The following is a 455084-nucleotide window of genomic DNA, read 5'->3' as shown; positions in this document are numbered from 1 at the left end:
CAATGCGGTGACCAGCCGGATGGGCCGCGACCTGCTCGACCTGTTCACGGACCTCGCCGGCCTCGACCATGGCTGGCGCTGCGTGATCCTGACCGGCGCGGGCCGCTTCTTCTGCGCGGGCGGCGATCTCAAGGAGCGAGCCGGCATGAGCGACGAACGCTGGCGTCGGCAGCATCTTCTGTTCGAACGGATGATCGCCGCGTTGCTCGATTGCCAGGTGCCGGTGATCGCCGCCGTCAACGGCGCGGCCTATGCGGGCGGCCTGGAGATCGCGCTGGCTTGCGACTTCATCCATGCCGCCGAGGAGGCCCGCTTCGCGCTGACCGAGGCGAAGCTGGGGTTCATGCCGGGCAGCGGCGGAACGCAGACCCTACCCCGCGCGATCGGCGAGCGGCGCGCCAAGGAACTGCTGCTCGCCGCCATGCCCTTCTCGGCGCGCGAGGCGCTGGACTGGGGACTCGTGAACCGGGTCGTCCCGGCCGAGGCGCTGATGCCGCAGGCAGTGGAGACCGCCCGCGCGATCGCGGGCAACGCGCCGCTCGCGACGCGCAAGATCAAGCATGTCGTCCATCATGGCCTGTCGCTCGATCTCAGGAGCGCGCTGATGCTCGAACTCGAAGCCTATGGCCAGCTGATCGTCTCGGAGGATCGACAGGAGGGCGTGCGGGCATTCAACGAGAAGCGGCCCCCGGCGTTCAAGGGCCGCTGAAGGCTCAGCCGTCCGAAAGCGAGACCTCGTCCCCGGCGGCGACGCTCCCCGACGCGACCACCTGCGCATAGGCACCCAGGCAAGGCAGCCGGCCCAGATCGAAGATCTGCACCCGATTGTGCCGCACCGCGACCCGCAGCGCCTCGAGATCGGTGCCGAGCCCACCATGGTCGAGCGTCGGCACCGCGCAGCGCGGCGTCGGCACCACGACCTTGAGCCGCACGCCGCCGGATAGCGCGAGGAGGCGGCCGATCCATTGGTTCTCGACGAAGGGCGGCGTTCCCGCCGGAGTCCTGACGACCAGATTCGGCCGATAGCGGATCGCGTCGAGCGTCCGTCCGGCGAGCTGCGCGACATGCTCCAGCGTCGCCGTGGTCACGAAATGGATCGGGGCGAAATCGAAGAAGGTGCCCGGTGGCGAGCCCGCGCCCAGCCGGGTCAGGGTCGCGGGCACCCGGGGTGGCGCGCCCGACTCCAGCAACGCATCTGGATCGGCGCGATCGACCGTCGCGTCCTGCGGCGGCGTATCGACGATCCGGACCTCGCGCCCGAGCAGCGCGCTCAACGCGGCGTCGGCCTCGGCCGAGCCCGCCTGCACGGCCCGACCGCCGGGCAGGACGATCTCGATCCCGTCCGCGTCGGGCCGAGCGCGACAGGCGAGCAACCCGGCCCACAGAGCCGGATGCTTTGCGCTGGCAATCTTGCCCGATGCGGTATCGAGCAGCGCCATCCGGCGGTCCCCGGCGATCCCTTTCGTGTCGATCGACGCCCGATCGAGGCGCTCGCCCAGCAGCGACTTCACGGGATAGCGGTGAAGATGCTCGATCCGCCCCGCAGGACCTTCCATGGTTTCGTCCATCATCACTCCTTCGCTGACAGGGTGATGAATGGGTGGCGGCAAGACGTCAAGAAATTTGAGAAAACGATTTCTCAAACAGGCCGGATACGCTATCATCGCGGCGGATCATTGGTCGGAGCCGAGATGGACAAGCGTGAATATGGCATCACTCCCCGCAACCGCGTGCGCCGGCGGCGCGAACGGGCGCACTATGACGTCGAGACGGTGCATGCGATCCTCGACGCCTCGCTGCTGTGCCATGTCTCCTATGTGATCGACGGACAGCCCTATGCGACGCCCACCTCCTTCTGGCGCGAAGGCGAGATGCTGTTCTGGCACGCCTCCTCGGCGAGCCGGATGCTGCGCGCCCAGGCGGAGGGGATCGAGGTCTGCCTGACGGTCGCCCATGTCGACAGCCTCGTGCTCGCGCGGTCGGCGTTCGGCCATTCGATCAATTATCGGTCGGCGATGATCTTCGGGCGGGCCGAGCTCATCCGCGACCCAGCCGAGAAACGAGCCGTGCTCGATCGCTTCGTCGACCGCTTCTTCCCGGGGCGAAGCGCACTGATCCGCGCGCCGTCGGGCCAGGAGCTGAAGGCCACCGGCGTGCTGCGCATGCGGATCGACAGCGCGGTCGCCAAGATCCGCGCGCTGCCGGTGAAGGACGACGAGCCCGACCATGCGCTGCCGGTGTGGGCGGGGTTGATCCCGGTCCGTCAGATCGTCGAGCGAGCCGAGCCGTGCGAGCGGCTCGATCCTGCCATCGCGGAGGGGACGGATATTGCGGAATATCACCCCGGTCGCGCGCTCGACGACATCGTCGCGGCGACCCATCGCGCCTGGTACGGCAAGGATTAGGGCGGCGATCAGCGCGCGAGGCGTTCCTGCTTCCGGTGGCGGGCCAGCAGACGCTCGCGCCGGACGCGCGACACGCGGTCGATCGCGCGGACGCCGTTCAGATGATCGATCTCATGGTGAAGGCAGACCGCTTCGAAGCCTTCCGCCTCGATCATCCGCACGGCGCCGCCAAGCTCCCGATACCGGACCCGCAGCCAGCGAGGACGAAGGACGCCGAAATAGAGACCCGGCATCGACAGACACCCTTCTTCCGTCTCGACCCGCTCTTCCGCCTCGGCCACCAACTCGGGGTTGATCAGCGCCCGCGGCGGCTCGCCGTCCGCCACGTCGGTCACCAGCAGCCGCTTGAGGACGCCGACCTGGACCGCGGCCAGCCCGGCGCCCTGCGCGGCGACCATGGTCTCCACCATGTCGCCGACCAGCCCCGGCAAGGCCGGGTCAGCCGGATCGACCGCTTCGGACGGCAGCCGCAGGCGCGGATCGGTGATCGGCAGGATCGGAAGGATCGCCATGGTTCAGCCCAGCGGCGGCAGTACGATCGGCCTGCCTTCATAGGCCATCGACAATCGGGTGAGCACCGCGCGGGTAGCGTCCTCGAAGGCGCGGCGCAGTCCGCCGCGTTCGAGCGCGGCGACGCCGCGCACCGTCGACTCCCCCGGCGATCCCACCTCGCGCCGCGCCGCCAGCGTATTGCCGCCATTGTCACGGATCAGCGCGGCGGTGCCTTCGAGCGTGGCCAGGGTCATGTCGGTCGCCATCGCTTCCGAAAAGCCATGGATGATGGCGGCGTCGATCATCGCCTCGGCTACCACGGCGACATAGGCGGGCGTGACGCCGATCGTCGCCGTGGCCAGGTCCATCTGCGCCTCGGGCAGCACGAACACCCGGCCCACCCTTTCGAACAGCGGCACCGCCGCTTCGCCACCCTCGGCGATGCAGCAGACCCCACGCCCGATCCGCACCGGCGTGTTGGGCATGACGCGCACCACCTGCGACCGGGGATAGGCCCTTTGGAGATCGGCGACCTTGGTCGGCCCGAGCACCGAGACGACCATCTTGCCGGCGGCGTCGATGCCGCTCGCGACCTGGTCGAGCTGGTGCGGCTTGTGGCCGAGCAGGATGACGTCGGCGCGGCGGGCGAGCTCGGCATTGTCGTGCAGTGCCTCGCCGCCCAGTTCGGCGACGAGCGCCGCAGCCCGGCCTGAACCGTTGTCGGTGGCGAGTACGGCGTCTCCCCACCCTCTGGCAAGTGCCCCCGCCATATGGCCGGCGCCAATGATACCCAACATGATCGACCTCGCATGAACCGTTCAAGAAAACGTTTTCCAATAAGGGGAAATCCGTTTCCCGCGCAAGGCCCAATTCGTCAGGCGAGGACCGCCAGCATGCCGCCGTCGACCGCCAGCCCGTGCCCGTTGACCATCGCCGCCGCGGCGCCGACCAGGAAACCGATGCCGCCCGCTATGTCGTCGGGCTCGAGCAGCCGGCCCATCGGCACGCGCGAGGCATAATGCTCGCGCCAGGCGTCGCCGAGCGCGGCCGACATCGGCGTCAGGGTCGGGCCGGGCAGCACATAGTTGGCCGTGATCCCATATGGGCCGAGCTCGGCCGCCAGCGCCTTGGTGAGCCCGGCGATCGCATGCTTGGAGGCGACATAGACCGACGCCCCCGCCTTCGACGCCATGATCGAATTGACCGATCCGACATTGACGATGCGGCCCTGTCCCGATTGCTTGAGCAGCGGGGTCGCCGCCGCGCACAGCCGGAAGGGGACGATCACGTTGACCTCGAAGGTCCGGCGCAGATCGTCGAGCGAGAAGCGCTCGATCGAGGCGCCCTCGCCGATCAGGGCAGCGTTGTTGACGAGGATGTCGAGCGCGCCGAAGCGGGCCCGGACATGATCGATGATGCGATCGGGCGCATCCTCGTCCATCAGGTCGACCTGCAGGAACGACAGCTCGCCCGCCCCGCCCGTCCCCATTTCCTCGGGCGCGGGCTTGCGGTCGACGGCGAGGACGCGGGCGCCGCGCTCGGCGAGCTGCGCCGCCGTCGCCGCGCCGATCCCGCCTGCCGCGCCGGTGACGACCGCGACGAGACCGGCGAGGTCCGCGCTCATGCCCATTCGAAATAGCGCCGCAATTCCCAGGCGCTGATCTGGGTCTTCTCCCAGGCCATATAGTCGGCCAGTTCCTGCGCGCGGGTCTGGCAGAATTGCTCGACGAACATCTCCCCCAGCCAGCGCTTCGCCATATCCGAAGCGGCAAGCGCGTCGATCGAGGGCTGGAGCCCCGGCGGCAGCAGCGGATAGGCGGTGCTGCCCTGCGCATCGCCCTGGCAGGGCTGGCCGGGATCGATCTTCCGATCGAGCCCTTCCATGCAGCCGGACAGCAGGGCGGCCACGACGAGATAGGGGTTCGCGTCCGCGCCGGCGGTGCGGTGCTCGAAATGGGCGTGCGACGGGGTCGGCGCGTTGATCACGCGGATCGCGACGCTGTGATTGTCGATGCCCCAGCTCGCATTCTCGGGATTCCACGACGCGGCGTCCATCCGCCGGTAGGAATTGACCAGCGGCCGGAAGATGCCGTGCAGATCGGGCATGGTCTGGACGAGACCGCCGAGCGCGTGGCGGGCGACATCGCTGAGATCGGCCTTCTCCTCCGACCAGAAGGCGGGCTTTCCGTCCTTCCACAGGCTGATGTGGAAATGCGCGCCGCTGCCGGAATCGCCGCGATCGGCGCGCCATTTCGGCATGAAGGTCGCGATCAGCCCGCGCTCGGTGCAGAGCTGGCGCAGGTAGAGCTTGGCGCGCGCGGCATTGTCGGCCGCCTTGACCGGATCGGTCGGCGCCAGCGCGAACTCGTACATCCCGTAGCCGAGCTCGGTGTGGAACGCCTCGACCGGAATGTCGATCGACTGCATGCGGCGGATGAATTCCTCGCCCAGTTCCTGCCAGGCCGGCGATCGGCTGAGCGTATAGGCGTCCCAGGCGCGCCCGAACGGACGCAGCGCATGGAAATCGCCCTTCTGGATCAGCGCGTCGTCGTCATGGAAGATGTAGAATTCGAGCTCATAGGACATCTTCGCCTCGAACCCGCGTTGGGCAAGCTCGCCGGTCAGCCGCTTCACCATCTGCCGCGGGTCGATCGGACAGACCGAACCGTCGTGCATATAGGCGTCGTGAAGCACCGACCCCATGCCGGGCTTCCACCCCCAGGCGGTAATGCTGTCGGGATCGGGGACGAAGGCGAGCTTGGGGAAGCCGTTGTCGGGGTTGCTCCACGGCGTGATCGCGACGTTGTCGTTGCCGATCAGCGAATAGGTCAGCGACGAAATGCCGGTGCCCGATGGCGACAGCGATTTCTTCGCCGGCGAAATCTTGCCGCGCAGCAGCCCGTCCAGGCCGGTCAGTTCGACCTGCAGGAATTCGAGCCCCCGCTCCTCGACGAAACGCCGAGCCGCCCCCAGCCCTTCGTCCCGCGCCTTCAGCCAATCCGAATCGAGCATGTCTTGCCTTTCAAGAAACGATTTCCAGAACATCCTTCGCGGCGCGCGTGAGGTTCCCCCTCATCCATAATGATCATTGTAGCGCGCCACCGCCGCCTCGAAACATGGGAGTGGCGCCTGCACCACGCCCGCGCCGATCTGCATCCCGCCCTTTCCGGCGATGCCGATGTCGAGGAAGGGCGTGATGCCGCTTTCCACGACGCGGAAGATATCGATCGCGGTGGGCGTGCCGCGATATTTGAGCACCGGGATGCGATAGTCCGGATGCTCGCCGATGGTGATCGCATACATCTGTTCGGTGCGCGCGATCATGTCGAGCGGCTCGCCCCCCTGATAGGAGAAGAGCGGAAAGGCCGCCGCCTGCGCCAGGCCGCCGAGCCCGACGGTCTCGGTGACGATGCTTTCGCCGCCGAGCCAGGCGATCTCGTCCTTGCCATGGCCTTCGAACAGCTTGGCCTCGGGATCGGGCAAGGGGCCTTCGATCCAGCCGTCGAGGCCGGCGACCTGGACGCCGAAGCTGCGGCAGTTCAGGCCCATCGTCGACAGCACGCTGGCATGCGGGATGCCCGCGATCGCGGCGGCGCTGGCCTTGGCGGCGCCCATCGAGAGGCGAAGGAAGAAATAATTGTCCTCGACGAGCAGCGCCGTCACTCGCTTCACTTCGTTCCGCAGCGCGGGCGGCAGATCCAGCAGCGCGGGGAACAGCGCCACCGCGAACAGCAGCGAGGCCGCCGTGTTGCGGCTGTGCAGCTCGTCCCCCATGTGGAGCGCGCGCTTGATGATCGGCGCGAGCTCGATCCCGCCGCTGGCCCGCACCGCCTCGCCCAGCACGGGCGCGACGGCGGCGTTGATATAGTCGAGCCGCTCCTTCACCTCGTCGTCGTAGGAGCCATAGTTGAGGCGCTTGCGCGCCTGGCCCTCATACATGTTGGAGAAGGCCCGGTTGCCGAAGGCCTCGTTCTCGATGACGAACACCGGCATCGAGGCGGTGTAGATGCCCGCGACCGAGCCGATGCAGTCATGGTCCTGGCAGGCGCCGATCCGGATCGCGCCGCTCGCCAGCTTCGCCTCGGCCTCGGCCGCGTCGGCGGCCAGCCCCTCGAACAGCGCGCCGCCGATCAGCGCCCGGCGCTGTCCCCCTTCATAGTCGGACCACCGCAGCAGCGGCCCCGAGGTCAGGACGAGGTCGCGCGTCATGCGCGGCACGACCTCGATCGCCGGCCGGATGTCGCGCAGCACGGGCCGGGCGCCGGCGAGCCGGCGATAGGCTTCCTGATTGGCGTCGTCGCGCAGGCTCCGTCGGGTCATCGATCCCATCCTCCGATCAGTTGAGCGCCAGTCCGCCGTCGACCACCAGCGTCGCCCCCACGACATAGGAGGCCTGGTCGGACAGCAGGAATTCGACGCAGGCGGCGATCTCGTCGGCCGTGCCCATGCGCCCGGCGGCGACCCTGCGCAGCGGCGATCCCTCGCCATAGGCGATGGTCCGCATCGCGTCGGTCATCGCCACGTCGATGAAGCCGGGCGCCAGGCTGTTGACGCGAATGCCCTTCGGCGCCAGCGCCCGCGCCGAAGCCCGGGTATAGGTCTCCAGCGCGCTCTTGCTCGCGCCGTAGAGCACCGCGTTGGCGAGTTCGGGCAGGCGGCTGCTGATGCTGCTGATGTTCACGATCGCCCCGCCCCGCGTCATCAGCGGCGCGATCGCCGCGGTCATGTGCGCCGCGCCGAGCAGGTTGACGTCGAGCATGCGGCGGACGCCCGGCCCGGGAACCTCCTCGGCGGTGCATTCCGCGATGATCCCGGCGCAGTTCACCAGCGCGACGATCGTCCCCAGCGCGCCGGCCTCCTCCACGAAGGCGTCGATGCTGGCGGCGTCGGTGAGGTCGAGCCTGCGCCGGATGACCGCGTCATCGCCCGTCGCGCCGGGCGCCGTGGCGATGTCCGCCGAGACGACCCGCAAGCCGAGGGCGGCGAGGCGGGAGACGATGGCGGCGCCGATGCCGCCCTCCCCGCCCGTGACGATCGCGATCGTGGCCGGCGACGGATTTCCCATGATTCCCCCTTATTGGACTAATGGTATTTTATGTGTACCATAAGGTTGCCGACGTCAATCCGTCGCAGGAATTTTTTGGGAGAAAGACCGCATGCCGCTCGATCCGCAGCTCGCCGCCCTGCTGGCGGCGCCGGCCGATGATGCAGCTCCGCCGACCTCGTTCGCCGAACGGCGCGCGCTCTTCGCTTCGGAGCTTGCGGCGATCGATCGGCCAGGCCCCGCGATCGCCCAGGAACATGCGATCACGCTCTCCACGCGGAACCGTCCGCTGGACGCCCGCCTTTTCCGTCCCGCGATGCCGGCGTCCTCGAACCGTCCCGTCATGCTCTTCTTCCACGGCGGCGGCTGGATCCAGGGCAGCAGCGCGACCCACGCCTCCTTATGCCGGCATCTCGCGCATCATGGTGGGTTCGACCTGTTGTCGGTCGACTATCGGCTCGCCCCCGAGCACCCCTTCCCCGCCGCCTTCGAGGATGCGCTCGACGCGCTCCGCTGGCTGTACGAGGACGGCGCCGGCGCGGAATTGCATTCCCCCGACATCGTCGTCGCGGGAGACAGCGCCGGCGGCAATCTCGCGGCGGCCGTCTGCCTGGCCGCGCCCCGCGAGGGCCTCCCCGCGCCGCAGGCCGCGCTATTGCTCTATCCCGCGCTCGACCTGGCGAACCGGACAGGCTCGCGCGAGACGTTCGGCCGGGGCTATTGGCTCGATACGCTGGACGAACTGATCGCCCATTATGTGCCGGCGCCCGCGCAACGCCTGGCCGCCGAGGCATCGCCCGCGCTGGCGCCGACGCTGGCCGGCTTTCCGCCGACGATGCTGGTGACCGCCGGCCATGATCCCCTCCGTGACGAAGGCATCGCCTTCGCGGTGCGATTGATGGCGGACGGAGTCCGCTGCACGCTCGCGAACGAGGCGTCGATGATCCACGGCTTCCTGTCCCTCCACGGCGCGATACCCGCGGCCGAACGCCGGCTGATCGCGATCGCGCAGCAGTTCGGCCGGTTCGTTCGGGCGGATTGAGGCGCGACTCGCGGCCATTCTCATCGACGGCCGCGCTGCTCATGGCAGGCGGCGCCTGCTCGGAATTTTAAGTTCCACTAGCAAATTCAAAAACTTGAAAAACTTAAAAAGGCCAATTGTCAAACATGAGCATTTAAAGGTATTAATAATAGTCCAATATACCAAAGGGGGATTTGATGGATCATATGGTCGCGATGAACAGCCGACGCGCACAGGGACGACGGCGGCTCCTGCTCCTGGCATCGGTCGCCACGCAGATGATCTGGATCGCGCCTGCCGCCGCGCAGGGCGCCGGATCGGACGGCGACATCATCGTCACCGCGCGCAAGCGCGAGGAACGGATGATCGACGTCCCCGTGTCCGTCGCGGCGATCACCGGTCCCCTGCTGGAGAAGAACCGCGTCGCCAATGTCGACAATCTGATCGGCAACGTCCCCAGCCTCTACTTCAGCTCGAACGCGCTCTCTCCCGGCAAGGACTTCATCAACCTCGTGATCCGCGGCATCGGCGCGCAGAGCGCCGGATCGCCGGCGGTCGCGACCATCGTCGACGGCGTCTATGTCCCGGCGCTGTCCTTCGACATCCAGTTCATGGACGTCGAACGGGTCGAGGTGCTGCGCGGTCCGCAAGGCACGCTGTTCGGCCGCAACACCGAGGGCGGAGCGCTCAACATCGTGCTGCGCCGGCCCGACGAACGGACCCGGGGCCGGATCGCGCTGACCTATGACGAATTCGACACGGCGCGCGCGCAGGCGGGAATGTCCGGCCAGCTCGCCGAAGGGTTGTTCGGATCGGCTTCGCTCGATTTCGAGCAGAGCGACGGCTATCTCAAGAACCGCGTCATTCCCGCCGCGCTCGGCCTGTCCGGATCGATCAAGGCCAACGACTATCGCAAGCTGAGCGGCCGCGCGGCGCTGCGCTTCAAGCCCGACGACAGGCTCGACATCAACCTGGCGGTCGACGCTTCGTCGCAGACTGGCCTCGACGGCCTGCCGGGCGTGCCGCGCGGGGGCGAGCATTATGTGGTGCGCAGCGATTTCCAGACCGACGCCCGCTACAGGAACCGGGGCGGCGCGCTGACGATCGACTATGACCTGGGCGATGTCGGGCTGACGTCGATCACCGGCTATCGCAAGGTCACGTCGCGGCTGCCGTTCGACTTCGACGGCTCGCCCGAGTTCGTCGACAATGTCCACGACCTCAAGACCTCCCAGTCGATCACGTCGCAGGAGGTCCGGCTCGCCAAGACGGCGGGCGGCGCCTTCAAATGGCTGCTGGGCGGCTATGCCTTCGACGAGCGTCACGTCCAGGATCGCGGCTATCGCCTCGACACGGTGCCGATCTTCCCGTCGGGCATCTTCATCGACGCACAGAACCAACGGCTCAAGCGGCGCGGCTTCGCGCTGTTCGGCGACGCGACGCTGACCCTGCTCGACAGGCTCGATCTCAACGCCGGCCTGCGCTACTCGTGGGAGAAGACCCGCGCCAGCACGCTGATCGACTTCACCATCCCCGATCTGCTGGGTCCCGGCGCCGACCTCCACGTCGCGGGCGCGGCGCGCGGCGCGATCACCGACAAGGCGCTTACGCCCAGCGCATCGGCGACCTGGCGCTGGTCGCGCAACCTCACCACCTATGTGCGCTACGCCCGGGGCTACCGGGCCGGCGGTTTCCCGCTCGCTCCGGCCGATCCGTCGACCGACATCCCGTTCGGGCCCGAGAAATCCGACAATTTCGAGATCGGTTCGAAGGCGAGCCTGTGGAACGGGCTCGTCCATCTCGACGGCGCGCTCTACCTGATCAACATCATCGGCCAGCAGGTGTCGACGGTCGTCTTCCTGAACAACGATCCCACCCTGCCGGTGACGTCGGTCGCCAATGCCGGCCGCGGGCGATCCAAGGGCTTCGAGTTCAGCGCCGACGCCCGGCCCCTCGACGGGCTGCTGCTGGGCGCCAATGTCGGCTACACCGACGCGCGCTATCGGCGCTATGTCGACACGGTCGGCAAGAACCGCGCCGGCGAACGCTTCCCCTTCGTTCCCAAATGGACGGCGCAAGCCAATGCCAGCTATCGCTTCCCGATCGGCGGCGGCGTCGACCTGGAACTCTACGGAGCCTACCGGCATGTCGGCAAGATCCTGTCCGGCAGCGGCGTCGACATCGACATCCAGTTCCCGGTCAGGGCCTATGACATCGCCGATATCCGCACGAGCCTGATCGGCCCCAAGTGGAAGGCGGACCTGTTCGTCGACAACGTCACCAACAATTATGTCGAGACCCGCGTGTTCAACGCCTTCTTCTTCCTGCAGCCGCGTCCCTTCTCGATCGTGCTGCCGCCGCGCCGGGCCGGCATCCGCCTGACCTACGAACTGTGAGGATCGCGCCATGACGCTCATCGGCTATGCCGACCGCTGGGAAGCACTGCCGGGCGAGGAGCTGGGCTTCAAGGTCAGCGCCACGGCGGACTATGCGGCGCGCATCGTCCGCCTGCGTCATGGCGACACCAATCCGCGCGGGCCGGGTTTCCGCGCGGAAACGGTGGCGGACATCGCCGACCGCCTGCCGGCGGGGGTGCAGGGCATCGACCTCGGCTCCTATCTGCGCTGGGACCCCGACGCCGATTTCGACGATGGGGCGATGATGGCGGGCCTGAGCCTCTGGGCCACGCTGCCGGGACCGGACGAGCAGGGACTGCTCTGCCGGTCCGACGGCCGGGGCCAGGGCTATGGGCTGTATCTCGGCGCGGACGGCGCGGTCATCTGGCGCAGCGGCGCCGCCGAACTGCGCAGCGAGCCGATCCAACCGCACCGCTGGCACCGGGTGGCGATCAGCCGCGATCGGGACGGACGGATCGAGCTGATCGTCGTCCCGCAGGCCTTCGTCCCGGGCCGGCAGGAACACCGCTTCGTGCAGCAGGGGCAGCCCGCCGCCGCGACGGGGCCCCTGCTGGTCGGCGCGGCGCGGGAGGCATCCCTCTATCGCCCGCGCGGCGGGTTCAACGGCAAGATCGGCGACATCGCGATCGTGGCGGGCCGCGTCGACCCGGCCACCATGGCGAAGCTGGCGGCGGGGACTTCGCCCGACGCGCCGGCGATCCGATGGCATCTGGGGATCGAGGTCGACGGCCGGCGCGCGGTCGACCTGTCGGGCTTCGATCGACATGGCGAGGTGGTCAATCGGCCGACGCGCGGCGTCACCGGCGCCCGCTGGAAGGCCAACGCCGATCGCTATGTCGATGCGCCGGACGAATATGACGCCATCCACTTCCATGCCGACGATCTCGAGGATTGCCGTTGGGAGACGAGCTTCCGCTATCGGATTCCCGAGGACCTGAAACCGGGCGTCTATGCCGCCGAACTCCGTTCCGGCGACGAACGGCGCCATGTCGGCTTCCTCGTGACCGCCAGGCCCGGCCGCGCGACCGCGCCCGTCGCGCTGCTGATCCCGACGGTCAGCTATCTCGCCTATTCGAACGAGGCGCTGGAGCCGGAGCTGCTCGGCGCGTTGACGCCGCTGCGCAACCGCCACCTCCAGGCGGAAGACTATGCCTATCTGGCCGAGCATCGCCTGCTGAGCCTCTACGACCGGCATGACGATGGATCGGGCCGCTGCATGTCGACCATCCGTCGGCCCAACCTCACCTCGATGAACCCGCTGCATCGCTGCCGGCTCTACGACGCGCCGCACCAGCTCGCGGCCGACCTCCATCTGGTCGACTGGCTGGAGGAGATGGGCATCGCCTATGACGTGGTGACCGACCATCAGCTTCATAAGGAGGGCGCGGCGCTGCTGCGCTCCTACAAGACGGTGCTGACCGGCACCCATGCGGAATATTGGACCGCCCCGATGCTCGACGGCCTCGAAGCCTATCGCGACGGCGGCGGCCGCGTGGTCTATCTTTCGGGCAACGGCCTCTACTGGGTCGCGGCGCTCGACGAGACCGGCGACATCATCGAGATCCGGCGCCGCGGCGGCAGCGAAAGCTGGAAGGCGGCGGGAGGGGAGGCGATCATCAGCCTCACCGGCGAGCATGGCGGCCTGTGGAAGGATCGCGGCCGCCCGCCGCAACGCTATGTCGGCGTCGGCATGGCGTCGCAGGGCTTCGATCGCGGCGCGCCCTATCGGCGGACCGCCGCCAGCCTTGATCCCCGCGCCGCCTTCATCTTCGAAGGGGTCGACGACGAACTGCTCGGGGACTTCCCGGCGTTGACGCTCGGCTATGGCGCGGCGGGCTATGAGGTGGACAGGGTCGACGAACGCCTGGGCACCCCGGCCCACGCCCTCGTCCTCGCATCGTCGACCGGCTTCAGCGACAGCTACCAATATGTCCGGGAGGAGACCTTCTTCACCACCCCGTTCGACGGCGGCACCGTCAACGACGAGGTGCGCTCCGACATGGTCTATTTCGAATGTCCCGAAGGCGGCGCCGTCTTTTCGGTCGGCTCGATCAGCTTCTGCTCCTGCCTGTCGTTCAACGGCTATCAGAACAATATCTCGAGAATTCTCAGGAATGTGGTGACGCATTTCAGCCGCGCCTGACTGGGCGATCTTGCCTATTGCGTCTCCTTTGGTTTAATGGTCTATTATTATAACCAATAAAATAGGGAGGGGAGTGAGATGGGCTTTCGGAAGCGCGCCATCGGCGTCACCATGGTGATGATAGGCTGCCCTTCGGCGCCGCTCATGGCGCAGGGCGCCGTCGACGGTGGCGGCGACATCATCGTCACCGCCACCAAGCGATCCGACACGCTGCAGAACGTCCCGCTCAGCATCAGCGCGATCGGCGCGGCCTCGCTCGAACAGCGATCGGCGTCGACCTTCATCGACTATGCCGCGTCGATCCCCAATCTCGGCTTCGGCTATACCGGCGACGGCTCGTTCAGCGCGCGGACCATCTCGCTGCGCGGCATCTCCGGCGACAACACCACCGGCTTCTACCTCGACGAAACCCCGGTCATCGACTCGATCGATCCCAAGATCGTCGACGTCGACCGCGTCGAGGTGCTGCGCGGGCCGCAGGGAACCCTCTATGGCGCGCGCTCGATGGGCGGCACGGTCCGCATGATCACCAAGCAGCCCCAGCTCGGCGAGACCGCCGGCCGCATCCATGCGAGCCTCGGCACGACCCGGCACACCGACCGGCCCAACTATGCTGCGGACGGCGCGATCAACCTGCCGCTGGGCGACAAGGCGGCGCTGCGGGCCTCGGCCTTCTATCAATATGACGCCGGCTTCTTCGAGCGCCAGTTCGCCCAGGGGAGCAACGGCGCGCCGGGGCGACACGACAATATCGGGCGGACCAAATCCTGGGGCGGCGCGCTTTCCGTGCGGCTGGAACCGACCGACCGGCTCTCGATCACGCCCCGGCTGCTCTACCAGAAGAGCGTCGCCAACGGCTTTCCCTATGCCGACGCCACTCCGGCCGACCTCAACCCGCGCGATCTGGTGCAGCGGCGCCCCTTCGACATCGCCGAAGGCGGATCGGACCGCTGGTATCTCGCCAGCCTCGACGCCCATTACGACCTGGGGAGCGCCAGCCTGATCTCGTCGACCTCCTATTTCAACCGCCGCGTCTATGAGACCGAGGACCAGACCGGCGTCATCTCGGCCTTCTTCCTCGACCCGTTCGGCGCAGCCCCCCTGCCCGCCGCGATCGACCAGGGCGTCCCCTTCAAGCGCTTCGTCCAGGAGATCCGGCTGGTGTCGTCGGACGAGGGCGCGTTGAGCTACGTGCTGGGCGGCTATTATTCCTGGACGCGGGACGGCGAATATTATCCGCCGGTGCCGACGGCCGGTCTCGATGCCGCCACCGGCGGCGCGCTCGGGTCGGACCTGTTCTTCAGCGACGCCTATCGCAACACCGTCAGGGAACCCGCCGTCTTCGGCGAGGCGACCTACAAGCTGGGCCATGGCCTGAGCGCCACCGCCGGCCTGCGCTGGTATCGGATCACGACGACGAACCTCGGCTTCCAGGACGGACTCGCCGCCGGCGGCCGGATCGAGGATCTCGCCGATGCCGCGACGGGCGGCGTCTTCCCGACCGGCAGGCCCTTCCGGCTGCGCCAGTCGGGGGTCAATCCCAAGGCGCAACTGAGCTGGAAGCTCACCCCGGACGACATGATCTACGCGACCGCGGCGCGCGGCTTTCGCCCCGGCGGCGTGAGCCCGGCGGTGCCCCCCTCCCCCGCCCTCGGCTGCGCCGCCGACCTCGCGGCGCTCGGCACCTCGCTCAGCGCCGCCAAATTCTACAAGGCGGACAGCCTGTGGAGCTATGAGCTCGGCGCGAAGACGAGCTGGTTCGGCCGCAAGCTGGTCGTCAACGGCGCGGCCTTCTACATCGACTGGAAGAACATCCAGCAGCAGATCCTGCCCCCCTGCGGCTATCAGTTCCGCGCCAATGCCGGCGCGGCGCGAAGCAAGGGCTTCGAGATCGAGCTCCAGGCACGGCCGCTGCCCGGTCTCGAACTCGATGCCGCGCTGGGCTATATCGACGCGCGCATCAGCAAGGCGGGCAGCATCTCGGCGCTCCGCAAGGGCGATCGCGTGCTACAGGTCCCCGACTGGACCTCGTCGGTCTCGCTGACCTACACGACCGCGATCGGCGACGACGCCCATCTGTCGACGCGGATCGGCTACAGCTATGTCGGCGAGAGCTTCAGCGCGAACAACGATCCGTTCAATCCGCGCCGTCGGGCACCCTATGAGCTGTGGGACGCGCGCCTCGCCGTCACCTGGTCCCGCTACGAACTCGCGCTGTTCGGCAAGAACCTCGGCGACCGGCGCGCCAATCTGGCGGACAACCGATCGATCTCGGTCGAGACGCCGGGGCGGGCGCGCGTCGTCGTGAACCAGCCGCGCACCATCGGCATCGAAATGCGATCGAGCTTCTGACCCCCTGCCGCCTCGCGCGGCATTGGGCCATTGGTCGACCATAGGCAAAATCATTGCCAAAGCGAGCCTGCTGTCCCTATAGCGAGGGCAGGCTCGCCATTCCCATCGATCGGGCGGGCTCCGAAGGGAGAGCAGCTTGGTCCAGAGCTTCGGTCCGGTACGGCATACGGCGACCTATGAAGTGGTCGCGGAGCATATTCGGCGGGCGCTGCAACTGGGCCGCTATCTTCCCGGCGACAAGCTGCCGCCCGAGCGCGCCCTGGCGCTCCAGCTAGGCGTTTCGCGCACCGTGCTGCGCGAGGCGATTCGCGCGCTCGAGGGCGAAGGCCTGGTGGAAAGCCGGCGCGGCGCGATGGGCGGCCTGGTCGTGCTGAACAACGAGGTGCCCGCCGACCAGCTCAAGGCGATGATCGCCAGCCGCTTCGACCAGCTCGAGCAGCTCTACGAATTCCGCCTGGCCAACGAGTGCGCCGCGGCCCGCTTCGCCGCCCGGCGGCGCACCGCCGAGGACCTCCGCAAGATATCGGAGGCGCTGCAACGCATGGAGGCGATCGTCGGCGGCGTCGCCGAACATAATGACTCGAACACCGTGGCCCGCTTCACCTCGGCCGATTCCGCCTTCCACCTCGGGATCGCCGAGGCGAGCCGCAACGGCTTCATCGCGCAGGCGGTGGAGGATGCGTGGGTGCGGCGCTTCCTGCCGATCGGCAATGTGTTCATGCGGATCGAGCCCGATGCGAACAACGGCCATCGCCGGCTGTTCGATGCGATCGAGACAGGCAACGCCGCCGAAGCCGAGGCGGCGATGGGCGACCATATCCAGGAAACCCTGGCCACGCTTCGCGGCTATCTGAACGATCGCCTCCGCACGCGCTGAGGCCCCCCAAAGCCACCCACAGGATATTCCGGCCCGATAGCGGACCTGCCGCCACGGAATCCTTTTGCTTTGACTCATATGGGCTATTGGTCTATCTCTTAAACCATTAGAGGAGACCCGCATGACCCTGCCTGCCAGTTTCGGATTTGTCGCCACCGCCGTCGAAGCGCCGGGAACGCCGGACAAGCAGGCCTATGAAGCGCTGTTCGGGGATTGCGAATATGGGCAGGCGCTGGGCTATGACAGCGTGTGGCTGATCGAACATCATTTCAGCGACTATTTCCCCACCCCCAATCCCCTGGCGCTGCTGTCCAACCTGTCGGCGCGCTTCCCTCGGCTGGGGCTGGGGACCTGCGTGCTGGTGACGCCGTGGCACGATCCGCTGCGGCTGGCGGAGGACATCGCCCAGCTCGCCTCGATCACCGACGCGCCGCTCCATCTCGGCATGGGCCGGGGCACCGCCAAGTTCGAATATGACGCGCTGGGCATCCAGATGGACGAAGCGCAGGACCGGTTCCGCGACACTTGGGAGATCATCCGCTCGGGGCTCGCCGGCGGTCCGTTCCGGGTGCAGGGCAAGCTGATCGACATGCCGCGCGAGGTCGTCCTCCGGCCGGTCCTGTCCGAACAGCGCCGCCGCTCGATCCACTTCTACGGCGCGATCGGAAGCCCCGGCACGGCCGAGCGCATGGCGGACATGGGCCTGCCGCCGATCTGCACGACGATCGGCGATTGGGACATGCAGCGCGACACGATCGTCAGTTGGAAGCGCGCGGCCGCCGCCAACGGCTTCGACACCGGCGCGGCGCGGCTGCCGATCATGATCAACTGCATCATCGGGGACACCGACGAGGAAGCGATCCGCGAGGCGCAGACCTACATCCCCCGCTTCATGCGGGCCCAGGTCGATCATTATGAGGCCGACGCCAACAACTGGGAGACGCTACGGACCTACAAGGCGTGGAGCGGCATCTTCTCGAAACTCAAGGCGCGATGCGATCCGGCCAATATCCCGGACTGGTGCCAGTGGCAGCTCATCGGCTCGCCCGAGACCGTGACGAGGCGGCTGCGGCAATATCAGGATATCGGCTTCGACACCTTCCTCATCCATGTCGCGACGCCGGGCGTGCCGGTCGAGCCGCGCCGTCGCTGGCTCCGCCGCTTCGCCCAGGAGGTGATGCCGGCCTTGGCGGCCGAGGCGCTGGCCTGAGCGGAACAGGCCGACGATCCATCCGCAGCCGATCGGGAGGGGAACGTGATCGAACGCCCCCTCCCGTGAGCCTCTCCTAGAAGGACAGCTCGGCCTTCACGCCTGCCGTCCGCGGCGCATCGATGAACCAGGTGTTCAGCCCGTAGACGTTGGTCGTGGTCGGGGTCACGTAGCGCGCGTTGTTGGTCAGGTTGCGAACCCACAGGCCCAGCGCCCAGCGCTCGTCGCTCGACCGGTAGGTGAGCGACGCGTCGATCTTCGCGAAGGCCGGCTTGTCGAGCCCTTCCAGATGCGAGAACAGGCCCCAGGACTTGGATTCGAAGTTCATCGATCCGCGCGCTTCGATCGCGGCGCCCGACGCCAGCGGGAAGATCTGCGTGACCGAGGTCGACCCCGACCAGCGCGGCGCATTGGGAAGGGTGAAGCCCGAATAGTCGATCAGGCTGTTGCCGTTGCACAGTTCGGCCGGAATGGCGCCCGGAACCCCGCAGGTATAGACGGCGCCCGGTGGCAGCACGCCCCGCTTGATCGTGGCATGGAGATAACCGAGGTTCGCGGTGAACGTCGTGTTCGGCCCCGCCTTCCAGGTCGTGTCGACCTGAAGGCCGTAAATCTCCGACTTCGGCACATTGTAGAGGAGCGCCGAACCCGACGCACTGTTGTAGGCCGACACCTGCAACTGGCGGTAGTCATAATAGAAGGCCTCGAGGTTGAGGCGCAGCGAGTTGCCGAACAGTGAATTCTTCAGGCCGACGGTATAGGCGGTGAGCGTCTCCGGCTTGAAGGTCGAGGCGGCGGCGTTCGAGGTGATGTTGAAGCCACTGCCGATATAGCCGGTCTGCACGGTGGCGTAGGCCATCGAATGCGGCGCGACGTCGGCCTCCACGCCGACCTTCCAGTCGAACCGGTTATCCGACAGGCGCAGGTCGTAGACGATCGGCGGCAGCGCGATGTTCGCGATCGGGACGAGCCCCTGGGACACGCCGTCGGCATGCCGCTTGTCCCAAGAATATCGGCCGCCGACGGTGAACCGCAGGGCATCGGTGACCGCATAGGTCGCCTGCCCGAAGATCGCCTTCGAGTTGGTGACGACGTTGAGATCGTTCTGCGGGCCGCCCGAGGCGAAGCTGTACGGCCTGAACGAGCCGCCCGAGAAGACCCCCGGATTGTAGATCTCGAACGAAACGCCCGGGCCGTGCGCGGACTGGCGGAACTGGAACAGGCCCAGGACGAAGTTGAGCCGGCCGGTATCGCCCGCCAGGCGCAGCTCGTTGGTGAGCTGCCGGCCGGTATCGCCGAGATTCTCCAGCGCGCCGGCGAAGCCGGTCAACGGGTTCCCGGCGACGCCCGGGTTCGGATAATAGCGCTGGTTGTAGCCGATCGGCGACCGGTAGCTCAGGTCGTAATAGGTATAGGCCGGAATATAGGTGACCGAGAGATTGGCCGGTCCGCCGACCTGATATTTGATCTCGGCATTGCCCTTGTAGACCTTGCGATGGACGTAGAAGTCCTCGCCGGGAATCTCGGGCTGGAACCAGGGATCGCTCTTCTTGAGGAGCGGGCGTAGCACGATGCCGTCGCCGTCGCCGCCGGTATGCTGATACTCGCCGCGCAGCACGATCGTCAGGTCGCTGTCGGGCTCGATCAGCGCGGTCAGGCGCGCGGCGAGATTGTCCTTCGCGTTCTGCCCGTTGGAGAGGTAGCCGTCGTGGCGCAGATAATCGACGGCGCCGCGCAGCGCCACCTGCTCCGAGAGCGGGACGTTGATCGCGCCGAAGCCGTGGAAGCGGTTATAGTTGCCGATCTCGAACCGGGCCTCGCCGCCGGGCGTGAACTGCGGCAGCTTGGTGGTGATGTTGATCGCGCCGCCGGCCGCGTTGCGGCCATACAGCGTGCCCTGCGGACCGGCCAGGACCTCGACCCGCTCGATGTCGAACATCGATCCCGACAGGGTATAGCGCGACTGGTAGACGCCATCGATATTGGTGGCGACGGCGGGGTCGTTGGTCTCCGCGTCGCTGGTCTGGCCGATGCCGCGGATGAAGGCCTGCGTGACCACGTTCTCCTGGCTGAGATTGGTCATCGGCAGGAAGCTGGCGACGCCGCGAAGATCGGTGACGCCGCCGGCGACGAGCGCCTCCGCATTGACCACGGTGACCGTCGCGGCGACCTTCTGGGCGTTTTCCGAACGCTTCTGGGCGGTGACGACGATCTCCTCCAGCCCGCCGGACGAACCATCCTGCCCCGATTGCGCCTCGACCCCGGCCTGGCCTTGCGCATAGGCCGGCGGCACCGCCGCGAAAGCGCCGGCGATGGCGATCAGCGATGCGCCGCGGACGAATTTGCTGCTGCCCATTTCCCACTCCCTCGATTGCACTGAACTTCGTCAGCTTTTCCAGCTCGGCCGGGCGATCGGGCTGTGCCCGCGACGTCCGGTTCCGACTCCTGACAATTGGCTGTCTAGCCAACTGACGCGGCCGGTCAACAATATTCTTTCTAGAGAGAAAATAAAAGGGAAATTATTTCACCGCAGCGCCCGGCCGCGCCGGAACATCACGATCGCCGCGACCAGCGCGACGGCGGCATAAGCGCCGTGCATGGTCGCCATCGCATGGCCGATCGGCTGCGCGTCCCCCGCAAAGACCGTCTCGATCGCGAGCGCGGTCAGGGTCGGCGCGAGGCCGACGCCCAGCAGTCCCTGGAGCAACAGGAAGATGGCGATCGCGCGCCCGACCATGGCGGGCGGGAGTTCACGCGTGACGATGCTCGACGTCACCAGCAGATAGGTGGTCGCGACCAGCAGGAGCAGCGCCTGCCAGAACCAGAAGCTGGCCTGGGTGGCGGCGAGCCCGTGGAATATCGCGCAGGGCAGCATGATCGCCGCGACGACCAGCGCGATCAGCTGGGCGCCGTGGCGGCCCTGGCGGTTGAGGCGATCGATCACCGCGCCGGCGACGAAGAGGCCGATCGGCCCGGCGGTCAGCAGGAGCGCGCCGCTCAGCGTCCCGATCTGGGCCGGCGTCAGGCCGAACCGGCCCATCAGCAGCGGCGCGATCCAGAGGTTGACCGAGTTGGTCAGCATCGCATGCGCGACCGAGAAGATGGCGAGCGGAACGAGCATGCCGCGCCGCGCGGCCAGCGCGCGCAGCACCTCGCTCCAGCTTGGCGGCTCCGGGCTCGCCGCCGCCTGGTCGCCGGCCGCCTCGTGGCGCTTCGGCTCGCGGAACAGGAAGACCAGCAACAGCAGCGGAAAGCCCAGGGCGCCGGTGATCACCAGCGCGAGTCCCCAGGGCGGCAGGTGCCCGACCAGCGGCAGGCCCGAATAGTCGACCCGCCCGAGCAGCCCGAGCAGCAGCCCGCCCCCCAGGAAGGCGAGCCCGGTCCCGACCAGGTTCGACATCGAGAAGACGCCCAACGCCCGCGCGCGCCGCTGCGGCGACACCCCGTCGCCGATCATCGAATAGCAGGCGGGCGGCAACAGCCCCTCCGCCAGGCCCACGCCGGCGCGCGCCAGCAACAGGGTGACGAAGCCGGTGACGTTGCCGCAGGCGATCGCCATCGCCGACCAGAGCAGGATCGCGACCGCGACGATCGATCGCCGCTGCACGCGATCGGCGAGCCAGCCCGCCGGAATGCTGATCAGGATGTTGGCGATCGCGAAGGCCGTGCCGAGCGCGAGCGTCACCTGCGCCGGGCGCAGGCCCAGGTCCTTCTGGATCGAGACGACCATGAGGGAGACGATATTCTTGTCGATATAGGCGAGCATGCTCGCGACGGTCAGCACCCCGACCAGCCACCATTCGCGCCATGGCGCCGTGCCGGTGGGCGCGGCGCGCCGACTATCCGGGTGCAGAAGCATTTCATCCTCCCCATGCTGCCGGGGAAGCGAGGCCGAAACGGCCAACCCGACAATTCCTTTCAGAAAGAATTGTCGGGTTGGGAGGGCGCCGTCAAGGACCCTGGATTCAGGCGCGGGGCCGCAGCCCTTCCATCACCAGATCGAATATGAAGTCGGCATAGCCCTGGAAGTCGGCATTTTCCTCCTTGAACACGATGCCGGTCGCCGGCTTGTTGCTGGCCCAGAATTCGCAGGCCGATATGATCAGGAAGTGGAAATAGCGGGGATCGACCGCGCGCATCAGGCCGGCCGCCTCCCCCAGCTTCAATATCTCGCGGAGATCCTCGAGCGACCCGGTGAGGATTTCCGTCCACTCGGCATGCGCTTCCGAGGTCTCGTCGCCATAGAGCATCGATGAGACCAGCTTGTGGTGGTAGGGATTATCGTGGAACAGCCGGAAGGTGCGCGTGATCCTGTAGCGCAGCCGCTCGACCGGGTCCGAGTCGATGCGCCGCGCCATCATCTCGGCGCGGGCCGATTTGTGCGCGGCGCGGACCAGTTCCATCAGCAGGTTTTCGATATTGCCGAAATAATAGCGGACCAGGTTGGGGTCCACGCCCGCCTCCTCGGCCACCATCTGGCGGGTGAGCAGGGTGGGCTCGACACGGGTCAGCACCTTGCGCGCCGCATCGACCAGCGCCTGGCGCCCGACGTCGTTCGACTTGCGCGCCGGCCGGCCTCTTTTCCGGGGGGCGGTCGCGGGTGCCGTCTTTGCCATGCCTGTTCCTTCTACCGTCCCTGCCGGGCGGCCGCCCGGGCCGCTTGGACATAAGCATAGAAACATGCGCCGACAGGAGTCGACTTCCAATTCCTCGGCGGAAGAAAAACTGACGCGCTTCGCGCGATCCGGGCCGCGCGAACAGGGCCGGTTGCGGCGGATTCCTCCCGTTTCCGGACCACTCAATCAGCGCTTGCATTGTCCCGGAAACCCATTTATTCCTTCAATAAGGAATTTAATTGGGAAATCGATCGGAGAGGCCCGGAATGGCGGAAACGGATCAGAATCGACGCTATCGGATGCCCGTGGTCTTCGGTCCGACATGCGGTCCCCGCCAGGGTCCGGACGGCGGCCGCTACGACTATGCGGACGCCCCGCGGACGACGGCGGCGATCTCCTTCCTGACGCGCCGGGACGCCCTGCTCGACCTGATGCCGCCGCATTGCCGGCCCGACGACGATCCCGTCGTCACCGTCGAGCATGTCGAGCTGCGCGCGCTCGAATGGCTGGCCGGGCGCAGCTATAGCCTCCTCTCGGTCAAGGTGCCGGTGGTCTATGAGGGGCCCGAGGAGCAGGTGCGCGGCGCCTTCCTGCCGGTGCTCTGGGAGAACCGGGCCGAGCCGATCATCAGCGGCCGCGAGGAACTGGGCTTCGCCAAGCTGTTCTGCGAGCTGCCGCCGCCCCGGGTCCTGGCCGGCAAGCGCGAATATTCCGCCCTGTGGGACGGCCATGGCTTCATCCGCATGGAATTCGACGACCTCGCCGAAGGGCCGCCGCCCGGCCCTCCGCCGCCCGATTTCGCGGGCGTGCTCCATCATCGCTATTTCCCCGCGGTTTCCCGCGAAGGCGTCGCCGACGTCGAGCAGATGGTGCTCACCCCGGCGGGCGGGGCGACGATCCGCTACGACCGCATATGGCGTGGCCAGGGCCGGGTGACCTTCGTCCGGTCGAGCTGGGAGCAGCTTCCCACCATGTTCCACATCGTCAACCGCCTCGCCGAATTGCCGGTCGTCGAATGGCGCGGCGCGTCGATCATCGAATCCCGCGGGACCAAGGACCTGTCGGACCAGCGCGTGCTGCGCTGACGCCCGACCAGAGAGATCAAGGAGAGCGGATATGCCCATCCAGGCCGTGAACAGCGTCGTCCTCGGGGTCGAGGACCTCGCCGCCGCCCGGCGTTTCTACACCGATTTCGGCCTGTCCGAGGCGACCACCGCCGCCGACCGGTCGGACTTCCGGACGCTCGACGGCACCGAGATCAACCTCCGCCGCGCAGACGATCCCGCGCTGCCCCCGGCGGTCGTCGACGGGCCGACGGTGCGCGAGATCGTCTGGGGCGTCGATGACGCGGCGACGCTCGACCGCATCGCCGACGAGCTCGCGAAGGACCGCGACGCCGCCTTCGACGCTGACGGCGTCCTGCACAGCCGCGACGACGACGGCTATGGCATCGCCTTCCGGGTCGATCGTCGCGACGCCTATGTGCCGCCGGCGCCGCGCCTCAACCTCTACGGCGCGCCGCCCGCCCGACCGGTCAACCAGCGCATCGACTTCGCCGAGCCGATCCGGCCGGCTTCGGTGGCGCATGTCGTCCTCTTCTCGACCGACGTGATCGCCGCGACGCGCTTCTATACCGAGCGGCTCGGCTTCCGGGTCAGCGACATGTTCAGGGAAGGCCGCGGCGCCTTCCTGCGCGCCGAGGGATCGGGCTACCACCACAATCTGTTCCTGATCCGCGGCGAACGGCGCGGGCTTCACCACATCGCCTTCGCCGTCAACGACTTCAACGACGTCGTCCTCGGCGGAAAGACGATGCTCGCCCGCGACTGGACCCCGAAGATGGGGCCGGGCCGTCACCTGATCGGCTCCAACTACTTCTGGTATTTCGAGAGTCCCTGCGGCGGCGCGATGGAGCTGACCGCCGACATGGATCGCGCCGACGACGACTGGGAGGTGCGCGAATGGGACTTCGTTCCCAGCAACACCGCCGCCTGGTCCACCAGCTTCAACCCGACACGATAAGGCAGGAGCGACGATGTCTTCCTTTTTCCAACTGGGCACGTTCGCCCGCGACGACGGCTCCCTCCCCGCGCTGGTGATCGAGGGCGCGGTGCTCGACCTTCGCGCCGCCGCCGAGCGCGCGGGCCTGGCGCTGCCCCCCTTCGCGGCGATCAGCGACCTGCTCGGCGACTGGGACGCGACCTTCGAGCGCCTGTCCGCCGTGGCCGATCACGCGCGGGCGGACGGCCTCCAGGCCTTCTCGCTCGGCACGGTGGAGAGTCTGCGCCCCTGCCCGCCGCCGGGCCGGGTCGGCAAGATGCTCTTCGCGGCCGCGAACTACAGCGACCATGTCCGCAACATGCGCAAGACCTTCACGCCCGACATCCCGCTCGCCGACCAGGGCAAGCAGCTGCCGCCGCTGCGCCCCTATATGTTCGGCAAGATCAACGTGCCGACCGGGGCCTTCGACGACATCATCCTGCCGCCCGGCATGGAGCGGATCGACTGGGAGGCCGAGCTGATGGTCGTGATCGGCACGCCGGGCCTTGCGATCCGCCCGGCCGAGGCGCACCGCCACATCGCCGGCTACATGACCGGAAACGACGTCTCCTGCCGCGACCGGACCTGGCGCGAGGATCGCCCGACCATCCGGTCCGACTGGCTCGGCGGAAAGAGCTATGACAGCTTCGCGCCGCTCGGCCCGCTGCTGACCCCGCGCCAGTTCGTGCCCGATCATGCCGACCTCGCGATCCGCCTGTGGGTGAACGGCGAGCTCAAGCAGGACGGCAATTCGCGCGACATGACCTTCGGCATCGAGGAGCAGATCGAATATGCCTCGTCGATGATGACGCTGCTGCCCGGCGACGTGATCGCCACCGGCACCCCCGCCGGCACCGGCCAGGAGCGGGGCGAATTCCTCAAGGAAGGCGACATCGTCGAGACCGAGGTGGAATCCTGCGGACGACAGCGCAACCGCGTCGTCGCGCGCCGCCGGGCGGAGATCGCGGCATGAGCGCCGGCGCCAGCCTCCCGCCGGCCCTGCCTCCCGTGCGGCGCGTCGTCACCGCCAACGACGCCGGGGGGCGATCCTTCATCCGCGAGGACGGCGAGAACCCGGCGGTCCACACCGTCGCGGGCCGGCCGGGTTTCCGCAGCGCCAATATCTGGCGGACGATCGACTCCCCGACGCCGATCGACGCCGAGGATACGATCACCGAGCATGAAGGCGTCCAGCCGCCGCCGCTCGGCACCGTGTTCCGGATCATCGACTTCCCGCCGCGTCCCGAGGACCCGGAGGAGCGGCGGCGCCAGGCCTCGGCCTCGCTCAACACGCTGTTCGCCGATGCGCATCACGAAGCGCGGCACGACAAGCCCGGCATGCACGTCACCGCGTCGATCGACTATGCGATCGTCCTGTCCGGCACGATCACCGCGATCATGGACGACGGCGAGACCGACCTCCACGCCGGCGACGTGCTGATCCAGCGCGGCACCAACCATGGCTGGGAGAATCGCACCCGCGCGATGGCGCGCGTGGCGTTCATCCTGATCGACGGGCGTCCTGAATGAGCGACGGGACTCGGGCGGCCCCCGGCACGGACGGCCTGCACGTCTGCCGCAAGCCGCTACCGACCCGGCCGGCCCGCCCGCGACGCCGGGCCGGCGGCGCGGCCGTGGTCGACCTGCATTGCCATTTCCTGGTCGCCGAGGTCGAGACGATGGCCGCCGAGGCGCCGGACGCCCCCCGCCCGCCCGCCGCGGCGAGCGAGGCCGCCGCGGCGACGGCGCGCTACAATGCCGCGCTGATCCGCACCACCTACCGCCCGCCGCTGACCGACATCGACACGCGGCTGGCCGACATGGATGCGATGGGGGTCGACGTCCAGGCGATCAGCCCCTCGCCGACCCAATATCATTATTGGGCGCCGGCCGACCTCGGCGAGGCGCTGGTCGCCCGGATCAACGAACGGATCGCCGCGCTGTGCGCCGATCATCCCGACCGCCTCGTCGGCCTCGGCAGCGTCGCGCTGCAACACCCCCTGCTCGCGCGCGAGCAGCTCCGCCACGCGGTGCGCGGCCTCGGCCTGCGCGGGGTCGAGATCTCGACCATGGTCAACGGCGACGGCATCGACGACCCGCGCTTCGCACCCTTCTGGGAAGAGGCCGAACGGCTCGGCGTGCTGGTGCTGGTGCATCCGCTCGGCACCACGGTCGGCCCCCGGATGGACGAGCATTATCTGTCCAACGTCATCGGGCAGCCGCTGGAGACCATGATCGCGCTGTCGCGCCTGATCATGGGCGGCCATTTCGACCGCTACCCCGCGCTGAAGCTCTGCGCGGTCCATGGCGGCGGCTATCTGCCCAAATATGCCGGGCGCAGCGACCATGGCTGGAAGGTGCGGCCCGAATGCGACGGCTGCGCCCATCCGCCGAGCGCGTATCTGCGCCGGATCTGGTACGACAGCCTCGTCTACGAACCCGCCGAGCTCCGCGCGCTGATCGATGCGGTGGGCGCGGATCGCATCGTCGTCGGCACCGACTATCCGTTCGACATGGGCGACTACGACCCCATCGGACTGGTCGATGCCGTCCCCGGCCTCGGCGCCGCCGACAAGGCGGCCATATTGGGCGGCAACGCCCGCAAGCTTCTGGGCATCGCCGGGCCCGGCCTCAGGAAGGAATAGATCGAATGGCAGTTGAGAGCGTCCTCGTCATCGGCGGCGGACTGGGCGGCTTGTCCGCGGCGGTCGCGCTCGCGAAGGGCGGGTGCAGGGTCCGGCTGATCGAGCGCAACCCGGACTGGAGCGCGCTGGGCGCCGGCCTGACCTTCAACGGCGCGACGGCGCGCGCCTTCAAGACGATCGGCGTGCTCGACGAGGTGGTCGCGGCCGGCGCGGTCCATGGCATGTCCGACATCTGCGACAGCGACGGCACGCTCCTCACCACCGGCAGCACCGAGATGGTGTTCGGTCCCGACGTGCCGGTGCTGGGCGGCATCCTGCGCCCGGTCGTCCATCGGATCATGGTCGCCGCCGCCCGCAAGGCCGGGGTCGAATGCATCCCCGCGCTGACCGTCGCCGAATGGACCGAGCATCGCGACGGCGTCGCCGTGCGGTTCAGCGACGGCACGACCGGGCGCTACGACCTGGCGATCGGGGCCGATGGGCTGATGTCGTCGACCCGCGCGCAGCTGTTCCCCGATGCGCCGGGCCCCGAATTCACCGGCCAGGGCTGCTGGCGGGCGATCGCGCCGCGGCCGCCGTCGGTGCACACCAGCATCCTGTTCCTCGGCGGGCAGCACAAGGTGGGCCTCAATCCGGTCTCGCCGGACCAGATGTACCTGTTCCTGCTGGAGACGGTGCCCGACAACCCCTGGTATGACGAACAGGACTGGCCCGAGCTGCTGCGCGCGAAGCTCGCCGGGTTCGGCGGCCATGTCGCCACGGTGCGGGAAGGGCTCGGGCCGGACTCCAGCATCAATTACCGCCCGCTCGAAACGCTGGTGATGCCCCGTCCCTGGTATCGGGGGCATGTACTGCTGATCGGCGACGCCGCGCATGCGACGACGCCCCATGTCGGCTTCGGCGCCGGGCTGGCGATCGAGGACGGCGTCGTATTGGGCGAACTGGTGCGCGAAGGATTGCCGGCCGGCGAGCTGGTCGAGGCCTTCACCGATCGCCGCTTCGACCGGTGCCGCAACGTCGTCGAGGGCTCGGTGGCGCTCGGCGAACTCGAGATGCGCCACGCGCCGGTCGCCGACCAGCGCGCCCTGTCGCGCTCGATCTACGAGATGATCCAGGAGCCGGCATGACGCTATCGATGCGCTATCCCGCGATCGACGAAACCCACGATCCCGCGCTGTCGAGCTGGGTCGAGGGCGCCGACGACCATCAGGACTTTCCGGTCCAGAACCTGCCGCTCGGCATCGTCTCGACCGGCGGTGGCAATCCGCGCGTCGGCGTCGCGATCGGCGGGCATGTCCTCGACCTCGCCGCCATCGCCGGCCTGCTGCCCGACGACGGCCGCGCCGCGCTGTCGCAACCCTCGCTCAACGCCTATATGGCACTGCGACCGGAGCAGCGGCTGGCGTTGCGGCGCCGGCTTTCGTCGCTGCTGACCCGCGAGGACGAGCGCCGGGCGATCGAGCCGCATCTCCATCGCGCGTCCGCCTGCAAGCTGCACATGCCGGCGCGGATCGGCGACTACACCGATTTCTACACAGGCATCCACCATGCGGTGAACCTCGGGAGCGTGTTCCGCCCCGACAGCCCGCTGTTGCCCAACTACAAGCATGTCCCGATCGGCTATCACGGGCGCGCCTCTTCGGTCCGGATATCGGGCGTCCCCGTCCGCCGTCCCTCCGGGCAGGTCAGGACCGCCGAGGGGACGGCGCCCGAGCTGGCCCCCACCCGGCGGCTCGACTTCGAACTGGAGTTGGGCTTCTGGGTCGGCGCGGCCAACCGCCCCGGCGAAGCACTGCCGATCGAGCGCGCGCCCGACAGCCTGGTCGGCATCTGCCTGCTCAACGACTGGTCCGCGCGCGACGTCCAGGCCTGGGAATATCAGCCGCTCGGCCCCTTCCTCGCCAAGAATTTCCACACGACCATCTCCCCCTGGGTGGTGACGGCCGAGGCGCTGGCGCCGTTCCGCATTGCCCAGCCGGCGCGGCCCGAGGGCGACCCCGCTCCCCTGCCCTATCTGTTCGACGCGGCCGACCAGGCGCATGGCGCGCTGTCGCTCGACCTCCATGTCGACCTGCTGCCGCGCGGCGGCACGGAGGCCGTCCCGATCGCGCGCTCCCATGCGTCGCACATGTATTGGACGCCGGCGCAGCTCGTCGCCCATCACAGCGTCGGCGGCTGCAACCTCGAACCCGGCGACCTGCTGGGCAGCGGCACGATCTCCGCCCCCGTTCCCTCGGGGCTCGGCAGCCTGATGGAGATGACGCGCGGGTGGAAGGACCCGATCACGCTCCCCGACGGGCAGAACCGCCTCGCCCTCGAAGACGGCGACGAGATCCGGTTGAGCGCGGTGGCGTCGGCTCCGGGATTCCGGTCGATCGGTCTGGGCCGCTGCGACGGAAGGGTAGTCGCATGAGCGCCGCGCCTTTCGCGCTCGTGAAATTTCCACCGTGACACAGGCTTTTCCCGCTTGTTGCGAAGAGGCGCTTCCACTATAAATTCCTTATTAAAAGAATTATAGCCGGAAGAGTCGCGGTCACCCGTTCTGGAGAGAGTCCATGTCCCGAGACGCCGTACAGCCCTATTATCCCGGCACCCTGCCCGCGCCGCGCAACGCCTGGTATGTCTGCGCCTTCTCGGACGAGGTCGGCGAGCGGCCGATGTCCCGCCGCATCCTCGGCGATCGCATCGTCTTCTATCGCACCGAGGCGGGCGATCCGGTCGCGCTGGCCGATTATTGCCCACACCGCGCCGTGGCGCTGTCGCACGGCAAGCGGGTCGAGGGGGACCGCATCCAGTGCATCTACCACGGCATGGAATTCGGGCCCGACGGCCATTGCCGGCGGGTCCCCTCGCAAAAGGCCGTCCCCCGGGCGATGGCGACCCGTTCCTATCCGCTGGCGGAGCGCTGGCGCTGGATATGGATATGGATGGGCGATCCCGACGCCGCCGACGAGAGCCTCATCCCCGACCATTCGACCTTCGGCCTCGGCGAGGATGACGGCTTCTACAAGATCCAGCGCTTCCGCATGGACATCGGCGGCAGTTTCCAGCTGCTCCACGAGAATCTGCTCGACGTGTCGCACATCACCTTCCTCCACGAAGGCATGTTCGACTCCGGCACCATCGCCGAGACCCCGGCGACGACCGAGATCGACGGCAACGTCATCACCATGACCCGCAGGCTGACCGAGACGGTCTCCGGCCCCTATGCGCGCCAGTTCGGCCTCGAGGAGGGGACCCGGGTCAACCGCCAGCTCATCGCCAAGACCTTCATCCCGGCGCTGAACATCAACACCAACATCTTCGAATTCCCCGACGATCCCGAACGGCCGGCCTGCACCCGCCACGCGCCGTTCGGCATCACGCCGGAGACCGAGCGGAGCTGCCATTATTTCACCGCCTCGGCGAGCGACTACGGGGTGCGGCCGGAAGGCGAAGCGCTGGAGGCGCAGAACCGGAATGTCTGGAACGTGTTCCTGACCGACAAGCTGGCGATCGAATCGATCCAGCAAAGCTATGACGAGATGGGCGCCGCGACTCCCGACGCCAGCGTCCGCGCCGACGAGGCCGCCGTCCGGTTCCGCCGCATCGTCATGCGCATGGCCGCCGACGAAGCTGCCGAGGCCTAGATGAGCAAGGACATCCGCAACCTATGGTATGTGGCCGCCCTGTCGACGGAGATCGCCGACGGCCCGGTCGGACGCCGCATCTGCTCGTTTCCCGTCGTGCTCTATCGCGAGCGGTCGGGGGCGGTGGCGGCGCTGTTCGATCGGTGCCCGCACCGGTTCGTTCCCCTGTCGCGCGGCCATTGCGAAGGCGACCGGCTCGTCTGCGGCTATCATGGCCTGGCCTATGACGGCGCCGGGAAATGCGTCGCCAACCCGCAGGGAACGGTGACGCGCAGCCTCGACGTCCGCTCCTTTCCGGTCGAGGAACGGCACGGGCTGGTCTGGATCTGGATGGGCGACCCGGCGCTGCGCGACACGGTCGCGATCCCCGACTTCTCGCTGCTCGACCGGCCGGCCATGCGTCCGCAATACGGCTATATGTGGACGGCCGCGCATTTCGAGCTGATGACCGACAACATCATGGACCTCAGCCATATCGAGTTCCTGCATGCCGACACGCTGGGCACCGAGAAGATTCGCGACGCCAAGGTCCAGGCGCGCGTCGAGGGAGAGACGGTCTATTCCGGCCGGACCGTGCACGACGAGATCCTCCCGCCGTTCCTCGAAGGCAGCTTCCAGACCGACGGCAGGCCGGTGACGCGATCGCTGTCGGTCCGGTGGAACGCGCCCGCGCTGATGCTGCTCACCGTCGGCGTCGACCCGGCGGGCCCGGAAAAGGCGCCGCGCGAAACCTTCAACATGCACTTCATCACCCCGGAGACCAGCACGACCTGCCATTATTTCTGGGCCGCGACGCGCCCCTATGGGCCGGACGATCCCGAGCGGGACAGGCGCCTGCGCGAGGGGCTGGAGCGGGCTTTCCGGACCGAGGACAAGCCGATGATCGAGGCGCAGCAGCTCGTGACCGGCGAAGCGGACCTGCTCGACCTCAAGCCCGCGCTGTTCCGCGGCGACGGCGCCGCGATCCACGCCCGCCGCATCCTCACCCAGCTCCGCCGGGCCGAAGAAGAGGCATAGCCCGTCAAGAAAATACGGGCGTGGGATCAGCCACGCCCGTCGACATTCACCGGCTGCCGATGGGGCCGGGCTCATGAAGCGCATGAGCCCGGCCCCTGTCCGTCATCCGTCGGCGCCGAACTTCACCTTGGCGGTCGCGCCGAACGTCCGGGGGTGCGGACGGAGGCGGATGCCGCCCAGGCCGAAATTGTCGGCGGTGCCGGTGTAATAGTCTTCCTTGAACAGGTTGTTGACATATCCGCCGATCTCGAACCGGCCGAAGCGGACGCCGCCGAACATGTTCACGACGGCATAGGCCTTGGGCTGATAGGGGAAGCTCGGAAGGGCCAGCGGAACCGCCGCGACGCCTTCCAGGTCTCCGGGCGCCGCCGAGCGGAAGTTGATCTCCGGATGCAGGTAGAGGCTGACGCCGTCGGCCACTTCCGCGTCATAGTCGAGCGACGTGCTGATCGTGTAGCGCGGCGTCTTCGGCAGGCGATAGCCCGTCAGGTCGACCTGGTTGCCGCCCGCCAGGACCGCGTCGGGGAAGCTCTTGAACGTGCTGTCGAGGTAGCCGAACGCGGCGTTCCAGCGCAGGGTCGACGAAAGCCGGGCGTGGACGTCGAACTCGAAACCCTTGTTGGTCGCCCGCGCCGCATTCAGCGTCAGTTCGGTCGCGGAACTGATGTCGCCCGGAATGGCGAGATAGTTCGTCTGGACCTGCAGGTCCTTCCACTTCAGGTAGAAGAAGGACAGGCCATATTGCACGCTATGATCGAGCAGGTCGCCCTTCAGGCCGACTTCGTAGTTCCAGAGGGTCTCGGGCCTGAACGGCGAAGCGAACCCCGAATTGATGTCGATGCCGCCGGCCTTGTATCCCTTGGACACCGAGGCGTAGACATTGTTGTCGCGGTTGAACTTGAAGCGCGCGAGCAGGCGCGGCGAGAAGTCCGAGAAGCTCTTGCTTCCCGCGATGTCCGGAACCGGGGATTCGAACGCCACCACGCCGAAGTTGCGGTTCGATATCTTGTCGTGCGTGTAGCGGCCGCCGGCGACGAGGTCGACCTTCGACGAGACATGCCAGGTCGCATCGGCGAAGGCCGCGATGCTTTCCGTCTTGAAGATCTTGTTGTTCTCGTTGACCCGGAACTCCGGCGGGATCGGCGGCAGCAGGCCGATCACCGTGCCATCGGGATAGGTGTAGCTGGTTTCCGTGCCGGCGCGGATGCTGTTGAACTGGCGGATGCGGTCATTGGCGTACAGGCCGCCCACCACCCATTCGATCGCCGTCGTCCCTTCCGACTGGACGCGCAGTTCCTGGCTGAAGGACCGTCCGCTGTTGCGGTTGTGGCGATAGAGGGCGTCGACCGAGATATTGTCCTGGTCGAACTGACGGCTGTTGCTGCTGTCGATATAGCCGGTGATCGAGTGGATCGAGAAATCGTCACCCTTCCAGGTCAGCCGGTTGTTGATGATCGTCGCGCTGTTGTTGTTCCATTCGCGGGTGTTGTGGCGGACGTTGCGCTGGTTGGCGGGATAGAAGCCCTCGCCTTCGTCGATCGCCTGGAAATCCGATCCGAAGATGCTCTTGGTATCGAGGTCGAGCACGCCCGACGGCACGGTCGCATCCATGCCGTTGCGGTCGCGCGCATAGTCGACCGACAGATCCCAGGTCAGATTCTCGGTCGGGACGAAGCGCACGGCGCCCCGAAGGTGGAGATTCTTGTAGCCGCTGTTCGGCGTCCCGCGCGGATCAAGGTTGCGGATGAGGCCGTCGCTCTTCTCATAGGAGGCGAGACCGCGGAAGAACAGGTTGGAGGCCAGCGGCGCGTTGAAGATGCCGTAGACCTTCTGCGTGTCGAAACGGCCATATTCGAGGCCGCCCTCGGCATAAAGCGAGTCGGTCGGCTTCTTGGTGGTGATGTTGATCGCGCCGCCCGAGGCGTTGCGGCCGAAATAGGTGCCCTGCGGACCGCGCAGCACCTCGATCCGCTCGATGTCGAGGAGCTGCGGGTTGAGCGTGCCGTTGGCGGACGAGCCGGTGCTCAGCTCGTCGATATAATAGCCGATCGACTGCTGGGTCGACTGTTCGCCGAGGTCGACGTTGCTGACGCCGCGGATCGCGATGTTGATCGAGCGGTTGCCCTTCTCTCCATCTTCGGTGAAGCTGATGTTCGGGGCCAGCGCCAGATAGTCCTTGGCCTCCGTGATGTGGGCCTTTTCGATCATCGATGCCGAGAAGGCCGACACGCTGATCGGAACGTCCAGAAGCCGCTGCTGGCGGCGTTGCGCGGTGACGACGATCTCCGCGTCGGACGTCCGCGGCGCCGCTTCGGCCGGGGCGGCTTCGACGGCAGCGGGGCCGGCCTTCTGCGCAAGCGCGCCGGCGGAGGGAAGAAGAGCCAGTGCGGTCGTGGCACTCAACATCAGCTTCGAGGAAAACATCATCGATCCTGCCCCTTTGTGTTCGGAAATTGCGGGCCTTCCGTCCCAGCCTGTCGTCCGCTGGAAGCTCTATGCTCGGTCACCGCAGTTTCGTATTTCCGTCACGAAATATCAGTGTGGGGGCCGACCGCGATCAACTGAGAGATAATGATCGCTGCGATTACCTTGCCTTATTCAAGCCGAAGCCTGCCCATCAAAGCGGCTAATCCCCGCCAGAAGTTTCATTCAATTGTACGTTTCGCTCAACTGCCGGACTGTGGGTGATCACCACAGGGCAATCCAGGTAGGATCGACGATGACGATGACGGGCGCACAGGCGCTTCTCGGCCAGATATTGGCGAATGGGACCGATACGATTTTCGGGCTGCCGGGTGGCCAGCTCGACCATTTCTTCGACGCCATGCACAAGGCGGGCGACAAGCTTCGCCTGTTCGGCACCCGGCATGAGCAAGGGGCCGCCTATATGGCGTTCGGCTATGCGCGGTCCACCGGCAAGCCCGGCGTCTATACCGTCGTCCCCGGCCCCGGCGTGCTCAACACCACGGCCGCGCTCTGCTCCGCCTATGCGACCAACGCGCCCGTGCTCTGCCTGACCGGGCAGATCCCCAGCGCCGGAATCGGCAAGGGCATCGGCTATCTGCACGAACTGCCCGATCAGCTCGCCACGATGCGCACGCTGACCAAATGGGCCGACCGGGCGATGACGCCCGATGCCGCCCCGGCCCTGGTCAACGAGGCCTATCGGCAGATGGGCAGCGGCCGGCCGCGCCCGGTGAGCCTCGAGATGCCGATGGACGTCATGGGCGCTTCGGCCGACGTCGCGCTGCTGCCCAAGGCGGAGATCGATCGCGGGCCGGCGCTCGACGACGACGCCATCCTGCGTGCGGCCAAGCTGCTCAGCACCGCGCGCAATCCGCTGATCATCGCCGGCGGCGGCGCGATCGCGGCCGGGGAAGCGCTTCAGGAACTGGCGGCGATGCTGCAGGCGCCGGTGGTCAGCTTCCGCAGCGGCCGGGGCGTCATCTCGGACCGTTCGCCGCTGTCGCAGATGTTCCCCGCGGGCTATGAGCTGTGGAAGCAGGCGGACGTCGTCATCGGCCTCGGCAGCCGCATGGAGCAGCAATATCTCTATTGGAAGGTGCCCGATCACATGAAGGTGATCCGCATCGACATCGACCAGGAGGAGATCGACCGGATCGCGGCGCCGGCCGTGGCGATCCACGCCGATGCCGCCGACGCGGTGCCGGCGCTGGTGGCGAAGCTGTCGGGCCTGCTCGATCGCCGCGCCTCGCGCGAGGACGAGCTGCGCGACCTGGCCGCCCGCGTCCGCGGCGATATCGAGGATCGGGTCCAGCCGCAGGCCTCCTATCTCGCGGCGATCCGGGCGGCGCTGCCCGAAGACGGCTATTTCGTCGATGAGATCACCCAGGTCGGCTACACCTCCTGGTACGCCTTTCCGGTCTATGAGCCGCGCCACCTGATCACCTGCGGCTATCAGGGCACGCTGGGCTATGGCTATGCCACGGCCCTGGGCGTCAAGGCCGCGCATCCGGACAAGGCGGTGGTCAACATCGCCGGCGACGGCGGCTTCCTGTTCACCGCCAACGAGATGGCGACCGCCGCGCAGCATGGCATCGCGCTGGTGACCGTGCTGTTCAACAACAACAAGTTCCAGAACGTGCAGCGCCAGCAGCGCGAATGGTTCGGCGGCCGCCTGATCGCGTCCGACCTGAAGAACCCCGACTTCGTGAAGTTCGCGGAAAGCTTCGGCATCCGCGCCGAACGGGTCTATGATCCGGAAAGCCTGCGGCGGGCGGTGTCCGCCGCGCTCGAACGCAACGAGCCGGCCCTGATCGAAGTGCCCTGCGGCGACATGGCGTCGCCGTGGCCCTTCATCATCCGGCCGCCGGCCTTCGAGACCCAGGGGGAGGAAGCGTGATCATGATCGACGATCGCACGGACACGCGCAGGCCCGTGCCGCTGGCCTCGATCCGCTCGCTCGCGCCCTATCGCCAGGGCAAGGCGAAGCTCGACGACGTGGCCCAGCCGCTGAAGCTCTCGTCGAACGAGTCGATGATCGGTCCCAGCGAGAAGGCGATCGCGGCCTATCGGGACTGCGGGGCGCGGCTGGCGCTCTATCCCGACGGCTCGCAGGCGGCGCTGCGGGCGGCGATCGGCCGCGTGCATGGGCTCGATCCCGACCTGATCCTGTGCGGCAACGGCTCCGACGAGCTGATCCAGCTCATCATCCGCGCCTATGTCGGCCAGGGCGACGACGTCGTGATCAGCCAGAACAGCTTCGCCATGGCCTTCGTCCACGCCATCGCCCAGGGCGCCAATGTCGTCACCGCGCCCGAAGCCGGGATGCGCCCGGACGCCGACGCGATCCTGGCGGCGGTGTCGCCGCGGACCAAGCTCGTCATCCTCGCCAGCCCGAACAATCCGATCGGGCAATATATCCCCCGCGAGGAGCTGCTCCGCCTGCATCGCAGCCTGCCGTCCGACGTGCTGCTGCTGATCGACGGCGCCTATGCGGACTATGTCGACGAGCCCGATTTCGAGGCCGGCGACGGGCTCGTCCAGCGCCAGGGCAACGTCGTCATGACGCGCACCTTCTCGAAGCTCTACGGGCTGGCCGGGCTCCGGATCGGCTGGATGTACGCGCCCGAGGAGGTCATCGATTCGGTGCAGCGGATCCGCACCCCGTTCAACGTCAATGCCGCGGCCCTGGCCGCGGCCGAAGCGGCGGTGTGCGACACCGACCATGCCGAGATGGTCCGCCACGAGAACAAGACCGAGCTGGCCCGGATCGCCGAACGGGTGGAGAAGGTCGGGATGCGCTTCATTCCGTCGGTCGCGAACTTCTACCTGCTCCGCTTCCCGAACGGCCTGACGCCGGATGGCGCGGCCCGCCATCTCGAGGCGCGGGGCATCATCCCCCGGCCGGTCAATGCCGGCGGACCGGCGGAGGTTCTCCGGATCACCGTGGGCCGCCCCGAGCAGAACGACCGCGTCATCGCCGCCCTGACCGAGTTCGTCGGGGCATGAGCACCGCCGCGCCATCGGCCGCGACGCTCGATTTCCTGGCCCGGCCGCGACCCTATCTGGTCGGCGGCCGGTGGGAGGAAGGGCAGACGGCCCCGGCGGACATCCTCGATCCGTCGACGGGCCGGTCCTGCGGAACGGCGCATGACGCCGATGCGGACGCGGTCGATCGCGCGGTGGCGGCGGCCCGCGCGGCCTTCGACGATCGGCGCTGGCGCGGCAGAACCCCCGCCGAGCGACAGCGCATCCTCTGGCGGATCGCCGAGCTGATCGAACGGGATGCGCAATTCCTGGCCGAGCTTGAGACGCTCAACGGCGGCAAGCCGTTCGGAGCGGCGTTGCACGGCGAGGTCGCCGCGGCCGCCGAGACGTTCCGCTATTATGCCGGCTGGGTCACCAAGATCGACGGCGGCACCTTCGATCCGTCGGTGCCGGGGCAGAGCTTCCTCGGCTATGGCCGCCACGAGCCGGTCGGGGTCGCGGGTCTCATCACGCCCTGGAACGGGCCGCTGGTGATCGCGGCCTGGAAGCTGGCGCCCGCTCTGGCGGCCGGCTGCTGCGCGATCCTGAAGCCGTCCGAGCTGACCCCCTTCACGACGCTCCATCTCGCGGCGCTGGCCCTGGAGGCCGGGGTCCCGGAAGGCGTCGTGCAGGTGCTTCCCGGCACTGGCGCGACGGTCGGCAGCGCGCTGGCGCGCCATCCCGGCATCGACAAGATATCCTTCACCGGCTCGACGGCGGTGGGGCGGCGGCTGATGGCCGACGCCAGCGGAGACCTCAAGCGGCTCTCGCTCGAACTGGGGGGCAAGTCGCCGGTGCTGATCTTCGCCGATGCCGATCTCGATCGCGCGGCGGCGGGCGCCGCCGACGCGATCTTCGGCAATGCCGGCCAGGTCTGCGTCGCGGGATCGCGCGTCTATGTCGAACGGTCGATCGAGGCCGCGCTGGTGGAGCGGCTGGCGGACATCGCCGGACGGATGCGGATCGGTCCGGGCTTCGACTCGCTGACCCAGATGGGACCGCTGATCAGCGATCGCCACCGGGCCGGCGTCGACGGCTTCGTCCGGCGCGCGCGCGAAGCCGGCGCCGCCGTCGTGACCGGCGGCGCGCCGATCGACGGCCCCGGCTTCTTCTACCCGCCGACGATCGTGACCGGCTGCCGCCAGGACAGCGAGCTGGTGCAGGGCGAAGTGTTCGGCCCCGTGCTGGCGGTCCAGCCGTTCGACGACGAGGCGGAGGCCGTGCGGCTGGCCAACGACAGCAGCTACGGGCTGGCGGCGAGCATCTGGACGCGCGACGTGGGCCGCGCCCATCGGGTCGCCGCCGACGTCCGCGCCGGCATCGTCTGGGTCAACAGCCACGGCATCCCGGAGCTGGCCATGCCGATCGGCGGGATGAAGCAGTCGGGCATCGGGCGCGAGCACGGATGGGCCGGGCTCGAAGCCTTCACCGAGTTCAAGTCGGTGATGCTCCGTGCTGACTGACGAACAGCTCGGCCTCGTCTAGCAGCCAATAGGCGAACGCCTTGATGTTCGCCTCGTCCGAAACCGCCTTGCGGCAGACGATGTAATAAGCGGAATCGAGCGCCAGCACCTCCGGGAAGGGACGCACCAGCGCGCCCGATTCCAGATCCTCGGCGACCAGCGGCCAGCGGCCCAGGGCGATCCCCTGGCCGTCGATGCACGCCTGCTTCACCAGATGCGAATGGCTGAAGCCGAAGCCGCGGTGGACGTTCGCGCCGCGCACGCCGAAATATTGCAGGAACTCGCTCCAGTCGATGCTGAACACGTCGTGGAGCAGCGGGAAGCGCGGGGCGTCCGCCAGGCTCCCGGGCGCTCCATGCCGCTCGATCAGCGCCGGGCTGCACACCGGCAGCACGCTTTCGGTCAACAGGCGTTCGACCTGGAAATTGGGCCAGCTTCCGTTGCCGAAGCGGATCTCGATGTCGGCGTCGCCGCTGGACAGCGCATCGTCCTCCTGCCGCTTGGCGATGAAGCGCACGTCGACCGCGGGAAAGCGCTCCCGGAAGCGCGCCAGCCGGGGGATGATCCAGGCCGAGGAGAAGGAATCGAACACGCCGACGGTGAGCGGCACGTTCTGGTCGCGGTCGAGCGCCCGGCCGGTCGCGTCGGCCATGATGTCGAGCGCCTGGCCGATCGGCGCGACCAGGCTCTCGCCCAGTTCGGTCAGCTTGATCGTGCGGCTCAGCCGCTGGAACAGCGGCCCCCCCATCCATTCCTCGAGCGCCTTGATCTGATGGCTCACCGCCGCCTGGGTGACGCAAAGCTCATCGGCCGCGCGGGTGAAGCTCAGATGCCGGGCGACGCATTCGAAGACGCGCAGACCCAGCAAGGGGGGAAGCTTACGGCTCACGACCGGATCTCCGCTTCGTAGGCAAGGGATGAGACGAACTCATGGCTGCGATCAGTTCCTACCATTTGTGGGCGTGTCGGCGGCGGCGGATACATTTGGGTGGAACTGCCATGAAAAGGAGGTAGCGGTGAAGATTACAGGTGCCCGCGTCATTGTCACCTGTCCCGATCGCAACTTTGTCACGCTCAAGATCGAGACCGATGAAGGATTGACCGGGATTGGTGACGCGACGCTGAACGGCCGCGAACTGGCCGTCGCGTCCTACCTGACCGACCATGTCATCCCGTGCCTGATCGGACGCGATGCGCATCGGATCGAGGACATCTGGAACTATCTGTACCGGGGCGCCTATTGGCGCCGGGGCCCGGTGACGATGAGCGCGATCGCCGCCGTCGACACCGCCTTGTGGGACATCAAGGCCAAGGCCGCCGGCCTGCCGCTCTACCAGCTGCTCGGCGGCCGCAGCCGCGACGGCGTGATGGTCTATGGCCACGCCAACGGCCGCGATATCGAGGAGACCACCGACGAGGTCGCCCGCTATATCGAGATGGGCTACCGGGCGATCCGCGCCCAGACCGGCGTTCCCGGCCTCGCCTCCACCTACGGCGTCTCGTCGGACAAGATGTATTATGAACCGGCCGACGCCGCGCTGCCGACCGAGAATATCTGGTCGACCGAGAAATATCTCGACCATGTCCCGAAGCTGTTCGATCGGCTGCGCGATCGCTTCGGCTTCGATCATCATCTGCTGCACGACGTCCACCACCGGCTGACGCCGATCGAGGCGGGACGGCTGGGCAAGTCGCTGGAGCCCTACCGGCTGTTCTGGATGGAGGACGCCACCCCGGCCGAGAACCAGGAGGCGTTCCGGCTGATCCGCCAGCACACCGTCACCCCGCTGGCGGTGGGCGAGGTGTTCAACACGATCTGGGATGCCAGGGACCTGATCCAGAACCAGCTGATCGACTATATCCGCGCCACCGTGGTCCATGCCGGGGGCATCAGCCATCTGCGCCGGATCGCCGACCTGGCGGCGCTCTATCAGGTCCGGACGGGCTGCCACGGCGCCACCGATCTCTCGCCCGTCTGCATGGGGGCGGCCCTCCATTTCGACATCTGGGTCCCCAATTTCGGCGTGCAGGAATATATGCGGCACACCGAGGCCACCGACGCCGTCTTCCCGCACGCCTACAGCTTCGCGTCGGGATACATGACGCCGGGCGACGTGCCCGGCCATGGCGTCGAGATCGACGAGAAGCTGGCCGCGAAATATCCCTACAAGCCATGTTCCCTGCCGGTGAACCGGCTCGAGGACGGCACCCTCTGGCACTGGTGAACAAAAAGGCGGCAGGGATCAGAAGATCCCTGCCGCACGATAGGCCGATCCGCCCGGGCAGTGCCCGGCCCAGGCGTTCCGGCCCTACCAGGGTTTGTTCAACCCGGTCCGCTGACGGCGTTCCTCCCAGGCGCTGCTGGCCGACGCGCCGGACGTCTTCCTTCCCGCGAACAGCATCGAGGCGAGAAAGCGCCAGGTCGCGCCGCTGAAGATCAGCAGGCCGAGGATTCGCCGCCCTTCGGCCGGATCGAGCCGCACGGTGGTGGCGATCGTGCTGGCCGCCCCGCTCTCGACGACCAGTTCGCCGGCCTCCACCCGAAGCTCGCCGACCTCGAAATCGATGTCGGCGAGCGAGCTGGTTACGCGCATCGCGGCCTCCTCAGCCCTTGCGCAGGGTGCCGCGCGCCTGGGCGGCACGGACGCGCTGCTCGTGAAGGTCCGCCATGTCGGCGACGCTCTTGCCGGCGGGCGGCGTGAACTGGCCGCGGCCGTAGAGATCGGAGAAGACCTCGCGCACCGGCCCCATCTTGTCCGCCAGCGTGCGCGGCGGCTTGCCCGACGGGAACTGGTTCGCCGGATAGATCGGCTTCTCGTAGATCTGCCGGAAACCCTCGGTGCGGACGTCGACCCAGGTATTGTGGTTGCAGCGCGACCGATGCTCGCGAAGCGACTCGATGTCGATCGTCACGCCGAGCACCTGCTCCTGCGGATAGGGCGCGTGGCGCTGCACCATGCCGGTATAGTCGATCGCGAACGAGCCGCCGGGGCAGAAGGCCTTGGGATAATAGGCATAGTCGACCGTGCCCCAGTTGGAGCCGAGCACATAGGCCATGTTGTCGTGCGCGCGGGTGCGCCGGGTGAACATCCAGAAGTCCCAGGGCTGCGACACGCCCTCGACCTCCTGGAGCGCCACCGGATGGCAGATCACCTCGACGCCGTTATAGCCCAGCGCGCGCGACACCTCGGGCGTGCAGCCGTCATGGCAGGTCATCGTGCCGAGCTTGCCGATCTCGGTGTCGATCACCGGGAAGAGCGTCGAGATGTCGCCGCCGAACACTTCCTTATATTCGTCGAAGATGTCGTGGGGCGACGTGCCGAGGCCGATCGAGGCGGGGATGTGCCACTTGTGATAGCGCAGCACCACCTCGCCCGACGGCCCGATGATGAAGGCGGTGTTGAACCAGCGGTCGGGGAACTCCTTGACCCGCTCGACCACGCCGCCGCCGGCGATGTAGAGATTATATTCCTTCGCGACCTCGCCCAGCCGCCGCATCTCCGGGCCGTCGAGCTCGATCGCCTTCTTCATGAAGCTGTCGATGCCGTGCTCGCCCTTGCCCGGCGTGGTGACGCCCTGCATGAAATATTCGGGGAACACGACCAGCCTGGCCGGAAGCTCCCAGAAATAGCCGACCCCGAAATCGATCATGTTGATCGCGCGGTCGAGGTTCTTGGCGATGCCCGCGCGATCCTCGGCGACCTCGACATGGGGCTGCATCACCAGGGCGGTGTATTTGTCGATCTTCTTCGCTGTCATATGCTGTCTCCGACGTTCGTCACCAGAAGTCGGCCGGAGCGATGCCCATGTCGTCGAGCATCACCCGGGCCGTGATCGTTCCCATCGCCGAGATGGCACCGCCGGGATGGCAGTGCGGACCGGTCATGTAGAGATCGCGGACAGGCGCGCGATAATGCGCATATCCGGGGAAGGGGCGGAAGGAGCCGAGCTGCGCGGCGATCCGCTCGCCGCCGTTGGTGGTGCCTTCCACGAAGCTGAGATTGGCGGTCTCCAGCGTGCCGCGATGCTGGAGATATTTGCCCAGGATCACGTCGCCGGCGATGTTCGGCGCATATTGCTGCAGCTTGGGCAGCAGGGTCTTCGCATAATAGTCCTCGGCGATGTCGTCCCAGGTCCGCCCGTCCGCGAGCCAGTTGGAGACATAGGTGTCGAAGATCAGCGTATGCTTGCCCTCGGGCGCGCGGCTCGGGTCGAGCTTCGTCCAGCAGGCGGACCAGAGGAACGGATCGCTCGGCGGTATGCCCATCGCGATCTCGGCATAGAAACGGGTCATCTGCTCCATCGAATCGACGATCCGGTGGAAGGGAGCGGCGCTCATCGCCTCCCCGTTCAGGAAGCGCGGTTCTTCGGCGAGCGCGAGCTGCGCGCGGCAGATCGATATCTTGCCGAAGGAATAGCCCTTCACCATCGCCGCGAAATCGGGGTTCAGCCTGTCCTCGCCCAGCAACCGCAGGAAGGTCTGCTTCGGGTCGAGCGCCGACACGGTCGCGCGCCGCCCGCGCACCGTCCGCCCGTCCTCCAGGCGGAGGCCCGCGGCGCGGCCGTTCTCGACGATGATCTCGCTGACCGATGCGTTGGTCAGCACCTTGCCGCCATGCGCCTCGACATAGCGCGCCATCGCCTTGGGCAGCTCCATGCTGCCGCCCTCGGGGATCGCCTGGCCATAATAATGGATCGCCGGGATCATGATGTAGAAGGACTGGCCGGCGCCTTCCTGGTCGGGAAGGATCTGCGGGGCCAGCGCCCAGTTCAGCATCACCGCCTTGATGAAGTCGTTCTCGAAATTGGTCTCGACCCAGGCGCGCGCCGACATCGAGAATTCGCGCAGCCGCCGCAGGCCCGGCTCGTTGGTCTCCAGCGCGCGCGGCAGCGCCGACGGCGGCGCAGGGGGCGAGAAGAACGCCTTGACGAAGCCTTCGCGGACCTGCTCGAAATCCTCATAGACCCGGCGATAGCGGGCGGCGTCCGCGCGCGAATAGGCGGCGATGGAGTCGCAGGTCCGGTCGATGTCCTTGTGGATGACGATCCCCGGCCCGCCGTTGCGGTCGGGATGGCCGGTGATGTGGTCCTTCGGCTCGATATATTTCAGGCCGTAGCGCTCGAGGTCCGGCTGGATCGCCTTGAAATCCTCGTTGCACTGGATCCAGACGTGCGAGGAACCGTAGAGGTCGTGCTTGAAGCCGGGCAGCGTCACCTCCTCGGTGATCGCGCCGCCGCCGACATTGGCGTTACGCTCGACGACGCAGACCGACAGGTTCCAGCGGGCAAGGGTGGCGGCGCAGGCCAGCGCGTTCACGCCTCCGCCGGCAATGACGACATCGAAGTCGGACATGCGATCTTCTCCGGTTCAACTTGCCGCCATCTGTAGGGACCGGGAGCGCGCGGTAGAAATTAGGCTTATTGATCGCTTGGATTAGAGCGAATGCCGTTGCCCGATCCGGACGGCCGTGCATGCTGACGGTCGAACAAGCCCGCCCAGCATGGATGGAAAATGCCGCTCATCAATCCGGACGACAGTCTGAGCCTTTGCGCCGTGATGTTCGGGCTCACCGCCATGGGCTTCTGGCTCGACGGCACCGCCTTCGGCCGCCGCACGTCGGGCGCGCTGTGGATCATCGTCGGCGGCCTGCTCCTGTCCAATCTCGGCGTGGTGCCGTTCGAGGCACCGGTCTACGACTTCACCTTCAGCCATCTCGTGCCGATGGCGATCCCGCTGCTGCTGCTGCGCGCCGACCTGCGGCGCATCATCCGCGAATCGGGCCGGGTGATGGTGGCCTTCCTGATCGCGAGCTTCGCGGTCGTGGTGGGCGCGATCGTCGGCTTCCACCTGATCCCCATGGGACCGATCGGCGCCAAGGTGGCCGGCGTCTATACCGGCGGCTGGATCGGCGGCACGGTCAGCTTCGTCGCGGTCAGCCAGGCCGTCCACATGACGCCCGCCGAGTTCACGCTGGCGATGGGCGCGAGCAGCCCGGTGAGCATCGCCGCGCTGCTGTTGCTGATCACCTTGCCGTCGCTGGCGATCCTGCGCCGCTTCATCCCGACCAAGTTCGACGTCAACGAGGTCGACAGCACCGACCTGGTCATCGAAGCCCAGCCGAAATCCTATCGCGCGGCCGAACTGGCCGGCCTGATCACGCTCGGCTTCGCCATCTCGTCGATCGGGTCGCTCTTCGCCGATGCGATGGGCTGGCACGACTACAGGATCGTCGTGATCTCCGTCCTCAGCCTGATCGTCGCCAATCTCGTGCCCGGCCGGATTCGCCGACTGACCCTCGACTTCGACGTCGGCATGTTCGTGATGTACATGTTCTTCGCCTGCGTCGGCATGATCACCAATGCGAACATCTTCAACGGGGAGGCCTTGCTGCTGGTGCTCTACGCCACGCTGATGCTCGCCATCCATTTCGTGGTGCTGCTCGGCGCCGCGAAGCTGCTGCGGATCGACCTCGCCGACGCGGTGATCGGTTCGGCCGCCGCGGTGATGGGGCCGGCGCCGACCGCCGCGATCGCTTCGGCGCGCGGCTGGAACGAGCTGGTCACGCCGGGGATCATGTGCGCGATCTTCGGCAAGGCGATCGCCACCTTCATCGGCCTCGGCGTGGCGATGCTGCTGCGATGAGGGTCGTCGTCGTCACGGGATGCTCGAGCGGCATCGGGCTCGAGACCGCGCTCGCCTTCGCGGCCGCCGGCGACACGGTCGTCGCGACGGTGCGCGATCCGCAGCGCGCCGCCACGCTGCGGGCCGAAGCCGAAGCGCGCGCGCTCGACATCCTGATCGAGCCGCTCGACGTCACCCGATCCGCCAGCTTCGCCGGTTTCGTCGACGGCGTGGTCGGTCGCCACGGCCGCATCGACGTCCTCGTCAACAATGCCGGCATGCTTCCCGCCGGGGCGTTCGAGGACATCGACGAGGCCGGGCTGAGGCTGGTGATGGAGACCAATTTCTTCGGCGCCGCGCTGCTGATGAAGGCCGTGTTGCCCGTGATGCGCCGCCAGCGCAGCGGAACGATCGTCAACATCAGCTCGCTGTCCGGGCTCGCCGCGCGGGCGGGTGATGCCGCCTACAGCGCCAGCAAATTCGCGCTCGAAGGACTGACCGAAGCGGTCAGCCAGGAAGTGGCGCGTTGGAATGTCCGCGTCGCGCTCGTCGAACCGGGCAGCTACGCGACCAACATGCTGGCGGGCCTCGCGGCGGCCCAGCCCGCCGCCGGGGACTCGCCTTATCGGCCCCTGATCGATGCGCAGCGGGAAGCGGCGCTGAGCGGAGCGGACCGGCAGGATTCTCCACGGACGGTGGCCGATCTCATCGTGCGCATCGCGGCCTCGCGGACCGACCAGCTGCGCTGGCCCGCCGACCCGCTGGCCAGCGGCGTGCTCGCCACGCTGTGGCGCGGCGACGACGGCGACCGGCTGCGCTTCCTGCGCGAGGCCGCGGACGTCGACTGGTGGATTTCCGGCGAAGAGCATCCGCCGAGGACGGGCAGCGAACCAGATGCCGAGGAACGACGATAGCGGCCCCGAGGAGGCGGCGGGACGGTGCGTGGTCTTTGGAGAGCTGCTGCTGCGGCTCTCCGCCCCGGACCGGGGGCTCCTTCTCCAGCGGCCTGGCCTCGACAGCTGTTTCGGCGGAGCGGAGGCGAACGTCGCCGCGGGCCTGGCGTCGCTGGGGCGGCCGGCGGCGATCGTCACCGCGCTGCCCCGGAACAGGCTCGGCGACGCCGCGCTCGCCGCGGTGCGGGGCATGGGGATCGACTGTTCGGGCGTGCTCCGGACCGCGGGCAGAATGGGTCTCTATTTCCTGGATTCCGGCGCGGGCTTCCGGCCGGGACAGGTGATCTACGACAGGAACGACAGCAGCTTCGCCCGGGCGGATGCGGATCGGTTCGACTGGCCGACGCTGTTGCGGGGCGCCGGGCGCCTGCATCTCTCCGGCATCACCCCGGCTTTGGGAGCCGGCCCGGCCGCCGCGGCACGGCGCGCTGCGGCGACCGCGGAGAATTGGGTATTCCGGTCTCGTTCGACGTCAATTTCCGGCCGAGCCTGTGGCGCTCGCCCGAGGCGGCCCCGCCCCTGCTGCGCGCCCTGGCAAGCGAAGCCGACGTCCTGTTCGCCAATGCCCATGACATCGCACTGCTGACCGATGAGGCTTTTGCCGGCCACCCGGAGGACGAGCGACGGCTGGTGGCCCGCGCTTTCGCCCTGTTCCCGAAGCTGAAGGTGATTGCGTCGAGCCGGCGCGCCATGTCCGCCGCAGACCGCTTGTCGGTCTCCGTGAAGGTCGATGGCCGCGATGCGGCGGCGACCAGTCCGGAAAAGACGCTGTCGAACGTCGTCGACCGGATCGGCACGGGCGACGCGCTGGCGGCGGGGGTCCTCGCGGGCCTGGGCCCGTCCCATGACATCGCCCGCGCGGCCGAATGGGGGCTCGCCCTGTTCTGCCTCAAGCACAGCATCCCGGGCGACGCCAGCCTCGCCGACATGTCGGACCTCGAAGCCTTTCTCGACGCGAGGCTCGACGTTCGGCGTTGAACGGTCATGGCACCGGTTCGCCTGATCGGCCCGTCAATCCCTAAAGATCGAACTTCCCGTCCTTCATGGCCGCCACCGTTTCCCCGAGCGCGAGGGTGCAAGCCTCGTACAGCGCCTTCGCGGTGAAGGGCTTGGGGAGGAAGGCGACGAAGCTGGCGGCGAGATCGGGGTCGATCGGCGGCATCTGGCCGCTGGTCAGGATGAACGGCAGGTCCGGGCAGGCGAAGCGGACGCCCGCGACCAGGTCGGCGCCGGTCATGCCCGGCATGTGATAGTCGGTGATGACGAGGTCGAAGCGGCCGGGCAGCATGGCGATCCGGTCGCGGGCGGCGAACGGGTCGTCGATCGCCTCGGCCATATGGCCGGCCGCCTCGAGCAGCTCGACGAGCGTCCTGGCGATCTCGGGCCGGTCGTCGACCACCAGGATGTTCCTGGCCGCGCCGGTCCGCGGCAGCGGCACGGCGGGTTCGGCGGCGATCGATGGCGGCGCCTTCGGCAGCCATATGCGGAAGGTGGTGCCGGCCCCCGGCGCGCTGTCGACGGTGACGGCACCGTCATGCTGCGCCGCGATGCTCTGGACCAGCGCGAGGCCGAGGCCGGTCCCCTTCGCCCCCTTGGTCGAGAAGAAGGGTTCGAAGATCCGCTCCAGCGTGGCGGCGTCCATGCCGGGTCCATCGTCCTCGACGCCGAGGATCATGGCGGGGCCGGCCGGCAGCGGCGGATGCGCGTGCGCGAAGGCGGCGTCGACTTGGCCCTCCTCGACGCGGATGATCAGCCGCGCGGGCCGGTTCGACGGAGCCTCCGCCATGGCCTGGACGGCATTCCTGCACAGGTTGAGCGTCAGCCGCAGCATCTGCGTGGCGTCGCCGGAAATCATCGCCGGCCGGGCCGGGAACCTCCGCTCGACCACGATGCCCTCGGGCATGGTCGAGGCCAGCAGTTCGATCGCGCGCGATACCGGCGCGCACAGGTCGATCGGCTCCCGCACCATGCGCCGCTGGCCGGTGAAGTCCAGGATCTGCTCGACCAGCGTCTTGGCCTGGTCGGCCGCGCTCAGGATGATCCGGGCCTTGCCTTCCGGGTCGGCGACCCCGCCGGCGATCCGCTCGGCCGTGACGATGATCGGGACGAGCATGTTGCCGAGGTCATGCGCGATGCCCGCGGCAAAGGTGCCGACCGCCTCGACGCGCTCGGCCTGGCGCAGCCGATGCGCGTCGCGGCGGCGCTCGGTGATGTCCTCGAAGATCCAGGCCCGTCCGTAGCGACGCCCCTCCTTGTCGTGCACGGGGGCGGTGTAGCTGTCCAATATCCGCCCATCGACCAGCTCGATCTCGAAGCGCTCGATCGCTTCGGGGCGCGCGGCAAGCGACGCCGCCCTGCCGATCCAGGCGGCCGGATCCTTCGCCTGGGTGGTCGCGAATTCGAACTGGGGCGCGACGCGCGGATCATTGGCGATCTCCGGCGGAATCCTGAACAGCTCGTACAGCCGCTGGTTGTGGATCAGCTTCTCGCCGTTGGGATTGACCACGAGAATGCCGGTGACCGCGCTTTCGACCACCGCCTCGAGCAGCGCCGATTTCTCCCGCAGGGCATCTTCCGTCTGCTTGCGCCGGGTGATGTCCTGCATCGTGCCGACCATGCGCGCGCCGCGTCCCGACGGATCGCGCAGCACCTGGCCCCGATCGAATATCTCGGCATAGCTGCCGTCCTTGCGCCGGAAGCGATATTCGTCGCTCCACGTCTTCCCGCTGCCGTCGATCGCCGCATGGATATTCGCGATCACGCGGTCATGATCGTCGGGATGAATCCGGCTGGTCCAGGAAATGATGGTCGGCTCGATCTCCCTGGCGCCATATCCGAACAGGAACTGGAAATTGTCGTTCCACCAGAGGTTGTCCGTCGCGAGGTCCCAGTCCCACACCACGTCGCCGGTGGCGCGGGCTATCGCATGGAAGCGCGCCAGGCTGTCGCGCAATTCGATGTCGGCACCAGAGATATCGCGGCAGGAGGCCTGCACGACCAGCCTGCCTTCGTCGAGATAGGACAGGGCGCGCACCTCGACCGGCACGCCGCCGCCGTCGAGCGTGCACAGAACCGCCTCACCCGATGCCGATCCCGCTTCCCGCAACAGCCCCGCGAGCCATGTCGGCTGGCCATCTCCAGCCCCGGCCCGGAAAAGCGCCTCGATCGGGCGGCCCGCGACATCCTCGATGCAAGATGCCTGCAGCAGCGCGAGCCCGGCCGGGTTGGCCAGGCACATCGTCCCATCCTCGACGAGGAAGATCGCGTCGGGCGACATGTCGACGAGTTGGCGGTATCGCGCGGCGATCCCATCATCCCGCATATCCCGATGTCCCCGATTATCGTCTCGCCCGATCTGCGTCATACCCGCCAATCGCCGTAAACCAAGGCCATTTGTTCAATATGGTTGCAGATCATGCCGGCGCGCTCCGGGCATAAGCGGGCTTCTCCAGCAAGAGCAGAAGCAGCACCGACAGCACGCACAGGGCGATGAGCGCGAGCACCGGGACGGTCGGATCGGAAAATCGCGCGAGCAGCAGCGCGAACAGCGGAGGTCCGCTGGCGGCGCCGATCAGGAAGCTGACATTCTGCCAGCTATAGATGCGCGAAATCGCGAGCTGGCCGAAATAGCGGCTGACGAGCAGCGAGAGGAGATCGGTTTCGGCCCCCATCGCGACGCCCATCAGCACGCTCATCGCGAAGGCCGCCGGGCCGATCGCGGCGATGCCGAGCAGCAGGGCGAGCGCGGCGACGGCGCACAGGACGCCGACCGCGCCGACCAGCGGCAGCGGAAAATGATCGAACAGCCAGCCGAACAGCAGGCGCCCGCCGATCATGGAGGCTCCCGCGATCGACAGCAGCATCGCGATCTGCGGCAAGGTGCCGACGCCGCGCTGGAGCATCAGATAGACGAAATGGCCGCTCAGCGCATAGTTGACGAGGCCGAACAGCGCGAAGACGATCAGGATGATCCAGAAGGCGCTGGTCCGTCGTGCCTCCGCCAGGGTCAGCCCCGCCGCGTCGCCCTCCGCCGGACCCGGCCGACCGCCGCCGTCGGGAGACACGCCCAGCTCGCCGGGATCGTCGCGCACGAACAGCAGGACCAGCGGCAGGACCAGCAGGATCAGGCCGGCGGACAGCAGGTGGAAGGCGCCGCGCCACCCCGCCGCCTCGCTCACATATTGCACGACGGGCGGAAGCACGGCGGCGCCGAGCCCCTGGCCCGCCACGGCGATGCCGAGCGCCAGGCCGCGCCGGCGATCGAACCAGACCGAGAGCGCCTTGATATAGACGATCGGATTGGTGAAGGCGCCGACCAGCCCGAGCAGCGCGTAAAAGAGGAACAGCAGCGGCAGCGAGCGGACCAGCGGCGCGGCTGCGGACAGCAGGGCCGCGAAGGCGATCACGCCGCAGATCGCGGTGCGGCGCGATCCGAAGCGGTCGACGGCCACGCCGACCACCGGAACCGCGAGCGTGGTCGACAGCAGGAAGGTCGACAGGCTGCCCGCCATGGCGCCCTGGCTCCAGCCGAACGACCGCGTCCAATGGGCGGTGAAGATACCGAATGTGCTGACGACGATCGTGATCCCGCACAGCATCAGCGCGATCATCACGGCCCCGACCAGCAGCCAGCCGGGGAAGATGCGGCGCTTGCCCGTCGTCATGTCAGAAAGTGGCGCTGAGCGTCACGCCATAGCTTCGCGGCTCCCCATAGAGAATGGCGGGCGCGCGGAGCAGCACGGTTCGGGTGGCGAAACGGACATAGCGCTTGTCGAACAGATTCCGGCTCCAGAGAGAGGCTCGCCAGCGCCCGCCGGCGAAACCGATGCCCAGCCGCGCGTCGGCCAGTCCGTAGCCCTTGATGAAATAGGCGCTGCCGACGGTGGGATTCACCACCTTCGGATCGAAATTCTCGGAGGATTGAACGCTGTAGCCGACATGCGCGAAGAGCAGCGGGCCGCCCTTCGCGAGCGGCGTCTCATAGTCCGCGGCGAGATAGGCCTTGTGGGTGGGCGCATAGGGGGTCTGGACGCCGTCGGCGTCGAGGATCGTCGTGCCGACCATGCCTCCGCCGCCGGGATAATGGTCGTAGGCGCTCTTGTTGTAGGTGTAGTTGGCGGACAGGGTGAGCCCTTCGACCGGGATCAGCGCGAGATCGATCTCTACGCCCTTCGACGTGACCTTGCCGACGTTCGACAGGCTGGTGGCCTGGACGGTGCGGCCGGCCACCACCGTGTTGACGAAGGTGAAGACCTGGAAGTCCTCGAACCTCTGGTAGAAGCCGGTGATGTTGAGGCGCGCCCGGCGATCGAGGAACTCGCTCTTCAACCCGGCTTCATAGCTGGTCACGGTCTCGGGCCGGAACCGGATGCCGGCGGCGAAGGTCGACGCGGTCGTCCCCTCGACGTTCCAGCCGCCGCTCTTGACCCCGCGCCCGATCGTGCCGAACAGGACGAGATCGGGTCCGAGGTGCAGGTTGATGCCCCCCTTCGGCGTCAGGAAACTGTCGGAGAAACGGTCGCGATAGCCGGTGATCGGGATGGCGATGAAACCCGTGGGGTCGTTCGTCGTGATGTCGTTGAGCTTCTTCCTCTCATAGGTCAGGCGCGCGCCGACGAAGAGCTCGATCATCGGGACCGGGCGGAAGCTCGCCTGGAAGAAGCCGGCCACCGAGCCGGTGCTGACCGAGGTGCGGGTCAGGGAGGCCTTGCCGATCAGGCCGCCGAGGCCGAGCGCGCCCAGCCCCGATCCGGCGGCCAGCGACTGCCGATCCTTGTTGTTCCCCCAGAAATAATAGAGGCCCGCGACGAAATCATGGTTTTCGGTGCGCGGCGAGGCGATCCGCACCTCCTGCGAAAACTGGTCGGCATATTGGATCAGGCCGGTCGTCAGATAGGGGACCGGCCCGGTCTCGTTGTTGAAGTACAGGAACTGGTGGCCCGATCGGTAGGCCGTGATCGAGGTGATCTGGAAGCCGCCGGCGACGTCCTTGCGCACGGTCAGCGAAGCGCCCCCCGTCCGCCGCGTCGCGCGGTCGTCCCAATAGGAGGCGAAGGCGAACGGATCGGTCCCGGCAGGCGGGACATAGGTGTAGTGGAGGGTGGAATTGTCGTCGGCGGCATAGTCGGCGGCCAGCGTCACGTCGAGGTCGTCGCTCGGCTGGAAGCGGAGCTGCGCGCGGATCATGTCGGCATTCACGCCGCTATTGTGCTTGCCCAGCAGGACATTGCGGTAATAGCCGGTGCTCTCCGCATGGCTGCCGGCCAGTTGCAGGCTGACCTTCGGGCCCAAAGGCGCATTGCCCCGCCCGGCGACGCGCCAATAGCCGAAATTGCCGACCTCCGCCTTGATCTCGCCGTTCGGCTGCGCGGAGGGCTGGATCGTGGTGATCGAGAGCACGCCGGCATCGGTGTTCTTGCCGAACAGCGTGCCCTGCGGCCCCCGCAGCACGTCGACCTGGCGGATGCCCAGCAGGGTGAGCGGCGTCATCCAGGAACGGCTGTAATAGACCCCGTCGACATAGAGGCCCACGCGCGAATCATAGCCCGCGTTGCGCGAATAATCGATGATGCCGCGGATGCCGGTCCGGCCCTGCTCGTTGCCGTCGCCGAAGGAGAGCGAGGGCGCCATCGCGTCGAGGTCGGTCAACTGCCCGGCGCCCAGCCTGTCGAGCGCCTGGCTGTCGAAGCTCTGGATCGAGATCGGCACCCGCTGGACGTTTTCGCTGCGCTTCTGGGCCGAGACGACGATATCGGGCAGGCCGTTCCCGGCCCCTTCGCCCACGGCTTCGGCGGCGGCGGCGGCCGGCAGCAGCGCCATCGCCAGGGTGGCCAGGCGGGCCGTCCTGGGCTGGCGCTGCGTGGCCGGCCGTGATCCGTAGCGCTTGCCTTGAAATCCCATCGCCCCGCATTTCCGGTCCGCCCGGACCAATCCCCCTGCTGGCGAATACCCATGCAAGGTGCGCGATGTCACGCCCTGTCTCGCTCGTCCGATCGCATGTTCGTTCCTTTGCGCGAAAAGGATGGATCGCATCGGCGTAGCAGGGCATCACATGGTTGCACTGCAACATGGGATGGCGCAGCGGCGATTCGGAGTGGGGGCGTTTTGCGGATCGTGATCGTCGACGACAGCGGATTGCGCGCGACCGTCCTCGAGGACGGGCTGCGCGAGGCCGGCTATGACGATATCCACCTCGTCCCCCCGCTCGGCGCCTGGGTCGCCAAGCTGGAACGGATGGCGCCCGACGTCGTCCTGATGGACCTGGGCAGCCCCAGCCGCGACAGTCTGGAGGAGATGCTGGCGGTGAGCCGCGCCCTCGCCCGCCCGATCGCGATGTTCGTCGACCAGTCGGACGACCAGATGATCGGCGCGGCGATCGATGCCGGGGTGTCCGCCTATGTCGTCGACGGGCTGCGCAAGGAGCGGGTGAAGCCGATCCTCGACCTCGCCATTCGCCGCTTCAATGCCTTCGCCAAAATGCAGGCCGATCTGGACGAGGCCCGCTCGGCGCTGGCCGACCGCAAGACGATCGACCGCGCCAAGGCGCTGCTGATGAAGAGCCGCGACCTGCCGGAGCCCGAGGCCTATGCGCTGCTCCGCTCGACCGCGATGAACCAGGGAAGGAAGATCGTCGAGGTGGCCGAAGCCCTGATCACCGCCCACAGCCTGCTGGGAGGCACGGAATGAGCGCCCCGCCGATGTCCGCCCCGACGCCGATCTCGATCGCCTTCCTGCCGCTGACCGACAGCGCCCCGCTCGTCGCCGCGCGGGAGAAGGGGTTCGCCGCGGAGGCGGGCTTCGACCTCTCGCTGCACCGCGCGACGAGCTGGGCGACGGTGCGCGACATGCTGGTCTATGGCCAGGTGCAGGGCGCGCATATGCTGGCCCCGCTCGCCATCGCCGTGACGCTGGGGCTCAGCCAGCATCCGGCGGCGCTGTCGGCGCCGTTCAAGCTCAACCTCAACGGCAATGCGCTGGCGATGTCGACCGAGTTCGTCGCCGCGCTCGATCCCGATCCCGTCAAGCGCATCGCCGACCCGGAGGGCGCGGCGCATGATTTCGCCGCCGCGATCGGCCTCCATCGCCGCAAGCCGGTGGTCGGCATCGTCCACCGCTATTCGAGCCATGCGCTGATGCTGCGCTACTGGCTCGGCTATGCCGGGATCGATCCCGACCGCGATCTGGCGCTGCGCGTGCTGCCGCCGTCGCTGATGGTCGAGGCGCTGCGGTCGGGCGAGATCGACGGCTTCATCGCGGGCGAGCCGTGGAGCAGCGTCGCGGTCACGGCGGGGCTGGCGGAGATCGTCGCGGTGGGATCGCGCATCTGGCGGCGCGGCGTGGAGAAGGTGCTGGCCTTCCGCACCGACTGGATGGACGACCATGCCGACATGGTCGACCGCTTCCTGGGCGCGATGGCGCGGGCGGCGGCCTGGTGCGACGACCCCGCCCATCATGGCGAGCTGGCGGCGATGCTCGAACGGGCCGGCTATGTCGGCCAGCCGGCCGCGACGATCCTGCCCGCCCTGGAGGGGCGCATCCTGCTGCGGCCAGGGACCGCGCCGGTGGCGATCGACGATTTCATGATCTTCGACCGCGAGGCGGCGAACTTCCCGTGGCGCAGCCAGGCTTTGTGGATCTATTCGCAGCTCGTCCGCTGGAGGATGGTGGAGAAGGACGAGGCTACCGAGCGCCGCGCCGCCGACGTCTTCCGGTCGGACGTCTATCGCCGCGCGCTGGCCGGCAGCGACGTGCCGATGCCGGGCGCGAGCATGAAGGTGGAAGGCGCGATCGCGACCCCGACCGGCGTCGGATCGCACAGCGGGGCGCTGACCCTGGGCCCCGATCGCTTCTTCGATGGGCGGGTGTTCGATCCGCACAATATCGAGGCCTATCTGGCCGGCCTGTCGCCCAGGTGATTTTTTTGCACTTGCGAACAAGGCGTCGATAGCGGATCAAGGGTCCGTCGCGCGACGAAGCGCGCCCAGAGGAACCCGCCCCCAACGCCGGGGGCGTTTCCAGCGAATAGCAGCAAAGCCGCTGTCCGATCCCCGCCAAGGGCCGATCGGAGGCGGCTTTTTTCGTTTTTCCACGAGATTGGGGGCTGGCACATGGCTACCGCATATTGGGACAATCAGGATCGCCCGGCAAAGGGCGACGGTTTCTGGAGCGCAGGGCACAAGCCCACGCTGATCGCGGCCTTTCTCTATTTCGACCTGGCCTTCATGGTCTGGGTGATGCTCGGCCCGCTCGGCCCCGACATCGCCGCGTCGCTCGGCCTCACCCCCGCGCAGAAGGGGCTGATGGTCGCGACGCCGACCCTGGCGGGCGCGATCCTGCGCGTCGTCAACGGCCTGCTGGTCGACCGGATCGGGCCGAAGCGCTCGGGCGCGATCAGCCAGCTCATCGTCATCGCCGGCCTGTTCACGGCCTGGATGACGGGCGTGACCAGCTTCGCCGGCACGCTCGCGCTCGGCGTCGTCCTCGGCTTCGCCGGGGCGAGCTTCGCGATCGCGCTGCCGCTCGCCAGCCGCTGGTATCCGCCGGAGCATCAGGGCAAGGCGATGGGCATCGCCGGCATGGGCAATTCGGGCACCGTGCTCGCGGCCTTGTTCGCGCCGGGCCTCGCGCATCTGTTCGGCTGGAACGCGGTGCTGGGCCTCGCCTGCATCCCGCTGGCCCTGGTCTTCGTCGCCTATATGCTGATGGCGAAGGACGCGCCGGGGGCTCCCGCGCCGAAGAAGCTCGCCGCCTATCTCGAACCACTCGGGACCGCCGACGCCTGGTGGCTGATGCTGTTCTACGGCGTCACCTTCGGCGGTTTCGTCGGCCTCGCCGCGTCGCTGCCGATCTACTTCACCGACCAGTTCGGGCTGAGCCCGGTGATGGCCGGCTATTGCACGGCAGCCTGCGTCTTCGCCGGATCGCTGGTCCGCCCGCTCGGCGGCGCGCTGGCCGATCGGATCGGCGGCGTGAGGGCGCTGTCGATCGTCTATCTGGTCGCGGCGGCGGCCCTCGCCGGGGTCAGCGCGACGCACATGATCGGCGCGGCGCTCGCCACCTTCGTCGTCGCGATGCTCGCGCTCGGCACCGGCAACGGATCGGTGTTCCAGCTCGTCCCGCAGCGCTTCCGGGCCGAGATCGGCGTGATGACCGGCCTGGTCGGCATGGCGGGCGGCATCGGCGGCTTCTACCTGTCCTCCTCGCTCGGCTTCGCCCGGCAGCTCAGCGGCAGCTACCAGCCCGGTTTCCTGATCTTCGCCGGCCTGTGCCTGCTCGCCTTTGCAGCACTCGCCGGAGTCAAGCGCCGCTGGCGTCGCGACTGGGACGCCGCGAAGGCCGGCGTCCGCATCTGATCCGATATGAGGTGCGGGCGCCGTCAGGGAGACGGCGCCCGCATCCGGAAGGGGTTCCCATGAAGACCATCATCGCGACGGCGGCCGTGCTGGCCGCCGCAGGGCCCGCTTGCGCCGGGAAGATCGCGCTCGAACCGCTGATCGACGCCCGTATCCGCTACGAACATGCCGAGCAGGACGGCCTTCTCGACACGGCCGATGCCCTGACCCTGCGCCTGCGCGGCGGGGTGCAGGCCGGCAACGGGGCCTGGTCCGCGCTGGTCGAGGGACAAGGGACGCTCGCAGCCGTCGACGATTATTTCGACGGACTGCGGGGCGCCGCGACCCGTCCGCTGGTCGCCGACCCGCAATCGATCGGGCTCTATCGCGCCCAGCTCCGCTACAAGAGCAAGGCGCTGACGCTGACTGCGGGACGCCAGCGGATCGCGATCGACGACGAACGCTTCGTCGGCGCAGTCGGCTTCCGCGACAACGGCCAGACCTTCGACGCGCTGCGCGTCGAATGGATCGGCCTGCCCCGCCTCAAGATCGACGCCGCCTATGCCTGGTCGGTGCGCAGCATCTGGGGCATCGACGGGCGCGGCGCGCGGCAGCAGGCGGTTTCGGGCGACAATGTCTTCGTGACGATCGGCTATGCGACGCCGATCGGCACGCTCGCCGGCTTCGCCTATCTGGTCGACCAGGACGAGGCGGCGGTGCAGGGCTTCGCGCTGTCGAGCCAGACCTATGGCGCGCGCCTGTCGGGAAGCCGTGCGCTGTCCCGCGCGGTCAGGCTCTCCTATGTCCTCGGCTATGCCCGGCAGAGCGACTGGCACCGCAATCCGAACGCCTATCATGCCGACTATCATCTGGCCGACGCGACGCTCGACATCGCGTCGTTCAAGGTCGACCTCGGTTATGAGCAGCTCGGCGCGAGCCATGGCGCGGCGCTGACCAGCTTCCAGACGCCGCTGGCCAGCAGCTTCAAATTCCAGGGCTGGGCCGACAAATTCCTGGCCACGCCATCCGACGGCGTTCGCGATATCCATGCCGGCGCGGGCCATGGCTGGAAGAAGGCCGGTGCGTTCGACCTGATCGCGGTCGAGGCGACGTGGCACCGTTTCGACAGCGACCGGCTCGGCCGCCATTATGGCGACGAGCTCGACCTGCTCGTCACCGCGAGGGTCGGGCGCACGACGCTCGGCGCGCGCTATGCCGACTATCGGGCGAAGCGCTTCGCCACCGACACCCGCAAATTCTGGCTGCAGGCGGATTGGACCTTCTGACTATGCCGCAGTGCAAAATTTTCACTTGAGCGATGGCGCGATTCGCGCCATCCTCCTTTTCGAACGGGCAAGGTCGTCCGATCGAACATAGTCCGGAGCATCCAGGGTCGGGTGTCGCGGATGCATCGTCCCGGCGGGTCCGCCGGTTCACGATGATGGCAAGGCCGCCATGCAGGCGCTGGATCTTCCAGCGTCCGCATGGCGGCCTTTTTCGTTTCTGGAGCTTGGAAGATGGATTTTCAGGGCACGGGCATCGGCGCCGAGGATCGCGACGACGCTCCCGACACGGTCGGGACGCAGCGGCTCGTCGTCATCGGCAACGGCATGGCGGGCTGCCGCGCGGTCGAGGAGATATTGGCGCGCGATCCGGGCCGCTTCCGCATCACCATCTTCGGCGCCGAGCCGCATGTGAACTACAACCGGATCATGCTGTCGCCGGTGCTGGCCGGCGAGAAGAGCTTCGACGAGATCGTGATCAACGACGCCGCCTGGTATGCCGACAACGGCATCGAACTGGTCGCGGGCGATCCGGTCGTCGCGATCGACCGCGCCGCCCGGACGGTGACCGCGAACAGCGGCCGCACGGTCGGCTATGACCGGCTGCTGATCGCGACCGGCTCCGATCCCTTCATCATCCCGGTGCCCGGCAAGGACCTGCCCGGCGTGATCAGCTTCCGCGACATGAAGGACGTCGACGCGATGCTGGCGGCGGCCGATCGGGGCGGCGACGCCGTCGTCATCGGCGGCGGCCTGCTCGGGCTGGAGGCGGCGCACGGCCTCAGCCTGCGCGGCATGAAGGTGACCGTGCTCCACCTGATGCCGACCCTGATGGAGCGCCAGCTCGACGAGGCGGCCGGCTGGCTGCTCAAGACCGAGCTGGAACGGCGTGGCCAGACCATCCTGACCGGCGCCGACACCGCGGCGATCGTCGGCGACGGCAAGGTCGAGGGCGTGGCGCTGAAGGACGGCAGCACCATCCCGGCCAGCCTGGTCGTCATGGCGGTCGGCATCCGGCCGTCGACTGCGCTGGCGCGCGCGGCGGGGCTGGCGGTCGGGCGCGGCATCCAGGTCGACGACCATATGGTGACCAGCGATCCCGCGATCCTCGCGGTCGGCGAATGCGTGGAGCATGACGGACAGGTCTACGGCCTGGTCGCCCCGCTGTGGGAGATGTGCCGCGCGCTGGCCGACGGGCTGGTCGCCGAGCCGAGCGGCTATCGCGGCTCGGTCACCTCGACCAAGCTCAAGGTCTCGGGCATCGACGTCTTCTCGGCGGGCGACTTCTCGGGCGGCGACGGGGCGGAGGACATCGTCCTGCGCGACGCCGCGCGCGGGATCTACAAGCGGGTGGTGCTGCGCGAGGACAAGGTCGTCGGCGCGGTGCTCTACGGCGATACCGCCGACGGAAGCTGGTATTTCGACCTGCTGAGGAAAGGCGACGACGTCTCCTCCATCCGCGACCTGATCATCTTCGGACAGGCCTTCGCCCAGGGAGGGGGGCAGGCGGACCCTAAGGCGGCCGTTGCGGCGCTCTCGGACGATGCCGAGATCTGCGGCTGCAACGGCGTCTCCAAGGGCAAGGTCGTCGCCTCGATCCAGGCCGGCGCGTGCAGCCTCGACGCGGTGCGCGCGACCTGCAAGGCCTCGGCAAGCTGCGGCTCCTGCACCGGACTGGTCGAGAATCTCCTCGCCCTCGCCCTGGGCGACGCGGTCGAGTCCGGGCCGAAGACGATCTGCAAGTGCAGCAGCTTCACCCATGACGACGTCCGCCGCGAGATCGTCGCGCAGGAGCTGCGATCGATCCCCGAGGTGATGCAGAAGCTCCACTGGACGACGCCCGACGGCTGCTCCTCCTGCCGCCCGGCGCTCAACTATTATCTGCTCTGCGCCTGGCCCGGCGCCTATGTCGACGACCAGCAGAGCCGCTTCGTCAACGAACGCCTCCACGCCAACATCCAGAAGGACGGCACCTATTCGGTGGTGCCCCGCATGTGGGGCGGCCTGACCAACCCGCGCGAGCTGCGCGCGATCGCCGATGTCGTCGAGAAATATGACGCGCCGATGGTCAAGGTGACTGGCGGCCAGCGGCTCGATATCTTCGGGATCAGGAAGGAGGACCTGCCCGCCGTCTGGGCCGACCTCAACGCCGCCGGGATGGTCTCGGGCCATGCCTATGGCAAGGCGCTGCGCACGGTGAAGACCTGCGTCGGTTCGGAATGGTGCCGCTTCGGCACGCAGGATTCGACCGGCCTCGGCGTCAAGGCGGAGAAGATGAGCTGGGGCTCGTGGATGCCCCACAAGTTCAAGATCGCGGTGTCCGGCTGCCCGCGCAACTGCGCCGAGGCGACGATCAAGGATTTCGGCGTGATCTGCGTCGACAGCGGCTATGAGCTGCACGTCGGCGGCAATGGCGGCATGAAGCTGCGCGGCACCGACCTGCTGTGCAAGGTCGCGACCGAGCAGCAGGCGCTCGACCATATCGCCGCCTTCATCCAGCTCTACCGCGAGGAGGCCTGGTATCTCGAGCGGACCGCGCCGTGGATCGAGCGGGTGGGCATCGACCATGTCCGCCGCCGCATCGTCGAGGACGCGGTCGGCCGCGAGGCGCTGACCGCGCGCTTCCTCTTCTCGCAGAGCTTCTCGCAGGATGATCCCTGGGCCGCCCGCGCCGCCGGCAAGGACCGCGAGCAGCATGCCCATCTGGGCGAGTTCCGCCCCCTCGAAATCCTGGCCGCGGAGGGAGCGCGATGATGACCGGAGACTGGATCGACGTCGGCGCGCTGGTGGAGATACCGCTGCGTGGCGCCCGCACCATCAAGGCCGCGAACGGCGAGGAGATCGCGATCTTCCGCACGGCGGGCAACAGGCTCTATGCCCTCGTCAACCGCTGCCCGCACAAGCAGGGGCATCTGAGCCAGGGCATCGTCCATGGCGACGCGGTCGCCTGCCCGCTGCACAATTGGCGCATCTCGCTGTCGACCGGCGAGGCGCTGGGCGAGGACGAGGGCTGCGTGCCAACTATCCCGGTACGCGCCGATGCCGGCCGCATCCTGATCTCGCGGATCGCGATGCTGGCGACGCTGGCGGCATGAGCGGGGCGCCGGTCCGCACGACCTGTCCCTATTGCGGGGTCGGCTGCGGCGTGCTGGCCACCCGCACCGGCGATCGAGCCATGACGATCGCGGGCGATCCCGATCATCCCGCCAATCGCGGCCGGCTCTGTTCGAAGGGCACCCATCTGGGCGAGACGGTCGGTCTCGCCGGCCGGCTGCTCCACCCGATGATCGGCGACAGGCGCGCCGGGTGGGACAAGGCGCTCGACCTCGTCGCCCGCCGCTTCCGGGAGACGATCGCCAGGCATGGGCCCGACAGCGTCGCCTTCTATGTCTCGGGCCAGCTGCTGACCGAGGATTATTACGTCGCCAACAAGCTGATGAAGGGCTTCATCGGCTCGGCCAATATCGACACCAATTCGCGGCTGTGCATGTCGAGCGCGGTCGCGGGCCACCTGCGCGCCTTCGGCGAGGACGTGGTGTCGGCCAGCTATGACGATCTCGACGAGGCAGACCTGTTCATCCTGGTCGGCTCCAACACCGCCTGGTGTCACCCGATCGTCTATCAGCGCATCCAGGCCGCCCGCGAGAAGCGCGGCGCGAAGCTCGTCGTGATCGATCCGCGCCGCACCGAGACCTGCGAGGATGCGGACCTGCATCTGCCGATCCGGCCGGGCAGCGACGTCGCGCTGATGAACGGGCTGCTCGCTCATTGCCGGCGGGCGGGGCTGATCGACCAGGCTTTCCTCGACGCCAGCCTGTCGATTCCCGAGGGTTTCTGGGACGTGATCGGCCAGGGCGGAGATCCATGGAGCGTCGCCAGGACGTGCGACGTCGCGCCCGAAGCGCTGCTGCGCTTCTACGAGCTGTTCGCCGCCCATCCCCGCACCGTCACCCTGTTCAGCCAGGGGATCAACCAGGCGCTGCGCGGCACCGATCAGGTCAACGCGATCATCAACCTCCACCTCGCCACCGGGCGCATCGGCAAGCCGGGCGCGGCGCCCTTCTCGATCACCGGCCAGCCCAATGCGATGGGCGGACGCGAGGTCGGCGGGCTCGCCTCGACCCTCGCCGCGCATATGGGCTTCGCGCCGGACGAGGTCGCGCGCGTCGGGCGCTTCTGGTCGGCGCCGGCGGTGGCGACGAAGCCCGGCCTCAAGGCGGTCGACATGTTCAGGGCGATCGGGGAAGGACGGATCAAGGCGCTGTGGGTGATGGCCACCAACCCCGCCGTCTCGATGCCCGACGCGGGCCGGGTGCGCGACGCGCTGGCCGCCTGCCCCTTCGTCGTCGTCTCCGACGTGATGGCCGACACCGACACCGGCCACTTCGCCCATGTCCGCCTGCCCGCCGCCGCCTGGGCCGAGAAGGACGGCACCGTCACCAACAGCGAACGGCGCATCAGCCGCCAGCGCCCGGTGCTGACGGCGCCCGGCGAGGCGAAGCCCGACTGGTGGATCGTCAAGGAGGTCGCCGCGCGGATGGGCTGGGCCAGCGCCTTCGGCTACGACCGGCCGGCCGACATCTATCGCGAGCATGCCCGCCTCTCGGCCTATGAAAATGACGGCACCCGGCTGTTCGCCCTCCCCGGCCATGGCGCGATCGGCAATCCCGCCTATGAGGCGATGGAGCCGATGCGCTGGCTCGACCGGCCTTTCGCCGACGGTCGCTTCCCGACGACGGACGGACGGGCGCGGCTCGTGCCGGTGGCGCAGGCTCCGCTGCCCGAGCCGCTGCGCAACTGGCCGCTGACCCTCAACACCGGCCGCTATCGCGACCAGTGGCACACGATGACCCGCACCGGCCTGTCGCCGAAACTCGCCCGCCATCGCGCCGAGCCGCTGGTCGAGATCAACCCCGACGACGCCGCGCGGCTCGGCCTCCGGGACGGCGACATCGCCCGCGTCGCGACCCCGCAGGGCGACAGCCTGTTCCGCGTCGCGGCAAGCGAAGGCCAGCGCCGGGGGGAGATCTTCACGCCGATCCACTGGACCGACCGCCAGTCGACCGGCGGCCGCACCGGCCTGCTGCCCCGGCCGCTGACCGATCCGCATTCGGGCCAGCCCGGCTTCAAGTCGACCCCGGCGCGGCTGGAGAAGGTGGCCGTCGAATGGCGCGCCTTCCTGATCCTGCGCGAAGCGGCGGGCCGGGCGGGCCTGCCGCCCGCGCTGTGGGCGACGCGGGTCGCCGTCGCCGGCGGCGCGCTCTACGAACTGGCCGGCGCCGGCGATGCCGTGGCGCTCGACGGCTGGCTTCCCGCGGGCGCACGGATCGAGGCCAGCGATCCGGCGCGCGGGACCCGCCGGGTGGCGGTGATCGTCGAGGAGCGGCTGGCGGCGGCGCTGTTCCTGACCCGGACCGGCGAGCTGCCCGGCCGCGACTGGCTGATCGCGCAGCTCGACGCGCCGCAGGTGGCGCCGACCCTGCTCGCCGGCCGGCCGCCCGGCGCCATGCCCGATCGCGGACCGGTGGTGTGCGTCTGCTTCGACATCGGCCTCGGGACGATCGCCGCCGCCATCGCCGAGCAGCGGCTCGCCGACATCGGCGCGATCGGCAAGGCGATCGGCGCGGGCACCAATTGCGGGTCCTGCCGACCCGCCCTCGCCCGCATCCTCGCCGATGTCGGCCGAACCGAGGAGACGATCCATGCCGCCGGATGAAGTGATCGCCCCGGGCAGCGTCTGGCTGGTCGGCGCGGGCCCGGGCGATCCCGACCTGCTGACCCGCAAGGCCGAGCGGCTGATCGCAGCCGCCGACATCATCTTCCATGACGCGCTGGTCGGCCTCGCCATCCTCGACCTGGCCACCGGCGATGCCGAACGGGTGAGCGTCGGCAAGCGTTCGGGCCGGCATTCGAAGGCGCAGCCATCGACCAACGCCCTGCTCGTCGAAGCCGCGCTGGCGGGAAAGCGGGTGGTGCGGCTCAAGGGCGGCGATCCCGCGCTGTTCGGGCGGGCGGCCGAGGAACTCGACGCGTTGCGCGCGGCGGGAATCCCGGCGCGGATCTGCCCCGGGATCACGACAGCCAGCGCCGCGGCGGCGTCCGCCGGAATCTCCCTGTCGCTGCGCGGCGTCGCCCGGCGCGTCCAGTTCGTCACCGCGCACAGCCGGCGGGGCGCGGGCCTCGACCTCGACTGGACGGCGCTCGCCGACGAAGGGGCGACACTGGCGATCTATATGGGCCGGGACGCCGCCGCCGAGATCAGCCGGTCGCTGATCGACGCCGGGCTGGCGCCGACGACGCCGGTGCTGATCCTGTGCAATGTCAGCCTGCCCGACGAGCGGCAGCTCCGTACCCGGCTGGATCTGCTGCCCCTGGCGACCGACGCCTTTGCTGAAGGTCTGCCGACGCTGATCCTGATCGGCGCGGCCGTGGCCGATCCCGGCGCGGCCCGCTCGCTACCTTCGGGCTCGATAGACCTCGATCCGCTGCCGCAGGCCGGGACGCGCGGCGGAGCGGACGAGCATCGCCAGGTCCCGATCGAGCGCGCCCGCGTCCGATCGTGACGCCTCGGCGATCGCGGCATGGGTTTCCCGGTCGAGCCGCGTCGCCACGGCGACCTCGCAATCGAGCGTCGCCTGGAGGTCGGGCTCCGCGACGCAGGCCGTCGCCAGGTTCAGCCGGACCGCCTCCTCCGCCGCGATCGCTGCGCCGCTGGCGACGACATGCTGCGCGGCCGTCTCGCCGATGCGATGGGCGAGCCTGCGCGTGCCGAGCACCAGGCCGAAGCCGGCGCCGGGAAAGCTGAACGTCGCCTGCTCGACAACGATGCGCCGCCCGCAGGCGACGAGCAGGTCGGCGCCGGCCCCGAACACCCTGCCCTTGCCCACGGCGATGGTGGCGAACGGCGCCTGCCACAGCCGCGCGAGCAGCTGCTCGATCCGCACGAACCGCCACAGCAGATCGCCGTCGCTGGCACCGTCGAGATCGCCGAGGTCGAAGCCGGTGCAGAAATTGCGGCCCTCGCCCTGCAGGATCAGCACGCGCCCCTTGGCCTGTTCGACCGCGTCGAGACTGTCGTGAAGCGCCTCGACCAGGTCGGCCGAAAGGCTGTTCCCCTTGCCGGGTCGGTTCAACGTCAGCCGGTGGACCTCGCCCGAACGGGAGACGACAAGCTCCCCCGTCACGCCCGCCCCCAGAGATTCGGGAGAAGCGCGTTCGAATAGCCCGACACGAAGCCCTTCACATCGCCTTCGGGCGAGAAGATGTGCCGATCCACCCGGCCGATATCGTCGCCATAGACATGGATGCTGATCGAGACGCGATCGGCATGGGCGTTGCGGACGCGGTGGATGTCCCCCTCGGCGGGCGAGAGGGCGATCACGTCCCCCGGCTCCAGCCGGACCTCGCCGGTCTTCACCGGCACGCCGGATCGCAACGCGAAACCCTCGGATATCTCGGCGCCGCGCAGCATGCCCACCAGGCCCCAGGTCATGTGGTCGTGGATCGGCGTCGCCTGTCCCGGCCCCCAGACGAAGCTGACGACCGAAAACCGGCGCAGCGGATCGCAGAACAGCAGGTGCTGCTGATAGCGGCCGGCGTCGGGCCGGGCAAAGGCCTCGTCGAGCCAGTCGTCCTCGGCCACCAGCGCGGCCAGATGCGGCGCGGTCCCGGCGAGGATCGCCGCCTCGGATTTCCCTCGCTCCTCCGCCTGCTCGGTCAGGAAAGCGAGGAAGGCGGCGAAGCGCGGCTGTCCGCCCTGCGTCATGACGCGGCCTGCAACCGCGTCGCCGCGAGCTCGCGCAGGATATCCTCGCGATCCGCGTCGAGCGCCGGCGGCGCGTGCCGGATGCGATGGGGGGTGTTGCCGATGCCGATCGGCGATCCGAAGATCCGGCTCGCCTTGCCGGTCGGCAGCACCACCTCGCGGACCCATCCCATATGCGCGACCTGCGGCTCGGCGAGCGCCTCCGAATAGCTGTTGATCCGGCTGCACGGGACGCCAGCCGCCTCGAACGCCGCGAGCAGGTCAGCGACGCTGCGGCCGGCAAAGGCGGCGTTGAGGATGACCGCGAGCTCCCCCTGATGCGCCGCGCGGTCGCGCGTCGAGCGGAAGCGGGAATCGTCGAGCAGATCGATCCGGCCGACGATCTCGCAGACGCTCCGCCACAGCTTGTCGTTGCCGGCGGCCAACACGAAGTCGCCGTCGCCGGCGCGGAACGCCTGATAGGGCGCGTTGCGCGGATGCGCCGCGCCGAGCCGGACGGGATCGCGCCCGCTCCCGAAGAACTCGCTGACCTGCAACGCCGAGATCGCCAGGCTGCTTCCGAGCATCGACACGTCGACATGGCCACCCTCGCCGCCCGCGCGCACCCGCGCCAGCAGCGACGCCACCGCGAACGCGCCGTACAGCCCGGTCGCGAAGTCGGAAACCGGGACGCCGGCCTTGACCGGCGCGCCGTCGGCCTCGCCCGTCACGCTCATGATCCCGGACATCGCCTGGACGGTGACGTCGAAGCCACCGTCCCCGGCGCGCGGACCGCTCTGCCCGAAGGCGGACAGCGAGCAATAGATCAGCCGGGGATGGTCCTGCGCGAAGGCGTCGTAGCCGAGGCCGAGCCGCGCCATCGCGCCGGGCCGGTTGTTCTCGATCACGACGTCGGCCACCGCGATCAGGCGCTTCGCGACATCGCGGTCCTCCGGGTCCTTGAGGTCGAGCGCAATCGAGCGCTTGTTCCGATTGAGCGAGGCGAAATTCTCGCTGAACCCGTCGACGATGGGCGGCCATTGCCGCAACGTGTCGCCCGACCTGGACTCCACCTTGACGACGTCGGCGCCCATGTCGGCCAGCAGCATCCCGCAGAACGGCCCCGCCGCGACGTTGCAGAATTCGATCACCCTCACGCCCTGGAAGGGCTCCGCGGCGGGCCCCTGATCCTTCTGGGCATAGTCCTGACGGTTGGGGGTTTTCATATGAGGAATTCCAATATATGGAACGATCTTTCGAATGATGATACGAAATAAGGCTGCGCCGAGCGGCCTGTCAAGCGAGAGCCGATGGACAAGACCCTGTTGAAGGGATTGCAGGTGCTGACCCATGTCGCCCATGCCGATCGCAACGTGCGGATCATGGACGTCGCCGAGAGCCTGAACCTCACCAAGAGCAACGCCTATCGTGTGCTGAAGACGCTGGAGAGCGCCGGATTCATCCGGCAGGACCCGAGGACCAAGGACTTCCTTCCCAGCATCCGGATCTGGGAACTGGGCACGCAGGTCATGAACCGCCTCGACATCCGGTCCCGCGCCGCCGAAGCCCTGCACCGGCTCGCCGAGCAATCGCGGGAGACCGTCCATCTCGCGATCCTCGACGGCCGGGAGGTCGTCTATATCGACAAGATCGACAGCCCGGAGCCGGTGAGCGCCTATACGCGGCTGGGCGGGCGGGCGCCGGCCCATTGCGTGGCGACGGGGAAGGCGATGCTGTCGCAGCTCGCCGACGCGGAGCTGTCGCGCCTGCTCGTCGACCTGGAACGGCATTCGCCCTTCACCATCACCGACCCGGCCAGGCTGCGCGAGGAGCTCGCCGAGGCCAGGGCCAACGGCCATTCGATCAATCGCGGCGAATGGCGCGACAGCGTCTGGGGGCTCGCCGCGCCGATCACCGACGCTTCGGGGGGCGTCGCCGCGGCCGTCGGCGTGTCGGGCCCGCGCTATCGCCTGGACAGCGAACCGCGCTGCGAGGAACTGGCCCTCCTCGTCCGGCGCGCGGCGAAGGACATCCTCGAAAGCCTGCGCCACCGGGGCTAGACCTTGAAGAGAGCCTGATCGTCATCCCCGCCGGGCGGGAAGCATGCCCTCGACGATCAGCTCCATCGCGGCGAGATCCTCGAGCGCGTGGCCGACCGACTTGAACAGCGTGATATCCTCCGCATCGCGCCGGCCGCGCCGGGGATCGGCCAGCACCTCGGCAAGCAGGCGGATGTCGCGGCGATCGACGACGCCGCGCTCGATCGGCCCGGCGAGGTCGCCCGCCGTGTCGAGCGCGCCGATGCCGTCGGCGACCAGCACGGCCTTGCCGATCAGATCGTCGTCGGCTTCGCGCATCGCCGGGGTGAAGCCGCCGACCAGATCGACATGGGTCCCCGGCCGCACGTCCGCGCCCAGGATCAGCGGCTGCCGCGCGAGGGTCGCGACGCTGACGATGTCGGCCTCGCGCAGCGCCGCCGCCAGATCGGCGACGGGCGCGGCGGCGATGCCCTGTTCGGCCAGCCGCCGGACGAGGGCGGAGGCGGCGTCGGGCCGGCGCGCCCAGACGAGCAGGCGGCGGGGCGCCATCAGCGCCGAATAGCATTCGCACAGCGCCTGGGCGACGTGACCGGCACCGACGACGAGAATGCTGTCCGCATCGGCACGCGCCAGGGCGCGGGCGGCGAGCACCGATGTCGCGGCGGTGCGGCGGTGGGTCACGCTGTTGCCGTCGATGATCGCCAGCGGCGCGCCGGTCGCGGCCTCGATCGCCACGCAGAGCGCGCGGACGGCGCCTTCGGGACGATCGGACAGCGCCGGATGGACGGTGACCAGCTTGACGCCGGCCAGGCCTCCGGGCCGCGCGACCGGCATCACCAGCATCGTCGAGTCCCCGTCGTCGAGCGGCACCGCCAGCCGGCTGGGCGCGATCGGCGGCGCGAGGAACGCATCGCGGAGCCGCTCGACCAGCACGCCATGATCGAGCAGTCGGGCCGCCTCGTCGGGACCGATGAAAGGCACATGGTCGTTCACAACAGGATGATCCGGCGAATGGGAATCTCGTGCCGCAATATCTCCTGCGACTCGGCGCGGGCAAAGAGGCGATCGAGCAGGTCGAGGCCTTCGGCTATCATGCCGAACGCCGCGAAACCCTGGCCGTCCGGCTGACGCCCTCCGCCGAAGTCGAGCGCGGGCTGATCGCTCGCGCACAGGAAGAAGCCGCCATAGACGGCGCCGGGCGCGAAGCGGCCGAGCGAGATGGCGCCGCGCCGATGCCGCAGCCCGGTGTCGCGCGTCGATTCGTGCGGGATGATCGGGCTGGTCGGCGCCAGCGGCTGGCGCCCGCCGCCCTGCACGATCTCGATCGCCGCCGGCTGGCCGGGCTCCTGATTGGCGAGGGTGGCGATCCGGTAGAAGCTCGTTCCGTCGAAGCGGCCCGCCCGCACCTCCCCCAGGAAATAGCCCGCACTGGCGGGCGCGCGAACGCCGTCGACGGCGATCGTCATGTCGCCGTCGTCCGTCGAAAGCAGGACGCGGCGGATTCCGTCGTCGGAGACGGTCACGCCGGCAGGATGTTCTTGTGGACCACGCCGCCCTTCATCACGAGCATGATCCGTTCGGGCCGCGCCAGCACGGCGACGTCGTCGAGCGGGTTGCCGTCGACGACCAGCAGGTCGGCGCAATAGCCCGGACGGATCGCCCCCAGCTCGCCGGCCTGGTTGAGCAGGGCGGCATTGACCGAGGTCGCCGACCGCAGGATGTCGATCGCCGGCTGCACCTGGCGGCGCAGCGCGAACTCCTCGGCCTGGCTGGCCATCAGCGGCCCGAGCAGATCGGTGCCGAAGCCGATCCGGGCGCCGGCGCCATGCAACAGGTCGAGCGACCGGAGCGCATGCTTCTCGACCTCGACCGTCTTGGCGAGGCTGACCGGGGTCAGGCCGAGCGCCGCGCCTTCGTCGATCAGCTTGCGGAAGGTGACCAGGGTCGGGACGGCATAGACATCCTCGGCCGCGGCCACCGCCTCCGCCGTCGCGCGATCGAGGATCGTCGCATGCTCGATCGATCGGACGCCGTTGCGGATGCAGCGCATCGCCGCCTCGGCGGTATGGGCATGCGCCATCACATAGGTGCGCCGCGTCGCCGCCTCATGGACCGCCGCCCGCAGCTCGTCGTCGCAATATTGCGCCATCCAATAGGGATCGGAGGGGGAGGCGACGCCGCCCGACAGGAACAGCTTGATCTGGGTCGCGCCGAGCCGGAGCTGCTCGCGCGCCGCCTTGCGGACCTCGTCGACGCCGTCGGCGAGGATCGTCAGCGACCCGCAATAGCCGCAGCCGCAGTCCGGCCCGGTGCCGCGCATGTCGCCATGGCCGCCGGTCTGGCTGAGCGCGAGGCCCGAATAGAAGAAGCGCGGCCCCCTGATCAGCCCGCGCTCGATCGCGACCGCCAGCGAGAGATCGCCGCCGGCCGCGTCGCGCACCGTGGTGAAGCCGCGCTGCAGCGCATCCTCCAGCGCCTTGCGGGCATAGAGCGCGCGCAGCTCGGGACGGGTGCGATCGAGCGTGGCGAGGTTCACCTCGGCGGCATAAGCATGGAAATGCGCGTCGATCAGCCCCGGCATCACGGTGCGGCCGGCGACGTCGACGACCGTCGCCGCCGCGCTCGCGATCGGGCGATCGTGGATCTCGGCGATCCGGCCGTCGCGGATCAGCAGCGACCGGCCGGGCAGCATGTCGCCCGACACGCCGTCGAACAGGGTGCAGTTCGCCACTATCGTCGTCATGACGGGCGGCCTCCGCTCAGCCGTCGATCCCGCCATAATGGCGATCGATCTGGTCGGCGGTCAGGAAACCGTTGCGCAGATCCTCCCTGAGCGCCGCCTTGCTGCGTCGCGCCGGATCACCCCAGCCGCCGCCGGTCGCGGTCACCATCCGGACGACGTCGCCCTTGGCCACCTTGGCACCGGTGACCTTGCCATGGACCTCGTGCGTGCCGTCGGCGCGGATGATGTCGAAATGGTTGGGCGATCCCTCGCCGCCGCCCGCCATGCCCCAGGGCGGATATTTGAAGCGGCCGAAGCTGCCGGTGACGACGAAATCGTCGGTGCGCATCCGATAGTCGAGGACGACGCCCTTGCCGCCGCGATGCTCGCCATGGCCGCCATCCTCGTCGTGAAAGGCATATTGGTCGACATGGACGCCGTAGCGCGCCTCGGTGATCTCGATCGGCACATTGTAGGTCTCGCCGTCGGCGGCGGCGAACTGGCCGGACTCGCCGTCCTTGCCCTGATGGCCGCCCCAGCCGCCGACCAGCGGCTGGACGAGGATCGTGCTCTTGCCGGTGTCGGCATGGCTGCCGGCGAACACCACCGAGCAGACCGACAGCATATGGCCGGCGCCCAGCCGGTCGGGCAGGTGCGGGGCGAGCGCGCGCCAGATCAGGTCGACGCCGTACATCAGCGTCTCCCAATAGGTGGAGACCGGCGCCGGCCGCTCGGCGGTGAAGACGGTGCGGTCGGGGCAGATGATCTCGATCGGGCGGAAGGAGCCGCTGTTCGCCGGCACCTGCGGATTGGTGATCGCCTTGAAGATCAGGCGCACCGCCGAGGTGAGGCCGGTGCGCGAATTGTTGATCGGGCCCATGGTCTGCGGCGCGCTGCCGGTGAAGTCCGCCACGAATTTGTCGTCGGTGATGGTGATCTTGACCATCACCTTGAGCGGCTCGTCGCTGCGGCCGTCGTCGTCGATCAGGTCCTCGGCATGGAAGACGCCCTTGGGCAGCGCCGCCAGCTCATGCTTGACCATCGCCTCGCCATAATCGAGCAGCTCGTCCTTGGCCCGCAGCACGGCGTCATGGCCATATTTGTCGAACAGTTCGCGCAGGCGGCGCTCGGCGACCCCGTTCGCGGCGACGCCGGCCCACATGTCGCCGACGCTTTCCTGCGGCACGCGGATATTGGCGACGATGATGTCGAGGATGTCCTGCCGCAGGGTGCCGCCCTCGACGATCTTGCAGATCGGCATCTGGATGCCTTCCTGGAAGATCTCGGTGGCGTTGGTCGAGAAGCTGCCCGGCACCGCGCCGCCGACGTCGAGCCAGTGCGCCTTGTTGACCGCGAAGGCGACCAGCCGCTCGTCATGGAAGATCGGCGTGGCGATGCCGAAGTCGGAGAGATGGGTGCCGCCGCCGCGATAGGGATCGTTGCCGATGAACACGTCGCCCTGCCGGATCGCATCGCCGAACTTGGCGAGGATGTCGTGGACGAAGCTGTCGATCATCGCGAGCAGGACGGTGGTGCCCTGCCCCTGCGCGATCAGCTCGCCGCGCGCGTCGGTGATGCCGACCGAGAAGTCGAGCGCCTCGTAGATGATCGGGCTCATGCTGGTCCGCGCCATCGTCTGGAACATCTCGTCGCCGATCGAGACGAGCGCGTTCTTGATGATCTCGAGCGTGTAGGGATCGGTTTTCATGGCCGGGTCCTCAAAGCGATTTCAGGTAACTACCAACTCGGAAATCGCGGTAAAAAATGACCTGGAGCAGTCGATCTGAGGCAATCAGATCGACTGCTCTAGACGTTCATGTGAACGTGGAGGTTGCCGTAATCGTCGACGACGACGAGGCGGCCGGGGGTGACGACCAGCGTCGCCGCCGCCTCCTCGACGATGCAGGGGCCGGCGAAGCGCATGCCGGGTTCGAGCCGGTCGCGATCGTAGATCGGCGCCTCGTGGACGCCATGCTCGTCGAGGTCGACGATGCGGGTGCCGTTGGTCGCCTCGACCGGCAGGCGCCCTGTGACGGGCAGCCGCTCGGGCTCGTGCTTGGGCACGTCGCCGAACGCCACGACGTGGAAGTTGACGATCTCCACCGGCAGGTCGAGCCGGAAGGTATATTCGCGTTCATGGGTGGCGTGGAAGCGCTCGATCGCGGCGGCGAGCGTCGCGGCGTCGAAGGCGCCGTCGGGAAGCTCCACCTTCACGCTGTGCTCCTGGCCCAGATAGCGCATGTCGGCGAACCGCAGGATGCGCAGCGGCGCAGCGCCGGTGGCGACGTCGGCGGCGAAGCTTTCCCGCGCGTCGCCCGCCATGGTGGCGAAGATCTCCTCGATCCGCGCGCCGTTGCCGGGGGTCAGCAGGACCACCTGGGTGCGCACGAAATCGCGGCGCATGTCGGTCATCAGCATGCCCCAGGCCGAGAAGACCGAGGAGTTCACCGGGATGATCACCTTCGGCATCTGCAGCTCCTCGGCCAGCATCACCGCGTGCATCGCCCCGCCGCCGCCATAGGCGACCAGGGTGAAGTCGCGCGGGTCATGGCCCTTGTTGAGCGACACCAGCTTGAGCGCATTGACCATGTTGGCGTTGGCGATGCGGATGATCCCGCGCGCCACCGAGGCGGTGTCGCCGCCGAGCTTGTCGACCAGCGGCGCGAAGGCCTTGCGCACATTGGCCATGTCCGGGACGATCTCGCCGCCGAGGAAATTGGCCGGGTTGATCCGCCCGGTGACGAGGTTGGCGTCGGTCGTGGTCGGCCGCGTGCCGCCCCGGCCATAGGCCGCCGGTCCCGGCGAGGCGCCGGCGCTTTCCGGCCCGACATAGAGCCGCCCGCCCGGATCGATGCCGGCGATCGAGCCGCCGCCATTGCCGATCTCGACGATCTCGATCACCGGCGTGCGGATCGGATAACCGGGTTCGGTGCGCGACCATTCGATCCGATATTCGGTGGTGATCCGGGTCTGCGCCTTCTCGATCAGCGAGCATTTGGCGGTGGTGCCGCCGATGTCGAGCGCGATGATCCGGTCCTCGCCGAGCAGCCGGCCGAGCGCGGCGGCGCCCAGCACGCCGCTGGCCGGCCCCGATTCCACCATCGCGATCGGGTTGCGGATCGCGCCCTGGACGGTGTCGATGCCGCCGTTCGACTGCATGATATAGGGCGCGTGCGGATAGCCGGCGCCGTCGAGGCTGCGCTGCAGCGTCCGCAGGTAGCGTTGCGCGGCCGGGTGGACATAGGCGGTCAGCACCGCGGTCGAGGTCCGCTCATATTCGCGCCACTCGCGGGAGATCTCGTGCGAGGCGATCACGGAGACCTCGGGCCAGACGCGGCGGATATGGTCGCGCGCCAACCGCTCGTTCTCCGGCGCGACATAGGCGTGGAGGAAGCAGAGCGCGATCGCCTCCACCCCCTCGGCGCGGAAATCGGCGAGGATCGGATCGAGCGTCGCGGGGTCGAGCGCGGTCGTCACCTCGCCCAGATAGGTGCTGCGCTCGTCCACCTCGCGGCGCAGGTAGCGCGGCACGAACGGCGCCGGCTTGCGGAAGGCGAGGTTGAACAGGTCGGGCCGGTTGCCGCGCGCGATCTCGAGCACGTCGCGAAAGCCCTTGGTGGTGATCAGCGCGGTCCTGGCGCCCTTGCGCGACAGCAGCGCGTTGATCACCACCGTGGTGCCGTGCGCGAAGAAGTCGAAGCCCCTGGGATCAAGGCCGGCCTTGGCGACCGCGTTCATCACCCCTTCGTCGAACTGCGGATAGGTGGTGTCGGTCTTCGCGGTGCGCAGCCCGACGACCTTGCCGCTCGCCTTGTCGACATCGTAGCAGACCAGATCGGTGAAGGTGCCGCCAACGTCGGTTGCAACGCGCATCAATCTTGCTCCTGATCGGGTCGCCGGGCGATCAGCCGGCGGCGACGGTAACCGTGAAAATCCGCGTGTCGGCGACGACCTGGAAGGAATGCGCCTCCCCCGGCGGCACGATCACGACGTCGCCCGCCGCGAGCCGCGCGACCTCGCCGCCGCTGTCGAGGTCGAACGCGCCGGACAGCACCAGCGATATCTCGATCTCATCATGCCGGCTGCTGCCCTCGGCCGGGACGCGCAGCCCGGCGGCGAAGCTCGACACCAGCGCCCGGCATCCCGGCGCATCGGCGCCGAGCGCGTGGACCGCGTCGGCGGCAAGCATGGCGGGGATGACCTTCATTCGGGATCGCTCGCCGGCGTGGCGCTCGGGAACAGCACCGGGGTCCCGACCCAGAGCACCTTCACCGGCTTCTCGCCGCAATTGCGCATCGCATAGCTGTGGCGCGTGTCGAAATGCAGGCTGTCGCCGGGGCCGAGGTCGAAGCTGTCGTCGCCCACCTCGAAATGCAGCTCGCCTTCGAGCATGTAGTAGAAGGACTCGCCGTCGCGATGGACCCGCGGGAAGATCGGCCCCGGCGGGATGATGTAGATGAAGCTGTCCATCTTCTGGTTGACGTGCCCGGCGCTCAGCCGAATGTAGGTCACCGGGGAGTCGATCGGATAATATTCGGGATCGGCCGCGCGATGCAGGATGTTGTTGGTCTGCGGCGGCGCCAGGAAATAGCTGATGTCGACGTCGAGCGCCTGGGCCAGCCGCAGCAGCGAGACGATCGACGGCGTCGCCTTGCCCCGTTCGGCCAGCGAGATGAACGACACCGACAGGTCCGATCGCAACGCCACTTCGTTCAGGGTGAGCTTCAGTCGCTTGCGGCGATCCCGGATCAGCTCCCCGAACGACATCATCGGGTCCGTCGCCGGCACCGCCGGATTGGCCTTGGCCATGGTCTCCCGTCCCTCGTCTTTTTTCATCAACCGCCTGCCGCTTCAAAAAGTCTTCGTGATGTCGATGCCATAGCTGCGGGGCCGAGCCTGGAAATTATAGTCGGGCACCACGACCTTATCGTAATATTTCTTGTTCGAGAGGTTCTTGCCCCACAGCGACGCGCTCCAGCCGCTCGCGAGGGTCAGCCTTACCTGGCCGTTGAACAGGTCGAGCGGGTCGCGGATCGGTATGCCGATCGGGGTGCCCCCCTCGTGGAAATAGGTCTTGCCGCGATGCTCCCAGTCGCCGCGGATCAGCAGTTCGGACGTGCCGATGTCGCGCGTATATTGCAGCGACATGTTGGTCTTGAACTTGGTGGTGTTGGGTAGCTGGTTGCCGACGGTCGTCGGATTGGCGTCATATTTCCGGATATTGGTGTCGGTATAGCCGAGGCCGCCGAACAGGGCGAAGCCCTCGGGCAGCCTCGCCTGCACCTCGAGCTCGGCGCCCTTGATCCGCGCCTTGTCGATATTGTTGACGACCTGCGCGTTCACGACGCCGTTGAAGTTGAACACCTGCAGGTTCTTCGCATCGGTCTGGAACAGCGCGCCGCTGATCGAGAGGGCGCGATCGAGCAGCTCGCTCTTGAAGCCGACCTCGTAGGTCTCCGACATCTCCTTCTTGAAGATCGGATCGGCCACCTTCGCGCCGGTCGAGGGATCGAGCTCGGTGCCGGCGGCGTTGAAGCCGCCCGAGCGGAAGCCCTTCGCATAGTTGGCGTAGATCGAGAAGGTCCGCAGCGGGCGATAGTTGATCGTGAATTTGGGCTGCCACGCGTCGAAATTCTGCTTGCGGGTGCGCGGCCCCGTGATCGGCCGGCCGAGGCCGTCGAGCCGGTAGATGTCGGGTCGCGGATCGGTCTGCCGGCGGTGATCGGTGTCGTAGCGGATCGCCGCGGACAGCTCGATCGTCTTGGTCACGTCGTAGTTCGCCTGGGCGAAGGCGGCATAGGCCTTGTCGTTGTTGTGCTCTTCGAAATAGGCGCGCGTCTGGTTGGCCGTCGCCGGATCGAAATCGAGTTCGGGAACGATGCCGAAGCCCTTGTCCTCCTGCGTCGCGGTGACGAGGTCGCGCTTGCGCTGGAGGAAATAGAGGCCGGCGATATAGCGGAGCGGCTGGTCCGACGGGCTGGTGAAGCGCAGCTCCTGGCTGAAGTTGCGCTGGCGATAGCGCTGGAAGATGGTGTTGAACGGCGCCGTGAAGAAGGGCGTGCCGCCGTTCAGGCCGCCGAAGGTGATCTGCGGATTGGCGCAGGCATAGGGCGTCGACAGCGGCGAGGTCAGCTCGAAGCAGTTCTGGTTGTCCGAATAGTCGTAGCCGTCGAACGTGGTCAGCAGGTCGATCGCGTCATAGGCGGTGATCGAGGAAAGCCTGCCGAAGCCGGTGTCATAGTCGATCTTGAACGAGACGTTCTTCAACAGCCGCTTGTTGTAGCCGAGATTGTTCGAGGTCGGCGCGATCACCGTGTTGGCGACGCCATGCGCATCGGTGATGACGACGCCCTGCTGGGCGGCGTTGCTCGACCGGACGAAATAGGCCGCGCCGCCCGTGATCCGTCCATAATGGCCGCGCAGGTCGAAGGTCAGGTCCGGGGTCGCCTCGTAGATCAGCTTGAGGTCCGCGCCGATGTTGCGGAAGTCGTCGACCTTCCTGTCGAGGAAGCGGTTGGTGATCCAGCCGTCGGCATCGCGATAGGAGACGCCCGCGCGGAACAGCAGCTTGTCCTTGATGATCGGTCCCGAGACCGAGCCTTCGGCGCGGGTCGCCTGGCCGTTGCCATAGCCGAAGGCGACGCGGCCCTCATAATCGTTGGTGACGGGCTTGGTGGTGATGTTGATCGCGCCGGCGATGGCGTTGCGGCCGTAGAGCGCGCCCTGCGGCCCCTTCAGCACCTCGATCTGCTGGATGTCGAACAGTTCCTCGTTGAACTGGAACGCGCTCGTCTGCAGCACGCCGTCGACCGAGATCGCGACCGGGGTCTCGCCATTGGGCACCTGGCTGATGCCGCGCACGGTGAGATAGGTGGTGCCGGCATCCTGCGCGGTCGAGAAGGTGACGTTGGGCGTCAGCGCGATATAATCGCCGGGCCGCTCGATCTTCGCGTTTTCTATCTGCTTCGAAGAAAAGACGCTGAGCGATGCAGGAACATTCTGCAGAGATTCCGATCTCATGCGCGCGGTGACGATGATATCGCCGGAATTCTGGGCATCCGTCGCGGCCTGTTGGGCAATCGCCGCTTGCGAGGCCCCGCAGAGCAGCACCGACATCATGGTTATCGATAGATATGTCCGGTTGATATTGATCACGACGTTCCCCCCATTTGCGGATTCTCATCACGTCAATGATCGGAGGCTCGCACAGTGAAAGATTCGTTACAACTCAAATTTTGAGTGAAGGGAAAATTTTTTCATTTGCCCACCGACGGACGCGATCAGGCATCGACGTCGAAGGTGACGCCCTGGGCGAGCGGCAGGGTGCGGCCATAGTTGATGGCGTTGGTCTGGCGGCGCATATAGGCCTTCCAGCTGTCCGAGCCGCTCTCGCGGCCGCCGCCGGTCTCCTTCTCGCCGCCGAACGCGCCGCCGATCTCGGCGCCCGATGTGCCCATGTTGACGTTGGCGATGCCGCAGTCGGAGCCGGCCGCCGACAGGAACTGCTCGACCTCGCGCATGTCGGTCGCGAAGATCGACGAGGAAAGGCCTTGCGGCACCCCGTTCTGGAGGGCGATCGCCTCGTCGAGCGTTCGGTATTTCAGCACGTAGAGGATCGGCGCGAAGGTCTCCTCGCGGACGCAGTCGACCTGCTCGTCGATCTCGACGAGCGCCGGGCGGGCGTAGAAGGAGCCGTCGCCGTTCACGTCCGCCCGCCCGCCGCCATGAATCCGACCGCCCGCCGCGCGCGCCGCCGCCAGCGCGCGTTCCATCGCCGCGAAGGCGTCGCCGTCGATCAGCGGCCCGACCAGCGTGTCGGGCAGGCGCGGGTCGCCGACCCGGATTCCCGCATAGACCTTGGCGAGCCTCGGGATCAGCCCGTCATAGACGTCGGCATGGACGATCAGCCGGCGCAGGGTCGTGCAGCGCTGGCCGGCGGTGCCCATCGCCCCGAAGGCGACCGCGCGCAGGGTGAGGTCGAGATCGGCCGAAGGAGTGACGATCGAGGCATTGTTGCCGCCGAGCTCGAGGATCGACCGGCCGAAGCGGCGCGCGACGCGCTCGCCGACCGCGCGGCCCATCCGGGTCGAGCCGGTGGCCGAGACGACCGGCACGCGCGGATCGTCGACGAGTTGCTCCCCCAGCGCCCGCCCGCCGATCAGCAGGCCGAGCAGCCCCTCGGGCGCGTCGTCGCCGAACGCGCGCATCGCGCGGCCGACCAGGGCGGCGACGGCCATCGCCGTCAGCGGCGCCTTCTCCGACGGCTTCCACACCATGCTGTCGCCGCAGATGAAGGCGAGCGCGGCGTTCCAGCTCCACACCGCGACCGGGAAGTTGAACGCCGAGATCACCCCGACCGGGCCGATCGGATGCCATTGCTCGGTGATGCGGTGATCGCCCCGCTCGGACGGCAGGCACAGCCCGTAGAGCTGGCGCGACAAGCCGACCGCGAAATCGCAGATGTCGATCATCTCCTGGACCTCGCCGAGCCCCTCGGACAGCACCTTGCCGACCTCGATCGAGACCAGCCGGCCGAGATCGTCCTTGGCGGCGCGCAGTTCCTCGCCGATCAGCCGCACGAACTCGCCGCGCCGGGGCGCCGGCACCATGCGCCAGGCGAGGAAGGCGCGCTGCGCGGCGGCGATCGCTTCCGCCGCGTCGCCCGGCGCCGTCTCCCCGAGCCGCGCGATCACCTCGCCGGTGATCGGCGAGCGGACGATCAGCGATCCGCCGTCGAGCGCAGACGGATTGACGCCCAGATTGGCGAGGAGGCTATGGGCTTCGGCGGCGGGCGTGGCGGTCATGGGATCATCCTCCATGGGAAGGTCAGGGTCTCGAAGCGGTGAAGTGGGCGAGTTGGGCGCCGATCTCGTAGAAGGCCTGCTTCGCGGCGCGGAAGCGGGCAGGCTCCAGCCGGGTGACCGGCAGCGACAGCTCGTCGGGCGCGACCTCCCCCAGGACGAGCCGCGCGAGATCGCAGCCGAAGCTGGTGCCCGGCGCGATCCCCCGGCCGTTATAGCCGCTGATCGACACCAGGTTGCGCCCGTGCATGTGAAGGCGCGGCGCGGCATTGCGGGTCATCCCGATCATCCCGTACCAGCCATGCTCGAACGCGACCTCGCCGAGCCGCGGAAAGATGCGCGCCAGCGCGCGGCGGGCCCAGTCCGCATGGATGCGCGTGCCGGTGCCGCGCAGCGCGCCGACGCTGCCGAAGACGAGCCGCCCCGTCGCGTCGAGCCGGAAGGAGGACAGGATCGACCGGGTGTCCCAGGCGCCCTGCCGGCCGGGCAGCACGCTCCGCAGCGCTTCCGCGCTCAGCGGCCGCGTGGCGAGGTTGAAATAGGGCAGCATCACCTGCTCGCGCTTCACGTCCGGACAGATGGCCGCCGAATAGGCATCGGTCGCGATGATCACCCAGGGCGCGGTCACGCTGCCCCGCGCGGTCGTCACCCGCCACTCGCCGCCGAGATTCTCGAACCCCGTCGCCGGCGAATGTTCATGGATTCGCGCGCCCAGGCGGATCGCGCTGGCGGCCAGGCCGCGGACATAGGCAAGAGGCTGGATCGTGCCGGCGCGCCGGTCGAGCAGGGCGCCGGCATAGACCTTGCTGCCGACCCGCCACGCCGTCGCCCTGCCGTGGAGCAGCTCGACATCGGCGCCGCGCCGTCGCCATTGGCGGGCTCGCGCGGTGATCTCGGCAAGCCCCTTGCGCCCGACCGCGCAATGCAGGGTGCCGTTGCGCACCGCCTCGCAGGCGATCCCATGGCGTTCGACGATGTCGAAGACGAGGCCGGGCGCATCGCCGAGCTGGGCGATCAGCCGCTCGCCGAACGGCGCGCCGATCGCCTCCGGCACCTCGTCCGGCCTGATCCACAGCCCGGCATTGACGAGGCCGACATTGCGGCCCGACCCGCCGAAGCCGATCCCGGCCGCTTCGAGCACGACCGGCCGGCGGCCGGCGGCAGCGAGGTGGAGGGCGGCGGAGCAACCGGTGAAACCCGCGCCGACGATCACGGCATCGGCGCTGTCGTCATCCATCAGCGGGACCGTTTCGGGCGCCGGCGGCGCGGAAGCGGCCCACAAGCCATGACTGCGTCGATCACCGTCCATACCGGCCCGCCCCCGCTGCGCCGCCGCGTTGACAAAGCGCATGGCTCATGCAGCTATGGAATTATGTTGGTGGTGACCCGGCACCGCAAACGAGGCTTTGGACAAAGTTGGTTCCGAAATGGAATGACATGACCCCTCGACGCTTCCTTCCCCCCACCGCCCTGCTCTGCGCCTTCGACGCCGCCGCCCGGCATCAGAGCTTCACCGCCGCCGCGCGCGAGCTCGCGCTCACCCAGAGCGCGGTCAGCCGGCAGATCCGCGCGCTCGAGGAACTGCTCGGATCGGAGCTGTTCCATCGCGAGAAGCAGAAGGTGAAGCTGACCCTGGCGGGCAACGCCTATGCGCGGGAGATTCGCGGCGCCCTCGCGCGTATCTCCAGCGCGACGCTCGGTTTCCGGGCCAATCCCGGCGGCGCGTCGCTGCACCTGGCCCTGCTGCCGATGTTCGGCCTGCGCTGGCTGATGCCGCGCCTGCCCGGCTTCCTGGCGGCGCATCCGGACATCACCGTCCATGTCTCGACGCGAACCACGCCGTTCGACTTCCGGACCGAGACGATCGACGCGGCGATCCATTTCGGCGAAGGCGAATGGGCTGGCGCGCAGCTCGACCGGCTGATGGGCGAGACGGTCGCGCCGCTGTGCAGCCCGGCGCTCCGCGCGCGGCTCGGCGCGGCGAAGCCCGCCGACCTGATCGAGGCCCCGCTCCTCCACCTGATGTCGCGGCCCGATGCCTGGGAACGCTGGTTCGCGGCGATGGAGGTCGACCCGGGCGAGGTCCACGGCATGCTGCTCGACCAGTTCCTGCTGGTCGCCGAAGCCGCCCGCGCGGGCCTGGGCGTCGCCCTGCTGCCGGAGTTCCTCGTCGAGGCGGAGCTGCGCAGCGGCGATCTCGTCAGGGCGCTCGACGCCCCCGTCGTCCAGGCCGACCATTATTATCTCGTCTGGCCCCATACCCACGAACGCCACCCGCCGCTGGACGCCTTCCGGACCTGGATCCTCCAGGAAGCTCGAAAGGAATCGGGGCGATGATCGGCATCCGCCCGCCCGACGCCTTTCGGTCGAGACACTGGCGGTGCCCGATGCTACGCACCGCATGGCGCTGCTGATGGCAGCCGAGGCCGATCGGGCCTGACGCGCGGTCGATCAACATCTTCACGGGGCAATGCCATGACCTTTCTTTCGCTCGATCATGCCAACCGGATCATCGCGGCCGCCCTCACGCGCGGGCAGGAGCTCGGGCTCAAGCCGCTGACCGTCGCGGTGCTCGATCCCGGCGGCCACCTGATCGCGCTCCAGCGGCAGGACAGCTCGTCCAACCTCCGTCCGGGCATCGCGACCGGCAAGGCGAGCGGCGCGCTGGCGCTGGGCGTGTCGAGCCGCAAGATCGGCGAGATGGCGGCGGACCGCCCCAGCTTCGTCGGCGCGCTCGGCACCATCGCCCCGGCCGGCATCGTCCCGTCGGCGGGCGGCGTGATCGTCGTCGATGCCGACGGCCGGGTGATCGGCGCGGTCGGCGTGACCGGCGACGTGGCCGACAATGACGAACTCTGCGCGCTGGCGGGCATCGCCGCGGCGGGACTGACCGCGCAGGCCTGAGCCCAGGTCAGGAGCCGCCCGTCATCCCGGCTTCCACCGGGATGACGCGGACGGCGAGCGGGAACCTCACAACCCTGCTGCGTCGAGCATGGCCGAGGCGCCGCGCTCGGCGGTGTCGGCGCCGGCGCGCATGAAGGCGAACAGCTCGCGGCCGGTGCCGGGCTGCCGGGGCGGCGGGACGGCAGGCTCGCGCGCCTCCCATTCGGCCGCGTCGACCAGCGCCAGTATCTCGCCCCGCTCGGCGCACAGCCGGACGATGTCGCCGTCCCTGAGCTTCGCGATCGGGCCGCCGGCGAACGCCTCCGGGGTCAGGTGGATCGCGGCGGGCACCTTGCCCGAGGCCCCCGACATCCGACCGTCGGTCACCAGCGCCACCTTGTGGCCCTTGTCCTGGAGCACGCCCAGCGGCGGGGTGAGCTTGTGCAACTCGGGCATGCCGTTCGCCCTCGGGCCCTGGAAGCGCACCACCACCACCACGTCGCGGTCGAGCTCGCCCGCCCTGAACGCCGCCGTCACCTGGTCCTGGTCGTCGAACAGCCGCACCGGCGCCTCGATCGTCCAGCGCGACCGATCGACCGCGCTGGTCTTGAAGGTGCCGCGCCCGAGATTGCCCCGCACCAGCCGCATGCCGCCGTCGGGCAGGAACGGATCGGCGTGCGACCGCAGCATCGCCGGGTCGAGCGGCGCGGCGGGCGCGTCGGTCCACGCCAGCGCCTCGCCGTCGAGCAGCGGTTCCCGCGCATAGGCGCCGAGATCGTCGCCCGCCACGGTCAGGATGTCGCGGTGGAGATAGCCGCCGTCGAGCAGCGTCGCGATCACATAGGCCATGCCGCCCGCCGCCTGGAAATGGTTCACGTCGCCCGCGCCGTTGGGATAGACCCGCGCGATCAGCGGCACCGCCGCCGACAGCCGGTCGATGTCCTCCCAGTCGATCATGATCCCCGCCGCTCGCGCGATCGCGGGCAGGTGGATGACATGGTTGGTCGAGCCTCCGGTCGCCAGCAAGCCCACCGCCGCGTTGACGATCGCCTTCTCGTCGACGCACAAGCCCAGCGGCCGATAGTCGCCGCCGTCCCAGCCGATCTCCCCCAGCCGGCGGACCGCCGCGCGGGTCAGTTCCTGCCTGAGCTTCGTGCCCGGGTTGACGAAGGCGGCGCCCGGCATGTGCAGGCCCATCACCTCCATCATCATCTGGTTCGAATTGGCGGTGCCGTAGAAGGTGCAGGTGCCCGCGCCATGATAGGAGGCGCTCTCCGCCTCGAGCAGCTCGGCGCGGCCGGCCTTGCCCTCGGCATAGAGCTGGCGGACGCGCTGCTTCTCCTTGTTGGCGAGCCCCGAGGGCATCGGTCCGGCCGGCACCAGGATCGTCGGCAGATGGCCGAAGCGCAGCGCCCCGATCAGCAGCCCGGGGACGATCTTGTCGCAGATGCCGAGCAGCGCCGCCCCCTCGAACATGCCGTGGCTCAGCGCCACCGCCGTCGACAGCGCGATCGTGTCGCGGCTGAACAGCGACAGCTCCATGCCGCGCTGCCCCTGCGTCACCCCGTCGCACATCGCCGGGACCCCGCCCGCCACCTGCGCCGTGATCCCCGCCTCGCGCGCCCATAGCTTCATCCGGTCCGGATAGCCGCCATAGGGCTGATGCGCCGACAGCATGTCGTTATAGGCGGTGACGATGCCGATGTTCATCGCCCGCCCCTCGCGGATCGCCGGCTTGTCCTCCCCCGACGCCGCGAAGCCGTGCGCCAGGTTGCCGCACGACAGCCGCGGACGGTCCACCCCGGTATCCCGCTCGCGCGCGATCAGCTCCAGATAGGCCCGGCGGCCCTCACGCGACCGCTCCACGATCCGCGCCGTCACCGCCTCCACCGCCGCATGCAAGCTCATCGCCCCGCCGCCTCCGGCGCTTCCTTCAATCCGATCATCTTCCCGTCCTTTGCAATCCTCCCTACGCGAAGCGTGGGGAGGGGGACCACCCGCAGGGTGGTGGAGGGGTGGGGTCGCAGACCCCTCCACCGCGCTTCGCGCGGTCCCCCTCCCCATGCAAGGCATGGGGAGGATGTATCGTGCTACCCTGTGACATTGTCGCGCTCAGGCTGCAAACGGATGACCGGCGCGTCGGGTTGCAGCGCCGCCGCGGGACGAAGGCCGATTCCGGGTTGAATCCGCCGTGGATATCTTAGCGGCCGTCCTCCGCGGCATTCGCGTCCTGCGCCGCGCGGACGGCGGCCGAAAAGGTGCGGTTGGCGACGATCAGCGCCAGCAGGCCGACGACCGAGAAGATCGCCAGCACCGTCAGGATCGAATAGCCGAGGCCGGTGGCCGGGTCGGTCCAGACATGGTCGCTGAACAGCCCGATCGTCGTCGGGCCGAGCCCCATCGCGGCGAGCGTGGTGAGCGCCAGATAGGTCGCCGACATGATCCCGCGATGGCGCAGCGGAGTCAGCATCTGGATGCCAGAATAGGATTGGGGCCCCCCGGCCAGCACCATGATCTGCGCCATCGCATAGCCGACCAGCGCCAGGGTCAGGCTGTCGGTGGTCACCATCAGCAGGGTGCCGGGAATGGCGAGCATGAAGGCGCAGACCATCACCCGCAGCGGCGCCGTCTCGACACCGCGCTGGAGCAGCCTGTCGGCGATCACGCCGGCGGCGATGCCGCCGAGCGGACCGATCGCCACGACGATGACGCCGACGATCATCGCCGCCTCGCCGACGTCGAGGCCGTAGCGGCGTACGAAGAAGCTGGGCGCCCAGGCCGCGAACAGATGCGCGTTGAGGATCGTGCAGGTGCCCGCCACGACGAAGCTGAGCACCCCCGCGCGGTGCCGCGCGACATGAGCCCATAGCTCGGCCATCGCCTTGCCGGCGGCGAGCCGGCGGCCCGTCCGCGCCGGTTCGCGGATGGTGAGCAGGATCAGCGCCGCGGGAATGCCCGGCAACGCCGCCGCCAGAAACAGTACCTGCCACGGCCGGAACTCGGCGCCCAGCAGCATCAGCCCGCCCTGCGCGGCGAGCAGCGACAGCAGCGCTCCGCCGCCGATGAAGGCCACCGCCTTGCCGCCGGTCGCGCCCATCATGAAGATGCTCGTCGCGGTTCCCAGCCGGTTCCGGACGATATAGGCGCCGATCAGCGAGATCGCGGCGGGCATGATCGACGCCTCGCCCAGGCCGACGATCAGCCGCATCGCGAACAGCGATTCGAACGAGGTCGCGAAGGCGCAGGCGCCGGTCGCGAAGGTCCAGGCGACGCAGCCGATCGACAGCATCGCGCGCCGCGACCGGGTATCCGCGATCCGGCCCAGTGGAATGCCGGCGGCGCAATAGAGCAGCGCGAAGGCCAGCCCCTGCAGCAGGCCGAGGCTGGTGTCGCTGAGCTTCAGGTCGGTCTTGAGCGGCACCATGATCACGCCCATCAGGAAGCGATCGGTCGCCGAGATCAGGTTCACGAAGGTCAGGATGCCGAGCACGTACCAGCCGTAGCGGCTCGTGGTCTCCACCGCGGGCGCGGGCGCGGCCGCACGCCGCTGCGGGGAAGGCGGCAGCGCCGCCACGGTTCGCTCATGTCCCATGCTACTCACATCCTCTTCCGGCCGGAGCCGTGGCTTGAACCGATCGCACCCTCACGACATCGTCGACATCAGCTCGACGAGATTGCCGTCGGGATCGCGGAAATAGACGGACTGGCCGGGCTCGCCCGCCGCCGTGCGGCGCGGCACGGGGCCCTCGACCACCGCGACGCCGACCGCGGCGAGATGCGCGACCGCCGTCCCGATCGGCGCGTTCCACCGGAAGCAGATGTCGAGACAGCCGGGCGCCGCCGCCGGCGCCGCCAGGTCGATGCCGTTGCCGTGGCGATGGAGGCTGAGCAGCGCATCGCCGACCTCGACCTGCTGGACCGCCACCGCGCCGTCGATCCGATAGGGCTCACGGGTGCAGCGGGCGCCGAGCACCCGCGACAGGAAGCCGACCATGGCTGGAAGGTCCGCCACGGGATAGGCGACATGGTCGATGGGGCCGATCGGCAAATCCATGATCTCTCCCGCCCGGCGGCAGCGAGGCGGCCGAGCCAACCGGCGATACGGGGGAAAACCGTCGCCTCTGCGGCCGGGATACCCCGGCGGAGGGTCATTGCCAAGGATTGATTTGATTGTATGATACAAAAATTGGAAAGGATGATCCGTGGGTGTCAAAGCATTGTTCCGCCACGCGGCCCGCCTGTGGCCCGACCGGCTCTTCCTCGACGACGCGCGCGAGCGGCTGAGCTATGGCGATGCGGCGGAGCGGGTGGGCCGGATGGCCTGCGGCCTCGGCCGGGGCGAATCGCTGGCCGGGACGAAGATCGCGTTGCTGACGCCCAACAGCAGCGCCGGATTCTGCGCGCTGCTCGCCATCTACGAGGCCGACGCCGTTTTCGTGCCGCTCAACGCCAGCTTCCCGATCGGCGAGCATCGCGTCGCGATCGAGGAGCTGGGGGTTTCGATCCTGCTGTTCAGCCGGACGCTGGCGACGGGCGTCGACGCCCTGCTCCGCGACTGCCCGACGCTGCGCGAGGCGATCTGCATCGACGGCGACGCCGGGATCGGAACCCCGCTGGACGCGCTGCTGGCGCGCGGCGCGGGTCGGACGATGCCCGACATCGCCGGCGACCCGGACGACATCGTCGCCATCTATCCGACCGGCGGATCGACCGGTCGGCCCAAGCGGGTGATGCATAGCCGCCGCAACTGGACGACGATGGCCGCCTGCTTCCACAGCGCGCTACCGGTCGAGGGCCATGCCCGCTATCTCGCCGCGCCGCCGATAACCCACGCCGCCGGGGCCTTCGGGCTGATGCTGATGGCGAAGGGGGCGACTATCCTGCTCCACGACGGCTTCGACGCGGGCGCGATCCTCGACGCGATCGAACGCGACAGGCCGACCCACCTCTATCTGCCGCCCACCGCGATCTACAAGCTGCTCGAGCATCCGGGCGTACAGGACCGCGACGGCTCATCCCTGCGCGCCTTCATGTACACCGCCGCGCCGATGTCGCTCGACAAGCTGCGCCGGTGCATCGCCATCTTCGGGCCGGTGATGGCGCAATTCTGGGGCCAGATGGAGGCCCCGAGCTTCTGCACCTGCCTGGCCCCGGCCGACCATGTCGTCGACGACGAGGCGCTGGCGGGGCGTCTGGCGAGCTGCGGGCGGGAGACGATGTTCACTCGGGTCGAGGTGCTCGACGACGACGGGGCGATCCTGCCGCCCGGCGAGCGTGGCGAACTTGCGGTGCGCGGCGGGCTGGTGATGGCCGGTTATTACGAGAATCCCGAGGCGACGGCCGAGGTCTCCCGCAACGGCTGGCACCTGACCGGCGACCTGGGGTTCAAGGATGCGGACGGCTATGTCCATATCGTCGGGCGCAAGCGCGACATCATCATCACCGGCGGCTACAATGTCTATCCGGCCGATGTCGAGCAGGCGCTCTGGGGTCATCCCGACGTCGAGGAATGCGCCGTGATCGGCGTGCCCGACGAGCTGTGGGGCGAGGCGGTGCTGGCGGTGGTCCAGCCCAGGCCCGGACATGATCCGAGCGCGGCGGAACTGATCGCCTGGTGCAAGGAAAAGGTCGGCAGCATCAAGGCGCCGAAGCGCGTCGAGCTGCGCACCGACATTCCGCGCAACGCCGTCGGCAAGGTCGACAAGGTGACGCTGCGCGCGCCCTATTGGAAGGATCGGGCGCGGGCCGTCTGACACCACCACCACCCGGGACGGAGCCGCGCGGTCGCGGCCCCGTCGATCGGGATCAGTTCAGCTCCTTCGCCGAATAGTTGAGCAGCGTCCGCGCCATCAGCAGGCGCTGCGCCTCGTTCGGGCCTTCGTAGATGTCGAGGATGCGCGCATCGCGCAGCGCCTGCTCGACCGGCAGCTTCTCGGACGCGCTCTCCGGCCCCAATATGTCCATGCAGTCGTTGATCAGCTTGCGGACCATCAGCCCGGCCTTGCACTTGGCCAGCGACGGATAGAATTTGCCCGGCCCCCTCGCCTGCTCATGCCATTTGGCGTGGAGCATGGTCAGGTAGGTGGCGTCCCACAGCGCCTCCATGCCGAGGATGCGGTCCTCGATCGCCGAGCGCGACGCCAGCGAACCGGCATAGTTGAGCGCCTTGCCGCCCTCCGCATATTTCTCGCGCACCAGGTCGAGCGCGACGCGCGCATAGCCGAGCGCCTGCCCCGCGATCAGCGCGCGGGTGCCGTTGAAGATCGACAGCGCGTCCTTGAGGTTGCCCTGCAGCCGGTTGAGCGCCGGCACCCGCACGTCCATGAAGAAGGTCGCGACCGTGTCCCAGTTCCGGAGGCCGAGCTTGTCCATCTGCGGGCCGACGCCATAGCCCGGCATCCCCTTGGTCACGACGAACAGGCTGATGCCCTCGTCGCCCTCGGGCCCGACCGCGCGGCACATCACCAATATGCCGTCGGCATGGGTGGCGTTGGAGGAGAATATCTTCTCGCCGTTGATCACCCATTCGTCGGTCGCGGCGTCATAGGTTGCGACCGTCCGCATCGAGGCAGGATCGGAGCCGCCATTGGGCTCGGACATGCCCCAGGCGAGGTAGAGCGGCTGGAAGGCCTCGACCTGCTCGGGCGTGCCAACCTTCTCGATCAGCTTGCCGGACAGCGAGACGTTCATCGCATCGGCGTTGTCGCCCTGCCAGTAGAGCGGCTTGAAGCCGTAGCTCTCCTCGAGATAGATCAGCGGCTCGATGATCGTGAGGCCGCTGAGGTCGTCGGCGCGCTCCTGCGCGAAATCGCGGACATGGACGATGTCCTCCTGGCCCGCGAAGGCGAATTGCTCGGCGAAGTCGGGCCGGTCGAACTCCATCGTCCGGTCGATGCCCTTGGCGCGCTGCTGGTAACCGATCGCCTGCCGGCGCGCGAGCGCGATGACCTCCTTGTCGCCGTCGGTAAGCTCGAAATCGATCATAGAGATTCTCCCATCGCCTCATCCGCCGATCGGACCAGGTTCCGCGCCGGCACTGCTTTGGCGATCATGATACAAGCCCCGACACGAAAGTAAAACATTTGTTTGCAGCAAGCGCCGATCCCTTGTGCCATGGGGGTTTCGACCACCGCCGGATACCATCGCGCCGATGGGAATTTTCGAATCGATGCGCGATCTTCGCGTGTTGAAGATGGACGTTTCAAAAACGCCTGCTAATATGGCGCCCACCCATAAGTCGGGCACAGCATCAAGAAAGGCGCGTCGAATCCTCCATGCAGCTTGCCAGCCAGAAAAGACGAGGGAGCGCCCCTGACGCCCCGTCGACCCGGGACAGATTGAAGGCAGCCGCGCGGAGCCTGTTCGCCGAACGCGGGATCGAAGGCACCACCGTCCGCGATATCCTGACGGTCGCCGGCGAGAAGAACGGGGCGTCGCTCAACTATTATTTCCGCTCGAAGGAAGAGCTGATCCGCGAGCTGACCGTCGACGTGTTCCGGCTGATGGACGATCGCTGGAACGCGCAGCTCGCCGATCTCGACCGCCAGGGCCGGCCGCTGGACATCAGGGATTATGTCCGCATCCTCGTGACCTCGTCGGACACGAGCGACGTCGAGGACGAGCCGACCACCGCCCGGCTTTCGGAAGCGATCACGCATCATCGCTACCATCTGGTCCGCGAGATCCTCAAGGAACACCGGCTCAACGCCTATGACGTGATCCTGGGCCGGATCGCCGCGCTGATGGAGGACATGCCGCGGCCGATCCTGCGGCAGCGGCTGCTGCTGCTCACCCGCTATCTCTCGTCGGTGTTCGCGCTCTACGAGGCGAGCCGCGCCTCCAACGCGCAGCCCCGCTCGGTGCAGCTTCCCCAGGGCGCCGATCTCGGCAACCTCGTGGACACGGCGGTGGGCATTTTGACCGCCCCGGTGGTCGACGCCGACCCCGGCGAAGGCTGACCCCGCCCGCGATCAGCCGGGCGCATACAGGCCGAGCGCGGCCTCCAGTCCGCGCGGCGCACGGGCCTTGCCGGGATTATAGCCGGGCATCAGCAGCCGGATGATCCGAGGCAGGTGGAAGGACCGGAAGCGCTTCATGAAATCCTGCTGGCGGGCGAGCGAGCGTTCGAGCTCCTCGGGCGTCATCGCGGCCCGTTCCTGCTGGAGCAGGGCGCCCATGATGCGCCTGTTGTGCGCGGCGAGGTGGCGATAGGTGAAGATCACCATCTTCGCGCGGAAGAACCAGTCGCCGTAGATCGCGCAATAGACGTCGTGGCAGACCGAGCGATGCTCATATTCCTCGCCGAGGTGCCAGCGCCACATGGCGATCGTCCGCGGGTCGGCATCGGCGATCAGGTCGTCCGCCTCCTCGAACAGGAACAGCGCCATGCTGAGCGCCAGCGTCTCGAACGCGGCGGCATAGGCGCAGTTGAACTTGTGCGACCTGTTGGCCAGGAAGCCGCGGTAATCGGCGCGCTTCGCCTCCTCCGCCTCCTTCAAGAAGGGGTAGGTCTTGCGGATCTCGGCATTATAGGCGTTGTGCACCTTGTAATGGGTCGTCTCCTGCTTGATGAACAGGTCGATCTCGGGCGCGAGGTGCCGGTCCTTGGGCTTCAGCAGCGGCTTGGCCTGCGCCATGATCTGGTTGAGATAGGGCTCCACCGCCGGCGCGCCCGCCGAACCGGCGGTGAACAGCGACGCGAACTCGATGTTGCGCGTCCAGCGCGCGGGCACGCCGGTGAAATCGATATTGGGCTGACGATGAACGAGCTGCGTCATGACGGCATCTCCATGGAATTATGTCTATACATTATTCATTGCGACACCTGGCCGGCCACCGGCCGGCGGGCGGGCGTCGCGCTGAAGCGGGGCGCCGGGGCCGGCTGGATATGCCCGTCGACCGCGACGAAGCTGTCCCGGGCGCGGCTGTGCGGGTCGCGCGGCGCTTCGGCGAGCGACAGCACCGGCGCGAAGCAGGCGTCGCAGCCGTCGAACAGGGCCGTCCATTCGTCGCGGCTGCGGGACCGGAACAGCGCCTCCAGCCGCGCGCGCATCGCCGGCCAGGCGGCGCGGTCGTTCTGCCGCGCGAACAGCGGATCGTCGGCGACGCCCAGCCGATCGAGCAGCAGCGCGTAGAATTGCGGCTCGAGCGCGCCGATCGCGACGTGGCGGCCGTCGGCGGTCTCATAGCTGTCGTAGAAGGGCGCGCCGGTATCGAGCAGGTTGACGCCCCGCTCGTCGGTCCAGGCGTCCTGCGCCAGGAAGGACCAGGTCATCGCCCCCAGCAGCCCGGCGCCGTCCACCATCGCGCAGTCGATCACCTGCCCGCGCCCCGTGCGCCGGGCGGCCATGATCCCGGCCAACATGCCGAACGCCATCATCATGCCGCCGCCGCCGAAATCGGCCACCGCGTTGATCGGCGGGGTCGGCTTCCCGCCGGCGCGGCCATAGCCGTGAAGATTGCCGGCCAGCGCGATATAGTTGATGTCGTGCCCGGCGCGCGGCGCCATCGGCCCGGTCTGGCCCCAGCCGGTCATGCGGCCATAGACGAGCCGCGGATTGTCGGCGAGCAGCAGGTCCGGGCCGAGGCCCAGCCGCTCCATCACGCCGGGGCGGAAGCCCTCGACCAGCCCGTCGGCATCGCGCGCCAGCGCGCGCACCGCCGCGACGCCGGCCGGGTCCTTGAGGTCGAGGACATGGGTCCGGCGCGACCGCAGCAGCACGTCGCGGCCGCCGAGCGGCGCCGCCGCGCCCAGCGGATCGCCGGGCCGCTCGATGCGCAGCACCTCGGCGCCATGATCGGCCAGCATCATCGCGCAGAAGGGCCCCGGCCCGATCGAGGCGATCTCGACGATCCGCAGGCCCGCCAGCGCGCCTTGCCCGCCGCCCCCGCTCCAGCCCGGCACCGCCCCGCTTTCCATGGCGATCAGACGGCCGCCGGCACGGGTCGACGCGTGGCGACGCTGCGCAGCAGCCCGCCCGGCCGCGCGCCGCTGTCCTCGCCATTCTCCTGGATCACGACGCCGTTGACGATCGTCGCGACATAGCCGGTGGACTTCTGCATCAGCCGCGGCGCGCCGGTCGGCAGGTCGTTGGTCAGGTGCGGCTGGAGGAAGTCGAGCTTGTCGAAGTCGATCAGGTTGATGTCGGCCTTGTAGCCGACGCTGATCTGGCCCCGGCCGGTGAGCCCGTAGGTGCGCGCGGTGTCCGATGTCTGCTTCCTGACGACAGTCTCCAGCGGCAGCTTCGGCCCGCGCGCCCGGTCGCGCGCCCAATGGGTCAGCATGAAGGTCGGCACGCCCGCGTCGCAGATCACCGCGACATGGGCGCCGCCGTCGCCGCCGCCCAGCACCGTGTCGGGATCGCTGAGCATCTCGCGCTGGGCTTCGAGGTCGCCGTAATTATAGCCGGCCATCTGATGGAGGATCGCCCCCCGGCCGCCGTCCTCCAACAGCGCGTCGAGCGCCACCGCGCGCGGATCGCGGCCCTCGCGCCGGGCGATGGCGGAGATCGAGTTGGCGGGATCGGGCTCATAGTCGATCGGCGTGGTGACCGGGTACATGTCCTTCCACGCGTCGCCGAACAGCTTCTTGTACTGGTCGCCCTTGCGGGTTTGGCCCTGCGCGCCCTCGGCCGCGATCGCCGCGCGCAGCGCGGGATCGGCCTTGAGCCGGCGCACCCGCTCCTCGAACGGCAGGTCGTCGAGGCTGCGCATCGTCGGCGAGTCGAAGAAGGGATTGATCTTGTTCTCCAGGGTCAGGATCGCGCCCACCGCGCGCGAATAGACCTGCGGCGTGACGTCCGCCCCCGTCTCCCGCGCCGCGCGGCATTCGGCGAGCAGTTCGCGCCACAGATCGGGCGCGCTCGACACCTGGAGGCAGAGGAAGGTGACGGGGATGCCGATCCGCTCGGAGATGTCCTTCATCCAGGCGATCTCCTGCCGGGGGGCGAGCAGGTCGTCGCCGCTCAGGCCGTTGGGCGCCACTTCGAAGATGCCGCGGCCGCTGTCGCCGATCGCGCGGGCGATCGCTTCCAGTTCGGGCAGGCCGGCGGTCGCGCCGGGCACGCGGGCGCCGTCGATCGCGCGGTGCATGATCGATCGCGTGGTCGAGAAGCCGAACGCGCCGGCCTCCATCCCCTCGCGCACCGCCGCCGCCATCCGGGCGATCTCCTCCGCGCTGGCCTCGCTGTTGTCGGCCCCGCGCTCGCCCATCACATAGGCGCGCAGCGCGGCATGCGGGATCTGCGCGGCGATGTTGAGCGCGTAGGGACGGCGATCGAGCGCGTCGAGATATTCGGGGAAGCTCTCCCATTCCCATTCGATGCCTTCGGACAGCGCGGCGCCGGGAATGTCCTCGACGCCTTCCATCACCCCGATCAGCCAGTCGCGCTTGTCCTGCCGGACCGGCGCGAAGCCGACGCCGCAATTGCCCATCACGATGGTGGTGACGCCGTGCCAGAAGGACGGGGCGAGCTGCGAATCCCAGGTGACCTGGCCGTCATAATGGGTGTGGATGTCCACCCAGCCCGGCGTCACCAGCAGGCCGCGCGCATCGATCACGCGCCTGGCGGGCGCGTCGATCGCGCCGATCTCGACGATCTCGTCGCCCTGGATGCCGACATCGGCGAGCCGCGCCGGCGCGCCGGTTCCGTCGACCAGCGTTCCACCCTTGATCAACAGGTCGAGCATGAGGTCTCCAATTCGAATGGGATATGGGATGATTTCAGCATGGCGACGATCCGCCATTGTCGGCGGCCGACTGCCGCAGCCGATCGCCGAGGCCGCCGGGGCCCTGTCCAGGCTGCGGCAGCCGGGTCTTGTTCATCAGCTCGACCGCCCAGCCCGGATATTCGGGCGGCAGGGCGCTGACCGCGTCCAGCCGGGCCAGTTCGTCGGCGTCCAGCTCCAGCGCCATCGCGGCGAGATTGTCGTCGAGCTGTTCGAGGCTCTTCGCGCCGACGACGATCGTGCTGACATAGGGCTTGCTGAGCAGCCAGGCGATCGCGACCCGCGCCACCGACACGCCATGGGCATCGCCGATCGCGCGCATCTCGTCGATGCAGGCCCAGGCGCGCTCGCGATCGACCGGCGGATAATCGAGCTGCGCGCGCCGCCCCTCGCCCCCGCCGACATCGCCGCCGTCGCGCCGATATTTGCCCGACAGCAGGCCCCAGGCGAGCGCGCCCCAGACCATCAGCCCGATCTTCTGGTCCTGGATCAGCGGCGCGATCTCGCGCTCCAGGTCGCGCCCGGCGATCGAATAATAGGCCTGCAGCGACTGGAAGCGCGTCAGGCCGCGGCGGTCCGAGACGGCGAGCGCCTTCATCAGCTTCCACGCCTGCCAGTTCGAGCAGCCGACATAGCGGACCATCCCCCGCGCGACGAGATCGTCGAGCGCGCGCAGCGTCTCCTCCTCGGGCGTGATCGGGTCCTGCCCGTGCATCTGGTAGAGATCGATATGATCGGTGCCGAGCCGCTTCAGGCTGGCCTCGACCGACGCCATGATATGGGCGCGGCTGCCGCCGATGTCGTTGGGCCCCGCGCCGGTGCGGCTGAAGAATTTGGTGGCGATGATCATATCCGACCGGCGGATGCCGAGGTCCCTGAGCGCCCGGCCGATCGCCGCCTCCGACCGCCCGTCGGCGTAGACGTTGGCGGTGTCGATCAGGTTGACGCCCTTGTCGATCGCATGCGCGACCATGCGGTTGACCGCCGGCTGATCGAGATTGCCGATCATCTGGTAGAGCCCGTCGCCCTCCTGCGCGCCGAAGGTCAGCGCGCCCAGCGACAGCCGCGACACGAACAGGCCGGTGTCGCCGAGCAGGGCGTAGCGCATCGCCTCCGTCCCACTCATCGCGCCGCCTCCGCCGCCAGCCGCTTGCCGGCCTCGGCCCACAGCGCGTCGTTGCCCGAGGTCCACAGCCGGGTCCATTTGAGCCGGGTCAGCCGCCAGTCCCCGGCGATGCGGGCCGCCTCTATGTCGTAGCGCGCGCCGATCACCGACCAGGGCTCGCGCGCCTCGACCGCCATGTGATGCGTCGCCAGCACATAGGCGCTGGCCGTCGCCCGGTCGCCGTCGACGGTGACGAGATGGTTGGTGCTGACATGCTGGGTCATGCTGAACTGGCCGATCATCCGGATCAGGCCGTCGGCGCGATCGGCGGTGCGATGGCGGCCGGGACGGATCGGCCCGTCGCCCATGTCGGGGAAGCCGATGAACTCGGTCTCCATCTCCTCGGCCCAGGCGGCGCGGATCTTCTCCGGGTCGCGCGTGTCGATGCCGTCCAGCCAGGTCAGGATCAGCCGCCGGATCCGGTATTCGTCGACCAGTTCGCTTAGCGCTTCATCCATTTCATGCATCCTGCGCCTGCGCCGCGCGCCGGTTCTTCCGGCGCACGGGACTCGTCGGACCTGTCGCGCCGTCAGGCGGTCAGCGGCTGCGGCCCGCGGATCAGCCGGCCCGGCAGCGCGTCGGTCGGCACGCCGTCGCGCTGGATCACCTTGCCGGACACCAGCGTCGCCCGATAGCCGACCGCGCCCTGGTTGAGGCGGCGGCCGCCACCCGGAAGGTCGCGGTCGATATGCGGCATCCTGAGCTGGAGGCGATCGAGATCGATGATGTTGATGTCGGCCTTGTAGCCGGGCGCGATCACGCCGCGATCCTCCAGCCCCACCAGCCGCGCCGGACGCGAGGTCAGCGCCTCGACCGCGTCGCTCAGCTCGATCTTCTGGCTGTCGCGGTCGCGCGCCCAGTGGGTCAGCATGAAGGTCGGGAAGCTGGCGTCGCAGATCAGCCCGTAATGGGCGCCGCCGTCGCCCAGCGCGACGACCGTGTCCTCATGGGTGATCATCTCGAACACCGCGTCGAGCGTCGCCTCGGCATAGTTGGTGATCGCGGCGAGGATCATGCCCGCGCCGTCATTCTCCAGCAGCAGGTCATAGGCGATGTCCTCCGGCGAGCGGCCGGTCTGCGCGGCGAGCGCGGCGATGCTCGTGCTCTTGGGCGGCTCGTAATCGGCCGGGGTGCGGAACGGATAGAGCCGCTTCCAGTCGCGGGCGATCACGAACAGCGGGTTCTTCGGATCGCTGGGCTGCTCGACGAGCAGGCGCGCGCGCAGGTCGGGATCGCGCAGCGCCGCCACCCGATCGGCCACCGACATCTTCAGCAGCGGCTCGTAGCTCGGGCACAGGCTGAACGGGTTGAGCGTCAGGTCGATGCCGAGCAGCATGCCCATCGGCCGGGGGAAGACCTGCGGCCGGATCTCGACGCCGTCCTTGCGGTTGGCCTCGCTCACCGCCGCGAGCACGCTGCGATAGGCGTCGGGCGGGCCGTCCATCATCTGGGTGAGGGTGAAGGTGACGGTGCGGCCGGTCCGGTCGCTGATCCGCTCCAGCATCGGCACGAAGCGCTCCGCATCGGCCGGGTTGCGCTGGTCGAGCACCATCTGGAACACGCCCCGCCCGGTGTCGGTCATCGCGCCCGCGATGGCGAGATATTCGGTCTCGGCGCTCTGGAAGGACGGGATGAACTCGCCCTGCCCCGTGCGGTGCGCGGGGACGCTGGAGGTGGCGAAGCCGAGCGCGCCGGCGCGCATCGCCTCGCGCGTGATCTCGCGCATCCGGTCGAGATCGGCCTCCTGCGCCTCCTCGCGCCGGACGCCGCGATCGCCCATCACATAGACGCGCAGCGGCGAGTGCGGCAGGTAGACGCCGAAATCGATGTCGTGCGGCCGCTGTTCTAGCGTGTCGAGGAATTGCGGGAAGGTCTCCCAGCTCCAGTCGAGCCCGGTGGTCATGACGATCTCGGGCACGTCCTCGACGCCCTCCATCACGCTGACCAGCACCTCGTGATCCTCGGGCCGGCAGGGCGCGAAGCCGACGCCGCAATTGCCCATCACCACCGTCGTCACGCCATGCGCCGACGACGGCGAGAAACGCTCCGCCCAGACCGCCTGGCCGTCATAATGGGTGTGGACGTCGACGAAGCCCGGCGTGACCAGCGCGCCCGCGGCGTCGATCTCCTCGGCGCCCCGCGCGCCGACCTCCCCCACCGCGACGATCCGGTCGCCGCTGATCGCGACGTCCGCCCGCCGCAGCGGCGACCCCAGGCCGTCGGCCACCAGTCCGTTGCGGATCACCAGGTCGGGGGAAATTTGCTGCGACATCACGACTCTCCAGTTGATGCAACGCTAATACAATTATTTTAGTTCGTCAACGACGGCCGGACGGGCATCCGCGAATTCCTGAAAACCGCTCCGTTCCATGGACTTGTCAGGTAGCGGCGTCTTCGAGGATCAGTGCCGAGCCTCGTTCGCCGATCATCATCGTTGGAGCATTTGTATTAGCGCTGGTCAGGGTCGGCATCACCGAGGCGTCGACGACGCGCAATCCTTCGACCCCGCGCACCCTGAGCCGCGGATCGAGCACCGAATCCGCGTCCCCGCCCATCCGGCAGGTGCCGCTCGCATGCCAGCCGATGCCGGCGGTCGAGCGGACGAAGTCGCGCCACTCGTCGTCGCTGGCCAGCGTGGGGCTGAGCCGGCCGACGACATGCTCGGCCAGGCCCGGCGTCGCGAAGATGCGCTCGATCGCCTTGCCGGCGCGCACCAGCGTCTCGACGTCGCGCTCGTCGCCCAGCAGATTGGGACGGATGACCGGCGAATCCTCGGGCGCGCGGCTGCGGAGGGTGATCTCGCCGCGGCTGTGGGGCCGGTTGACGAAGCTGTGCATGCCCGCCGCCGGCTCCCTGAGCAGCGGGAAGACCGCCGCCTTGCCTGGGCGTAGCGGCGGCTTGGTCGGATCGAAGATCCAGCTCGAGAAGAACAGCAATATGTCGGGCTCGGCGAGGTCGGGCAGCGTCTTCGCGCCCGCGATCGCCTGGGTCATCGACAGCGCCATCAGCCCGTCGTGGCGGGCCAGATAGCGCAGCAAGGCCAGCCCCTGCCGCCAGCGCGACCGGAGCTGTGCGTTGAAGGAGGGAAGATCGATCAGCCAGCGCAGGCCGATGCCGGGATGCTCCATCAGGTTCTGGCCGACGCCCGCGCGGTCGGCGACCACGTCGATGCCATGATCGCGCAGATGGGCGCCGGGCCCGACGCCCGACCGCATCAATATGGCGGGCGACTGGGTCGCGCCGCCGCTGACGACGACTTCCCGCCGCGCGCGAATCTCGATCATGCGCCCGTCCCGGCCGCGCGCCGCCACCGCCGTCGCGCGACGCCCGTCGAACAGCACCCGGTCGACGAGCATATGCGTCATCACCGTCAGGTTCGGCCGGTTGCGCACCGGCTCCAGGAAGGCGCGGGCCGGGCTGCAGCGGCGCCCGTCCTCCTGATTGGTCAGCGTGTGGAAGACGCCGTCGATGTCGCCCGCCGCCGGGTCCTCGATATAGCGGAAGCCGGCATTGCTCGCGGCTTCGAAGAAGGCGGACAGGATCGGCCCGCGCGTCCGCTGATGGGTCACCGCCAGGGTGCCGGTGCGGCCGTGCGACTGGAAATCGCCGTCGCCTTCCCAGCGCTCGCCCCGCATGAAATAGGGCAGGACGTCGCGGAAGCCCCAGCCTTCGCAACCGAGCTTCTCCCACAAATCATAATCGCCGCGCTGGCCCCGGATGTAGACGAGGCCGTTCACCCCGCCGCCGCCGCCCAGCATCTTCCCGGCGTTCCAGATGATCTCGCGCCCGTTGATGGTCGGATCGGGCTCGCTCCTGTGGATCCAGTCGGTCCGCTCGTCGCCGACCAGCTTGACCGAGCCGACCGGGATGTCGACCCAGAAGCCCTTGCCGTCGCCGCCCGCTTCGAGCAGCACGACCTTGTTCCTCGGGTCCTCGGACAGGCGATTGGCGAGGACGCAGCCCGCGCTGCCGCCCCCGACGATGACATAATCGGCTTCGATCATCCTTCCCCTCCCGATAGCGCGGACCGCGCGAGCGCCATGTCGCGGGCGGCGAGCACGGCGTCGGCGAAGGCCCGCGGGTCCTCCTGCGGCGGATTATGACCGGCCTGGACGAGCATCCGCCGCTTCAATCCTCCGGTGAAACGGGCCGAAAGGTCCGTGAAATGGGCGGGCGGGATCAACCCGTCGCTGCCGCTCTCGACCACCATCGCCGGCACCGTGACCGGCGGCAGCGCCGCCAGCCGCGCCTCGATGTCGGCATAGGCCGGATCGCCCCCGGCGAGGCCGTGGCGATGACGATAGCTGTGGACGACGACGTCGACGAAGTCGGGATTGGCGAAGGCGGCGGCGGTCCGCGCAAAATCGGCGTCGGAGAAGTCCCAGCGCGGCGACCAGAGCCGCCAGAGCAGCCGGCAGAACGCCTCGCGATGCGCGGCCAGCCCGGCGCGCCCACGCTCCGAATGGAGATACCAGACATACCAGAGCCGATGCTCGACCTCGGGCGCGAGCGGCTCGGCCGCGCGCGACGGATCGAGGATGTTGTAGCCGGCCACCGACACCAGCGCGGCCACCCGCTCGGGCCAGAGCGCCGCGACCACGCAGGCCGCGCGGCCGCCCCAGTCGAAACCGCCGAGGATCGCCTTGCCGATGCCCAGGGCGTCGAGCAGCGCCAGCAGATCGGCGCCGAACGCGCCCTGCTGGCCCGACCGCGGCGTCGCGTCGGACAGGAAACGGGTGGCGCCATGGCCGCGCATCCACGGCATGACGACGCGAGCCCCGGCGCGCGCCAGCATCTCGGCCGCCGGGGCGTAGCAGAGCGCGTCATAGGGAAAGCCGTGGACCAGCACGACCGGCCAGCCGTCGGCCGGCCCGGCCTCGGCATAGGCGACCTCCAGCACGCCGGCCCGGACCGTCCGCATCTCCATCGCGCGGCCGTTCAGGCGCCGGCCGGGAAGGCGTCGCGCGCGAAGGCGGTCACGTCCTCCAGCAGCGAGTCCGGCTGTTCGAGCGCGGCGAAATGCCCGCCCCGGTCGAGATCGGTCCAGCGGACCACATTGTAATAGCGCTCCACCCAGCTGCGCGGCGGCGTGCCCCCGACCCGTTCATAAGGATAATGGGCGACCGCCGTGGGGCTGGCGCAATAGACCTGGTCGAACGGCACCCGCTCCTCCGCCATGCCGCGATAGGACCAGAGCGAGGTGCAGATCGTATCGGTGACGAGGTAGATCATCACATTGGTGAGCAGCTCGTCGAGCGTATAGACATTCTCGATCGAGCCGCCGTCCAGATCCGACCAATCGTGGAATTTGTCGAGGATCCAGGCCGCCGTGCCGACCGGCGAGTCCATCAGCCCGATCGCCAGCGTCTGGGGCCGGGTCGATTGCTGCACCGCATAGGCGAGCTCGGGCCGCTCGCGGTCCATCATCGCGCGGATGGCGACGCGCTCCTCCTCGCTGGCCGCGCCGTCGTCGCCCGGCGCCGGCCTGAGCCCGATCAGGTTGACGTGCACCGCGGCGCAGGAGGCCGCATGGTCGGCGCCCAGCCAGGCCGCGACCACCGCCCCCCAGTCCCCGCCCTGCACCATGTAGCGGGCATGGCCGAGCGTCTCGACCATCAGCGTGTCGAGCAGCCGCGCCGCCGTGCGCATGCCGATCGGGCGGGGCGCAGGGCCCGAGAAGCCGTAGCCGGGCAGCGAGGGGATCACCAGGTCGAAGGCGTCCTCGGCCGATCCGCCGTGGCGCGAGGGAAAGGCGAGCCGCTCGGCGATCTTCCAGAACTCGAAGTGCGAGCCGGGCCAGCCGTGAAGCAGCAGCAGCGGTCGCCGCCGCGCGCCCTCGCCGCGGATCTCGACATAGTGGATGCCGATGCCGTCGATCTCGACGCGATATTGCGGATAGCGGTTCAACTCGGCCTCGGCCGCGCGCCAGTCGAACCCGTCCAGCCAATGGTCGCACAGCCGCTTCAGCCAGCGGCTGTTGATCCCGTAGCGCCACGCGTCCCCCTCGTCGACCGGCGCGGGAAAATGGCGGTAGCGCGCGACCCGCTCGCGAATCTCGGCCAGCCTGGCGTCGGGCACGTCGACGCGGAACGGTGTCGGCGCGCCGGTGGAGCGCGTCGCGGTGGTCTCGGCCATGGCGATGGGCCTCCTCTTCTGCGGTCAGTCCACGGCGCGCTTGTCGAGGCGGATCGCGCCTTCGGGGCAGTTGATCGCGCCCAGCCGCGCCTGCTCCTCCAGCTCGGGCGGCACCTCGGTCGGCGGCATGCTGTTGTAGCCGTCGTCGTTGAGCTGATAGACCTGCGGCGCCTTGAGCATGCAGAGCGCGTGCCCCTGGCAGCGGGCGTGGTCGACGATCACCTTCATAGCCTCTCTCCTTCGGTCAGCGCGACGGCCAGACCAGCGGCACCCGCGTCATCGTCATCGCGACCCCGGAGGCGCCCACCGGCTTGTCGTCCGGGTCCACCGAGAAATCGGGGATCTGGCGCAGCCATTCCTCGATGAAGATGCGGATTTCCGGCCGGGCGAGGTTCGAGCCCAGGCAGCGATGCGGCCCGGTGCCGAAATTGAAATGCCCCGCCCGCTTGCGATGGAAGTCGACCTCCAGCGGATTGGGGAATTTGCGCTCGTCGAGCCCCGCCAGGTGGAGCGGCAGCAGCACCTGTTCGCCCTGCTCGATCGTCAGCCCCTTGAAGGTGGTCGACCTGGTGGCGATGCGGGCGAGGTTGAGGATGCCGAAGCGGCGCAGGAATTCCTCGGTCGCATCCTGCGTCAGCGAGGCGTCCTCGATCAGCTGCCGGCGATGCTCCGGATGACGGGCGAGGAACAGCACGATGAAGGCGAGCGCCGACGAAACCGTCTCGAGCCCGCCGAAGAAGACGTTGAGCGCGATCGACGTGCTCTCCTCGCGGGTGATGCGGCCTTCGCGCTCGGCCCGGACGATGACGCTGAACACGTCGTCGTCGAGCTCCTCGACCTGGCGGCGCTCGTCGAGGATCGCCATCATGTAGTTGGCGCCGCCGACCCGCGCCGCGCGCCGGTCCTCCTCATTGTCGCTGCGCGCGACGGCGTCGGCGAAGCGCTTCATCTCGGGCAGCTTGTCCTTCGGGATGCGGGCATGCTCGAAGAATAGCTCGGGCGGGATGTCGCCGCCGAACTCGCCGACGAACTCGCAGCCGCCCTTGGGGACGATGCTGGCGATGCGATCGGCCATGATCTTGCGGATCACCGGCTCGATCGGCTCGACCGCCTTGGGCGACATCGGCCGCAGCACCACGCTGCGGATCGGCCCGTGGCGGGGCGGATCGAGCTGGTTGGGCATCAGCACCGGATTGCCGGGCCCGCGCTTCGGCACGGTGAACTCCCAGTTCGAGAAGGTCTCGTAATCCTGCATCACCGCGAACATGTCGTCGGCGCGGGTCACGATCCAATGCCCGCCATAATAAGGCGTGTAGATGATGTCCGGCCCGTCATGGAGGCGCTTCCAGGCCAGATGGGGATCCTCGGCCACGCCGGGCGGCGAGAAATAGTCGAGATCGACCACGCGGTCCGCGGGCACATGCGGCGGAATCGTCTCCAGCCGCTGCGCGGCCTGATGCTCCTGGTAGGACATTCGCCTTGCTCCCTTCCTGAATGGCGCGATGGCGCCGGCGCGCCGGATCAGCGCGGATCGCCGTCCGCCTGCAAAGGTCCGCGCATCAACAGCGCCCGCACCACCGCCACCAGCGCGACCGGCTGCTCAAGCAGGACATGGTGGTCGCTGTGCGGGATGACGATCGGCGCGCGGCAGTTCGGCAGCAGCGACACGATCAGCTCGGCCAGCTCGGGCGTGATCACGCCGCTGCGGTCGCCATAGATATAGTCGATCGGCATCGCGACGCCGGGCGGCACCAGCCGATCGGGATCGTCGGTGAGCTGCGGATCGAACGACGGATCGAACTTCCAGGTCCAGCCGCCCCGGTCCTCGCGCGCCGAATGGCGGACGATATGGTCGAGGATTCCGGCATCGACCGCGCCCGACGAGGGGATCAGCCGGTAGCGGCCCCGCACCTCGTCCATGTCCTTGTAGATGCGCTTGCTGGCGTTGAAGGCCTGCAGCTCGATCGGCTGCGGATCGGGCACGCCGGCCAGGATCATCCGCGTGTCGATGATGACGGCATGGCGGATCGCCCCGGGATCGATCATGCTGGCGAAGGCGGCGGGCGATCCGCCGAAGCTGTGCGCGACGACCGTGACCGGCGCCAGGCCGGCGTCGGCGATCACCGCCAATATCTCGCGCGCGAAGCCGCGCATCGTGTAGCGATCGCGCCAGCCGCTGTCGCCGAGGCCGCTGAAGTCCATCGTCGCGACGCGATAGCCGTCGCGGAAGAAGGGGACGATATGATCCCACCAGCGCGAATGGGCGCGGAAGCCGTGCAGGAACAGCAGCGTCGGCGCGCCAGCCGGCGCATCGTCCCACAGCCGGTAGCTGATCGGGACGCCGTCGACCATGACGCTGCGCGCCGGCGCATCGGCGAATTGCCAGCCGCCCGCATCCTCGGCCTCCGGGACCGGGACGGGCCGGGAAACGGGGGCCAGCGCCATCGCGGCCATCTTGTCCCCCTCCCTGTCGAGCACGCCGCCTCTCCCTGAATCCCGCTGTCGGACGCCGAAGCTAAACGCGCCGATTGCTCTATGCAACTAATTAATGATGTCGTATCATTCAAACGCATCAATTGGAGAAACGCATGTCGACCACCACCCTGACCCGCGGCGCTCTGGCCGCGGCCACCACCGATTTCCTGGGCTCCGGCGCGAAGAAACTGCTGATCGACGGCAAATGGGTGGAGTCGCGCACCGGCGAGACCTTCGAGACGGTCGATCCCGCGACCGAGCAGGTCATCGGCCGGGCCTCCGCCGCCGCGCCGGAGGATGTCGACCAGGCCGTGGCGGCGGCGCGGCGCGCGCTGGAAAGCCGCGCCTGGTCCGGCATGCCGCCGCATGATCGCACCAAGCTGCTGCTGCGGATCGCCCGGGTGCTCGACGACCATGTCGAGGAGATGGCCCAGCTCGAGACGCTCGACAACGGGCTGCCGATCGCGGTGACGCGCAACTTCGCGGCGCGCCTGTCGACCGTGTTCGAATATTATGCGGGCTGGTGCACCAAGATCTATGGCGACACCTATCCGTCGTCGGACCAGCACTTCAACTACACGATCCGCGAGCCCGTCGGCGTGTGCGGGCAGATCATCCCGTGGAACGGGCCGATGATGATGGCCGCCTGGAAGATCGCGCCCGCCATCGCCTGCGGCAACACCGTCGTCCTGAAGCCCGCCGAGCAGACGCCGCTGACCGCGATCCGCATGGGCGAGCTGCTGCTGGAGGCGGGCCTGCCCGACGGCGTCGTCAACATCCTGACCGGCTATGGCCGCGTCGCCGGCGAGGCGCTGGTCAACCATCCGGGGGTGAACAAGATCGCCTTCACCGGATCGACCGAGGTGGGCAAGCACATCCTCGCCAGTTCGGCCCGCGACCTGAAGCGGGTGACGCTGGAACTGGGCGGGAAATCGCCCAACATCGTCTTCGACGACGCCGATATCGACCTGGCGGTGGCCGGGGCGATGCGCGCCTTCTGCACCAATTCGGGCCAGGTCTGCGTCGCCGGCAGCCGGCTGTTCGTGCAGCGCGGCATCCATGACGAATTCCTGGAGAAGCTGTCGGCCGCGGTCGCCCAGCATCGGGTCGGCGATCCGTTCGACACCGCGACGACGATGGGGCCGCTGGTCTCGCAGGCCCAGTTCACGCGGGTGAACGGCTATGTCGACATCGGCCGCGCCGACGGCGCGACGGTCAGCCTCGGCGGCGACCGCTTCACCGGCAGCGGCTATTATGTCCGTCCGACCATCTTCTCCGGCGTGAACAACCAGATGCGCATCGCCCGCGAGGAGATTTTCGGCCCGGTCGTCGCGGTGATCCCGTTCGACGACGAGGCGGACGTGCTGCGCCAGGGCAACGACACCGATTTCGGCCTGGCTTCGGGCGTCTGGACGCGCGACATCGCCCGCGCCCATCGCGTCGCGCGCGCGCTCAAGGCCGGCAACGTCTGGATCAACACCTATTTCATGATCGACCCGATCGCGCCGTTCGGCGGCTACAAGCAATCGGGCCTCGGCCGCGAGCTGGGCCGCCAGTCGGTCGAAGCCTATACCGAGAGCAAGACCATCTGGATCAACACGCCGGGCTGATCGGGGCTCGATCCCGATGACCGACAGCGAGCCGCCGCAGCCGGAAATCGACAGCCACGCCGAGGACGGCGTCGGCTGGATCCGGCTGCGGCGGCCGCCGCTCAACATCATCTCCACGCGGATGGCCGACGAGATCGCCGACGCGGTCGCGCGCTTCGACGCCGACCCCGCCGTCAGGATCATCGTCGTCGCCTCCGCGCTCGACCGCGCCTTCGCGGCGGGTAGCGACGTGGGCGAGCATGACCTCGCCCACGTCCACGACCATAGCCGCGCGATCTTCCGCATGGTGCGCTCGCTCGCCGCCGTCGACGGCAAGCCCAGGATCGCCGCGATCAACGGCATCTGCTCGGGCGGCGGCAACGAGCTCGCCTTCGCCTGCGACATGGTGATCGCCTGCGAGGACACGCGGCTGGCCCTTCCCGAGATCGACATCGGCGTGGTCAGCGTGCTCGCCGCCTTGCTGATGGCGCATCATGTCGGCCAGGCGAAACTGCTCGATCTCGCCTTCTCGGGCCGATGGATCGACGCCGCCGAGGCCGAGCGCATCGGCCTGACCGTCAGGACCCTGCCGCGCGCCGGCTTCGACGCCGACCTGCGCGAGCATCTGCGGACCTTCACCGCCAAGAGCGGCCCGGCGCTGCGGATCGGACGGCGCCTGCTGTTGTCGGCGCTCGGCCGCGCCGACCTCGACGCGCGCCTCGACGCGCTGGAGCGCGGCATCGTCGAGGAGGCGATCGCCATCCCCGATTATGCCGAGGGCGTCGCCGCCTTCCTGGAAAAGCGCAAGCCGAGCTGGCGCTGAACCGCCCGAGTGAGACAAACGCGTCACCCCAGCGCAGGCTGGGGTCCATGTCTCTCATCGGCCAGAGGCCATCTGAGAAGACCACAGACATGGGCCAGCCTTCAGCCTTTGGCTGAAGTTTATCCCGAGCGCCTGCCTTGCAGGCAGTCGAGGGGCTGGCATGACGGTGGCCCGACAGCGCAAAGGCCGGCGAAGCCGGCCTTTGCTTTTCCCGGAGGAGATCGGCCGGGCCATCAGGCCCGGCCGGGAAGGCGTCAGAACTGGAAGTCCACCGCGAGGCCGTAGGTGCGCGGGGCCGCCGGGGCGCCCTGGTCGCCCGCGCTGGTCGCGGTCTGGTAGCTGTAATATTTCTTGTCGAGCAGATTCCGGCCCCAGATCCGCAGGCTGAGATTGTCGGTCGCCTTGAGCGCGATCTGGCCGTTGACGAGGCTATAGGCCCGCTCCTTCAGCCGCTCCTGGGGATCCCAGTAGAAGCCGTTGTTGTAATACCAGCTCCCCGTCAGCGTCACGTCGCCGGCGCCGGTCGGAATGGTCCAGTCGACCGAGACCGTGCTGGTGAACTTCGGGGCGCGGGGCAGCCTGTTGCCCGAAGCGTCGAACAATATCTGCGAATTGGCATAGGGCGCCACCGTCAGCGGTATGAAGCCGACCGCGTTCGGATATTTCTTGTACTTGGCGTCGAGATAGGCGCCGTTCGCCGAGATCCGCAGATAGCGATTGAACTGGAAGGCCGTCTCGACGTCGATGCCGTACATCCGGGCCGACGCGGCGTTGTTGAGCACGCTGATCGGCGGCACGCCGACGACCGCCTGCACCTGCAGGTCCGAATAATCATAATAATAGCCCGAGATGTTGAACCGCAGGCGCTTGTCGAACAGGTCCGACTTCAGGCCGATCTCATAGGCGTCGAGCACCTCGGGCCGGGTCGGCAAGACCAGGTTGCTGCAGGCGACGCCCACCGGCGGCGTCGTGGCGCAGAGCGCGCCATGGTTCCATGCGCCGGTCTTGTAGCCGCGGCTGGCGCTGGCATAGAGCAGCACGTCGGGCGTCAGCCGCTGGTCCAGCGCGACGCGCCAGGTGATCTTGTCGAACGTCGTCCGCACCTTGGGCACGAGGATCGTGACCGCGCCGTTGGCGTTGCCGCCGCCCAGGACGGCGGAGGTGCCGAGCTGATATTGCGTGGCGGCCAGCCGGTCCTTGCTGTAGCGCAGGCCCAGGGTCAGGCGCGTGGTCGGGGTCAGGCTCGCGGTCGCCTGGCCATAGGCCGCCAGCGAATCCGAGGTCTGGAACGAATAGCGATTGAACGTGCCGTCGTAGCGATAGCCGTAGGTCACTTCCTGCGGATCATAGCCGGCGCGGCTGTTCAGATAATAGAGGCCGCCGATCCATTCGAGCCAGGAGGGGCCCCAGTCCTTGTTCGACAGGATCTGGAGTTCCTGCGTGAAGGTCTTCCACCGCAGATGCGCGAAGCTGCTGGCGCGCGAGATCAGCGGGCTGCCGTCCGACGGCACCGAAATCTCGGCCTTCGCCTTCAGATAGGAGGATATCGACTTGATGGTCGCGAAATCGGCCTCGTGCTGGGCCTCCGCGGTGAACAGATATTGATGATTGCGATTGAACCACTCGATATCCGAGTCATAGTCGTAGAAGCCGCCCGTGAAGCTGTAGGGATTCTGCCCCGGCGGCCCCGGGAGCAGCCGGCCCGGCAGCGGGTGGCGATAGTGGTTCTGGTTGGTGTCGACATCGATGTACATGCCGCTGAGCTTGACCGTCGTCCGGTCGCCGGGGGTCATGACGATCTTGCTGTGGATGCCGAACTCGTCGGTGTAGCCCGCGGCCCGCTTGACCTTGCGATCGGTGAAGGTGGTTCCGCCGACGACGATCGGCCCGCCCTCGCCCGCCTGGTAGGTGTTGCGGCCCCAGCCCTTCGACTGGTTGTTGTAGACCACGGCCAGGTCGGCGGCGATCGTGTCGGTGCCCCCGCTGATGTAGCCGGTGGCGTTGACCGCGCGGTAATTGCCGTAGCTGAGCGAGAATTTGCCCGAGAGCTCCTGGGTCGGGTCCTTGGTGATGACCTGGATCAGGCCGCCCGTGGCGTTGCGGCCGAACAGGGTGCCCTGCGGCCCCTTGAGCACCTCGACGCGCTCGATGTTGTTGAACGAGAAGAACAGGGCGGCCGGCGCCGAATGATAGACGCCGTCGATGTAGAGCGGCACGCTCGGATCGTTGCCGGGGACCAGCGACGCGGTGCCGACGCCGCGCAGGAAGGGCTGCACGACCGTGCTCGACTTGGCGATGTTCAGGCCGGGGACCACGGCGTTGAGATCGGCCGTGTTGGTGATGCCCTGCCGTTCGAGGCCCTGGGCGGAGATGGCGTTGACCGTCACCGGAACGTCCTGGAGCCGCTGCTCGCGGCGCTGGGCGGTGACGACGATGTCACCCAGCCCCTGGGACGTATCGTCCACGACCTCGGACGCCGCCGCGGCGGCGGGCGCCGCCGTCTGGGCCAGCGCCATATGCGCGCTCGTGGCGCAGAAGCCGGTGACCAATATCGCGAATGTGCTGCGCATGACTCCCCTCCCGATTTTCATCTGTTATGTGCATGAACGCAGCAAATGGATACGCCTCGCCCGCCAAGGCGTCAATACAGTTATTTTGATGAATTGAATTATATCGAAATTTGCCGATTTTCCGGGGAAAACTGACAAAATCGCCGGCACGGAAAGATCGCCCCACAGAGCCATTGGCGACACCGGGCTCGATGCTTGACCATATCTGTTTGCAACAAATGCATTGCTCCGGCACATTGCGACGATCGAGACTCGGCCGACAGCAGGAGCCAGCCATGTTCCCTTTCCGCATCGAACCGCTGACGCCGTCCGGCGAAGCCATCCAGATCCATGGCCTCGAACGGGCGCATCTGACCGACGCCGCCGTCCGCGAGGAGCTGAACCGGCTGTGGATACGCCATGGGCTCGTCGTCTTTCGCGGCATGGACGACAGCGACGAGCTGCACATCGAGCTCAGCCGCGTCTTCGGCCCCTTCCAGCTCCATCCGATCAAGCAGGGCAACACCGATCCGTCGCGGCTGGAGATCACCAACGTCCAATATGAACCCGGCGGCGAGAACGGCAACGTCTACACCGTCAATGGCGTCGACCTCGGCGGCTGGCTGCCGCTCCATTTCGATCTGGTCTATTTCGACAAGGTCAACCATGGCGGCCTGCTGCGCCCGCGCGTGATCCCGCCGGAGATGGGCGGCACGGTCTTCCTCGACAAGATCGCCGCCTATGAGACGCTGCCCGAGGATCTGAAGCGGCGCGCCGAGGGGCTGGAGGTCGTCTACGACTTCTACATGGACATCTCGACGATGAAGAACAGCGTCGACGACATCCGGCTGGTCCGGATGGGCAAGAAGTTCCGCGACATCCAGCAGCGCGAGGACAGCTATCCGCGCTCGATCCACCCGCTCGTCTATGCCCAGAAGGAAAGCGGGCGGAAGATGCTCAACCTCTCGCCCTGGTTCGCCGACGAGCTGCTCGGCCTCGACAAGGCCGAGGGCGACGCGCTGCTCGGCGAGCTGGTGCGGCACACGCTGTCGCATCCCCAGATCCACGTCCATCGCTGGACCCCGGGCGACATCGTGCTGTGGGACAATTGGCGCATGCTCCACGGCGCCGAAGGGCTGCCCCCGGAAAGCGGCAGCCGCTGGCTGCAGCGCACCACCCTCGCCGGCGACTATGCGCTGGGCCGGCTCGAAGGCGCCGAGAACAGCGCGCTGGAGCTGGTCGACGTCTGAAAGTCCGTTTGGAAATGATCCTGCGGATCATGTGAGGCGGCGCCGGCCCGCTCCCCCACCCGACCTCCCACTCAGTATATCCTTGATGGGAGGTCGGGTGGGGGAGCGGGCCGGCGCGGTAAAACCGCGTTTTCCCTGACGACGAATATCAGAACGGCGCGCGCGACAGGTCGAGATTGTAGATCCGCTGGGCGTTGCCGCCGAAGATCTTGCCGCGCTCCTGCGGCGTCATCGCCTCGATCGCGCCTTCCATATAGTGGAAGCTATCGGGATAGAGGCAGGTCGGATGCGGGAAATCGGTCTCGAACATCAGATTGTCGATGCCGATCTTGCGCGCGGTGTGGACGATGTCGTCGCGCTCGAACCAGGAGCAGATGTAGATCTGCCGCCGGAAGACGTCCTTGGGCGAATCCCGATAGTCCATCGCCGCCTCGCGCATCTGATATTCGAGCGCCTCGAGGAAGAAGGGCACCCAGCCGGCGCCGCTTTCGACCGAGACGATCTTGAGCGCCGGGAAGCGCTCCAGCACGCGGGTGAGCAGGATGTTGGCGAGCACCCGCATATTGCCGACGAACAGCATCAGCGATCCATAGGCCAGCTTGACCTCGTCGGGATGCCCCGGCCAGAGGCCGGCGCCGAACCAGGTCATCGACTCGTCCGAGGCGCCGATGTGGAAATTGACCGGCAGGCCGAGCGCGCTGCACGCCTCCCACAGCGGATACCAGTGCAGATCGCCGAGATGGGGCAGCCCGTGGAGATGCGGGTCCGAATTCATGTTGATGCCACGCAGCCCCATCGCGGCGCAGCGCTCGGCCTCCTTGACCGCCAGCTTGACGTCCCACCAGGGCACCATCGTCATCGGATAGATACGGTTGCCGGAATCGGCCTGCATCTCCGCCATGGCGTCGTTGAAGATCGTCATGCTGACGTTGCGCAGCTCCTCGTCGATCATCATCGACTTCTGCCCGCCGAAGCCGAGCAGATTGGGATAGGCGATCTGCGCGGCGATCCCCTCCCGGTCCATGAAGGCGATGCGCGACGTCAGGTCGTAGGCGCCGGGGTGGACGTCGGCGAGCTGCAGGTCGCGGAACGCCATGCCGACCGTCTTCGACCCGTCCTTCCGGATCGCGCTGGAGGCGCCTTCGCGGTTGAGCGTCTGGCCGTCGATGATCCAGTCCCAGCGGCCGTCGATATCGCGGACCTGCGGCACGCGGTCGCGGTACTTCGCCGGCGCGCGCGAGGTCCAGAGGTCGTACCATTCGCTGACATGCGTATCGGCGTCGACGACCCGGATGCCGGGCAACAGCTCATGGGCGGTCGGCTTCTGCAAAGTGGTGGCCATATGACAACTCCCATCCCAATCGATCAGGCACAGGCGGGCCGCCAGGCCATGTCCGGCGTCAGCCGACGCTGCGAGACCCGCGCATTTCCGCGATCCGGCCGGCCGGATATCCGAGCTCGGCCAGGATCGCGTCGGTATGCGCGCCGAGCGACGGCGCCAGCGCGCAGGCATTGATCGGGGTCTCGGCCAGCCGCGCGATACCGTTGAGCAGCCGCACCGGCCCCACCGCCTCGGTCTCGAACTCGACGAAGCCGCCATTGTGGCGCACCTGGGGATCGTCGAAATAGCCGTCTATGTCGTTGACCGGCGCGAAGGGGAGCCGGTGGGCGCGGGTGATCGCCAGCACCTCCGCCACCGTCTTGCCCTCGCAGGTCGCGGCGATCTCGCCGATCAGCTCGGGCTGGTGGACGTTGCGGCCGCCCGGCGTGCTGTAGCGCGCGTCGCGCATCAGGTCCTCGCGCCCGAAGGCGCGGCAGGCCTCCTCGAACTGGTCCTGGGTCAGCAGATAGCCGATGATCTTGCCGTCGCGCAGCGGGATCAGGTTGTAGATGTCCGCAGTGAACGGCGCCTCGGGCGGGGCATCGACGAACGAGCGGGTGTAGATATGGTCGGGCAGCATGAAGCTGGCGTAGGAATCGAGGATGGTCGCGTCGATCTTCTGCCCGCCGCCGCCCGCGCGCCGGTGGATCACCGCCGCCAGCGCCGCCAGCGCCGCCGAATAGCCGGCCACCTTGTCCGCCTGGACGCTGCGGATCGCCCGGGGCTTCTCGGGGGTGCCCTGGATCGGCATGAAGCCGGTCAGCCCCTGGACCATCATGTCGTAGCCGGGCTGGTCGCGATAGGGGCCTTCGGTGCCGTAGCCCGTGATCTGCACCGAGATCAGGCCGGGATTGTCGACGACCAGGCTGTCATGGTCGAGCCCCATCTCCTCGACCGCGCCGACGCGCATGTTCTGGAGGAAGATGTCGGCCTTGGCGAGCAGCCCGCGCAACACGGCCATGCCCTCGGCCGACTTGAGGTTCAGCGCGATGCTGCGCTTGTTGCGGTTCCACTGCGCGAAGGCGGCCGAGACCCCCTTGTAGACCGGCGGGATCACCCGCATCACCTCGCCGCCGAGCGGCTCGATCTTGATGACATCGGCGCCGAGGTCGGCCAGCAGCTGCCCGCAGATCGGGGCGGCGACCATCGTCCCCAGCTCGACCACCCGGATCGAGGCGAGCGCTCCCTTGCCCGATCGGTTGCCCCCGTTCGTCACGGCGCGCCGACCGGGTCGCATTTCTCCATCTGCGGCCGCGCCGCGAGCAGCGGCGCCATCTTCTCCATCGCCGTGCGCAGATAGGGCGCGGCCATGTGCGCCTCGAGCGCCGCTTCCGACGCATAGCTCTCCACCACGCGATAGATGCCGTCGCGCCCGCGCGCCTTGGCGAACTGATAGAGCAGCGCCTCGGGCTCGTTGGCGCGGACCTCGCGCATCAGCTCGGCCACCGCCGCCTCGAAATCGGCTTCCGCGCCCGGCCGGACGCTCAGTTCCCCGACAAGATAGACCATATATTCCTCCTCGCGGCGCATCCGCGCCGCCTGTGACCGGGTCAGACGCTGGCGACGCCTTCGAGCATCGAAAGCGTCCGCGCGTTGCGGAACCAGAGCTCGACCGGATTGGCGCGCATGAAGCCGTGGCCGCCCATCAGCTGCACGCCCTCGTCGGTGATCCAGGTCGCCTGCTGGCGGGTGTAGCTCTGCGCCAGCGACGCGCTGCGGGTGGCCGGCTCGCCCTTGTCGATCTCGGTCGCGGCGCGCCAGCACATCCAGCGGCTGGCCTCGGTCTCGACGAACATGTCGACCAGGCGGAAGGCCACGCTCTGCTTGCGCGCGAGCGCCGATCCGTGGACGTGGCGCTCCTTGGTATATTCGACCGAATGATCGTACACGCCGCGGCAGACGCCGACGAGGATCGAGGAGGCGCCGACGCGCGCGGCATCGACGATCCGCTGGACGTCGCAGCCGCGATTCTCCCCGAGCCGAGCCTCGTGGCCCAGCACGACATCGTCGAAGCGCACCGTGACCGAGGCGACGCCGGCGAGGCCGACCTGCCGATCGCCGTCGTCGACCGTGACGCCGGGCGCGTCGCGCGGCACGATGAAGGCATCGGGCTTGCCGTCATGCTCGGCGATCACCAGGAAATGGCTGCACCGCCCGCCCAGCGGCACCTGGATCTTGGCGCCGGACAGGCGATAGCCGGCCGGATCGGCCTCCGCCCTGGTCGACAGCGCATCGATGCCGTTGGCGATCAGCCCGGGCTCGGTCAGCGCGATCGCCGCGGCCTGGTAGCGATCGCCCGCGAATTGGGGCAGCAGCGCCTCCTTCTGGGCGGCGGAGCCCTGCTCCTTGACCGCGCGCACGAAGCCGAGCGGGCTCGCCAGCGCCACGCCGAACGCCGCGTCGGCCCAGCCCAGCTCCTCCAGCAGCAGCGCGCCGAGGATCGCGCTCTGCTCGGGTTCGTCGCCGTCCTGGTCGATCATCGACTGGACGATGCCGAGGCTCCAGAGCTGGTCGAGGGTCTCGTCGTCGATCCGGCCGTCGACATCGGCCTGGCGGGCGAGCGGGCGCAGGACCTGGCCCGCGAACTCCCTGACGGTGGAGCGAGCGATCTCCTGCTCTTCGGTAAGTTCGAACGAAATCAAGACCAATCCCTCCCGCTTGCGCGTCCGGCCATCCGGATCGATTCGCGATCCCCTGGCGCCTCGTCGTGTTGCTTATTTTGTATGATGCAGTTGTTTCATCTCATGTCAAGAAATCTCGTCGCGGCCCCGCGACGGACCGAATCCGCTTCCGCGGCGGTCAGGCCGGCCGACGCGATGAACGCCGCAGGATCGTCCTGCATGATCAGATAGGGATAGTCGGTGCCCGCGCAGACCTGGCCGGGGGCCATGTCCCGCGCGACGTGGCGCAGCAAGGCGGGCTCATAGACGTTGCTGTCGTAGAACAGCCGCCGCGCCTGCGCGCTCGGCGCGGTCGACAGCCGATCGCGCAGCTCCGGCACCATGCGCCAGCCCTGGTCGAGCCGCCCGATCAGCGACGCCATCGCCCCGCCGCCATGGCTGAGCGCGATCCGCAGGCGCGGATGGCGCTCCAGCACGCCCTCGGTGATCAGCGAGGCCCCGGCCATCGCGACGTCGAGCGGGAAGCCGACCATCGGCGTGAAGAAAGGCGCATGCCGCATCACGGCGGCGGTCGCGACCGGATGCAGCGCATGGACGAAGACGGCGAGATCGCCCGCCTCGGCGGCGGCGAAGACCGGCGCGAAACGCTCCTCGCCGGGCAGCGCGCCGCCGACATTGCTGCCGATCTCGATCCCGTCCACGCCGAAGCGCGCCTTCAGGTCGCGCATGTAGCGCGCCGCGCGCGCGGGCTCCTGCATCGGCACCATCGCGAGCCCGCGGAACCGGTCCGGCCGGCGCGCCACCATCTCGGCGATCGCGGCGTTGACGTGATCGGCCAGATATTCGGCATGCGCCGCGTCCTGCCAGTAGGACAGCAGCTCGGGCATCGGCGACAGCAGCTGGATCGCCACCCCGTCGCGGTCCATGTCCTCGCAGCGCCGCGCGACGTCCCAGGACCGGTCGTCGAGCTCGCGGAAGGGCTTGTCGCCCAGCATCAGCGTCGCCCGCGCCTCGTCCTGGCAGCGCATGCACGGCCAGGGCGCGCTGCTGCCGGGATCGACCGGCAGCGCGCGCGGGGTCATGTGGCTGTGGATGTCGATGAGGCCGGGCGCGCTCATGCCCTGTCGAGGAAGTCGTTGACCATGTCGTTGAACTGGTCGGCGCGCTCCCACTGCACCCAGTGGCCGGTCTTCGGGAAGACGTGCAGCTCGGCATTGGGGATCGACTTCAGGAACACCAGCGCATTGTCGAACGACAGCACCCGGTCCTCGCGCCCCCAGATGATCAGCGTGCGGTGCTGCAGCTCGTTGAGCGGCTGCCGCCACAGGTCGTCCTTGGGGTTGGCGCCCCGGCCGCGCAGCGGCGGGTTGGCCATGGTGTCGGGACGGACGCAGGCCTTGTAGCGTTCCTCGACCAGATCGGGCGTGATCATCGACCGGTCGAACACCAGCAGGTCGAGCACCTTGTCGAGCTTCTCGCGGGTCGGCCCCTCGCCTTCGTAGAAATGGACCATGCGCAGCAGCCCCTCGGTCGGATGGGGGCTCAGCGAATAGCCGCCGCCCGGGCCCATCAGGACCATCCGGTTGACGCGATGGGGATGGCGCAGCGCCAGGCTGAGCGTCGTGCCGCCGCCCAGCGAATTGCCGATGAAGCTGGCCTTCTCGATCCCCAGCGCGTCCATCAGGCCGAGGATGTTGTCGGCGAAGCCCTCATAGATCGCATCGGCGGTCGGCTGCGACGGAGAGTCGCCATAGCCGGGCAGGTCGGGGACGATGACGCGCCGCCCGCCGACGGCGAGCGGGGCGATGTTGCGGCGGTAGTTGCTGATCCCCGAGGCGCCGGGCCCGCCGCCATGGATGGCGATCAGCGGCTCGCCCTCGCCCTGCTCGACATAGGCCATCGGCGTGCCGTTGACCTGAACCGTGCGCTTTTCCAAACCGTCCGTCATCTTGTCCTCCCGGGTCAGAGCATCGTGCTGCCGCCGTTGACGCTGATCACCTGGCCGGTGACGAACGACGCCTCGGGCGATGCGAGGTAGAAGACCATCGACGCCACCTCGTCGGGCTCGCCGGAGCGGCCCTTCGGGATCACCGACAGGAACTGGTCGATCAGCGGATTGCCCTTGGCGGTCTCGGCCTCGACCTGCGGGGTCCGGATCATGCAGGGGGCGACCGTGTTGATGGTGATGTCCTTGCCGGCGAATTCGCGGGCGAGCCCGGTCGTCAGGCCGTGCATGCCGCCTTTGGCGGCGTTGTACATGGCGTGCGCCCACAGGCCGTTGCGGACCGAATCCGCCCCCATGTTGACGATCCGTCCATAATCCTGGGCGACCATCAGCGGCAGCACCTCGCGCGTGCACCACAGGCAGGTCCACAGGTTGCGGTCGATCGTCGTCCGCATCGTCGCCGGCGTATGATCGGCGAAGGGCATGATGATGCCGCCGCCCGCATTGTTGACCAGCACGTCGACCCGGCTATGGGCATCGCGCGCCGCGCCGACGAAATCGGCCGCGACCTGCTCGTCGCTCAGGTCGCCGCTGGTCAGGATCGCGTCGGGCGCGATCGCCGCCGCCACCGTCGCCAGCGCGCCGGCGTCGATGTCGGCCAGCACCAGCCGGCTTCCCGCCGCGGCGAAGCGGCGCACGATCGCCTGGCCGATCGCGCTGGCCGCGCCGGTGACGAGGACGACGGGCCCCTCCCCGCTCACGCCGCGCTCTCCGCCGGCAGGCGCTCGATCTCGCCATGCTTGCCGAACTCGGGATCGGGGACCGCCGCCCAGGAATCGAGCGATTCGAGCTTGGCCGGCAGCAGCCGCGCCTCGCGCGCGCCGACCTCGGGAAACTCCTCCATGCCGAAGCTGTATTCGACGGTCATCCCGTCGGGATCGAGGAAGTAGAGGAAGATCGAGTCCGACGGCGGATGCCGGCCCGGACCATAGACGATCTTCACCCCGTTGGCCTTCACCCGGTGATAGGCGCGGCCGATGTCGTCGATGTTCGAGACCATGAAGTTGACATGGTTGAGCCCGATGCGCGTTCCCCCGCCGACGCCCAGCGAATGGTGCAGCGGATTGGGGAAGCAGCGCATGAAGCTGACGATGTTGTCGACCCGGTCCGACACGCGGAAGTTCATATGCTCGCGCAGGAAGGCCTCGGTGGCGGGCCGGTCGGTGCTGCTCAGCACGATATGGCCGAGCCGCTGGATGTCGGTATGGCTCGGCACGAACGGCGCCAGCTCGGCCATCGTCGCATAGAATTCGAAGGTGACGCCGGTGGTCGGCTCGCTGATCCGGAACGCCTCCTCGATCCCCAGGTCGCGGCATTCCGCCGCGTCCACCGCGCGCGGCGCCAGTCCGATCTCCGCGAAATGCGCGCGCGCCGCCTCCAGCGCGTCGCGGCTCTCCATCTGCCAGGCGGCGCGCTTCACACCGGGCACGTCGCCGCGCACCAGCAACAGGTCGTGATGCTTGTCGCTGCAGCGCAGATAGACGCGATCGGTGCCGCCCGCGCCGTCGTCGGTCAGCCCGAGGACATCGGTGTAGAAGGCGCGCGACCGTTCGAGATCGCTGACGTTGAGCGCCAGATAGCCGAGGCGGCGATAGCGGATGTTCGAAACCGACATGGGAAATCCCCTCGCCAACCGGTCAGACGATGATGCTGACGCGCCCGTGCGGACGCAGGCTGCTCATGTCGAGCATGCTGCGCTTCGACACGATCCTCAGCCCGTCCGCCTGGACGCGAATGCGGTGGAAATGGTGGCCGAAATAGCAATCGGTCACGTCGTTCTTGGCCCGGTAGGTCACGAACACCGAGCGGACCAGCACCTCGTCGCCCTCCGCCTCGACGATGCGGACGTTGGAGATGCTGTGCGCGGTGCGCGAGCGGGGCCATTCGGAATGGGCGCCCGGCTTCTTCAGCCGGCGCACGCGATGCTGGAGCCGCGCATAATCGTCAGCGACCAGGAAAAGCTGGTCGGCCGAGTCCGCGTCGTCGTCCGCCCGGGTGGTGGGCACGTCATAGGTCGCGCCCTCGGCGAACAGTGCCAGCCATTCGTCGAGCTTCCATTCGTCGAGCAGCTCCGCCTCCAGATAGAGGAAGTCCTCGATCTCCGATCGCGTGGGCGTCCCGCCCTGCCGATCCGCCGGCGCGCCGGCGCGTTCGATGGTCGCCATGCCGCTCACCCCGCCTTCGCCACGCGGCGATCCCATTCGCGCCAGAAGGCGCGCATCTGCGCCTCGTCGTCGGCCAGCGGCTCGTCCCGGAGCATCCCGCGCGAGATGTCGTTCCAGCCGGCCGCCGCGCGGTTGCGGTAGGAACGCTGGCAGGATTCGAGCGCCTCGACGTCGTCGGGCGTCGCGAAACCGCCCGGCCCCAGGAATTCGAGGAAATTGTCGAGCCGGCGCTTGCGGAAATGGCGCGCCTCGCCCTTGGGCGCGAGCGCCCAGCTGTTGACGTTCATATAGTCGGGCTGCTCCGGGTAGAAGGTCCGGACGGTGATCGCCATGATGTCGTTGATCACGAGGTTGGGGAAGATCAGCAGGTTGCGGTTGCCATAGGCGACCTGCTCGGCCCGCTCCTTGCCGAGCCGCTTCTCCAGCTCCGCGTAGATCGCCGCGATCTCCTCGCGGCCATCCTCGCCCCAGGCGGGAATCCATTGCGCGACCGGGCGGCCCCAGGGGGCGGGGCCCTCGATCACGGCATGGCCGTTGCCCAGGTCGTAGGCGCGCGAGATATTGCCGCGCGACGGGAACAGCTCGGCCGGCCCGCCGATCGCGTCGACCAGATATTCGAGATAGGTCGAATGGGTCTCGTGCGCGTGATAGCCGTCGAAACTGTTCTCGACGAGCAGCTTCCAATTGGCGCGCACGCTATATTCCTGGATGCCGCCGACGATCTCCATACCGTCGGCGCCATGGTCGGCGACGACCTGGAGGAAGTCCTTCGCCCCGGCCAGATAGTCTTCGAGGCTCTCGGCGTTCGCGTCGAAATTGACGAACCAGAAGCCGGCATAACCGGCCAGCCTTGGCACCGCCACCAGATTGGCGCAGCCGTCCTTGTTGAAATCCTCGGGATAGGTGCCCGCCGCGAAGCGGGTGGCGAAGGCCCCGTTATTGTTGAACGACCAGCCGTGGTAGAAGCATTTGAACGAGATCGCCGATCCCTTGTCCTCCCGCACCACCGCCGCGCCGCGATGCGGGCAGCTGTTGAAGAAGGCGTGATAGTCGCCCTTGCGGTCGCGGTTGAAGACCAGGTCGCGGCCCCCGACCGCGCGGCGCACGAAATCATTGGGATTGGGCAGCTCGGACTCGTGGCCGATATAGAGCCAGCAGCGGTCGAAGATGGCCGCCCGCTCTCGCTCCAGCACGTCCTGGTCGGTGAAGGTCGTGCGCGCGACCCGGAAACTGTCGCGATCCTCGACGACCCAGGCGGTCCCGGTCGGATGCTTCTCAAATGCGGTGGCCATGGCCGCTCCTCTCGATCCTCCGGCTATTGCTGACGCTGCGGCAGGGCGACGGACAGGCCGTCCAGTCCCTCGCCCAGCTTGATCTGGCACGACAGGCGCGAATTGGGCCGGCGATCGACCGCGAATTCGAGCATCTCCTCCTCGACCTCCGAGGGCGCGCCCGTCCGGTCCATCCAGCCGTCGTCGACATAGACGTGGCAGGTCGCGCAGGAGAGCGCGCCGCCGCAATCGGCGATGATCTCGTCGACGCCATTGTTGAGGGCCGCCTCCATCAGGCTCAGCCCGGCCGCGACGTCGCAGGCCGTTTCGCTGCCATCGGGACGCTGGAACCGCACTCTCACCATCTCACCCTCCGGCGCCGGCTGCGGCGCCCTTGTCCGGTATTCGCCCGATATAAGCGTCGGCCGTCAGAAATGCAAATATTGTTTTATACATCTGCATTACTCAGCGGCGACCGCCCTCCCCCGCGTCGCGGCGTCGATTTCGGCCGGCGTCAGGCCGATCGCCGCCAGCACTTCGGCATTGTCCGCGCCGACGTCGGGCGCGAAGGCGCGCGCGTCGACCGGCGTCCCGCTCATCCGCGCGAAGCTGTTGAGCAGCTTCAGCCGGCCCAGTTCCGGCCGCCCGGGATCGTCGAACTCGACGAAGGTCTGGTTGTGCACCGCCTGCGGATCGCCCATGAACTGGTCGAGATCGTTGACCGGCGCGAAGGGCAGGTCGTTGGCGCGCGCCAGCTCGACGAACGCGGCGACGGTCATGTGCCGACACGCCTGGGCGATCTCCTGCATCAGCTCGGGCTGGTAGACGTTGCGCGCACCCGGATCGGCGAAGCGCGGGTCCTTCCGGATCGCCTCCAGACCAAAGATGTCGCAGGCGCCCTCGAAATGGCGGTCGGTCATCACGAAGCCGATCACCCAGCCGTCGGACAGCTCGAACGGATTGTAGATGCTCTTCACCCACTGCACCGGCGGCGGCGCGTCGAGGAAGGTGCGGGTATAGAAGAGCTCGGGCAGGATGAAGTTCGCATAGGCGTCCATCATCGAGATCTCGATCTTCTGCCCCGCGCCGCCCGCCTTGCGGTGGAGCAGCGCGGCGAGCATCGCCATCACCGCCGAATAGGAGGAGATCTTGTCGGCGACCGGCGACTTGATCGGCTGCGGCGGCCCGTCCCCGCCCTGGTTCGGCATCAGCCCGACCAACCCCTGGATCACCATGTCGTAGGAGGCCAGCTCGGCATAGGGGCCGTCGGGCCCGAAGCCGGTGAGCGCCGCATAGACGATGTCGGGGTTGCGCCCGGCGACCGCGTCATAGTCGAGGCCGAAAGCCTCGAGCACGTCGGGCCGGAAATTGGTGACCAGCGCGTCGGCGCCGTCGACCAGCTTGCGGGCGGCGGCGAGCCCCGCCGGGCTCTTGAGGTCGAGCGCGACGCATTTCTTGTTGCGGTTCCACTGCGCGAAGGCGGCCGAGCGCCCTTCGAAGACCGGCGGGATGCCGCGCATGATCTCCCCTTGCGGCGGCTCGATCTTGATCACTTCCGCGCCGAAATCGGCCAGCAACTGACCCGCCAGCGGCGCCGTCACCATCGTGCCCAGTTCGATCACCCGGATGCCCGAGCAGGCGCCGCCCCGCTGTCTTGCTGCCATCTCGCTCCGCTCCACTACCCCAGAATCATCGTGCCGGCCGCGCCGACAGCCCGCCGTCATGACCCTGTGGGAGAATGCAGGCACGGACGCTGTCGACAGGTTCCGTCGGCCGACTGTTATCGGACGCGCCCGAGCTTGGCAATATTTGTTTCATTCATTCACATTAATACCGCACGCGACAAAGCCACACATTGAAATGATTGTTTCAATTCGCTAGGAAGCGGCCGGCCACCCGCCTTGCAAGCCGCGCCGGCATGCTGCAAGGTGCGGGGCTGCGCTGTCGGCGAATGCCGCGGATTTCAGCCAAGGCCGGCGGCTAGATCGGCGTCGATCGAGAGGGTCTTCGAATGGACATTTCCGGGATCGCGATGGAGGATCGCAACCTGGTCCGGGTGATGGAGACCGCGTTGCGCGCGCGCCCGTCGCAGACCGCCATCCGCGATCCCGACCGCGCCCTGTCCTATGCGGAGCTGTGGGACGAGGGGCTGCGGATCGCGGGCGGGCTGGGCCGGCTCGGCCTCGGCCGCCAGCAGCCGATCCTGCTGATGCTCGACAACCATGTCGACAATGGCCTGCTGTGGATGGGCATCGGCCTGAGCGCGCGGATCGAGGTGTCGGTCAACACCGCCTATCGCGGCCAGATGCTGGCCTACATCATCGCCGATTCGCAGGCGACCGTGGCTGTGGTCGAGGAACATTATCTCGGCCGGCTCGTCGAGATCGCCGCGGATATCCCAGCGCTCCGCGCCGTCATCGTCCGCCGCGGCGCCGACACCGACGACGACAGCCGCCGCCGCGCCGCGCAACTCTGGGCGATCAGCGATTTCGCCGAGCTTTCCGCCGCCCCGCCGGCGTCCCCCGAGCATGTCGCCCCCTGGGAGCTGTTCAGCTTCTCCTATACCTCGGGCACGACGGGGCGCTCCAAGGGGGTGCTGTGCCCGCATGCCCATGCCTTCGGACAGGCGACCTCGGACGGGCTCGGCACCACGCTGCCGGGGGAGGTCCGCTTCGTGGTGCTGCCGCAATTCCACGCCGCCGGGCGCTGGGGCGGCATCTACAACGCGCTGATCCACCAGGGCACCGCCCATGTCGCGCACGGCTTCAGCGCCTCGCGCTATTGGGAGCAGGCCCGCGCGGCCGGGGCCCGCACCAGCCAGCTCGTCGGCACCATGGCCGAATTCCTCCACCTCCAGCCCGAACGCGCCTCCGACCGCGAGCACGGGCTGCGCGAGATCTGCATCCTGCCGCTGCCGCGCTTCTTCGCCGCCTGGCGCGAGCGCTTCGGGGTGCGGCTGCTCACCGCCTATGGCTCGACCGAATCCGGCGCGATCATCTTCAACGCCGACGCCCGGTCGACCAGCGTCGGCCGGCCGCGCGACGGCTATGACATCCGCATCTTCGATCCCAACGACATCGAGCTGCCGCCCGGCGAGGTGGGCGAGGCGGTGCTCCGCCCGAGCCAGCCCTGGACCACCTCGATCGGCTATCTCGGCCGCGACGAGGAGACCGCGGCGCTCTGGCGCAACGGCTGGCTGCACACCGGCGACGCGCTGTATCGCGACGAGGAGGGCAATTTCTTCTTCGTCGACCGGCTCGACGACGCGATCCGCCGGCGCGGCGAGAACATCTCCTCGGTGGAGGTCGAGCTGCACGTCTGCGCCCATCCTGCGGTCGCCGAATGCGCCGCCGTGGCCGTGCCGAGCGAGTTCGCCGAGGACGAGATCAAGATCGCGGTGACGCTGCGCCCCGGACAGAGCCTGTCCGAGCCGGCGCTGCTCGATTTCCTCGACGGCACGATGCCGGGCTTCATGGTGCCGCGCTATGTCCGCATGCTCGCCGAGCTGCCCAAGACGGCGACCTCCAAGGTCCGCAAGACCGAAATCCGCAAGGCCGGCGTCATCGGCTGCTGGGACCGGGCGACCGGCGCTTTCGTCACCGCCCCGTCCGACGGGGACCAGGGGGCGCCGGTCGCGCCGCACCATGGAAAGGAACCGGTATGAAGCCATTGGGCGTAGGGCTGATCGGCGCCAATCCCGATCGCGGCTGGGCGATCAGTTCGCACCTGCCGGCGCTGCTGAACGGCGGCGCGGACGGCGACGTCCGGCTGGTGGCGGCGGGCACCTCGCGCCCCGAGACGGCGAAGCGGGCCGAGGAGAAATTCGGCGTGCCGGGCTATGCCGATTATCGCGACCTGATCCGCGATCCCGCGGTCGACATCGTCACGGTGTCGGTGAAGCTGCCTCTGCATCACGAGATCGTCTCGGCCGCGCTCGACGCGGGCAAGCATGTCTATTGCGAATGGCCGCTCGCCCGGACCCTCGACGAGGCCGAGGACCTGGCCGCGCGCGCCAGGGCGTCTGGCAGCCACAGCATGATCGGCCTCCAGTCGCGCGCCTCGCCCGCGCTCGACCAGCTCGCCGCGCTGATCGGCGACGGCTATGTCGGCGAGATCCTCGGCGTGTCGGTGGTCGCCTCGGGCTTCGGCTGGGGCGGCGCGATCGACGCGGGCAACGCCTATCTGTTCGACGCCGACAACGGCGCGACCCTGCTGACGATCACCGGCGGCCATCTGCTCGACGCCGTCGCCCGCGCCTGCGGCGAGATCGAGGCGGTCAGCGCCTATCTTCCGACCCGCCGCTCGCGCGTGGCGGTGCTGCCGCCCGCCGAGCTGGCGCGCTACCGCGCGTTCGAGGCGGTGGTGGCCTTTCCCGAGGCGGGCGACACGCCGGCCGCCTCCGCCGACGTCATCGACGCGGCCGAGAGCTTCCGGCCGACCTCGCCCGACCAGGTGGCGATCACCGCGCGGCTCGCCGGCGGCGCGCCGCTCTCGGTCCATATCCGCGGCGGGCTGCAGCGCTCGACCGGCCTGATGATCGAAGTGATCGGCACCGAGGGGGAATTGCGCCTGACCGGCCCGGCGGGGGTGATCCAGATGGTGCCGCTGGCCTTGTCCGGTGCCCGGGGCGCGACCCGCGCGCTCGAGCCGATCGCGGTGGCGGAGGACCCGCGCGACGCGCTGGGGCCGATCTCGGCCAATCTGGCGCGGCTCTATGCCGCCTTCGCCCGCGATATCCGCCAAGGCACCCGCACCGTCGCCGATTTCGGCCTCGCGGCGCGCCACCAGCGGCTGATGGAAGCGATCCGGTCCGCCGGGGAAAGCGGCCGATGGACCGCCGCCACCTAATTTAAGACATTTGTTTTTTCCTGCTTGCGGATTCATGGCTTTGTTTTATTGTCGCCGCGAAAGGGCGGCGCGACAGGCTCGCGCTCGCCGGAGAAGCAGCGAGTAAGCCATGCATCCGAGCATCCACGCGGTCGCGAACGGGGACAAGCCGGCCTTCATCACCGCCGAGACCGGCGAGGTCGTCACCTATCGGCAGCTCGACCGGCGCTCCAACCAGGGCGCGCACCTCTTCCGCGAGGCGGGCCTGCAAACCGGCGACATGGTCGCGCTGTTCCTGACCAACGGGCCGCGCTTCCTGGAGACGGTGTGGGCGGCGCAGCGCTCGGGGCTCTATTATGTCTGCATGCCGGTGCGGCTGACCGCCTCTGAGCTTCGCTACATGATCGAGGATGCGGGCGCCAAGGCGCTGGTCTTCTCCGCCGGCCTCGCCGACACGGTGCGCGAGGCGGTCGACGGCCTCGGCGATCTGGCGCTGTTCGCCACCGACGGCGAGGCCGGTTTCGCGCGGAGCTTCGAACGGCTCCGCGACGCGATGCCCGACACCCCGATCGCCGACGAGGCGCCGGGCCAGGACATGCTCTATTCGTCCGGCACCACCGGCCATCCCAAGGGCATCAAGCGCCCCCGCCCGGCCGGCGGCATCGACGAGCCGACCCCGGTGACCAACCTCGCCCGCAGCCTCTACGGCATGGACGCGGACAGCATCTATCTCTGCCCCGCGCCGCTCTATCATTCGGCGCCGCTGCGCTATTCGATGTCGGTCAACCAGCTTGGCGGCACCGTGATCGTGATGACGAAGTTCGATCCGGAGGAAGCGCTGCGGCTGATCGAGCGGCACCGCGTCACCCATGCGCAATGGGTGCCGACCCATTTCGTGCGGATGCTGAAGCTGCCCGAGGCGGTCCGCGAGCGCTACGACCATTCGTCGCTGCGCAGCACCTTCCACGCCGCGGCGCCCTGCCCGGTCGAGATCAAGCAGGCGATGATCGACTGGTGGGGGCCGATCGTCCACGAATATTATTCGAGCACCGAGCTGAACGGCTTCACCGCCGCCACGGCGGAGGAATGGCTCGCCCACAAGGGCACGGTCGGCCGCGCGATCATCGGCGAGATCCGCATCTGCGACGAGAATGACGATCCGCTGCCGCCGCGCCGCGAGGGGATGGTCTATTTCGAGAAGGGCAACCCGATCGAATATCACAACGATCCTGAGAAGACCGCCGCGGCCTATAACCGCCATGGCTGGACCTCGGTGGGCGACATCGGCTGGGTCGACGAGGAGGGCTATCTCTACCTCACCGACCGGCAGAGCTTCATGATCATCTCGGGCGGGGTCAACATCTACCCGCAGGAGATCGAGAACCTGCTGGTCACCCATCCGCGTGTCGCCGATGCGGCGGTGATCGGCGCGCCCGATCCCGATCTCGGCGAGCGGGTGGTCGCGGTGGTGCAGCCGCTCGACTGGTCCGACGCCGGCGACGCGCTGGCCGCCGAGCTGGACACCTTCCTACGGAAGGGCCTGAGCCCGGTGAAGATGCCCAAGCGGATCGAGTTCATGCGCGAGCTGCCGCGCCAGCCGACCGGCAAATTGTTCAAGCGGCTGATCCGCGACCGCTTCCGCGAAGCCGCCGCCGCGCCCGCCGCCTGACCGACCTCGCGGCGGCGCCGCCGTCCGCTGCTGGAGAAGCCGATGCTCGACATGTCCGCCCGTTTCGCCTTCGACGAGGACCACGCGCTGTTCCGCGACAGCGTCCGCAAGATGCTGGAGCGGGAGCTGCTGCCCAACCTCGATCGCTTCGAGGAGGAGGGGATCGTCAGCCGGCAGTTCTGGCTGGCGTGCGGCGAGGCCGGCATGCTCTGCCCCAACGTGTCGCCCGATTATGGCGGGCTGGGCCTCGACTTCGGCTACAACGCCGTGATCGACGAGGAACTCGCCTATGCGGGCTCCTCGGCAGGGGTTCCGCTCCAGAACGACATCACCGCCGAATATGTCCAGTCCTACGGATCGGAGGAGCAGAAGCGCCGCTACCTGCCGAAGATGGTCAGCGGCGAATGCATCAGCGCGATCGCGATGACCGAGCCGGCGACGGGCTCCGACCTCCAGGCGATCCGGACGACGGCGCGGAGGTCGGGCGACCGCTATGTCATCAACGGCGCCAAGACCTACGTCACCAACGGCCAGAACGCCGACGTGGTGATCGTCGCGGCGAAGACCGATCCCGGGCTCGGCGCGCGGGGCCTGTCGCTGATCCTGGTCGACGCCGACACGCCCGGCTTCGCGCGCGGACGCAACCTCGACAAGATCGGCCTGTGGTCGGCCGACACCTCCGAACTGTTCTTCAACGACGTCGAGGTGCCGGTTGCCAACCGGCTCGGCGAGGAAGGACGCGGCTTCGCCTATCTGATGAGCCAGCTCCCGCAGGAACGGCTGTCGATCGCCACCTCCGCCCAGGCCGCCGCGCAGCGCGCGTTCGACGAGGCGCTGGCCTTCGTCAAGGACCGCACGGCGTTCGGCCAGCCGATCTTCGAGTTCCAGAACACCAAATTCACCCTCGCCGACATGAAGAGCCAGCTCCAGGTGGGCTGGGCGCATCTCGACTGGGCGATCCGCCGCCACATCGCCGGCGCGCTGACCACCGCCGAGGCGTCGGCCGCCAAGCAGTGGCACAGCGACATGCAGGGCCGCATCACCGACATGGCGCTGCAGCTCCACGGCGGCGCCGGCTACATGAACGAATATCTCATCGCCCGGCTGTGGCGCGACGCCCGCGTGACCCGGATCTTCGGCGGCACCAACGAGATCATGAAGGAGGTCGTCAGCCGGTCGCTCTGACGGAGGGCCGGTCGGCATTGGTTCGAGGAGGGCATCGATGCGTTTCCGCCATGATCCCGAGGGCCTGCGCCTGCCCGTCAAGCTCGACTCGACCACCAATGGCGAGTTCGAACCCGCCCCGCTGGCGCGGCGCGACCGCCAGGCCATCGCCCTCGCCCAGCAAAACGCGACCGAGAACGCCCGCCGCACCGGCATGAGCCGGCGGCAGTTCATGATCAGCAGTTGCGGGGCCGCCAATGTGCTGATGGCGCTCAACGCCGCCGGCGCGGCGGCCGGCGAGATCGGCGGCGTCTTCGCGCTCGCCCCCGACGCCGCCGTCGACCCGGCGGCGGCGGCCGCCACGCTCGCCTCCGACGATTTCATATTCGACGTCCAGAACCATGCGGTGAACCCGACCGGCCCGTGGCGCCGGCGGGCGAGCGGGCTGCGCCTGGCCAGGAGCATGCGGGGGGCCACCGACGCGGGCAAGGCCTGGACCGCCGCCGACGACGAGCTCGGCTATCTGAACCTTCTGGACGGCGAGCACTACGTCAAGGACGTGTTCCTCGATTCCGACACGCAGATGGCGGTGATGAGCGTGCTTTCGGTCGACCATGACGACGAGCCGCTGCCGATCCAGGACGCGGCGGCCGTCCGTGCGCTGGTCGACCGGCTGGGGTCGGGCCGGCGGCTCCTCCTGCACGGCAAGATATTGCCCAACCATGCCGGCGACCTCGACCGGATGGAGGCCTTCAAGACGCAATGGGGCGTCTCGGCATGGAAGCTCTATACCCAGCTTCCCGGCGAAGGCAGCCGCGGCTATCGCCTCGACGACGAGGCGCTGATGACGCCCTTCGTCGAGAAGTCCCGCCGCCTCGGCATCGACATCGTCTGCGCGCATAAGGGCTTCCGGTTCGGATCGGGCGATCCCGCCTTCGCCACCTGCCACGACGTCGGCCGGGCAGCCCGGCTCTACCCCGACATGAAATTCCTCATCTACCATGGCGGCTACGACAAGGACGGCATCGAGGGCCCCTATGATCCCGACAGGGCGGAGATCGGCATCAACACGCTGGTGAAGTCGTTGCAGGACAACGGGATCGCGCCCAATAGCAACGTCTATGCCGAGCTGGGCGCGACCTGGCGCCAGCTCATGACGCGGCCCGACCAGGCCGCCCATGCCTGGGGGAAGCTGCTCAAGCATGTCGGCGAGGACAATGTCCTGTGGGGCACCGACTGCATCTGGTACGGTTCGCCACAGGACCAGATCCAGGCGTTCCGGGCGTTCCAATTCTCCGAAAGCTTCCGCGAGCGCCATGGCTATCCCGAGCTTACCCCCGCGCTGAAGGCGAAGATATTCGGGCTCAACGCCGCGCGGGTGTACAAGGTCGACGTGCCAGGCACGCGCCGGCGTCTCGATCGCGACGCCCTGTCGCTGGCCAGGGAAGGCTATCTGGCCGAAGCCGATCCCAGCTTCCTGACCTATGGTCCGAAATCGATGGCCGAGTTCCGCGCCCTCCAGCGCTCAGGACACTGAGCGGGCCGACGTCATGCGCCGTCGCGCGTCCCGGCCATCAGCGCCAGCATCTCGTCCACGGGACTGACGTCGGCGAAGGCCATGCGGCTCATCGTCCGCAGCGTGGCCTGGTGCCCTTCCTCCGACCAACTCGCATTGCCGTCCTCCGGAAAGAACACGCGATAGCTCATCTGCGCCGCGTCGCGCGCCGTGGATTCACAACAGCCATCGGTGAGGCAGCCCGAGATGATGAGCGTGTCGATGCCGCGCGCGGCGAGCACGGCCTGCGCGTCGCAGGTGCCGGGGATGAAGGCGCTGAGCCGCGTCTTGTCCATGACGAGGTCGCCGGCGCCGACGTCCAGTTCCGGCCAGAGCGCATGGGTGGGAGCGCCGCGCCGGAACGCCTCGGCGGACAGAGCCCGCTGCGCGGCCGGCATCAGCTCCTGATAGGAGGTCCAGCGCTGCGGCTCATCGGGGTCGATCGTGTAGCGCAGGAAGATGTTCAGCCCCCCGGCCGCGCGCAGCGCCGCCGAGACGCGGTTGACGGCCGGGACGATCGCCCGCGCCGCCGCGACCTCGAACGGCGCCCCGCGCTCCAGGAACCCGACCTGCAGGTCGATCGCCAGATGCGCGGTCCTGCGGCCGATCAGGCTGGAGAAGCGCGGGCGCGGACGGTTTTCCATCATCGCGCGGACCGGAACGGACTGGGTCATGGCGCTCCTCCCTCCCACCGGGGCCTCGATCAGACGTCGAGCTTGTAGAGCTCGCGGGTGTTGTCGCGCAGGATCCAGTTCCTCTCCTGATCGGACAGATGCCTGGCATGCTCGGCCAGCAGCGCCTGGCTGTGCGGCCAGGTGGCGTCGCTGTGCGGGAAGTCGTTGGCCCACAGCAGGCGGCGCGGATTCATCAGATGCGCCACCTTGAACGCGACCCAGTCGTCCTGGAAGGTCAGATAGACATTCTCGTGGAAATAATGGCTGGGCTTCTCCTTCAGGTCCGCGCCGGCCTTCAGCCAGTAGCGATGCTTCTCCCATGCATGGTCCATGCGATAGGCGAAATGCGGCGCCCAGCCGGCATCGCCCTCGACGCCCACCAGCTTCAGCCTGGGATGCCGTTCGAAGATGCCGCTCAGCACGAACATGCCGATCAGGTCCTGGTTGGCGCGGATCACCGAGTTGAAGCGGTTCATCGCCGGGCCGCGAGTGACGCCGCCGGCCCGCAGCCCCTCGCTGTCCTTGCCGCCCGCGAACACATGGAAGTTGATCGGCAGGTCGAGCTCCTCGATCGCGCTCCACAGCGGCTCGAAGCTCGGATGGTCATAATCCTCGTCGGTCCCCGGCATGCCGGGGAAGATCACGCCGCGGAAGCCCTGGTCCTTGAAGCGGCGCACCTCCCTGATCGTCTCCTCGACCGAGATCACCGAGGTGCAGGGAAGGCAGATCAGCCGGTCGGGGGCCGGTTCCTGGAATTCGAGGATCCAGCGATTATAGGCGTCGAAGCAGGCGCGCTTGTAGTCGGCGTCCGGATGGTTGGCGAGCAGCATCGCCACGGTGGGAAAGATGATCTCCGCCACGACGCCGTCGCGATCCTGGTCGGCCAGCCGGGCCTTGCCGTCCCAGCCGCCGCGGTGGATCTCGCTGAACAGCATGTTGGCGTCCTCGAGGAATTTCGGGTCCTTGCCGGCCGCCGCCATGCGGCCATAGGGCACGTCGGTCTTCATGCCGGGGATCACATAGACCTCGCCGCTGCCTTCCTTGCGGATCATGTGCGGCGCCCGGTCGCGATAGCGCGGCTCCAGATGGTCGACGAACAGGTTCGGCGGCTCCGTCACATGGGAGTCGGCGGAGATCGCGCCCGTCCTCGTCAAAGTCGCTTCCATGGTCCTTCTCCTTTCGCGATTCCATGATCGCCCGTTCCGCCCCAGGGGCACGGGCCTCGCTTCATTCCGCCCGGTCGCGCAGCGCCCGTTGCGCCTCGTGGGAAACGGGCGCGGCCAGCCCGCCCACCAGGCAGTCGATCAGTCCTTCGACGTGGAAATCCGTCTCTTCCCGGTCGCCCCGCGCCTCGATGGCGGCGAGGCCGGAGACGATCTGCAGCCGCAGCAGCCGCAACCGCATCCGCACGATCTTTGGCGGCAGATAGGCGAGCAGCGCTTCCAGCGCGCCGGCCACCTTCCAGCCCGTCACCCAGAGCGCGCCCGGCTCCTGGAGGGCGTTGCGCTGGATGAACAGCGGCTCGTCGCGCAGCAGCCTCTCCAGGAAGCGCAGGCTGTAATTCCCCTCGGCGCGCGGCCGGAGCTCCTCGGCGAAGGGATGAACCCAGGCGCCGACCAGCGCCCGCGCCTCGGTGAGCCGATGCTCGCCCTCCAACCGCTCCATGATCGCCAGCCGGCGGCGGTTGATCAGGCTCATCCGATGCTCGAACACCGCCTCGACCAGGCCGTCGCGCGATCCGAAATGATAATGGACCGCCGAGGCGTTGCGGTGGCCGGCCGCCTCGTGGACCTGCCGCAGCGACACGCTTTCGAGGCCGAAATCGGCGAACAGGCGCTCCGCCGCCAGGATCAGCGACAGCCGGCTTCCACCGATTTCCTGGACGACGCCCATGCAATCGCCTTCCATTAAAATATGCCCGATTCGACTCGTGATACGATTGTTTTAGCCTATTCCGGCGCGAGGATCGAGAAAAAATTAATCCAGACCGATTATTTTGACGATCAGCCAGCCGCTCGCAGGTCGAAATAGGTGGTGAAGCGCCGCCGATCGAACAGCCAGCGCCCGTCGACGCGGGCGAAATCATCCTCATAGACGCCACTGAACACATGGACGCCGCTGCCGCGCTTGTGGCCGGTCAGGGTCGAGACCCCGGTCGCCCGGTCGCCGGCCAGGTCGAAGATCATGTTGCCGACCAGCGGCACCACCTCGCCATGGCCGCTCGCCGACCGGGCATAGAAGCGCGCCAGTTCCTCCCGCCCCCGCAGCTGCTGGTTGCGCCCCTCGAACGCGCCGTCGGCGGTGAACAGCGCGGGCACCTCGGCGCCGCGCCCCTGACCGACCAGCCAGGCATAGCGCGCCACCAGCTCGCCCAGCGCGATCTTGTCGGCTATCGCGGCGAGGTCCGGCGCGGCCCCGCTCACGCGGCGTCCCGCGCCGGCGCCCGGGAATAGCCGAGCATCGCCCGCGCCTCGTCGGGCGTGGCGATCTCGCGGCCGACCGCCCGGGCGACAGCGGCCATGCGCCGCACCATCTCGACATTGCTGAGCTGCTCGCCGTCCCATTCGGGCTTGTCGCCCAGGCCGGTGCGGATATGGCCGCCCATCGCCACCGCCAGCACATTGAGCTCGCGATGCGTGTCGCCATGGGCGGGGTCGTGCACGAAGGTCGTGTAATTGTGCGGGAACCATTCGTAGCGGATGTGCGGCGGGAACATGTCGAGCAGCGACAGGACGCCGGCCGCGTCGGGCATCGGGCCGTAGGGCACCGAATCCGACATGTTCAGATGCACCATGATCGGCTCCTTGAGCAGCCCCATCTCATGGTACATCAGCAGGTGGCGGACATGGCCGGGCTCACGGACGATGAAGCCGGGCTGGAGGCCGCTTTCCAGGCACCAGGCGAGGAACTGGCTCATCTGCTCATGGGTGTGCGAGCTGACCCGGTCATAGACGAAGCGGCCCGCCTTGAAGTCGTAGCGCCCGATATTGGTCGCCCCGACATGGAGGACGAAGGTCTCCAGCCCGATGTCGGGCATCGCGCGCAGCGCCTTCACATGCGGATGCATGCCGCGCTCGGCCTCCTCGCGGCCGGCGGCGCCGGGATAGGTGTAGGTCGGATAGGGGATGACGTCGCATTTGGCGCGGATCAGCCGCATCGTCTCGGCATAATGCTCGGCGCTGCCGGCGAGGCTGGAATCATAGCTGCCGTCGTCGGGCTTGTCGGGCACGCGGTTGTGGAAATGGATGATCGACGCGCCCTCCCGATAGCATTGGTAGGCATCCTCGGCGATCTCCTCCGGAGTGAGCGGGACATGGGGATTCTCGCGGCGCACGACCGTCTCGTTCAGCGCCACCTCGATGATCACCTTCTTCTTCATGCCTCTCTCCAATCTTTCGAGATCACAGCCGCTCGATGATGATCGCGGGCGCCATGCCGCCCGCCGCGCACATGGTGACGAGCCCGTAGCGCCCACCGGTCCGTTCGAGCTCGTCGAGCACGGTGCCGATCAGGATCGCGCCGGTGGCGCCGATCGGATGGCCGAGCGCGATCGACCCGCCATTGACGTTGACCTTGTCGCGATCGAGATCGAGATCGCGCTGGAATTTCTCGGAAACCACCGCGAAGGCCTCGTTGATCTCCCAGAGATCGATGTCGTCCTTTGTCAGGCCGGCCTTCTTCAGCGCCTTGCGCGCCGCGGGCACCGGCGCGTTGAGCATCAGCGTGGGATCGTCGCCGACATTGGCGGTGGCGACGATGCGCGCGCGCGGCTTCAACCCATGCCGCTCGGCATAATCCTTCGACGCGAGCAGCAGCGCCGCCGCGCCGTCGACCACGCCCGACGAATTGCCGGCATGGTGGACCGGGCGGATGTCGAGATCGGGGAATTTGCGGTTGATCAGCCCGGCATAGGTCGTGCCCGTCTCGTCGACCGGCATCCGGGCGAGCGCCTCGAAGGCGGGCTTGAGCTGGGCCAGCCCCTCGGCCGTGGTCTGCGGCCGGGGATATTCGTCGGCGTCGAGCAGCACCCGGCCCTCGTCGTCCACCACCGGGACGAGGCTCCTGGCGAAGCGGCCCTCGCGGATCGCGCGGTCGGCGCGGCGCTGGCTCTCCAGCCCGGCCGCGTCCAGTTCCTCGCGGCCGATCCCTTCCAGCGCGGCGATCGCGTCGCCGCAGACGCCCTGGTGCGACTGGGGGTGGACGGCCTGGAGCCGGTCATTGCCCGATCCGATCCCGTAGACCGGCAGCCCCGCCGCCGCCTCCTGCTGCGAGAGGGTGGCGGTCAGCGACATCATCTCGCTGCCGCCGGCGATCAGCAGATCCTCCATCCCCGCCATGATCTGCGCCGCGGCGAGGCTGACCGCGGTGATGCCGCCGCCGCAATAGCGATCGAGCGTGACCCCCGACGCCCGGACGTCATAGCCCGCGTCGAGCGCCGCCATCCGGCCGAGGTCGCCGCCCTGCGTGCCGCGCTGCATCGAGGTCGACCAGATGATGTCGTCGACGTCGGCGGTGTCGAAACCGTTGCGCTCCCGGAGCGCCTTCAGCACGCTCGCCGCGAGCTGCTGGGGGTGCAGATGGGCGAGCGCCCCCTTGCCGGTCTTGCCGATGCCGCGCGGCGTGCGAACGGCGTCGATGATATAGGCTTCCGGCATCAGGGGACTCCCGTCACTGAGTTACAATATATGTTTCAATCGTACGGCTTATCGCGCGCCATAGATCGACCGCGAACCGGGCGCAATGCCGCCTGCCGCCCGCAAGATGAATATGCTTGTATTAATTTCGGCTGACAAGCCCTTCCGGCTCCGCTAAGGGCCGCGCTGACCACAAGGCTTCGGCGCGGGAGATGGACATGGACGTGAAGGGTTTGACGGCGGTCGTCACGGGCGGCGCCTCCGGGCTGGGCGCGGCGACGGCCAGGGCGCTGGCCGCGCGCGGCGCGAAGGTGGCGCTGTTCGACCTTCAGCAGGAGCTCGGCCAGGCGGTCGCCGCCGAGATCGGCGGCCTGTTCTGCGCCGTCGATGTGACCTTGGACGCCTCGGTCGACGCCGGCTTCGCCCAGGCGCGGGCGGCGCTGGGGCAGGAAAGGATCCTGGTCAACTGCGCGGGCACCGGCAATGCGATCAAGACGGCGAGCCGCTCGCGGGAGGATGGTAGCATCCGCCATTATCCACTCGACGTCTTCGATCGCATCATCCAGATCAACCTGGTGGGCACGTTCCGCTGCATCGCCAAGTCGGCGGCGGGGATGCTCGCCGTCGATCCGCTGGCGTCGGGCGAGCGCGGCGCGATCGTCAACACCGCCAGCGTGGCGGCCGAGGATGGCCAGATCGGCCAGGTCGCCTATTCGGCGTCGAAGGCGGGCGTCGTCGGCCTCACCTTGCCGGTCGCGCGCGATCTGGCCGGCGACGGCATCCGGGTGAACACGATCCTGCCCGGCATTTTCGAGACCCCGCTGCTGATGGGCCAGCCGACGCATGTGGTCGATGCGCTGGGCGCGTCGGTGCCCTTCCCGAAGCGGCTGGGCAGGCCCGAGGAATATGCGCGTCTCGCGATCGAGATGATCGAGAATCCCTATTTCAACGGCGAGGACGTCCGCCTCGACGGCGCCATCCGCATGGCGCCGCGGTGACGGCGCCGATGGCCTTTGAAACCATCCTCGTCGAGACCGAGGGGCCGGTCACGGTCATCCGGCTGAACCGTCCGCAGGCGCTGAACGCGATCGATACGCAGGTGCTGGCCGACCTGATCGTCGCGTTCCGGGCGTTCGACGCCGATCCCGAGCAGCGCTGCGCGATCCTGACCGGCAGCGAGAAGGCGTTCGCCGCCGGCGGCGACATCAAGCAGATGCGGGAGAAGGGCTATGCCGAGATGTTCGGCGAGGACGTCGACGGCTGGAGCAGGGTCACCGGGACGCGCAAGCCGTGGATCGCGGCGGTGGCGGGCTTCGCGCTCGGCGGGGGCTGCGAGCTGGCGATGATGGCCGACATCATGATCGCCGCCGACAATGCCCGCTTCGGCCAGCCCGAGATCAAGCTCGGCGTCTGCCCCGGCATGGGCGGGTCGCAGCGGCTCACCCGCGCGGTCGGCAAGTCGAAGGCGATGGACATGTGCCTGACCGGCCGGATGATGGACGCGACCGAGGCCGAGCGCGCCAATCTGTGCAGCAAGGTCGTGCCGCTCGCCGATCTGATGGACGAGGCGATGAAGATGGCGCAGGCGATCGCAGCGATGCCGCCGCTCGCCGCCATCGCCAACAAGGAGGCGGTCAACGCCGCCTTCGAGACCGGCCTCCACCACGGCCTGCTGTTCGAGCGCCGCAGCTTCAACGGCCTGTGCGCCACCGACGACAAGGCCGAGGGCATGGCCGCCTTCGTCGAGAAGCGCCCCGGCGTCTGGAAAGGACGATAGGCGCGCGGCCTCTCGATCACTCCGGGCTGGGGATCATCCTCGCCGTATCGTCGCGATCATAATGGCCGAGCAGCTCCGCCAGCGGATAGGCGCGGCCATCCTTGATCACGGTGTCGACCTTGTAGAGATCGGCGACATTCTTGAGCGGATCACCGTCGACAATCACCATGTCGGCGAGCTTACCGGGCTCGATGCTGCCGAGATATTTGTCGACGCCGGTGATCTTCGCCGCGTCGATCGTGCCCGAGCGGAGCGCCTGATAGGGGCCGAACGCCTCGGCAAAATGGATCAGCTCGAGGATCACCGAATAGCCGTCCTGCAACGTGCCGCCGTCGGTGCCCGAACCGATCAGCACGCCGGCGCGCTTCATCCGCCCGAGCAGGCCCAGCTCGTTGGTCTCCAGCCGCGACGCGCTGTCGCCGTAGACGCCGCGCATATAGGTCATGAGGCTCGCATGGGCGCGCTTGTAGCGCGGCGCATAGGCCTTGATCTGGGGGAGATCGAGGATCTCGGGGTGGCGGTCCATCTCGGCCAGATGCGTCGCCTCCGGCGCGCGCCCCGCGCTGGTCGGGCTGATCGCCATGCCGGAACGGGCGAGGAGCTGGATGACGTCGTCATAGGACGTCCGGTTCATCGTCAGCCGGTCGGAAAACTCCATCCGGTCCCGCGTACCGAGATGCTCGACCGCATCGACGCCGAAGGTCACGGCCGGATAGAGCTCGTGCGAGGCGACCGGCAGGCCATGGGCATGGGCGAAGTCGACCACCCGCTTCTGCACCTCATGGTCCATCGTCTCGTAGGTCTTGATGAAATCGAAATCGAGGTCGATCGCGCGCTGCAGTTCGAGTTCGAGCTGGGCATCGGCGACCGTCGCCGTGTTCATCCAGTAGAACAGCCGCCGCCCCTCGATCAGGTTAGCGTAGAATTGGCGCGGCCCGACCCGCTGGCCGCTCATCCACGCCTCGCGCCGTTCGAGCGCCTCATAGGGCTCGGCCCCCGGCTCGCGCAGCGAGGTGATGCCGAAGGACAGCCAGACCTTGTCGACCTTGCTGCCGTCGCTGACGAACTGGTGGATGTGGGTCTGGAACAGGCCCGGCACGATCGCCTTGGTCCGCGCGTCGATCAGCTTCGCCCCCGGCCATTCGGCCCGGCGCGGGACGATCTGCTTGATGACATTGTCCTCGACGACGATGTCGACGTCGCGCAGATAGCGGTCCGACACGCCGGTGAAGACCCGGCCGGCCTGGATCACCGTCGTGCCGGGATTGGCCGGACGCCGCCAGCTCAGCTCGATCGGGATGGTCTCGACCTCGCCGTCGTCGAGGCGGACCCGCTGGAGCTTCCGCCCCGCCAGATAGGTCAGCGACCGCGAATCCCCGCTCCAGCTCGGATAGGAAGCATAGTCGCGGCTGAGCTGGACCGGCGGCTCGATGATGTTCGCATCGGCGTCGACCGCGGCGCTCCACAGCAGTCCTTCATGGATATAGGCCATGCGGGTGCCGTCGGGCGACCAGACCGGCCCGAACTGGCTGCGCGACGAGATCGAGCGGTCGGCGACCGGGCTGGTGAAATGGCCCTTGCCGCTGTCCAGGTCGATCGTGAAGAAGGCGTTGTCGCCCTTGCGGAAGCGGTTCGAATAGACCCGCAGCGCCAGCACCGATATCTTGCGCCCGTCGGCCGACCATGACGGCACCGACGGCAGGAACAGCGCGTCGTGCGCCTTCTTCATCGCCCCGGTCGCGACGTCGACCAGATAGAGGGTCGCGCCGTGCCAGTCGGCCGAATTGCGCATGAAGACCGCGACGCTCTTGCCGTCCGGCGAGAAGCTCGGCTGCATCAGATCCTCTTCGGTCTGGGTCAGCCGCCGTTCGGCGCCGGTCGCGACGTCGCGCAGGTAGAGGTCCATCGTCCCCGTCCCCCGGCGATCGGAGACATAGGCGAGCCATTGGCCGTCGCGCGACCAGGTCGGATCGACGTCGAGGAAATGGTCGTGGGTGAGCTGGACGGGCTTGGGGTCGCCGACCGTCAGCATCCAGAGATTGCCCATCGCCGTGAAGGCGACGTGGCGGCCGTCGGGCGACGTGGTCGGCCGCAATATGCCGAGCACCGGCCTGTCCCCGGTCGAGGTCAGGTCGATCTCGCGCTTGCGATAGACGGGCGCGTCCTGGACGGTGAAGGCGGCGGTGAAGGGCCGCTTGGCGACCGTGTCCCCCTGCGGCGTCCAGACCCGGATGCCGCCGTCGGCGCCATAGACGAGGTGCCGCGCGTCAAGCCAGGAGGCGCCGGTCGGGAAGATGTCCTCGCCGGGCCGGCTGTGGCTGGCGACCTCCTTGCCGCTGGCCGCGTCGAACAGGGCGACGCGCGCATCGCCGCGCTCATAGTCGAACAGGATCGCCGAGATCCGGCTGCCGTCGGGGCTCCAGTGCAGCCGGCTGATCGACAGCTTCCCGCTGACCAGTGTCCGCGCCTTGCCCGCTTCCTCGACGATCAGGCTGGTCGTCCTGCCGGTGCCCTGCACATAGGCGGTGCGACCGCCGTCGGGCGACACCGCCGGGTGATAATCGTCCGCGTCGCCGCTGGTGACCGACGTCTGGACGCCGTCGTCGAGCGTCACCTGCCACAGGTCGAGGCTGCGGGTGCGATCCGAACTGAACAGGATCGCCTTGCCGTCGGGCCGCCAGCTCGGCTCGCGATCGTCATAGGGGCCCCGGGTGACGATCTTCAGCTCGCTGCCGTCGGGGCGCACCACCGCGATGTGCCAGTTCTCGTCGGTATAATATTGGAAGGCGATCCAGCGGCCATCCGGCGACCAGACCGGATAGCGCGCCTCGTCCATCACCGGGGTGATCGGCGTCGCCTTGCCGCCCGCCGCGGGCAGCACCCAGAGCCGCCCCTGCAGGTCGATCGCCAGCGAGCGCCCGTCCCGCGCCGCGGCGACGGCGAAGTTGGTCCCCTCGCTGACCTCGAAGCTGACCTCCTTGGCCGCGGCGATGCCGCACAGCGAGGTCGCGGCCAGCAGCGTGGCGAGCAGCCGCGCGGCGATGTTCGGTTTCCGCATCATTATCTTATTTCTTTCCCAGTTCCGCGCCGGCCGCGAGCTGATCGAAGCTGAACAGCCGCCCGTCCTTGATCACCTGCTCGACGTTGAGGACGTCCATCACGTTGGCGAGCGGGTCGCCGCCGACGATCACCATGTCGGCGAGCTTGCCGGGCGCGATGCTGCCCAGCCGGTCCTCGACCTTGCTGAGCCGCGCCGATTCGAACGTCGCCGATCGCAGCGCCTCGGCCGGGGTGAAGCCCTGGTCGACATAATATTGCAGCTCGCCGACGATCCCGAACCCCAGGTTGAAGAAGGAGGTGTCGGTGCCCGGCGGGGTGCTGATCCCGGCCTGATGAAGGCGCGTCACCGGGCTGGGCTTCGCCGATTCGAGGCTCGGATCGGCGAGCCCCTTGCCGTCGAGCGCGGACTTCAGATAGCGCGACGCCAATATGCGCGGGGCGAGCATCCTCATCTGCCGGACGTCGCGCAGCGACTTGCCCTGCCGGGCGAGATAATAGGCGCCGGCGCGCGGATCTGCGCCCGCCGCGGTGGGCACCACGTCGATCCCCGACTGGCGGTAGAGCTGGAGCGCATCGTCATAGATCCGCCCGCTGATCGACAGGCGATCGCCGACGATGATGCGGTCGCCCGTCACCAGATGCTCGATCGCGTCGACCCCGAAGGTGGTGGCGGGATAGAGATCGTGCGAGGTGATCGGGATGCCGATCGCGTGGGCGGCCTCGACCGCGCGGCGCAGATAGGCGTTGTCGAGCCGCTCGTAGGTCTTGATGAAATCATAGTCGAGCCGTGCCGCACGTTCGAGCTCGAGTTCGAGCGCCGGCCGCGATCCCACCGGCATCGACATCGGATAATAGAGCCGCGGCCCCTCGATCAGCCCGGTGGTGAACAGCCGGGGGCCGGCGCGCGCGCCGCTCGCCCAGGCTTCCTTCGCCTCCAGCCCCTCGCTCGGCTCGGCCCCCGGCTCGCGGATCGAGGTGATGCCGAAGGCGAGCGCGATGCGGCCGGTCTGCTCGCCGTTGATGATGAAATTGTGGATGTGGTTCTCGAACATCCCCGGGATGACGACCTTGTCCTTCGCATCGATCCATTCGACGCCGGTCCGGTCGCCGCGATGCGGCTCGACCGCGGTGATGACATTGTCGTCGACGACGATGTCGACATCGCTGCGATAGGCCTGGCCGACGCCGTCGAACAGGCGGCCCGCATGGATCACCTTGCGCCCGCGCGGGATGGCGTTGGTCCAGCTCAGGTCGAGCGGGATGTCCTCGATATGCGCGTCGTCGAGCCAGATGCGCTTCAGCTTGTCGGCCGACTGGTAGACGATGCTGCGCGAATCCCCCGCCCAGCTCGGCTCGTCGGCGAGGTCGTTGGTCATCCGCCGGGGCGAATCGATGAAGTCGCCGTGCCGGTCGGTCGCCACCGTCCACAGCACCCCGTCGGCCACGAACACCATGTGGGTGCCGTCAGGCGAATAGATCGCGCCGTCCTTGGCGCGGATGCCCAGCGACTTGCCGGGGATCGGCGACGTCAGCCGCTGCTCGCCGCCGTCGACGGGGACGCGCATGATCTCGTTCAGGCCGTGGCGGAAACGGTCCGATTTCTCAGACAGGACGACATAGTTGACCGATTTGCCGTCGGGCGACCAGCTTCCCACGCTCGGCTTGAAGGTCCAGCCATGGATCTTGCGGATCTCCTTGGTCTGGAGATCGACGATATTGGGGAAATTGGCGTGCCAGTCGTCCGAGGCGAGCATCGTCAGCGCGATCGACTTGCCGTCGGGCGAGAAGACCGGGGCGGCGACGCTCTCGGTCGTCTCGGTCAGCCGCTCCTCGCGCCCGCTCGCCATGTCGCGGACATAGAGGTCCATCGTCCCCACCCCGCGCCGATCGGAGGTGTAGGCGAGGCGGCTGCCGTCCGGCGACCAGGCCGGGTCGATGTCGACGAACGGATCGTTGGTCAGCCGCACCGGCTTGGGATCGCCGATCTTGAGCAGCCAGAGGTCGCTCAGCGCGGTGAAGGCGACATATTTGCCGTCCGGCGAGACGACCGGATGGAGGATGCCCTTGACCGGCTTCGGCGCGGTCGAGGTAAAATCATGCCGCTTGCGGGCATAGGCCGGCGCCGGGGTGACGGTGAAATCGGCCGCGAAGGGGATCGTCGCGGCGGCGCCCGTCCCCTGGCGCTTGATCACGCCGTCGGCGGTGTAGAGCCATCCGCCCCTGGCCAGCGATTGCGGGCGCGCCACGAAGACGTCCTCGCCCGCCGCGCTCGCCAGCCGATCCTTGCCGCTCGTCGCGTCGGCGACATGGAGGCTCGCCTCGCCGCGCCGTCCGAGGCGACCGCTGGCATAGGCGACATAGGCGATCGAGCTGCCGTCCCCGCTCCAGGCGGGCAGCGCGATCCGCGACGGATCGGCGGTCACGACGCGGACCGCGCCGTCGACCGAACGGAGCCGCAGCTCGCTGCCCTTCGCGGCGGTGGCGACGAAGGCGATCCGGCCGTCCGCCGCAACGGCCGGGCTATATTCGTCCTCCGGCGCGCGGGTGAGCTGGACCGGCGCGGCGCGGTCGAGCCCGACCGACCATATGTCGAAATTGCCGGCGCGATCCGACGCGAACAGGATCGAGCGCCCATCGGCCGACCAGACCGGCTCGCGATCGTCGGCCGCGCCGAAGCTGAGCTGTCGGAGGTCGCTGCCATCGGGCTTCACCGTGAAGATGTGCCAATAGCCGCCGAGATAATATTGGAAGGCGATCAGCTTGCCGTCGGGCGACCAGCTCGGCAGGCGGCTTTCGCCGCTCAGCCCCGGCACCACCACCGCCTTGCCGCCCTTGGCCGGCAGGATGCGCAGCTCGCCCTGCAGGTCGATCGCGATCCGCGTCGCGTCGGGCGACATCGCCGCGGTGAAATTGGTCCCTTCCCGCACCGTGAAGGTCCGGGAAGGGACGGCGGGGGAAGCCGCCGCGATGAGCGAGGACCAGCCGAGCGCGCCACCGAGCGCCGCCATGTGATGCAATCGTACCAGTCCCCGCTTCATTCCGATTTCCCCTCCGTTTCTTGTCGTTCGATGTCGTTCAGTAGCGGAACTTGACCGTCGCGCCGTAGGTCCGCGGCGGCGTGTAGGTGGCGAAGGCATCGCCGAGCACGTCGGTGACCGAGTTGATGTTCAGCTCATTGGTCAGGTTCTTGCCCCACAGCTCGACGCTCCAGCGATCGCCGGGCAGGTCGATCGTCACGCCCGCGTCGAGATTCTTCTGCTTGAGCGAGCGCTCGGTCACGAGGTTCTGGATCGAGGCGTAGTAGGAGGTCTGGTAGCTATAGTCGACGCGACCGGTGACCGTGAGATCGCCGACCGGCTGGCTGATGCTCGTGCCGATGAAATATTTGTGCTTCGGCACGCGCGGCAGGCGATTGCCGGCATAGTCGACGCTACCGGTGTTGAGCTCTTTGATCTTGCCGTCGGTGTAGGTGTAGTTGGCGTAGATGTTCCAACCGCGCACCGGCACCGCGGTCAGCTCGAGCTCGGCGCCCTTGATCGTCGTCTTGCCGGCATTGCCGTTGACCGGAACCGCCGGCAGGGCCGGATCGACGCTGGTCAGGATCGACACCTGCAGATCGGTATAGCGCATGTAGAAGGTCGCGGCGTTGAACTGGAGCCGGCGGTTGAACCATTCCGACTTGAGCCCGACCTCATAGTTCCAGACATATTCGGGATTGAACGGCCGCAGCGCCGAGACCCGGTCGTTGTCGGTGTCGTTGAAGCCGCCGCTCTTGAAGCCGCGCGAGATCGTCCCGTACATCATGACCGCGGGCTGGATCTGATATTTGAGCGACACCATCGGCGTCGCCGCGCTCCAGCTCGCGCTGGCCGGCGCGGTATAGCCGGGAACGGTCACGCCATTGTCGCGGAAGCGCGAATAATTGGCGCCCGAGCCGGTCACGACATGCTTCTTGCGGTCGTGGCTCCAGCGGATGCCCGCCTCCAGGCTGAGCTGGTCGGTCAGCTCATAGGTGCCGTTGGCGAACAGAGCATAGCCGGTCGTCTTGTTGTTCGCGTCGAACTGGTAGCGCCCGGCCAGGCCCGGACCGAAATTGACGAACTCATAGTCGGTCAGCCGGAGGTGATCGACATTGTCATGGTAGAAGAAGGCGCCGGTGATGAGCCGGAACCGGTCGCCGATCTGCGAGGCGAGGCGGATCTCCTGCGAGAATTGCCGCGCCTTCTCGTTGTCCTGCTGGATGAACAGCGTGTGGTAGAGGCTGCCACGGTTCGGATCGGTAAGCGGCAGCACGTTGAGTCCGGTGCTGTTGGCGCGATTGTCGTTCTGCGAATGGCGCCAGGCGGTGATCGAGGTGATCGTACCGATATCCCCGGTCCAGACGCTGTTCAGGCTGACGCCGTAATTGTCGATGTCGGCATAGCCGTCGTCGGGATAATTCTTGCCGCGACGCGGATTGGGGTTGGACTTGCCGATCGAGCCGGCGCCCTCGACCGCGAGGTCCCACCAGGGTCCGGTGCCGCGCCGCCGCGAACCGTCGACGTTGAGCTGGATGTCCCAGGCGTCGTTGGGCTGCCAGCGCAGCGCGGCGCGGGCGCCGATATAGCGCTCGTCCTCGATGTCGTTGCGGGTCGTCTCGTTATAGGCATAGCCGTCGTGCCGGCGCGCCGAGACGGTGATCTTGCCGGACAGCGTCTCCGACAGCGGACCGGTGAGCAGGACGCTGCCGCTGAACAGGTCGTAATTGCCGGCCGTCGCCTTCGCCTCGAAGCCGAAGCGATCGTCGGGCCGGCGCGTGAAGAAGGAGATCGCGCCGCCGGTCGCGTTGCGGCCGAACAGCGTGCCCTGCGGCCCGCGCAATATCTCGACCCGGTCGAGATCGCTGAAGTCGGTCGAGGTCATCGCCGGGCGGCCCATATAGACGTCGTCGACGAACAGCGCGACACCCGGATCGACGCCGGACGACTTGTTGGTGTTGCCGATGCCGCGGATCGAGTAGCGCGGCTGGCCCGGCGCGAACTCGTCATAGGTCAGGCTCGGCGCGCGGGTGCGCAGGTCGTTGAACCCCTGGACGTTCGACTTCTCCAGGAAATCCCCGCTCAGCGCGGTGATCGCGAGCGGCACCTTCTGCGAGCTCTGGCTGGTCCGCTGCGCGGTGACGATGATCTCCTCGACCGCATCGGCCGCGCCGCCTTCCTTCGCCGCCCACAGCGGCGTCGCCAGCGAGCAGGACGCGATCAAAGCCAAGGTCGATACCGCGTTCAATGTCAGCTGCCGCATAGATAATCCCCCTTTGCTTCCGATATCGATATCGGAATGTCAAAACAAATCCCCACTCCCTTTTGGGGATGGTCGATGGTTTTCAAAACTCCGTAGCCGATCGACCTTCTTTAGTCGCGACCATCCAAGGATTGGAGAGACCAATCCTTAATGAAAAGGGAGTATTTTATTTCGAAAACCTTTTATAAGGTAAGATATCCTTCAAATTATTTGCAATTGATTTCCTGTAAATCCAATATAACCACGATTTATATCAGGTCATCTGATAATCCCGGCGCCATCCTTCCCGATCACGGGCAGCTCCGCCCGGCATGCCGGACATCGCGACGGAGTCCGGGCCGGGGCGCCTTGGCCCGGCCGCGGTCGCGCGCTCGGTTATACCAGCGAGGAGCGGCGACGGTTCGGCCTGGCGGGCGAAGTCGCGCATCGCCGCGATCAGCATTTCCGCCGCGGACGAGAGGCGGCATTCGGCACGCGTCGAAATTCCGACCGGGCCTATGGTGGGCCGCAGCAGCAGCGGCAGGATGACGAGATGGCCCGCCCGCGCCTCGCGATGGGCGAGCTGCCAGGGCAGGATGCCGAGATAGTCGGCGTCCATCACCAGGCTGCGGTTGGTGAGCTGCGACACCGATTCCACGGCGTGGGGCGGCGGCTCGACCCCTTCGTCGCGGAACGCCTGGTCGATGTGCCGTCGGAGCGTGGTCTCCAGCCGGGGCAGGATCCAGTCCCAGCCGGCGAGGTCGGCGAGCCGCAGCGGATCGCGGCCGACCAGCGGATGGCCGGGCCGGACGATCACGCAGGAGACGTCGGTCAGCAGCACCTCCTGGTGCAGGCCCTGCAGCTCGTGATATTCGGGCAAGCGCCCGACCACCATGTCGAGCTTGCCGAGCCGCAGGTCGGGCAACAGCCGGTCGTTGGTCCCCTCGACGATCGTGACGACCAGCTTCGGGCGGTCCCGGCGCAGCATCGCGATCGCGCGGGGCAGCAGGTCGGCCGAGGCGGAGAGCAGCGTGCCCACCGCGATCCGCCCGCCCATGCCGTCGCGCAGATCGTGGATCTCCTCCGCCGCATGGCCGATCTGCGCGGTGATCAGCCGGGCATGGGCGGCGAGCGCCTGGCCCGCCGGGGTCGGCACGACGCCCCGGTTGGTGCGCGAGAACAGCTCGATCTGGAGGAGCGCCTCGGTTTCCTGAAGCGCCTTGGTGATCGCGGGCTGGGTCATGCAGAGCGTGTGCGCCGCCGCAACCAGGCTTCCCCCGTCGGTGATCGCCAGAACGATGCGCAAGTGGCGCATCGTCAACCGCGACATGGTGGTCCTGAAATCCTGCATTATCACGCGCTTTCTTCGCCGGCCTCCGGACGCGGCGATCAGGGGTGGGGCATCAGTCGCTTCGTCCTTTCGGCGCCGCGTCGGCATTGGTCATGACCAGCAATATGCTGGCCGGCCGATGGCTGCGGTTCTCGATCAGCCGCGCTTCGCCGGGGGCGATCCGGCACGAATCCCAGGGGCCGAGCAGCTCTTCCCGACCGCCGCTGGAGACGGTCAGCTCGCCCTCCAAGACGAGGTAGAGCTTCTCGGCGGGGGACGCCGCGCTGCCGGTCGATCCGCCGGGCAGGAAATGGCACAGGTTGAGCAGCATCGCCGGCTCGACCGCGCCGTCGCGGCCCTGCAGCCGGTAGCAGCGCATGTCGACATGCCCCGCCGGGAAATAGGCCTCGGCCGCGTCGAAGCGGGTGACCTTCACGGGATCAGCACCACGCGATCGGTCGCGCCGCCGAGCACCGCCCGATAGGCCGCGATCGCGTCCGTCATCGGATAATGGGCCGCCTCGACCACCGGATAGGGGGTGAGCGCGCCGGTCTCGAACCCGCCGATGATGTCGTCGAGGATCGCCGCGGTCGCCGCGCCGTCGAACGCCAGCGTGTCGATGCCGACATAGCTGTGCTGGCCGCGATAGAAGGGCAGGATGTCGAACGGCACGCTGCGCTCGATCGTGGCGATGAAGATCGCCCGCGCGCGCAGCGCCATCGCCTTGTTGGCCTCGGCGAAATAGGGGCTGCCCACCGTGTTGAAGACGATGTCGGCGCCGCGCCCGCCGGTCAGTTCCCGGACCTGCTCGGCGACCGCGCCGTCGGCGGCGATCATCGCCTCGACCTTGCAGGCGCCGCGATCGCCCGAACGGTTGACGCCGATCACCCTGGCCCCCGCCATCGTCGCGATCTGGCAGGCGGCCTGCCCGACCTTGCCGTTGGCGCCGAGCACCAGCACCGTCTCGCCCGGCTTCGGCCAGCCGGCGCGGCGGAAGCCTTCGCAGGCGGTGACGAACGGAACGCCGAGCGAGCCGGCCTCGACGAAGGAGAGATTGGCCGGCTTGGGCCGGACATAGTCGCGCCCGACGACGAGGTAGCGGGCATGGCTGCCGTCGCGGCTGATCCCCAGGTCGCCGGCCGATCCCCACACCGCCTGGCCGAGCAGGTCCTGCGGCCCGTCGACCACCACCCCGGCCCAGTCGCGCCCCGGCGTCCGCGGCCAGACGGCGTGCGGCATCATCCCCAGCGTCGCCTTGACGTCGGACGGGTTGACCCCGGCCGCCCGGACCTCGACGACGACCTGTCCCGGTTCGGGCCGGGGCTCGGGCATCGCCTCGATCGCCAGCACCAGATCGTCGATGCCCGTCGCCTTTTCATGGACCCGCAGTCGGGACATCAGCTTCTCCCCTTAATCGAGCTTGAGATGGGCCCGCGCTTCGGCGGGCGTTGCCGGTTCGGCGCCGAGGCCGGCGAGAATCTCCCGCGCGCGCCGCACCAGCGCCGCGTTCGACGGCGCCAGCACCCCCTTCGCCATGTGGATATTGTCCTCCAGCCCGACGCGGACATGGCCGCCGAGCAGCCAGGACTGCGCCACCATCGGAAAGGAGGCGCGGCCGACCCCGAAGCCGGTCCAGGTCGCCCCCGCCGGCAGCATGTTGCGCGCGTAGAGCAGCGTCTCCGGACTGGCGTCGAAGCCATATCTGACGCCGAGCACGAAGGAGAAGAGGCCGGGCCCGTCGAGCTCCCCCGCCGCGATGAGGTCGCGGGCGAGATGGACGTCGCCGCTGTCGAACAGTTCGATCTCGGGCATCACCCCGGCCGCGCGGATGATCCGCGCCATCCTCGTGACGTTGGCGGGCGTGTTGATCACCACCTGCTTGCCCGAGTTCATCGTGTTGAGATCGAGCGTGCAGATGTCGGGCTTGAGGATCGGGATATGCGCGACCCGCAGCTCGGGCCGGATCAGCGTCGTGCCGGGCCCCGCCACCGCCGGCTCCTCGTCCCTGGGCACATAGCGCCCGCCGGGGCCGGTGGTGAGGTTGATGATCAGCTCGGGCCGCCGCGCGCGGATGCGCTCGACCACCTCGCGATAATGGTCGAGCTCCATCGAAGGCGCGCCGGTCGCTGGGTCGCGCACATGGATATGCGCGATCGCCGCCCCCTCCTCCGCCGCCAGCAGCGCCGCCTCGGCGATCTCCTGCGGCGTGACCGGCAGGTGCGGGCACTGCTCGCGCGTGGTGATGTTGCCGGTCACCGCGCAGGTGATGATGACCTTCGCGTGCATCGCCGGCCCTAGAGGTGACGGCCGCCGTCCACCTGGACGACGCTGCCGGTGGTGAAGCGCAGATGGGTGGCGCAGGCGAGGACGGCATCCGCGACATCCTCGGGCGAAGCGAGCCGGCGCAGCGGCGTCGACGCGGCGATCCGCTCCGACGCCTGACGGTCGCGCCCCGGCACGAAATCGGTGTCGACCGCGCCGGGCGAGACGCTGACCACCCGGATGGCGGGGGCGAGCGCGCGGGCGAGCGCGGCGCCCATCGTGTCCATCGCCGCCTTGGCCGCGCAATAGGCGACGTTCGATCCGACCGCCGTGGTCGCGGCGATCGACGAGATGTTCACCACCAGTCCGTCGCCGCTCGCCGCGAGCATCTCCCGAAACGCGCGGACCGCGGCGATCGGGGCGCGGACGTTGTGGACCATCAGCAGGTCGATCAGCGCGTCGTCGAGCGCGTCGAGATCGGCGTGCGGGATCGCGCGGGTGACGCCGGCGCCGTTGACGAGGATGTCGGCCCGGCCGAAATCCTTCGCCACCCGCGCCGCCAGCGCCCCGATCTCCTCCGAGCTGGCGATATCCGCGACATAGCCGCGGTGGCCGTCGCCCGGCAGCCGCGCGGCGACGGCCTCGGCCCGCGCCAGGTCCCGGCCGCCGACCAGCGCGATCCGCGCCCCGGCACGCGCCAGCGCCGACGCCGTCGCCGCGCCGATCCCGCCGGTCCCACCGAACAGGACCGCGGCCTTGCCGGCCAGGCCGACGTCGCCGCTCATGGGATCGGCGCCTTGGGAATGCGCGTCTCGCCCGCCTCGAGCACGAAGTCGCAGCGCAGCACCTGGAGATTGCCGCCCTCCTTCGGCTCGAAGCGGGCGACGAGCGGCTCGAGCACGCCGAAGGTCACGTCGGTTTCGAGGCGGTCCTGCTCGTCGGCGAAGATCTGGGTAACGAGGGTCGCATGGCCCGGCGCCGTCACCATGAAATGGATGTGTGCCGGCCGATAGGGATGGCGGCGCTGCGCCCGCAGCAGATCGCCGACCGGACCGTCGGTCGGGACCGGATAGCCGGCCGGGCGAACCGTCTCGAAATGATAGGCGCCCGCCGCGTCGGCGGTGAACAGGCCGCGAAGGTTCATCTCCGGCTGGCCGTCGTCCTGATTCTCGTAGAGCCCGACCGGCGACGCCTGCCAGACGTCGATGCGGGCCTCGGCGATCGGCCGGCCGGCCGGATCGCGGACGGACCCGCGCACCAGCAGCCGTTCCCCTTCCACCGCGCAGCGGACGATGCTGTCGCCCGGCGCGCATTCGGGCGCGTTCCTCCGCCAGAAGGGACCGAGCAGCGCGGGCGCGGTGCGGACGCCGTCGAGCGGCTTGTTGAGCAGCCCGACGAGGCTGGATATGCCGAGCACGTCGGCGGCGAGCACCACCTCGTTCTTCTTCTCGTCGGTGGCCTGGCCGATGCCGATCAGGAAATCGATGCCGCGCTCGAACTCCTCGTCGGTCGGCCGCACCTCGCGGACGAAGGCGTGGGCGTGGCGCACCAACGCGGCCATCACCTCGCGAAGGCGAGGGTCCGGCGTCCGGGCCATGGCGAGCTCGACGGCAAGGGTGAGGTCGGCCTGGTGGTCGATGATCATCAGGCCACTCCCTGCAGGCCGGTCGCGGCGACGGCCACGGCCCCGGCATAGAAACCCGCCCCCATCATCGCGTGGGCGACCAGCGTCGCGACACGCTGCCGGTTCGGCCGGGGTATCCGCGCGCCCGCGATCCCCGCGCCGAGCGCCGGCATGATGACGAACCAGGCGAAGACGGTGGTGACGATCCCGGCGACCAGCGCGGGCGCGAGCGTCGGCCGCGCGATCCAGCCGGGCCCCATCGCCAGGATCAGGCCCAGCGCGAAGGCGACGCCGGTCGCATAATGAGCGAAGGTGCCGAGCCACCGCTCGGCGGGCGTGAAGACCGGCCCTTCCCCGCCGCATCCGAGCGGCGCGAGCAGCCAGCGGCCGAGGATCGCCCAGCGCGGCGCGCGTATCCCGGCGACCTTCTCGATCAGCCAGTTCCAGATGTCGAAGACGAGCGCGCCGGCCACCCCGGCACACAGCGCGCCGAAGCCGATAGTCCAGATCATGATGGCATTCCCCAAGAAGCGCTAGAGCGATTTCCACGCAGATGGCAACATCCGCCGGCCCGGAAATCGCGGTAAAACAACAACCTAGAGCGGCCGATCCGATGTAATCGGATCGTGAACCGCTCTAGGCGGAGGGTTCGACCTCCGCGACGACGCGCCCGATATTGGCCGTCAGCATGGCGTGAAAACTGGTCGCGGCCGGCGACAGGCCACGGCTGCTGGGCGTGACCACCGCGACGTCGAGCTGCGGCGCCGCATCGGCGAGCGGCCGCCCCTCGACGCCGAACGGCGCCAGGAACATGCTCGCCCAGGACGGCCACACCGCCACCCCCAGTCCCGCCGACACCATGCCGAGCACGGTGAGCATCTGCCGGACCTCGATCACCGGCTCCTCGGTGATCCGCGCCAGCCGCAGCCGGACGTCGACCTCGCGCCGGATCTGCGCGCCGCCCTTGATCGCCACGACCGGCTGGCCGCGCAGATCGGACCAGCGGAGCGTCGGCCGCGCCAGCAGCGGATTGCCCGCCTTGGCGATGATCAGCATCCGCTCCTTCAGCACGGCGACCGCCTTCACCCCGTCCGGCGTATCGCCGAACACGCCGATCCCGCAGTCGATCTGCCCCGAGGCGACCGCCGGAACGATCTCGGCCGGGGGCATGTCCTCGACCACGATCGAGATGTTCGGATAGCTCCGGTGATAGTCCGCGATGATCTCCGGCAGCAGCGCCGCCGCCATGATCGGCGGCGCGGCGATCACCACCCTGCCCCGTTTCCGCTCGACCAGTTCGGTCGTGCTGAGATGGGCGTGCTCGACCTCGATCAGGATTCGCTGCGCGTGGACCAGATATTCCTGCCCGGCCTCGGTCAGCACCAGCTTGCGGGTCGTGCGGTCGAACAGCCGCAGGCCGATCGCCTCCTCCAGCTCGCGGATCAGCACCGACAGCGACGACTGGGTCGAGTTCACGACCACGGCCGCCGTCGTCAGGCTGCCGGTGTCGGCGGCCGCGACGAAAGCCCTTATCTGCTTCAGCGTAACGTTCAGCGGGGCCAATTTCTCGCTCGCTCTGCATGGCCATCACGAACCGATGGCCGAGGAACGATAGCCGGATTCGGCGATGATGCGCGACACCGATCGCAAAAGCTCGTCGCGGCGCTGCGCGAGGAGAGCGTCGGCATAGACCAGCTTGCCGCCCCGCTTGCGCACGACGCCGTCGACCAGCACCGTGTCGACATTGGCGGCGTTCGCCTGCTGCACCGTGCTGAAGGTCGGCTCGTGCACCGGGAACATGTTGAGCGCGAGCCCGTCGATCAGCACCACGTCGGCCTTCTTGCCGGGCGTCAGGCTGCCGATCCGATCCTCCATGCACAGCGCGCGGGCGCCGCCGATCGTCGCCCATTCGAGCACCTGCCGGGGCGGAACCGGCAGGCGGTCGGGCGGCGGCGCCCCGTTCCGCCAGGCGACGCGCTGGTCGAGCGCGCGTTGGTAGAGCATGGCGAGGCGCATCTCGTTGAAGAAGTCGCTGTTCGCCAGCGGGACGCTGTCGATGCCGAGCGACGGCATCGCGCCGAGCGCCAGCAGCCGCCCGCTGACCGGGTCCATCGGGTGGACGTGCACCTCGATATTGGCGGTCACCGTCACCGACGCGCCGCAGTCGACGATCAGCTTGAGCTCCTCGTCGCCGATATAGTTGGCGTGGACCACATTGTGCCGCTCGTCGAGCAGCCCGAGCCGCGCCGGGATGTGGAAGCCCTCGGGCGACACCCAGTCCTTGGGCCGGCGCGCGGCGTGCGAGCTCGACGGCAGGCCGAGGTCGCGCACCATGCGGAAATCATGCTCGACCACCTCGGGGATCGAGAATTGCGGCCCGAGGATCGCCACCGCCAGCGTCACCAGCCCGTCGTCGGACGACAGCCGGCCGTTCCGCAGCGCCTCCACCCGCTCGCGCGGATGGGGGATATGGGTGAAGGGCAGCTCGCCCGGCGCCGCGTTCGGCTTGGCCGATCCATGGCCGAACACCGCGCGGATGCCCGCCTCGTCGAGCGCGTCGATCGAGCGATGGGCATAGTCGATCGAGGTGATGTCGTGGCACCAGTCGAAGATGGTGGTGACGCCGCCGCTCAACTGCTCGAGCGCGCCGAGCAGCGTCCCGACATAATTGTCGTCGGGCAGGAAGCGGGTGCCCATATTGCCATGGACGATGCGGTGATAGTCCGGCCCGGTCCATCCGCTGCCGATCGAGCGCAACCCGGTCTGCCAGGTGTGGAGATGCGCGTTGACGAGGCCCGGTATGACGATCTTGTCGCGGGCGTCGATCACCTCGTCGGCGTCGGCGTCGATCGCCGGCCGCACCTCTGCGATGCGGTCGCCGACGATCAGGATGTCGCAATCGTCGATGTCGCCGAGCGCGGGATCGACCGTCACCACCCTGCCGTTGCGGATGAGCGTCCTCTTCATGGCGATCCCCCGCCGTCAGCGCCCGAAATGCGCGTAGGAGGGATCGTCGCGCCCGACGTCGGCGGCGTGGACATAGCTGGTCGTCGCCGCGAACCGCTCGGGGGTGATGATGTCGATCGAGCGATAGTCGCGCAGCGTCCTGCGGCCGGCGAGCCACCAGCGGCCGCCGTCGAGGCGCCAGCTGTCGAGATAGCGCGAATGGGTCTCGCGATTCTCGATGTCGCCGTCGGCGCGCTTGACGACGAGATGCGCGGTGGCGGTCGTCTCGCTGACCGCCTTGTCGCCGTCGACCTCGATCAGGACATTGCCGATCGTGTGGCGGTTGTAGAGCATGTCGGTGTGCGCGGCCATCAGCCAGTCGACGAAGCCGGCCCAGCTTCCGCTGAACATGCCGGGAAAATCGACCGTCGCATCGGCATGGCCGATCGACAGCAGCAATTCCTTGTCGAGCCGGTCGAGCCCGCGGGGATAGGTGTGGATCAGCCGCATGATCGCGGATTGCACCAGAAGATCGCTCACGCCTTGGTCTTGCACGTCGGTCCCTCGCCCTTGTTGTCCCCTTGGACTAGGGCCGGCCGATCAATAGGACCAATGAATAGATGGAAATGCTTCATCGTGTTTTACGATAGATAGTCCTGCCCGCTTGTGGGACGGTTCCGGCAGCCATATGCCCTGTCACAGCGAAGCAACCATGGGCAGGGACATGCACAAGATCACGATGCCGGACGGCGTATTCGAACCCGTGAAGGGCCTTTATTCGCAGGTGATCACGACAAGCTCGCCGATCCGGCACGAGATTGCCGGGTCGCTCGCCTATGACGCCGAGGGCCGGCTGCCCGAAACGCTGGCCGACCAGTGCCGGGCGGTGATGCGCAACATCGACCTGTCGCTGCAATCGGTCGGCATGGCCCCGGCCAACGTCATCCGCATGCGCATCTACACGCTCGACATGGACGCCTTCCTCAAGGAGGGGCTGCCGATCGTGTTCGGCTATTTCGGCGAAACCCGGCCGACCTCGACGCTGGTGCAGATCACGCGGCTCGCCAACCCGAAGATGCTGGTCGAGATCGACGCGACCGCCGCCCCCTTCGACTGAGCACCGGACAGGAAGAGACGATGGACGATCATAACCACTGCTGCGGGCATCAGCACCGCCGCGATTTCCTGCGCACCCTGGCCGTCGCCGCCGGGGGCTCGATCGTGGCCGCCGGCGCCGCCGGGGAAGCGCAGGCCAAGGCAAAGCCGCAGGCTCCGGCCGCGCCCCGCCCCGGCCTCCGCATCGACACCCATGCCCATCTCTGGCCGGTCGACTATCTCGACTATCTCGAAAAGCATGGCGCGCCGGGCGTCGCCATCGCCCGCAACATCCGCGCGACCGACAGCGAGCAGGACCTGCAGGCGCGCTTCGCGATGATGGATGCGGCCGGGGTCGCCAAGCAGGTGCTGTCGGCCTCGCCGCAGATCCTGCAGACGCCCGACGCCGCCGCCTGCGCGACCGGTGCCAGGATGATCAACGACACCTATGCCGACCTGGTGCGGCGCCACCCCGACCGCTTCCTCGCCTATGGCGCGGTGCCGCTGCCGCATGTCGCGGAGGCGATCGCCGAGGCGCGGCGCTGCATCGAGCAGCTCGGTTTCGCCGGGATCGCGCTGACCACGCTGATCGCGAACCGGACGATCGCCGATCCGGCCTATCTTCCCTTCTATGCCGAGCTCGATCGCCTCGGCGCGATCCTCTACATCCACCCCACCGGCTGCGGCACGCTGAGCCCGATGGTCAACGACTTCCGCCTCGAATGGGTGGTGGGCGCGCCGTTCGAGGATTCGCTGGCGACGCTCCAGCTATTGAAGGCGGACATCCCGCACAAATTCCCCAATATCCGCTTCCACATCGCCCATCTCGGCGGCGTGGTGGCGTTCCTGATGCAGCGCATCGAGGACAATTACACCGGCTGGAAGGCCTTCCCGCGCAGTCCCACCGCCGAACTGGCGAAGATGTGGTTCGACACGGCCAACTTCCACGGGCCGGCGCTGCGCTGCATCGCCGAGACCTTCGGCACCGAGCGGCTGATGCTCGGCAGCGACTTCCCCTATTTCCAGGACGAGCTCTACACCCGCATCGTCACCTATGTGGAGAAGAGCGGGCTGCCGGACGCCACCGCCGAAGCGATCCTGAGCGGCAACGCCCACCGGCTCTACGGCAAGGGCTGACGACGCCCGCCGCCCCCGTCAGTGCAGGCCGATGCCGAGCGGCGATTGCCGGTTCATCAATCGCCGCATCGCCTCGCGGTCGGTCAGCAGGTCCGAGACCTTGTAGGAATCGAACACCGTCATCATCGCCTGCATCGCCTCGGCGAGGACCCCGGTCAGGCCGCAGACCGGCGACAGCGCGCATCCCGAGCAATCGGCGAGCTGGAAGCCCTCCTCGGTCCTGCGCACGACCTCGCCGACGGTGATCTCGTTCGCGGGCCGGGCGAGGCGCATGCCGCCCGTCCGCCCCCGCACGGTCTCGATGAAGCCGTCGCGCGAGAGGGCGTTGACCACCTTCATCAGATGGTTGTGCGAGACATCGTAGGTGCGCGAAATCTCGCCGATCGAGCAGAGGCGGTCGTCGTTGATCGCGAGGTGAATCAGAACCCTGAGCGAATAGTCCGTGTAGCGCGTCAGCCGCACTCACCTCTCCCGAGACAATCGAAGGCCATCATATACCTGTATGATGGGGACATGTTAAGGGGCCGAGCCCACGCCTGGCCAGCCTGAAGCCCGCGGCCGCTTCCAGCAAAAATATTGGGCGAAGACCACAAATTAATTCGTTGGGCGGCCGGAACATCTGCTCCTATGAATCATGCAGATTTTATACATCTTATAGGAATATATGATGTCTGCTTTCACGCGACGCGACGCCGTGCTGACCGGCCTGGGGGCGGCCCTCACCGTTCCGACCCTGGCCGCCGCCTCGACATCGGCTGCACGCGCCGGCGCCGGCCGGGCCAAGGGCCGGCCAGGCGCGGCCCACCACAAGTTCGAGATGAACATCGAGGAGACCCGCATCACGCTGGTCGGCAAGCAGAGCTTCCAGACCTTCGCCTTCGGCGGGCAGGTGCCGGCGCCGCTGTTCCACGTCCGCGAAGGCGACGAGGTCGAGGTCGTCCTCAACAACCTGACGACCCTCCCCCATACGATCCACTGGCACGGCATCCTCCAGCGCGGGACCTGGCAGATGGACGGCGTGCCCGACATGACCCAGCTCGGCATCCAGCCGGGGGACAGCTTCACCTACAGGTTCGTCGCCGATCCCGCCGGCACCATGTGGTATCACTGCCACGTCAACGTGAACGAGCATGTCGCGACGCGCGGCATGTGGGGTCCGTTCATCGTCGACCCGGTCAAGCCGACGCCGATCGAGCGCGAAGTGACCGGCGACTATATCCTGATGTTCTCCGAATGGGCCTCCGCCTGGGCCGACAAGCTGGGCCAGGGCGGCGTCCCCGGCGACGTGTTCGACTATTTCACGATCAACGGCAAATCCTTCCCCGAGACGCAGCCGATCCGCGTCAAGGAGGGCGACGTGATCCGGCTGCGGCTGTTCGGGGCCGGCGGCGGCTTCCACTCGATCCACATCCACGGCCATGTGTTCCAGATCACCTTCAAGGACGGCCATCCGCTGCCGGCGCCGATCAACGCCGACACCGTCCTGGTCGGGCCGGGCGAGCGCTACGACATCATCCTGCGCTGCGACAATCCGGGCCGCTGGATGATCCACGACCATATCGATCACCACACCATGAACGGGCACACGCCGCACGGCGGGGTCATGACCCTGATCGAATATGACGGCATCCCGCGCGATCAGCCCTGGTACCACTGGGCGCACAAGGAATTCGTCCCGGACTTCTACTACGAGGAGAGCCTCAGGAAGCCCCATGGGATCTATCCGAACCCCGTTTTCAAGGGCGTTCCGGTCACCTGAGGAGGCACGCCATGAAGGCTCCCGTCATCATCACCGCCGGCGCGGCCGTCGCCGTCCTGGCCTTCGCCGCCCGTCCCGCCACGGTCGACGCCCAGGCCGCCGGGCCGGAGCTGACGACGCAATGCGCGTCCTGCCACGCGCTCGCCAAGCCCGCCGATGCGACGCTCGACCGGCTATGGACCCGCAAGGGCCCCGACCTCTGGTACGCCGGGGACAAGTTCAACCGCGACTGGCTGGTCGGCTGGCTGCAGGACCCGACGACCATCCGCCCCGGCGGCGTCCTCTGGTTCAAGCATGCCAAGCCGGGCGAGCCGCGCGACACGATCGACGCCGCCACGGTCGAGAAGCATCCCAAGGTCGACGCCGCCACCGCCGCGCGGCTGGCGGACGCCCTGCTCCTGCTGAAGAGCGGCGGGCTCGTCCCCGAAGGCGCCTACAAGCCCGAGGCCGCCAACATGATGATGGGCAAGCTGGCCTTCGACAAGCTGCGCGGCTGCTCGTCCTGCCATCAGGGCCAGCCGGGCCAGGGCGGCCTGTCGGGGCCCGAGCTCTACGACGCGGGCAAGCGCCTGCGGCCGGACTATGTGCTCGCCTACACCCGGAACCCGCAGCAGTTCGACCCGCATGTCTGGATGCCGACGCAGACGCTGTCCGATCCCGATCTCCAGCGCCTCACCGGCTACGTCACGTCCCTTGGAAAGGAGAGCAAGTGATGCTGCGCTACGGATTGGCCACGCTCGGCATCGTCGCGCTCGGCGCGGGCATCGCCCTGGTCCGGCCGGCGGCGGCGGGCACGGAAAGCCCGAAGATCCAGGCGACCGCCCATCTCTACGACACCTATTGCGCGCAGTGCCACGGCGTCCAGCGGAACGGCAAGGGCGTCAACACCGTCGGCCTGTCGGTCCAGCCGCGCGACCATAGCGACACCGTCGCCATGTCCTCGCTGCCGCGCGAACAGATCGTCAAGGCGATCACCGACGGCGGCGCATCGGTCAACAAATCGGCGCTGATGCCGTCCTGGTCCGGCGTCCTTTCGAAGGACCAGATCGAGGATATGGCCGATTACCTCATGTACGTCTGCAAGTGCAACAAAGGCAGTTAACCGACTTTATCGAACAGGGGTGACATCATGCGAACATCATTACTCTTCGCGGCTTCCGCACTCATGGGCCTTGCTTTCCAGCCGGCACCTGCCAAGGAAGTCAAACTGCACCTGACCGCGAAGGAAGTATCGCTTCCGATCGACAACAAGGGGACGATGCAGGCCTCGTGGACCTATGAGGGCCAGGTCCCCGGCCCCCTGCTCCGCGTCACCGAAGGCGACACCGTCACCTTCACGCTGACCAACGCGCCCACCAACAAGAACTCGCATTCGATCGACCTGCACGCCGCCCGCGTCGACGTCATCAAGGACTTCGAGGCGATCAAGCCCGGCGAGACCAAGACCTTCAGCTTCGTCGCCACGCATCCGGGCGCCTTCTATTATCATTGCGGGTCCGATCCGATGTACCAGCACATCGCGCGCGGCATGTTCGGCGTGATCCTGGTCGATCCGAAGGACCCGAAGGCGCTGCCCAAGGCGGACCGCGAATATGTCCTCGTCCAGTCGGAGGTCTATGCCAATCCGGACGACCTCCACTCGATCATGAAGGCCGACTGGTCGCACGTCGTCTTCAACGGCGTCGCCTTCAAATATGATCCGGTCCACGATCCGGCGTCGACGAAGATGCTGGTGGCGAAGCCCGGCGAGCGCGTCCGCGTCTATTTCATCAACGCCGGCCCCAACGAATTCTCCTCCTTCCATCCGATCGCCGGCCTGTGGGACGCCGTCTATCCGAGCGGCAATCCGCAGAACAGGAAGGTCGGCATGCAGAGCATGGTCGTCGGCCCCGGCGACGGCGCGACCTTCGACCTGATCTCGCCCGTCGAGGGCGCCAATGTGATCGTCGACCATGCGATGTCGCATGCCCATACCGGGGCCATGGCGGTGATCATGTTCTCCAAGGATGCCGACCCCGCCATGGGACGCGGCAACCTCATCTTGGTGCCCTGAGGCGCCCCCACGCCTCGGACATCCGACGCCCCGGTCCCGCGCCGATCCGGCCAGCCCCTTCCCCTTCCCGGACGGACGGACATCGCCGCTCGCCACCGGGGCGTCCCCCCTTGCCAATCGCGATACGCGCAGGTGCCAATCCATGCCGGTCCGGACATCAGCCAGAACGAGCGGGCTGCTCGCGACGCTCCTGCTGGCGGCCGCTCCGCAGGCCGCGCGGGCCGCCGAACTGGGCTTTGACGACGACGCGAACACCATCATCGTCACCGCCCGCCATGCCGCGGACGAGGCCGAGCGCCGCGCCGATGCGACGCCGGGCGGCACCGACGTCGTGACCTACCAGGACTATGCCGACAAGGCGCTGGTATCGCTGCGCGACACCCTCGCCTTCTCGCCCGGCGTCTATGTGCAGCCGCGCTTCGGGCAGGAGATCCGCATCTCGATCCGCGGCTCCGGCCTCTCGCGCGGCTATCATATGCGCGGGCTGACGCTGCTGCAGGACGGCATCCCGATCAACCTGGCCGACGACAATGGCGACTTCCAGGAACTCGAACCGACCTTCTTCGATCATCTCGAGGTCTATCGCGGCGCCAATGCGCTGCGCTTCGGATCGGGCACGCTCGGCGGCGCGATCAACGGCGTCTCCCCCACCGGCGATCTCGCGCACGGCCTCTATGCCCGGCTCGACCTCGGCGCCTACGCCATGGTGCGCGGGCTCGCCTCGATCGGCGTGGGCGATGGCGACGCCAATGGCTGGTTCGCGATCAGCGCCGACCGCCATGCCGGCGACCGCGACCATGCCCGGCGCCATTCGCTGCGCTTCAACGGCAATACGGGCTTCCGCCTGAGCGATCGCATCGCCACGCGCTTCTACGTCAGCGCCAACGCCATCGACCAGCAACTGCCGGGCGCGCTGACCCGATCGGTCGCGCTCGCCAGTCCCCGGACCGGCAATTTCGCGGGCGACCAGGCGCGCGACATCACCTCGCTGCGGCTCCAGAACCGGACGACGCTGGACCTCGGCCGGGCGACGATCGACTTCGGCCTGTTCCTCAACCTCAAGGCGCTGTTCCATCCGATCTACCAGCTGATCGACCAGGGCTCGACCGACCGGGGCCTGTTCGCGCGCCTCGATTATGGCGCGGGCCCATTCGAGCTGACCCTGGGCGGCGAGTCGCGATGGGGCACGACCCATGCGCGGCGCTTCGTGAACGTCGACGGCCGTCGCGGCGCCCCGACCTTCGACGCCCGGCAGGCGGCGCGCACCTCGACCCTCTACGCCGAGGCCAGGTTCCGGCCGCTCGCCGGCCTGCAACTCATCGCCGGCGCGATCCATGCCGACGGCTATCGCCGGCAGGTCCAGTCGCTGCCGGCGCCGGTCGTCGGCAAGGCCGCCTATGACGGCTTCTCGCCCCGCTTCGGGCTGCTCTGGGAGCCGACGCGCGACGTCCAGCTCTACGCCAATCTCAGCCGCTCGGCCGAGTTCCCGACCTTCGTCGAGCTCGCCCAGGTCGCGGCCTTCGTGCCGGTCCGCGCGCAGCATGCCTGGACGGCCGAGGTCGGGACGCGCGGGCAACGCGGGCGGCTGCGGTGGGACCTGTCGCTCTACCGGGTGCGACTGCGCAGCGAGATGTTGCAGTTCACCGTCGGCCCCGACATCCCCGCCTCGACCTTCAACGCCGATCGGACGGTGCATCAGGGGGTCGAAGCCGGGCTGAGCCTGGAGCCCACCGGCTGGCTCCGCCTCCGCCAGCTCTGGCAATATTCCGATTTCCGCTTCCGCGACGACGCCCAGTTCGGCGGCAACCGCCTGCCCGTGGTACCGCGCCACGTCCTGCGCACCGAAATCCGCTTCGGCAGCGAGGCACTGCATGTCGCACCCAATCTCGAATGGGTGCCGCAGGGGGCCTGGGCCGACTATGCCAACCGGACCCGCGCGCCGGGCTATGCGCTGGTCGGGCTGACCGCCGGAGCGGCCCTCGCCAAGGGCGTCGACCTGTTCGCCGACATCCGCAACCTCACCGGTCGGAAGGCGATCGGGGACATCTCCGCCGTGATCGCCGCGACGCCGGCCTCGGAGATCTTCTATCCCGTCGAGCGGCGCGCCATCTATGTCGGGGCGCGGGCGCGCTTCTGATCGCGGCGGTCAGAGCGGCCGGTCCTCGTCGTCCAGGATGCGCTCCGCGGCGCCGGCGACGTCCTCATATTGCCCGCTCCTGAGCGCCCAGAAGAACAGCGCGAGCCCCAGTCCGCCCAGGCCGAGCGAGATCGGGATCAGATACCAGAGGATGTTCATGCGCCGCCGCGCGGGCCGATCCGCAGCGCGTTGGCGACGACGATGATCGAAGACCCCGACATCGCCAGCGCGGCGATCAGCGGCGTGACATAGCCCGCCACGGCGACCGGCAGGGCGACCAGGTTGTACAGCGCGGCGAACGCGAAATTCTGCCGGATCAGCCGGTCGGCGCGGCGCGCGATCGCGATCGTATAGGTCACGCTGTCGAGGTCGGACCGCAGGAACACGAAATCCGCAGCCTGCCGCCCGACATCGGCGGCACTGCCCGGCGCCATCGAGACATGGGCGGCGACCAGCGCCGGCGCATCGTTGAGTCCGTCGCCGACCATCAGCGTCTTGTGCCCGGCGGCGGCGAGCGCCTCGAGATGGGCGGTCTTCTCGGCCGGCAGCAGCGCCGCCTGCACCGTGTCGATCCCGAGCGCGGCGGCGACCGGCGCGACCGCGTCCGGAGTGTCACCCGACATGATCTCGATCGCATGGCCCCGCGCGCGGAGCGTGGCGACGGCCGCCACCGCTCCCGGCCGCAGCTCGTCCTCGAACAGGAAGGCGTGGAGGAGCCTGCCGTTGCACGACAGCACCGTGCCCTCGGCCTCGGAAGCCTGGTCCCCATCAACCGCCCACGCGCCGCGCCCGAGCCGCCACAGATCGTCGCCGATCCGCGCTTCGAGGCCAAGCCCGGCATGCTCGACGATGCTGTCGAAGGCGATGTCGGCGGGCGCCACCGCCGCCGCGAGCGCCTGGGCATAGGGGTGATGCGACTGCGCCCCGATCCGCGCCGCGATCGCCAGATGGGCCGGATCGACGGCGGCGTCCGGCCGCAGCCGGGGACGCCCCAGGGTCAGCGTGCCGGTCTTGTCGAACAACGTCCTGTCGACCTCGACGAGCCGTTCCATGGCGGAGCCGTCCTTGACCATGACGCCATGCTCGAACAGCGCCCGGGCGGCCACGACCTGGACCATCGGCACCGCGAGGCCGAGCGCGCAGGGACAGGTGATGATCAGCACCGCGACCGCGATGGTCAGCGCCTGGTGCCAGTCGCCGGTCGCCAGCATCCACCCCAGGAAGGCGAGCAGCGCCGCGCTGTGGACCACCGGGACGTAGAGCCGGGCGGCGCGATCGGCGATGCGGCGGAACTGGGTCCGTCCGCCCTCGGCCGCCTCCATCAGCCGCATCATCTCAGCCAGGAAGCTGTCCTTCGACGCGGCGGTGGCGCGGATGGTGAGCGGCCCGGTCAGGTTCAGCGTCCCCGCGCGCAGCCCGCTGCCGGGAACGACCGGCTCGGGCAGGCTTTCCCCGGTCGCGAGCGCGGCATCGATGTCGGATCGCCCCTCGATCACGACCGCGTCGACCGGAATGCGGTCGCCCGGCCGCAGCAATATGGTCATGCCGGGCTCGATCTCCTCGGTCCCGACATAGGTGCGGCCGCCATCGTCGGTGAGGACGGTCGCGCCATAGGCGGCGAGCCGGCCGAGCCCCTTCACCGCCGTCCGCGCCTTCTCCCGCATCACATGGTCGAGCGTCCGGCCGATCAGCAGGAAGAACAGCAGCGACACCGCCGCATCGAAATAAGCGTAGGATGCGTGATGGATCGTGTCGTAGAGGCTCATCGCGAAGGCGAGGAGCACGCCCAGCGAGATCGGCACGTCCATGTTGGTCTGGCTGCGCCGCAGCGCCTGCCATGCCGAGCGGAAGAAGATCCTGCCCGAATAGGCAAGCGTCGGCAGCGCGATCGCCGCCGACAGCCAGTGGAACAGGTCCCGCGTCTCGCCGGCCGCGCCCGACCAGACCGAAACCGACAGCCCCATGATGTTCATCGCGGCGAAGCCGGCGACCGCCAGCGCGCGGATCATCCGGCCGAGCTGCGGGTCCTTCGCGTCCTCGCGCGCCTCATGGAGATAGGCGTCATAGCCGAGCCCGGTCAGCGTCTCGCCGAGCGACGGCGGCCCCGCGCTCTCCTGCCAGTCCACGCCCACGCGCCGGGTCGACAGGTTGACGCGCGCCCGCGTCACGCCGGGCAGCCGGCCGATCGCATCCTCGATCTTGCGGATGCAGCCGCCGCAGCGGATGCCGGGCACCGACAGGTCGCTGTGCCGCAGCCCCGTGTCGACCTCCCGGCTCGCCAGCAGGAGCTCGTCGGCCGACAGGCGGGTGATGGCGGAGAGGTGCGTCACGGCCTCACCGAACCGCGCGATAGGCGTGCCAGGTGGCGTGTCCGAGCCAGGGGAAGACGAGGACGAGCCCGACGAACCCGGTCGCGACCGACAGGAGGAAGAGGAGGAGCACCAGCAGGCCCCAGACCAGCATCGCCGCGAGATTGTTCCAGACCAGCGCCGCGCTGGTCCCCATCGCGGTCAGCGCGTCGACCCGCCGGTCGAGCATCATCGGAATCGAGAAGGCCGAGATCGCGAAGGAGAAGGCCGCGAACAGCCCGCCGATCAGCGTGCCCACCACCAGCATCGCGACCCCGGTCGAGGTGGTGAACAGCATCGGCGCGATGTGATCGAGACCGGGAAAGGACCTGACCCCGAAGAACAGCGCATAGATGATCACCGCCGCGCGCATCCACAGCAGCATCACCCCGCACAGCAGCGCGCCGGTGAACAGCACCTGTCCGCCCGCCCGCGCATGGGGCAGCAGCATGCGCCGCAGCGAGACCGGCTCGCCCTGCTCGATCGCGCGGCTCTTCTCGTAGAGGCCGATCGCCAGCGCCGGGGCGAACACCAGGAAGCCGGCGATCGCGGGGAACAGCGCATAGTCCCAGGCCAGCCAGACCAGCCCGGCGACGATCCCGGCCGACAGCAGGAAGACGAACAGGCCGTAGAGCAGGCTCGGCCCCGGATGGCTGGCGAGATCGCGCCATCCGTCGCGCAGCCAGCCGAACGCCGCGCCGGGCGGCAGGTCGCGCGCATAGCGCCGCTCGATCGGCAGCGGCGGAACGACGGGGGGGATCTTGATCATGCTCTTCTCCCGATCATCTCAGCACGACGGCTTGGCGGCGCCGAACTCGCCCCCCGCATGCTCGACGCATTGGGGCTGCGAGGTCGATGCGACATAGACCAGATGGGCGTTCGCGAGCAGGACAGCGCCCAGCGCGACGAGCGCCAGCGCGACGTAGAAGCGGCGCGAGCCCGGAAGCCTCATGGCTTGCCGCCCTTGTCGAGCAGGAAGACCGTCAGGATCTTGCGGTCGACCGGCGACAGGCGATGCTCCCACGCCGGCATCTCGCCCTGCCGCCCGTTGTGGATCGACGCATAGATCGCGTCGATATCGCCGCCGTAGAGCCAGGTCCGGTCGGTCAGGTCGGGCGCGCCGAGCTGCGCATTGCCGTGTCCCTGGTCGCCATGGCAGGCGACGCAGTTCGCCGCGAACACCTCCCGTCCCTTGGCCACCGATACGGCCTTGCCCTTCGCCCAGGCGGGATCGGACAGGCTCTTCACATAATCGGCGACGGCGAGCACCGCGTCGTTGGCGAGGATGCCGTCCTTGCCGAACGCCAGCATCTGGCTGACGCGGGTGTCCTTGCTCGCCGGGCTGTTGATGCCGACCGCGATCGTATGCGCGATCGTGTCGGGGTCGCCGCCCCACAGCCAGTCCCGGTCGGTCAGGTTGGGGAAGCCGGCATGGCCCTTCGCGTCCATGCCGTGGCAGGCCGCGCAATTGTCGCCGAACAGGCGGTGGCCGTCCTCACGCACGTTCGCCATCAGGGCGGGATCGGCGCGGATCTGGTCGTAGTTCGACGTCGCGATCCGCCGCGTCCAGGCGGCGCGGGCATCGGCGGCCGCGCTCACCCGCTTCGCGACGATCTCCTTCTGGTCGTTGTCGAGCAGGCCGCGGCTGTAGGTCCGGCCCAGCGGCCATGCCGGCATCAGCACCCAGTAGCCGACGGAGAAGATCACCGTCACGATCAGGAAGAACCAGACCGCCTTGGGGACCGGGGTGTTGAGCTCCTTGATCCCGTTCCACTCATGGCCGGTCGTCATGTGCCCGCTATGGGGATCGCGCTCGCCTACCGCCACGGCTTGTCCTCGTCGTCGATGATGTCGCGTGCCGCCTTGTCGAACCGCTTCCGGTTCGCCGGCCAGCAGGCGTAGAGAAGCGCCGCCGCCGCCATCGCGAGCAGGTAGAAGAGCCCGAACGACTTGGCGAAACCGACCAGCGTCTGATGTGCGATGTCCATGCCCGCCTACTCCTTCGAGGCCGGCGCGGGATGCGCGGCGTCGCTGAGCTTGCCGAGGATCTGGAGATAGGCGACGAGCGCGTCCATTTCGGAGGTCGTGCGCTTGTCGCCGTCGAAGGTGCGGATCTGCGTCGCGCTGCCATAGCGCTCGACCAGGCCCGCCGTATCGTCGTCGGGCGACGCCTGTGCCACCGCGTCGGCGGACGCGTTCGCGATCATCGCGTCGCTATAGGGCACGCCGACCGCCCTCAGCGCGCGGAGATCGTCGCCGAGATGGCGGGTCCGGAGCTCGGTCTCGCTCAGCCAGCCGTAGCGCGGCATGATCGACTGGGGCACGACGTCGCGCGGGTTGCGGAGGTGCGCGGTATGCCACTGGTCCGAATATTTCCCGCCGACGCGGGCGAGATCGGGGCCCGTCCGCTTCGATCCCCAGAGCATCGGATGGTCATATTTGGATTCGACCGCGAGCGAATAGGGGCCGTAGCGCTCCACCTCGTCCTGCAAGGTGCGGACCATCTGCGAATGGCAGGCGTAGCAACCCTCGCGGATGTAGATGTTGCGGCCGGCCAGTTCGAGCGGGGTGTAGACCCGCATCTTCGGATCGCTCTCGACCGTGTCGTCGATCGTGAAGAGCGGCGCGATCTCGATCAGCCCGCCGATGCTGGCGACGATCATGATCGCCACCGCCAGCGCGACGGACTTGCGTTCGATGCGGTAATGGGTTCCGAACATCGGCGCTTATTCCGCAGGCTGGAGGTTGGCGGGAAGGGGCGCGTCGTCCGACGGGGCCGGCGCCCCGGCCGGCCGGCGGATCGTCATCCAGATATTGTAGCAGCCGACGATCGCCCCGATCAGGAACAGCAGCCCCCCGATCGCGCGGGCGATATAATAGGGGTGCATCGCGACCATGGAGTCGAGGAACGAGTAGGTCAGCGTCCCGCTGTCGTTATAGGTGCGCCACATCAGGCCCTGGATGATGCCCGAGTTCCACATCGCGAAGACGTAGATGAGCGTCCCCGCCAGCGCGAGCCAGAAGTGGACCTCGACCAGCGCCGGCGAATGCATCCGCTCGCGCTTCCACAGCCAGGGGACGACGGCATAGATCGAACCGAAGGTGATCAGCGCGACCCAGCCCATCGCGCCGGCATGGACGTGCCCGATCGTCCAGTCGGTATAGTGCGACAGCGCGTTGACCGAGCGGATCGCCATGAACGATCCCTCGAAGGTCGAGAGCCCGTAGAAGATCGCGGCCATCATCATGAAGCGCAGCGTCGCGTCGTCGCGGACCTTGTCCCACGCGCCGTTGAGCGTCAGCAGCGCGTTGGCGGCGGCGATCCACGAGGGCACCAGCAGCATGACCGAGAAGGTCATCCCCAGCGTCTGCACCCATTGCGGCAGCGCGGTGTAGTGGAGGTGGTGCGACCCCGCCCACATGTAGAAGAAGGTGATCCCCCAGAAGCCGATGATCGACATGCGGTAGGAGTAGATCGGCCGCCCGGCGCGCTTGGGCAGATAATAGTACATCATGCCCAGGAAGCCGGCGGTCAGGAAGAAGGCGACGGCGTTGTGCCCGTACCACCACTGGGTCATCGCGTCCTGGACGCCCGAGAACAGCGAATAGCTCTTGGCGCCGCCGAACGAGGCTGGCACCGCTAGGTTGTTGACGATGTGGAGGATCGCCACCACCAGGATGAACGCCAGATAATACCAGTTGGCGACGTAGATGTGCGGTTCCTTCCGCCGCGCGAGCGTGCGCAGGTAGAGCAGCAGATAGGTCACCCAGACGACGACCAGCCAGATGTCGGCATACCATTCGGGCTCGGCATATTCCTTCGACTGGGTGATCCCCAGGAAATAGCCGGACACCGCCAGCAGGCAGAACAGGTTGTAGCCGACCAGCACGAACCATGGACTGAACTGGTCCGGCAGGCGCGCGCGGGAGGTCCGCTGCATCACATGGAAAGAGGTGGCGATCAGCGCATTGCCGCCGAAGCCGAAGATCACGCCGGTGGTATGGGCGGGGCGCAGCCGCCCGAAGCTCGACCAGGCAGCGTCGAAGGTCATGTCGGGATAGGCGAGCAGCCACGCGACCCAGTCGCCGATGAACATGCCGAACACCGCCCAGAGCATGGCGATGACGATCCCCGCCTTGCTCGGGTCGTCATAATAGCTCTCCAGCCGGGCCGGCCCCGGCTCGGGCGCGTCATAGCCGCGCAGCACGACGCAGAGCACGATCAGGCTGTACGCCATCACCAGGAAGCCGTGCGCCTGGAAGGGATCGGCGCGGTCGGCGCCCGCCGCGGCCATGGCGGCCCCGATGCAGATCAGCACGGCCAGGATCGCCACGCCCCATCGACGCTCGTTCAAGGTGAGTCCTGAAATCACGCCCCGAGTCCCTCCCGTTGAGCAGGTGCCGCCCGCATAGCATTAAACAGGTATTCTCTATACCTCTTTTTGGCCGGCCGGAGAACCGGTCGTGCCGGAGGATGATCGAGCGAACAGGCTATCATGATGGGACCAAATGGGAAGATCAGCAGTGCCCCGTAGCCGCCGCCGTCCTCCCGCGCCTTGCGCCAGATCAAATCCCGCCGGCGGCGCGCGTTTCCGCGTTGGAGGGTGGCCAAAGCCGATATCTGTCCGTCATCCTGATCTATGGTGTTTCAAGACGCCGCAACCTCGGATAGAAGACCCCGATCCAATTCCCGGCAAATGAGGCGATCGATGGCAGACGAAATCATGTTGGAACTGACCGCGGATATTGTCGCGTCCCATCTTACCAACAACAAGGTCGCCGTCGGCGACGTCGCCGAACTCATCCGGAACGTTCATGCGACGCTGACGAGCCTGGGCCAGCCGGCCGCGGAACCCGTGGCGGAACTCAAGCCCGCGGTCCCCATCCGCTCCTCGATCAAGCCGGATTATCTGGTCAGCCTGGAATCGGGCAAGAAGATGAAGATGCTCAAGCGCTATCTTCAGACCAATTACGGCATGTCGCCCGACGACTATCGCAAGAAATGGGGCCTGGCGGCCGACTATCCGATGGTGGCCCCGAACTATGCCGAGACGCGCCGCAACCTCGCGGTGAAGAGCGGCCTCGGCCGCAAGAAGGAAGTCGCTCCGCCGCCGCCGAAGGCGCGCAAGCCGCGCAAGACCACGCCGAAGGCCTGACGCCCGTCGAGATCGCCCGTTCGTCCGGGTGGCGCGCATCCCCGCACAGGGGACGCCGCCACCGGCGAGGCCGCTCGTCCCGCGAAGTCCCGATATCCGCTGAACATCCGAAAGATAGCCCATGTCCTATGAAACGATCCTCGTCGAGACCCAGGGGCCGGTCACGGTCATCCGGCTGAACCGTCCGCAGGCGCTGAACGCGCTCAACACGCAGGTGCTGGCCGACCTGATCGTCGCGTTCCGGGCGTTCGACGCCGATCCCGAGCAGCGCTGCGCGATCCTGACCGGCAGCGAGAAGGCGTTCGCGGCCGGCGCCGACATCAAGCAGATGCAGGAGAAGGGCTATGCCGAGATGTTCGGCGAGGACTTCTTCGCCGACTGGAGCAAGGTCACCGGGACGCGCAAGCCGTGGATCGCGGCGGTGGCGGGCTTCGCGCTGGGCGGCGGCTGCGAGCTGGCGATGATGGCCGACATCATGATCGCCGCCGACAATGCCCGCTTCGGCCAGCCCGAGATCAAGCTCGGCGTCTGCCCCGGCATGGGCGGGTCGCAGCGGCTCACCCGCGCGGTCGGCAAGTCGAAGGCGATGGACATGTGCCTGACCGGCCGGATGATGGACGCGACCGAGGCCGAGCGCGCCAATCTGTGCAGCAAGGTCGTGCCGCTCGCCGATCTGATGGACGAGGCGATGAAGATGGCGCAGGCGATCGCCGCGATGCCGCCGCTCGCCGCCATCGCCAACAAGGAGGCGGTCAACGCCGCCTTCGAGACCGGCCTCCACCACGGCCTGCTGTTCGAGCGCCGCAGCTTCAACGGCCTGTGCGCCACCGACGACAAGGCCGAGGGCATGGCCGCCTTCGTCGAGAAGCGCCCCGGCGTCTGGACCGGGAAATAGGCGAGGCGCTCAGGAGCGGGCGATCGCGGTCGCGGCGGGACGTTTGCGGACGACGTCGTAATAGGCGACATAGCCGACATGATCGGAGAGCATCCGCTCGTCGATCTCATGGCCGAACGGAACGCTGAGCCCGTCGACGGCGAGCTCGGCGCGTTCGCCCGGCACCGCAAGCTCCCAGTCGCGGGCCCGCGCCAGCGAGAAGGCGGCGTCCGACGGCATCGCGCCGCAGATCGCGGGCGCGGCCAGGCAACTGTGCAGCGCGTCCCTGACGGCCCCCGGCGCCCGCTCGCCCCATTTGCGCAGATGCGCGGTGAAATAGGCCTGGCGCGCGGGGCGCTGGCCGACGTTGAAGTCGCCCGCGACGATGACCGGCGTGCCGGGCTTCACATTGGCGGCGAGGAACTGGTCGAGCGCGTCGATCTGGCGGCGATAGGCGTAGAGCGAGCGATCATCGGCGACGTGCGAGGCGCGGCGGGAGTTGAGGTGGACGTCGACCACCGCGATCGGCTCGCCCAGCCCCGGCACCGCGATCATCGCCAGCACCGCGCCCTTGTTCGCCAGGCAATCGAACCCGGCGCAGGTCGGAAAGGCCATCCGCCGCACCGACAGGATCGGATAGTCGGACAGGATCTGGAGGCCGCTGTCGACGACCTTGCCGCTGCGCTCGCCGCTGAAGAAGCTCGCGTCGCGCTGGAAGGCGCGGTCGGCCTCGGTGGTGATCGCGGCGCCGGCCAATGACCGGTCTGGGCCGTTGACGATATAGCGATAGCCGCCCTCAACGCCGATCCGCTTGGCCTGGTCGGTGAAGGCTTCCTGCAGCACGACGATGTGCGGCTGCTCGCCCAGCAGCCGCAGCGCCTCCAGCCGGGCGCCGATCTTGGTGAACGCCGCCTCGCGGCCCAGCCGGACCGGCCAGGGCAGACCCTCGATATTATAGGTCATCACCGAGAGGCCGGGATGCCCGCGCATGTTGGTCATGACGAACGGCGTGTTGCCGTTGGCCGGGCGCAGCAGGCCCGGCACCAGCAGCGCCAGAACGATCAGCCCCAACCCCACCGCGATCCGCGCCGTCATCTTCGTCGCCTTCGATCCGATCGTCATCGTCCTGCGCTCCGTTTCGAGCGCCAAGACGGCAAGCGCCCCGCAAAGCCGCACCGGTCCGGCGCGCGAAACCGCCTTTTTCATGCCGATGCGGGTTTCGCCGGACGGTGGCGTCATGGCGCGCATGAGGATCGGATTTCTGTTCAATCACGACCAGGTCCACCAGGTCGCCCACGCCCTGCCCATCGCCCTGGCGATGCGCCGGCTCCATCCCACCGCCGAGATCGTCGTCGCCACGACCAACGACCGGCTGACGGCCGAGGTCCACCGCCTGGCGGGCGACGCAGCCGACGGCCTGACCATCGTCCAGCTCGCGCTGCGCAAGCCGCTGACGCGCTTTTTGGCCCGGCATCTCGAATGGGCGCTGCCGGTGCGCAAGATCGGCGTCTATCGCGACAATCTCGACCTGTTCGAGGGCCTCGACGCGCTCGTCGTCACCGAGAAGACCTCGCTCCTGCTCAAGACCCGCTACGGCCTGAGGGTACCGATCATCCACACCCGGCACGGCGCGGGCGATCGCGCGATCGGCTTCGACAAGGCAAGCGCCCGGTTCGACCGGGTGCTCGTGTCGGGCCCCAAGATCCGCCGCCGCCTGGTCGAGGAGGCCCACGTCGACCCCGACCGGATCGAGACCGTCGGCTATGCCAAATTCGACCTGATCGGGGAACGGTCGCCCCGCCTGCCCTTCCAGGACAACGGCAAGCCGACGGTGCTCTACAACCCGCACCTCTCGCCGCATTTGTCGTCCTGGTACCGCCACGGCCGCGCGGTGCTCGACCATTTCCTGCACGACGACCAGTTCAACCTGATCTTCGCGCCGCACGTCATGCTGTTCCACCGCCGTTTCGTCGTCACGATCGACAAGCTGCGGATCGACCGGCCCGGCGTCGTCGAGCAGCGTCATCTCGACGCGCCCAACATCCATGTCGACCTGGGCAGCCCGGCCTCGACCGACATGACCTACACGCTCGCCGCCGACATCTACCTCGGCGACGTCAGCAGCCAGGTCTACGAATTCCTCCACCGCCCGCGTCCCTGCGTCTTCCTCAACAGCCATGACGTCGACTGGCGCGGCGATCCCAATTACGCGCATTGGGCGGCAGGGCCGGTGATCCATGACCCGGCCAATCTCGGCGCGGCGATCGACTGGGCGATGGTCGCGCGCGACCAATATGAGCCGGTCCAGCAGCAATTGTTCGCCGACAGCTTCGACCTGTCGGACGAGCCCTCCTCGCTGCGCGCGGCGCGGGCGGTGCTGCGTTTCCTGGGCGCGTCCGCGATCGTCGAGCCGGCGCGCGACGGCAAGGAGCTGGCCGCCTGACCATGCCGCTGCGCAAGGATATCTGGCGGCCCGCCATCGTCGAGCGCCGCATGAGCGACATCGTCGCGACGGGCTCGATCGAGGGGGCGCCGCTGCATTGGCTGCCCGCCCTGCCGCCCTACAGCTTCCTGGCCGATCCGTTCGGCCTGTGGCGGGACGGCCGCTTCCACCTGTTCGTCGAACGCTTCGACTATCGCGACCGGCGCGGCGTGATCGAGCTGATCGTCCATGACGCCGGCCTCGCCCCGCTCTATCGCTGCAAGGTGCTGTCGGAGCGCTGGCACCTGTCCTACCCGTTCGTGTTCGAGGCCGACGGGCAGAGCTGGATGCTGCCCGAGGCGCACCGATCCGGCGGGTTGATCCTCTATCGCTGCTTCGACTTCCCCGACCGCTGGGAGCGCGCGGCGCGGATCGAGCTCGATTGCGTGCCGGTCGACGCCACGCCCTTCTGGCACGACGGGCTCTGGTGGCTGTTCTACGCCGCCGCCGACGATCGCCACAGCAAGGTCGCCCATCTCCACGTCGCCTTCTCCGAACGGCTGACCGACGGATGGCGGCCGCACCCCGCCAACCCGGTCCGCCGCGATTCCGCGAGCGCGCGGCCCGGGGGGACGCCGATCCTGCTCGACGGCCGGATCATGCTGCCGGTGCAGGATTGCTCGCATACCTATGGCGGCGGCATCGCGATGCTGGCGATCGAGCGGCTCACCCCCGACGACTTCGTCGCGCATGTCGAGCGGAGCATCGCCCCGCCCGCCGGGTTTCACCCGTTCGACGAGGGCATGCACACCTTGTCCGCCGCCGGCGAAGTGACGCTGATCGACGTCAAGCGGACGATGCTGTCGCTCCACGGCCTTGCGATCGAGGCACGGCGCGAGACGCAGCGCCTGTTCGCGCCGCGCCGCCGCTGACCAACCGCTCCATCACCGCGCGGCCGCGCGCCTCGAAGGCCTCGGCCCCGAACCGGTCGAGCACCATCGCGCGCGCCTGGACGCCGATCGCCGCCATCCCGCCGGGATCGGCGATCATCGCCGCGATCTTGCCGGCAAGCGGCTCGACCGCGCCGGGCATCACCAGCTCGCCGGTCACCCCCGGCTCGACCGAACGGGCCAGTTCGCCGACCGCCGAGGCGACGACGGGCAGGCCCGCCTGCATCGCCTCGTGGGCGGCGATGCAGAAGCCCTCCGACCAGGACGGCTGCACATAGAGGTGGAGCCCCGCCAGGAAGGCGCGCGGATCGGCGACGAAGCCGGGGAAATGGACGTCGCGCACCCCCTTCTCCGCCGCCCAGGCCTCGAGCGCGGCGCGCTCCGCGCCCTCGCCGCCGATGGTCAGCTCGAACCGCAGGCCCAGCCGTTGCAGCCCCGCCGCCGCGCGCAGCAGCACGTCATAGCCCTTCACCGGATGCAGCCGGCCGAGGCTGCCGATCCGGATGACCTCGCCGGGCTGCCATGGAACGGCGCGCGGCGCATCGGCGTCGGCGCGGAAGATCGGCCAGGTCATCAGCCTGTCCGGCCCGACCTTGAGCCGATCGGCCGTCAGCGCGGCGACAGCGTCCGAATCCGCCACCCACAGGGTCGTCAGGTGCCGGGTCATCCGCAGCAGGCGGCGATTGGCGGGCTTGAGGAAGGCGGCGTGCTGCCAGCTCACGACCGGCAGCGACAGCCGGAGCCCGGCGATCTGGCCGAGCAGGGTCGCGCGGGTCAGCGACGTCCAGAGATGGGTCGGCCGCCAGTCGCGCAGGCGCCGGAGCAGCCAGCCGAGCGCCCGGCCATGGTCGCGTTCGCCGCCGGGGCGTATCTCGACCGCGATCCCCGCCGCCTCCAGCGCCGCCACGCCGCGTCCGTCGCGCCGGGTCAGCGCGAAGACGCGCACCTCGGCGCCGCAACGGCGCAGTACGTCGAGGATGGCGGGCACCGGCGACGATGCCCCGCCGCCCTCCATCGAATTGATGATGTAGGCGATGCGGAACGGAGGCGAACTCAGCGGCGCGTGCAGCATTACCGAAAGACGCCGCCGGCCCGGCCCACCCACACCTGCCCGGCCGATCCGCAGTGAAAAATTTTTCCTGGTGCGGCATTTGGGATGCGCCGCCGTCTTTCGTGCGGCCGGCATAGCCCGCCGGCGCGATGGGAGGACAGCGAATGCGAGCCGCCGCGACCGGGCCCGTCCTGACGCTGATGCTGGCCGCCGGCATGCCCGCCGATGCCGCGCTTACCCTGATGCCGTGCAGCGGGTGCCAATTGCCCGCCTCCGCGCCGCGTCTGGCCGATGGCCGCAAGGCGTTGAAGGCGCTGATCGCCCCGCCGCGGTCGCAGCCCTCCTATGACGATCTGTTCCATGCCGGCCATGCGGCGGCACGGGGCCTGACCGATCGCTGGGCCACTCATGTCTTCGTACCGGGCGAGAGCCGCTTCTCGATCGAAACGGTGCGCCGCCTCGCCCGCCGCTCGGCAGGCCCCGAAGCGATCGGCATGCGCCGCGACACGCTGTCGACGGGATCCGCCACCCTCCGCTACACGGTCCCGCTCGGCCCGGACGACGGCGTCTCGCTGGGCCTGATGGCGGGCATGGAGAAGCAGCGCTTCGCCTTCGACCTGTCGCGCGGCCACCATGTCCGCAGCCAGATGCTGGGCCTCGTCGCCAACTGGTCGCACGGAACGCCGTGGCGGCTGGAGACCGGCTATCGCTTCGACTTCGGCAGCCGCACCACCTCCAGCCTCGAACGCGGCATCGAGCTCGCCGAAGGCGCGCAGCGCTCGCAGCGCGGCGCCTGGACCGCGCTCAGCTACACGATCGACCGGGCGGACGCCCCCACCAGCCTGTCCTTCGGCGTGCGGGCCCAGGCCTTCCGGCTCACGGACGACGACCGGCTCGCGCTGGGCGCGACCGGCCGAACCGACAACCGACTCGTCTTCACTACATCCCTCCGGTTCCGCTGATGGCCGTTCTTATCGCCGATCGCCGCATGACCCGCCTACCGTCCCCGGTCGCGCGCGGCTATGAGGTTGGCTCGACAGCGCCGAACGAGACGAATCGCATGACCGGGGACGGCCTCGAAGCCATCTTCATGACCCATCGCCCGATGCTCTCGCGCTTCTTCGCGGCGCGCGGCGCGGGCGCGGACGTCGAGGACCTGCTGCAGGAACTGTGGCTCAAGGCGCGGTCGGCGCAGACCGGGCCGATCGCCGATCCCGCCTCCTACCTGTTCCGCATGGCCGACAACCTGCTGCTCGACCGCCGCCGCGCCGACCTGCGTCGCAGCCGCCGCGACGACCAGTGGACCGGCATGACGCGCGGCAGCGTCGTCGACGTCTCCGACACGCCGTCGGCCGAACAGGTGCTGATCGCCCGCGAAAGGCTCCGCATCGTCGACCGCGCGATCGACGCGCTCGGCGAGCGAACCGCCGCGATCTTCCGCAGCTACCGGATCGACGGCCTCAATCAGCGCGACATCGCCGCGCGGATCGGCATCAGCCTCAGCGCGGTCGAAAAACATCTCCAGAAGGCCTATCGTGCGCTGGTGGAGGTTCGCGGCCGGCTGGATGCGGATTCCCCGGCTCCGCGTCGTCTCGACGTCGAAGGAACGAACGATGTCGCAGATTGACGAAGCGAGGAAGGAGGAAGCCGCGGCCTGGTTCATCCGGCTGCGCGATCCCGCGACCGCCGACTGGGAGGGATTCACCGCCTGGCTCGAGCGCGATCCCGCGAACAACGGCGCCTATGAGGCGGTCGCGCTGGCCGACGACGACTATGCGTCGCTGGTCGAGCAGGCCGCCCCGCCGCAGCCGTCGAACGACAACCCGGCCGGGGAGCCCCGCCGCCTGGGCCGGGTCGCCGGCTGGGCGACGGCCGCCGCCGCCGTGATGGTCGCCGCGGTCTCCTACCCGCTGCTGACCGGCGCGCCCGCCACCTATGCGGTCGAAACCGCGGCCGGCCAGCGCAACACCATCCGGCTCGACGACGGCACGCGGATCGACATCAACGGCGATTCGAAGGTCACGCTGCGCAAGGACGACAACCGCTTCGCCTCGCTCGACCGGGGCGAGGCGACCTTCACCGTCACCCATGACGCGAAGAATCCCTTCGCCGTGAAGGTCGGCGACGACGTGATCCAGGACGTCGGCACCGTCTTCAACATCGTCCGCGACGCGGGCGGGATGGAGACGGCGGTGTCGTCGGGCGCGATCGTCTACAATCCCGAGGGCGAGGCGGTGCGGGTGGCCGCGGGACAGGTGCTGCGCCTGTCGGCCGACGGCAAGACGGTGACGGTCGGCACGGTCGCCCCGGCGGACGTCGCCGCCTGGCGCAAGGACCGGCTGGTCTACGACAATGTCACGCTGGCGCGGGTGGCCGCGGACCTGTCGCGCAACCTGGGGACGCCAGTGCGTATTTCGCCGGACATTGCGGCCCGCCCCTTCAGCGGCGTAATCCTGCTCGGCGGCGATCAGGCCGCGCTGCTCCCGCGCATCGGGGCGATGCTGGACGTGACGATAACGCATGAAGTCGATGGTTGGCGCCTATCGTCGCACGCTGGTGACGGCCGCTAGGGGATTGGCCTGCATGGCAATGGCGGGGGCGCTGGCGCAGCCGGCGCTCGCCCGCGATCTGCGCTCCTTCGACATCAAGCCGGGCCGCCTGTCCGAAGCGATCGTCGCGCTGGGCGTGCAGGGCGGCGTCAGCATCGGCCTGCCGAGCGCCTCCGCCCAGAACCTGCCGGTGCCCGGCGTGCGCGGGCGGCTGTCGGTCGACCGTGCACTACGCCGGCTGCTCGCGGGAAGCGGCCTCCACGCCGTGCGGATCGACGACCGCAGCTATACGATCGCGGCGGATCGGGCGAAGCCGCGAACCGCGCCGGTGGCGGCCCCCGCCGGGCCGGTCGCCGCCCCGCCCGACATCATCGTCACCGCCAGCAAGCGCGACATCCGCCTGCGCGACTTCCCCGGCACCATCGCGATGATCGACGCCGCCGCCGCCGGGCTGAACGGCAACGCCCGCTACGGCACCCAGGCGCTGGTCGACATCATCCCCAGCCTGTCGTCGACGCATCTCGGCCCCGGCCGCAACAAGCTGATCATCCGCGGCGTCGCCGACAGCAGCTTCACCGGCCCCACCCAGGCGATCGTCGGCCAGTATCTCGGCGACATCCGGCTCAACTACAACGCGCCCGATCCCGATCTGAACCTCTACGACATGGCCGGGGTCGAGGTGCTCGAAGGACCGCAGGGGACGCTCTACGGCGCGGGGTCGCTCGGCGGGATCGTCCGGCTGGTGCCGACCCCGCCCGACCTGTCGCAGGCCGCGGGATCGGTCGCGGCCGGGATCGGCAAGGTCGAGGGCGGCGGGCCGAGCAACGACCTTGCCGGCATGATCAACCTGCCGATCAGCACCGGCCGGATCGCCCTGCGCGCGGTCGCCTATCGTTCGGTCGACGGCGGCTATATCCGCGACGCCGAGCGCGGGTTGAACCACGTCAACCGATCGAAGGCGGCGGGGGGACGGATCACCCTGCGCGCCCGGCTCGGCGACTGGACGATCGATGCCGGCGGCACGCTGCAGGACATGCAGAACCGCGACGGCCAATATGCCGAGCGCGACCAGCCCCGCTACACCCGGCGCAGCGCGATCGCGCAGCCCTTCGACAACGACTATCGGCTGGGCCAGATCGTCGTCACCCGCAAATGGAACGACATCACCCTGCTGTCGGCGACCGGCATCGTCGGCCATGACGTCGACGAGCAGTTCGATGCGACGCGCGCGCGGGACACCAGCCCGCGCCTGTTCCACCAGCACAGCCAGATCACCCTCTTCTCGAACGAGAACCGGCTGAGCCGCCAGAATCCCGACGGGACCGGCTGGCTGGTCGGCACCAGCTTCGTGTCGAACAGCGAGCGGCTGATCCGCGACCTGGGCGCGGCGACGGCGCCGGCCCGGATCGCCGGCGTCCGCAACTCGGTGCGCCAGATCGCCGCCTATGGCGAGCTCAGCCTGGGTCTCGGCCCGCTGATCGTCACCGCCGGCGGGCGGCTGGCGCACAGCCGGCTGACCGGCGAACTGCTCGACGACGGCAAGGACAAGAACGAGCCCAATCGCAGCGAGGTCGAGGTGCTGCCGTCGATCGCGGTGAGCTGGCGCCCCACGCCGCGCCTGACCACCTACCTCCGCTATCAGGAGGGCTTCCGCCCCGGCGGCCTGTCGGTCGCGGCGGGCAGCGGCGGGATCGTCTCGCAACGCTTCCTGGGCGACAGCATCGTCACGATCGAGGGCGGAGCGCGCTTCGGCCATCCGGTGCAGGACCGCTTCTCCGCCGCGCTCAGCCTGTCATACAGCCATTGGGAGCATATCCAGGCCGACCTGGTGAACGGCGCGGGGCTGCCCATCACGGCCAATATCGGCAATGGCCGCATCCTCGGCTTCGAGGCGAGCCTGCGCTGGGCGCCCTTCGCGGGCTTCGCGGCCGAAGGCGGACTGTTCCTCAACGACAGCGAGCTGACCAGCCCTTCGGCGGGATTCGAGGACGCCGCCCATGCCGAACTGCCCAACATAGCGCGCGTCGGCGTGCGCGGGGCGCTCAGCTACGATCGGCCGATTGGCGGCGGCCTGTCGCTGTCGCTGACCGGATCGGTGCGCTATTTCGGCCATTCGCAGCTCGGCGTCGGCAGCCTGCTCGCTATCGAGCAGGGCAATTATGCCGACACCGCGCTCGGCCTGCGGATCGGCACCGAGCGGCTTGGCGCGTCGATCGACGTGACCAACCTGTTCGACGCGGCCCAGAACCGCTTCTCGCTCGGCAACCCGTTCGGCGTGATGGACAGGCTCCAGGTCACGCCGCAGATTCCCCGCACCGTCCGGATCGGCGTCGATGCCCGCTTCTGACCGCCGGCTGCTGGCGTCGATCCACGACGTCTCGCCCCGCTTCTCCGATCAGGTCGACCGGCTGGCCGAGCGGCTGGCGCGCCACCTCGGCGGGCCGCGCTTCGCGATGCTGGTGGTGCCCGACCATTGGGGCGACGCGCCGATCGCCGGCGACCGCGCCTTCCACGCCCGGCTGCGCGACTGGCATGCGGCGGGGATCGAGCTGTTCGTCCATGGCTGGTTCCATCGCGACGACAGCCGCCACGCCGGCGCCGCCGCCGGCTTCAAGGCGCGCCACATGACCGCCGGCGAAGGCGAGTTCCTGGGCCTCGGCGAGGACGAGGCGCTCGATCGCATGCGGCGCGGACGCGCGCTGATCGAGGATATCGTCGGCGCCGAGGTGGCCGGCTTCGTCGCCCCCGCCTGGCTCTACGGCCCCGGCGCGCTCGCCGCGCTGGCGACCGCCGGCTTCGCGATCGCCGAGGACCATCTGCGCGTCTGGGCGCCCGCCGACGGCCGCGTCCTGGCGCGCGGGCCCGTGGTGACCTGGGCCAGCCGCAGCCGGGGGCGCATCGCCAGCTCGATCGCCTTCGCCGCGCTCGCCCGCCATGCGCTCGCCCCGCTGCGGACGGTGCGGGTGGCGGTCCATCCGGGCGATACCGGGGTACCCCGCCTGCTCGACAGCATCGACGCCGCCTTCGCCCGCCTGCTGCGCGGCCGGACGCCGGGGCGCTATCGCGATCTCCTGACCGCCTGAAAAAATCGTCGCGCCGCCGTGCGGGAAAGCGAGCGTCGCGACGTCCTCGCTGCGAAATGGCAAAGCGACGAGGACTGCGTGTCGTCCCATCCGAATAGCGCCACGGCGCAGCTTCCGTCGATCGACATCCCCAACCGCAACTGGCCCAAATGGATATCGGCCGCCGTGTCGATCCTGCTGCTGGCGGTGATCGGCCGGCAACTGGGGCAGCTCGATCGCGCCGCGCTGCTCGCATCGATCCCCGCCAGCCCCGGTTTCTGGGTAGCGCTGCTCGCTTATTACCTGGCCCTGCCGCTGTCCGAGTGGATCATCTTCCGCCGGCTCTGGGGCCTTCCGGTCGAGGGCTTTGCGGCGCTGCTGCGCAAGCTGGTCAGCAACGAGGTGCTGCTCGGCTATAGCGGCGAGCTGAGCTTCTACGCCTGGGCCCGCCGCCGCGCGGGGATGAGCGCGGCGCCGTTCGGCGCGATCAAGGACGTCAGCATCCTCTCCGCGCTCGCCGGCAATATCGCGACCCTGGCGATGATGGCGCTCGCCTGGCCCTTCGTCGCCCATCTCGGCAACGGCATCCGGCTGCGCGATCTGGCGCTGTCGATCGCCGCGGTGCTGCTGACGTCGATCGCGATCGGGCTGCTCAAGCGCCGGATATTCTCGCTGCCCGGCGACCAGCTCCGCTTCGTCATGGGCGTGCATCTCGCCCGGCTGGCGGCGACGACGCTGCTGTCGGGCCTGGTCTGGCACTGCGCGCTGCCCGCCGTTCCGCTGACGCTGTGGATCGTGCTCGCCGCGCTCCAGTTGCTGGTGACGCGGCTGCCCTTCATTCCCAACAAGGACCTGCTGTTCGCCAGCGCCGCCCTGCTGATCGCCGGGCCGGGCAGCGACATCGGCCGGCTGCTCGCGATCGTCGCGAGCATCATCCTGGTGATCCACCTGCTCGTCGGCCTGCTGCTCTCGGCGGCCGAACTGGTGCGCGAGGCGCGCGAATGAGCCTCGCGATCGCCCTCGCCCTGGCCGCCGCCGCCATGCCCCCATCCACCCCGGATCTCGGCAAGCGCGAAGGCGCCTGCCGGCCGAACGAGCCGGGACCCGCGGTGCTGATCGACGTGGTCGGCCTCAAGGATCGCTCGGGACTGCTCCGCGCCGAACTCTATCCGGCGGTCGACGGGGATTTCCTGGCCGACGACAATGTCCTGATCGCGGCGGGCAAGACCTTCGCGCGGGTCGACATGGCGGTGCCGCACAGCGGGCCGGTCCGGCTCTGCATCCGCGTGCCGCGTGCCGGCCGCTACGCGCTCTCGCTGCTCCACGATCGCAACGCCAACCTGAAGTTCGACCTGTCGGGCGACGGCATCGGCTTTCCCGGCAACCCGACGCTCGGCTGGTCGAAGCCGCGCGCCGACAAGGCCGCGTTCCAGGCGGGACCCGGCCTCACCACCATCGAGATCCGGCTCAACTATCGCCGTGGCCTCGCCATGCGTCCCCTGGAGGATCGATGAAGATCGTCGACGTCAGCGCCTTCTACGCCCCCGAGGGCGGCGGCGTGAAAACCTATGTTGAACAGAAGATCCGCGCATTCGCGGCGCGCGGCCACGACCTGGTGATCGTCGCGCCGTCGGACCGCGACGCGATCGAGCCGCGCGGGCCGGGGTGCCGGATCGTCCACCTGGCCTCGCCGGCCATGCCGCTCGACCGGCGCTATCGCTATTTCGCCGAGGCCGGGCCGGTCCACGCGGTGCTCGACGCCGAACGCCCCGACTTCGTCGAGGCCTCCTCCCCCTGGCGGACCGCCTCGATCGTCGCCGGCTGGCAGGGCGCCGCCCCCCGCGCGCTGGTGATGCATGCCGATCCGCTGGCGGCCTATGCCTATCGCTGGTTCGGCCCGATCGCCGAACGCGCGACGATCGATCGCCATTTCCAATGGTTCTGGAATCACCTGCGCCGCAACGCCCGCCGCTTCGACCGGGTGATCTGCGCCAATCACGGCCTGGCCGCGCGGCTGTCGGCGGGCGGCGTCGCGCATGTGGCCACGGTGCCGCTGGGGATCGACGCCGGCATCTTCAGCCCCGCCCATCGCGACGAGGCGTTGCGCGCCGACCTGCTCGCCCGCTGCGGGCTCGGGCCCGACGCGCGGCTGCTGCTCGGGATCGGCCGGCACAGCCCGGAGAAGCGCTGGCCGATGGTGATCGACGCCTGCCAGCGCGCCGGCCTGAAGCGCCCGATCGGGCTGGTGCTGGTCGGCGGCGGGCGGGACAGCGCGCGGATTCGTCGGCACATCGGCGGCAATCCGCACGTCCACCTGCTCGCCCCGGTTCGCGATCGCGCGCTGCTCGCCCGGGTGATGGCGAGCGCCGACGCCCTGATCCATGGCTGCGAGGCCGAGACCTATGGCCTCGCCGCCGCCGAGGCCGCCGCGTCGGGCCTGCCGCTGATCGTCCCCGCCGAAGGAGGCGCCGCCGACCTCGTCCTGCCCGGCCAGGGCGAACAGTACCGGCCGGCGAGCAGCCGGTCGGCCGCCGCCGCGATCGATCGGCTGCTCGCCCGCGACTTCGGCGGGCTCCACGCCGCGACCCGCGGCGCCGCCGGACGGATCGCGACGATCGACGATCATTTCGACCGGCTGATCGCCGACTATGCAGGCCTGTCGCCGGCGGCCCGGATCGTGGCCTGAGGGGAATGGCCATGCAGCATCCGCCGCCGCTGTTCGCCCAGGCGACCCATATCGCGATCGTCATGCACGACTTCTCCAACGGCGGGACCGAGCGGATCGCCATCCGGCTCGCCAATCGCTGGGCGCGGACGGGCCGGCGCGTGTCGATCCTGTGCGGCACGGCCGAAGGGCCCGCCCGCGCGCTGGTCGATCCGGGGGTCGCGGTGATCGCGGTCTGGCCCGAGATCCGGCGGAGCCCGCTGTCGCGCTTCGCGCTGGGCCGCGCCTTCGCCGAATGCGTCGGGCTGCTCCAGCCGGACCTGCTGTTCGTCCCCGGCAATTTCCACATCCTGGTGATCGCGACCCTCGCCCATATGCTGGGCGCCGATCGGCCGGCGATCATCTGCAAGCTCAGCAACCCGCTCCGCCGCCCGGGCCGGGCGGCTCCGTTCCAATGGCTGTTCGAGGCGATCATCCGGCGCATGACCGGCGCGGTCGACGGCTTCGTCGCGATGTCGGCGGCGCTGGCCGACGAGGCGCGCCAGGTGCTGCGCCGACCCGAGGTGCGGCTGATCCACGAGCCCAATATCGACGAGTCCTATCGTCCGCCGCGCGGCACCGGCCAGCGCGACGGCCGCACCATCCTGTGCGCCGGCCGGCTCGTCCCGCAGAAGAATTTCGAGCTGGCGATCCAGGCCTTCGCCCGGATCGATCCCGCCTTCGACGCCCGCCTGCTGATCCTCGGCGACGGCGAGACGCGGCTCCGGCTGGAGATCCTCGTCGACCGGCTCGGCCTCAACGAGCGGGTGACGTTCGGCGGCCACGTCCCCGACATCCGGCCGGCGCTGGCGCGCGCCAGCCTGTTCCTGCTCAGCTCGCGCTACGAGGGCTATCCGGCGGTGCTGGTCGAGGCGCTGGCCGCCGGGGTGCCGGCGGTCGCCACCGCCTGCTCGCCGGCGATGGCGGAGATCATGCTCGATCCGAGCTTCGGCCAGGTCGTCCCCGCCGATCCCGCCCGGCTGACGGCGGCGATGGAGAAGCTGCTGCTCGACCCATGGCGCCAGGTCGACGCGACCCGCCTGATCGAGCGCCACCGCGTCGACGCGGTCGGCGACCGCTACCTTGCTTTCTTCGACGCCGCCGTCCAGGCGCGGCAGGAGCGCGGCTGGCCGGCGTAGCCGACGCCCCCGACCCGCGACAGGCCGCCGGATCAGGCGGCGATCAGCGCTTCACCACGCGCTGCTCGATTACCTGGTCGAGGGTCCAGCGCAGCGAGGAGGCGTCCGCCGGCGGATGGGCGATCTTCTCCTCGATGATGCGCAGCCGATATTCGATGCCGGGCTGCGGGTCGAAGTCGACGATGCCGCCATAATGGAGCTGCCAGGGATCGCCCGGCTTCTCGCGGATCTGGAGGCAGGTCATCGGCGCGACGCCGTGGCAGGGCTTCGTCTCGGCCGAGACGTAGATGAACCGGCGCGGCGCGTCGGCGGCGGGCTTGTGCGCCGCCTGATAGGTCAGCCGCTCGCCCTTCGCCGTGCGCAGCACGAGCCGGTCGCCGTCGATCCGCCAGCTCCGCACCGCGCCGAGGCTCGCGACATAGCGGCGTTCGAAGGTCATCGCGGGTTCGGGGCAGGCCATCAGCGTGCTCGCGAACTGCCCCTTGCGGCCGCCGAGGCGGATCGAGCTTCCCTTGATGCTATAGGAACCGCCCGCGCGGTTGCACATCGTGTCGGTCGAGAAGCTGCCCCGCTTCGCGTCGAAGTCGAGCCGCAGCCGCTTGCCTTGGGGAACCTGCCGCCCGGTCCAGTCGACCAGGTCCCAATGTTGCGCGGCGAGCCTGGCAGGGCCCTGCGGCTGCGCGACGGGCTTCGCGGCGGCGGCGGCCGTGGTCGCGGACAGCGCAGCGGCGAGGGCAATGGCGATCCGGCCGGGCCGATATTCGGAAATCATCTGAAAACTCCCTTTCGATGTCGCCGGCGCCTCTGGACGATGGCGGCTGAACCGATCGTGACGTCGGCGTTGTGATTGCGAAAGGATTTATCGAGCCTTCGAACCTTCCGCAGCGGTCAGCGTGGCGATGAAGACGACCGCGTCCATCGCGGTCGCGGGGGATATCTCGGCCTCGGTCACATGGTTGGCGCGGATCGACTGGGTCCGCCGCAGCCAGCCGGCCGCCGGCCCGGCCGTGCGGGCGGGGCGCAGGTCGAGCAGGAAGCGCTGGCTTCCGACCCGCGCCAGCGCGGCGTCGAGGCTGCCGGCGCCGGGCGCGGCGGGGGGCAGGCCGGGCCCGTTCGATCCCGACGCGATCGGCACGATCAACAGCCGGTCGCCGAGCGCCGCGCGCAGATGCTGGCCCATCGCCTTGGGCGCGCGCCGGTAGACCGACCAGATGCCGCCGCGCGTCGCCGCGTTCATCACATGCCCGTCATGCGCGAACAGCAGGACGCGCCCGGCCGGTCCCTCGCGATCGAGCACCCAGCGGGCATTGTCGGCCATCGCCGCGTCGCGGGCGGCGTCGGCGCGATAATCCTCCGGCGACAGCTCCTCGCCGGACGGAGGGGACGTCCGAAACATATGGTCCAGCTGACGGGCGAGCACCGCGTTGCGGCGCGCCCAGTCGAGCTCCTCGCGCCCCGACAGCGCGGCGAGGCGGTCGCCATGGCGATCGAGATAGCGGACGAGCCCGTCGACCGCCGCGCGCAGGCGGCGGCGTTCGGTCCGATCGAGCGCGGCATGGCCGGGTTGGGTGAAGCGCCCGAGGAAAGGCTCGACCGCCGCTCGCGCCGCGCGTGATTCGGTGGCGTCGAAACGCACCAGATAAGCGAGCGCGGCGTCGAGCGTGATCCGCGCGGTCGCCCAGGCGCCGCTGCTGTCGCCGCCGCTCATGTCGATGCCGTAGAAGGCGATCTTCCGCCGATGCGCCGGATCGGCGTTGTAGGCGCGCATCCATTCGACCAGCGCGACATTCTCGGCGAACCGGCCGAAGCCCCAGCTCAGGCTCTCGCGGACCAGTTGGCGCGCATCGCCCGGCCCGCCCGCGACATAGTCGTGCAGCCGCCGGGCCTCGCCGGTGCCGCTCTCGATCGCGATCGCGGTGAAACCCTGATGCTCGACCAGATGGCGGAACAGGCAGTTGCGGAACGCCAGCGGCTCGTGCGCGCCGTGCGCCGGCTCGCCCAACGCGATCATCCTTGCCGCGCCCGCCGCCCGGCCGACCACCGCCATGGACGGATCGTCGCAGGCGGGCAACGGCACGGCATGATCGCGCGCCCATGCCACGAAGGCGGCCGCCGGATCGGGCTGGGCGACAGCCGGCGCGGACAGGAGCAGCGCAAGCGCGACCGCGCCGATGCGGATCATGGCAGGTCGATCCGGTAGAGCGGCACTCCGCTCAGCTTCAGCCGTTGCGCGCGGCCGTCGATGATCGTGTCGAACACCAGCTGCTCGGGCGCATAGGCCGGCTCGGCGAGGCGGAAGCGGCCCGGGCCGTCCTCGGCGAGCGCGTCGGGCGGCGCGTTGGAATCGGCATAGGCCATCATCAACCGCCCATTGCGGACGAAGATGCGCAGGCCCGGCCCCTCCTCGCCATGCGCCATGTAGCGGCCGACGAGCGGGCGATAGGCGGCGGGCGTCTCGGCCGGCGGCGGGCCGCTGCCCGCCCTGGCATAGTCGGTCGCGCCGTCGGAGACGCCGGTCACCGCGCCGGCGGCGTCGCGGAAGAAGAGGAAGCTGCGCGACCCTTGCGGGGTGAGATAGGCGCCCCAGCCGTCGCGCGTCAGCCGCACCAGCGGCACCGTCGCGCCGTCCTGGGTGACGGCGAGTTGCCCCGACGCATCGACCGCGATGTCGAGCCGCTCGCCGCGCGGGCCGGCGAAATGGCCGGCGAAGCTGGCAGGCTCGGCGAAGGGCTTCGGCGCTGGGCTGGTCTTTCCGGACGGCTGGCCGGTCAACCGCGCGATGATGCGATCACGCAGCGCCGGGTCGATCGGGCCGTTGCCGAGCAGCACCACCGCCACCCCCTGTCCCAGGTCGGCGTGGAGATAGGCCTGGAACCCGGCGATCGATCCGCTGTGCGCCAGCGCCCGGCCCTGGTCGAGCACATCGAAGCCATAGCCATAATCGTCGAGCCGCGCGGTCGCGAGGCGCGCGAAGGCCCGTGCGGAGATCAGCCGCCCGCCCGGCGCGTCGCCGCGCGCGAGCAGCATGCGCGCATAGCTGGCCATGTCGCCCGCCGTCGAGACGATCGCGCCGTCCGCCGCCAGATAGGGAAACCAGGGCGCTTGATGATAGCTGCCGTCGGGCGAGCGCGCATAGCTGGTCGCGATCCGCCCGCGCAGCCGGTCGTCGATCTGCGGCGCGGTCGCGCCCATGCCGAGCCGGTCGAGCACCCGCCGCTTCAGGACCAGCGCGAAGGGCTGCCCCTCGATCCGTTCGGCGGCATAGCCGAGCAGCTGATAGCCGAGGTTCGAATACCAGAAATGCGCGCCGGGCGCGGTGCGCAGCTCGACATCGTTCGCCGCCACGATCGCGAAGCGCATCGACGCGACGTCGGACAGATAATTGGGCAGGCCTGAGCTATGGGTGAGCAGCGCATCGCCGGTGATCGCGGGAAAGGCGGTGCGCGGATGGAAATCGGGAAGGTAGCGGGCGATCGGCGCATCGGGATCGAAGCGCCCCTCGTCGGCGAGCTGCATCAGCGTGATCGCGGTGAAGGACTTGGAGATCGATCCGATCGCGAAGCGGGTGTCCGCCGTCACCGGCGCCCGGGCGGCGATGTCGGCATAGCCGTGCGTCGCGACCAGCAGGGTCCCGTCGCGATCGGTGACCGCGACGGCAAGACCCCAGGGATCGGGCGCCGCCGCGACCATCGCCCGGACGTCGGCGATCGCCGCATCGGGCACCGCCCTTGCGGTCCGGGCGGACGCCGCGACGGCCAGCCCCAGCGACAGCGCGAGGGCGAGGCCGAGGCGGCTCAGCCGAGACATGCGTCGACCAGCCGCTCGAAGCTCGGCCCGCCGCGCATCGGATCGGCCACCGGCAGCTCCCATTCGCGGCTGCGGCGCGCGATCAGCGCCTCCGCCTCGTCGGCTGGCAGCCCGGCAGTGTTGAGCGACACCCCGGCGCAGCGCACCGCCGCATTGGTCCGCCGCGCCAGCCGCAGCGACAGCTCGACCGCCTCGCCGATCGACGGCAGCACATAGTCGGGCAGGCCCATGATCCGGTCGCGGCCATGCGCGTGGCACAGCACCAATATGTCGGGCTGCGACCCATGCAGCAGCCCCAGCGACACGCCGGCATAAGACGGGTGGAAGATCGAGCCCTGCCCCTCGATCACGTCCCAATGGCCGGGATCGGCATCGGGGCTGAGCCGCTCGGCCGCGCCGGCCACGAAGTCGCTGACCACCGAATCGATCGGGATGCCCGATCCCGCGATCATGATCCCGGTCTGGCCGGTCGCGCGGAAATCGGCGTCCAGCCCGCGCGCGCGGAACGCCGCCGCCAGCGCGAGCGCGGTATATTTCTTGCCCAGCGCGCAATCGGTGCCGACGGTCAGCAGGCGCTTGCCCGACCGGGGCCGGCCGCTCGCGATCGGCAGGCCGGGCGGGGGCACGCGCACGTCGATCAGGCGGCGGCCGAGCCGCTCCGCCGCCGCCCGCAGGCGCGGTTCCTCCGCCAGCCGGTCGTGCGCGCCGCTGATGATGTCGAGCCCCGCTTCGAGCGCCTCGACGATGTACGGGACCCAGGCCGGCGCGATCGCGCCGCCGATCGACGCCACCGACAGCACCAGCGCGCGGGCGCCGGCACGATAGGCCTCGTCCGGCCGCATCAGGGGCAGGCCGAGCGACGCCCGCGCCCCGTCGCATTTATATTCGGCGACGCACAGATCGGGCGCCCAGTCGCGCAGGCCGAGCCCGGTCTTGAGGAAACCGCTGTCGTCGGCGTCGCCGAGGAACAGCAGATAGGGGCGCGGCAGGTCGAATCCCTGCGCCGACAGCGGGGCGATCGCGGCAGCGTTCATTTCCGAAACTCCGAACGGACCGGCCGGCCCGGCCGCACGTCGGGCACCAGCGCGCCCTGGTCGACGACGAGCACGCCGTTGACCATCACGTAGCGGAAACCTTCGGACGGGCGAGCGGCGTCGCCATAGGCGGCCTTCGCGCCGACCGTAGCCGGATCGAACAGGACGATGTCGGCGTCGGCGCCCGCCTGGAGCCGCCCCTTGCGGCGCATCGCCGGCACGAAGGCCTCGAGCCGCTGCGCCGGCATCAGCGCCATCTTGCGGATCGCCTCGCTCCAGCCCAGCACCCCGGTCTCGCGGACATAATGGCCCAGCACGCGCGCGAAGGTGCCCGCCGATCGCGGATGGCTGTTGGCCCCCGCGATATTGCCGCCGTCGCTGGCGACGAGGACCAGCGGGTCGCGCAGCAGCGCGGCGATCGTCGCCTCGCTGTTCATGTGCATGATCACGCCATCGTCGCCGGTGCCGCTGCGCAGCGCGTCGAACTCGGCCTGGGTCAGGCGCTTGCCGGTGCTGCGCGACTGGAGGTCGCCGACCCCGACGCCCCAGCGCTTCTCCCAACCCGGATCGAAGATGACGCTGCGGATCGAATCGACCGATCCGTCCCAGGGATAGGTCTCGGTCGACACGTCGACGCCATGCGCCTTCGCCTCACGCATCAGCCGCGTCATCAGCGGCGCATCGGACATCGCCATGCTGTTGATGTGGACGACATGGACGCAGGCGCCGGTGATCGCCGCGTTGGCGATGCTCTCCTGCACCGATTCGAGCGTGCTGTCGGGCTCGACCAGGCTGCCGTAGCGGACATGGGTGAAGACGCAGGTGCGCATCCGCCCGGCGACGCGGATGACGTCGAGCATCTCCTTATGGGTGATGCCGGGCGCATATTGGGTGCCGCTGCCGATGCCGATCGCGCCGGCGCGCAGCCCCTCCTCCAGCAAGGGCGCGAGACGGCCATATTGGGCGTCGGGGATCGGCCGGTCGATCTCCTCCCCGGCGAAGAAGGCCTCGGGCTTGTCGAGCGCGGCGAGCCCCTCGGCGCCGCCGCCCTTCTGGAGGAAATAGCGGATCGGGGTATGACCGACGCTGGTGCCGTAGTTGAGCAGCTCGCGCCCCGCGCGCTTCGCATACCAGCGGTCGACCGGATAGGCGCCGATCTCCAGTTCCAGCCGGGTGGTGACGCCGTCCCGCGCCTGATAGCCCGCCGTCTCCTGGTTGGTCGCGTGCGAGTGGAGGTCGATGAAGCCCGGCGCCGCGATCAGCCCGCGCGCGTCGATCGTCCGCCGCCCCTCGATCGGCGCGGCGGTGACGGCGGTGATCCGGTCGCCGTCGATCGCGATGTTGCGCACCGCGTCGAGCCCGGTCTCCGGATCGATCGCCCGCGCGCCGATATAGACGACGTCATGGACGGCCGCCGCCGCCGGACGGCCGGCGAGCGACAGCGCCGCCATCGTCGCCAGCGCGATCATCCTTGCGGGGACAGGCCTCAAAAATCCCTCCGCACCGAAATGGTGAAGCTGCGCGGTTCGCCGACGACATTGCCGTAGAACAGCGTCTGATAGTTGTTGATGTAATATTTCTTGTCGAACAGGTTCTTGAGGTTGAGCTGCAACCGCCATCCGTCGAAGCTGTAGCCGGCCGAGGCGTCGACCAGCGTGTAGGACGCGATGTCGCGGGTCGATCCGTCATAGGCGGTGTTCACCGAACCGACATAGCGGGCGCCGCCGCCGAGCAGCAGGCCGTTGTCGAACATGTAGCTGGTGAACAGGCTCGCCGTCGTCTTCGGCAGGAAGGTGACGGTCGTGCCGATCAGCGTCGGATCGTCGTCCTTGCGGATCTTCGGATCGAGCAGGCTCAGGCCCGCATTGACCTGCCAGCCGCGGACGATCTCGCCCACCGCCTGCAATTCCAGGCCGCGGTGGCGCACCTCGCCGATCGCCTTGTAGCGGTCGATCAGGTTGACGGTCTGGTCGTAGCGCGCCTGGTTCGCCTGGCGCACGTCGAACAGCGCGCCGCTCAGCAGCAGGCGCCGGTCGGACGAGACATATTTGACACCCAGTTCATATTGCTCGCCCGACAGCGGCGCGAGCACGTTGCCGGCGGTGTCGATGAACAGCTGCGGCTGGAAGGATTCGCTGTAGGACGCATAGATGTTGAGCCCCTTGACCGGCTCCAGCGTCGCGGCGAGGCGCAGGCTGGTCTGGCTGTCGCCGCTGAAGTCCTGGCGCGGGCCGGTGCCCGATCGCTTGGTCACGTCGGGCTTGGACCAGGAGATGCCGCCGAGCAGGGTGAGCGGCTCCGCGACCTTGATGTCGGCCTGGCCCGAGAGCGTCAGGTAGCGCAGCCGCCGCCCCAGCGCATAGGCATAGCCCGGATATTGCGCGGCGTTGAGCGCCGCCTCGATCGCCGGGATGCCGTCGAAGATATTGGCCATGTCGTTGGGCAGGTCGGGCACCAGCCCGTTCGACTGGGTCCGATAGTCCTGATAATTGGCGGCGACGGTGACGAAGCTGCCGGCAAGGCCGAGATCGTCGAGCTTGTAGAGGCTCGACAGCCCGGCGCTGAACGATTCCTGGTCGTTCTTGGTGTAGCGCTGCGCCGCGAGGAAGAAGTCGCCATTCGGTTGCAGGTCGAAGCCGAAGCCCGACTGGCCGGTGGTGTTGTAATAGAGATAGTTGAGCTTGAGGCTGACCGACCAGGCCGACGACGGCTCCCAGTTCAGCCCGCCATTGACCCGCTTGACGCGGGTGACGATGTCGAAGTCCCCCGATCCGATGAAGAAGGAGCGGCCGACCGGCGCGGGCGATCCGTCGGGCAGGGTCGGGATGCCGTCGAACGGGGTGCGCCGATAATGTTCGTAGCCGCCGTGGAGATAGCCGCTCAGCGTATCGGTCAGGTCGGCGTCGAGCCCGAGATAGGCGACCGTCTTGGCCGAATCGACGCGCTTCATGAAGCTGCCCGCCTCCTCATGCGCGGCGACGCCGATCGCGCGGATCGTTCCGGCCTCGTTGAGCGCGCCCGCGACCTGCCCCTCCGCGCGCCAGCGGCCCCATGATCCGCCCAGCACCTGGACATAGGACGGCGTGTCGGCCCGCGCGCTCTTGGTCACCTGGTTGATGATGCCGCCCGGATTGGCCGCGCCATAGACCACCGAGGTCGGGCCCTTGACGATCTCCAGCCGTTCGAGCGTCGCGAAGTCGGGCTCGAAGTCGAGCAGGCCGACGTTGAGCCCGTCGATCGCGTTGCCCGAGGTGAAGCCGCGCAGCTTGACCACCGAGCCGAAGCCGCCGGGATTGCCGTCGAACAGCGCGCCCGGCGTATATTGCGCGACCTCGCCCAGCGTCTTGATGTCAGTCGCCTTCAGGAAGTCCTGGTTCACCAGGCTGATCGACTGCGGCACCGACTCGATCGACAGCGGCAGGCCCGTGGTGCCGCTGGTGTCCTCGCTCAGATAGCGATAGCCGGTGACGACGATGTCGCCGCCCGCCGCATCGGCCGGCTCGGGCGCCGTCTCCGCCTGCGCCGCGCCGGCCCAGAGGCCGACCGCGCCGATCGCCAGCAGCGACGCCGACCATCCGGCCCGCTTCCTCATCCCCATGCCGTCGCACCGTCCGAGCGTCTTCATCGCACACCCCCATCATAGGTTGAATCCGGGAGGGCCCTCCCGGCCCTCGCCTCGCGCGCACCTTCCCGGCGTCTCGCGAACGGGTGCATTAGGTCCTCATGACATATTTCTGTCAATTGATAGTTTATACTAGAAAACTGTCATACACCGGACTAATATTCTCGCCGGAGGAGCGACGCGATGACCGACAATGCAAGGAAGCCGGGCGAGCAGGCCCCGACGATCCCGAACGTGCCCTTGCTGCGGCGGCTACAGGCCGGGCTCGACGGCTATACCGCGGCCGAGCGCGCGGTGGCCGGGCACATCGTCGCCCATTACGGGACGCTCGCCTTCGAGACGGCGGAGTCGCTCGCGACAAAGGTGGGGGTGAGCGAGATCACCATCGGCCGCTTCGCCCGCAAGCTGGGCTTCCGCAACTTCAAGGCGCTCAAGAACGAGCTCAAGGACGCCACCGTCCAGGCGATGCCCTGGCTGATCGGCGAGGAGCTCGCCGAGTTCGTCGAATCGCCGGGCGAGCCGAGCGACCGCGACGGCAACCGCCAGCGCGAGATGAACGCGCTGCTCGCGGTCTACCGCCTCGCCGAGACGCCGGGCTGGGCGGCGGCGGCCAGGCTGCTCGCCCAGGCGCGCACCGTCCAGATCGCCGGCTTCCAGACCGAGCGGGGGATCGCCACACTGCTGGCGAACCACCTCCAGTTCATGCGCGACGGGGTGCGGCTGGTCGATCTCGGCGCGGGCAATTATGCCGACATATTCGCGACCGACACCAGCGACACGTGCCTGGTCGTGATCGATATCCGCCGCTATTCGCGCCAGTCCTATCTGGTCGCCGAGCAGGCCAGCCAGCAGGGCATTCCGCTGATCGTGCTGACCGACCTGTTCTGCGACTGGGCGCAGCGCTTCACCCCGCATGTGCTGGCGGTGCCGACGCAGACGGGGCTGTTCTGGAGCTCGCCGGTGGCGCTGGTCTGCGCCGCCAACCTGCTCGTCAACGACGTCATCAAGCTGATCGGTCCCGGCGTCGAGCAACGGCTGGAACAGCTCACCCGGCTCCACCAGAGCTTCACCGGCTATGTCGGCCACCAGCCGCCGAGGCCGAAGCTGCCCTGACTCTGCGGGACACCGCCGGTGAAGACGATCATCCCGGACCTGACCCGGGATGATCATGTTAGTTTATTGTCATAATCTATCAATAGACAGAAATCCCGTCTTTGATAGTTTCCGGCGATGATGCCGATCGATGTCGATTCCGCGCTGGCCGCCCTCCAGCCCTGCCGTCCGACGCTGGACGCGCGCTGCGTGAAGCTGCCGCTGCGCGAGCCGTTCCGGATCAGCGACCATGTCTTCCACGATGTCGAGACCGTCGTCGTCCGGCTCACAGCCGACGGCCATGCCGGGCGGGGCGAGGCGGCGGGGGTCTTCTATCTGGGCGACGAGCCCGCCGGCATGCTGCGCACGATCGCCGAAGCGCGCGGCTGGATCGAGCAGGGGATCGACCATGCCACGATCGCCGATCGCCTGCCGCCGGGCGGCGCGCGCAACGCGCTCGACTGCGCGCTGTGGGACCTGCAGGCGCGGCGGGCCGGGCGCCCGGTCTGGCAACTGCTCGGCATGGCGCCGCCGCGCCCGCTGCTCACCACCTTCACCGTCGGCAAGGCCGCGCCCGCCACCATGGCCGCCGGGGCGCTGGCCTATGCGGAGGCGCGCGCGATCAAGATCAAGCTGGGCGGCGACGGCGAGGATGCCGATCGCATCCGGGCGGTGCGCGCGGCCCGGCCCGACGTCTGGCTGGGCGTCGACGCCAATCGCGGCCTGACGCCGGATCGGCTGGCGCGGCTCCTCCCCGCGCTGGCCGATGCCGACGTCCGGCTCGTCGAGCAGCCCTTCCCGGTGGGGGAGGACGCGCAGCTCGCGGCGTTCGACCTCCCCTTCCCCGTCGCCGCCGACGAGAGCGTCCAGGCCCTCGACGACCTCGACCGGCTCGCCCGCTTCTACCAGACCGTCAACATCAAGCTCGACAAGTGCGGCGGCCTGACCGAGGCGCTGCGCATGGCGGAGCGCGCCCGCGCGCTCGGCCTGTCGGTCATGGTCGGCAACATGATCGGCAGCTCGCTGGCGATGGCCCCCGCCTATCTGGTCGGCCAATATTGCGCGGTCGTCGACCTCGACGGCCCCGTCTTCCTGAAGGCCGATCCCTCCCCCTCCGTCCGCTATCGCGACGGCCTCATCGACTGCCCCGAAACCGTCTGGGGCGGTCAACCGACTTCGGGACAATCGTCATGCTCGACCTGAGATTCTCGCTGGCCCTGCTCGCCCTGCTGCCGCTGCCCGCCGCCGCGACGCCGCCGCCGCGCGCCGCCCAATGGTTCGCCGATGTCGCCGCGATCGCCGACGACGCCAATGAAGGCCGCGCGACCGGATCGCGGGGCCATCTGCGCGCCGCCGATTATGTCGAGCGCCGCTTCCGCGCGATCGGCCTCGCGCCCGCCGGCGAGCATGGCGGCTTCCGCCAGCAGGTCGCGCTCGAGGAGCAACGCATCGATTATGCGCGCTCGCATGCCGAGCTGACCGATGCGCAAGGCAAGGCCGTCCCGCTCGCGCTCGGCAGCGACATGCTGATCGCCGCCTGGGCCGCGCCGCGCCCCGCCAGGGTCGACGCGCCGCTGGTCTTCCTCGGCTATGGCCTGCACCTGCCCGAGCAGGGGCATGACGATTTCGCCGGCGTCGACCTGAAAGGGAAGATCGCGGTGGTGATCGGCGGCGGCCCCGCCGGCATCGCCGGCCCGATCAAGGCGAGCAACCGGTCGGAGCGCAGCAGGCTGCTCGCGGCGGCGGGCGCGGTCGGCGTCATCGCGCTCACCCCGCCCCGGCAGATCGAGATCCCATGGGAGCGCCAGACGCTGCTGGCGCGGCAGGGGGACATGTACCTCGCCGACGCCGCGCTGCGCGACGTGCCCGACGATTTCTTCCTGGCGAGCGTCGATCCCGCCGCCGCCGAAACGCTGTTCGCCGGCAGCGGCCACAGCTTCGCCGAACTCGCGGCCGCGTCCGACGCGTCGGCGCCGGTGCCGGTCTTCGCCCTGCCGGTCCGGCTCCGGGCGACGATCGCCGCCGAGCGGCGCCGGCTGGTCTCGCCCAACCTCGTCGCGCGGCTCGACGGCAGCGATCCGGCGCTCCGGGACGAACATGTCGTCGTCTCCGCGCATCTCGACCATGTCGGCATCGGGCCGGCGATCGACGGCGACGCCATCTACAACGGCGCGATCGACGACGGCTCGGGCGTGGCAACGGTGCTCGACATCGCCGCGCGCGTCGCCGCCGGCGAACGGCCGAAGCGATCGATGCTGTTCCTGATCGTGACCGCCGAGGAGCCAGGCCTGCTCGGCTCGACCTATTTCGCCCGGAAGCCGACCGTGCCGGCCGAGGGCCTGATCGCCGACCTCAATTTCGACGTGCTGCTGCCGCTCTGGCCGCTGACCACGATCCTCGCCCAGGGCGACGGGGAAAGCAGCCTCGGCGACCAGGCGCGCGAGGTCGCGGCGCGGCACGGCCTGGCGCTGGTCCCCGATCCGCTGCCCAACCGGAACAGCTTCGTCCGCACCGACCAGTACAGCTTCGTGCGCGCCGGCATCCCGGCGCTCGCGTTCAAATTCGGCTTCGCGCCGGGCACCGAGGCGTTCCGGCTGGAGGGCGCGTGGCGCGCGACCCGCTACCACGCCCCGAACGACGATATCCGTCAGCCGGGGCTTCGGCCGGAGGAGATGGTGCGGTTCGACGACTATGCCGCCGACGTCGCGATCGCGGTCGCCAATGCGCCGGCGCGGCCGCGCTGGCTCGACGGAAGCGTCTTCAAGCGCTTCGCGCGCGGCTATGCGGTGAGGTAGCCGGTCGAGAGGCGGACCATCGAATCTATGAATTCCTGGTCCGTCATCCCCGCCGGATTTTCGAGGATGTAGCGCCGCATGTTGGCGAGAACGGCGATTTCTAGGATGATCAGCGCCTGTTCGATATCCTCGACGACGATCTCGTCGCGATGTTGTTCGAGCAGCGCCCGGTTGGTGGAGTGGGTGAACTTCTCGACCGAGAGGTTCTTGGTGAGCTCGACCAGCTCGGGCGTCTGCTTCGAGATGCTGTAGAGCAGCACCTTGTTCTCGCGGAACTGGTGCAGCAGATATTCGTAGGTGGCGCGGCTCGCCTGCTCCAGCGGCAGCTCGATCGATTCGCGCAGCACCGCCCGCGTCCCGTTGGCGATCCGCGAGACGGTCTGCTCGATCAGCGCCGAGATGATCGCGTCCTTGTTCGGGAAATATTGATAGAGCGAGCCGATGCTCGCCCCCGCCTTCTCCGCGATGTAGTTGGTCGTCGCCTTCTCATAGCCCTCGTTCAGGACGATGATCTCGGCGGCCTCCAGGATCGCGTCCGAGGTCACCTTCGCCCGGCTTTGGATCGGCATCTTCCGTCGCAATGCTCAAACCCTTGTTTTAAGACGTCTTCCCAGTTGTCGCGTTGTGTATTTTGGCATGGTGACGATTGCAATCCGGCTTCCCGCCGGCCGGACGACGATCGACGCCCGCCCCCGGCGGGAGGGCGGGCGCGCTGCGATCGGACCCGGGGTCCCCGCGCCGGTCAGGGGCCGTCGGCGAGCTGTCGATAGGCATGCCCCCAATGATCCGCCACGCTGCTCACCGTGGGTTCGAACCGGGTCCAGTCGAGCTGCAGCCCCTCGCACCCGATCTCCACCGCCACCCCCGCCGGCCCGTTGACGTAGAAGGACAGCATATTGTCGTTGCAGTGGCGGCCGAGCGTCGCCATCAGCCCCAGCCCGTGGGCCCCGACCCGGTCGAGGCAACGCCCGACCTCGTCGACGTCCTCCAGCTCGAGCATGAGATGGACGATCCCGGTCGGCGACGGCTGGCTGAACAGCGCGAGGCTGTGGTGGCGGGGATTGTCGGCGTGCATGAACAGCACGCGCATCGGCGGGACGCCCTCGATCGGCAGCGCGATGGTCAGGTCGTCGCTGGCGCCGAAGCCGAGCACGGAGCGGTAGAAGTCGTGGGTCTCCTCCAGCGCCCCGGCGGCCGGGACGACGACATGGCCGAGCCCCATCTCGCCGGTGACGAACCCCCGGACGCCGGCCGGCGACCGGAAGGGATCGCCGCACCCGGTGCGCTCGCAGTAGAATTCGATGATATTCCCGGCCGGGTCCTCGGTCGCGAAATAATCGGCGACGCAGCGTTTCGCCGCGCCGGCCGCATCGCCGTCGCGCAGCTTGAGGCCGAGGCCGTTCAGCCGCTCGTACAGCGCGTCATGGTCCGCCCGCGACGCCAGCTCCCAGCCGATGCCGCTCAGCCGATCGGCGTCGCCGGCCTCGACGCGGATGCGGAACGGATGCTCGTCGATCTTGAGGCGGACGTCCCCCTCCGTTCCGGGGACGTCCATCGCCCCGATGACGCCGGTTCCGAAACGGCGCCAGCCGGGCAGGTCGGCGGAGGTGAAGCTGAGATAGCCGAGGCGCGAGACTTTCATGGGCCGACGGCCTCCGCTTGCCGGGCGGCACCCATCCGCGCAGTGAGGAAATGCTGGAGATGGGCGTTGAACAGCCCGGCCTGCTCGACCATCACCCAATGGCCACAGTTCGACAGGAGCGTGAACGCGCAGTCCGGGCTGGCATCGAGGAATTTCGAGAAGCCCGACATCGGCGTGAACTGGTCCTCCCGCCCCCAGAAGCCGAGGATCGGGCAGCGGATATTGCCCAGTTCGTGCGCCATCGACGGCACCTTCAGCCGTGACAGCACCTCGACCGGCTGGGTCCGAAGGACCTCGAACCGTTCGTCGACCAGCCCGTCGTCGACCAGCGACGCATCGTGGACCAGCATGCGCAGCAGCGACCGCAGCCCTTCCCGGTCGAGCGTCCCGCCGACGAAGGCCGACACCATGCTGCGGATGCCGGGCATGGCATAATAGACCTCGCTCTCCTCGATGCCACCGGGCGCCATCAGCACCAGTCCCTCGACGCGTTCGGGATCGTCGAGGGCGATGCGGATCGCGACCGCGCCGCCGAGCGAATTGCCGACAAGCACGCAGCGTCCGACGCCGATCGCGTCGAGCGCCTGCCGGATCGTCCGCGCGAACAGGTCGGTGGTGTAGTCGCAGCCGACCGGCTTGCTCGAATGGCCGAAGCCGATCATGTCGAGGACGATCGCCCGGCGCCCCGCCGCCACGATCGCGTCGATGTTCTGCTTGAAATTGCTGTAGCCGCTCGCGCCCGGCCCGCTCCCGTGCAGGAACGCGACCGCCGGGCCCTCGCCATAGCTCAGATAATGGATGCGGTGTTCGCCGACGGCGACCTCCTGGCCCCGTGGCAGCAACGGCTCAGGCATTGCGGCCTCCCTTCCCGATCAGATGAAATAGTCCTTGTTCTCGCCGCCCAGCACCATCGCGCCATAGTTGCGCGCCAGCGGCACCGGGTTGTTGGCGACGTGCGCGCGGGCGATGTGGATGTCGTGCCAGATGGCCTGGATCTCGGAATCGAGGAACACGCTGCGCCCGCCCGCCACGTCGAACAGCAGGTCGACCGCCTCCATCATCCGCACGACGGTCGAGCCGGTCTCGTAGCGGCACCGCGCCCGTTCGAGCAGCGATATGTCCTCGTCCCCCGCGATCGCGTCCATCAGCCCGTCGAAGTTGCGCAACAGCGTCGCCTCGGCGCGGTCGATCAGGCTCCTCGCCTCGGCGACGCGGCGCAGGATGTCGGGATCGCCGGTGCCCTTGCTGGGGTCGGTGCTGCTCGATCCGATCCGCTCGGCGAACAGCGCGAGCGCATGGCGCGCCGCGCCGATCGCGGGGGCCGCGACCGTCGCGGTGAAGACCTGCCCCCAGGGGAGGCCGTAGAGCTTGTCGGGCTGGTCGTGGAGCCGCCGATAGCCGTCCATCTGCGAATGGATGCGATAGTCGGGAACGAAGACCGGCCGGTCGATGACGATGTCGTTCGATCCGGTGCCCTGCAGGCCCATCACCCGCCAGCTGTCCTCGATCGCATAGTCCGCGCGCGGGACGAGCAGGGTCTGGAGCAATGGGCGGCCCTCGACGATCGCGCCGAGCAGCACCCAGTCGCAATGCCCGCTGCCCGAGCTCCATCCCCAGCGCCCGTGCAGCATGACGCCGCCCTCCACCACCTCGGTCCGCGCGCCGACCGGGTTGTACGAGCTGCTGACCCGCCGGTCGGGATCGGCGCCATAGACCTCCTGCTGGGCGCGCCGGTCCATCAGCGCGATCTGGAAGGCGTGGACCGAGATGATGCCGCCGATCCAGGCAGTGCTCATGTCGCGCTCGGCGATCCGGATCAGCGCGCGGAGCCATTGCTGCGGCGTCGCTCCGGCCCCGCCCAGGCCGCGCGGCACGAACGACCGGAACAGGCCGGCCTCGCGCAGCGCCTCGACCGAGGCGGCCGGCACCTGCCGCGCCTCCCGCCCCGCCTGGGCGTTGCGGGAGATGAGGTCGAGACAGGGCCCGACGTCGATGGCGTCGCCCGTCTCCGGCGGCGCGGCCCGCGATGTGATGGTCGCCATTGCGCTTCTCCGTTCAGCTGGCCGCGCCATGGGCGTCGGCTTCGAGGTCCATGGCGATGTCGGGCGGACGCTGTTTGTGCGTCGGCACGTGCCGGCCATCGACCTGTTTCCAGAAGCTCTCCGCCTGGTCGCGGGGATTGTAGAATTGCCGGTACCAGATCCTTCCGAGCGCGAAGTTCCGCTCGGTCGGCAGGCCCAGTATCCGGATCGCGGGCTTCTTGTTGGCCCAGATGTCGAAATCCTGCTGGAAGGCGCTCAGCACCTCGTCCTGCATCCGCCGCGCCGCGGCCTTCAGCGCCTCGTCGGGGGCGTCCCCCGGCGACCGCAGCAGGTTGTTGTGCCAGACCTTGGTGACGCCGTCGTCGACGGGCGTGTGGAAGATGAACTCGATGCCGCGGACGTCGCCGATCGATTGCCGCGACAGCAGCAGGCCCGGCCCGGTATACCAGGTGTAGGTCATCAGATAGGCGTCATATTCGCGCCGGAAGCCGCCCTGCCGCTGATAGTAGAGCGGGCCGGCGAACTGGTTCTCGAAATATTCGCAGGGCGATCCGTGGGTCGGGCCGAGATGGTTCGAATCCGCCATGTTGTCGAGGATCTCCTGGGGATGGACGTTCAGCGTCCCCAGATGGTCGTAGGCGCCATTGATCCAGTCGGGCCGGTCCCATTCGGGCAGGGCCGGCGGATCGACGTCGGGGGCGCCGTCCTCGGGATCGTGCCACATCATGATCGCCCCCATCACCTCCCGCACGTCGTAGGAGCGCAGCTTCGCCGCCTTGGGGCAGGGGCCGTCATAGTCGGGGATGTGGTCGGCGCGGCCGTCGGGGGCATAGCGCCAGCCATGATAGGGACAGCGGATCGAATCCCCCTCGATCTGCTCGCCATGGACGGCGATCGAGGCGCTGGCCGACGCGGCGAGATGCGCGCCCATATGGCTGCAATGCGCGTCGAGCAGGACCAGCCGTCCGCTTTCGCCGCGATAGAGCGCGAAGTCCTTGCCGAAGAAGCGCAGCGCCAGCGGCGCGCGCCCGAGTTCGGCGGCGTCCGCGATCATGAACCAGCCGCGCGGGAAGGCGAAGTCGCCGAGTTTGTAATCCTCCGATCGTGCCACGCCTCGTTCCCGTCCTTCCCTGAAATTGAAGATCGCGCCGCCGCGCCTAGGCCGCGTGCGGGCGGGCGACGCCGGGCGCGCTTCGCGCCGCCATCAGCCGGTTCGCCGCCCGATAGGCCATGGTCAGCGCCGGGCCGAGCGTGCAGCCGGCGCCCGGATATTTGTCCCCCATGATCGACGAGGTGCAGTTGCCCGCGGCGAACAGCCCTTCGATCGCCACGCCCGCCTCGTCGAGCACACGGGCATCGTCGTCGATGCACAGCCCGCCCTTGGTGCCGAGGTCGCCCGGATAGAGGCGCGCGCCGTAGAAGGGCCCCTTGGCGACCGGGCCGAGGCAGGGGTTGGGCGACACCCGCTCGTCGCCGTACATGCGGTCGTGCGCGTCGCCGCCGCGCCCGAAGCGGGCGTCGACGCCCTGCCGCGCGAAGCGGCCCATCTCCTCGGCGGTCGCCTTCAGTCCCGCCGGATCGATGCCGAGCTTCGCCGCCAGCCCGTCCAGGGTCGCCGCCTTGACCAGCAGGCCGCGCTTGCCGAACGCGCCGGGGTTCATCCAGTCGGGCGATAGGCTCGCCTGCAGCAGCCCGCCGAACATGTATCGGGAACGATAGGTCCGGTCGAACAGGACATAGGCGGGGACGCGATCCTTCACGTCATAGTCCTCGCCATAGATGCAGGTGCCGTAGGAATTATAGGTGATCGCCTCGTTCATGAAGCGCCGGCCCTTGCGATCGACGATGATCAGCCCCGGCTTCGACTTCTCGAAGAACAGGATGATCGAACGGTCGCCCCACCGGACCGCCGGTCCCCACCAGGCCTCGTGCATCAGCCCGGTCGCGGCGCCGATCGCGCGCCCGGCGGCGATCAGGTCGCCGGTGTTGCCGGGGCTGCCGGCGGACCAGTCGGGCGAGGTCGGGTTGGCGATATGGGCGGGCCGCATCGACGCGCTGCGCTCGAACCCGCCCGCCGCGACGATCACGCCGCCGGTCGCGCGCCAGCGCTGCTCGCCGCCGTCCGCCGCCGTGACGACGACGCCGTGGACCCGGCCGTCCTCGACCACCAGCCGGGACACCGGCGCGTCGAGCCGGAACGCGATGCCGCGCTGGCGGAGCGCGAGGAACAGCCGGCCGACCAGCGCCTCGCCCATGCACAGCCGCCGGTCGCGCCCGCCGCGCAGCCGCGCCTTGAGGTCGGTCGCGTAGCGCAGCAGCGCGCCCGTCGCGATCCGCTGCCAGCCCTTCGCGACCGCCTGGATCTTCGACGCCTCGGTGATCGTCAGGTTGATCCTGCCGAACGCCTTCGACGATGGCGGCATCTGCCGCAGCCGGGCGAAGTCGGCGCCGAGCCGGTGGCCGTCGAGCGGCGCGCAGTCCATCGTCCGCCCGCCTTCCCGCCAGCCGGGCATGGCTGGGTAATAATCGGGATATTTGGCGACCGGGCTGTAGGGGACGCCGATCTCCCGCATATAGCCGATCATCTCGGGCGCGGTGCGGATATAGGTGCGGATCGTCTCGTCGCGGATCTGGTTCGCCGGGATCACGGCGCGCAGATAGGCGAAGGCCTCCTCCTCGCTGTCGGTCTGGCCGACCGTGCCGATCGCCGGGTTGTTGGGGACCCAGACGCCGCCGCCCGAGGTGGCCGAGGTGCCGCCGAAGCGGTCGGTCTTCTCCAGCACCAGCACGCGCGCGCCGAGATCGCAGGCGCGCACCGCCGCGAGCAGCGCAGCCGCGCCCGATCCGACGACGATGACGTCATAGGTGCCGTCCCAGCCCTGGCCGCCCGCCGACCCCGATCCGATAGTGGCTGGTCGCATCGCTTCACTCCCATGCCCGCCCGGACGCCGCCGGCGCCGCCGCTCCTCAATCCCGTCATCGGGCTATGGCGGGACGGGGTTCACCTCAAACTCGCTTTTGATCGCGAAACCCTTGCCGGAACCCCGGAAATCGGGACGTCCGGCGGGTTGGACGACCGCATCCGCCGCCGTGAAAGCGAGTTTCTATTGAGCGATATCCGATCCCATATCCGGGTCGTCCGGCGGGATCGGCGCATCATCGCCTCCGCAGGAGAGGCGGCGCGCCCGGCACGGCCGCGAGCGGGAGGTCGAGCCATTATTTTCGAGACGATCAGATATGAGGTCGACGACGGCGTCGCGCGCATCGAGCTGAACCGGCCGCACCGCCTCAACGCCATCAACAGCGTGATGAGCCGCGAGCTGCCCGAGATGTGGCGCCGCTTCGACGCGGACTCCGACGCGATCGTGGCGGTGGTGACCGGCGCGGGCGACAAGGCCTTCTGCACCGGCGCCGACCTCGCCGACCTGCCGGAGATGCTTCTCGACGAGCAGGGCGCGCCGTCGATCGCCTCGATCCGCTGGACGCCGCTCCAGAACCAGGTCTGGAAGCCGGTGATCTGCGCGATCAACGGCGCGGTGATGGGCGGCGGCCTGCACTTCGTCGCCGAATGCGACATCGTCCTCGCCTCGGAGAGCGCGACCTTCTGCGATCCGCATGTCAGCGTCGGCCTCGTCTCGGGGCTGGAGACGATCGCCCTCGCCCGGCGCATGCCGATGGGCCCGGTGCTGCGGATGGCGCTGGCCGGCAGGGACGAGACGATCACGGCGCGGGAGGCGCAGGCGCTCGGCATGGTCGGCGAACTGTGCGCGCCCGACGCGCTGATGCCGCGGGCCCAGGCCCTCGCCGCCAGGATCAGGCGCAACTCGCCGAGCGCGATGGCCCGCACCAAGCGCGCGATCTGGAGCGCGAAGGAGACCGGGCTGACGCAGGCCTCGCTCGACGCCTGGACGGTGATGATGCGCCACAACCAGACCCATGATTTCGCCGAGGGCGTCCGCGCCTTCACCGAGAAACGCGCGCCGCGCTGGGCCCCCTATTCCGGCGTCGAGCCGAACGAAGCAGGACAATGACCGAGATAAGATTTGACGACATCGCCGGGCTCGAGGCGCTGGTCTCGGCCGACTATGGCCCGTGGAGCGAAGCCCGCACCGTCACCCAGGCGGACATCGCCGCGTTCGGCGAGCTGACCGGCGACCGCCAGTGGATCCATGTCGACGTCGCCCGCGCGCGGGCCGAGAGCCCGTTCGGATCGACCATCGCGCACGGCTTCCTGATCCTCTCGCTGATCTCCGACATGCGCAAGAGCGAGGGGTTCCGGATCGTCGGGCACGGCAACGCGCTCAACTACGGGATCGACGGCCTGCGCTTCATCCGGCCGGTGCCGGTCGACTCCGCCGTCCACTGCCGGACGCGGCTCCAGGGCGTCGAGGCGAAGGACGGCGGGACGATGATCGAGCTCGGCCTCGCCGTCCATGTCGTCGGGCAGGAGGTGCCCTGCCTCGTGCTGCGCTGGAAGCTCTTCTACCGGCCCTGAGCAGAGAGGAATCGCCATGATCCAGGGCATCCCCCTGCCGGCCACCGACGATCCGCTCGATGCCGAATTCTGGGCGCGGGCGCGCGAGGGCCGGCTGGTCGTGCAGGGCTGCGGCCAATGCGGCGCGCGGCGCTTCCCGCCGCGCCCGATGTGCCCGCACTGCCAGTCGGAGGAGGTCCGCTGGGACGAGGACCCGGGCGGGGGACATATCTGGTCCTTCGCCACCCCTCGCCCGCCGCTGCTGCCGGCGTTCGAGGCGCTGCTGCCCTATGTCGTGATCGTCGGCGCGCTCGACAGCGACCCGGCGATCCGCATCGCCGGGATGCTGGACGGCGATCTTCCGGACGGCGACGCGATCGCGATCGGCCGGCCGATCCACCTGGTCTTCAAGGCGGTCGGCGACGACTGCGCCCTGCCCTTCTGGCGCCTCGGCCCGAAAGCGACATCGCGCCCGTCCGGGCGACCAAGGGAGATTCCGACGTGACCACCCCCGCCGATCCCGCCGCCGCGGAGCTGCACGACTATGCGCTGGACGACCGTTACCGGAAGACGTCCGGCAGGGTCTATCTGTCGGGGTCGCAGGCACTGGTCCGCCTACCGATGCTGCAACGGGTCCGCGACCTCGCCGAGGGCCGCAACACGGCCGGCTTCATCTCGGGCTATACCGGCTCGCCGCTCGGCGGATACGACACCGCGCTGAAAGCGGCGAAGAAGGAGCTCGACGCGCACCACATCGTCTTCCAGCCGGGCCTCAACGAGGAGCTCGGCGCGACGGCGGTGTGGGGATCGCAGCAGACCGACCTGTTCGGCGAGGCGCGCTACGACGGGGTGTTCGCGCTGTGGTACGGCAAGGGCCCCGGCCTCGACCGCGCCGGCGACGCGATCAAGCACGGCAATTATTCGGGATCGTCGAAGCATGGCGGGGTGCTCGTCCTCGCCGGGGACGATCATGGCGCGAAGTCGTCGACGACCGCGCACCAGAGCGACCACGGCTTCATCCATTACGGCATCCCCTATTTCAATCCGGCCTCGGTGCAGGACTATCTCGACTATGGCCTGCACGGCATCGCGCTGTCGCGCCATGCCGGCTGCTGGGTCGGCATGAAGTGCGTGACCGACACGATCGAAAGCTCGGCGTCGGTCGACATATCCGCCGTGGAGGCGCCGATCCTGCCGCCCGAGGCGGAGGCGCAGGGCCAGCCCGGCCGCAACGCCCGCTGGGGCGTCCACCCCGTCCTTGCCGAGCAGTCGCATTACCAGAGGCGCCTTCCGGCGGTGCAGGCCTTCGTCAAGGCGAACCGGCTCAACCATCCGGTGATCCACGCCGAGGACGGCCTGCTCGGCATCGTCACCGGCGGCAAGGCCTGGCTCGACGTGATGCAGGCGCTGGAGGAGCTGGGCCTCGATCGCGACGGCTGTCGCAGGCATGGCGTCGGCGTCTTCAAGGTGGCGATGCCCTGGCCGCTCGAACCCGACCTGATCGCCGATTTCGCACGCGCCTATCGGACCATCCTCGTCGTCGAGGAGAAGCGCCCGATCATCGAGCAGCAGCTCGCCGGCCTGTTCGTCAACGACCGGTCCGCGCCGATCCTGATCGGGAAGAACGACGAGGCGGGATCGCCGCTGATCCCGTCGGTGGGCGAGCTCAACGCCCCGCTGCTGGCGGCGGCGATCGGATCGACCCTGGCGCGGCTCGGCGCCGGTCCCGGCCCCGCCGCCCGGTCCGCGCCGGCCGCGACCGGCGCCGGACAGGCCGCCGGCCTCGTCCGCCTGCCGAGTTTCTGCGCGGGGTGTCCGCACAACGGCTCGACCCGGGTGCCGCAGGGCAGCGTCGCCTTCGGCGGCATCGGCTGCCACGGCATGGCGACCTTCCTGCCCGAGCGGAACACCCCGACGCTGTTCCAGATGGGCGGCGAGGGCGCGCCGTGGATAGGCCTGTCGCCCTTCACCGAGCGGAAGCACATCTTCCAGAATCTCGGCGACGGCACCTATTATCATTCGGGCCTGCTCGCGATCCGCGCCGCCGTCGCGGCGAAGGTCAACATCACCTACAAGATCCTCGTCAACGACGCGATCGCGATGACCGGCGGACAGGCCATCGAAGGCAGCGTCCGCGTCGACGCCCTCACCCGGCAGGTCCATGCCGAGGGGGTCCGCCGGATCGCGGTGGTCAGCGACGACATCGACAAATATCGCGCCGGCCATGATTTCGCGCCGGGCGTCACCATCCACCATCGCGACGACCTTGCGGCGGTGCAGGAGGAGCTGAGGGAGGTCGAGGGCGTCTCGATCCTGGTCTACGAGCAATATTGCGCGACCGAGCTGCGCCGCCGCCGCAAGCGCGGCAAGGCCGAGGACCCCGACCGCCGCATCTTCATCAACCCGCGCGTCTGCGAGGGCTGCGGCGATTGCGGGGTGCAGTCGAACTGCATCGCCATCGAGCCGGTCGAGACCGGCTTCGGACGCAAGCGGCGGATCAACCAGTCGGCCTGCAACAAGGATTTCTCCTGCACCAAGGGCTATTGCCCCAGCTTCGTCACCGTCCACGGCGCCAAACCGCGCCGGCGCGGCTCCAGCGGTGCGGCGGCGCTTCCCCCCGCCGCCGCCGAACTGGCCGCGCGCTTGCCGACACCAAAGGTCGCGCCGCTCGACGCGCCGTTCAGCCTGCTCGTCACCGGCATCGGCGGCGCGGGCGTCGTCACCGTCGGCGCGCTGCTGGGCATGGCGGCGCACCTCGAAGGCAAGGGATGCTCGGTGCTCGACGTCGCCGGGCTCGCCCAGCGCAACGGCCCGGTGACCAGCCATGTCCGCATCGCCCGGCGGCCCGAGGACCTGCACGCGACGCGCATCGTCACGGCGGACCTCGTCCTCGGTTGCGACATCGTCGTGACGGCGGGACAGGAGGCGACGTCGAAGATGGTGGCGGAGCGGAGCCGTGCGGTGGTCAACACGCGGGTGGCGCCGACCTCGGCCTTCGCGAGCAATCCCGATCTCAACCTCGATGCGGGCGCCATGGTCGATCGGATCCGCGCGAGCCTGGGTGATGATATGAACGCCGCCTTCGTCGATGCCGGCAGGCTCGCCGACGCGCTGATGGGCAACGAGATCGCCACCAACCTCTTCCTGGTCGGCTATGCGATCCAGAAGGGCTGGATGCCGGTCGGGATCGACAGCGTGCTGCGCGCGATCGACCTCAACGGCGTCAGCGTCGAGATGAACCGGACCGCGCTGCTCTGGGGCAGGATCGCCGCGGAGGACCTCGCCGCCGTCCAGGCCTGCGCGTTCGGCGTCGGCAGTGGCGAGGGGGAGGCCCTTCCGCCGCAGGAGGAGGCACTCGGCGATCTCGTCGCGCGGCTCGCGGCGGACCTGGCCGCCTATCAGGACGCGGGCTATGCGCGCCGCTATCGCGCGCTGGTCGCCCGCGTCCGATCGGCCGACGGCGGCTTCCCGGAGCGGCAGGCGGCGCTGAGCAAGGCGGTGGCGCGCTATCTCCACAAGCTGATGGCCTACAAGGACGAATATGAGGTCGCCCGGCTCTATGCGGACGGCGCCTTCCGGCGCGCGCTGGAGGAGGCGTTCGAGGGCGACCTGCGGCTCGAATTCCACATGGCGCCGCCGCTGCTCCAGAAGCGCGACCCGCGCACCGGCCGCTACCGGAAGCGGACCTTCGGACGCGGCACGATGCGCCTCTACGCGCTGCTCGCGAAGCTCAAATTCCTGCGCGGCACGCCGTTCGACCCATTCGGCCGCAGCGCCCACCGCAGGGAGGAGCGCGCGCTGATCGTCCATTATGAAGGGCTGATCGAGGAGGTGCTGCGCCATCTCGACGCGGGGACCTACGACCTCGCGGTCGAGATCGCCTCCTATCCCGAGCTGATCCGCGGCTACGACAGCGTCAAGGACGAGCATCTCGAACGGGCGCGGGCACGGCTGGAGGAGCTGCGGCAACGCCTGCTCGATCCCGCCGCCGCGCCGCGCGCGCTCGAAACCGCCTGATCATTCGTCATCACGAGCGAAGGCCATCGCCATGCTGAAGGACAAGACCGCGATCGTCGGGATCGGGGAAACGCCGTTCGCCAGGAACCTGGCCGAGTCCGAATTCCAGCTCGCCTGCCGGGCGATCAAGGCGGCGCTCGACGATGCCGGCATCCACCCGTCCGAGGTCGATGCCCTGTCCTGCTACACCTATGAGGAGACGCCCGAGTTCGAGGTCGCCCGCGCGGTCGGCATGGGCGAGGTCCATTACCTCTCCCAGTCGCCGCACGGCGGCGGCGCGGGCTGCGGCGCGATCGGCCACCTCGCGATGGCGATCGCGGCCGGGGTCGCGAAGGTCGGCGTGGTCTGGCGCTCGCGCAAGCGCGGCGCGCGATCGAAGCGGCTCTGGGCCGGCGTGCAGGAAGTGGTCGCCGACCATTGGAAATGGTCGCGGCCGCAGGGGCTGCTTCGTCCGGTCGACGAGGTGGCGGTGCTGACCCGGCGCTACATGCACGACCATGGGCTGACGCGCGAGCAGCTCGCCGAGGTGGCGCTGTCGATGCGCGCCTATGCGGCCGGCAATCCCAAGGCGCTGATGGGCGGCCGGACGCTGTCGCTCGCGCAATATCTCGACGCGCGGATGATCTCCGATCCGCTCTGCCTGTTCGACAACTGCCTCGAAAGCGACGGCGCGATCGCGCTGGTGCTGGTCGGCAGCGACCGGGCCGCCGACTGCGCGCGCAGGCCGGTCCGCATCCACGCCTTCTCGCAGGGCATGAAGCGGCAGCACCAGCTGATGACCGACTATCATGCCGACGACCCGCTGCGCAGCTCGTCCTGGACATGCGCCGCCAACCTGTGGCGGCAATCGGACATCCAGGCCGCGGACATCGCCGTCGCCCAGCTCTATGACGCCTTCTCGCCGCTCGTCCTCTTCTCGCTGGAGGCCTATGGCTTCTGCGGCCGGGGCGAGGCCGGGGCGTTCGTGGCCGAGGGTCATCTGCGCCCCGGCGGCCGCCTGCCGGTCAACACCTCGGGCGGCAGCCTCGCCGAGGTCTATCTCCACGGCATGAACCTCGCCATCGAGGCGGTGAAGCAGCTGCGCGGGACGGCGCTGACCCAGATCGACGGGGCGCGGACCTGCCTGCTGACATCGTGCGACACGACCCCCAACGGCGCGCTGGTGCTGCGGAGCTAGGATGGCCGGGCCGACGGGAAGCAAGGGAAAACGAGTTAATATTGAGCCGCCTTACGCGGTACGCCCCTTCCCGACACCTCGGCGAAGGACCGGCGAACCGATGCCGCGGCCTGCCCGGAACAGGAGATGGATTTGGTGAGCGACGCGCTGTTCCTGCCGGTGAGACGGACGCTCTTTTCGAGCGAACATGTCATGTTCCGAACGACCGTCCGCAAATTCATGCAGGAAGCGGTCATCCCGAACCTGGATAAGTGGAACAGTCAATGCCACCCCGATCGCGAGGTCTGGCTGGAGGCGGGCAAGCTGGGCCTGCTCTGCGTGACGATCCCCGAACAATATGGCGGCGCGGGCGCCGACCGGAAGTACAGCACCGTGCTGATCGAGGAGCAGCAGCGCGCCAATGCCGCCGGCCCCGGCTTCGTCATGCATTCCGAGATCGTCGCCGGCTATATCGAGCGCTTCGGCACCGAGGAGCAGAAGGCCGCCTGGCTGCCGCGCATGGCGCGGGGCGAGGTGATCGGATCGCTCGCCATGACCGAACCGCGCGGCGGCTCCGACCTGCGGGCGATCTCGACCCGCGCCATGGCCTTCGGGGATCATTACATCCTCAACGGCGCGAAGACCTTCATCACCAACGGCTACATCACCGACCTGATCATCGTCGCAGCCAAGACCGAACAGGACGACGGCACCACCGGCCTGTCACTGTTCCTGGTCGAGGCCGATCGCGCCGGCGTCAGCAAGAGCATGCCCCTCGACAAGGTCGGGCAGAAGGCACAGGACGCCGCCGAGCTGTTCTTCGACGACGTCCATGTCCCCAAGGGCAACCTGCTCGGCCGCCAGGGGGAAGGGCTGCATTACCTGATGCAGGAACTCGCCTGGGAGCGGCTGATGATCGCGATCCGCGCCGTCGCGGGATGCGAGGTCGCGCTCGAGACCACCGTCGACTACGTCAAGTCGCGCAACATGTTCGGCAAGAGCCTGATCGATTTCCAGAACACCCGCTTCAAGCTCGCCGAGTGCAAGACCAAGACCCAGATCGCGCGCGTCTACATCGACAAGTGCATCGAGCTGGCCTGCGACGGGAAGCTCGATGCCGAGGCGTCCGCCATGGCCAAATGGTGGTGCACCGAACTGCAGAACCGGGTGCTCGACGAATGCGTCCAGTTCCACGGCGGCTATGGCTACATGCTCGAATATCCGGTCGCGCGAGCCTGGACCGACGCGCGGGCGCAGATGATCTACGGCGGCACGAACGAGATCATGAAAGAGATCATCGCGAGGAAGCTGTGACGGCGGCCGAGACGCATGGCGTGCCATCCCCGGACTTCCCGGATGCGGACGGCATCGCGCTGGTCATCGGCGGCAGCGGCGGGATCGGACGGGCGATCTGCGAGAAGCTTGCGGCGGCCGGAACCGACGTCGCGCTGACCTACCGCAGCAACCCGGCGACCGCCGACGAAGTGGTCTCCGCCGTCGAGCGCCACGGGCGAAATGCCGCTGCCCATGCGCTGGACATGGCCGACCCGGCGGACGTCGCCCGCGCCTGCGCCGGCATCGTCGCGCGGCACGGGCGCATCCACACCGTGGTCAACGCCACCGGATCGCATATCGCGATGAAGTATATCGGCGACATCGGCCCCGACGAGTTCGGCCGGGTGATGCGCGCCGACGTCGACGGCTGGTTCGCCGCCGTCCACGCGCTGCTGCCGCACATGCGCGCGAAGGGCGGCAGCTTCGTCACGCTGAGCACGACCGGCCTGTTCCGCTGGCCGGCGAAGGACGCGCTGTCGGTCATCCCCAAGGCGGCGAACGACGCGCTGATGACCGGCATCGCGCGGGAGGAGGGCCGCAACGGCATCCGCGCCAACACCGTCGCACTGGGGCTGATCGACGCGGGGCTGTTCCGCAAGCTGATCGGCGTCGCCTATGACGATGCCTATATCGAGGCGGCCAGACGCAATTCGGCGCTGAAGCGGCTCGGCACCGCCGACGAGGTGGCGGAGGCGGTGCTGTTCTTCGCCTCGCACCGAGCCCGCTTCGTGACCGGCCAGACGCTGACGCTCGATGGCGGCTACAGCCTCTAGCCCAATGCCGGGGCGGACGATCGACGCCGACGCCGCGATCCGCCTGATCCGGCCCGGCATGACCGTCTTCGTGCAGGGTAGCATCGGCCAGCCGCTGTCGCTGATGAGGGCGCTGGCCGACGCCGGCGCCGCGCTGCGCGACGTCCATTTCGTCTCGCCGCTGACCCCGGGCGTGAACGGCTTCCCGATCGGGCCCGAGGCGGAGGGAAGCCGCTTCACCACCTTCTTCGACTATCGCGAGCTGCGCCGGTCGTTCGGGGCCGGCGGCATCGCCTTCGTCCCCAGCCATTACAGCGACATCGCCGACCGCATCGCGGGAGCCGGCGTCGACGTCGCGCTGATCCAGCTCAGCCCGCCCGACGCCGCCGGCCTGTGCGGCACCGGCCTCTGCGCCGATTTCGTGCCCGACATCCTCGACCGCTGCGGGCTGGTGATCGCCGAGATCAACGCCGCGATGCCCGCGATCGCGAACGGACCCAAGGTCCCGCTCGACCGGCTCGACCATGTCGTCGCGGCCGACTACCCCCTGCCCGCCTTCGAACCGCCCGCGCCCGATCCGACGGCCGAGCGGATCGCGCGGAACGCGGCGGCGCTGGTCCGCGACGGCGACTGCATCCAGTTCGGCGTCGGCCGCATCCCCCAGCAGGTCGTCCGCGCGCTCGGCGACAGGAACGACCTCGGCCTGCACGGCGGCCTCGTCACCCCGGTCGTGCGGCCGCTGATCGAAAGCGGCGCGATCAACGGCCGGCGCAAGACGATCGATCGCGCCATGCATGTGACCGGGGCGGCGATCGGCGACCAGTGCTTCTACGACTGGATCGCCGGCCATGCCGCCTGGGCGTTCCGGCCGGTCTCCCACACCCACGACATCGCGGTCCTCGGATCGCTCGACGGCCTGGTCGCGATCAATTCCGCGATCGAGGTCGACCTGTTCGGCCAGGCGAACGCCGAGACCGCCGGCGGACGGCAGGTCAGCGGCAGCGGCGGCCTGGTCGACTTCGTCCGCGGGGCGCGGCGGTCGCACGGCGGCCGCGCGCTGATCTGCCTGCCGTCGACCAGCCCGGACGGGCAGCGATCCAGCATCGTGCCGCGCCTGTCCGGTCCGACGACATTGTGCCGCACCGACATGCACTATGTCGTGACCGAACATGGCGTCGCCGACCTGTCCCACGGATCGGTCGAGGCCAGGGCACGGGCGCTGATCGACATAGCCGCGCCGCAGTTCCGCGATGCGCTGGAAGCCGAGGGGAGAGCGATGCGATGAACCAGGATTTCGACGTCGTCGTCTGCGGCGCCGGCGCGGGCGGGATGCTCGCGGCGGTGCGCCTCCACGACCTGGGCCTGCGCCCCCTGGTGATCGAGAAATCGTCGCGATACGGCGGGACGTCGGCCACCTCGGGCGGCGGCATCTGGATCCCCGACCACGGCATCGGCGTCGAGCCGGACAGCCGCGAGCAGGCGCTCACCTATCTCCGCGCCGTGTGCAAGGGCGACTATCGCGACGACAAGCTCGCCGCCTATGTCGACCATGGCGGGGCGATGATCGGCTATCTGGCGTCGATCGGCGTGCCGATGGTCTCGATCCCCGGCTTTCCCGACTATATCGCGCGGGCGCCGGGCGCCTCCACCGGGCGGTCGCTCTTCCCGCCAGAGCTCGACGGCGCCGCGCTGGGGGAGGAATTCCACCGGCTGCGGGATTCGCCCAACGGATACAAGCTGTTCGGGCGCTACGCGCTCAACCTCCAGCAGTCCTTCACCCTGTCGGAACGCGCGTTCGGATGGCAGTGGACCGCCGCGCGCATGCTGCTCAAATACTGGCTCGACCTGCCCTGGCGCCGGAAGACGCCGCGCGACCGGCGGCTGACGATGGGCCGGGCGCTGGTTGGCGGGCTGCGCAAGGCGATGCTGGAGCGGAACATCCCGCTGCTGCTCGACTGCGGCCTGGCCGGGCTTCGCGTCGAGGACGGCCGGGTGACCGGCGTCGATGCGGTATCGGGCGGCGCGGCGCGGCGCTTCACGGCGCGGGCCGGCGTCATCCTCGCCGCCGGCGGGTTCGAGCAGAACCAGAAGCTCCGCAACGAACTGCTGCCGGTGGCGACGAACCGCAACTGGAGCCTCACCCCCAGCGGCCTCAACATCGGGGACCCGCTGATCAGCGGCATCGCGGCGGGCGCGGCCACCGAATCGCTCGACGCCAACTGGTGGGCGCCGAGCATGCAGCTCCCGTCGCGGACCGAGCCGAACATCGACCTCGCCGTGCCGATGTTCTTCGACCACCGGCATCCGCACAGCCTGTGCGTGAACCGGCTCGGGCAGCGCTTCGTCAACGAAAGCTGCTCCTATGACGAATTCGGCCAGGCGATGATCGCCGATCACCGGCGGACCGGCGCGAACATCCCCTGCTGGATGATATTCGACGCCAGCTTCCGCCGCGCCTATCCGTGCGGGCCGATCCTGCCCGATTTCGTCATGCCCGATCGCCGCATCCCGCACGAATGGTGGGACAGCCATGTCTTCCGGGCCGGCAGCCTCGGCGCGCTCGCCGCGAAGATGGACGTGCCCGCCGCGACGCTGATCGCGTCGGTCCGCCGGATGAACGGCTTCGCGCGGGCGGGCAAGGACGAGGAATTCGGGCGGGGCGAGAACCGCTTCGACCTGTTCTTCGGGAAGAAGGACGTCGGCCCCAATCCCTGCATGGCGCCGATCGAGACGCCGCCCTTCTATGCGGTGCGGATCGACCTGGGCGACCTGGGCAGCAAGGGCGGGCTGAAGACCGATCCCCGCGCTCGCGTCCTCGCCACGACCGGCGCGCCGATCCCCGGCCTGCATGCGATCGGGAATTGCGCCGGCTCACCCTTCGGCAACTGCTATCCGGGCGCGGGCGGGACGCTGGGCCCCGCCACCGTGTTCGCCTATATCGCCGCCAACGACCTCGCCGCGCAGGCTCGCCCCTAGCGCCCGGTGAAGACCGGCTTCCGCTTTTCCGCGAAGGCCTCGAGCGCGATGCGGTGGTCGTCGAGGAGCTGCGTGACGTTCTCGAACGCGGCGGCGCGGTCGATGATCGCATTGGCGGTGACGCGCAGGCCGGCGTTGATCGAGGCCTTGGTCCACTTGATCGAATGGGTCGCGCCCCGCGCCAGCCGCCGCGCCATCTTCGCGACCGTCTCGTCGAGCTCCTCGGCCGCGACCGCCGCGGTGATCAGGCCGATCTCCGCAGCCTCGGCCGCCGGAATCGCATCCCCGGTCAGCAGGTAGCGCCGCGCCCGCGCATAGCCGATGAGCTGCGGCCACATCACCGCGCCGCCGTCGCCCGCGACGAGGCCGATCGAGACGTGCGGATCGGCGAACACCGAGCCCTCGCTCGCGTAGACGAAGTCGCAATAGAGCGCGAGCGAGCAGCCCAGCCCGATCGCCGGGCCGTCGACCTTCGCGATGATCGGCTTTTCGAGGTCGAGCAGCGAATTCTGGATCTTGCGGTCGCGACGGATGCCGGCGCTGGTCGCGGCCGCGTCGCCATGCAGCGACAACAGCCATTTGAGGTCGCCGCCCGCGCAGAACGCCCCGCCCGAGCCCGACAGGATCACCACGTCGACGCTGTCGTCGCGGTCGACATCGTCGAAGATGCGCGAGAATTCCTCGTGCAGCCCCTGGTTGATCGCGTTCTTCGCTTCGGGCCGGTTGACCGTGATCGTCAGGATGTTGCCGTCCTGCGCGATCGCCAGTTCCTTGTAGCTGTCATAATTCATGTGCGGGCATCCTCGATGCTGGGGGTCGCTCCGAGCGGCGGGTCCTCGACGAGGCCCAATCGTTCGGACATGTCTTTCCGAAGCCGGAATTTCTGGATCTTGCCGGACGGGGTCAGCGGGAATTCGTCGACGAACTCGACATAATGCGGGACCTTCCAGCGCGAGATGCGGGCGGCGCACCAGTCGCGGATCGCCGCGCCCGAGACGGCATGGCCGGGCCGCAGGCGCACGACGGCGCAGACCACCTCGCCATATTTCGGGTCGGGCACGCCGACGACGGCGACGTCGCCGATCGCGTCATGCTCCTTCATGTAGGTCTCGATCTCGACCGGCGAGAGATTCTCGCCGCCGCGGATGATCATCTCCTTCGCGCGGCCGACGATCGCGACATAACCGTCGTCGTCCATCGTCGCGAGGTCGCCCGAAGCGACCCAGCCGCTTTTGTCCTCGACGCCTGGCCGGCTGCCATAGCCCGTCATCGCGCCGGGACCGCTGTAGAAGAGCTGGCCGATCGCGTTGCGCGGGACCGGCCGGCCGTCGCCGTCGCGGATCGACACGCTCACCCCGACCAGCGGAGTGCCGCTGGTCCGCGTCTTCTTGTCGACGCCGTCGCCGAGGATCGTCGTCGTCGTCACGCCGCAGGTCTCGGTCTGCCCGTAGCAGTTGATCACGTCGGCGCCGAAGGTGGCGCGGCAGCGGGCGAGCAGGTCCCTGGTCACCGGCGCGCCGCCGACGATGATCGTCGCCAGCGCGTCGAGGCGCCGCCCCGCGATCGAGGGATCGTCGAGCATCGCGATCAGCATCGTCGGCACGCCGATGAAGGCGGTGCAGCGCTCCTGTTCGAGGATGTCGAGCGCGATCCCCGGCTTGAAGATGTGGAGCGGCAGCAGCGTCGCGCCGTTGAGGCACGCGCCCGGCACCGAATTGCCCGAGCCGCCGACATGGAACAGCGGGAAGCCGACGCAGACCCGGTCGCCCTCCCCCAGCCCCCAGCGCCGATAGGAATTGCGCGCGGTCGTCGCGATCGCCGCGTGCGAGAGGCGGACCGCCTTCGGCACGCCGGTCGTCCCCGACGTATATTGGATCATCAGCGCCTCGCCCGGATCGACCTCGACGCGCGGCAGGCGATCGGGCGCGGCCGGCAGCAGCGCCGTCCAGATGCTGGAGAAGGCATGGACCCCGCGCAGCGCGGGCACGTCCGGGCGCGCCTCCGCGACGATCGTAGCGGCCGGCGCGCCGCCGATCAGGTCGGCATGGAAGATCGCGGCGGCGTTCGAATCGCCGAGCGCGAAAGCCAGCTCGCCCGGCCGGTAGAGCGGGTTCAGCGCGACGAGGACGAGCCCGGCCTTGGCGATCGCATATTCGAGTAGGATCCATTCGGGATGGTTCGGCCCCCAGATCGCGATCCGCTCGCCCGGCCGATAGCCCTGCGCGACCAGCGACGCCGCGAGGCGGTCGGCCGTCGCGTCGAGCTCGGCATAGCTCCAGGCGACGTCGGCCACCGCCGGCTGGTGCCGGTAGACCAGCGCCTCGCGCTCCCCCCATTGCCGCGCCGCGCCGGCCAGGGCGTCGCCCAGGCCAACCGCGACGCGGCACTGCGCCCGTTCCCGCTCGGGCGCGATCCGTTCGGACAGGAGAGGGTCCCGGTCGTTCACGCTGGTTTCTGGCCGGGCCTCGGACATCGGATAGCTTTGTTCTCTGGAGGACGGATCGCGCCGCGCCGCTGATTTCCCGGCCGGGGTAACGCGGCGGCGCGCTCACCTTAAACTCGTTTTCCCTCCGATCCGGCCGCCGCCCCGACTGCCCGGTATGCGAGTTATAAATGAACGAACCGGCCGGTAGACCGGCGGCGAACCTCGGGCGCCGCCGCCGGGAAGGAGCCGCGCCCGATCCCCTTTCGCACAGGATCGACATGACCAACTTCCACGAGGCCGAGCATATCCAGATGCTTCGAGAGACGCTGCTGCGTTTCATCGAGAAGGAGATGCCGCTCGACCTCGTGCGGAAATGGGACCGCGACAATCATTTCCCGCGCGAGGTGCATGCCAAGCTCGCGGCGCTGGGGCTGATGGGGCTGACCGTGCCCGAGGAATATGGCGGCGGCGGACGCGACGTGCGCGCGACGATCATGGCGATCGAACTGCTCTGCGGCCGCAGCATGGCGGTCGGCGGGCCCTATATCCAGTCGGCCTGCTATGCCGGCCTCAACCTCGCCGAGGTCGGCAGCGAGCGCCAGAAGGCCGAGCTGCTCCCCCGCGTCGTCGAGGAGGGGATGATCTTCGCCTATGGGATCAGCGAGCCCGACGTCGGCGCCGACGTCGCCTCGGTGCGGACCACCGGCCGGGTCGAGGGCGATCGCCTGATCGTCAACGGATCGAAGCGCTTCTGCTCGGGCGCGACGATCGCCAGCTACATCTACACGCTCGTCCGAACCGGCCCCCGGGAGGATCGCCACCGCAACCTGACGCTCGTGCTGATCCCGTCGGACGCGGACGGCATCACCTTTGAGGCGCAGGACGCGCTCGGCCTCAAGGGGACCGGCACCTACGACGTCACCTTCGCCGACGTGTCGGTGCCGCTCGCCAACGTGGTCGGCGAGGAGGCCGGGTTCAACAATGCCTGGGCGATGCTCGTCGGCCCCGGGCTCGACATCGAGAAGATGGAGGTCGCCGCGATGGCGCTGGGCATCGCCTCCGCCGCGGTCGAGGAAGCCTGGGCCTATGCCCAGGAGCGCGTCCAGTTCGGCAAGCCGATCTCCGCCTTCCAGTCGGTTCGCCACATGCTGGCGGAGGCGAGGACCAAGCTGCACGCCTGCCGGGCGGTCACCTACCAGGCGGCCGACGCGCTCGACCGGGCCGAGGACGCCTCGCTGGAGACGTCGATGGCGAAGCTGTTCGTGTGCCAGACGGCGCAGGAGATCGTCCTCGCCTGCCAGCAGGTGCTCGGCGCCTATGGCTATATCAAGGAGTTCGACATGGAGCGGCACGTCCGCGACATCCTGGTCATGCCGATCCTCGGCGGCTCCTCCGCGATCCAGAAGAACAATATCTGCAACATGCTGAAGCTGCGCAAATGACGGCGACGATTCCGGCGGCTCCATCGATAGGACCGGCCCTCCCATGCCGATGATCACCTTCGTCGCGCCCGACGGCGCCGAATATGTCGTCGACGCGCGCGGCCTGCATTCGGTGATGGAGGCGGCGCGCAACCATATGGTGCCGGGCATCGACGCCGATTGCGGCGGCTCCGGCTCCTGCGCGACCTGCCATGTCCATGTCGACGCCGCCTGGGCTCAGGCGACCGGCGCGGCGGACGACATGGAGCAGGCGATGCTCGACTGCGTCGAGGAGCCGAGCGGCACTTCACGCCTGTCGTGCCAGATCCGCGTCTCCGACGCGCTCGACGGCCTGGTGGTGCGGCTGCCGGCCCGTCAGGGCTGAGGCGGCACTCCGTCGGCGACCAGCAGCTCGGTGGCGACGCCGCTGCGGCGGCGCAGTTCGATCATGCCGGCATAGCGCGGATCGCGATACCAGGCCCGCGCCGATCGCATGTCGGGGAACTCGATCAGCACGACCGCGTCGGGGGCGGGGCCGGCGCCTTCGAAGCTCTCGCTCTCGCCGCCCTTGACGAGATAGCGCCCGCCATGCTCGGCGACGAGCGCCTCGGTCACCTTCCTATATTCGCGATACCAGTCCCAGTTCGCGACGTTCAGCTTGCCGACGATATATGCTGCCATGATCCACCATCTTTCGACGGCCGATTAGCAGCGCGGGGCTTCACAATGTACTCGCGTATCGCCCCGAAAGGCGCCGCCCGCCTCGCAATCCCGGCCGAAATGCGCGATGCTCCGAACCGCCGGCAGGGTCCGATCGAGGCATCCGCCGGCAGGGAGGGACATCCGTCGCGACGATCCAATGGGCGAGCAGATGGCGAACGAGACTGGCAGCGGCGGGGAGGTCGATCGCCGCAAGAACCCGAAGCAGCAGCGCGCCGTCACCACGGTCGACGCGATCACCCAGGCGACCCAGCAGATCATCATCAAGGAAGGCTTCAGGAACGCCACGACCAACCGCATCGCCGAGGTGGCGGGCGTCAGCGTCGGATCGCTCTATCAATATTTCCCGAACAAGCAGGCGATCATCAAGACGCTGATCGAGGAGACCGTCTCCAAGGCCGCGGCCAAGGTCCGGACCGGCCTGCGCCGGCTGATGGAGGAGCCGCTCGAACCGGCGCTGCGCCAGATCATGACCCTGCTGCTCGCCATGTACAAGGAGAACGACTTCATCCTGTTCCGGATATTGGACCAAGTCCCCGAGCTGAAGGAATATACCAAGAACCTGTCGGTCGAGATCTACACCTATTCGACCAACCTGGCCTTCCTGGAACAGCATGAGACCGAGATCGTCGTCGCCGACCTGCCGACCGCGCTGCTCATCATCGAGCGGGCGACGATCCACAATATCGAATGTTTCCTGGCGCAGAATCCGACCGGCATCACCGAGGAGCAGCTCATCGACGAGCTGACGCGGATGGCGCTCAACTATCTGACCAAGTGAGGAAGGCCGCCTAGCGGCCGGAGATGCTCCGCTGGATCGCGCCGATCCGGTTGCGGACGAAATCGGACGCGAGCAGCTCGTGGAACAGCGCCGCTTCGGTCGCGATCGCGGCGGCGGTGCCGTCGGCATGGGGCGCCTTCGCCAGCGCCTTGGTGTGGCGGACCGCCTCGGGCGACAGCGCGACGATGTCGGCGAGCGCCCCCGCCGCCGCCGCCGCCAGCCGATCGGGCGCCGCCAGCTCGTTGACGATCCCCCATTGCACCGCCTGCTCGGCGGAGCAGCGCCCGCTGCCGAGGAACAGCGCCATCGTCCGCCGATGACCGATCAGTTGCGGCAAGTGGAAGGTCGACCCGAATTCGGGAATCAGCCCCATCTTCGTGAACGGGAAGACCAGCGTGCAGCCGGGCACCGCATAGACCAGGTCGCAATGGAGCAGCATCGTCGCACCGATCCCGACCGCATCGCCGTTCAGCGCCGCGACGACCGGCTTGGGAAAGGTCGAGAGGCGCTGCATGAAGAGGTAGGAGGGCTTCTCGTCGAAGGCGATCTCCGCCCCCTGCGCGAAGCCGCTCACGTCATGGCCGGCGGTGAAGATCGGGCCGGCCGCCGCGAAGGACAGCGCGCGCACGCCGTCGTCGGCGGCGGCATGGTCGATCAGCCGCACCAGCGCCCGGTACATGGCATAGGTGATGGCGTTCCGCTTCTCCGCCCGGTCGAAGGTGACGGTCAGGACGCCATCGGCGGCATGTGCGCGGAGGCCCTCGGGCAGGTCGTCTGCAATCGTGGCGGGAAGGTCGGTCATCCACCGGCGGTATCACCGAGTCCCATTTAGCTTCTGCTCGCATTCGCCTCGGAAATACGAGTTTATCGTGAGTTCGCGCTCACCCTAGGCTCGCCCCCAAGCAAGGCGAGAAGCACATGGAATATGATCCGTTCTCCGACGAGGCGATGCGCGACCCGCACGCCCTCTACACCAGGCTGCGCCAGGCCCCCGGCCCGCATTTCATCGAGAAATACAATGCCTGGGCGCTGGTCCATTTCGAGGACGTCTGGACCGTCAGCGTCAAGCATGAGGCCGACATCACCTTCACGGCCGGGCAGCCGCTGACCAACGTCCTGCTCGGCGAGCCGATCCCCCACGCCTTTCCCAGCATGGACATGAGCGAGCATCGCAAGTGGCGGCGGGTCGTCCATGCCGATTACACCAAGGGCAATGTCGAAAAGGACCGCGACCGCATCACCGCGCTCGCCCGCGAGCTTCTGGCGCCCCTCGCCGCGCGGAAGCGGTTCGACTTCTACACCGACTATGTGAACCGGCTGTTCGCGATCAACGCCGGCCATAATCTCGGCATCGACCGCGACAATGCGATCGAGTGGCGGCGCCTGATCGACGAGACGATGCACCGCGACCCCGGCCAGGTCGGCACCTCGTCGGCGCGCAACCAGCAGGCCGGCATGGAACTGCACCGCCAGCTCCACGCCTATGTCGAACGGATTCGCCGCGATCCAACGCTGGCCGGGGGGCATTGCGCCAAATATCTCGACGCCGAGGTCGAGGGCCGCCGGCTCGAGAACCAGGACATCGTCAACATCATCATCATCTTCCTGACGGTCGGATCGGGCACCACGCCCAACGTCTGCGCGGGGACGGTCTATTATCTCGCCCGGCATCCCGAGCAGCGCGACGCGGTGCTGGCCGATCCCGCGCTGATCCCGAAGGCCTTCTTCGAGGCCGCGCGGATCGACCAGCCGACCAACATGCTGTGCCGCCGGGCGGTCAACGACTTCTCGGTGCGCGGCGCCGAGATCAAGGCGGGCCAGAACCTGCTGATGATCTACGCCTCGGCCAATCGCGACGAGGCCGAGTTCGAGCGCGCCGACGCGTTCGACATCTTCCGATCCTATCCGCGCGACCTGACCTACGGCATCGGCGGGCACAAATGCCTCGGCATGCACCTCGCGACGATGGCGGGGACGATCGCGCTGCAGGAATTCTTCAAGGTCTCCGGACGGTACGAGGTCGACGCCGCGCACTGCACCCGCGCCTATGGCGAGTTCCTGTCCGGCTTCGACCATCTGCCCGTCATCCTCGGCGCCTGAGCCGAGCGACACCCGATCCAGGAGGACCCCATGACGATACGCAGCCTGGGCTACATAGGCTTCGGCGCGCCCGACCCGGCGGCCTGGCTCCGCTACGGCACCGATATCCTCGGCCTGATGCCCGCCCGCGCGCTGGCCGGCGAGGATTGGGGCATACCCGCCATTCCCGGCTCCGGCCCGAAGAGCGGCGGCAGCGGCATCGCCGAGGACGGAAGCGTCTATCTGAAGATGGACGACTGGCAGTGGCGGATCGCCGTCCACCCCGACGACACCAACCGCGGCGTCAAATATCTCGGCCTCGAGGTCGAGGACGAGGCCGACCTCGCCGCCCATGTCGCCAGGCTGCGCGAGGCCGGCTTCGTCGCCGAGATGGGCTCCGCCGAACAGGCCGAGGCGCGTTCGGTGAGCGGCATCGCCCATACGACCGACCCCTGCGGCAATGCGATCGAGCTGTTCCACGGCCCGACCGTCGACCGGAAATTCCAATCGCCGCTGGGGATGGAGTTCCTCGCCGGCCCGCTCGGCATCGGCCATGTCAACCTGCTCACCTCGAACCGGCTGGCGGCGGCGCGGGACTTCTACACGCGCGCCCTGGGCTTCCGGCTGGCCGACTATATCGCGTTCGGCGGCGGCAATTCGGCCAATTTCTATCGCTGCAACCCGCGCCACCATTCGATCGGGCTGCTCGAAGTCGGCCGCGCGATCGGCGTCCATCACCTGATGCTGGAGGTCACCGAGGTCGACATGGTGCTCCAGTGCCTCGAACGCGTGACCGACGCGGGGATCGCCGTGACCTCGACGGTCGGCCGGCACGTCAACGACAACATGCTGTCCTTCTACATGCGCAGTCCGTTCGGGTTCGAGGTCGAGATCGGCTTCGACGGCCGGCTGCTCGACGAGGACTGGACGCCGAACCGCTTCGTCGAGGGCGACATATGGGGCCATCGCGGCCTCGATCCCGAGACGATCGCCAGGAACCTCGCCGCGATGCCGCAGGGATAGGAGAGCGCCATGGCCGCCAGACTTGCCAAGCCGAGCCTCGACGCCGGACTGGTTTCCAACGACCTCGACGGGCTGATCCGTTTCTACAATGGCGTGCTGGGCCTTCCGCTCGCCGGCAGCGTGGATATCCCGAACGTCGGGCAGGTCACGCGCTTCCAGGTCGGCGACAGCGTGCTGCGCGTGCTGGTCCCGCTCGATCCGGCGCAGCCGCCGCCGGCGGGCCCGCGCTTCTCGTCGACCGCCGGCATCCGCTACCTCGCGCTCAGGATCGGCAACCTCGCCGAGACCGTCGAGCAGGTCGCGCAGGCCGGCTTCACCATCGCCGTGCCGCTCCACACGCTGCGCCCCGGGGTCCGGGTCGCGCTGGTCGAGGATGCGGACGGAAACACCATCGAGCTGATGGAGGAATCCGCGCCGTGAACTTTTCCTTCTCCGAAGACGAGACGACCTTCCTCGAGGCCTTCCAGGAACATCTGGCGCGCGAGAAGCAGCGGTCCGACGCCGCCATCATCTTCGCGCCGCAGCGGGAGACCGACTCCTGGCTGGTGGACTCCCCCGAGCGGCGCGGCTTCATGAAGCGGCTGGCCGAGGCGGGCTATATCGGCATGTCCTGGGCGCGCGACTATGGCGGCCGCGAGCGGCCCGGCATCTACGACTATCTGCTCAACGAGGAGCTTTCGAGCCAGGGCGCGCCGATCATCGGCAAGGGGGTCGGCTGCATCGGCAAGACGATCATCGCCCATGGCTCCGACAAGCTGAAGCGCGAGTTCCTGCCGAAGATCCTCGCCGCCGAGATCGAGTTCGCGCTGGGCTATTCGGAGCCGGGGGCGGGATCGGACCTCGCCTCGCTCCGGCTCCGCGCCGAACGCAGGGGCGACGCCTGGGTCCTGAACGGCCAGAAGATGTGGACCACCTCGGCGCATTTCGCCGACTGGTACTGGGTCGCGGCGCGGACCGACCCCGACGCGCCCAAGCACAAGGGCATCAGCGTCTTCCTGGTGCCGATGAACCATCCCGGCCTGACGATCGTCGAGATCGAGACGATGGGCGACCACCGGACCAACGAGGTGTTCTTCGACAATGTCGAGGTCCCCGCCGACTATCTGGTCGGGCAGGAGAATGCCGGCTGGCAATATGTCTGTGAAGCGCTCGATTATGAACGCTTCGCGCTCTACACGGTCGGCCCGCTGCTGCTCCGGTTCGAGGCGCTGGTCGAGCTGGTCAGACGCACCGAGCGGGACGGTCGGCCGCTGGCCGACGATCCGGCGGTCCGCGCCCGCATCGCCGAGCTCGCCTGCGAGGTCGAGACCGCCAGGATGCTGCAACGGCGGGTGATCGCCAAGGCGATCAAGGGCGACGTGCCGACCGTCGAGGCCGCGATGTACAAGCTGTACAGCACCCAGCTCGGCCGGCGGATCGCCAATGAAGCGCTCGACTGGCTGGGGCCGCTGGCGCTGCTGTCGTCGGATTCGCCCGACGCCCCGTTCGCGGGGAAGTGGGAGATGTCGGACCGGGCGACGGTCGTCGACACGATCGGCGGCGGATCGTCCGAAGTCCAGAAGAACATCGTCGCCCGGCGCGGGCTGGGGCTGATGACCGGAGCTTGAACCATGGATCTCGATTTCAGCGAAGAGCAGGTGATGCTGCGCGACACCGCGCGGCGGCTCTGCGAAAGCCTGTTCGACACGAAGACCGTCCGCCGGCTCGAAGGCGAGCCCGACAAGTTCAATCGCGCCTTCTGGGCCGAGCTCGGCGCGAGCGGCCTGTGCGCGCTGCGGATCGGCGAGGCGCAGGGCGGCGCCGGCATGGCCGCCCTCGACCTGGCGATCCTGTTCGAGGAGTTCGGCCGGTCGCTCGCCTCCTCCCCCTTCCTGCAAAGCTGCGTGCTGTCGGCGCGCATCCTGTCCGCGCACGGGACGGAGGCGATCAAGGCCGCCTATCTCCCAAAGATCGCCAGCGGCGAGCTGATCATGATCCCCGCCGGGGACGGCATCGATCCGGGAGAGATCAGCATCGACGCCGGGCGCGGCACCGTCGGCGGCCGGACGCTGCTGACGCCCTTCGCCAGCGTCGCCGACATCTTCCTCGTCCATGACGGTCGATGCTGGGCGCTGGTCCCGGCCGACGGCGCCGGCATCTCGCTCGTCCCCCAATCCAACTATGCGTCCCAGCCGCTGTTCTCGGTCCGGTTCGACGCGGTCGCGATCGACCCGGCGCTGGCCTTCGCCGCGCCCGACCGCTTCGACCCGACCGCCGACGCGGCGAGCGACCTGCTGATCGCCGCCGCCGCCGAAGCGGTGGGCGCGGCGGACCGGCTGCTCGGCCTGACCGTCGACTATGCCAACCAGCGCAGCCAGTTCGGGCGGCCGATCGCCGCCTTCCAGGCGATATCGCATCCGCTGGCGGACGGCGCGACCGAGCTGGAGGGGGTCCGGCACCTGGTCTACCAGGCGGCCTGGGCCAGCGACGAGGGCATGGCCTGCGGCCATCTCGCGCGGATGGCGAAGCTGCGGGCGGCGGCGCTGTTCCGGCGGATCGCCACGATCGCCGTCCAGGTCCATGGCGGCATCGGCTATTCGACCGAAGGCGAGCCCCAGCTCTTCTACCGCCGCTCCAAATATCACGAGCTGATGAACGGCACGGCGGACGCTCTGAAGACGCGGATCGCCGACCATGTGCTGGCATGACCGGCGGCCCGCCTGACGACGGCGAGGCGCTGGGCGAGGACGTGCTGCGCCTGATCGGCCGGCCGCAATATGTCTCGGGCGCCGGGATGCCCGCCGATCGCGGCCATGTCCGAGCGATGGGCGCCGCCGTCGAGAACGCCAACCCCACCTGGTGGGACGACGGCGCGGCGGAGGACCTGCTCGGCGCCGCCTATTGCCCGGCGACGATGCTGGCGGCCTGGGGCCGGCCCGAACTGTGGGAGCCGGGCCGCGCGGAGCCGCTCAGGGCGCTCCAGGCGCATTTCGACCTCAAGGATCTGCTCGGCTTCCCGGCCTCGATGGCGGTGTCCTACACGACGAGCTTCCACCGCCCGGTGGCGAGCGGCGATCGGCTGCGGACGCAGCAGGTGCTGCGGCGGATCAGCGATCCCAAGACGACGAAGATGGGCCGGGGCCGCTTCTGGACGATCGAGATGCAATATCTCGACGAGCGCTCGGACCTGGTCGGCGTCGAAAGCTACGAATTCTTCGGCTTCGGAAAGGAGCGGGCATGAACCTCGTCACGATCGACGACGTCGAACCGGGCCAGCAGATCCCTGCGCTGTCCTTCCACGTCACCGCGTCGCGGCTGATCGCCGGGGCGTTCGCGAGCCGGGACTATTCCCCCCTCCACCATGACAGGGACTATGCCGTCGACGTCGCCGGACAGCGCGACATCTTCGCCAACACCCAGTTCCAGGCGGCGCTGTTCGAGCGCTATCTCAACGACTGGTCGGGTCCGCTGGGACGGATCGCCCGGATGACCTTCCGGATGACCTCGTCGGTCTTCGCCGGCGACCTCGTGTCGCTGACCGGGACGGTCGACCGGGTGCTGCGGGCCGGGCCCTGCGCGCCGGCCGCATCGATCCTGATCGCCATGGCGGTGGACGAGCGGACCGCGACCGCGTGCGAGATCCTCTACGCGCTGCCCGCCGCCGCCGGGGACAATCCCTGGCGGCGGCGCGGCGAAGGCTGGCTGCAACCGGCGTAAAGCGCCCCGCCCTCAGGCGGTGATGTGGAAGCCGCCGTCGATCGCGATATGCTGGCCGGTGATGTAGGACGCCGCGTCGGACAGGAAGAAGCAGGTCGCCGGGGCGATCTCCTCGGGCGCGGAGAAGCGGCCGAGCGGGATCGCGTCGAGATAGCGGTGGCGGAACTTCTCCTCGCGGATCGTCTCGGTCATCGCGGTCTCGACCAGGCCGTAGCAGACGCTGTTGACGTTGATGTTGTACCGCCCCCATTCGCGCGCCGCGCTCATCGTCAGCCCCAGCACGCCGGACTTGGCCGCGCCATAGTTGATCTGGCCGAAGGTCCCGCGCCGGCCGGCGTCGGACGATATGTTGACGATCGAGCCGGGATTGGCGGCGCCGGCCTTCGCCCGGGCGATCATGTGGCGGCCGACCGCCTGGAGGCAGACGAAGACGCCGGTCAGGTTGACGTCGATCACCGCCTGCCACTGATCGCGCTTCATGTCGGTGATCATCGCCGCGCGGACGATCCCGGCATTGTTGACCAGCCCGTCGATCCCGCCGAACGCGGCGGCGGCGTCATCGACGACGCGGGCGACGAAATCCTCGTCGGTGATGTTGCCGGCATAGCGCCGCACCGTCCCCGCGTCATGGCCGGCGAAGCTCTCCTCCAGCGCGTCGCCGTCGATGTCGACCGCGACGATCCGCGCGCCCATCCGGATCGCGTGGTCGGCCAGCGCCTTGCCGATGCCGCGCGCCGCGCCGGTGACGAGGATGGCCTTGTTGTCGAGTGATGCGGGATGGGTCACGGTGCGTCCGATCGGTCTGGATGGAGGGAAGGAGCGGAGACCTCAGCTGCCGAGCAGGCCGAGGATCGAGATGCTGCAGACATTGTAATTGGGGAAGCCGCCCAGATTATGGGTCAGCGCCCGGCGCGGCCGGCTGAGCTGGCGATCGCCGGCGCGGTTCAGCAATTGGGTATAGCCTTCATAGACCATCCGCAGCCCCGACGCGCCGATCGGATGGCCGAAGCATTTGAGGCCGCCGTCGATGTTGCTCGCCACCTCGCCGTCGGCGTCGAACTTGCCCGCCAAGACGTCGCGATAGCCCATGCCGGGCTGCGACAGGCCGAGGTCCTCCATCGTCACGAGCTCGGTGATCGAGAAGCAGTCGTGGACCTCGACCAGGTCGAGCTCCTTCACCGGATCGACGATGCCGGCCTCGCGATAGGCCTTGCGCGACGCGATGCGCGTCGTGTGGGCATAGCTGCCGTCCCACGCGTCGTGCGACATCTCCGAACCGTTGCTGAGCGCGAGCTGCATCGACTTGACGCTGACCAGCTCGCCGGTGCGGCCAAGGCGCATCGCCATTTCCGGGCTGGCGACGATCGCGCAGGCCGATCCGTCGCTGACCCCGCAGCAATCGAACAGGCCGAGCGGATAGGCGACCATCGGCGCCTTGACGATCGCTTCCTTGGACAGCCGCTGCCGCAGATGCGCCTTGGGATTCTTCGACCCGTTCTCGTGGCTCTTCCACGAGATGTGCGCCATCGCCTCCTTGAGCGTGGCCATGTCGACGCCGTGGCGCGCGGTATAGGCGCTGGCGAACTGGGCGAACGATCCGGGCGCGGTGGCGCCGGGCTGCCACAGGTCGTTGAACGTGCCCTTGCTGCGCTCGGGCAGGCCGCCATAACCGGTGTCCTTGAGCTTCTCGACGCCGAGCGCGAGGGCGATGTCGACGGCGCCGGCGGCAACCGCATAGACCGCGCCGCGCAGCGCCTCGGAGCCGGTCGCGCACAGATTCTCGACGCGGGTCGCGGCGATGTTCGGCAGGCGGAGCGTCTGCGACAGCGACAGCGCCGACTTGCCGAGATTCTGCTCGTCCATCGAAAGGCCGAACCACGCCGCCTCGATCTGGTCCCGGTCGATGCCGGCATCGGCGATCGCCTCGCGGAAGGATTCGGAGATCAGGTCCTCGGCGCTGCAATCCCACCGCTCGCCGAAGCGCGAGCAGCCCATGCCGAGGATGACGACCTTGTCCCGGATACCTTCAGCCATTCAACCAGCCCCCTTCATGTCCGCAGGCGCGGCCTTCCAGAAATAGCGGTGGAAGAGCCGCTTCGGATCGCGATCCTTGATCCGGAACACGGAGCGGACCGGCGTCGCCACGCCCAGCCGGCCGGGCTCGAAATCGGTGAACTCCATCATCACCACGCCGCCGTCGTCGAAGCCGACATTGCCGTACATCAGCGGCGGATTGGCGGAGATCGCCAGCCAGTCCTCGGTGAAGGATCGCACCCGGCCGACCTTGTGCTGGAAGGGTTCGTCGACCAGCGTGTCGAAGCTGCGGCAGTCGGGATTGACGCAGCATGGCCCCTTGGGGAACTGCCGCGTCCCGCAGGCGGTGCAGAGCCCGCCGACGAAGCCGGTGATCGTCCTGCGATGGCGGTGGAAGGCCGACAGGGCGGTGCGGTTGTCGCGTTCCGCCCGGATGCCCCAGTCGACCTCGATCTGCTCGCCGAACGAGAGGAAGCGCAGATAATTGTCGTCCTCCAGCCCGGCGTCGAGCTGGGCGCGGACCGTTCCCTCGGCCCGGCGCTCCGCGATCGCCTCCGTGGTCTCGAACAACAGGCCTTGCGCACCCTGCGCGACGTTGAGCAGCAGTATCTTCTCGCCGGGGCCGGCCGTCTCCAGCGCGTGGCACAGCATCAGCAGCGCGTGGGCCGCGCCGGTGTTGCCGCATTCGGCGTCGAGCGGATCGACCAGCCGGTCCTCGTCGATCCCGCAGGTCCGGGCGATCAGCCGCAGCGTCGCGCGCGAGACGCCCGCGATCGCGACATGGCGGACGTCGCCGATCGCCCAGCCCGCCTTGTCGAGCAGCGCGGCGATCGCCTGCGGGACGATCTTCATATGCCCTTCGTCGCGAACCCACCGCTCCTCGAGGACATAGTCGGTCCGCGCGCCCGTCGAGCGATAATGGTCGACGAAATCGATCGACAGGCAGTGCGCGGCGACGAAGCGGGCGATCAGGTCGCCGGCCCCGGTCGCGACCGCCGCCGCGGCATGGCCGAAGCTCAGTTCCTGGACCGAGGCGATCCTCGCGGCGCGCTTGTCCGAGGCGACGGTGAGCGCGGGCCGGCCGCCGTCGAGCGCGTCGATCAGCGCGCCGGCGCCGCAGCCGAGATAGCCCCCGGCGTCGGCGCAGCGGATGTCGGGCGACAGGGTCAGCGCCTCCGTCAGCAGCACCGAGCCGGCCCTGTCCGCGAAGGGCGGCGTCGTGCTGGCGAACTGGACGAGGCCGGGCGCGAAGCCCGTCGCCCGGGCAAGGCAGGCGCGGGACGCCTCGACCGCCATGGTGAGGCTGTCCTCGTCATGCGCGCAGATCGTGCGATGGCCGCTGCCGAGCGACGCCAGCGCCGGGTTCGCCCATTGGTTGGCCGCGACGATCGCCTTGCGCGACAGTCGCCGCCGGGGGAGATAGCCCGCGATCGAGATGATGCCTGTGTCCGACAATGGCCTCTCCGTTGCAGTCGCGCGTCACGACATGATGGGCGGCGGCCGGCCGGGAGGTCCCGGGACGGAAAGCGTCCTTCGCGGACGTCCTGCGGCGCCTTGCCGATCTGCTAGGGTCAGGCGCGCTCACATAAAACTCGTTTAGCCTTCGGTTGCCCGGCCGCGCCCAAGATGAGTATCAGCTGAGCCCGCTCCCGCCCTAAGCCGCCATGACCCGCACCCGCGACGTTGGAGGAACGAGATGGCGACCGGCTTCAACGCGCTGATCGGCCTGCGGCACATCGGGCTGGACGACGGCCGCTACTGGATCGAGATCGATGCCGGCGACGCGCATGTCCACGAACGGGGGTTCGTGCATGGCGGCGTCATCCTGAGCCTGCTCGACATCGCCATGGCGCGCGTCGTCCGCCATGGCGAGGGCGGCGAACGCTACATGCCGACGATCGAGTTCAACGCCAGCTTCCTGCGCCCGATCGAGCCCGGACGCCTCCGCGCCTGCGGGACGATCCTGAAGCGGTCGCGAACGCTGTGTCGCGCCGAGGCGACCCTGTTCGACGCGCAGGGGCGCCCCGGCGCCAGCGGCCGCGCGGCGTTCGTCTCCCAGCCATAGCCAGCCGGGCTCCTTCGCGCGGCCATATACGAGTTCATTATGAGCATCGGATCAAACAGGGTGGACGCGATAGATCATTGACGAGACCCCCGTCGCCGAACGCCGTCGATACCCCGGTCTCGCACGCGAACGAGAACATCCATCGGAGGGGATCCTATGACGAGCCGCATCGGCAAGCTGTTCCATGGCACGGCCCTGGGCCTCGCCCTGTCCATCACCGCGCAGGGCGCCGCCCAGGTCCGGACCGCGCCCGCCGTCTCCCAACCCGCGACGCTGGAGAGTTGGGCGAGGACCGTCAGGCCGGCCGAGCGCGGCGCCCCCAACGTGATCGTGATCCTCACCGACGATGTCGGCTTCGGCGCCGCCTCGACCTTCGGCGGTCCCGTCCCCACGCCGACGCTCCAGGCGCTGGCCAACAGGGGCCTGCGCTACAACCGCTTCCATGTGACGGCGGTGTGCGGGGCGACCCGCGCGGCGCTGCTCACCGGGCGCAACCAGAACAACGTCAACATGGCCGTGGTGCCGGAACTGCCCGCGGCGCCCGACGGCTATAATACGATCATCCCGAAATCGGCCGGCACGATCGCGCAGCTCCTGCGCCACAACGGCTATTCGACGGCGCTGATCGGCAAGGCCAATGTCACGCCGATGTGGGAGACCGGCCCCGCCGGCCCGTTCGATCGCTGGCCCACCGGGCTCGGCTTCGATTATTATTATGGCTTCATGACCGCCGAGACGGACGAATATTCGCCGCCGCTCTATGAGAATACCCGGCCTGTCGACCCGCCCGCCCAGCCGGACTACATCCTCGATCGCGACCTCGCCGACCATGCCATAGGCTGGCTGCGCGAGCAGCATGAACTGGGCTCGCAGCGCCCCTTCTTCCTCTATTACGCGACCGGATCGACCCACGCGCCGCTACAGGCGCCGGCCGACTGGATCGCGAAGTTCCGCGGCCAGTTCGACCAGGGCTGGGACAAGCTGCGCGAGGAGACGCTCAGGCGCCAGATCGCCACGGGGATCGTGCCGCGCGGGACCAGGCTGGCGCCCCGCGCGCCCGGCATCCCCGCCTGGGACAGCATCGCCCCCGAGGATCGCAAGCTCTACGCGCGACAGATGGAGGTCTATGCCGGGATGCTCGCCTTCTCCGACCACCAGATCGGACGCGTGCTCGATGCCGTCCGCGCGATGGGCGAGGAGGACAACACGCTGGTCGTCTTCATCGAGGGCGACAATGGCGCGAGCGGCGAGGGATCGCTGACCGGTGTCATCAACGCCTGGAATCCGGTCAACGGGATTGCCGAGGACGCGGCGGAGAATCGCCGGCGGATCGACGAATGGGGCGGGCCCGACACCCAGCCCCATTATGCCGCCGGCTGGGCGGTCGCGATGAACACGCCCTTCCCCTGGATGAAGCAATATGCCTCGCACCTCGGCGCGACCCGCGCCGGCATGGTCCTGTCCTGGCCGAAGCGCATCGCGGCGAAGGGCGAGATCCGCACCCAATATACCCATGTGATCGACGTGCTGCCGACGATCCTCGCCGCCGCGAACATCCAGCCGCCGGAAAGCCTGGACGGCGAGCGCCAGCAGAAGCTGGACGGACTGGACATGTCCTATTCGTTCGACGCTCCGAAGGCGCCGTCGGAGCGGCGCGTCCAATATTACAACCTGCTCGACAATGCCGGCATCTACAAGGACGGCTGGCTCGCCTCCACGACGCCGAACAGCGTCCCGTGGAATTTCATGATGCAGAAGAGCGTTCCCTTCGCATCGCGGAACTGGGAGCTCTACGATCTCGACCGCGACTTCAGCCAGTCGACCGACCTCGCCCGCCGCTATCCGGCGAAGCTGGAGGAGATGAAGGCGCTGTACCGCGAGGAGGCGGCCAGGAACCACGTCCTGCCGGGCTTCAATCCGACGACGACCTTCCTGTGGGAGAAGAACCATGCCGCGCCGTCGAGCACGACCTTCGGCGGGCCGGTGTCGCGCCTGCCCTGGGGGATGGCGCCGGACGTCCTGAACCGGTCCTTCACGATCCAGGCGCATGTCTCGGTTTCGGCGCCGGAGCCCGATGGCGCCCTGGTCACGCAGGGCGGCCGCTTCGGCGGCTATTGCCTGTGCGTCGAGCGCGGCCTGCCGACCTTCGTCTACAATGCCGGCGGCGCGGGGCTCTACCAGATCAGCTCGACCGCGCCGCTGTCGCCGGGCGCGCACCAGATCGACGCGGCCTTCGACTATGACGGCGGCGGTCGCGGCAAGGGCGGCACGGTCACGCTCAAGATCGACGGCCGGATCGTGGCGACCGGCCGTGTCGAACACACGATCCCGATCATGTTCGCGCTCGACGAGGACTTCAACATCGGCCGCGACAGCGGCACGACGGTCAAGGCGGGCTATGCCCTGCCCCTCACCTTCAAGGGTGACATCGCCTCGGTGACCATCCAACTCGGCCAGCAGTTCGAGTCCGAACGGACCAAGGCCGAACGGGCGATGTCCGGGGACTGAGGGCCCGTCGTCGAAATCGATGAGGGACAGTTTCAATCAATCTTAAATCAAGGGCTGTCATCCGTTGGCCGATAGGGAGACAAGCGTCATCCTGACGAAAGTCAGGATCCATTGCCGCTCCGTAGGGATGGAGCCGCAGCGTTGCGGTTCTGGATCCCGGATCAAGTCCGGGATGACGATAGGGAAAACAGCTCCTTCTCTATCCGGTCGCCCGCGCTAACTGATGACGCGCCCTAGCTTTGACAAAAAGAGAGGGCGGCATCGCTGCCGCCCTCCATCGCCCCCGCCGGGCGTGAGCGCCGATCAGAACTTGACCTGGGCCTGCGCGGCGAGCGTCCGTCCCCGCAGGATGGTCCGCGTGAAAGAGCCGGCCGACGCCACCACGCCGGTCGCCGATCCGCTGACCTTCACATTGGCCAGGTTGGTGCCGACGAACGCCAGCGTCCACTTGTCGTCGATATCGCCGATCCCCAGCCGCAGGTCGATCTTCCGCCAGGACTTCTGCCGGGTGACCGGGTCCTTGTCGGGCGACACGTCATAGGAGCCGGCGAAGGACAGCATGGCGTTCGCGCTGAACTTCAGGGCGTCGTTGAGCGGCTGGTTGAACGCGGCGCGGACGTTGCCGGTATATTTCGGCGCGAAGGGCGGCGATCGGCCGCTGAGGTCCTGCGAGCAGCCGATCTTGCCGGCCGCCTTGGCCTGGAGCGCCTGCAGGGCGGTGCAGCCGGCGTTCGCGTAATTGCGATAGCTGGCGTCGAGCAGCGCGAAGTCGCTGCCGAACTCGAAGCGGTCGTTGGGCCGCCACACCAGTTCAGCCTCGACGCCCTGCGTCCTGAGGCCGCCGACATTGGTCACGGTGATGAAGGCCGAGGTCGCGGTGAACTGGGTGACGCTCTGCTGCAGGTCCTTGTACATGCTGCGGAAGACCGAGAGGTTGAACGAAACCGAGCGATCGAACAGCACCGACTTGAGGCCGGCCTCGAACGCGTTCACCTTCTCCGGCGCATAGCTGAGCCGGTCGGGGATTCCCGTCAGCTCGACCGCGTCGAAGCCGCCCGCCTTGAAGCCCTTGCTGTATTTCGCGTAGAAGGAGACGTCCCGGTTCGCCTTGTACTGCGCCGAGACCGACGGCAGGAACACCCCATCCGAAACCCGCGCCTGCGTCGTGTGATCGACGAAGCCGGTCAGGAAGGCGGCGACCGGCTGGAGGCCCGCCGGCAGCGGCACCACCGACAGCCCATAGGTGTCGAGCGCCTGCGCGTTGGTGGCCGACTGGGTGCCCGTCTTCTTCGAATGGGTGTAGCGCAGCGCGCCCGTGATCGAGAATTTATCGGTCAGCGGGTAGGTCACCGAGCCGAAGGCCGAGAAGGCGTTCTCCTTCTCGCGAAGGTCGATGTCGCCGGCGAGCGGCGCGAAGGGGGCGAGCGGCGCCAGCGGCCCGGCCAGCAGCACGTTCGCGAACGGGAAATTGAGCGTCGTGCCGATCCCCGCCTTCGAGTGGAGATAGTATACACCGGCGACATATTCGATCTTCGACTGGGCCGGAGACACGATCCGCAGTTCGACCGTCGACTGCTTCAGATATTCGCTGCTGTTGTAGTTGAAGAAGCTGGCGGGCACCCCGTCGGTATCGGCGACGATCTGAAAGTCCATCTTCGAATAGGAGGCCTGGGCCACCAGGCCCGGACCATCGATATTCTCCCGCTCGATCTTCACCATATATTCGGAAGCCTTGATGTTTCCGAACTCGCCCGGCTCCGACTGGCGATGATAGTCGAACTTGGACTCCTGGTTGGTCGCCAGCGCATAGGCGCAGGAGAAGGTCGCGGCGGTGGAGAACGGCGCCGCCGGCGGGCAATCGGTGAGTTGGGCGGCGAACGGCGCGATCGAATCCTGCTTGCCATATTCCGCCTTGACCAGGGTCGTCCAACCCGGCGCCATCTGCCACAGCGCGGACCCGCGGATGAAGCGGTCCTTGATCTTGGGATTGTCCTTCCCGGTGGAATCGTTCTTGATGTAGCCGCCGAGATGTGAGTAGCGGCCGGCGATCCTGACCGCGAGCTTGTCCTCGACGATCGGTCCGCCGACGGCGGCCTCGACCGCCGGCTCATTGCCCTCGAACTCGTAGGAGGCGAGCGCATAGCCGCCCCAGTCCTTCAGGCTGGGCTTCTTGGTGGTCACGCTGAACGCGCCGCCGATCGCGTTGTTGCCGAAATAGATCGTCTGCGGCCCGCGCAGCACCTCGACCCGCTCCAGATCGACGAGCGCCGACTGGGTATAGCGCGAGCGCCCGTGATAGATGCCGTCGACGAAGGTCGCGACCGCCTGCTCGAAGCCCGCGTTCGACCCCGAACCGACGCCGCGGATATAGATGTTGTCCGACACGGTTCCCTTGGAGACGAACACGTTGGGCACGGAATTGGCGAGGTCCTGGATGCCGGAGACCTGCCGCTTCTTCAGATCGTCGCCCGAGATGACGGCCAGCGAGATCGGAACGTCGCGGATCGACTGCTCGCGCTTCTGCGCCGTCACCACGATCTCCTCGACCTGGGCAGACGCCACCGAAGGAACGCCCACGGCCACGAGAATCGCCACCGACTGCAACAGCGCGTGCTTCCTCTTGACGATCTTCATCATTCCCTCCCCTTTTGCCTCTCTGATTGAGAGCTAACCACATCCATTACTTGGACGACGGCCCTAATATGGTTGCGCTGCTAACTGCCCCCCTGTGAAAAATCACCTCGCATTGCGCTCGCTTTAAATTCAGGATCGCCATCGGAGACAAGCGCTCAGGCCCGCAATTCCGCCAAAAATTCGAATGCCGCTGACAGGACGCACCCGGACGTGGAGGACCGCCCATGCGGCTTTAAAGCGAGCGCAACACGAGCTGAAATTCGATCGGGCGCGATCTAGCGATCCGTCACGGAGAGGAAGGGCCGAGAGAAGGCCGCCCATGGACCCGGGAGCATCCTATGAAGGTCGACGATCCCAACTGGCATTCCCGCGTGGAAGCCCCGTTCGAGGCGGGGCCCCCCGGCGGCATTGCCTGGGACGACGCGGCGGACGTCGTCGTCGTCGGGCTGGGCGGCGCGGGAATCTGCGCCGCGCTGGAGGCGCTCCACCAGGGCGCGCGGGTGATCGCGATCGACCGGTTCGGCGGTGGCGGGGCGACCCGCATGTCCGGGGGCGTCTATTATAGCGGCGGGGGGACGCGCTACCAGAAGGCGGCCGGCGTCGAGGACGACGCGGAGCAGATGTACCGCTATCTGAAGATGGAGGTCGCCGACGCCGTCGCCGACGAGACGCTCCGCCATTTCTGCGAGACCAGCAGCGAGAGCATCGACTGGCTGGCCAGGCACGGCGTGCGGTTCGACGGCGCGCTCTCCCCGGTCAAGACCTCCTATCCCGGCGCGGGCCGCTTCCTCTATTATTCGGGCAACGAGGCGCAGGCCGACTATGCCGATCACGCCCGGCCCGCGCAGCGCGGCCACCGCGTCGTCGGCGACGGGCTGACCGGGCATCGCTTCTTCGATCCGTTGTTGCAAGCCGCGCTCGACATGGGGCTGAAGCTCTATGGCTACAGCGAGGCGCGGCGCTTCATCCTGTCCGACGACGGTGGGATCACCGGCATCCAGATCCAGCATGTCGATGCGGCATCGTCCTCCGCGGCGAAGCTAGGCAAGATCGCGCGGAAGTTCGCCAGGGCGTCGACCCTGCTGTTCCCGAGCATCGCCGAACGACTGGTGCGCGAAGCGAACGGCATCTCCGACAGGGACGGCGCGACCCGCTCGATCCGGATCGACAAGGCGGTGGTGCTCGCGGCCGGCGGCTATATCCACAACCGCAAGATGGTCGCCCATTACGCGCCGCGCTACACCGGCGCGATCCCGCTCGGCAGCATCGGCTGCGACGGATCGGGGATCAGGCTCGGCCAGTCGGTCGGCGCCCGGACCGACCGGCTCGACAACATCTCGGCCTGGCGGCAGTTCAACCCGCCCGCCGCCCTCCCGACCGGCATCGTCGTCAACGGCCGGGGCGAGCGCTTCGTCGCCGAGGACTGCTATGGCGGCAAGATCGGCCATCACATCGCCGAGGACCAGGGCGGGGTCGCCTATATCATCCTCGACGACCGGCTGCGCCGCCGGGCGCTGACGGAGGCGATGCCGGGCAAGGGCAAGCTGTTCCGGCTCCAGGGCGCGCCGGCGCTGATGGGTCTCTTCCTGAGCGCGAAGAGGGCCGCCACCCTCGAAGAGCTCGCCGCCCGATGCGGCATGGACCCGGCGGCGCTGCGGGCCTCGGTCGAGCATTACAACCGCTCGTCGGCCGGGCTGGAGGAGCCCCGTTTCCGCAAGCATCCCGACTTCGTCGGCGAGATCGTCGAGCCGCCCTTCCATGCGGTCGACATCTCGATCCACAACAGGAAATATCTGTGCCCTTCGATCTCGCTGGGCGGCATCGTCGTCGACGAGAAGACCGGCCAGGCGCTCGACGAGACGGGCCGGCCGATCCCCAAATTGTTCGCGGCGGGCAAGAACGCCAAGGGCCTGTCCTCGCATCGCTATGTCAGCGGCATCTCGCTCGCCGACTGCGTCTATTCGGGGCGGATCGCAGGCCGTTCGGCCAGCCGATGATTCCCGTTCAAACATATCGGAGGTGACGATGCCGGGCATCAGCTATGCCACCATCGGGTCGAACGACCTGGAGAAGGCCAAGGCTTTCTATGACGAACTGCTCGGGTCGATCGGCTGGGGGACCGCGATGGACCTCCCGACCGGCGGCCGCATCTATGGCGACGGCGCGTCGATGTTCGGCGTGCTGAGCCCCTATGACGGCGGAGCGGCGAGCGCCGGCAACGGCACGATGATCGGCTTCAGCTTCGACAGCGTCGAGGCCCTCGCCCGCTTCCACGCCAGGGCGCTCGCGCTGGGTGCGACCAACGAGGGCGATCCGGGCGAGCGCATGCCCGGCGCCTGTTTCGGCTATTTCCGCGATCCCGACGGCAACAAGCTCTGCGCCTACAGGATCGGCTGAGCGGCGGGGGCGGAGATATGCTCGTCCGCCGCGAAGATCGTGATCGAGGCGCGATCGAACAGCGCCGCCTCGTCCTCCGCCAGGATCGCGCCGATCCTCGGGTCGGCGTGCAGCGCCAGGAAGTGGCGATAGTCCTCCTCGGTCCAGAACCAGGCTTCGGTGAGCACGTCGAACGGCGGTGACGAGCCCCCTTCGTCCCGCGCGAAGGTGCGGCGGTAATCGGCGAAGACCGGGTGATCGCCCTTCTTGAGGACGTCGAGCGCGACGGCGCAATGGCCCTGCTCGTAGCGCGCGACGAACGCCTCGCGCGACATGTCGGCGCGCTTGCGCAGGAAGCCCATCAGCTTGATCGCCGGACGTCCGTCATGGCCGGCGGGACGCGGCTGGAGGCGGCTGCCCGGGGTGACAAACTCGTCGCAGGTGACGACCATGCTCGCCGCCGGATCGAACAGCCGGGCCTCGCTCGCCCGCACCGATTCCGCATCCTCGCCGGCGCGAGCGAGCCTGGCGAGCTGGTCCGCACCCTCGTACCAGAGCTCGGTGACGACGTCGAAATCGAGCGCCGCGGCGGCCCCGCCCATCAGCGAGCCGGGCACGACGTAACTGCGGCGATAGTCGCTGAAATGGGGCAGCAGCAAGGACACCAGCGGCGCATGCTCGCGCTCGTAACGGTCGATCAGCTCGCCGCGCGCGATTCCCGTGCGGGCCTTCAACAACACCACCTGCTTGATCATTCGTCCCCTCGCTCCACCAGATGGTCTCCGCGCCATCCTTGTTAAGGGCGGCGGCGCTCAGGTGGAACTCGTTTGGCGATCAGAAGGTGTCGCGCGCGTCCAGCCGGCCCATGGCGACATAGGTGACCAGCGAGACGAGGATGCAGCCCGTCACATAGAGGTAGAACAGTTCCTCCCGGCCGAGCGCGCGGGCCGCGAGCGCAATGAACTCCGCGCTGCCGCCGAACAGCGAGACGGTGACGGCATAGGGCAGGCCAACGCCCAGCGCGCGCACCGACGGCGGGAACAGCTCCGCCTTCACGATCGCATTGATCGAGGTGTAGCCGCTGACGATCACCAGCGCCGCCATGACGAGCGCGCCGGCCGCCAGCGGATCGCGGACATGCTGGAGCAGCGACAGGATCGGGATCGTCGTCACGCTGCCGAGCAGGCCGAAGCCGATCAGCAGCGGCCGGCGGCCGATCCGGTCCGACAGCGCCCCGAACAGCGGCTGGAGCGGCAGGAACAGCAGCAGCGCCAGCGCGCACAGCAGGGTCGCGTCGCCCGGCGTCCATCCGGCACTGTTGACGAGGAACTTCTGGAGGTAGGTGGTGAAGGTGTAGAAGGCGACCGTCCCGCCGACCGTCATCCCGACGACGATCGCGACCGCGCGGGGATGCTCGCGCAGCAGCCGCCCCACCCCGCCCTTGCGGTCGGCCTCGGCGAAGGCGCTGGTCTCCTCCAGCCCGCGCCGCATCGCGAGGGCCACCAGCGCCAGTACACCGCCGACCGCGAAGGGGATGCGCCATCCCCACTCCGCGAGGCTCGCCGGGTCGAGCAGCGCCTGGAGCAGCAGCAGCAGCGCCAGCGCGAGGAGCTGGCCGCCGACCAACGTCACATATTGGAAGCTCGAGTAGAAGCCGCGCCGTCCGGGCGGCGCCATCTCGCTCAGATAGGTGGCGCTCGCGCCATATTCGCCGCCGACGCTCAACCCCTGGAGGAGCCGCATCAGCAGCAGGATCGCCGGCGCCGCGATGCCGATCCGGTCATAGTCGGGCAGGACGGCGATGACGAAGGAGCAGGCGCTCATCAGCAGCACCGACGTCGTCAGCGCCGCCTTGCGCCCGCGCCGGTCGGCATAGAGCCCCATCAGCCAGCCCCCGACCGGGCGCATCAGGAAGCCGGCGGCGAACACCGCCGCCGCGTTCATCAGCTCGGTCGTGCGATCCTCGGCGGGAAAGAAGCGCGCCGCGAAATAGAGGCTGAACGCCGCATAGACATACCAGTCATACCATTCGACCAGATTGCCGATCGATCCGCCGACGATCGACTTTAGCGGCGATCCGGGCGCCGGCCGCTGGCTGCCGTCGCCGCCACGCGCGATCCCGGTCACGACCGGGCCGCCGCGAGCAGCGCGTCCGGCTCGATCCCGGTGATCGACCGGTAGATGCCCGGATCGGTGGCGCCTTCGGTGTTGAACAGCAGCACCTCCGCATCGGGGCCGAGGTCGAGCAGGCGGCGAGCCTCCGGATCGTCCGCCACGCTGAGCAGCGCGGCGAGGCCGACGCCGCCGCTCTCGCCCGCGACGATCGCCGGGTCGCCGTCGATCGGACGCGCGAGGCGCCGCATCGCGTCCGCCGCATCCTCCTCCCCGACGGTCATGAAGGCATGGGCGGTCCGGGCGAGGATGCGCCAGGCGACCGGCGACGGCTCGTAGCATTCGAGCATCGCCATCAGCGTGGGTTCGCCATGGGGGATCGGCCCGGCCTTTCCGCGCCGCGCGCTTTCGAGCAGGCAGGCCGCCCGGTCGGGCTCGACCACGACGATCCGGGGCATGGCGTCGCCGCAGACGTCGGACAGATGCGCCGCGATCGCCGCCGCGACCCCACCGACGCCGGCCTGGATGAAGACATGGCTGGGCGGCACGGGAGCGGCGTCGAGCACCTCGCGCAACATCGCGGTATAGCCCTGCATCACCCGCAGCGGGGTCGCCTCATAACCGGGCCAGGAGGTGTCGGACACCACCGGCCAGCCGCGCTCCGAACAGACGCGCAGCGCATGGGCGACCGAATCGTCGTAATTGCCCTCGACGCGCACCGTCGTCGCGCCGAGCGCGGCGATCGCCGCCTCGCGCTCGGCCGACACGCCGCGGTGGAGGAAGATGACCGCCCGCGCGCCCATCAGCCGCGCCCCCGCCGCGACCGAGCGGCCATGGTTGCCGTCGGTCGCGCAGCCGACCGTGACGCCCGCCGCGATCGCGCGGACCTCGGGCGCCGTCAGCATCGCCGGGTCGATCGGCCGGCCCAGCGCCCGTTCGGCCATCTCGGCGATGATCCGGATTACGGCATAGGCGCCGCCCAGCGCCTTGAAGCTGCCGAGCCCCAGCCGCGCGCCCTCGTCCTTGATCCGCAGCCCGCCGATGCCGAGCGCTGCAGCGAGCGCAGGCAGCCGGAACAATGGCGTCGGCGCATAATCGGGGCACAGGCGCAGATAGGACAACACCTGTCCGGGCGCCTCCCGGCCCAGCATGAGCCGATCCATTTCCGAAATAGATCGATTTTTCTCTGGAAGTTCATTCAGCAATATCATGAAGACATCTCTTTGTTTATTTGAGATATCCTAGATAATTACTCGATATATTTGCTCTCTAATTTATATGGATTTGATCAAATTAATTTCGCGACATAGTCCTCGCGCGTGATCGCCATCACCATGCCGTCCCATATCTGCCCGTCGATCCGCACGACACCGGGCGTGAGCGCGCCGGGCACGAAGCCGAACCGCCTGTAGAGCGCGATCGCGCGCCGGTTATGGGTATAGACGTTGAGGTCGACCCGCCCGATCGCCGGATCGGCGAAGAGCTCGCGCAGCAGCGCGTCGAGCATCGGGCCGCCCAGCCCCTCGCCGCGCCGCGCGGGCGCGATCGCGATCCGCGCCAGCCGGGCGCTGCCCCCGGCCCAGTCATAGACAGCCTGGCCATGACCGACCATCGCGCCCCCCTGCCAGGCCGACCAGCATCGCCGCTGCGGCGGCACGGCGTCGCCTTCCGCGAGCATCGCCGCGAACTGGGCGGTGGTGAGCGGCCAGGCGACCTGCGGGCCGCCCCACAGCACGGCTTCCGCCGGGCTCGCGAACCAGCCCGCCAGCGCATCGAAATCCTCCGGCACGAAGGGAAGCAGGCGCAGCCCGGTCATGGTCGCGGGCTTGCCATCGTCAGCAGCCGGCGGGGATTGTCGACGAGGATGTGGCGGATATCCTCCTCGCCCACCCCCGCCGCGCGCAGCTTCGGGAGGATATGGTTGTGGAGCGTGGCATAGCCGCCGCCGCCATAATGACGCAGCCCGACCTTGTTGCAGATGTCGAGCGACAGCAGGATCTGGTCGCGATGGCCGTGCGCCACCGCCCAGGCGATCCCGGCGACGAGCGCGCCGACGTCGCCGACCGGCGACTGGTTCGGATAATATTGCAGCCGGTAATCGGCCTGGAGCGTCACGCCCCGCGCCAGCGCCATCCGCAGCAGATCGGGATCGGCGAGGATATAGTCGGCATGGCCGACGATCACCCGGTGGAGATCGGCGCCCTCCTCCGCGACGATGCGCAGATAGCCGATCCAGGGATCGACCCCGTGGAGGCTCAGCGCCGCGCCGGTCCGCCGGCTCGCCCGCGCGGCGGCGCGCAGCACCTTCAGCTCGGCCGGGTCATAGATCTCGCGCGGGTCGACCGCGTCGCGCTCGGCCACCGGCAGCGCCAGCAGGCGCTTGCGCGCGGCGCCCGATCGCGCGCGGATATCCTCGTCGGAGGGGTCGGTCCCGGCCGGAATCCGGATCGACCGGCTGTCGACCGGTATCTCCCCGATGATGCCGGCGCGGATGCCGTCGGCCCCGCCCCGCTCGACGTCGCGGATCATGATCGCGGCCAGATCGTCGACCGACATGGCGGCGACCGCGTCGGAATGGAAGGGCCAGCGATACCAGCCCGTCCCCATCACGATATTGAGCCCGCTCGCCGCCGCCAGCCGCCGCAGCCGGGCAGGGTCGCGGCCCAGGCCATAGGGGGTCAGATCGACGATCGTCCGCCCGCCCGCCGCGGCGAAGGCAGCGACCTCGCGCCGGGCCAGCGCCTCGTCGTCGATCCGGTAATTGGTGCGCAGCCGCCAGTCGCGGCGCAGCTCGTCGATCATGTCGAGCGTCAGATCGGGACTGTTGAAGAAGCGCGCCTGCTCGGCGTCGCGCGGCACCGGCCAGCCGGCCTGCTGCATCCGCCGCCGCACCGCCGGGGGAACGTCGTCGGCGGATGCGGCGGCGGGCATGTTCTCGAACCAGTCGACGAACAGATGCTCGTGCATCAGCGTCGGCCCGAGCCGGTCGGGGGAGACCGGGCCGGTGACGGTCATCACCTGTCCGACCGTCGACGGCGCCGCGCCGCCAACCGAGGCGCAGGCCAGCAGCAGGGCGGACAGCCCCGCCGCGAAGGCGCGCCGCCCCACCACCGGCCCGCCGCAGCTCATCGGCGCGACCATTCCCAGTCGAAGCGCTGGTCGGTGACGTCGTTGCGGAAGATCCGCCCGTCGGTCATCACGAAGCGGACCTTGTGGATGTCGGCGATCGCCTGGAGCGGATCGCCCGCGACCGCGACGATGTCGGCGTCCGATCCGGCGGCGAGCGTGCCGACCTGCCCGTCGAGCCGCAGCACCGTCGCCGCGACCGAGGTCGCCGCGCGGATCGCGTCGAGCGGCTTCATCCCATAGCTGACCATCAGGTCGAACTCGCCATTCTGGGTGCCGTGCGGGAAGGAGCCGACGTCGGTGCCGAAGCCGATCTTGACCCCGGCCTTGAGCGCCTTGCGGAACGCGTCGCGATGGTGGGCGACGAAGCGCTTCTCGAAATCGGTGTTCTGGCGCACCGCATAGGTGATCAGGGTCGGCACCCAATAGGTGTCCGACTTGGCGAGCGAGGCGATGTTCTGGTCGGTGAGCAGCGGGCCGTGCTCGATGGTCCGCACGCCGGCCGCGACCGCCGCCTCGACGGCGGGGCCGCCATAGCCGTGCGCCGCGACGTCGCGGCCGTAGCGATGGGCTTCCTGGACGATCGTGCGCATCTGCTGCACGTCGAACTGGCTGAACGGCATCATCGTCACCGGGTCGGTCTGCCGCCGCGTACTCGTCACATAGACCTTGATCAGGTCCGAGCCGCGCTTGATCCGCTCGCGCACCGCCGGGACGATCGCGGCGTCGCTGTCGATCATCTCCGCCGGCTGCGGGACGTGCGGCTGGATCTCCGGGTTGACCAGCGGCAGGTTCATGTCGCCGCCGGTGATGGTCAGCGGCACCCCGGCGACGATCATCTGCGGCCCCGGCACGACGCCCCGTGCGATCGCGTCGCGCAGCGCCGTGTCGGAATCGAGCGCCCCCTCGTCATCGAGGTCGCGGACCGTGGTGAAGCCGATGTTGAGCGTCTTGATCGCCGCGTCGACGCCCTCGATCGTCCGGTAGGGGCTGGTCTTCCACAGGATCGAATAGGGCCAGACCTGGTCCTCGTCGCGCAGGAAGAGATGGGTGTGCAGATCGATCAGCCCCGGCATCAGCGTGACGTCGCCCAGCTCGACCGTCTCGGCGCCGGCCGGGATCGCGGCATTGACGCCGAGGATGCACGTGCCGCGCACCACGACATAGCCGCCCTGCGTCACCTGCCCGCTCGCCGGCTCGAGGATGCGGGCGGCGCGCAGCACATAGGCCTTGTCCTCCGCCACCGGGTTCTGCTGCCCGAACGGCACCTGCGGCGGCTTCAGGTTCTCGGTGCGCGCCGTGCATCCCGACACCGGCTGCCCCTGCGTCTGGTTGACGTGCGGCTGGATCGCGGCGCTCGCGGGGGCCGAAACCCCCGCGAGCAGGAGGAGGCCCGGAAGCGTCCGGCGGAGAGAGGGGAAGGGGGACGCCCGGCGGGCCATGGTGATCATCCTGTTTCTGGTCGTCATGAACGGGTCAGGGCCGGAAGCGCAGCTTGGCGCCGATGAAGAGGTAGCGGCCGACAATGTCATAATTCTGGGTGTCGCTGTTGAAGATCTGGTTGGGGACGAGCGGTGCCTTGCGGTCGAACAGGTTGTTGATGCCGCCATAGAACTCGATCCGCTCGCCGACCTCCAGCCGGCCGTTGAGGTCGAAATAGTTCACCGCCGGAATATGCCGCTGGCTGATGTCCTCGACCATGCCGCCGATCCGGCGCCATTGCAGGCGGACGCCGGCATCGTCGTTGCGCCAGCCGAGGTCGACCGAGGTGCGCCATTTGGGGATGCCGCCGAAATTCTGGCTGATCCGCCCGACATAGTCCTGCCCGACCGTCTTGTAGTCGCGGAGATAGGTCGCCGTGCCCGCGAGGTCGATCGTGCCGATATCGCCGAGGCCGATCCGGTCGAGCGGCAGCGCGTAATTCGCCTGGATGTCGAGGCCGGAGGTCTTCAGCGTCTGGACGTTGGCCAGCGGCAGCTCGGCGATCAGCTCGCCCGAGATGCGGCGCGAGAGCAGCTGGCAGGCCGGCTGCGCGGCATAGGCCGCCGCCGTCGTGACGCCGCTGGCGAAGCAGTTGGCGATCACCCCGTTCACCCCGCCGAACGCGCGGTTGATATAGTCGGACACCTTGATGCGATAATAGTCGACCGACAGGCTGAGCCCCGGCGCGAAGCGCGGGGTCAGCACCGCGCCCGCCGTCAGCGTCTTCGACGTCTCCTCGCGCAGCTTGGGATTGCCGATGCTGTTGACGTCGAGCGTCGAGATGATCTGCGTGAAGCCGGCGGTGCGGGGATCGGCGAGCCCCTGGAGCTGGCAGATGGTCGCGACGGCGGCGGTCGGCGTCGGCCGCGCCGCGCCGGTCGGAGCGACGGTGGCGCAGGGATCGGAGAAGGTCTGCGCCGCGATGTCGCCGCCCTGGAACAGCTCGAACACGCTCGGCGCGCGGGTCGCGCGCTGGTAGAGGCCGCGCAGCCGGAGGTCGGGGATCGGTTCCCAGCTTCCGCCCGCCTTGAAGGTGAAGACCCGGCCGACGCTCGAATAGTCGGCATAGCGCGCGCCGACCTCCAGCGTCAGCCGGTGGATCGCCGGCAGGTCGGCGAGCACCGGCACGATCAGCTCGCCGAACAGTTCCTTGACGTCATAGCTGCCCGCCGTCGGCAGCGACGGGTAGAAACCCGCCAGGTCGCCGCGCCGGCGGATGTCGTCGGGCTGGTAGCGGAAGCTGTCCTTGCGATATTCGGCGCCCACCGCGACGCTGACCGCGCCGGCCGGCAACTGGAAGATCGGGCCGGTGATCGAGGCGCTCGCCGCGTTGCGGGTGAACACCGTCTTGTCCTTGGCATTGTCGACGCTGATATAGGCGACGTCGGCGTCGGTCAGCGAATTGGGCCCGAAGAAGTCGATCAGCCGGCAGCCGAACGCCTCCACCGTTCCGGCCGGGCAGCCGAGCAGCGAGGCGTTGATCCGCGACTGCGACGCGCCGCCGCGAATGACGCGGGTCTGCTCCGACCGGCCATAGCCATAATAGACCTCCCACTGCCAGTCGCGGCCGAGATCGCCGCGCAGGCCGGCATTGATCTGGAGCGCGTCGGTGGTGACGGTCTGCAGGCGCGGCCCGAGCTCGGTCAGCCGGCGCTGGAAGCTGGCATTGGCGGTCGGATCGGGCCGCGCGGCGAGCATGTCGCGCGCGACCTGCGGCAGCAGCGGGTTGGTCGGCGACAGCGTGCCGGCGGTCAGCGGGCTCTCGCCCTGCCGCATATTGACTTCGTTATGGGTGAAATAGGTCTCGGCGAAGGCCTCGATCGACGGGGCGAGCTCATAGCTGCCCAGCGCCGCCATCGACAGCCGTTCGAGCGGGATCTGGAGGAATTCCTTGTTGGAGAAATTATAGCGATCGCCCGGCGTCGTGGCGGTCGGCAGGCTGTTGATGAAGCCGCGAATGCCGTTGCCGTCGGGCGTGAACGCATAGTCGCGCGCGGTTCCTCCGGTGCCGAGGAAGCTCCCGGCGGTCGGGTTGGGGTTGAGGCCGATATTGTCGATCCGGCCGGCGGGCGCGGTCGCCGAGCCGCCGTTGATGCTGACCCCGAAGCCCTTGCGGTCGGCCGCGCGGACCTCGCCGCGCCGGCTGAAGCCCGCCGACAGCACGACGTTGCCGCGCCCGTCGTCGAAGCTCGCGCCCAGCGTTCCCTCTATCAGCCGGTTGGTGCCGTCGCCGCGATCGGAGACGCCGGTCTCGGCGCGCAGGCCCAGGCCTTCATATTTCTTGTCGAGGATGAAGTTGACGACGCCGGCCAGCGCGTCCGACCCGTAGACCGCCGACGCGCCGCCGGTGACGACCTCGACCCGTTCGAGCAGCGCCGAGGGGATGCTGTTGAGGTCGACGATGCCGAGCCCCGAGGAGGGCACCATCCGGCGGCCGTTGACCAGCACCAGCGTGCGGCTCGGCCCGAGCTTGCGGAGGTCGACGCTGACGATGCCGTCGCCGCGGTTGCTCGTCGCATTCTGCGACGGGGCGATCTGCGGCAGGTTGTTGAGCAGGCGATCGACGGTCGGGCTGCCCGACAGCAGCAGCGCCTGGTTGGTCACCGCCGTGACCGGACTCGACGATTTGAGGTTCGGGTCGCGGACGCGGGTGCCCGTCACCACGATGTCCGACGCCGCCGTGGCCGCCGGAGCCGGTGCCTCCTCCTGCGCGGCGGCCGGCGTCGCCAGCGCCATGATGCTGGCCGCACCGAGCAATATCGTCCATCCGCGCCGTTGATCGGCCGTTCGCGCAATCATCATATCGAGCCCCTATCGATTATCTTCCTTGTTCTCCCGTCGAGAACAATTCTCGTCATCGAGATGCGCCGCCGATCTTCTGGATCGGTTATTTCCGCATCGATCGAGGCTATTTGATCGCACCTTCCGAACATTATCATCAAGTTATCTGTGTTGATAGTTTCACCGACATTTTCGAACGAACTTCACTTCATCATGCACTTTGGGAAAGGAATTTTCATCGCGGCCGATCGATGCCCCGGCGGGCGATCCAGCGGGCGATGCGCCGGGCGACGGCGCGGCTGTTGTCGTCCATCATCAGCATGTGCGAATTGCCGGCGACACCCTGTCGCGGCAGATCGATCCAGGCGGAGGAGGAGGCGCCCCCGGCGCTCCGCAACATCGCGAAATCGCGCGCGGCGCCCGCATATTGATCGCGCCAGCCGGCGTCCTGGTCGACATGGTCGCCCCACAGATAGAGGTGCGGTATGGCCCGCAGGCGCGCCGCCTGGTCGGGCGACAGCCCGATCCCGCCAGACGGCTCGACCAGGACCAGCGCCGCCACCCGATCCGGCCGGAGCAGCGCCGCCCGCTCGGCGATCGGCCCCGCCGCGCTGTGCGCGACGACGACGCAGGGACAGGCGCGGTCGTAGAGCGCCGCAGTGCGCGCGACCTCCTCGTCGAGCGGCGGGCGATAGCGGGGAAAGACCTGCCGCGCGAAGGCGTCGAAGCCCGCGACCGGGAAGCGCCCCGCCGGATAGGGCCGGCGGGCGGCGGGGTCCGCCCGCCACGATCCCGGCGGGCCGATCCGGAACGTCTCCCAGAGGAAGGCCTTGTCGCGGATCGCCGGCGGCGCGTCGCCGGCGGCCGGCGGCGCGGGGGGCGTCCGCCCGGTCTGCCCGCTGTCGGCGACCAGCACCGAATAGCCCTCGGCGAGGAAATCGCTCTGCCAGCCGGGCCGCCCGTCGGGCGTCGTCTCATAGGCCGCGCCCGACAGCGACCCGCCGGGGATCAGCAGCAGCGGCACGGGCTGGCGCGGCCGCGCCAGCCGCACATAGTGGACATAGACCTGCCCGGTCTCGATCGGCGCCCCGGGCGCGCCGTGCGATACTTCCCGTCCGGCGACGTAGAAATGGCCGATCGCAGCGATGGCGGGCAGGCCGCCCTCGCCCGCCGCCGCCGCGTGCGAACAGGCCAGGATCGCCAGGCCGATGCCCGCCCTTCTCCACGGCAACCGTCGCGATTGGCGCTCCGTCCCTTCCATCGGACCGATATGCGCCAGGGAGCGACCGGCGCTCAACCAGCGATGGCGAAGCCAAATCTCTTAATTCGGCCGGAAATCCGATCAAAATTGCGCGGGGCGACGCGAGCGCCTCAATCGACGGGCATCTCGAAGCTGGTCTTCACCCGGTCCATCGCCACATAGGTGCGGAACTTCTTGATGTTGGGATTGGCGAAGAACAGCCGCTTGGTGATCTCCTCATATTCGCTCATGTCGGCGACCGAGACGATGACGATGAAATCGACCTCCCCGGTGACATAATAGCATTGCTGGACCTCGGGCGCGGCGGCGAGCGACCGCTTGACCTGGTCGAGCTCCTCGGGCCGCTCGCTCTCGACCTCGAGTTCGACGATCACCGAGATGGGGCGGCCGATCTTCGACGGCGAGAGCACCGCCATGTTGGCGGTGACGATGCCGTCGGCATGCAGCCGGTGGATGCGCCGATGGACCGCCGCCGCCGAGAGATTGACCTGATAGGCGATCTCCCGCTGGCTCGTCATGTTGTCGCGCTGGAGGATGCGGAGGATCTTGCGATCGAAACTATCGAGATCGGCAGCGGCCATGGACACCTCACGCAATTTTTTCTCGCCGGAATAGCCACAGTCATAGCGAACACGGGCACCACCGCAAAGAAATTCATCCACAGCTGATCGATAGTGGCGTCCGATCACGGCCGAGGCGGATCACCAGGTCCGCGCGATCGGGCATTTCGGCGAGGATGTGCCGGGTCAGCCGCTCGTAGAAACGGATGAAGCGCTCGACCTCGGCATCGCTCATCACGCCCTGCGCGCCCGCCCCGGCGGCGCGCGCCAGGCCATGCTCCTGCTCGACCCGCCAGTCGCGCACCGCCTCGAAGCCGGGGGCCGCGAGCAGGACCAGCAGGTCGAGCCGCGCGAACAGCACCTGATAGTCGCCGGCCAGCGCGGCGTTGGCCGCTCGGCGCCAGCGGCCGTCCGCATCCTCCTCGCGTTCGAGGTCGTTGACCGGCTCGGCCAGCGCCGCCTCCGCCTCGGGCCGGGCGCCGACGCACCAGCCTTCGAGGATCAGCAACGCGGTATCGCCCGGCGCCGTCTCCCAGGCGTCGGCCGGCGCGCGGTCGTCGCGCGCCTTGTCGAAGCGGGGCAGCGCCGCCGCCCGCCCCGCGTCGAGCGCCGCGAGGATGTCGAGGCCCAGCGCCACGTCATGGGTGCCGGGAACGCCGCGCACCGCGAACAGCGGATGGACGTCGCGGGCGAGCGCCGCGCGCTCCGCCCGGGTGCGGTAGAGATCGTCGATCGACAGCACCGCCGTCGCCACGCCCCGCGCCCGCAGGCGATCGGCGAGCGCCTCGGACAGGGTCGACTTGCCGCTGCCCTGCGCGCCGCAGATGCCGAGGACGAAGGGCCGCCGCACCGACCTGTCCATGGCGTCCCGCACCGCCGCCTCGACGGCGGCGAGCGTGGTGCCGGGCTCAGGCGACACGGTTGGGCGGCTCGCGGCCGTCGAGCAGCGCTTCGAGGTTGAGCACCGCCTGACGCCCCATCGCCTCGCGCGTCTCGATCGTCGCGCTGCCGAGATGCGGCAGCAGCACGAGATTGGGGGCCGCCAGCAGCAGCGGGTTCACCGCCGGCTCGCCCTGGTAGACGTCGAGCCCGGCGCCGCCGATCCGGCCCTGCGCCAGCGCGTCGGCGAGCGCCGCCTCGTCGACCACGGTGCCGCGCGCGGTGTTGATCAGCACCGCGTCGGGCTTCATCCGCGCGAGCATCGCGGCGTCGATCAGATGATGGGTCTCGGCCCCGCCCGGGCAATGGAGCGAGACGATGTCCGCCTCCGCCACCAGATCGGCGACCGAGGCGCAATAGCGCGCGCCGAGCGGATCGGACGCGGGATCGACCGGACGGCGGCTGTGATAGGCCAGCCGCACGCCGAGCGCCGCCTGCGCGCGCCGCGCGGTCTCCTGCGCGATCCGGCCATAGCCGATCAGGCCCAGCGTCCGTCCCTGCATCGACCGGCCGAGCAGGTGGGTCGGCCGCCAGCCCGTCCAGCCGCCGGAGCGCAGCTCGCGCTCGCCCTCGCCGGCGCGGCGGGCGACCATCAGCATCAGCAGCACCGCCAGTTCGGCGGTGGCGTCGGTCAGCACGTCGGGGGTGTTGGTGACGGCGACCCCGGCCGCGCGCGCCGCCGCCAGGTCGATATGCTCGATCCCCGCGCCGTAATTGGCGAGGATGCGCGCGCCGCCGCCCCGGCCGATCACCTCGGCGTCGATCCGGTCGGAGACGGTGGGGCAGACGACGTCGAAGGCGCGGATCGCCTCCGCCAGTTCCTGCCGGCTCATCGGCCGGTCGCTCTCGTTGCGGTGCAGGTCGTGGCGCGCCGCCAGTTCCTCCTCGACGGCCTCCGGCCAACGCCGGGTCAGCAATATCCGCGCCACCCTCTCTCCTTCCGTCGCTCGATCGATCGTGGGGTCAGGCGTCCCGGCCGCCGGCCGCCAGCAGCGTGTCGCGGGGGAACTCGCCGAAGCGCAGCCGGTAGGCCTGCGAGAAGCGGCCGAGATGGAAGAAGCCGTAGCGGGTCGCCGCCTCGGTCACCGAGCCGGCCTCGCCATTGCCCAGCGCCGCGTGGACCGCGTCCAGCCGCAGGTCCCGGAACCGCGCCATCGGCGAGACGCCGCGGAACGTCTGGAAATTCGCCGACAGCGTGCGCGGCGTGCTCCGCACCGCCTCGACCAGATCGGTGAGGGTGATCGCCTCGCCGAGATTCTGCCGCATATGGGCTTCGGCCCGGCGGATCGAGGCGGGCAGCGGCGCGGCGGCGCCATGGTCGGAATGGTGCAGCAGCAGGTGGCGGATCAACAGGTCGAGGACCGCGCCGTCGGTCCCGGCCATGCGGCCCGCCGTCGCCTGCGTCATGATGTAGCGGACCAGCTCCAGCGTCCCGCAACCGCCCCGGTCCAGCCGGAAGGTGCGGTCGAAGCGGATCGGTCCGCTGTCGGTACCCGCCGCCCTGGCGACGGCGGCGCGCGGGATGCGCATGATCAGCTGCCGGCTGTCGCCCGACCAACGGAGCCGGCGGCCGGCGAGATTCTCCAGCAGCACGGCGTCGCCCTCCTCCGCGACGAAGCCGCCATCGTCGTCCTCGACCTCCAGCCTGCCGCGCAGCACGACCTGGAACAGCAGATGCTCGGGCAGCCGGCGCGGCGCGATCGACACGGCGGCGCCGTAGCGGAGCAGCACCAGCGGCAAGGCCCCGACGCTGGCGGTCCGCAGCTCGACCGCGAGCGGCGCGTCCTCCATCACCGCGAGGTCATGGTCGCTCAGCGCGCCGCCCACGAGCCGCCGCGCGCCCGCCAGGGTCGACTCCTCCATCGCCCGCAGGCGGTGCAGCGCGCGGTGCTCATCCTTCAGCAGGGCGAACTGGCCCATGGCGGCTCCTGACCTGATTCCCGCACTATACGGATGATATCCGCTAATCGCGGATATTGCGGAAGCGATTAATCGCGCAGCCTCCTTCCAACGACAAGGGAGGTTGCAGGAATGACCGACGATATGCTCGCCGCGCTGGTGAGACCCGACAAGGTCCACAAGCGCGTCTATACAGATCCGGCGATCTTCGACCTGGAGATGGAGCGCATCTTCGGCCAGGCCTGGATCTATGTCGGGCATGCCAGCCAGGTCCCGAAGCCCGGCGACTATTGGACCACGCTGATCGGGCGCGAGCCGGTGGTGATGGTACGCGACCGGGACGGCGCGATCCGCGTCCTCTACAATCGCTGCCCGCACAAGGGCGCCAAGCTGGTGGCGGACGGCTGCGGCCATGCCGGCCCGCTGTTCCGCTGCCCCTATCATGCCTGGACCTTCACCCTGGACGGCCGCCTCCGCGGCGTCCCCTTCCGCCAGGGCTATGCCGACACCGGCTTCTCGCTCGACGATCCCGAATTCTCGATGCGCCCGGTCGCGCGGGTCGCGGAGCGGCGCGGCTTCGTCTTCTGCTCGCTGGCCGAGGACGGGCCGGGGCTGGAGGACTATCTCGGCGGCGCGCTGGCGAGCATCGACAATTTCGCCGACCGCGCGCCCGAAGGCGAGGTCGAGGTGGCCGGCGGCGTGATGCGGGTGATGCAGCAGAGCAACTGGAAGATCTTCTTCGAGAATCTCAACGACACCGGCCATCCGCAGGCGACCCACGAAAGCTCCTTCGCCGCCGCGCGGCGGACGGTGCGCGAGAAGCTGGGCGGCAAGACGCCGTTCCAGCTCCACATCATCGAAGGCAATGGCGAGCCCAACAGCTTCTGGGAGAGCCTGGAGCTGCGCTGCTACGACCATGGCCACAGCTATATGGACGCGATCTTCAACGCGCCCACCGACGCGATCAGCCTCGAATATCGCGACCAGCTCGTGGCCGCCCATGGCGCCGAGCGGGCACAGGCGATCCTGTCGATGAACCGCCACAACACGATCATCTATCCGAGCTGCTCGCCCCACACCGGCTTCCAGCAGCTCCGGGTGATCCGGCCGGTCTCGATCGACCGGACGCTGGTCGAGATCTTCACCTTCCGGCTGAAGGGCACGTCCGACGCCTTCTTCCAGCGGACGATCAGCTACACCAACATCGTCAACTCGCCCTCCTCGACGGTGATGGTCGACGATGTCGAGGTCTATCGGCGCTGCCAGGAGGGCATGGCGTCCGACGGCGGCGACTGGATCAGCCAGCACCGCATGGCCGGCCACGACACGCCGTTCGAGGGCGGGGTGCTGGGCGCCGGGATCAGCGAGGTGCCGATGCGCAACCAGTTCCGCGCCTGGTCGGCCTATATGGGGCCCGCTAATATCGGGAAGGCCGCGGCATGATCGCCGATCCGCTGCTGACCCACGCCGCCGCCGACTATCTCTTCCGCGAGGCCGAGCTTCTCGACGGCCGGCGGTGGGAGGAATGGGACGCGCTGTTCGCCGAGGACGGCATGTACTGGGTGCCGCTCCGCCACGACCAGCAGGACCCGCTCAACCATGCCTCGCTGTTCTACGAGGACGCGATCCTGCGCGACGTTCGCCGGCGGCGGCTGGAGGAAAAGCATGCCTGGTCGCAGCAGCCGGTGACGCGGACGGCGCGCATCGTCGGCAACGTCCGGATCGTCGCGCAGGACGGCGCGGGCCTGCGGGTGCGATCGGCCTTCCAGATCACCGAATGGCGCCAGGGCCGCGACCAGCGCCAGCTTGCCGGCCATTACACCCATGACCTCGTCGGCGCCGGGCCGGACGACTGGCGGATCGCGCTGAAGCGGGTCGACCTGATCAACTGCGACGGCATCCAGGACCCTTATGAGGTGTTCCTGTGAAGACCGCCGTGCTCGCGCTCCATTATCAGAACGAGGTGCTGCACCCCGACGGCCGCATCCGCCTCGGCGTCGCCGAGGGCGCTCCGGGGCGCGACGCCGTGGTCGAGGCCGCCGGCCGCCTGCTCGCCGCCGCCCGCCGGCGCGGCCTGCCGCTCGTCCATGTCCGCATCGCCTTCCCGCCCGGCCATGAAGGCGTCGTCCAGAACGCGCCGATCTTCCGCAACGTCGTCGCCTCGGGCGCGATGGAGGAGGGAAGCTGGGGCGCGGCCTTCCACGACGGGCTCGGCCCGTTGCCGGGCGAGGCCGTCGTCACCCATGGCCGGGTCAACGCCTTCTACGATTCGGACCTCGAACAGGTGCTGGCCGGCATCGGCGCGGAGCGGCTGATCCTCGCCGGGGTGGCGACCAACTCGGTCGTCGAGCACAGCGCCCGCCACGCCGCCGACATGGGCTATGCGGTGGCGCTGGCGGCGGACGCCTGCTCGGCCGGGCAGCCGCATCTCCATCAGGCGGCGCTCGACAATATCGCGCTGCTCGGCGAGGTCTCGACCGTCGCGGCGCTGCTGGAGCAGGACGCATGATATCGCTCGACGGCAAGGTCGCGATCGTGACCGGCGCGACGCAGGGCCTCGGCGCCGGCATCGCCGCCTCGCTCCACGCGGCGGGCGCTTCGGTGCTCGTCACCGGCCGCGACGCCGAGCGCGGGGCGGCGGTGGTTGCGGCGCTGGGCGAGCGGGCCGCCTTCGTCGCCGCAGACATCGCCCAGGACGAGGGCGTCGCGACCTGCCTCGATGCCGCGCTGGCGCGGTTCGGGCGGCTCGACATCCTCGTCAACAACGCCTGCCTCTATGCCGATCCCGGCCTGGGCGCGAGCCGCGAGGAATGGCACCGCTCGCTCGACGTCAACCTGGTCGGCCCGGCGTTGCTGATCGCCGGGGCGGCCGGGCACCTGCCATCGCCGGGCGGCGTGATCGTCAACATCGGCAGCGTCGGCGGCAAATTCGGCGCGGCCGGGCGGCTGCTCTACCCGGCATCGAAGGCCGCGCTGATGCAGCTCACCAAGAGCGCGGCGGTGACGCTCGCCCCGCGCGGCATCCGCGTGCTCACCGTCTCGCCCGCCTGGACCTGGTCCCCGGCGCTGGCCGGCATGGCGGGCAGCGAGCAGCGCGCCGACGCGGTGGGCGCGCGCACCCATCCGCTCGGCCGGGTGGGCCGCGACGCCGATGTCGGCGACGTGGTGGTCTTCGCCTGTTCGGACATGGCCCGCTTCATGACCGGCGTCGACCTGCCCGTCGACGGCGGCTATTCGATCCTGGGCCCCGACCAGGGGCTGGGCCCGCGTCCATGGTTCGAGGGAGGGGAACAATGAACGCCCAATGGGACGTCGTCGTCATCGGCAGCGGCATCAATTCGCTGGTCTGCGCCGCCGAACTGGCGCTGAAGGGGCGCCGCGTGCTGGTGCTCGAACGCGACGAGGTCGCCGGCGGCTGCATGCGCACCGCCGAGGCGACCCTGCCCGGCTTCCGGCACGACCTGTTCGCGATGTCGCTGCCGCTGTTCGTCACCGCCGCCCATTATCCGCTGCTCGGCCCGAAGCTCGCCGAACGGGGCCTGCGCCTGCTGACCGCGCCGCAGCCGACCGCGGTGGTGCTCGACGACGGGCGGACGGCCGTGTTCGGCCCGTCGCGCGAGGCCAATGCGGCGATGTTCGATTCGCTCCATCCGGGCGACGGCGCCGCCTATGTCCGCGCGATGCGGGAGATCGAGGCCAACGCCCCGCTGATCTTCGGCCTGCTCGGCCAGGAGCCGCGCAGCCGCGGGACGCTGGGCCTGCTCGGCCGCACCCTGCTGCGCGAGCGGATCGACGGCCTCGCCGGGCTGGGCGGCGATTTCCTGCGGCCGATGCGCGCCTGGCTCGAACAGGATTTCGGATCGGACCTCGCCCGCGCGCTGATCGCGCCGTGGATTCTCCACACCGGGCTCGGCCCCGACGCGCCGCTGTCGGCGCTGATGGGCAAGCTGATCCTGTTCACGCTCGAAGCGGTCGGCATCCCCTTCGTCGAGGGCGGCATCGCGCAGCTCGTCGCCGCCTTCACCGCGCTGATCGAGGCGCAGGGCGGGCAGGTCGAGACCGGCGCCGACGTCACCCGCATCCTCGTCGAGCGCGGCGCGGCGACCGGCGTCGAGACCGCCGACGGCCGGCGCATCACGGCGCGCCGGGGCGTGGTCGCCAACGTCACCCCGACCCAGCTCTACGGCCGGCTGCTGTCCGATCCCCCGCCCGCGCAGGCGGAGCGCGCGCGCCGCTACGTCTATGGCCGCGCCGACATGCAGATCCACCTCGCGCTGTCCGAGCCGCCGCGCTGGCGCGATCCGGCGCTCAACGCGGTCGCGCTGATCCACGTCACGCCGGGGCTCGACGGCGTCTCGCGAGCGGTGAACGAGGCCGAGCGCGGCCTGCTGCCGGTCGAGGGGACGATCGTCGTCGGCCAGCCGGCGGCGACCGACCCGTCGCGCGTCCCGCCGGGCCAGGGGCTGCTCTGGATTCAGCTCCAGGAACTGCCGCGTCAGGTGCGGGGCGACGCCGCCGGACTGATCGCGCCGCCCGCCGACGGCCGCTGGTCGCCCGCGCTGGCCGAAGCCTATGCCGCGCGCATCCTCGACCGGCTGCGCGGCTGCATCGCCAATCTCGACGACGCGCTGCTGAAGACGGCGATCCTGTCGCCGGCCGATCTCGAGGCGATGAACATCAACCTGGTCGGCGGCGATCCCTATTCGGGCGCCTGCTCGATCGACCAGTTCCACCTGTTCCGCCCGCTCGCCGGCGGCCGCAACCACGACACGCCGGTGCGCCGGCTGTTCCATATCGGCGCGTCGACCCATCCCGGGCCGGGGCTCGCCGGCATGTCGGGCCATATGGTGGCGGCGCGGCTTTAAGCCGCCGCCAGCATGTCCTCCAGCGCGCGGCCGCTGTCGTCGGCGAGCGCCTGGGTGCAGGCGTCGTCGAGCCATTGCGCCCGGCGCTCGGCCGGCGGGCGGGCGAACAGCGCGGCGCGGATCGCCTGGAAGTTGCGCAGGCCCCGGTCGAACGTGTCGCCATAACCCTTGATCAGCCGCTGCGACCGGACGAGCCCGAGCGCGAGCGCCGGATCCTGCGCGATGCTGGTACGAATATCGCCGAGCCAATGCTCGATCCGTTCCTGCTCCTCGGCATAGCGCAGCGAGCGGCGGCGCAGCGGCCGCAGGGCCGCCAGCAGGCGCAGCATCAGGAACCAGCGCAGGCTGGTGGTCTCGACATGGCGGCCCTCGCGGAAGAAGCGATCGAGCCAGGACGACAGGCGCGGCGACTCCAGGATGAAGCGGCCGATCCCGGCGGGCAGCGTCTCGCACACTTCGCGCAGGCGCGGGTGCATGAACTCGGTGATGCCGACGATCTGCCCCTCGCCCGCCTTGACCTCGTCGCGGACCCGCTCGAAGCGGGTGGCGCGGCTCTTCAGGTCGGCGACGCGGATCGTGTCCTCATAGCTCATCCACAGCGCCAGGTGCCGCGCCAACTCGGCCGTCGCCTCCCAGGGCGCCGCATCGAGCCCGGCGACGGCGCGCAGCCGGTCGAGATAGAGCGTGGCATAGGCGGCATCCTGATAGTCCATCAGCCGCTGGGCACCGTGCAGCGCCGCCTCATGCGCCGGCTCGGGCAGCTCGCCCAGGATGCGGCCGTGCAGCGCGCGGCCGGCGTCGGTGGTCGGCTGCGGGACGGCATGGTCGATCGCGTCGGGCATCGCCACCGGCGCCTGCGCGGCGCGGAAACCCTCGTCGAAGCCGCGCAGGTTGCTCGCCACCGCGATGCCGCTGTCGCGGATCGCCTGCTCGAACGCCTCGCGCGGAAAAGGCAGCGCGCCGCTGCCGCCGAGCGCGCCGAACATCACCGCGCTGATCACGCTGCCCGACCGATCGGTCGCCGCTTCCATATCGAAGCCGATGAAACGCTTGGCCCGCCGCGCGGCCGCCTCGACGATCCGCTCGCCGCTGCCGCGACCGTCGCCCATCCCGCTCTTCTCGGCGATCGCGTAGATGCGGTGGGTCGATCCGATCAGCGTGGTCCGATCGGCGGTCGAGAAGTTGCGCAGCATCGCGCGGCCGGTCTCCATCAGCTCCGACGCGACGACGATGTCGACGTCGCCCGGCGTCGGCATCTGCGCGAGGATCGGCAGCCGATCGCCCGCGCGCGCCAGCTCGACATAATAGACGGTCGATCCGGTGCGCTGGGCGACGCCGGGTACCGACGTCCCCTGCGCGAGCCAGCCATGGTGGCGCGCGACCTCCTGGATCCAGTCGGCGAGGACGCCGCCGCCCTGCCCGCCCAGCGCGAGGATGGCGATGCCGATCCGGTCGCGCGTCGCTTCGCCTGCCGCCGCCATCAGAACGCCCTCGCCGCGCGGAGCCGCGCATCGCGCTTCTGCAGGGCGCCAATCAGCCGCGACCGCAACGCCTTCCACCGGCCTTCCCACCGCCCCGGATTGGCGACGATGCTGGCGCGGTAGAAGCTCGGGCAGAGCACGGCGGCATGGCTCACCTCGCCGCACAGGCCGCAGCCGACGCAGCTATTGTCGACATGCGCGACCGGATCGCGGCGCAGCGGATCGGGGTTGGGCTTGATCGACAGCGACGGACAGCCCGACAGGCGGATGCAGCTATGGTCGCCGGTGCAGGTGTCGGGATCGACGCCGAAGCGCTCGCGCACCACGCGCTTGCCCTCGCTCATCGCCTTGCGGACGCGCGGCTTCTCGCGCCGTTGCCGGTTGAGCATGCATTCGGACTGGGCGACGACGATCTTGGGCCCGCGCTCGGGGCTGGTCATCGCCTCGCGCAGCGCCGCCATCATCCGCTTGAGGTCATAGGTGCGGTCGACGGTGCGGACCCAGCCCGCGCCGATCCCGCGCACCGCCCGCTCGATCGGATGGCGGGTGGTCCGCGCCCGGTTGTCGGCGCGCGACGACAATATGTCCTGTCCCCCGGTCGCAGCCGAATAGCCGTTGTCGACGATGACGGTGACGGTGTCGTCCTTGTTGAAGACGGCGTTGCCGATGCCCGAGGTCAGGCCGTTGTGCCAGAAGCCGCCGTCGCCCATCACCGCGATCGCGCGCTTGTCCTTGGGCTTGAAGGCGGAGGCGCCGGCGGTGCCCAGGCCATAGCCCATCGTCGTGTTGCCGATATTGAACGGCGGCAGGATCGAGAAGAGGTGGCAGCCGATGTCGGCCGAGACATGGGTCGGCCCCAGCTCGCGTTCGAGCAGCTTCATCGAGGTGAACACCGGGCGCTCGGGACAGCCGGTGCAGAAGCCGGCCGGGCGCTGCGGGATCTGCGCCGCGACCGGCGCCGGCAGCGGCGCGATCGACAGGTCGGGCAGGTCCAGCGCGGGCTGCCATTCGGCCAGGAATGCGCGCAGGCCCTGCGCCATGACATGCGCGGTATAGTCGCCGGCGCGGGGCAGCACCTCCTTGCCGACGATCCGCGTCTGCAGGTCGGCGCGGCGGACGAGCGTGTTCAGCTCATGCTCGATGAACTCGGGCTGCCCCTCCTCCAGCACCAGCACGGCGCGCTTGCCGCGGCAGAAGGCGGCGACCTCGTCGGGGATCAGCGGATAGGTGACGTTGAGGCAATAGACCGGCAGCCGCGCCGCGCCGAAGGCGTCCGACAGGCCGAGCAGCTCCATCGCGCGGTTGAGGCTGTTGAACAGGCCGCCCTGGACGATCAGCCCGACCTCGCCCTCGTCGGGGCCGAACCATTCGTTGAGCCGGTTCTCCCGGACGAAGGCGATGCCAGCGGGCCAGCGCTTCTCGACCTTCTCGACCTCGTGGAGGAAATTGGCGGGCGGCAGCACGATGCGGCTGGTGTCGCGCACCGGCGCGGCGGCCGCCTCGTCGACGGTCATCGCCGGGCGGAGATTGTCCTTGGCGACGAAGCTGCCGGTCATGTGGCAGGAGCGGACGCGCAGCTCGAGCATCACCGGCGTGTTCGACGCTTCCGACAGCCGGAAGCCCTGCTCGACCGCGTCGACGATGCTCGGCAGGTTGGGGCGCGGGTCGATCAGCCACATCTGCGACTTCATCGCGAAGGCATGGGTCCGCTCCTGCATGATCGAGGAGCCTTCGCCATAATCCTCGCCGACGATCACCAGCGCGCCGCCGGTGACGCCGCCCGAGGCGACGTTGGAGAGCGCGTCCGAGGCGACGTTGGTGCCGACCACCGACTTCCACGCGACCGCGCCGCGCAGCGGGTAGTTGACCGACGCCGCGAGCATCGCCGCCGCCGTCGCCTCGCTCGCGCTCGCCTCGAAATGGACGCCGAGGCTGGCGAGCAGGTCGTTGGCGTCGGCGAACACGTCCATCAGGTGGCTGATCGGCGATCCCTGATAGCCGCCGACATAGGCGACGCCCGACTGGAGCAGCGCCTTGGTGACCGCGAGGATGCCCTCGCCGGTGAAGGTCTCGCCCTCGCCGAGCTTGAGCAGCTCGACCTCGGCGGCGAAGGACCGCTCAGCCATGGCCGCCGGTCTTCGCGACCAGTGCGAGCACGCGCAGCGGGCTGCCCGAGCCGCTCTCGATCTTGAGCGGGGCGGCGACCAGCACGGTTCCCGTCGCCGGCAGGCGATCGAGATTCTCCAGGCATTGCAGGCCGTAGCGGCCGGCGCCGTGGAGCAGCGTGTGCGCCGGATAGGGCGGGGTCAGCAGGTGCGCCTGGCCGGCGTCGGTGCCGATCGTCTCGACCCCGAAGCCGATGATGTCACGCTCCTCGATCAGGTAGCGGACCGCCTCGGCATTGGGACCCGGCGTGTGCGCGCCGTCCTCGCGGCGGTTGGTGTAGGCGTCGACGTCGCGCTTCGACCAGTCGGTGCGGAACAGCACCCAGCTCCGCGCGGGAACGGGGCCGTGGACCGCCTCCCACGCCTCGATGTGCGACCGTTCGAGCAGGAAGTCGGGATCGGCGGCGGCCTCCGCCGAACAATCGATCACGACGGCGGACGCGACGAAGTCGGCCGGGGCGATCGTGTCGACGCAGTTGGCGGGCAGGTCCTTGCCCGAGATCCAGTGGACCGGCGCGTCGAAATGGGTGCCGGTATGCTCGCAGACGGTGAAGTTGCTCCAGTACCAGGCGACGCCGCGCTCGTCGTAGCGCGAGATCACCTCGCGCGAGAAGGGCGCGCACTGGCCGAATTCGGGCGGCAGCACCAGCACGGGGGTGGCCTCGGACAGGGTCTGGGTGAGGTCGACGACCTCGATCCCTCCCGAGCCGATCGCGGTCACCAGTTGCGAAAGCACGTCATTGCGGGAATTGGACATCAGGGTCATCCTCTCATCGGATATCCGGATGCTGCCTCAATAAACTTGCATATGCAAGTATTTTCAGTTCATTGAAAAAGGACATGATGACCAAGGACCTGCGCCCCCTCGGCGATCCCGGCTCGGAGGAGTTCCGGGTCGATGCCTATCCCTTCTACCTGCTCAACCGGGCGGTGAGCCGCTACAATGTCGTGATCGAGGCCGAGCTGCGCGCGATCGGCATCGACATCCCGACATGGCGGGTATTGATGGTGCTGGGCGAGAAAGCGCCCCGCCCGATCGCGCAGGTCGCGCGGTCGACGGTGATCAACATCTCGACCATGGCGCGGATCGTCGAGCGGATGACCCGCGCCGGGCTGATCGACAGCCGGCCGAGCAGCGAGGACGGCCGGGTGACCGAGATATTCCTGACCACGACCGGACAGGAGAAGCTGGCCGCCGCCCGCGCGGTGACGGCGCCGATCTACCGCAAGCTGATCCGCGGTTTCGGCGCCGAGGATTTCGGCCTGCTGATCGACATGCTCAATCGGCTCCACGACAATCTGGATTGAATCGCACCGTCGCCCCGGCGGAGGCCGGGGCCTCAGGAGAGAGAGGAGATGAACTCATCGCAGGAGCCTCCCGAGATCCCGGCCTCCGCCGGGATGACGGATTAGCGGCCCAGCTTGGCCGCGGCCCTGGCGCGCCGGGTGATTTCGGCGGTGTCGGGCTTGCCGGGCGGGACGATCCAGCTTCCGCCGACGCACAGCACCGCGTCGAGCGCGAGCCAGTCGGGCGCATTCGCCTCGCTGATCCCCCCGGTCGGGCAGAAGCGCGCGGCGGCCAGCGGCGCGGCCAGCGCCTTGAGCGCCGGCACCCCGCCATTGGCCATGGCCGGGAAGAATTTGAAATGGGTCAGCCCCATGTCGAGCCCGCGCATGATGTCGCCGGCATTGGCGGTGCCGGGCAGGAAGGGCAGCCCGCAGCCGATCGCCGCATTGGCGAGCCGGTCGGTGAGGCCCGGCGAGACGAGGAAGCGCGCGCCCGCGTCGACGCTCGCCCTGACGTCGTCGGGGTTCAGCACCGTCCCCGCGCCGACCACCGCGCCCTCGACCTTCGCCATCTCCCGGATCACGTCGAGCGCGACCGGCGTGCGCAGCGTCACCTCCAGCGCGGGCAGCCCGCCCTCGACCAGTGCCTCCGCGATCGGCCGCGCATGTTTCACATCATGCACCACCAGCACCGGGATCACCGGCGCCAGCGTCATCACCTGTTCGACCGTCATAGTCAGCGCGCCTGGAGATAGGGGCGGAGGTCGACCGTGCGCCGCTCGGCCGCGCTCAGATAGCCGGCATAGACCAGTAGCAGCACGTCCTGCGCCATCATCAGGTCGCTCTTGGGCGCGCGGCCCTCGGCGATCGACGAGACGAAATCCTCCAATTCGGCCGGATAGCCGGTGATCATGTCCTCGTCGGGGGCCGGGAAGGACCAGCCCGCCTTGGTCTCGGTCTTCTCGACGATATATTCGCTGTCGAAATAGGACCCGTCGGGCGTGTAGGCCTGACAGGCGGTGTTGGGATTGATGTTCGCCGTCGCCACCGCGCGCGACCCATAGGCGCTCAGGAAATTGCGGATGCCGCCCAGCCGGGTGTCGGTCGAGGTGAGCTGGGCGACCGAGCCGTCCTCGAAGTCGACCAGGATCGAGGCATAATCCTCGACGTCCTGCCAGCCGGTGACGATGTGCTTGGGCTCCTCCGCGCGGAACGACGCGATGTCGGTCAGCCGCGCGACCTGGCAGGTCACCGCCACCGGGCGGATCGGCCGGCCGGTGCGCCGCCGGCCCTCCTCATATTTGATGTGCAGCGCGCCGCCGATCGGGTGGACGCACAGCCGCAGCAGCGATCCGCCGCCCGCCTGCCGCCATTGCCGCGAATAAGGGGCGTGGGAGCCCGAATGCGATTCCTCGCCCTCGATGCGCAGGATGGTCGATCCGCTCGCCGCCATCAGCCGGTTGAGCTTGGCGATCGGCGGCGCATAGACCCAGTTCTCGGCATAGCAGAAGGTGACGCCGGCCTTGCGGACCGCCTCCCCCACCGCGCCGAGCTGGCCGATCACCGCGTCGAACATCGCCTGTCGCGGGAAGCCTTCGGCCGACCAGTCGCCCGGCGCGCCGTCGGGGCCGAAGAAGCCGCCCAGCGGCTTTTCGCAGATGATGTGCTTGCCGTGCGCCGCCGCCTTCATGATCAGCGGCACGTGGAGATGGTTGGGCACGCACAGGTCGACCACGTCGATGTCGGGATCGGCGATCAGCGCGTCGGCATCGTCGAGCACGCGCGCCACGCCGTACTGCGCCGCCAGCGCCGCCGTCTTGCCCCGGTCGCGCCCGGCGATCGCCGCGACCTCGAACGCCGGGCCGTGGATCTTGCGATAGCTCGCCAGGTGGAAATGGGCGGAGAAGCCCGACCCGACGATACCAATCCGAACCGATCCGCTCATCGTCAACCTTTCGTCATCATGCGGGCAGCGGCCGGCCGCGGGTTTCGGGCGCGAACCACGCCGCCGCGAGGCCGATCAGGAAAATCACGCACATCGTCATCGCCGAATAGCGCAGCGGATCGGGGGCGTCGAAGCCGCCGAACAGGCTGGTGCTGAGCCAGGCCGAGCCGAAGCTGCCGGCGGCGGCGGCGAAGCGGCCGAGATTATAGGCGAAGGACACGCCGGTCCCGCGCGCCGCCGCGCCGAACAGCTCGGGCAGGTAGATGGAGAAGCCGGCGAACAGGCTGAACTGCGCGGCGCCCATCAGCGGCATCATCCAATAGGCGTCGGCCGGCGTCTGCATCCGCGCATAGACGAACATCGTCACCACGAAGGCGGCGGCGAAGCAGGTCAGGAAGGCCGGGCGCCGCCCCGCCCGATCGGCGATCAGGGTGAAGATCAGCATGCCGACCGCGCCGCCCGCCATCTGCAGCATATAGGCCCAGTTCTTGGCGTCGGTGACCGCCGCCTTGGCCGCGTCGGGCGCGAGCCGCCCGTCATAATAGGTGGTGAACACGGCATGCTGCAGATCGACGGCATATTCGCCGATCCCCCACAGCCCGACCACGCCCGCGACCGCGAGCAGGCTGCCGATCAGCAGGCCGCGCCGCTCGGCCGGGTTGCCGAGCAGGTCGACATAGGCGCCGAACGCGCCCTTGGGCAGCCGCCCCTCGGCCTTGCGCTCGCGCCAGGACTGGGGCTCGCGCAGGCCGATCATCGCGACGATCGCGATCAGCGCCGGCAGCGCGCCGAGCGCGAACAGCCAGCGCCACACCGATCCGGCGGCGATCAGGTCGTGGCGGGCGAGATCGTCGACCCCCATCTTGACCAGCGCCGATCCGACATTGCCGACGGTCGAGAGAAGCTGGAGCCCGGCCAGCATCGCCAGCCGCGCCCGCCCGTCGACCGTCTCGACGATGATCGCGACCGCGAGGCCGAACACCCCGCCGATGCCCAGGCCGGTGACGAAGCGCAGCGCCGCGAACTCGGCCGGGGTCCGGCACAACGCGGTGATGCCGGTGCAGATCGAATAGAGCAGGATCGAGATGGCGAGCAGGCGGACCCGGCCGTAGCGATCGCCGAGCGGACCGATGATCAGCCCACCCAGTCCCCAGCCGACCAGGAACAAGGCGGTGACGATCTTGGCGAAGGCCTGCACCTCGACATGCGAAGGGGGCAGCGCCATCAGGTCGCCGAGCGCCGGGATGCGGGCGAGCGAGAAGAGGCGCTGGTCCATCGTGTCGAACAGCCAGGCCCCCGACGCGACCGCGAAGACCAGCCATTGATAGCCGGTGACGCCCCGCCACCAGGGCCCGCTACGCTCGTCCATGCGGCCCCTCCTTCATTGTCGGCGCATAAATCTGTATGACCAAAGTCGCTATAGAGTCACAATTGGACAGTCAATATGCCAGTCCAATTATATCATGACCGGCCGAGGAAATCGCGGAGCATGGCGCGCGGCCCCTTCGACAGCCGCTCCGCCAGCGCCGCGCCGAGCGCTCCGACCAGCGCCTCGTCCGCGCCGAACGCCGCCGGGAAGACACCGGAGGATCGCACGATAGCCGCGGCGATATCGGCCGGCGTCGCCTGGCCGTCCCAGATCGTCTCGAGCCGCGACGCGAGCGGGTCGTCCGCCGGCCGTCCGCCGCCCGACGCGTCGCCGACGAAGGCGAGCCAGGCGGCGACGCTGCGCAGGTGCGCGGGGCTGGCCAGGCCGGTCGCAGCGCGCTCGACGATCGTCGCCAGCCAGCGCTGCGGCAGCTTCTGCGAACCGTCCATCGCGATCTGCGCCAGCCGGTGCGGCAGCGCCGGATTGTCGAACCGCCGCAGGATCGTCTCGACATAGGCGGCGGGATCGAGCGCCGCAGAGGGCGGCAGGCTCGGCGCCGCCTCGGCCAGCAACTGGCGGCGGACGAAGGCGAGCAGGTCGGGATCGCGGACCGCCTCATGGACATGGGCATGGCCGAGCGGGAGCCCCCAATAGGCCAGCGCCGAATGGGCGCCGTTGAGCAGCCGCAGCTTGGCGAGCTCGAACGGGCGGACGTCGTCGACGATCTGCGCGCCGCCCGCCTCCCAGCGCGGGCGCGGCCCCGCGAAACGGTCCTCGATCACCCATTGGCGGAAGGGCTCGCACACCGTGAGCGCGCGATCCTCGACCGGCAGCCGCGCGAGATCGTCGGCGGTGATCGCCGGCACGATCCGGTCGACCATGCTGCTCGGGCTAGTCCAGCCGCCGGGCCGCGCGCCGCCCCTCGCCGCCAGATAATCGTCGAGCAGCCCGCCGAGCAGCCGGCCGTTGTCGGGCAGGTTGTCGCACGACAGGATCGTCAGCGGCCCGGCCCCTTGCGCGGCGCGGCGGTCGAGCGCGGCGGCGAGGAAGCCGAAGACGGTGCGCGGATCGCCGCCGCCCGCCAGATCATGCGCCACGTCGGGCGCGTCGACGAGCAGGCCGTTGGTGCGCGGGTCGCGATGATAGCCCTTCTCGGTGACGGTCAGCGTCGCGACATGGACGGCGGGATCGGCGAGCGCCGCAATCACCCGCTCGGGCGCCTCGGGCGCCACCAGCGCGTCGTTGATCGATCCGACCAGGTGCCGCCCGCCGGGCGCGCCGCGCTCCTCGACGATGTAGAGGCAGTCCTGCGGGACGAGCGCGTCGCGGACCGCCGGCGACCGCAGCGAGACGCCGACGATGCCCCAGCCTGCATCGCCCGCCGCCATCGCGTCGTCGGTATAGACCGCCTGGTGCGCGCGGTGGAACGCGCCGAGGCCGAGATGGACGATGCCGCTGCGCGCGCGATCGCGGGCATAGCGGAGCGGCGCGACGCCCTCGGGCACGGTCGCGGCGGACAGGCGCGGGCGCGCGCCGGGGCCGGCGCTCACAGGCGGTAGGCCGACTTGACCAGCCGATAGGTCAGGTCGACCGCGAGATCGGCCGCCTCGTCCTCGTCGAGCTGATGCTCGACGACCAGTTCGGCGAGATAGCCGCAGTCGATCCGCCGGGCGACGTCGTGGCGCGCCGGGATCGACAGGAAGGCGCGGGTGTCGTCGTTGAACCCGACGAGGTTGTGGAAGCCGGCGGTCTCGGTGGTCTGCCGGCGGAAGCGGCGCATCCCCTCCGGGCTGTCGTGGAACCACCAGGCGGGGCCGAGCTTGAGCGCCGGATAATGGCCGGCGAGCGGCGCCAGCTCGCGCGCATAGGCGCTCTCGTCGAGCGTGAACAGGATCAGGCTGAGCCGGGGATCGTTGCCGAAGCGGCCGAGCAGCGGCCGCAGCGCGCGGACGAAATCGGTGCGGGTCGGGATGTCGGCGCCCTTGTCGCGTCCGAAACGCCGGAACAGATCGGCATTATGGTTGCGGAACGAGCCCGGATGGATCTGCATGACCAGTCCGTCGTCGATGCTCATCTCCGCCATGACGGTCAGCATGTGCGCGCGGAACAGCTCGGCCTGCTCGGCCGTCGCCCCGCCGCCGCGCACCTGGGCATAGAGGCGCTCGGCCTCGCCGCGATCGAGGTCGGCGGTCGCGGCGGTCGGATGGCCATGGTCGGTCGAGGTCGCCCCCGCCGCCGCGAACGCCGCGCGGCGGGCGCGCAGCGCGGCAAGATAGCCGGCATAGCTGCCGACGTCCTCGCCGGTCATCGCGCCGAGCCGGTCGATATTGGCCGCGAACCCCTCAAAATCGGGATCGACCACCGGATCGGGGCGGAAGGCGGTGATCACCCGGCCCGTCCATCCCGAGGCCCGGATCGCGGCATGATGGTCGAGCGGATCGAGCGGGGACTCGGTCGTCGCCAGCAGCTCGATGTTGAACCGGTCGAACAGCGCGCGCGGGCGGAATTCGGGGCGGGCGAGCTGCTCGTTGATGCTGTCGAAAGTAAGATCGGCGGTCTCGGGCGCGAGCCGCACGTCGAGCCCGAACACGCTGTGGAACACCCAGTCGAGCCACAGCCGCGACGGCGTGCCCCGGAACAGATGGTAGTGATCGGCCAGCACGCGCCACGCCGCGCGCGGATCGACCGGCGCGCCGATGCCGATCGCCTCCAGCGGGACGCCCTGGCTGTACAGCATGCGGAAGACATAATGGTCGGGCTGGAGCAGCAGGCTGCTCGCATCGCCGAACGGCGCGTCCTCGGCGAACCAGCGCGGATCGGTATGGCCGTGCGGGCTGACGATCGGCAGGCCGGCGACTTCGGCGTAGAGCCGCCGCGCCACTACGCGGGTATCGGGGTCCGCCGGGAACAGCCGGTCGGGATGGAGCCGGAGCGGGGCTGCCGTCACATCGACACCGCGCGGGCGAAGCGGGCGCGGGTGTCCTGCGCCGCCTTCTTGGCCTTCTTGATCGCCTCCTCCTCGGTCGAGAAGAGCAGATGCTCGATCACCGCGCCGAGATGCGTCCGCATCGCCGCGCGGGCGCGCGCCGGATCGCGGGTCCGCAGCGCCTCGACGATCAGCATATGCTCCTCGACCACCGGCTTGACGTTGGCGGTGCGCGCCTTGGCGTGGAGCAGCGCGCATTCGGGCGAGGACTGGCGCAGCTCCCACAGCGACCGGACGCTGTGCAGCACCGCGGCGTTGCGCGTCGCGCCGGCGATCAGCAGGTGGAACTCGCGGTCGGCGGTCTCCGCGACGGCCGGATTGCCGCCCTCGCGCTCGATCGCGGTGACGAGCCGGGGCAGCGCCTCCAGCTCCTCGTCGGAGATGTTGACCGCGGCCAGCGCCGCCGCCTCGGACTCGATCAGCAGCCGCGCCTCGGTCAGCTCGAAGGCGCTGACGTCGAACTGCGCGACGTCGCTGCCGCCGCCCGGCCGCACATAGGCGCCCGAACCGATCCGGACGTCGACCAGCCCCTGCACCTCCAGCGCGATGATCGCCTCGCGCGCGGTCGGGCGGCTGATGTTGAATTCGGCGGAAATCTCCCGTTCGGCCGGCAGCCGGCCGCCAACGGGATAGGTTCCGTCGGCGATGCGCTGCGTCAGCGTGCGCGCCACTTCGCGGTAGAGCCGCTCGGGCGCGGCGCCGCTCGGCGGCTCGGATTCGGCGTGGTCCATGGAACTCCAACTGATTTAGCCAATATCGGCCTGACAGATTTTCATCATTGACAGACCAATTTGCGATGGTCAAGGCTGTCCAATTATAACGACACCATGTGGGAACATCCATGAGAATTGACGCCGCCAAAGTGATCGTGACCTGTCCGGGCCGCAATTTCGTGACCGTCAAGATCATGACCGACCAGGGTGTCCACGGCGTCGGCGACGCGACCCTGAACGGCCGCGAGCTGTCGGTCGCCTCCTATCTGCAGGACCATCTCCTGCCCTGCCTGATCGGCCGCGACCCCCGCCGGATCGAGGATATCTGGCAATATTTCTACCGCGGCGCCTATTGGCGGCGCGGGCCGGTGACGATGTCCGCGATCGCCGCGATCGACATGGCGCTGTGGGACATCAAGGCCAAGATGGCGAACATGCCGCTCTACGACCTGCTCGGCGGCAAGAGCCGCGAGGGCGTGATGGTCTATGGTCATGCCAATGGCGCCGACATCGAGCAGACGATCGACGAGGTCGGCCGCTACATCAGCCTCGGCTATCGCGCGATTCGCGCCCAGTCGGGGATTCCCGGCCTCGCGGCGGCCTATGGCGTCGGGCGCGGCAAGGATTATTACGAGCCGGCCGACGCCGCGCTGCCGACCGAGACGGTCTGGGACACCGCCAAATATCTCAACTTCGTGCCCAAGCTGTTCGACAAGCTGCGCGACCGCTACGGCTTCGAGCACCATCTGCTCCACGACGTCCACCACCGGCTGCGGCCGATCGAGGCGGGGCGGCTCGGCAAGATGCTCGAACCCTATGGCCTGTTCTGGCTGGAGGACGCGACCCCCGCCGAGAACCAGGAGGCGTTCCGCCTGATCCGCCAGCACACCACCATCCCGCTGGCGGTGGGCGAGGTGTTCAACACGGTGTGGGATTGCAAGGACCTGATCCAGAACCAGCTGATCGACTATATCCGCACGCCGGTCGTGCGCGCGGGCGGGATCACCCATCTGCGCCGGATCGCCGACCTGGCGGCACTCTACCAGGTGCAGACCGGCTTCCACGGCGCGACCGACCTGTCGCCGGTGACGATGGGCACGGCGCTGCACTTCGACAGCTGGGTGCCCAATTTCGGCATCCAGGAATATATGCGGCACACGCCCGAGACCGACGCCGTCTTCCCGCACGCCTATCATTTCGCCGACGGCTATCTGCACCCCGGCGACGCGATCGGCCATGGCGTCGACATCGACGAGGCGGAGGCCGCCAAATATCCCTATAAGCCCGCCTATCTGCCGGTCGCCCGGCTCGAGGACGGGACGATGTTCAATTGGTGACGATCGCCGTCATCGGCGAAGGAATGGTCGAGCTTTCCCGGTCGGGGGAGCATGGCGGGATCGCCGGCTGGGAGACCCACCATGGCGGCGACGCGCTGAACAGCGCGATCCACCTGGCGCGCTTCGGGCTCGAAACCGGCTTCATCTCCGCGCTCGGCGCCGACCCGCTCAGCCGCGCGCTGCGCCGGAGCTGGGCCGAGGAGGGGCTCGACCTCACCCACCTGCTGACCCATCCCGACCGCAACGCCGGCCTCTACGCGATCGAGACCGACGCCGAGGGGGAACGCAGCTTCGCCTATTGGCGCAGCGACAGCGCCGCGCGCGCGATGCTCGACCTGCCCGAGGCGGAGGCCGCGCTGGCCCACGCCGCGCGCTGCGACCTGCTCTATCTGAGCCTGATCAGCCTCGCCATCCTGTCGCCGGCCAGGCGCGAGCGGCTGGCCGGGCTGTGCCGCGACGTCCGCGCAAATGGCGGCCGCGTCGCCTTCGACAGCAATTTCCGGCCCCGGCTCTGGTCCTGGCCCGCCGAGGCGCGCGCAGCGGTCGAGGCGATCGGCCCGCTGGTCGACATCGCGCTGCCGACCCAGGTCGACGAGGCCGCGCTGTTCGGGCCCGAGCCGATCGACGCGGTCGCCGACCGCTGGCTCGGCTGGGGCGTCGCCGAGGTCGCGGTCAAGAGCGGCGCGGACGGCTGCCTCGTCGCCACGCGCGACGGCCGGCACCGGATCGCCCCGCCCCGCGCGGTCGTCGCGGTCGACAGCAGCGGCGCGGGCGATGCCTTCAACGCCGGCTATCTCGCGGCGCGCTTGGCCGGGCGGGCGCCCGCACGGGCGGCGCCGGCCGGGCACGAGCTGGCGGCGTGGACGATCCTTCGCAGGGGCGCGATCCCGCCGCGCGACCATGAGGCGCCCTACCGCTTCTGACCCCGCCGATCGGCCGATCCGATCCGAATCCGCGCGGCGCTATTGATGCGACGCCGGCTATGCGTATTTTCCTTGGCCTCAGGCACAAGGATATCGATCGACATGGCGCGCAAGCAGGATGAGGATGACAAGGCCCCGATGGGCGTCGGCGCGCCGGAGGGATCGCAGGACCGCCTCTATCGCGACATCGCCCGCCGGCTGATGGACCGCATCAACGACGGGACCTATCCGGTCGGCGGCCGGCTGCCCGCCGAGCGCGAGATCTCGGCCGAGTTCAACGTCAGCCGCCCGACCGTGCGCGAGGCGATCATCGCGCTCGAAGTGCAGGGCGTGGTCGAGGTGCGGGTCGGATCGGGCGCCTATGTCCGCCGCCAGACCAGCGCCGCCGAGACCCCTGGCTTCGGCGTTACCGCCTTCGAGCTGACCGAGGCGCGGCTGCTGTTCGAGGGCGAGGCGGCGGCGCTGGCGGCGACCAACATCTCCGACGAGGAACTCGCCGAGCTCGCCGCGCTGGTCGAGCGGATCGGCAAGCAGCAGACGACCGAGCTGGCCGAAGCCGACGACCGCGAATTCCACATGCTGATCGCGCGGGCGACGCGCAACGCGGCGATCGTCCGGACGATCGATTCGCTGTGGACCCTGCGGCAGACCTCGCCCGACTGCGCGCTGCTCCATGCCAAGGCGCGGACCGCGCAGGTCAAGCCGGTGATCGAGGAGCATATGGCGGTGGTCGAGGCGCTGCGCTCCCGCGATCCGGCGCGCGCGCGCGCGGCGATGCGCACCCATCTCGGCGCGGTGATCGAGCATCTGCTGTTCGCCACCGAGGAGGAGGCGATCGAACGCGCCAAGCAGGCGGCGCAGGACACGCGGGCGCGTTTCGCCCGCTCGATCAGCATGTAAGGCCAGTTTCGACTCAGCCTTACACAATTGACTGACCAATTTTCCCAATCTATCCCTTTCGGCCTGACGATAATGGGAGATTGAGATGAACCGTCGCGAATTGCTGCAGCTGTCGGCCGTCTCGCTCGCCGGACTCGCCGCCGCGCCGGCCCTTGCCCGGGCCAGGAAGCCGCGCCGCTGGGGCGTCCAGGCGGGCACCATCCTCAAGACGCTCGAGGCCGATTTCGAAGGCACGCTGCGCGCGGTCGCGGCGATGGGCTACAAGGAGATCGGCACCACCGGCAGCTTCGGCCGCGATCCGCATTATGTGCGCGCGCAGCTCGACCGCTTCGGCCTGACCTCGCCCAACAACCATGTCGCCCCCAAGGCGACCTATGATTCGTTCCAGAAATGGGTCCGGCGCGAGGTCTCGACCGAAGCCAACCGGGCGGTCTACGCGAACAGCTTCTCGTTCGACCATGTCCACGCCACTTTCGAGGACGGCATCCGGACGTCGAAGATCCTCGGCCAGAAATATGTGATGTGGGCGATCCTGCTGCCCAACCAGATCGCCGACCGCCCGACGATCGACAAGCATATCAAACTGTTCAACGAGCTGGGCGACATGTGCGCCAGGGAAGGCCTGACCTTCGCCTTCCACAATCATGATCGCGAGTTCGCCAAGATCGGCAACGACGTGATCCTCGACCTGTTCCTCGACAATACCGATCCCGACAAGGTCAAGTTCGAGCTGGATTTCTACTGGGCGACCAAGGCCGGCGCCGATCCGCTCGCCTATCTCAAGCGCTATGCGGGCCGGACCAAGCTCTGCCACATCAAGGACATCACCGCGACCGGCGACTTCGCCGCGGTCGGCAGCGGCACGCTCGACGTCCCCGCGCTGATCAAGGCGAGCGACGACGCCGGCATCGAGCATTTCCTGGTCGAGATCGACCGCTCGGACGATCCGATGGGCGCGATCCGCAGCTCGATCCAATATCTCCGCAAGACCATCGGCTGATCGGGATGTAAGGCCAGTTGCGGCATAAATTTATATAATTGACTGACCAATTTTATCGACCTATCCCATTTGGCCAAGCCACTCGGTCAGTCGGCATTGGGAGATTGAGATGAACCGTCGCGAACTGCTCCAGCTATCGGCCATCTCGCTCGCCGGCCTCGCCGCCGCGCCCGCGCTCGCCCGCTCGACCAAGCCGCGCCGCTGGGGCATCCAGGCGGGCACCATCCTCCGGGTGCTGGAGGGCGACTTCGAGGGCACGCTGCGCGCGGTCGCGGCGATGGGCTACAAGGAGATCGGCACCACCGGCAGCTTCGGCCGCGACCCGCATTATGTCCGCGAGCAGCTCGATCGCTTCGGCCTCACCTCGCCCAACAACCACGTCGCCCCGAAGGAGACCTATGGCGCCTTTCAGCGCTGGGTCCGGCGCGACCTTTCGAGCCAGGGGATCGAGGACGTCTATGCGGAGACCTTCTCGTTCAAGAACGTCCACGCGGCGTTCGAGGACGGCATCCGGACGTCGAAGATCCTCGGCCAGAAATATGTGATGTGGGCGATCCTCCTCCCCAATCAGATCGCCGATCGCCCGACCATCGACAAGCATATCAAGCTGTTCAACGAACTGGGCGACATGTGCGCCAGGGAAGGCCTGACCTTCGCCTTCCACAACCATGATCGCGAATTCGCCAAGGTCGGCAACGACGTGATCCTCGACCTGTTCCTCGACAATACCGATCCCGACAAGGTCAAGTTCGAGCTGGATTTCTACTGGGCGACCAAGGCTGGCGCCGATCCGCTCGCCTATCTCAAGCGCTATGCGGGCCGGACCAAGCTCTGCCACATCAAGGATATCACCGCGACCGGCGACTTCGCCGCGGTCGGCAGCGGCACGCTCGACGTCCCCGCGCTGATCAAGGCGAGCGACGACGCCGGCATCGAGCATTTCCTGGTCGAGATCGACCGCTCGGACGACCCGATGGGCGCGATCCGCAGCTCGATCCAATATCTCCGCAAGACCATCGGCTGACGCCCCAATCGATCGGAGCCGGCCGTGACATCTTCCACCTTTGACGCGATCGTCGTCGGCTCGGGCATTTCGGGCGGCTGGGCCGCCAAGGAGCTGACCGAACGCGGCGCGCGGGTGCTGCTGATCGATCGTGGCCGCATGGTCCGCCATGGCGAGGATTATCCCGGCGAGCACAAGGCGCCGTGGGAATTCCCCTTCCGCGGCTTCGGCGACCGGCTGCTCTACGAGCGCGACTATGCGGTGCAGCGGCGCGGGCGCGGCTTCGAGGAGGGCAGCGTCCAGTTCTTCGTCAACGACCGCGAGCATCCCTATCAGGTCGAGCCGGGCACCGATTTCTCCTGGCTGCGCGGCTATCAGGTCGGCGGGCGCTCACTGGTGTGGGGCCGCGCCTCCTTCCGGCTGAGCGACTTCAACTTCGGGGAGAACAAGCGCGACGGCCACGGCATCGACTGGCCGATCCGCTATGCCGACGTCGCGCCCTGGTACGACCATGTCGAGCGCTTCATCGGCGTCAGCGGCGCGCGCGAGGGGATCGACGAGCTGCCTGACGGCGAGTTCCTGCCGCCCTTCGCGATGAACTGCATCGAGGAGCATGCCAAGAAGGCGATCGAGAGCCGCTTCCCCGGCCGGCGGATGATCAACGAGCGGACCGCCGTGCTCAGCCGCGACCACAACGGCCGATCGGCCTGCCATCTCTGCGGCCCCTGCCATCGCGGCTGCTCGACCGGCTCCTATTTCAGCACCCAGAGCTCGACCCTGCCCGCAGCGCAGGCGACCGGCCGGCTGACGATCATGACCGACACGATCGTCGCCGGGGTCGACTATGATCCGCAATCGAAGCGCGTCACCGCCGTCCGCACGATCAACAGCAAGACCGGCGCGCGCGAGACGATCGGCGCGCGGCTGATCTTCCTCAACGCCTCGACGCTAGGCACCATCCACATCCTGCTCAACTCGCGCAGCGAGAGCTTCCCCGACGGGCTCGCCAACCGCAGCGGCGCGGTCGGCCGCGGGATCATGGACACGCTCAAGGGGCCGATGATCACCGGCACCTTCGCGGGCTTCGATCAGTTCCAGCCGGTCGGCAACCGCCCGACCGGCATCTACATCCCGCGCTTCCGCAACCTCGCCGGGCGGCGCGATGCCGACTTCCTGCGCGGCTATGGCTATCAGGGCAGCGGCAGCCGGGCGCTGTGGACGCGCGGCGTCGAGTCCAAGGCGATCGGCCCCGCGCTCAAGGCCGAGCTGCACAAGCCGGGGCCCTGGACGATCATGCTCGGCGGCATGGGCGAGCCGCTGCCCAATTTCGACAATGTCGTCCGGCTCGATCCCGCCCGAACCGACAAATGGGGCCTGCCCCAGCTGCTCGTCTCGCACCGCTGGACCGCGAACGAGGAGCGGATGGCGCAGGACATGGCCGACCAGGGCGAGGCGATGCTGCGCGCCGCCGGGGCGGTGAAGGTGGCGACGATCCGCGAGATCAAGCCGGGCGGCGAGACCAACCATGAGATGGGCGGCGCGCGCATGGGCCATGATCCGCGCGAGTCGGTGCTCAACGGCTTCAACCAGGCGCACGACATCCCCAACCTGTACGTCACCGACGGGAGCTGCATGACCTCGTCGCCCTGCCAGAACCCGTCGCTGACCTATATGGCGCTGACCGCGCGCGCCGCCGACCATGCGATGACCCGGCTCGGGCAGGGCGCGCTATGACCCGGCGCCCGCAGCTTCCGGAAAGGCCGGCCATGGACCCGATCTCCCGACGAGCCCTGTTGCGGACCGGCGCCGTCGGCGGCGGCGCGGCGGGACTGGCGCTGCTCGGCGCGCCGCTCGGGGCGGCGGAACCCGTGGCGGCCGCGACGGCCGACGCGGGCCGCCAGCCGCTGCTGACGGCGCTGGTCGACACGATCATCCCCGCCACCGACACGCCGGGCGCGGCGGAGGCCGGGGTCGCCGATTTCGTCGCGATGATGGTCGAGCGCTGGATGCATCCCGACGAGCGGGCGCGCTTCCTCGCCGGGCTCGACAGCTTCGACGCGACCGTCCGCCGCAGCCACGGCCAGCCCTTCGCGGCGCTGCCGCCCGCGCGGCGGCTGGAGATCCTCCAGGCGATGGCCGCCGCCGAGGAGGGCACCGCCGCCGGCACCCCGCCGGCCGAGGGTCCGTTCCTCGCCCGCATCCGCGCCCTCGCCATCTACGGCTATTACACGTCGGAAGCCGGCGCCTCGCAGGAGCTGGAGCTCAACCTCGTCCCCGGCCATTACGAGCCGTGCCACGATCTCCAGCCGGGCGAGCGGGCGGTGTCGCTGGGCCGCAACAACGCCGTGCTGCGGATGCCCTAGACATTCGACCGACCGATATAACCAACCATAACGGGCCCATTTCCATGGCCCGCTGCAAGGGAGTGAGCGCATGTCCTTTTCGCGCCGTGAAGCCGCCCAACTGCTGTTCGCCGCGCCGGTCGCGGCGCTCGCGCTCAAGCCCGGGCTCGCCTCCGCGCTGACGCCGGCCCGGCCCAATTCGAAATGGGCGGGCGTGCAGGTCGGCCTCAACGTCCCCTACAGCTTCGGCACCCGCACCGCGCTCAGCGCCGAACAGGTGCTCCAGCGCACCGTCGCGTTGGGGATCAGCGCGGTCGAGCTGCGCATCCAGCCGATCGAGATCTCGCTGGGCCTGCCCCACGACCTCGTCCTCGGCCCGGCCCCGTCGGACTATCGGGCGGTCTATTATCCCAAGGGCGACTCCCCCGAGATCCTGCCGCCCGCGCCGGGGCGGACGACGATCACCCAGGACTATGTCGACGCCTACAAGATCGGCGCGGCCAGGCGCCGCGACTGGCGCCTCGCGCTGCCGATCCGATCGGTCGAGAAGATCCGTCGCATGTATGACGCCGCCGGGGTCAGGATCGAGATCGTCAAGTTCGACGGCATCAACGACTTCGAGGGCGAGGAACTCGACTATATGTTCAACCTCGCCAAGGCGATCGGCGCGCGCGCCGTGTCGGGCGAGATGGCGATCCCGGCGATCCCCAAGCTCGCGGCGGCGGCGGACAAGCACCGCTTCATGGTCGGCCTGCACAACCATCTGGCGATCACCCCGGCCATGTGGGAGGACGCCTTCCGCCAGAGCCGCTACCTCGGCGCCAATGTCGACATCGGCCATTTCCTGGCCGGCAACCAGGCGTCGCCGCTGCCCTTCATCGAGCAGCATCACGACCGGATCACCCATCTCCACGTCAAGGACAAGACGCTGGGCAACGTCAATGTCGAGTTCGGCAAGGGCGACACCCCGGTCCGCGAGATCCTCCAGACGATCCGTGACAACAAGTGGAACATCCAGGCGACGATCGAATATGAGATCCCGCTCGACCCCACCGCCGATCGCGACGCCGAAATCCGCAAGGCGATCGCCTATTGCCGCCAGTGCCTGCTCAGCTAGGAATAGGATGAGGCGCTGGAAACGAGGCAGGTCGGGGGCATGATGGCGGACGATATTTCGGAGGACGAGGCGCGCCTCGAACGCGCGTTGCGCGCGCAGGAACGGCTCGGCTGGATCATCTCCGCGCTCGCGGTGCTGCTCACCGCCGGCTTCATGGTCGCGCTGACGCTCGACTGGCCGCTGCTCGCCCGGTCCTTGTTCGGCCATGCGGTAACCGGCTTCGCGGTGGTGGCGATGGGTCTGCTCAGCCTGTTCATCGCCGCGATCGCCCTGTTCTCCGCCGTCGCCAACCGCAACGACGCGCTGCGCAGGGCCGTGACGAAGGGCGACCGATGACCGCCATCCATCCATCCGCCATCCTGATCTTCGCCGCGATCGTCCTGTCGTCGCTCGTCATCACCTATTGGGCGCACCGGCGCAGCAAGAGCGCCGAGGGCTTCTACGCGGCCGGCGGCAACATCACGCCGATGCAGAACGGGATCGCCATCTCCGGCGACTATCTGTCGGCCGCCTCCTTCCTGGGGACGATCGCGGTCTTCTACGGCATGGGCGACGACGGGCTGATCTACGCGGTCGGGGCGGCGGCCGGCTGGCCGATCGTGCTGTGCCTGGTCGCCGAGCGGCTGCGCAACCTCGGCCGCTACACCTTCTCCGACGTGGTCAGCTACCGGCTCGAGGAGAAGCCGATCCGGCTGTTCACCGCGGTCAGCACCCTGTGCGTCACCGGCGCCTACCTGATCGCGCAGATGGTCGGCGGCGCGACGCTGATCGCCGCGCTGTTCGGCCTGTCCTACGCCGCCGCCATCGCCTGCTTCGGCGTGCTGATGGTGTTCTACGTGGTGATCGGCGGCATGACCGCGACGACCTGGATCCAGATCATCAAGGCGACCCTGCTCGTCCTGATCGCGCTGGTGATGGTGGCGCTGGCGATGCGGCTCTACGGCGGCCCGCTGGCGCTGGTCGACGCGGCGGCGGCCTCCTCGACCGGCCCGACCGGGCATATGCGCGAGTCCGGGCTGCTCCCCGACGGCTTCAGCGCGGTGTCGCTGGCGTTGGCCTTCGCGCTCGGCCCGGTCGGCCTGCCGCACATCCTGATGCGCTTCTTCACCGTCCGCGACGGCATCTCGGCGCGCCGCTCGCTGAGCATCGCCGCGCTGATCATCGCCGTCTTCCAGATGCTGATGGTGCTGCTCGGCTATGCCGCCATGGCGCTGCTGTCGGGCGACGCGCGCTTCGCCCAGGCCGACGGCAAGCTGGTCGGCGGCCTCAACATGGCGACCCTCCACCTCGCCGAGGCGCTCGGCGGGCCGACGCTGCTCGGCGCCGTGTCGGCGGTCTCCTTCGCGACGATCCTCGCGGTCGTGGCCGGGCTGACGCTGGCGGCGGCCTCGGCCGTGTCGCGCGACCTCTACCGCCACGTCTTCGCGCGCGGGACGGCCAACGACCAGCGCGAGGTGCGCATCTCGAAGATATCGGCGGCGGTGATCGGCGTGATCTCGGTGGTGCTCGGCCTTGCCTTCGAGCATGAGAATATCGGCTTCCTCGCGACGCTGCCGCTGGTCATCGCCGCCAGCGTCAACTGCCCGATCCTGCTGCTCGCGCTCTACTGGAAGGGCCTCACCACGCGCGGCGCGGTGACCGGCGGCACGCTGGGCCTGCTCTTCTCGGTCGTGCCGATCATCCTCAGCAAGAAGGTGTGGGTCGACACGCTGGGCCATCCGGAAGCGATCTTCCCCTATGAATATCCGACCGTCCTCGCGCTCGCGGCGGCGGTCGGCGGGGCGGTGCTGGTCTCGCATTTCGACCGTGGCGCGCGCGCCGACCGCGAGCGCGCCGCCTTCGCCGCGCAGCGACGCCGCTCGATCGGGCTCGGCTGACCGTCCGATGGGGTGGCATTTCTATCGCCTCGAGGACGGCCATGGCCTTCCCCATGACCCGTTCAAGGCGATCGTCACGCCGCGCCCGATCGGGTGGATATCGACGGTCGACGCCGAGGGGCGGCCGAACCTGGCGCCCTACAGCTTCTTCAACGCGCTGTCGTCGCGGCCGCCGATCCTCGGCTTCGCGAGCGAGGGGCGCAAGGACACGCTCGCCAATATCGAGGCGACCGGCGAGTTCGTCTTCAACCTGGCGACGGGGCCGCTGGCGGCGGCGGTCAGCCTGACCTCGCGGACGGTCGCCGCCGACGTCGACGAGATGGCGCTGGCCGGGCTCGCCGCCGCGCCGTGCCGGATCGTCCGCGCGCCGCGCGTCGCGGCCTCGCCGGCCGCGCTCGAATGCCGGCTGATCGAGGTCCACCGGATCACCGACCTGTCCGGGCAGCCGACCGACCACCGGCTCGTGATCGGCCAGGTGGTCGGCGTCCATATCGCGCGGGACTATCTCCGCGACGGACTGTTCGACACGGCCGCAGCGGCGCCGCTCGCGCGCTGCGGCTATGTCGCCGACTATGCGGTCGCCGACCGCATCCTCAGCGTCCCGCGCGAGGATTGAGCCGGGGCCGTTCGGGCAACGCGAAGGCGATGAAGCTGCCGCCCGGCACATTGTCCGGCCCGGCCGCCTTGCCGCCGCCCGCCGCGATCACGACGAACTGCCGGCCCCCGGCCTCGTAGACGGCGGGGGTGGCGTTGCCCGCCGCCGGCAGCAGCGTCTCCCACAGCAGCTTGCCGCTGCGCTTGTCATAGGCGCGGAACTTGCGGTCGTAGACGGTCGCGCCGATGAAGAACAATCCGCCCGCGGTGACGACGCCGCCGCCATAATTGTCCGATCCGGTGTCGCCCATGCCCTTGGCGACCAGCTCGGGATACTCGCCGAAATTGCGCCGCCAGGCATAGCGGCCGCTGTTCAGGTCGATCGCGCTCAGCGTGCCCCAGGGCGGGCGGATGCCGGGATAGCCGTCGGGATCGGCGAGCTTGCCATAGCCCGCGAAGCTGTATTCGGCGGCGTCGGAGCGGGTCCGCACCTCCCCCTTCAGCGCGGTGTCGCGATCATAGACCAGATAGTCGGCGACCGCGCCGATCCCTTCGTTGCCGAGATGCTCGAAGCTCGGCATCCGCCCGCCGCCGCGCCCGATCATGCGGAACACGTCGAACTTGGTCAGCCGGTCGCCGACCCCGGCCAGCGACGGGAATTCGGGCGGCGATCCCTTGCGGTCGAGGCCGTGGCAGCCCGAGCATTCGGCCTCGTAGATCGCCTTGCCCGACGCGATCGGCGACGTCGATCGCTTGCCGAGCTGCAGCACCGACGGCTTCTCGTTGCTGTTGACGTAGAGCAGGCCGGTCTCCGGATCGAAGGCGGTGCCGCCCCATTCGGCGCCGCCGTCGGTGCCGGGGGCGAGCAGCGTCCCCTCGAAGCTCGGCGGCGCGAAGAAGGCGGACGAGGCGAACCGGTCGAAGCGCTCGGCGACCGCCTTGTGCGCCTCGGGCGTGCGCATGGTCAGGTCCGCGCGGCTCAGGCCCTGGCGCGCATAGGGCGCCGGCAGCGACGGGAAGGGCTGGGTCGGCGAGGCATGTTCGCCGGGGATGGCCGACGGCGGCACCGGCCGCTCGACGATCGGGAACAGCGGCGCGCCGGTGACGCGGTCGAGGACATAGACGAAGCCCTGCTTGCTGGTCTGCGCCACCGCGTCGACCATGCGCCCGCCGCGCCGGACCGTCACCAGGCTGGGCGGCGCCGGGAAGTCATAGTCCCAGAGGTCGTGGTGGACCGCCTGGAAATGCCACAGCCGCCGGCCGGTCGCGGCGTCGAGCGCGACCAGCGAATTGGCGAAGAGGTTGTCGCCCTTCCGATCGCCGCCGAAGAAGTCCTTGTCGCCCTGCCCCGCCGACGCGGTCGGCACGAACAGGATGCCGCGCTTGCCATCGAGCGCCATGCCGGCCCAGGCATTGGCGCCGTTGATCGTCTTCCAGGCGTCCTTCGGCCAGCTGTCATAGCCATATTCGCCGGGCTGCGGGATGGTGTGGAAAGTCCAGCGGATCTTGCCGGTCCGCACGTCATAGGCGCGGATATGCCCCGGCGCCCAGCCGGTCGTGCCCATGATGACGAGATCGCCATGGACGATCCCCGGCGTATTGGCCCCCGCCGAGATGTCCTTCGGATCGCGGCCGAGGCCCTCGCGCAGGTCGATCCGCCCGTCGGTGCCGAAGCTCGGGATCGCCTTGCCGGTGCGCGCGTCGATCGCCAGCAGGAAGGAGCGCGAGGTCATGAAGATGCGCGCCTCGCGACCGTCGGACCAGTAGCTCACCCCGCGCAGCCGCTGCTTGCTGACCACCGTCTCGCCGGGATTGGGATCGAACATCCACAGCTTCCGCCCGGTCGCCGCGTCGAGCGCGAAGACGCGCAGCCGGGGCGAGACCACATACATCACCCCGTCGACGACGATCGGGTTGCATTCCATCTCCGACGCGTTGCCGCCCTCGCCGAAGGCGTCGCCGGTGTCGAACGTCCAGGCGACCGCGAGTTTCCCGACATTGCGCGTGTCGATCTGCCGCAGCGAGGAATAGTGGATATTGTCGGTCCCGCCGCCATAGGCCGGCCAGCCGCGATATCCGCCCGCGGCATCCGGCGCCGCCCGTGGCGCGGCGAGCAGCATCGTCGAGACGAGCGCGAGGGACAGGGCGGCCGATCGATGCATGGGAACTCCTCCGCAAGATGGACGACGGCGGTCATGCCGCCGCGCCGAAAGGGCGACGCGCGGATGCGAATCCCCGATTCCGCTCTTCCCAAGCGATTCGGAATCAGACAGGCTGCGCATCGCAGGTCATGCCCTACGACATAATCGGTCTGACCGATATCAGGCAAGAAGAGAGGACCAATCTGACGATGACCCTCCCGATCCGGTCAGAATGCGGCTCTTCGAGAACCCGGAGACAGTTCGCTCGGGCACCACGTTCGCCGACGACGCAAACCCCAAATAACGCGTTTTATTCTAATTATTTAATGGAAATCCCACCCGGCGGGGAACGGCAGGAGGCAACGCGACGCCCGACCGCATCGAGGCTGATAAACCGGGTCCGTTGGTAGCGATGGCCCGCATCGCCGGACCGGGATTTGCCGGGACGGCCCTACCGTCAAACCAGCCATTGACATGGCCAGTCACTCCGATCAAATTGGACAGACCATAAGGTCTGACACGAAACCGTATAAGGGGATTTGAAGCATGAGGGAGATTTCAAGGGCGCGCGTCATCGGAATGCTGCTTGCCGGGGCCAGCCTGTCCGCCGTTCCGGCCCATGCCCAGGATGCCACCTCCCCCGCAGCCGAGGCCTCCCAAGGCGGCCTGGCCGACATCGTCGTCACCGCCGAGAAGCGCCCGAGCATCGCGCAGCGCGCGCCCATCGCCCTCTCGGTCGTCACCTCCGAGGCGATCAAGCGGCAGGGCGTCGGCAACGTCGCCGACCTCACCACCCTCACCCCCAGCGTCGGCTTCTCGCAGAACGGCGCCAACACGGTGATCACCGTCCGCGGCGTTTCCAGCCGCGACACCAACCAGCTCGGCGACCCCGCCGTCTCGATCAGCCTCGACGGCTTCTACTTCCAGCGCTCGCTGGGCCTCAACATCGCGCTGTTCGACCTCGAGCGGGTGGAGGCGCTGCGCGGCCCGCAGGGCACGCTGCTCGGCCGCAACGCGACCGGCGGCGCGCTCAACATCATCACCGCCAAGCCGACCGACAGCTTCTCGGCCGCGCTGACCGGCGAGGTCGGCAATTACGACCTGATCGCGACACAGGGCTATGTGAACATCCCGGTCAGCGACAAGGTGAAGCTGCGCGCCGCCTTCATGACGCGCGACCGCGACGGCTATCGCCACAACGCCCCGGCCCGCGACGGCGACGACGACCATAGCCGCGCCGCCCGCCTCCATCTGCTGCTCCAGCCGACCGATCGGTGGGACGTGCTGCTGACCGGCGAATATTCGCACCAGGACGGCGTCGGCCCGGTGATCCAGCCCGTCGCCCACCGCTTCCTGCCCAACGGGCAGCTCGACACCAGCCGGGTCGACATCCCCGGCGACGGCAAGCGCTTCGCGGTTCCGTCCGGCGGGTTCATCCGGCTCAATTCCTATAATTTCCGCTGGAACACCAACTACGACCTCGACTTCGCGACGCTGACCTATCTGGGCGGCTATCGCTCGCTGAAATATGCCAATGTCCGCACACTCGGCGCCGACTATGCCACCAACCGCCGCAACTTCACCTTCGACCAGCATGAGCGCCCCCGGTCCTGGAACCACGAGCTGCGCCTGTCGTCGAAATCCGACACGCCGCTGATCTGGCAGGCCGGTCTCTATTATTTCCGCGAGAAGAACAGCACCGTGTCGCTGTTCCGCGACTTCCGCGTGCCGGGCCAGTTCCCGACCCCGGCCGCCTGCCTGTGCGAACCCGGCGTCGAGCTCCAGATCTTCCGCAAGCCCGACCTGCTGCTGCAGTCGAAGGCGGTGTTCGGCCAGGCCTCCTATGCCATCACCGACCAGTTCCGGCTCGAAGGCGGCGCGCGCTATTCGTCGGACAAGAAGCACAATCTCAGCGCGACCAACATCGCGACCAACGTCAACACCTATATCAACACCGGCGCGATCAACTATGTGAACAACCCGCCGAGCGCGGTCCGCCTTTCCTCGCACCGGACGACCTTCCACGCCGCCGCCAATTATCAGTGGACGCCGCGCAACCTGCTCTACGCGAAGTTCGATACCGGCTATAAGTCGGGCGGCTTCACCGACCTGCAGGTCTATGGTCCCGAGAACATCAAGGCCTGGGAAATCGGCTCGAAGAACCGTTTCCTCAACAACACGCTCCAGGTGAACCTGTCGGCCTTCCTGTACAAGTACAAGGACCAGCAGGTGCAGCAGCAGATCACCCTGCCGAGCGGCGGCATCGGCACCGGCACGGTCAATGCCGGCGCATCGAAGCTCTATGGCGGCGACGTCGACATCGTCTACCAGGTTACCCCCAACGATCGCATCGAGCTGTTCGGCGCCTATCTGCACGCCCGCTTCACCGACTTCGTCGCGGTCGTCAACGGCGCCAACAAGCAGCTCGCCGGCAACCGGCTGCAGCAGGCGCCCGACTGGGTGTTCAACGCCGGCTACGAGCATGTCTTCCCGGTCGGCGACGGATCGATCACGACCCGTCTCCAGACGCATTATGAGAGCAAGTCCTACTTCACCTTCACCAATTACGGAGCCGACAAGCAGCCCGGCTACATGCGGTCGGACATCATCGTCACCTACGCCGCGCCGGACGATCGCTGGCGGCTCGAAGGCTATGTCCGCAACCTCGAGGACAAGCTGATCTTCAGCAATGCCGACGTGGTCAGCACGACCTATGTCAGCTACCGTTACCAATATCAGGCGCCGCGGACCTATGGTGCGCGCCTGACGGTCAACTTCTGATGATCGCGGCCGCCCTCGACCGGCGGCGCTTCCTGGCGGGGACCGCCGCGTGTCTCGCCGCCGGCATCGCCGGGGCGAAGACGCCGGTGGCCCCCGCCGCCCCCTCGCTGGGCGCGTGGACGTCGCTCGACAACGCGGCGCTGCTCGCTTCGTCGGGCTACGGCTTCGTCGAGGAGGAGGTCGACCGCTTCCTCCTCCCCGACAAGCCCGACACGGCGTTCGAGGCGGCGCTGGCCACCGCCCGCGCCGCGCCGATCCCGGTCCGCACGCTGGTCCGGCTGCTGCCGCCGTCATTGCAGAGCGTCGGCCCCGACACCGCGCATGACGGCATCGTCACCTTCTGCGAGACCGTGTTCGCCCGCGCGCGCCGCGCCGGGGTCGAGACGGTGGTGTTCGGCAGCCCGCGCTCGCGCCGCATCCCCGAAGGCTTCCCGCGCGCCACCGCCGAGGCGCAGCTCATAGAGCTGTGCAAGCGGCTCGGCCCGGTCGCCCAGGCGCACGGCGTCATCCTCGCGCTCGAGCCGCTCAACCATACGGAGACGAACTTCATCAACCGGGTGAGCGAGGGCGGCGCGATCGTCCGCGCGGTCGGCCATCCGAGCGTCGGGCTGGTCGCCGACCTGTTCCATATGCGGATGGAGGACGAAGGCCCCGCCAGCCTGATCGAGAACGGCCCGCTGATCCGCCACGTCCAGATCGCCGAGAAGCAGGGGCGCCGCGCCCCCGGCGTGGCGGGCGAGGATTTCTCGGCCTATTTCGAGGCGCTGCGATCGATCGGCTATGACCGCCGGCTGTCGGTCGAATGCCTGTGGTCGGACATAGCCCGGGAAGCCCCGCTGGCCGCCCGGACGATCCGGGCGCAATATCCGGCCGCCACGGCCAAGGCCGCGCGCGGATGATCGGCGCGGCCGTCGCGCTGATGCTGGCGGCGGCCGCCCCGGCGGCGCCCGATCCCGCCGCGGTCGACGCCTTCCTCCGCCGCGCCGGCGCCGCGACCGGCGCGCCGGTGCGGATCGACATGACGCGCACGATGGGCCGCAACCAGGACATCTCGCGCAAGATCACCGAGCAAGTCCTCGCCGGCGAGAAGCGCGCGACGCTCGCCCGGGAGGCCGAGTTCGTCGAGAAGGGCTGGCCGCTGCCCCGGCCCGGGCAGATCGTCCTCGTCTACGACTTCGACGGCAAGCCCAGCTTCCTCTACCGGGTGGTCGCGGCGCAGGTCCTGCCGCTCGGATCGGTCGCCCCCTGGCACCTGATGACCGAGAGCCCGGCGCTGCGCGACCTGTCGGCGTGGCGCAAGGCGCATCTCGGCCTGTGGAAGGACGCCATCGCCGGGATGAGCCCCGACGAGGTCGAGCACATGCCGGTGGTCTGGACCCGCTTCGAACCGGTCTATCCGGCGGCCAGCCCGCCGCGCTGACCCACCGGCCCCGGCGGTCAGCGCCGCCGGGCCACCTCCGCCGCCGCGATCGCCGTCAAGTTCAATATCCCGCGCGAGGTGACGCCGGGGGTGAGGACGTGGATCGGCTGGCTCAGCCCCATCAGCATCGGCCCGACCGTCGGCGAGCTCGACGATGCGCCGAGCGCGGTCAGGGTGATGTTGGCGGCGTCGAGGTTCGGCATGACCAGCAGGTTGGCCGACCCTTCGAAGCGCTGGTCGGGGACGAGCCGCTCGCGCAGCGACTGCGACAGCGCGACGTCGGCATGCATCTCCCCGTCGACGCACAGGTCGGGCGCGATCCGGCGGACGATCTTCACCGCCTCGCGCATCTTGCGCGCGCTGGGGCTGTGCGACGCGCCGAAATTGGAGTGCGACAGCAGCGCGACGCGCGGGTCGAGCCCGAACTGCCGCACCGCCCGTTCGGCGAGCACGGTCATCTCGGCGATCTGCTCGGGCGTCGGATCGGGCACCATATGGGTGTCGGTGATGAACAGCGCGCCCGCGTCGAGGATCAGCCCCGACAGCGCATAGACGCGCTGGGCCCCTTCCGTCCGGTCGATCGTGCGCAGCACATGCTCGACCTGGCCCCAATATTCCGAATTGCCGCCAACCAGCGCCGCCTCGACATGGCCGGTCCGCAGCAGCATCGCCGCGGTGACGGTCGGCCGGCGATAGACGTGGCGGACGATCTCGGCCGAGGGCACGCCGCGCCGCCCGGCGACGGCGCGATAGGCATCGACCAGCGGGCCGAGGATCGCATGGTCGGTCTCGGGATCGACCAGGTCGACGTCGCGGTCGAGTTCGAAGCGCAGGCCGAGGCGCGGCATCTTCTCCGCCAGGATGCGGCGGCGCGCGACCAGCGTCGGCCGGACGAAACCGTCGTCGAGCGCGTCCTGGACGGCGCGCAGCACGCGCTCGTCCTCGCCCTCGCCATAGGCGATCCGGGCCCTGGCCCCCCGCGCGCCCTCGAACACCGGCATCATCAGCTGGCCCGATCGGGCGTTCTGCTGCGCCAGGCCGCGGCGATAGGCGTCGATGTCGATCGGCCGCCGCGCTACGCCGGAGGCGATCGCCGCCTGCGCCACCGCCGGCGCGATCTCGACGATCAGGCGCGGGTCGAACGGGGTCGGGATGATATAGTCGGGGCCGAAGGCGAGCTTGCCGCCGCCATAGGCCTGGGCGACGCTCTCATGCGCGGGCAGGCGGGCGAGCGCGGCGATCGCCTCGGCCGCCGCGACCTTCATCGCCTCGGTGATCGCGGTCGCGCCGACGTCGAGCGCGCCGCGGAAGATATAGGGGAAGCACAGGACGTTGTTGACCTGGTTGGCATAGTCCGACCGCCCCGTCGCGACGATCGCGTCGGGCCGCGCGGCTCGGGCGATCTCGGGCAATATCTCCGGCTCGGGATTGGCGAGCGCGAAGATCAGCGGCCGGTCCGACAGCAGCGGCAGCCATTCGGGCTTGAGCACGCCGGGCGCCGACAGGCCGAGGAAGATGTTCGCGCCGGGCAGCACCTCGGGCAATGTCCGGGCGTCGGTCGCGCGGGCGTAGCGCGCCATATTAGGCGCCATGCCCTGCCGCCCGGCATGGACCACGCCGTCCTTGTCGGTCAGCGTGACATTGTCGGCCGGCAGGCCCATCGACACGAGCAGGTCGACGCAGGCGAGCGCCGCCGCCCCCGCGCCCGAGGTGACGAGCTTCGCCTCGGACAGGCTGATGTTCTGCAGCACCAGCGCGTTGCGCACCGCCGCCGCCACGACGATCGCGGTGCCGTGCTGGTCGTCGTGGAAGACCGGGATGTTCATCCGCGCCTTGAGCGCCGCCTCGATCGCGAAGCATTCGGGCGCCTTGATGTCCTCCAGGTTGATGCCGCCGAAGGTCGGTTCGAGCAGCGCCACAGCCTCGACGAAGCGGTCGGGATCGGTGGTGTCGATCTCGATGTCGAACACGTCGATCCCGGCGAACTTCTTGAACAGGACGGCCTTGCCCTCCATCACCGGCTTCGACGCCAGCGCCCCGATCGCGCCGAGGCCGAGCACGGCGGTGCCGTTCGAGATCACCGCGACGAGGTTACCGCGCGCGGTATAGTCGAGCGCCTTGTCGGGATCGGCGGCGATCTCCTCGCACGGCGCGGCGACGCCCGGCGAATAGGCGAGCGCGAGGTCGCGCTGGTTGACCATCCGCTTCGTCGGCTCGATGCGCATCTTCCCCGGATTGGGGAATCGGTGATAATCGAGCGCAGCCCGACGAAGCGTGTCTTCCATGGCGGGATCATTCCTGTGCAGGCGAGGCGGTCCGGACCCCGACGCTGTACCAGCGCCGCCGGAATCTTCAATGATGCTGCGGGTATGGAACGATGCCCGATATGTCTGGCGGCGCGGGCCGCCGGCTCCGCCTCAGCGGTCCTCGCCCTCCATGATCACCAGTTCGCAACCGTCGCAGGCGGCGCGCCGGATCGCGGCCGCCTCCTGATATTCAGGCGAGTTGTAGAAGGCGAGCGCGCTGTTCACCGACGCGAAGCGGTGCAGGAAATAGCGGTCGAAATGCGTCGTCCCCTCGACGATGTGGACCCGGCCCGACCGGGCCAGCGTCTCATAGGGAAAGCGCTGGCCGATATCCCCGATGATCCGGGCATATTGGTCCTGCCCTTCCATGTCGCGCATCCGTGCGCGGGCGATCCAGTAAGCCGACATCGCTCTCTCTCCTTCATCGTCCCTTGAAATCGGGCGCCCGCTTCTCGGCGAAGGCGCGCAGGCCTTCCTGGAAATCCTCGGTCGCGAAGATCGCCTTGGCGCTCTCATAGGCGTGCGAGCCGAGCAGCCCCGGATCGACGAGGCCGGCGCGGCGGGCGAGGTTCTTCGCCGCCTGGATCGCGAGCGGCTGCTTGGCGGCGATCCGCCCGGCCATGGCGAGAGCGGTCTCCATCAGCTCGGCCGCCGGTACGACCCGGTTCACGAAACCCCAGAGGTGGAGTTGCGCCGGGCTCATCATGTCGCCGGTATAGAGCAGCTCGGCGGCGATCTTGCGCGGCAGGACGGTCGGCGCGACGACCGCCGACACCGGCCCGAAGCCGACGAAATTGGCGTGGGCATCGCCGATCCGCGCATCCTCCGCCGCGATGACGATATCGGCGAAGCAGCATATCTCGAACCCGCCGGCCGCCGCCACGCCGTTGACCGCGGCGATGACCGGCTTGGGGAATTCCTCGAGCCAGCGGAAGAAGCGCGGCGCCAGCGCGTAGAAGCGGTCGCGCAATCCCGGATCCTTCTCCCACTGGTCGAGCTGGCCGATGTCCGCCCCGACGCAGAAGGCGCGGCCCGATCCGGTGACGATCAGGACGCGGACGGCCCGGTCCTCGGCCGCCTGGGCCAGCGCGGCGTCGAGCGCCTCGATCATCGCGACGGTGATCGCGTTGAGCGCATCGGGCCGATCGAGCGTGATCGTCGCGATCGGCCCGGTCGTCTCATAGCGTATCGGTGCAGCCATTGGTTCGATTCCTATGCGTTCAGCAGCATGTCCGCGAGCCGGGCGGGCGCGTCGAGGGCGACCTCATGCCCGCAGTCGACATCGATCGTCGACCAGCCGGCCCCGGCCTCGACCTTCGCCATCGGGTCAAAGCCGAGCGCCGCATAACCGGCCCATCCGGTCGCGCGGACATAGGTCTTGCGCGCGATCCCCTCCCAGGCGCCGGTCAGCTCGACCGGCTCGCAGAAGCATGGGAGCGGGTGCGGCGTGCAGAGCGCCTCGACCATCGCCACGTCGGCTTCGTTGAGGCCGAACAGCGCGGCGGGGAGCGGCGGCACCAACCGGCCGCCGCTGGCCGCCGCGGATCGCAGCAGGCCGGTCGCCACCTCCTCGGCCGCGCAGATGTCGAGCAGCGACTTGCCGGCCTCGGGCAGGATCGCGTCGAGGAACAGCAGCGCGGCGATACGGTCGGGCATCGCGTCGGCGACGGCCGCCGCGACCATCCCGCCATAGGAGTGGCCGCACAGCACGACATCATCGAGCCCTTCCCATCGCAGGACGTTGGCGACGTCGTCGACATGGGTGCGGAAACCGACCGATCCCGTCGCCAGGTGCGATCTCTCGCCGAGCCCGGTCAAGGTCGGGGTGAAGACGCGGTGCCCGGCCGCGCGCAGCAGCGCGGCGGTCCGTGTATAGCACCACCCACCCCGCCAGGCGCCGTGGACCAGGACGAAGCTCCTGCTCATCGCGCCACCTCCGATCCCCGGTCGGCCCGGAGCTGCCGGCGCGACCAGTCGGACAGGGTGAAGCGCCCGTCCTTCACCCAGGCGACCGCGATGTCGGCCACGCCGAGCCCGGCATGGTCGTCCGGCGTGTAGCGATAGACGCCTTGCGGCGTCGCGAGGGTAAGGCCTTCGAGCGCGTCGCGGATCGCGGGCGGGCTGGCGCTGCCGCTACGTTCGATCGCGGCGGCGATCAGCCGTATCGCGACATAGCCGTCGACCGCATATTGGGACGGCCCATGGCCATGGTCGCGGCGGAAGCCGGCCGCCATCGCGCGGGCCGCGTCGCCGACCGCCGAAGCCGGCGCGTCGTCGGCGAGCGTGGCGATCGAGGTCGCGACGAACAGTCCTTCCGACGCCGCGCCGGTGTCGCGGAGGAAGGCGCCGCTGGCGACGCCGTGGCTCACCACCACCGGCAGGCCGACATTCGCGGCCGCATAGGCGCGGGTGAAGCCGACCGCCGGCGGACCGGTCAGCCAGGCCATCACCGCCTGCGCGCCGCTGCCGCGAAGCGCCGCGATGGTCGCGCCGAAATCCCGGGTGTCGACGCGGACGGCCTGCTCCTCGACCAGCGCGATGCCATAGCGATCGAGCAGGGTCCGCTGCTTCGCCCAGCCCGAGCTCGCGAAGCGGCTGTCGCGATCATAGACGACCGCGAGCCGGGTGACGCCGCGGTCGCGGAGGAAGCGGAGGAGCTGCTCCCCGACGAGCCGGCCGGCCAGCGAAGTCATGAAGACATGGGGCCGCACCGGATCGACCTGCCCGTCCGCGGCGCCGGTCGAGAGATAGGGAATACCAGCCTGCTCGACATGCGGGATGATCGCGAGGCTGATATTGGAGAAGGAGCTGCCGACGACGGCGACCGCCCCCTGGTCGACGAGACGGGCAAAGGCGGCGATGCCGGCGTCGACCTGGGTCTGATCGTCCTCGACCCGCAGTTCCAGCCGGCGCCCGCCGAGCAGGCCGCCGGCCGCGTTGATCTCCGCCACCGCCTGCATCGCGCCATTCTCACCCTCGCGCCCCGCCGGGTTGTTGCCGCTGCGCGAGGAGAGCTGGCCGATGACGATCGGCGGCAGGGCATCGCGCGCCGCCGCCGGACCGGCCTGGGCCAGCGACAGCAGGCCGGCGAGCAGCGCCGCCATGCGCGACGGACGGGAGGAGCCTGTCGTCAATGGACCATCCTTTCCCGATCGGCCCAGAAGCGGCCGCGCAGCGCCTTCTTGTCGATCTTGCCGACGGCGGTCAGCGGCATCCGATCGACGATGTCGACCGTCTTGGGCGCCTGGTGCGCGCCCTTGCGCGCGCGAACCAGCTCGATCAGGCGCGCGGGATCGACCTGCTCGCCCGGCCGCGCGACGACCACCGCCTTCACCGCCTCGCCCCATTTGTCGTCGGGCACGCCGATCACGGCCACCGCCGATATCTCGGGCAGCTCGGCGATCACGTCCTCGATCTCGCGCGAATAGACGTTGAAGCCGCCGGTGATGATCATCTCCTTCTTGCGATCGACGATATAGACGAAGCCGTCCGCGTCGACCGTGGCGAGATCGCCCGAATGAAGCCAGCCGTCCTTCAGCGCCTGCGCGGTCTCCTCAGGCATCCGATGATAGCCCTTCATGATGCCGGGCCCGCGCACGCAGATCTCGCCGACCTCGCCCGCCGCCACCGGCCGTCCGTCCTCGCCCAGCACCTCGACCCGCATGCCGAGCACCGGCCGGCCGCAGGAACGCAGCAGTTGCGGATTGCCCAGCGGGTCATGCTCGTCCTTGCGCAGGGTCGTGGCGAAGGAGACGCACTCGCTCTGGCCATAGGCCTGCAGGAACACCGGCCCCATCGCCTCATGCGCTTCGGCGAGCCGGGCGGCGGACATCGGCGAGGAACCGTACATGATCGTCTCCAGCGAGGAAAGATCATGGTCCTCCGGGCGGCCATGGTCGAGCAGCGAATAGAGCATCGTCGGGACGATGAAGCTCCAGTTGATCCGTTCTGCCTCGACACAGGCAAGCCATTTCGCAGGATCGAACCCGCGCTGGAACACCACCGTCCCGCCCCGGAACAGGGTCGGCACGATCGGCAGCACGCCGGCATGGGAGATCGGGGCGACCGCCAGGAAGCGGGGATTCTCGGGCAATCCCAGTGACGTGGTGACGGTCTGCACCTGGTGCACCAGCGCCCGGTCGGGAATCTCGACGCCCTTCGACCGGCCGGTCGTGCCGCCGGTATAGGCGACCCAGTGGACGTCCTCCCGTCCGCAGGCGCGCCGCTCCAGGCGGCGGACCGGGAAGGGATCGGCCAGCGCGAGCAGGTCCTCCGCATCGCCACTGGGGCCGAGCGCGAGGATATGGCGGACCGACGCCGCCCGCTGCCCGAGCGCCAGGCCACGCTCCAGATAGACCGGATGCACGACCAGCATGTCGACCGCCAGCTCGTCGCAGATGTGGAGATGGTCGTCGACCGAACCGAGCGGATGCAGCCCGGTGAAGGTCGCGCCGAGCAGGCAGGCGGCCATCTGCGCCATCCATGCCTCGGGCACGTTGACGGTGAGGATGGCGAGCGTCGCGCCGGGCCGCAGGCCACGGGCGTGGAAGAGCTGCATGAACTGGCTGATCCGCGCCGCGGTCTGGGCGTAGCTGAGCCGCCGATCACCATCGACGAAGGCCTCGCGGCCCGGATAGCGGGTCAGCGCCTGCACGAGCAGGTCGGTATAGTTCACGTCGGACGTGGCGAGGGACAAGGGAAAGGCCTTCCTGCGCGATAGGGGGTGGCGGGGCTCACCAGTTCCAGGTCAGCTGGAGCGCGACGGTGCGCGGCGCCCCGGCGAGGCCGGCCGGAACCAGGCCGTTCGCGGCGACGGTGATCAGATATTGCTTGTCCGTCACGTTCTTCGCGACGACCCGCGCGCTCCACCGATCGCCCGCGCCGCGATAGCCGGCCGACAGGTTGATCAGGTCATAGGCCTTCTGGCTCATGATCAGCGCGTTGGACGGATCATAATGGGCGCGGCTCTGCCAGTAATATTCGCCACGGACGAAGGCCGTGCCGCTGCCCAGCGCATGCTCATATTGCGCGCTGGCGGACAGCGAGGAGCGGGGCGCGGCGGTCAGGCGGTTGCCGGTCGCATCGAAGGTGTTGGTCGCGGCGTCGTAGCGCGGCGAACCCTGGACATAGGGGCGAAGCTGCGACGGGACCGCCGCATTGGGGAAATGGCGATACTCGCTGTCGAGCAGAGCATAGTTGAAGGTGAAAGTCAGCCCCGCCGCCGGCCGGGCGATCGTCTCGAGCTCGAGCCCCTTCACCCGGGCGCTGGCCGCGTTGCCGATCGCGACGACGCCGGGCGCCAGCAGCGACTGGATCTGCAGATCCGAATAGTCGTAGTAGAAACCGGTCAGGTTGACCCGCAGCCGCCGGTCGAACCAGTCGCTCTTGATCCCCGCCTCATAGCTCCAGATCGTCTCCGGATCGAAGGTGAGCGCCGCCAGGTTGGTCGCCGAGAAATTGGTGCCGCCGCTCTTGTAGCCGCGCGTGACCGAGGCATAGAGCATGACGTCGCGGGTGGCCTGCCAGTCGACGCTGACGCGCGGCGTCCAGGCGTGGTAGTTGCGTGGCGGCGGCGACGCCGCGAAGCCGATCGTCGGCAAGGCAGGATCGAACGGCACCCGCATCAGCCGCTGGTCGATCCCGCGCCGGTCCTGGGTGTAGCGCAGGCCGAGGGTGACGCCGAGCGCGTCGGTGACATGATAGGTCCCCTGCCCGAACAGCGCCTGCGACCGCACCCTGGCGACCGGATTGACGGTGGTCTCCGTCGCCCGCGCCAGCGCCGTCACCGCGCTCGGCGGCGTCGTGTTGCGCAGGGTGCTGCGCTGCCATTCGCGGAAATAATAGGCGCCGAGCACGCCCTCGAAGCGCGGCAGGTCTATGCCGAGGTTGAGCTCCTGGCTGAACTGCTTCGACCGGTCGGTCTGGAAACCATAGGTGCCGCGCAGCTCGGTCCCGTCGATGTCGACGTTCACCCGATAGGCACTGCGCCGATAGGCGGTCAGCGACTTGAGCTTGAACACGTCGTTCAGCTCGACATTGACCTCCTGGGATATGCCCCAGATGCGGGTCCGGCTGTTCTGCGGGCTGTCGAGCGCGGTGCGGCTATAGTCGCCGATCAGCGAGGTCGCGAGCGGCGCCGCCGCGACCGGCGCGAGCAGGTGGGAATAGGCGTCCATCCGCTCGAACGAGCCGTTCCAGTCGAACCGGGTGATCGCCTCCACCGTCGCGCTGGGCACGAAGCGGAGTTGGCCGCGCACCCCTTCGCGGCGGGCGTTGCCGACGTCCTTGCCGCCCGGCGCGATATTCTCGACGAAGCCGTCGCGGCGCAGGATGTTGCCGGCGATGCTCGCCTGGAGGACGCCCGGCACGATCGGCCCGCTGAGATAGGCCTGCGCCTGGACCAGGTCGTCGGTGCCGGCGCTGAGCTGCGCCCGGCCCTCGAAGCTGTCGGACGGCTTGCGCGAGATGATGTTGATCGTCCCGCCGACGGCGTTGCGGCCGTAGAGCGTCCCCTGCGGGCCGCGCAGCACCTCGATCCGGTCGACGTCGACGAAGTCGAGGAACTGGCCGAAGGCGCGGGCGATGTAGACGCCGTCCGACTGGACGGTCACGTCGGGATCGGAGCCGATGAATACATTGTTGCTGCCGATGCCGCGGATGTAGATCTGCGCGCTGGCAGTCGCCTGTCCGACGCTCAGGTTCGGCGTCGCCGAGACCAGGTCCTTGACGTTGACGATTCCCGACGCATCGAGCTGCTCGGCCGAGAAGGCCGAGATCGCGATCGGGGTCCGCTGGAGCTGCGTCGCGCCGGTGCGGGTCGCGGTGACGACGATGTCCTGGATCGCCTGGCCGCCGGCATCGCCCTGCGCGTCCGCCGGCGCCTGCGCCTGGGCGACGGTCCACGCCCCGATCATCGCGGCGGTCGCCGCCCCCAGCTTCAACATGCGCGTCTTCACAGGCCCCTCCCTCCGCCACCCAGGCCGCCGTCGTCCGGTTCGGCGACGGTCCGTCCGCTGGTGCGTTGCTTATGCGGCCAATGTGGAGGGGCGACGGTCCGCTGTCTTTGGCCGATGCACCGGCTTGCTTGATCAATCGTCCGGCTTTTGCCCGCCGGCCGTCAGGCTCGACCGCCGCAGCGCGCCGGGCGGGGAACCGTTCCAGCGGCGGAAGGCGCGGTTGAAGGCGGCTTCCGACCCATAGCCGATCATCTCCGCGATCTGCGCGATCGACATCTTGCCGTTCTCCAGCATGTCGGTCGCCCGCGCCATGCGGACCGCCGTCAGGAATTCGGTCGGCGTCATCTCCATCGCCGCGCGGAAGCGATCGGTGAAGGCCGAGCGCGACAGGCCGGCCGAGCGCGACATCGCCGCCAGCGTCCAGTTGAGGTTGGGCCGCGACTGGATGGCGCCGATCGCCTTGGCGATGAACGGATCGCGCAGGCCGCGCCCGAAGCCCGGCCGCTTGTCGGCGAAGTCGGCGAGGAAGGCGGACAGGTATTTGACGAGCAGCGCCTTCGGGCGCAAGCCGGGTCGCCGCCCCCGCCCCGAAAGCCCCTCCCCCCGGCCGGATGACCTGCCGGAGAATCCGTTTCGACGAACGGGCCATGGCGGGTCGCGAAGCCCGGGAGATGGACGAATGGGGGCAATCCCCGCAGCAGCACCGCCGGCAGGCCATGGTCGAAGAACAGCCGCAGCGCGGTGATCGCCACCACCGGGTCGCCGGCCTCGGCTCCCGCGATGGTGAAGGGCGACGAGAAAAGCGACTTCCACCGCCCCTCGACCCCTTCGATGCCGCCAAGCACCTCTTCCAGCATGTCCTCCAACGGCACCGGCGCGATGCCGCGCCGTTCGGACAGGATGTAGCGCCCCGGATGCGGGAACAGCAGGATGTCGCCGGCCGACAGGTCGACCATCGTCGCCGGGTCGAAGGTGCCGCCGACGCACCGGCCGCGGGCGACGACGTAGAGCAGGGCGCATTCATCCGGGACCGGGATCGAGGCCGACCACGATCCGCTGCCGATCGCGACCGTGCTGGCCAGCACGCCGGCGACGCGAACGCTGCGCAACGCCTGGATCAGCGGCTCGCCCCGTTGCAGCAGGACGGGGTTGCCGATGATCGCCACATTCTCGTCGGTCGGGTCGGACATGGCATTTTGAGTAATCCCAGTCCGCCGCTGGTCAAAGCAGCTTATGTGCAGCATCGCAGTCCCGCTCTTCCGCTGGGCCGTCGCCATCCCTATCTTCGCCCGCGATGCCACCCGATCACGCTTCCCCCTCCGCCGCTCGCCCCGAACAGGGCTGGGCCACGCTCCGCCGCTTCCTGCCCTATCTCTGGCCGAAGGACGCGCCGTCGCTGCGCGCGCGGGTGGTGATCGCGCTGGTGCTGGTGCTCGCCGCCAAGGCGGCGGTGCTGCTGATGCCCTTCGCCTACAAGGCGGCGGTCGACCGGATGGCGCCGGGATTCGAGCCCGGCGTGATGATCGCGGTCGCGCTGGTCACCGCCTATGCGGGCGCGCGCTTCGGCGGCGTGCTGTTCGACAATATGCGCAACGCCATCTTCGAGCTGGTCGGCCAGGACGCCGCCCGGCGCCTGTCGATCGAGGTGTTCGCGCAGCTCCACCGCCTGTCGCTGCGCTACCATCTCGAACGGCGCACCGGCGCGCTGACCAAGATCGTCGAGCGCGGCACCAAGAGCATCGACACGATGCTCTATTTCCTGCTGTTCAACATCGGCCCGACCATTTTCGAGCTGACCGCCGTCTGCGCGATCTTCTTCGTCAAATTCGGCACCGGACTGGTGGTCGCGACGATGGTCGCGATCGCCGGCTACATCCTGTTCACCCGCCGGGTGACCGAATGGCGCAGCCGCATGCGCCGCGAGATGGTGGAACATGACACGCGGGCCTCCGCCCGCGCGGTCGATTCGCTGCTCAACTACGAGACCGTCAAATATTTCAGCGCCGAGGCGCGCGAGACCGACAATTACGGCCGCGCCGTCGCCGCCTATGCCCGCGCCGCGACCAAGAACGAAAGCTCGCTCGCCCTGCTCAACATCGGCCAGTCGCTGATCACCAACCTGATGATGGCCGGCGCGATGGGCTACAGCGTCTATGGCTGGAGCAAGGGCTGGTTCTCGCCCGGCGACGTGGTGTTCGTGAACACGATGCTGAGCCAGCTGTTCCGCCCGCTCGACATGCTCGGCATGGTCTATCGCGAGATCCGCCAGGGGCTGATCGACATGGAGGCGATGTTCCGGCTGATCGACACGCCGGCCGAGGTGGTCGACGCCCCCGACGCGCGGCCGATTGCGGTGACCGGCGGGCTGGTCCGCTTCGAGGACGTCCATTTCGGCTATGATCCCGAACGGCAGATCCTGAAGGGGGTCGATTTCGAGATCCGCCCCGGCGGCACCCTCGCCGTCGTCGGCCATTCGGGCGCGGGCAAGTCGACCCTCGCGCGCATCCTCTACCGCTTCTACGAGATCGGCGGCGGGCGGGTGACGATCGACGGCCAGGACATCGGCCACGTCACCCAGGCGTCGCTGCGCCGCGCGATCGGCATCGTCCCGCAGGACACGGTGCTGTTCAACGACACGATCGGCTACAATATCGGCTATGGCCGCGAAGGCGCGACCCAGGCCGAGATCGAGGCGGCGGCGAAGGGCGCGGCGATCCACGACTTCATCCTGTCGCTGCCGCAGGGCTACGACACCAAGGTCGGCGAACGCGGGCTGAAGCTGTCGGGCGGGGAGAAGCAGCGGGTGGCGATCGCCCGCACCCTGCTCAAGAACCCGCCGATCCTGATCCTCGACGAGGCGACCAGCGCGCTCGACAGCCGCACCGAGGCCGACATCCAGGCGACCCTGCGCGGCGTCGAGCAAGGCCGCACGACGATCGTCATCGCCCACCGGCTGTCGACCATCGTCCATGCCGACGAGATATTGGTGCTCGAGGCCGGCCGCGTCGTCGAGCGCGGCACCCATGCCGCGCTGATGGCGCGCGACGGGCTCTATGCCGACATGTGGATGCGCCAGGCGAGCGAGGCCGAGGAGAAGGAAGCGGCGTGATCTCTCCACGTCATCCCGGCGGAGGCCGGGATCTCGGGAGAGTCACGCAACCTCATCTCCGTCCCAGCCTCCTGAGATCCCGGCCTCCGCCGGGATGACGTGGGGATGGGAGCCGGGATGACGGGCAGGAATTGCTCGGCTAAGACGAGTCGATGCAGGTCCGGCACGAACTTCGTCCGCTCACCTCGGCGCGCGGGATCGCGGCCTGGTATGTCGTGCTCTACCATATCCGCGAGAGCGCCGTCGGGTCGCTGCCCCCGGCGCTGATCGATTTCCTCGCCAAGGGCTATCTGGCGGTCGACTTCTTCTTCGTGCTGTCGGGCTTCGTCATCTGGCTCAACTATGGCCGGCTGCTCGGCGATCATGGCACCCGCGCGGTGCCGCATTTCCTGTGGCGGCGGCTGGCGCGCATCTATCCGCTCCACCTGCTGATCCTGCTCGTCGCGGTCGCCTTCGCGGCGGTCTGCGTCGCCACCGGGCGCGGCATGCCGCAGGGCTATGCCTGGGGCACGCTGCCCTTCCACCTGCTGCTGATGCAGAATTGGGGCTTCCTGCCGCTCGGCTGGAACGTCCCCGCCTGGTCGATCAGCTGCGAGCTGGGCGCCTATCTGCTGTTCCCGCTGCTGATCGCGGCGGTCGACTGGCGGCGGACGCCGACGCCGGTGCTGCTCGCCCTGCTCGCGCTGCTGATGGCCGGGCTATGGGGCCTGTTCACGGCGATGGGCCAGCCCCTTCTCGGCAACGAGATCGCCCATCTCGGCCTGGCGCGCTGCCTGTTCGAATTCGGGATGGGGACCCTGGTCGCAGCGCTGTGGCTACGCTGGCGCGAGGCGCCGCGGCGGCCCGCCACGATCGCCGCGTTGCTCTCGGCCATAGGGCTCGCCGCGCGGCTCGCGGGCGCGCCCGAGACGCTCGCCTTGCCCTTCGTCTTCGTCACGCTGCTGCTGTTCCTGGCGCTGACGTCCGAAGGGCGGACGCCGATGAAGGGCCGCGTGATCCACTGGTTCGGCGAGATCAGCTATGCGACCTATCTGGCGCACTCGCTGCTGTTCCTGCTCTTCAAGATCCTGTTCGTCCGCGACGCGGGCGACGTGCCGCTGCCGCTGCTCGGCCTGTTCCTGCTGATCGTGCTGGCGGCGTCGGCGGCGCTCTACCACGGCTTCGAGCTGCCCGCGCAGAAATGGATGAACCGGCGCGGGCCGAAACGGCCGGTCGAGTCATAATGTCTATACATTGATCGCGGCTCGACACCCCGGCATCTTCGGCTAGAAGAGGCGCCATGCCCACTCCCCTGGAAGCCCTTCAACAGACCTTCGGCTATGCGCATTTCCGGGGGCGGCAGGCGGACGTGATCGACCGGGTGATGGCCGGGCTCAACACGCTGGCGGTGATGCCGACCGGCGCGGGCAAGTCGCTGACCTACCAGATTCCGGCGCTGTGCCGGCCGGGCACCGGCCTGGTGGTCTCGCCGCTGATCGCGCTGATGCACGACCAGGTGCGCTCGGCCGAGGCCGCCGGCATCCGCGCCGCCGCGCTCACCTCCGCCGACGACAATCGCGACGAGACGATCGACCGGCTGCGCTCGGGCGCGCTCGACCTGCTCTACGTCGCGCCGGAGCGCGTCTCGACCGAGGGCTTCCGCCGGCTGCTGAGCCAGGTGCCGCTGGCGCTGATCGCGATCGACGAGGCGCATTGCGTGTCCGAATGGGGACACGACTTCCGCCCCGACTATCGCCTGCTGCGGGGGCTGCTCGACACGCGGCCCGACGTGCCGCGCCTGGCGCTGACCGCCACCGCCGACCACCACACGCGCGACGACATATTGGCGCAGCTCGGCATCGCCCCCGACGGCCTGATCCTCGCCGGCTTCGACCGCGCCAACCTGCGCTACGGCATCACCCCGCGCGACGGCGTCGCCAGGCAGCTCGCCCGCTTCATCGAGGAGAATCCGGGCGCGGGCATCGTCTATGCCCCGACCCGCGACGCGACCGAGCGGCTGGCGGCGCAGCTCGCCGCGAACGGCCGCGCCGCGCGCGCCTATCATGCCGGGCTCGATCCCGCCGTCCGCGCCGCCAACCAGAAGGCGTTCGTCGCGTCGGAGGACATGGTGATGGTGGCGACGGTCGCCTTCGGCATGGGCATCGACAAGCCCGACGTCCGCTTCGTCGCCCATGCGGGGCTGCCCAAGTCGATCGAGGCCTATTATCAGGAGACCGGCCGCGCCGGCCGCGACGGCGACCCGGCCGCCACCCAGCTGTTCTGGGGCGCCGAGGATTTCGCCCGCGCCCGCCGCCGGATCGAGACCGACGTCGAGGAGAGCCGCCGGCCGGGCGAGCGCCAGCGGCTCAACGCGATGGCGATGCTGGTCGAGGCGCCGGGCTGCCGCCGCGCGATCCTGCTGCGCCATTTCGGCGAGGACCCGCCGGCCCAGTGCGGCAATTGCGACAATTGCCTCAACCCGCCGACCGGGATCGACGCGACCGTCGTCGCGCAGAAGCTGCTCTCCGCGGCCTTCCGCACCGACATGCGCTTCGGCGTCACCCATTTGTCCGAGGTGCTGGCGGGCAAGGAGACCGAGAAGATCCTGATGCTCGGCCACAACCGGCTGTCGGTGTTCGGCATCGCCGACGAGGCCGAGCAGAAGCTGATCAAGCCGGTCGCCCGCGCGCTGCTCGCCCGCGACGCGCTGCGCGCCGACGAATATGGCGGTCTTTCCTTCGGCCCCGGCGCCCGTCCGATCCTGAAGGGCGAGGAACAGGTGCCGCTGATCCTGCCCCCCGAGCGGGCGCGGCGGCGCAAGTCGCGCGACGGCGCCGACTATCCGCACGATCCGCTGTTCGACCGGCTGCGCGCGCTGCGCCGCGATCTGGCGCGCGAGCAGGGGGTGCCGCCCTATGTCGTGTTCAACGATTCGACCCTGCGCGAAATGGCCGCGCTCCGGCCCGAGACGCTGGCTGGCCTTGCGCAGATTTCGGGCGTAGGGGCGAAGAAACTCGAAACCTATGGCGAGACCTTCCTCGCCGCCATTCAGAGCCATGACGGCTGAGGGAGACGACCCCATGTTCCGCAAGATCGACGACAGCATCTCGGTGTCCCCGCAGATCAGCGTGGAGGATGTCCGGGCCGCGGCGGACCAGGGCTTCACCATGATCATCAACAACCGCCCCGAGCAGGAGGAGCCCGGCCAGCCGGCCGGCGACGACATCCGCGAGGCGGCGCGCGCGGCGGGGCTCGCCTATGTCGCCATCCCGATCGGCCATGGCGGCTTCTCCGCCAACCAGGTCGACGCGATGCGCGACGCCCTCGCCAATGCCGGCGGCCCGGTGCTCGCCTTCTGCCGCTCGGGCACCCGCTCGACCTTCGTCTGGGCGCTGGCGAAGGGTGCCGACGGCGAGGACCCCGAGGTGCTCGCCCGCAAGGCGGCGGGCGCGGGGTACGACATCTCGCCGATCAAGCCGCTGCTGGGGGCTCGGTAAAGAGAGAATCTCCCTCCCCTTCAGGGGAGGGATGAAAGGGTGGGGCACGCAGTGAAGGGGCTCGATGCCCCTTCACGGAGTTCTGCGGGATGGCCGGGGAGGCTCGCTCCGCTCGCCACCCACCCCCAACCCCTCCCTTGAAAGGGAGGGGAGTTCCAGTTCAGTTTCCCCAATTCACCCGCGCCCAGATCGGCAGGTGATCCGACGCCAGCCGCGCGCGTTCGCTGACATGGACGCCGCAGGCGACGAGGTGGAGGTCGGGGGTCAGGATGATCCGGTCGAGGCAGCCGACCGGGCGGCGGCTGTGATAGCTGCGGCCGGTCGGCGCGATCTGGAGCTCGGGGGCGAATTCGCGGATGCAGCCGCCGTGCAGCGACCATTCGTTGAGGTCGCCCATCAGCACCGTCGGCATCCGGTGGCGCCGGCGGCGGATATGGTCGATGATCGCGCGGACCTGCCGCCGTCGCCACAGTCCCGACAGGTCGAGGTGCATGCCGACGACCCGGAGGTCGTTGCCGCCGACCCTCAGCTCCGCCATCACCGCGCCGCGCGGCTCGAGCGTCGGCAGGCGGATCGGCTCGTAGTCGCCGATCTCGACCGAATGGCGGACGAGGATCGCGTTGCCGTGCCAGCCGATCCCGCCCGGCCGGATGTCGAACGGCACCGCCTTGTATTCGCCCTGGCTGATCAGCTCGGCGGGCAAGGCGCTCTGCCGCGCGCCGAAGCGGCGGTCCGCCTCCTGCAGCGCGACGATGTCGGCATGGATCTCGTGCAGCACGTCGAGGATGCGATCAGGCCGGCGGCGGCGATCGGTGCCGAGGCCCTTGCGGATATTGTAGCTGGCGACGGTGATCATCTGGATTTTCTAGGCTTCCGGTCCGGGGCTCGCATGTCGCATATCTCTCATCAACAACAAAAAAAGGGCCGATGGGTTGCCCCACCGGCCCAGTGCGTTCGCAGGAGGAACGCCCGGAGGGGCCGCCGCGCGGGCGGCCCCAATTCGCAATCAGTAGTTGTAGGCGCGCTCGCCATGTTCCGAGAGGTCGAGACCCTCGATCTCGGCTTCGCGGCTGACCCGGAGGCCGGTGAGCGCCTTGGCGATATAGATGGCGATGGTGGTGCCGATCGCGGCCCAGACGATGGTCGCCAGCACGGCGAGGACCTGGGTGACGAGCTGGCTGCCGATCGCGTAGTCGGCGCCGCCGGGCCCGCCGAGCGACGGGGCGTAGACGATCGCGGTGCCGATCGCGCCGACCATGCCGCCGATGCCGTGGATGCCGAACGCGTCGAGCGAGTCGTCATAACCGAGCGCCGGCTTGATCTTGGCGACCGCGAGATAGCAGACCAGCGAGGCGACGGCGCCAAGCACGATCGCGCCGAACGGGCCGGAATTGCCGGCCGCCGGGGTGACCGCGACGAGGCCGGCGATGATGCCCGAGCAGAAGCCGAGGGCCGACGGCTTGTGGCCGAACAGCTTCTCGACGACCAGCCAGGCGAGGCCGGCCGAGGCGGTGGCGACGAAGGTGTTGATCATCGCGAGCGCCGCCGAGCCGTTGGCTTCGAGCGCCGAGCCGGCGTTGAAGCCGAACCAGCCCACCCACAGCAGGCCGGTGCCGACGAAGGTCAGCGTCATCGAGTGCGGCGCCATGATGTCCTTCATGTAGCCGATGCGCTTGCCGAGGATGATGCAGGCGACCAGCGCCGAGACGCCGGCATTGATGTGGACCACCGTGCCGCCCGCGAAATCGAGCGCGCCCATTTCGAAGAACAGGCCGCCGGCCGCCCAGACCATGTGGGCGATCGGGAAATAGACGATGGTGAGCCAGACCAGCGCGAAGATCATCACCGCCGCGAACTTGATGCGCTCGACCACCGATCCCAGCACCAGCGCGACCGTGATCGCGGCGAAGGTCATCTGGAAGCAGACGAACACATATTCGGGGATGACGACGCCGTCGGTGAAGGTGGCGGCGGTCGAGGCGGGGGTGATGCCCGCGAGGAACAGCTTCCCGAAGCTGGAGATATAGGGCTTCAGGCCGTCCGACGCGTCGGGGCCGAAGGCCATGGTGTAGCCCCAGATCACCCAGACGATCATCGCCAGCGCGGCGGCGGCGCCGATCTGGGTCATCACCGACAGCATGTTCTTCGTGCGGACGAGGCCGCCGTAGAAGAGGGCGAGGCCGGGCAGGATCATCGCCAGGACGAGGACGGTCGAGACCATCATCCAGGCGGTGTCGCCCTTGTCCGGGGTGGGCGCCGCGGCCGCGGCGGCCTCCTGCGCCCAGGCGGGCATGGCCGCCAGGGCGGTGACGGCAAGCGCGCCGAAGCCCGTCGCCAGCTTGGTGTGAAGCGTCATGTTTCCCCCTTTTCTCAGAGCGCGACGTCGTCGGTTTCGCCGGTGCGGATCCGCACCGCCTGCGCGACGTCGAGGACGAAGATCTTGCCGTCGCCGATCGCGCCGGTGTTGGCCGACTGCTGGATCGCCTCGACGACCCGGTTGGCCAGATCGTCGGTGGTGACCACCTCGATCTTGATCTTCGGAACCATGTTGGTGCTGTATTCGGCCCCCCGGTAGATTTCGGTCTGGCCCTTCTGCCGCCCGAAGCCCTTGACCTCGGTCACGGTCATGCCCTGCACGCCGAGGCTGGACAGGGATTCCCTGACCTCGTCGAGCTTGAACGGCTTGATGATGGCAATGACGAGTTTCATTCTGCCTCCCTCTTCTCAGCCCGATTGTGCATCGCAATAAGCGTGCCAAATCCGCGACCCTCCGGATTCCCGGGGCCGATCGATCGAGAGGTTGAAAAGGCAAGCGGACGACTCGAAGGCCGCCTGTCTAAAAGTTGAGCCCTGCCCTTTTTTTAGGCAGGCAGCCTCACCAATCCCGGCTCATCGCGATCGCCGCCTGCTCACCGGGACGGTCGGCGCGGCCGAGCGCGGCGTTGCGCGCGGGAAAGCGGCCATAGCGGGCGATCATGTCATGATGCTCGTGGGCGAAGTCGAGCGACCGGGCATTGCCCAGCGCGGTGAACAGCGCCAGCGAGCGCTGCTGGTCGGCGAGCAGCTCGCTATGCTGGAACGGCATGTAGAGGAAGCTGCGCTCGTCGGGGGTCAGCCGCTCGTCGAGGCCGCGCTCGACCGCGCCCTTCGCGATCGCCAGCGCGAGCGGGTCGGTCGAGAAGGCATCGGCATGGCCGCGGAACATGTTGCGCGGGAACTGGTCGAACAGGATGACGCCGGCCAGCGCCTCGCGCGGCGAGCCGAGAAAGCTTTCGGGGACGCGGCTGCGCCACTCCTCCCACAATTCCTCGAAACGCTCGACGATCGTCTCGTCGGTCTCCTTCGATCGCACCCACCAGCGATCGGGCCCGAGCTCGTCGAGCCAATAGGCGAGGATCGCGGCGGTGCCGTCGGCCGGATCGGTCATCGCCGCCCCGCCCGGCGCGGCGGCCGGCCGACCAGCGCGCGGATATCGTCGATATGCGCCTCCACCGTGCGGCGGCCGATCGCGATCAGCTCGTCGGCGCGCGTGAAATCATGGATCTCGACATGGCCGACCGGCAGGGTCAGCGCATAGTCGGGCGGATCGAGCGCCAGCGAGTGGCGCGCCAGTTCGGACATCAGCAACATGGTGGAGGCACGAACGACCGCCATCGACGGATGGTTGCGCGTCGGCCGCGCGCGGATCGCCGAAGCGACCCGGCGGCCGTGATAATCGCCCTGCAGGTTGACCGACAGCACCGGATAGTTCGGCGCGATCCGCCGCGCCGCCGCGACCGGCACCGGCATCACCACCCCACCGTCGACCAGGAACTTGCCGTCGAACTGGACCGGCCGGAACAGGCCGGGGATCGCGATCGACGCCATGATCGCCGGATTGACCGGCCCGCGGTCGATGATCACCGGCGTTCCGGCGACGAGGTCGCAGGCGACCGCCGCCGATGGGATCAGCAGCTCCTGGAACTGGAGCCGGGCGAAATGCATCTCCAGGTCGCGCACTATGCCGCGCCCGCCCAGCATCGCGCCCGGCCGGAAATGGATGTCGAGATAGGAGAGGACGCGCAGCCAGTTGGCCGAGCGCGCGATGCGTTCGAGCGGGTCGAGCTTGCCGGCGGCATAGGCGACCGCCGCGAGCGCGCCGATCGAGGTGCCGGCGGCCGCGCGGATCGGGATACCGTTGTCCTGCAACGCGCGCAGCACGCCGATATGCGCCCAGCCGAGCGCTGCTCCCCCGCCGAGCGCGACCGCGATGCCCATCGCTCCCGCGCTCCCTTCGCTACCCGATCAGGCCGCCGTGCCGCCGACCGTCAGCGCCGAGATCATCACGGTCGGCTGGCCCACCCCGGCAGGGACCGACTGGCCGCCCTTGCCGCAGATGCCGACGCCCTCGTCGAGCGCCATGTCGTTGCCGATCGCGGTGACCTTGGTCAGCACCGACGGGCCGTCGCCGATCAGGGTCGCGCCCTTGATCGGCACGGTCAGCTTGCCGTTCTCGATCCTGTACGCCTCGGTGCAGGAGAAGACGAACTTGCCGCTGGTGATGTCGACCTGGCCGCCGCCGAAGCTCTTGGCGTAGATGCCGTTGCCGGCGCGGGCGATGATCTCCTCGGGATCGTCGTTGCCGCCGTACATGAAGGTGTTGGTCATGCGCGGCATCGGCGCATGGGCATAGCTTTCGCGCCGGCCGTTGCCGGTCGGATCGACGCCCATCAGCCGGGCGTTGAGCCGGTCGTGGATATAGCCCTTGAGGATGCCGTCCTCGATCAGCACGTTGCACTGGGTCGGCGTGCCCTCGTCGTCGATGGTCAGCGACCCGCGCCGGTCGGCGATCGATCCGTCGTCGACGACGGTGACGCCGGGGGCGGCGACCCGCTCGCCGATCCGGCCGGAGAAGGCCGAGGTGCCCTTGCGGTTGAAGTCGCCTTCCAGGCCGTGGCCGATCGCCTCGTGCAGCAGCACGCCGGGCCAGCCGGGGCCGCAGACCACGGTCATCTCGCCCGCCGGCGCGGCGACCGCGTCGAGGTTGACGATCGCCTGGTGCAGCGCCTCGTCGATCGCGCGGTTCCACTGCGCCGGCTCGAACAGCCGGTCGTAGAGATAGCGGCCGCCCATGCCGAAGAAGCCGGTCTCGCGCCGGCCGTTCTGCTCGACCACGACCGAGACGTTGAGGCGGACGAGCGGGCGCACGTCGAAGGCGGTGAAGCCGTCGGGGCGGACGATCTCGACCACGCTCCACGATCCCGACAGCCCGACCGAGACCTGCTGGACGCGCGGATCGCGGGCGCGGGCGGCGGCGTCGATCTGCTGGCACAGCTCGACCTTGCGGGCGAAGGGGATCAGGCCGAGCGGATCGTCGGCGGTGTAGAGCCGGCTGTTGGTGCGGCGCGGCGGCGCGGCGCGGCTGCCGGCGGCGGGATCGAGCAGGCTCATCGTCTCGCCCGCGCGGATGATCGCGGACTCGCTCAGCTCATTGGCATGGGCGAAGGCGGTCGTCTCGCCCGACACGCCGCGCAGGCCGAAGCCCGCCTGGGTGTTGTAGTCGGCGGTCTTGAGCCGCCCGTCGTCGAAGCCGAAGCTCTCCGACGACAGATATTGCAGATAGAGCTCCCCGTCGTCGCAGCCCTGGAGCGTCTGCGCGGTGAGCCGCAGCGCGGCATCGGGATCGAGCGCGTCGCGATAGAGGAAATGGCGGGGGTCTGCGGGAAGAATGGTCATGAGGCCGATATAGGCGCTCCGCCGCGAAGCCCAATAGCGATATTTGCGGGAAACCTACGCCGCCGCCACACCTTGGTCATGCTGAACTTGTTTCAGCATCCACCCGCCCGCTCAGGCTGATGGAGAGAGGTTCGGGCGGCCGCAGCAGGAACCGTCTGTTTCGCTCCCGCCTCCCGGTGGATGCTGAAACGAGTTCAGCATGACGGCCAGGCGGGGATCAGTGGTGCGCCGGGCCGCCCTTGCCGTCGAGGACGAAGCGGCGGTCGCAATAGCCGCAGTCGGCATGGCCGATGTCGGGATCGATCTCGATGAACACGCGGGGGTGGCCGAGCGCCTCGCCGCCGGGAATGTCGCTCGCGCCGTCGCAGGCGACGCGGGTCGAGGAGACGGTGACGGTTTCGGGAGTCGGCGCCGGGATGCTCATGCGCGCCGATTAGCAAGCGGCGCTGCGCCGCGCAACGACGACATGGCCACCCCTCGTCACTCGCTCAGCGCCCGAAGCGGCTGTTCTCGAAGGCGACGGCGATCTGGCCCTTGTCGCCGAGCGGCGCGATCGCCGATCCGAACACGCCGCGCGACCCGCCGGTGCCGACGAACATGCCGACCTCGCCATGGACCTGCCGGCCGAGCCCGTTGACCGGAAGCTCGTCGCCGACCGGCCGGGGCCGTTCGGCCGCCGCGTTGAGCAGCTTCTCCTTCTCGGCCGGGCTGAGCGCGATCACCCGCTCCTCGGCATGGGCGATCGAGCCGGCGAGCAGCAGCGCGGCCAGCGCGAGACCATGGCGGACGGAAGGGCGATATGCTGTCATGGCGTTCACCCTGACCCCTGCCATGTGAAGGCCAAGTGAACAAGCCGACCCCCATTTATTTCGACGGCGGCTGCCGTCCCAATCCCGGCCCGATCGAGACCGCCACGGTGATCCGCGGCGTCGCCGACATCCGGCGGGGTCCGGGCAGCGGCGACAATGAGGACGCCGAATGGACGGCGCTGCTCCATGCGCTCGAACGGGCGGCGGCCGAGGGGGTGTCCGACATCGTCCTGCTCGGGGATTCGCTGTCGGTGATCCGCCAGGCGTCGGGGCGGCAGGGCGGACGCCAGCCCTGGCTCGACCGCTTCCGTGAAGCGACGCGGGGGTTCGACCGGGTGCGGCTGCGCCATGTCGGCCGCAAGCGCAACCTGGCCGGGATCGCCCTCGAGAAAATGCACCGGGGCCCGTGACCGACTCGACCCGGCCCGCGATCGACTCGGGCCGCCGCAACGACTCCTGACAGCGAGTCCGCCCTTCCGCAGGATGAAGCGGGAGGATGAGCGGGTGCGGACGACAGGGACCTACACAGCCGCCGCCTGGACGGCGGCGATCGCGACGGCGCTGCTGCTGGCGGGGTGCGGCAGGAAGGCGGTGAAGACGGCATCGGCCCCGCCGCCGGCAGCCGCGACGCCCCGCCCGCAGCCGCCGGCGGGCGCGACCGAGAATTTCCGCCTGCCCGACGGCGACGGCAGGGGCGGCTACCGCACCGTCAACGCCGGCGTCTCCGATGCCGAGGCGATGTGGCACCTGCGCTCGGCGCTCAACGTCGCGGCGCTGAGCTGCGACCGGACCGGCAAAACCGGCATCACCGCCAATTACAACAAGCTGCTCGGCCATCAGCGTAAGGCGCTCGCCGCCGCCTACAAGGCCGAGGGCGCGCGCTTCGGCATCGCATCGGCCACCGACGCGCACGTCACCCAAGTCTACAACTTCTTCGCCCAGCCGCCCGCCCAGGCGCGCTTCTGCGCGGTCGCGACCGGCGTCGCCGCCGAGGCCGCCGCGCTGCCGGCCGAGAAGCTGCCCGGCTTCGCGCCGGGCGCGCTCGACCGGCTCGCCGCTCCCTTCAGCGAATTCTACGACGCCTATGCCCGCTACAAGGTCGAACTCGCGGCGTGGGAGAAGGGCGACCATGGCCCGGCGCGCGCGGCGACGGCCTTCGCGATGGCCCCCGCGACGACGACGGTCGCGACGGCCGCCGCCGCGTCCGGCCCGCCCTGGCGCATCCAGCTCGGCGCCTATTCGGGCGACCGCGCCGCCCGCGACGCCTGGACCAGGATCCGCCAGCGGATGAAGGGCGCCGCCGATTTCGAACCGCATTACGAGGACGTCCCCGCCAGCCGGCTCGTCCGCGTCCGCATCGGCCCGGTCACCGACCGCGCCCAGGCGATCGCCCTCTGCGCCGCCGCCGCGGGTGCCGGGCTCGACTGCCTGCCGGTGCCGCCCAGGGCATGATCGTTTGTTCTTATTATGTTCTTGACTAGTAGGATTCGGCTTGAGACGGTTCGGTCATAGAAACCGAGGAGATAGCCGTTGACCGACAAGTCCAAGCCCGAGCCCACTTACGATACCGTCTGGCAGAAGATGCTTCAGGAAGAAGCGGCGGAGAAAGCACGCAAGGAAGCAAAGCGGCGCGCCAGGGAATATGCGCCGGGATGGCCGGTCCGGGCCGATCACGCTCCTTCCCTGACAGACGGCACCTTTGCCCCGATGCGATCCTACGGACAACAGCACCAGCCGACCTTGGAGGAACTCAGCTCTCGAGCGCTTCGCGCCGCCGAACGCGCCATGCAAGACAGTTCATACCGCAACCGATCCGCGCAAGCTGTATCGGCCCGCACCATGAAACCGCAGATCGCTGTTGCTCCGCAAGCACAGTCGGGTAGGCCTAACTATCTCTCAAACCCACTCTATAAAGCTCTCCAGATGGGGGTCGATCTAGGCAATTTCGCTTCGGATGCAGGCGGCGCGATGATGGGCGCCGAACTGCTATTTGGCGAACCGGGATTGGCCGGCGCCACCGTCGAGGGCATCGGCAGTACGGCCACAGTCCTTTCCGGTGCTGGTCAAGCGGCTATGGGAGACCATCATGCTTTCGAACGAGCAATGCGTGATGGCGTTTTGAATCATGGCGCTCTACGTCTGGTTCCCAAGACACTCCGTAACGATTTTGCTGATTATCTTTTCGGCAAGGCGTTGGATAATGCCATCCCACCACTGACGAAAGATCCTCGCGATTCCGAGTGACAAAGAAACATGAGCATGTTCGCGCTGTCGGTGATGGGTTTCTTCGGAACGATCTGGCTGCTCTCGATAGGGCTGATCACCGGAGAGATGCCTAATTCAGTGGGTGATATCAACAGGGCCACAAACCCGATATTTTTTTGGTTTCTGGCGATAACCTATGCTTTTTGTGCCGCGGTTTGCATCCGATGGATCATAGTCGAATGGCCATGAGGAACGGCCTGATAGGCGAGGTTCGGGAGCCATAGCGCGGCGCGGCGGGCGGCCATGGCCGGCCGCCCCGGTCATCCCCCTTTGCACCGGAGCCCCGCAGCCGCTATGCCCCCCGCCATGAGCGACGCCGCGATCAGCATCCGAGGGCTTTCCAAGATCTACAAGGGCGGCAAGCAGGCCCTGTTCGACGTCGACCTGGACATTCCGCGCGGCCAGATCTTCGGGCTGCTCGGCCCCAACGGCGCGGGGAAGTCGACGACGATCAACATCCTCGCCGGGCTGGTCAACAAGACCGCCGGGCAGGTGTCGATCTGGGGCTTCGACATCGACAAGGACCCGCGCAACGCCAAGGCATCGATCGGCATCGTGCCGCAGGAGATCGTGTTCGATCCCTTCTTCACCCCGCGCGAGACGCTCGACAACCAGGCCGGCTTCTACGGCATCCCGAAGAACAAGCGGCTGACCGACGAGCTGCTGCGCGCCGTCCACCTCGACGACAAGGCCGACGCCTATGCGCGGTCGCTGTCGGGCGGCATGAAGCGCCGGCTGCTGGTCGCCAAGGCGATGGTCCATTCGCCGCCGGTGCTGGTGCTCGACGAGCCGACCGCCGGCGTCGACGTCGAGCTGCGCCAGCAGCTCTGGGAATATGTGCGCGAGCTCAACGCCAGCGGCGTGACGGTGGTGCTGACCACCCATTATCTCGAGGAAGCCGAGGAGCTCTGCGACCGGATCGCGATCATCAACCATGGCCGGGTGATCGCCAACGAGCCGACCCGCGAGCTGGTCGGCAAGGCGCAGGAGAAGGCGGTGTCGGTCACGGTCGACCGCGATCTCGACAAGGCGCCCGACGCGATCTGCTTCGACAAGGTCGAGCTGAAGGGCAGCCGCACCCTCGTCATCACCTATTCCAAGGACAAGGTGAATGCGGGCGAGGTGCTGGCGGCGGTCCAGAAGAACGGGCTCGGCATCGTCGACGTTTCCACCCAGGAAGCCGACCTGGAGGATGTCTTCCTGGCTTTGACGCGCGCGGGGTAATGACCGAACATTCATTCGACGTCGTCGTGATCGGATCGGGCGCCGCGGGTCTCACCGCCGCGCTCAACCTGGCCGATCGCTTCAGGGTGGGGGTGCTCGCCAAGGCCGGCATCTCCGACGGATCGACCGCCTGGGCGCAAGGCGGCATCGCCGCCGTGCTCGAACCGGGCGACACCTTCGAATCGCACATCGAGGACACGATGATCGCGGGCGCGGGGCTCAACGACCGCCGCTCGGTCGAGTTCGTCGTCGAACATGCGCCCCGCGCGATCGAGAAGCTCGCGGGGCTCGGCGTCCCCTTCAACCCCGGCGGCGAAGGGCCCGAGGATCGCTGGCACCTGACCCGCGAGGGCGGGCACAGCCACCGCCGCATCGTCCATGTCGACGACGCGACCGGCCAGGCCGTCCAGCTCGCGCTCGAGAAGGCGGCGGTCGCGCACCCCAACATCACCCTGTTCCCCGACCGCGCCGCGATCGACCTGATCACCGGCCGCCATGGCGAGCGCTATTCGGGCGACGGCCATGTCTGGGGCGTCTATGCGGTCGACCGCAAGACCGGCGCGATCGAGACCTTCACCGGCCGCGCGACCGTGCTGGCGACCGGCGGCGCCAGCCGCGCCTATCTCTTCTCCACCTCGCCGCGCGGCGCCACCGGCGACGGCATCGCCATGGCGTGGCGCGCGGGCTGCCGCGTCTCCAACATGGAGTTCATGCAGTTCCACCCGACCTGCCTCTACCATCTGGAGGTCAAGAATTTCCTGATCACCGAGGCGATGCGCGGCGAGGGCGGGCAATTGAAGCTGCCGACCAACGGCCGCCGCTTCATGCCGCGCTTCGACAAGCGGGCCGAGCTGGCGCCGCGCGACATCGTCGCCCGCGCGATCGACCATGAGATCAAGCGGCTCGGCCTCGACTATGTCCATCTCGACATCAGCCACCAGCCGGCCGAGTTCGTCATCGGCCATTTCCCGACGATCCACGCCAAGCTGCTGGGCCTGGGCATCGACATCACCAGGGAGCCGATCCCGATCGTCCCCGCCGCCCACTACACCTGCGGCGGCGTGATGGTCGATCTCGACGGGCGGACCGACCTGCCGGGCCTCTACGCGGCGGGCGAGGTCACCCAGTCGGGGCTGCACGGGGCGAACCGCCTCGCCTCCAACTCGCTCCTCGAATGCTTCGTGTTCGGCGACGCCGCCGCCGAGCACATCAAGGCGCATTTCGACGACATGCCCCCACCCCCGCCGATCCGGCCGTGGGACGAGAGCCGCGTCACCGATTCCGACGAGGAGGTGATCGTCCAGCACAACTGGCGCGAGATCCGCCGCTTCATGTGGGACTATGTCGGCATCGTCCGGACGACCAAGCGGCTCGAACGCGCGCAGCACCGCATCGCCCTGCTGCGGCAGGAGGTCGCCGACTATTACGGCAATTTCCGCGTCACCTCCGACCTGATCGAGCTGCGCAACCTGCTCGACGTCGCCGACCTGATCGTGCGATCGGCGCTCCACCGCAAGGAGAGCCGGGGCCTGCACTACACGCTCGACTTCCCCGACATGCTCGACGAGGCGAAGGACACCATCCTGGTCCCTTGAGCAATCGAGGTCGCGGCCCTTTGAGAAGGGCCTGATTCACGCCGTCGGCGAAAGCGCGCTTCCGCCTCGGACGAACAGGCCCTACTATCCGGACCATGCGCATGTTGTTCCGCAGCTTCCTGGCGACCGAGGCCGCCGGGGGAATCATCCTGATCGCCGCCGCCGCTGCCGCGATGCTCGTCGCCAACAGCCCGCTGGCGCCCACCTATTTCGAGCTTCTCCACGCCAGGCTCGGCCCGCTCAGCCTGCTCCACTGGATCAACGACGCGCTGATGGCGCTGTTCTTCCTGCTGGTCGGGCTGGAGATAAAGCGCGAATTCCTGCGCGGCCATCTCGCCCGCTGGTCGGATCGCATCCTGCCCTGCATCGCCGCGGCGGCGGGGATGGCGGCGCCGGCCCTGCTCTACCTCGCCTTCGCCGGCGGGACCGAAGGCCTCGTCCGTGGCTGGGCGATCCCGACCGCGACCGACATCGCCTTCGCAATCGGCGTGCTCGCGCTGCTCGGCTCGCGCGCGCCCGCGTCGCTCAAGCTGTTCCTGACCACGATCGCGATCGTCGACGACATGGGCGCGGTGGCGATCATCGCGCTCGCCTATACCGCCGCGATCAGCGGCCCGGCGCTGCTGGCGGCGATCGTCATCCTGGCCGCGATGGCCGGGCTCGGCCGGATCGGCGTCCGGAGGCTGTGGCCCTATCTGCTGCTCGCGGCGGCGCTGTGGCTCGCGGTGCTGCTGTCGGGCGTCCATGCGACGATCGCGGGGGTGCTCGCGGCGCTCGCGATCCCGCTGGGCGATGAGCGCGATTCGCCGCTCGAACGGCTGGAGCATGGCCTCCATCCCTGGGTCGCCTTCGCGATCGTGCCGCTGTTCGGCTTCGCCAATGCCGGCGTCTCCTTCGCGGGGATCGGCGTCGAGCAGCTCCTCGCTCCCTTGCCGCTCGGCATCGCGGCGGGCCTGTTCCTCGGCAAGCAGGCGGGCATCTTCGGCAGCGTCCGCCTCGCCGTCGCGCTCGGCCTCGCGCAGCGGCCGGCCGGGGCGAGCTGGACCCAGCTCTACGGCGTCGCGCTGCTCTGCGGGATAGGCTTCACGATGAGCCTGTTCATCGGCGGCCTCGCCTTCAGCGACCCGCTGCTGATCGACGAGGTCAAGATCGGCGTGCTCGGCGGATCGATCCTGTCGGCGATCGCCGGCTATGCGCTGCTGCGGTGGACGGGGAAGGTCACCTAACCCGTCATCCCGGCGAAAGCTGGGATGACGAGGGTGGGCGTTACTTGCCCAGCTTGTCCTTGAGGCTCTTCAGCGCCGCGAAGGGGCCGGTCACCGCCTCGTCCTCCGACAACACGCCGGCCTCGCGCAGCACCGCGTCGGCGTCGGGCGCGCGCGGGAAGGGGTCGAGGCTCAACGCCAGCGTTTCCGCCGCCGCCTCGCCCAGGTCGATCGCGCCGCCCGCATAATCGATCGTGTCCCAGTCGTCGGGCGCCAGTTCGATCTCCACGCCCTCCTCGACCGGCTGCTCGGGCACGAAGCGCAGGTTGAACCCCTCGTCGATCGTCGCCGGCACGGCCACGCCGCTGGCGACGCAGGCCTGTTCGACCGAGGCGCGCAGCCGCCCCTCGGCGAGGATCGTCATCCCCTCGCGGCGCAGTTCCGCCTCGGCCGACAGCGCGGCCAGCGACAGCAGGCCGAAGCGGGTCGCGAGCGCCGCGCGCTCGGCCGCGTCGGCCTCGATCGCGATCGTCCGGCGTCCTTCGCCCAGCGTGTCGATCCGCACCGGCCGCGAGAATTCGGGCGCCGTCACCGCAGCCGCCCCGCCAGCACCGCGCTCCACGACGTCGCCTTCAGCCCCGCCGCGATCGCGCGCAGCCGCTCGGCGACGAAGGCGGGCTTCGCCTCGGGTCCCGGCTCGCCACGCCACAGGTTGCGGACCAGCGCCGCCTCGAGCGCCGGGGCGTCGTCGATCGCGTCGCGATAGACCGACAGCCGCCCGCCCATCGCCGCGACCATCTTGCCGAGATGCTTGCCGACGACGACGTCGCCGATGCCGAGCTGGCGGACCTGGCCCTCCATGTCGTCGATGAACACCTCGGTGAGCAGCGCGCTCGACGCGCGGCCGGCGTCGCCCTCCGCGTCGATCCGTAGCAGCGCGAGCGACAGGATCGCCGCCACCATGTCGAAACGGCCGTCGAGCGTGTCGGGCACGCCGCCCTCGGCATACCAGACGGGATCGCGTGCCTCGGCGACGATCGCGGTGTAGAGGGGGACCAGTTCCTCGCGCGGATCGGGACCGAAGCCGAAAAGGGATTTCAGGAATTTCACTCTATCGTCCTCACGCCCGTTCAGCGGGCATCAAGCGTCGCCCTCTATACCGTGCGGGGGCATCTTGCCACCGGGCAGGTCCCGCGCATATTGAGGCGGTCTACGCCGGGCGCAAGCGCGCCATCTGTTGAGTTTCAAGGAGAAGTCGATGCCCCGGACCCTGCTGCGATCGGCGGCCATCGCCGGAACGATCGCGATTCTGGGCCTGACGGCCGGCTGCGCGCGCATTCGCGACCATAAGGGCTATGTCGTCGACTCGACCCTGATCAACACCGTCTCCCCCGGCGTCGACAACCGCGAATCGGTCGAGAAGACGCTCGGCCGGCCGAGCTTCGCCGGCCAGTTCGACAAGGACCGGACCTGGTACTACGTCGCCCGCGACACCCGCCAGGTCGGCTATCGCACCCCCAAGGCGGTGTCGCAGACCGTCCTGGCCGTCCATTTCGACGACAAGGGCAACGTCGCCTCGGTCGAGCGCACCGGCCTGGAGAAGGTCACCCAGGTCTCGCTCTATGGCGACAAGACCCCGACCCTCGGCAGCAAGCGCGGCTTCTTCCGCGAGCTGTTCGGCAATATCGGCCGGGTCGGCTCGGTCGGCCAGTCGGGCGGTACGGCGGATAACCCCAACTGAGGCTTTGTTTGTTTAGCCCTCAGGCGCCGGGCGCAGGGCATCCGCCCTGCTTGGCTTTCCTCGCATAAGCTCGGGCGCGCGTTCGCGCTTGCGGAGCCTCCGGCTCCGTTTCCCCCAACAGACGTCACCCCTGCGGAGGCAGGGGTCCATGTCTCTCTTCGGCCAGATGAGCACCGGGGAGAGAGCAGACATGGATGCCAGCCTCCGCTGGCATGACGGTTCGGGGCCTTACGCCCCTTCCTGCTTGAGCGGGCGGGCCAGCAGGTCGGCGACCACCGCGTCGACCGTCGCCTCTCCCGCCAGCAGCGCGCAGACCGCGTCGACGATCGGCATGTCGACCCCGGCTTCGCGCGCCGCCTCGGCGAGGACCGGGGCGGTCGCGGCGCCTTCCGCGACGGTGCGGCGGTCGCGCAGCAGCTCGGTGGCGGGGACGCCCTCGCCCAGCCCCTTGCCGAGCGAGAAATTGCGCGAACTGGTCGACGAGCAGGTGAGGACGAGGTCCCCCAGCCCCGACAGGCCGGCGAGCGTCTCCGCCCGCGCGCCGCGCGCCAGGCCGAAGCGGGTCATCTCCGCGAAGCCCCGGCTGATCAGCGCGGCGCGGGCGTTCTGGCCCAGCCCCGCGCCCTCGACCACGCCGCAGGCGATCGCCAGCACATTCTTGACCGCGCCGCCGATCTCGGCCCCGACCACGTCCTGCGACAGATAGGGGCGGAAGCCCGGACGCCGCAGCCGCTCGGCCAGCGCCAGCCCGACCGCCTCGTCGGCGCAGGCGAGGGTGATCGCGGTCGGGCGGCCGCCCGCCACCTCATGCGCGAAGGTCGGGCCCGACAGCACCGCGATCGGCGCACCGGGGGCCGCGTCGGCCGCGACCTCCGACATCAGCCGGCGGGTCCCGGCCTCGATCCCCTTGGCGCACAGCACCAGCGGCACGTCGCGGCGCGGCAGTTGCGCCAGCACCGCGCCGAGGAACTGCGCGGGCACCACCACCACCAGCGCATCGCAATCCGACAGATCGGCAAGATCGCCGGTTGCGCGGATCCGCTCGCTGAGCGGCAGCACCGGCAGGAAGATCGGATTGCTGTGCTCCTCGTTGATCGCGGCGACCACCTCGGGCTCGCGCGCCCAGAGCAGCACGTCGGAGCCGTCGCTCGCGATCACCTGCGCCATCGCGGTGCCCCAGGCCCCGCCGCCGATCACGCCCAGCCTGTCCAACGTCATCGTCATGCCTTCACTCCGGCGCCGCGCGCCTTTTCCGCGGTGGGATCAAGCGGCCAGCGCGCCCGCGCCGGCACCTCCATATCGTCGATCAGTCCGGCTCCGAACCGCTCGGCCCCGGCCCAGGCGATCATCGCGCCATTATCGGTGCACAGCCAGAGCGGCGGGGCCGCGAAGGCGAGGCCGCTGCTTTCGGCGAGCGCCGCCAGCGCGGTGCGGATCGCCTGGTTGGCGGCGACGCCGCCCGCCACCACCAGCGCGCCGACATCGTCATCGATCGCGGCGATCGCGCGGCGCGTGCGGTCGACCAGGCAGTCGACCACCGCCTGCTGGAAGGAGGCGGCGATGTCCTCGGGCCGGTGGATGCCGGCATCGCGGGCGCGCAGCACCGCGCTCTTCAACCCGGCGAAGGAGAAATGCGGCTCGCCGCTGCCGACCAGCGGACGCGGCAGCGGCACCGCCCTGGGATCGCCCTTCGCCGCCGCGCGCTCGACCGCCGGGCCGCCGGGAAAGCCGAGGCCGAGCAGCTTGGCGGTCTTGTCGAACGCCTCGCCCGCCGCGTCGTCGATCGTCGTGGCGAGCCGGCGATAGTCGCCCACGCCCCTGACCAGCAGCAACTGGCAATGGCCACCCGAGACGAGCAGCAGCAGATAGGGAAAGGCGAGTTCGCGATCGGCGAGGCGCGGCGACAGCGCATGCCCTTCGAGATGGTTGACCGCGATCAGCGGCTTGCCCGCGGCATGGGCGAGCGCCTTGGCGGTCATCAGCCCCACCATCACGCCGCCGATCAGGCCGGGACCCGCCGTCGCGGCGATCGCGTCGACATCGGCCAGGGTGACGCCGGCATCGGCCAGCGCGGCCTCGACCAGCGGCACCGCCATCTCGACATGCGCGCGCGCCGCCAGCTCGGGGACGACGCCGCCGAACGGGCGATGCGCCTCCTCCTGCCCGGCGAGGCGATGCGCGAGCACGCGACCGTCGCTGGTCACCAGCGCCGCGGCGGTCTCGTCGCAGCTTGATTCGATACCGAGGATCAGGGCCATGGCTGCGCATCTAGAGCCTGATCGTTTGAGGTGGAAGCGCTTTGCGCTTCCGCCGATGACGTGAATCTGGCTCCCGGCAAGGGCGATCAAGGGAGGAATGTTAACCTCGGCCGTCTAGCGCGGCGATCATGGCCACGATCGCCCTCGCCCAGCCTCGACCGTCGCCGCGCGCCGCCTGGCTCGCGCGGCGCGTGCCGGCGTCGGCGCTGTTCGGCATCGTCGCCGGCTGGCTGATCCTCGACCTGCTGCTGCTCTGCCGCTTCATCGGCCTCGCCCAGCCGCTCGTCTATCTCGCCTGGGCGGTGCTGAGCGGCGGGCTGGCCTGGTTGCTGTTCCTGCCACGCCGCCGCGATCGCGATGCCGGCCCGACCGTCGCCACCCTGCTCGGCGCGCTGGCGGTCGCCATGCTGCTGCTGGTGCTCGGCGGCGAGGGGCGCCTGTTCTACGCCAATCTCGACTGGCAGGTGCGCGACGCGGTGCTGCGCGACATGACGATCAACCCCTGGCCCTTTACCTATGCCTCGGGCGATCTGCTGCGCGCGCCGATCGGCATGTACCTGGTCCCCGCGCTCGCCGGAAAGCTGTGGGGGCAGGCGGGCGCCGACCTCGCCCTGCTCGCGCAGAACGGCCTGCTGCTCGGCCTGCTCCTCGCGATCGGATCGACGCTGTTCGCGGACCGGCGACGCCGGCTGATCGCGCTCGCCGTCTTCCTCGCCTTCAGCGGGCTCGACATCGTCGGGCAGCTCGTCGCGCGCCATGGCGCCGGCCTCACTCCCACCGCGCATCTCGAAGGCTGGGGGCCGAGCCAATTCTCCTCGACGATCACCCTCGCCTTCTGGGTGCCGCTGCATGCGATCGCCGGCTGGATCTGCGCGCTCGGCATCCTGCTGTGGCGGACCGGCCGGCTCGGGCTCGGCCCGCTGCTGATGCTGCCGCCGCTGGTCGCGCTGTGGTCGCCGTTCGGCGCGATGGGGGCGATGCCGTTCGTGCTCCATGCCGCCTGGAGCGACCTGCGCGGCGGCCGGATCACCGGGGCCGACATCGCCCTGCCCGCCTGCGCCACGCTGATCGCGCTGCCCGCGCTGGTCTATCTGACGGCGGCGGGCGACGCCGTCGGCGCGCGCTTCTTCCCGATCCGGCCCGATCGCTACCTGCTCTTCCTGGGGATCGAGCTGATTCCGTGGTTGCTGATCGCCTTCAGCGGGCGGCAGGCGCGGTTCGGCGGACCGCTGCTCGCCATCGCCATGGGATCGCTGCTGGCGATGCCGCTGATCCAGATCGGCGCATGGCTCGACTTCGCGATGCGGGCATCGATCCCGGCGCTCGCCATCCTCGCCGTCCATCTCGGCGACGGGCTGGGTGGCGGCTGGCCGCTCTCGGCGCGGCGGCGGGCGGCGCTGCTGGCCCTGCTCGCGATCGGCAGCGTCACCGGCCTGGCCGAGATCGCCCGCGCGCTGGCCTACCCGGTCTCGCCGCCGCCGCGCTGCGCCTTCTCGCGCGCCTGGGACGAGACCTTCCGGACCTTGCCCAAGGACAGCTATCTCTCCCCGCTCGATCGGGTGCCGGAGATCATCCGGCCCCACGCGCCGGCCCGCGCGTTGCCCGACGCGACGACCGACTGCTTCCCGGACGGCTGGCCGACGCCGCCGCTGTTCTAGAGCGGGCCGTGCAGGCGGGGTGGCTTCCGCCGTCCGCCACGGCTAAAGACGCCGCCATGGACCACAATATGAATCCCGGCGCGCCCTGGCGTACAGAGGCGCGCGCGCTGCTGTCGCTCGCCATGCCGCTGGTGATCGGCAATCTCGGCTGGTCGGCGATCGCGGCGACCGACCTGGTGCTGCTCGGCCGGCTCGGCCCCGACGCGGTCGCGGCGGGATCGCTCGCGCTCAACCTCTACCAGGCCTTCCTGGTTTTCGGCATCGGCCTGACCACCGCCGCGTCGCCGCTGATCGCCAGCGAGCGCGGCCGCCGGCTCCATTCGGTCCGCGACATCCGCCGCACCGTCCGCCAGACGATCTGGGCGGCGGCGATCCTCTGCCTGCCGGCCTGGGCGCTGCTGTGGAATGCCGAGCCGATCCTGATCCTGATCGGCCAGGACCCCGAATTGTCGGCGCAGGCGGCGACGCTGATCCACGCGCTGCAATGGGGCCTGCTGCCCTATTTCGTCTTCCTGGTGCTGCGCAACTATGTGTCGGCGCTCGAAAAGCCGATCTGGGGCGTGATCGTCACCCTCGCGACGGTGCCGTTCAATGCGCTGGCGGGCTGGGTCCTGATCTTCGGTCATTTCGGCTTTCCCGCGATGGGGCTGCACGGCGCGGGGATCGCCAGCCTGCTGACGTCGATCTTCATGGGCGTGGGCATGGCGCTGGTGGTGACGATGCATCGCCGGTTCCGCCGCTACCACCTGTTCGGCCGCTTCTGGGTCGCCGACTGGAGCCGGCTGCGCACCGTCTGGAGGATCGGCCTGCCGATCGCCTTCACCGTCGGCTTCGAGGTGACGGTGTTCAATGCGGCGGTGTTCCTGATGGGCCTGATCGGCCGCGCCGAACTGGCCGCCCATGCCGTGGCGATCCAGATCGCCGCGCTGTGCTTCATGGTGCCGATGGGGATCGGCCAGGCCGCCACCGTGCGGGTCGGCTATGCCCATGGCCGGCGCGACCGGGCGGCGATCGGCCGCGCCGGCTGGCTCGCGCTCGGCCTCGGCACCGCCTTCGCCGTCGGCACCGCGACCCTGCTGATCACCATCCCGCGCACCCTGATCGGCGGCTTCATCGATCTCGACGTGCCCGCCAACGCGCCGGTGATCGGCTATGCCATATCCTTCCTGGCGATCGCCGCGCTGTTCCAGCTCGTCGACGCCACCCAGGCGATCGGCGCCGGCGTGCTGCGCGGATTGCAGGACACGCGGATGCCGATGATCTTCGCCGCGATCGGCTATTGGGTGATCGGCATCGGCACCGGCACGATCCTCGCCTTCCCGATGAAGATGGAGGGCGTCGGCATCTGGCTGGGCCTCGCCACCGGGCTCGGCGTGGTGGCGGTGCTGCTGGTCTGGCGCTGGGCGCGGCGCGAGCGGCTGGGCCTGCTCCCGACCTGACGCCATCGGCGCACGGCGCTTCCACACCGGACCATCACGCTCTATGCAGGCGCCGCTATGACCGCTTCGCTCTCCCGTCCCCTCCGTCTCGGCACCCGCGGATCGCCGCTCGCGCTGACCCAGGCCCGCATGGTGATCGCCGCGCTGCGGGCCGCCCATGGCTGGGACGAAACCGCGGTCGAGATCGTCGCGATCAAGACCAGCGGCGACCGCATCCAGGATCGCGCGCTGGCCGAGGTCGGCGGCAAGGCGCTGTGGACCAAGGAGCTCGACATCGCCCTGGCGGACGGCACGATCGACTTCGCGGTCCATTCGATGAAGGACGTCGAGACGATCCGCCCGGCCGCGATCGTCATCGCCGCGATGCTGCCCCGCGCCGACGTGCGCGATCGGCTGATCGGCGCCGCCTCGCTGGCCGCGCTGCCGCAGGGCGCCCGGGTCGGCACCTCCTCGCCGCGCCGGTCGGCGCAGGTCCGGCGCGCGCGGCCCGATGTCGGGATCGTGCTGTTCCGCGGCAATGTCGACACCCGCCTCGGCAAGCTGGCGGCGGGCGAGGCGGAGGCGACGCTGCTCGCCGGCGCCGGCCTGATCCGGCTCGGCCGGGACGAGATCGGCCATCCGATCCCGATCGAGGAGATGCTGCCCGCCCCGGCGCAGGCCGCGGTCGGCATCGAGACGCTGGCCGAGCGAACGGACGTGCGCGCGCTGCTCGGCGCGATCGACGACGCGCCGACCAACGCCTCCGTTTCGGCCGAACGCGCGCTGCTCGCCGCGCTCGGCGCCGATTGCCGCTCGCCGGTGGCCGCGCTCGCCGTCCGGTCGGGCGCCGGGCTGCTGCTGCGCGCCGAGATCATGACCGAGGACGGCAGCGAGCATCGCTCGGGCGAGGCGATGCTGCTCGAGACCGGCGACGCCGCCGCGCTCGCCCACCGGCTGCTCGACGGCGCCTCGCCCCGCCTCCGCGCGCTGTTCACCGGCGCATGAGTCGTCCGCCCCTGCTGATCCTCCGCCCCGAACCGGGCGCGAGCATGACCGCCAAGCGCGCGTTCGGCGAAGGCTGGCGCCCGGTCGTCTCGCCGATCTTCCGGATCGAGCCGATCGCCTGGGGCGCACCGCCCGCCGGCGATTATGACGCGCTGTTCGTCACCAGCGCCAACGCCGTGCGCCAGGCCGGCAAGGCGATCCGGCCCTATGCCGTCATCCCGGCCTATGCGGTCGGCGACGCGACCGCCCGCGCGCTGAAGGCGGCGGGCTTCACCGACATCCACACCGGGCGCGGCGACGCGGCGGCGATGCTGGAGACCGCCGCCGCGAACGGCGTCGCCCGCGCGCTGCACCTCGCCGGCGAGGATCATCGCGACGCCGGGCTCGACGCGATCACGATCGACCGGCGGATCGTCTATCGCAGCGCGGCGATCGAACGGTTCGGCGACAAGGCGTTGGCCGCGCTGCGCGAGGGCGGCGGCGCGGTGCTGCTCCATTCGGGCCGGGCCGCCGAGCATTTCGCCCGGCTGTGCGACGGCGCGCGGATTTCGCGCCGCCATGTCAGGATCGCCGCGCTGGCCCCGGCGGTGCTCGACGCGGCCGGCTCCGGCTGGCGCGCCGGGATCGCCGCCGACAAGCCGGACGACGCGGCGCTGCTGGCGGCGGCGGCGCGGCTGTGTCAATAAGACCGGCAGCGCAGGAGTAGAGACGAACCGCATGCCCGATCCCGCCACCGATCCCGTCCCGGAATCCAGCGATGCCGGCGGCCGTCCGCCCCGCCGCTCGGTCGTGCCGGTGCTGCTGGCGCTGGTCGTCGCGCTGCTGATCGGCATGGGCGCGATGGCCTGGTTGTTCCACCGCTTCGACGAGGTGGCCGGCATCGTCAAGCCGACCGTCCCGGTGATCGTCCCGCCCGCGCCCGAACGGCGCCCCGCGCTGGTCAACATCGCCCCGCCGCCCGCCGCCGACGTCGTCCAGACGATCGTCGACCAGCGGATCGACCGGATCGAGGAGAAGGTCGACGACATCGACGAGCGCACCGCCGCCGCGACCAGCGAGGCGCACCGCGCCGAACGGCTCCTGATCGCCTTCGCCGCGCGCCGCGCGATCGAGCGTGGCGCGCCGCTCGGCTATCTCGAAGGGGTGCTGCGCGAACGCTTCGGCCGCACCGAGCCGCAGGCGGTGGCGACGGTGATCAGCGCCGGCCGCCAGCCGGTGACGATCGGCCAGCTCCGCGACGGACTGGAGGCGCTGGGCCCGCAGCTCTCCTCCGCCTCCGACGACGCCGGCTGGTGGGAATCGATCCGCCGCGAGCTGGACGAACTGGTGGTGATCCGCCGCGCCGACACCGTCTCGACCGCGCCGGTCGACCGCTTCGCCCGCGCCCGCGACGACATCGCCGCCGGCCATGTCGACGCCGCGCTGCTCGAGGTCGCCCGCCTGCCCAACCGCCGCGTCGCGACCGCCTGGATCGTCTCGGCCCGCCGCTACGTCCAGTCCCGCGCCGCGCTCGACCGGATCGAGACCGCCGCGCTGCTCGACCCGATTCCGGCACCGGTGCCGATCGGGGCGAAAACGGCGGCACAATAACAAAAAAACTCCCTCCCCTCAGGGGAGGGATGAAAGGGGGTACGCCGTGAAGGGGCTCGATGCCCTTCACGGAGTTCTGCGGACGATGCAGGGGCTCGCTACTGCTCGCCACCACCTCTACCCTCCCTTGAAAGGGAGGATCAGGGGAACTAGAGTCCACAGCGATGCCCCTGAGCCCCAGTCGCCATAGCAGGTGTCAGGGGCCGTCGCGGCCGCCGGCCTCGGGGCGGGCTTGAGCGGCTCCGGGCTGCAGCACGGGCGGGTTAGCGACAGGTGCGCCGGGGTTTCACATGGGGCGGGCGTTTGCCGGACATCGCGATCATTCCTTTCGCCCGCATGATTGAACCGGGGGCCGTTTCTCCCCACATTGTGCGGGCAAGGAGCAAAGGCAAGAGATGAACATGCTGAAGACGACGATGCTGCTGGCGGCGCTCACCGCGCTGTTCATGGCGCTCGGCTTTACGATCGGCGGGACCGGCGGGGCGATGATCGCGCTCGTCGTCGCGGCGGGCATGAACCTCTTCACCTTCTGGAACGCCGACAGCATCGTCCTGCGGATGCACGGCGCGCGCGAGGTCGATGCGCAGAACTGCCCCGAATTCGTCGGGCTGGTCGCCGGGCTGGCGCGCCGGGCCAACCTGCCGATGCCGCGCGTCTACATCATCGACAGCGAACACCCCAACGCCTTCGCCACCGGCCGCAACCCCGAGAACGCGGCCGTCGCCGCGACCACCGGCCTGCTCGCCATCCTCAACCGCGACGAGATCGAGGGCGTGATGGCGCACGAGCTGGCGCATGTCCGCAACCGCGACACGCTGATCATGACGATGACCGCGACGATCGCCGGCGCGATCTCGATGCTCGCCAATTTCGGCATGTTCTTCGGCGCCGGCCGCCGCGACGGCGGGCAGGTGCTGGCGACGATCCTGGCGGTGTTCGTCGCCCCCTTCGCGGCGATGATCGTGCAGATGGCGATCAGCCGCGCCCGCGAATATGGCGCCGATCGCGGCGGGGCCGAGATTTCGGGCAAGCCCCAGGCACTCGCCTCGGCGCTCGCCAAGCTCGCCAACGGGGCCGCGCGCATCCCCAACCCGGTGGTCGAACGCAACCCGGCGGCTGCGGCGCTCTACATCGTCCCCGGCATGAAGCGTGGCGGCGACAGCCTGTTCGCCACCCACCCGGCGACCGAGAACCGCATCGCCCATCTCGAGGCGATCGCCAACGAGATGGGCGTGCCGAGCCCGTCGCCCAATTTCGCGGCGCTTTCGGAACGGCGCGGGTCGATCTCCTCGGTGCCGCGCACCCGGCGCCGCTCCAGTGCGCTCGATCCGAACGGACGAGGCTAGGTCTTCCTTTCGTTCAACACGCTTTCCCGTCGGACTATCACCGACTAGGGGGATTTGGTGACATCTGACTCCACCGGAACCCCCGCCCGCCGCGCCGCCCTGCGGCTGCTCGATGCCGTGCTGCGCCGCGGCCTGCCGCTCGAAGCCGCGATGGACGGCGCCTGTGCCGATCTCGACCGCGCCGACGATCGCGGCTTCGCCCATGCCATCGCCGCCGAGGTGCTGCGCCGCACCGCCGATCTCGACGCGCTGATCGACGGCGCGACCGAGCGTCCGCTCCCCGCCGACGCCAAGGCGCGGATGGTGCTGCGCATCGCGCTCGCCCAGGCGCTGGCGCTCGGCACGCCGGGCCATGCCGCGATCACGACGGTGCTGCCGCTGGTCGACGGCGGCCCGCGCAAGCTGGTCCATGCCGTGTTCGGCGCGGTGATGCGCGACGGCGCGGCGCTTCCCGATCCGCCCCATTTGCCGCCCGCCGTCGCCGATCGCTGGGCCGCCAGCTGGGGCAAGGACGCCGCCGAGGCCGCGCGCGCGTCGCTCGGCGGACCGCCGCCGGTCGACCTGACGCTCAAGCCCGACGCCGACACCGCCGACTGGGCCGCGCGGCTCGACGGCGAAAGCCTCGCCCCCGGCCATGTCCGCATCGCGGCGGGGCGGCAGATCGTCGACCTGCCCGGCTATGACGAGGGCGCCTGGTGGGTACAGGACATCGCCGCCGCGATCCCCGCGCGGCTGCTCGGCGCGGGCGAGGGCCGCCGCGCGCTCGACCTGTGCGCCGCGCCCGGCGGCAAGACGATGCAGCTCGCCGCCGCCGGCTGGGCGGTGACGGCGGTCGACCTGTCCGAGGCGCGGATGGCGCGGTTCGCCGAGAATCTGGAACGGACCGGCCTTGCCGCCGAGGCCCGCATCGCCGACGCGGCGGCCTTCGCCGAGGGCGCGCCCTATGACGCGGTGCTGCTCGACGCGCCCTGCTCGACGACCGGCATCTTCCGCCGCCATCCCGACGTGCTCCACCGCGCCGGTCCCCGCATCGTCGCCGAAGCGGCCGAGCTGCAGGCGCGGCTGATCGACCATGCGGCCGGGCTCGTCGCGCCGGGCGGGCGGCTGGTCTACGCGGTCTGCTCGCTGGAGGCCGACGAAGGGGAGCAGATCGCCAAGGGCTTCGTCGCGCGCCATCCCGACTGGACGATCGATCCGGTCGCCACGGACGAGCTGCCGCAGGGCTTCGCCCCCGACAAGGTCGGCCGCGTCCGGGTCCGCCCCGGCACCCTCGCCGATCGCGGCGGCGCCGACGGCTTCTTCGTCGCGCGCTTCCGGCGATCCTAAGATCCTCCCCGGCACGGGGAGGGGGACCGGCGCCAGCCGGTGGAGGGGCGCCGCACAGCGGCGTTTTCGCCGCCGCACCCCTCCACCACCTTCGGTGGTCCCCCTCCCCTGCGACGCAGGGGAGGAACTTGGGCAGGCCGACCTTGCCCCTCCACCTTCACCCGGCTAATCGGATTCGATCATGACCAGCCCCGTCCTCATCTCGCCGTCGATCCTGTCCGCCGACTTCGCCAAGCTGGGCGAGGAGGTCCGCGCGATCGACGCGGCCGGGGCCGACTGGATCCATGTCGACGTGATGGACGGCCATTTCGTGCCGAACATCACGATCGGCCCGGCGGTGGTGAAGGCGCTGCGCCCGCACACCACCAAGCCGTTCGACGTCCACCTGATGATCTCCCCGGTCGACGCCTTCCTCGAGGATTTCGCCAATGCCGGGGCGGACATCATCACCGTCCATCCCGAAGCGGGCCCGCACGTCCACCGCACGATCCAGCGGATCAAGGGGCTGGGCAAGAAGGCCGGCGTCTCGCTGAATCCCGCCACCCCGGCCAAGATGCTCGATTATATATTGGAGGACGTCGACCTCGTCCTGGTGATGAGCGTCAATCCCGGCTTCGGCGGACAGAGCTTCATCGAGAGCCAGCTCCGCAAGATCGAGGCGATCCGCAAGATGATCGACAAGAGCGGCAAGGACATCCACCTGGAGGTCGACGGCGGCGTCGACGCCAACACCGCGCCGCGCGTGATCGCGGCGGGCGCGACGGCGCTGGTCGCCGGCACCGCGACCTTCCGGGGCGGCCCGTCCCAATACGCCGCCAACATCGCGGGCCTGCGCAAGGCGTGAGCGCGGGCGGATGAGCGACGCGGGCGGGTCCGGCTTCGACGATCGTGTGGAGCCCGGTCGGCGCCTGATCCGCGTCGAGCATGACCGCAGCCATTCGCTCGCCGAACGCCTCGCCGGCCGCTTCCATGCGCTGGCCTGGCGCACCCCGGTCCACGGCCTGCGGCTGCGCGGCCGCTACCCGCTCAAGCTCTACGACGTGCCGCCCGACCCGATCGAGGGGCTCGTCCGGCTCGGCGGCGCGATGCTCGACGGCGAGATATTGTGGCAGGGCGAAAGCGTCGCGATCGAAAGCTACGATTTCCGCCCGCGCGCGATGTCGGCGGCGTTCAGCGACCATCTCCAGAGCTTCGCCTGGCTGCGGGACCTCAACGCCGCCGGGCCGCGCCAGCGCGTCGCGCCGATCGCCGAGCTGCTGACCGGCCGCTGGCTCGGCGCGTTCGGCAAGCAGATCCACGAAGCCGCCTGGCGTCCCGACCTGTGGGGCCGCCGCATCCTGTTCTGGGGCTGCCACGCGCCGCTGATCATGTCGTCGGACGAGCTGCGCGCGCCGGTGCTCAACGCGCTCGCCCGCGGCGCCAAGCATCTCGACCGCAGCGCCGACAAGGCGGCGCCCGGCCTGCCCCGCGTCGCCGCCTGGGCCGGGGTGATCGCGGCCGGGCTGCTGATCCCCGGCGGCGAGCCGCGCCAGCTTCATGGCGAGAAGGGCATGGAACGGGCGCTGGCCGGCGCGCTGCACGGCGACGGCGGCATCGTCAGCCGGTCGCCGGTCGAGCAGATGGACCTGATCGGCCTGCTCTCCATGCTGCGCCGCTATTACGAGATGCGCGGCCAGCGGCTGCCCGCCCCGATCGGCGACGCCATCGCCCGCGCCGCGCCGCCGCTGCTGGGCCTCACCCTGGGCGACGGCGGCCTGTCGAGCTGGCAGGGCGCCGCCCCGATCGACGGCGGCCGGGTCGACGCGATCGTCGTCGCGTCGGGCGTCCGCGCCCGGCCGCTGCGCCAGTCGCGCGACTGGGGCTATCAGCGGCTGTCGGTCGGCCATAGCCGGCTGGTCGCCGACGCCGCGCCGCCGCCGGTCTCGCGCTTCGCGACCCATGCCTGCGCCTCGACCCTCGCCTTCGAGATGTCGGACGGGCCGTGGCGGCTGATCGTCAATTGCGGGGGCGGCCGGGGCGCCAACAACGCGCTCCATCCCGATCTGGCGCAGGCGCTGCGCAGCACCGCCGCCCATTCGACGCTGGTGCTGGCCGACAGCAACTCGACCGCGATCCATGGCGACGGCACGCTCGGCAAGGGCGTGACCGAGGTCGAGGTCGAGCGGCAGGAGGACATGCACGGCAGCAGCATCGACATGCGTCACGACGGCTATGTCCGCCGCTTCGGCTTCAGCCATCGCCGCCGCCTCGTCATCGGCGCGGGCGGGCGCGAGGTGCGCGGGCAGGACATGCTGATCCCCGAGGGACGCCGCCCGCGCGGCGACGGCGCCGACTATGCGATCCGCTTCCACCTGGCGCCCGAGGTCGACGTCTCGGCGACGGCCGACGGCAGCGGCGCGCTGCTGCGGATCGCCGGCGGCGCGCTGTGGCGCTTCCGCGTCACCGGCGGCGAGGTCGGGATCGAGGACAGCCTGTGGATCGACTCGCGCGGGCGGCCGCAGGCGACCCGCCAGCTCGTCATCGCCGGCACCGCCGCGGCCGACGGGATCGACGTGAACTGGGTGCTCGCCCGGTCCGAATAGACCTCTCGGCGGCCGCAGCCGCATTGCGCTCGCCGCCCCGAAAGCGCACCATCGCGCCCGACATCATCACCGGAGAGGCCCCATGAACCAGTCCGTCATCCTCACCGTCGTCGGCAGCGACCGCCCCGGCCTGACCCGCGCGCTGGCCGACGCGGTCTATGCGGCGGGCGGCAACTGGCTCGAAAGCCATCTCGCGCGGCTGGGCGGGAAATATGTCGGATCGGTGCTGGTCGAGCTGCCCGGCGACCGCCTCGCCGAGCTGGAAGCCGCGGCGCTTGCGATCGACGCCGAGGGCCTGAGCGTCGCGCTGGTCCCCGCCGCCGCGCCCGGCGGCGATCGCGGCGGCCAGCCGCTCGGCATCGAGATCGTCGGCCAGGACCGCCCCGGCATCGTCCGCGAGGTGACGACCGTGCTCGCCGGGCTGGAGGTCAATATCGAGGACTTCACCAGCGAGATCGAGGGCAGCGCCTGGTCGGGCGCCCCGCTGTTCCGCGGCCGGGCCAGGCTGCTCCTCCCCGCCGCCGTCACGACCGACCAGGTCCGCGCGGCGCTGGAGGGGATATCGGGCGAGATCATGGTCGATTTCAACCGGCAGGCGGAGGCGGTCTAGGACGGTTCTCCCCAATCGTCATTCCCGCGAAAGCGGGAATCCATGGACGGCGGTCCGCAAGAGACGAAATGCTCCGTGACCGTGGATTCCCGCTTTCGCGGGAATGACGATTGGGAACTGTCTAGCACCCGGTCCAGTGGGTGCCCGACAGGATCGCCCCGATGTCGTAGGCCAGTTCCTCGCGGAGCCGGTCGAGATCGGTGCGGCGGCCGCCGGTGGCGACGATGCGGATCAGCTTGCCGATGCACAGCGCCTGGAGGATCATCGCCCCGGCGGGCGCCGCGCCCTCGGGGTCGAGCTGGCTCAGGATGCGGAGCCAGGCGCGGTTCTGGTCCTCGATATGCGCGCGGACGATCGGGCGGAAGGCGGGACGGCGCGCCGCCTCCAGCCGGATCGCAAGGTCGGCGAGGCCGAGCAGGCCGAAGTCTGACGCCTCGCGGCGCATGATCGCGGCGGTGCGGCGGACGAGCTGCTCCTCGTCGAGCGCGGCGCGGTCGAGCCCGGCCAGTCCCTCGCGATAGCGCGCCTTGGTGCGCTCGAACAATTCGACCTGCACCTCGCCGATCAGCCCCTCGATCGCCGGGAAATGATAGGTCGGCGCCGCCCGCGTCAGCCCGGCCCGATCGGCGACCGCGCGATAGGTGATGTCGCCGGGGCCCTCCGCCGCCATGATGTCGATCGCGGCGTCGAGGACGCGCCGCCGGGTCTCGGCCGCCTTGCGCCCCTCGCGCGGCGCGATCCGCTCGAGTCCGGGCGCATCGACGGCGTCCGGCCGCTCGCGCAGGCCCGCGAAGGGCAAGGCCGTCGCTTCCGCCTCGTCGAGCGCGAGCGGCAGGATGGTGAAGAACAGCCCGATGCACAGGTCGAGACCCGATCGCGCCACCCGCTCGCCGTCCGCCACTCCGAGCAGCGCGGCGATGTCGAGCCACAGGCCGTGGACCCGATCAAACCAGGAGCGCGCCAGCCGGCGGGTGGCGTCGCGCCGGGCGGCGTCGAGCATGATCTCGCACCAGGCCAGCGTGTCGAAGCGGTGCCCGTCCGCGACATTGGCGAGGATGCGCACGAAGAAGGCGCGGAAATCGAACGCGGGGCCCGCCTGGCGCCGCTCCGCGAACCGCCCGAGCGACCCCGCATAATGGTGGAGGAGCTGGCTCGACGCCTCGGCGACGATGTCGTTCTTGGTCTCGAAATAATAGGTCGTCGCCGCCAGCGACACGCCGGCCCGGTCGGCGACCATCTTGTGGGTGACCGCCGCCAGCCCCTGCTCGCCGATCACCGCGATCGCCGCGTCGGCGATCTCCTGCTGCCGCAGCGCCGACCGCTTCTGCCGGGTCACGCGCAGGCCGGCGGAGGATGGGGACGACGGACGAATGGCGGCTTCTCCTGGGCGACGGCGCCCCCCTCCATGCACAAGGACGGCGCGCTTGGGAACATTGCGTATGTCGGCGCGGCCGCGCCCGCGCCATCATCGGCCAAGGAAAGCGAGGCGGGACGATGTACAGGGATGCGCATGTCGGGGAAGCACCGGTCGGAGGGGCGGCGTTCGCCCTGCCCGCCTCCTGCGCCGGCTGCCCGGTGCGCAGCTCGGCGATCTGCTGCGTGCTCGACGACAGCGGGCTCACCGCGCTCAGCCGCCTCGGCCGGCGCGTTACCCTCGCCGCCGGAGAGACGCTGCTGTGGGAAGGCGAGGAGGCGGTCACCGTCGGCAACGTCCTGTCGGGGATGCTCAAGCTGTCGACCCTCACCGGCGACGGGCGCGAGCAGATCGTCGGCATCGTCCATCCGTCCGACTTCATCGGCCGCCCCTTCGGCAAGGACAGCCCGCACAGCGCGACCGCGCTGACCGACGCCACGCTGTGCGTGTTCGGCCGCGCCGCCTTCGACCGCTTCGCGCGCGAGCATGCCGTGATCGGCCAGGCGCTGCTCGAACGGACGCTGACCGAGCTCGACCGCGCCCGCCACTGGATGCTGCTGCTCGGCCGCAAGTCCGCCTGCGAGCGGGTCGCGAGCCTGATCGTCGAGATCGCCGACCGGGCGGACGACGGGCCGGCGATCGACCTGCCGCTGTCGCGCCAGCAGATGGGCGACATATTGGGCCTGACGATCGAGACCGTCAGCCGCTCGCTGACCCGCCTCAAGCGCGCGGGCATCATCGCGCTCCCCAGCCTGCGCCGGATCACGATCAACCGGCCCGGGGAGCTTCGCGCCATCGCCGAGGGCTGATCGCCCGATTGACCAACCAAGCGATTGGTTTTAGACATTCCCGACCGCGACGCCGCCCACGGGGCCGATGCGCGCGGCGGGGAGGGCCGCGATGAGCGTCAGTCTGGACCAGGAAAGCATCGACTATATCGCGATCACCCGGCTGCAGGCCGCCTATGCCGACATGATCACGCGCCGCGCCTGGGACGAGCTGCCGTCGATCTTCTGCGAAGGCGCCCGGATCGTCGTCGACCGGATGGACGGAACCCCGCTCGACCTCGATGGCCCGGCCGGCCTCGCCGCCTTCGTGTCGAAGGCGATCGGCCATATGGACTTCTTCGAGTTCGTCATCCTCAACACCGTCATCGAGATCGGCGACGGCGAAGCGCACGGCCGCATGTACATGTGCGAGATCCGGCACGACGCCAAGGCCGGGCAGACCATGTCCTACGGCCTCTATCGCGACCATTACCGCAAGCAGGACGGCCGCTGGAAATTCCGGGACCGCCGCTACCGGGTGATGGGGCGCACCCAGACCACCGACTATAATATCTTCCCGATGGCGGCCGCCGACTTCGCGATCGGCGGGCAGGAGGCGACGCGATGATCAGCTATGTGACGATCGGCGTGAACTCGATCGAGGCCGTGCTGCCCTTCTACGACGCGGTGATGGCGGCGCTGGGCCATGAGCGCATCATGCTGAGCGAAAAATGGATCGGCTATGGGCTGGCCGACGGCATCTACATGCCCAAGGTCTGGGTCTGCCTCCCCGAGAACGGCAAGCCCGCGACGGTGGGCAACGGATCGATGGTCGGCCTGCACGCGCCGGGCCCGGAGGCGGTCGACCGCGCCCATGCCGCCGGTCTCGCCCATGGCGGCACCGACGAGGGGGCGCCCGGCCGCCGGTCGCGCTATCATCCGAGCTATTATATCGGCTATCTGCGCGACCCGGCGGGCAACAAGCTCTCCGCCTTCTGCAACACCGACGTCTTCCCCGAACCCGAAGGATGGGCGCAGGCGGCGGCCCGCCGCGCGCCGCTCGGCTGATATCGCCAACCGGCCCGCGAGCCTGTATCCCCCATTCGTCATCCCGGACTTGATCCGGGATTCAGAACCGCAACGCTGGAGCAGGAAGCGCGGCGTTGCGGTTCTGGATGCTGAATCAAGTTCAGCATGACGAAAATCCATAGGCGATCGCCTGCGGAAACGGGGGGAGAGGTCGATGACGGACGGGTCGGGTACGGAACTGCCGAAGCACCACAGGGTGACGCAGAACGAGAAGCTGGTGATCGCCGCCTCGTCGCTGGGCACGGTGTTCGAATGGTATGATTTCTACCTCTACGGCCTGCTCGCCACCTTCATCAGCAGCCAGTTCTTCTCGGGCGTCAACGAGACGACCGGCTTCATCCTGGCGCTGGCCGCCTTCGCGGCGGGCTTCGCGGTGCGGCCGTTCGGCGCGCTCGTCTTCGGGCGGATCGGCGACCTGGTCGGCCGCAAGAACACCTTCCTGGTGACGATGGCGATCATGGGCCTGTCGACCTTCGCGGTCGGCCTGCTGCCCTCCTATTCGCAGATCGGCGTCGCGGCGCCCGTCATCCTGGTCGGGCTGCGGCTGCTCCAGGGCCTCGCGCTCGGCGGCGAATATGGCGGGGCGGCGACCTATGTCGCCGAACATGCGCCCAACAACCGGCGCGGCCTCTATACCAGCTGGATCCAGACCACCGCGACGCTCGGCCTGTTCGCGGCGCTGCTGGTGGTGATCGGGGTGCGCCGGCTGATGGGCGAGGACGGCTTCGCCGACTGGGGCTGGCGCGTGCCCTTCCTCGTCTCGATGATCCTGCTGCTGGTGTCGATGTGGATCCGCCTGCAGCTCGCCGAAAGCCCCGTCTTCCAGAAGATGAAGGACGAGGGCAAGACCTCCAAGGCCCCGCTGACCGAGGCGTTCGGCCGCTGGGGCAACCTGCGCTGGGTGCTGGTCGCGCTGTTCGGCGCGGTCGCGGGCCAGGCGGTGGTCTGGTACACGGGCCAGTTCTACGCGCTGTTCTTCCTGGAGAAGACGCTCAAGGTCGACGGCGCCACCACCAACGTCCTGACCGCGATCGCACTCGCCATCGCGACGCCCGCCTTCGTCTTCTTCGGCTGGCTGTCGGATCGGATCGGACGCAAGCCGATCATCCTGACGGGCTGCGCGCTCGCCGCGATCGGCTATTTCCCGCTGTTCAGCGCGCTGACCGTCGCCGCCAACCCCGCCCTGGCCCATGCCCAGGCGACCGCACCGGTCGCGGTGGTCGCCCATGGCGACGACTGCTCGGTCCAGTTCGATCCGATCGGCAAGAACCGGTTCGACAGCCGGAGCTGCGACATCGTCAAGGCGTTCCTCGCCAAGGGCGGGGTCAGCTACGCCAATGTCGAGGCGCCGGCGGGCACGATCGCGCAGGTGCGGATCGGCGAGCGGACGATCGCAGCGCCCGACCCCGCCACCGTCTTCGGCGCGGCGCGCAAGGAGGCGATCGCGGCGTTCCAGGAAGAGACCGGCGCCGCGCTGAAGGCCGCCGGCTACCCCGCTTCGGCCGATCCGGCGGCGATCGACACGGTGATGGTGGTGGCGATCCTGACCGTGCTCGTGCTGCTGGTGACGATGGTCTACGGCCCGATCGCGGCGCTGCTGGTCGAGCTGTTCCCCAGCCGCATCCGCTACACGTCGATGTCGCTGCCCTACCATATCGGCAATGGCTGGTTCGGCGGCTTCCTGCCGACAATCGTCTTCGCGATGGTCGCGGCGACGGGCGATATCTATTACGGGCTCTGGTATCCGATCATCGTCGCGGCGGCGACAGTCGTGATCGGGCTGGTCGCGCTGCCGGAAACCGCGCGGCGCGACATCGACCAGTGAAGGTCAGGCCGGCGTCGCGAACCAGATGACGTGGCGCGGTCCCTTGCCGTTGCTGCGCGCGCGGACGGCGACCTCGTCGACCCGGAAGCCCGCACTGCGCAGGCGGCGGACGAAGGCCGCGTCGGGCGCCGCCGACCAGACCGCAAGCACCCCGCCCGGCTTCAGCGCCGCCCGCGCCGCCGCCAGGCCGCGCGCCGAATAGAGCCATCCATTGGCGTCGCGGACGAGGCCGTCGGGGCCGTTGTCGACGTCGAGCAGGATCGCGTCATAGCTCCGGGGCCCGGCCTGGATCACCTCGGCGACGTCGCTCTCGACGATCGTCACCCGCTTGTCGTCGAGGCAGCCGGCCGCCAGCTCGGCCATCGGCCCGCGCGCCCAGTGGATGATCTCGGGCACCAGCTCGGCCACGGTGATCCGCGCCGTCGCCGGCAGCGCGCCCAGCGCCGCGCGCAGGGTGAAGCCCATGCCATAGCCGCCGATCAGCAGGTGCGGCGCGCCCGCCCCGCCGCCGAGCCGCTCGATCGTCATCAGCGCCAGCGCCTCCTCCGATCCGCTCATCCGGCTGCTCATCAGCTCGTTGCGGTCGAGCACGATCATGAAATCGTCGCCGCGCCGGAACAGCCGCAGCGGCTCGCCCCCCGGCACCTGGGCCGTTCCGATCAGTTCACGTGCCTTCATCGCCATCTGCTCCCGAGTCGCGCCGCCGATAGGGCTTTCGGCGCGCTCTGGCGAGCGCGTCGATTGAAGCCGCCACGAAAAGCGCGCTAACGAATGCCCATGGACGACCTGTTTTCCGATCGCGCGATCCGCGACCAGCCCCTCGCCCGCGCCGATATCGAGCGGCTGCGGGCGGCATCGCCCCATCAGCATCTCGTCGACTGCGATCTCGAGGAGGCCGATCTTTCCGGACTCGACCTGTCGGGCTGGACCTTCGAGCGTTGCAGCCTGCGCCGCACCGACCTCTCCGGCGCGAAGCTGGAGGAAACCCAATGGCTTTCCTGCCGCGGCGCCTTCGCGCAATTCACCGGCGCCCAGCTCGGCGAGGCGCGCTTCACCGCCAGCGACTTCAACAACTGCGTGCTGCGGCGCGCGGTCCTGACCGCCGCGAAATTCGAGCGGTGCAAGCTGACCGGCGCCGACCTGTCCGACGCCCGGACCATCGACATCCGTTTCGAGGAGACGCTGCTGATCAACGCCAGGCTGCCCGGCATCTCCTTCCGCAAGCAGCGGCTGGTCAAGGTCGACCTGAGCCAGGCCGACCTGCGCGAAGGCGATTTCCGCGCGACGCAGTTCGAGGATTGCAGCCTGCGCGACGCGAACATGGCCGGCTCGCGCTTCGACGACGCCGATCTGCGCGGCGCGGACCTGGGCGGGCTGCGGCTGTTCGACGCCACCCTGTTCCGCGGCGCGACCATCTCGCGCGAGCAGGCCGGCCAGTTGCTCGGCGAACTGGGCCTCAAGGTACGCTGAGAGACGACGCGCCGCTATTTGCGCGGCGTCCGGTCCTCGTCCCCGCCGCCCAGCGCCCGGTAGAGCCCGGTCGCGCTGGACAGCTCCTGCCGCCGCAGTTCCAGCATCGCCTGCTGCGCCGCATATTGGCTGCGCTGCGCGTCGAGCAGCTCGAGCCGGCTGTCGAAGCCGACGCGGTAGCGCATGTCGGACAGCCGCGCGCGCCGCTCGGCGGCATCGACCGCCTTGCGCTGGGCATCGAGCTGGCGCGCAAAAGTGGCGCGGCCGGCCAGACCGTCGGCGACCTCGCGGAAGCCGGTCTGGATCGCCTTCTCGTAATTGGCGATCGCGATCGACTTCTGCACCTTGGCAAGCCGCAGCTCGCCGCGCAGGCTGCCGCCCCGGAAGATCGGCTGGCTGATCTGCGGGGTGAAGGACCAGCTGCGGTTGTCGCCCTTGAACAGGTCGTCGAACGCCAGGCTGGTGAAGCCGAACAGCCCGGTCAGCGACAGGCGCGGGAAGAAGGCCGCGCGCGCCGCGCCGACATCGGCATTGGCGGCGACCAGCTCGCGCTCGGCCTGGCGGATGTCGGGCCGGTTGGCGATCAGGTCGGACGGCAGCCCGGCCGGAAGCTGGGTCATGATCGGCTGGTCGGCGAGCGGGATCGGCGCCGGCAGGTCCGCCGGGATCGGCGCGCCGACCAGCAGTTGCAGCGCGTTGCCCGCCTGCGCCAGCGCCCGCTGGCCGGCGGCGAGGTCGGCCGCCGCCTGCTGGACCTGCCCCTCGGCCTGCGCCAGTTCGAGCCCGCTGACCTGCTTCGCCTCGTGCTGGCGGCGGGTGATGTCGAGCGAGCTGTTCCAGTCGGCCATGGTCCGCTCGGTCAGCGCGAGCTGCTCGGCGGCGAGCCGTTCGGCCAGATAGGCGTCGACCACCGACCCGATCAGCGCGATCCGCGCCGAACGGCGGCCCTCGTCGCTCGCGAGATAGCGCTCGAACGCCGCCTGGCTCTGCGAGCGGAGCCGGCCGAACAGGTCGATCTCGAAGCTGGTGAGCGCGGCATTGGCCGAATATTGGCCGAACTCGAACCCGCTCGGCGCGCCCGCGCCGGTGCCGCCGCCGGTCGCCCCGCCGATCCCCGCCGACGCCGTGCTCGTCGGGATGCGCTGGCGGGTATAGGAGCCGTTGGCGTCGACCTGCGGCAGCATCGCCCCGCGCGCCACCCGGAACTGGGCGCGCGCCGCCTCGACGTTGAGCGTCGAGACACGCAGGTCGCGATTGTTGGCCAGCGCCAGGTCGACGAGCGCCTGGAGGCGCGGGTCGCCGAACATCGTCCGCCAGTCGATCGCGGCGGCGCTCGCCGGCTCCGCCGCCGTCGCGTCGGGATAGTGGGTCGCGACCGGCGGCTTCGGGATATCGAGCCGCGGGTTCATCGAACAGGCGCTGGTCATCAGCAGCGCCAGCATGGCGATCCTGCGCATGCTCATTCCTCCACCGCCGGCTTGCGCTTCTTGTAGCGCTCGACCAGCTTCATCATCACCACGAAGAAGACCGGCACGAAGAAGATCGCCAGCAGCGTCGCGCTGATCATCCCGCCGAACACGCCGGTGCCGATCGCCCGCTGCGTCTCCTTGCTCGCCCCCGTCGCCAGCATCAGCGGCATGACGCCCAGCGTGAAGGCGAGGCTGGTCATGATGATCGGGCGCAGGCGCAGCCGGGCGGCGTGGATCGTCGCCTCGATCGTCGACATCCCCTCGTCGCGCGCCGCCTTGGCGAACTCGACGATCAGGATCGCGTTCTTGGCGCTGAGGCCGATGATGGTGATCAGCCCCACCTTGAAGAACACGTCGTTCGACAGCCCCGCGACCATCACCGCCGCGAGCGCGCCGAGCAGGCCGAGCGGCACCACCATGATCACCGACAGCGGGATCGCCCAGCTCTCGTAGAGCGCCGCGAGCACCAGGAAGACGACGAACATCGACAGGCCGAGCAGCATCAGCGCCTCGTCGCCGGCCTGCTTCTCCTGCAGCGACTGGCCGGTCCATTCGATCGCGAAGCCGGGCGGAAGCTCGGCCGCGAGCCGCTCCATCTCCTTCATCGCCGCGCCGCTCGAATAACCGGGCGCCGCCGAGCCGGAGATGCGCATCGTCGGATAGCCGTTGTAGCGGACGAGCTGGAGCGGGGTGACCTCCCAGTGCGGGTTGACCACCTCGCCCAGCCGCACCGGATCGCCGGCCGCGTTGCGGACGTAGAGGTTGAGCACGTCGTCGAGCTTCATCCGCGACGCCGCCTCGGCCTGGACGATCACCTGCTGGAGCCGCCCGCGGTTGGGGAAGTCGTTGATGTAGGTCGATCCGATCGCGCCGCTCAGCGTCGAGGCGATGTCGCTGAACGAGACGCCGAGCGTCTGCGCCTTGCGGCGGTCGATCTCCAGCTTGACGCTGCTGCCGGGCGGCAGGCCCTCGGGATAGACGCCCTGGAGCACCTTGCTCTGCGCGGCGAGGCCGAGGAGCTGGCCCTGCGCGGCCGCCAGCGCGGCGTCGCCCTTGCCGGCGCGGTCCTGAAGGCGCAGCGAGAAGCCCGACGAGTTGCCGAGGCCCTCGATCGACGGCGGCAGCAGGCTCATCACCACGCCTTCGCGGATCGCGCCGGTCGCCTGCTGGGCCGACGCCACCTCGCTCTGCGCGGTCGCGCCGTCGCGGTCCTTCCAGTCCTTGAGCATGGTGAAGACCAGCGCCGCGTTCGCGCCCGAGCCGGAGAAGCCGAAGCCCTGCACCGCCGTCGTGTCGCGCACCGCCGGGCGGCTCTTGTTGTGCCGTTCGAGCACCGAGACCGCCTCGCTGGTGCGCGAGATGGTGGCGTCGGCCGGCATCTGGAAGGCGGTGATATAGAAGCCCTGGTCCTCCTCCGGCAGGAAGGCCGACGGCAGGTTCATGAAGCCGACGCCGAGCAGCACCAGCACCACCGCGAACGACGCCATCATCCGGCCGGTCCGCTTGAGCAGCCGCGCGATCCAGCCCTGATAGCCGCCGGCGAGCGTGTCGAACTTGCGGTCGAACCAGCCGAAGAAGCCGCGCTTCTCCTCATGGCCGTGGACGGGCTTGAGGATCGTCGCGCACAGCGCCGGGGTCAGCGACAGCGCCAGGAAGGCCGAGAACAGGATCGACACCGCCATCGAGATGGTGAACTGCCGATAGATCGCGCCGACCGATCCGCTGGCGAAGGCCATCGGGATGAACACCGCGGTCAGCACCAGGGTGATGCCGATGATCGCGCCGGTGATCTCGCGCATCGCCTTGCGGGTCGCGTCGCGGGGCGACAGCCCCTCCTCCGCCATCAGCCGCTCGACATTCTCGACCACCACGATCGCGTCGTCGACGATGATGCCGATCGCCAGCACCATGCCGAACATGGTGAGCACGTTGACCGAGAAGCCGGCGACCAGCATCACCGACAGGGTGCCGAGCAGCGCGATCGGCGCGACGATCGCGGGGACCAGCGTGTAGCGGAACTTCTGCAGGAACAGGAACATGACGAGGAAGACGAGCACCATCGCCTCGGCGAGCGTCTCGACCACCTTCTCGATCGATATCTTCACGAACGGGGCGGTGTCGAACGGCACGCTGTAGGAGATGCCGTCGGGCATCGACTTCGACAGCTCGTCCATCCGCTCGAGCACCCCGCGCGAGGTGGCGACCGCATTGGCGCCCGGCGCAAGCTGGACGGCGAGGATCGCGGTCGGCCGGCCGTTGGTGCGGGCGCTGGCGGCGAAGCTCTGCGAGGCGAGCTCGACCCGGGCGACGTCGCCGAGCAGGACGGACGATCCGTCGCTGTTGGCGCGCAGCACGATCTGCCGGAATTCCTCGGGCGTCTGGAGCTGGCCGTCGACGGTCAGCGGGATCGTCACGCGCTGTTCGCCGACGGTCGGCTCGGAGCCGATCGCGCCCGGCGCGATCTGCGCGTTCTGGGCGGCGATCGCGGCGTTCACGTCGCTCATCGTCAGGCTGTAGGAGAGCAGCTTGGCGGGATCGATCCAGACGCGCATCGCCCGTTCGGAGGTGAACAGCTGGACGCGGCCGACGCCGGGCACGCGCTTCAGCTCCTCCGACACGTTGCGCGCCGCATAGTCGCCGAGCACGCCCGGATCGACATGCGGGTCCTTCGACTCGATCGCGATCATCACCAGGAAGCCCGACGAGGCCGCCTCGACGAAGACGCCGGTCTGCCGCACCACCTGCGGCAGGCGCGGCTCGGCGGTCTTGAGCCGGTTCTGCACGTCGACCTGCGCCAGTTCGGGATCGGTGCCCGGCTTGAAGGTCGCGGTGATCTGGGCGACGCCCGAGGTGTCGGTCGAGCTCTCGAAATAGAGCAGGTTCTTCACGCTCGACAGCTCGCGCTCGATCAGGCCGACGACGCTGTCGTTCATCGTCCGCGGCGTGGCGCCCGGATAGGTGGCGGTGATGGTGATGCTGGGCGGCGCGATCGTCGGATAGCGCTCGATCGGCAATTGCGGGATCGCGATCAGGCCCATCAGGACGATCACGATCGCGATCACCCAGGCGAAGACCGGTCGGTCGATGAAGAAACGGGGCATGGGTCCGGCCTATCTCAGCGCGCCGCGGCCCGGCGCCACGGCATCGGCTTGACGACCGCGCCCGACTGCACCCGGTCCTGGCCCTCGACCAGCACCCGGTCGCCGGGCTTCAGCCCTTCGTGGACGATGACCTGCCCGTCCTTCTCGTCGCCGAGCACGACCTTGCGGTCCTGCACCTTGTTCTGCGCGTCGACGATCTTGACCGTGGTGTCGCCGGAGCCGCCATGGGCGACCGCCTGGAGCGGCACCATGATCGCGCTCGGCAGGGCGAGGCGCGGCAGCCGGGCGCGGACGAACATGCCGGGCAGCAGCGTCCGGTCGCCGTTCGGCACCTTGACCCGCGCGATCACCTCGCCGGTGCCGGGATCGACGCTGATGCCCGAGAACAGCAGCCGGCCCTTGACCGGGTAGATCCGGCCGGTGCCCGAGACGATCTCGACCGGCGCGCCCTGGTCGGCGGCGCCGGCGCGCGCCGCGTCGCGTAGCGCATCGAGCCGGGTCGCCGGCTGGCGCACGTCGACATAGACGCGGTCGATCTGCTGCACGGTGGCGAGCGGATTGGCGTCGCCCGCATTGGCGAGCGCGCCCTCGGTCAGCACGGCCTGGTCGATCCGGCCGCTGATCGGCGAGCGGATCGTCGCGAAGCCGAGGTCGACCCGGCGCCGTTCGAGGTCGGCGCGGGTCTGGGCAAGGTCGGCGGCCGCCTGCCGGCGCGCGGCGACGGCGTCGTCATAGGCCTGGCCGCTGATCGCGTCGCTCTTGACCAGCGGGGCGAGCCGGTCCTCCTGCACCTTCGCGCGGGCGAGGGTCGCCTCGGCGCGGCGCACGCTCGCGGCGGCGCTGCCCGCGTCGGCGCGGAACGGCGACGGATCGATCTGGAACAGCGGCTGGCCGGCGCGCACTTCGCTGCCCTGCTCGAACAGGCGGCGCTGGACGATCCCGCTCACCTGCGGACGAATCTCGGCGACGCGGAAGGCGACGACCCGGCCGGGCAGCTCGTCGGCGATCGACACCGCCGCGGGGGCGATCTTCACCACCGACACCTCGGGCGCGGGCGGCGGGCCCTGCGGCTTTTCGCCACAGGCGGCAAGCGCGAGCATCGCCGCGACGCAAAGCAACGGCGCCCTGCGGCGCCTCACATCGAACATCTTCATCGAACCGGATCCAGGACAATCTACGCGATGGGCCTTTGCACCGCCCGCGTCGAATATTTGTGTAGGTAATGTGGAGATAATGTGGAGGCGCATGGCTTTCGACGGGGCGAATGGATTATCAGGCGTGTCGGGGAGAGAAGCAGAATTGACCAACGCGCTGATCCTTGTGGCCGAGGACGAGCCCGAAATCGCCGAAGTCATCGCCGCCTATCTGGAGCGCGAGGGCTTCCGCACCGTCCGTGCCGCCGACGGGCGCACCGCGCTCGACCTCCATCTCGCGCTCAAGCCCGATCTCGTCATGCTCGACGTGCAGATGCCGCGGGTCAACGGCTGGGAGGTGCTGGCGGAGCTGCGGCGGCGCGGCGATACGCCGGTGATCATGCTCACCGCGCTCGACCAGGACATCGACAAGCTGCAGGCGCTGCGCATCGGCGCCGACGATTATGTGGTCAAGCCGTTCAACGCGGTCGAGGTGGCGGCGCGCGCCCGCGCTGTGCTGCGCCGGGCGGGCGGCGGCGGCGGCACCATGCTGCGGGTGGGGCCGATCGAGGTCGACCTCGACAGCCATCTCGCCAGCGTCATCACCGGCGACGAGCCGGAGCGCCATGCCCTGCCGCTGACCCTCACCGAGTTCCGCATCCTCGCCCATATGGCGCGGGCGCCGAAGCGGGCCTTCTCGCGCGGGGAGCTGCTCGACGCCTGCCTGCCCGGCGGCGAGGCGCTCGAACGCACCGTCGACACCCATCTCAGCAAGCTGCGGCGCAAGCTGGAGGATGCCGGGGCGACCGGCTTCGTCAACAATGTGCGCGGCGTCGGCTTCCGCCTGGCGGACCTCGGCTGATGGCCGGCATCGGCGGGCTCGGGCGGCAGATCGTCCTGTCGATGGTGGTGGCGACGATCGCCTCCGTGCTGCTGACGATCACCGGGCTCTACGTCTTCTACGGCGTCGTCATCCGCATGGCGCCGCACCTGCTGCCGATGACGCAGCACTGGATGCCGTCGCAGATCGAATGGATGGTGATCCTGGCGCTGTGCCTGGCGGCGGCGGGGATCACCGTGATCGCCGCGCTGCGGCTGGCGCGGCGGATCGTGGCGCCGCTCGTCTCGGTCGCTCGCAGCGCGCGCCGCATCGCCGACGGCGACCTGGAGGTCCGCGCCGAGGCCGGCGACCGGTCGCTGTCCGAGGCGGCGACGCTGGTCGACGACTTCAACCTGCTCGCCGAACGGCTCGAACGCGCGTCGCAGGCGGTGATGCGGTGGAATGCCTCGATCGCGCACGAGCTGCGCACCCCCGTCACCATATTGAGCGGGCGGCTCCAGGGTCTTGCCGACGGCGTGTTCCAGCCCGATCCGCCGCTGCTCCGGTCGCTCGTCACCCAGGTCGAGGCGCTGACCCGGCTGATCGAGGACCTGCGCACCGTCAGCCTGTTCGAGGGCGGCCGGCTCGACGTCCGCCTCCAGCCGCTCGACCTGTCCGAGGAGGTGGAAGCGGTGGTCCGCCTGATGCAGCCGGGGCTGGAAGCGGCCGGCTTCACCGTCGAGGCGGATCTGGCGCCCTGCCGGTGCGAGGTCGACCCGGCCCGCATCCGCCAGGCGATCATGGCGCTGCTCGAAAATGTGAAGCGCCACGCCCATCCCGCCCGGGTGCTGATCCGGCTGAAGCGCGACCGCGACCAGGTCCGCATCGACGTCGCCGATCGCGGCCCCGGACTGACCCCCGACTTCGCGCCCTATGCGTTCGAGCCGTTCCGCCGCTACATGGACCATGAGGGGCCGCTGAAGGGCAGCGGCCTCGGCCTCGCCGTCGTGCTGGCGATCGCGCAGGCGCATGGCGGCACGGCGAGCTACGCGACGGTCGACGGCGGCGCCTGCTTCAGCATGGTCTTCCCGCGCCGCGCCGGCCAGGCCCGGCGCGCGGCCTCCCCGGTCACGCCGCGCGGGTCATAGCGAAGATGCCGGTGGCGTTGCCGCTGTCGAAGCCGAGATCGAGCCGGCCCGTCGCCGGGTCGCTGTCGCGGCTGATGATCTCGTAGAAGGAGCCGGGCACCGCGCGGACGACCGTCGCGGCGCCGTCGCGGAAGCGCCGTTCCACCGGGTCGGCGCGGAAGGCGGTCTGGCGCACCCGGCCGGTCGACGAGACCTCGACCCGATCCTTGATCGGCCGGCCGAGCGCCCGCTGCCGTTCGGCCTCCGCCGCGACGTCGGGCACGCGGCTGGTCGCGTGGTTGAAGGCATTGCCCTCGGTCGCGATCCACGCCGCCTCGGCCGACCGGTCGAGCAGCAGCGCATAGTCGGCAAGGTCCGGGTCGCCATGCTGGCGATCGAAGGCCGCCGCCACCGCCGGCAGCGCGGCGACCGCCTCCTCCATCGACACCGCTCCGTCGCGCGCGAAGCGATCGAGCACCGCGACCGTCGCGGGGGCGAGCGGGTCGCGGCTGTCGCCGAACACGCGCTGCGCCGCCGCCGCGAAATCGGCGTCGAAGCGCTCGACATGCAGCTCGCTGACGAAGAATTGCGGCAATCCCTCCGGCATGTCGCGCTGCGCCCAGGCCCGTCCCGTCATCTTCAGCCGGGGCAGCGGATAGGTGCCCGCGACGGCATAGCCGAGCGGGCCGAGGATGCGGGCGAAGGCGTCCTGCCCGGCGGGGAGCGCGCCGGTTCCTCCGAACGGAAAGCGGATCGTGCGCAGCGCGCCATGATCGAAGCGGATGCGCTCGCCCCGGGCGCGCTGGTCAGCGACGAAGGCGGCGCCGGTCGGCACCCGTGCGAGGAGGTCGTCGAACAGCAGCGCGTTGAGCGCCGCCGCGAAGCAGATGCGCGACACCGCCCCCCCGTCCGCGCGATGGGCCAGCGCCTCGTCGAGGTCGAGCGTGGCGAGCAGCGCCGCGGTCCGGTCGCCGAGCCGGGAGGCCAGCAGCGCCCGGCCCGGAGATTGATGAACATCCAGCATATTATCTCCTGTGCGGACACGACCCTAGCCACGCATTTCCGGTGATGTAAAAGGGATAAGCCGCATCTGTTGATGCTGATTGGGAATGAAGATCATGACGGACCGCACCGACGTCGCCCGCCGCCTGCTTCCGCCGATGGCGGCGCTGCATGCCTTCGCGGCGGCGGCCCGCCACGGCCATTTCTCGCGCGCGGGAGCGGAGGTCGGGCTGACCCAGAGCGCGGTGAGCCGGCAGGTCGCACTGCTTGAGGACTGGCTGGGGGTGCGGCTGTTCGAACGGACCGGCCGCCGCGTCGCGCTGACCGCCGACGGCGCCGCCTATCGGGACGCGATCGAACCCGCGCTGCAGCGCATCCGCCAGGCGACCGCGCAGATGATCGACCGGACCGAGCGCGGCGCGATCACGATCGCAACATTGCCGAGCTTCGGCATGCGCTGGCTGGCGCCGCGTTTGCCGGGGCTGACGGCGCGGCAGGCCGACCTGGTCGTCAACTTCGCCGCGCGGTCCGACCGGTTCGACATTGCCGCCTCGGGCTATGACGCGGCGATCCATTTCGGCCTGCCCGACTGGCCCGGCGCGACCCACGACCTGCTGTTCCGCGAGCGCGCCCTCCCCGTCGCGGCACCGGCGCTGCGCGACCGGATCGCCGGCGGCGACCCCGCCGCGCTGCTCGGCCTGCCGCTGCTCCACCTGACGACCCGTCCCCATGCCTGGCAGCGCTGGTTCGCGGCGACCGGGGTCGACGCCCCGCCGTTCACCCCCGAACCGAGCTTCGAGCATTTCCTGATGCTGGCGCAGGCCGCCGCGGCGGGCAGCGGCGCCGCGCTGGTCCCGACCTTCCTGATCGAGCCCGAGCTGGCATCGGGCGCGCTGGTGCGGCTGTCCGACCGGCCGGTGTCGGGCCGCGAGGCCTATTATCTGGTCTACCCGCCCGAACGCCTCGCCAACCGCCGCTTCCGTTCCTTCCGCGACTGGCTGCTCGCCGAGGCGGAGGGGGAACGACGGGAGGGGGACTGAGGCGCCCCGGCCTTCCCTTGCAAAGAAGGCCATTCGTTCCTATGATGGATATCAGTCTATATTGTTCAGAGGAACGATCATGGCCACCGCCCTTCCCGACCGCGCCGCCGACCAGGGCCGGGTGCTGTCCGAAGCGATCGCGCGGGTCGCTGGCTGCTGGAAGCTGACCAACGAGCAGTTGGGCGCGATCCTGGGCCTGTCGCCGGCGACCGCCTCGCGGCTGCGCTCGGGCGGCTTCCGGCTCGACCGGTCGAGCAAGGCGTTCGAGCTCGGCCAATATCTGGTCCGCCTGTTCCGCAGCCTCGACGCGCTGATGGGCAGCGACGACCTGGCGTCGATCTCCTGGCTCAGGACCGCGAACCTCGACCTCGACGGCCGCCCGATCGACCTGATCCGGACGGTGCGCGGGCTGAACGACGTGGCGGACTATGTCGACGACCATCGCGCCCAGATCTGATCCGCCACCACCGAGCGCCGAACGGTTCCGCGCCTATGACGCGACGCTGTGGCGTCTGGTCGAGGCGCAGCACCGCATCTCTGTCCGTCGTCGGGACATTTGGCGCAGATGGTTGCGCAGAGAAGAGGAGATCGGGCCTCGTCTGGGGTTGATGTTTAGGCGGCGAGCTTGCGGTGAAGCAAGCGTCGCTGTTCGATGGTCTTTCGCTTGATGCGTTTCCTCCGTTCGATAATGGCGGCGGCCCTGCCGAAATAGGCGTCGGCCGGTGTCACGTTGTCGAGGCTCTCGTGATAGCGGCGATGGTTATAATGCTCGACGAAGGCCTCGACCTGCCGTTCGAGATCGCCAGGCAGGAAGTAGTGCTCCAGCAGGATGCGGTTTTTCAGGGTCTGGTGCCAGCGCTCGATCTTGCCCTGGGTCTGGGGATGTAGCGGAGCGCCGCGAACATGGCTCATGTCATGGGCTTTGATCCAGTCGGCGAGTTCGCCGGCGATGTAGCTCGGTCCGTTGTCGCTGAGCAGCTTTGGTTTGTGCCTGACGGTGGCGTGGTCGCAGCCTGAGGCTTCGAGCGCGAGTTGCAGCGTGTCGGTCACGTCCTCGGCCCGCATCGTGGTGCACAGCTTCCAGGCGATGATGTAGCGCGAGAAATCGTCGAGCACGGTGGAGAGGTACATCCATCCCCAGCCGATGATCTTGAAGTAGGTGAAATCGGTCTGCCACATCTCGTTCGGGCGGCTGGTCTTGCGATGGAACTCGTCGGCCGCCTTGACCACGACGAAGGCCGGGCTGGTGATCAGGTCATGCGCCTTGAGCAGGCGGTAGACCGTTGATTCCGAGACGAAATAGTCCTTCTCATCGGTGAAGCGCACCGCCAGTTCGCGGGGCGACAGATCGGACTGCTCCAGTGCCATCTCGACGATCTGGTCCTGAATGGCGCCGGGGAGGCGGTTCCAGACCCGGCTCGGCGCGGAAGGACGATCCTCCAGCGCCTCGGGGCCGCCTTCGAGATAGCGATCATACCATCGGTAGAAGGTCCGCCGCGCGACGCCCAACTGGTCGAGGGTCCGCTTCGCCGGCAGGTGCGACTGCTCGACGATGCGGATGATCTCCAGCTTCTCGGATCCCGGATACCTCATTCGGGGTCTCCCCCATCCGCGATCATGCTTTTTTTCAGCAGCCGGTTTTCGAGCGTGAGGTCGGCGACGGCCTCCTTCAGGGCACGCGCCTCACGGCGCAGATCCTGTACCTCGCCGCTCGTCGCGGCACGGGCGGTGTCGCCCGCCAGCCGACGCTTCCCGGCCTCCATGAACTCCTTTGACCAAGTATAATACAAGCCCTGGGCAATGCCCTCCTTGCGGCACAGCTCCGCGATGCTGTCATCGCCGCGCAAGCCCTCCAGAACCACGCGGATCTTGTCCTCCGCCGAGAAATGCCGGCGTGTCGCGCGCCGGATATCCTTCACCACCTGTTCGGCCGACGCCTTGGGTTTGCGGGCCGATTTTACGCTTGAGGATTTGGGCTTCATCTTCGTTCCTTCGTCACTACGACGAAGCCCAAATCCTCCTTACATCACAACCTCAAATCTGTGCCATTGGCGCTGACGGCGGACAGGGAGGCGGTTCCAGACCCGGCTCGGCGCGGAAGGACGATCCTCCAGCGCCTCGGGGCCGCCTTCGAGATAGCGATCATACCATCGGTAGAAGGTCCGCCGCGCGACGCCCAACTGGTCGAGGGTCCGCTTCGCCGGCAGGTGCGACTGCTCGACGATGCGGATGATCTCCAGCTTCTCGGATCCCGGATACCTCATTCGGGGTCTCCCCCATCCGCGATCATGCTTTTTTTCAGCAGCCGGTTTTCGAGCGTGAGGTCGGCGACGGCCTCCTTCAGGGCACGCGCCTCACGGCGCAGATCCTGTACCTCGCCGCTCGTCGCGGCACGGGCGGTGTCGCCCGCCAGCCGACGCTTCCCGGCCTCCATGAACTCCTTTGACCAAGTATAATACAAGCCCTGGGCAATGCCCTCCTTGCGGCACAGCTCCGCGATGCTGTCATCGCCGCGCAAGCCCTCCAGAACCACGCGGATCTTGTCCTCCGCCGAGAAATGCCGGCGTGTCGCGCGCCGGATATCCTTCACCACCTGTTCGGCCGACGCCTTGGGTTTGCGGGCCGATTTTACGCTTGAGGATTTGGGCTTCATCTTCGTTCCTTCGTCACTACGACGAAGCCCAAATCCTCCTTACATCACAACCTCAAATCTGTGCCATTGGCGCTGACGGCGGACACTTCAGCAGGTCGAAATCCTGAAAGGGCCGCAGGGCGCCTATTATGGCCGGAACGCCGCGGCAGGCGCGATCGTCATGACCACGAAGGCGCCGGGCGACATGTTCGTCGTCGAGGGGCGGGCGAGCTATGCCACGCAGGATACGAGGCTTCTGCAGGGCTCCGTCAGCGGGCCGATCAGCGAGACCGCGGGGTTCGTCCTGTCGGGCGACTATCGGTCGACGGACGGCTTCTACCGCAACACCGGCCCCACCCCGGCAACGCGAGGCCATAGCGTGGACGACTCGCGGAACTGGAATATCGGCGGCCGCATCGTCCTGACGCCGACGGATGCCGATCGGATCGACCTGAAGGCCCGCTATGGCAAGATCCGGGCGACGCCCCTGGCCTTCGATGCCGTTTTCGCGCTTCCGGGCTTCGCCGGCGCCTTCGGCAATCCGCTGTTCGACGAAGACGTCAACGACCACAAGCTGGTGTATAATCGCAACATCCGCGGCGCCAACCGGCTCACCTCGAAGGAAGCGTCGGCAAAGTTCAGCCACGACATGGGGTGGGCGACCCTGACGAGCTGGGTCTCCTATTCGAATATCCGGGAAGACCTTCTGTCCGATGCGGCGGCGGGTTCGCTCGGACGGTTCAACCAGCGCGCTTCGTGCCGGGCATCGGTGGCGGCGCTCTCGGCGGCCGGCGTCCAGCTCCCCCAACCGCAATTCCTTGCGCCGACGCCCGAGGCGTCGATCCTCGGAGCCTACACGCCCACCACCTGCGACGGCATCCAGTATACGGTCCGCAACCAGAAGGACGTCAGCGGCGAAATCAGGCTGGCGTCCAACCCCGGCGGCCCGCTGTCCTGGTTTGCCGGAGCCTATTACCTTCATATCAACCGGCACTTCGGCACGGCGATCAATGAGGACCAGGGCCTCGGCGCTCTGCGAAGCCTCTATAACGGGCCGGCCAGCATCAATCCCACCTCGCTCCTCTTCGATGATCGCTACAAGACCAATGTCTATGCCGGCTTCGGTTCGCTCGAATATGCGCTTTCCGACCGTCTGACCTTCTCCGGCGCGTTGCGGTTCGACCGCGAGGACCGCAAGGTCGATCCCCTGGTGCCGAACGTGATCGATCCGATCACGAACGGTCCGATAAACCCGGGCTTCTCGGTGGGCGCTATCGTGCCGAAGTCGCGCAAATATCAACAGCTCCAGCCCAAGGTCGCGATCCGCTTCAAGGCCAGCGACGAGTTGAACCTGTTCGCCGACTGGGGCGTCGGCTTCAAGGCCGGCGGTTTCAACAGCCAAGGCAGCACCGCGATCATCGATCAGAATTTCAACGGTCCGCTGGGGTCGAACATCAATATCAGCGATGACTATCGCAAGGAACGATCAAGCGCCTATGAAGCGGGGTTCAAGGCGTCCCTATTCGACCGGCGCCTGACGATGGACGGGGCGGTCTATTACACCACCGTCCACGACATGCAGTTCTTCGAATTCTACACGGGTAATTTCGGAATTCTGCGGGTCGTCTCCAATATCGACAAGGTCAGGCTGTACGGCGCGGAAATGAGCCTGTCCTACCGTGTCGTTCCGGGCTGGACCCTCTTCGCGAACGGCAATGTCACCCGCAGCAAGATCCTGAAGAACAATACGCGCGCGGACACGGTCGGCAACAAGTCGCCGAATACGTCGGATTACACGATCAATCTGGGCACCCAGGTGATTGAACCGATCGGCGAAGGGTTGAACCTGACGTTCCGGGCCGATTACCGCATAACCGGGCCGACCTGGTTCTCCACCGTCCAGAATCAGACCAAGCGTTCGATCTTCGACCTGTTCTTTCCCGGCCTCGGTACCGGCGAATATGCCAAGTCCCGGCGCGACGCCTACGGCATTCTCGATCTTCGCGCGGGCGTCCAGGCTGAGCGCTGGTCGCTGACCGGCTTCGTCCGAAATCTGACCAAGAAGAAATATCTCACCGAAGTGGTCGTGGCGCCCGAGTTCGGCGGCGAGTTCGTCAGTCAGGGCGAAGGACGGACGATCGGCCTGGAACTGGGTTGGCGGTTATGATCGCGGGCCGCGCCCTTCCCTGAAGGGCGCTGTCCATGATGGTATCGGAGGGATGAACATGGCGAATTATTGGTTCAACTCAAAATTGGGCTACGCGCCGCCCGACTGGTTCTCGACCTTCGAGAACATCGATCCGGGCAGCCCCGTCAAGCCGCCCGAGTTTCGCCGGCTCATGCCGTTGTCCAGGCCCGATGCGGACTATGACCTCGGATCCAACGCCGAGACCTGGTCCTATTTCTGGCATCCCGTCGCCACGCTGGCCGAATTTCAATCGCATAGCCACACCGGGCGCGGGCCGATGGCCACGCGGCTGCTCGATCGCCAGATCGTGCTGGTCGAGCTCGACGGAAAGGTTCAGGCGTTCGACGACCGCTGCCCCCATCGCAGCGCCTCTCTCGGCCTCGGCGTGCTCGACAAGGGGGAGTTTCGCTGCCGCTATCATGGCTGGCGCTTCGACGCGACGGGGCGGTGCACGGATATCCCCTCCATGGAGGAAGGACAGAAGGTCCCCGGCAATATTCGCCTGACGCAGTTCGACTGCGACGTGCGCTATGACCTGATCTGGGTCCGCCTGAAGTCGGGCGCGACCACCGAGATCCCGCACTTCCCGGCGTGGGACGATCCGACGATGACCTCGCATATGGGGGCGCCATATTTGTGGCCGGTGTCGAGCGGACGCCGCGTCGCGAACTTCACCGATGTGACGCACCTGCCCTTTGGCCATAAGGGAACGCTCGGCGGGCCGCCCTTCACGCGCTTCAAGGCTTATCCGATTGCCCAGCATGACGGGATGCTGGAGTTTCAGCAGGATCAGTTCATCGCCTATAATCCCGGCGACGCGACCTTCGGTCCGCCGACCGGCCCCGAATCCATCATGTTGCCGCCTGGCGGCTATCAGGTCGTCATGCCGTTCACGGTCATGCTGTTCTTCGATTTCGGCCAGGGCCGCTTCAGCCAGATCATGATGCATCCCACGCCGATCGATGCGGAAAATTGCCGGAGCTACTGGATCACGTCGCACACGACCGACAGTTCGGCCACGCAGGAGCATCTCTCCCTGCAATCGACCGTCCTGACCGAGGACATCGCCTTCGTCTCGTCTCAGAATCCTCGGGCGTTGAGCGACGAGGCTGGAGAAATGTCGGTCAAGGCGGACAAGCCGGAGATCATCTGGCGCCGCTGGCTCAAGCGCTTGATCGCGGCGGCGGCCATCGGACCGGCGGAGATCGATCGCTGCCTGGCGGAAACGGGCACCCATTGAGGTCCGCCGTCCTCCTCTGACGCGGCGAGCCCCGGGCTCAAGCCCTTCTCTAGGAAATCGACCTGATGAAACGGAAATATATCGTCGCGACCGATGTCGGCGGCACCTGCACCGACACCGTCGTCTTCGCCAGGAATGAGCCCATCCGGCTGGGCAAGGCGCTGTCCACCCCTCCGGACTTCGCGACCGGCGTGCTGGATTCGATCGGCACCGCGGCACGGGCGATGGGGATGGAGCGTGACGATCTGCTCCGGCAGACGGCGCTGTTCGTCCACGGCTCGACGGTCGTCGACAATACGATCTTCACCCGCGACGGCGCGCGGACCGGCCTCATCGCCACCGCCGGGTTCGAGGACAGCCTGCTCGTGACGCGTGGCGCCTATGGGCGCTGGGGCGGGCTGACCGAGGATCGGATCAAGCATCCCGTGAAGACCGAGCGCGCGCCGGCGCTGGTCGGCGGCGAGGCCATCGTCGGGGTCAAGGAGCGTGTCGACTACAAGGGCGCGATGCTGTGCGAGGCCGACGAAGCGGAGATCGAAGCGGCCGTGCGAAAGCTTGTCGATGACGGCAAGGTCGAGGCGATCGCCGTGTCCTTCCTCTGGTCCTTCTACAACATGCGCAACGAGCAGAAGGTCAAGGAAGTCGTCGGCCGCGTGGCGCCCGACGTCTATTGCACCCTGTCGAGCGAGATCGCGCCGACGCCGGGCGAATATGAGCGCACGTCGACGACGGTGATCAACGCCTATGCCGGCAAGATCGCCCGGTCCTACCTGGCCGATCTCGAGCGACTTCTCGCCGGCGCCGGCTATGTCGGTCCGGTTATGGTGATGCAGGGCTATGGCGGGCTCATTCCCGCCCATGAGTCCGCCGATCGATCGATCGGGATGCTCGAATGCGGTCCGGCGGCGGGGGTGATCGGCAGCCGCGCCCTGGGCGAGCTGCTCGACCAGCCCAACGTCATCGCCACCGACATGGGGGGCACGACCTTCAAGGTCTCGGTCATCCAGGACGGCGCGATCGAATATGCCCGCGAGCCCATGGTGGACCGGTTCCATTATTCGCAACCGAAGATCGAAGTGGTGTCGCTGGGGGCCGGCGGCGGTTCGATCATCTCGATCGAGGATGGCGGCACGCCCCAGGTCGGTCCGCGATCGGCGGGGTCCCGGCCGGGGCCGGTCTGCTACGGCTTCGGCGGCGAGGAGCCGACGCTGACCGACGTGTTCCTGATGATCGGCTACATGGATCCCAAGTCGTTCCTCGCCGGATCGATGGAACTGGACGAGGCGCGCTCGCGCGCCGTGTTCGAAGACCGCATCGCCCGCCCGCTGGGCCTGGATGTCGAGCGCGCGGCGATCGGCATCTATCGTATCGCCGCGGCGCAGGTGACGGACCTGATCCGCCAGATCACCGTCGAGCGCGGCCTGGACCCCCGCGATTTCGTTCTCCATGCCTTCGGTGGATCGTGCGGCATGCTTGCCGGCATGTTCGCGGCCGAACTCGGCGTGAAGCGGATGGTGGTGCCCTATACCGCTTCGGTGAACTGCGCCTTCGGCCTGATATCGGCCGACATCGCCCATGAATATTCGCGGACCGTGGCGCTCCCGCTGCCGCAGCCGGCATCGGCGGTCAACGAAGTGCTGGCGCCGATGATCGAAAAGGCGCGCGCGCAACTGATGGAAGAAGGCTTCGAGGGCGCGCGCGTCCGCTTCGATTGCGCGATCGACCTGCGTTATTCACGCCAGGTCCATGAACTGACCACCCCGCTCCGTGGCGATTTTCCGGTCGACGATGCCGCGCTGGCGACGTTGGTGGGCGACTTCGAGGATCTCTACGAGCGCAAATATGGCAAGGGTTCGGCCTATCGCGAAGCCGGCATCGAGATCACGCAGATCCGTGTCGGCGCGCGCGGCCTCATGGAGCGGCCCGAAATCATCGTGGAGGCGGAGGAGGGAAGCGATCCCGCCACCGCGCAGGCCGGCCGCCGCCGCATATTCGTCGATGCCCGCGATGCGATGGTGGAATGCGCCGTCTACGACTTCGAGAAGCTGCGCCCCGGCAATGTGGTGCAGGGCCCGGCGGTCATTCATTCGCCGATCACGACGATCGTCCTTCAGGACCGGCAGAGCGGGACGATCGACGGCTATCGCAACATCATCATCGACTTGGCCTGAATGAGGAGCCAGCATGGACCCGATCACTTTCTCGATCATCCGCCATCGTCTCTACCGCGTCGTCGAGGAGGCGGTGATCACCCTGAAGCATGTCTCGGGCAGCGCGATCACCAATGAAGGGCATGACCTCATGGTTTCGCTCTACCGGGCGGACGGCTCGCTGCTCATGGGCGGTGTCGGCTTCCTGCACCACCTGACCAGCGCATCGGAGGCGTGCAAGGCGATCATCCGCCGCTTCGCGGGGCAGATCAACGAGGGCGACCTGTTCCTTCTCAACGACCCCTATACCGCGGCGCTGCACACGTCGGACGTCTATCTGGTCTCGCCGATCCACCATGACGGCAAGCTGGTGGCGTGGAGCGCCTGTTTCGTGCACGTCTTCGACATCGGCGCGATGAACCCCGGCGGTTTCGCACCCGATGCCCCGGACATCTTCTCCGAGGGGTTCAGCTCGCCGGGCCTCAAGCTGATCGATCGCGGCGTCATGCGGGAGGACGTGTGGGACACCATGCTCAACATGGTGCGCGGCCCCGAGATGGTGGCGCTCGACCTCCGCTCGATGATCGCCTGCAACAACGTCGCCAAGGAGCGCATGCTGGCGCTCATCGACAAATATGGAGCCGATACCGTCGACGAGGCGGGCAGCACGCTGATCGAGCAATCCGAACGGCGGATGCGGGATCGCCTGCGCGAACTGCCCGACGGCGAGTGGCAGTCGCGCCAATATTTCAGCGTCAAGGACGAGGTGTATCGCGTCCTCCTGACCATGCGGAAATCGGGGGACGAGCTGGAGTTCGACTTCACCGGGTCCTCGCCCCAGTCGCCCTACAGCCTGAATTGCTCGAAATGGGCGGCGCTCGGCGGGCTGTTCGCACCGCTGTTCCCGCTGCTCTGCTACGACATCACCTGGAATGAGGGGGTGATCCGCCCCGTTCGGATGATCGCCCCGGAAGGCACGGTGGTGAACTGCCGCCGGCCGGCCCCGGTGTCGGTCGCCACGGTCGGCGCGATCCAGTCGGTCAACAATGCCGCGTGCGCCGCGATCGGGAAAATGCTGTCGGCGAGCGATCGCTATGCCGACGAGGCGACCGCCGTCTGGCACGCCAATCATTTCGCGATCTTCATGTTCGGCGCCAATCAGCGCGGCGGTTATTCGATCGGCATTCTCACCGAGACCTTCGCGGGCGCCGGCGGCGGCCGGCAAGTGGGCGATGGCGTCGACATCGGCGGCGAGATTCCCAATCCCATCTCGCGCATGGCCAATGTCGAGACGATCGAGGCGACCTTCCCGGTTCGCTATCTCTTCCGGCGGCGGCGGATCGATTCCGGCGGCCCCGGACGCCATCGCGGCGGCGTGGGCGGTGAGTTCATGCTCGTCGCGCATGACGCGCCCGATGGCGGGATAGACTATGTCATCTCGGGCAAGGGCGCGGCCTTTCCGCAGAGCGACGGCATGGCGGGCGGCTATTCCGGTGCCGCGAACGACTATGTCCGGATCGCGGGCGTCGGCGGGAAAGACGTTCCGCTCGGTGCCGAGGATGTCGAAGGCGAGCGCGAGGCCATCGCCTGGGGCGTGCATGCGCTGCGCGGAAACGATGCGCTCCATGTTCGCTGGAATGGCGGCGGCGGCTTTGGAGACCCGCTCGACCGGTCGGCTGAAAGCATCGGCCGCGATGTCGCCGACGGCACGGTTTCGGTGGAGGCGGCGCGAACGCTCTATGGCGTCGTGCTTGCCGACGGAGCGCTCGATCCGGCGGCGACCGAGCGGGCGAGGGCGGCGATGCGGCTGACCCGCAAGAACAGGGAGGCGGCATGATGGGTGAACGGCGTTTTTCCGAAACCCTGCTGATCATCGACGGAAGCATCGCTTGCGGCCATTGCCGACAGCCTTTGTCGGCAATGGACGAGAGCTGGAAAAGCGGCGCGCGGTTGTCGGCCGTGCCGGCGGCGAGCCTGCCTGGCGCCGGCTCCGCGACGCACCCGGATGTCGAGCTCAGGTCCTTCTCCTGCGGCGCCTGCGGAACGCTTCTGGATAGCGAGCTGGCGCTTCCCGGCGATCCCTTCCTCGTCGACCGGCTGCTCCCGACCCGCCTTTAGGAGGTTTCCATGCATGACGTTCAAATTCGCCAGGAGATTGTCGATCGGGTGATGGCGCGCAGGGGCAAGCTGCACTGGTTCGAGCAATTCGACCCGGCCCGCACCGCGCTGATCGTGATCGACATGCAGAACACCTTCTGCGAACCCGGCAGCCCGGCGGAAGTGGCGGTCTCGCGGTCCATCGTTCCCAATATCAATCGACTGGCCGGCGAGCTGCGCGGGCGCGGCGGGCGGGTCGTCTGGGTATTGCACGCCAATTCGCATTGGGGTGATCGCACCGACTGGGAGCTGTTCTTCAACAATGTCGTTTCGGACGACGTGAAGCTGCGCACGGCCGCCAGCCTCGCGCCCGGCAAGCAACAGGTCTGGTCGGGGCTGGTGACGGCGCCGGACGACATCACGATCATCAAGAACCGCTACAGCGCGCTGATCCAGGGTTCCTCGTCGTTGGAGCGCGTGCTGCGCAACCTTGGCATCGACACCGTGCTGATCGCCGGCACGAAGACCAATGTCTGCTGCGAAGCGACCGGGCGCGACGCGATGATGCTCGATTTCCGGACCGTCATCGTCTCCGATTGCTGTGCGGCGCTGTCCGATGACGAACATCGCGCCACGCTCGAAACCTTCATCCAGCAATTTGGCGATGTTCTCTCATCGGATGAGGTGGTGCGGCGGATGCGTTAAGGCATCTTGCCACGCGCGATCGCCGCGCGGATTCGACCAGGCTGCGATGGGTCGGGCTCATCGCAGCCTGGTGTCATTGCCGGTGCGTCGGCAGGTTCGTCAAACGCCGCCGACGCAGGGTCGTCGACGGTTTTTCTCCGAAGCGCTCGGTATAGGCCAGCGCGAACCGGCCCGGATGGCCGAAGCCCACGTCGAGTGCGATGTCGAGGATCGACTGGTCGGACTCGGCCGCCAGCAAGCGTTCATGCGCGGCGGTCAATCGCCGCTCGCGCAATGCCCGGATCGGCGAGGTGTCACGGAACCGGCGGAACCCGTTGAGCAGCGTCCTGGCCGGCACGCCGGCTGCCGCGGCGATGTCGTCCAACGTGATCGGATCGGCGAAATGGTCGTCGATATAGGCCTCCGCGCGCTTTACGGAGATTGGCGCGATACCGCTATCAGCCCGACCGTTGTCGACCAAACCGCCCTGCAGCAGCGTCGACAGGAACAGGCTTTCATATTCCGCGGCGACGCGCGTGTTGCTCGTCGCGAAATCGACGGTCGCCGGGTCGCTGAGCATGCCGCGCACGAATGTCCTCCACGGCGCGAAGAGCGTGTCGGCCAGATCAATTCGCTGGCGCATCAGCGGGGCCTTGCGGCCGGCGTGGCGACATAGCGTACGAGCATCCACCTTGAAGACGATCTGTTCGCAGTCGTCGGTGAATTCGGCGTGGAGCGGTTCGCCGGGCGCGATGCAGACGCCGTGGCGCCGACCGACCCATTCCTCGCCGCCATTGCGGATCAATCGCGCGCTACCCCGGCGACAGAACATCAGCAGATAATAATCGGCTATTTCCTCCAATTGGAGCGACATGGGCCGCGAATAGGCGATCGAACCCACGCCGATCGATGAAAAGCGGAAGAAATCCATATTGGCATGATAGTCTGCGGAAATCGTCGTCGGTCTCAAGCGATGCGGCTGCAACAGGACCGAAATCTGGGCTTCGGTTTCCTCTACATCGCGGGATGCAAAGACACGATGTCCTTCAAGGGCAGGCAAGTCTTCTTCAAGCATAGGTCACGCCCTACCATATACTCAGACTCTGCAGCCTGCTTGCTCCGACATATCCAGATGCCCAGCAAGGGGAGCGGATAGCTCTCCCAATCACGCCCTCACCGGTGGATCAGGCCATAGATCGCCTATCCAGGCAAGCAGATTCTCGGACCGCCGATGGCCGCGCGGACGCACTTCTGCGCGATCGATGGATAGCAACCACGGGCTTCGTCTCCGCGCCGTCGCCCTTGCGCCTCGCGATCCCGAATTGCCGTGGAACTTCGCGGGATTGGTGACGGATGGCATTTCGCCCGTGATGCGGGACAGCAGCTCGACAAGGAGCGGTCGGACGACATGGTGCTGGAAACCTAGGATTTTGGCAGCGGAAGAGGGATCGCCGACAATCATACATCCAATTGATCTGGCGCCCTTTTCTTGAGAAAGGATGGGGAAGGATAATCTTGACCAATCTTGGCCAGAGTCACTTTCGCGATCGCGCGTGACATTCACCGCGCCGAACATGAACATTGCGGGACGATCTGGATCAATGGGTCGCCGGCTGCAAATTCAGGTCTGGTTCTTGGACCATCCAGGTCGTGTCGTTGCCGGCTGCCTGTCGCTAACCTTGATCGGGCTGGATCGGACGATGACCGAGAAAAACTGCTCCGCCCGGCCGGAACAAGGGGGTGGAGGGGAAACATGGTGCACAGCAATCTTGTCGTTCGTCTGATGGCCACGGCCTGCATCGCCGGATGGATGATACCGGCGACGGCTCAGCCCATGGATCAGGACCGTGCGGCGACGGTGGAGACGGGCGGCCTGGGCGACATCGTCGTCACCGCCCAGAAGCGCGAGGAGCGGTTGCAGGACGTGCCGATCGCGATCTCCGCGATCGGCGCCGATTTCCTGCGGAGCCGCGACATCGGCTCGATCGACCAGATCGGGACGATCGCGCCGAATGTGAAGGTCGAACGCTCCCCTACCAACAAGACCGTCTCGCAGATCGCGATGCGCGGTTCGGTGACCGTCAATCCCTCGGTGCTGTTCGAGCCGGCGGTCGGCCTCTATGTCGACGGCGTCTATATCGCCAAGGCTCAAGGGTCGATCTTCGACATCGCGGACCTCGAACGCGTCGAGGTGCTGCGCGGGCCGCAGGGCACGCTCTATGGGCGCAACACGCTGGCCGGCGCGATCAATCTCGTGACACGCAAGCCCTCGGGCGAGCTTCGAGGATCGATCGAGGCGAGCTACGGCAATTACGACATGAAGCGGGTGAAGGGCACGATCGACCTGCCCGCGTTCGGCATCTTCTCGATCAAGCTGTCGGGTCAGGCGCAGAAGCGCGACGGGTTCATCGATGTCGTGCCCAATCCCTATCCGCAGGCTTTCCTGGCGCGGCCCAGTTCGGTGGACGACACCAACGACCTCAACCAGCGAAGCCTGTTCGCGCAAGTGCGGGTGCGGCCGGCCGACAGCCTCACGATCGACTATGCCTATGACTACAGCCGCTATCGCCAGCGCCCCGATTTCGCGCAGCTCCACAGCTTCAACCGCAACGGCCTGCCGCAGGATATCTTCGACCCGAACTCGCCGGGCTATGCGGGGGCCGGCGCCTTCTTCCCGCTCGACCTCTATGTGCGGACCCAGCGGCAGTCGTCCGCCAGCCTCGACGCGGACCAGCTGTACGAGCGGCTGCGCACGGATGGCCATTCGCTTACCCTGGCATGGGATCTGGGAACTGCCGAACTCAAATCGATCAGCGCCCATCGCCGCACCCGGTGGAGCGACGCGCTCGATCTCGACGGGTCGCCGCTGCCGGTCGGCGCCACCCAGCGCTTCACCCGCTACCGTTCGTTCAGCCAGGAGCTGCAACTCACCGGCGGTGTGGCGGACGGACGGCTGAAATATGTCGTCGGCGGCTATTATTTCCGCGACAAGGGCGAAACGCTGGGGCCGCAATCCTTCTTCGCGGGCGCCACCAGCTTTCAGGCCGATTATGGCCAGCACACCAGGGCCGCCGCCGCTTATGCCCAGGTCGATTTCGACCTGACCGACCGGCTCGTGCTGACCGGCGGCATCCGCTACAATCATGAGCGCAAGGACGTCAGCCGGCTGCTCGTCAGCGGACCCGGAACGCCGGCCGAGCTGACGCTGATCGACATCGGCTATGGCGACGTGCCCGATGCGGTCTACAACAGCTTCAGCCCGGCCGCCTCGCTGCGCTTCGACCTGACCGAGCGGGTGAACGTCTACGCCCGCTATGCCCGCGGTTTCAAATCGGGCGGCTTCAACGGCGAAACGACCGAACTGGTCGCCGCCACGGCCGCCTGCCCGTCGGGCGCGATCGAGCTTTGCCAGCCCTACCGCCCCGAAAAGGTCGACAGCTATGAGGTGGGGCTGAAAAGCCGGCTGCTCGACAACCGGCTCCAGCTCAACATCGCCGCCTTCTGGGACGAGCATCGCGACATCCAGCTTTCCGTGTTCCGGGGCAGCGGCGCGCTGTCGCTGTCGGTGCTCAACGCGGCGTCGTCGCGGATTCGCGGGGTCGAGCTGGAATTCACCGCGCGTCCGTCGTCCGCCTTCACCGTCAGCGGATCGTTCGCGCTGCTCGATGCCAAATATAAGCGCTTCATCGACGGCGGGGTGGACGTCTCCGACAATCGCGCCTTCCCGCACGCGCCGCGCTACACCGCCTCGGTTTCGACCGACTGGCGCGTGATCGAGGGCGATTGGGGACGGCTCAATCTGCTGGCCGACCTGAATTTCGTCGATTCCTACTACACCTATCCCTATGCGCTCGCCGCCCCGCCGTCGACCACGCAGGTCGCGGGCAACAGCGAGGCTCCCTCGCGCGCGATCGTCAATGCGCGCGCCATCCTCGCCGATCTGCCGATCGGCGGGATGAAAGGCGAGATCTCGCTCTGGGCGCGCAACCTGTTCCAGCAGCGCAGCCCCAGCAACTTCATCGATTTCGGGCCGAGCTTCGGCGGCATGACGCTCGCCTTCTATCCCGATCCGCGCACCTTCGGCGCGACGTTCGGCCTCCGCTTTTGAGGGGCGACGGGACGGCGCAGGGCGGCGGCCACGGCCGCGATATTGCCACGCGACGCATCCGCGCCTTATGCTCCCGCCCAGCACGAGGCGGAGCTGGGAGAGGAGCTGATGTCGCGGCATAAGCATGTCGTACCGGTGTGCAATGCAACTGCGCCGACCGGTATGATCGTCACCATGCTGGATTGCCTGTCCCGCATTTCGGGCGAGCCCGATCGCCTGCTCGCGGAGGTGGGTGTCTCGCACAGCTTCGCGGCGTTCAAGGCGGGCCAGGTGCGCGAGATCGGGCTGGACGCCTTCATCGCGACAAACCGGGCCTGCAACGCGCGCTTCCGCGACTATCTCCACCAGTCGCAGGGGCCGCAGATGACCGAGGAGCAGTTCTCGCTGCTGTGCCGCTGCCTGATCGCCTGCGCCGACCTGCGCGAGGTGCTGACGACCACGTCGAGCTTCTTCGCGATGTTCAACGGCACGCTCGGCGCCTTTCGCCCGGAGTTCGGGGATCGGCATGTCACGCTTTTCATCGAGCCCCGCCGGCGCGGCCCTACCGATCCCTCCTTCCTGATCGACGCCTTCGGAATGGCGGTGCTCCAACTGTTGTTCGGCTGGCTGATCGGGCGGTCGCTGGCGTTGGAGCGCGTCGATTTCTCCTACCCCGCCAGCGTGCGCACGGATTTCGGCCTTGGCCTGTTCAGCTGCCCGGTGCGGTTCGACCGGCCGAGCAACATCATGCTGTTCGATGCCGTCTATCTCTCGGCGCCGGTGGTGCGCACCAGCAGCGACATGCGCACGCTGCTGGAGACCTTTCCCTACGACATGATGCTCGGGCGCGATCGCGGCCGCTCGCTCGCCGATCAGGTCTATGCGCTCATGATGAACGCGCATTCGGCGGAGCGGCAACTGCCCGGTGCCGAGCGGGTGGCGCGGGACTTCGGCGTGTCGAGCTGGACGCTGCGGCGGCGGCTGGCCGAGGAGGGGACCGGCTTCTCGCGCATCCGGCAGCGGTGCCAGCTCAACATCACCACCGATTTCCTGCGCCGGCCGGACCTGACGATCGATCGCATCGCCGAGATCGCCAATTTCAGCGACGCCAACGCCTTTCGCCGCGCCTTCCAGCAATGGACCGGCAAGTCCCCCACCGCCTTCCGCCGCGAGCTGGCCGCCGGGCGCATCGGCTGAGCGCCCGCTCTTGCGCTGATCTTTCACCATTTCCGCCGTCTCCGCGCCGGAACGTGCGTCCTATCACCCCGCCATGGGCGATCAGGCCCGCAATCCTGGAGGGTGTGCGATGAGCGACGAGAACAATCTGGGCAAGATCGCCTATGCGGGCGCTACCGCCGCGGCGAAGGCCTGGGAGCAAATCCGCCATTCGACCCACATCTTCCCCGAAGCCGAAGTGGAAGCCGCGTTTCAGGACTATGTGTATCGCGCGAACATCAACGACTGGGGTTATTATTCCGAACTGTTCACGGACCCCTGCGTTTATGTCGACCATCATTTCGGCACGGTCCGCAACCCGAAGGAACTGGCCGACTGGATGATTCCGCTGATGAAGACCCAGCCGGAGATGCGCTTCATTCCTGGTTGGCACGTCATCCAGGGCAATCTTCTCATCAACTATAACTGGAACCGCTGGCCCAATCCCGAAGGCAGCGCCGTTCCCTATGACGAGTGGCGCAATCCCGGCCCGATCAGCGACTATCGCTTCCAGTTTCCGTGCGTCACGATGTGCATCTATGCCGGCGACGGCAAATTCTCCTTCGAAGAGGATATCTACAGCCCGTCCGCCTATCACGAGATCCTCAAGCAATGGCGACAAGCCATGGGCATGGAAGACGCGGGCTGATTTCCTTCCCAAGGCGCAGCCAGTGGCGCGTGATATCGAAGAGTTCGACTATATCGTGGTCGGCGCGGGCTCGGCCGGATGCGTTCTCGCGGCCCGCCTGTCCGAGCCACCCGGTCTGCGGGTCCTGCTGCTGGAGGCGGGCGGACGCGGTTGGAATCCGCTGCTCCATATCCCCGCCGCCGCGTTCCTGCCGATCGCCAGCCGGCATGCGCGCTGGCTTTATGCCACCGCGCCGCAGGAAAGGCTGGACGGCCGGGTATTGGGCGAGATCCGGGGCAGGACCGTTGGCGGCACGAGCGCCATCAACGGGATGCTCTACAGCCGGGGGGAACCGGCCGACTATGACGGCTGGGCGGCCGGCGGGGCTCCCGGATGGTCCTATCGCGAGGTGCTGCCCTATTTCCTGAAATCGGAAAGGCATCTCGACGGCCCTTTGCCCGGCCACGGCGGCGACGGGCCGTTGAAGGTATCGCGTGCGCCCCTCGCCAATCCTCTCGCGCGCCGCTGGATCGCCGGTGCGATGGATAACGGTCATCGTTTCCACGCCGATATGAGCGCCACCGACGATGAAGGCGTCGGTCCGTCGGACTGGACCTGTGCGGGCGGACGGCGGGCCAGCGCGGCCGCGTTCCTCGCCGCCGCTCGCGGTCGAGGCAATCTGACGATCCGTACCCATTCGACGGCAACGCGCATCATCATCGAGAACGGCCGGGCGTGCGGCATCGCCTATCGCTGCCGAGGCAGGCTCCGGGAAGCACGAGCGGCGCGCGAGGTCGTCCTTGCCGCCGGCGCGATCCAGTCGCCGCAACTGTTGATGCTTTCGGGACTGGGGCCGGCGACGCAACTCAAGGCGTTCGGCATTCCGGTCGTGGCCGATCTTTCCGGTGTCGGCGCCAATTATCACGATCATGTCGGCGCGTCCGTGCTGGTGCGCAGCCGTGGCCGGGATTCGGCCTATCGCCATTTCTCGCCCGGTGCCGCGCTCGTCGAAGGGCTCCGCTATCTGTTCCAGGGCAAGGGCGCCCTTGCAGAACCTCCTTTGGAGGCCGTCGGCATCTTCCGGTCCGGCGAGGCGCCCGACATGGGGCCGGACCTGAAGCTCGGCTTCATCCCCCTCATGGTCGCCCCCTCGGGGCGTCTGGTACGCGAGCCAGGGTTCATGACGCGCATCTGCATGACCAAGCCGGCCAGCCGAGGCTTCATCCGTCTTCGTTCGTCCTCTCCCGACGATCCGCCGGTGATCGATGCGCGTTACTTCGCCGAGGAGATCGACCTCCGCCGCACCCGCGCGGGCATCCGCATCGCGCGCGAGATCGTCGCCGGACGGGCATTCGACGACGTGCGCGGAGAAGAACTCGCGCCCGGTTCGGCCGCCGCCGGCGACGATGATCTGGACCGCTTCCTGCGCTGGACCGCCGGTCCCGATTTCCATGGCGTCGGCAGTTGCCGCATGGGAAGCGACGCCGATGCGGTGGTCGATGAATCGTTGGCGGTGCGGGGCGTCGCCGGCCTGCGCGTGGCGGATGCCTCGATCATGCCGACCGTGCCGGGCGGCAATACCAATGCGCCGGCGATGATGATCGGCGAGAAGGCGGCGGATATCATCCTCGGCAATCCGCCGATCGCTCCACCGGCACTCCCGTCTGCCGCGCTTTCTGCGTGTTTATGTCATGGCGGTTCGGGCTCACCGGCCGCTACATTCGAAGAATAGGAGGCCGTGACGACATTCGTCGCCGAATGCTTCGCAGCCAATGTCAGACAATAATGAGCCGGGATGGGGGCATATATGGACGATCGGCGTCATGGTCCGCGTGGCGGGCTATATTCGCGTCATCTCATTACTATCGGTGTTGCCGGCTTATCGATATTCCCGGCGCCCGCTCTTGCCCAGCAATCGGCACAAGCATCCGTCGACGATGAGATCATCGTCACGGCGCAGCGGCGCGAGCAAAACCTCCTGGACGTCCCGATCGCCGTCACGGCGCTTCAGGGGCGTTTCCTCCAGGACCGGTCGATCACCACCATCGACAATCTGAGCGCGCTGGCGCCGGGGCTGCTGGTCAGCTCGACCGCGACGCAACCGAACAATGCCCAGCTGTCGATCCGCGGCTCCGTGCAGCAGAACGGCTCCATCATCCTCGATCCGTCGGTCGGGCTCTATCTGGATGGCGTCTATATCGGCAAGGCACAGGGATCGATCTTCGACATCAACGATCTCGAACGCGTCGAGGTGCTGCGCGGTCCGCAGGGCACGCTCTACGGACGCAATACGCTGGCCGGGGCGATCAGCTTCATCACCCGCAAGCCCGACGATCAGCTGCGCGCATCCGCCGAGGCCGGCTTCGGAAACTATGACGCCCATACGATCCGGGGCCTCGTCAACGTCCCGCTGAGCGAGCATCTGTTCGTCAAGCTTTCCGGGATGACGTTCAAGCGCGACGGCAATGTGCGGCTCGTGCCCGATTCCGCCGCGATCGGCGGGACTCCGCTCGGCTTCATCTACAACAACTCCGTGGTCGGCCATCCTCAGGGCGGGGGCGCGCAAACCGGCCAGGCCGGCACCCGCAACCGACAGAGCCTGCTGGCCCAGGTCCGCTATGCGCCGAGCGCCGATCTGACCGTCGACTATTCCTACGACTACAGCCGCACGCGCGGCAATGCGGATGCCAGCCAGCTCGACAGCGTCGATCCCAACGGCTTCCTGGGCGCCAATTGTGCCTTGGGGCCCGCCGTCTGCATCCCGGCCTATCTCTACGTGCAGCCGAAATATTCGAAGACCATGTCGAGCGATTACACCCATCTCGATCGGATCGAGATCAACGGACATGGCTTGACCGTCACCTGGAACACCGGCCCGGTCACGCTCAAGTCGATCACCGGCTATCGCAAGATGGATTATGACGGCGCGGTCGTCGAACTCGACGGAACGCCGCTCTGGCTCGCGAGCGGCGGACTGGATACGAAATACAAATCGTTCAGCCAGGAATTGCAGGCGACGGGAACGATCGGCGATCGACTGAACTATGTCGCCGGCCTCTATTATTTCTGGGACGACGGCTTCACCCGCAGCCCGCAATCCTTTTTCTTCGGCGCGGTCAACTACGACACCAGCTGGGGCGGCACGACCAAGGCCTATGCGATCTACGGGCAGGCCGATTACGAGATCACCGACCGGATCGTCGTGACCGCCGGGCTGCGCTACACCAAGGAGCGCAAGACCGTCGTGCGCAGCTCGATCCTGCTGCCCAACACGGTCCTCGTCGATGTTCGCAAGTCGGACGGCGTCTCGAAGGACTTCTCCGCTCTCAACCCGACGATCGTCCTCGCCTACAAGCCGAGCGATCGGCTGAACACCTATGTCAAGTTCGCGCAGGGCTATCGTAGCGGCGGGTTCAACGGCGAGGCGACCTCCAACATCGCCACCACCACGCCCTTCCGGCCCGAGACGATCAATTCGATCGAGGCGGGATTGAAGACATCCTGGTGGAACGGACGGGCCGACCTGAACATCGCGGCCTTCCACAATCATCATCGCAACATGCAGCTGTCCGTGTTCACCGCGACGTCATCGCTCGCAAGCCTGCTGCAGAATGCCGGATCGGCCAATATGAAAGGCGTGGAAGTGGAGGTCTCGGCGCGACCGGCTCCGGCGCTTCGGGTTTCGGGCAACCTCGCATATCTCGACGCGTCCTACAGCAGCTATCGCGACACCAATGCGCTGGGCACCGTCGTCGACGTGGCCGACAACCGCACCATCCCGCACGCGCCCAAATATCAGGCAGCGCTGAACGTCGATCTGCGCGCGTTCCAGGGTTCGGACGGCGACAATCTGCACCTGATCTTCGATGCGCGGTACACGTCGAGCTACTATCTCTATGCCTATGCGAAGGCGCCGACGGCGGACTTCCCGCTGGTGCCGCCATCCTCGTCGGTGAAGGCGCAATCGCTCACGCTCCTCGATCTCCAGCTGCGTTATGAGGATATCCCGCTCGGCAGGTCGAAGGGGTGGATCGGGGCATGGACGCGCAACCTCGCCAACACGCACCGGAAAGTGAACGGCATCAATTTCGGCGCCCAGTTCGGCGGGTTGAACATCGCGAACTATAACGAGCCGCGCACCTACGGGGTAAGCGCCGGCATCCGGTGGTAGGCGGGGACGGCGATCGGGCGGAGGCGGCGGGCATGAAGACCTTGGTTGTCGGAGGCACGGGGCTGATCGGCGCGCATGTCGCGCTCGCGCTCGAAGCGAGCGGGCATGCGGTCACGATCGCCGCGCGACGGCCGCCCGAGGCCGCCGCCGTCCGGCATCTGCCCGTTCTGGTCGGTGACTATGCGGCCGGCGACTTCACCCCCGACCGGTTGGCGGGGTTCGACGGTCTGGTCTTCGCCGCCGGAAACGACTTCCGCCATGTGCCGCAGGGCATGGACGAGGCCGAGCATCTGGATCGGGTGAACACCCGCGGCGTACCCGCCTTCTTCGCCCAGGCGCGCGCGGCAGGGGTGAAGCGGGCGGTGCATGTCGGCACCTTCTATCCCCATGTCGCGCCCTGGTCGGTCGACGCGAGCGCCTATGTCCGATCGCGCCTGCTGGCGGAGGAAGCGGCTCGCGCCCTCGCCCGGCAGGATTTCGCCGTGTGCAGCGTCAACCCGCCCTTCGTGCTGGGCAGGCTTGAGGGGGTGGAGGTGCTCGGCGCGCAGATCCACGCCCGCTACGCGCTCGGCCAATATCCCGACATGCCGGTATTCGCGATCGCGGGCGGCACCAATTTCATGACGGTTCACGCCGTGAGCGACGCGGTGATCGGCGCGCTGGCGCGCGGCGAACCGGGCGCGGCCTATCTGATCGGCGACGAGAATCTGAGCTTTCTCGAATATTTCCGGTGCCTGTTCGACGCCGCGGGCAATCCGACCCGCCTCGCCGTCGAGGATCGGTCGCATCCGCTGCTTCCCGATGACATGCTCTATGCCGGACGAGGCACGGTGATCAACTATGAGCCCGACCCTGTCGAGCGGGAATTGCTCGACTATCGCCGGGGCGATCTGGGCCGGGTGATCCGCGCCATCGTCGCCGATTGCCGGCGGAACGGTTAAACGGCGAGGAGTTCCTTGCGATAGGCGGTCGGCGAACAGCCGGTCCATTGGTGGAAGGCGCGGCGGAAGGCGTTGGCGTCGCTGAAATTGGCGATATCCGCGATCTCGTCGATCGTCATCTCGGATCGCTTGAGGAACTCGGTCGCGAGGTTGAGCTGGCACTTCTTCTTGATCGAGGAATAGGCGGTGCCCTCCTCGGTCAGGCGGCGGCGCAAGGTCCAGGTCGAGGTTCTGAACAGCTTCGCCACATCATCTATGGTCGGCAGCATATGGCTTCTCATGTAGCTATTCATCATTGCGGTATAGACCCGGTCGCACAGCTTGCGCTGCTCCTCGTCGAGCATCAGGTTGAACGGGAAATCCGCGAGCAGCTTCATGAGGCTCGCCTGATCGCGAACGACCGGCTGCGAGAGGAGATCGCTCCTGAAGCTGAAGCGATTGCTCGGCTGGCCGAAACGGATGGGGCAGTCGAAAAGCCCGAGATGGACGCTCTCCCGAGCCGGCTGCGGATAGATGAGATCGACCGCATCGAAGATCGGCTGCTCGTCCAGCAGCCAGCCGAGGAATATCTGGAGGATCGCATAGCCATATATGTCGACGAGGAAGCCGGCCTCGTTCTTCTCGCGACGGGGAGGGTTGATGTGAAGATGTACCCGCTCGCCGCGCACCTCGAAATGGGCTTCGCCGATCCTCCCCTCGAACATCGCGAAGAAGGCGGCCGTCGTGCGCAATGCCTCCTCCAGATCGGAACAGGCGGCGAGGCACTTGGCGAGCAGGTAGAATTGCTGTTCGTTCAGCGTCGGGCAGCCGGTGGTGGCGAGAATGTGGCCGCGCAGATATTCGTTGCACAGGCGATTGGCCCGCGTGAACTCCGCGATCGTGCAGTTGCGCCGCCGCTTCAGTTCGCGAAACCGATAGGTGGCGCCCGCGTCGCGGAGGATGCCGTCCGCACTGCCGCCGGCCTTCGCGACGCAGCCGAGCAGGGCGATGAGGAGATCGACCGGCACCTCCTCGCAGCGCAGGCGCGAAACATGTTTGTGCTTGCCCATCGAGTCGCTCCTCTCCGTCGCGATCAGTCCGCAAAGCCTATGATGCCGCTCGTTTTTCCGCGCTGGCCATCATTAGTGGAACACTGTGTACCATCATGATGTTCCACTATCAAGCAGCACGGGAGACAGTGCCCGATCTTTGTGGCAGACAGCGCTCATGAGCACGGCTGCCGGGAGATCGATATCGTCGGGACGGCGGAGCCGGGCGCGGCCGGCTGGACCGACGCGGCTTCAACGCGAGCAGAAGCAGGCGACGCGCGAGCGGTTGCTCAAGGCGGCGGAGAAGGTCTTTTCCACCACTTCCTATGCGGCGACCTCGGTCGAGGAGATCATCGCCGGTGCCGGCGTCGGGCGCACCTCCTTCTATCGTCACTTCGACAGCAAATGGTCGATCGCGAGCGCGCTCTGCGAGCAGGTGATGCCCGATGTCTGGGCGCACTGGGAAGAGTTGTCGCGCCTCGGCGATCCCGGCGAGGATGCCATCGCGGACTGGCTGCGGCACCGGGTCGCGCTCTATGGCCGTCATCGCGCGCTCTTCGCGGTGATGAAGGAAGCCGTGGCGATCGAGGCCAATGGCTTCGACGCGATCGAACAGATGCATGTCGGCGTGATCGAGGTGCTGTCGAAGGGGCTTCCGGCCTTCGCGCTGGCCCTCCGGCAAAGCCCCGCCGGCCGGGAGGCAAGGGTGATGGCCTCGCTGCTGCTGATGCAGCTCGACGAGTTCAACTATCGGCTGGCAGTCCACGGCTGGGACGTCGACTTCGACGTGGCGGTCCGCATGATGGCGAAGCAGATTCGCCGGTTTATCGAACACACCGATCCCGACCGCCGCTAGGCCATCGCTTTCCAGCCCTCCGCTCTGCGACGCTTTTTGCTCCTTATTGTCGCGGCGGCGCGAGGGGGCTTTCCTTACCCAGATTCCGTCGTTGGTGCCGCGACTGCGATCGCGATCGGGCGAAAGGGGGCTCCGGCTGCGACTCTCGTCGCGGTGCCGACGACGCCTCTCGGCGATAACATTGCAAGGCGCACCCTATGTTCGTGACCGGCGATTCGATCGACAGCTTCCATCCCTGGCCCGCTGACGCGCTGAACTGGACCGAGGCCGCCTGGTTCGGCGCCTGGGCTCCCGAACACGCCCTCACCGTCTATCTCTATCACTGGTTCCGCCCGGCATTGGGCATCTACGGAGGCGGCTGCATCGTCTGGATCGGCGACACCGGCGTGCCCTGGGAGGCCCCGCTGTTCCAATATGACGTCAACCGGCCCGTAAGAGGCGATCTCGACCTTCGCGACATGACGCTGGACAACGGCTTCCGCCTGCGGGTGCTGCGGCCCGGTCATGATTATGAGATGACGTTCCGCAACCCGCGCGCCTCGGTCGCGCTCCGTTTCACCGCGACGACGGCGCCGGACCTCACCGACCGCCGGGGCACATCGGACTTCTTCGCCGGCCATGTCGATCAGCCGGGGCGTTACACCGGCCATGTCGAGATCGAGGGGCGTCGCTATGCCGTGGATTGCATCGGCATCCGCGATCGTTCCTGGGGCCCACGGGAGATCGGCGACGACGTGCGGATGGGCTATTGCCACGGAGAGACCGAAGATCTCGCCTTTCTGGCCTTTTCTCGACCGAGCGGCAGCGGCGAGGAAATCTACAAGGGCTATCTCAGCCTCGACGGCGTTCGTCACGATGTCGTTCGTGGCTCGCGCCGGGTAAGCCATGTCGATGGACGCTTGTCCCATATCGCGCTGGAATTGGAGGACGAGGCCGGACGAACGCTGACCGGCCATGGCACGCCGCTCAACCGCTTCTCCTACACCTCCTATCCGAATCTTCTCAGTCACCATTATCTGATGCGCTGGGATCTCCCGAACGGATCGGCCTTCGGCGAGGAGCAGGATCTCTGGAGCGTTCCGCTGTGGCGCGAGCACCGTCAGGCGGCCGGAGGGATGCGGTGAAGGGGCCTCCCATCGCCGCACTCACGGCCTGGGCGAGCCAAACGCTCGGCAGCGACGTGAGGCTCGATCTCATTCCCGGCGGCGGATCGCGGACGAGCTTCGTCGTCCGTGCGTCCGATGCGCGGAAATATATTCTGCGCCTCGACAATGGCGACGGGCCATTATCCGGCACGAGATTCACGCTCGAGCGGGAGCATCGCGTCATCAGCGCACTGGGCGATGCCGGCCCGCGCGTGCCCGGGATTATCGCCTATAGTGCCGCGCACAACGCGATGCTGATGGAATTCGTCGATGGAGCGACGCATTATCAGGCGACGCCCGACCCCGAGCGGCAGGCACATATCCAGCGCGACCTGATGCGCCAGATCGCAAAGCTCCACGCGCTCCGCCCGGACGAGATCGGACTGCCCGACTTCGCCGCGTTCGGGACCATCAGGTGCGCGCTCGAGCATGATCTCGCCACCCTGGCCGAGATGTACGGCCGTCCCGCCACGCCGAAGGACCCCGTCATCGATTTCGCGCTGCACTGGCTGGCGGATCACATGCCGGACCCGGAGGGTCGCGCCTGCCTGGTGCATGGCGATATCGGCCCGGGGAATTTCCTGTTCGACGAGGATGGCCGCGTGACCGCCCTGCTCGACTGGGAAGTCGTGCATATGGGGCACCCGCTCGAGGATGTCGCGGCGATCCTGTGCCGCTCGCTCGGCGCGCCATTCGGCACAGCACTGGATCATGTCCGCAACTATGAGGATGTGCGCGGCGAAGCGATCGATCGCCGTTCGCTGGATGCGATGGTGATCCTCGTGCTGACGCGCTGGTATGTGGGACTGAACCTCGGCCTGTCACACCCGTCGATCAATCAGAATCTGGCGGTGATCCTCAGCTTCCGGCAATCGGTCGCCTATACGCTGGCTTGCATGCTCGCCAAGGTGCATGGCATCGACGTGCCACCCCTGCGACGCGGGACGGAGCGGACTGCGGACGGCGGAATTCCGCTTCACGACTTCATCGTCCATGGCCTCGAGGCTGTGATAGGACCCACGCTGTCCGACCCCTATCTGGTCGAGCGCGCCAAGGGCCTCGCCACGCTTGCGCGCTACCTTCGCGATCTGGATGCGGTGGGCACCGAGCGCCTTGCGCGCGAGGAGCGGGAAGCGATCGAGGTGCTGCTCGGCGCCCGTTTCCCCGACAGGGAGACGGCGATCGACGCCGCATGCCAGGCCGCGCGAACCATGCGCGGCAATGAAGCGGTCGGTCTGGTGAATTGCATGCTCGCGTTCGCCACGCGGCGACAGCGTATCTGGGCGGATGCGATGGGCGAAATGGCCTATCGCCGGATGGACTATTGAAGAAAGGGAAAAGGGCCGCCCCGCGAGGAGCGGCCCCAAGATCATGTTTACTCGCGATTTCCGAGCCGGCGGATGCCTATATCCGCCTGGGAATCGCGCTAGGCCGTGATCCCCATGTCCCTGCGCCAGCTATCCCGGATTTCGAGATAGGCGGCGGGGCTGTAAAGATCCTCTTCGTAACAGAACTTCCCGTTGCCGCCATAGATGTTCAACGTCACGCAAGGGAACTGATAGCGATAGTCCGCGGTCGGCCCGGGATTCCTCCACTCGCCATAGTCGACCGCGCTTCCCTCGGGATTGGGCCAGCGGTTCCAGTTATAGTTCACCACGAGATTGCCCATCACGACATGCCATTCCGGGATGAAGCGCATCTCGGGCTGGGTCTCCATCAGCGGCGTCATCCACGAAGCAACTTCCTTGGCGCTGTGGAACACGCCGAAATGATGGTCGACGTAGAGGCATTGGGGGGTGAAGATGTCCGCCCAATAGTCCCAGTCGTCCATGTTCGCCCGCGCGGCATAGTCCTGGAAGGCGGCTTCCACCTCATCGTGCGGATAGATGATCTCGCCGGGCAGCAGATCCTGCCACCCCCGTGCGGCCGCCAGCGCGCCGGCATAGGCGAGCTTTCCGAGGTCGATCTGTTGGTCGCTCATGTAGTTCTCCTGGAGTGAGGAAAGCCTGTCCGTCAGACGGCCAGGCCCCAATGGCCGATTCCCGGCCGGTCGGGCGGAAGCTGGTTGCGGTCGGGCTTCTGGGGCACGGGGGAGCTGTTGGCGGGCGGTGTCCAGCCCACCTCCTCGACCAGCACGCCGAGCTCGGCCATGTTGAAGACGTCGGTTTCGTAGCAGAACAGCCCGTCGCCCGCGTAGATCGCGACACTGAAGCACAGGCAATCGGCATGGTCGCCGTTCGGTTTCAGGCCCGGCACGCGCGACCAGAAGGCGCAGACGACCAGATTGTCCTTCACCAGCGTCCACAGCGTCGGGAAGCGCCAATCCTCGAAGCCGACCATGCAATCGTGCATGAAGGTCCTGATCGCCTCGCGGCCGACATAGCGGCCCCAGACAGCGTCGATATAGACGGCGTCTTCGGTGAAATGCTCGGCGAGGTCGCCCCAGTCCGCTTCGCCTCGCCCGATCTTCTCGCGCGCGGCGAGCACATGCTCCCACGCCGCGCGCACTTCGCTTTCCGGATAGACTTTCATGGTCTTCAGCCCGCTCCCCTCCTGGCGATCCCTCGCGGATCGCGGTTGATCGTCGGATCATAGGTGACCGGATTTTCCGTGCAGGACGGCCAAAGCGCGCAAAGAGCGAGGCAAGTCAGGGCATGGACGCATGCGCCGCGCGGGAGCGGTTGCGTGAAACCGTCATGCTTTTTGCCCATGGCGGCGCTGTCGGGCGGCTCCCCGTTCCGCCACTTTCGGAACGAAGCGTAACGGAACCGGAAAGGACAGATGGCCAGATCGCGCGACTATCGCCTAGGCAGCCAGGATTTCCCGCGCGGCTGGTTCATGGTGGCGGACGCGGCGACGCTTCAGCATGGCCAGCCGTTGGCCGTGCGCTTCTTCGGTCGCGACCTTGTCCTCTATCGTGGCGCGGACAGCGGGAGGCCGATTCTCGTCGACGCCTATTGCCCGCACATGGGCACGCATCTCGCTCGCAACCATACGTCCTATGTCGTGCGGGACGGCAGCCAGATCGAAGGTGACACGATCCGCTGCCCCTATCACGCCTGGCGCTTCGATGCCGAGGGGCGTTGCATCGACATTCCCTACGCTCCAGGAGCGAAAATTCCATCTGCCGCGCGGATCGCCAGCTGGCGGGTGGTCGAGCGCTGGGGTGCCGTCTTCGCCTGGCACGATCCGGACGGGGGGGAGCCCGACTGGGAGTTGCCCGCGCTCGCGGCATGGGACGATCCGGCCTGGGTGCGCTGGCGTTTCGACGATTTCGGCGTGCTCGATCGCCACCCGGTGGAGATCGTCGACAATATGGCCGATGTCGCCCATCAGGAGCCGATCCACGGGCAGACCGTCCGATATTTCGAGCTCGAGCTGGATGGGCACCGGGCGATCCATCGCGAGGGCGGCGTCAGCCGGACCAGCCTGACGGCGGATGATGCGCTGCTGTGCATTGACGCCGTCTATCATGGACCCGGCGTGCTGCTGACGGAGATGCTCGGCCGTTACCCCAGCTACTTCCTGATCGCGCACACGCCTGTGGACGACGGCTCGATCCGCGTCTGGCACGCGGTGATCGTCAAATCGCCGCACGAACGGGCGACCGACGAGGACGTCGCCATGGCCCGCGCCTTCCAGGAGCAGAGCAGGCTCGCCTTCGCGCAGGACTTCGAGATCTGGACGCACAAGCGGCCGGCCCTCACCATCCTGCAGATCCCGCATGACGGCCCCTATGACAAGCTGCGGACATGGTATCGCCAGTTCTACAATCCGCGCGGACCATCGGATCGCGCGAGGACGACGCATGGCGTGCGCGGCATGCCACGCAACCTGGATCGGACGGACAACAGGGAGGATGGAAGCAGCGATGACCTATAGCCGCGAAGAAGTCGAGGCCGCGATCATTCGGCTCCGCGAGGCATTCGTGGAAGCGGAACGGCGCAACAGCTGGTCATGGATCGCCGACGAACTCTATCATGAGGACGCGACCTATTACTGCCCTTATGGTGGAGTGATGCCGGTCTTCGCCCGAAGCCGCGAGGAAATCCGCGCGACCCATTATGGCCGCGACATGGACGTGGGCTCCGGCTGGGAAGGCTGGAGCTTTCCCATCACCGATTTCGCGGTGAACGGCGATCGCATCTTCAGCCGCTGGGTCAATCGCGGACCGGGCCGGCGGCCGGACGGGAGCTATTACGAGACCGACGGCGTTTCGTTCATTACCTATGGTGGAAACGGAAAATTCTCGTCGCAATATGACCTGTTCGACATTGGCCATCAGATGATGCTGTGCGACGAACTCAAGCAGGCTGGCCTGCTGAACGAAACGCTCGAACGCGAGTGGGTGCTGCCGATGAAACAGCGCATCCGTGCCGCCCTCGGCTGATATCTCGCCAGGTCGCGGCACCGGCGACGGCGAGGCGGCAGCTTCCGCGACCGCTGCTGGGATCGATGTCGAGCATCTCGACCCATTCGACGCGCGGCTTGCCCTGGCGCGCGCTCGGAAAGGGCCTTGTCCTTGGCGCTCGCGATCCGGTCGATCTGGAGCCGGTTGTAGATCGCCTTCCAGCCCGATCTTAGCAGGTTGTCGCGCAGCCGGTCCGCATAGAGATAGGATTTCGTGCCGACCGGCTCGACGAACGTCTCCTGGACGATCGCAGCCATTCCGAGGCGCGAGAAGGCTCCATCGATTGAATTTTGGTAGCGGAGGGGGGATCGTCGACAATCACACATCCAATTGATCTGGCACCCTACCCGGCCTGCTGATCGCCGTCCTGCTGTGGCTGACAGTGAAGGATCCGCGACGCGATGCCACGACCCGGCCATATCGAGGCGGAGCGGTGGCTTTTGGCGCTGCGATGCGCAAGCTGAAAGGTAATCGGGCCTTCTGGTACACGAGCGTAGGCAGCGGTTGCGTGACTCTCGTCAGCATCGACCGTGCCGCTTTTTACGGTTCCTTTTACCTCCGAAATCCTGAACATGATCTCGGGCTGCTTGCGGAACGGGCGGGCCTGGAGCCTCTTGCTCTATTGGGTCTGGCCCTTGGCGCAAGCTAAGGCATCGCAGTGTCGCTTGGAACCTATTCCGCAGGCTGGCTGCCGGATTGGGCGGCGCGGCGCGACAAGCGGGGATATCTCGTGGTGGCTGCGGCGGGCGCGATCGGAAGCGGCCGCTCATCTGATGTCACTGAGCAAGCTGGAAATGTCGCACATCCTGCATGGCGATGCCCGTCTGCTAACGCAGCTTCTCCCCGGCGCCTCGCTTCTCAACGGTCCCGATCATCCGTGGCCGCCGACGCCAACTGGCGGGCGGCGAATGCCTATATGACCTCGATCGGCGGAGGCACCGATCAGATTCAGCGCAATATCATCGCGGAGCGGCTGCTGGGGCTACCACGCATTGCTGCTCGGACGGTGCGCATGGTCGTGGCGCTCCCGTGCCGAACCTGGCCAGTGCTTCCAATCCAACGAAAGAATCACACCATCAAACCCTGGAATCAAACATCTGATAGGACGGGTTCCTTAATGGCGCCGTCTTCATAATATCCGCCAGCCAGACCTTTCTCTCCTATGACTGTCGCCGATCGCGTGTTCAGTGCGCGGGCCGCCAGAGGAGAGGATCATGGGCGAACGCAACCGCTTCGTTACGCTTAATCGCCATATTGCCGGCGGGCCGTTGGAGGAGGCCATCTTCTCGCTCGCCGAAGGTCCGCTGCCCTTGCCCGGCGACGGCGAGGTGGTGCTGCGCCCACTGGCGCTGTCGGTCGATCCTTATCTTCGCGGACAGATGACGGGGATCGACACCTTCTATCTGCCGCAGTTCGCGCTGGGCCGGCCGATCAGCTCGCTGGGCGTGGGCCGGGTCGTCGAGTCGCGCCATCCGGACTTCGCCGCCGGCGACGTCGTCCAGGGCGTGATGCAATGGGCCGACTACAGCCTCTGGTCAGATGGCGATACCCTGAAGGGGGTCGGCGCGCTCGGGCCGGTCGATCCGGCGATCGACAAGATGTCCCATGCGCTCGGCATCTATGGGCTGAACGGAATGACCGCGCTGTTCGGCATGGTGGGCGTGGCCCGTCCGGAACCGGGCGATACCGTGCTGGTCTCAGGCGCGGCGGGCGGAATCGGCGCGGTGGCCGGGCAGATCGCCCGCATCCTAGGCGCGCGGGTGATCGGCCTCGCCGGATCGCAGCTCAAATGCGACACGCTGGTACGCGACCTCGGCTTCGACGCCGCGCTGAACTATCGCTCGGCGACGCTGGCCGACGATCTCCGCCGGGCCATGCCGCGCGGACCCGACATCTATTTCGACAATGTCGGCGGAGCGATCAGCCAGACGGTGATGGCGATGATGCGCCGCCACACGCGGGTCGTCGAATGCGGCCAGATCTCCACCTATGACGATGAGGACGGCGGCTGGACGGTCGACATCCGCCCGATCCATGCGAACGGCCTGATCTGGGAAAGCTTCACCACTGCCCATTTCGCCGAATTCTACCCCGGCGGGCTGGCCCAGCTCCTCCACTGGGTCCGCGCGGGCAAGATCAAGGTGCTGGAGACCGAGCATCGCGGGCTCGACGCGGCGCCGCGCGCGATGATCGGGCTGTTGCGGGGCGAGAATATCGGCAAGATGGTCGTGACGCTGGAATAACGACCGCCCGGCCATGGCGCCGCTTTCTGTTGCCACACCCCTAAATCCCATATTTTGATATGAGAAGGCGGTCCTGCGCGACTGTTAAGCTCCCCCCAAGGAGAAAATCACAAGCGGGGAGGAAACATCATGAGGTCGAGGCGATTCCGCATAAAGGCCACCACACTGAGCGTGGCGGGCATATTGGTCCTGATCGATGCGAACGGCATGGCGATGGCGCAGACGAGGCCGGCCGGCCCGCCGCCCGCGGGCGCCACGAATGACGACAGCGTCCAGGCCGGCCTCGCCGACATCGTCGTCACCGCGCAGCGCCGTGCCGAGAATCTCCAGGACGTTCCAATCTCCATCTCGATCGCCTCGTCCGAGCAGATCCAGCAATCGGGCCGCTTCGACACCTCTGCGCTGTCGAGCATCTCGCCAAGCGTCACCTTCGTGCAGGGCACCGACGCCAGCGGATCGAGCTTCAACATCCGCGGCGTCTCGTCGCTGTCGCTGACCGGCGGCATCCAGCCGAGCGTCGGCTTGGTGATCGACGGCGTGTCGATCGCGCGCCAGGGCGAGTTCGTGACCGACCTGTCCGACATCGACCGGATCGAGATATTGTCGGGACCGCAGGGCACGCTGTTCGGCAAGAACTCGACCGCCGGCGTGATCCAGATCATCACCAAGCGGCCCGAGGACAGCTTCTCCGCCAGCGTCGAGGGCACCGCGACGACCGACAGCGAATATGTCGGCCGCGCGATGGTCAACGCGCCGATCGGCGACGGCGCCGCCGTCCGCCTCAACGGCTATTATCGCAAGCAGAAGGCGCTGATCCCCAATCTCGGTCTCGGGCCCGACGTCTATGGCGAGGAATCCTACGGTTTCTCGGGCAAGCTGTCGGCGCAGCTTTCGGACAATGTCCGTTTCCTGCTGTCGTCGGACTATCGCCATCGCGACAGCACCTATGGCGTCAACATCCTGATCCTGCCCAGTTCCGAGCCGCTCGGCAGCGCGCAGCAGGCGATCACGCTGGTGCCGATCCGGCCGGGCACCTTCAAGGTCGGCAACGACTCGCGCAACTATGACCGTAACCGGGGCTGGAGCGTGTCGGGCCAGCTCGACTGGGACATCAGCGACGCGCTGTCGCTCGTCTCGGTGACGGCGTATCGCGACTTCAAATACGACTATAATATCGACATCGACGGCTTCAACGTCGGCGTCCAGCGCGGGTCGGGCTTCCGGCCGAACCCGACCGGCTATCCGATCGAGAACATCGACCCGATCGACGGCCGCGCGCCGAAACGGGATTCCTATTTCTCGCAGGAGTTCCGGCTGAACTACAAGGCCGACAAGCTCGACGTGGTCGGCGGCGTCTATTACCAGCATCTCAAGAACGACGTCGACAATTCGATCCCGCTGATCCTCGACGGTGCGTTCGCGCTGGGCGATCCTTCGCTGGCCGGGGTCAAATTCTACAGCAACCCGATCGTCGATTCCCGGACCAAGGACGACACCGCGTCGATCTTCGGCGACGTGACCTATCACGTCGCCGACACGCTCTCGCTGATCGGCGGCCTGCGCTTCAACTATGAGAAGATCCGGGTGATCTATCACCGCGACGAGTATTTCAATCCCGTCGTTCCCTTCTTCAATCCGATCACGCTGGAAAATTCGGCGCCACCGGCCTTCACGGTCGACTATGACCGCAGCGACAAGCTGACCAACCTGTCGGGCCGCGCCGGCATCCGCTGGGAACCGAGCAGCAACGAGACCTTCTACTTCACCTATGCGCGCGGCTATAAGGGACCGGCGGTCGACGTCTCCTACAGCTCGACCGGCGGCGCCACCGCGATCACCCGGCCGGAGATCGCCAACGCGTTCGAGCTCGGCGCGAAGCTGCGCATGTTCGACAACAAGGTGCGGCTCAACCTCGCCATCTATGCGCAGCGGATCAAGGACATCCAGCAGACCTCGGTCGTGCCCGGCACGGTCAACCAGCGACTGCAGAATTCCGGCGACCTGCGCAGCCGCGGCGTCGAGGCCAGCCTGGACGTGGCGCTCGCCACCGGCCTGACCTTCAACGGCGGCCTCGCCTATACCGACGCCACCTATCGCGGCGGCATCGTCACCTGCGATCCCGCCATCCAGACCCAGTGCGTCGGCGGCCTCCAGGACCTGACCGGCATGCGCGCGATCGGCGCGCCCGAATGGAAGGGCAATGCCGGGCTGATCTACAAGAACGACCTGCCCTCGCTGCCGGTCGGGATGACGGCGCGGATCAACTATGCCTGGGTCGACAAGATCCAGTACACGCTGGGCAACGATCCCGACACGGTCGAACCGAGCCACGGCCTGCTCGACGTGTCGCTCGGCATCACCGACGACGGCGGACGCTGGGACCTGATGTTCTTCGTCAAGAACCTGACCAACGACAAATATTACGCCTCGCGCCAGCGCGCCAATTTCTTCATCACCCGCGCGTTCGGCACCGTCGCCCGCGACTATAAGCGCTATGGCGGCGTGACCCTGCGCACCCGCTTCTGAGCCGTGGACGAAAGCTTCCCCGCGCCATGGCCATGGCGCGGGGATCGTCATGCGCGCGCGACGCGTCATGCCGGCGGAAGAGGATGTCCAGCCTCTAGAAAAACGTCACCCCGGCCCGGCCGAAGCCGTCGACCACGCTTTCCCAGCGCCCGCCCCCGGCCGACACCGTCACCATCTGCGGACAGGGGCACCCCGACGAGATGATGTGGCCAGGCTCGACCGGCTGGCCCGCCTCGCGCACCTCGCCGATCAGCCAGCGCACTGCCTCGACCGGGCTGCCCATCACCTCGCGCAGCGGTCCCCAGGAGCGGCGCTCTCCGTCCTGCTCGATCGAGATGTCGAGCCGGTCGAAGGGCATGTCGCGCGCGGGCCGCCACGGCCCGCCCACCACCAGCCAGCCGCTCATCGCATTGTCGGCCTCGATCTGCGCGGCGTCGGGGATGACGAAGCGCTCACGCTCGCTCGGCCGCCAGCCGACCCAGCGGGAATCGGCCACCTCGATCGCCGGAGCGACGCTGCACGCGTCGAGGATCGCGGCGGCGTCGGGATCGGCGCCGATCGGGCGATCGATCCGAAACACGACCTCCGCCTCCAGCAGCGGATCGAACAGCGCGGCGCGGGCGATCCGCGCATCGCCCTCGACCACGCGGCCGGCGGGCAGCGCCCCCCAGGTCGAGGTCGACAGCGACACCTTGTAGGCGGCGACCGGCCCTTCGCCGTCGAGCATGTCGATACAGGCCTGGCGCACCTGCCGCGCCATGGCGAGATCGAGTTCGGAGGGGCGGAGAACGGCGACGCCGCTCGCCCGTGCCTCGGTCAGCCGGCGGGCCAGTTCGACGGCGTGCTTCTCTATGTCGCTCATCCCCTCTCTCTCCCCTCTTGTTCCGATCCGCGCCGGTCCACCGGCTGATAAAGCGATCGCTTCCGTCTGCCTCCGCCGGGACAGCCTGTGGTAGGCCACGCTATCGGCAGGAGGACGGGATGATGGGCGAACTGGCGGGTAAATCGGTCGTCGTGACCGGCGCGGGCGCAGGGTTGGGGCAGGCCTATGCGATGGCGATCGCGGCGGCGGGGGCCGATGTCGTCGTCAACGACGTGAACGTCGCGGGCGCCACTGCGGTGGTCGAGGCGATCGCGGCGGCGGGCGGACGGGCCGCGCTGTCGACCGATCCGGTCGGCACGGCCGAGGCCGCCGAGGCGATGGTCGGGCTGTGCGTCGACCGCTTCGGCCGGATCGACGGCCTCGTGAACAATGCCGGCATCCACTATGTCAAACCGGTGTGGGAGGAGAGCGCGCAGGAGGTCGAACGCGTCATCCAGGTCAACCTGCTCGGATCGATCCACTGCGCCGCCGCCGCGATCCGCCGGATGCGCGCGCAAGCATCGGGCGCCGTCATCAACATCGGGTCCGGGTCGATGCGCGGCAATCGGCCGGGGATGGGCGCCTATGGCTCGTCCAAGGCGGCGGTGACGACGCTGACCAGGGTCTGGGCTTCGGAACTGGAGGGCAGCGGCGTCCATGTCTATGGCATCTCGCCCAACGCCCGGACGCCGATGAACCTTGCCTCGGGCGCCGCCTATCTCAAGAATTCGCTGCCTGAGGACATCGCGCCGCTCGCCGTCTTCCTGCTCGGCGATCGCGCCGCGCCGCTCAACGGCCGGATGATCCGCCTCGACGACGGCGAGGTCAGCCTGTGGGCCGGCGGCGACTATGGTCCGGTGCTGGGCAACCGCGCCGACTGGACGTCGGACAGCCTCGCCGCCGCGCTGCTGCCCGCCGTGGCGGCCGACGCCGCCTGACGGCGGGCCGCCTGCCCGATCAGTCCATGCCATTGTCGGTCAGCCCCGACCGATCGAGATCGGGCAGGCTCGCGGCGATCATCGCGTCGAGCGTCGGGGTCGGGACGCCGCCCTCTCGCGCCATGCGGTGGGCGAGCTTCATGTCCTTCGACGCCATCGCGACCATGCCGGCGCGGCCGGTGGTGTAGGTCGCCTCCTGCGTCTTGATCCGGCCCCAGTTGATCGACTGCCAGCTCGATCCCACCCCGCCGGTGTTGAGGATCTCCAGGATTCGTTCCTCGCCGATGCCGGCATTGTCGGCGAGGCGCAGCGCCTCGCGCATCAGGATGGTCTGCGACACGCCGAGATAATTGTTGATGATCTTCGCCGCCGCGCCCGATCCCAGCGGCCCGACATGAAAGACCGAGGTCGCCATCGCTTCCAGCACCGGCCGCGCGCGGGCGACCACCGCATCGTCGCCGCCGACCATGAAGGTGAGTGTGCCGCCCCGCGCGGCGACGTTGGCGCCGCCCGTCATCGGCGCGTCGAGCACGTCGACTCCCTTCGCCGCCCCCGCCTCGGCGACCTTGCGGACGGTGGCGGGCGGCGCAGTGGGGTGCAGGACGATCATGCCGCCCGCGCCCATGCCGGCGAGAATGCCGGCGTCGCCGTCCCTGCCGAACACCACCTGCTCGATCTGGCTGTCGTCGAACACCGCGACGCAGACGATGTCGCACCGCTCGCCGATCTCGGCGCAGGTCGTCGCGATCGTCGCGCCCTCGGCCTTCAGCCGTTCGAGCGGCTCCCGCCGCGTGTCGAACACCAGCGGGGCGAAGCCCTTGGCCGCCAGATTATAGGCCATGCCCTCGCCCATGTTGCCAAGGCCGATGAAGCCCACGCCCTTGCCGTCCATTGCCCGCACCCTTCCTTATCTCTCCGACGGCCGGACATCGCGGCCGCGCCACCAAGTCCTAAGGCATCGCCCTGCCCCGGTGCCAGCGGCGCGGGAGGCGGAATCCGGCCTATTCGGGGCGGGCGCTCCCCAATGCCGAGAAACCCGGCGCGCTCGGGACGACGACTGCGTCTAGGGTGATCGGGAAGGATGGAGACGGAGGCAGGAATGGAAATGCGCTTCGATGTCGGCGCGGCGGCCGCGCTCGGTGAACCCTGCCATATCGCGGGAACCCTCTTCCCGCCGACCGTCGCCCGCGACGGACCACTCGTCATCGCGCTGCTGGTCCCCGGCGGCGGCTATGCGCGCCGCTATTACGACCTGCACGTCGACGGGCATGCGGGCTATAGCGCCGCGCTCCGCCTCGCCGAGCGGGGGATCGTCGCGGTCGCGATCGACAGCCTCGGCACCGGCGAAAGCAGCATTCCCGAGGACGGCCGTCGCGTCACCCTCGACATCCAGGCCGCGACCCTGGCCGAGGTCGCGCGCCAGCTTCGCGAGGCGGCGCGCGCGGGCACATTGCTGCCCAGCGTTCCGGCGCGGGAACCGGTCGTCATCGGCATCGGCCATTCGCTGGGCGGCTGCACGATCACCCTGCAACAAGGCGATCACGCCGTCTGCGACGCGGTCGCGATCCTCGGCTTCTCCTGCCAATATATCCGCACCGCGGTCGACCCGAAGACGGGCGAACGGCTCCGCCCGCGCATCCCGGCCAGCCGCGAAGGCTATAACCGCTCCGATCCCGCGTCGCACCGCGACCGCTTCTACACGGCGAGCGTGCCGCGCGCCGTGATCGAAGCCGAAGAGGCGGCGCGTGTGGCGATGCCCGATGGCGTCGCCGAGGTGCTGATCCCCGGTCGCAGCGCGCCCGCCGCCGCGCGGATCGACGTGCCGGTGCTGCTCGGCTTCGGCGAATTCGACGTCTCGCCCGATCCCCATGCCGAACCCGGCTTCTACCGGTCGAGCCGCGACGTCACCCTGCTGGTCCTTCCCGACGCCGCGCATTGCCATAACAGCGCCAGCGGACGCGCCGGCTTCTGGCGGCGGATCGGCGACTGGATCGATATGGTCGCCGCCGGCCCGGCGACGGCATAGCGGCCGGACACTCCTGAAAAGCCCCGCTTTGCTGTCTTTCCATGGTGTTGGGAAACGCCATTCTGTCCGCTGGAAAAGCAACGGATGAGAAAGCAGGCAGATGATGGAAACGGTGACGGCGGACATTCCCACGCAGGCGACGGGCGAGGCGGCCTTCCGCATCGCGCCGCTCACCACCCATGTCGGCGCCGAACTGCTCGACATCGACCTGGCCCGGGAACAGCCGGAAGGGACGTTCGAGGAGATGCGGCGGCTGCTTGCCCATTATGGCGTGCTGTTCTTCCGCGACCAGCATCTGACCGTTCAGCAATATGTCGCGTTGGGCCGGCGCTTCGGCACGTTGGAAGGCAACGACACGCTGGAACATGCCGAAGGCGCGCCGCAGGTCGGCCTGCTGATCAAGGAGCGCGACCATGTCACCAGCATCGGCGACATGTGGCACACCGATCATAGCTATATGTCCAGCCCCGCCAAGGCGACGATGCTGCGCGCGATCGAGGTGCCGCCGCATGGCGGGGACACGCTGTTCACCCATATCGGCCACAGCTTCGCCACCCTGCCCGAGGGGCTGAAGGCGACCCTGCGGACGCTGGGCGCGCTCCATTCGCGCACCCACCTGATCAAGGACGGCAAATATGCCGCGCAATATTTCAAGGAGCGCCCATCGAAGACGGCGACCGACAAGCTGGGCGCCACCGCCGTCCATCCGGTGGTGATCCCGCATCCGGAGACCGGGCAGGAGATGCTGTTCGTCAACCCCGGCTATGTCGTGAAGTTCGACGGCTGGACCGCGAAGCATTCGGCCGGGCTGCTCGCCTCGCTCTACGAACATTGCCTGCAACCCGACTATCAGTGCCGTTTCCGCTGGCGCGCGAATTCGATCGCCATCTGGGACAATCGCAGCGTCTGGCACTATGCGGTCAACGACTATCACGGCCACCGCCGGGAGATGCAGCGGCTGGTGATCTCGTAAGTCTGCCGCCGGTCACCCCCGCGGGGGTGACCGATACGGATGGGCCTGGATCAGACCTTTTCGAGGATATGCACCGCGCAGGCGCTGCCCAGGCCGACCACATGGGTCATGCCGATCCGCGCGCCTTCGACCTGGCGGGCGCCGGCCTCGCCGCGCAGATGGGTGACGATCTCGTAGATGTTGGCGATGCCGGTGGCGCCGAGCGGATGGCCCTTCGACAGCAGCCCGCCCGACATGTTGACCGGCACCTTGCCGCCCAGCGTCGTCGCGCCGCTGTCGAGGAAGCGGCCGCCCTCGCCCTCGCCGCACAGGCCGAGATTCTCGTAGTGGCAGATCTCGGCGGTGGCGAAGCAGTCGTGCAGCTCGACGAGGTCGACGTCCTGCGGGCCGACGCCCGCCATCTCATAGGCGGTCCGGGCGGCAAGGCGGGTGACGGTGTTGACGTCGGCCTGGACGAGATTGCGCTCGCTGAACGGATCGCTCGCCAGCCCCGATCCCCGCACCCGCACCGCGCGCGCCGTCAGCCCCAGCTCGCGCGCCTTGCGGGCCGAGCAGAGCACCGCGGCGGCCGAGCCGTCGACATTGACCGAGCACATCAGCTTGGTGATCGGATAGGCCATCATCTCCGACCCCATCACCTCCTCCAGCGGCGTCTCCTTCTGGTACATCGCCTTGGGGTTGAGCGTCGAATGGTGGTGGTTCTTCACCGACACGCGGGCGAACTGCTCGAAGGTGGTGCCATAATCGCGGCTATGCTCCATGCCCATCTGGGCGAACACCGCCGGCATGGTGTTCGATCCGGCCAGCCCTTCCGACGGGATCGGCGTCCCGCCGCTGTTCTTGGGCACCAGCATGCCCTTGCCCATCTTCTCCGATCCGACCGCCAGGACGATGTCGTAGAGGCCCGCCTTGATCGCGATCCACGCCTCGCGGAAGGCGGTCGCCCCGGTCGCGCAGGCATTGGTGACGTTGACCACGGGCGCGCCGGTCTGGCCGATCAGTTGCAGGGTGCGCTGGCCGACCATCGTCTCGGTGCAGTTGCCGCTATAGACCGCCTGCACGTCCCGGATCGACAGGCCGCAATCGTCGAGCGCCATCAGCGCCGCCTTCGCCGCCAGCCTGGGCGGGGTCGCATCCTCGAACCGCCCGAAACGGATCATGTCGGTGCCGATCACATAGACGTCTTCGTTCATGTCGCCGCCTCCTCAGTTCGCGGGCACGAAGAAGTGGGAGACATAGCCCTCACCTCCGGCCACGGCCGTATCCGCCTCGCGGAAAACGATCCTCACCGGCATCCCGAACCGGATCGCCTCCGGCGAGGGATCCACATCGAGCAGATTGCCCTTCACCGTGCCGCCGCCGTCGAGATCGACCACCGCCGATATGAAAGGCACCGTGACCCCCGGCAGGCTGCGATAGACGATCGTGTAATTATACAGGACTCCGCTATCTGAAAGATGAATTTCCGTCAGTTTTCCACGAGCCGCGCAGCGAGGACAATTCTCGAAGCGTCCGAGGTGGGTCTGGCCGCAGGCGTCGCAACGGCTGCCGATCAGATAGGGGGTGCCGTCATCGCCCTGGGCCAGATAGGGCAGCACCGGCTTGAGGGCCTGAATTTCCGCGGACATCTCGATGCAACCTCGCTTTCATCGTCTCCGGACGGCACACCCGTCGCACCGGTGGGCGGCACGCCGAGCCGTTCGCCGCCAGCCTTTTCATCACCGTGCCGACAAGGCAAGAGATGGTGACGCGGGAAGGCATACGCAAAGGGCCCGGTTGGGGAAGTTTGCCGGGCAGCACCGAATGACCGTCAGTTGACAAGGCCGCGCCGACGCGAGCATTAGACGAATATGAATCTGCGCTGGATCATGTTGTTCGCAACGATCGCCGAGGAGAAATCCTTCACGCGGGCGGCCACCCGGCTGAACATCGCGCAGCCCTGGCTCTCCGCGCAGATCCGCAAGCTCGAATATCAGCTCGGCGTCCAGCTCCTCGTGCGGCAGAGCGCCGGCGTGACCGTGACGCCCGAGGGCGAGGCGCTGCTCCCCTATGCGCGCCAGCTTTCCGAAGCGGCCAACATGTTCCGCCACATGGCCCGGACAATGGGCGACGCGCACAGCAAGACGGTGCGGATCGGCAGCCACATGCCGATGATCGACATCGCCCCGCTGCGGCCGGTCAACCGCGACTTCGCCCGGCGGCACAAGAATTTCAGCCTGAACGCCGAAGTGGGCGGCACCCCCGGCCTGCTGAACCGGCTGCACGCGGCGGAGTTCGACTTCGTCGTCGCGCTCTCCCCGCTTCCCGAGGGGCAGAAGGACGAACTCGACACGCTGAAGCTGGGCGAGACCCGCTTCTGCCTGCTGTCGAGCGTCGCCGCCCCGATCGAGGACGAAGGCAAGCTCGCCGGCCGCGCGATCGGCGTGCCGCCGGCCGACTGGCATCCCGATCTGCTCGCCCGGCTCGTCGCCCGCCTGCGCGAGGCCGGCGCCACCACCCGCGAGGTGCCCGAGTTCGACCGGCGCGCGCTCGAGCATCTGGTCACCGCGCACCAGATGGCGGTGGTCACCGCGATCGACCAGGACGACCGCGCCAGCATCGACCCCGGCATCGTCGTGACCGAACTGAGCGGGATCGCCGCCGATCATCTGCTGTGCCGGGTCGCTGGCCGCGAGCTCGGCCGCGCGTCCGACCATTATTGGACGCTGGCGCAGACCCGCTCACAGGAATTGATGCAGAGCGTACCCTAAACGGTTTCAATCCGGCTTAGCCGCGCCTGCCCCGGCGGCATAACCCAGCATGGCGTCTCCCCTTTCCCGGGACGTGCAGAATGTTGGGCTTTCATGAACCTGGATTTCACTGCCGAGGACAAGATCTTCCGCGAGGAAGCGCGCGACTGGCTGCAGGCCAACGTCTTCAAGGAAAGACGTCCCCATGGCGGCGAGGCGATGCGCGCCTACGACCTCGCCTGGCAGAAATGCCAATATGACGCGGGCTGGGCTGGCGTGTCCTGGCCGAAGGAATATGGCGGCATGGGCCTCGACCTCACCCGCCAGCTCATCTGGTACGAGGAATATGCCCGCGCCCACGCGCCCGACAACCATCTCTGCTTCGTCGGCCTGAACCATGGCGGCCCGACCATCATCGCGCGCGGCGACGAGGCGCAGAAACGGACCCATCTGCGCCCCATCCTGGCGGGCGAGAAGATCTGGTGCCAGGGCTTCTCCGAACCCAATGCCGGCTCCGATCTCGGCGCGCTCAGGACCCGCGCGGTGGTCGACGGCGACGAGCTGGTGATCACCGGCTCCAAGATCTGGACCAGCCATGGCCATCTGTCGGACATGCAGGAACTGCTCGTCCGCACCGATCCCGACGCCCCCAAGCACAAGGGCATCAGCTGGGTGATCTTCGACATGAGGACGCCGGGGCTGGAACTGCGGCCGATCGAGATCATGACCGCGCCCAACCACACCCATTTCGTGCAATGCTTCTACGACGAGGCGCGGGTGCCGCTCGCCAATGTCGTGGGCGGCCTCAACAATGGCTGGTCGGTCGCCATGTCGACCCTCGGCTTCGAGCGGGGCACCGCCCAGATCAAGGACCAGATCCGCTACGCCTTCCTGGTCGAACAGATGATCGAGCGCGCCCGCGAACGCTATGGCAGCGAATATATCACCCATGACGAGTTGGGCTCACGCCTCGCGCAGCTCCGCGCCGACATGGCCGCCGCGCGCGCCATGACCTACATGGTCGTCAGCCGCGCCCAGCACGATATCGGCGGCTCGCTCGCCTCGCTGATGCGCGCGATGGTCGGCGACGTGCAGCAGCGCGTCCGGCGGCTGGCGTTCGACATCATCGGCGCCGACGCGCTCGAAAATCCCGAGGACGACGACTGGGTCTATTTCTACCTGCGCTCCTACGCGCAGACGATCGCCGCGGGCACCTCGCAAATCCAGCGCAACATCATTGGCGAGCGCGTGCTCGGCCTGCCCCGCTGATCAGGGAGAATTGACGGGTGGACCTGCTTCCTTCGGACGATCAGACCCAGATCGTCGACACGATCAAGAGCTTCCTGGCCGGCGAGGCGCCGGTCGACCGGCTGCGCGAGCATGGCGCGATCGGCAATCCCGACGCGGCGCTGTGGCCCAAGCTGGGCGAGCTTGGCTTCCTCGGCCTCGGCCTCGCCGAGGAGCTCGGCGGCATCGGCCTGTCGGCGAGCGAGGAGATGCTCGTCTTCCGCGAGTTCGGCTATCATCTGGTCTCGATCGGCATCTTCGGCATCGTGCTGGGCGCGCGGGTCGCGGCGATCGCCGGGGACGGCGCGCTGCGTGACGAGCTGCTGACCGGCGCCAGGCGGGTCGGCATCGCCAATGCGCGCGGCGCGGCGGCCGGGCCCGGCCCCGATGCGCAGGACCATCACCTGTTCGAGGCGGCGGACGCGACGCTGATCCTGCTGGTCGACCAGAAGGGCGCGGGCCTCTACGCCCGCGAGGATTTCGCCGACATCGAGACCGTCCATTCGACCGACTCGGTGCTGACGCTCGAACGCGCCCGCCTCGCCGTGGACAAGCCGCGCCTGTGGGCGCCCGCCGCGACCGACAATATCCACAGCCGCGCGCTGATGCTGCTCGGCGCCTATGCGGTCGGCCTGGGCGAAGGCGCGCGCGACATGGCGGTCGAATATGCCAAGGTCCGCGAGCAGTTCGGCAAGCAGATCGGCGCCTTCCAGGCGATCAAGCATATCTGCGCCGACATGGCGATGCGATCGGAAGCGGCGCTGTGCCAGGCGTCCTTCGCCTCGCTGGTGATGGCGGGCGGGCTGCCCGACACCGATTTCCACGCGGTAGCCAGCAAGATCGTGGCGACCGAGGTGGCGATGAAGAACGCCGCCGCCAACATCCAGGTCCATGGCGCGTTCGGCTTCACCTCCGAAGCCAATGCCCATCATTATCTGAAGCGGGCGCATGTCGCCGACCTGCTCTGGGGATCGCTGCGCGAACAGCGCGAGCGCATCCTGACCTTCCCCACCCCGGCATGAGCGGCGCCGTCCCATGAGCTTCTCGACCATCCTCCTCGACGTCGCCGACGGAGCCTATAGGCTGACCCTCAACCGGCCCGACCGCCTCAACGCCTTCACATCGCGGATGCACGAAGAGGTGCGCGAGGCGTTGACCCGGATCGAAGGCGACCCGGCCGCGCGCGTGCTACTGATCACCGGCGCGGGCCGGGGCTTCTGCGCGGGACAGGACCTGGCCGAGCGCGACGTCTCGGCGGGACCGCTCGACCTCAGCCAGGGCCCCGAGCATGACTATAACCCGCTGGCGCGCCGCCTGGTCGCGCTACCGGTGCCGGTGGTCTGCGCCGTCAACGGCGTCGCGGCGGGCGCCGGGGTCAACATCGCGGCGGCCTGCGACATCGTCGTGGCCCGGAAGTCGGCGAAATTCGCCCAGGCCTTTTCGGCGATCGGACTCGTCCCCGACACCGGCGGCACCTGGCACCTGCCGCGGCTGATGGGGCAGGCGCGGGCGTTGGGCTTCACCCTGCTCAACGAGACCCTGTCGGCCGAGCGCGCCGAGGCGATGGGCCTGATCTGGCGCGCGATCGACGACGAGGCGTTCGACGCGGAAGTGGACGCGATCGTCGCGAAGCTGGCGGCGGCGCCGACCTTCGGCCTCGCCTCGGCGAAGAAGGCGCTGCGCGCCGCCTGGACCTCGACCCTTGACGAGGCGCTCGACCGCGAACGCGACATGCAGCGCGACTGCGGCCTTTCGCCCGACTATAAAGAGGGGGTGACCGCCTTCAAGGACAAGCGCAGGCCCGGCTTCACCGGAGCCCGCCCATGACGGGCCGGATCAGCACCCGCTTCACCGAGGCGTTCGGCGTCGAGCATCCGATCATCCAGGGCGGCATGCAGTGGGTCGGCCGTGCCGAACTGACCGCCGCCGTCGCCAATGCCGGCGCGCTCGGCTTCCTGACCGCGCTGACCCAGCCAACTCCCGACGAATTGCTGCGCGAAATCGAGCGCTGCCGGTCGATGACCGACAGGCCGTTCGGCGTGAACCTGACGATCCTGCCGGCGATCAATCCGCCACCCTATGCTGAATATCGCCGCGCGATCATCGAAGGCGGGGTGAAGATCGTCGAGACCGCCGGCTACAAGCCGCAGGAGCATGTCGACGAGTTCAAGGCGCACGGGATCAAGGTGATCCACAAATGCACCGCCGTCCGCCACGCGCTGTCGGCCGAGCGGATGGGGGTCGACGCCATCTCGATCGACGGCTTCGAATGCGCGGGCCATCCCGGCGAGGACGATATTCCGGGGCTGATCCTGATCCCGGCGGCGGCCGACAAGGTGAAGATCCCGATGATCGCCAGCGGCGGCTTCGGCGACGGGCGCGGGCTGGTCGCGGCGCTGGCGCTCGGCGCCGACGGCATCAACATGGGCACCCGCTTCTGCGCCACGGCCGAGGCGCCGATCCACCGCGCCTTCAAGGAAGCGCTGGTCGCCGGCGACGAGCGGGCGACCAACCTGATCTTCCGTACCTATCGCAACACCGCGCGGGTCGCGAAGAACGCGATCAGCGACCGGGTGATCGCGATCGAGGCGGAAGGCAAGCCGTTCGAGGAGGTCGCCGCGCTGGTGAAGGGCGCCAAGGGCCGCGAGGGGCTGGAGAGCGGCGACACCGACCATGGTATCTGGACCGCCGGCATGGTGCAGGGGATCATCCGCGATATCCCGACGGTGCGCGAACTGGTCGAACGGATCGTCGGCGAGGCCGTCGAGATCATCGGCGGCCGCCTCGCCGGGGCGGTCGCACGCGAGGAGGAAGGGATATGACGGTCAGGATCAAGGTGAATGTCGCGGGTTGCGTGGGCCACGCCCGCTGCCACGCCGTGGCGCCCGAGGTCTATGAGCTGGACGAGAACGGCTTCAACGTCACCGCCGAGAAGGAGGTGCCCGAGGAGTTGCGCGCCCAGGCGGTGCGCGGCATGCGCGCCTGCCCGGAGCGGATCATCTCGATCGAGCAGGAAGAAGACTGAGCGGGGAGCCCATCGCTTGACCAGCCAGCCCCCCCGGCCGCTGCCCGCGATCGATGCCGACAATGCCGCCTTCTGGACCGGCGGCAAGGATGGCGAACTGCTGATCCATCGCTGCGCGCGGTGCCGCCATTATGTGCATCCGCCGACCAGCTTCTGCCCCGCCTGCGAAAGCCGCGAGGTCGGGCCGGAGCCGGTGTCGGGCAAGGGCGTGATCCTGTCGCTGACGATCAACCACCGCGCCTGGTTTCCCGGCCTGCCGGTCCCCTATGTCGTCGCGATGGTCGGGATCGACGAGCAGCCCGACGTCCATCTGATCACCAACATCGTCGACTGCGATCCGCTGTCAGTGCGGATCGGCGATCGGGTCAAGGTGCGCTTCGAGCAGGCCGAGGACCTATGGGTCCCGCTGTTCGCCCCCGATCATGGGCCCGATCATGGGCCCGAGCATGGGGAGGACTGACCCGATGCGCTGGCCCGAAAAGAGTATCGCGATCACCGGGATCGGCCAGTCGCGGATCAGCCGCGACGCCGGCGTCTCCGCGCTGTCGCTGACGATCGACGCCGCGATCGAGGCGATCCGCGATGCCGGCCTGACCCGCGCCGATATCGACGGCGTGGCCACCTGGCCCGGCGCGATCCCCGACGGATCGGGCTTCGCCCCCGTCGGCATCCCCGCCTTGCAGGACGCGCTGCGCCTGAAGGTCGAATGGTATTCGAGCACGCGGGAGACGTCGGGCCAGTTCGGCGCGATCTTCAACGCGATCGGCGCGATCCATGCGGGGCTGTGCCGTCATGTGCTGGTGTTCCGCACCATGTATCAGGCGACGGCGCGCAAGCAGGGGCTGGTCAACGCCAGCTATCAGCCGGGACAGCGCACCCATGCCCATATGGGCTGGCACGCCCCCTATCACGCCTATGTCGCCGCGACGCAGCAGGCGCTCTACTTCGCGCGCTACGTCCATGAATCGGGCATCCGGCCCGAACAGGTGGCGCAGATCGCGATCAACGGGCGCCGCAACGCCGCGCTCAACCCGGCGGCGGTCTATCGCACGCCGATCACGCTCGACGACTATATGGCGTCGCCGATCATCTCCACGCCGCTCCGCCTCTACGATTGCGACGTGCCGATAGACGGATCGACCGCGATCATCCTGTCGCACCGCGACGCCGCCGCCGACCTGCCCAACCCGCCGCTCAGGATCGAGGCGGTCGGCACCAACATGCATTATCGCAATAGCTGGGCGCAGCTCGACGCGCTCGCCACCCAGGCCCAGCCCGAGGTGGCGGCGATGATGTGGAACCGCACCGATCTGCGCCCCGCCGACGTCGAGGTGGCGGAACTCTATGACGGCTTCAGCTTCCACACGATCAACTGGCTGGAGAATTTCGGCTTCTGCAAACGCTTCGAGGCCGGGGACTTCATCGAGGGCGGCAGCCGCATCGCGCTCGACGGGGATCTGCCGATCAACACCAATGGCGGCGCACTCTCGGCCGGACGGATGCACGCTTATGGCCAGGTCCACGAGGCCTGCATCCAGCTCTGGGGACGGGGCGGGGCGCGACAGGTGAAGGGCCGGGCGACCGGGGGACCGCGCGTCGCCGCGCTATCGACCGCAGGAGGGCCGCTCGCCGGATGCTTCCTGCTCGTCAGGGATTGAAACACCATGAATTTCGACTTTTCCGAAGACCAGGAGCATCTGCGCGGCGAAGCGCGTCGCTTCCTGGAGTCGCGCTGCGGCATCGGCGTCGTGCGCGGCGTACTCGACGACGGCGCGCGATCGCATGATGCCGGGCTGTGGTCGGCGCTGGTCGAACAAGGCTGGACCGCGCTCACCCTGCCCGAGGAACATGGCGGCCTCGGCATGGGGCGGACCGAGCTGTGCGTCCTAGCCGAGGAGCTGGGCCGCGTGCTCGCCCCCGTTCCTTTCGCCTCGACCGTCTATATCCTCGCCGAGGCGCTGATGCTGGCCGGCACGCCCGCGCAGCGCGAACGGCTGAAGGACATCGCCGCCGGACGCTGCATCGGCTGCCTCGCCATCGCCGAAGGGCCCGGCGAACCCTCCCCCGCCCGCCTGACCGCGGAGGTCCGTGATGGCCGGCTGTACGGCGTCAAGCTGCCCGTCATCGACGGCAACGCCGCGACGGTGGCGCTCGTCCTTGCCCGCGACGGCGGAGCGGCGCGGCTCCATCTCGCCGACCTCGCCCACCCCTCGGTGACGCGCGCGCCGGTCGCCTCGCTCGACCCCGCCCGCGACCTTGCCCGGATCGATTTCGACGGCACGCCCTGCGAACCGATCGGCGACGAGCGGCTTCTCGACCAGCTGCTCGACCGCGCCGCCGTGCTGATCGCCTTCGAGCAGATCGGCGGGGCCGACCGCTGCCTGGAGACATCGGTCGAGTTCGCGAAGATGCGCTTCGCCTTCGGCCGCCCGATCGGCAGCCAGCAGGCGATCAAGCACAAGCTGGCCGACATGTACGTCAACAACCAGATCGCCCGGTCGAACGCCTATTACGGCGCCTGGGCGCTGGACGGCGATAGCGACGAGCTGCCGTCGGCCGCCGCCGCCGCCCGCGTCGCCGCCTGCCACGCTTATTGGTACGCCGCACGCGAGAGCATCCAGACCCATGGCGGCATCGGCTTCACCTGGGAGGCCGACCAGCACATCCATTATCGGCGCGCGCTCCAGCTCGACATGGCGATCGGATCGCCGCGCGCCTGGCGCGACCGGCTGTTCTCCGCACTGGAAGCCCAGTCGAACGAGGATCTGTAGGATGGATTTCAGCGACACCCCCGAAGAAGCCGCCTATCGCGCCCGCGCCGCTGCCTTCCTCGACGCGCACGCCGCCGATCTGCCCCGCCCGACCGGCGAGGAGATGGACCGGCTGGTCGTCGCGCGCCGCTGGCAGGCGATCAAGGCCGACCATGGCTATGCCTGCATCACCTGGCCCAGGGAATGGGGCGGCGCCGGCGGCACCGCGATGGAGCAGGTGATCTTCCGACAGGAGGAAGCCAGGCGCGGCGTGCCGATCGCCTTCTTCGGCATCGGCCTCGGCCTGTGCCTGCCGACCGTGATCAAATATGCGCCCGCCGAGCAACGCGAGCGCTTCGTCGCGCCGGCGATCCGGGGCGAGCAGGTCTGGTGCCAGCTCTTCTCCGAACCGGCGGCCGGGTCCGACCTGGCGGGCGTGCGCACCCGCGCGCTCCGCGACGGCGACGGCTGGCTCCTCAACGGCCAGAAGCTGTGGACCAGCGGCGCGCATTATTCCGACTATGGCCTGCTGATCGCGCGCACCGACCCCGACGTGCCCAAGCACAAGGGGCTGACGATGTTCTGGGTCGACCTGAAGACGCCCGGCATCGAAGTGCGCCCGATCCACCAGATGTCGGGCGGCGTCGAGTTCAACGAGGTGTTCTTCAACGACGTCCGGATCAGCGACGCGCAGCGGCTCGGCGAGGTCGGCGAAGGCTGGAAGGTCGCGATCTTCGCGCTGATGAACGAGCGGGTCGAAGGCGGCAAGGATCGCGGCCTGCCCGCCGCCAGGACGATCGCCATCGCCCGCGCGACCCCGGTCGGCGACGCCACGCTGGCCGACGACGACGCCTTCCGCGCCGCCTTCGCCGATGGCTATGTCCGCATGCGCGGCGTCTCGCTGACCCGCTATCGTACCCTCACCGCGATGTCGCGGGGCCAGACGCCGGGCCCCGAAGCATCGATCGGCAAGCTGGTGATGGCCAGCGAATTGCAGGAATTGTCACGCCGGCTGATCGAGGCGCAGGGCGCTTATGGCCTGGTCGACGACGAGGCGCTGTCGATGGCCGAGGGCACCGTCCACCACGACCTGCTGCACGTGCCCGGCATCCGCATCGCCGGCGGCACCGACGAGATATTGCGCAACATCATCGCCGAGCGCGTGCTGGGCCTGCCCGCCGAGCCGCGGGCCGACAAGGACATCCCCTTCTCCCAAGCCCCCAGGGGGATTTGAGACGACGCAGGGGGCGAACTGGTCGACGAACCAAATCTATATACGCGGCACGTCGACCCAGGCGCGGCTGTCGATCGCGCGGCGGGCGGCATCGAGAATCGCCTCGACATGGAAGGCGTCCTCGAAGCTCGGCAGCGCCGCGCCGCCCTCGCGGATCGCGCGAATCATGTCCTTCATCGCGCCGGCTATGTCGTGCGACTGGTTGCGGAGCGGCGGGGTCGCGAAATCGATGCCGGGTGGCGCGGTCAGTGCCTCGGGGATCGCGACCGGCTCCAGCCGACCGCCGGCCGATCCGCGCCGCAGCGTCACGCTCGGTCCGCAGGCGAAGCCGGTTGGATCGTCGGTCGCGAGCGTTCCCGTCTCCCCGGTGATCTCCATCAGCCAGCCGGTCTTGGCGGGCGAGGACCAGCTCAGCATCAGCGCGCCCATCGTGCCGCCCGCGAAGCGCAGCAACAATTGCGCGGTGTCCTCGACCTCGGGGCGCAATATGTCGCCGTCGTCGAAGCGCCATTCCTTCCGGGCGATCACCGCCTGCGCCGCGACCGCCTCGACCGGTCCGAGCAGCCAGGTGAGGAGGTGCAGCGAATGGGTGCCGAGGTTGCGCAGCGCCGAGGCGCCATGGCTGCGCGTGCCGAACCATTTCCAGCCTGCCCCGCCCGCCGACGGCGTCGCGAAATGGCTGATCGCCAACCGCGCAGTCACGGCGATCGGCCGGCCTATCTCACCCGCCCGGATCAGCGCATGGGCGTGGCGATGCGCCGGTTGCCATGGGAAGACCGAGTCGAGCGCCCCGACCACGCCGGCCGCCCGCGCGGCATCGCGCATCGCGCGGGCGCGATCGAGATCGGGCGCGAAGTTCGCGCTGGCATAGACATGCTTGCCGTTGGCGAGCGCGGCCAGCACCATCGGCGCGCGCAGGTCGGGCCGGGTGCCGACGTCGATGATGTCGAGGTCGGGATCGGCGCACATCGCGATCGCGTCCCAATAGGGCCTGGCGATGCCATGGGTCGCCGCGGCGGCCTCCGCCGTCTCGCGGCGCGAGGTGCAGACGGCGACGACCTCGGCTTCGCCGGTCGCGTGCCAGGCCGGCAGATGCGCGGCCATGCCCCAATTGGCGCTGACCACGCCGACGCGCAATTTCCTGGACAGGATAGCCTCCCTTTTTCGGCGGCGATCTCAGCCGCGGCCGACCAGCGGCATCTTCGTCGCCATGACCGTCATGAACTGGACGTTGGCATCGAGCGGCAGCCCCGCCATGAAGACCACCGCGTCGGCGACCGACGACAGCGGCATCACCGGTTCGGGCACCACCCGGCCATCGGGCTGCGCCATGCCCTGCATCAGGTTCAGCGCCACACCGGTTTCGGCGTTGCCGATGTCGATCTGCCCGCAGGCGATGTCGTGGGCGCGGCCGTCGAGCGACAATTGCTTGGTCAGCCCGGTGATCGCATGCTTGCTGGCGGTGTAGGGCGCTCCCCAGGGGCGCGGCGCGTGCGCCGACACCGATCCGTTGTTGATGATCCGCCCGCCCATCGGCGACTGCGCCTTCATCACCCGGAAGGCTTCGCGCGCGCAGAGGAAGCTGCCGGTGACGTTGACCGCGAGGACACGGTTCCAGTGGCGCAGCTCGACATCCTCGAACGGCGCCTTGGGCGACGCCGTGCCGGCATTGTTGAACAGCAGGTCGAGCCGCCCGAAACGCTCCACCGTCGCGGCGAAGGCGGCGGCGACCTCGGCCTCCTCGACGACATTGGCGGGGTGGACCAGCGCAGCGCCGCCGTCCCCCCTGATCTCGGCGGCCACCGCCTCGAGCGATTCGCGCTTGCGACCGACCAGCACGAGCCGGAACCCCGCCCCGGCCAGCGCGATCGCGCAGGCGCGACCGATGCCGCTGCCCGCACCCGTGACCAGCGCCACCCGCCCGCTCGTCGCCGTCGTCATCGCCCGACCTCCTCCAGCAGCAGCGCGCTCAGTTCCTCGGGCGCGTCGATCATCAGGTCGTGGCCGCCGGGCAGACGCGCCACCTTCCAGCCCCGCTGCCCATCCAGCTCGCGCCAGAGCTGCGCGGGCTGCTCGAACGCGTAGCTGTCGGCACAGATATAGGTCCGGTGGCGCACCTTGTCCTCGTCTCCGCCAAGGCGGAGCGCTTCTACGAAGCAGGCGATCGGGTGCGGGTTGCATTTCGATTCGACCCAGTCAGCGTCGGCCGGGTTGACGTTGAAGAAGGCCATCGGCGGACAAGGCACCCGCCCGTCCGCGCCCGCCGTCGCCATGGTCCGCAGCGTGATTTCCGGCCCGACCATGTCGAACAGCGACTTGCCGTCGGACGGCAGGATCGCGTCGAGATAGATCAGCGTCTTGATCCGCCGCCCTTCGGCCGCCGCGACGCCGGTGATCACCATGCCGCCATAGCTGTGGCCGCAGAGGATGACGTCCTCCAGATCCTCGTAGCGCAGCAGCGCGGCGACATCCTCGATATGGGTCGACAGGTTGATCGCCTGATGGGCGAGATGCTCGCGCTCGCCGAGGCCGGTCAACGTCGGCGTGTACACGTCATGGCCGGCATCGCGCAGCCGCCGGGCGACGCGGGCATAGCACCAGCCGCCGTGGAACGCGCCATGGACGAGAACGAATGTCGCCAATTGCCCCTCCTCTTCCTCCGCCGGGGACCGGCCTATCGCAGAACGGTCTTGCCGTTCCGGAGCACGGTGACGTTCCGATCCGGCACCGCCGCCTCGAACGACACGATATCCCCGTCCCGCCACAGCGAGATGCGCAGGCCGTCACCGGGGAATACCGGCGAGGAGAAGCGCGCCTGGTGGCTCGCGATCCGGGTGGGATCGAAATCGCAATAGGCCTCCAGCACCGCGCGGCAGGTGAAGCCATAGGTGCACAGGCCGTGCAGGATCGGCATGTGGAAGCCCGCCGCCTTCGCCCGCTCGGGCTCGACATGGAGCGGGTTGCGGTCGCCGCAGAGCCGATAGATCGCCGCCTGGTTCGGCGCGACCCGATAGTCGAGCACCTTGTCGGGCGCGCGGTCGGGGCCGACATGCGGCGCGGGCTGCGCTTCCTTCGATCCGCCGGTGCCGCCGTCGCCGCGCGCGAAGATCGTGCGGTTGATCGTCACGATCGGCTGGCCGTCCGCCTCGTCGCGGATCACCGTCCGGCGCAGGATCACCGCACCCTTGCCCTCGCCCTTGTCATAGACCTCGGCGACGCCGCTGTCGGCGACGATCGTCGCGGCGGTCGGCATCGGCCGGTGGAAGATCGTCTGCTCCTCGCCATGGAGGACGAGCCGGTAGTCGACGCCCAGCTTGTCGGTGCTCACCCCCGCGCCCCAGGCGACGACAGTGGCGAGCGTCGGCACCGCGCGCAGTTCCTTCTCGAAGACGAAGCGCAGTTCGTCCTCGTTGAGCGGATCGTTGCCCAGCCCGACCGCCAGCGCGTAGAGCATGGTGTCGCGGTCGGTGTAGGTGAAGCGCTTGCCCGTCTCCTTGAGCGACAGGATCGCGGGATAGTCGATCGGCATCGCCTCAGCCCTCCCGCTTGCTGGAGGGGCCGTAGGCGGTCACCCATTTGGCGTCGCGATCGGGGAACAGCACCTTGCCGTCGGCGACGGCGCGGGCCAGTTCCTCGGCGGTGAAGTCGTCGCTCGGCTCATAGCCGTCATGCACCTCGAACCGCACCTCGCCGACCCAGCCGCCGCCGGCCAGCAGCGTCTTGCCGGTCTGGTCGCCGGACAGGTGGCTGACCATGTAGAGCAGGGTCGGCGCGACCCGGTCGATCTGGAAACGGCGCTGATATTCCTCGGGCATGTGCGCGGTGAGCGCAGTCGCCGCCGCCGGGCCGATGTTCCAAAGGCGGATGCCGTATTTCCGCCCTTCGATCGCCAGCGCATTGGTGAAGCCGATGACCCCGCATTTGGCGGCGCCATAGTTGGACTGGCCGAAATTGCCGCGGATGCCGGCAGTCGAGGTGGTGTTGACGATCACCCCGCCGCCATTGTCCTTCATCCAGCCGAAGATCGGCCGGGTCGCGCTGTAGAGGCCCTTCAGGTGGACGTGCATCACCGCGTCCCACTGCGCCTCCTCCATCTTGACCAGCGATGCGTCGCGCAGGATGCCCGCGTTGTTGACGAGGATGTCGACCCGGCCGAACGCCTCCAGCGCGGAGGCGAGCAGGCTCGCCCCGCCGTCGATCGCGCCGACGTCGGCGACATTGGCGACCGCTCGGCCGCCATGGCCGACGATCTCGGCGACCGCGTCATCGGCCGCCTCCCGCACGAAATCATTGACCACGACGGCCGCGCCCTCGCGCGCCAGCGCCCGGACATAGGCGCGGCCGATACCCGCGCCCGCGCCCGTGACCACGGCCACCTTCCCATCCAGCAAAGCCATCCGAACTCCCTTTCTCGCCCCCTGCTGATGGCGCATCGCGGCGACCGAGTCGCAGCCGCGATGCGCGCGGTCGTGGGGCAGGAATCCTTAAGCCGGGCGCGACCAGACGAGCGGGAGCGCCTCCATGCCGATGACGCCGCCGCCGAGCGTCTTGAACTCGGTGCCGGGCTTCACGGTGAAAGGGGGCACCCGCTTCAGCCATTCCTCGATCGCGATCTGGATCTCGCGTCGCGCCAGGTGCGAACCCAGGCAGCGGTGCGGACCGAAGGAGAAGGTGTTGTGCCGGTTCGGGCTGCGCGTGATGTCGACGACTTCGGGATTGGCGAACTCGGTCGGATCGCTGGTCGACAACAAGGTCGATCCGGTGACCATGTCGCCCTTCTTGATCTGGACGCCGGCCAGCTCGGTATCCTCGGTCGCGATCCGCGCGGTGGTGACCACCGGGAAAGCGCGGAACAACTCCTCGACCGCATCGGGGATCATCGACGGGTCGGCGCGCAACCGCGCCTGATCCGCCGGATTCTCGGCAAGGTAGCGGAATTGATAGGCGAGCGAGCTCACCACCGTGTCGAGCCCGCCGATGAACAGCAGGAAGACGGCGCCCATCACCTCCTCGTCGGTGAAGGGGCGATCGCCGACCTTCATCGCCATCACCTGGCTGACCAGCTCGCCCTCGCGGGGGTCGGCGCGGCGCAGCGCGATCTGCTCGACGAGAAAGGCCTTCACCTCGCCCATCGCCTTGCCGCGGTTGATGCGGTCATGGATGATCGTGTCGGCCCATTTGCGGAAGCGCGAGAGATCGTCGCCCGACAGGCCCATCAGTTCCAGGAAGATGCGGACCGGGAACTGCTCGCCGAAGTCGCGGATGAACTCGCACTCGTCGCGATCCTTGAGTTTCTCGATCAGGTCGACCGTCAGTTCGCGCAGGCGCGGCTCGAGCTGCTTGATCCGCGCCGGCGAGAAGAGCGGGTTGAGCGGGGTACGGAACAGGCCGTGCTCGGGCGGATCGACCTCGAGCGGGATCAACCGCCAAGTCTCGCCCATCGCATGGCTGCGCGGCTGCGCGGAGCTGAACACATCGGCCCGCTGCAACATCTGACGGATGTCCTCCGCCTTGGTCAGGACCCAGGTGCCGACCGGCTTCTCCGAACGATCCTGGTGGCTGAGCGGTGAATAGAAGACGCGCGGGCCCTTGTGCAGCGCGGCGACCTGCGCATGGGGACAGGGGCCGAGGCCGGTCCGGAAATCCCAGAAATGCACCAGCTCGGGCGGCACATGGTCGGGAACCGACCCCTTCTCATGGGTCATGGGTTCGCTCATCGTCTATCCTCTCCTACCAGCTCGCGTGGCTTCGACCGACTCGATCGGCCACATCAGGATCGGCCGCCCGACGCGGCCAGGGCCCACGCCCTTTTCATCGCTGAATACTCGCCAGTTTTCAAGTACCCCCGCCATGAAGGGTCGGCGCGGCCGCGCCGGACCATCCCCGATCCCGCGAAAATGCCGGAAAACGCCGATTTTATTGCGATGCAACCAAGCCGGGGCGTCTATCGGAATTTTCCATATTCAGGATCGATCCGGCAGAATTGGAGCAGGGCCGAGCGGCCATTGGAAGCCAATAGTTGACTTACCATCAGTTTTAATACAACCTCCCCTCCATCGAAATGACGACGCAAACACGCGGATCGCGGCAGGGAGAGATGATGGCCGAGGCGGACCCCATCACGGGCAAGATCACCGACGAGGATATCGAACGCGCCCGCCGCCAGATCGGCGTGCCGAAGTTCGCCTATAACAAGCCGTACAACGCCATCGCCTCATCCGACGGGATGAGTCATTTCGCCTTCGCCTGCGGCGACGCCAACCCGCTCTACCATGACCGCGCCTATGGGGCGGGCACGCGCTGGCGCGACCAGATCGCCCCGCCGCTGTTCCTCCACGCGACCGGCACGAACCTGACCCCGAAGCCCGACGCCGAGACCAAGGCGCTGTTCAAGGGCCTGTTCCGGGGGGTCGGCAAATATTATACCGGCGTCGACTGGACCTGGTGGCGGCCGATCTACCCCGACGAGCGCGTGTTCGTGGAACGCAGCACGTCGAACATCCAGGTCAAGGAAAGCTCCTCCTTCAGCGGCGGCCGCACCGTCACCGAAACCTATCGCGACCTCTATGTCGACCGCGCGGGCACGCCGGTCGGCCGGCGCGAGGAACATTATCTGTCGGCCGAGCGCGAGGGCACCAAGAAGGCGGGCCGCTACGCCGCGATCCAGCGGCAGAGCTACACGCCCGACGACATCGCCCGGATCGACGAGGTCTATGCGGCCGAGGTCCGGCGCGGTGCGAGCCCGCGCTTCTGGGAGGATGTCGAGGTCGGCGAGGAACTGGTGCCGGTGGCCAAAGGGCCGCTCACCATGGTCGACATCATCGCGTTCCACATGGGCATGGGCCTGTCGTCAAGCGGGATCGGCCCGCTCGGCCTCGGCTATGCCCAGCGGCGCAAGATGCCGGCCTTTTACGTGCCCGACGCCTATGGCGTGCCAGACGTCGTCCAGCGGGTGCACTGGGATCATGAGCGCGCGCAGGCGCTCGGCCTGCCAACCTCCTACGACTATGGCCAGATGCGGACGAGCTGGCTGATCCACCTCGCCACCAACTGGATGGGCGACGACGCCTGGCTGTGGAAGCTGTCCTGCCAGTCGCGCGCGTTCAACTTCATGGGCGACACCACCATCTGCACCGGCAGGGTGGTGGCCAAGCGGATCGAGGGCGCCCATGCGGTCGTCGACCTGGAACTGGCCTCGACCAACCAGCGCGGCGAGAACACCGCGCCGGGCAGCGCCTCGGTGATCCTGCCGAGCCGCGCTCATGGCCCGGTCGTCCTTCCCACGCCCGAGGCCGACACCCTGCTGCGCGGCGCCGCCATCGTGCAGTCCGCAGCCGACCGGACGAGGAAATGAACCACAACCCATCTTGGTGAAGCAGATAAACCAACGAGAGGATTTCGTATGGCCCGGACAGCGAAGACCGCCTCCATCGGCGCGAACGACGAGAACGAAATCGCCATCCTGCACCCTCGCAAGATCGCGGGCGGAGACGACGACAATCGCAGCATCGACGTCGAATTCCTGCTGTTCTTCAACGCCGTCTCGGAAAATCTGAGCTTCACCAAGGCGGCCAAGGCGCTGTCGATCGACCAGTCCTGGCTGTCCCACAAGATTCGCCAGTTCGAGGCACTGCTGGGCTTCAATCTGTTCATCCGCAATACCCGCCATGTCGAGCTGACGGCGGCGGGCCGCGCGCTGCTCGATCCGGTCCGTCGGCTCGCCAACGTCGTCGACCAGGCGCGCGACGCGGCCAACGCCCTGCGCGACTCGATGAGCGGGGTGCTGCGCGTCGGCGCGCTGCCGTTCAGCTTCCCCGATCCGCAGCGCACCCGCCTGATCGACAGGTTCATCGCCACGCATGAGGGCATCCAGCTCAACGTCACCAGCGGCCCTACCCCGGCGCTGCTCGACCATCTCCGCGCTGGCCGGATCGACCTCGCCTTCGTCTCCGCGCCGTTCGACGAAGCCGGGCTGGACCGACTGCTGCTGCGCGAGAACCGCTTCTCGATGATGGTGCCGCGCACCCATGATCTGGCGCGGGTCGGCGTGATCGGCACCGAGGACGTCAAGGGCGTCCGCGTGATCCTGCCCGCGCAGCAGTTCAGCCCGGCGGCCTTCGAGCTCTATTACGAGCCGCTCGTCAATGCCGGCGCCGTACCGGTGCCGATCCCCGAATTCCAGAGCGCCCCCTCCTATGCGCGAAGCTGGGAGCTGCCCGTGGTCTGCACCCAGTTCGCCGCCGAACGCTACGACACGCAGGATTTCGTGATCCGCCCGATCAACTTCATCCCGCCCTGCCGCAAATATCTGGTGCGGCTGGCCGACCATCGCACCCCGCCCCAGAACCTGATGTGGGACCTGGCGCTGGCCTCGCTCGAAACCAAGGCGGCGGCGGTGGCCTGACGGCCGCCGGCACCACCCGAAAGGAATATCGATGGACTTCGGCATGCGCGGCAACGCCTATGCGATTGTCGGCGGGTCCCGGGGCATGGGCTGGGAGACCGCGCGCCGCATCGCCGCCGAGGGCGGCGACGTCGCGATCGTCAGCCGGACGCCGCAGACGGTCGCCGACGCCTGCGCCGCGCTGGCCGCCGAGCATGGCGTGCGGATCGAGGGCATCGCCGCCGATGCGTCGGCGCCGGGCGCGGTGGAAGCCGCGCTCGACGAGGCGATCCGGCGGCTCGGCACTTTGAGCGGTCTCGCGGTGACCAATCACTGGATGGGTCCGAGCCGGAGCTTCGCGGAATTGCCCGAGACCGAGTGGGCCGACTATTTCCAGCACAGCCTGATGGCGGCGGTCCGGGCCTGCCGCGCCGTGCTGCCGCACATGGCGAACGCCGGCGGCGGTGCGATCGTGCTGACCACCGCTTATTCCTCGCGCGGGCCCAAGGCCTATCTGCCCGGTTATGCGTCGTTCAAGGCGGCGCTCAACACCCTCACCAAGACGCTGGCCAAGGCCTATGGGCCACAGGGCGTGCGCGTGAACGCGGTCGCGCCCGGCGCGATCCGAACGGGCCGCTACGACGCCCGCATGGCGGCGTTGCGGGCCGCCGAACCCGGCATCGACCGCGCCGAGGCCGAACGGCGCATGTTGCGGGACATGGAGATGAAGGTCGCGCTCGAACGGATCGGCGATCCGGGCGAGGTCGCCGACATGATCGCCTTCCTGCTGTCCGGGCGCGCCGCCTACGCCACCGGCCTGATCGCCAATGTCGATGGCGGCACCGACTTCTGACGCTCCATTCCGATACGAGCCCGTACACCCGAAGAGGTTTCCCTTGCGCAAGGCCGCCATCGTCTCCCCGCTCCGCACGCCGATCGGCCGTTTCCTCGGCAGCCTGACTCCGCTGCCGGCCGAGCGGCTCGCCGCGCACGTCATCACCGCGCTGATCGATCGCACCGGAATCGATCCCGCGCGGATCGACGACGTCGTCTTCGCGCAAAGCTACGCCAACAGCGAGGCGCCCTGCATCGGCCGCTGGGCGGCGCTCGCCGCCGGCTTGCCGATCGAGGTGCCGGGCATGCAGCTCGACCGCCGCTGCGGCGGCGGCCTCCAGGCGATCGCAATGGCGGCGATGATGGTCGAGACCGGCGCCTGCGACATCGTCCTGGCGGGCGGCGCCGAGAGCATGAGCAACATCGAATATTACACCACGGCGATGCGCGGCGGCGCGCGGGCCGGCACCGTCCAGTTCTACGACCGGCTCGACCGGGGCCGCGAACGCTCCCAGCCGGCCGAGCGTTTCGGTGTGATCTCCGGCATGATCGAGACCGCCGAGACTCTGGCGAAGGATTACGGCATCGGCCGCGAGGCGCAGGATGCCTTCGCCGCCCGTAGCCAACGGCGCGCGGCGGCGGGCTGGGCGGACGGCAGGTTCGATGCGGAGGTCGTGCCGGTGCCGGTGCCACAGAAGAAGGGCGACCCGCTGGTCTTCGCGCGCGACGAGGGCATTCGCGGCGACACCACCGTCGAAAGCCTGGCGTCGCTGCGCCCGATCATCAAGGGCGGCACGGTGACCGCCGGCAATTCCAGCCAGCAGAACGACGCCGCCGCCGCCTGCCTGATCGTCGCCGAGGACAGGCTGGCCGAGCTGGGGCTGGAACCGATCGCCTATTGGGGCGGCTGGGCGGCGCATGGCTGCGACCCGGCCCGGATGGGCATCGGCCCGGTCGGCGCGGTCGAGAGGCTGTTCGCGCGCAAGGGCCTCGGCTGGAAGGACATCGACCTGGTCGAGATCAACGAGGCGTTCGCGGCGCAGGTGCTGGCGGTGTTCAAGGGCTGGGGCATCGACGGGGACGAATGGGCCGACCGGGTCAACGTCAACGGATCGGGCATTTCGCTCGGCCATCCGATCGGCGCGACCGGCGTCCGCATCATGACCTCTATGCTGTACGAGCTGCAACGGCGCGGCGGCCGGCGCGCGCTGGAGACGATGTGCATCGGCGGCGGCCAGGGCATCGCCGCGATCTTCGAACGGCCCTGACGTGGCGGATCGGGATTAGGCGGCCACCTCCCAAATATCGCCACCTCGAATATGGCTTCGTCCCCCTCCCCGCGATAGTCTCCGGCGATGGGGCCCTTCGCCGTGACGGCGGGCGACGAGACGGGAAGGTTTGAGAGACGGATGGTGAAGGTCACGTTCAGCAAGGCCGGCAAGGACGACCGGCTCGTCGAGGCGTCCGAGGGCGACACGCTGATGCAGACGGCGCTGTCGAACGGCATCGACGAGATTCTGGCAGACTGCGGCGGGGCGCTGTCCTGCGCGACCTGCCACGTCCATGTCGCACCGGACTGGATGGACCGGGTGGGTCCGCCGGGCGACGAGGAGACGGCGATGCTGGAGATGGCGGTCGACCCTGACGAGACCAGTCGCCTGTCCTGCCAGATCGTCATGCACGCCGAACTCGACGGGCTGGAGATCATGCTGCCCAAGTCGCAACTCTGACGAACGGCGGAACGGACATCATGAACGGAACCAACATGCTCGCGGGCAAGACGGTCGCGGTGACGGGCGCGGGCCGCGGCATCGGCCGCGCACTGGCGATCGAATGCGGGCGGCAGGGCGCCGCCGTCGTCGTCAACGACTTCGGCGGATCGCTGTCGGGTGAGGGATCGGACCAGGGCCCGGCGGCCGAAGTGGTCGCCGAGATCGTGGCCGCGGGCGGCCTGGCGATCGCCAACACCGCCAGCGTCGCGGACGAGGCGGGCGCCGCCAGCATCGTCGAGGACGCGATCCGGGCGTTCGGGCGGATCGACGCCGTCGTCAACAATGCCGGCGTCTCGCGCGACGGCATGTTCCACAAGATGAGCCTCGCCGACTGGCGCGCGGTGATCGACGTCCACCTCAACGGCAGCTTCCTGCTGTCGCGCGCGGCGGCGGCGCATTTCCGCGAGCAGGGCTGCGGCGCCTTCGTCCACATGACCTCGACCTCGGGCCTGATCGGCAATGTCGGCCAGTCCAACTATTCGGCGGCGAAGATGGCGATCGTCGGCCTGTCCAACTCGATCGCGCTCGACATGCGGCGCTTCGGCGTCCGCTCCAACTGCGTCGCACCCTTCGCCTGGAGCCGGATGACCGAGAGCATTCCCGCGGAGACCGAGGCGGCCAGGGAGCGGGTCGAGCGGCTCAAGACGATGACCCCCGACAAGGTCGCGCCGCTCGTCGCCTTCCTCTGCTCGGACGCCGCCGCCGACGTCAACGGCCAGGTCTTCTGCGTGCGCAAGAACGAGATATTCCTCTTCTCGCCGTCGCGTCCCGTCCGCTCGGTCCACCGCGCCGAAGGCTGGACGCCCGAGACGATCGCCTCCGATTTCCTGCCGGCGGTGAAGCCCAGCCTCCATCCGCTCCAGGTGTCGGCCGACGTCTTCGCCTGGGACCCCATTTGATCGAACTGGCCGGCGGACGCGCCCTCGTCACCGGAGGCGCCGGAACGCTGGGCAAGGCGCTCGCTCGGGTGCTGCTCGACCGGGGCATGGCCGTCCTGCTCACCGATCGCGACGAGGACCGGTTGCGCGACGCAATCGCGCGGCTCGGCCATCCCAAAGACCTCGACTGGCGAGTACTCGATGTCGCCGACCCACAGGGCTGGGCGGCGCTGGGCGAGGCGATCGACGCCGACGTCGCGCCGATCCGTCTGCTCGTCAACAATGCCTGCCCGCCCTCGGCCCGCCGTCCGCTGACCGAGATCGCACCGGCGGATTGGCAATCGCTGATCGCCGCCGGGCTGACCGGCCCCTTCCTCGGCGTCCGTACCTTCGCGCCGCGCATGGCGGCGAGCGGGGGCGGCCATATCCTCAACATCGCCTCGATGGCCGCGCTCGGCCCCTTGCCCGACCATGGCGACTATGCCGCCGCCAAGGCCGGTCTGCTCAGCCTCAGCGAGACGCTTCGCATCGAGCTCGCCGACAGCGGCGTCGGCGTCTCGGTGGCCTGTCCAGGCGCGATCGGCCATCCTCTCGGCCATGCCGGGTGCGCGGCCGACCCGGCCGCCGCGCCGGGCCGCATGGACCCGGTCGCGGGCATGGGCTTCGTGATCGACGCGATGCAGGCGGGCCGTTTCCTGATCCTGACCCATGGCGACGGCGCCGATGCCATCGCCTGCCGCGCCGACGAGATCGCGGTGGCCTTCGACCGTGCCGCGCAGGGGGGACCGGCCAGAACCCGTTGAACCATAGGGAGAGCGACCATGGAGAAGGGATTGAACGCGGGGATTTCGGCAACCGGCATGGTGAACAGCCCGAACCGCTTCAAGCTCGCCGTCTTCGGCCTGAACGTCAGCAACGGATGCAGCATCACATCGGCCGAGGGTGCGTTCAAGGGGGACTGGGACGAGGCGAAGGCCCTGGCGCAACAGGCCGACCGGCTGGGACTCGAGGCGCTCGTCTCGGTCGCGCGCTGGCGCGGTTTCGGCGGCGCCGTCAATTTCAACGACCGCGCCTTCGACACGATCAGCTGGGCGGCCGGGCTCGCCGCCGTGACCGAGCGGATTCAGCTGTTCGCGACCGTCCATGTGCCGACGATCCATCCCGTCCGGATGGCGAAGGCGGCGGCGACGATCGACCATATCTCCCACGGCCGCTTCGGGCTCAACATCGTCGCCGGCTGGAATGCCGGCGAGATCGGGATGTTCGGGACGCCGCAGAAGGGCCATGACGAGCGCTACGCGGTGTCGGCCGAATGGATCGGCGTGATCCGGCGGCTGTGGACCGAGGACGGCTTCGACTTCGAGGGCCGCTATTATTCGATCCCGGGCGGCCACAGCGAACCCAGGCCGGTCCAGCGCCCCGGACCGATCGTGATGTGCGCCGGGGCCAGCGCGGCGGGCAGCGACTTCGCGGCGGCCCATGCCGACTGCCAGTTCATCAACATCTTCGGCCTGGACGGGTTGAAGGAGCGGGTCGCCGGGCTGAAACGCTATGCGCGCGAGACATATGGCCGCGAGATCCGGATCTTCACGACCAGCTATGTCATGTGCCGCGACACCGAGCGGGAAGCCCGCGACTATTACGACCATGTCGTCAACCAAAAGGGCGATTGGGAAGGCGCCCGCAACCTCGTCCGCGGCATGATGCCCAATGTCGAGAACGCGGTCGACGACGACGCCATGCTGGCATCGCTGATCGCGGGCTATGCCGGTTTTCCGCTGATCGGCACGCCCGACCAGGTGGTGGCCGGCATGCGGGCGCTGTCCGAGGCAGGGATCGACGGCGTCACGCTGTCCTGGGTCGACTATGCCGAGGGGCTCGACCAGATGGAGCGCCTGATCCTGCCGCGCATGCGGGCGGCCGGGCTGCGCGTCTGACGACATGGTCTTCGTCGCCTATATTTCCTGAATGGCCGCCAAATGAGATTGGGCGGCTTCCGGCCGCACGATCACTCTGCGACGCGGACGGCAGGGAGAGGCGCGGTGAAGCAGATCGACGAAGGCGCGATCCGGACGGAGGTTCGCGGCGCCGTGCTCGAAATGACGATCGACCGGCCGCGCAAGCGCAATGCCTTCACCCCCACGATGTTCGGCGCGCTGGGCGAAGCCTATAGCCGGCTCGAGCGGGATCCGGCCTTGAGAGTGGGCCTGGTCCGGGCCGAGGGCGAACATTTCTCCGCCGGGATCGATCTGCCGCTGATGGCCGAGCATCGCGCCGCTGGACGGCCCTATGTGCCATTGAACCTGATCGACCCGACCGCCATCCGGGCGCCGTTCCGGACCAAGCCGGTGGTCTTCGCCATGCGCGGCGTGTGCTTCACGATCGCGATCGAGCTGATGCTGGGCGCCGACATCGTGGTCGCCGCGAGCGACTGCCGCTTCGCCCATATGGAGGTGCGTCGCGGCGTGATGCCTGGCTGCGGCGGAACCTATCGGCTACTGGAGCGGGTCGGCTGGGGCAATGCGATGCGGTTGCTGCTGACCGGCGACGAGTTCGACGCGCGCGAGGCCCATCGCCTCGGGCTGGTCCAGCGGTTGACCGAACCCGGCGAGGAAGTCGAGGCGGCCCGCGCGCTGTGCGACCGGATCGCCGATCAGGCGCCGCAGTCGGTCGCCGCGATCATGGCCAACTGCCGCACCGCTCTGGGCGATGCCTGGACCCGCGCGGCGACCGAGGCCACCGCCGAGAACAACCGGCTGTTCCTGACCGAGGACGCCGCCGAAGGGCGCCGCGCCGTGGCGGAAAAGCGCGAACCGATCTTCACGGGCCGCTGAGAGGCCGGACGGCAAGGAGAGGAAGGATGACGACCGACTATGATCCCGGCGAAGTCGCCGACCGGATGGCGATCAACGATACGATCATCCGCTATACCCATGCGCTCGACGATCATGAGATCGACCTGCTGGACACCGTCTTCACCCAGGATTGCCAGTTCGACCTGACTTCGGCCGGGGCGATGCGCGCGCCGTGGCCCGAGGTGAAGGCCTTCTTCCGCAAGCTGGGCGAAACCGTCAGCCGCGACATGCACATGTTCGGCATGTCGCGCATCACCTTCGCCGATGCGAGCCGCCGGATGGCGCATGTGACGTCCAAGGTGATCAACCCCGGCGGATCGATCGGCGAGGATGGACGCGAGCATTTCTACCAGATCCACGGCCATTATGAGGATGTGTTCGTGAAGACGGCCGAAGGCTGGCGCATCCGGGAGCGGACCTGGCGCCATGGCTGGATCAGCGGCGATTATCCCCATGCCGAGATGCCGGGATCGGTACGCGCCGACCTGGCCCGCAGGCTGGGGGAAATCGCCTGATCTGAATGGAGGCGCCCGTCCTCTTCAGCGGCCGGTGAAGCTGGGCGGCCGCTTCTCGCGGAAGGCGATCGAGGCTTCCTTGACGTCCTGGGTGCGGACGCAACGCGCGCTGTTATAGGCCTCGCGATCGATCACCGCTTCCAGGCCGCCGGTCTCGGCGAGGGCGAGGTTCTGCTTCATATAGCGAAAGGCGACGCTCGGCCCATCGGCAAGCGCGCGCGCCATCGCCATTCCCTCCTCGGCGAAGCTCGCGGCCGGGGCGATCCTGTTGACGAGGCCCAGCCGCTCGGCCGCCACGGCGTCGATCCTCTGGTCGAGGAACAGCAGTTCGGCCGCGCGCGATGCGCCGACCAGCCGGTTGAGGAAGTAGCTGATGCCGAGGTCGCCCGACAGGCCGATGCGGGCATAGGCGGTGCGCAGCACCGCGTCGTCGGCCATGATCCGAAGGTCGCAGGCCAGCGCCAGGGTCAGCCCCGCGCCGGCCGCCGCGCCGTTGACTAGAGCGATCGTCGGCTTGGGCATCTGGCTGAGCAGCAGGGTGGTGCGGCCATGGCCGCGCAGCGTGTCCGCGCGTTCCTCGACGGTCTCGGGCACCTTCGCCTTTTCGGCCGCATCGGCGCTGCGGCGGACGTCGCCACCCGAGCAGAAGGCCCGTCCCGCCCCGGTCAACGCCACTGCGCCAACCCCGGGATCTGCGGCGGCGGCGGCCACGGCGTCCTGGAGCAGATGGTGCAGCTCGGGCGTCAGCGCGTTGAGACGCTCGGGCCGGTTGAGCGTGATGATCCGCAGCCGCCCCTCATCGCGGACGATCAGCTCGGCTTCCCCCGCCCCGCTCACCGTAGCGTCCATGGTTTGGACTTGAGGCTGGCAGGGGCCGGTTTCACCGGCGACGACGCCTTGCTGATCTGGATATATTTGACCGCGTTGTTGACGGCCTGCGCACGCGGCAGGCTCTGCGCCTCCCACAGCGCCCGCACGCTGCCCTGGGTCGGCAGCGGCTCGCGCGCGGCGATGCTCTCGGCGATCGCCTGCGCGCGCGGCCACAGATCCTCCCGGCTGGTGATCTCGGTGACGAGGCTCATCCTGAGCGCGGTCGCGGCGCTGATCCGCTCCTCGTCGGCGAGCAACACCATGCGCGAAATCTCCTGATAGGGGATGCGCCCCAGCGCGCCGATCGGCTCGACCGACGACAGCTTGCCGAATTTCAGATGCGGATCGAAGAAGGTCGCGTCCTCCGAGCAGATCGCGATGTCGGCCTCGTTCAACCAGTAGAAGGCGCCGCCCGCCGCCATGCCGTGCACCGCGACGATGAACGGCTTCCACACGCGGTTGCTCTTGGGGCCCAGCCAGTCGCCCGGATCGTCATAGTCGAACGGCGCGGGCTCGGCGCCCGGCGCGCGCCAGCCCTCGCGGATGTCGACGCCTGTGCAGAAGGCCTTGCCCTCCGCCGCGCGCAGCACGACCACGCGCACCTCCCGGCTGTCGCGCACCGCGTTCCAGAGCCTGCGGAAATCCCGGATCATTGCCTGGTTGAAGCTGTTCGCCTTATCGGGCCGGTTCAGCGTGACGGTCAGCACGCCGCCGGCCAGATCGACGAGAATGGCGGTATAATCGCTTTGCTGCATGGTCATCACCAATGGCTAAGCGCGGCTCGCGATGCCCGAAAGGATGCGAACGGCGCGATTCAGGACGATCAGGCCGCGGTCGCCGGACGTGCGCCCGGATCGGGTTCGAACAACGGCAGCCAGACGTCCTCGATATTCTCGAACACCACCCGCACGGGCAGGCCGATATGAATGTCCTCGAAGGCGCAGTTGACGATATTGGTGGTCAGGTTGAGCCCCGGCTGCTCGGCCAGGGTGACGATCGCGACCGCATAGGGTTGCTTGAGGTCGCCCCACCAGGGCTGGCGATTGATCGTCCAGGTCTCGACCGTGCCCAGGCCCGACAGCGGCTCGGGCTTCACGTCGCGCGAATGGCAGTTGCGGCAGGCATCGACATGCGGATGTATCCACAGCCGGCAGTCCTGGCAGCGGGTGATGCGCAGCACGCCGTCCTCGCCGCTGCGCCAGAATTCGCCCTTCGGCCCGTCGGCGATCGCCGGCAGATAGCGGCGCGGCGGCGCGTTGGTCAGCGGTGTCGTCATGGCGGTCGTCCCTTCCTGACTATGGCGCTACCGCGCGCCAATCATCCTGTCCAATCGGCCATCCCGTCGCGAGACCCCGGAAATCCGGGGTTTCCGCTCTCGACAAGGGGCGTCGCGCCAAGATGGGCCCGATCGCGTATGGCCATTCGGCGCGATGATCTGAAAATGAGGGGAAGACGACTGGGATAGCAAGGGGACGCGGTGATGGTGATTCGCAACGGCGGGCTGCAGGCGGCCATCACCGGCGTCGGCATGTGCGCGCCCGGACGTGGCGCGCCGCGGCCGATCATGGACGTGATGCTCGACGCGGTGGACGAGGCGCTGGCCGACGCGGGGCTGACGCTGAAGGACATCGACGGCATCGCCACCTTCCCGCTGCGCGCCTCCTACGAGAATGACTCGCCGATCGACGTCACCATCCTGAAGGAGACGCTGGGGATCGAGTGCAACCATTTCTCGGGCGGGGTCGAGGGGCCGGGCCAGTTCACGTCGATCATGGCGGCGGTCGGTGCCGTCCTGTCGGGGCAGGCCCGCCATGTGCTGTGCTACCGCACCCTCGCCCAATACACCCAGCAACTCATCGATCGGGCGAACCCGCCCAAGCCGGGCCCCAAACCGCGCGTCTCGGGCAAATGGATGTACCATCGCCCGTTCGACGTCATGTCGCCCGTCACCTGCACCGCGATGATGGTGCGCCGGCATATGCACGAATTCGGCACCACCCGGGAGCAGATCGCCGCGACGGTGCTCAACTCGCGCCGCAACGCGCAGCGCAACCCTCGCGCGCTCCATCGTGGCCCGCTGACGATGGACGACTATATGAACGCGCGGATGATCTCCGATCCGCTCGGCCTCTACGACTGCGACGCGCTGCTCGACGCCTCGACCGTCATCATCGTCTCGGCGCTCGACGCGGCCAGGGACCTGCGCAAGCCGCCGATCGTGATCGAGGCGATGAGCGGGCGGATCGCGGGGCGCTATAGCTGGGACCAATATGAGCCGCTGTGGGGAATGATGGCGCTGGAAACCGGCCCGCATCTGTGGACCCACACAGACCTCAAGCCCAAGGACGTCAAGCTCGCCAATCTCTATGACGGCTTCAGCTTCCAGGCGATGCTGTGGCTGGAGGCGCTCGGCTTCTGCAAGCATGGCGAGAGCGGTCCCTTCGTCGAGGGCGGCGCGCGCATCGCGCTCGACGGCGAGCTACCGCTCAACACCGGCGGCGGGCAGCTCTCGGCCGGGCGGATGCACGGTTATGGCCTGCTGTGGGAGACCTGCATCCAGCTCTGGGGCGAAGGCGGCGAGCGACAGGTACCCAACGCGCCGCAGGTCGGCGTGACGGCCGCGGGCGGCGGCCCGCTGGCGGGCTGCCTGCTGCTGCGCCGCGACTGATCAGTCCATCAGCAACACGGTCTTGCCGAGCCCGACGCCCGACGCCGCATGGTCGAGCGCCTCGCGATAGCGCTCGAACGGAAAGGTCGCCCCGACCGGCGCACCGACCGAGCCTTCCGCCAGCCATTGCCGCAGCCGCGCCCGGTTCGCCTCGGCGCGCTCGGGCTGCCGAAGGTTGAATTGCCGCACATCGACGCCGACCAGCATCGCGCCCTTGAGCAGCGGCAGATTGGCCTTGAGCGACGGGATCGGGCCGCCCGCGAAGCCGATCACCAGGTGCCGGCCGTTCCAGGCGAGGCTGCGGAACGCCGGTTCGAAGAGCGGACCGCAGACCGGATCGACGACGATGTCGGGCCCGCCCCCGCCACAGGCCTCGGCCAGCCGGTCGCGCCATCCTTCCGGATCGGTGTCGATCGCCGCATCGGCTCCCAGCCCCCGCGCGAAATCCCGCTTGGCCGCGCTCGACCCGGTGGCGACCACGCGCGCGCCGAGCCGCTTCGCGAGCTGGACGGCGGCGCTGCCGACCCCGCCGGCCGCGCCGATCACCAACACCGTCCAGCCGCGCTCGACGCCTCCGCGATCGACCAGCGCGTGCATCGCGGTCAGCCAGTTGGCGCGGATCGCCGCCGCCTCGGCGAAGGCCATGTCGTCTGGAATCCGGGCGATCTGCGCGGCCGGTGCCAGGACATGGTCAGCGAAGCCGCCGCGTACCGACATCAACGGGATGACCCGCATACCGACGGCCAGTCCCGCGACCTCCGGCCCGATCGCGTCGATCTCGCCCGCCACCTCGACGCCGGGCACGAAGGGCACCGTCGCGGCGAGCTGATAGCGCCCGGTCGCGTGGAGCGCGTCGACATAGCCGACGCCGCAGGCACGGACCCGCAGGCGGACCTCACCGGCCCCCGGCACGGGCGGCCGCTCGCGCTCGATCGCATAGGCGTCGAGTTCACGCACGGTGCGCGTCCGGACAACCCGGCCCGTCGCGATGATGCGCTCGTTTTCGGCCATCCGTCCCTCCCGTCCGATCTTCGTCCGGACGACCATAGCGCCGCGCCGGGAAACCGGTCAGCCGAGGGCGGAACTATTGCGGGACATGACTCCTTATCGGTCGGAAAAAGCCCGGAATATCGCCGAATTCCTCGACCGATCATAGGCCACGGAGGGTCCCGCAACTATTGACGGTTCGTCAGTTCCTGTTAGGTCTTGGGGCCAGGGGATGGATGAATGAGAGACTATCAGCGCATTCGCTACGAGCTTCAGGACCATGTCGCGACGGTGACGATCGCGCGGGCCGAGGTCCGCAACGCGCTCGACAATCTCGCCAATATCGAACTGGGCCGGGCGTTCGACGATTTTGCCGCCGATCCCGACGCCTGGGTCGCGATCATCACCGGCGAGGGCGACAAGGCGTTCTGCGCCGGCAACGACCTGAAGGCCCGCGCGCGCGGCGACGTGCTGACGCAGGACGCATGGAGCGGCGGTTTCGGCGGCCTCGCCCGCCGGCACGACCTGTTCAAGCCGGTGATCTGCGCCGCGAACGGCAGCGCGCTGGGCGGCGGGTTCGAAATCGTCCTCGCCTGCGACATCGTCGTCGCCGCCGATCATGCCCGCTTCGCCCTGCCCGAGGCGCGGATCGGCCAGCTCGCGGGTGCGGGCGGGGCGCATCGCCTGCCACGCGCGCTACCCTGGCAACGGGCGATGGGCATGCTGCTCACCGGCCGCGACATCGACGCGGCGACCGCCCGCGACTGGGGCCTCGTCAACGAGGTCGTGCCGGGCGAGGAGCTGATGCCCGCAGCCCAGCGCTGGGCCGCCGAACTGGCGGGGCTGTCGCCGCTCGCGCTGCGCGCCGCCAAGGAGGCGGCCTCGCTCGGCCTGCATATGCCGCTGGAGGACGCGATCGGCACATCCTTCCCCGGCCGCGACCTCTTGCGCGCGTCGGAGGATTTCCTGGAAGGCCCGCGCGCCTTCGCCGAGAAGCGCCAACCGCGATGGACCGGCCGGTGACCACGACCGCCGAGATCATCGTCACCCGCGACGGACCGGTCACGACCTTCCTGCTCAACCGCCCCGAGCGGCTGAACGCGCTCACCTTCGAGATGCACCATGCGTTGCAGGAGGCGCTCGACGCCTTCGCCGCCGATGACGGCCAGCGGATCGGCGTCATCGCCGGGGCCGGAGATGCCTTCTGCTCGGGGTCCGACCTCAAGGCGATCGCCGAACGCCGCGCACGCGGCGAAGGGAAGATCGACCTGCCGCGGTGCGGCTATGCCGGTCTCGTCCAACGCTTCGACCTCGACAAACCGCTGATCGCGGCGGTGAACGGCGTCGCGGCGGGAGGCGGGTTCGAGATCGCGCTCGCCTGCGACCTGATCGTGGCGAGCGAGACGGCCCGATTCGGCCTGCCCGAGCCGCGGGCCGGCTTCGTCGCGGTCGGCGGCGGCCCGCATCGGCTGGTTCGCGAGATCGGCCTGAAGCGGACGATGGACCTGGTCCTGACCGGCAGGCTGATCGACGCCGCCGAGGCCCGGTCGCTGGGTTTCGTCAACGAGGTGGTGCCCGTCGCCAGCCTGCCCGACGCGGTGGCGCGCTGGGCCGACGCGATGCTGAAGGGTGGACCGATGGCGCTGCGCGCCTCCAAGGCGCTGGTCCACCGCAGCATCGACGCGCCGAGCCTCGCCGCCGCTATCGGTGATCAGGATGCCATCCCCGCGATGCGGCGGTGGCGCGCGAGCGGCGAGACAAGCGAAGGGCCCCGCGCCTTCGCCGCGAAACGTCCCGCCGCCTGGATGCGGCCATGACGGCGGCGGCGATCGCGGGCGTCCGCGTCATCGACGCCTCGACCGGGCTGGCCGGATCGGTGGCGGCGCTGATGCTCGCAGAGTCCGGCGCCGACGTCGTCAAGGTCGAGCCGCCCGCCGGCGATCCTCGCCGGGGCACCGTCGCCTTCGCCGCGTGGAACCGTTCGAAGCGCGGCATCGCGATGGATGTGGCCGGGGCCGACGCCGCGGCGTTCGACGCCCTGCTGGGCGGCGCGGACGTGCTGATCCATGACGGCGCGCTGCCGTTGCCCGACCTGTCCGTTTATCCGCACCTGATCTCCTGCCGCATCTCGGGCACGCCCGACGGCTTCGCCGACGACCTTCCCGCCGACGACTTCCTCGTCATGGCGGCGAGCGGCGCGCTGGCCGAGCAGCCGGCGCTGCATCGCGACGGGCCGGCCTTCGTCCAGCTGCCGCTCGGAAGCTGGTGCGCCGCCTGGCTCGCCGCGATCGGCATCGGCGCGCGCCTCGCCCATGTCGCGCGCGGCGGCGCGCCGGGGCCGGTCGACACCAGTCTGCTTCAGGGGATGCTGGTGCCGCTGATGATGCTGTGGCGCGACGCCGAGACGCCGACGCCGGGCTTCGGCGGGCGGATCGACAAGAAGGTGCTGCCCGCGATCTTCGAATGTGCCGACGGCGTCTGGCTCCACATCATGAAGAATGCGGACGACACCCCGCTGATGCGGCGACTGCTCGACGAGATGGGGGCCGACGCGGTGGCGAAGGCCAACGCCGAATGGCCGCCCCATTTCCGTTACACCAACTGGGGCGCCAATGTCCGGGCGTTCCGCAGCCGACCGAGCGCCGAGTGGCTCGCCGACCTGTGGGCCGCCGACATTCCGGTGCAGCCGGCGCTGCCGGTCGGCGCGCTCTACGACGACGCCCAGGCACGGGCCAACGCCTATGTCGTCGAGGTCGACGATCCCGATCTCGGCCGCGTGCGCCAGCCCGGCTTCCCCCTGGCGATCGATCCACCCGGCGGAGTCCGGGGCCCCGCCCCTCGCCTGGACGAACATCGCGCCGCGCTGCTGGCCGAGGCCCGACCGCGCCAAGCCGCGCCGCCGGCGCCCAGCGGGCGGCCGCTGCTCGACGGCATCAGGGTCGTCGACTTCGGCAATTATCTCGCCGGACCGCTGTCGACGATGATGCTCGCCGATCTCGGCGCCGACGTCGTCAAGGTCGAGCCGCTGGCCGGCGACCCGATGCGCGGCAACGAGTCGGCCTTCCTCGGCTGCCAGCGCGGCAAGCGCTCGCTGGCGCTCGATCTCGGCCATCCCGGCGCGCGCGCCGTGATCGCCCGGCTGGTGGCGGGGGCCGACATCGTCCACCATAATCTGCGCCTGCCCTCGGCACGCCGCTTCGGGCTCGACTATCCCGACCTCCGCGCGATCCGGGAGGACATCATCTTCGGCCATGTCAGCGCCTATGGCCCGGCGGGCGAGCGCCGCTACTGGCCCGGCTACGACCAGCTCTTCCAGGCGTCGGCGGGCTGGGAACTGGCCAATGCCGGCGAGGGCAACCGGCCGGTCTGGCTGCGCTTCGGGATGATGGACCATCTCTGCGCGATGTCGCTCGCCTATGCCATGCTGCTGGCGCTGATCCGGCGCGAGACGACCGGCGAGGGATCGCAGGTCGCCGCCTCGCTGCTCGGCGCCAGCATCCTCACCATGGCCGATGTGGCGATGCGGCCCGACGGGACGCTGATCGGCCGCTCCGACCGACTCGACCGCCTCCAGTTCGGCCCGTCGCCGGGGCGGCGGCTGACGGCCTGCGCCGACGGCTGGATCGCCTTCGCGGGCCCCGACGACGGGGCGCCCGACGCCGAAAAGCTGGCGGCACTGCCGGTGCGCGAGGCCGTCGACCGGCTGCGCGCGCAGGGCTTCGCGGCCGTGATCGTCGAGGAGGGCGGCGGCCAGGCCTTCCTGTTCGACGAGGATCATGTCCGCCAGGGTCTGGTGGCCAGCTATCCGCACCCCGTCTATGGCCGGCTGCGGCACCCCGGCGCCTTCTGGTCGATGCCCGACGCGCCGCTGACGATCGACCGCGCGCCGCCGGTGGCGGGCCAGCACGGGCGCGATATCCTGGAGGGTCTCGGCCTTTCGGGGAACGAGATCGACGTGCTGGTGCGCGACCGGGTGGTGATGCTGCCCGAGAAATGAGGACCGATCGATGACAGGACGCTTGCAGGACAGGATCGCGTTGGTGACGGGCGCGTCTCGCGGCATGGGCTTCTCGATCGCCGAGCGCCTGGCGGCCGAGGGCGCGCGCGTGGTGCTGACGGCGCGCAGCGCGGACGAGCTCGCCGACGCCGCCGCGCGGATCGGCCCGGCCGCGCTGGCAATCCCGTGCGATATCGGCGATCCGGCTTCGGTACGTCAGCTGTTCGCGGCGGTGCGCGACGATCTCGGCGGTCTCGACATCCTGATCAACAACGCCGCGCTCGCCTCGCCCAATCCGATCGAGGAGGCTGGCGACGCTTCGGTCCAGCTCGAGGTCGCGGTCAACATATTGGGCCCGCTCTACTGCTGCCGCGAGGCGATCCCGCTGATGCGCGCGCGCGGCGGCGGCGACATCGTCAACGTCAGTTCGGAGTCGGTGCGCCACCCCTATCCGCACCTGACGCTCTATGCCGCCACCAAATCGGCGCTGGAGACCTTCTCCGCCGGGCTGCAGGGCGAGATCGCCGACGACCGTATCCGCGTCACCGTCTATCGCTCGGGCAACGTCCGCGGCACCTTCAGCCGCGACTGGTCGGACGAGGCGCGGGCGCGAGCGCGCACCGCGGCGCGCGACCGGGGTTTCTACCACCAGTCGGGCGCGCAGATCGAACCGGAGATCCCCGCCGGGATGATCGCCGACCTGCTGGCCCTGCCCTTCGAGGCGCAGGTCGACCTGATCGAGCTGCGCGGCATCCAGCCGTCGAGCAGGACCATCGCCGCCCGGGAGGCCATGGACCCGTCAAAGGTCTAGCCCCCGTCACCCCGTATCCGAAAGGTCGTTCACCCTATGACACTGAAGCTCCAGAACAAGCTGTATATCGGCGGCGCGTTCGTTTCCGGCGCGGCCGGCACCGACAGGATCATCAACCCGGCCAATGAGGACGTCATCGGCGAGGCGCCGGTGGGATCGGTGGATGATGCCCGCGCGGCGGTCGCCGCCGCGCACGACGCCTTCGTCTCGGGCCCGTGGCGGCGATTGTCGCGGCATGAGCGCATCGCCCATATGCGCCGCTTCTACGAGGCGCTGGAACAGCGCAAGGACGAGATCATCGCGATACTGATCGCCGAGGCGGGCGCCACCGTCTCGCTCGCCAATGGCGCGCAATGGGCAACCGGCATGAAGCATTTCCGCTATTATATGGATGCCGCCGCCCAGGATTTCACCAAGCTCAGCCGGCCCGAGGTGACTCCCGCGGCCGGCGGCGTCAAATGGCTGGGCACCAGCGTCGTCCGCTACGATCCGGTGGGGGTCGTCTCGGTGATCACGCCGTACAACTACCCCTTCATGCTCAATCTGGTGAAATCCGTGCCCGCGTTGCTGATGGGCAACACCGTCGTCCTCAAGCCTTCGCCCTACACGCCCTATTCCGCGCTGGTCCTGGGCGACATCGCGCGCGCGGCCGGCCTGCCCGACGGCGTGTTCAACGTCGTGACCGGCGGGCTGGACGTCGGCGAGCTGCTGACGACCGACAAGCGCGTGCGGCTGGTGACCTTCACCGGCTCCGACATGGTCGGCGCCGCGATCATGGCGCAGGCCGCGCCGACGCTGAAGCGGCTGCTGCTGGAACTGGGCGGGAAATCGGCGATGATCGTGCGGCCGGACGCGAATCTCGATAGGGCCGTCCATACCGGGCTGCGCGGCTTCTCGTCGCACGCCGGCCAGGGCTGCGCGCTCAACACCCGCCATCTCGTCCACAATTCGATCCGGGCCGATTACGTCGCGCGGCTCAAGGAAGCGGCCGAGCGCGTCGTCGTCGGCGACCCCGCCGATCCGAAGACCGAGATGGGCCCGCTGATCCGGGCCGTGGCCCGCGACCGCGCCGAGAAATATGTGCAGATCGGCCTGGATGAAGGCGCCAGGCTGGTGACCGGCGGCAAGCGGCCCGGCCATATGGCCAGGGGTTTCTTCTTCCAGCCGACCTTCTTCGACGACGTCGCCAACGGCTCACGGCTCGCCCAGGAGGAGATTTTCGGGCCGATCGCGGCGGTCATCGGCTATGACACGGACGAGGAGGCGATCCGCATCGCCAACGACAGCGACTTCGCGCTCGCCTGCTACATCCTCACCAACGACGCCGGCACCGCCTATGAAATGGCGCAGCAGATCAACAGCGGCCGTTGCGCGATCAACGGCGGCGCGGGCACGCAGCTATCGGACGAACCGTTCGGCGGCAATCTGCGATCCGGCTTCGGCCGCGAGAACGGGATCGAGGGCCTGCTGGAGTTCACCAACGCCAACGCCATCTCCTTCCACGCGGCATAAGCGGTGGTGGGCGCGAGACTCGACGACGCGGCCCTGCTGGCCGATCCGGCGCCGATCCGGCCCTGGTTCGACACAGCGCTGGGCGGCCCGTCGCTGCCGCTCGCATTGACCCGCGTGTCGGGTGGCGCCAGCAACAGCCTGTTCCTGGTCCGGCGCGGCGACCGCCGCTATGCGCTGCGCCGCCCGCCCGCGACCGCCAACGACAGGACCTCGCACGATTTCGAGCGCGAGTTGCGCCTCGCCCGCGCGCTCGCCGCCACCGACATCCCCCATGCCCGGCTGGTCGGCGGCACCACCGAACCCGACTGGATCGGCGGGCCCTTCATCGTGCTCGACTGGATCGATGGCTTCACCCCGCGCGACCCGATGCCGGAGCCCTTCGCCGACGACCGCGACCTGCGCCGCGCGCTGGGGGACTCCGTGATCGACGCGCTCGCCAGCATCGCCCGGGTCGACTGGCGCGCGGCGGGTCTCGACGGCTTCGGCAAGCCCGATGGCTTCCTCGCCCGGCAGGTCGACCGCTGGCTCGCCCAATATGCCCGCAGCCAGACCCGCGAGCTGGCCGGCCTCGACGCCCTGACCGCCTGGCTGCGCGCCAACACGCCCCCGGCCGCGCCCGCCGGGCTGATGCACGGCGACTACAGCTTCGCCAATGTCATGATCGCCCCCGACCGGCCCGCCCGCGTCGCCGCCGTGATCGACTGGGAACTGACCACGATCGGCGATCCGCTGCTCGATCTCGGCCATCTGCTCAGCAGTTGGGCCGACGACACGACCGGCCCGACCTGGGCCCATTATATCCATTGGGATCGTGGCTTCCGCAGCCGCGCCGAAGCCGCCGAGCGCTATGCCGGACGCAGCGGCCGGTCGATCGACCATCTGCCCTTCTACATGGCGCTCGCCCTATTCCGCCTCGCGGTGATCCTGGAGGGAAGCTTCGCGCGGTACGTCCGCGGCCAATCCGACAACCCGCGTCACGCCGCGTTTGAAGAGCGTGTTCCCAGCCTGATCGCCCAAGCGATGCGCACCGTCGAGAGGGCCTAATATAGGAGACCAACAGCGATGTGGGACTTTTCCACGGACCCCGTGTTCCAGAAGAAGCTCGACTGGATGAAGCAATTCGTCCGCGACGAGGTCGAGCCGATGGACCTCGTCTTCAACCGGCCCGGCCATAATTTCGACGTCACCGACAAGCGTGCGCTGGCCGCCGTCCGCCCCCTCCAGGCCGAGGTGCGGCGCCAGGGCCTGTGGGCCTGCCACCTGACCCCCGACCTTGGCGGCCAGGGCTATGGCCAGGTCCAGCTCGCGCTGATGAACGAGATATTGGGCGCCACCAAATGGGGACCACGCGTCTTCGGCTGCCAGGCCCCCGACAGCGGCAATGCCGAGATATTGGCGAAGTTCGGAACCCCTGAGCAAAAGGCCCGCTACCTGGCCCCGCTGCTCGACGGCGAGATCGTCTCCTGCTTCTCGATGACCGAGCCGCAGGGCGGAGCCGACCCGCGCGTGTTCGAGACCCGCGCCGTGCGCGATGGCGATGAATGGGTGATCAACGGCTATAAATGGTTCTCCTCGCAGGCACGCTGGGCCTCCTTCATCATCGTCATGGCGGTGACGAAGCCCGACGCGCCGTCCGCCGAGCGCTTCTCGATGTTCCTGATCCCGGCCGAGACGCCCGGCGTGACCATCGTCCGCAACACCGGCCTGATGGGCGAGCATGAGGACGAGGGCGCCCACGCCTATATCCATTACGACAATGTCCGTGTGCCGGCCGACGCGATGCTGGGCCAGGAGGGCGGCGCCTTCCACGTGGCGCAGGTGCGGCTGGGCGGCGGGCGCATCCATCACGCGATGCGGACGCTGGGCGCCGCGACCAAGGCCTATGAGATGATGAAGGAGCGCGCCGTCAGCCGCTTCACCCAGGGCGGGCCGCTCGCCGGCAAGCAGAGCACGCTCGCGGCGATCGCCGACAGCTATGTCGAGCTGCTCCAGTTCCGCCTGCTCGTCCTCCACGCCGCCTGGACGATCGACCAGGGCGACCGCGAGGCCGGCAAGATCGGCATCGGATCGGTCAAGATCATGAGCCCTCGCATCCTCAAGGACATCGTCGGCCGCGCGATCCAGCTCCATGGATCGCTGGGCGTCTCCAACGAGCTGCCGCTTGGCGGCTATTGGGTGAAGGCGGCGTCGCAGGGACTGGTCGACGGGCCGACCGAGGTCCACCAGATCGGCCTCGCCAAGCGCATCCTGAAGGACGCGAAGCCGGCGCCCGGCCTGTTCCCCAGCGAGCATATCCCGACCCGCGAGGCTGCGGCGCGCGAGAAGCTCGGCGACTATCTCGCGCAGCCCGAGGAGGCGCTCGCATGAGCGGGTCCAGGCCCGCGATCGACACCGGCAGGAACGGCTTCAGCGACATGACGGCGGACGAACTGCCCGATCCGTCGAAGCTGTTCGACATGAGCGGCAAGACCGTGCTCATCACCGGCGGCAGCCGGGGGATGGGCCGGGCCATGTCCCATGGTTTCGCGGCGGCGGGTGCGAACGTGATCGTCACCAGCCGCAAGCTCGACGCCTGCGAGACGGTGGCGGCCGATATCCGCGCCGCCGGCCGCCGCGCGCTCGCGATCGCCTGCCATGTCGGCAAATGGGACGACATCGAACGCCTTGTCGAGGCCGCCTATGGCGAGTTCGGCCGCATCGACGTGCTGATCAACAATGCCGGCATGTCGCCGGCATCGCCTTCGTCCGACAGCGTGTCCGAGGCGCTGTTCGACAAGATCCAGGACGTGAACTTCAAAGGCCCCTTCCGCCTCACCGCGCTGGTCGCCAAGCGCATGGCCGACCAGGGCGGCGGCAGCATCATCAACGTGTCGAGCCTGTCGGCGATCCGGCCGAGCCCCGCCACCTCGCCCTATGCCGGCGCGAAAGCCGCGCTCAACGCGGCGTCGGTGGCGATCGCGCTCGAATATGCGGCGCGGGGCGTCCGGGTGAACGTCATCGCGCCGGGCGCCTTCGCGACCGATATCGCCCAAGGCTGGGCCGATCCGGAACAGGTCCGCCTGCGGGCGGCCAGCCAGCGCGTCGCCGATCCGCGCGAAATCGTCACGGCGGCGCTCTATTTCGCCAGCGATTTCTCCAGCTTCACCACCGGCGCCAATCTCCGCGTCGACGGCGGCCGGGCATAGACGATCGCGGGGGCCTGTCGCGCCCTGCCGCCACTCGGCCCATAAGAAAAAGGCCCCCGCTCTTGCGAGCGGGGGCCCCTTTCACCCGATAGCCGCCGGCTTCAGATCAGGCCCTTGCGGCGCTTGCGGCCCTCGGCCACGTCACCTGCCGTCACCACCGGCACGAAGGTCTTGGCGACATTGCCAGCCGTCACCGCGGCGCCCTCCTCGGCATATTCGCGGGCGTCCTTGCCGGCCTTCGACTGGACCGAGACGTCGACATGGGTCGCCTTGGCGCGCAGCGCGCCGACCGTGCAATTCTCGCGGCCGAACTGCGCGACCGGATCGACGCCGTAGAAACGGAAGGCGTTCTGGTGGGTGATCTTGTCGATCACCGCCTCCGGCAGATCCTTCACATTGTCCCACAGGTCCTCGGCGACGTGCGGCCAGGTGCAGTCCGAATGCGGATAGTCGCATTCATAGGCGATGATGTCCTCGCCGACCGCCTTGTAATTGTCGCAGCCGAAATGATCGTCGATGAAGCAGGTCAGGAAATGTTCGCGGAACACTTCCGACGGCAGCTTGCCGCCGAAGTCGACGCGGACCCAGGGGCCGTGGTGGCGGAAGGTGAAGTCCGCCCGCTCCAGCATATAGGGAACCCAGCCGATGCCGCCTTCCGACAGCGCGAACTTCAGGTTCGGGTAGCGGAGCAGCGCTTTCAGGTGCAGCAGATCGGCGGCGTCGGTCGCGATCGCCATCGGCATCGCCGTGATCCAGGCCGAGATCGGCGAGAGATCGGAATTCGCCTCCGGCGCGAGACCGGTGCCGATATGGCAGTTGAAGACGATCCCCTCGTCGTTCGCCAGCTTCCACATCGGTTCCCAGATCGGATCGTGGACCGAGGGCAGGCGGTTGCGCGACGCCGGATTCGCCGGGAAGAAAACCGATCGGCTGCCCTTCTTCACCAGGCGCTTCATCTCCTCGAGCGTGGCGTCGATGTCCCACAGCGGCAACAGGCCGGTCGGGAAATAGCGGCCCGGATAGGGCCCGCACCATTCGTCGATGTGCCAGTCATTATAGGCGCGCATCACCCGCTTGGTGTTCTCCTTGTCCTTGGCGTCCCAGAACCAGGAGCCGTCGAACCCGGCGAAGGTCGGGAACATCAGCGCGGTCATCTGGCCCATCGCGTTCATGTCGTCGATATGGGCCTCGGCATCCCAGACGCCCTTGCGCATCTGGTCGATGTTCATCGGCTCCATCCCATATTCCTCCTTGGGACGGCCGACCACGGCGTTGACGCCGACGGCGAAGGTGCGCTTGTTCTCCTGCTCCCACCACCAGGACGCATTGCCCAGCTCGTCGGTCACATATTGGGGCGCCAGAGCGCGGTGCTCCTTGGACAGATGCTGGTCGAACATCGTCGGCGGCTCGATCACGTGATCGTCGACGCTCGCGATCACCATGTCTTCAAGGTTCATGCTCAATCCTCTCCACGGAGTCATCCCTTCGCGGACTAATAAATAATGATTCGTCAGTTTTTAAGCAAGCACGGAATCCACCCATCCCATTTGGGAAGCCTCACCGATGATACCTCTGGGTTCATATGCTGCATGGCCGCTTGCCCGGGCATAACGGCGTCATGGCCCAGCGGGCCATGGCAAATGGAGAACGGAAGCATGGACAGTTCAGCGAGGGACAGGATCGTTCCCGGGCGCTTCGCCGGCAAGCGGGCGATGGTGACGGGCGGGTCGCGCGGGATCGGCGCCGCCGTCGCGCGGCGACTGGGCGCCGAAGGCGCGCTGGTCGCGATCGCCTATCGCAGCCGTAGCCATGAGGCGGAGGAGATCGCCTCCGGGATCGTGGACGGCGGCGGCCAGGCCTTCGCCATTCAGACCGACATCGGCCTGCCCGGCGCGATCGACTCGCTGTTCGCGGCCTGGGACGAGACCGCGACCGGGATCACCGGCGACAATCGGCTCGACATATTGGTCAACAATGCGGGCATCGCCTCTGCGGCGGCGCTGAGCGAGATCCAGGACCATGCCTTCGACCGGATCTTCGCGATCAACACCAAAGGATCGGCCTTCGTGTCCCAGCAGGCCGTCCGGCGGATGACGCAGGGCGGGCGGATCGTATCGATCGGATCGGGCGCCGCCAAGCAGCCCGGCCCGCTCAACGGCACCTACGGCATGTCGAAGGCGGCGCTGCTGGCGATGACGCGGTCGCTGGCGGTCGAGCTGGGCCAGCACGGGATCACCGCCAATGTCGTCGCGCCGGGTTATACGAGGACCGACATGACCGCGCACATGCTGGCCGAACCGCGCTTCGTCGAGCGGCTGGAGCAGATCACCGCGCTGCGCCGGGTCGGCGAACCGGAGGATATCGCCGCCGTGGTCTGCTTCCTCGCCTCGGACGATGGCGGCTGGCTGACCGGCCAGTGGATCGAGGCGACGGGCGGTTACAAGCTCGTGCCGCCGGTCTGAACCCGGCCGGGCGGACGCAACCGCATCAGGCAGAAGCCCCCGGCCAGCAAGGTCAGCAGGGCCGCCGCGACCAGCGCGAAGCCGCTGGTCGTGCCCGCCAGCCGGAAGACCAGCGCCGCCGACACCGCGCCGCCGCTCTGCCCGGCAAGCCGCATCACCGCCAGCATTCCGCCCGCCGCCCCCGACCGCTCGACCGGCGCATCGGCCAGCAGGGTACGGTTGTTCGGCGTCTGGAAGAAGGCGAAGCCGGCACCACACAGCAGCATCGGCCCGACCAGCAGCCAGGGGGCCTGCTGCGCGGGCAACGCCGCCAGGAGCAACAGGCCCAAGGTCATCAGGCCGAGGCCGATCGCGCTGAGCAATGCGGCGGGGGTACGTTCGACCAACCGGCCGGCGATCGGCGCGGCCATGGCCATGGCCACCGGCCAGGGGGTCAGCAACAGGCCCGTCTCGACATGGCCGAGGCCTAGCCCGGCCTCCAGGTAGAAAGGCAGGCTGATGAACGCCATGACCTGCGCCGCCCAGGCGAGCAGCGAAGTCGCATAGGAGAGGCGCAGCAGCGGAAAGCGCAGCAGATCGACCGGCAGCAGCGGAGCCACCTGCCCTCGCGACCGGCGGACGAGCATGATCGCCGCGACGCCCCCCGCGATCGCGCAGGCGTAGATCGAAGCCGGGGCGCCGCCCCCGGCCCAGCCATTGGCGGCGTAGAACAGGCCGAGAAAGACGACGGCGTTGAGCAGGATCGCGGACCCGTCGATGGCGCGGGACACGGACGGCGCCTTGGGCAGCGCGAACAGGCCGATCGCCAGCGACAACATCCCGATCGGGATGTTGACCGCGAACAGCCAGTGCCAGGACCCGACCGATAGGATCATCGCCGCCAAGGTGGGGCCCGACGCGGAAGCCACCGCCACCACCAGCGCGTTGTAGCCGATGCCCCGGCCGAGATGCGCGCGCGGATAGGTGAAGCGTAGCATCGGCCCGTTCATCGCCTGGATGCAGGCTCCGCCGACGCCCTGAAGAAAACGGCTGGCGACCAGCATCGGTAGGTCGGTCGCGGCCGCGCAGCCGACCGACGCCGCGATGAAGGTCAGCAGGCCGGCGATATAGATGCGCGAGCAGCCGAACCTCTCCCCCAATGCCGACAGCGGCAACAGCGAGACGAGCACCGCCACCTGATAGGCGTTGACCACCCACACCGCCTCGACCGGCGTTATCGCCAGTTCGCGGGTGATCGTCGGCAGCGCGATGTTGACGATCGCGCCGTCGACGATCGCCATGGCGATGGCGAGCCAGATCGCCAGGATCGCCCGGAAGCGACGCGGCGCCGGCAGGCCATCCGGCCATTCCGGCAACGAAGGGCCCGTCGCCACGATCAGCCGCCGGCCGCCAGCGAGCTGTCCTCGGCCGGCGCCATATCGGGGCTCCAGACCACTTCCCAGGACAGGCCCTGCGGATCGTCGAAATAGCCGCTGTACAGCCCGCCATCGCGATCGCGCGGCGGGCTGGTGACGACGGCCCCGGCGGCGGCGGCGCGAGACAACGCATCGTCGACCTCATCCCGGCTGGCCACGAAGCTGGCGAGCGACGTGGCGCCGCCCCGCGGCACCGCAACGCCGCGCTCGGCCGCGAGATAGGCGGCATCGAGGAAGACGAGCACCACGCCGCCGGTCCGGTACATCACCGATCCGCTGCCGCCGGTCCGCCACGCGGCCCAGCCCAGCCCGTCCTCATAAAAGCCGCGCACGGCCTTGATGTCTTCGATGCCGATCATCACCATATTGATCATCTGACGCATGGCTCTCCTCCTCTGGCCGGTCGTGCGGATTCATCGCGGCACGAAGGGCGGGACATGAAAAAGGACGGGGTTCGCGCCGGGCAGGCCGCCGCCACGCGGGCGGGCATCGTCGCCGCCGCCAAGCGGCTGTTCCAGGCGCAAGGCTATGCCGACACCCCGATCGATGAGATCGTCGCCGAGGCGGGGGTGACGCGCGGCGCGCTCTACCATCATTTCAAGGACAAGGGTGCGCTGTTCCGCGAGGTGTTCCACGCGGTCGAGCACGAACTGATGCAGCGGGCCGAGCCTCCCGACGTCACCGGCGAGGCCGATCCCTGGCGGCGTTTCCGGTTGCGGATGCAGGGGTTCCTCGACGCGATCGTCGCGCCGTCGGTGCATCGCGTGCTGCTGCTCGACGGACCGCTGGTGCTCGGCTGGGCACAATGGCGGACGCTGGAGGCCGACTACGGCCTGGCGGCGATCGGCCGCGCGCTGGATGCCGCGATGGCGAACGGCTCGGTGGCGCGCGCGCCGGTCCGGGCGTTGTCGCACCTCATCCTCGCCGCCGTCGACGAGGCCGCGCTGATGATCGCCCATGCCGCGGATCGCCCGGCGGCGCGCGCCGAGGCCGGGCAAGCGCTTGATCGGTTTCTGGCGGGTATCGCGGTGCGTCCGGACATTTGACATACCATTAGTATGCGAAATATCCGGACGGCCTCAACGGCCCATGCCCCGCCCGGCCATCCCAGTTCGACGGGCTTCAGGCGGGCGCATCCTGAAAGCTCATCGGCCGGTGAACAGCGGCGGGCGCTTTTCGAGGATGGCGCGGGCGCCCTCATGATGATCCTCGGTGTGGTGCATCAGCCCCTGGGTCGAGGCCGCCAGCTCCAGCATCGTGTCATAGCCGACCGACTGCCCCTGCCGCAGCAGCGTCTTGGTGGCGCGGAGCTGATAGGGCGGCTGTTGCGCGATCTCGTCCGCGAGCGCGCGAGCCCGGTCCATCAGCGCATCGGGCTCGACGACCTCGGAGACGAGGCCCCACTCGGCGGCCTTCTCGGCGGAGATGACCCGGCCGGTGTAGAACAGCTCGGCGGCGCGACTCATCCCGATCACGCGCGGCAGGATCCAGGTGCCGCCGTCGCCGGGGATGATGCCGACCTTGAGGAAGGTCACGCCGAAGCTTGCCCTGGTCGAGGCGAGGCGGATATCGGCGAGGCAGGCAAGGTCGCAGCCCAGCCCGATCGCCGGACCGTTGACGGCGGCGATCAGCGGAACGTCGAGCCCGTGGAGCGCCCGCAACGCCCGATGGATGTTGCCGCGATAGCCCTCCCGCACCATCGCCGGGTTGCCGGCGAAATTGCCCTCGCCCGCCAGCATCGCCTTGACGTTGCCGCCGGCCGAGAAGGCACGCCCCTCTCCCGTCAGGATCGCGGCGCGGATGGTGCGGTCGGCGGCCAATTCGGCACAGGCGGCCGCAACCGCGTCACCGTCGCCTTGCTCGCCGAGCGCGTTCATCATCTCGGGGCGGGTGAGGGTCAGGGTGGCGACCGGGCCGTCGCGGTCGAGGCGGATGATCGAAGACATGTCGGGGGCTCCTGTTGGATCGAGAAGGGGAAGCGAAGGATCAGCGGAACTGCGGCTCGATCCATTCGGGGAAGATATCGGGCAGGCCGTCGCTGACCCGATCGGGGAAATCGGGGCTGCGCTTCTCGAGGAAGGCAGCGACGCCTTCGCGCGCATCGGCGGCGGCGGCGCGGGCGCGGATCGCGCGGGTATCGGCGCGGTGCGCCTCCATCGGGTGGTCCTGCCCCAGCGCATGCCACATCATCCGGCGGGTGAGCGCGACCGAGACCGGGGCCGCCTGCCCAGCGATCTCGCGCGCCAGCTCGCGGGCCGCGGGCAACAGTTCCTCGGGCGGATGCACCGATCGGACGAGGCCGCGTTCGCGCGCCTCCCCGGCGGGCACGATCCGGCCGCTATAGCACCATTCGAGCGCGGTCGAGATGCCGACGATGCGCGGCAGGAACCAGGTCGAGGCCGCCTCCGGGGTGACGCCGCGCCGGGCGAAGACGAAGGCGTAGCGCGCCGTTTCCGACGCGAGCCGCATGTCGAACGAACAGCTGATCGATGCCCCCGCCCCGGCCGCGACGCCGTTGATCGCGCCGATGACGGGCTTGAGGCTGCGGAAGATGCGCAGGCTCACCTGTCCCGCGCCGTCGCGGATGATGCCGTTGACCGTCACCTTGTCGCCGTCCGCGTCACCGCGCGCGCGCGGATCGAATGTCGTCGCCCCGCCCGAGACGTCGGCGCCGGCGCAGAAGGCCTTGCCCGCCCCGGTCACGATCACCGCGCGCACCGCGTCGTCGGCATCGGTATGGTCGAAGGCCGCGAGCAATTCGCGCCGCATCGCCACGTCATAGACGTTGAGCCGGTCGGGCCGGTTCAGCGTGATCGTCGCGACGCCCTCGGCGACCTCCAGCTTTATCGCCTGAAAATCCTCGCTTGCCATCAAAGTCTTCCTTCGCGGCCTCCGGCCGCTCTGATACGTCCTGGGAAAATCAGGAGATGCCCATGACCTTGCCACGGTTCCTGCATGATCGGCTGCGCTTGCCGGTGATCGGTTCGCCGATGTTCATCGTGTCGAACCCACGCCTCGTCATCGCGCAATGCACGGCAGGAATCGTCGGCTCCTTCCCGTCGCTCAGCGCGCGGACGCCCGAACTGCTCGACGAATGGCTGGACGAGATCGGCGCGGCGCTCGCCGCGCATGATGCCGCCCATCCCGACCGGCCCGCCGCTCCCTTCGCGGTCAATCTGATCGTCCACCGCACCAATGCCCGGCTCGAAACCGACCTGGCGCTGTGCGAGAAGCATCGCGTGCCGATGATCATCACCTCGCTCGGCGCGCGGCCCGACGTCTATGCGGGCGCGCAGGGCTTCGGCGCGACGGTGTTCCACGACGTGATCCATGACGGCTTCGCCCGCAAGGCGATCGACAAGGGCGCCGACGGGCTGATCGCGGTGGCGGCGGGCGCGGGCGGCCATGCCGGCGCTCTGTCCCCCTTCGCGCTGGTGGCGGAGATACGGCGCTGGTTCGACGGGCCGCTCGCCCTGTCGGGCGCGATCGCGACCGGAGCCGGCATCCTCGCCGCGCAGGCGATGGGCGCCGACCTCGCCTATATCGGCTCTCCCTTCATCGCGACCGAGGAGGCCAACGCCCCTGACGGCTACAAGCGGATGATCGTCGACGGCACTGCCGACGACATCATCTACACCGACTATTTCAGCGGGGTGCGCGGCAATTATCTCAAGCCGTCGATCCGTGCCGCCGGGCTCGATCCCGACGCGCTGGCGCCCGGCGACCCCGCGCGGACCAGCTTCGCCAGCGGGGGCGCCAAGGTCTGGCGCGACATCTGGGGATCGGGCCAGGGGATCGGCGCGATCGACGCGGTGGTCCCCGCCGCCGAGCGGATCGCCGATCTCGTCCGCGGCTATACCGAGGCGCGGGCGCGGATGAGCCTGCCGCCGCTCTAGGGTGCGGCCGTCCATCAGGCGGCCAGGAAATCGCGCATGATCCGCACGAACGCGTCGTGCCGGTCATGGTGGACCCAGTGCCCCGCCTGTTCGAGCAAGACGACCTCCCCGTTGCGGAAATAACGCGCGCGGCCGTCGACCGCCGGGTTCGACGCCCAGCTGTCGGCGCCATAGACGAGCAGGGTCGGACACTGGATTTCCGACCACAGTTCGTCGGGTTGGACGAGCGCCAGGTCGGGCGGCATCGATCGGACATAATTGTCGAACTTCCAGCTATAGCTGCCGTCCTCGTTGCGGATCGTGCCGTGAATCGTCAGGTGGCGGGCGCGATCGGCGCTCAGATGCGCGTTCTCCGCATGCATCCGCTTCAGCGCATCCTCCAGGGTCGGGTAACGGCGCGGCAGGCGGCCCGACATGGCATGACGCGTTTCGATCCAGTTGCGCATATGGTGCGACAGCGGCTGCCGGCGCCGCTCGGCGATCTTCACCGGCGAGGGCCCGAGCCCCTCGATCGCCACCAGCTTGACCAGCTTCTCCGGATAGATGCCGGCATAGCGCAGCGCGATGTTGCCACCCAGCGAATGAGCGACGATGTGCACCCGCTCCTTGCCCTGGACGCGAACCAGCTCGGCCAGGTCATAGACGAAGCTGTCCATCGTGTAGCAACCGTCGACCGACCAGGCGCTGTCGCCATGGCCACGAAGGTCGGGGGCGATGACGTGCCATTCGTCGCGGAACGCGCGCGCAATCCAGTCCCAGTTGCGGCAATGGTCGCGGCCGCCGTGCACCAGGATCAGCAGCGGCGCGTCGGGATTGCCCCAGTCGACATAGTGCAACCGCTGGCGCTGCGCGATGTAGAAGCGGGAAAAGGGCTCCATATCGTCGGTCATCTTGTGCTCCCTCGCCTTGCCTTCGCACCACCGCGCGGGATCGACAAGCGAGGCAAGGTGGCATGCTCTGCAAAGCCCGCATCTGCGTATGCCCGCGCTTTCCGCGCCCGGCCTAGGTCTGCGACCGAGGGGAGAAAGTGATGACCGTCCGCATAGCCATCAGGCGCATCCTGCACACCATCCACGCGGTGCGCGACGTGCATGCCGCCCGCAAGCTCTATCAGGACGTGTTCGGCGGCATCGCCTTCGCCGAGCGCTATCATCAGGGCGAGGATCGCGACATGGCGCTGCTCTATGCGGCGAACCACATGGTCGAGCCGATGGCGCCGCGCCGCCCGGACGAACCCGACACCATCTTTTCCCGCTACCTCGCCAAATATGGCGAGAGCCTGCATTCGTTCGAGCTGCGGATCGACGACGCCGTCGAAGCAGCGGGACTGTGCCAGGAACGCGGCCTCGACCTGTCGACGGTCTATCCGAAATTCTTCTTCGTGAAGCCGAAGTCGACCGGAGGCATCGTCGTCCAGCTCTGCGGCAAGCCGCTGGAGAACGACCCGCAGGACTATCGCGGCTGGCGTCCCGACTGGATCGAGGGGCATCCGTCGAGCCTGCGGCGGCTGCATCATATCGCCTGCGTGGTCCGCGACATGGACGCGGCGCTGGCCTTCTTCCTCGACGTGCTCACGGGCGAGCTGGTCAGCGACGGTCGGATCGCCCATCCACAGCCGGCCCGGCAGGTCCGCCTCACATTGGGCGACACCACGATCGCGCTGATCGCCGCCGACGATCCGGCGAGCGGACCGATCGGCACCTATCTGTCGGGGCCGGCCTCGGGCGTCTATGCGCTGGTCTGGGAGGTCGACGACCTCGACGCCGCCCGCGCGCACATGGCCTCGATCGGCGTGGCGCTGACAGCCCCCCATCTGGAAGCGGACGGCATCGCGATCGATCCCGCCGCCATGCTCGGCGCGCGTCACGAGTTCCGGCTTCCCGGCTGATGCCGTTCAGGTCGATGCCCGGTGCCGCATATTCTCCCCGACATGCGGCGGCAGCGGCCGGATCGCCATCGTCCCCGCGAAGGTGAGCAGCGCGATCGCGCCATAGGACCAGATGAAGGCCGTCGGATCGTGCGGCCCGCCGCCCGCCTCCAGCACATGGGTCGCCAGGTTGAAGCCCATGCCGAGGCTGATCTGCTGAAAGATCGCGAACAGCACGGAGGCGTGGCCGATCTCGTCCCCTTCCACGTCGCTATAGGACAGGGTGTTCCCGGCAAGGAAATAGGAGGCGCGGATCGCGGCATGCGCAATCATCACCGCGCACATGACGATGATCGGCGTTGACGCGCTGAAGGTCGCGGGCACCAGCGTCAGCACGACGGTCACGCCGCTGCACAACAGCATCAGCCGACGGAAACCGAGCCGCCGGATACCGATCGGGCTGATGAACCGCGACGCCATCGAGCCGAGCGCGGCGGCGATCATCACCTGGCTCGCTTCGAGCGGTGAATAGCCGAGGCCGAGTTGGAGCTGGAGCGGCAACAGCAACATCAGTCCGCCCAGCGCCACCCGGTGCAACCAGGTCGAGATCAGGCTCCAGCGCAGGGTGGCGTGGCGGAGCACCCGGAAATCGGCGATCGGCTCGGGCGCGCGCATCGCCTGGCGCAGATAGACGGCGGCGATCAGCCCGACCCCGGCCAGCCCGGCGATCCGCAGCGGCCAGGCCTGGCCCGCGAGCGCGCCGGTCTCGACCATCGCCATCGCCGCCAGAATCGTCGCACCGGCGAGGAGGAAGCCGGGAAAGTCGAAGCCCGGCCGCCGCGTGGTGGTCAGCGGCGCCACGAAACGGAACACCGCGACCATGCCGATCACCCCCACCGGCACGTTGATGAAGAATATCCACCGCCAGTTAGCGAACTCGATCAGCAGGCCGACCAGCGGCGGCCCGACCACCGGCGCGACGATCGCGGGCAGCGTGTACCATGCCATGCCCCGCACCAGATCCTCGCGCCGCACCGATGCGACCAGGATGATGCGGCCGACCGGCGTCATCATCGCGCCGCCGAAGCCTTGCAGGACCCGGGCGGCGACGAGCTGGGGCACGCTGCCCGCGAGACCGCAGCACATCGATCCCCCGACGAACAGCGCCATCGCGATCAGGAAGACGCGGCGCGCGCCGAACCGGCCCGCCAGCCAGCCCGATGTCGGCACCAATACCGCCACCGTCACCACATAGGCGGTGAGCGCCAGCTTGAGCTCGACGATCGAGACCCCGAAATGGCGCGCGATCGTGGGCAACGCCATGGCGAGCGCCGAGGAATCCATCAAATCCATGAACAGGGCGCTCGCCACGACGATCGGCACGAGCCGCTCGCGCGTCAGCCAGCCGCCGGAGCCTGCCTCGCCCACTTCCGCCTGTTCCGCGCCACCCTCACCTGTCATACGCGCAGCCTAGCGCGCACCGGCGGGAAACACCCCATAACGGCGCGATGCGATTGCGGAGCTTTCTCCCCGCGATCCTTCCTAAAAGCACGCAAAGCCGAACGGTTCGGGGGGAGCCGGCCACGCTAGGCTCGCACCGGGACAAATGATCGAAAGGCCCCGGCATGGCGGAACGAGCAACGGTGCGGATATCCGGACGGACCGCCCTCGTCACCGGCTCCTCGCAGGGCTGGGGGCTCGGCATCGCCAAGGCCTTCGCCCACCGCGGCGTCGATGTGGTCGTCACCGGCGCGACGCCGGCCCGCGTCGCCGAGGCCGAACGGGCGGTGCGCACGATCGCCGCCGGCAAGGTCGCCTCGGTCGTCGCGGACCTCACCACGCGCGAGGGATGCGAGATGCTGGTCGAGCGGGCGACGGCGGCGGTCGGCACGATCGAGATCCTCGTCAACAATGCCGGCAAGGTCGAGGCGGGGACCATCCTGGAGACGACGCCCGAACAGTGGCGCGGCGTCATGGCGCTGTCGCTCGACGCCCAGTTCCACATGACCCAGCTCGTCGCCCGACGGCTGGTGGCGGAAGACAAGGGCGGCCGCATCATCAACATGGCGGGCGGCGCCGCCTTCTCGGGCATGGCCAACTATGCCAGCCACGCCGCGTCGAAGGGCGGCGGCATGGGCGCGGTGCTGAGTTGGGCGCGCGAGCTGGGGCCGCACGGCATCACCGTCAACGCGCTGGCCGGCCGGATCGAAACCGCGCAGTCGCAACCCTTCCTCGACGGCATGCGCGCCGAGCTGGTCGCGAAAGGCCTGCCACCCAGGACCAACCGCGAACTGGGCTATTATCCGCCCGACGAACTGGCGGCGGCGGTGGTCTGGCTGGCGAGCGAGGGGGCCGCGATGGTCAACGGCCGGATGCTCCACGCCTCGGGCCCGGAACTACAAATATGGCGGATGGCGACGATCGAGCATGCGATCCACAACGCGACCGAGCCCTGGACGCCCGAACTGCTCGACCGCATCGGCCTGGCCGACATGCTCGCGCTCGGCCATGGGCTCGAACCCCGGCGCCCGCGCGAGCCGATCGTCACCATCCGCAAATAGCGCCCCCCTTCAGGGGTCGGAAGGAACCGGCGCAGAGGCGCCGCCGTTCACGTCGATCACCGATCCGATCATGTAGCTGGCGTCGTCGCTGGCCAGGAAAACCGCCGCGCCCGCGATCTCGTGCGGCTCACCGAGGCGTTTCATCGGGATCTTCTTGACGAAGTCGGCGACGAACGCTTCTCTCACCGCGACGTCCGGGAAGGTCTTCACGAGGATTTCGGTGTTGAAACCACCCGGGGCGATCGCGTTCACCCGGACATTATGGGGCGCGAAGCTCAGCGCCATCGCCTTGGTCAACGTCTTGAGCCCGCCCTTCGACGCCACGTAATGCGCGCGGTTGTGGCTGCCGAAATCCTGCTCGATCGAGGTGACGTTGATGATCGCGCCCTCCCGCCGCTCGGCCATGTGCCGGCCGACCATCTGGCTGCACAGGAACGGCCCGCGCAGATTGACGCCCATGACATGGTCCCATTCCGCCACCGGCAGGTCGAGGAACAGGCGCAGCGTGGAGAGGCCGGCATTGTTGACCAGGATGTCGATCCGCCCGAACGCGGCCAGCGCCGCGTCCACCATCCGGCGGACCGATTCCTCGCTGGCGACGTCGGTCTGGTGGGCCACGACCCTGGACCCCAGCGCCGACAGTTCGTCCGCGACGGCGCGCGCCAGATCGATATCCATGTCCGCCAGGACGAGATCGGCGCCTTCTTCGGCATATCGCCTGGCGATGGCCTTGCCGAGGCCGCTGGCGGCCCCCGTCACGATGGCAACCTTATCCTTCAGCCTCATAACCCTCTCCTCTTGCCTGGGATGGCCTCAGCCCTGGAGGCCGAGCAGCTTCTTCAACTCGGGCCGGCTGACCTTCATCGAAATGGTGCGCGGCAGCGCGTCCACCACCCGATAGTCAACCGGGACCATGTAGGCCGGCAGCGTCCGGCGCAGGAACGCGTCGAGCTCGGCCGGGTCGGGCGCGGCGGAGACGCCCTCGGGCAGCTCGATCGCGGCGACCGGCACCTGGCCCAGCCTGGGATCGGGGCGGCCGATCACCGCCGCGTCGCCGACCTTGGGATGCTGACGCAGCACCGCCGCCACTTCCTCGGGCAGCACCTTGAAGCCGCCGCGATTGATCGCGTCGTCGGCCCGGCCGCGCAGGAAGATGAAACCGTCGGCGTCGATCTCGGCAAGGTCGTTGGTGCGTATCCAGTCGGGACCATATCGATCGGACCTGATCTCGACCAGGCCGATCGCGCCGGTTTCGATCGGTGCGAAGCTTTCCGGGTCGACGGTGCGGATCGCGACGTCGCGCCGCGCCCGGCCGACGCTGCCGCGCTTCCGGTCCTTGAACGCGCGATGATCGTCGATCGTCCAGCCGGCCAACCCGCCGATGAACTCGGCCGCGCCATAATCGATCAGGATTGCGACGCCGAAGCGGCGCTCGAATTCGTCCTGCACCTCGGGTTCGAGCGGCGCGGTGCCCGACCGGATCGCGATCAGGCTCGACAGGTCGGCGGGATCGAACTCCGCCTCCAGCAACATGCGGATCATCGCGGGCACGAGGCTGGCCGACTTCGGCTTGTATTTTCGCACCGCCGCCACCCATTCGGGGACGTTGAACTTCTCGAACAGCACGATCGGCCGCGCCTGGTAGAGCGCCAGCAGCAGGCCGAACAGGCCGCCGGCATGGCTGAACGGCTTGAACAGCAGCGCTGGCGAGCGCTTGAGCGCCAGCGGCTCCTCGGCCTGTCCCGCCTTCCTCTGCTCGCCCGACTTGAGCGAGGGGATCAGCACGTCCTGTCCTACCGGGATGCGCTTCGGCGCGCCGGTGGTGCCGCTGGTCAGCCGTTCGAGGACATGGTCCGGCGACGGTTCGCGATGCGGGCCCGGCCCCGGCCTTTCCAGCCCGGCGACGAACCGGACGGCGAAGGGCGGACCGACGATCTCGATGCCGACGCTGCCGGCGGCGCGGGCGGCGTCGACGACGCCCTCGCCCGCCCAGTCGTCGCTGTCGCCGATCACCGCCTTCAGCCGCTGCGCGGCGATATCCTCGCGGAAATTGGCGACCGCGTAATTGGGGCGCAACGGCACCACCATGCGGCCGTTGGCGACGAGGGCGATGAAGCCCGCCACCGCGGCCGGCCGGTTGCGCGCGGCCCAGCCGACCGGCGCCTCCCGCTCGATGCCGGCCTCGACCAGCAGCGCCTCGATCCCGGTGGCGGCGCGGGCCAGCTCCGCCCAGCGGATCGACTCGCCCTGATAGTCGACGGCGATCGCGTCGGGTTGCAACGACAGGACGGCGGCGAGCCGCCCGGCGAGGGTCTGGTCGGCATGATCGGTCATGCCCCGCTCTTGCGCCGGCCGCCCCGCCCCGTCCAATCGGCAAGCGCCATCATCCAAGGACATCGGCCCTAGATCGCGCCCGGCCGACCAGCGCCATCAGCGCGCCGCAATCGTCGAGCCGGTCGAGCGTCGCGACCATGTCGATGATATGCTGCGCATCGGCGTCCGCGACATGCGGCGCGACGAGGTCGCGGAACTTGGCGAGCAGTTCGTCGAAGCTCGCCGGGTTGAGATGATGGCCACGCGGGATCGGCTGGTCATGGGTAAGCGTGCGGCCATCGCGCAGCTCGACCGTCACCCGCCCGCCCAGCTCGGACGCGCCCGGCGCGACCTCCGCCTCCCGCACGGCGACACGATCGCTGAGATCGCGGATCAGCGGATCGCGCCACGCCGCCGGATCGGAGAAATCGGCCAGCCCGGCGCGCCCGCGCGCGAAGACGCAGGACACGGCGAACGCCAGGCTGAACTGCGCGCCGATCATGTCGGACGGATGGACGATCCCCGCACCGTGCAGGACGGTGATCTCGGCGACGTCGGCGGTGATCCGCACGATGTCGTCCGCCGCGACGCCATGGTCGCGCCGCAGCGCGTCGGCCGCCTGGATCGCGCCATGGATGGTGAACACGGCCGGCGACAGCTTGAACATCGTGTCGCGGATGTGGAAGTCCCGCGCCCACAGCGCCTCGGGATCGCCGTCGAAGCCATCGGCGAACACCGGGAAGATGCCGCGCCTGCCCTCGAAGATCGTCGACGGACCGGTCAGCCCGTGCGCGGCGAGCAGCGCCGCCTCCGCCCCCGACCGCGACGCCGATCCGGCATGGACGCGCTTCACCTCGCCGCCTGATTGGTCATATTCCATCGTGCCCGAGGCTTCGGACCCGGCGATGGCGAGCGCATGGGTGGTCCGGCCGGCGTCGAGCCCGAGCAGCTTCGCCACCGCGCCCGCCGAGCCGAACGGGCCCTGCATCTTCATCGGATGCCAGCCGCGGCTGCGCGCCGCCTTGTGGATCGCGCCGCCGCCCAGCGACATCGACTGATAGCCCGCGACGATCGCGGTCAGCAGGTCGCGGCCGTGGCGGCGGTCGCGCTCGGCAATCGCGAGCGCGGCGGGGATCACGACCGCGCCGGGATGGCCGCACAGCACATGGCTGTCGTCATATTCCATGCTGTGCCCGAAGCTGCCATTGGCATAGGCGGCGTAGATCGGCGTCGTCCGCCCGCCGCCGACGATCGTCGCCTCCTCGCGCCCGCCGAGCGCGGTCACATGGGCAAGCACCGGGCGGGTATGCGGCCATCCCGATCCGACGATCTGACAGCCGAGCTGATCGAGCACGCACCCCTTGGCGCGGTCGATCACTTCGGGCGGGATCGCCGCCGGTTCGAGGCCGGCGATCCATCCGGCGAGACGCGGGGCGACCGATTGCATGGGACTCTCCTCAGATCAGGGTGGCGAGCAAGGCGCGCAGCGTGGCGATCAGCGCGATCGGCTGGTCGATCATGACGTGATGATGCGCGTCGGGGATGATGACGAAGGGCGTGGCGCGCGGCGCCAGCCCCTGATGCTCGGCCCAGATCTCGTCGGACACGGTGGTCGACAACGCACCGCGGATGAACATCAACGGACAGCGCGCGCGCGGGATCAAGCCGCTCAGGTTGCCGCCCAGTTCGGTCTTGTGCCGGATTTCGGGATCGGCGCTCCAGCGCCAGCCATCCCCCGCCCGCTCCAGAGCCTCGGCGGCGATCATGTCCAGCAGATAGCGGTTGCGGATCGGCTGGCTGGGCTGCAACCGGAAGCGGGCGATCGCCTCCTCGCGGCTGGCATGGATACGGCGCGGCGGCACCGGCTCGGCGTCGGCGCCCCAGACGCTGCGCGTGGAGAGGCGCGCGTCGATCAGCACCGCCCCGCGCAGCCTTTCGCCGGCCGTCGCGGCGGTCAGCGCGGTCAGGATGCCGCCGAAGCTGTGACCGATCATCACCGGCGCGACCGGCCCGTCGAACAGCCCGCTCTCGCCGGCGACCGCCTGCGCCTCGCGTACGAACAGCTCGGGGGAATAGGCGTCGCGCCAGTCCGATCCGCCCATGCCCGACCAGGACATCGCGGCCACCCGCCAGCCAGTGGCGAGGAAAGGCGCGATCGGCCGCCACCAGCCCATATGCGCGCCGTTGCCGGTGACCATCAGGATGCCGGGCCGGCCGCGATCGCCCCAGGCCAGCCATTCGACCCCGGCTCCCTCGACCAGGCAGCGGCCGCGCTCGTGCGGCTGCGCCATCGCCCAGTCGAACCAGTCCGGCCTGTCGGAGAATTCCTGTTCGACCGATGTCATCCATCAGTCCCCGGGCAGTCCGCGCAGGGGCAGGAAAGCGGGCAGGGCGTGCGCCACCATGGCGCCGCCGCCGGGCAGCGGCTGCTCCATGATCGTGGTCTGGCTGCGGCGGGCGAAGCGCCAGCCCTCGGCCGTGCGCTTCGCCTCGTCCTGATAGACGCCGATCATGTATAGCCAGCCGTCGCCGCCGACCGGTTTCTTGAGCTCGGAGAACCACCAGCGCGCCGTCGCGCGGTCGCCGTCGACCTCGACGATGCCGCTATGGATCATCTGGCAGAGGAAATCGCGCTCGCTCTGCAACCGGCGGTAGCGTTTCAATATCTTCTCGACGCCGTGCACCGGATCGCCATGGCCGGGCTTCTCGATGATCCCGTCGGCGGCGAACACCGCCGCCATGCCCTCCGCGTCACGGCGGTTGACGGCGTCGGAATAGGCGGCGGCCAGGCCGCGGACGGCCAGTTCGTCCTGTGCGTTCTGCATTATCCCGTCTCCCTAGTGCCGCTTGCCGATCAGCCGGTTGCCACCCCGGAACCAATATGCGCCGCCCTCCACGGGCAGGTTGACGCCGGTGATGAAACGAGCGTCGTCGGACAGCAGGAAGGCGACGGCGTCGCCGATCTCGGACGGTTCGGCGAAGCGGCCGAGAATGGTGCCGGTCTTCTGCATCGCCTGGATCTCCTCCGGGGTCTTGCCCTCGACCGATTTGCGGAAGGTGGGCGACCAGGTGCTGCCCGGCGTCACCGTGTTCACCCGGATATTATGCTCGCCCACCTCCATTGCGGCGATCGCGCCGAGGTGGATCAACCCGGCCTTGGAGGCGCCATACCCCCCCGTGCCCGGCGTCGCGCGCAGCCCCGAAACCGAGGAGATGTTGACGATCGCACCGCCGCCGCCCCTGATCATCGCGGGGATGGCGGCCTTCATCGCCAGGAAGGGAGCCTCGCAATTCATGATGAAGTTCAGCCGGAACTCGTCGAGCGTCGTGTCGACGATCCGGCGCCCGCTGAAGCGTCCGGCATTGTTGACCAGCCCGTCGAGCCGGCCGTGCCGTTCCGCCGCCGTGGAGATGACCGCCTCGATCGCGGCCGGATCGCGCATGTCGAGCACCACGCCCTCGGCGGAACCGCCCGCCGTCGCGATCCCCGCGACCACCGTGTCGAGCGCTTCCCGCCGCCGCGCGGCGACGATCACATGCCAGCCGTCGCGCGCCAGCCGCTCGGCGATCGCCTGCCCGACGCCCTGGCTCGCACCCGTCACGAACGCGACTCGCCTATCCGTCTCCGCCATCGACCTTCTCCCGTTTGTCGCCCCGCAATTGGCCCGCCCGGGCCGCGTCCGACAAGGGCAGCAATGGGCGGCATTGAGGGCGGGACCTCATAGACTTTGATGAGCCGATCGCCTGAATGGCGGCGCGGGTGGTCATGGCCATGCGGCCCCATTCGCGGGATCAAGACGCGATGAGCGAGACTCCTCAACGCGCCAAGAGCGATTTCCAGCGCTGGTACGCTCTGGCGCTGCTGACCGGCATCTTCGCCGCCAACTCGATCGACCGCAACGTGATGGCCGTCGTGCTGGAGCCGGTGAAGGCGGAGCTTCAGCTCAGCGACGCGGCCATGGGGACGCTGGTCGGCGCGGCGCACACGGTGGCGCTCGCGCTGTTCGTCGTCCCGATGGGCTTGCTCGCGGACCGGATCAACCGCGTCTGGCTGGTGTCGGGGCTGGTCATCATCTGGAGCGCGCTGACCTCGATGGGCGCGCTCGCCAGCAGCTACCTGTCACTGCTGCTGATGCGCGCCGGGGTCGGCGCCGCCGAGGCGGGCAGCCCGCCCGCCAGCGTCGCGCTGATCTCCGACATGTTCCCCCCCAAGCAGCGGCCGACCGCGCTCAGCACCTTCTACCTCGCCGCCGCGATCGGGACCGGCACCATCTTCCTGATGGGCGGCTATGTCGCGCATCATTTCGGCTGGCGGACGGTGTTCATCATCGCCGGCGTGCCGGGCGTCATCCTCGGCCTGCTGCTGCTGACGACGGTGCGCGATCCCCGGCCGCCGGTCCGGACGGAGGCCCGCGGCCTCGGCGGATCGGGCCGCGACTTCAAGCTGCTGCTCGCCAATCCGGCGCTGCGCTGGACCTGCATCGGCGGCACCATGGCGTCGATCGGGCAGGTCGCCGTGTTCGCGTGGCTGCCTTCCTTCCTGATGCGTGTCCATGGCTATTCGCTGATCGACGCCGGGCTGGCGACCGCCGCCGCTGCCGGACTCGGCAAGGGACTAGGCACATTGTTCTGCGGTCCGCTCACCCGCCGCGCCGCGGGCGACCGACGGGAGAAGCTGTGGCGCTATCCGGGCGCCGCGCTGGTCCTGTCGGTGCCGCTGGTCTGGTGCATGGCCGGGGCCGGGTCGCCGACCACGGCGGCGGTGCTCACCTTCATCCTGGCGATGGCACTGGGAAGCTGGGCGGGCCCGACCGCCGCGATCCTGATCGCAGGGGTGGAGACCTCCCGACGCGGGCTCGCCACCAGCTTCTACCATCTGTCGACCAACCTGATGGGTGGCTTCGGCGCGCTCGCCGCCGGCGCGATCAGCGACTGGCTGGGCGGGGGCAAGGCGATCGCCCCGGCGCTGGCGATCACCGTCTCGGTCAACCTGCTGGCGGCGGGCGGGCTGTTCATGGCATGCTGGCGCCTGGCCGCGATGCCCGAGGAAGAAGAGGACGCATGATCCCCCCGATGCTGGCCCGCAACCTGGCCCTTCCGGTGATCGCCGCGCCGATGCTGCTGGTGTCGGGTCCCGAACTGGTGATCGCCTGCTGCCGGTCCGGCGTGATCGGCAGCTTCCCCGGCGCCAACGCCCGTACCCCCGAGACGCTGGCGGCCTGGCTCGACCAGATCGGCGACGCGCTGGCGGACGGCATGTCGGCCGCCTTCGCGCTCAACATCATCGTCCGCGAAACCGGCAGTGAGCGGCTGACCGCCGAACTGGCGCTGGCCGAACGGCATCGCATCCCACTGATCATCACCAGCGTCGGTCATCCCGGCGCGGTCGTCGAACGGGTCCATGGCTATGGCGGCCTCGTGTTCCACGACGTCGCGACGCTGCGCCATGCCGAGAAGGCTATCGAGGCGGGGGTCGACGGGTTGATCCTGCTGACCGCCGGCGCGGGCGGCCATACCGGCAGCGCCAACGGCTTCGCCTTCGTGCGGCAGATCCGCGCGATGTGGGACGGGATGATCGCACTGGCCGGCGGCATCGGCGACGGCCGGGCCGTCCGCGCCGCCGAGGTGCTGGGCGCCGACTTCGCCTATATGGGCACGCGCTTCGCCGCGACGCGCGAATCGATGGCGCCGCCCGCCTACAAGGAACTGCTGGTTTCGCAGCGCATGGCCGACATCGTCATTACTGACCGCATCTCGGGGCTGCCCGCGACCTTCATGCGCGGATCGATCGTCGCCGCCGGGCTCGACCCCGACGACCTTCCCGCGCCGATCGCCCGCTTCAAGCCCAACCTGCCCGAAGGCACCAGGCCGTGGCGCGACATATGGAGCGCGGGCCATGGCGTCGGAAGCATCGACGACATCCCGCCGGCCGCCGAGCTGATCGCCCGGCTGCGCGCGGGATATGCCGCCTAGACCTGTTTGAAGAGAGCCTGATTCACGTCATCGGCGGAAGCGCGAAGCGCTTCCGCCTCAAACGATCAGACTCTAGCGCCCGACGAGGTCGGTGGTCAGCGTCGACCGCTCGGTATGGCCATAGACCGTCTCGCCGTCCCAGTCCCACAGCGTCACGCCCTGCCCCATCACATAATCGCCCTCGCGACCCCAGATGCCGAAACGCCGGACATTGCGGTCGGCGGTCTTGCCCGCCTGGATCGTCCGCCAGACGGTGGCGACGGTGCGGCCGCGGATGACATGCTCCCGCCCCGCCGCGCGCAGGCGGACGGTGATCGCCTCGTCCTTCGGGGTGAGCGCGGTCAGCCAGCCCGATTCGAGGATCTCGGCCGGGACGATGCGCCCCTCGTCGAGGACGTAGCCCTCGCTCCAGGCCGGATCGGCGCGGCCTTCCGGTCCGTCGCGATCGGGGAAGCGTTCGAAACCGAAGCCCCGCCCGCTCGGAAACAAGGCCGTCTGCCAGCTATGGCCGTGCCACCCCGCCATCCGCCGCGATCCGCGCCGATGGGTCCGCATCGCCATGCCCGACAGCCGGATCGGCTCCTGCTTCTCGATCGTGACCCAGCCGGTGAAACGGCAGAGCTGTTCATAGCGATCCTCGCCGAAGAAGCTCCTGGCGAAGGGGTTGTCCCTCATGCCCAGCGTGCCCAGCCGCCAAGGTTCGGCGGCGATCTCGACATCGATGTGCAACCGCACAACCGGCCGCGATCCCTCGACCGGCCGCCCCCGCGCCAGCTCATCGGCGTCGGACAGCCGCATGGTGCCGAAGAAATCGATCGTCCAATGGCGGAAGGGCTCTACGCAGGTCATGACGAGGCTGGAGCCCGCCGGCGCCCGCCTGGTGGTGCGGGCGCCATCGCCCCAGGTGTAGAAGATCCGGCCGTCGGGCAGGGTCAGCCAGAAGCGTTCGGCGCGCAGCTCGAAGAAGTCCTGGAACGCTTCGGTGTGGGTATAGCCATGGGCCCGCCCGCGTTCGTCGAAGAACCAGAACGCGTGGTTCTCCCCGAACAGGTCGGTTCCCGCCGGTTGCTCCAGCAACGCATGATCGGCCTCCGGCGGCATGCCGCCGCTAGGGTCATAGGTCAGGGCGTCATCGGATTGGATCGTCATGGTTCGTTCCCTTCCGTTCACGTCTCGATCGCGTGTCCCAGCTCACCCAGCATCGCCGCCGAGGCGGTCCAGAGCGCGCGCGCCGTCTCGCTGTCGGTGGCGTGCAGCTCATAGCCGCGCCAGGCATGCGTGCCGGGCCCCGCGACCCGGCACAGGCCGCAATCCTCGAGCACCAGCCCGCCAACCCGGTCGAGTTCCGGGGCGACCACCGCCCAGACCGAGGTTGCGGCGCCCTGCCCCACCGTGCCGAACACGGAGCCGGCGGTCCCGACTCCTCCGATCGCGTTCATCTCCGCCAGCCGCTCGGGGGAATGGTGGCGTTGCAGGCCGGTCATGATCGATCCCGGCAGCACCGCGTTGGCGAAGACGCCGCGATCGTGCCAGCGCCGGGTCGCCTCGACGGCGAACAGGATATTGGCGCTCTTCGATTCGCCATAGGCGACGCGGTGCTGGATCTCGCGGCGGCGCCAGCCGAGATCGTCGAGGCGCACCGGCCGTCCCTTGTGCCCCGCCGAGCTGAGCATCACGATCCGCGCGCCGCGCGCCGACAGCCGGTCGAACAGTCGATGGACGAGCAGGAAATGGCCGAGATGATTGGTGGCGAAGCGCGTGTCGAGGCCGTCGGCCTGACGCTCGGCCGGCGTCTCGGACACGCCGGCATTGGCGATCAGCAGATCGATCGCGGGTACATCCAGCGCGCCCGCGAAACGCTCGACATCGGCGAAGTCCGACAGGTCTAGCGGCAGCAGCGTCGCCCGCCCCTTGCCGGCCTCCCCCACCGTGCGCAGCACCTCCGTGCCGGCGTCCAGATTGCGCGCGGTGAAGATGACGTCGGCTCCCGCCAGCGCGAGCGCCCTGACCGTCTCCGCGCCGAGACCGGAGGAGCCGCCGGTGACCAGCGCCACCTTGCCCGCCAGATCGGCCCGCCGCGCTATGTCCAGTGCTTCCGGCATGTTCCTCTTTCCTCTCGTCGTGATGGGCCTTCAGGCGACGCCCTTGAAGATCTGGTTCTGCGCGCCCGAGCCATAGGCCCAGTCGCGCTGCGGCAGGGGCGAGGGCGCACCGTCGAGCATCTCGTCGAGCAGGCGTTCGAACCCGTCGCCGAAACTCGTCAGGCACGGACCGGTGATCGAGCGCCGCTTCTCGGGGTCGGAGATATTGCCGCCCGCGAGGCCCGGCGCCGACCGGACGGTGAAGCACGCCGCCTTGCCAGCCCGTTCCCCTATCCGCGCGATCGTGTCCTGGCTGATCGCGACGTCGTCGCCGCACCAGTTGACGGTCAGCGGCGCGCGCCCGGCCGCGTCGAGCAGCGGCCCGATCTGGCGGATCATGTCCTCGCTGTGGATCGGGCTGTGCGTGTCGGTGTCGCTCGGCAGGACGATCTCGCGTCCCTCCAGCACCGCCGTCACCTGCTTGCCGAAAAATGCCTGATGCGGGCCCAGCACGGTATTCAGCCGGGCGATGGTGACGGGCAGGCCGTGCGCCCGGGCCGAGAAGCGCGCCATGGCCTCCAGCCCGATCTTGCATACCGGGCTGGTCGCCGCCGCGGCCGTGAGGCCGGGCCCGACGGGATCCCCCTCGCGATAGCGATGCCAGGGGTCGGGGTCCGCCAGATAGGCGGCGGTCGACGATACGACCAGCGCGGCCTTCGCGGAGCGGCAATGGTGGAGGACCAGCCCAGCGCCCTCGACATTGACCCGCATTGCCTGTTCCAGCGCCTCGCGCGCGGCGCGCATCCACGCGAAATGGAGGACATAGTCGACATCGGCGGGCAGGTCGCCCACATCGCCGCTGCCGAGGTCGGCGGCGCAGGGGCGGATGCCGAGTGCGGCGATCGCCGCGCGGTCGCGCGCGTCGGTGAAGCGCGCCTGCCCCCACACCTCATTGTCACGGGCGAGGGCGGCCGCGATCGGGACGACCGCCTTTCCCGTGACGCCGGTGACGAGAATCCTGCGGTCCTTCAGCATGGCCCTGCTCCCTTCAGTCGCGCCCCGAATGGAAGCGGTCGATATAGACGGAGAAGCGGTCGACGACTTGCCGCTCGCTGATCCCGTACCGGTCGAGATGATGATCGTGCTTGCCGAAACGACCGCGCGGCTTCTCGGCCATGCGCGCCGTCAGGTTGGCGCGATAGGCATCGGTGAACGGCAATCCCAGCTTCGCGTAGAGCGCCTCGATCGTGCCGGGGATGTCGTTCGACAGGTCCGATTGATAGACGTCGATGAAGCGGTCCTCGCCGATCGTCGCGCGCGCCGCCATGGCTCGGTCGCACGCCTCGGCCTGGAAAGCGAGCTGGGTCGGCCCGATCTCGAGCGGATCGACGCTGGCCCCGGCCTGCTTCTCGCGCAGATTGGCCGACAGACTGCACACCGACGAGATCGATTCGAGCGGGTGGCGATGCGACCAGACGAAGCGGGTGCCGGGAAAGACCCGGTCGATCGCGTCGAGCGCGAACAGGTCGGGCGGCAGCTTGAGGCTCCAGAACCGGGCGGGCTTCGCCCATTGCAGCAGCTTCAGTACCCGGGCCAGATAGGCGTAGCCCGGCGTCAGGTCTTGCTCCATCATCCAGGCCTCCCAGCTCGGCACCCGATAGAGGGTCGGAAGCTGGAGGTTGAGGAAGGTCAGGCCCATCAGAATGCCGTGCTCGGCGGGGTCGTCATAATTGTTGGGCAGGATCGCCTGCCGCCAGGGCATTTCCTTGAACGCCTGCTCGAAGGCGGCCCGGCTCCTGGCGAGGCGCGGGTCGGCATCGCTGTGGGCGCCGGTCTCGGGCGGCACCAGGCTGTTGCACTCCCAGCGCGGGATCGCGCGCGCGGCCGGGTCCTCGGACAGATGCTGGGCGAAGGCGGTGGTGCCGCTACGCGGCATGCCCGCCAGCAGCACGACCGGCGCCACCTCCCGCTCCAGCACCTCGGGATGGCGTTCGATGAAATCCTCGATGCGCAACCGCTCGGCAAGGCGCGAGACGATCAGCGTCTCGACCTTCCCGACGCCCTCGGGGGTTAGCCGCGCCTCCTCCCGGAGCGAGCGGCACAGGATGCCCAGCGACTCGTCGAGCGGCGCGTCACCATAGTCCTCCAGCCCGGTTTCGGCGCGGGCCCGCGCCTTCAGATCTTCGGCATCCAGAACCATGTCACTCTCCCACATTCCTTTCAGGCCGGTTCGGCCAGATCGTTCGAGGCGACGCGCACCCCGGCCAGTATCTTTGCGGCATGTTCTTTCCGGCAGATGAGGAGGTCGGGCAGGTAGACGTCCTCATTATTGTAGCGGAGCGGCGACCCGTCGATCCGCGAGCAGTGCAGGCCATGCGCCACGGCCACCGCGACAGGCGCACAATTGTCCCATTCATATTGGCCACCCGAATGGAGATAGATGTCAGCCTGCCCCAATATGATCGCCATCGCCTTGGCCCCGGCCGACCCCATCGGCACGAGATCGGCGCCGAAGCCCGCGGCGAGCGCGACGGCTTCCGCCGCCGGGCGGGTCCGCGAGACGACCATGCGCAGCTTCTCCGGCGCGGGCGGCAGGGGCCGTAGCTGGTCCGACCGCAGGACCATCCCGCCATCGAGTCCGGGCAAGGCGACGGCGCCGAGGCTTGGCAGGCCGCCGATGGCGAGCGCGACATGGACGGCCCAGTCGGTCCGGCCCTCGCCATATTCGCGGGTGCCGTCGAGCGGATCGACGATCCACACCCGGTCGACCGAGCAGCGCGCGGTGTCGTTGACCTCCTCTTCGGACAGGATCGCGTCATCGGGCCGCTCGCGCCGCAGCGTCTCCATGATGAAGGCATTGGCGATGCGATCGCCCTCGACGCCCAGCGCCTTGCCCTCGAACCTGCCCGAGGCGCGCAGGTCGATGAGGATGCGCCCGGCCTGTTCGGCGATATGCGCGGCGAGCTGGACGTCGTTCATGCGTCGTCGCCGAGGAGCCTGGCGACGATGGCGTCGGCGGCCTGCTGGGGGGAGAGGGCGGTGGTGTCGATGCGGATCTCGGGATCGAGGGGGACCTCATAGGGGCTGTCGATGCCGGTGAAGTTCTTGAGCTGGCCCGAGCGCGCCTTCTTGTAGAGGCCCTTGACGTCGCGCTTCTCGGCCTCCTCGAGGCTGGTGTCGACATGGACCTCGATGAACTCGCCGGGCTCCATCATCGCGCGCACCATCTCGCGCTCGGCGCGGAAGGGGCTGATGAAGGCGGTGATCACGATCAGGCCGGCATCGGTCATCAGCCGCGCCACCTCGCCCACCCGGCGGATATTCTCGACCCGGTCGGCGTCGGTGAAGCCGAGATCCTTGTTGAGGCCGTGGCGGACATTGTCGCCGTCGAGCAGGAAGGCGTGCCGGTTCATCCGGGTCAGCTTGCGCTCGACCAGATTGGCGATGGTCGACTTACCGGCCCCCGACAGGCCGGTGAACCACAGCACCGCCGGCTTCTGGTTCTTGAGGTCGGCGCGCTTCTCACGGCTCGTGTCGGTCGCCTGCCAATGGACGTTCTGCGAACGGCGCAGCGAGAAGTGCAGCATCCCCGCCGCGACGGTGGCGTTGGTCAGCTTGTCGATCAGGATGAAACCGCCCAGCGCCCGGCTGTCGGCATAGGGCTCGAACACCAGCGGCCGGTCGGTCGACAGGTTGGCGACGCCGATCGCGTTCAGCCCCAGCGTCTTCGCCGCCAGATGCTCCATGCTGTTCACGTCGACCTGATATTTGGGCGACTGGACGGTGGCGGTGACGCTTTGGGTGCCGAGCTTGAGCCAATAGGGCCGCCCGGGCAGCATCTCGGCCTCGGCCATCCACACGATCGTCGCCTCGAACTGGTCGGCGACCTGCGGCGGCTCCTCGGCGACCGTGATCACGTCGCCGCGCGAACAGTCGATCTCGTCGGCGAAGGTCAGCGTCACCGACTGGCCCGCGACCGCCTTGTCGAGATCGCCCTCACCACCGGCCCCGCTTGCCGTCCCGGCGCCCGGCATCGTGACGATCCGCGTCACCGTCGATGTCTTGCCCGAGGGCAGCACCCGGACCGGGTCGCCGGGCCGGACCTCGCCGGTCGCGATCAGGCCGGAAAAGCCGCGGAAGTCGAGATTGGGGCGGTTGACCCATTGCACCGGCAGGCGGAAGGGCCGCGACCGCGCGGCGTCGACGTCGATCTCGACCGCCTCGAGATGCTCCATCAGCGTCGGCCCGGCATACCAGGGCGTCCGCTCCGACCGGGTGGTGATGTTGTCGCCGGCGATGCCCGAGATCGGGATCGCGGCGAAGCCGGTGATGCCGATCCCGGTCGCGAAGGCGCGATAGGACAGCAGGATCCGGTCGAACACCGCCTGGTCATAATCGACCAGGTCCATCTTGTTGACCGCCAGCACGATGTTCCGGATGCCGATCAGATGCGCCAGATAGCTGTGCCGCCGCGTCTGGGTCAGCACACCCTTGCGCGCGTCGATCAGGATCACCGCGAGGTCGGCGGTCGAGGCGCCCGTCACCATGTTGCGGGTGTACTGCTCGTGCCCCGGCGTGTCGGCGACGATGAACTTGCGCTTCGGCGTCGAGAAGAAGCGATAGGCGACGTCGATGGTGATGCCCTGCTCGCGCTCGGCGGCGAGACCGTCGACCAGCAGCGCGAAGTCGATCGCCTGCCCCTGCGTGCCGACCCGCTTGCTGTCCGCCTCCAGCGTCGCGAGCTGATCCTCGAAGATCATCTTGCTGTCGTAGAGCAGCCGCCCGATCAGCGTCGACTTGCCGTCGTCGACCGAACCGCAGGTGATGAAGCGCAACAGCGACTTCTCGCGCTGCTGCTCGAGATAGGCGTCGATATCCTCGGCGATGAGGGCGTCCGCCTCATATTCATAGGGAGCGGACATCAGAAATACCCCTCTTTCTTCTTCTTCTCCATCGAGGCGTCGCCGGCATCCTTGTCGATCGCCCGGCCCTGCCGTTCCGACGTGGTCGTCAGCAGCATCTCCTGGATCACCTCGGAGAGCGTCGCCGCCTCGCTCTCGACCGCACCCGTCAACGGGTAGCAGCCCAGCGTGCGGAAGCGGATCGAGCGCTCGACCGGGACCTCGCCCGGCTTGAGCGGGAAGCGGTCGTCGTCGACCATCAGCAGCATGCCGTCGCGCTCCACCGTCGGGCGCTTCGCCGCGAAGTAGAGCGGCACGATCGGAATGTCGTTGAGCTGGATATATTGCCAGATGTCGAGTTCCGTCCAATTGCTGATCGGGAACACCCGGATGCTCTCGCCCTTCGCCTTCCGGGCGTTGTAGAGGTTCCACAATTCGGGCCGCTGGTTCTTCGGGTCCCAGCCGTGCGAGGCGGTGCGGAAGGAGAAAATCCGCTCCTTGGCCCGGCTCTTCTCCTCGTCGCGCCGGGCGCCGCCGAAGGCCGCGTCGAAACCATATTTGTCGAGCGCTTGCTTGAGACCCTCGGTCTTCCACATGTCGGTGTGCAGCGGACCATGGTCGAACGGGTTGATCCCCCGCTCCCGAGCCTCCGGATTATGATGGACCAGCAGTTCCATGCCGCTCTCGCGCGCCATCCGGTCGCGCAGCTCGTACATCGCCCGGAACTTCCAGGTCGTGTCCACATGCAGCAGCGGAAACGGCGGCGGCGACGGATGAAACGCCTTTCGCGCCAGATGCAGCATCACCGCCGAATCCTTGCCCACGGAATACAGCATCACCGGGCGGTCCGCTTCCGCCACAACCTCCCTCAAAATGTGGATGCTCTCCGCCTCCAGCCGCTCAAGATGGTTCATGTCGCTCGTCACCGGTTCCTCCGCCTGTCGCTGGACCGTACCTAGCGACGAACGGCTTGAAAGCATAATTATTTAAATAATTATGCTTTCAACTTTTCCTTCGCGTCAGGCGCCCGCCAGGGCGACCTGTTCGGGCGTCAGCGCGGGGCCCTCGCGCAGCTCGATCAGGATTCCGTCAGGGTCCGCCATCATCACCGACCAGGTGTTGCGGGTGCGGCTGACGATCGGATCGCCATGGAAACGGACGCCCTCGGCACTCCATCGCGCATGGATCGCCCGGACATCGTCGCAGGCGAAGCCGATATGCGGGCTGCCCACCTCATTGGCCGGCGACCCGGCGGTCCGTGCGCCCCGCCCCTCGGTGAACTGGATCAGCTCGAGGACGAAGTGGCCGTCGCTCAGGAAGGCGGCGAGCAGTTCGCCGCCCGCGACGCCGGTCATGCATTCGACCACCGGCCCCTTGTGCGGCGCGTCGCGCCGCACGACCTTCAGTCCGAAATAGCGATCGTAGAAGGCGATCGAGCGATCGAGATCGCCGACCGTCAGGCAGATATGGTCATAGCGCGTCATCATGCCACCGCTCCCGTCAGGCGATTTCGCGGATCTTCACTTCGGGATGGCGCGCGGCGATCATCCGCTTCATGCCCTCGCGCCAATGGACCCGGCATTCGCAGCCGAGCGCGATGCGCCTGCTGTGATCGCCGATCCAGCTCCCCGAGCGGGGCCGGTCGTCATATTCGAAACGCGGCTCCTTGCCGACCAACTCGCCGAGATAGCGGACCCAGGTCTCGACCTCGATGCCCTCGTCCCCGCCCCAGTTGATGATCGTCGCCGGCACCGTCGCCTTTTCCAGCAGGATCGGCACATGACGGGTGATGTCGTCCTCATGGATCGGCGCCTGGAACCAGCGTTGGCCGCGCTGGAGCCTGATCGGCTCGTCCGCCAGCAGCGCGTCGAGCTGCCGCCCCGGCAGGCCGCCGTCGAAATAGGGGCCGCCATAGGCGACGTTCATCCGCGCGATGACGGTCGGCAGGCCGTGGATCTGGCACAGCGACCGCACCACGCCCTCGGTCGCGGTCTTCGACACGCCGTACATCGGCGCGAAATAGGTGGCGCCGCCGAGCGGCTCGTCCTCCGTGAAGACATGTTCGGGATCGGGGTGCGCGGCATAGCAGCCGGTCGCCGAGACATGGACGAAGCCCTTGGCGTCCTTGTAGCGCTCCATCAGGAAGGCGGTGCCCTCCGCATTGTCGCGCATCCCCTCCTCCATCGTCGCCGGCTTGGTGTTGGCGGCGGCGTGGAACACATAGTCGACCGTCTCGGGCGCCTCGCGGAAATCGCGGGTCACATAGTCGCCATAGGCGCAGCGCACCCCCGCTGCCTCCAGGCTCTC

Annotated in this window: 401 protein-coding genes and 3 pseudogenes (2 of these 404 only partly in view); 203 read left to right on the top strand and 201 right to left on the bottom strand. The window is 68.7% G+C overall.

What is annotated here, in order from left to right:
* Nucleotides 1-709: the 3' portion of an enoyl-CoA hydratase/isomerase family protein gene (locus tag HRJ34_RS25035; protein ID WP_208632769.1), read on the top strand. 80 nt of this gene lie to the left of the window's left edge; 709 of the gene's 789 nt are visible here — the last part of the coding sequence; its start codon lies off the left edge, out of view; the stop codon is at nt 707-709.
* 4 nt (nt 710-713) lie between these two features.
* Here HRJ34_RS25035 and HRJ34_RS25030 read toward each other — a convergent pair whose 3' ends face one another.
* Nucleotides 714-1568 carry an MOSC domain-containing protein gene (locus tag HRJ34_RS25030; RefSeq protein ID WP_208632768.1) on the bottom strand — a complete coding sequence of 285 codons (855 nt, stop codon included), beginning with the start codon at nt 1566-1568 and terminating at the stop codon, nt 714-716.
* Nucleotides 1569-1691: 123 nt separating this feature from the next.
* Between HRJ34_RS25030 and HRJ34_RS25025 the strand changes: the two genes are divergently transcribed.
* The gene (locus tag HRJ34_RS25025; RefSeq protein ID WP_208632767.1) at nt 1692-2405 is read left to right on the top strand and encodes a pyridoxamine 5'-phosphate oxidase family protein; all 714 of its coding nucleotides are present in this window, start codon (nt 1692-1694) and stop codon (nt 2403-2405) included.
* An 8-nt stretch (nt 2406-2413) separates the two neighbouring features.
* On the opposite strand, the gene def is transcribed toward HRJ34_RS25025, so the two are convergent.
* The 6 genes from def to HRJ34_RS24995 all read right to left on the bottom strand — a co-directional run bounded on the left by def (nt 2414) and on the right by HRJ34_RS24995 (nt 7962).
* Nucleotides 2414-2917: a peptide deformylase gene (def, locus tag HRJ34_RS25020; RefSeq protein WP_029993334.1), complete on the bottom strand. Its 504-nt coding sequence runs from the start codon at nt 2915-2917 to the stop codon at nt 2414-2416.
* A 3-nt stretch (nt 2918-2920) separates the two neighbouring features.
* Nucleotides 2921-3694 (bottom strand): pyrroline-5-carboxylate reductase family protein, encoded by a 774-nt coding sequence (locus tag HRJ34_RS25015; RefSeq protein ID WP_081663564.1) that lies wholly within the window; start codon nt 3692-3694, stop codon nt 2921-2923.
* Nucleotides 3695-3771: 77 nt separating this feature from the next.
* Nucleotides 3772-4521 carry an SDR family NAD(P)-dependent oxidoreductase gene (locus HRJ34_RS25010; protein WP_226948942.1) on the bottom strand — a complete coding sequence of 250 codons (750 nt, stop codon included), beginning with the start codon at nt 4519-4521 and terminating at the stop codon, nt 3772-3774.
* Nucleotides 4518-5909, bottom strand: a complete 1392-nt coding sequence (locus tag HRJ34_RS25005) for a glutamine synthetase family protein (RefSeq protein WP_226948941.1) — start codon at nt 5907-5909, stop codon at nt 4518-4520. Before HRJ34_RS25005 ends, HRJ34_RS25010 begins: the two co-directional genes overlap by 4 nt.
* A 60-nt stretch (nt 5910-5969) precedes the next feature.
* Nucleotides 5970-7217: a YlbE family protein gene (locus HRJ34_RS25000; protein WP_226948940.1), complete on the bottom strand. Its 1248-nt coding sequence runs from the start codon at nt 7215-7217 to the stop codon at nt 5970-5972.
* Nucleotides 7218-7233: 16 nt separating this feature from the next.
* Nucleotides 7234-7962, bottom strand: coding sequence for an SDR family NAD(P)-dependent oxidoreductase (locus tag HRJ34_RS24995; RefSeq protein ID WP_208632763.1), 729 nt, complete (start codon nt 7960-7962; stop codon nt 7234-7236).
* Nucleotides 7963-8053: 91 nt separating this feature from the next.
* On the opposite strand from HRJ34_RS24995, the gene HRJ34_RS24990 reads away from it, so the two are divergent.
* The 6 genes from HRJ34_RS24990 to HRJ34_RS24965 all read left to right on the top strand — a co-directional run bounded on the left by HRJ34_RS24990 (nt 8054) and on the right by HRJ34_RS24965 (nt 17961).
* Complete coding sequence (locus HRJ34_RS24990; RefSeq protein WP_208632762.1) at nt 8054-8983, top strand: alpha/beta hydrolase; 930 nt, start codon at nt 8054-8056, stop codon at nt 8981-8983.
* A 176-nt stretch (nt 8984-9159) separates the two neighbouring features.
* Nucleotides 9160-11358: a TonB-dependent receptor gene (locus HRJ34_RS24985; protein WP_208632761.1), complete on the top strand. Its 2199-nt coding sequence runs from the start codon at nt 9160-9162 to the stop codon at nt 11356-11358.
* A gap of 10 nt (nt 11359-11368) precedes the next feature.
* Entirely contained in the window at nt 11369-13522 is a 2154-nt protein-coding gene (locus HRJ34_RS24980) for a N,N-dimethylformamidase beta subunit family domain-containing protein (protein WP_208632760.1), read from the top strand.
* A gap of 78 nt (nt 13523-13600) precedes the next feature.
* Entirely contained in the window at nt 13601-15874 is a 2274-nt protein-coding gene (locus tag HRJ34_RS24975) for a TonB-dependent receptor (RefSeq protein WP_208632759.1), read from the top strand.
* A 136-nt stretch (nt 15875-16010) separates the two neighbouring features.
* Nucleotides 16011-16751 (top strand): FadR/GntR family transcriptional regulator, encoded by a 741-nt coding sequence (locus HRJ34_RS24970; RefSeq protein ID WP_011952515.1) that lies wholly within the window; start codon nt 16011-16013, stop codon nt 16749-16751.
* 121 nt (nt 16752-16872) lie between these two features.
* Nucleotides 16873-17961, top strand: coding sequence for an LLM class flavin-dependent oxidoreductase (locus HRJ34_RS24965; RefSeq protein ID WP_208632758.1), 1089 nt, complete (start codon nt 16873-16875; stop codon nt 17959-17961).
* Between the two features lie 76 nt (nt 17962-18037).
* Here HRJ34_RS24965 and HRJ34_RS24960 read toward each other — a convergent pair whose 3' ends face one another.
* The 3 genes from HRJ34_RS24960 to HRJ34_RS24950 form a co-directional block, all read right to left on the bottom strand.
* A complete protein-coding gene (locus tag HRJ34_RS24960) occupies nt 18038-20317 on the bottom strand; it encodes a TonB-dependent receptor (RefSeq protein WP_208632757.1) in 2280 nt (759 codons plus the stop codon).
* A 168-nt stretch (nt 20318-20485) separates the two neighbouring features.
* Complete coding sequence (locus tag HRJ34_RS24955; protein WP_011952518.1) at nt 20486-21820, bottom strand: MFS transporter; 1335 nt, start codon at nt 21818-21820, stop codon at nt 20486-20488.
* Between the two features lie 106 nt (nt 21821-21926).
* On the bottom strand, nt 21927-22577 hold the full coding sequence (locus tag HRJ34_RS24950; protein ID WP_011952519.1) for a TetR/AcrR family transcriptional regulator: 651 nt from the start codon (nt 22575-22577) through the stop codon (nt 21927-21929).
* A gap of 266 nt (nt 22578-22843) precedes the next feature.
* Between HRJ34_RS24950 and HRJ34_RS24945 the strand changes: the two genes are divergently transcribed.
* The 9 genes from HRJ34_RS24945 (at nt 22844) to HRJ34_RS24905 (ending at nt 31908) form a co-directional block, all read left to right on the top strand.
* A complete protein-coding gene (locus HRJ34_RS24945) occupies nt 22844-23662 on the top strand; it encodes an acetoacetate decarboxylase family protein (protein ID WP_208632756.1) in 819 nt (272 codons plus the stop codon).
* Between the two features lie 31 nt (nt 23663-23693).
* Nucleotides 23694-24599 carry a VOC family protein gene (locus tag HRJ34_RS24940; protein ID WP_011952521.1) on the top strand — a complete coding sequence of 302 codons (906 nt, stop codon included), beginning with the start codon at nt 23694-23696 and terminating at the stop codon, nt 24597-24599.
* 13 nt (nt 24600-24612) lie between these two features.
* On the top strand, nt 24613-25590 hold the full coding sequence (locus HRJ34_RS24935) for a fumarylacetoacetate hydrolase family protein (RefSeq protein ID WP_011952522.1): 978 nt from the start codon (nt 24613-24615) through the stop codon (nt 25588-25590).
* Nucleotides 25587-26147 carry a cupin domain-containing protein gene (locus HRJ34_RS24930; protein WP_208632755.1) on the top strand — a complete coding sequence of 187 codons (561 nt, stop codon included), beginning with the start codon at nt 25587-25589 and terminating at the stop codon, nt 26145-26147. The genes HRJ34_RS24935 and HRJ34_RS24930 overlap by 4 nt, the downstream gene beginning before the upstream one ends.
* Nucleotides 26144-27262: an amidohydrolase family protein gene (locus HRJ34_RS24925; protein WP_208632754.1), complete on the top strand. Its 1119-nt coding sequence runs from the start codon at nt 26144-26146 to the stop codon at nt 27260-27262. The genes HRJ34_RS24930 and HRJ34_RS24925 overlap by 4 nt, the downstream gene beginning before the upstream one ends.
* A gap of 5 nt (nt 27263-27267) precedes the next feature.
* Nucleotides 27268-28389, top strand: a complete 1122-nt coding sequence (locus tag HRJ34_RS24920) for an FAD-dependent monooxygenase (protein WP_208632753.1) — start codon at nt 27268-27270, stop codon at nt 28387-28389.
* Nucleotides 28386-29675 (top strand): fumarylacetoacetase, encoded by a 1290-nt coding sequence (fahA, locus tag HRJ34_RS24915; protein ID WP_208632752.1) that lies wholly within the window; start codon nt 28386-28388, stop codon nt 29673-29675. The genes HRJ34_RS24920 and fahA overlap by 4 nt, the downstream gene beginning before the upstream one ends.
* A 142-nt stretch (nt 29676-29817) precedes the next feature.
* Nucleotides 29818-30891, top strand: a complete 1074-nt coding sequence (locus HRJ34_RS24910; RefSeq protein ID WP_011952527.1) for an aromatic ring-hydroxylating dioxygenase subunit alpha — start codon at nt 29818-29820, stop codon at nt 30889-30891.
* Nucleotides 30892-31908, top strand: a complete 1017-nt coding sequence (locus tag HRJ34_RS24905; RefSeq protein ID WP_208632751.1) for an aromatic ring-hydroxylating dioxygenase subunit alpha — start codon at nt 30892-30894, stop codon at nt 31906-31908.
* Between the two features lie 102 nt (nt 31909-32010).
* Here HRJ34_RS24905 and HRJ34_RS24900 read toward each other — a convergent pair whose 3' ends face one another.
* Nucleotides 32011-34314 carry a TonB-dependent receptor gene (locus HRJ34_RS24900; protein WP_226948939.1) on the bottom strand — a complete coding sequence of 768 codons (2304 nt, stop codon included), beginning with the start codon at nt 34312-34314 and terminating at the stop codon, nt 32011-32013.
* A 319-nt stretch (nt 34315-34633) separates the two neighbouring features.
* Between HRJ34_RS24900 and HRJ34_RS24895 the strand changes: the two genes are divergently transcribed.
* The 3 genes from HRJ34_RS24895 to HRJ34_RS24885 are packed head-to-tail and all read left to right on the top strand — an operon-like array spanning nt 34634 to nt 38861.
* Nucleotides 34634-36271: a thiamine pyrophosphate-dependent enzyme gene (locus HRJ34_RS24895; protein WP_226948736.1), complete on the top strand. Its 1638-nt coding sequence runs from the start codon at nt 34634-34636 to the stop codon at nt 36269-36271.
* Between the two features lie 2 nt (nt 36272-36273).
* Complete coding sequence (hisC, locus tag HRJ34_RS24890; RefSeq protein WP_208632750.1) at nt 36274-37380, top strand: histidinol-phosphate transaminase; 1107 nt, start codon at nt 36274-36276, stop codon at nt 37378-37380.
* Nucleotides 37377-38861, top strand: a complete 1485-nt coding sequence (locus HRJ34_RS24885; protein WP_011952532.1) for an aldehyde dehydrogenase family protein — start codon at nt 37377-37379, stop codon at nt 38859-38861. Before hisC ends, HRJ34_RS24885 begins: the two co-directional genes overlap by 4 nt.
* On the opposite strand, the gene gcvA is transcribed toward HRJ34_RS24885, so the two are convergent.
* Complete coding sequence (gcvA, locus tag HRJ34_RS24880; protein WP_011952533.1) at nt 38833-39750, bottom strand: transcriptional regulator GcvA; 918 nt, start codon at nt 39748-39750, stop codon at nt 38833-38835. The two genes, HRJ34_RS24885 and gcvA, sit on opposite strands and share 29 nt — an antisense overlap.
* A gap of 127 nt (nt 39751-39877) precedes the next feature.
* Here gcvA and manD (HRJ34_RS24875) point away from each other — a divergent pair, with 127 nt between their 5' ends.
* Nucleotides 39878-41086, top strand: coding sequence for a D-mannonate dehydratase ManD (manD, locus tag HRJ34_RS24875; RefSeq protein WP_208632749.1), 1209 nt, complete (start codon nt 39878-39880; stop codon nt 41084-41086).
* Between the two features lie 84 nt (nt 41087-41170).
* On the opposite strand, the gene HRJ34_RS24870 is transcribed toward manD (HRJ34_RS24875), so the two are convergent.
* Genes HRJ34_RS24870 through HRJ34_RS24860 form a run of 3 tightly spaced genes read right to left on the bottom strand, consistent with a single transcriptional unit; the run spans nt 41171 to nt 44214 of the window.
* Nucleotides 41171-41455 (bottom strand): hypothetical protein, encoded by a 285-nt coding sequence (locus HRJ34_RS24870; protein WP_208632748.1) that lies wholly within the window; start codon nt 41453-41455, stop codon nt 41171-41173.
* Nucleotides 41456-41465: 10 nt separating this feature from the next.
* Entirely contained in the window at nt 41466-42620 is a 1155-nt protein-coding gene (locus tag HRJ34_RS24865) for a nitrilase-related carbon-nitrogen hydrolase (protein ID WP_011952536.1), read from the bottom strand.
* 19 nt (nt 42621-42639) lie between these two features.
* The gene (locus HRJ34_RS24860; protein WP_029993311.1) at nt 42640-44214 is read right to left on the bottom strand and encodes a phytoene desaturase family protein; all 1575 of its coding nucleotides are present in this window, start codon (nt 44212-44214) and stop codon (nt 42640-42642) included.
* A 204-nt stretch (nt 44215-44418) separates the two neighbouring features.
* Between HRJ34_RS24860 and HRJ34_RS24855 the strand changes: the two genes are divergently transcribed.
* From HRJ34_RS24855 to HRJ34_RS29580, 4 genes and pseudogenes are all read left to right on the top strand, one after another.
* Nucleotides 44419-45504 (top strand): DUF819 family protein, encoded by a 1086-nt coding sequence (locus HRJ34_RS24855; protein WP_264319407.1) that lies wholly within the window; start codon nt 44419-44421, stop codon nt 45502-45504.
* On the top strand, nt 45501-46397 hold the full coding sequence (locus HRJ34_RS24850) for an SDR family oxidoreductase (RefSeq protein WP_208632747.1): 897 nt from the start codon (nt 45501-45503) through the stop codon (nt 46395-46397). Before HRJ34_RS24855 ends, HRJ34_RS24850 begins: the two co-directional genes overlap by 4 nt.
* A pseudogene (locus HRJ34_RS29585) lies at nt 46378-46779 on the top strand (PfkB family carbohydrate kinase); the annotation flags it as partial. The gene HRJ34_RS24850 and the pseudogene HRJ34_RS29585, both read left to right, overlap by 20 nt.
* A 104-nt stretch (nt 46780-46883) precedes the next feature.
* Entirely contained in the window at nt 46884-47414 is a 531-nt protein-coding gene (locus HRJ34_RS29580; protein WP_319025632.1) for a PfkB family carbohydrate kinase, read from the top strand.
* A 40-nt stretch (nt 47415-47454) separates the two neighbouring features.
* Here the strand turns inward: HRJ34_RS29580 and HRJ34_RS24840 are convergent, their stop codons facing one another.
* The 3 genes from HRJ34_RS24840 to HRJ34_RS24830 all read right to left on the bottom strand — a co-directional run bounded on the left by HRJ34_RS24840 (nt 47455) and on the right by HRJ34_RS24830 (nt 53336).
* The gene (locus HRJ34_RS24840) at nt 47455-49758 is read right to left on the bottom strand and encodes a PAS domain S-box protein (protein WP_208632746.1); all 2304 of its coding nucleotides are present in this window, start codon (nt 49756-49758) and stop codon (nt 47455-47457) included.
* Nucleotides 49759-49849: 91 nt separating this feature from the next.
* Nucleotides 49850-51100: an MFS transporter gene (locus tag HRJ34_RS24835; RefSeq protein WP_208632745.1), complete on the bottom strand. Its 1251-nt coding sequence runs from the start codon at nt 51098-51100 to the stop codon at nt 49850-49852.
* Nucleotide 51101: 1 nt separating this feature from the next.
* The gene (locus HRJ34_RS24830; RefSeq protein WP_226948938.1) at nt 51102-53336 is read right to left on the bottom strand and encodes a TonB-dependent receptor; all 2235 of its coding nucleotides are present in this window, start codon (nt 53334-53336) and stop codon (nt 51102-51104) included.
* 204 nt (nt 53337-53540) lie between these two features.
* On the opposite strand from HRJ34_RS24830, the gene HRJ34_RS24825 reads away from it, so the two are divergent.
* The 8 genes from HRJ34_RS24825 (at nt 53541) to cobA (ending at nt 64613) form a co-directional block, all read left to right on the top strand.
* Nucleotides 53541-54122: an ANTAR domain-containing response regulator gene (locus HRJ34_RS24825; RefSeq protein WP_011952544.1), complete on the top strand. Its 582-nt coding sequence runs from the start codon at nt 53541-53543 to the stop codon at nt 54120-54122.
* The gene (locus HRJ34_RS24820; RefSeq protein ID WP_208632743.1) at nt 54119-55351 is read left to right on the top strand and encodes a CmpA/NrtA family ABC transporter substrate-binding protein; all 1233 of its coding nucleotides are present in this window, start codon (nt 54119-54121) and stop codon (nt 55349-55351) included. Before HRJ34_RS24825 ends, HRJ34_RS24820 begins: the two co-directional genes overlap by 4 nt.
* 192 nt (nt 55352-55543) lie before the next feature.
* Nucleotides 55544-56788: a nitrate/nitrite transporter gene (locus HRJ34_RS24815; protein WP_011952546.1), complete on the top strand. Its 1245-nt coding sequence runs from the start codon at nt 55544-55546 to the stop codon at nt 56786-56788.
* 59 nt (nt 56789-56847) lie between these two features.
* Nucleotides 56848-58053: an alginate export family protein gene (locus HRJ34_RS24810; RefSeq protein ID WP_208632742.1), complete on the top strand. Its 1206-nt coding sequence runs from the start codon at nt 56848-56850 to the stop codon at nt 58051-58053.
* 231 nt (nt 58054-58284) lie between these two features.
* Nucleotides 58285-60804: a nitrite reductase large subunit NirB gene (nirB, locus tag HRJ34_RS24805; protein ID WP_208632741.1), complete on the top strand. Its 2520-nt coding sequence runs from the start codon at nt 58285-58287 to the stop codon at nt 60802-60804.
* The gene (gene nirD / locus HRJ34_RS24800) at nt 60804-61145 is read left to right on the top strand and encodes a nitrite reductase small subunit NirD (protein ID WP_029549068.1); all 342 of its coding nucleotides are present in this window, start codon (nt 60804-60806) and stop codon (nt 61143-61145) included. The genes nirB and nirD overlap by 1 nt, the downstream gene beginning before the upstream one ends.
* A complete protein-coding gene (locus HRJ34_RS24795) occupies nt 61142-63766 on the top strand; it encodes a nitrate reductase (protein WP_208632740.1) in 2625 nt (874 codons plus the stop codon). Before nirD ends, HRJ34_RS24795 begins: the two co-directional genes overlap by 4 nt.
* Entirely contained in the window at nt 63753-64613 is an 861-nt protein-coding gene (cobA, locus tag HRJ34_RS24790; protein WP_208632739.1) for a uroporphyrinogen-III C-methyltransferase, read from the top strand. Before HRJ34_RS24795 ends, cobA begins: the two co-directional genes overlap by 14 nt.
* Here cobA and HRJ34_RS24785 read toward each other — a convergent pair.
* The 3 genes from HRJ34_RS24785 to HRJ34_RS24775 are packed head-to-tail and all read right to left on the bottom strand — an operon-like array spanning nt 64506 to nt 67020.
* A complete protein-coding gene (locus HRJ34_RS24785; RefSeq protein WP_208632738.1) occupies nt 64506-65234 on the bottom strand; it encodes an enoyl-CoA hydratase/isomerase family protein in 729 nt (242 codons plus the stop codon). The two genes, cobA and HRJ34_RS24785, sit on opposite strands and share 108 nt — an antisense overlap.
* Nucleotides 65231-65815, bottom strand: coding sequence for a cysteine dioxygenase family protein (locus tag HRJ34_RS24780; protein WP_208632737.1), 585 nt, complete (start codon nt 65813-65815; stop codon nt 65231-65233). Before HRJ34_RS24780 ends, HRJ34_RS24785 begins: the two co-directional genes overlap by 4 nt.
* The gene (locus HRJ34_RS24775) at nt 65812-67020 is read right to left on the bottom strand and encodes a CaiB/BaiF CoA transferase family protein (RefSeq protein ID WP_208632736.1); all 1209 of its coding nucleotides are present in this window, start codon (nt 67018-67020) and stop codon (nt 65812-65814) included. The genes HRJ34_RS24780 and HRJ34_RS24775 overlap by 4 nt, the downstream gene beginning before the upstream one ends.
* 84 nt (nt 67021-67104) lie before the next feature.
* On the opposite strand from HRJ34_RS24775, the gene HRJ34_RS24770 reads away from it, so the two are divergent.
* Entirely contained in the window at nt 67105-67854 is a 750-nt protein-coding gene (locus HRJ34_RS24770) for an IclR family transcriptional regulator (RefSeq protein ID WP_016746102.1), read from the top strand.
* A gap of 21 nt (nt 67855-67875) precedes the next feature.
* Here the strand turns inward: HRJ34_RS24770 and HRJ34_RS24765 are convergent, their stop codons facing one another.
* The 10 genes from HRJ34_RS24765 to HRJ34_RS24720 form a co-directional block, all read right to left on the bottom strand.
* Entirely contained in the window at nt 67876-68826 is a 951-nt protein-coding gene (locus HRJ34_RS24765) for an ornithine cyclodeaminase family protein (protein ID WP_208632735.1), read from the bottom strand.
* Nucleotides 68823-69356 carry a peptidylprolyl isomerase gene (locus HRJ34_RS24760; RefSeq protein WP_208632734.1) on the bottom strand — a complete coding sequence of 178 codons (534 nt, stop codon included), beginning with the start codon at nt 69354-69356 and terminating at the stop codon, nt 68823-68825. The genes HRJ34_RS24765 and HRJ34_RS24760 overlap by 4 nt, the downstream gene beginning before the upstream one ends.
* Nucleotides 69353-70576 (bottom strand): metal-dependent hydrolase family protein, encoded by a 1224-nt coding sequence (locus HRJ34_RS24755; RefSeq protein WP_011952558.1) that lies wholly within the window; start codon nt 70574-70576, stop codon nt 69353-69355. Before HRJ34_RS24755 ends, HRJ34_RS24760 begins: the two co-directional genes overlap by 4 nt.
* Nucleotides 70577-70592: 16 nt before the next feature.
* The gene (locus HRJ34_RS24750) at nt 70593-72263 is read right to left on the bottom strand and encodes a hydantoinase B/oxoprolinase family protein (RefSeq protein WP_208632733.1); all 1671 of its coding nucleotides are present in this window, start codon (nt 72261-72263) and stop codon (nt 70593-70595) included.
* Between the two features lie 98 nt (nt 72264-72361).
* Nucleotides 72362-74428 (bottom strand): hydantoinase/oxoprolinase family protein, encoded by a 2067-nt coding sequence (locus HRJ34_RS24745; RefSeq protein ID WP_208632732.1) that lies wholly within the window; start codon nt 74426-74428, stop codon nt 72362-72364.
* Nucleotides 74429-74459: 31 nt separating this feature from the next.
* Entirely contained in the window at nt 74460-74762 is a 303-nt protein-coding gene (locus tag HRJ34_RS24740; protein WP_016746095.1) for a cupin domain-containing protein, read from the bottom strand.
* Nucleotides 74759-75364, bottom strand: a complete 606-nt coding sequence (locus tag HRJ34_RS24735; protein WP_011952562.1) for a helix-turn-helix domain-containing protein — start codon at nt 75362-75364, stop codon at nt 74759-74761. The genes HRJ34_RS24740 and HRJ34_RS24735 overlap by 4 nt, the downstream gene beginning before the upstream one ends.
* 42 nt (nt 75365-75406) lie before the next feature.
* The gene (locus HRJ34_RS24730) at nt 75407-77575 is read right to left on the bottom strand and encodes a TonB-dependent receptor (RefSeq protein WP_226948937.1); all 2169 of its coding nucleotides are present in this window, start codon (nt 77573-77575) and stop codon (nt 75407-75409) included.
* A 260-nt stretch (nt 77576-77835) separates the two neighbouring features.
* Nucleotides 77836-79359 carry an L-piperidine-6-carboxylate dehydrogenase gene (gene amaB / locus HRJ34_RS24725; protein WP_208632730.1) on the bottom strand — a complete coding sequence of 508 codons (1524 nt, stop codon included), beginning with the start codon at nt 79357-79359 and terminating at the stop codon, nt 77836-77838.
* Nucleotides 79360-79381: 22 nt separating this feature from the next.
* The gene (locus tag HRJ34_RS24720; RefSeq protein ID WP_226948936.1) at nt 79382-80593 is read right to left on the bottom strand and encodes an NAD(P)/FAD-dependent oxidoreductase; all 1212 of its coding nucleotides are present in this window, start codon (nt 80591-80593) and stop codon (nt 79382-79384) included.
* 200 nt (nt 80594-80793) lie between these two features.
* Between HRJ34_RS24720 and HRJ34_RS24715 the strand changes: the two genes are divergently transcribed.
* Nucleotides 80794-81693 carry a LysR substrate-binding domain-containing protein gene (locus HRJ34_RS24715; protein ID WP_029548825.1) on the top strand — a complete coding sequence of 300 codons (900 nt, stop codon included), beginning with the start codon at nt 80794-80796 and terminating at the stop codon, nt 81691-81693.
* 138 nt (nt 81694-81831) lie between these two features.
* Complete coding sequence (locus HRJ34_RS24710) at nt 81832-82260, top strand: GlcG/HbpS family heme-binding protein (RefSeq protein WP_011952567.1); 429 nt, start codon at nt 81832-81834, stop codon at nt 82258-82260.
* A 66-nt stretch (nt 82261-82326) separates the two neighbouring features.
* On the opposite strand, the gene edd is transcribed toward HRJ34_RS24710, so the two are convergent.
* The 3 genes from edd to HRJ34_RS24695 form a co-directional block, all read right to left on the bottom strand.
* Nucleotides 82327-84147: a phosphogluconate dehydratase gene (gene edd, locus HRJ34_RS24705; protein ID WP_208632728.1), complete on the bottom strand. Its 1821-nt coding sequence runs from the start codon at nt 84145-84147 to the stop codon at nt 82327-82329.
* A gap of 292 nt (nt 84148-84439) precedes the next feature.
* Nucleotides 84440-85831 carry an MFS transporter gene (locus tag HRJ34_RS24700; RefSeq protein WP_208632727.1) on the bottom strand — a complete coding sequence of 464 codons (1392 nt, stop codon included), beginning with the start codon at nt 85829-85831 and terminating at the stop codon, nt 84440-84442.
* A 51-nt stretch (nt 85832-85882) separates the two neighbouring features.
* On the bottom strand, nt 85883-86293 hold the full coding sequence (locus tag HRJ34_RS24695) for a VOC family protein (RefSeq protein WP_029994791.1): 411 nt from the start codon (nt 86291-86293) through the stop codon (nt 85883-85885).
* A gap of 148 nt (nt 86294-86441) precedes the next feature.
* On the opposite strand from HRJ34_RS24695, the gene HRJ34_RS24690 reads away from it, so the two are divergent.
* Complete coding sequence (locus tag HRJ34_RS24690; RefSeq protein WP_029549007.1) at nt 86442-87992, top strand: AMP-binding protein; 1551 nt, start codon at nt 86442-86444, stop codon at nt 87990-87992.
* Nucleotides 87993-88044: 52 nt separating this feature from the next.
* Here HRJ34_RS24690 and HRJ34_RS24685 read toward each other — a convergent pair whose 3' ends face one another.
* Nucleotides 88045-89223, bottom strand: a complete 1179-nt coding sequence (locus HRJ34_RS24685; protein WP_011952572.1) for an acyl-CoA dehydrogenase family protein — start codon at nt 89221-89223, stop codon at nt 88045-88047.
* A gap of 353 nt (nt 89224-89576) precedes the next feature.
* Here HRJ34_RS24685 and HRJ34_RS24680 point away from each other — a divergent pair, with 353 nt between their 5' ends.
* Nucleotides 89577-90197 carry a TetR/AcrR family transcriptional regulator gene (locus HRJ34_RS24680; protein WP_016747049.1) on the top strand — a complete coding sequence of 207 codons (621 nt, stop codon included), beginning with the start codon at nt 89577-89579 and terminating at the stop codon, nt 90195-90197.
* Between the two features lie 12 nt (nt 90198-90209).
* Here the strand turns inward: HRJ34_RS24680 and HRJ34_RS24675 are convergent, their stop codons facing one another.
* The 12 genes from HRJ34_RS24675 to HRJ34_RS24620 form a co-directional block, all read right to left on the bottom strand.
* Nucleotides 90210-91016: a metal-dependent hydrolase gene (locus HRJ34_RS24675; protein WP_011952574.1), complete on the bottom strand. Its 807-nt coding sequence runs from the start codon at nt 91014-91016 to the stop codon at nt 90210-90212.
* A gap of 35 nt (nt 91017-91051) precedes the next feature.
* Nucleotides 91052-92158 (bottom strand): CaiB/BaiF CoA transferase family protein, encoded by a 1107-nt coding sequence (locus tag HRJ34_RS24670; protein ID WP_208632726.1) that lies wholly within the window; start codon nt 92156-92158, stop codon nt 91052-91054.
* Nucleotides 92159-92163: 5 nt separating this feature from the next.
* Nucleotides 92164-93927 carry an N-acyl-D-amino-acid deacylase family protein gene (locus HRJ34_RS24665; RefSeq protein WP_208632725.1) on the bottom strand — a complete coding sequence of 588 codons (1764 nt, stop codon included), beginning with the start codon at nt 93925-93927 and terminating at the stop codon, nt 92164-92166.
* Between the two features lie 34 nt (nt 93928-93961).
* Nucleotides 93962-95092 carry an aldo/keto reductase gene (locus HRJ34_RS24660; RefSeq protein WP_208632724.1) on the bottom strand — a complete coding sequence of 377 codons (1131 nt, stop codon included), beginning with the start codon at nt 95090-95092 and terminating at the stop codon, nt 93962-93964.
* Nucleotides 95089-95589 (bottom strand): nuclear transport factor 2 family protein, encoded by a 501-nt coding sequence (locus HRJ34_RS24655; protein WP_029994785.1) that lies wholly within the window; start codon nt 95587-95589, stop codon nt 95089-95091. The genes HRJ34_RS24660 and HRJ34_RS24655 overlap by 4 nt, the downstream gene beginning before the upstream one ends.
* A gap of 71 nt (nt 95590-95660) precedes the next feature.
* On the bottom strand, nt 95661-97403 hold the full coding sequence (locus tag HRJ34_RS24650; protein ID WP_208632723.1) for an N-acyl-D-amino-acid deacylase family protein: 1743 nt from the start codon (nt 97401-97403) through the stop codon (nt 95661-95663).
* Between the two features lie 106 nt (nt 97404-97509).
* On the bottom strand, nt 97510-99135 hold the full coding sequence (locus tag HRJ34_RS24645; RefSeq protein ID WP_208632722.1) for a GMC family oxidoreductase: 1626 nt from the start codon (nt 99133-99135) through the stop codon (nt 97510-97512).
* The gene (locus tag HRJ34_RS24640; protein WP_226948935.1) at nt 99132-100052 is read right to left on the bottom strand and encodes an alpha/beta fold hydrolase; all 921 of its coding nucleotides are present in this window, start codon (nt 100050-100052) and stop codon (nt 99132-99134) included. Before HRJ34_RS24640 ends, HRJ34_RS24645 begins: the two co-directional genes overlap by 4 nt.
* Before the next feature lie 17 nt (nt 100053-100069).
* Entirely contained in the window at nt 100070-101266 is a 1197-nt protein-coding gene (locus HRJ34_RS24635) for an epoxide hydrolase family protein (protein ID WP_208632720.1), read from the bottom strand.
* Between the two features lie 24 nt (nt 101267-101290).
* Complete coding sequence (locus tag HRJ34_RS24630; RefSeq protein WP_011952583.1) at nt 101291-101494, bottom strand: ferredoxin; 204 nt, start codon at nt 101492-101494, stop codon at nt 101291-101293.
* Nucleotides 101495-101510: 16 nt separating this feature from the next.
* Nucleotides 101511-102740: a cytochrome P450 gene (locus tag HRJ34_RS24625; RefSeq protein WP_208632719.1), complete on the bottom strand. Its 1230-nt coding sequence runs from the start codon at nt 102738-102740 to the stop codon at nt 101511-101513.
* A gap of 47 nt (nt 102741-102787) precedes the next feature.
* Nucleotides 102788-103744 (bottom strand): alpha/beta fold hydrolase, encoded by a 957-nt coding sequence (locus HRJ34_RS24620; protein WP_011952585.1) that lies wholly within the window; start codon nt 103742-103744, stop codon nt 102788-102790.
* Between the two features lie 110 nt (nt 103745-103854).
* On the opposite strand from HRJ34_RS24620, the gene HRJ34_RS24615 reads away from it, so the two are divergent.
* Nucleotides 103855-105351: an aldehyde dehydrogenase family protein gene (locus tag HRJ34_RS24615; RefSeq protein WP_208632718.1), complete on the top strand. Its 1497-nt coding sequence runs from the start codon at nt 103855-103857 to the stop codon at nt 105349-105351.
* Nucleotides 105352-105367: 16 nt separating this feature from the next.
* Nucleotides 105368-106153 (top strand): enoyl-CoA hydratase/isomerase family protein, encoded by a 786-nt coding sequence (locus HRJ34_RS24610; RefSeq protein WP_208632717.1) that lies wholly within the window; start codon nt 105368-105370, stop codon nt 106151-106153.
* Nucleotides 106154-106407: 254 nt separating this feature from the next.
* Here HRJ34_RS24610 and HRJ34_RS24605 read toward each other — a convergent pair whose 3' ends face one another.
* Nucleotides 106408-108723 carry a TonB-dependent receptor gene (locus HRJ34_RS24605; protein ID WP_011952588.1) on the bottom strand — a complete coding sequence of 772 codons (2316 nt, stop codon included), beginning with the start codon at nt 108721-108723 and terminating at the stop codon, nt 106408-106410.
* A 275-nt stretch (nt 108724-108998) separates the two neighbouring features.
* On the opposite strand from HRJ34_RS24605, the gene HRJ34_RS24600 reads away from it, so the two are divergent.
* Nucleotides 108999-109952 carry a TauD/TfdA dioxygenase family protein gene (locus HRJ34_RS24600; protein WP_208632716.1) on the top strand — a complete coding sequence of 318 codons (954 nt, stop codon included), beginning with the start codon at nt 108999-109001 and terminating at the stop codon, nt 109950-109952.
* 148 nt (nt 109953-110100) lie between these two features.
* On the opposite strand, the gene HRJ34_RS24595 is transcribed toward HRJ34_RS24600, so the two are convergent.
* From HRJ34_RS24595 to HRJ34_RS24540, 12 genes are all read right to left on the bottom strand, one after another.
* On the bottom strand, nt 110101-111294 hold the full coding sequence (locus HRJ34_RS24595) for an amidohydrolase family protein (protein WP_208632715.1): 1194 nt from the start codon (nt 111292-111294) through the stop codon (nt 110101-110103).
* A 58-nt stretch (nt 111295-111352) separates the two neighbouring features.
* A complete protein-coding gene (locus HRJ34_RS24590; protein WP_016746179.1) occupies nt 111353-112549 on the bottom strand; it encodes a CaiB/BaiF CoA transferase family protein in 1197 nt (398 codons plus the stop codon).
* Entirely contained in the window at nt 112546-112842 is a 297-nt protein-coding gene (locus HRJ34_RS24585; protein ID WP_029994778.1) for a putative quinol monooxygenase, read from the bottom strand. Before HRJ34_RS24585 ends, HRJ34_RS24590 begins: the two co-directional genes overlap by 4 nt.
* Nucleotides 112843-112883: 41 nt before the next feature.
* Entirely contained in the window at nt 112884-113975 is a 1092-nt protein-coding gene (locus HRJ34_RS24580; RefSeq protein WP_100213024.1) for an acyl-CoA dehydrogenase family protein, read from the bottom strand.
* 95 nt (nt 113976-114070) lie between these two features.
* Complete coding sequence (locus HRJ34_RS24575; RefSeq protein ID WP_208632714.1) at nt 114071-115072, bottom strand: amidohydrolase family protein; 1002 nt, start codon at nt 115070-115072, stop codon at nt 114071-114073.
* The gene (locus tag HRJ34_RS24570; RefSeq protein ID WP_011952594.1) at nt 115069-115902 is read right to left on the bottom strand and encodes an alpha/beta fold hydrolase; all 834 of its coding nucleotides are present in this window, start codon (nt 115900-115902) and stop codon (nt 115069-115071) included. The genes HRJ34_RS24575 and HRJ34_RS24570 overlap by 4 nt, the downstream gene beginning before the upstream one ends.
* A gap of 14 nt (nt 115903-115916) precedes the next feature.
* Nucleotides 115917-116660, bottom strand: a complete 744-nt coding sequence (locus HRJ34_RS24565; RefSeq protein ID WP_208632713.1) for an SDR family oxidoreductase — start codon at nt 116658-116660, stop codon at nt 115917-115919.
* Nucleotides 116657-117574, bottom strand: a complete 918-nt coding sequence (locus HRJ34_RS24560) for a VOC family protein (protein WP_208632712.1) — start codon at nt 117572-117574, stop codon at nt 116657-116659. Before HRJ34_RS24560 ends, HRJ34_RS24565 begins: the two co-directional genes overlap by 4 nt.
* 22 nt (nt 117575-117596) lie before the next feature.
* Nucleotides 117597-118124 carry an aromatic-ring-hydroxylating dioxygenase subunit beta gene (locus HRJ34_RS24555; protein WP_029994774.1) on the bottom strand — a complete coding sequence of 176 codons (528 nt, stop codon included), beginning with the start codon at nt 118122-118124 and terminating at the stop codon, nt 117597-117599.
* Nucleotides 118125-118129: 5 nt separating this feature from the next.
* Nucleotides 118130-119416, bottom strand: coding sequence for an aromatic ring-hydroxylating oxygenase subunit alpha (locus HRJ34_RS24550; RefSeq protein ID WP_011952598.1), 1287 nt, complete (start codon nt 119414-119416; stop codon nt 118130-118132).
* Between the two features lie 23 nt (nt 119417-119439).
* Nucleotides 119440-119760, bottom strand: a complete 321-nt coding sequence (locus HRJ34_RS24545) for a 2Fe-2S iron-sulfur cluster-binding protein (RefSeq protein WP_011952599.1) — start codon at nt 119758-119760, stop codon at nt 119440-119442.
* Between the two features lie 96 nt (nt 119761-119856).
* The gene (locus tag HRJ34_RS24540) at nt 119857-121059 is read right to left on the bottom strand and encodes a CaiB/BaiF CoA transferase family protein (RefSeq protein WP_029994773.1); all 1203 of its coding nucleotides are present in this window, start codon (nt 121057-121059) and stop codon (nt 119857-119859) included.
* A 347-nt stretch (nt 121060-121406) separates the two neighbouring features.
* Here HRJ34_RS24540 and HRJ34_RS24535 point away from each other — a divergent pair, with 347 nt between their 5' ends.
* From HRJ34_RS24535 to HRJ34_RS24515, 5 genes are all read left to right on the top strand, one after another.
* The gene (locus tag HRJ34_RS24535; protein WP_208632711.1) at nt 121407-123059 is read left to right on the top strand and encodes an AMP-binding protein; all 1653 of its coding nucleotides are present in this window, start codon (nt 121407-121409) and stop codon (nt 123057-123059) included.
* Nucleotides 123056-124243 carry a Gfo/Idh/MocA family protein gene (locus HRJ34_RS24530; RefSeq protein WP_208632710.1) on the top strand — a complete coding sequence of 396 codons (1188 nt, stop codon included), beginning with the start codon at nt 123056-123058 and terminating at the stop codon, nt 124241-124243. Before HRJ34_RS24535 ends, HRJ34_RS24530 begins: the two co-directional genes overlap by 4 nt.
* Before the next feature lie 109 nt (nt 124244-124352).
* Nucleotides 124353-125891: an acyl-CoA synthetase gene (locus HRJ34_RS24525; protein WP_208632709.1), complete on the top strand. Its 1539-nt coding sequence runs from the start codon at nt 124353-124355 to the stop codon at nt 125889-125891.
* Nucleotides 125892-125933: 42 nt separating this feature from the next.
* The gene (locus HRJ34_RS24520) at nt 125934-127076 is read left to right on the top strand and encodes an acyl-CoA dehydrogenase family protein (protein ID WP_029994769.1); all 1143 of its coding nucleotides are present in this window, start codon (nt 125934-125936) and stop codon (nt 127074-127076) included.
* A gap of 37 nt (nt 127077-127113) precedes the next feature.
* Complete coding sequence (locus tag HRJ34_RS24515; protein ID WP_226948934.1) at nt 127114-128592, top strand: amidohydrolase family protein; 1479 nt, start codon at nt 127114-127116, stop codon at nt 128590-128592.
* Between the two features lie 11 nt (nt 128593-128603).
* Here HRJ34_RS24515 and HRJ34_RS24510 read toward each other — a convergent pair whose 3' ends face one another.
* From HRJ34_RS24510 to HRJ34_RS24485, 6 genes are all read right to left on the bottom strand, one after another.
* Entirely contained in the window at nt 128604-129284 is a 681-nt protein-coding gene (locus HRJ34_RS24510) for a cysteine hydrolase family protein (protein ID WP_208632708.1), read from the bottom strand.
* Between the two features lie 29 nt (nt 129285-129313).
* Nucleotides 129314-130450: an amidohydrolase family protein gene (locus HRJ34_RS24505; RefSeq protein WP_029994767.1), complete on the bottom strand. Its 1137-nt coding sequence runs from the start codon at nt 130448-130450 to the stop codon at nt 129314-129316.
* Nucleotides 130451-130511: 61 nt separating this feature from the next.
* The gene (locus tag HRJ34_RS24500; protein ID WP_226948933.1) at nt 130512-131177 is read right to left on the bottom strand and encodes a TetR/AcrR family transcriptional regulator; all 666 of its coding nucleotides are present in this window, start codon (nt 131175-131177) and stop codon (nt 130512-130514) included.
* A gap of 110 nt (nt 131178-131287) precedes the next feature.
* Nucleotides 131288-131707, bottom strand: a complete 420-nt coding sequence (locus HRJ34_RS24495; protein WP_011952609.1) for a nuclear transport factor 2 family protein — start codon at nt 131705-131707, stop codon at nt 131288-131290.
* On the bottom strand, nt 131704-132663 hold the full coding sequence (locus tag HRJ34_RS24490; protein WP_208632706.1) for a BKACE family enzyme: 960 nt from the start codon (nt 132661-132663) through the stop codon (nt 131704-131706). The genes HRJ34_RS24495 and HRJ34_RS24490 overlap by 4 nt, the downstream gene beginning before the upstream one ends.
* A gap of 22 nt (nt 132664-132685) precedes the next feature.
* Nucleotides 132686-133939, bottom strand: coding sequence for an acetyl-CoA C-acetyltransferase (locus tag HRJ34_RS24485; RefSeq protein WP_208632705.1), 1254 nt, complete (start codon nt 133937-133939; stop codon nt 132686-132688).
* A gap of 197 nt (nt 133940-134136) precedes the next feature.
* Here HRJ34_RS24485 and HRJ34_RS24480 point away from each other — a divergent pair, with 197 nt between their 5' ends.
* Nucleotides 134137-134916 (top strand): SDR family NAD(P)-dependent oxidoreductase, encoded by a 780-nt coding sequence (locus HRJ34_RS24480; RefSeq protein ID WP_208632704.1) that lies wholly within the window; start codon nt 134137-134139, stop codon nt 134914-134916.
* An 8-nt stretch (nt 134917-134924) separates the two neighbouring features.
* Nucleotides 134925-135695 (top strand): enoyl-CoA hydratase-related protein, encoded by a 771-nt coding sequence (locus tag HRJ34_RS24475; protein ID WP_011952613.1) that lies wholly within the window; start codon nt 134925-134927, stop codon nt 135693-135695.
* 16 nt (nt 135696-135711) lie between these two features.
* Here the strand turns inward: HRJ34_RS24475 and HRJ34_RS24470 are convergent, their stop codons facing one another.
* From HRJ34_RS24470 to HRJ34_RS24410, 13 genes are all read right to left on the bottom strand, one after another.
* Nucleotides 135712-138756 carry an amidohydrolase family protein gene (locus HRJ34_RS24470; RefSeq protein WP_208632703.1) on the bottom strand — a complete coding sequence of 1015 codons (3045 nt, stop codon included), beginning with the start codon at nt 138754-138756 and terminating at the stop codon, nt 135712-135714.
* Between the two features lie 4 nt (nt 138757-138760).
* A complete protein-coding gene (locus HRJ34_RS24465) occupies nt 138761-141763 on the bottom strand; it encodes an amidohydrolase family protein (RefSeq protein WP_226948932.1) in 3003 nt (1000 codons plus the stop codon).
* Between the two features lie 67 nt (nt 141764-141830).
* Nucleotides 141831-144002, bottom strand: coding sequence for a TonB-dependent receptor (locus HRJ34_RS24460; RefSeq protein WP_226948586.1), 2172 nt, complete (start codon nt 144000-144002; stop codon nt 141831-141833).
* A 286-nt stretch (nt 144003-144288) separates the two neighbouring features.
* Nucleotides 144289-145365, bottom strand: a complete 1077-nt coding sequence (locus tag HRJ34_RS24455; RefSeq protein ID WP_226948931.1) for a LysR substrate-binding domain-containing protein — start codon at nt 145363-145365, stop codon at nt 144289-144291.
* Nucleotides 145366-145417: 52 nt separating this feature from the next.
* Entirely contained in the window at nt 145418-145780 is a 363-nt protein-coding gene (locus HRJ34_RS24450) for a cupin domain-containing protein (protein ID WP_016744947.1), read from the bottom strand.
* Entirely contained in the window at nt 145777-146742 is a 966-nt protein-coding gene (locus HRJ34_RS24445; RefSeq protein ID WP_029995591.1) for a quinone oxidoreductase family protein, read from the bottom strand. The genes HRJ34_RS24450 and HRJ34_RS24445 overlap by 4 nt, the downstream gene beginning before the upstream one ends.
* A gap of 12 nt (nt 146743-146754) precedes the next feature.
* Nucleotides 146755-147630 (bottom strand): BKACE family enzyme, encoded by an 876-nt coding sequence (locus tag HRJ34_RS24440; RefSeq protein ID WP_208632701.1) that lies wholly within the window; start codon nt 147628-147630, stop codon nt 146755-146757.
* An 8-nt stretch (nt 147631-147638) separates the two neighbouring features.
* Nucleotides 147639-148391 (bottom strand): SDR family NAD(P)-dependent oxidoreductase, encoded by a 753-nt coding sequence (locus tag HRJ34_RS24435; protein ID WP_208632700.1) that lies wholly within the window; start codon nt 148389-148391, stop codon nt 147639-147641.
* Nucleotides 148388-149251: a dioxygenase family protein gene (locus HRJ34_RS24430; protein WP_208632699.1), complete on the bottom strand. Its 864-nt coding sequence runs from the start codon at nt 149249-149251 to the stop codon at nt 148388-148390. The genes HRJ34_RS24435 and HRJ34_RS24430 overlap by 4 nt, the downstream gene beginning before the upstream one ends.
* The gene (locus HRJ34_RS24425; protein WP_011952623.1) at nt 149251-149742 is read right to left on the bottom strand and encodes a DUF2938 domain-containing protein; all 492 of its coding nucleotides are present in this window, start codon (nt 149740-149742) and stop codon (nt 149251-149253) included. The genes HRJ34_RS24430 and HRJ34_RS24425 overlap by 1 nt, the downstream gene beginning before the upstream one ends.
* Before the next feature lie 124 nt (nt 149743-149866).
* Nucleotides 149867-150793, bottom strand: a complete 927-nt coding sequence (locus HRJ34_RS24420) for a LysR family transcriptional regulator (protein WP_011952624.1) — start codon at nt 150791-150793, stop codon at nt 149867-149869.
* A gap of 24 nt (nt 150794-150817) precedes the next feature.
* The gene (locus tag HRJ34_RS24415) at nt 150818-152197 is read right to left on the bottom strand and encodes an amidohydrolase family protein (protein WP_208632698.1); all 1380 of its coding nucleotides are present in this window, start codon (nt 152195-152197) and stop codon (nt 150818-150820) included.
* 15 nt (nt 152198-152212) lie between these two features.
* On the bottom strand, nt 152213-152716 hold the full coding sequence (locus HRJ34_RS24410; RefSeq protein ID WP_226948930.1) for a nuclear transport factor 2 family protein: 504 nt from the start codon (nt 152714-152716) through the stop codon (nt 152213-152215).
* Between the two features lie 184 nt (nt 152717-152900).
* Here HRJ34_RS24410 and HRJ34_RS24405 point away from each other — a divergent pair, with 184 nt between their 5' ends.
* Both HRJ34_RS24405 and HRJ34_RS24400 read left to right on the top strand, forming a co-directional pair.
* Complete coding sequence (locus HRJ34_RS24405; protein WP_037505972.1) at nt 152901-153293, top strand: RidA family protein; 393 nt, start codon at nt 152901-152903, stop codon at nt 153291-153293.
* 20 nt (nt 153294-153313) lie between these two features.
* Nucleotides 153314-154408, top strand: coding sequence for an amidohydrolase family protein (locus HRJ34_RS24400; RefSeq protein ID WP_208632696.1), 1095 nt, complete (start codon nt 153314-153316; stop codon nt 154406-154408).
* Nucleotides 154409-154426: 18 nt separating this feature from the next.
* Here HRJ34_RS24400 and HRJ34_RS24395 read toward each other — a convergent pair whose 3' ends face one another.
* A complete protein-coding gene (locus tag HRJ34_RS24395; protein ID WP_011952629.1) occupies nt 154427-154870 on the bottom strand; it encodes an Rrf2 family transcriptional regulator in 444 nt (147 codons plus the stop codon).
* A 205-nt stretch (nt 154871-155075) separates the two neighbouring features.
* On the opposite strand from HRJ34_RS24395, the gene HRJ34_RS24390 reads away from it, so the two are divergent.
* The 5 genes from HRJ34_RS24390 (at nt 155076) to HRJ34_RS24370 (ending at nt 160357) form a co-directional block, all read left to right on the top strand.
* Nucleotides 155076-156167, top strand: a complete 1092-nt coding sequence (locus tag HRJ34_RS24390; protein WP_226948929.1) for a multicopper oxidase domain-containing protein — start codon at nt 155076-155078, stop codon at nt 156165-156167.
* 11 nt (nt 156168-156178) lie between these two features.
* Nucleotides 156179-156880, top strand: a complete 702-nt coding sequence (locus HRJ34_RS24385; protein ID WP_011952631.1) for a c-type cytochrome — start codon at nt 156179-156181, stop codon at nt 156878-156880.
* A complete protein-coding gene (locus HRJ34_RS24380) occupies nt 156880-157269 on the top strand; it encodes a c-type cytochrome (protein ID WP_029995460.1) in 390 nt (129 codons plus the stop codon). The genes HRJ34_RS24385 and HRJ34_RS24380 overlap by 1 nt, the downstream gene beginning before the upstream one ends.
* Nucleotides 157270-157332: 63 nt before the next feature.
* Nucleotides 157333-158220 carry a multicopper oxidase domain-containing protein gene (locus HRJ34_RS24375; RefSeq protein WP_226948928.1) on the top strand — a complete coding sequence of 296 codons (888 nt, stop codon included), beginning with the start codon at nt 157333-157335 and terminating at the stop codon, nt 158218-158220.
* Nucleotides 158221-158362: 142 nt separating this feature from the next.
* On the top strand, nt 158363-160357 hold the full coding sequence (locus HRJ34_RS24370) for a TonB-dependent receptor family protein (RefSeq protein ID WP_208632694.1): 1995 nt from the start codon (nt 158363-158365) through the stop codon (nt 160355-160357).
* 9 nt (nt 160358-160366) lie between these two features.
* Here the strand turns inward: HRJ34_RS24370 and ccoS are convergent, their stop codons facing one another.
* Genes ccoS through ccoN form a run of 8 tightly spaced genes read right to left on the bottom strand, consistent with a single transcriptional unit; the run spans nt 160367 to nt 167078 of the window.
* The gene (ccoS, locus tag HRJ34_RS24365) at nt 160367-160516 is read right to left on the bottom strand and encodes a cbb3-type cytochrome oxidase assembly protein CcoS (RefSeq protein ID WP_011952634.1); all 150 of its coding nucleotides are present in this window, start codon (nt 160514-160516) and stop codon (nt 160367-160369) included.
* Nucleotides 160513-162687 carry a cation-translocating P-type ATPase gene (locus tag HRJ34_RS24360; protein ID WP_208632693.1) on the bottom strand — a complete coding sequence of 725 codons (2175 nt, stop codon included), beginning with the start codon at nt 162685-162687 and terminating at the stop codon, nt 160513-160515. Before HRJ34_RS24360 ends, ccoS begins: the two co-directional genes overlap by 4 nt.
* A 4-nt stretch (nt 162688-162691) precedes the next feature.
* Nucleotides 162692-163474, bottom strand: a complete 783-nt coding sequence (locus tag HRJ34_RS24355) for a DUF2189 domain-containing protein (protein WP_011952636.1) — start codon at nt 163472-163474, stop codon at nt 162692-162694.
* An 18-nt stretch (nt 163475-163492) separates the two neighbouring features.
* Complete coding sequence (locus HRJ34_RS24350; RefSeq protein ID WP_208632692.1) at nt 163493-163657, bottom strand: hypothetical protein; 165 nt, start codon at nt 163655-163657, stop codon at nt 163493-163495.
* Complete coding sequence (gene ccoP / locus HRJ34_RS24345; RefSeq protein ID WP_029995463.1) at nt 163654-164532, bottom strand: cytochrome-c oxidase, cbb3-type subunit III; 879 nt, start codon at nt 164530-164532, stop codon at nt 163654-163656. The genes HRJ34_RS24350 and ccoP overlap by 4 nt, the downstream gene beginning before the upstream one ends.
* On the bottom strand, nt 164523-164693 hold the full coding sequence (locus HRJ34_RS24340) for a CcoQ/FixQ family Cbb3-type cytochrome c oxidase assembly chaperone (protein WP_011952638.1): 171 nt from the start codon (nt 164691-164693) through the stop codon (nt 164523-164525). Before HRJ34_RS24340 ends, ccoP begins: the two co-directional genes overlap by 10 nt.
* 6 nt (nt 164694-164699) lie before the next feature.
* On the bottom strand, nt 164700-165425 hold the full coding sequence (ccoO, locus tag HRJ34_RS24335; protein WP_011952639.1) for a cytochrome-c oxidase, cbb3-type subunit II: 726 nt from the start codon (nt 165423-165425) through the stop codon (nt 164700-164702).
* A gap of 6 nt (nt 165426-165431) precedes the next feature.
* Nucleotides 165432-167078 (bottom strand): cytochrome-c oxidase, cbb3-type subunit I, encoded by a 1647-nt coding sequence (ccoN, locus tag HRJ34_RS24330; RefSeq protein ID WP_016744963.1) that lies wholly within the window; start codon nt 167076-167078, stop codon nt 165432-165434.
* A gap of 336 nt (nt 167079-167414) precedes the next feature.
* Between ccoN and HRJ34_RS24325 the strand changes: the two genes are divergently transcribed.
* Complete coding sequence (locus tag HRJ34_RS24325) at nt 167415-167861, top strand: MucR family transcriptional regulator (protein ID WP_011952641.1); 447 nt, start codon at nt 167415-167417, stop codon at nt 167859-167861.
* A 121-nt stretch (nt 167862-167982) separates the two neighbouring features.
* Complete coding sequence (locus HRJ34_RS24320; RefSeq protein ID WP_208632691.1) at nt 167983-168756, top strand: enoyl-CoA hydratase-related protein; 774 nt, start codon at nt 167983-167985, stop codon at nt 168754-168756.
* A 9-nt stretch (nt 168757-168765) separates the two neighbouring features.
* Here HRJ34_RS24320 and HRJ34_RS24315 read toward each other — a convergent pair whose 3' ends face one another.
* The gene (locus HRJ34_RS24315) at nt 168766-169857 is read right to left on the bottom strand and encodes a sphingomyelin phosphodiesterase (RefSeq protein WP_011952643.1); all 1092 of its coding nucleotides are present in this window, start codon (nt 169855-169857) and stop codon (nt 168766-168768) included.
* 124 nt (nt 169858-169981) lie between these two features.
* On the opposite strand from HRJ34_RS24315, the gene HRJ34_RS24310 reads away from it, so the two are divergent.
* Nucleotides 169982-171178 carry a hypothetical protein gene (locus HRJ34_RS24310; protein WP_226948927.1) on the top strand — a complete coding sequence of 399 codons (1197 nt, stop codon included), beginning with the start codon at nt 169982-169984 and terminating at the stop codon, nt 171176-171178.
* Between the two features lie 2 nt (nt 171179-171180).
* On the top strand, nt 171181-172089 hold the full coding sequence (locus tag HRJ34_RS24305) for a glucosamine inositolphosphorylceramide transferase family protein (protein WP_208632690.1): 909 nt from the start codon (nt 171181-171183) through the stop codon (nt 172087-172089).
* On the opposite strand, the gene HRJ34_RS24300 is transcribed toward HRJ34_RS24305, so the two are convergent.
* Nucleotides 172004-173179 (bottom strand): glycosyltransferase, encoded by a 1176-nt coding sequence (locus tag HRJ34_RS24300; protein ID WP_208632689.1) that lies wholly within the window; start codon nt 173177-173179, stop codon nt 172004-172006. The two genes, HRJ34_RS24305 and HRJ34_RS24300, sit on opposite strands and share 86 nt — an antisense overlap.
* 143 nt (nt 173180-173322) lie before the next feature.
* Here HRJ34_RS24300 and HRJ34_RS24295 point away from each other — a divergent pair, with 143 nt between their 5' ends.
* The 9 genes from HRJ34_RS24295 (at nt 173323) to HRJ34_RS24255 (ending at nt 182612) form a co-directional block, all read left to right on the top strand.
* Nucleotides 173323-174120, top strand: coding sequence for a hypothetical protein (locus tag HRJ34_RS24295; protein WP_208632688.1), 798 nt, complete (start codon nt 173323-173325; stop codon nt 174118-174120).
* A gap of 26 nt (nt 174121-174146) precedes the next feature.
* Nucleotides 174147-174785 (top strand): RNA polymerase sigma factor, encoded by a 639-nt coding sequence (locus tag HRJ34_RS24290; protein WP_226948625.1) that lies wholly within the window; start codon nt 174147-174149, stop codon nt 174783-174785.
* Nucleotides 174772-175728 (top strand): FecR family protein, encoded by a 957-nt coding sequence (locus HRJ34_RS24285; protein WP_037520709.1) that lies wholly within the window; start codon nt 174772-174774, stop codon nt 175726-175728. Before HRJ34_RS24290 ends, HRJ34_RS24285 begins: the two co-directional genes overlap by 14 nt.
* Nucleotides 175679-178054 (top strand): TonB-dependent receptor domain-containing protein, encoded by a 2376-nt coding sequence (locus HRJ34_RS24280; protein ID WP_226948926.1) that lies wholly within the window; start codon nt 175679-175681, stop codon nt 178052-178054. The genes HRJ34_RS24285 and HRJ34_RS24280 overlap by 50 nt, the downstream gene beginning before the upstream one ends.
* A complete protein-coding gene (locus HRJ34_RS24275) occupies nt 178041-178790 on the top strand; it encodes a DUF2334 domain-containing protein (RefSeq protein WP_029994006.1) in 750 nt (249 codons plus the stop codon). Before HRJ34_RS24280 ends, HRJ34_RS24275 begins: the two co-directional genes overlap by 14 nt.
* 78 nt (nt 178791-178868) lie before the next feature.
* Nucleotides 178869-179774 carry a hypothetical protein gene (locus HRJ34_RS24270; RefSeq protein ID WP_011952651.1) on the top strand — a complete coding sequence of 302 codons (906 nt, stop codon included), beginning with the start codon at nt 178869-178871 and terminating at the stop codon, nt 179772-179774.
* Nucleotides 179771-180283, top strand: a complete 513-nt coding sequence (locus tag HRJ34_RS24265; RefSeq protein WP_030091552.1) for a DUF2141 domain-containing protein — start codon at nt 179771-179773, stop codon at nt 180281-180283. Before HRJ34_RS24270 ends, HRJ34_RS24265 begins: the two co-directional genes overlap by 4 nt.
* On the top strand, nt 180280-181455 hold the full coding sequence (locus HRJ34_RS24260; protein ID WP_208632687.1) for a glycosyltransferase: 1176 nt from the start codon (nt 180280-180282) through the stop codon (nt 181453-181455). Before HRJ34_RS24265 ends, HRJ34_RS24260 begins: the two co-directional genes overlap by 4 nt.
* Nucleotides 181456-181466: 11 nt before the next feature.
* Nucleotides 181467-182612: a glycosyltransferase gene (locus tag HRJ34_RS24255; RefSeq protein WP_226948925.1), complete on the top strand. Its 1146-nt coding sequence runs from the start codon at nt 181467-181469 to the stop codon at nt 182610-182612.
* A gap of 43 nt (nt 182613-182655) precedes the next feature.
* Here HRJ34_RS24255 and HRJ34_RS24250 read toward each other — a convergent pair whose 3' ends face one another.
* The 6 genes from HRJ34_RS24250 to HRJ34_RS24225 form a co-directional block, all read right to left on the bottom strand.
* On the bottom strand, nt 182656-183384 hold the full coding sequence (locus HRJ34_RS24250) for an META and DUF4377 domain-containing protein (protein WP_208632685.1): 729 nt from the start codon (nt 183382-183384) through the stop codon (nt 182656-182658).
* Nucleotides 183385-183471: 87 nt separating this feature from the next.
* Entirely contained in the window at nt 183472-184794 is a 1323-nt protein-coding gene (locus HRJ34_RS24245) for an erythromycin esterase family protein (protein ID WP_208632684.1), read from the bottom strand.
* The gene (locus tag HRJ34_RS24240) at nt 184791-186419 is read right to left on the bottom strand and encodes a serine hydrolase domain-containing protein (RefSeq protein ID WP_208632683.1); all 1629 of its coding nucleotides are present in this window, start codon (nt 186417-186419) and stop codon (nt 184791-184793) included. The genes HRJ34_RS24245 and HRJ34_RS24240 overlap by 4 nt, the downstream gene beginning before the upstream one ends.
* On the bottom strand, nt 186407-187453 hold the full coding sequence (locus HRJ34_RS24235) for a DUF1611 domain-containing protein (protein ID WP_208632682.1): 1047 nt from the start codon (nt 187451-187453) through the stop codon (nt 186407-186409). The genes HRJ34_RS24240 and HRJ34_RS24235 overlap by 13 nt, the downstream gene beginning before the upstream one ends.
* On the bottom strand, nt 187450-188943 hold the full coding sequence (locus HRJ34_RS24230) for an amidohydrolase family protein (RefSeq protein WP_226948924.1): 1494 nt from the start codon (nt 188941-188943) through the stop codon (nt 187450-187452). Before HRJ34_RS24230 ends, HRJ34_RS24235 begins: the two co-directional genes overlap by 4 nt.
* A complete protein-coding gene (locus tag HRJ34_RS24225) occupies nt 188940-191078 on the bottom strand; it encodes a TonB-dependent siderophore receptor (protein WP_208632681.1) in 2139 nt (712 codons plus the stop codon). Before HRJ34_RS24225 ends, HRJ34_RS24230 begins: the two co-directional genes overlap by 4 nt.
* A gap of 180 nt (nt 191079-191258) precedes the next feature.
* Between HRJ34_RS24225 and HRJ34_RS24220 the strand changes: the two genes are divergently transcribed.
* From HRJ34_RS24220 to HRJ34_RS24210, 3 genes are all read left to right on the top strand, one after another.
* Nucleotides 191259-192188 (top strand): MurR/RpiR family transcriptional regulator, encoded by a 930-nt coding sequence (locus tag HRJ34_RS24220; RefSeq protein WP_011952661.1) that lies wholly within the window; start codon nt 191259-191261, stop codon nt 192186-192188.
* A 117-nt stretch (nt 192189-192305) separates the two neighbouring features.
* Entirely contained in the window at nt 192306-193370 is a 1065-nt protein-coding gene (locus HRJ34_RS24215) for a dipeptide epimerase (protein ID WP_208632680.1), read from the top strand.
* Nucleotides 193358-194962, top strand: a complete 1605-nt coding sequence (locus tag HRJ34_RS24210) for a M28 family peptidase (protein ID WP_208632679.1) — start codon at nt 193358-193360, stop codon at nt 194960-194962. The genes HRJ34_RS24215 and HRJ34_RS24210 overlap by 13 nt, the downstream gene beginning before the upstream one ends.
* On the opposite strand, the gene HRJ34_RS24205 is transcribed toward HRJ34_RS24210, so the two are convergent.
* The 6 genes from HRJ34_RS24205 to HRJ34_RS24180 form a co-directional block, all read right to left on the bottom strand.
* Nucleotides 194947-195531, bottom strand: a complete 585-nt coding sequence (locus HRJ34_RS24205; RefSeq protein ID WP_226948627.1) for a TetR/AcrR family transcriptional regulator — start codon at nt 195529-195531, stop codon at nt 194947-194949. The genes HRJ34_RS24210 and HRJ34_RS24205 overlap by 16 nt on opposite strands.
* A 173-nt stretch (nt 195532-195704) precedes the next feature.
* Nucleotides 195705-196604 carry a VOC family protein gene (locus tag HRJ34_RS24200; RefSeq protein ID WP_016745484.1) on the bottom strand — a complete coding sequence of 300 codons (900 nt, stop codon included), beginning with the start codon at nt 196602-196604 and terminating at the stop codon, nt 195705-195707.
* Complete coding sequence (locus tag HRJ34_RS24195; RefSeq protein ID WP_208632678.1) at nt 196601-197458, bottom strand: alpha/beta fold hydrolase; 858 nt, start codon at nt 197456-197458, stop codon at nt 196601-196603. Before HRJ34_RS24195 ends, HRJ34_RS24200 begins: the two co-directional genes overlap by 4 nt.
* Before the next feature lie 18 nt (nt 197459-197476).
* A complete protein-coding gene (locus HRJ34_RS24190) occupies nt 197477-198646 on the bottom strand; it encodes an acyl-CoA dehydrogenase family protein (RefSeq protein WP_011952667.1) in 1170 nt (389 codons plus the stop codon).
* A gap of 13 nt (nt 198647-198659) precedes the next feature.
* Nucleotides 198660-199757 (bottom strand): Rieske 2Fe-2S domain-containing protein, encoded by a 1098-nt coding sequence (locus HRJ34_RS24185; protein WP_011952668.1) that lies wholly within the window; start codon nt 199755-199757, stop codon nt 198660-198662.
* Nucleotides 199758-199803: 46 nt separating this feature from the next.
* The gene (locus HRJ34_RS24180) at nt 199804-201567 is read right to left on the bottom strand and encodes an FAD-dependent oxidoreductase (protein WP_037505780.1); all 1764 of its coding nucleotides are present in this window, start codon (nt 201565-201567) and stop codon (nt 199804-199806) included.
* A 147-nt stretch (nt 201568-201714) separates the two neighbouring features.
* Here HRJ34_RS24180 and HRJ34_RS24175 point away from each other — a divergent pair, with 147 nt between their 5' ends.
* The 9 genes from HRJ34_RS24175 to HRJ34_RS24135 all read left to right on the top strand — a co-directional run bounded on the left by HRJ34_RS24175 (nt 201715) and on the right by HRJ34_RS24135 (nt 213356).
* Nucleotides 201715-202677, top strand: coding sequence for an enoyl-CoA hydratase/isomerase family protein (locus tag HRJ34_RS24175; protein ID WP_226948923.1), 963 nt, complete (start codon nt 201715-201717; stop codon nt 202675-202677).
* Nucleotides 202674-203141, top strand: a complete 468-nt coding sequence (locus tag HRJ34_RS24170; protein ID WP_208632676.1) for a MaoC/PaaZ C-terminal domain-containing protein — start codon at nt 202674-202676, stop codon at nt 203139-203141. The genes HRJ34_RS24175 and HRJ34_RS24170 overlap by 4 nt, the downstream gene beginning before the upstream one ends.
* Before the next feature lie 16 nt (nt 203142-203157).
* Complete coding sequence (locus HRJ34_RS24165) at nt 203158-203625, top strand: Zn-ribbon domain-containing OB-fold protein (RefSeq protein ID WP_041379179.1); 468 nt, start codon at nt 203158-203160, stop codon at nt 203623-203625.
* Entirely contained in the window at nt 203622-207137 is a 3516-nt protein-coding gene (locus HRJ34_RS24160) for an indolepyruvate ferredoxin oxidoreductase family protein (protein WP_208632675.1), read from the top strand. Before HRJ34_RS24165 ends, HRJ34_RS24160 begins: the two co-directional genes overlap by 4 nt.
* Nucleotides 207138-207168: 31 nt before the next feature.
* Nucleotides 207169-208314, top strand: a complete 1146-nt coding sequence (locus HRJ34_RS24155) for a thiolase C-terminal domain-containing protein (protein ID WP_208632674.1) — start codon at nt 207169-207171, stop codon at nt 208312-208314.
* A 126-nt stretch (nt 208315-208440) separates the two neighbouring features.
* Complete coding sequence (locus HRJ34_RS24150) at nt 208441-209607, top strand: acyl-CoA dehydrogenase family protein (protein WP_016745893.1); 1167 nt, start codon at nt 208441-208443, stop codon at nt 209605-209607.
* Nucleotides 209604-210401: an SDR family NAD(P)-dependent oxidoreductase gene (locus HRJ34_RS24145; protein ID WP_208632673.1), complete on the top strand. Its 798-nt coding sequence runs from the start codon at nt 209604-209606 to the stop codon at nt 210399-210401. Before HRJ34_RS24150 ends, HRJ34_RS24145 begins: the two co-directional genes overlap by 4 nt.
* Nucleotides 210402-210405: 4 nt before the next feature.
* Nucleotides 210406-211665, top strand: coding sequence for an acetyl-CoA hydrolase/transferase family protein (locus HRJ34_RS24140; RefSeq protein WP_226948922.1), 1260 nt, complete (start codon nt 210406-210408; stop codon nt 211663-211665).
* On the top strand, nt 211662-213356 hold the full coding sequence (locus HRJ34_RS24135) for an FAD-binding protein (RefSeq protein WP_208632671.1): 1695 nt from the start codon (nt 211662-211664) through the stop codon (nt 213354-213356). Before HRJ34_RS24140 ends, HRJ34_RS24135 begins: the two co-directional genes overlap by 4 nt.
* On the opposite strand, the gene HRJ34_RS24130 is transcribed toward HRJ34_RS24135, so the two are convergent.
* Together HRJ34_RS24130 and HRJ34_RS24125 are read right to left on the bottom strand one after the other, a co-directional pair.
* The gene (locus HRJ34_RS24130; RefSeq protein ID WP_016745889.1) at nt 213353-214147 is read right to left on the bottom strand and encodes an enoyl-CoA hydratase/isomerase family protein; all 795 of its coding nucleotides are present in this window, start codon (nt 214145-214147) and stop codon (nt 213353-213355) included. The genes HRJ34_RS24135 and HRJ34_RS24130 overlap by 4 nt on opposite strands.
* Nucleotides 214144-215802 carry an AMP-binding protein gene (locus tag HRJ34_RS24125; protein WP_226948921.1) on the bottom strand — a complete coding sequence of 553 codons (1659 nt, stop codon included), beginning with the start codon at nt 215800-215802 and terminating at the stop codon, nt 214144-214146. Before HRJ34_RS24125 ends, HRJ34_RS24130 begins: the two co-directional genes overlap by 4 nt.
* Nucleotides 215803-215969: 167 nt before the next feature.
* On the opposite strand from HRJ34_RS24125, the gene HRJ34_RS24120 reads away from it, so the two are divergent.
* Both HRJ34_RS24120 and HRJ34_RS24115 read left to right on the top strand, forming a co-directional pair.
* Complete coding sequence (locus HRJ34_RS24120; RefSeq protein ID WP_226948920.1) at nt 215970-217223, top strand: acyl-CoA dehydrogenase family protein; 1254 nt, start codon at nt 215970-215972, stop codon at nt 217221-217223.
* Between the two features lie 43 nt (nt 217224-217266).
* A complete protein-coding gene (locus tag HRJ34_RS24115; RefSeq protein ID WP_208632669.1) occupies nt 217267-217587 on the top strand; it encodes a 2Fe-2S iron-sulfur cluster-binding protein in 321 nt (106 codons plus the stop codon).
* Here the strand turns inward: HRJ34_RS24115 and HRJ34_RS24110 are convergent.
* Nucleotides 217578-217883 (bottom strand): DUF1330 domain-containing protein, encoded by a 306-nt coding sequence (locus HRJ34_RS24110; RefSeq protein WP_011952682.1) that lies wholly within the window; start codon nt 217881-217883, stop codon nt 217578-217580. The two genes, HRJ34_RS24115 and HRJ34_RS24110, sit on opposite strands and share 10 nt — an antisense overlap.
* Before the next feature lie 190 nt (nt 217884-218073).
* Here HRJ34_RS24110 and HRJ34_RS24105 point away from each other — a divergent pair, with 190 nt between their 5' ends.
* Nucleotides 218074-218703 (top strand): TetR/AcrR family transcriptional regulator, encoded by a 630-nt coding sequence (locus HRJ34_RS24105; protein WP_226948642.1) that lies wholly within the window; start codon nt 218074-218076, stop codon nt 218701-218703.
* Between the two features lie 10 nt (nt 218704-218713).
* Here HRJ34_RS24105 and HRJ34_RS24100 read toward each other — a convergent pair whose 3' ends face one another.
* Nucleotides 218714-219505: an enoyl-CoA hydratase-related protein gene (locus tag HRJ34_RS24100; protein WP_208632668.1), complete on the bottom strand. Its 792-nt coding sequence runs from the start codon at nt 219503-219505 to the stop codon at nt 218714-218716.
* Nucleotides 219506-219621: 116 nt separating this feature from the next.
* Here HRJ34_RS24100 and HRJ34_RS24095 point away from each other — a divergent pair, with 116 nt between their 5' ends.
* The 7 genes from HRJ34_RS24095 to HRJ34_RS24065 are packed head-to-tail and all read left to right on the top strand — an operon-like array spanning nt 219622 to nt 225501.
* Entirely contained in the window at nt 219622-220803 is a 1182-nt protein-coding gene (locus tag HRJ34_RS24095) for a cytochrome P450 (RefSeq protein WP_016745882.1), read from the top strand.
* Between the two features lie 30 nt (nt 220804-220833).
* Complete coding sequence (locus HRJ34_RS24090; protein ID WP_208632667.1) at nt 220834-221805, top strand: VOC family protein; 972 nt, start codon at nt 220834-220836, stop codon at nt 221803-221805.
* A 9-nt stretch (nt 221806-221814) separates the two neighbouring features.
* Nucleotides 221815-222225, top strand: a complete 411-nt coding sequence (locus HRJ34_RS24085; RefSeq protein WP_011952687.1) for a VOC family protein — start codon at nt 221815-221817, stop codon at nt 222223-222225.
* Nucleotides 222222-223412, top strand: coding sequence for an acyl-CoA dehydrogenase family protein (locus tag HRJ34_RS24080; protein ID WP_208632666.1), 1191 nt, complete (start codon nt 222222-222224; stop codon nt 223410-223412). Before HRJ34_RS24085 ends, HRJ34_RS24080 begins: the two co-directional genes overlap by 4 nt.
* Before the next feature lie 3 nt (nt 223413-223415).
* Complete coding sequence (locus tag HRJ34_RS24075) at nt 223416-224492, top strand: acyl-CoA dehydrogenase family protein (protein WP_208632665.1); 1077 nt, start codon at nt 223416-223418, stop codon at nt 224490-224492.
* Nucleotides 224489-225025 (top strand): FAS1-like dehydratase domain-containing protein, encoded by a 537-nt coding sequence (locus HRJ34_RS24070; protein WP_208632664.1) that lies wholly within the window; start codon nt 224489-224491, stop codon nt 225023-225025. Before HRJ34_RS24075 ends, HRJ34_RS24070 begins: the two co-directional genes overlap by 4 nt.
* A complete protein-coding gene (locus tag HRJ34_RS24065) occupies nt 225022-225501 on the top strand; it encodes a hotdog family protein (RefSeq protein WP_208632663.1) in 480 nt (159 codons plus the stop codon). The genes HRJ34_RS24070 and HRJ34_RS24065 overlap by 4 nt, the downstream gene beginning before the upstream one ends.
* 12 nt (nt 225502-225513) lie before the next feature.
* Here HRJ34_RS24065 and HRJ34_RS24060 read toward each other — a convergent pair whose 3' ends face one another.
* The 3 genes from HRJ34_RS24060 to HRJ34_RS24050 are packed head-to-tail and all read right to left on the bottom strand — an operon-like array spanning nt 225514 to nt 228990.
* The gene (locus HRJ34_RS24060) at nt 225514-226287 is read right to left on the bottom strand and encodes an SDR family NAD(P)-dependent oxidoreductase (RefSeq protein ID WP_011952692.1); all 774 of its coding nucleotides are present in this window, start codon (nt 226285-226287) and stop codon (nt 225514-225516) included.
* A 42-nt stretch (nt 226288-226329) separates the two neighbouring features.
* Entirely contained in the window at nt 226330-227535 is a 1206-nt protein-coding gene (locus tag HRJ34_RS24055) for an acetyl-CoA acetyltransferase (RefSeq protein WP_011952693.1), read from the bottom strand.
* Complete coding sequence (locus HRJ34_RS24050) at nt 227536-228990, bottom strand: 3-oxoacyl-[acyl-carrier-protein] synthase III C-terminal domain-containing protein (RefSeq protein WP_208632662.1); 1455 nt, start codon at nt 228988-228990, stop codon at nt 227536-227538. It abuts the gene before it with no gap.
* Between the two features lie 241 nt (nt 228991-229231).
* On the opposite strand from HRJ34_RS24050, the gene HRJ34_RS24045 reads away from it, so the two are divergent.
* Both HRJ34_RS24045 and HRJ34_RS24040 read left to right on the top strand, forming a co-directional pair.
* A complete protein-coding gene (locus HRJ34_RS24045) occupies nt 229232-229600 on the top strand; it encodes a PaaI family thioesterase (protein ID WP_011952695.1) in 369 nt (122 codons plus the stop codon).
* Between the two features lie 156 nt (nt 229601-229756).
* On the top strand, nt 229757-232108 hold the full coding sequence (locus HRJ34_RS24040; protein WP_208632661.1) for an arylsulfatase: 2352 nt from the start codon (nt 229757-229759) through the stop codon (nt 232106-232108).
* Nucleotides 232109-232411: 303 nt separating this feature from the next.
* Here HRJ34_RS24040 and HRJ34_RS24035 read toward each other — a convergent pair whose 3' ends face one another.
* Nucleotides 232412-234742, bottom strand: a complete 2331-nt coding sequence (locus tag HRJ34_RS24035; RefSeq protein WP_011952697.1) for a TonB-dependent receptor — start codon at nt 234740-234742, stop codon at nt 232412-232414.
* A 338-nt stretch (nt 234743-235080) separates the two neighbouring features.
* On the opposite strand from HRJ34_RS24035, the gene HRJ34_RS24030 reads away from it, so the two are divergent.
* Nucleotides 235081-236739, top strand: a complete 1659-nt coding sequence (locus HRJ34_RS24030) for an FAD-binding protein (protein ID WP_208632660.1) — start codon at nt 235081-235083, stop codon at nt 236737-236739.
* 28 nt (nt 236740-236767) lie between these two features.
* Entirely contained in the window at nt 236768-237139 is a 372-nt protein-coding gene (locus HRJ34_RS24025) for a VOC family protein (protein ID WP_011952699.1), read from the top strand.
* Here HRJ34_RS24025 and HRJ34_RS24020 read toward each other — a convergent pair.
* The 12 genes from HRJ34_RS24020 to HRJ34_RS23965 form a co-directional block, all read right to left on the bottom strand.
* Complete coding sequence (locus HRJ34_RS24020; RefSeq protein WP_208632659.1) at nt 237124-237873, bottom strand: EthD domain-containing protein; 750 nt, start codon at nt 237871-237873, stop codon at nt 237124-237126. The two genes, HRJ34_RS24025 and HRJ34_RS24020, sit on opposite strands and share 16 nt — an antisense overlap.
* A 79-nt stretch (nt 237874-237952) precedes the next feature.
* On the bottom strand, nt 237953-239245 hold the full coding sequence (locus HRJ34_RS24015) for an MFS transporter (RefSeq protein ID WP_208632658.1): 1293 nt from the start codon (nt 239243-239245) through the stop codon (nt 237953-237955).
* Nucleotides 239242-240441 (bottom strand): diaminopropionate ammonia-lyase, encoded by a 1200-nt coding sequence (locus tag HRJ34_RS24010; RefSeq protein WP_208632657.1) that lies wholly within the window; start codon nt 240439-240441, stop codon nt 239242-239244. Before HRJ34_RS24010 ends, HRJ34_RS24015 begins: the two co-directional genes overlap by 4 nt.
* A 77-nt stretch (nt 240442-240518) precedes the next feature.
* A complete protein-coding gene (locus HRJ34_RS24005; protein WP_208632656.1) occupies nt 240519-241046 on the bottom strand; it encodes a GNAT family N-acetyltransferase in 528 nt (175 codons plus the stop codon).
* The gene (locus tag HRJ34_RS24000; RefSeq protein WP_208632655.1) at nt 241043-242371 is read right to left on the bottom strand and encodes a phosphotriesterase family protein; all 1329 of its coding nucleotides are present in this window, start codon (nt 242369-242371) and stop codon (nt 241043-241045) included. Before HRJ34_RS24000 ends, HRJ34_RS24005 begins: the two co-directional genes overlap by 4 nt.
* Nucleotides 242356-243825 carry a metal-dependent hydrolase family protein gene (locus tag HRJ34_RS23995; RefSeq protein ID WP_161628992.1) on the bottom strand — a complete coding sequence of 490 codons (1470 nt, stop codon included), beginning with the start codon at nt 243823-243825 and terminating at the stop codon, nt 242356-242358. The genes HRJ34_RS24000 and HRJ34_RS23995 overlap by 16 nt, the downstream gene beginning before the upstream one ends.
* A 7-nt stretch (nt 243826-243832) precedes the next feature.
* Complete coding sequence (locus HRJ34_RS23990; RefSeq protein WP_208632654.1) at nt 243833-246640, bottom strand: TonB-dependent receptor domain-containing protein; 2808 nt, start codon at nt 246638-246640, stop codon at nt 243833-243835.
* 214 nt (nt 246641-246854) lie between these two features.
* The gene (locus tag HRJ34_RS23985; protein WP_208632653.1) at nt 246855-247880 is read right to left on the bottom strand and encodes an alpha/beta hydrolase family protein; all 1026 of its coding nucleotides are present in this window, start codon (nt 247878-247880) and stop codon (nt 246855-246857) included.
* Nucleotides 247881-247990: 110 nt separating this feature from the next.
* On the bottom strand, nt 247991-248461 hold the full coding sequence (locus HRJ34_RS23980; protein ID WP_030092029.1) for an Lrp/AsnC family transcriptional regulator: 471 nt from the start codon (nt 248459-248461) through the stop codon (nt 247991-247993).
* Between the two features lie 73 nt (nt 248462-248534).
* On the bottom strand, nt 248535-249302 hold the full coding sequence (locus HRJ34_RS23975) for a kinase (protein WP_051743887.1): 768 nt from the start codon (nt 249300-249302) through the stop codon (nt 248535-248537).
* Nucleotides 249303-249348: 46 nt separating this feature from the next.
* A complete protein-coding gene (locus tag HRJ34_RS23970) occupies nt 249349-250308 on the bottom strand; it encodes a 2-hydroxyacid dehydrogenase (protein ID WP_208632652.1) in 960 nt (319 codons plus the stop codon).
* A 34-nt stretch (nt 250309-250342) separates the two neighbouring features.
* Complete coding sequence (locus tag HRJ34_RS23965; protein WP_208632651.1) at nt 250343-251299, bottom strand: AraC family transcriptional regulator; 957 nt, start codon at nt 251297-251299, stop codon at nt 250343-250345.
* A 111-nt stretch (nt 251300-251410) separates the two neighbouring features.
* Between HRJ34_RS23965 and HRJ34_RS23960 the strand changes: the two genes are divergently transcribed.
* Genes HRJ34_RS23960 through HRJ34_RS23940 form a run of 5 tightly spaced genes read left to right on the top strand, consistent with a single transcriptional unit; the run spans nt 251411 to nt 256143 of the window.
* On the top strand, nt 251411-252721 hold the full coding sequence (locus HRJ34_RS23960) for an aromatic ring-hydroxylating dioxygenase subunit alpha (RefSeq protein WP_016746499.1): 1311 nt from the start codon (nt 251411-251413) through the stop codon (nt 252719-252721).
* Nucleotides 252718-253206, top strand: a complete 489-nt coding sequence (locus tag HRJ34_RS23955; protein WP_029993952.1) for an aromatic-ring-hydroxylating dioxygenase subunit beta — start codon at nt 252718-252720, stop codon at nt 253204-253206. Before HRJ34_RS23960 ends, HRJ34_RS23955 begins: the two co-directional genes overlap by 4 nt.
* Nucleotides 253203-253787 carry a cysteine hydrolase family protein gene (locus HRJ34_RS23950; protein ID WP_011952714.1) on the top strand — a complete coding sequence of 195 codons (585 nt, stop codon included), beginning with the start codon at nt 253203-253205 and terminating at the stop codon, nt 253785-253787. The genes HRJ34_RS23955 and HRJ34_RS23950 overlap by 4 nt, the downstream gene beginning before the upstream one ends.
* On the top strand, nt 253784-254575 hold the full coding sequence (locus HRJ34_RS23945; protein WP_016746496.1) for an SDR family oxidoreductase: 792 nt from the start codon (nt 253784-253786) through the stop codon (nt 254573-254575). The genes HRJ34_RS23950 and HRJ34_RS23945 overlap by 4 nt, the downstream gene beginning before the upstream one ends.
* Complete coding sequence (locus HRJ34_RS23940) at nt 254572-256143, top strand: phytoene desaturase family protein (RefSeq protein ID WP_208632650.1); 1572 nt, start codon at nt 254572-254574, stop codon at nt 256141-256143. The genes HRJ34_RS23945 and HRJ34_RS23940 overlap by 4 nt, the downstream gene beginning before the upstream one ends.
* On the opposite strand, the gene HRJ34_RS23935 is transcribed toward HRJ34_RS23940, so the two are convergent.
* The 3 genes from HRJ34_RS23935 to HRJ34_RS23925 are packed head-to-tail and all read right to left on the bottom strand — an operon-like array spanning nt 256140 to nt 260546.
* The gene (locus HRJ34_RS23935; RefSeq protein WP_208632649.1) at nt 256140-257624 is read right to left on the bottom strand and encodes an indolepyruvate oxidoreductase subunit beta family protein; all 1485 of its coding nucleotides are present in this window, start codon (nt 257622-257624) and stop codon (nt 256140-256142) included. The genes HRJ34_RS23940 and HRJ34_RS23935 overlap by 4 nt on opposite strands.
* The gene (locus tag HRJ34_RS23930) at nt 257624-259750 is read right to left on the bottom strand and encodes an indolepyruvate ferredoxin oxidoreductase subunit alpha (protein ID WP_030092856.1); all 2127 of its coding nucleotides are present in this window, start codon (nt 259748-259750) and stop codon (nt 257624-257626) included. The genes HRJ34_RS23935 and HRJ34_RS23930 overlap by 1 nt, the downstream gene beginning before the upstream one ends.
* Entirely contained in the window at nt 259743-260546 is an 804-nt protein-coding gene (locus HRJ34_RS23925) for a cyclase family protein (RefSeq protein ID WP_011952719.1), read from the bottom strand. Before HRJ34_RS23925 ends, HRJ34_RS23930 begins: the two co-directional genes overlap by 8 nt.
* 83 nt (nt 260547-260629) lie before the next feature.
* Here HRJ34_RS23925 and HRJ34_RS23920 point away from each other — a divergent pair, with 83 nt between their 5' ends.
* Nucleotides 260630-261097 carry a MarR family winged helix-turn-helix transcriptional regulator gene (locus tag HRJ34_RS23920; protein WP_148218752.1) on the top strand — a complete coding sequence of 156 codons (468 nt, stop codon included), beginning with the start codon at nt 260630-260632 and terminating at the stop codon, nt 261095-261097.
* A 101-nt stretch (nt 261098-261198) separates the two neighbouring features.
* Here the strand turns inward: HRJ34_RS23920 and eda are convergent, their stop codons facing one another.
* The 6 genes from eda to HRJ34_RS23890 all read right to left on the bottom strand — a co-directional run bounded on the left by eda (nt 261199) and on the right by HRJ34_RS23890 (nt 268107).
* Nucleotides 261199-261810 carry a bifunctional 4-hydroxy-2-oxoglutarate aldolase/2-dehydro-3-deoxy-phosphogluconate aldolase gene (gene eda, locus HRJ34_RS23915; RefSeq protein ID WP_208632648.1) on the bottom strand — a complete coding sequence of 204 codons (612 nt, stop codon included), beginning with the start codon at nt 261808-261810 and terminating at the stop codon, nt 261199-261201.
* A gap of 2 nt (nt 261811-261812) precedes the next feature.
* Nucleotides 261813-263021: a Gfo/Idh/MocA family protein gene (locus HRJ34_RS23910; protein WP_011952722.1), complete on the bottom strand. Its 1209-nt coding sequence runs from the start codon at nt 263019-263021 to the stop codon at nt 261813-261815.
* 16 nt (nt 263022-263037) lie between these two features.
* The gene (locus HRJ34_RS23905) at nt 263038-264390 is read right to left on the bottom strand and encodes an MFS transporter (protein WP_030092830.1); all 1353 of its coding nucleotides are present in this window, start codon (nt 264388-264390) and stop codon (nt 263038-263040) included.
* 92 nt (nt 264391-264482) lie between these two features.
* Nucleotides 264483-265940, bottom strand: coding sequence for a mannitol dehydrogenase family protein (locus HRJ34_RS23900; protein ID WP_208632647.1), 1458 nt, complete (start codon nt 265938-265940; stop codon nt 264483-264485).
* Entirely contained in the window at nt 265937-267337 is a 1401-nt protein-coding gene (gene uxaC / locus HRJ34_RS23895) for a glucuronate isomerase (protein WP_208632646.1), read from the bottom strand. The genes HRJ34_RS23900 and uxaC overlap by 4 nt, the downstream gene beginning before the upstream one ends.
* The gene (locus HRJ34_RS23890) at nt 267334-268107 is read right to left on the bottom strand and encodes a FadR/GntR family transcriptional regulator (protein WP_011952726.1); all 774 of its coding nucleotides are present in this window, start codon (nt 268105-268107) and stop codon (nt 267334-267336) included. The genes uxaC and HRJ34_RS23890 overlap by 4 nt, the downstream gene beginning before the upstream one ends.
* Before the next feature lie 110 nt (nt 268108-268217).
* Between HRJ34_RS23890 and manD (HRJ34_RS23885) the strand changes: the two genes are divergently transcribed.
* The 11 genes from manD (HRJ34_RS23885) to HRJ34_RS23835 all read left to right on the top strand — a co-directional run bounded on the left by manD (HRJ34_RS23885) (nt 268218) and on the right by HRJ34_RS23835 (nt 279204).
* Nucleotides 268218-269426 carry a D-mannonate dehydratase ManD gene (manD, locus tag HRJ34_RS23885; RefSeq protein WP_011952727.1) on the top strand — a complete coding sequence of 403 codons (1209 nt, stop codon included), beginning with the start codon at nt 268218-268220 and terminating at the stop codon, nt 269424-269426.
* Nucleotides 269420-270349 (top strand): sugar kinase, encoded by a 930-nt coding sequence (locus HRJ34_RS23880; RefSeq protein WP_208632645.1) that lies wholly within the window; start codon nt 269420-269422, stop codon nt 270347-270349. The genes manD (HRJ34_RS23885) and HRJ34_RS23880 overlap by 7 nt, the downstream gene beginning before the upstream one ends.
* Nucleotides 270350-270451: 102 nt before the next feature.
* Nucleotides 270452-271249: a FadR/GntR family transcriptional regulator gene (locus tag HRJ34_RS23875; protein WP_011952729.1), complete on the top strand. Its 798-nt coding sequence runs from the start codon at nt 270452-270454 to the stop codon at nt 271247-271249.
* 85 nt (nt 271250-271334) lie between these two features.
* Nucleotides 271335-272249 (top strand): sugar phosphate isomerase/epimerase family protein, encoded by a 915-nt coding sequence (locus HRJ34_RS23870; RefSeq protein WP_208632644.1) that lies wholly within the window; start codon nt 271335-271337, stop codon nt 272247-272249.
* A 109-nt stretch (nt 272250-272358) separates the two neighbouring features.
* Complete coding sequence (locus tag HRJ34_RS23865; protein ID WP_011952731.1) at nt 272359-273273, top strand: sugar phosphate isomerase/epimerase family protein; 915 nt, start codon at nt 272359-272361, stop codon at nt 273271-273273.
* A 24-nt stretch (nt 273274-273297) separates the two neighbouring features.
* Nucleotides 273298-274986: a GMC oxidoreductase gene (locus HRJ34_RS23860; RefSeq protein WP_208632643.1), complete on the top strand. Its 1689-nt coding sequence runs from the start codon at nt 273298-273300 to the stop codon at nt 274984-274986.
* Nucleotides 274987-275018: 32 nt separating this feature from the next.
* On the top strand, nt 275019-275615 hold the full coding sequence (locus HRJ34_RS23855) for a gluconate 2-dehydrogenase subunit 3 family protein (RefSeq protein ID WP_226948919.1): 597 nt from the start codon (nt 275019-275021) through the stop codon (nt 275613-275615).
* A gap of 70 nt (nt 275616-275685) precedes the next feature.
* Nucleotides 275686-276711, top strand: coding sequence for a sugar phosphate isomerase/epimerase family protein (locus HRJ34_RS23850; RefSeq protein WP_011952734.1), 1026 nt, complete (start codon nt 275686-275688; stop codon nt 276709-276711).
* A gap of 39 nt (nt 276712-276750) precedes the next feature.
* Nucleotides 276751-277047, top strand: a complete 297-nt coding sequence (locus tag HRJ34_RS23845) for a DUF485 domain-containing protein (RefSeq protein WP_030092696.1) — start codon at nt 276751-276753, stop codon at nt 277045-277047.
* Nucleotides 277044-278588 carry a sodium:solute symporter family transporter gene (locus tag HRJ34_RS23840; RefSeq protein ID WP_011952736.1) on the top strand — a complete coding sequence of 515 codons (1545 nt, stop codon included), beginning with the start codon at nt 277044-277046 and terminating at the stop codon, nt 278586-278588. Before HRJ34_RS23845 ends, HRJ34_RS23840 begins: the two co-directional genes overlap by 4 nt.
* A 7-nt stretch (nt 278589-278595) precedes the next feature.
* Nucleotides 278596-279204, top strand: coding sequence for a flavin reductase family protein (locus HRJ34_RS23835; protein WP_208632641.1), 609 nt, complete (start codon nt 278596-278598; stop codon nt 279202-279204).
* On the opposite strand, the gene HRJ34_RS23830 is transcribed toward HRJ34_RS23835, so the two are convergent.
* Nucleotides 279182-281344 (bottom strand): outer membrane protein assembly factor BamB family protein, encoded by a 2163-nt coding sequence (locus HRJ34_RS23830; protein WP_208632640.1) that lies wholly within the window; start codon nt 281342-281344, stop codon nt 279182-279184. The two genes, HRJ34_RS23835 and HRJ34_RS23830, sit on opposite strands and share 23 nt — an antisense overlap.
* A 558-nt stretch (nt 281345-281902) precedes the next feature.
* Here HRJ34_RS23830 and HRJ34_RS23825 point away from each other — a divergent pair.
* Genes HRJ34_RS23825 through HRJ34_RS23815 form a run of 3 tightly spaced genes read left to right on the top strand, consistent with a single transcriptional unit; the run spans nt 281903 to nt 285524 of the window.
* Nucleotides 281903-284104 (top strand): TonB-dependent receptor, encoded by a 2202-nt coding sequence (locus HRJ34_RS23825; RefSeq protein ID WP_226948918.1) that lies wholly within the window; start codon nt 281903-281905, stop codon nt 284102-284104.
* Nucleotides 284104-285003 (top strand): sugar phosphate isomerase/epimerase family protein, encoded by a 900-nt coding sequence (locus tag HRJ34_RS23820; RefSeq protein ID WP_016746192.1) that lies wholly within the window; start codon nt 284104-284106, stop codon nt 285001-285003. The genes HRJ34_RS23825 and HRJ34_RS23820 overlap by 1 nt, the downstream gene beginning before the upstream one ends.
* Entirely contained in the window at nt 285000-285524 is a 525-nt protein-coding gene (locus HRJ34_RS23815; RefSeq protein ID WP_011952741.1) for an ASCH domain-containing protein, read from the top strand. The genes HRJ34_RS23820 and HRJ34_RS23815 overlap by 4 nt, the downstream gene beginning before the upstream one ends.
* A gap of 17 nt (nt 285525-285541) precedes the next feature.
* Here HRJ34_RS23815 and HRJ34_RS23810 read toward each other — a convergent pair whose 3' ends face one another.
* The 9 genes and pseudogenes from HRJ34_RS23810 to HRJ34_RS29670 form a co-directional block, all read right to left on the bottom strand.
* Complete coding sequence (locus HRJ34_RS23810; protein ID WP_030092234.1) at nt 285542-287809, bottom strand: NADP-dependent malic enzyme; 2268 nt, start codon at nt 287807-287809, stop codon at nt 285542-285544.
* 132 nt (nt 287810-287941) lie between these two features.
* On the bottom strand, nt 287942-288238 hold the full coding sequence (locus tag HRJ34_RS23805; protein WP_011952743.1) for a DUF1330 domain-containing protein: 297 nt from the start codon (nt 288236-288238) through the stop codon (nt 287942-287944).
* A 13-nt stretch (nt 288239-288251) separates the two neighbouring features.
* Nucleotides 288252-289031, bottom strand: a complete 780-nt coding sequence (locus tag HRJ34_RS23800; protein WP_208632638.1) for an enoyl-CoA hydratase/isomerase family protein — start codon at nt 289029-289031, stop codon at nt 288252-288254.
* A gap of 11 nt (nt 289032-289042) precedes the next feature.
* Complete coding sequence (locus HRJ34_RS23795; RefSeq protein ID WP_011952745.1) at nt 289043-289756, bottom strand: alpha/beta fold hydrolase; 714 nt, start codon at nt 289754-289756, stop codon at nt 289043-289045.
* A complete protein-coding gene (locus HRJ34_RS23790; RefSeq protein WP_208632637.1) occupies nt 289753-290964 on the bottom strand; it encodes an ABC transporter substrate-binding protein in 1212 nt (403 codons plus the stop codon). Before HRJ34_RS23790 ends, HRJ34_RS23795 begins: the two co-directional genes overlap by 4 nt.
* Complete coding sequence (locus tag HRJ34_RS23785) at nt 290961-292526, bottom strand: AMP-binding protein (protein ID WP_208632636.1); 1566 nt, start codon at nt 292524-292526, stop codon at nt 290961-290963. The genes HRJ34_RS23790 and HRJ34_RS23785 overlap by 4 nt, the downstream gene beginning before the upstream one ends.
* A 37-nt stretch (nt 292527-292563) precedes the next feature.
* The gene (locus HRJ34_RS23780; RefSeq protein WP_208632635.1) at nt 292564-294786 is read right to left on the bottom strand and encodes a TonB-dependent receptor; all 2223 of its coding nucleotides are present in this window, start codon (nt 294784-294786) and stop codon (nt 292564-292566) included.
* A gap of 132 nt (nt 294787-294918) precedes the next feature.
* Nucleotides 294919-295353 (bottom strand): helix-turn-helix domain-containing protein, encoded by a 435-nt coding sequence (locus tag HRJ34_RS29315; RefSeq protein ID WP_226948917.1) that lies wholly within the window; start codon nt 295351-295353, stop codon nt 294919-294921.
* 110 nt (nt 295354-295463) lie between these two features.
* Nucleotides 295464-295976, bottom strand: a pseudogene (locus tag HRJ34_RS29670) (cupin domain-containing protein); the annotation flags it as partial.
* A gap of 104 nt (nt 295977-296080) precedes the next feature.
* Between HRJ34_RS29670 and HRJ34_RS23765 the strand changes: the two are divergent.
* From HRJ34_RS23765 to HRJ34_RS23750, 4 genes are all read left to right on the top strand, one after another.
* Nucleotides 296081-297895 (top strand): ABCB family ABC transporter ATP-binding protein/permease, encoded by a 1815-nt coding sequence (locus HRJ34_RS23765; RefSeq protein ID WP_208632632.1) that lies wholly within the window; start codon nt 296081-296083, stop codon nt 297893-297895.
* Between the two features lie 152 nt (nt 297896-298047).
* Nucleotides 298048-299118 (top strand): acyltransferase family protein, encoded by a 1071-nt coding sequence (locus HRJ34_RS23760; protein WP_208632631.1) that lies wholly within the window; start codon nt 298048-298050, stop codon nt 299116-299118.
* Nucleotides 299119-299174: 56 nt separating this feature from the next.
* Nucleotides 299175-300941 carry a DNA helicase RecQ gene (recQ, locus tag HRJ34_RS23755; protein ID WP_011952752.1) on the top strand — a complete coding sequence of 589 codons (1767 nt, stop codon included), beginning with the start codon at nt 299175-299177 and terminating at the stop codon, nt 300939-300941.
* 13 nt (nt 300942-300954) lie between these two features.
* Entirely contained in the window at nt 300955-301371 is a 417-nt protein-coding gene (locus HRJ34_RS23750) for a TIGR01244 family sulfur transferase (RefSeq protein ID WP_016746198.1), read from the top strand.
* A gap of 160 nt (nt 301372-301531) precedes the next feature.
* On the opposite strand, the gene HRJ34_RS23745 is transcribed toward HRJ34_RS23750, so the two are convergent.
* The 8 genes from HRJ34_RS23745 to HRJ34_RS23710 form a co-directional block, all read right to left on the bottom strand.
* Nucleotides 301532-302227, bottom strand: a complete 696-nt coding sequence (locus HRJ34_RS23745) for an endonuclease/exonuclease/phosphatase family protein (RefSeq protein ID WP_208632630.1) — start codon at nt 302225-302227, stop codon at nt 301532-301534.
* A 150-nt stretch (nt 302228-302377) separates the two neighbouring features.
* Nucleotides 302378-303727, bottom strand: coding sequence for an ammonium transporter (locus tag HRJ34_RS23740; RefSeq protein WP_208632629.1), 1350 nt, complete (start codon nt 303725-303727; stop codon nt 302378-302380).
* A gap of 14 nt (nt 303728-303741) precedes the next feature.
* Nucleotides 303742-304080, bottom strand: a complete 339-nt coding sequence (locus tag HRJ34_RS23735) for a P-II family nitrogen regulator (protein WP_011952756.1) — start codon at nt 304078-304080, stop codon at nt 303742-303744.
* 166 nt (nt 304081-304246) lie between these two features.
* Nucleotides 304247-304798 carry a DUF924 family protein gene (locus HRJ34_RS23730; protein ID WP_208632628.1) on the bottom strand — a complete coding sequence of 184 codons (552 nt, stop codon included), beginning with the start codon at nt 304796-304798 and terminating at the stop codon, nt 304247-304249.
* Nucleotides 304795-305628, bottom strand: coding sequence for a patatin-like phospholipase family protein (locus tag HRJ34_RS23725; RefSeq protein ID WP_011952758.1), 834 nt, complete (start codon nt 305626-305628; stop codon nt 304795-304797). Before HRJ34_RS23725 ends, HRJ34_RS23730 begins: the two co-directional genes overlap by 4 nt.
* Nucleotides 305629-305655: 27 nt before the next feature.
* On the bottom strand, nt 305656-307086 hold the full coding sequence (gene tldD / locus HRJ34_RS23720) for a metalloprotease TldD (protein ID WP_011952759.1): 1431 nt from the start codon (nt 307084-307086) through the stop codon (nt 305656-305658).
* A 217-nt stretch (nt 307087-307303) separates the two neighbouring features.
* Nucleotides 307304-307510: a zinc-finger domain-containing protein gene (locus tag HRJ34_RS23715; protein WP_016746201.1), complete on the bottom strand. Its 207-nt coding sequence runs from the start codon at nt 307508-307510 to the stop codon at nt 307304-307306.
* A gap of 64 nt (nt 307511-307574) precedes the next feature.
* Nucleotides 307575-307895, bottom strand: a complete 321-nt coding sequence (locus HRJ34_RS23710) for a hypothetical protein (RefSeq protein WP_016746202.1) — start codon at nt 307893-307895, stop codon at nt 307575-307577.
* Between the two features lie 35 nt (nt 307896-307930).
* On the opposite strand from HRJ34_RS23710, the gene HRJ34_RS23705 reads away from it, so the two are divergent.
* The 7 genes from HRJ34_RS23705 (at nt 307931) to nhaA (ending at nt 314205) form a co-directional block, all read left to right on the top strand.
* Nucleotides 307931-308305, top strand: a complete 375-nt coding sequence (locus HRJ34_RS23705; RefSeq protein WP_208632627.1) for a reverse transcriptase-like protein — start codon at nt 307931-307933, stop codon at nt 308303-308305.
* Between the two features lie 94 nt (nt 308306-308399).
* Nucleotides 308400-309347 (top strand): SPOR domain-containing protein, encoded by a 948-nt coding sequence (locus HRJ34_RS23700; RefSeq protein ID WP_226948916.1) that lies wholly within the window; start codon nt 308400-308402, stop codon nt 309345-309347.
* Nucleotides 309348-309425: 78 nt separating this feature from the next.
* Complete coding sequence (locus HRJ34_RS23695) at nt 309426-310139, top strand: hypothetical protein (RefSeq protein WP_208632625.1); 714 nt, start codon at nt 309426-309428, stop codon at nt 310137-310139.
* A gap of 9 nt (nt 310140-310148) precedes the next feature.
* Nucleotides 310149-310349: a hypothetical protein gene (locus HRJ34_RS23690; protein WP_041379203.1), complete on the top strand. Its 201-nt coding sequence runs from the start codon at nt 310149-310151 to the stop codon at nt 310347-310349.
* Nucleotides 310350-310466: 117 nt separating this feature from the next.
* Nucleotides 310467-311384 (top strand): ABC transporter ATP-binding protein, encoded by a 918-nt coding sequence (locus HRJ34_RS23685; protein ID WP_029548840.1) that lies wholly within the window; start codon nt 310467-310469, stop codon nt 311382-311384.
* Entirely contained in the window at nt 311384-312979 is a 1596-nt protein-coding gene (gene nadB / locus HRJ34_RS23680; protein ID WP_029994512.1) for an L-aspartate oxidase, read from the top strand. The genes HRJ34_RS23685 and nadB overlap by 1 nt, the downstream gene beginning before the upstream one ends.
* Before the next feature lie 95 nt (nt 312980-313074).
* Nucleotides 313075-314205 (top strand): Na+/H+ antiporter NhaA, encoded by a 1131-nt coding sequence (gene nhaA / locus HRJ34_RS23675; RefSeq protein ID WP_208632624.1) that lies wholly within the window; start codon nt 313075-313077, stop codon nt 314203-314205.
* Between the two features lie 40 nt (nt 314206-314245).
* Here the strand turns inward: nhaA and HRJ34_RS23670 are convergent, their stop codons facing one another.
* Together HRJ34_RS23670 and HRJ34_RS23665 are read right to left on the bottom strand one after the other, a co-directional pair.
* Nucleotides 314246-314806 (bottom strand): DUF177 domain-containing protein, encoded by a 561-nt coding sequence (locus tag HRJ34_RS23670; RefSeq protein ID WP_208632623.1) that lies wholly within the window; start codon nt 314804-314806, stop codon nt 314246-314248.
* Complete coding sequence (locus tag HRJ34_RS23665; protein WP_208632622.1) at nt 314773-315294, bottom strand: ubiquinol-cytochrome C chaperone family protein; 522 nt, start codon at nt 315292-315294, stop codon at nt 314773-314775. The genes HRJ34_RS23670 and HRJ34_RS23665 overlap by 34 nt, the downstream gene beginning before the upstream one ends.
* A 148-nt stretch (nt 315295-315442) precedes the next feature.
* Here HRJ34_RS23665 and HRJ34_RS23660 point away from each other — a divergent pair, with 148 nt between their 5' ends.
* Nucleotides 315443-315925, top strand: coding sequence for an outer membrane protein assembly factor BamE (locus HRJ34_RS23660; protein ID WP_050986487.1), 483 nt, complete (start codon nt 315443-315445; stop codon nt 315923-315925).
* A gap of 228 nt (nt 315926-316153) precedes the next feature.
* On the opposite strand, the gene HRJ34_RS23655 is transcribed toward HRJ34_RS23660, so the two are convergent.
* The gene (locus tag HRJ34_RS23655) at nt 316154-317149 is read right to left on the bottom strand and encodes an NAD(P)H-dependent glycerol-3-phosphate dehydrogenase (RefSeq protein WP_208632621.1); all 996 of its coding nucleotides are present in this window, start codon (nt 317147-317149) and stop codon (nt 316154-316156) included.
* Complete coding sequence (gene tsaD / locus HRJ34_RS23650) at nt 317146-318183, bottom strand: tRNA (adenosine(37)-N6)-threonylcarbamoyltransferase complex transferase subunit TsaD (protein ID WP_208632620.1); 1038 nt, start codon at nt 318181-318183, stop codon at nt 317146-317148. The genes HRJ34_RS23655 and tsaD overlap by 4 nt, the downstream gene beginning before the upstream one ends.
* Nucleotides 318184-318311: 128 nt before the next feature.
* On the opposite strand from tsaD, the gene HRJ34_RS23645 reads away from it, so the two are divergent.
* The 10 genes from HRJ34_RS23645 to HRJ34_RS23600 all read left to right on the top strand — a co-directional run bounded on the left by HRJ34_RS23645 (nt 318312) and on the right by HRJ34_RS23600 (nt 329718).
* A complete protein-coding gene (locus tag HRJ34_RS23645) occupies nt 318312-319841 on the top strand; it encodes a hypothetical protein (RefSeq protein ID WP_208632619.1) in 1530 nt (509 codons plus the stop codon).
* 56 nt (nt 319842-319897) lie between these two features.
* Entirely contained in the window at nt 319898-321280 is a 1383-nt protein-coding gene (locus tag HRJ34_RS23640) for an MATE family efflux transporter (protein WP_011952773.1), read from the top strand.
* A 57-nt stretch (nt 321281-321337) separates the two neighbouring features.
* The gene (gene hemC, locus HRJ34_RS23635; protein WP_016746212.1) at nt 321338-322264 is read left to right on the top strand and encodes a hydroxymethylbilane synthase; all 927 of its coding nucleotides are present in this window, start codon (nt 321338-321340) and stop codon (nt 322262-322264) included.
* Nucleotides 322261-322950, top strand: a complete 690-nt coding sequence (locus tag HRJ34_RS23630) for a uroporphyrinogen-III synthase (protein ID WP_029994521.1) — start codon at nt 322261-322263, stop codon at nt 322948-322950. The genes hemC and HRJ34_RS23630 overlap by 4 nt, the downstream gene beginning before the upstream one ends.
* Nucleotides 322951-322981: 31 nt before the next feature.
* Complete coding sequence (locus HRJ34_RS23625) at nt 322982-323854, top strand: hypothetical protein (protein WP_208632618.1); 873 nt, start codon at nt 322982-322984, stop codon at nt 323852-323854.
* 395 nt (nt 323855-324249) lie between these two features.
* Complete coding sequence (htpX, locus tag HRJ34_RS23620) at nt 324250-325200, top strand: zinc metalloprotease HtpX (RefSeq protein ID WP_208632617.1); 951 nt, start codon at nt 324250-324252, stop codon at nt 325198-325200.
* A gap of 54 nt (nt 325201-325254) precedes the next feature.
* On the top strand, nt 325255-326526 hold the full coding sequence (locus tag HRJ34_RS23615) for an RsmB/NOP family class I SAM-dependent RNA methyltransferase (RefSeq protein ID WP_208632616.1): 1272 nt from the start codon (nt 325255-325257) through the stop codon (nt 326524-326526).
* A 181-nt stretch (nt 326527-326707) separates the two neighbouring features.
* The gene (rpe, locus tag HRJ34_RS23610; protein ID WP_011952779.1) at nt 326708-327370 is read left to right on the top strand and encodes a ribulose-phosphate 3-epimerase; all 663 of its coding nucleotides are present in this window, start codon (nt 326708-326710) and stop codon (nt 327368-327370) included.
* A gap of 10 nt (nt 327371-327380) precedes the next feature.
* Nucleotides 327381-329108, top strand: coding sequence for a heparinase II/III family protein (locus tag HRJ34_RS23605; protein WP_208632615.1), 1728 nt, complete (start codon nt 327381-327383; stop codon nt 329106-329108).
* A gap of 82 nt (nt 329109-329190) precedes the next feature.
* Nucleotides 329191-329718 (top strand): glycine cleavage system protein R, encoded by a 528-nt coding sequence (locus tag HRJ34_RS23600; protein ID WP_208632614.1) that lies wholly within the window; start codon nt 329191-329193, stop codon nt 329716-329718.
* Between the two features lie 121 nt (nt 329719-329839).
* On the opposite strand, the gene HRJ34_RS23595 is transcribed toward HRJ34_RS23600, so the two are convergent.
* A complete protein-coding gene (locus HRJ34_RS23595) occupies nt 329840-331054 on the bottom strand; it encodes a TetR/AcrR family transcriptional regulator (protein WP_208632613.1) in 1215 nt (404 codons plus the stop codon).
* Nucleotides 331055-331212: 158 nt separating this feature from the next.
* Here HRJ34_RS23595 and HRJ34_RS23590 point away from each other — a divergent pair, with 158 nt between their 5' ends.
* The 4 genes from HRJ34_RS23590 to HRJ34_RS23575 all read left to right on the top strand — a co-directional run bounded on the left by HRJ34_RS23590 (nt 331213) and on the right by HRJ34_RS23575 (nt 334813).
* Nucleotides 331213-331941 (top strand): Crp/Fnr family transcriptional regulator, encoded by a 729-nt coding sequence (locus HRJ34_RS23590; RefSeq protein ID WP_208632612.1) that lies wholly within the window; start codon nt 331213-331215, stop codon nt 331939-331941.
* 91 nt (nt 331942-332032) lie between these two features.
* The gene (locus HRJ34_RS23585) at nt 332033-332527 is read left to right on the top strand and encodes a nuclear transport factor 2 family protein (protein WP_016746223.1); all 495 of its coding nucleotides are present in this window, start codon (nt 332033-332035) and stop codon (nt 332525-332527) included.
* Complete coding sequence (locus HRJ34_RS23580; protein WP_208632611.1) at nt 332524-332967, top strand: VOC family protein; 444 nt, start codon at nt 332524-332526, stop codon at nt 332965-332967. Before HRJ34_RS23585 ends, HRJ34_RS23580 begins: the two co-directional genes overlap by 4 nt.
* 175 nt (nt 332968-333142) lie before the next feature.
* Nucleotides 333143-334813, top strand: coding sequence for an MFS transporter (locus HRJ34_RS23575; RefSeq protein WP_208632610.1), 1671 nt, complete (start codon nt 333143-333145; stop codon nt 334811-334813).
* A 3-nt stretch (nt 334814-334816) separates the two neighbouring features.
* On the opposite strand, the gene HRJ34_RS23570 is transcribed toward HRJ34_RS23575, so the two are convergent.
* Nucleotides 334817-335491, bottom strand: a complete 675-nt coding sequence (locus HRJ34_RS23570; protein ID WP_011952787.1) for a spermine/spermidine synthase domain-containing protein — start codon at nt 335489-335491, stop codon at nt 334817-334819.
* 93 nt (nt 335492-335584) lie between these two features.
* Here HRJ34_RS23570 and HRJ34_RS23565 point away from each other — a divergent pair, with 93 nt between their 5' ends.
* The gene (locus tag HRJ34_RS23565) at nt 335585-336283 is read left to right on the top strand and encodes a pentapeptide repeat-containing protein (protein WP_208632609.1); all 699 of its coding nucleotides are present in this window, start codon (nt 335585-335587) and stop codon (nt 336281-336283) included.
* Between the two features lie 14 nt (nt 336284-336297).
* Here HRJ34_RS23565 and HRJ34_RS23560 read toward each other — a convergent pair whose 3' ends face one another.
* From HRJ34_RS23560 to HRJ34_RS23550, 3 genes are read right to left on the bottom strand one after another with little or no spacing between them, the layout of a single operon-like run.
* Nucleotides 336298-337740 carry an efflux transporter outer membrane subunit gene (locus HRJ34_RS23560; RefSeq protein WP_029994531.1) on the bottom strand — a complete coding sequence of 481 codons (1443 nt, stop codon included), beginning with the start codon at nt 337738-337740 and terminating at the stop codon, nt 336298-336300.
* A gap of 2 nt (nt 337741-337742) precedes the next feature.
* Complete coding sequence (locus HRJ34_RS23555; RefSeq protein ID WP_208632608.1) at nt 337743-340853, bottom strand: multidrug efflux RND transporter permease subunit; 3111 nt, start codon at nt 340851-340853, stop codon at nt 337743-337745.
* Nucleotides 340854-340867: 14 nt separating this feature from the next.
* Nucleotides 340868-342007: an efflux RND transporter periplasmic adaptor subunit gene (locus tag HRJ34_RS23550; protein ID WP_208632607.1), complete on the bottom strand. Its 1140-nt coding sequence runs from the start codon at nt 342005-342007 to the stop codon at nt 340868-340870.
* Nucleotides 342008-342152: 145 nt separating this feature from the next.
* Here HRJ34_RS23550 and HRJ34_RS23545 point away from each other — a divergent pair, with 145 nt between their 5' ends.
* Complete coding sequence (locus HRJ34_RS23545) at nt 342153-342848, top strand: response regulator transcription factor (protein ID WP_226948668.1); 696 nt, start codon at nt 342153-342155, stop codon at nt 342846-342848.
* The gene (locus tag HRJ34_RS23540) at nt 342848-343954 is read left to right on the top strand and encodes an ATP-binding protein (protein WP_011952793.1); all 1107 of its coding nucleotides are present in this window, start codon (nt 342848-342850) and stop codon (nt 343952-343954) included. The genes HRJ34_RS23545 and HRJ34_RS23540 overlap by 1 nt, the downstream gene beginning before the upstream one ends.
* On the opposite strand, the gene HRJ34_RS23535 is transcribed toward HRJ34_RS23540, so the two are convergent.
* The gene (locus HRJ34_RS23535; RefSeq protein ID WP_011952794.1) at nt 343935-344957 is read right to left on the bottom strand and encodes a 2-oxoadipate dioxygenase/decarboxylase family protein; all 1023 of its coding nucleotides are present in this window, start codon (nt 344955-344957) and stop codon (nt 343935-343937) included. The genes HRJ34_RS23540 and HRJ34_RS23535 overlap by 20 nt on opposite strands.
* Before the next feature lie 94 nt (nt 344958-345051).
* Here HRJ34_RS23535 and HRJ34_RS23530 point away from each other — a divergent pair, with 94 nt between their 5' ends.
* Together HRJ34_RS23530 and HRJ34_RS23525 are read left to right on the top strand one after the other, a co-directional pair.
* Nucleotides 345052-345975 (top strand): LysR substrate-binding domain-containing protein, encoded by a 924-nt coding sequence (locus tag HRJ34_RS23530; RefSeq protein WP_030091948.1) that lies wholly within the window; start codon nt 345052-345054, stop codon nt 345973-345975.
* Between the two features lie 79 nt (nt 345976-346054).
* Nucleotides 346055-346432: an MbcA/ParS/Xre antitoxin family protein gene (locus tag HRJ34_RS23525; RefSeq protein ID WP_011952796.1), complete on the top strand. Its 378-nt coding sequence runs from the start codon at nt 346055-346057 to the stop codon at nt 346430-346432.
* A 155-nt stretch (nt 346433-346587) separates the two neighbouring features.
* Here HRJ34_RS23525 and HRJ34_RS23520 read toward each other — a convergent pair.
* Both HRJ34_RS23520 and HRJ34_RS23515 read right to left on the bottom strand, forming a co-directional pair.
* Nucleotides 346588-347957, bottom strand: a protein-coding gene (locus tag HRJ34_RS23520) for an IS3 family transposase (RefSeq protein WP_150289884.1) whose coding sequence is annotated in 2 segments (ribosomal slippage) — nt 346588-347603 and nt 347603-347957 — 1371 coding nt in all. Because the reading frame shifts where the segments join, the coding sequence is not laid out codon by codon here.
* Between the two features lie 84 nt (nt 347958-348041).
* Nucleotides 348042-348628 (bottom strand): annotated as a pseudogene (locus tag HRJ34_RS23515) (transposase); the annotation flags it as partial.
* A gap of 160 nt (nt 348629-348788) precedes the next feature.
* On the opposite strand from HRJ34_RS23515, the gene HRJ34_RS23510 reads away from it, so the two are divergent.
* From HRJ34_RS23510 to HRJ34_RS23485, 6 genes are all read left to right on the top strand, one after another.
* Nucleotides 348789-350774 carry a TonB-dependent receptor gene (locus HRJ34_RS23510; protein ID WP_226948915.1) on the top strand — a complete coding sequence of 662 codons (1986 nt, stop codon included), beginning with the start codon at nt 348789-348791 and terminating at the stop codon, nt 350772-350774.
* Between the two features lie 58 nt (nt 350775-350832).
* Entirely contained in the window at nt 350833-352035 is a 1203-nt protein-coding gene (locus HRJ34_RS23505) for an aromatic ring-hydroxylating oxygenase subunit alpha (protein WP_208632606.1), read from the top strand.
* Between the two features lie 65 nt (nt 352036-352100).
* Nucleotides 352101-354206 carry a hydantoinase/oxoprolinase family protein gene (locus HRJ34_RS23500; RefSeq protein WP_208632605.1) on the top strand — a complete coding sequence of 702 codons (2106 nt, stop codon included), beginning with the start codon at nt 352101-352103 and terminating at the stop codon, nt 354204-354206.
* Between the two features lie 13 nt (nt 354207-354219).
* Nucleotides 354220-356022 carry a hydantoinase B/oxoprolinase family protein gene (locus HRJ34_RS23495; protein WP_208632604.1) on the top strand — a complete coding sequence of 601 codons (1803 nt, stop codon included), beginning with the start codon at nt 354220-354222 and terminating at the stop codon, nt 356020-356022.
* On the top strand, nt 356022-356303 hold the full coding sequence (locus HRJ34_RS23490) for a hypothetical protein (RefSeq protein WP_208632603.1): 282 nt from the start codon (nt 356022-356024) through the stop codon (nt 356301-356303). The genes HRJ34_RS23495 and HRJ34_RS23490 overlap by 1 nt, the downstream gene beginning before the upstream one ends.
* Nucleotides 356304-356354: 51 nt before the next feature.
* Nucleotides 356355-356987 (top strand): isochorismatase family protein, encoded by a 633-nt coding sequence (locus HRJ34_RS23485; RefSeq protein ID WP_226948914.1) that lies wholly within the window; start codon nt 356355-356357, stop codon nt 356985-356987.
* Between the two features lie 73 nt (nt 356988-357060).
* Here HRJ34_RS23485 and HRJ34_RS23480 read toward each other — a convergent pair whose 3' ends face one another.
* Nucleotides 357061-358041, bottom strand: coding sequence for an AraC family transcriptional regulator (locus HRJ34_RS23480; RefSeq protein WP_208632601.1), 981 nt, complete (start codon nt 358039-358041; stop codon nt 357061-357063).
* A gap of 759 nt (nt 358042-358800) precedes the next feature.
* On the opposite strand from HRJ34_RS23480, the gene HRJ34_RS23475 reads away from it, so the two are divergent.
* From HRJ34_RS23475 to HRJ34_RS23450, 6 genes are all read left to right on the top strand, one after another.
* Nucleotides 358801-361074 (top strand): TonB-dependent receptor, encoded by a 2274-nt coding sequence (locus tag HRJ34_RS23475; protein WP_226948913.1) that lies wholly within the window; start codon nt 358801-358803, stop codon nt 361072-361074.
* Nucleotides 361075-361182: 108 nt separating this feature from the next.
* Nucleotides 361183-362250, top strand: coding sequence for an AraC family transcriptional regulator (locus HRJ34_RS23470; RefSeq protein WP_011952879.1), 1068 nt, complete (start codon nt 361183-361185; stop codon nt 362248-362250).
* A gap of 109 nt (nt 362251-362359) precedes the next feature.
* On the top strand, nt 362360-362917 hold the full coding sequence (locus HRJ34_RS23465) for a hypothetical protein (protein WP_016746129.1): 558 nt from the start codon (nt 362360-362362) through the stop codon (nt 362915-362917).
* Between the two features lie 22 nt (nt 362918-362939).
* A complete protein-coding gene (locus tag HRJ34_RS23460) occupies nt 362940-364628 on the top strand; it encodes a GMC family oxidoreductase (RefSeq protein ID WP_208632599.1) in 1689 nt (562 codons plus the stop codon).
* 75 nt (nt 364629-364703) lie between these two features.
* Nucleotides 364704-367067 (top strand): TonB-dependent receptor, encoded by a 2364-nt coding sequence (locus HRJ34_RS23455; protein ID WP_208632598.1) that lies wholly within the window; start codon nt 364704-364706, stop codon nt 367065-367067.
* Nucleotides 367068-367099: 32 nt separating this feature from the next.
* Entirely contained in the window at nt 367100-368008 is a 909-nt protein-coding gene (locus HRJ34_RS23450; RefSeq protein ID WP_208632597.1) for an NAD-dependent epimerase/dehydratase family protein, read from the top strand.
* On the opposite strand, the gene HRJ34_RS23445 is transcribed toward HRJ34_RS23450, so the two are convergent.
* On the bottom strand, nt 368005-369057 hold the full coding sequence (locus tag HRJ34_RS23445) for a helix-turn-helix domain-containing protein (protein WP_011952884.1): 1053 nt from the start codon (nt 369055-369057) through the stop codon (nt 368005-368007). The two genes, HRJ34_RS23450 and HRJ34_RS23445, sit on opposite strands and share 4 nt — an antisense overlap.
* 157 nt (nt 369058-369214) lie before the next feature.
* Between HRJ34_RS23445 and HRJ34_RS23440 the strand changes: the two genes are divergently transcribed.
* The 3 genes from HRJ34_RS23440 (at nt 369215) to HRJ34_RS23430 (ending at nt 372365) form a co-directional block, all read left to right on the top strand.
* On the top strand, nt 369215-369892 hold the full coding sequence (locus tag HRJ34_RS23440) for a TetR/AcrR family transcriptional regulator (RefSeq protein WP_158305155.1): 678 nt from the start codon (nt 369215-369217) through the stop codon (nt 369890-369892).
* Nucleotides 369893-370089: 197 nt separating this feature from the next.
* Nucleotides 370090-371016, top strand: coding sequence for a DUF7065 domain-containing protein (locus tag HRJ34_RS23435; RefSeq protein WP_208632596.1), 927 nt, complete (start codon nt 370090-370092; stop codon nt 371014-371016).
* Nucleotides 371013-372365, top strand: a complete 1353-nt coding sequence (locus HRJ34_RS23430; RefSeq protein WP_208632595.1) for a phosphotransferase family protein — start codon at nt 371013-371015, stop codon at nt 372363-372365. Before HRJ34_RS23435 ends, HRJ34_RS23430 begins: the two co-directional genes overlap by 4 nt.
* 98 nt (nt 372366-372463) lie before the next feature.
* Here HRJ34_RS23430 and HRJ34_RS23425 read toward each other — a convergent pair whose 3' ends face one another.
* Complete coding sequence (locus tag HRJ34_RS23425) at nt 372464-373018, bottom strand: nuclear transport factor 2 family protein (protein WP_208632594.1); 555 nt, start codon at nt 373016-373018, stop codon at nt 372464-372466.
* A gap of 32 nt (nt 373019-373050) precedes the next feature.
* Nucleotides 373051-373569 (bottom strand): nuclear transport factor 2 family protein, encoded by a 519-nt coding sequence (locus tag HRJ34_RS23420; RefSeq protein ID WP_011952889.1) that lies wholly within the window; start codon nt 373567-373569, stop codon nt 373051-373053.
* 306 nt (nt 373570-373875) lie between these two features.
* Between HRJ34_RS23420 and HRJ34_RS23415 the strand changes: the two genes are divergently transcribed.
* The 4 genes from HRJ34_RS23415 to HRJ34_RS23400 all read left to right on the top strand — a co-directional run bounded on the left by HRJ34_RS23415 (nt 373876) and on the right by HRJ34_RS23400 (nt 380217).
* On the top strand, nt 373876-374919 hold the full coding sequence (locus HRJ34_RS23415; RefSeq protein ID WP_264319433.1) for a Rieske 2Fe-2S domain-containing protein: 1044 nt from the start codon (nt 373876-373878) through the stop codon (nt 374917-374919).
* On the top strand, nt 374909-375427 hold the full coding sequence (locus HRJ34_RS23410; protein ID WP_011952891.1) for a nuclear transport factor 2 family protein: 519 nt from the start codon (nt 374909-374911) through the stop codon (nt 375425-375427). Before HRJ34_RS23415 ends, HRJ34_RS23410 begins: the two co-directional genes overlap by 11 nt.
* A 1235-nt stretch (nt 375428-376662) precedes the next feature.
* Nucleotides 376663-377691 (top strand): MDR family NADP-dependent oxidoreductase, encoded by a 1029-nt coding sequence (locus tag HRJ34_RS23405; protein WP_208632592.1) that lies wholly within the window; start codon nt 376663-376665, stop codon nt 377689-377691.
* Between the two features lie 129 nt (nt 377692-377820).
* Nucleotides 377821-380217, top strand: a complete 2397-nt coding sequence (locus HRJ34_RS23400) for a TonB-dependent receptor (protein ID WP_208632591.1) — start codon at nt 377821-377823, stop codon at nt 380215-380217.
* Nucleotides 380218-380311: 94 nt separating this feature from the next.
* Here the strand turns inward: HRJ34_RS23400 and HRJ34_RS23395 are convergent, their stop codons facing one another.
* Nucleotides 380312-381079 (bottom strand): 2-keto-4-pentenoate hydratase, encoded by a 768-nt coding sequence (locus HRJ34_RS23395; protein WP_208632590.1) that lies wholly within the window; start codon nt 381077-381079, stop codon nt 380312-380314.
* Between the two features lie 119 nt (nt 381080-381198).
* Here HRJ34_RS23395 and HRJ34_RS23390 point away from each other — a divergent pair, with 119 nt between their 5' ends.
* Complete coding sequence (locus tag HRJ34_RS23390) at nt 381199-382017, top strand: SDR family NAD(P)-dependent oxidoreductase (RefSeq protein ID WP_208632589.1); 819 nt, start codon at nt 381199-381201, stop codon at nt 382015-382017.
* A gap of 19 nt (nt 382018-382036) precedes the next feature.
* Here the strand turns inward: HRJ34_RS23390 and HRJ34_RS23385 are convergent, their stop codons facing one another.
* The gene (locus HRJ34_RS23385; RefSeq protein WP_208632588.1) at nt 382037-382909 is read right to left on the bottom strand and encodes an NAD(P)-dependent oxidoreductase; all 873 of its coding nucleotides are present in this window, start codon (nt 382907-382909) and stop codon (nt 382037-382039) included.
* Between the two features lie 207 nt (nt 382910-383116).
* Between HRJ34_RS23385 and HRJ34_RS23380 the strand changes: the two genes are divergently transcribed.
* Nucleotides 383117-384043, top strand: coding sequence for an alpha/beta hydrolase (locus HRJ34_RS23380; protein WP_208632587.1), 927 nt, complete (start codon nt 383117-383119; stop codon nt 384041-384043).
* Between the two features lie 100 nt (nt 384044-384143).
* The gene (locus HRJ34_RS23375) at nt 384144-385016 is read left to right on the top strand and encodes a TauD/TfdA dioxygenase family protein (RefSeq protein ID WP_208632586.1); all 873 of its coding nucleotides are present in this window, start codon (nt 384144-384146) and stop codon (nt 385014-385016) included.
* Between the two features lie 50 nt (nt 385017-385066).
* Here the strand turns inward: HRJ34_RS23375 and HRJ34_RS23370 are convergent, their stop codons facing one another.
* The gene (locus tag HRJ34_RS23370; RefSeq protein WP_208632585.1) at nt 385067-386209 is read right to left on the bottom strand and encodes a thiolase family protein; all 1143 of its coding nucleotides are present in this window, start codon (nt 386207-386209) and stop codon (nt 385067-385069) included.
* Nucleotides 386210-386221: 12 nt separating this feature from the next.
* The gene (locus HRJ34_RS23365) at nt 386222-386644 is read right to left on the bottom strand and encodes a Zn-ribbon domain-containing OB-fold protein (protein WP_208632584.1); all 423 of its coding nucleotides are present in this window, start codon (nt 386642-386644) and stop codon (nt 386222-386224) included.
* A 222-nt stretch (nt 386645-386866) separates the two neighbouring features.
* Between HRJ34_RS23365 and HRJ34_RS23360 the strand changes: the two genes are divergently transcribed.
* From HRJ34_RS23360 to HRJ34_RS23320, 10 genes are all read left to right on the top strand, one after another.
* Nucleotides 386867-387766: a LysR family transcriptional regulator gene (locus HRJ34_RS23360; RefSeq protein ID WP_208632583.1), complete on the top strand. Its 900-nt coding sequence runs from the start codon at nt 386867-386869 to the stop codon at nt 387764-387766.
* 93 nt (nt 387767-387859) lie between these two features.
* Nucleotides 387860-389014 (top strand): acyl-CoA dehydrogenase family protein, encoded by a 1155-nt coding sequence (locus tag HRJ34_RS23355; protein WP_208632582.1) that lies wholly within the window; start codon nt 387860-387862, stop codon nt 389012-389014.
* Nucleotides 389015-389031: 17 nt separating this feature from the next.
* Nucleotides 389032-390054: an acyl-CoA dehydrogenase gene (locus HRJ34_RS23350; protein ID WP_208632581.1), complete on the top strand. Its 1023-nt coding sequence runs from the start codon at nt 389032-389034 to the stop codon at nt 390052-390054.
* A 13-nt stretch (nt 390055-390067) separates the two neighbouring features.
* A complete protein-coding gene (gene paaG, locus HRJ34_RS23345; RefSeq protein ID WP_208632580.1) occupies nt 390068-390859 on the top strand; it encodes a 2-(1,2-epoxy-1,2-dihydrophenyl)acetyl-CoA isomerase PaaG in 792 nt (263 codons plus the stop codon).
* A complete protein-coding gene (locus HRJ34_RS23340) occupies nt 390856-391854 on the top strand; it encodes an NAD(P)H-dependent flavin oxidoreductase (protein WP_208632579.1) in 999 nt (332 codons plus the stop codon). Before paaG ends, HRJ34_RS23340 begins: the two co-directional genes overlap by 4 nt.
* Nucleotides 391851-392057 (top strand): ferredoxin, encoded by a 207-nt coding sequence (locus tag HRJ34_RS29305; RefSeq protein ID WP_226948912.1) that lies wholly within the window; start codon nt 391851-391853, stop codon nt 392055-392057. The genes HRJ34_RS23340 and HRJ34_RS29305 overlap by 4 nt, the downstream gene beginning before the upstream one ends.
* 16 nt (nt 392058-392073) lie before the next feature.
* Nucleotides 392074-392517 carry a Zn-ribbon domain-containing OB-fold protein gene (locus HRJ34_RS23335; protein WP_226948911.1) on the top strand — a complete coding sequence of 148 codons (444 nt, stop codon included), beginning with the start codon at nt 392074-392076 and terminating at the stop codon, nt 392515-392517.
* A 4-nt stretch (nt 392518-392521) separates the two neighbouring features.
* Nucleotides 392522-393715, top strand: a complete 1194-nt coding sequence (locus HRJ34_RS23330) for a thiolase family protein (protein ID WP_208632577.1) — start codon at nt 392522-392524, stop codon at nt 393713-393715.
* Nucleotides 393716-393721: 6 nt separating this feature from the next.
* Nucleotides 393722-394828, top strand: coding sequence for an acyl-CoA dehydrogenase family protein (locus HRJ34_RS23325; protein ID WP_208632576.1), 1107 nt, complete (start codon nt 393722-393724; stop codon nt 394826-394828).
* A gap of 1 nt (nt 394829) precedes the next feature.
* Complete coding sequence (locus HRJ34_RS23320) at nt 394830-396041, top strand: acyl-CoA dehydrogenase family protein (protein WP_208632575.1); 1212 nt, start codon at nt 394830-394832, stop codon at nt 396039-396041.
* A gap of 36 nt (nt 396042-396077) precedes the next feature.
* Here the strand turns inward: HRJ34_RS23320 and HRJ34_RS23315 are convergent, their stop codons facing one another.
* The 6 genes from HRJ34_RS23315 to HRJ34_RS23290 form a co-directional block, all read right to left on the bottom strand.
* Nucleotides 396078-397166: a Gfo/Idh/MocA family protein gene (locus HRJ34_RS23315; protein ID WP_208632574.1), complete on the bottom strand. Its 1089-nt coding sequence runs from the start codon at nt 397164-397166 to the stop codon at nt 396078-396080.
* A gap of 51 nt (nt 397167-397217) precedes the next feature.
* Nucleotides 397218-397982, bottom strand: a complete 765-nt coding sequence (locus tag HRJ34_RS23310) for an SDR family oxidoreductase (RefSeq protein ID WP_208632573.1) — start codon at nt 397980-397982, stop codon at nt 397218-397220.
* Nucleotides 397979-398683 carry an alpha/beta fold hydrolase gene (locus HRJ34_RS23305; RefSeq protein WP_208632572.1) on the bottom strand — a complete coding sequence of 235 codons (705 nt, stop codon included), beginning with the start codon at nt 398681-398683 and terminating at the stop codon, nt 397979-397981. Before HRJ34_RS23305 ends, HRJ34_RS23310 begins: the two co-directional genes overlap by 4 nt.
* 32 nt (nt 398684-398715) lie before the next feature.
* Nucleotides 398716-399570, bottom strand: coding sequence for a MaoC/PaaZ C-terminal domain-containing protein (locus HRJ34_RS23300; protein ID WP_208632571.1), 855 nt, complete (start codon nt 399568-399570; stop codon nt 398716-398718).
* Nucleotides 399571-399574: 4 nt separating this feature from the next.
* Nucleotides 399575-400417: an SDR family NAD(P)-dependent oxidoreductase gene (locus tag HRJ34_RS23295; protein WP_208632570.1), complete on the bottom strand. Its 843-nt coding sequence runs from the start codon at nt 400415-400417 to the stop codon at nt 399575-399577.
* 108 nt (nt 400418-400525) lie between these two features.
* The gene (locus HRJ34_RS23290) at nt 400526-401758 is read right to left on the bottom strand and encodes a cytochrome P450 (RefSeq protein ID WP_208632569.1); all 1233 of its coding nucleotides are present in this window, start codon (nt 401756-401758) and stop codon (nt 400526-400528) included.
* Between the two features lie 383 nt (nt 401759-402141).
* Between HRJ34_RS23290 and HRJ34_RS23285 the strand changes: the two genes are divergently transcribed.
* The 10 genes from HRJ34_RS23285 to HRJ34_RS23240 all read left to right on the top strand — a co-directional run bounded on the left by HRJ34_RS23285 (nt 402142) and on the right by HRJ34_RS23240 (nt 411278).
* A complete protein-coding gene (locus HRJ34_RS23285; protein WP_208632568.1) occupies nt 402142-403395 on the top strand; it encodes an FAS1-like dehydratase domain-containing protein in 1254 nt (417 codons plus the stop codon).
* A gap of 48 nt (nt 403396-403443) precedes the next feature.
* The gene (locus HRJ34_RS23280) at nt 403444-404445 is read left to right on the top strand and encodes a LysR family transcriptional regulator (protein ID WP_208632567.1); all 1002 of its coding nucleotides are present in this window, start codon (nt 403444-403446) and stop codon (nt 404443-404445) included.
* A gap of 31 nt (nt 404446-404476) precedes the next feature.
* Nucleotides 404477-405277 carry an SDR family NAD(P)-dependent oxidoreductase gene (locus tag HRJ34_RS23275; protein ID WP_208632566.1) on the top strand — a complete coding sequence of 267 codons (801 nt, stop codon included), beginning with the start codon at nt 404477-404479 and terminating at the stop codon, nt 405275-405277.
* Nucleotides 405278-405320: 43 nt separating this feature from the next.
* Nucleotides 405321-406526, top strand: a complete 1206-nt coding sequence (locus HRJ34_RS23270) for an acetyl-CoA C-acetyltransferase (RefSeq protein ID WP_208632565.1) — start codon at nt 405321-405323, stop codon at nt 406524-406526.
* Nucleotides 406527-406667: 141 nt separating this feature from the next.
* Complete coding sequence (locus tag HRJ34_RS23265) at nt 406668-406988, top strand: 2Fe-2S iron-sulfur cluster-binding protein (RefSeq protein WP_208632564.1); 321 nt, start codon at nt 406668-406670, stop codon at nt 406986-406988.
* A gap of 20 nt (nt 406989-407008) precedes the next feature.
* A complete protein-coding gene (locus HRJ34_RS23260) occupies nt 407009-407929 on the top strand; it encodes an SDR family oxidoreductase (RefSeq protein ID WP_226948909.1) in 921 nt (306 codons plus the stop codon).
* Nucleotides 407926-408711 carry an SDR family NAD(P)-dependent oxidoreductase gene (locus HRJ34_RS23255; RefSeq protein ID WP_208632563.1) on the top strand — a complete coding sequence of 262 codons (786 nt, stop codon included), beginning with the start codon at nt 407926-407928 and terminating at the stop codon, nt 408709-408711. Before HRJ34_RS23260 ends, HRJ34_RS23255 begins: the two co-directional genes overlap by 4 nt.
* An 18-nt stretch (nt 408712-408729) precedes the next feature.
* Nucleotides 408730-409845, top strand: coding sequence for an LLM class flavin-dependent oxidoreductase (locus HRJ34_RS23250; RefSeq protein WP_208632562.1), 1116 nt, complete (start codon nt 408730-408732; stop codon nt 409843-409845).
* A 105-nt stretch (nt 409846-409950) separates the two neighbouring features.
* Nucleotides 409951-410742 carry a crotonase/enoyl-CoA hydratase family protein gene (locus tag HRJ34_RS23245; protein WP_208632561.1) on the top strand — a complete coding sequence of 264 codons (792 nt, stop codon included), beginning with the start codon at nt 409951-409953 and terminating at the stop codon, nt 410740-410742.
* Nucleotides 410743-410768: 26 nt separating this feature from the next.
* Nucleotides 410769-411278: a nuclear transport factor 2 family protein gene (locus tag HRJ34_RS23240; protein ID WP_208632560.1), complete on the top strand. Its 510-nt coding sequence runs from the start codon at nt 410769-410771 to the stop codon at nt 411276-411278.
* 24 nt (nt 411279-411302) lie between these two features.
* Here the strand turns inward: HRJ34_RS23240 and HRJ34_RS23235 are convergent, their stop codons facing one another.
* The 3 genes from HRJ34_RS23235 to HRJ34_RS23225 form a co-directional block, all read right to left on the bottom strand.
* On the bottom strand, nt 411303-412127 hold the full coding sequence (locus tag HRJ34_RS23235) for an enoyl-CoA hydratase-related protein (RefSeq protein ID WP_208632559.1): 825 nt from the start codon (nt 412125-412127) through the stop codon (nt 411303-411305).
* Entirely contained in the window at nt 412112-412909 is a 798-nt protein-coding gene (locus HRJ34_RS23230) for an enoyl-CoA hydratase/isomerase family protein (protein WP_226948908.1), read from the bottom strand. The genes HRJ34_RS23235 and HRJ34_RS23230 overlap by 16 nt, the downstream gene beginning before the upstream one ends.
* A 62-nt stretch (nt 412910-412971) precedes the next feature.
* Nucleotides 412972-413424, bottom strand: coding sequence for a Zn-ribbon domain-containing OB-fold protein (locus HRJ34_RS23225; protein WP_208632558.1), 453 nt, complete (start codon nt 413422-413424; stop codon nt 412972-412974).
* Nucleotides 413425-413628: 204 nt separating this feature from the next.
* On the opposite strand from HRJ34_RS23225, the gene HRJ34_RS23220 reads away from it, so the two are divergent.
* Entirely contained in the window at nt 413629-414816 is a 1188-nt protein-coding gene (locus tag HRJ34_RS23220) for a thiolase family protein (RefSeq protein ID WP_208632557.1), read from the top strand.
* On the opposite strand, the gene HRJ34_RS23215 is transcribed toward HRJ34_RS23220, so the two are convergent.
* Complete coding sequence (locus HRJ34_RS23215) at nt 414817-415827, bottom strand: NADPH:quinone oxidoreductase family protein (RefSeq protein WP_208632556.1); 1011 nt, start codon at nt 415825-415827, stop codon at nt 414817-414819.
* Nucleotides 415828-416043: 216 nt separating this feature from the next.
* Here HRJ34_RS23215 and HRJ34_RS23210 point away from each other — a divergent pair, with 216 nt between their 5' ends.
* From HRJ34_RS23210 to HRJ34_RS23175, 8 genes are read left to right on the top strand one after another with little or no spacing between them, the layout of a single operon-like run.
* Nucleotides 416044-416826, top strand: coding sequence for an enoyl-CoA hydratase-related protein (locus tag HRJ34_RS23210; protein ID WP_208632555.1), 783 nt, complete (start codon nt 416044-416046; stop codon nt 416824-416826).
* Nucleotides 416811-417620, top strand: a complete 810-nt coding sequence (locus HRJ34_RS23205) for an enoyl-CoA hydratase-related protein (protein WP_208632554.1) — start codon at nt 416811-416813, stop codon at nt 417618-417620. The genes HRJ34_RS23210 and HRJ34_RS23205 overlap by 16 nt, the downstream gene beginning before the upstream one ends.
* A complete protein-coding gene (locus HRJ34_RS23200) occupies nt 417617-419800 on the top strand; it encodes a CoA transferase (RefSeq protein ID WP_208632553.1) in 2184 nt (727 codons plus the stop codon). The genes HRJ34_RS23205 and HRJ34_RS23200 overlap by 4 nt, the downstream gene beginning before the upstream one ends.
* A 10-nt stretch (nt 419801-419810) precedes the next feature.
* Nucleotides 419811-420611: an SDR family oxidoreductase gene (locus HRJ34_RS23195; RefSeq protein WP_208632552.1), complete on the top strand. Its 801-nt coding sequence runs from the start codon at nt 419811-419813 to the stop codon at nt 420609-420611.
* 36 nt (nt 420612-420647) lie between these two features.
* Nucleotides 420648-422123: an aldehyde dehydrogenase family protein gene (locus HRJ34_RS23190; RefSeq protein WP_208632551.1), complete on the top strand. Its 1476-nt coding sequence runs from the start codon at nt 420648-420650 to the stop codon at nt 422121-422123.
* Between the two features lie 3 nt (nt 422124-422126).
* Nucleotides 422127-423167 carry a phosphotransferase family protein gene (locus HRJ34_RS23185; protein WP_208632550.1) on the top strand — a complete coding sequence of 347 codons (1041 nt, stop codon included), beginning with the start codon at nt 422127-422129 and terminating at the stop codon, nt 423165-423167.
* A gap of 18 nt (nt 423168-423185) precedes the next feature.
* Nucleotides 423186-424490 (top strand): acyl-CoA dehydrogenase family protein, encoded by a 1305-nt coding sequence (locus HRJ34_RS23180; protein WP_208632549.1) that lies wholly within the window; start codon nt 423186-423188, stop codon nt 424488-424490.
* The gene (locus HRJ34_RS23175; protein WP_226948907.1) at nt 424487-425308 is read left to right on the top strand and encodes an SDR family NAD(P)-dependent oxidoreductase; all 822 of its coding nucleotides are present in this window, start codon (nt 424487-424489) and stop codon (nt 425306-425308) included. Before HRJ34_RS23180 ends, HRJ34_RS23175 begins: the two co-directional genes overlap by 4 nt.
* A gap of 101 nt (nt 425309-425409) precedes the next feature.
* Here the strand turns inward: HRJ34_RS23175 and HRJ34_RS23170 are convergent, their stop codons facing one another.
* Complete coding sequence (locus HRJ34_RS23170) at nt 425410-426765, bottom strand: amidohydrolase family protein (RefSeq protein ID WP_208632548.1); 1356 nt, start codon at nt 426763-426765, stop codon at nt 425410-425412.
* Between the two features lie 198 nt (nt 426766-426963).
* Between HRJ34_RS23170 and HRJ34_RS23165 the strand changes: the two genes are divergently transcribed.
* Entirely contained in the window at nt 426964-427770 is an 807-nt protein-coding gene (locus tag HRJ34_RS23165; RefSeq protein WP_208632547.1) for an SDR family NAD(P)-dependent oxidoreductase, read from the top strand.
* Here HRJ34_RS23165 and HRJ34_RS23160 read toward each other — a convergent pair.
* Both HRJ34_RS23160 and HRJ34_RS23155 read right to left on the bottom strand, forming a co-directional pair.
* Nucleotides 427746-429143, bottom strand: a complete 1398-nt coding sequence (locus HRJ34_RS23160) for an MFS transporter (protein WP_208632546.1) — start codon at nt 429141-429143, stop codon at nt 427746-427748. The two genes, HRJ34_RS23165 and HRJ34_RS23160, sit on opposite strands and share 25 nt — an antisense overlap.
* 2 nt (nt 429144-429145) lie before the next feature.
* Complete coding sequence (locus HRJ34_RS23155; protein WP_208632545.1) at nt 429146-429568, bottom strand: VOC family protein; 423 nt, start codon at nt 429566-429568, stop codon at nt 429146-429148.
* A 54-nt stretch (nt 429569-429622) separates the two neighbouring features.
* Here HRJ34_RS23155 and HRJ34_RS23150 point away from each other — a divergent pair, with 54 nt between their 5' ends.
* Nucleotides 429623-430231: a TetR family transcriptional regulator gene (locus HRJ34_RS23150; protein WP_208632544.1), complete on the top strand. Its 609-nt coding sequence runs from the start codon at nt 429623-429625 to the stop codon at nt 430229-430231.
* Between the two features lie 99 nt (nt 430232-430330).
* Here HRJ34_RS23150 and HRJ34_RS23145 read toward each other — a convergent pair whose 3' ends face one another.
* Entirely contained in the window at nt 430331-431131 is an 801-nt protein-coding gene (locus tag HRJ34_RS23145; protein WP_208632543.1) for a crotonase/enoyl-CoA hydratase family protein, read from the bottom strand.
* A gap of 40 nt (nt 431132-431171) precedes the next feature.
* A complete protein-coding gene (locus HRJ34_RS23140) occupies nt 431172-432056 on the bottom strand; it encodes a crotonase/enoyl-CoA hydratase family protein (RefSeq protein WP_208632542.1) in 885 nt (294 codons plus the stop codon).
* A 62-nt stretch (nt 432057-432118) separates the two neighbouring features.
* Between HRJ34_RS23140 and HRJ34_RS23135 the strand changes: the two genes are divergently transcribed.
* Nucleotides 432119-433081, top strand: a complete 963-nt coding sequence (locus HRJ34_RS23135; protein ID WP_208632541.1) for an NAD(P)H-dependent flavin oxidoreductase — start codon at nt 432119-432121, stop codon at nt 433079-433081.
* A gap of 14 nt (nt 433082-433095) precedes the next feature.
* On the opposite strand, the gene HRJ34_RS23130 is transcribed toward HRJ34_RS23135, so the two are convergent.
* Nucleotides 433096-433971 carry an alpha/beta fold hydrolase gene (locus HRJ34_RS23130; protein ID WP_208632540.1) on the bottom strand — a complete coding sequence of 292 codons (876 nt, stop codon included), beginning with the start codon at nt 433969-433971 and terminating at the stop codon, nt 433096-433098.
* Nucleotides 433972-434111: 140 nt separating this feature from the next.
* Here HRJ34_RS23130 and HRJ34_RS23125 point away from each other — a divergent pair, with 140 nt between their 5' ends.
* Nucleotides 434112-434969: a VOC family protein gene (locus HRJ34_RS23125; RefSeq protein WP_208632539.1), complete on the top strand. Its 858-nt coding sequence runs from the start codon at nt 434112-434114 to the stop codon at nt 434967-434969.
* Nucleotides 434970-434975: 6 nt separating this feature from the next.
* On the opposite strand, the gene HRJ34_RS23120 is transcribed toward HRJ34_RS23125, so the two are convergent.
* A complete protein-coding gene (locus tag HRJ34_RS23120) occupies nt 434976-436409 on the bottom strand; it encodes an MFS transporter (RefSeq protein ID WP_208632538.1) in 1434 nt (477 codons plus the stop codon).
* 164 nt (nt 436410-436573) lie between these two features.
* Here HRJ34_RS23120 and HRJ34_RS23115 point away from each other — a divergent pair, with 164 nt between their 5' ends.
* Nucleotides 436574-437509, top strand: coding sequence for an SDR family NAD(P)-dependent oxidoreductase (locus HRJ34_RS23115; RefSeq protein ID WP_208632537.1), 936 nt, complete (start codon nt 436574-436576; stop codon nt 437507-437509).
* Between the two features lie 9 nt (nt 437510-437518).
* Here the strand turns inward: HRJ34_RS23115 and HRJ34_RS23110 are convergent, their stop codons facing one another.
* Genes HRJ34_RS23110 through HRJ34_RS23085 form a run of 6 tightly spaced genes read right to left on the bottom strand, consistent with a single transcriptional unit; the run spans nt 437519 to nt 443454 of the window.
* Nucleotides 437519-438295, bottom strand: coding sequence for an SDR family NAD(P)-dependent oxidoreductase (locus tag HRJ34_RS23110; RefSeq protein ID WP_208632536.1), 777 nt, complete (start codon nt 438293-438295; stop codon nt 437519-437521).
* A gap of 27 nt (nt 438296-438322) precedes the next feature.
* Complete coding sequence (locus tag HRJ34_RS23105; RefSeq protein WP_208632535.1) at nt 438323-439843, bottom strand: class I adenylate-forming enzyme family protein; 1521 nt, start codon at nt 439841-439843, stop codon at nt 438323-438325.
* Between the two features lie 49 nt (nt 439844-439892).
* Nucleotides 439893-441269 carry an MmgE/PrpD family protein gene (locus HRJ34_RS23100; RefSeq protein ID WP_208632534.1) on the bottom strand — a complete coding sequence of 459 codons (1377 nt, stop codon included), beginning with the start codon at nt 441267-441269 and terminating at the stop codon, nt 439893-439895.
* Between the two features lie 10 nt (nt 441270-441279).
* Nucleotides 441280-442167, bottom strand: coding sequence for an alpha/beta fold hydrolase (locus HRJ34_RS23095; protein WP_208632533.1), 888 nt, complete (start codon nt 442165-442167; stop codon nt 441280-441282).
* A 3-nt stretch (nt 442168-442170) separates the two neighbouring features.
* Nucleotides 442171-442647 (bottom strand): nuclear transport factor 2 family protein, encoded by a 477-nt coding sequence (locus tag HRJ34_RS23090; protein ID WP_208632532.1) that lies wholly within the window; start codon nt 442645-442647, stop codon nt 442171-442173.
* A gap of 12 nt (nt 442648-442659) precedes the next feature.
* A complete protein-coding gene (locus HRJ34_RS23085; protein ID WP_208632531.1) occupies nt 442660-443454 on the bottom strand; it encodes an SDR family NAD(P)-dependent oxidoreductase in 795 nt (264 codons plus the stop codon).
* 170 nt (nt 443455-443624) lie between these two features.
* Between HRJ34_RS23085 and HRJ34_RS23080 the strand changes: the two genes are divergently transcribed.
* Nucleotides 443625-444887, top strand: coding sequence for an MFS transporter (locus HRJ34_RS23080; protein WP_208632530.1), 1263 nt, complete (start codon nt 443625-443627; stop codon nt 444885-444887).
* Nucleotides 444884-445795, top strand: a complete 912-nt coding sequence (locus HRJ34_RS23075; protein ID WP_208632529.1) for an NAD(P)H-dependent flavin oxidoreductase — start codon at nt 444884-444886, stop codon at nt 445793-445795. The genes HRJ34_RS23080 and HRJ34_RS23075 overlap by 4 nt, the downstream gene beginning before the upstream one ends.
* Nucleotides 445796-445867: 72 nt before the next feature.
* Here HRJ34_RS23075 and HRJ34_RS23070 read toward each other — a convergent pair whose 3' ends face one another.
* The 9 genes in view from HRJ34_RS23070 to HRJ34_RS23030 are tightly spaced (at most 39 nt apart) and all read right to left on the bottom strand, a layout consistent with a single transcriptional unit that may run on beyond the window.
* Nucleotides 445868-446944 carry a hypothetical protein gene (locus HRJ34_RS23070; RefSeq protein ID WP_208632528.1) on the bottom strand — a complete coding sequence of 359 codons (1077 nt, stop codon included), beginning with the start codon at nt 446942-446944 and terminating at the stop codon, nt 445868-445870.
* 17 nt (nt 446945-446961) lie between these two features.
* The gene (locus HRJ34_RS23065; protein WP_208632527.1) at nt 446962-447897 is read right to left on the bottom strand and encodes an SDR family NAD(P)-dependent oxidoreductase; all 936 of its coding nucleotides are present in this window, start codon (nt 447895-447897) and stop codon (nt 446962-446964) included.
* A gap of 30 nt (nt 447898-447927) precedes the next feature.
* Complete coding sequence (locus HRJ34_RS23060) at nt 447928-448911, bottom strand: NAD-dependent epimerase/dehydratase family protein (RefSeq protein WP_208632526.1); 984 nt, start codon at nt 448909-448911, stop codon at nt 447928-447930.
* Between the two features lie 13 nt (nt 448912-448924).
* Nucleotides 448925-450076, bottom strand: a complete 1152-nt coding sequence (locus HRJ34_RS23055; RefSeq protein ID WP_208632525.1) for a sulfotransferase family protein — start codon at nt 450074-450076, stop codon at nt 448925-448927.
* A 20-nt stretch (nt 450077-450096) separates the two neighbouring features.
* Entirely contained in the window at nt 450097-450855 is a 759-nt protein-coding gene (locus HRJ34_RS23050) for a 3'(2'),5'-bisphosphate nucleotidase CysQ (protein WP_208632524.1), read from the bottom strand.
* Nucleotides 450852-452798: a sulfate adenylyltransferase subunit CysN gene (cysN, locus tag HRJ34_RS23045; RefSeq protein ID WP_208632523.1), complete on the bottom strand. Its 1947-nt coding sequence runs from the start codon at nt 452796-452798 to the stop codon at nt 450852-450854. The genes HRJ34_RS23050 and cysN overlap by 4 nt, the downstream gene beginning before the upstream one ends.
* Entirely contained in the window at nt 452798-453757 is a 960-nt protein-coding gene (gene cysD / locus HRJ34_RS23040; protein ID WP_208632522.1) for a sulfate adenylyltransferase subunit CysD, read from the bottom strand. The genes cysN and cysD overlap by 1 nt, the downstream gene beginning before the upstream one ends.
* A 39-nt stretch (nt 453758-453796) precedes the next feature.
* Nucleotides 453797-454264, bottom strand: coding sequence for a VOC family protein (locus HRJ34_RS23035; RefSeq protein ID WP_208632521.1), 468 nt, complete (start codon nt 454262-454264; stop codon nt 453797-453799).
* A 13-nt stretch (nt 454265-454277) separates the two neighbouring features.
* Nucleotides 454278-455084: the 3' portion of an NAD-dependent epimerase/dehydratase family protein gene (locus HRJ34_RS23030; RefSeq protein WP_208632520.1), read on the bottom strand. Its footprint extends 129 nt past the window's final position; the window shows 807 of its 936 coding nt (coding positions 130-936); the start codon falls outside the window, past its right edge; its stop codon occupies nt 454278-454280.

It is taken from the genome of Rhizorhabdus wittichii (assembly GCF_017607425.1).
GTDB lineage: Bacteria > Pseudomonadota > Alphaproteobacteria > Sphingomonadales > Sphingomonadaceae > Rhizorhabdus > Rhizorhabdus wittichii.
This window is presented reverse-complemented; position numbering and strand designations above follow the sequence as displayed.

Excerpts from the sequence above, each read along its gene's own strand:
- HRJ34_RS25030 (WP_208632768.1), bottom strand. The coding sequence starts at position 1,568 with ATGGACGAAACCATGGAAGGTCCTGCGGGGCGGATCGAGCATCTTCAC.
- HRJ34_RS25025 (WP_208632767.1), top strand. The coding sequence starts at position 1,692 with ATGGACAAGCGTGAATATGGCATCACTCCCCGCAACCGCGTGCGCCGG.
- def (WP_029993334.1), bottom strand. The coding sequence starts at position 2,917 with ATGGCGATCCTTCCGATCCTGCCGATCACCGATCCGCGCCTGCGGCTG.
- HRJ34_RS25015 (WP_081663564.1), bottom strand. The coding sequence starts at position 3,694 with ATGTTGGGTATCATTGGCGCCGGCCATATGGCGGGGGCACTTGCCAGA.
- HRJ34_RS25010 (WP_226948942.1), bottom strand. The coding sequence starts at position 4,521 with ATGAGCGCGGACCTCGCCGGTCTCGTCGCGGTCGTCACCGGCGCGGCA.
- HRJ34_RS25005 (WP_226948941.1), bottom strand. The coding sequence starts at position 5,909 with ATGCTCGATTCGGATTGGCTGAAGGCGCGGGACGAAGGGCTGGGGGCG.
- HRJ34_RS25000 (WP_226948940.1), bottom strand. The coding sequence starts at position 7,217 with ATGACCCGACGGAGCCTGCGCGACGACGCCAATCAGGAAGCCTATCGC.
- HRJ34_RS24995 (WP_208632763.1), bottom strand. The coding sequence starts at position 7,962 with ATGGGAAATCCGTCGCCGGCCACGATCGCGATCGTCACGGGCGGGGAG.
- HRJ34_RS24990 (WP_208632762.1), top strand. The coding sequence starts at position 8,054 with ATGCCGCTCGATCCGCAGCTCGCCGCCCTGCTGGCGGCGCCGGCCGAT.
- HRJ34_RS24985 (WP_208632761.1), top strand. The coding sequence starts at position 9,160 with ATGGATCATATGGTCGCGATGAACAGCCGACGCGCACAGGGACGACGG.
- HRJ34_RS24980 (WP_208632760.1), top strand. The coding sequence starts at position 11,369 with ATGACGCTCATCGGCTATGCCGACCGCTGGGAAGCACTGCCGGGCGAG.
- HRJ34_RS24975 (WP_208632759.1), top strand. The coding sequence starts at position 13,601 with ATGGGCTTTCGGAAGCGCGCCATCGGCGTCACCATGGTGATGATAGGC.
- HRJ34_RS24965 (WP_208632758.1), top strand. The coding sequence starts at position 16,873 with ATGACCCTGCCTGCCAGTTTCGGATTTGTCGCCACCGCCGTCGAAGCG.
- HRJ34_RS24960 (WP_208632757.1), bottom strand. The coding sequence starts at position 20,317 with ATGGGCAGCAGCAAATTCGTCCGCGGCGCATCGCTGATCGCCATCGCC.
- HRJ34_RS24955 (WP_011952518.1), bottom strand. The coding sequence starts at position 21,820 with ATGCTTCTGCACCCGGATAGTCGGCGCGCCGCGCCCACCGGCACGGCG.
- HRJ34_RS24950 (WP_011952519.1), bottom strand. The coding sequence starts at position 22,577 with ATGGCAAAGACGGCACCCGCGACCGCCCCCCGGAAAAGAGGCCGGCCG.
- HRJ34_RS24945 (WP_208632756.1), top strand. The coding sequence starts at position 22,844 with ATGGCGGAAACGGATCAGAATCGACGCTATCGGATGCCCGTGGTCTTC.
- HRJ34_RS24940 (WP_011952521.1), top strand. The coding sequence starts at position 23,694 with ATGCCCATCCAGGCCGTGAACAGCGTCGTCCTCGGGGTCGAGGACCTC.
- HRJ34_RS24935 (WP_011952522.1), top strand. The coding sequence starts at position 24,613 with ATGTCTTCCTTTTTCCAACTGGGCACGTTCGCCCGCGACGACGGCTCC.
- HRJ34_RS24930 (WP_208632755.1), top strand. The coding sequence starts at position 25,587 with ATGAGCGCCGGCGCCAGCCTCCCGCCGGCCCTGCCTCCCGTGCGGCGC.
- HRJ34_RS24925 (WP_208632754.1), top strand. The coding sequence starts at position 26,144 with ATGAGCGACGGGACTCGGGCGGCCCCCGGCACGGACGGCCTGCACGTC.
- HRJ34_RS24920 (WP_208632753.1), top strand. The coding sequence starts at position 27,268 with ATGGCAGTTGAGAGCGTCCTCGTCATCGGCGGCGGACTGGGCGGCTTG.
- fahA (WP_208632752.1), top strand. The coding sequence starts at position 28,386 with ATGACGCTATCGATGCGCTATCCCGCGATCGACGAAACCCACGATCCC.
- HRJ34_RS24910 (WP_011952527.1), top strand. The coding sequence starts at position 29,818 with ATGTCCCGAGACGCCGTACAGCCCTATTATCCCGGCACCCTGCCCGCG.
- HRJ34_RS24905 (WP_208632751.1), top strand. The coding sequence starts at position 30,892 with ATGAGCAAGGACATCCGCAACCTATGGTATGTGGCCGCCCTGTCGACG.
- HRJ34_RS24900 (WP_226948939.1), bottom strand. The coding sequence starts at position 34,314 with ATGTTGAGTGCCACGACCGCACTGGCTCTTCTTCCCTCCGCCGGCGCG.
- HRJ34_RS24895 (WP_226948736.1), top strand. The coding sequence starts at position 34,634 with ATGACGGGCGCACAGGCGCTTCTCGGCCAGATATTGGCGAATGGGACC.
- hisC (WP_208632750.1), top strand. The coding sequence starts at position 36,274 with ATGATCGACGATCGCACGGACACGCGCAGGCCCGTGCCGCTGGCCTCG.
- HRJ34_RS24885 (WP_011952532.1), top strand. The coding sequence starts at position 37,377 with ATGAGCACCGCCGCGCCATCGGCCGCGACGCTCGATTTCCTGGCCCGG.
- HRJ34_RS24870 (WP_208632748.1), bottom strand. The coding sequence starts at position 41,455 with ATGCGCGTAACCAGCTCGCTCGCCGACATCGATTTCGAGGTCGGCGAG.
- HRJ34_RS24865 (WP_011952536.1), bottom strand. The coding sequence starts at position 42,620 with ATGACAGCGAAGAAGATCGACAAATACACCGCCCTGGTGATGCAGCCC.
- HRJ34_RS24860 (WP_029993311.1), bottom strand. The coding sequence starts at position 44,214 with ATGTCCGACTTCGATGTCGTCATTGCCGGCGGAGGCGTGAACGCGCTG.
- HRJ34_RS24855 (WP_264319407.1), top strand. The coding sequence starts at position 44,419 with ATGTTCGGGCTCACCGCCATGGGCTTCTGGCTCGACGGCACCGCCTTC.
- HRJ34_RS24850 (WP_208632747.1), top strand. The coding sequence starts at position 45,501 with ATGAGGGTCGTCGTCGTCACGGGATGCTCGAGCGGCATCGGGCTCGAG.
- HRJ34_RS24840 (WP_208632746.1), bottom strand. The coding sequence starts at position 49,758 with ATGCGGGATGATGGGATCGCCGCGCGATACCGCCAACTCGTCGACATG.
- HRJ34_RS24835 (WP_208632745.1), bottom strand. The coding sequence starts at position 51,100 with ATGACGACGGGCAAGCGCCGCATCTTCCCCGGCTGGCTGCTGGTCGGG.
- HRJ34_RS24830 (WP_226948938.1), bottom strand. The coding sequence starts at position 53,336 with ATGGGATTTCAAGGCAAGCGCTACGGATCACGGCCGGCCACGCAGCGC.
- HRJ34_RS24820 (WP_208632743.1), top strand. The coding sequence starts at position 54,119 with ATGAGCGCCCCGCCGATGTCCGCCCCGACGCCGATCTCGATCGCCTTC.
- HRJ34_RS24815 (WP_011952546.1), top strand. The coding sequence starts at position 55,544 with ATGGCTACCGCATATTGGGACAATCAGGATCGCCCGGCAAAGGGCGAC.
- HRJ34_RS24810 (WP_208632742.1), top strand. The coding sequence starts at position 56,848 with ATGAAGACCATCATCGCGACGGCGGCCGTGCTGGCCGCCGCAGGGCCC.
- nirB (WP_208632741.1), top strand. The coding sequence starts at position 58,285 with ATGGATTTTCAGGGCACGGGCATCGGCGCCGAGGATCGCGACGACGCT.
- nirD (WP_029549068.1), top strand. The coding sequence starts at position 60,804 with ATGACCGGAGACTGGATCGACGTCGGCGCGCTGGTGGAGATACCGCTG.
- HRJ34_RS24795 (WP_208632740.1), top strand. The coding sequence starts at position 61,142 with ATGAGCGGGGCGCCGGTCCGCACGACCTGTCCCTATTGCGGGGTCGGC.
- cobA (WP_208632739.1), top strand. The coding sequence starts at position 63,753 with ATGCCGCCGGATGAAGTGATCGCCCCGGGCAGCGTCTGGCTGGTCGGC.
- HRJ34_RS24780 (WP_208632737.1), bottom strand. The coding sequence starts at position 65,815 with ATGACGCAGGGCGGACAGCCGCGCTTCGCCGCCTTCCTCGCTTTCCTG.
- HRJ34_RS24775 (WP_208632736.1), bottom strand. The coding sequence starts at position 67,020 with ATGAAAACCCCCAACCGTCAGGACTATGCCCAGAAGGATCAGGGGCCC.
- HRJ34_RS24770 (WP_016746102.1), top strand. The coding sequence starts at position 67,105 with ATGGACAAGACCCTGTTGAAGGGATTGCAGGTGCTGACCCATGTCGCC.
- HRJ34_RS24755 (WP_011952558.1), bottom strand. The coding sequence starts at position 70,576 with ATGACGACGATAGTGGCGAACTGCACCCTGTTCGACGGCGTGTCGGGC.
- HRJ34_RS24750 (WP_208632733.1), bottom strand. The coding sequence starts at position 72,263 with ATGAAAACCGATCCCTACACGCTCGAGATCATCAAGAACGCGCTCGTC.
- HRJ34_RS24745 (WP_208632732.1), bottom strand. The coding sequence starts at position 74,428 with ATGCGCGTTGCAACCGACGTTGGCGGCACCTTCACCGATCTGGTCTGC.
- HRJ34_RS24740 (WP_016746095.1), bottom strand. The coding sequence starts at position 74,762 with ATGAAGGTCATCCCCGCCATGCTTGCCGCCGACGCGGTCCACGCGCTC.
- HRJ34_RS24735 (WP_011952562.1), bottom strand. The coding sequence starts at position 75,364 with ATGGCCAAGGCCAATCCGGCGGTGCCGGCGACGGACCCGATGATGTCG.
- HRJ34_RS24730 (WP_226948937.1), bottom strand. The coding sequence starts at position 77,575 with ATGAGATCGGAATCTCTGCAGAATGTTCCTGCATCGCTCAGCGTCTTT.
- amaB (WP_208632730.1), bottom strand. The coding sequence starts at position 79,359 with ATGACCGCCACGCCCGCCGCCGAAGCCCATAGCCTCCTCGCCAATCTG.
- HRJ34_RS24720 (WP_226948936.1), bottom strand. The coding sequence starts at position 80,593 with ATGGATGACGACAGCGCCGATGCCGTGATCGTCGGCGCGGGTTTCACC.
- HRJ34_RS24715 (WP_029548825.1), top strand. The coding sequence starts at position 80,794 with ATGACCCCTCGACGCTTCCTTCCCCCCACCGCCCTGCTCTGCGCCTTC.
- HRJ34_RS24710 (WP_011952567.1), top strand. The coding sequence starts at position 81,832 with ATGACCTTTCTTTCGCTCGATCATGCCAACCGGATCATCGCGGCCGCC.
- edd (WP_208632728.1), bottom strand. The coding sequence starts at position 84,147 with ATGAGCTTGCATGCGGCGGTGGAGGCGGTGACGGCGCGGATCGTGGAG.
- HRJ34_RS24700 (WP_208632727.1), bottom strand. The coding sequence starts at position 85,831 with ATGGGACATGAGCGAACCGTGGCGGCGCTGCCGCCTTCCCCGCAGCGG.
- HRJ34_RS24695 (WP_029994791.1), bottom strand. The coding sequence starts at position 86,293 with ATGGATTTGCCGATCGGCCCCATCGACCATGTCGCCTATCCCGTGGCG.
- HRJ34_RS24685 (WP_011952572.1), bottom strand. The coding sequence starts at position 89,223 with ATGATCGATTTCGAGCTTACCGACGGCGACAAGGAGGTCATCGCGCTC.
- HRJ34_RS24675 (WP_011952574.1), bottom strand. The coding sequence starts at position 91,016 with ATGACGCAGCTCGTTCATCGTCAGCCCAATATCGATTTCACCGGCGTG.
- HRJ34_RS24670 (WP_208632726.1), bottom strand. The coding sequence starts at position 92,158 with ATGGAAAGCGGGGCGGTGCCGGGCTGGAGCGGGGGCGGCGGGCAAGGC.
- HRJ34_RS24665 (WP_208632725.1), bottom strand. The coding sequence starts at position 93,927 with ATGCTCGACCTGTTGATCAAGGGTGGAACGCTGGTCGACGGAACCGGC.
- HRJ34_RS24660 (WP_208632724.1), bottom strand. The coding sequence starts at position 95,092 with ATGAGTGGGACGGAGGCGATGCGCTACGCCCTGCTCGGCGACACCGGC.
- HRJ34_RS24655 (WP_029994785.1), bottom strand. The coding sequence starts at position 95,589 with ATGGATGAAGCGCTAAGCGAACTGGTCGACGAATACCGGATCCGGCGG.
- HRJ34_RS24650 (WP_208632723.1), bottom strand. The coding sequence starts at position 97,403 with ATGTCGCAGCAAATTTCCCCCGACCTGGTGATCCGCAACGGACTGGTG.
- HRJ34_RS24645 (WP_208632722.1), bottom strand. The coding sequence starts at position 99,135 with ATGATCGAAGCCGATTATGTCATCGTCGGGGGCGGCAGCGCGGGCTGC.
- HRJ34_RS24640 (WP_226948935.1), bottom strand. The coding sequence starts at position 100,052 with ATGCGGACGGTCCGGGCCGGCGTGCTGGAGGTCGCCTATGCCGAGGCC.
- HRJ34_RS24635 (WP_208632720.1), bottom strand. The coding sequence starts at position 101,266 with ATGGCCGAGACCACCGCGACGCGCTCCACCGGCGCGCCGACACCGTTC.
- HRJ34_RS24630 (WP_011952583.1), bottom strand. The coding sequence starts at position 101,494 with ATGAAGGTGATCGTCGACCACGCCCGCTGCCAGGGGCACGCGCTCTGC.
- HRJ34_RS24625 (WP_208632719.1), bottom strand. The coding sequence starts at position 102,740 with ATGTCCTACCAGGAGCATCAGGCCGCGCAGCGGCTGGAGACGATTCCG.
- HRJ34_RS24615 (WP_208632718.1), top strand. The coding sequence starts at position 103,855 with ATGTCGACCACCACCCTGACCCGCGGCGCTCTGGCCGCGGCCACCACC.
- HRJ34_RS24610 (WP_208632717.1), top strand. The coding sequence starts at position 105,368 with ATGACCGACAGCGAGCCGCCGCAGCCGGAAATCGACAGCCACGCCGAG.
- HRJ34_RS24605 (WP_011952588.1), bottom strand. The coding sequence starts at position 108,723 with ATGCGCAGCACATTCGCGATATTGGTCACCGGCTTCTGCGCCACGAGC.
- HRJ34_RS24600 (WP_208632716.1), top strand. The coding sequence starts at position 108,999 with ATGTTCCCTTTCCGCATCGAACCGCTGACGCCGTCCGGCGAAGCCATC.
- HRJ34_RS24595 (WP_208632715.1), bottom strand. The coding sequence starts at position 111,294 with ATGGCCACCACTTTGCAGAAGCCGACCGCCCATGAGCTGTTGCCCGGC.
- HRJ34_RS24585 (WP_029994778.1), bottom strand. The coding sequence starts at position 112,842 with ATGGTCTATCTTGTCGGGGAACTGAGCGTCCGGCCGGGCGCGGAAGCC.
- HRJ34_RS24575 (WP_208632714.1), bottom strand. The coding sequence starts at position 115,072 with ATGAGCGCGCCCGGCCTCATCGACATCCACAGCCACATGACCCCGCGC.
- HRJ34_RS24570 (WP_011952594.1), bottom strand. The coding sequence starts at position 115,902 with ATGACGGACGGTTTGGAAAAGCGCACGGTTCAGGTCAACGGCACGCCG.
- HRJ34_RS24560 (WP_208632712.1), bottom strand. The coding sequence starts at position 117,574 with ATGTCGGTTTCGAACATCCGCTATCGCCGCCTCGGCTATCTGGCGCTC.
- HRJ34_RS24555 (WP_029994774.1), bottom strand. The coding sequence starts at position 118,124 with ATGGCGACCATCGAACGCGCCGGCGCGCCGGCGGATCGGCAGGGCGGG.
- HRJ34_RS24550 (WP_011952598.1), bottom strand. The coding sequence starts at position 119,416 with ATGGCCACCGCATTTGAGAAGCATCCGACCGGGACCGCCTGGGTCGTC.
- HRJ34_RS24545 (WP_011952599.1), bottom strand. The coding sequence starts at position 119,760 with ATGGTGAGAGTGCGGTTCCAGCGTCCCGATGGCAGCGAAACGGCCTGC.
- HRJ34_RS24540 (WP_029994773.1), bottom strand. The coding sequence starts at position 121,059 with ATGGCAGCAAGACAGCGGGGCGGCGCCTGCTCGGGCATCCGGGTGATC.
- HRJ34_RS24535 (WP_208632711.1), top strand. The coding sequence starts at position 121,407 with ATGGACATTTCCGGGATCGCGATGGAGGATCGCAACCTGGTCCGGGTG.
- HRJ34_RS24530 (WP_208632710.1), top strand. The coding sequence starts at position 123,056 with ATGAAGCCATTGGGCGTAGGGCTGATCGGCGCCAATCCCGATCGCGGC.
- HRJ34_RS24525 (WP_208632709.1), top strand. The coding sequence starts at position 124,353 with ATGCATCCGAGCATCCACGCGGTCGCGAACGGGGACAAGCCGGCCTTC.
- HRJ34_RS24520 (WP_029994769.1), top strand. The coding sequence starts at position 125,934 with ATGCTCGACATGTCCGCCCGTTTCGCCTTCGACGAGGACCACGCGCTG.
- HRJ34_RS24515 (WP_226948934.1), top strand. The coding sequence starts at position 127,114 with ATGCGTTTCCGCCATGATCCCGAGGGCCTGCGCCTGCCCGTCAAGCTC.
- HRJ34_RS24510 (WP_208632708.1), bottom strand. The coding sequence starts at position 129,284 with ATGACCCAGTCCGTTCCGGTCCGCGCGATGATGGAAAACCGTCCGCGC.
- HRJ34_RS24505 (WP_029994767.1), bottom strand. The coding sequence starts at position 130,450 with ATGGAAGCGACTTTGACGAGGACGGGCGCGATCTCCGCCGACTCCCAT.
- HRJ34_RS24500 (WP_226948933.1), bottom strand. The coding sequence starts at position 131,177 with ATGGGCGTCGTCCAGGAAATCGGTGGAAGCCGGCTGTCGCTGATCCTG.
- HRJ34_RS24490 (WP_208632706.1), bottom strand. The coding sequence starts at position 132,663 with ATGAAGAAGAAGGTGATCATCGAGGTGGCGCTGAACGAGACGGTCGTG.
- HRJ34_RS24485 (WP_208632705.1), bottom strand. The coding sequence starts at position 133,939 with ATGCCGGAAGCCTATATCATCGACGCCGTTCGCACGCCGCGCGGCATC.
- HRJ34_RS24480 (WP_208632704.1), top strand. The coding sequence starts at position 134,137 with ATGGACGTGAAGGGTTTGACGGCGGTCGTCACGGGCGGCGCCTCCGGG.
- HRJ34_RS24475 (WP_011952613.1), top strand. The coding sequence starts at position 134,925 with ATGGCCTTTGAAACCATCCTCGTCGAGACCGAGGGGCCGGTCACGGTC.
- HRJ34_RS24470 (WP_208632703.1), bottom strand. The coding sequence starts at position 138,756 with ATGATGCGGAAACCGAACATCGCCGCGCGGCTGCTCGCCACGCTGCTG.
- HRJ34_RS24465 (WP_226948932.1), bottom strand. The coding sequence starts at position 141,763 with ATGGCGGCGCTCGGTGGCGCGCTCGGCTGGTCCTCGCTCATCGCGGCG.
- HRJ34_RS24455 (WP_226948931.1), bottom strand. The coding sequence starts at position 145,365 with ATGCAGGATTTCAGGACCACCATGTCGCGGTTGACGATGCGCCACTTG.
- HRJ34_RS24445 (WP_029995591.1), bottom strand. The coding sequence starts at position 146,742 with ATGTCCCGACTGCGGGTCCATGAAAAGGCGACGGGCATCGACGATCTG.
- HRJ34_RS24440 (WP_208632701.1), bottom strand. The coding sequence starts at position 147,630 with ATGCACGCGAAGGTCATCATCACCTGCGCGGTGACCGGCAACATCACC.
- HRJ34_RS24435 (WP_208632700.1), bottom strand. The coding sequence starts at position 148,391 with ATGAGCGGCGACGTCGGCCTGGCCGGCAAGGCCGCGGTCCTGTTCGGT.
- HRJ34_RS24430 (WP_208632699.1), bottom strand. The coding sequence starts at position 149,251 with ATGATCATCGACCACCAGGCCGACCTCACCCTTGCCGTCGAGCTCGCC.
- HRJ34_RS24425 (WP_011952623.1), bottom strand. The coding sequence starts at position 149,742 with ATGATCTGGACTATCGGCTTCGGCGCGCTGTGTGCCGGGGTGGCCGGC.
- HRJ34_RS24415 (WP_208632698.1), bottom strand. The coding sequence starts at position 152,197 with ATGAAGAGGACGCTCATCCGCAACGGCAGGGTGGTGACGGTCGATCCC.
- HRJ34_RS24405 (WP_037505972.1), top strand. The coding sequence starts at position 152,901 with ATGCACAAGATCACGATGCCGGACGGCGTATTCGAACCCGTGAAGGGC.
- HRJ34_RS24400 (WP_208632696.1), top strand. The coding sequence starts at position 153,314 with ATGGACGATCATAACCACTGCTGCGGGCATCAGCACCGCCGCGATTTC.
- HRJ34_RS24390 (WP_226948929.1), top strand. The coding sequence starts at position 155,076 with ATGTCTGCTTTCACGCGACGCGACGCCGTGCTGACCGGCCTGGGGGCG.
- HRJ34_RS24385 (WP_011952631.1), top strand. The coding sequence starts at position 156,179 with ATGAAGGCTCCCGTCATCATCACCGCCGGCGCGGCCGTCGCCGTCCTG.
- HRJ34_RS24380 (WP_029995460.1), top strand. The coding sequence starts at position 156,880 with ATGCTGCGCTACGGATTGGCCACGCTCGGCATCGTCGCGCTCGGCGCG.
- HRJ34_RS24375 (WP_226948928.1), top strand. The coding sequence starts at position 157,333 with ATGGGCCTTGCTTTCCAGCCGGCACCTGCCAAGGAAGTCAAACTGCAC.
- HRJ34_RS24370 (WP_208632694.1), top strand. The coding sequence starts at position 158,363 with ATGCCGGTCCGGACATCAGCCAGAACGAGCGGGCTGCTCGCGACGCTC.
- ccoS (WP_011952634.1), bottom strand. The coding sequence starts at position 160,516 with ATGAACATCCTCTGGTATCTGATCCCGATCTCGCTCGGCCTGGGCGGA.
- HRJ34_RS24355 (WP_011952636.1), bottom strand. The coding sequence starts at position 163,474 with ATGATCAAGATCCCCCCCGTCGTTCCGCCGCTGCCGATCGAGCGGCGC.
- HRJ34_RS24350 (WP_208632692.1), bottom strand. The coding sequence starts at position 163,657 with ATGAGGCTTCCGGGCTCGCGCCGCTTCTACGTCGCGCTGGCGCTCGTC.
- HRJ34_RS24340 (WP_011952638.1), bottom strand. The coding sequence starts at position 164,693 with ATGGACATCGCACATCAGACGCTGGTCGGTTTCGCCAAGTCGTTCGGG.
- ccoO (WP_011952639.1), bottom strand. The coding sequence starts at position 165,425 with ATGTTCGGAACCCATTACCGCATCGAACGCAAGTCCGTCGCGCTGGCG.
- HRJ34_RS24325 (WP_011952641.1), top strand. The coding sequence starts at position 167,415 with ATGGCAGACGAAATCATGTTGGAACTGACCGCGGATATTGTCGCGTCC.
- HRJ34_RS24320 (WP_208632691.1), top strand. The coding sequence starts at position 167,983 with ATGTCCTATGAAACGATCCTCGTCGAGACCCAGGGGCCGGTCACGGTC.
- HRJ34_RS24315 (WP_011952643.1), bottom strand. The coding sequence starts at position 169,857 with ATGACGATCGGATCGAAGGCGACGAAGATGACGGCGCGGATCGCGGTG.
- HRJ34_RS24310 (WP_226948927.1), top strand. The coding sequence starts at position 169,982 with ATGAGGATCGGATTTCTGTTCAATCACGACCAGGTCCACCAGGTCGCC.
- HRJ34_RS24305 (WP_208632690.1), top strand. The coding sequence starts at position 171,181 with ATGCCGCTGCGCAAGGATATCTGGCGGCCCGCCATCGTCGAGCGCCGC.
- HRJ34_RS24300 (WP_208632689.1), bottom strand. The coding sequence starts at position 173,179 with ATGCTGCACGCGCCGCTGAGTTCGCCTCCGTTCCGCATCGCCTACATC.
- HRJ34_RS24295 (WP_208632688.1), top strand. The coding sequence starts at position 173,323 with ATGCGAGCCGCCGCGACCGGGCCCGTCCTGACGCTGATGCTGGCCGCC.
- HRJ34_RS24290 (WP_226948625.1), top strand. The coding sequence starts at position 174,147 with ATGACCCGCCTACCGTCCCCGGTCGCGCGCGGCTATGAGGTTGGCTCG.
- HRJ34_RS24285 (WP_037520709.1), top strand. The coding sequence starts at position 174,772 with ATGTCGCAGATTGACGAAGCGAGGAAGGAGGAAGCCGCGGCCTGGTTC.
- HRJ34_RS24280 (WP_226948926.1), top strand. The coding sequence starts at position 175,679 with ATGAAGTCGATGGTTGGCGCCTATCGTCGCACGCTGGTGACGGCCGCT.
- HRJ34_RS24275 (WP_029994006.1), top strand. The coding sequence starts at position 178,041 with ATGCCCGCTTCTGACCGCCGGCTGCTGGCGTCGATCCACGACGTCTCG.
- HRJ34_RS24265 (WP_030091552.1), top strand. The coding sequence starts at position 179,771 with ATGAGCCTCGCGATCGCCCTCGCCCTGGCCGCCGCCGCCATGCCCCCA.
- HRJ34_RS24260 (WP_208632687.1), top strand. The coding sequence starts at position 180,280 with ATGAAGATCGTCGACGTCAGCGCCTTCTACGCCCCCGAGGGCGGCGGC.
- HRJ34_RS24255 (WP_226948925.1), top strand. The coding sequence starts at position 181,467 with ATGCAGCATCCGCCGCCGCTGTTCGCCCAGGCGACCCATATCGCGATC.
- HRJ34_RS24250 (WP_208632685.1), bottom strand. The coding sequence starts at position 183,384 with ATGATTTCCGAATATCGGCCCGGCCGGATCGCCATTGCCCTCGCCGCT.
- HRJ34_RS24245 (WP_208632684.1), bottom strand. The coding sequence starts at position 184,794 with ATGATCCGCATCGGCGCGGTCGCGCTTGCGCTGCTCCTGTCCGCGCCG.
- HRJ34_RS24240 (WP_208632683.1), bottom strand. The coding sequence starts at position 186,419 with ATGTCTCGGCTGAGCCGCCTCGGCCTCGCCCTCGCGCTGTCGCTGGGG.
- HRJ34_RS24235 (WP_208632682.1), bottom strand. The coding sequence starts at position 187,453 with ATGAACGCTGCCGCGATCGCCCCGCTGTCGGCGCAGGGATTCGACCTG.
- HRJ34_RS24225 (WP_208632681.1), bottom strand. The coding sequence starts at position 191,078 with ATGAAGACGCTCGGACGGTGCGACGGCATGGGGATGAGGAAGCGGGCC.
- HRJ34_RS24220 (WP_011952661.1), top strand. The coding sequence starts at position 191,259 with ATGACCGACAATGCAAGGAAGCCGGGCGAGCAGGCCCCGACGATCCCG.
- HRJ34_RS24215 (WP_208632680.1), top strand. The coding sequence starts at position 192,306 with ATGATGCCGATCGATGTCGATTCCGCGCTGGCCGCCCTCCAGCCCTGC.
- HRJ34_RS24210 (WP_208632679.1), top strand. The coding sequence starts at position 193,358 with ATGCTCGACCTGAGATTCTCGCTGGCCCTGCTCGCCCTGCTGCCGCTG.
- HRJ34_RS24205 (WP_226948627.1), bottom strand. The coding sequence starts at position 195,531 with ATGCCGATCCAAAGCCGGGCGAAGGTGACCTCGGACGCGATCCTGGAG.
- HRJ34_RS24200 (WP_016745484.1), bottom strand. The coding sequence starts at position 196,604 with ATGAAAGTCTCGCGCCTCGGCTATCTCAGCTTCACCTCCGCCGACCTG.
- HRJ34_RS24195 (WP_208632678.1), bottom strand. The coding sequence starts at position 197,458 with ATGCCTGAGCCGTTGCTGCCACGGGGCCAGGAGGTCGCCGTCGGCGAA.
- HRJ34_RS24190 (WP_011952667.1), bottom strand. The coding sequence starts at position 198,646 with ATGGCGACCATCACATCGCGGGCCGCGCCGCCGGAGACGGGCGACGCC.
- HRJ34_RS24180 (WP_037505780.1), bottom strand. The coding sequence starts at position 201,567 with ATGCGACCAGCCACTATCGGATCGGGGTCGGCGGGCGGCCAGGGCTGG.
- HRJ34_RS24170 (WP_208632676.1), top strand. The coding sequence starts at position 202,674 with ATGACCGAGATAAGATTTGACGACATCGCCGGGCTCGAGGCGCTGGTC.
- HRJ34_RS24165 (WP_041379179.1), top strand. The coding sequence starts at position 203,158 with ATGATCCAGGGCATCCCCCTGCCGGCCACCGACGATCCGCTCGATGCC.
- HRJ34_RS24155 (WP_208632674.1), top strand. The coding sequence starts at position 207,169 with ATGCTGAAGGACAAGACCGCGATCGTCGGGATCGGGGAAACGCCGTTC.
- HRJ34_RS24150 (WP_016745893.1), top strand. The coding sequence starts at position 208,441 with ATGGATTTGGTGAGCGACGCGCTGTTCCTGCCGGTGAGACGGACGCTC.
- HRJ34_RS24140 (WP_226948922.1), top strand. The coding sequence starts at position 210,406 with ATGCCGGGGCGGACGATCGACGCCGACGCCGCGATCCGCCTGATCCGG.
- HRJ34_RS24135 (WP_208632671.1), top strand. The coding sequence starts at position 211,662 with ATGAACCAGGATTTCGACGTCGTCGTCTGCGGCGCCGGCGCGGGCGGG.
- HRJ34_RS24130 (WP_016745889.1), bottom strand. The coding sequence starts at position 214,147 with ATGAATTATGACAGCTACAAGGAACTGGCGATCGCGCAGGACGGCAAC.
- HRJ34_RS24120 (WP_226948920.1), top strand. The coding sequence starts at position 215,970 with ATGAACGAACCGGCCGGTAGACCGGCGGCGAACCTCGGGCGCCGCCGC.
- HRJ34_RS24115 (WP_208632669.1), top strand. The coding sequence starts at position 217,267 with ATGCCGATGATCACCTTCGTCGCGCCCGACGGCGCCGAATATGTCGTC.
- HRJ34_RS24110 (WP_011952682.1), bottom strand. The coding sequence starts at position 217,883 with ATGGCAGCATATATCGTCGGCAAGCTGAACGTCGCGAACTGGGACTGG.
- HRJ34_RS24105 (WP_226948642.1), top strand. The coding sequence starts at position 218,074 with ATGGCGAACGAGACTGGCAGCGGCGGGGAGGTCGATCGCCGCAAGAAC.
- HRJ34_RS24100 (WP_208632668.1), bottom strand. The coding sequence starts at position 219,505 with ATGACCGACCTTCCCGCCACGATTGCAGACGACCTGCCCGAGGGCCTC.
- HRJ34_RS24095 (WP_016745882.1), top strand. The coding sequence starts at position 219,622 with ATGGAATATGATCCGTTCTCCGACGAGGCGATGCGCGACCCGCACGCC.
- HRJ34_RS24090 (WP_208632667.1), top strand. The coding sequence starts at position 220,834 with ATGACGATACGCAGCCTGGGCTACATAGGCTTCGGCGCGCCCGACCCG.
- HRJ34_RS24085 (WP_011952687.1), top strand. The coding sequence starts at position 221,815 with ATGGCCGCCAGACTTGCCAAGCCGAGCCTCGACGCCGGACTGGTTTCC.
- HRJ34_RS24075 (WP_208632665.1), top strand. The coding sequence starts at position 223,416 with ATGGATCTCGATTTCAGCGAAGAGCAGGTGATGCTGCGCGACACCGCG.
- HRJ34_RS24070 (WP_208632664.1), top strand. The coding sequence starts at position 224,489 with ATGACCGGCGGCCCGCCTGACGACGGCGAGGCGCTGGGCGAGGACGTG.
- HRJ34_RS24065 (WP_208632663.1), top strand. The coding sequence starts at position 225,022 with ATGAACCTCGTCACGATCGACGACGTCGAACCGGGCCAGCAGATCCCT.
- HRJ34_RS24055 (WP_011952693.1), bottom strand. The coding sequence starts at position 227,535 with ATGGCTGAAGGTATCCGGGACAAGGTCGTCATCCTCGGCATGGGCTGC.
- HRJ34_RS24045 (WP_011952695.1), top strand. The coding sequence starts at position 229,232 with ATGGCGACCGGCTTCAACGCGCTGATCGGCCTGCGGCACATCGGGCTG.
- HRJ34_RS24040 (WP_208632661.1), top strand. The coding sequence starts at position 229,757 with ATGACGAGCCGCATCGGCAAGCTGTTCCATGGCACGGCCCTGGGCCTC.
- HRJ34_RS24035 (WP_011952697.1), bottom strand. The coding sequence starts at position 234,742 with ATGAAGATCGTCAAGAGGAAGCACGCGCTGTTGCAGTCGGTGGCGATT.
- HRJ34_RS24030 (WP_208632660.1), top strand. The coding sequence starts at position 235,081 with ATGAAGGTCGACGATCCCAACTGGCATTCCCGCGTGGAAGCCCCGTTC.
- HRJ34_RS24025 (WP_011952699.1), top strand. The coding sequence starts at position 236,768 with ATGCCGGGCATCAGCTATGCCACCATCGGGTCGAACGACCTGGAGAAG.
- HRJ34_RS24020 (WP_208632659.1), bottom strand. The coding sequence starts at position 237,873 with ATGATCAAGCAGGTGGTGTTGTTGAAGGCCCGCACGGGAATCGCGCGC.
- HRJ34_RS24010 (WP_208632657.1), bottom strand. The coding sequence starts at position 240,441 with ATGATATTGCTGAATGAACTTCCAGAGAAAAATCGATCTATTTCGGAA.
- HRJ34_RS24005 (WP_208632656.1), bottom strand. The coding sequence starts at position 241,046 with ATGACCGGGCTGCGCCTGCTTCCCTTCGTGCCGGAGGATTTCGATGCG.
- HRJ34_RS24000 (WP_208632655.1), bottom strand. The coding sequence starts at position 242,371 with ATGGTCGCGCCGATGAGCTGCGGCGGGCCGGTGGTGGGGCGGCGCGCC.
- HRJ34_RS23995 (WP_161628992.1), bottom strand. The coding sequence starts at position 243,825 with ATGACGACCAGAAACAGGATGATCACCATGGCCCGCCGGGCGTCCCCC.
- HRJ34_RS23990 (WP_208632654.1), bottom strand. The coding sequence starts at position 246,640 with ATGATGATTGCGCGAACGGCCGATCAACGGCGCGGATGGACGATATTG.
- HRJ34_RS23985 (WP_208632653.1), bottom strand. The coding sequence starts at position 247,880 with ATGGAAGGGACGGAGCGCCAATCGCGACGGTTGCCGTGGAGAAGGGCG.
- HRJ34_RS23980 (WP_030092029.1), bottom strand. The coding sequence starts at position 248,461 with ATGGCCGCTGCCGATCTCGATAGTTTCGATCGCAAGATCCTCCGCATC.
- HRJ34_RS23975 (WP_051743887.1), bottom strand. The coding sequence starts at position 249,302 with ATGGACAGGTCGGTGCGGCGGCCCTTCGTCCTCGGCATCTGCGGCGCG.
- HRJ34_RS23965 (WP_208632651.1), bottom strand. The coding sequence starts at position 251,299 with ATGGGCCAGTTCGCCCTGCTGAAGGATGAGCACCGCGCGCTGCACCGC.
- HRJ34_RS23960 (WP_016746499.1), top strand. The coding sequence starts at position 251,411 with ATGACCGACGATATGCTCGCCGCGCTGGTGAGACCCGACAAGGTCCAC.
- HRJ34_RS23955 (WP_029993952.1), top strand. The coding sequence starts at position 252,718 with ATGATCGCCGATCCGCTGCTGACCCACGCCGCCGCCGACTATCTCTTC.
- HRJ34_RS23945 (WP_016746496.1), top strand. The coding sequence starts at position 253,784 with ATGATATCGCTCGACGGCAAGGTCGCGATCGTGACCGGCGCGACGCAG.
- HRJ34_RS23940 (WP_208632650.1), top strand. The coding sequence starts at position 254,572 with ATGAACGCCCAATGGGACGTCGTCGTCATCGGCAGCGGCATCAATTCG.
- HRJ34_RS23935 (WP_208632649.1), bottom strand. The coding sequence starts at position 257,624 with ATGGCGGCGGCAGGCGAAGCGACGCGCGACCGGATCGGCATCGCCATC.
- HRJ34_RS23930 (WP_030092856.1), bottom strand. The coding sequence starts at position 259,750 with ATGGCTGAGCGGTCCTTCGCCGCCGAGGTCGAGCTGCTCAAGCTCGGC.
- HRJ34_RS23925 (WP_011952719.1), bottom strand. The coding sequence starts at position 260,546 with ATGTCCAATTCCCGCAATGACGTGCTTTCGCAACTGGTGACCGCGATC.
- HRJ34_RS23920 (WP_148218752.1), top strand. The coding sequence starts at position 260,630 with ATGATGACCAAGGACCTGCGCCCCCTCGGCGATCCCGGCTCGGAGGAG.
- eda (WP_208632648.1), bottom strand. The coding sequence starts at position 261,810 with ATGACGGTCGAACAGGTGATGACGCTGGCGCCGGTGATCCCGGTGCTG.
- HRJ34_RS23910 (WP_011952722.1), bottom strand. The coding sequence starts at position 263,021 with ATGAGCGGATCGGTTCGGATTGGTATCGTCGGGTCGGGCTTCTCCGCC.
- HRJ34_RS23905 (WP_030092830.1), bottom strand. The coding sequence starts at position 264,390 with ATGGACGAGCGTAGCGGGCCCTGGTGGCGGGGCGTCACCGGCTATCAA.
- HRJ34_RS23890 (WP_011952726.1), bottom strand. The coding sequence starts at position 268,107 with ATGGACCACGCCGAATCCGAGCCGCCGAGCGGCGCCGCGCCCGAGCGG.
- manD (WP_011952727.1), top strand. The coding sequence starts at position 268,218 with ATGAGAATTGACGCCGCCAAAGTGATCGTGACCTGTCCGGGCCGCAAT.
- HRJ34_RS23875 (WP_011952729.1), top strand. The coding sequence starts at position 270,452 with ATGGCGCGCAAGCAGGATGAGGATGACAAGGCCCCGATGGGCGTCGGC.
- HRJ34_RS23870 (WP_208632644.1), top strand. The coding sequence starts at position 271,335 with ATGAACCGTCGCGAATTGCTGCAGCTGTCGGCCGTCTCGCTCGCCGGA.
- HRJ34_RS23865 (WP_011952731.1), top strand. The coding sequence starts at position 272,359 with ATGAACCGTCGCGAACTGCTCCAGCTATCGGCCATCTCGCTCGCCGGC.
- HRJ34_RS23855 (WP_226948919.1), top strand. The coding sequence starts at position 275,019 with ATGGACCCGATCTCCCGACGAGCCCTGTTGCGGACCGGCGCCGTCGGC.
- HRJ34_RS23850 (WP_011952734.1), top strand. The coding sequence starts at position 275,686 with ATGTCCTTTTCGCGCCGTGAAGCCGCCCAACTGCTGTTCGCCGCGCCG.
- HRJ34_RS23845 (WP_030092696.1), top strand. The coding sequence starts at position 276,751 with ATGATGGCGGACGATATTTCGGAGGACGAGGCGCGCCTCGAACGCGCG.
- HRJ34_RS23840 (WP_011952736.1), top strand. The coding sequence starts at position 277,044 with ATGACCGCCATCCATCCATCCGCCATCCTGATCTTCGCCGCGATCGTC.
- HRJ34_RS23835 (WP_208632641.1), top strand. The coding sequence starts at position 278,596 with ATGGGGTGGCATTTCTATCGCCTCGAGGACGGCCATGGCCTTCCCCAT.
- HRJ34_RS23830 (WP_208632640.1), bottom strand. The coding sequence starts at position 281,344 with ATGCATCGATCGGCCGCCCTGTCCCTCGCGCTCGTCTCGACGATGCTG.
- HRJ34_RS23825 (WP_226948918.1), top strand. The coding sequence starts at position 281,903 with ATGCTGCTTGCCGGGGCCAGCCTGTCCGCCGTTCCGGCCCATGCCCAG.
- HRJ34_RS23820 (WP_016746192.1), top strand. The coding sequence starts at position 284,104 with ATGATCGCGGCCGCCCTCGACCGGCGGCGCTTCCTGGCGGGGACCGCC.
- HRJ34_RS23815 (WP_011952741.1), top strand. The coding sequence starts at position 285,000 with ATGATCGGCGCGGCCGTCGCGCTGATGCTGGCGGCGGCCGCCCCGGCG.
- HRJ34_RS23810 (WP_030092234.1), bottom strand. The coding sequence starts at position 287,809 with ATGGAAGACACGCTTCGTCGGGCTGCGCTCGATTATCACCGATTCCCC.
- HRJ34_RS23805 (WP_011952743.1), bottom strand. The coding sequence starts at position 288,238 with ATGTCGGCTTACTGGATCGCCCGCGCACGGATGCGCGACATGGAAGGG.
- HRJ34_RS23800 (WP_208632638.1), bottom strand. The coding sequence starts at position 289,031 with ATGGCTGCACCGATACGCTATGAGACGACCGGGCCGATCGCGACGATC.
- HRJ34_RS23795 (WP_011952745.1), bottom strand. The coding sequence starts at position 289,756 with ATGAGCAGGAGCTTCGTCCTGGTCCACGGCGCCTGGCGGGGTGGGTGG.
- HRJ34_RS23765 (WP_208632632.1), top strand. The coding sequence starts at position 296,081 with ATGCCACCCGATCACGCTTCCCCCTCCGCCGCTCGCCCCGAACAGGGC.
- HRJ34_RS23760 (WP_208632631.1), top strand. The coding sequence starts at position 298,048 with ATGCAGGTCCGGCACGAACTTCGTCCGCTCACCTCGGCGCGCGGGATC.
- recQ (WP_011952752.1), top strand. The coding sequence starts at position 299,175 with ATGCCCACTCCCCTGGAAGCCCTTCAACAGACCTTCGGCTATGCGCAT.
- HRJ34_RS23750 (WP_016746198.1), top strand. The coding sequence starts at position 300,955 with ATGTTCCGCAAGATCGACGACAGCATCTCGGTGTCCCCGCAGATCAGC.
- HRJ34_RS23745 (WP_208632630.1), bottom strand. The coding sequence starts at position 302,227 with ATGATCACCGTCGCCAGCTACAATATCCGCAAGGGCCTCGGCACCGAT.
- HRJ34_RS23740 (WP_208632629.1), bottom strand. The coding sequence starts at position 303,727 with ATGACGCTTCACACCAAGCTGGCGACGGGCTTCGGCGCGCTTGCCGTC.
- HRJ34_RS23735 (WP_011952756.1), bottom strand. The coding sequence starts at position 304,080 with ATGAAACTCGTCATTGCCATCATCAAGCCGTTCAAGCTCGACGAGGTC.
- HRJ34_RS23730 (WP_208632628.1), bottom strand. The coding sequence starts at position 304,798 with ATGACCGATCCGGCCGACGGCACCGCCGCGATCCTCGCCTATTGGCTC.
- HRJ34_RS23725 (WP_011952758.1), bottom strand. The coding sequence starts at position 305,628 with ATGGGCATCGCGGTCGCGCTCGGCGGGGGAGCAGCGCTCGGCTGGGCG.
- tldD (WP_011952759.1), bottom strand. The coding sequence starts at position 307,086 with ATGACCATTCTTCCCGCAGACCCCCGCCATTTCCTCTATCGCGACGCG.
- HRJ34_RS23715 (WP_016746201.1), bottom strand. The coding sequence starts at position 307,510 with ATGAGCATCCCGGCGCCGACTCCCGAAACCGTCACCGTCTCCTCGACC.
- HRJ34_RS23710 (WP_016746202.1), bottom strand. The coding sequence starts at position 307,895 with ATGACAGCATATCGCCCTTCCGTCCGCCATGGTCTCGCGCTGGCCGCG.
- HRJ34_RS23690 (WP_041379203.1), top strand. The coding sequence starts at position 310,149 with ATGAGCATGTTCGCGCTGTCGGTGATGGGTTTCTTCGGAACGATCTGG.
- HRJ34_RS23685 (WP_029548840.1), top strand. The coding sequence starts at position 310,467 with ATGAGCGACGCCGCGATCAGCATCCGAGGGCTTTCCAAGATCTACAAG.
- nadB (WP_029994512.1), top strand. The coding sequence starts at position 311,384 with ATGACCGAACATTCATTCGACGTCGTCGTGATCGGATCGGGCGCCGCG.
- nhaA (WP_208632624.1), top strand. The coding sequence starts at position 313,075 with ATGCGCATGTTGTTCCGCAGCTTCCTGGCGACCGAGGCCGCCGGGGGA.
- HRJ34_RS23660 (WP_050986487.1), top strand. The coding sequence starts at position 315,443 with ATGCCCCGGACCCTGCTGCGATCGGCGGCCATCGCCGGAACGATCGCG.
- HRJ34_RS23655 (WP_208632621.1), bottom strand. The coding sequence starts at position 317,149 with ATGACGATGACGTTGGACAGGCTGGGCGTGATCGGCGGCGGGGCCTGG.
- tsaD (WP_208632620.1), bottom strand. The coding sequence starts at position 318,183 with ATGGCCCTGATCCTCGGTATCGAATCAAGCTGCGACGAGACCGCCGCG.
- HRJ34_RS23645 (WP_208632619.1), top strand. The coding sequence starts at position 318,312 with ATGGCCACGATCGCCCTCGCCCAGCCTCGACCGTCGCCGCGCGCCGCC.
- HRJ34_RS23640 (WP_011952773.1), top strand. The coding sequence starts at position 319,898 with ATGGACCACAATATGAATCCCGGCGCGCCCTGGCGTACAGAGGCGCGC.
- hemC (WP_016746212.1), top strand. The coding sequence starts at position 321,338 with ATGACCGCTTCGCTCTCCCGTCCCCTCCGTCTCGGCACCCGCGGATCG.
- HRJ34_RS23630 (WP_029994521.1), top strand. The coding sequence starts at position 322,261 with ATGAGTCGTCCGCCCCTGCTGATCCTCCGCCCCGAACCGGGCGCGAGC.
- HRJ34_RS23625 (WP_208632618.1), top strand. The coding sequence starts at position 322,982 with ATGCCCGATCCCGCCACCGATCCCGTCCCGGAATCCAGCGATGCCGGC.
- htpX (WP_208632617.1), top strand. The coding sequence starts at position 324,250 with ATGAACATGCTGAAGACGACGATGCTGCTGGCGGCGCTCACCGCGCTG.
- rpe (WP_011952779.1), top strand. The coding sequence starts at position 326,708 with ATGACCAGCCCCGTCCTCATCTCGCCGTCGATCCTGTCCGCCGACTTC.
- HRJ34_RS23605 (WP_208632615.1), top strand. The coding sequence starts at position 327,381 with ATGAGCGACGCGGGCGGGTCCGGCTTCGACGATCGTGTGGAGCCCGGT.
- HRJ34_RS23600 (WP_208632614.1), top strand. The coding sequence starts at position 329,191 with ATGAACCAGTCCGTCATCCTCACCGTCGTCGGCAGCGACCGCCCCGGC.
- HRJ34_RS23590 (WP_208632612.1), top strand. The coding sequence starts at position 331,213 with ATGTACAGGGATGCGCATGTCGGGGAAGCACCGGTCGGAGGGGCGGCG.
- HRJ34_RS23585 (WP_016746223.1), top strand. The coding sequence starts at position 332,033 with ATGAGCGTCAGTCTGGACCAGGAAAGCATCGACTATATCGCGATCACC.
- HRJ34_RS23580 (WP_208632611.1), top strand. The coding sequence starts at position 332,524 with ATGATCAGCTATGTGACGATCGGCGTGAACTCGATCGAGGCCGTGCTG.
- HRJ34_RS23575 (WP_208632610.1), top strand. The coding sequence starts at position 333,143 with ATGACGGACGGGTCGGGTACGGAACTGCCGAAGCACCACAGGGTGACG.
- HRJ34_RS23570 (WP_011952787.1), bottom strand. The coding sequence starts at position 335,491 with ATGAAGGCACGTGAACTGATCGGAACGGCCCAGGTGCCGGGGGGCGAG.
- HRJ34_RS23565 (WP_208632609.1), top strand. The coding sequence starts at position 335,585 with ATGCCCATGGACGACCTGTTTTCCGATCGCGCGATCCGCGACCAGCCC.
- HRJ34_RS23560 (WP_029994531.1), bottom strand. The coding sequence starts at position 337,740 with ATGCGCAGGATCGCCATGCTGGCGCTGCTGATGACCAGCGCCTGTTCG.
- HRJ34_RS23555 (WP_208632608.1), bottom strand. The coding sequence starts at position 340,853 with ATGCCCCGTTTCTTCATCGACCGACCGGTCTTCGCCTGGGTGATCGCG.
- HRJ34_RS23550 (WP_208632607.1), bottom strand. The coding sequence starts at position 342,007 with ATGAAGATGTTCGATGTGAGGCGCCGCAGGGCGCCGTTGCTTTGCGTC.
- HRJ34_RS23540 (WP_011952793.1), top strand. The coding sequence starts at position 342,848 with ATGGCCGGCATCGGCGGGCTCGGGCGGCAGATCGTCCTGTCGATGGTG.
- HRJ34_RS23535 (WP_011952794.1), bottom strand. The coding sequence starts at position 344,957 with ATGCTGGATGTTCATCAATCTCCGGGCCGGGCGCTGCTGGCCTCCCGG.
- HRJ34_RS23530 (WP_030091948.1), top strand. The coding sequence starts at position 345,052 with ATGACGGACCGCACCGACGTCGCCCGCCGCCTGCTTCCGCCGATGGCG.
- HRJ34_RS23525 (WP_011952796.1), top strand. The coding sequence starts at position 346,055 with ATGGCCACCGCCCTTCCCGACCGCGCCGCCGACCAGGGCCGGGTGCTG.
- HRJ34_RS23510 (WP_226948915.1), top strand. The coding sequence starts at position 348,789 with ATGACCACGAAGGCGCCGGGCGACATGTTCGTCGTCGAGGGGCGGGCG.
- HRJ34_RS23505 (WP_208632606.1), top strand. The coding sequence starts at position 350,833 with ATGGCGAATTATTGGTTCAACTCAAAATTGGGCTACGCGCCGCCCGAC.
- HRJ34_RS23500 (WP_208632605.1), top strand. The coding sequence starts at position 352,101 with ATGAAACGGAAATATATCGTCGCGACCGATGTCGGCGGCACCTGCACC.
- HRJ34_RS23495 (WP_208632604.1), top strand. The coding sequence starts at position 354,220 with ATGGACCCGATCACTTTCTCGATCATCCGCCATCGTCTCTACCGCGTC.
- HRJ34_RS23490 (WP_208632603.1), top strand. The coding sequence starts at position 356,022 with ATGGGTGAACGGCGTTTTTCCGAAACCCTGCTGATCATCGACGGAAGC.
- HRJ34_RS23485 (WP_226948914.1), top strand. The coding sequence starts at position 356,355 with ATGGCGCGCAGGGGCAAGCTGCACTGGTTCGAGCAATTCGACCCGGCC.
- HRJ34_RS23480 (WP_208632601.1), bottom strand. The coding sequence starts at position 358,041 with ATGCTTGAAGAAGACTTGCCTGCCCTTGAAGGACATCGTGTCTTTGCA.
- HRJ34_RS23475 (WP_226948913.1), top strand. The coding sequence starts at position 358,801 with ATGGATCAGGACCGTGCGGCGACGGTGGAGACGGGCGGCCTGGGCGAC.
- HRJ34_RS23470 (WP_011952879.1), top strand. The coding sequence starts at position 361,183 with ATGTCGCGGCATAAGCATGTCGTACCGGTGTGCAATGCAACTGCGCCG.
- HRJ34_RS23465 (WP_016746129.1), top strand. The coding sequence starts at position 362,360 with ATGAGCGACGAGAACAATCTGGGCAAGATCGCCTATGCGGGCGCTACC.
- HRJ34_RS23455 (WP_208632598.1), top strand. The coding sequence starts at position 364,704 with ATGGACGATCGGCGTCATGGTCCGCGTGGCGGGCTATATTCGCGTCAT.
- HRJ34_RS23450 (WP_208632597.1), top strand. The coding sequence starts at position 367,100 with ATGAAGACCTTGGTTGTCGGAGGCACGGGGCTGATCGGCGCGCATGTC.
- HRJ34_RS23445 (WP_011952884.1), bottom strand. The coding sequence starts at position 369,057 with ATGGGCAAGCACAAACATGTTTCGCGCCTGCGCTGCGAGGAGGTGCCG.
- HRJ34_RS23440 (WP_158305155.1), top strand. The coding sequence starts at position 369,215 with ATGAGCACGGCTGCCGGGAGATCGATATCGTCGGGACGGCGGAGCCGG.
- HRJ34_RS23435 (WP_208632596.1), top strand. The coding sequence starts at position 370,090 with ATGTTCGTGACCGGCGATTCGATCGACAGCTTCCATCCCTGGCCCGCT.
- HRJ34_RS23425 (WP_208632594.1), bottom strand. The coding sequence starts at position 373,018 with ATGAGCGACCAACAGATCGACCTCGGAAAGCTCGCCTATGCCGGCGCG.
- HRJ34_RS23420 (WP_011952889.1), bottom strand. The coding sequence starts at position 373,569 with ATGAAAGTCTATCCGGAAAGCGAAGTGCGCGCGGCGTGGGAGCATGTG.
- HRJ34_RS23415 (WP_264319433.1), top strand. The coding sequence starts at position 373,876 with ATGGTGGCGGACGCGGCGACGCTTCAGCATGGCCAGCCGTTGGCCGTG.
- HRJ34_RS23410 (WP_011952891.1), top strand. The coding sequence starts at position 374,909 with ATGACCTATAGCCGCGAAGAAGTCGAGGCCGCGATCATTCGGCTCCGC.
- HRJ34_RS23405 (WP_208632592.1), top strand. The coding sequence starts at position 376,663 with ATGGGCGAACGCAACCGCTTCGTTACGCTTAATCGCCATATTGCCGGC.
- HRJ34_RS23400 (WP_208632591.1), top strand. The coding sequence starts at position 377,821 with ATGAGGTCGAGGCGATTCCGCATAAAGGCCACCACACTGAGCGTGGCG.
- HRJ34_RS23395 (WP_208632590.1), bottom strand. The coding sequence starts at position 381,079 with ATGAGCGACATAGAGAAGCACGCCGTCGAACTGGCCCGCCGGCTGACC.
- HRJ34_RS23390 (WP_208632589.1), top strand. The coding sequence starts at position 381,199 with ATGATGGGCGAACTGGCGGGTAAATCGGTCGTCGTGACCGGCGCGGGC.
- HRJ34_RS23385 (WP_208632588.1), bottom strand. The coding sequence starts at position 382,909 with ATGGACGGCAAGGGCGTGGGCTTCATCGGCCTTGGCAACATGGGCGAG.
- HRJ34_RS23380 (WP_208632587.1), top strand. The coding sequence starts at position 383,117 with ATGGAAATGCGCTTCGATGTCGGCGCGGCGGCCGCGCTCGGTGAACCC.
- HRJ34_RS23375 (WP_208632586.1), top strand. The coding sequence starts at position 384,144 with ATGATGGAAACGGTGACGGCGGACATTCCCACGCAGGCGACGGGCGAG.
- HRJ34_RS23370 (WP_208632585.1), bottom strand. The coding sequence starts at position 386,209 with ATGAACGAAGACGTCTATGTGATCGGCACCGACATGATCCGTTTCGGG.
- HRJ34_RS23365 (WP_208632584.1), bottom strand. The coding sequence starts at position 386,644 with ATGTCCGCGGAAATTCAGGCCCTCAAGCCGGTGCTGCCCTATCTGGCC.
- HRJ34_RS23360 (WP_208632583.1), top strand. The coding sequence starts at position 386,867 with ATGAATCTGCGCTGGATCATGTTGTTCGCAACGATCGCCGAGGAGAAA.
- HRJ34_RS23355 (WP_208632582.1), top strand. The coding sequence starts at position 387,860 with ATGAACCTGGATTTCACTGCCGAGGACAAGATCTTCCGCGAGGAAGCG.
- paaG (WP_208632580.1), top strand. The coding sequence starts at position 390,068 with ATGAGCTTCTCGACCATCCTCCTCGACGTCGCCGACGGAGCCTATAGG.
- HRJ34_RS23340 (WP_208632579.1), top strand. The coding sequence starts at position 390,856 with ATGACGGGCCGGATCAGCACCCGCTTCACCGAGGCGTTCGGCGTCGAG.
- HRJ34_RS29305 (WP_226948912.1), top strand. The coding sequence starts at position 391,851 with ATGACGGTCAGGATCAAGGTGAATGTCGCGGGTTGCGTGGGCCACGCC.
- HRJ34_RS23330 (WP_208632577.1), top strand. The coding sequence starts at position 392,522 with ATGCGCTGGCCCGAAAAGAGTATCGCGATCACCGGGATCGGCCAGTCG.
- HRJ34_RS23325 (WP_208632576.1), top strand. The coding sequence starts at position 393,722 with ATGAATTTCGACTTTTCCGAAGACCAGGAGCATCTGCGCGGCGAAGCG.
- HRJ34_RS23320 (WP_208632575.1), top strand. The coding sequence starts at position 394,830 with ATGGATTTCAGCGACACCCCCGAAGAAGCCGCCTATCGCGCCCGCGCC.
- HRJ34_RS23310 (WP_208632573.1), bottom strand. The coding sequence starts at position 397,982 with ATGACGACGGCGACGAGCGGGCGGGTGGCGCTGGTCACGGGTGCGGGC.
- HRJ34_RS23300 (WP_208632571.1), bottom strand. The coding sequence starts at position 399,570 with ATGCCGATCGACTATCCCGCGATCCTGTCGCTCAAGGAGACGGGCAAG.
- HRJ34_RS23290 (WP_208632569.1), bottom strand. The coding sequence starts at position 401,758 with ATGAGCGAACCCATGACCCATGAGAAGGGGTCGGTTCCCGACCATGTG.
- HRJ34_RS23285 (WP_208632568.1), top strand. The coding sequence starts at position 402,142 with ATGGCCGAGGCGGACCCCATCACGGGCAAGATCACCGACGAGGATATC.
- HRJ34_RS23280 (WP_208632567.1), top strand. The coding sequence starts at position 403,444 with ATGGCCCGGACAGCGAAGACCGCCTCCATCGGCGCGAACGACGAGAAC.
- HRJ34_RS23275 (WP_208632566.1), top strand. The coding sequence starts at position 404,477 with ATGGACTTCGGCATGCGCGGCAACGCCTATGCGATTGTCGGCGGGTCC.
- HRJ34_RS23265 (WP_208632564.1), top strand. The coding sequence starts at position 406,668 with ATGGTGAAGGTCACGTTCAGCAAGGCCGGCAAGGACGACCGGCTCGTC.
- HRJ34_RS23260 (WP_226948909.1), top strand. The coding sequence starts at position 407,009 with ATGAACGGAACCAACATGCTCGCGGGCAAGACGGTCGCGGTGACGGGC.
- HRJ34_RS23250 (WP_208632562.1), top strand. The coding sequence starts at position 408,730 with ATGGAGAAGGGATTGAACGCGGGGATTTCGGCAACCGGCATGGTGAAC.
- HRJ34_RS23240 (WP_208632560.1), top strand. The coding sequence starts at position 410,769 with ATGACGACCGACTATGATCCCGGCGAAGTCGCCGACCGGATGGCGATC.
- HRJ34_RS23235 (WP_208632559.1), bottom strand. The coding sequence starts at position 412,127 with ATGGACGCTACGGTGAGCGGGGCGGGGGAAGCCGAGCTGATCGTCCGC.
- HRJ34_RS23230 (WP_226948908.1), bottom strand. The coding sequence starts at position 412,909 with ATGACCATGCAGCAAAGCGATTATACCGCCATTCTCGTCGATCTGGCC.
- HRJ34_RS23225 (WP_208632558.1), bottom strand. The coding sequence starts at position 413,424 with ATGACGACACCGCTGACCAACGCGCCGCCGCGCCGCTATCTGCCGGCG.
- HRJ34_RS23220 (WP_208632557.1), top strand. The coding sequence starts at position 413,629 with ATGGTGATTCGCAACGGCGGGCTGCAGGCGGCCATCACCGGCGTCGGC.
- HRJ34_RS23215 (WP_208632556.1), bottom strand. The coding sequence starts at position 415,827 with ATGGCCGAAAACGAGCGCATCATCGCGACGGGCCGGGTTGTCCGGACG.
- HRJ34_RS23210 (WP_208632555.1), top strand. The coding sequence starts at position 416,044 with ATGAGAGACTATCAGCGCATTCGCTACGAGCTTCAGGACCATGTCGCG.
- HRJ34_RS23205 (WP_208632554.1), top strand. The coding sequence starts at position 416,811 with ATGGACCGGCCGGTGACCACGACCGCCGAGATCATCGTCACCCGCGAC.
- HRJ34_RS23200 (WP_208632553.1), top strand. The coding sequence starts at position 417,617 with ATGACGGCGGCGGCGATCGCGGGCGTCCGCGTCATCGACGCCTCGACC.
- HRJ34_RS23195 (WP_208632552.1), top strand. The coding sequence starts at position 419,811 with ATGACAGGACGCTTGCAGGACAGGATCGCGTTGGTGACGGGCGCGTCT.
- HRJ34_RS23190 (WP_208632551.1), top strand. The coding sequence starts at position 420,648 with ATGACACTGAAGCTCCAGAACAAGCTGTATATCGGCGGCGCGTTCGTT.
- HRJ34_RS23180 (WP_208632549.1), top strand. The coding sequence starts at position 423,186 with ATGTGGGACTTTTCCACGGACCCCGTGTTCCAGAAGAAGCTCGACTGG.
- HRJ34_RS23175 (WP_226948907.1), top strand. The coding sequence starts at position 424,487 with ATGAGCGGGTCCAGGCCCGCGATCGACACCGGCAGGAACGGCTTCAGC.
- HRJ34_RS23170 (WP_208632548.1), bottom strand. The coding sequence starts at position 426,765 with ATGAACCTTGAAGACATGGTGATCGCGAGCGTCGACGATCACGTGATC.
- HRJ34_RS23165 (WP_208632547.1), top strand. The coding sequence starts at position 426,964 with ATGGACAGTTCAGCGAGGGACAGGATCGTTCCCGGGCGCTTCGCCGGC.
- HRJ34_RS23155 (WP_208632545.1), bottom strand. The coding sequence starts at position 429,568 with ATGCGTCAGATGATCAATATGGTGATGATCGGCATCGAAGACATCAAG.
- HRJ34_RS23150 (WP_208632544.1), top strand. The coding sequence starts at position 429,623 with ATGAAAAAGGACGGGGTTCGCGCCGGGCAGGCCGCCGCCACGCGGGCG.
- HRJ34_RS23145 (WP_208632543.1), bottom strand. The coding sequence starts at position 431,131 with ATGTCTTCGATCATCCGCCTCGACCGCGACGGCCCGGTCGCCACCCTG.
- HRJ34_RS23140 (WP_208632542.1), bottom strand. The coding sequence starts at position 432,056 with ATGGCAAGCGAGGATTTTCAGGCGATAAAGCTGGAGGTCGCCGAGGGC.
- HRJ34_RS23135 (WP_208632541.1), top strand. The coding sequence starts at position 432,119 with ATGACCTTGCCACGGTTCCTGCATGATCGGCTGCGCTTGCCGGTGATC.
- HRJ34_RS23130 (WP_208632540.1), bottom strand. The coding sequence starts at position 433,971 with ATGACCGACGATATGGAGCCCTTTTCCCGCTTCTACATCGCGCAGCGC.
- HRJ34_RS23125 (WP_208632539.1), top strand. The coding sequence starts at position 434,112 with ATGACCGTCCGCATAGCCATCAGGCGCATCCTGCACACCATCCACGCG.
- HRJ34_RS23120 (WP_208632538.1), bottom strand. The coding sequence starts at position 436,409 with ATGACAGGTGAGGGTGGCGCGGAACAGGCGGAAGTGGGCGAGGCAGGC.
- HRJ34_RS23115 (WP_208632537.1), top strand. The coding sequence starts at position 436,574 with ATGGCGGAACGAGCAACGGTGCGGATATCCGGACGGACCGCCCTCGTC.
- HRJ34_RS23110 (WP_208632536.1), bottom strand. The coding sequence starts at position 438,295 with ATGAGGCTGAAGGATAAGGTTGCCATCGTGACGGGGGCCGCCAGCGGC.
- HRJ34_RS23105 (WP_208632535.1), bottom strand. The coding sequence starts at position 439,843 with ATGACCGATCATGCCGACCAGACCCTCGCCGGGCGGCTCGCCGCCGTC.
- HRJ34_RS23100 (WP_208632534.1), bottom strand. The coding sequence starts at position 441,269 with ATGCAATCGGTCGCCCCGCGTCTCGCCGGATGGATCGCCGGCCTCGAA.
- HRJ34_RS23095 (WP_208632533.1), bottom strand. The coding sequence starts at position 442,167 with ATGACATCGGTCGAACAGGAATTCTCCGACAGGCCGGACTGGTTCGAC.
- HRJ34_RS23090 (WP_208632532.1), bottom strand. The coding sequence starts at position 442,647 with ATGCAGAACGCACAGGACGAACTGGCCGTCCGCGGCCTGGCCGCCGCC.
- HRJ34_RS23085 (WP_208632531.1), bottom strand. The coding sequence starts at position 443,454 with ATGGCGGAGACGGATAGGCGAGTCGCGTTCGTGACGGGTGCGAGCCAG.
- HRJ34_RS23080 (WP_208632530.1), top strand. The coding sequence starts at position 443,625 with ATGAGCGAGACTCCTCAACGCGCCAAGAGCGATTTCCAGCGCTGGTAC.
- HRJ34_RS23075 (WP_208632529.1), top strand. The coding sequence starts at position 444,884 with ATGATCCCCCCGATGCTGGCCCGCAACCTGGCCCTTCCGGTGATCGCC.
- HRJ34_RS23070 (WP_208632528.1), bottom strand. The coding sequence starts at position 446,944 with ATGACGATCCAATCCGATGACGCCCTGACCTATGACCCTAGCGGCGGC.
- HRJ34_RS23065 (WP_208632527.1), bottom strand. The coding sequence starts at position 447,897 with ATGCCGGAAGCACTGGACATAGCGCGGCGGGCCGATCTGGCGGGCAAG.
- HRJ34_RS23060 (WP_208632526.1), bottom strand. The coding sequence starts at position 448,911 with ATGCTGAAGGACCGCAGGATTCTCGTCACCGGCGTCACGGGAAAGGCG.
- HRJ34_RS23055 (WP_208632525.1), bottom strand. The coding sequence starts at position 450,076 with ATGGTTCTGGATGCCGAAGATCTGAAGGCGCGGGCCCGCGCCGAAACC.
- HRJ34_RS23050 (WP_208632524.1), bottom strand. The coding sequence starts at position 450,855 with ATGAACGACGTCCAGCTCGCCGCGCATATCGCCGAACAGGCCGGGCGC.
- cysN (WP_208632523.1), bottom strand. The coding sequence starts at position 452,798 with ATGTCCGCTCCCTATGAATATGAGGCGGACGCCCTCATCGCCGAGGAT.
- cysD (WP_208632522.1), bottom strand. The coding sequence starts at position 453,757 with ATGCTTTCAAGCCGTTCGTCGCTAGGTACGGTCCAGCGACAGGCGGAG.
- HRJ34_RS23035 (WP_208632521.1), bottom strand. The coding sequence starts at position 454,264 with ATGATGACGCGCTATGACCATATCTGCCTGACGGTCGGCGATCTCGAT.